The organism is Nissabacter sp. SGAir0207, assembly GCF_005491205.1.
Classification (GTDB): domain Bacteria; phylum Pseudomonadota; class Gammaproteobacteria; order Enterobacterales; family Enterobacteriaceae; genus Chimaeribacter.
The window spans coordinates 1,430,369-1,886,907 of record NZ_CP028035.1; the positions used below are offsets into that span (position 1 = coordinate 1,430,369).

The following is a 456,539-nucleotide window of genomic DNA, read 5'->3' on the forward strand; positions in this document are numbered from 1 at the left end:
TCTATGACCGGGTGGATCTGATCCCGTTTGGCAAGCTGACGGCGTTCTTCAAGGCCAACCTGCGCTAGGCCGCAGGGTGGATGGGCGGGGTTCCCCGCCCATGCTGGCCGGGTTCCCGCATCACACGGGGGCGGCCCAGCTCTGCATCAGGGTGCGGCAGTGCTCGCGCGTCATCTGCTTGAGCGTCGCCAGCCGACGTGCGTCCACCTCGTGCCAGCCGAGCTGGTCAAACACCGAGCGGCGCATGATGTGGAAGGTCGCCACCTGGCCGAACAGCGCCAGCGTGCGCAGTTGCGTCTGTTCGCTCTCCGCTGGCGCGCCACTGATGCGGGCGATCAACACTGCGCCAGCGTGGTGAAGCTTCTCGCCCAGCTGGTCGCGCATCAGCCGGAACGCCCCCTCCGGGCCTTGCCCAAGCTGGATGCGTGCATTGAACAGGTGCTGCGGCAGGGCGTAGGGCGTGCCGAAGATGCGATCCAGCACCGCCTCCATCAACTGGCAGAACAGATCGATGCACGCCTCGGGCGTGGCGCTCGCCACCTGCTGGTGGATGCGCGCCAGCAGCGGCTCGAAGGCTGGCAGGTTGCCGCTCACCAGCGACGCCGCGCACGCCAGGTACAGCCCCTCCTTATTCTCAAAATAGTATTGCAGCGCCGGCGGGTTGACCCCGGCGCGCACCGCGATCTGCCGGGTAGTGGCGGCATCAAAGCCCTGCTCACCGAACACCTCCAGCGCCGCCGCGATGATGCGTTGCCGCGTCTCGTCGCCGCGCGCATACCCCCCATCGGGAGAGTGGCGCAGCGGTTTCACTTTCTTGCCTGTCACACGGGATCTCCTGAACCTGAATAGAGGGAGTATAGGGGAGTTTGCCGCCAGCAGACACGCCAGTGGCCAATCGGCATCCGGCAGGCCGCTGCTTTTTCCCGCACTCCGCCCGGCGGGCCTTGATCTGGCGGGTGGAGTGCGTCTACTGTATATCAATACAGTATCTTTGGTGCGGCACTCTCTGCCGTGGACGATAACCTAATGTTTGCCCTTGTGGATGTAAACGCCTTTTACGCCAGCTGCGAGACCGCCTTTCGGCCCGACCTGCGCGGCCGCCCGGTGGTGGTGCTGAGCAACAATGATGGCTGCGTGATTGCCCGCAGCCGCGAGGCCAAGGCGCTTGGCATCGCGATGGGCGCGCCCTATTTTGCGCTGCGCGACCTGCTGCGCCAGCGGCAGGTGGCGGTGTTCAGCTCCAACTATGAGCTATATGCCGACATGAGCGAGCGGGTGATGAGCCTGCTGGAGGCGATGGCCCCGGCGCTGGAGATCTACTCGATTGATGAGGCGTTCCTCGACCTGACCGGCGTCAGCCACTGCCGCGATCTGGTGGAGTTTGGCCGCGAGGTGCAGGCCACCGTCAGCCGGTGCACCGGGTTGACGGTGGGGGTCGGCATTGCGCCGACCCGGACACTGGCGAAGCTGGCGAACCATGCCGCCAAGACCTGGCGCCAGACCGGCGGCGTGGTCGATCTCTCTGCGCCGCTGCGCCAGCGCAAGCTGATGGCGCTGGTGCCGGTGGAGGAGGTGTGGGGCATCGGCCGCCGGCTGGGCAAACGGCTGGCGCTGATGGGCATCACCCGCGCGCTGGATCTGGCCGACAGCCCGCCAGCGCTGATGCGCAAGCACTTTGGCGTAGTGATGGAGCGCACGGTGCGTGAGCTGCGCGGCGAGCCGTGCCTGCTGTGGCAGGAGCTGCCGACTGCCAAGCAGCAGATTGTCTGCTCGCGCTCCTTTGGTGAGCGGGTCACTGATCCGCAGGCGATGCGCGAGGCGATTTGCAGCTACGCGGCACGCGCCGCCGAGCGCCTGCGTGCGGAGCGCCAGTACTGCCGCCACGTCGCCACCTTTATCAAGACCAGCCCGCACGATCCGCAGCACCCCTGCTACAGCAACCAAGCTGGCATCGCCCTCCAGACCCCGACGCAGGACAGCCGCGACATCATCGCCGCCGCGCTGCGTTGTTTGCAGGCGATCTGGCGGCCCGGCCTGCGCTACCTGAAGGGCGGCGTGATGCTGGGGGACTTCTTCAGCCAGGGCGTGGCGCAACTCAACCTGTTTGACGAGTTCGCCCCCCGGCACAACAGCGCACAACTGATGGCGGTGATGGACGCCATCAACCACGGCGGCCGCGGCAAGGTGTGGTTCGCCGGGCAGGGCACCCAGCAGCCGTGGGCAATGAAGCGCGAGATGCTCTCACCAGCCTACACCACCCGCTGGGCAGAGCTGATGTCGGCTTACTGCCGCTGAGTGGCGGTTGGGCATCCGGCTGTGGCGGAGGGAACATGTTCAGCCTCGTCGGCATCCTGTCCGCATAGAAGGGCTACTGGTTGCGATTTTGGCAGTGCACGCGGGCTGATGGGGAAGGGTAGAGCGTTGATCAGGCGGAGTCCTGCTCACACCTGATGAAAAAGGCCTTGTGGGGGCAGGGTACTGAAAAAGAGAACAGGCTCTTACAAAATTAACCCTTAAACCCGGAGGGGGAATGGGCTGTTTTGTGTTAGAAGCGGACGGTGCACGATATTTTCCCTTAATAGATAGTAAGCACCTAAACTAAGGCACAAACAATAGTGGACAGGTTGGTAATAAAAAAAGTTATCAGGAAAATATTGGATTAAAAAAATCATGGAAATATAAGAATTGAGCTAGGTAATAAATATCTTATTAAGGTGGCTATAAAGTAATATTGAACGCGGCAGTGAAAAAAACACTGCAGAATAGATAGTAGCATCTCAGAACAAAAACATTTAAACCACAATAGAGTAGGTTTAGTCCTCCTCCATTGCTGGTTTTTGTTTTAAGATGGAGAAAATATTAACTAATCTCTAGGGGTAGTTGATATAGTCTATTTTTTTCTTGGTCAACAGTTTGCCTGGTCAGCTTATCTTTGACTACTTCAGCTACTACTTGCGCTAATTTACAAGGGACGGCATTACCTATTTGACTAAAGACCTTAGATTGAGGGCCGATGAAAACATAATCACTAGGAAAACTTTGTAGTATTATAGCCTCATCAATCGTTAATCTTCTTAATCTTTTGGGTGCATCACCATACTGTGCTTTTTTTGTTTTTTCTATCAAAGCTTTATGGTGTTCTTCAACCCAGCTTGGCATGTCGTCATATAAATGTCCTTCATCAATAATAGGAGTTCTATTTCCTCCCATACTTGCGGGTAAAGTGCTTGACCAAGCATCAGGATTTAGCGGTCTTCCCTGCCCATTGAAAAGCATACCAGCATATGGAGACTTTCTTAATACTGGTTTATCAGCAAGTGTAATCTTAGCTTTAGTGATTCTTGAATTTTTCTCACTACCAGCAGGGCCAAGATGTATAATAGCCTCGCGTAAAGATATAGCTTTTTCTTTTTTACATTCAAAATCCGAATGAGTTATTAGGTTATTAGCCCCAAGCAAGCCAATGATAAATACTCGTTCTCTAGACTGTGGGACACCAAAGTCTTTAGCATTAAGAATTACCATGGATAATGTATATCCTAAGACTGACATTCTTCTGAATATCTCTTCTCTAATACTTTTAAATTTTTCGAGAGCGCCTAGTGCCTTAACGTTTTCCATTATAAAAGCTTTAGGCACAATTCGTTCTACTACGTCGCAATATGAGAACACTAACTTTGAGCGAGGATCATTAGGGTCCATCCTGCCTGCTACAGAAAATCCTTGGCACGGAGGCCCTCCGATTACTAAATCCACACCTACATGGATGCCTAGTGCATCCATGTTTTGTTCTATATCACCTTCATAGAGAACTGTTTCTTTATGATTTTCTCTATAGGTTTTACATGCATAAGAATCTAGTTCGTTCGCTGCAACAATCTCAAAACCTGCGTTTTGGACGCCGACATCCATACCTCCTGCGCCACAAAAGAGAGACACTGCCTTCATGAAAACCTCTTCAAAATATGTGAATTTCGAATATTTTATACTTTATAGCATAGTTCGTTAATCATGAAAACTAAAAAAACCATACACAGCCCAGTCTATAGCGAGTTGATAGATCGGTTGGCTGAAGAAAGAAAAAGACTTGGCCTATCTCAGTTTGAGGTAGCAACTGCGCTCAACCTGACCCAAGCTGATATATCCAAAATTGAACATAAAGAGCGACGTTTAGACGTTCTTGAATTAAAGAAAATATTAGAAGTTTACAGAATAACTGAAAATAAGAAACTCCGTGAATTGATAATTAATTTTTTTGTCATAGGTGAAGAATGAATATAAAAGAAAGGAACGAAAAGGCAAAGCAGTTCATTTTAGATCAGTTGGCAATGGCAGGACAGTTAAACGAAATCGATTTTGATAATTTGCCAGATTTAAAAAAATTGAAATCTCTCACTCAAGATCTAATACATGTCAACTCTAAGGGATTTAGAGGGGTGGTCGCTACAGCGTTAACAGGTAAGTTTCTCGATGAAAATTATGATTATTTAAATGATTTTTATGGATGCAAACCCCGGCCTGTTTTTGAAAATGGGATATTTTATGCTTTTCGAGAAATGAAAATACCTTGTGGTAAGTCAGATCCATTGAATGTAGCCAAAAACGTTAGTGTGTTAGATGAAAACTGGGCAAAGGGAAAGAAACCTCAAAAAGCGGCCATGGCTGTCGTCAGTTTACTGAGGATCATTGATAATGAAAGAGATAAAGCTATTCGGCAAAAAATTATTAATTATTTCTTTTTCCAATTGTTATCGTATTCAAAGGAAAGTGCTTCAATAAGCATAAATACTTTAGATGAAACTTTCTTATCAAATCAGGTTGTTGCCTCGAAGTTAATTAGCTTTGTGCTTAGGTACCCTGAAGCCGGAACAACTCCGCAGCTTGTGATTTCAAAAATATTATCTTTCATATATGATCGATCCTCTATAAATGTTGTTGGTGGGGATGAAAGTGTTTTTGGAACTAATACGACTTCTAAAAAACCTGCTGATATATGGATTGAAGATGAGGGGGAGGTATTAAACCTATACGAGATTACTGTAAAAAAAATTGATTACAAAAGGTTGGATGATAGTATTCAGTCGCTTATTGATACTGGGTGTCTGGAGAAACCAATTCTGTTTATATGTAGAATGCCGGATGATATAAATACACTTGATGGGCATCAAAATGGTGTTCTTACTTATAATAATAAATCATTCAATTTTGTTGATATATCTAGTTTTATTAAAAGCTCAATTGCTTTATTATCTTCGAGGCAGATTGAGGCTCTTTTATCTGAGATAGAAGAGTTTGTAGGTTCATACTTAAGACCAGTTAAAACAAAAAATGGATGGAACGAAATCTTTTCGTTATAATAGCGGTGCTTAGTGAAGAGTAATAAATCTATTCTTTACTTGATTCAGCATTTATAAAATAGCGGTTTTTTCCGGATCTTAAAGAATTCCTTTTAAACTGCTCTCTAACGACTAAAACATGGGCACGTTAGTATTTTTTTAGCTACTGCAGAACGATTATCAATGTCCGCTCCTCGCTCAAAGCGGACTATGTGCAGCATCCTGCCCGCTCTGTGCCAGGAGCGGACGTTGGCTCTGAACCTTATATTAGCTAAAAACCGACCTTAACGCTTTCCAGATAGTATAAAGCGCCATCGAGGCCCTACACATTTCAACCATCTTATAATGATTACAGCCAGTTAGAGGCATTATCCGCAATATCTCCGGCGGCCTGCTGAAAGGCTTTTTTGACTGGCGTCGCCAACCCCAAGGATCTTCTGTTCTTTCTCTCCCTGTTTCCGCAGTGCATGGCGGTCACTCTCCATTTTCCTGCCAGCCTCGCCACGTTGGCGCTGGTATGGGTACTGCTCGATTTCACGGTACTGTCGCTCTATATCCTGACGGTAAATTGCCGGGTACTAGCGCGGCAGGGCCGGCGCATTGAACAATGCTCAGCCGGTTTTTTGCTTGCCGCTTCGTTATATGGTGTTGTATATAACGCCGGGGCGTTGATGCTACTGTTTGTTAAGCTATAAGGAGCCAGCAATGGAGTTATATATGTTTTATGTGGGCGGCAATGCCGGCCGGTCAAACATTGAAGTGCACGATATCCAGTTTGTTGCGGTGGAGCGGCCTGAGGATGCCTGGCCAGTGCTGCGTGCGGCTTGGTTTGGCGATGCCGACAAGATCCATATTGATGGGTATGCCCGCATCACCTGGGCGGATGGTTATCGCGTCACACTCGCCGACACCCCGCCCGCGGGTGGCCCACGGCTCTGGTTTGTCAATGCTGGCGCCTACCACCCCTCCACATTGGCGGAGCTGCATGCTTTTGACCTGTTTGTGGCAGAGGACATGAAACAGGCGAAGGCCAAGGGGCTGGCTACCCTGCTCAGTGGCGCGCTGTACCAGCATAAAGATAACCTGAAGGATGTGGATAATTGCCTGTTACTGGAGCGGGTTGGCGAGCACTATATCCACCTGACCCCCTATGAGCAGGGCGAGCCATTCCGGCCAGCGTGGCAGGGCTACCAGCCGATCGGCCTTTGAGGCGGAATGCCGCAAAATGGGGCACCGCCTCGGCCCGGTTTTTTGGCCGGTGAAGTGCGCGCGGCAAGCGGGCATAGAAGTATGGCGGGGCAGGGCGATTCACCCCATTGACCCTTGGCTGGCGGATGGCGCGCTTCACCGGTGAAGGGCGCAGGCCGCTGGCACGCTTTGTGCTTGGCTCACAGGCCTGCCGCCCGGCAGGGAACCTGACGATGGGGGACGCCATGCCAATGACTCACCGCCTGCTCACCACCCTTGCGCTGGTGCTCTGCGCCAGCCCGGCCTTTGCCGCTGATACCCTGAACGGCGCGGATACCGCCTTTGTCTTCCTTACCTCGGTGCTGGTGCTGCTGATGAGCCTGCCCGGCCTGGCGCTGTTCTACGGTGGGCTGGCGCAGAGCAAAAATGTGCTGTCGGTGCTGATGCAGGTGTTCAGCGTCGCCGCGCTGGTCTCGCTGCTGTTTGTGCTCTATGGCTACAGCTTCGCCTTTGCCGACGGCGGCGCGTGGCAGCCCTATCTTGGCGGGCCGGACAAGCTGCTGCTGAAAAACATCAGCGTGGAGTCGCTGGTCGGCAGCGTGCCGGAGTACGCCTACATCTTCTTTATGATGACCTTCGCCGCCATCACCCCAGCGCTGATCGCCGGCTCCTTTGCCGAGCGCATCAAGTTCCCGGCGGTGCTGCTGTTCATGGCGATCTGGGCGACGATTAACTACATCCCGCTGGCGCACATGGCGTGGGGCGGCGGCTGGATGGCGGCGCTGTCGGTGCAGGACTTCGCCGGCGGCAACGTGGTGCATGTCAATGCTGGCGTCGCCTCGCTGGTGGCGGCGGTGATGATTGGTCGCCGCCGCCTGTTCGGCTCGGTGGCGCTGACGCCGCACAACATGACCATGACCATGACCGGCGGTGCGCTGCTGCTGATTGGCTGGCTGGGGTTTTGCGGCGGCTGCGCGCTGGCGGTCGGCGGCTTCTCGATGCTGGTGGTGCTCAACACGCTGATGGGCGCGTTCGGCGGCGCGCTGGCCTGGATGGGGCTGGAGTGGCGGCTGCTGAAAAAGCCGAGCCTGCTGGGGGTAGTGAGCGGCGCGGTGGCTGGGCTGGTCGGCATCACCCCGGCTTGCGGCTACGTCGGGCCGGTTGGGGCGATCTGCGTCGGGCTGCTCACCGCGCCCTGCTGCCTGCTGGCCGTCACGCTGGTCAAGCAGCGGCTGAAGCTCGATGATGCCTTTGATGTCTTCGCCCTGCATGGCGTGGGCGGCATGGTCGGCGGGCTGCTGACGCCGCTGTTCGCGCTGCCAGCGCTCGGCGGGCTGGGCTTCGTCGCCGGGCGCGGCCTGTGGCAGCAACTGGCGGTCAACGGCGGCGCGCTGCTGTTCAGCATTGCCTTCTCCGCCGTCACCAGCTGGCTGGCGCTGGCGCTGGTTGCGCGGCTCTACCGCGGCCTGCGGGTGGATGATGAGGCGGAGTATGACGGGCTGGATCTCACCAGCCACGGCGAGGTGGGCTACCGGCAGGGGTAGGGCGCACATATTTCTTCTCCATCCGGCGCGCCGCACACTAACCTAAACGGAGCGCCGGAAAACCGGCACAGTGAGTAAGTCCGTTACCCATTAAGGAGAGATCATGAGCGACACCTACCAGCCGCCGAAAGTATGGCGCGACGAAGGCAGCGATGCCGGCGTCTGGAAAAACCTCAACCGCCCGGTGGCCGGGGCGACCCACGAGAAGGCGCTGCCGCGCGGCACGCACCCGCTGCAACTCTACTCCCTCGGCACGCCGAACGGCAAAAAGGTCACCATCCTGCTGGAGGAGCTGCTGGCCGCCGGCGAGCAGGGCGCGGAGTATGACGCCCACATCATCCGCATCGGCGATGGCGACCAGTTTGGTTCCGGCTTCGTCGGCGTCAACCCCAACTCCAAGATCCCGGCGCTGCTCGACACCTCGGCCCAGCTAGAGGTGCGGGTGTTTGAGTCTGGCGCCATCCTGCTCTATCTGGCGGAGAAGTTTGGCCGCTTCCTGCCGAAAAATCTGGCGGGCCGCACCGAGGCGCTCAACTGGCTGTTCTGGCTGCAAGGCTCCGCCCCCTACGTCGGCGGCGGTTTCGGCCACTTCTACCACTATGCGCCGGTGAAGCTGGAGTACCCGATCAACCGCTTCACCATGGAGACCAAGCGGCTGCTCGACGTGCTGAACCAGCGTCTGGCGGAGAACCGCTACCTGGCGGGCGAGGAGTACAGCATCGCGGACATCGCCACCTGGACCTGGTACGGCGGGCTGGTGCTGGGCGAGCTGTATGAGGCGAAGACCTTTATCGATGCCGACAGCTACACCCACGTGGTGCGCTGGGCGCAGGAGATTGCCGAACGTCCGGCGGTGCGGCGCGGGCGGGTAGTCAATACCCAGACGCTGGCCGAGCGCCATGACGCCGCGGACATTGACGCGGTAGTGAAGTAACGCCCGGCTGGAACGGGTTCCATGCGCGCCGGGGTGAAAAATCGCCGGCGCGCATGGCAGCGAGCCTTGCAAAGCGGCACGACCATCGTAATAATGCGCGTGATAATGATAAGAATTATCATTTCTTTTTATCAGGGATTATGCGCATGCACACACTATTCAAAAAAACTCCCCTCGCGGGCGGGGTAGCGGTTGCGCTGCTCGCCTTCAGCGGCGCGGCAAGTGCCGCAGAGAGCACCCCCGCCAGCCAGCAGGGTGATACCGTGGTGGTCAATGCCACTACCCCCGACAGCCAATTCAACGCTGGCAGCAACGATCTGGTGCCCGCCTACCTTGACGGCCAGATCGCCAACGGCGGCCGCCTCGGCGTGCTCGGTGAGCAGAAGGCCGAGGACGTGCCCTTCAGCATCATCGGCTACACCGCCAAACTGATTCAGGATCAGCAGGCGCGCACCCTGACGGACGTGCTGGACAACGACGCCTCCGTTGAGAGCAGCTACGGCTACGGCAACTTCTCCGAAAACTACGTGATCCGTGGCTTCTCGCTGGCGGCGGATGACATCTCCTTTGGCGGCCTGTATGGCCTGATGCCGCGCCAGATCGCGCCGACCTTCTTCGCCGAGCGCGTGGAGCTGCTCAAAGGCTCCAGCGCCTTCCTGAATGGCGTACCGCCCGGCGGCACCGGCGTCGGTGGCAACGTCAACATTGAGCCGAAACGGGCGGACGACACGCCGCTGAACCGCGTCTCCCTCGACTACACCTCCTCCTCGCAGGTAGGGGGATCGCTGGACGTCGGCCGCCGCTTTGGTGAGGACAACCGCTTCGGCGCACGCGTCAACCTGATCCACCGCGAGGGCGAAACGGCGATTGATGGCGAGAAGCGCCGCCTGACCGGCGGCAGCCTCGGCCTGGACTACCGCGGCGACCGCCTGCGCGGCTCGCTGGACGTCGGCGCGATGCGCCAGACGGTGCACGGCGGCCGCCCGGTGGTCTACCTCGGCAGCGCCACCTCGGTGCCAGAGGTGCCGAAGGCCACCGGCAACTACGGGCAGCAGTGGGCCTACACCGATCTGGAGAGCGAGTTCGGTATGCTCAAGGGCGAGTATGATCTGGCGGAGCACTGGACGGCCTACGGCGCATTCGGCATGAGCCACAACCACGAGTACGGCAAGTATGGTTCGCCGACGCTGGTGGGCGATGACGGCGACGCCACCATGAGCCGCATGACGGTGCCTTACTTCTCCGACACCGTGGCGGGCAACACCGGCCTGCGCGGCAGCTTCGACACCGGCTTCGTCAACCACAGCGTCAACCTCGGCTACTCGCAGACCTACACCAAGACGCGCTCCGCCTACACCCTGACCTCCGCCTCGGTGGCCACCAATATCTACTCGCCGGTGGCGACCAGCGAGCCGCTGACCAACCTTTACTCCGGTGGTGACATGGGCGACCCGCACGTGCGCAGCCGTATCCGCAACGAGGGCTACAACCTCTCGGATACCCTGTCAGTGCTGGATGGCCGCGTGCAGCTGATTGGTGGCCTGCGCCGCCAGAGCATCGCGGTGCGCAACTACAACTACAACGGCGTGGAGTCCAACACCTTTGACGAAACCAAGGTCACGCCGGCCTTTGGTCTGGTGGTGAAGCCGTGGCAGCACATCTCCCTCTACGCCAACCACATCGAGGCGTTGCAGGCGGGCGACACCGCGGGCACCACCTACAACGGCAAGACCGTGACCAATGGCGGCCAGACCGCGGGCGTCGCCATCTCCAAGCAGAACGAAGTGGGCGTAAAGGCGGACTTTGGCCGCGTGGCGGCGTCACTGGCGCTGTTCGAGATCAAGAAGCCAGAGAGCATGTACACCGCCTCGGGCGACAGCTACACCTTCGGCAACTATGGCGAGGTGCGCACCCGTGGTATGGAGGTGAGCCTGTATGGTGAGCCGGTCTATGGCGTGCGCCTGAACGGCAGCCTGTCGCTGCTCGACCCGACCCTGACCCAGACGCAGGATGGCACCTATGACGGCAAAAAGGCCGTGGGCGTGCCGCGCTACCACTGGGTGGTGTCGGGGGAGTATGACATCCCTGGCGTGACCGGCCTGACCGCCACCGGCAAGGTGATCCGCACCGGTTCGCAGTATGCCGACGAAGCCAACAATCTGGAGCTGGCCGCCTGGACGCGCCTGGATCTGGGCGTGCGTTACGACATGAACCTGCCGGTCAACAACATCGTCTGGCGTGCTGGCGTGGAGAACGTCACCAACGAGCGCTACTGGTCTTCTGCCAACGGCGGCTACCTGACGCAGGGCGACCCGCGTGAGGTGAAGGTCTCCATGACCGTCGATTTCTAATCGGCAGGCAGACAAAACAGGCGCCCTACGGGGCGCTTTTTATTGCCCGCGCGGCAGGAGCGAGAGGCGGGGAACGGGGCAATCAGAGCTATCTGGTTTACGCTGACTTAAGTTAAATAAATGTCTTCCGAATGGGCATCGGTCTGTTGACACGATAAAAGTAACCATAAGATAATCCTATTTTACTTTTTGACGCGTCTTTGATCCGGGCGGGATAAAGGTTTATTAACGTGTCTGACGCAATGCTTGAAAAGGGTATTGATGCGTGGTTCCCGGTTACGCCGTGAAGAGCCAGAAAAAGGCGAAGGGGCTATACGCCGCCGCTGATTTTATGCACTCCCTCTATCTGTTAGCAAAGAGACAGTGTTCCACTTTAAAAGGAAGTTAGAGCATGGGCCTGAATAAGATTGGAAGAAATTCCATCTGGATGATGCTGGAAAAAATCATCTCTATATTTGGACTTTTTTTCGTCACCTCTTATGTCGCCAAATATATCGGCCCGTCACTGTTTGGTGAACTCTCGTTGGCGATGGCAATCTTCCAGATTGTCCAGATTGTCTCCCAAATGGGCGGCGACAATATTATTTTCAAGCGCGTCAGTAAAAACCCCGACTCCGGCGTCAGGTTGATTCGCTCCTCATTCCTGATGCGGCTGGCGGTATATGTCGCCATCTCCGTGGCGGTGCTGGGTTATTTCTACACCGTGGATGATACCACCTCGTTTATTTTCTGCATCGCGGTCTGTATTGCCAGCTTCTTTACCACGCTGGATGTCTACGCGATTTACAATAACTCGCAACTGCGCTCCAAATATAACACCATCTCCAACGTGATTGGGCTGGGGATTGGTCTGGGCATCCGCTACCTGATCGCCCTGATGCAGTGGGACCCGGCGCTGCTGGCGATCCCGATTGTGCTGACCACCGCCATCCCGTTCTTTATCCGCCGCCACGACTTTATCACGCGCAGCGCCAGCGTCACGATGATGGGGCGCAACTGGAAGAGCGCCGCCAAAAAGTACTCCAAATATATGATCATGTCGGGCAGCAGCATTGTGCTCTCCAGCATCTCGGTGGCGATCTACACCCGCATCAACCAGATCTTTATCTCTGATTTTCTCGGCAGTTACCAGCTGGGCATCTACTCGGTGGCGCTGACGCTGGCGACCGCCTGGACTTTTGCGCTGGCCTCGATCATCACCTCCTTCTACCCCTCCATCTATGCCGATACCAACGATCGCACGGCGATGGCGAAGGCGGTCAAACTCAACCGCATCGTGTTCCTCTGCTCGGCGCTGGTTATCGCTGGCTTCGCGCTGTTTGGCCGGCAGGCAATCGCGCTGCTGTATGGCGCGCAGTATGCGGCGGCCTACCTGCCAGCGTTGATCCTGAGCGTGGGCACCATGCTCTCGCTGATGGGCTCCATTGCCTATCGGTATGTCATCAAATATTCCGGCTTCTCCTACCTGTCGAAAAAGATGTTCCTGATCCTGGCATTCAGTTTGCCGGTCTCCTACCTGCTGATTAAGCAGCATGGATTAATTGGCGCATCCGTCAGCGTGGTATTGGTGGAGCTGCTCTCCCTGACCGTAATGAACTATTTTTTCAAGAATGGACTGATCGTTAAATTGCATATTGGCAGTATCGGTTTTGCCTGGGGCGTTAAATGACCTAATCCTGCTGAAGGCCGGTTGCCTCCCGGCGCTTTATCAGCCTTTTGCCACAGTGATACACCGCCTTTTCCAAAGGGGGCGGTGGGCTTTTACCTAAACATCTTACCAGGATGGAATTTCAGATGAAAAAAATAGCCAGATTGATTTTTAATAAAATGCCGTGGTCGGTCAGGGATAACGTGGAGTTTTACCGGCGCTTTGGCCGTTTCCCCAATATTTCACAGCCCAAGTCCTTTAATGAGAAAGTGATTCACCGCAAGCGCTACGCCTGCCTGAGTGATGAAAACTTCCCGATGCTGGCGGATAAATATCGCGTGCGCGAGTATGTGGCAAAACGGGTGGGTGAAGAGTACCTGATCCCGCTGCTGGCCCATTATGATGACGTCCAGCGCTTTTCCCAGGATATTGGCACGCTGGAGAACTGCGTGGTCAAGCCAAACCACGGCGCGGGCATGGTCAAACTGATTAGCCACAAGCCGCAGAAGCAGGAGGCGGACGAGATTGTGCAAGAGGCCGCGCGCTGGCTGAAAACCGACTTCTCCAAGACCTGTGGCGAGTACCACTACAGTAAAATCGATCGCAAAATCCTGGTGGAAAAACGCATCGGCAACGGTGTCTCCGCCCTGACGGACTATAAATTCCACCTGTTCCGCCAGCCGGACGGTTCCATCTTCTATGTGCTGCAGCTGATCGACGATCGTTTCGAGGGTGAGCTGTCGAGGACGTTTTACGTCAACGATCTCTCCACGGTCTACTCCGGGAAAAATGCCCTCGACAGCCAGCTGATGCCCTTGGTGGAGAAGGGGCTGGCGCTGAGTATCGAACTGCTGGGCTACCTCGAGTACGCGCGCGTGGACTGGTACATCGACGGCGGCAAACTCTATTTCGGCGAGATCACCCTGACCCCGGCCGCTGGCTTCGGCACTGGCTACGGTGAGACGCTCGACAGCCTGATGGGCGACAAGTGGCACCTGCAAGCGCCGCAGGCCCGCCCGCGTGAGGCCGAGTTCGCCTGATCGGCTCGTCGTTCCCGTGATACGCTCCCCGGCCACCCGGCCGGGGAGCATCCAGCCCTCGCTACTCCCCATACGCCAGCGCCAGCTTGGCGAAGAAATCCTCCAGCACAAAGTGCGGGTCAATCTGCTCATAGACACGGATCTGCCGCGTGGCGCTGCCGGGCGCGTAGCTCAGGTCGTCATTGAACGCCGGGGCCGGACGCATACGGTAGTGGTACTCGTGGTCATCCAGCAGCAGGCCGATGGCCGGGTTGTCGCCCAGCACCCACACCTCGCTTTTCGGCCACGGCACATGCTTGATGCGCTGTGAGGCCCACGCATTGAAGTCGAGCATCTGCTGGAACAGGTAGCGGCCGGGCGCGCCCTGTGGCTTGACGCGCAGCGCCAGTTGCGCCAGCGAAACGCGCATCGACATGTAGACATTGTGCGGCACCTGCCACAGCGCCACCGGGGAGCGGAACAGTTCGGCGGCGGCGCGCGGGTCGTTGTAGAGGTTGTACTCCCAGCCGCCGGCCGGGTAGGGGTTGCCGCCAATCCAGATCACCGTCAGGTTGCTGGCTATCGACGGCTCGGCGCGCAGCGCCAGCGCGATGTCGGTGGCCGGGCCAAGCACCAGCACAAACAGCGGACGGCTGTCGGCGCGCTGCGCTTCCTCAATGATCGCCCGCGCGCCCTCGCTCAGCGGCGGGGCGGTGTCACCCAACGGCTGTTGCGCGCCGTGGAACAGCGGCACGTCGGCCTTCATCACCGCCAGCAGCCGTTGTAGCTCCAGATAGCTCTCCGGCATGGTGGGCTGGTGGTTGCCCAGCATCGCGGCGGTGCGGCTGTAGTGGGCGGCAATCAGCCCGCGCACCTCGAACGTCGGCGTCAGCAGCGCGTGGGCGACGGCAAAGTCGTCATCCGCCTCGTTTTTGGCGTCGCTGCTGATCATCACCCGCACCTGCTTGGCCGGGTCGGGGGTGAAGGGCAGCGGCCGGCCGGGGGTGGCAGAGGCGGCGGTGGCCAGCAGGGTCAGTAACAGCAGAATGATGCGCATCGTTATCGCTCCTTAGAATGAGATCACGGTTTTCAGGCCGGTGACCCAGGCGTCCTGCGTTTCACGCACGCCGCCGGGGTGGTGCCAGTACTGGATATCCGGTTGCAGCTCCAGCCAGTCGAGCGGGCGGAAGCGGTAGTAAAGCTCGGCATTGATCGACTGGCCGGGCAGCGGGCTGTAGAGGGCGTTGCCGTAGTCATCCACGCCGCGCACCTGATTGAGGTAGGCGAAGTTGCGGGTGTAGTGGTTGCTCATCTCGATGTAGCTGACGCCGAAACCAATCCAGTCATTCGGGCGCGCGTCGAACAGGCCACGGTAGCGCAGCGAGGCCGAGGTGGTGGTGTGGATATAGGTGCTACGCGGATCGCCGACGCCCAGACTCCAGGAGACACTCAGGCCACGGTTGGGATCGCCCGCGCGCTGCGTCACCTGCTGGTTGAAGCCGCTGTAGAGGAACCAGGTGCGGCGGTGGGTGCGGTAGCCCTCCGGGTCGGTCGCGCCAGCGTCCTGGTTCTTGCCGCTGTAGAGATCGGCCAGCGGCGCGTTGGTGAACAGCACGCCAAGGTTATAGACCCCCGGCAAACCGTTGAGGTGCGGGCGCGCCTCCAGCTCCACCGGCAGCAGGAACCCCTGACTGCCGCGCGTTGACCAGCTCCAGGCGTGGCTGCGCGAGGCGGCCTCCGGGTTCTGCTCCATGATGCCGCCCTTGAGCGTCAGCTCAGGCGTCAGGCGGTACTCCAGCGTGGTGCCCCAGGTGTGCACGTTCCAGTTGTTCCAGGTGAGCGAGTTGGCCGACTTGCCGCCGCACTGCGACAGCATCTGGAAGTCGCAGGGGATAATCTGGTCAAAGGTCTGCACCTTGTTCATCATGCCGATGCGCCAGGTGAGCCGCCGGTCATCAAAAAAGCTGCGGGCGAAGGTCAGCCAGCCGAGCCGGGTGATCGACTGGCCGCCGTAGCTCTCCTGCGACAGGTCGTTGAAGCTGACGCGCGGATCCTGCAACCGCTTCATGGTCAGGCTGTCATTGTGGTTGCGGTTGACGATGTTGCCCTCCAGACGCGCATCCGGGATGCCGGTGTAGCGCTCCAGATCCTGGGTGAAGGTCAGCGAGAACTGGTCGATGTAGGCGGCGTGGTCATCGTGGTTGTAACCGCCGCCAGCGTTGTAGGCCAGTTGGCTCAGGTAGCCGAGCTGGTAGTGGAAGCCGAGGTCGGTCAGCAGCGGGCGGACGCCGAGCATCTCGCCGAGCAGCGGTGCGGGCGGCGGCTCGAAGCCGAGCACCATGCCATTCCAGTCAGGGTCATCGGCCAGCGCCGGGGCGGCGGCCAGCAGCAGCGGGAGGAGCAGGGCGACAGAGGATTTTTTCATTATCGTGGCCTTGGTCAGGGTGAAAAAAAGGCAAAGCGATCCCGGGCCGCGTGGGCAGCCGTTAAACAGGGGCCGTGCCGAATGGGGGGCAAAAAAAAACCCAGACCGCCAATCCCTTAAGTCAGGGAGGGGCGGTCTGGGTTTTGCCTGCGGTGCAGTAGCAATCCGTCGGCGGCAATCATTTATCAGCTGAATGGATTTGGCAAGCCGCCGCCGCCGGATTCGTGATGCTGGTCGCGGTTTACCCGGCCAGTGGCAGCACCGGGCAGCGCGGGGCGATGCGCTCCTGCGAAGGGGTCACGCCAAACAGCCGCTTGTAGGAGGAGGTGAAGTGGGAGGAGTTGCTGAAGCCGCACAGGAAGGCGATGTCAGTGATCGGCATCTCGGTTTCGCGGATCTTCACCCGCGCGGAGACCAGCCGCAGCCGCTTCAGGTAGGCCTCCGGCGTCAGGCCGGTGGTCTCCTTGATCTGGCGGTAGATGGTGCGCTGGGTCAGGTGGAAACGCTCCGCCACCTCGCCCCAGGCGATCTCCTCAAAGCAGTGCTCCTGCACGTGGCCCAGCAGCCGGTGCAGCTTGTATTTGGTGTGGTTCTTGGGGCCATCGCTACCGGCCACCATGTTCATCAGCAGCTGGAAGAACAGCGACTCGCGGATGGCCTGCGCCTGCTCCGGCGCGCCGCTTGGCGCTGGCTGTTGCAGCCGCGCCACCAGATCGCGGCACTGGGCGTGGCGCTCCGGCATCAGCCAGCCATAGTTGCCACCGGCGGCGGCGTCGAAGCGCGCCAGCAGCCCCTCGGTGTTGGTCAGGTAGCTGAAGGGACGGGTCGGGTTGATCAGCACGTTGGTGATCTTTAGCGTACCCAGCTCGTCATAGAAGTGGCAGTCGCGGCCGCGCACAAAGAAGATATCCCCCTCCTGAATGAAGTGCGGCTTGCCATTGATCACGTGCAGGCCGTGGCCGCGCTCCACCATCACCAGCTCATCGAACGCATGGCAGTGCTCATGGTTGTTGTTCTCCGGGTCGCTGGCATAGACCGCCAGTTTGTCGGTGGGGCGGGGAAAGTAGTCTTCAATCTGCAGTGTCAGCATGGCTCTCTCTCTGGCGATGGTCACGCCCGGCGGGCGCGTCGTGCCAACATACGGGATAGTCAGGCCAGCTGGCGAGTCCGTATGCGTGAACTGTGATCTTCGCCGCGCTCACTCTCCTGCCAGTGCCACCGGCGGCAACGGGCTGGCACTGGCAGAATGGCCGCCCGCCCACGCCTTCCTTACCATGCTGCTCATCGCCCCCCGACTAAGGATGACCATGGCAGAGCAACAGCAACACCACAGCATAATCAAAACGTTACGCCACCCGGATCTGTTGGCGCAGGCCGAGGCGCTGCGCCCGGCGCTGCACCGGCAGCCGGTTTCGCCGGTGGCGCTGGTGGATGGGCGCGGGCAGGTGATCGGCCAGCCAGCGGATCTGGCCCGCCGAGAGTTTGGCCCCGGCGAGGAGGTGATACTGGACTTCGGCACCCACTGCGTCGGCCGCCTGTCGCTGCGCGCCGTGGCGGTCGGCAGCCCACCGGATGCGCCCGCGCACCTGCACTTCACCTTCGGCGAGATCATCGATGAGGTGGTGGAGAGTCTGGCGGATTATGACGGCTGGCTGAGCACCAGCTGGTTCCAGCAGCAGGATCTCTATCTGGACGTGCTGCCCGCGGAGATTGCCCTGCCGCGCCGCTACTGCTGTCGCTACGTGAAGATCCGCGTGGTCGCCACCTCGCGCAAATACCGCCTGCGTCTGGAGAGTCCCTGCCTGACCACCGAAACCTCCGCCGATGGGCGCGAGGTGGCGACACCGGCCATCGCCGATCCGTTGCTGCGGCAGATTGACGCGGTGAGCGTGCTGACGCTCAAAAACTGTATGCAGGAGGTGTTCGAGGATGGCCCGAAACGCGACCGGCGGCTGTGGCTCGGCGATTTGCGGCTACAGGCGCGCGTCAACTACGCCACCTTCGCCAATCAGGCGCTGGTGCGCCGCTGCCTGATGCTGTTCGCGGGCGTGACCCGTGAAGATGGCATGGTGGCCGCCAACGTCTTCATCCAGCCGGAGGTGATCGCGGATGACACCTACCTGTTTGATTATTCGCTGTTCTTTGTCGCTACCCTGGCCGATTATGTCGCCGCCACCGACGACGAGGAGACGCTACAGGCGCTGTGGCCCACCGCCTGGCGGCAGGTGGAGCTGGCGTTGGCGCGGCTGGACAGCCGGGGCATCGTGCAGGACAGCGACAGCTGGTGGTCGTTCATTGACTGGCATGAGCAACTCAACAAGCAGGCCGCCTCGCAGGGCGTGCTGATCTACGCGCTGGAGCGGGCGCACACGCTGGCCGGGCGCATCGCGCCAGCGCGGCAGGCGGAACTGGCGGCCACGCTGGCGCGGCTGCGGGCGGCCACGCTGGCGCACCTGTGGGATGAGGCGCAGGGCTTCTTCACCAGTGGCGCGGCGCGGCAGGTCTCCAGCGCCTCACAGGTGTGGCTGCTGCTGGCGGAGGTGGGCGACGCCGCGTTCCGCCGCCGCCTGCTCACCCAGTTGCGGGAGCGGCCGCCGGCCATCGGTATGCGCACTCCCTACATGGTGCATCACTACGTTGAGGCGCTGCTCCAGCATGGTGAGCGGCAGGCGGCGGTGGCGGAGATCAAGGGCTACTGGGGGGAGATGGTAGCGCGCGGCGCGGACACCTTCTGGGAGCTGTTTGACCCGGCCAACCCGGACTACTCGCCCTACGGCAGCCGCCTGATCAACAGCTATTGCCACGCCTGGAGCTGCACCCCGGCCTGGCTGATCCGCACTTTCCAGCTCTGAACCTGACGAAGGAGAGTCCCTATGTCTACCCCCTACAACCTCTGGCGGCAGCGGCTCGGCTATGGCGTCGCTGACCTCTCCTGCAACCTGGTGTGGCAGTTGATCTCGCTCTACCTGATGTTCTTCTACACCGACATCATGGGGCTGCCCGCCTACTGGGCCGGGGTGATGTTTTTGGTCACCCGGCTGGTGGATGGCGTGGCCGATGTGCTGATGGGGCTGGTGATTGACAACACCACCACCCGCTGGGGGCGCTGCCGCCCCTATCTGCTGTTCGGTGCGATCCCGTTCGGCCTGCTCTGCATCCTGGCCTTCTATGTGCCGGATCTCGGCACCACCGGCAAGCTGGCCTACGCCTTTGTCACCTACCTCTGCCTCTCGTTCCTCTACACCTTTGTCAACATCCCGTTCAGCGCCATGTTGCCGTTCATCACCCATGATCCCAAGGAGCGCACCATGCTGTCGGCGGTGCGCATCCTGATGGGATCGCTCGGCTCTACGCTGGTGGCGGTGCTGACGCTGCCGCTGGTCAAGGCGCTGGGGCAGGGCGATCAGGTACAGGGCTTCTTCTACACCGCCATCCTGTTTGGCGTGATCGCCGCCTTCTTCCTGCTGGTGAGTTTCCGCAGCGTGGAGGAGCGCATCCAGGTGACGCAGGTGCGCATGACGCCAACGCGCGCCTGGGAGGGGCTGCGCAGCAACCGGCCGTGGTTTGTGTTTGCGGTCAATATCTTCCTGATGTGGGGCGCGTTCTTCTTCCAGACCGGCGCGCTGGTCTACTTCTTCACCTACTACGTCGGCGATGCCACCGTCACCGCGCTGGCGGCGGGCATCTCCACCTTTGTGCCGCTGCTGGGCACCCTGACGGTGCCCCTGCTGGCGACGCGCATGAAGAAGCGCACGGTCTACCTGCTGGCGAGCGCCATCAATCTGGTGGGCATGGGGGTGATGATGCTGGCGGGCGCGAACACCTTCGGGCTGCTGGCGGGGGCAGTAATCCTCTCCATCGGCGCGGGGCAGCGCACGGCGATCTACTTCTCCATGCAGGCTGACCCGGTGGACTACGGCGAATGGAAAACCGGCATCAACACCGCTGGCATCCTCACCTCCATCAACGGCTTTTTCGGCAAGGTGGCGATGGCCGGGGCTGGCGCGGTGACCGGGCTGCTGCTCTCGGTGGGGGGCTACGTGGCCAATCAGGCACAGCAGCCGTCGGCGCTGCTGGCGATCAAGGCCTGCTACCTCTACATCCCGGCGGCGCTGATTGTCGCCTCCATGTTATGGATGGCGCGCTGCTACCGTCTGGATGAGCAGTATGACCAGATCCGCGCCGAACTGGACGCCCGCAAACAGGCCCCTGCGGCCAGCACGGCAGCCCCGCTGCCGCACGAGATCCAACCCCTTTAACCCTGCACGGATGACCCTATGCGTAACAGTGCGTTTTACGTCGCGTTCGCCTGCGCGGCGGCGCTGCCGGCCGCTGCCGCCAGCGCTCCCCTGACCATTGAACAACGGCTGGCGCTGCTGGAGCAGCGCCTCAACCGCGCCGAACAGCAGGCGCACGCGGCGCAGCAGCGTGCCGAGGCCGCCGAGCGGCAGACCGCCCGTGCCGAGCAGCGCGCGCTGGCGGCAGAGCAGAAGATGGGCGCGCTGGAGAGCCGCACCGAGCGCGTGGAGGCCAGGGCCGCGGTGCCGCCCGCGCCCGCCAAGGCACCGTCCGATCCGGTGAACGATTTCCAGTTCACCGGCTACGCCCGCGCCGGGATGCTGGTCAACAGCAGCGGGCAGGGCGCGCGCGGCGGGCCGGGCATCTCACCCGCCAGCTCCATCGGCGGCGACGCCCACATTGGCCGCTTGGGCAATGAGAAGGATAACTATGTCGAGCTGGGCTTTATCAACAACATGCACTTCCGCGACGGCAGCTGGGCGCGTTTCCGGGCGATGGTGGCGGATGGCGCGACCAACCCCGACCCCTGGGTGCAGGACAATGACAGTCACCACATGAACGTGCGCCAAATTTATGTAGAGATGGGCGACCTGCCGGGCTTCAGCGGCCCGGCGCAGCACGCCACCCTCTGGGCTGGCAAGCGCTTTGACCGTGACAACTTTGATATCCACTTCACCGACAGCGACATCATTTTTCTGGGCGGCACCGGCGGCGGCATCAATGACCTGCAATGGACGCCGCACTGGAAAAGCAACTTCTCGGTGTATGCGCGCAACTTCGGCGATCTGGGCAGTGACCGCTATAGCGACAGCGACGTGCAGAACCTGATGTTCAACGTCAGCAACTTCTACGACAACTGGCAACTGATGCTGACCGGCATGAGCGCGCAGGGCAATGACGCGCTGAAAGACCACACCTCCACCACCGGCAGCTACGCGATGCGCAGCGATAACAGCGCCACCCACGGCCTCTACGCCATGCTGGCCTACCGGGACAAGACGCGCTTCTACGGGCTGGCGCCGGGTAACTCCGAGAGCGCGCTGCAACTGGGCAACGGGCTGGGGGCCGAGGCGCGCCAGCCGGGCAGCGACGGCGATCTGACGGAGAACGCCAAAACCCTGCGCTTCGCCTCCTACGGCATTGTGCCGGTCAGCAAAAACTGGTCGCTGGCGCCGTCGGTGATTGCCCAGCACAGTGAGGATCGCTACCGCGACGGCGACCGCTATGACTGGGCGACCTTCAACCTGCGCGCCTCGCAGGCGCTGACGCACAACTTCGCGCTGCTGTATGAGGCATCGTGGCAGTACATGGATCTCAAGCCGAATGGCCGCACCTATCAGGATAACGGCGCGGTCTACCGCTATCAGGCGGTGAAGGGCGATCTCTATAAGCTGACCTTCGCCCCCACCTTCAAGGTCGGTGACGTGTTTGACATCAAGGCACGGCCGGAGATCCGCCTCTTCGCCACCTACATGAACTGGGACACGTCGCTGGATGGCTACGCGCTAAACGACGACTTCGGCAGCGTCGGCTTTACCGCTGGCGGCACCTGGAACTTCGGCATCCAGACCGAGATCTGGTTCTGACCCCCGCCCCGGCGGCCACCCGCCGGGCTACTGCCCCGCCAGCGCCTCAATCTCTGCCTTGCACTGCACCAGCGCCCGCAGCAACTCTTCGGCCTGTGCCGCAAACCGGTAGGCGGGCACCGCCAGTGACAGCGCATAGCGCGCACTGCCCGCCGTCACCAGCGCCACTCCCAGCCCGCACACGCCGCCCGCGTGCTCCTCCTCATCCTGCGCGTAGCCCCGGCGCTGGATCAGCGCCAGCTCCGCCCGCAGCGCGGCAGGTTCACACAGGGTGCGGGCGGTGCGCCGCTCCAACGTGCCGCTGAGCAGCGCAGCTTGCTCCGCCGTTGGCAGGGCCGCCAGCAGCGCCTTGCCGTGGGCGGTGGTGTGGATCGGGAAGGCGGTGCCGATGGGGGAGACGACGCGCAGCTCCTGATCGCAGGGGTACTGGTCTACGGAGATGGCGTGCAGGCCGCGGAACACGCAGAGATCCACCGTCTCACGGGTGCGGCGGCCGAGCGCCTCAATGCAGGGGCGGGCGAGGGCAGTGACATCCGTGTGGGCCGCCGCTGCCAGCCGCGCCATCGCCGGGCCAAGGCTGACGCCCCCGCTGCCCTGGCTGACAAATTGCTGGGCCTCCAGCGAGGCCACCAGCCGGTGCACCGTGGTGCGCGGCAGGCCGCTGAGGCGTGCCAGTTGCGACAGGCTCACGCCGTGCGGCTGCGTCTCCAGTACCTTCAGCAGCGCGGCGGCGCGGGCAATCACGCCCGATTCAGTGTCGGCCATTGGCCCTCCTTGTTGACTTTTTTAGCAGGCAAGGCACACTTATACCATTATTCGGAACAGATATCCACTATTCGGACAGGATGGACACCCATGTCGTCACAACCCTTGCCCCATACCGTTTCACCCGCCCTGTGCGCCAGCGGGGCCTTCACCCTGCTGGCGATAGCCTGCCTGACCATCATGGTCGGCTGCGTGATTGTGCCGGGCCTGACCGAGATTGCCGCGCGCTTGGGCGTCGGGCAGGCCGCCGGCTGGCTGGTGACGGTGCCGTCGCTGGGCGTGGTGCTGCTCGGGCCGCTGGCGGGGTGGTGCATCGCGCGCCTTGGCAACTACCGTGCGCTGGGCTGGGGGCTGTTTGCCTATGGCCTGCTGGGGGCGGGGGGCGTGCTGCTGGAGGGTGCGCCGTTGATCTTCGCCGATCGCTTCCTGCTCGGCGGCGCGACGGCTGTGGTGATGGCCGCGGGCACCGGGCTGCTCTCCCACTTCTACCACGGCCCGGCGCGGCTGGCGATGATGGCGCGGCAGGGGATGGCGATTGAGCTGGGCGGGGTGATCTTCCTGTTCATTGGCGGCCTGCTGGCCACACTGGGCTGGCGCTGGCCATTCGCGCTCTATCTGGTCGCCTGGCTGCTGCTAGTCATGTTGCGGCTCTGGGTGCCGCGCCCGCCGGAGGCCACGCCGGTGGCGGCCGGGCACGGCGGCAACGCGCGGCTGTGGGCGGTGCACGGCGCGGCGCTCTGCTCAATGATCAGCTTTTTTACCGGCGTCATCACCCTGCCAGCGCACCTGCACCACCTTGGTCTGGCACCCGCGCAGATCGGCAGTTTCCTCGCCTTTGTGTCGCTGGTGGCGGTAGGCGCGGCCTGGCTGATGCCGCGCACGGCCACGCGGCTAGGTGAGCACGGCGCGCTGGCGCTGGCCTTTGTGGCTTACGCCGCCGCCCACGCGCTGTTTGCGCTGGCTTACGCCGCCGCCCACGCGCTGTTTGCGCTGGCTGGCACGCTGCCGCTGTTTATTGCCGGCGGGGTGCTGATGGGGCTGGGCTTCGGGCTGTCAGTACCGCTCGCCAACCATCTGGTGGTGGAGCGCAGCCCGGCAGCCACCCGCGGCACCCAGCTGGCACGCCTGTCGATGGCCATCTTCTCCGGCCAATTCCTCGCCTCTTTCATGGCCTTCATGCCCACCCAAGGCGGCGGTGCCTTCTGGCTGGCCGCCCTGCTGGCACTGGCCGCCGCCGCCATCCTGCCCTGGCGGATACGGGGTTAACGTAGACCCCATACTTAAAGGTGGGGCGTAGGGCGAGCGCAGGAGGATACAGGGGAGGGAGCAGGCGCAGAGCGCGCCTGACCCTTACGCCTCGTCCAAACCGCTGGCCAGCTCATCCAGCGCAATCTCGCGCGATGGCGCGCCCTCCAGCGACTCATTCAGCTCTTCACTCAGATCCGGCAGGCTGGTGAACTGCCCATCCAAAAACAGGAAGGTCAGTTTGCGCTCCACGTCGGCCAGCAGCGCGTTGGCGTCGGGCAGGCCGTGGCCCTCGGTCTTGTCGCCGTCCAGCAGATAGTGCAGGCCATCCGGCTCCTGCTCCACCAGCCCGAGGTCAATCAGGTGCTGGTCACCGTTGCGCGCCAACACATGGTTTTCCGCCAGATAGAGGGTGTAGTAGCGGCGCTGGTTTTGGTCAGGGTGTGCCATGGGTAAACTCCGTTGTCAGGGGTAAATCTATGATTGTAGTGCAAGGATCGCCTCCCCGGCGGGTAGGAAACGTCCGCTTATACTGTGCCGACTGGCTCTCTGCCGATTTACCGCAATACTTATAGGGGTAAAAACCCTTACTGGCGACAGGCCCGGCCTGCCGCCTTTGTGTATTGACCAGGAGGCCATCATGGCGCAGCAACAGCCTTTACGGCTCAGGATCAACGGCGAGGAGATTGCCCTTACCCTCGACTCACGCGTCACCCTGCTTGACGCCCTGCGAGAATATGCCGGGCTGACCGGCGCGAAAAAGGGGTGCGATCAGGGGCAGTGCGGTGCCTGCACCGTTCATGTCAACGGCGAGCGGGTGCTGAGCTGCCTGACGCTGGCCGCTCAGGCGGAGGGGCAGGAGATCACCACCATCGAGGGGCTGGCCGCCCCGGACGGCACCCTGAATGCGGTGCAGCAAGCCTTTTTGGCCCATGATGCCTTCCAGTGCGGCTACTGTACGCCGGGGCAGATCATGTCGGCGGTGGCCTGTATCCGCGAGGGGCACGCTGGCTCTGACGAGGAGATCCGCGAATACATGAGCGGCAACCTCTGCCGCTGCGGTGCCTACACCCACATCGTCGCCGCGGTACGTGAGGCGGCCGAGACCCTGACCCACGGGAGGCTGGCATGAGGGCATTTGACTACCAGCGCGCCAGCGACCTTGACGCCGCACAACAGGGAGCTGACCAGCCCGACACGCGTTTTTTGGCGGGCGGTACCACCCAGCTTGACCTGATGAAGTGCGAGGTGGAGCGCCCGGCGCGGCTGGTGGATATCAGCCACCTGCCGGGGCTGGACGCCATCCACATCACCCACGACCACCTGCTGCTGGGCGCACTGGCGAAGATGAGCCACGTCGCTGACCACCCGCAGGTGCGTGACGCCGCCCCGGCGCTGGCGGACAGCCTGTCGCTGGCCGCCTCGGCGCAACTGCGCAACATGGCGACGCTGGGCGGCAACCTGTTGCAGCGTACCCGGTGCAGCTACTTCCGTGACCCGCAGGGCTACAGCGCCTGCAACAAGCGCCAGCCTGGCTCCGGCTGTGCCGCGATGGATGGCGTCAACCGCAACCATGCGGTGCTCGGCACCAGCGCCCACTGCATCGCCACCTATCCCGGCGATCTGGCGGTGGCGCTGACCGCCTTTGACGCCGAGCTGCACCTGCGCGCGGTGGATGGCACGGTGCGCCAGGTGCCGATCGCAAGCTTCTTCTGGCTGCCCGGCGATCGGCCGGACATTGAGCATGACCTGTCGCCCGGCGAGCTGATCACCGCGATTGAGATCCCGGCCAGCGCCGCCCTGCGTCGCTCCCACTACCTGAAGGTGCGTGACCGCGCCTCCTACGAGTTTGCCGCCGCCAGCGCCGCCGTCGGGCTGGATCTGGCGGAGGATGGCCGCACCATCCGCGAGGCGCGTGTCGCGCTCGGCGGTGTGGCGACCGTGCCGTGGCGCGCCCGTGAGGTGGAGCAGGCGTTGCAGGGCCAGCCGCTGGAGGAGGCGGTGCTGCGCCGCGCCGCCGAGCTGGCCACGCAGGGGGCGGTTGCCCACGCTCACAACGGCTACAAAATCACCCTGATCCCGCGCGTTATCGCACGCGCGCTGATGACCGCTGGAGGCCTGGCATGAGCCATACCGATCAACCGCGCCGCGAGCTGGAAGCTGGCGCTGAGACCCTGACCCCGCCGGCTGCCGCCAGCGAGACCCTGACGCCGCCAGCCCCGACCCAGACACCGGCCCGCCCGCTGGAGGCGCTGGGCGAGAAGCGCCCGCGTCTGGAGGGCAACCTGAAGGTGCAGGGCGCGGCGCGCTACGCCTTCGAGCACCAGCCCGAGGATCTGCTGTTCGGTGTGGTGGTGAACGCCACCGTGCCGCATGGCCGCATCACCGCCATGCACATTGAGGAGGCGAAACAGGCCCCCGGCGTGCAGGCAGTGCTGACCCACCTCGACAAGCTGGAACTCAACCCCGGCACGCCGTTTAACAGCGGCGGCTCGGCGGCTTCTAAATATGTGCCGTTGCAGAGCGAGGTGGTGCGCTGGAACGGCCAGCACATCGCGCTGGTGGTGGCGGAGACGCTGGAGCAGGCCACCGAGGCCGCCGCGCTGGTGCGGGCCGAGTACGCGCCAGAGCCAGCGCTGATTGACCCGGATGACCCGCAGGCGCGGCCGGAGCCGGTGGAGGCGCTGGACGTCGAGTGGGGACAGGCGCATCAGGCGATGGCGGCCGCGCCGGTGCGGGTACACGGCGTCTACACCACGCCGCGCGAGTACAACTCGCCGATTGAGCTGCATGGCTGCATCGCCCAGTGGCAGGATGAGATCCTGACGGTCTGGGAGCCGAGCCAGTGGGTCGGCGGCGAGCGCAACACCATCGCCGAGTGGTTCGGGCTGGAGGTGGAGCGGGTGCGGGTGATCTCGCCCTACGTCGGCGGCGGGTTCGGCTGCAAGGCCACGCCGCACGGCCATGTGGCGCTGGCCTGCCTCGCCACCCGCCTGCTGCACCGCCCGGTGAAGGTGGTGCTGACCCGGCCGCAGACCTTCACCGGCTACGGCGGGCGGCCGCGTACCCATCAGGCGCTGTCACTGGGCGCTGACCACGACGGCAAGCTGCTGGCGATTGTCCATGATGGCTGGAACGAGACGTCGATCGAGGATACCCACCAAGAGCCGAGCAACTCGGTGACGCCGCTGATGTACGCCTGCGACAACGTCTTCTCGCGCCACCGGCTGGTGCGGGTGCACACCGTCAACCCCGGCTGGATGCGCGCGCCGGGCGAGAACCCCAGCACCTATGCGCTGGAGACGGCGATGGATGAGCTGGCGCACGCGCTGGCGATGGATCCGCTGGAGTTGCGGCTGCGCAACTGGGCCGATCAAGACCCGCAGGAGAAGCTGCCGTGGAGCAGCCGCCGCCTGCGCGAGGCCTATCAGGCCGGGGCCGAGGCCTTCGGCTGGGCGCAGCGTGACCCGGCACCGCGTTCCATGCGCCGTGGGCGCGAGCTGGTGGGCTGGGGCATGGCGGCGGGCACCTACCCGGTGCACCGCACGCCGGGCGAGGCGCGCATCATCGTTGACCGCCACGGGCAGCTGACGGTGCAGAGCAGCGGTGCGGATATCGGCACCGGCACCTACACCATCTTGGCGCAGACCGCCGCCGAGGTGTTGCAGGTGCCCTCCTCAGATATCAAGGTGGAGCTGGGCGACACCCGCCTGCCGCGCGCGCCGGTGGCCGGTGGCTCGCAACTGGCGAACCTGCTGACCGGCGCGGTGCACAAAACCGCGCTGAAGGTACGGGAGATGCTGGTGAACCTGGCGGTCACCACGCCCAACTCGCCGTTGCAGGGCCAGCCGCCGGAGGCAGTAACGCTGGCGGCCGGTGGGCTGCACGCCGACGGGCGTACCCTCAGCTTCGGCACCCTGCTGGCGCTGGCGAACCACGATGAGCTGGTGGTGCATCAGGACACCTTCGAACCGGACGCCACCGAGCAGGATCGTGACACCGCCGACCGTACGGCCACCCTGATGAAGGGGGCGACCGATGTGAATGGCGTCTCCGCCCACAGCTGGTGCGCCCACTTTGTCGAGGTGGCGGTGGATGAGGATTTCGGCACCGTGCGCGTGCGGCGGGTGGTGAGCGCCTTCGACTGCGGTCGGCTCTACAACCCGACGCTGGCGGAGAGCCAGTGGATCGGCGGCATCGTGATGGGCATTGGTCAGGCGCTGCTGGAGGAGGGAATGGTTGACCCGCGCGACGGGCGCATCCTCAACGCCAACCTGGCTGACTATCTGGTGGCGGTCAACGCGGACATCCCGGAGATCCAGACCATTAACGTCGGTGAGCCAGATCCGCTGGCGAGCGCGCTGGGCGGCAAGACCATCGGCGAGGTGGGGATTGTCGGCGTGGCAGCGGCGATCAGCAATGCTGTGTTCCACGCCACCGGCAAGCGGGTACGTGACCTGCCGATCACCCTCGACAAACTGCTCTAACCCCCCAGGCCGACGTGGCGGTTCTTGTGCGCCACCACGTCGGCCATCACCGCCAGCGCAATCTCGGCTGGCGTCTTGCTGCCAATATCCAACCCAATCGGCGCATGTACCCGCGCCAGCTCCTGCTCGGTCAGCCCGGCGATGCGTTGCAGCCGCTCGCGCCGGTTGCGGCTGTTTTTCATCGATCCCATCGCGCCGATATAGAACGCCTCGGTCTGTACCGCCTCCATCAGCGTCAGGTCATCCAGCCGGGGATCGTGGGTCAGCGCCACCACCGCCGTCTGGGCGTGGCAGCCACCCTGTTCAATAAATTTCGCCGGGAAACGCCGCTCCAGCAGCACCCCCTCCGGCAGCTGCGGCGCGAGGTTTTCCAGCTCCTCCTCACGCGGCTCGCACACCACCGTCTCGAACCCCAGCGCCACCGCAAAACCGGCGCAGTAGAGCGCCACCGGCGACAGGCCAGCGACAATCAGCCGTGGCGCGGCGGCGATATGCAGCGTCAGCAGGTCGCCGTCACGCGCCACGCCGGTGGCCGGCGGCTGGTCGCTCAGGGTGAGGGCATGGCAGGCACCCGGCAGGCGCAGGGATTTGGTCAGCGCGCCGTGGCCAGCCAGCGCGGTGGCAAGCTGCCCCAGATAGTGGGCGCTGTCGGCGTTGCACGGCAGGTACTCAATCAAAATATCCAGCACCCCGCCGCACGGCAGCGCGCGGTTGGGCGTCAGGCCGCCGTCGCCGTAGCGCACCACCTGGCTGGGCTGGCGGAACTCACCGGCGCGCAGCCGGGCGATGAAGTCCTCCTCCACGCAGCCGCCGGAGAGCGAGCCGCTGTAGCGGCCATCGGCGGTGGCGGCCAGCAGCGCGCCGGGCGAGCGTGGCGAGGAGCCGAAGGTGGCGAGCACGGTGCACAACCACACCGGCTGGTGGCCGATCCACGCCTGCGCCTGGCGTGCGACCGACAGATCAAGACTTTGCATAGGCCATCCTGTTGATTCATTGGCGGGGAAAGGAGGGTTAATTATGGTTGCGGTTGGCGGAAAGGGAAATGCCCGGCCGCACTTTGCAGCCACGGCGGTTTTCGGCTAAGCCTAAGGGGCGGCGGCGGGCCGCGTATTGAAGGAACCTGTGATGCCACGCCATCCCCATAAAGCGGCCTTTCCGGTGAGTGAGGCGCGCCGTTACCTGGAGCCGGGGCCGATTGTGCTGATCTCCTCCTGCTGGCAGGGCGAACGCAACATCATGACGCTGGGCTGGCACACCATCCTGGCCTTCACGCCGTCGCTGGTGGGCTGCATGATCGCCAGCGGCAACCACAGCCACGACCTGATCCGCCATAGCCGCGAGTGCGTGATCAACCTGCCGACCACCGCGCTGACCGACACCGTGGTCGGCATCGGCAACACCAGCGGCGCGGATCTGGATAAGTTCGACCACTTCCACCTCACCGCCCGGCCCGCCACGCAGGTGGGCGCACCGCTGATTGACGAGTGCCACGCCAGCTTCGAGTGCCGGTTGGTAGAGGACGCGCTGGTCAAACGCTACAGCTTCTTTGTGTTTGAGATTGTGCAAGCGCACGTCGCCCCGACCCCCAAACACCCGGAGACCCTGCACTACACCGGCGACGGGGTATTTATGGTCGCCGGTAAGGTAATCAGCCGCCGCGGGTTATTTCGGCCGGAGATGCTATAGGGGAGTGAATAACGCTCAGGCTGGCGGCCAGGGCCGCTGCTGGATCACTGTGCGATAGCCGTCCGGGTCGAGGTAGGTGCGCCCGGCGGCGTCCCAGTAAGGGTTGAATGCCGCCACCGGCTGGAAGCCTGCTTGCATCATGGCAGCGCAGCGCGCCTGCCACTCGGTGGCGTCAGGCACATAGAGCACCAGCAGATCCTCCGCGCCCGGCCCCGGTATCACCGGATGGTGCTGGCAGTGGGTAAACTCCAGATGCCAGGCCGCGCCAGGGTAGCCGAGCATCACGCCGCTGAAGCCCTCATGGTCACGAAACTCGCCCAGCAGCGCCAGCCCAAGGCCATGCTGGTAGAGTGCGCGGCTCTGCGCCAGGTCGCTGACTGGCCGGGCGATACGCAAGGTAGGGATCATTCTGTCTCTCCATGATGGCTGTTTTCCTCAACCTACCACAGTTTTTCTGCCCATTGTCATGGTGTGTTTAGACACACTCCCTTACGCATTCCGCAGGTGACCTTCGGCCGGGCCGCGACGCAGGCTGGCGTTAAATACACTATGTTTAAGGCTCATCAATGGGCTACGGCCCGGTGGAGTGGCCAGCAGAGGAGGAGCGACGATGGCGAAACTGACAAGCGATTTTATTGTGGAGCGGCTGAAGGCGTGGGGCGTGACGCGTATCTATGGTTACCCCGGCGATGGCATCAATGGCGTGCTGGGGGCGTTGCAGCGTGCCGAGAAAAAGGGGGAGGGGATCGAGTTCATTCAGGTGCGACATGAGGAGATGGCCGCCTTTATGGCGACTGCCCACGCCAAGTTCACCGGCGAGCTGGGCGTCTGCCTCTCCACCGGCGGGCCGGGCGCGACCCACATGATCACCGGGCTGTATGACGCCAAGCAAGACCACGTGCCGGTGCTGGCGATCATCGGACAGGCGGAAAGCACGGCGCGCGGCGCGCACTACCAGCAGGAGATTAACCTCGACCGCATGTTCATGGACGTGGCGGACTTCGTGCAGGAGGCGGCGGCCCCGGCGCAGGTGCGCCATCTGATAGACCGTGGCGTGCGCATCGCCGTGGCGGGCAATGGCGTCACCGCGCTGGTGCTGCCGAAAGATGTGCAGGATGAGCCGTGGGAGGAGCCGAAACAGGCGCACGGCTTTACCCGATCCGGCGCGGGTTACCGTCGCCCGGACGTGGTGCCGCACCAGATTGACCTGCAACAGGCGGCGGATCTGCTCAACGAGGGGCGCAAGGTGGCGATGCTGATCGGCGCGGGCGCGCGCGGGGCGGCGGATGAGGTGATCATGACGGCAGAGGCGCTCGGTGCCGGGGTGGCGAAGGCGCTGCTCGGCAAGGATGTGCTGCCGGATGACCTGCCGTTCGTCACCGGCTCCATCGGCCTGCTCGGCACCAAGCCTTCCTCTGACATGATGGCGGAGTGCGACACCCTGCTGATGATCGGCACCGGCTTCCCGTGGGGCGAGTTCCTGCCGAAGGATGGGCAGGCGCGTGCGGTGCAGATTGACATTGATCCAGGAATGCTCGGCCTGCGCTACCCGGTCGATGTCAACCTGCACGGCGACGCGGCCGCCACCCTGCGCGCGCTGCTGCCGCTGCTGAAGCACAAGCAGGATCGCCGCTGGCAGGATGGCCTGACCAAGCAGATGGAGGAGTGGCGCGAGACGCTCAAGGATCGGGCGATGGCCGAGGCCAAGCCGGTCAACCCGCAGCGCGTGGTGTGGGAGATGTCGCCGCTGCTGCCGAACAACGCCATCATCACCTCGGACTCCGGCTCCTGTGCCAACTGGTTCGCGCGGGACTATCAGGTGAAGGCCGGGCAGCGCGCCTCGCTCTCCGGTGGGCTGGCGTCGATGGGCGCGGCCGTGCCCTATGCCATCGCCGCCAAGTTCGCCCACCCGGATCGCCCGGTGGTGGCGCTGGTGGGCGATGGCGCGATGCAGATGAACAATATGGCGGAGCTGATCACCATCCAGAAGTACTGGCGCCGCTGGGCCAACCCCTGCCTGATCATCTGCGTGTTCAATAATCAGGATCTCAATCAGGTCACCTGGGAGCAGCGGGTGATGGAGGGCAACCCGCGCTACCCGGCCAGCCAGTCGCTGCCGGATGTGCCCTACGCCCAGTTCGCCAACCTGCTCGGCCTGAAGGGCATTTTTGTCGATGAGCCGGAGTCGCTCCAGCCCGCGTGGGCCGAGGCGCTCAGCTCTGACCGCCCGGTGGTGCTGGAGGTGAAAACCGACCCGGAAATCGCGCCGCTGCCGCCGCACATCACGCTGCAACAGGCGAAGTCCTTCACCTCGTCGCTGATCAAGGGTGACCGGGGGGCAGGGCAGGTGATCGCGGACACCGCCCGCCAGTTAATCAATGAAGTGTTGCCGCACAAAGAGAAGTAAACAATAACCCGCCGGCCATGACCGGCGGGACACACCATAAGGGATGGATCTATGTTTCGCAGATGGTTTACCTTTCCTGCCCTCACCGGGGCGGTCATTACCCTGCTTGGCCTGGCGTACCTGCTGCCCGGCGGCTGGCTCGCCTGGCTGGGCGGTACCTGGTACTACGTGATTGCCGGGCTGGCGCTCATCGCCAGCGGCGTGCTGGTGGTGCGCCGCCGCCGCGCCGGGCTGTGGCTCTACCTGCTGGTGTTTGTCGCCAGCATCGCTTGGGCGATCTCTGAGGTGGGGCTGGATGGCTGGCGGCTGATGCCGCGGCTGTTTGCCCCGGCGCTGCTCGGCCTCTGGTGCTGTATGCCGTGGATCACTCGCCCGCTACAGGGCGGCCGTGGGCAGGCGTGGGGCAGCGCGGCGGTCTACCTGCTGGCGGTCGCGGGTATCTTCTGGGGCGGCTGGCACATCAGTGACACCCGCTTCGTGCACCCGGAATCGCTCACCCTGACGCCGCCGCCCGCCAGCGACGCGCAGGAGCAGAGCGAGTGGCGCTACTATGGCCGCACGCCGGCCGGCGATCGCTACTCGCCGCTGGCGCAGATCACGCCCGCCAACGTCAGTAAGCTGCAACCGGCGTGGGCGTTCCACACCGGCGACCTGCCGCGCGAGGGCGAGGCCAGTGCCGGGCGTGAGTTCAATGATGAGGTGACGCCGATCCACGTCGGTGACCGCCTCTATATCTGTACGCCGCACCGTGAGGTGATCGCGCTTGATGACACCAGCGGCAAGGAGCTGTGGCGCTTCAATCCGCACGCCGATACCAGTGCCAACTCCTATCTGGCCTGCCGTGGTGTGGCCTACTACGCCACGCCAGCGGCCAGCGCCCCGGCCAACGGCGCGCCGCAGCCAGGTGACTGCCCGCGCCGCATCCTCACCACCACCAGCGACGCGCGTCTGGTGGCGCTGGATGCCGACAGCGGCAAGCCCTGCGCCTCCTTCGGCCAGCAGGGCTACGTCAGCCTGACCGACCAGATGGGGCCGGTGCCACCGGGCTTCCACTTCATCACCTCGCAGCCGATGGTGATGCATGACCGCATCGTGCTGGGCGGCTGGATCTATGACAATCAGGCGCAGGGTGAGCCGTCGGGCGTAGTGCGCGCCTACGATCCGCGCAGCGGCAAACTGGCGTGGGCCTGGGATCTCGGCAAGCAGAACCCGACCGCGCCGTTGCAGCCGGGCGAAGAGTACACGCGCGGCACGCCAAACGGCTGGGGCACCTACACCGCCGACCCGGCGCTGGGGCTGATCTACATCCCGCTCGGCAACGCCACGCCGGACTACTATGGCGCGAACCGTCGGCCGTTCGACGACCGCTACTCCAGTTCGCTGGTGGCGCTGGACGTTGACAGCGGGCAGGAGCGCTGGCACTTCCAGACCGTGCACCATGACGTCTGGGACTTCGACGTGCCGATTGGGCCATCGCTGGTTGACCTGCCCGGCCCGGATGGCCAGACCATCCCGGCACTGGTGCAGACCACCAAGATGGGCCAGCTGTTTATGCTGGATCGCCGCACCGGCAAGCCGCTGGCGAAGGTGGAGGAGAAACCGGTGCCGACCTCGCCGTCGCTGCCGGGTGAGCGCCTCTCCACTACCCAACCCTACTCAACCGGGATGCCTTCGCTGGCACCGCCGGATATCACCGAGCGTGACATGTGGGGCGCAACGCCGATTGATCAGCTGATCTGCCGCGTGCAGTTCCGCAGCTACCGCTATCAGGGGCAATACACCCCGCCAGCGCTCGGCACCAGCATCGCCTATCCGGCCTTTGATGGCGTGCTGGACTGGTATGGCGCGTCGATTGACCCGGTGCACCACCTGCTGATCGCCAACACCAGCTACATCCCGTTCACCATGGAATTGATGCACAGCGAGGAGGCGATCAAGCAGGGGCTGATGAAACCGTGGGCTGGCTGGCAGAGCAAGCAGCCCTATCCGAAGCCGAAGGAGTTTGCCGTTGGCCCGCAGTACGGCACCCCCTATACGGCGGTGGTCAAGCCGTGGCTGACCGCGCTGCGCGCACCATGCAGCGCGCCGCCGTGGGGCAAGCTGGTGGCGATTGACCTGAAAACCCGTCAGATTGCCTGGGAGCGTCCGGTCGGCACCACCCGCGACATGAACGTCTTCGGCACCCACACCAACGCGCCGCTGCCGACCGGCATCTTCTCGATGGGCGGCAACATCGTCACCGGCAGTGGGCTGATCTTCATGGGGGCGACGGCAGACAACTACCTGCGCGCCTTTGATGAGGCGAGCGGCAAGGTGCTGTGGGAGACGCGCCTGCCAGCCGGTGGGCAGGCCACGCCGATGACCTACCGTGGCAAGGATGGCCGTCAGTACGTGGTGATCGCCGCTGGGGGCCACGGCGGCCTTGGCACCGAACCCGGCGACGCCATCATGGCTTACGCGCTGCCCACTACGCAGGGCTGATAGAGAGAGGGAGCCACTGGCTCCCTTTTTTTATCGCCGCCCGCCCGCCCTAAAGTTTTACTGTCCGCTGCCGAAAACAGGTTGTTTATTTTTGACGGAATCGGGGCCACTGCCCCGAAACAGCGAACAGGAGTTCCCATGCGTCATAACCAGCCCGTTACCCAACGCGACTACCCCTTCCCGGACAATGCGACCTTAATGTCCACCACCGATACCCACAGCCGGATCCTCTATGCCAACGATGCCTTTATCAGCATCAGCGGCTTTGAGGCCGAGGAGCTGACCGGCGAGCCGCACAATCTGGTGCGCCACCCGGACATGCCGCCGGAGGCGTTCGCTGACATGTGGGCAACGCTGCAACAGGGCGAGCCGTGGACCGGGCTGGTGAAGAACCGCCGCAAGTGTGGCGATCACTATTGGGTGCGCGCCAACGTCAACCCGGTGATTCGCAATGGCCGGCTGCTGGGCTACATGTCGGTGCGCATCAAGCCGACGCCGGAGGAGGTGCGCGAGGCCGACGCACGCTACCGGGCAATGCGCGAGGGCACGCTGAAAAACCGGCGGATGCACAAAGGCGTGATGCTGGTGACCGGCCTTGGCCGCTGGCGCTCCGCCCTGAAGGTAATGCCGCTGCGCTGGCGCATCCGCTCGCCGCTGCTGGCGCTCTGGCCACTGAGCCTGTTGGGTGCCGGGGCACTGGGGCTGGGCGGCGTCGGGCTGCTTGGCTTTGCCGGGGTGATGGCGCTGCTGCTGGCGCTGGTGAGCGCCTGGCTGGAGGCGCAGATCGCCCGGCCGATGGCGCGGGTGTGCCAACAGGCGATTGACGTGGCGACCGGCGCGAACTACCGCGTGGATCATCTGGATCGGGTGGATGAGATTGGCATGACGCTGCGCGCCATCGGCCAGCTCGGTGTGATGTTCCGCTGGCTGGTGGATGATGTCAGCCATCAGGTGCAGACGGTGCGCCACGCCAGCGATGTGCTGGCCGAGGGCAATGAGGAGTTGAGCCGCCGCACCGACCAGACCGCCGCCAACGTCGAGCAGACCTCCGCCACCATGCACCAGATGACCGCCACGGTGCGCAGCAACACCGCCACCGCTGGCGAGGCCAACCAGCTCTCCAGTTCGGCCAGCGCCGCGGCGGAGCGGGGCGGTGATTCGATGAGCGAGATCGTGCGCATGATGGAGGAGATCGCTGAGAGTTCGAAGAAGATCGGCACCATCACCGGCGTGATTGACAGCATCGCTTTCCAGACCAACATTCTGGCGCTCAACGCGGCAGTCGAGGCGGCGCGCGCTGGCGAGCAGGGCAAGGGCTTTGCCGTGGTGGCTGGCGAGGTGCGCAATCTGGCGCAGCGCAGCGCCACCGCCGCCAGCGAGATCAAGACGCTGATTGACGCCAGCGTCGGCAAGGTGCAGTCAGGCTCGCGCCAGGTGAATGACGCCGGTGACACCATGGAGGATATCGTCAGCCAGGTGAGCAACGTCACCGCGCTTATCGCACGCATCAGCGCCGCGACGGCGGAGCAGGGCACCGGGCTGGATGAGGTGGGCCGGGCGGTGAAGGAGCTGGAGCGCATCACCCAGCAGAACGCGCAGCAGGTGCAGGAGAGTGCCATCTCCTCGGCGCGGATGAAGCAGCAGGTAGCAAGGTTGGGGCAGGCGCTGAGCGTGTTCCGCTAGCCAGCAACGTGGGGGGCGGACGCCCCCCGGTCAGGAGGTTACTGCTTCTCCAGGTGCTCCACGGCCACCATCGTGCTGTTGCCTTTGTGTTTCACCCGGCCACTGATCATCACCAGATCTTCCGGCGTCACTTCGTCGCCGTTCCAGCGCTTCTCATCAACCTGGATGTTGATGGTGCCGGTCTTGTCGCGGAAGTGGTACTGGTTGGTGCCGGACTCCTTGGTGATGTAGCCCTCCAGCGTCACCCACGCGTCCTCGTGCATGGTGCGCGCCAGCTCAATGGTCGCGCCACGCGCATCCTCGGTGCCACGCAGGCCGCTATCATGCTTCTCCTGCGGCGGGGCAGTGCCTTCGGCCTTAAAGCCGCCATTGTCTTCGGCAAATGCCGGCAGGGTCATCAGGGCCAATAGCGCAGCAATGGTCATCTTTTTCATCGGGTGCTCTCCTTGGTCTGCGTCTGGCACGGCCCGACGCTTGTTATGCTTATCTCTAAGCATGGCACAAAGTCCCTGTTTTGCCAGACAAAGTGCGGGAGGCTTCCCGCACTTCTCCCGCACTTGCAACTCTAATTATATGAATATGTGGCATCACATAAATAATCACGATTTATGAATGAGGATTTTTTGCCTCTCACCGCGAGAACAGGTAGGATTCACCGCCGTATTACCGCGTCATCGCGACGGCAACACAACAAAAGAGTAGAGATCGGGCGCTTGCCCACCTGTCGTTGGCAAACGGTTGCCTGGCAGGGGAGAGCGCTGGCAGACAGGAAATTAGGATATCAATGAAATCACATAAGAAATCCGAGAGTACGCGCCATGCCGCCAAGCGCCGCTGGCTGGACTCTCACGAGGACGGCTACCACAAGGGCATGGGCAACCGCCAGGTACAGATGATCGCCATTGGCGGCTCCATCGGCACCGGGCTGTTTTTGGGTGCTGGCGCACGCCTGCAGATGGCCGGGCCATCACTGGCGCTGGTCTACGCAGTCTGTGGCTTGTTCTCCTTCTTCATCCTGCGCGCGCTGGGTGAGCTGGTGATGCACCGCCCGACCAGCGGCAGCTTCGTCTCCTATGCCCGTGAGTTTTTGGGTGAGAAAGCCTCGTTTGTCGCGGGCTGGATGTACTTCCTCAACTGGGCGATGACCGGCATCGTGGACATCACCGCCGTGGCGCTCTACATGCACTATTGGGGCGCGTTTGCCGATGTGCCGCAGTGGATGTTCGCACTGGGCGCGCTGGCGATTGTGGTCACCATGAACATGATTGGCGTGAAGTGGTTCGCCGAGATGGAGTTCTGGTTCGCGCTGATCAAGGTGGCGGCGATTGCGCTGTTCCTGATTGTCGGCACCATCTTCCTCGGTACCGGCAAGCCGCTGGATGGCAACACCACCGGCCTGCATTTGATCTCGGACAATGGCGGGCTGTTCCCGCATGGCCTGCTGCCCGCGCTGGTGCTGGTGCAGGGCGTGGTGTTCGCCTTCGCCGCCGTGGAGCTGGTCGGCACCGCCGCTGGCGAGACCAAGGATCCGAAGAGCGTGCTGCCGAAGGCGATCAACAGCGTTATCTGGCGTATCGCGCTGTTCTACGTTGGCTCCATCGTGCTGCTGGTCTGCCTGCTGCCGTGGAACGCCTATCAGGCGGGCCAAAGCCCGTTCGTCACCTTCTTCAGCAAGCTGGGCGTGCCTTACATCGGCAGCGTGATGAACATCGTGGTACTGACCGCGGCGCTCTCCAGCCTGAACTCCGGCCTCTACTCCACCGGCCGTATCCTGCGCTCGCTGTCGCAGGGTGGCTCCGCGCCGAAGATCATGTCGAAGATGAGCAGCCAGCAGGTGCCGTACGTCGGCATCCTGATCACCGCCTGTGTCTATGTGGTGGGCGTGGTGCTCAACTACTACGTGCCGACGCAGGTGTTTGAGATCGTGCTGAACGTGGCGTCGCTGGGCATCCTCAGCTCCTGGGGCTTCATCATCGTCTGCCAGATGCGCTTCCGCAGTGAAGTGAAGAAGGGCCACGTCGAGGATGTCTCCTTCAAGATGCCGGGCGCGCCCTTTACCTCCTGGCTGACGCTGGCGTTCCTGCTGGGCGTGCTGGTGCTGATGGCGTTCGACTACCCGAACGGCACCTACACCGTGGCGACCCTGCCGGTCATCGGGATCCTGATGGCGCTGGGCTGGGCTGGCCTACGTAAACGCGCGCATGAGATCAATGCCGAGAAGCAGGCGCACGAAGAGCAGCACCTCTCCAGCTAATCGGACGTGCAGACTCTCCCGGACGGGCGGCCAACTGGCCGCCCGTTCTGTTTTATGCGCCGTCAAAAGCCCGGTGACAGGGTCAGGCCGCCGAGGTTGGCGGCACTGCCCACCGCGGTTTGGGCGGTGCGCATGATCTGCGGCAGGAAGGTGGAGAGCGCGGCGGCCACCGCCGTGCCCTGGGCGATCATTGCCTCGGCGCTGGCGGCCACCGCCAGTTCGCTGAGCAGCGCGGCGGCGGAGCCAGCAATCAGCGGCGCCAGATAGATCGCCAGCGCCACCACCGCCACCACCGCGACCCCCGCCGCCAGATAGCCGAGCAGCTGCTTCAGGTCACTGCGGTTCTGCTGCCAGTACTGGGTATACTCCTGCACCGGCAGCAACTCCAGCCGGGCATAGGCGCGCTTGCGCTGCTCCAGCCACTGCCGCATCTTGATGAACACCTCCGAGGGCACCTGCGCCCCCTCGATCGGTGCCTCATGATAGGTGTAGAGAATCAGGCCGCGCGCTGGCATCTCCGGCGGCTCGTTGACCGCGCCAAAGAAGGGCATCGGCCGGTACTGGTAGGTGCTGCCAAAACAGATCCAGCGGTAGCGGGTGGCGGCAGTGGCGCTGCCCGCCTGCGGGAACAGCGGCACGATAATCAGCGGCGGCGGGATGATCCACGGTGAGCCGTCGGCCTGAAAAGTGCGCGGGAAGGCGCCAAGCTGGTTCTTGCGCAGCAGCGTCTCCTCCAGCAGGGTCTTCACCGGCCCGCGCAAAATGGCGAGCTTGGGTTGCAGATCCTCCTTGATACACTTCTCCGCCTCCTTGAAGGTGGTGATCTCCAGCAGTTCGCAGACGATGGTGCGCCGTGGCACGTCCAGCGCCAGCCCCAGCACATCCGGCCGCAGCGGGTTGCCCTGTTTCAGGTCGCCGGGCGCGGCAGATTTGGCAATCTTCTCGCGGTTGGCCTTGGTGCGCGCATAGTAGTTGCGCATCTCCGGGACGATGTGTTTAAGCGCCAGATCCAGCAACGGGTCGCCGGTGCCGATCCACTGGTATTCGGTCTCAAAAAAGACCTCGCTGATGGCGTAGCGCTGCCGCAAATTCTCGCGGTAGAGGGCGCTGGCGTAGGCCTGGGCAATGGTCGGCACCGACGAACCGCGTGGCACCGGCTTGGCGAACCCGCCGCACAGGGCGTCAAAGGCCGGGCCGTCCAGATTGCGCCCGTCATCCGGGATCTCGCTCATGCCGCGCTCCTTACAGCGTCACCGGGTAGGTGGGCAGGCTGCTGTCTGATTGCAGCCACACCAGCGTGGTGGGCAGGGTGAAATCCCAGCTGTGGGCGGCCTTCGGCTCCAGCGGCGTTGCGCCGTAGAGGTCATCGGTCTGGAGGCGGATCTCATAGGCGATGGATTTGAACTCCGGGTCATCCAGCGTCGGCGGTTGGCCGCCGCCCCACAGCTTGCTCTCCACCGTCTGGCCCGGCAGGTTTTTTTGCAGGAAGTAGAGCACCGCCTCGCTGTACTCCAGCGGCACCGGCACCACCACCCGCGCCGCGCCAGATTGCAGGAAGTGGGCGAACAGCGGGTCGTTGTCGGTGAGGTTGCTCAACTCAAGCCAGTTGGCCTTGCGCGCCCAGAAGTAGGGATAGAAGAGGTAGGTCATCTGCGTCCACTCAAACGCCTGCTCAAAGAACTGGATGTAGCGCCCCTCCGCCAGCGCCTCCAGCGGTTTTAGCTCTGGCAGCTGGGCGGGGATGTCGGTGGGGCGGGTCATGGCGTTGAACTGGTTATAGTGCTGGCCGGTGAGCATAGTGATGCAGAGTTTTTTCAGCTCCCCTTTTTCAATCTCGCGGTTAGCGGCCGGGTTGCGCCCCTCAATCACCACCGCGGCGGCCTGCGCCTCCGCCTGTGCCACCTTCTGCTCGTAGGCGGTCTGCAACGCCTGCCAGGCGGTGCGGATCTTGTCGAAGGCGGTGGCCTGCCATGTCTGGTATTTGGCCGGGGTGCGCAGGCAGTTGGCGGCAACGTTAATTGCATAAGCATTCACATCATAGCCAGCGATGCTGATCACCAGCGTGCCCTTGGGTGCCAGTGGCTCATCGGTCAGGTTCAGGAAATCGACCGGCACAAAGCCGCTGGTGGCCTGCGCGCTGCGCATCGCGTGGCTGTTGTCCAGCCAGTGCCAGCTCCACTCGCCCAGTTGGAAGGTGAATTGGGGAAAGTTGTGCCACAGCAGCGCACCCTGTACGGTGAACATCTGCAACACGTAGCCATCCGGCACAATCAGCTCTTTGGAGGATTTGGAGAGCGTGACGCCATCGACAATGCCGCTCTGCTCCAGCGTGGCGGAGATGTAGGCCCACACCGGCGGCGGTGGCTCGACGCTGGCGCTATAGCGGCCAGCGAAGATGTGGTAGTTGTCCTCGGTGATGTCCGCTGGCGTCAACTCGTTGCCCGCCAGATCGCGGAACGGCGTGGGCGGCGACAGCCCGGCAATCGCCCGTTTCTGCTGCGAGGCGCGGTAGTAGGCGGCCGGTTCCGGCACGATGAACTCCAGCATCAGCCGCTTGCCGTAGTTGTAGAGCTGGGCGTGGTACTTCTTGTCCACCCAGCGGTAGACGCCGGTGATGTTGCCGTCGCCCGCTTTGTTGTCGATGCCGTGCTTGTTGATCTCCTCTACTTCATGGAAGGTCTTGTCGGTGCGTTCGCTCTTCACCCGTTTTTGCACCTTGCTGATGGCGCGATCCACCACCTCATGGGCGAAGGTGCTGCTGTTCTTGTTGGACTCCTCGCTGGCCGTTTTGTAGGCGAAGTCGCCTTTGGCGGTGATCTTCACTGGCCCGAAGCCGCTGCTGACCGTCACCCCGGCGCTGACATTCATCTCTTCGTTGAGGCTCTTCTCCGCCTCCTTTTTTAGCTCAAAGCGGTCGGTGGATTGGGTGTCGCGCTCCGCCTCCTGATTGTCCTCCTCGGACTGGAACAGGATGGTTTCGCTGCGATCCAGCATCCGGTGGCTGCGTTCGCGAAACTCGCCCTGCAACACGTTCTCAATATGTGCCACCTCGCCGGGCTGGTAGGCCACCAGCTGCTGCTTCACCACAATCAGATCGCCGATGCCCAGCGGCCGCAACCGGCCGGACATATCAACGTCCGCCGCCGTCTCCTGCGCCGGGAACTCAACCACCGGCGGCGTGAGGCCGGGGATCAGCGTGCCGATCTCGGTGAAGCCATACTCGCCCACCAGATCGCGCACCGCCTGTCCCTGATTGGCGAGTACCTGCTGGGTCAGGCCGGTGAGGTGCTGTTGCAACACCCGGTTGGCCTGCGGCAGGCTGCTCTCATCATTAAGCGACAGCTTGCCAAGCAGGGCACGCGTCGCCGTCGGTGGCTGTTCGGCCATCGCCTCGCCAAAACGCACCAGATTAGAGAGCCTCAGTTGCTGGCTGGCACTCTGGCCCGTTTGCTGCGCGGCCAGCGGTTTGCGCGGAATGTCTGCGCGCGTGGCGGCCAGCAGGCGGCGGGTGGTGGCGTACTCCTCAAACAGCGGGCGCAGCCGCGTTTTCTCCTGTGACAGCGGTGACGGCGCGGTGGGCGGGGCGGCGGCGGTGGGCGGTGGGGTGATGAACTCATGCAGCCCGGCGTAGATCAGTGGCCGCGCCAGCAGCGCCTCCCGTGCCGCCTGCACGTCCGGCAGTTGTTGCGCCTGATAGCGCTGCAAAAAGTGCAGCAGTTGCAGCGCGGCGGTGGGCGTCGCCATCTGGCGGCCGGTGTCCGCGCCAGCCAGCCAGGCGGCATAGATCAGGTCAAAGGCCTGTCCGGCGAGCGCCTCCGGCTTCTGGCCGCCCAGCAGCTCCTCCGCGCCGCCCGCCTGCTCGAAACTGGGCAGTGGGTCGCTGGCCGGTTGCGCCCGGTAGTCGGCCAGCAGCCGGTCGCGCCCCTCCTCCAGTGGCACCAGCGTCGCCCGATCGGCCTGTTGCAGGAACTCCCGCGCCCTCTGCGGCGAGGCGAGCGTGCGCGCCAGCACCTTTAAATGGCGCTGCCCCTCGTCGGTGCGGGTGCGGGCGTCATCAATAAAGTGCCGGGCGCTGCGCGGCGGGGTGATCAGGTCAGCTGGGCGCACTGCCACGAACTTAAAGATGTCGCTGATGATGGGATCGGCCATGACGACGCCTCACGGGGTAGCAGAGAGAAATCCTGGGTTGCACGGCTCCTCGGGAAAGCGTAGCAGCCCGGTTTGCCGCTGCCCGGCGAAGCGGCGCATCGCATGAGTTCTGTTTATGCGAAGGGCGGGGATGGAGGGGCCGGTGGAAAAAAAAGCGTTTGAGCCAGCGGGGTTTCCATGCTGTTATCAGGGCTTTCCCCCGCCATAAGGAGTATGCCATGACCGTTTCCCATGAAAATAATTGGTTGCGCCAGGCCAAGAAGCTGCACGCCATCGCCTCCACTGGGTTGCACTACTGCCGCGATGAGTTTGACCGCGAGCGCTATCAGGAGATCGCGGAGATCGCCCGCACCATGCTGGCGGAGATCACGGACGTGCCGATCAATCGCATTGAGGGCATCTACGCCGACAGCGGGCGCGGCTACACCACGCCCAAGGTGGATGTGCGTGCGGCGATCATTGAACAGGGCAAAATTGTGCTGGTGCGCGAGCGGCTGGATGGGCTGTGGACGCTGCCGGGCGGCTTCGCTGAGGTGGGGCTGTCGCCACGGGAGAACGTGGTGAAAGAGGTGCGCGAGGAGGCAGGGGTGACGGTGGAGGTGCAGTCGCTCTACGGCATCCGCCACAAGGCGAAGCACCCCTACACGCAGGATATCCTCGACTACTACAAGCTGTTTTTCCTCTGCCGCCGCGTGGATGCCACCCCCTACCGCGCCAGCGGCGAGACGCTGGAGGTCGGGCTGTTCGCGCCAGATGACCTGCCGCCGCTCTCCACCCAGCGGGTGATTGCGGCGGACATCCTTGACGCCTTCAGCTATGCCCTCAGCCCGACGCCGCTGGTGGTGATTGACTAGCCCTGCCGCGCCCCCGGCGCGCCCGCCGGGGCGCCGGTCAGGCCGCCATCCACCACCAGCTCCTGCGCCGTGACATAGGCGGCGTCATCAGAGGCCAGATAGAGCGCCGCCTGCGCCAGATCCCACGCCTCGCCCATCCGCGCCAGCGGCGTTTGCGCCACAATGCCCGCCTCCAGCCGCGCCATCGCCTCGGCCTCGCTGGGCCAGATGGGGGTACGCGTCGCCCCCGGCGTCACCTGATTGACGCGGATGCGGCGCGGAGCCAGCTCGGCGGCCAGTACCCGCGTCATGGCGCGCACCGCCCCCTTAGAGGCCGCGTAGGCGCTGAAGCCCGGTGCCCCCAGCGTGGTGTGCACCGAGCCATTCAAAATGATGGAGCCGCCGTCGCGCAGGTGGGGCAGCGCCGCCTGCACCGTCAGGAACACCCCGGTGACGTTGGTTCGCAGGATCGTCTCGAAGTCGGCTGGCGTGGTGCTGCCCAGCGGCGTCGGCGCGGCGATACCGGCGTTGGCAAATACGATGTCCAGCCCGCCAAACTGGCTGGCGATGGTCTCCAGCGCCTGCGCCAGTGCATCCGCGTCCTGCGCGTCGGCGCTCAGTGCCAGGGCGTCTGGCCCCAGCGCGGCCGCCGCCTGTGCCAACGTCTCCGGGTTGCGCCCGGTAATCGCCACTTTCGCCCCCTGTTCAACAAACAGTTTGGCGGTCGCCAGCCCAATGCCACTGTTGCCGCCGGTGATCAACGCCGTTTTGCCTTGCAGTCTCATGGTGGTGCCCTCTGGGTTTATGGAGGAAACCAGAGGAGTGTTACGCCATCAGGTTTTATCATGCAACCGCCCGCCACAAAAAAGCGGCGTCACAGCACAGAGGGATGAAAAACGGCTGGGTGGCAGCGGCGAGGTGCGGCGTGCACCCCGCCGTGGTGGGTCAGTAACTCAGGCTCAGGATGCGGCGCGCCTTCACCTCGTCGATGTCCTGATGCTCGCCCTGCGGCAGCAGGTTGAAGCGGCGCAGGTTCGCCAGCACCTCGTCGATGCAGGTTTCCGGCAGGCCGTAGGCGCTGAGGCGGCTCTTCACGCCCATCTCCTCGAAGAAGTCGCGGGTCAGGTCAATCGCGCGGGTGATGCGCGCCTGCTCGTCGCCCTCCGTCACACCCCAGACGCGCGCCGCGTACTGCAACAGCTTCAGCCGCTTGGTGTCGCGCTGCACGTGCAGCAGTGAGGGCAGCAGCACCGCCAGCGTCTGGGCGTGGTCGAGGTCGTAGAGCGCGGTGAGCTGGTGGCCGATGCGGTGCGTCGCCCAATCCTGCGGCACGCCGACGCCAATCAGCCCATTCAGCGCCAGCGTCGCCGACCAGGTGACGGTGGCGCGGACGTCATAATTTTCGTGGTCGGTGAGCGCCTTCGGCCCCTCCTCAATCAGCGTCAGCAGCAGCCCCTCGGCAAAGCGATCCTGCACCTTGGCGTAGACCGGGTAGGTGAGGTACTGCTCAATCACGTGCACGAAGGCGTCCACCACGCCGTTCGCCACCTGGCGCGGCGGCAGGGTGTAGGATTTGCGCGGGTCGAGGATGGCAAAACGCGGGTAGAGCGCCGGGTGGCTGTAGCCCACCTTGGCGCCCAGGCCGGTGTGGGTCACCACCGCCGTGGGGTTCATCTCCGAGCCGGTGGCTGGCAGGGTCATGATGCAGCCGAGCGGCAGCACCTGCTGCGGCGGCTGGCGTTTCGACCACATCTCCCAGACATCGCCTTGGTAGTGCGCCGCCGCGGCGATGAACTTGGTGCCATCCACCACCGAGCCGCCGCCAACCGCCAGCAGGAAGGTGATCTCCTTCTCACGCACCAGCTCCACCGCCCGCATCAGGGTGTCAAGGTGGGGGTTTGGCTCAATGCCGCCGAACTCATACACCTCGCGGCCGCCGAGCGCCAGCCGCGCCTCCTCCAGTGTGCCATGCTTTTTGGCGCTGCCGCCGCCATAGGTGATCAGCACCCGCGCCTCCGGCGGGATGTGCTGACCGGCGTCAGCGATGCGTTGGGTGCCAAACAGGATGCGGGTCGGGTTGTAGTAATCAAAATTGAACATGCGTTTTTCCTTAGTCACGTCAGCAGAACGTCGCGGGCATCTGGTGTTCAGGGTAGCCGGTTTTGCGGCGGGCGGAAGGGGGAAGTGTGCGCACCGGGCGGGTGCCCGGCGGCAAGGGGTCACTCGAGGTAGAACACCTCGCGCAGGTCGTCGCTGACCGGGCTGTTGTCCGGGTTGCTGGGCATCACGTCCGCCATGTGCTTCCACCACTGCTGGCAGATCTCCGTCTGTGCCACGGCGGCCCAGCGCGCCTCGGACTCAATCTCGACAAAGCCAAACAGCAGGTGGCGCTTCTCATCCAAAAAGATGCTGTAGTGGTGCGCGCCATGCTGCTTCAGCACCTCGGCCAGCTCCGGCCAGATCGGGTTGTGGCGGCGCTGGTACTCCGCGTGGGCATTGGGGTTGACCTGCATCACAAAACTTTTCCGAATCATCTTCGCTCCTCGGGAAGGCCGGGCGCAGGCGCGCCCGGCGGGATAGGGCGCTCAGAGCGCCTGCAAATAGAGTGCACGCACCTGCTCGCGGCTGGCGGGCTGCGGGTTGCAGGGGGCGCAAGGGTCGGCCAGCGCGTTGTCGAGCCAGCCCTCAATGTCTTGCTCGCGGATGCCGAGCGCCCGGAAGCCCGCCGGAATGCCGACCTGCGCCGAGAGCGCGCGGATGGCGTCAATCGCCGCCTCGCTCGCCTGCTCCTCCGTCATGCTCTGGGTATCGACGCCCATCGCCTGCGCCACGCGGGCAAAGCGCGCCGCCGCCGCTGGGCGGTTGAACGCCTCCACCACCGGCAGCAGGATGGCGTTGCAGACGCCGTGCGGCAGGTTGTGGGTCGCGCCCGGTTGGTGCGCCAGCGCATGTACCAGCCCCAGCCCGGCGCTGTTGAACGCCATGCCCGCCAGGTATTGGCCGTAGGCCATCATTTCGCGCGCCTCGCCGTCGTCACCCTGCGCCACCGCACGCGGCAGCCAGCGGCTGATGACGCGGATTGCCTCCAGCGCCGAGTGGTCGGTCAGGGTGTGCGCGCCGAGGGAGACGTAGGCCTCAATGGCGTGGGTCAGGGCGTCCATGCCGGTGGCGGCGGTGACCGGTGCCGGGATGGCGCGCATCACCGCCGGGTCATCCACCGCGATGTCCGGGATCAGGTGGGTGCTGATGATCACCTCCTTAACGTGCCGCTGGCTGTCGGTGATCACCGCGTTGCTGGTCAGTTCGGCGGCGGTGCCAGCGGTGGTGTTGATCGCCACCAGAAACACGCCGGGCTGCGCCACCTTGCCGACGCCCGCGTAGGCGGTGGCCGGGCCGGGGTTGGCGGTGAGGATCTTGATCGCCTTGGCGGTATCAATCGGGCTGCCGCCGCCGAAGGCGATCAGATAGTCGCACTGGTGGTCGAGGAAACTGGCGTAGCCAGCATCCACCAGCTCGGAGGTGGGGTTGGGGGTAACGTCGCGGAACAGCGCGTAGGGCAGGCTGGCAGCTTCCAGCCCGGCAAACAGGCCATCCAGCAGGCTAAGATCCACCAGCTGGCCATCGGTGACCACCAGCGCCTTGCCCGGCGCGCGCTGCGCCAGCAGGCTGACCAGATCGGCAATCGCCCCTTCGCCGTGCAGGCTGATTTTTGGTAACGCAAGCATAAAACTCATGGCAAAACCCTCTTAAAGAGAAAGATAAGACTGTTTTTGCCGTGAGATCTGGGGGCCGGGCCAGCCAGCCCCCGTTCCATCAGGCGCGCTGGGCCAGCACGCCGCGTTCGTAGCCGCGCACCGTCTCCAGCCACTGGCTGCCGACCGGCACGTTATGGCGCTGGCAGTAGACATCCCACACCGCCTGCCACGGCAGCGATTTCTGCTCCTCGAGCAGCGCCAGCCGACCGGTGTAGTCGCCCGCCTGCTCCAGCTGTTTCAGTTGCTCGGTCGGCTCCAGCAGCGCGCGCAGCAGCGCTTTCTTCATGTTGCGGGTGCCGATGACCCACGCGGCGATGCGGTTGATGGAGGCGTCAAAGAAGTCGAGGCCGATGTGCACGCGGTCAAACAGATCGTGGCGCACGATCTCATTGGCGATTGCCTGTGTCTCGTCATCCAGCAGCACCACGTGGTCGCTGTCCCAGCGCACCGGGCGGCTGACGTGCAGCAGCAGGCGCGGCACGAACAGCATCGCGCTGGAGATCTTGTCGGAGATCACCTCGGTCGGGTGGAAGTGGCCAGCATCCAGACAGAGCGCGGTCTGGCGGCTGGCGGCGTAGCCGAGGAAGAACTCGTTGGAGCCGACGGTGAAGCTCTCGGCACCGATGCCAAACAGCTTGCTCTCCACCGCATCGATGTGGTGGCGGCTGTCCAGCTTCTCGCTGATCACCTCATCCAGCGCGCTGAGCAGGCGCTGGCGGAAGGCCAGACGATCGACGGTCAGGTCTTTCATGCCATCCGGCACCCAGATGTTCATCACCGACGGCGTGCCCAGCTCGCGGCCAAAGTAGGCGGAGACGCGGCGGCTGGCCTGACAGTGCTCAATCCAGAATTGGCGCACCTCCGGGTTGGCGCTGGAGAGGGTAAAGCCGTCGGCGCTCAGCGGGTGGGAGAAGCAGGAGGGGTTGAAGTCCAGCCCCAGCTGGTTGTCACGCGCCCACGCCACCCAATTGGCGAAGTGCTGCGGCTCAATCTCGTTGCGTGCCACCGGTGCGTCAGACTCCAGGTAGATGGCGTGCAGGTTGAGGCGCTTAGGCCCTGGGATCAGCGCGAACGCCTGCTCAAGATCCGCGCGCAATTCCTGGGCGTTGCGCGCCTTACCGGGGTAGTTGCCGGTCGCCTGAATGCCGCCAGTCAGGCCGCCGGTGGGGTTCTCAAAGCCGGCGACGTCATCGCCCTGCCAGCAGTGCATGGAGACCGGCACGTGGTCGAGGGCAGCCAGCGCCGCCTCGGCGTCAATGTTCAGGGCGGCAAAGCGCTGTTTTGCCAGTTCCCAGGCCTGGTCGATGGATGCGGTCATACTGAATACTCCTCATGAGCGTGGCTGAGCGCCTCAAAACGGCGACAGTGGGTATCAAAATCAGGGTGGGTCTGCGGCGTGTAGCGGCGCAGCGGGAAGTTGTCGGCCAGCAGGCGGCGGTAGTCGGCGGCGTCTTTGACATCGCCCAGCGCCATCAGCTGGCAGCCGATGTTGCCAAGCGTCGAGGCCTCCACCGGCCCGGCGGTGACGGTCAGGCCACAGGCGTCGGCGCACAGCTGGTTCAGGAAATCGTTCTGGCTACCGCCGCCGACAATGTGCAGCTGCTGCAACGGCGCGCCGCGCAGCTCGCCCAGCTCGCGCGCCACCTGGCGGTAGGTGAGCGCCAGACTGTCAAAGATGCAGCGCGCCAGCGCCGCCGCCTCCTGCGGTTCCGGGTGCTGCTGCTCACGGCAGGCACGGCGGATCTCCTCGACCATCGAGACCGGGTTGATGAAGCGCGCGTCGTTGGGGTTCACCAGCGAGGTGAAGGCTGGCTGTTGCGCCGCCGCCGCCACCAGCGCCGGGATGTCGCTTACCGCCAGCTCGCGGCAGACGCACTGCAACAGCCACATGCCCATGATGTTTTTCAGCACCCGGTAGCGCCCCTCGATGCCACCCTCGTTGGTCATGTTGGCGCGGCGGGCGGCGGCGTGGGTGTAGGGGCGGTCGCTGTCGATGCCAATCAGCGACCAGGTGCCGGAACTGAGGTAGGCGCAGTCGTCACCAGCCAGCGGCGCGGCCACCACCGCGCTGGCGGTGTCATGGGTCGCCACTGAGACCACTGGCACCCGGCGGCCCGAGGGGGCCGCCCAGTGGCCGAGGGCGCGCCCCGGCTGGCTTGGCGTGCCAAACCAGCGTTCAGGGGCACCGGCGTAGTCCAGCAGCGTGCGATCCCAGTCGCCGCTGTGCACCTCCAGCAGTTGGGTGGTGCTGGCGTTGGTGTACTCCCAATTCAGCTCGCCGGTCAGGCGGTAGTGGAAGTAGTCCGGCATCAGCAGCAGGTGGGCGGTTTTTTCCACCCACTCCGGCCGCTGGCGGCTGAGCGCTTTCAACTGGAACAGGGTGTTGAACGGCAGTAGCTGGATGCCGGTGCGGCCATAGAGCCACTCCGCGCCCAGCTCGCGCACCGCCTCGGCCATGATGCCGTCGGTGCGGTGGTCGCGGTAGGAGACCGGCAGGCCGACGCGCTCGCCGTCGGCGTCGATCAGCACGAAGTCAACGCCCCAGGTGTCGATGCCGATGCTGTCCAGCTCGATGCCCGCGGCGTCAATCAGTTGCAGGCCGTGGCGCATCTGCTGCTCCAGGTTGTCCACATCCCAGATGTGATGCCCGTCGTGCTCCACCAGCTGGTTGGTGAAGCGGTGCATCTCTTTGAGGGTAATGCGGCGGCTGCCGGTGTGGAAGCTGGCGAGCATCACCCGCCCGCTGGAGGCGCCTAAATCCACTGTGGCGATATTGCGTACGGTCATCGTGGTTATCCCTTAACAGACTATGCAGCGAGTGTAGGGAGTGGCGCGCCGCGCCACCTTCCGGTGAGTGCCACCCGCCAAAAGCGGTTGGCAAAATGGCAAAGATCGTCGTGAAACAGATCACATTTCCCGGCCATCAACCCTTTTACCTCAGTTGTTAATGGGATGTGATCTGCCACACAGTTCGCAGCCAAAGCGGCCAAATCTTGAAAAAATGACCGCATTCACGCCACCGCCTGCCGCCATTTCAAGGCAGCGGGGGCGGGCGGCGCTTTACACTGCGACCTATTCAGATGAGCGATGGGTTTACTTGCATTATTTTGATTCGTTGATGTTCCATGCCCGCCGCTGGCGGGGGGACGACTGACCGGAGGCACCAAAATGACGTTACTGGCAGGTGATGAATTTTTTGCGTCCAGGGCAATGACCGTGACGGTGGAACCCCGCGCGCCGCAGCTGCCCTTCCCGGAGCACCACCATGACTTCTACGAGATTGTGCTGGTGGAGAGCGGGGCGGGGGTGCACATCTTCAATGACCGCCCCTACACCCTGTGCAGCGGCACCGTCTGCTTTGTGCGTGACCGCGACCACCACCTGTTCGAGAACGTGGAGGGGCTGCACCTGACCAACGTGCTCTACCGGTCGCCGCACGCCTTCCGCTTCCTGACCGGCATTGACCGCTTCCTGCCGCAGGAGAGCGAGCAGGTGCACTGGCACATCGGCCAGGGGGCGTTGCAGGAGGCGCGCCGCCACATCCAGACGCTGGCGCAACTGGCCGCCGACCCCAGTGACGCTGGCGTGGCGGCCAGCGAGGGGCAGTTCCTGCAACTGCTGCTGTTGTTGCACCGCAGTTGTTGCCAGCAGGGCGCGACCGGCGGGCGTGATGCCAATGTACAGGCGCTGCTGCGCTGGCTGGATGGCAACTTCACCGAGGAGGTGGATTGGGGCGAGCTGGCGGATCGCTACTCGCTGGCGCTGCGCACCCTGCACCGGCAGGTGAAGCAGCACACCAGCATGACGCCGCAACGCTACCTGAACCGCCTACGGCTGCTGGAGGCGCGCCGCCGGCTGTTCCAGACTGACCAGAGCATCACCCAGATCGCCCATGAGTGCGGCTTTGGCGACAGTAACCACTTCTCCACCCAGTTCCGCCGCGAGTTTGCCGTCTCGCCGAAGATGATGCGTAACAGTGTGCGCTGACACGCAAATTTCCCGGCCCGCCCCCGTGCGGCGGGCGGCGTTATGGCAGGATGGGCGTTTGCCTTCATGCCGGGGACGCCGACACCATGCCGCCGCTGAAACTTCAGCACCAAGACTACTTCCTTACTGACCAACAGGTGGTCAGCGTGGCGGAGCGCCACCCGCAGCCGGTCTTTCCGCTGCACCACCATGAGTTTGACGAGCTGGTGATCGTGTGGCGCGGCAACGGCCTGCATCTCTGGAATGACGTGCCCTATCGCATCACCTGCGGTGACCTGTTCTACGTCAACGCGCGTGACCGCCACAGCTATGAGTCGGTCAATGGGCTGGAGCTGGACAACATCCTGTTTATGCGTGACCGGCTGCGGCTGCCCGCCGACTGGCCAGCGCTGCTGCCGGGATCGGGGGTGGCCCAGCCAGAGCGCTATTGGCGGCTGAGTATGCTGGGGATGGATGCGCTGCGCTGCAAGGTGGACGCGCTGGCGCAGGAGAGCATGAAGTCTGACCCTATCTCCTTGCAGTTGGCCGAGGCGCTGCTGCTGCAACTGGCGCTGCTGTTGCAGCGCTACCGCCACCGGCCAGACAGCGCCGAGCTGGCCGATGCCCAGCAGATGGATCTGTTGATGCTGGCGTTGCGGGGCAGCATCGCCACCCCGTTCCAGCTGGAGGCCTTCTGCGCGCGCCACCAGCTTACCCCGCGCACCTTGCGCGCGCTGTTCAAGCAGCAGACCGGCATGAGCATCAGCCAGTACCTGCGCCAGTTACGGCTCTGCAACGCGATGGCGCTGCTGCGCCACGGGCGTGGCTCCATTGGCGAGGTGGCAGCGGCCTGCGGTTTTGAGGACAGCAACTACTTCTCGGTGGTGTTCAACCGCGCCTTTGGCGTCGCGCCGCGCGACTACCGCCAGCGTTTCCAGGGCTGAAAAAAAGGGGGCGCGGCCACTGGCCACGCCCCCTGCGGTTGCAGTGAAGTGGTTACTTCACCTGCATCCCCGGCTGTGCGCCGCTGTCCGGGCTGAGCAGGAAGATCTCCTTCCCACCTGGGCCAGCGGCCATCACCATCCCCTCAGAGATGCCGAAGCGCATTTTGCGCGGCGCGAGGTTGGCAACCATGATGGTCAGGCGGCCCTCCAGCGCTTTCGGGTCTGGGTAGGCGCTGCGGATGCCGGAGAAGATCTGGCGCTTCTCGCCACCCAGATCCAGTTGCAGCCGCAGCAGCTTGTCGGAGCCTTCCACAAAGTCCGCCTGCTCAATCAGCGCAATGCGCATGTCGACCTTGGCGAAATCGTCAAAGGTGATGGTCTCCTGAATCGGGTCATCCGCCAGCGGGCCGGTAGCCGGTTTGGCGGCGGCCGCCATGTCCTCTTTCGAGGCGTTGACCATCTCTTCCACCTTGGCCAGCTCAATGCGGTTGAACAGCGCCTTGAACGGCTGGACGCGGTGGCCCAGCAGCGGGGCCTGAATCTCATCCCATGCCAGCGGCAGGCGCAGGAACGCCTCGGCGCGCTCGGTCAGGGACGGCAGCACCGGCTTCAGGTAGGTCATCAGCACGCGGAACAGGTTGATGCCCATCGAGCAGATGGCTTGCAGGTCGGCGTCACGCCCCTCCTGCTTCGCCACCACCCACGGGGCCTGCTCATCCACGTAGCGGTTGGCGATGTCCGCCAGCGCCATGATTTCACGGATGGCGCGGCCAAACTCGCGGCTCTGGTAAGCCTCGGCGATCGAGGCACCGGCGTCGGTGAAGGTTTTGTAGAGTGCCTCATCCGCCAGCGTATCCGCCAGCTGGCCGTCAAAGCGCTTGGTGAGGAAGCCCGCGTTGCGGGACGCCAGGTTGACCACCTTGTTGACGATGTCGGCGTTGACGCGCTGGACGAAGTCCTCCAGGTTCAGGTCGATGTCATCAATGCGCGAGGAGAGCTTCGCCGCGTAGTAGTAGCGCAGGCAGTCGGCATCCAGGTGCGACAGGTAGGTGCTGGCCTTGATGAAGGTGCCGCGCGACTTGGACATCTTCGCGCCGTTAACCGTCACGTAGCCGTGCACGAACAGGTTGGTCGGCTTGCGGAAGCCGCTGCCCTCCAGCATCGCTGGCCAGAACAGGCTGTGGAAGTAGACGATGTCCTTGCCGATGAAGTGGTACAGCTCGGCCTCGGAATCCTTCTTCCAGTACTCGTCAAAGTCGAGGTCGCCGCGCTTGTCGCACAGGTTCTTGAAGGAGCCCATGTAGCCGATCGGCGCGTCCAGCCAGACGTAGAAGTATTTGCCCGGCGCGTCCGGGATCTCAAAGCCGAAGTAGGGCGCGTCGCGGGAGATGTCCCACTGTTGCAGGCCAGACTCAAACCACTCCTGCATCTTGTTCGCCACCTGCTCTTGCAGCGCGCCGGAACGCGTCCAGGCTTGCAGCATGGCGCTGAAGGAGGGCAGGTCGAAGAAGAAGTGCTCGGAGTCACGCATCTCAGGCGTCGCGCCGGAGACCGCGGATTTCGGGTCGATCAGCTCGGTTGGGCTGTAGGTCGCGCCGCACACTTCACAGTTGTCGCCATACTGGTCAGGCGATTTGCATTTCGGGCAGGTGCCCTTGACGAAGCGGTCAGGCAGGAACATGCCCTTTTCCGGATCGTAGAGCTGCGAGATGGTACGGTTCTTGATGAAACCGTTCTCTTTCAGCCGGGTGTAGATCAGCGAGGATAGCTCGCGGTTTTCGTCGCTATGGGTGGAGTGGTAGTTGTCATAGCTGATACCAAAGCCAGCGAAATCCTGTTGGTGCTCCTGGCTCATCTCCGCAATCATCTGCTCCGGCGCCACGCCCATCTGCTGGGCCTTGAGCATGATCGGCGTGCCGTGCGCGTCATCCGCGCAGATAAAGTGCACCTGGTTGCCGCGCATCCGCTGGAAACGAACCCAGATGTCTGCCTGAATGTGCTCGAGCATGTGGCCGAGATGGATAGAGCCGTTGGCGTACGGAAGTGCGCACGTCACCAATAATTTTTTCGCGACTTGAGCCATAGTGTGGAATTGCTTTCTGTTTGAGGAAAAAGGGCCTTCGATGTTACCCGATCGCGGCGCGGCTCGCCAGACAGGTTTCTTGCCGCGCTACACGGCAGCGGCAGGGCGGATCTGGTATGCTTGCACTATTTCTCGTTGGCAACCGTTCCTAAGGAGTCGGGATGTTCCCTAAATCCCCTGAGCAGAATACCCCGGTGGCGCTGCGCGCTGTGGTCACACGCGAGCTGGCCGCTTTTACCCATCCGACACTCAAGCAGGATCTGGCCGCGCTAAAGGCGATCCACCACTGCGCGGTGCTGGATGGCGTGTTGCATGTGGAGTTGCAGATGCCCTTTGCCTGGCAGGGCGCGTTTGAGGCGCTGCAACAGCAGATGAGCGCGCCGCTGATGCAGGCCACCGGCGCGCATGGCGTGGAGTGGACGCTGAAGCATGAGATCGCCACCCTGAAGCGGGTGGGCGACCGCCCCGGCATCAAGGGCGTGCGCAACCTGATCGCCATCAGCTCCGGCAAGGGTGGGGTGGGCAAGTCGAGTACCGCCGTCAACCTGGCGCTGGCGCTGGCAGCCGAGGGGGCGAAGGTGGGGGTGCTGGACGCCGACATCTATGGCCCGTCGGTGCCGAACATGCTCGGCACCCAGCACGAGCGCCCAACCTCGCCGGATGGCACCCACATGGCGCCGATCATGGCGCACGGGCTGGCGACCAACTCCATTGGCTATCTGGTGGATGACGAGAACGCCATGGTGTGGCGCGGGCCGATGGCCAGCAAGGCGCTGCTGCAACTGTTGCAGGATACCCTCTGGCCCGATCTCGACTATCTGGTGCTGGACATGCCACCGGGCACTGGCGACATCCAGCTGACGCTGGCGCAGAGCGTGCCGGTGACCGGCGCGGTGGTGGTGACCACGCCGCAGGACATCGCCCTGCTCGACGCCATGAAGGGCATCGTGATGTTCAACAAGGTGGATGTGCCGGTGCTGGGCATTGTCGAGAACATGAGTATGCACATCTGTAGCAACTGCGGCCACCATGAGCCTATCTTCGGCACCGGCGGTGCCGAGACGCTGGCGCAGAAGTACCAGTGCGAGCTGCTCGGCCAGATGCCGCTGCACATCGCGCTGCGCGAGGATCTGGATCGTGGCGAGCCGACGGTGATTGCCGATCCGCACGGCGAGCTGGCTGGCCTCTACCGCGCGCTGGCCGGGCGCGTGGCGGCGGCGCTCTACTGGCAGGGCGAGCCGATCCCCACCGAGATCTCCTTCCGCGCGCTGTAATTGGCGCAATAAAAAAGCCCGCCTAGGCGGGCTTTTTTGTGGCTGCGAATCAGTGGAACCTGACCTGCCCATCCGCGGCGGGCAGGTAGTGCCGCATACCATGCAGATCGGCGCGGGTGAAGGGGCGGGTCGCTGGCGAGATGGCGACGGCGATGCGCTCCAGCAGCCCCTGCGTCGGTGCCACCTTGCCGGTGTTGATCAACAACAGCGGCACCAGCAGCGCCAGCGCCAGCTGGCCGTAGGAGAGGCGCGGCGCGGCGGCAGAGGTCTGCAACAGCAGGAAGGTGGTGCTGATGGTGAAGCCCAGCGTCAGGCCAGCCACCACTTCCGCCGGTGAGTGGACATGGATCACCAGCCGCGAGTAGCCGACGAAGAACGCCAGCACATAGCCAGCCAGAATGGCGGTGACGCGCACCGGGCGCGCCAGACGGCCGGTCAGCATCCACATCAACACCGGCCAGATGCTGGAGGAGAGCGCCGAGTGGCCGCTAAAGCCGGTGAAGTCAAAGCGGCGGCTGCCGATGCCCCAGCCCATAAAGGCCAGCTTGGAGAGGCAGACCAGCCCGCCAGCGATGCCGAACAGCAGCATCCATTGCCAGGTGGCACGGCGCGTCTCGGGATTCGCCAGCAGCAGCACGATAATCAACGCCGCGCAGGGCAGCAGCAACATGCTGTCGCCGAAATAAGTTAACCAGTGCCAGTTCATGCAGTCTTGTATCCCGAAAAGTGGTGGTGCCGGATGCGGCGGGCGCGCCAGTGCGGAGAGCGGGCCTGCGGCGGGCAATTTACCGTATGTTAACGTAAGAGGTTCAATAATCAGTAGTATGATTGTTCTTAAAAGTGGCCATGCCGCGCCACTAAGTTGCGATCTGCCTTCCAGCACCGCAAGGCCGCGCCCTTTATGCTGGCAACCCACCCCGTAACTCCCTATAATTGCCGCGATCAGCGTCCCGGCCGGGGCGCGCCTTTCCCACAATGAATCAGGTCTTTAAAATAGCTATGACTGACAAGCCCCACCAATGCGTCATTATCGGTATCGCCGGCGCTTCCGCCTCAGGTAAAAGTCTTATCGCCAGCACCCTCTATCGCGAACTGCGCGACCAGGTGGGCGACGAGCACATCGGCGTCATCCCTGAGGACAGTTACTATAAAGACCAGAGCCACCTGACGATGGAAGAGCGCCGGGCGATCAACTATGACCACCCAGGCGCGATGGACCATAACCTGCTGTTCCAGCACCTCCAGATGCTGAAGGCTGGCAAGCCGATTGAGCTGCCGCTCTACAGCTACGTCGAGAACACCCGCAAGCCGGAGACCATCCACCTGAAGCCGAAGAAGGTGATCATTGTCGAGGGCATCCTGCTGCTGACCGACATCCGCCTGCGTCAGGAGATGAACTTCTCCATCTTCGTTGATACCCCGCTGGATATCTGCCTGCTGCGCCGCATGAAGCGCGATATCAACGAGCGCGGCCGCTCGCTGGACTCCGTGATGCAGCAGTACCAAAGCACGGTGCGCCCGATGTTCATGCAGTTCATTGAGCCTTCCAAACAGTATGCTGACATCATCGTGCCGCGCGGCGGCAAGAACCGCATCGCCATCGACATCCTGAAAGCGAAAATCAGCCAATTTTTTGAATAAGCGTCGTGACGCCAAGGGAGAGACCCATGAGACTCTGCGATCGAGATATTGAAGCCTGGATGGACGAGGGGCGGCTGGCCATTACGCCGCGCCCGCCGGTAGAGCGCATCAGCGGGGCCACCGTGGATGTGCGCCTCGGCAACCAGTTCCGCGTGTTCCGCGGCCACACCGCGCCCTACATCGACCTGAGCGGCCCGAAGCATGAGGTGAGCGCCGCGCTGGATCGCGTGATGAGCGATGAGATCGTGCTGCCGGAAGGGGAGGCCTTCTTCCTGCACCCCGGCGAGCTGGCGCTGGCGGTGACGCTGGAGTCCGTGACGCTGCCAGCGGATCTGGTGGGCTGGCTGGATGGCCGCTCTTCGCTGGCGCGTCTGGGCCTGATGGTGCACGTGACCGCGCACCGCATCGATCCGGGCTGGCAGGGGCGGATTGTACTAGAGTTCTATAATTCAGGTAAGCTGCCCCTGGCGCTGCGTCCCGGCATGATGATCGGCGCGCTCAGCTTTGAACCGCTGTCCGGCCCCGCCGCGCGACCTTACAACCGTCGCGAGGATGCCAAGTACCGCGACCAGCAGGGCGCTGTCGCCAGCCGTATCGACAAGGATTAGCCCTCACGACGGCGGGCGGCTTCACGATGAGGAAGGCATGAGAAGACTACTGACCACGTTGGCTATTCTGTTGTTGGTGCTGGTGGCAGGGATGACCGCCCTGGTGCTGCTGGTGAACCCGAACGATTTCCGTCAATACATGGCGCGGCAGGTGGAGCAGCGCAGCGGCTACCAGCTCGCGCTGGAGGGCGATCTGCGCTGGCATGTCTGGCCGCAGCTCAGCATCATCGCCGGGCCAATGACGCTGACGGCGCCGGGCGCGCAGGCGGCGGTGGTCACGGCGGAGAACATGCGCCTTGACGTGAAGCTGTGGCCGCTGCTCTCCCACCAGCTGGCGGTGAAGCAGGTGATGCTGAAGAACGCCGTCATCCGCCTGACGCCGGAGAGCGAGGCCCGCCAGCAGGATGCGCCGGTAGCCCCGGCTGGCCAGCCAGCGGAGGTGGGCGACAACGCCCACTGGCAGTTTGACATTGACAGGTTGCAGGTGGCCGATAGCCTGCTGGTCTGGCAGCGCGCCGACAATAGCCAGATCAATGTGCGTGACATCAACCTCTCCCTGACCCAGCAGGATCACCGTCAGGCGGAGATTACCCTCTCCAGCCGTATCAACCGCGACCAGCGTGATCTGGCCTTCTCCCTCGCCGGACAGGCGGATCTCTCCCGCTTCCCGCAGGCCATCAGCGGGCAGATTGCACGTTTTGATTACCAGTTGGAGGGCGCGGGCATCCCGCCCGGCGGCATCAAGGGGCAGGGCAGCGTGCAGGCCAGCTACCAGCAGTCGCCCGCCTCCCTGAGCCTGCGTGAACTGTCGCTGTCGGCCAATGAGAGCCAGTTGCGCGGCGAGATCAGCGCCCAGCTGGATGAAACGCCCCGTTATCAGGTGGCGTTGACCGCCGATCGCCTAAACCTGGATGCCCTCAGCGGCTGGCAGGCGGGCGACGATGGCTCGGCCCAGCGCGGCCAGACCGTCACCTCCACGCCCGTGATTGCCCGTGTGCCGCATCTGGAGACCAATGAGCTGGCGGCGCTGGCGGACTTCGACGCGCAGATTGGTTTGCAGGCCGCCAACCTCACCTGGCGTGGTTTGCAGGTGCAGCAATTCAATTTGCAGGCGGACAACCAGCGTGGGCAGATGGCGCTGCGTACCCTCTCCGGTGCGCTGGGGCAGGGTACCTTCTCCTTGCCCGGCACGCTGGACGCCACCGGCGATCGGGTGCGGCTGGCGCTGGCACCGGTGTTGCATCAGGTGGAGTTGACGCCGCTGCTGCGCGCCGCTGGCCTGCCACAGGCGCTGAGCGGCCGCTTCTCCCTGACGGGCAACCTCGCGGGCGAGGGGCTGACGGCAGATGACGTCAACCGCCGCTGGCAGGGGCAGGCGGAGATGTCGATGGAGGGCGCGCGCCTGCAAGGGCTGAATATCCAGCAGCTGATCCAGCAGGCGGTGGCGCGCAACAACGGTGGAGTACAGGGGCAGGATCGCTACGAGCGCTATACCGAGGTCGATCGGTTGAGCGCCCACGGCGATCTGAAAGAGGGCGTCATTGCCCTCAGCAACCTGGAGGCGGTCTCGCCGCTGCTGACCATCACTGGCGCCGGTACCCTCAGCCTGCCGGATGAGCAGTGCGACGTGGCGCTCTCCACCCGTGTCACCGGTGGCTGGCGCGGCGACAGCAAGCTGATTGAGGCGCTGGGCCGCACCGCCGTGCCGCTGCGCATCTATGGGCCGTGGGCACAGCTCAACTACCAGCTCAAGGTGGATGAGGTGCTGCGCAAACAGCTCCAGCAAGAGGCGAAGCGCGCGCTGAAAGAGTGGGTGGAGAAGAACCGTAACAGCGCTGACCAGCCGTTAAACAAGTTGCTGAAACACAACTGATCCCCCGCGTACCGATCCCTTCCTGACACGCCGCCGGTTCCCCCGGCGGCGTTTCTCTTTTTTGCCTACTTCATCCTCTCCTGCTTTGACGGGAATCAGTATCGCACTGGCCGATTTTCGGCACAGTCGCGGCTGATGAACCCACAGGCATGGCGCCTGTGCGCAACCCTAATCACAGGAGGAGCCTGTATGCTGGAGCTGGGAATCGGACTGGCCGTGACCGTGATCGTCGGCCGCTACATTATCAAAGGGTACCCGGCCAGCGGTGTGCTGATGGCCGGCGGTGTGGCACTGCTGGCCATCAGTGCCGCGCTGGGGAAGGGGGTGCTGCCGACGGGCACCCCCGGCACTGGCTGGGCGGCCGCGGACATCGCCGAGTATGTCAAAAGCCTGCTGATGAGCCGAGGTGGCGACCTCGGCATGATGATCATGATTTTGTGTGGTTTTGCCGCCTACATGACCCACATCGGCGCCAATGATCAGGTGGTCAGTTTGGCGTCGCGGCCGCTGCGCCGCATCAACTCCCCCTACCTGCTGATGGTGGCCGCCTATCTGGTGGCCTGCCTGATGTCGCTGGCTGTCTCCTCCGCCACCGGGCTGGGGGTGCTGCTGATGGCAACGCTGTTCCCGCTGATGGTCAATGTCGGCATCAGCCGCGGGGCCGCCGCTGCCATCTGCGCCTCGCCGGCTGCCATCATCCTCTCTCCCACCTCCGGTGACGTGGTGCTGGCCGCCAATGCGGCAGAGATGCCGCTGGTGACCTTCGCCTTCCGCACCACGCTGCCCATTTCAGCGGCCGCTATTGCGGGCATGGCGCTGGCGCACTACTTCTGGCAACGCTTCCTCGATCGCCGCGCGCCAGCGGAAACGGCCGCTCCGGCGGCACCCGATGCCGCGCCAGCTACCGCCGCGCCACGCGGTTATGCGCTGCTGCCCTTTTTGCCCATCGTTGGCGTGCTGGTGTTTGATGGCAAGTGGGGGCCGTCGCTGCACATCATCACCCTGTTGGTGATCTGTCTGGCGCTGACGGCGCTGTTGGAGTTTCTCCGCAGCCGTGACGCCCGCAGCGTGTTCCGCGGGCTGGAGGTGGCCTACCGCGGCATGGCGGATGCCTTCGCCAGCGTGGTGATTCTGCTGGTGGCGGCGGGCGTATTCGCCCAGGGACTGGGGGCACTCGGCTTTATCCGCGCGCTGATTGACCTGGCGCAGGGGGCGGGCGGCGGCGCGCTGGTGATGCTGCTGGTGCTGGTGACCATCACCATGCTGGCCGCCATTACCACCGGTTCTGGCAACGCGCCCTTTTATGCCTTCGTGGAGCTGATCCCGCCGCTGGCGGCGCAAATGGGCATCCGGCCCGCCTATCTGGTGATCCCGATGTTGCAGGCTTCCAACCTGGGGCGCACGTTATCGCCGGTTTCCGGGGTCATCGTGGCGGTGGCGGGAATGGCTAAAATTTCACCTTTCGAGCTGGTGAAACGCACTGCCGTGCCGGTGATGGTTGGACTAATGATAGTGATTATCACTACTGAATTGTTAGTTTCACCACATTAAAAACCAATAACCCGCCAATTCGTAGCAGAGGCGGGTTTCAGAATCCTCTGCTGTTAAAAGTGAAAAATTTGTAATCTCATGGGAAGGTTCCCCTATTTCACTCGACATCTTTTTGACGCCAGCAATATTATTTTCGGGATTTATTACGCCTGTCATCTGGCAGTCCTATCCTGCATTACTGCGTCAACGACCCGCGGCGCGGCCTGATACCGGGAGATGTTATGAGTGGAAACGATCGCGAAATACAGTGGATTAATACGCTGAAAGGCGCGTGTATCCTGCTAGTTATCTTGCACCACTTAATGCTGACCAGTTTCATTCCTTCGTTGAAGATCATTGGTGAGGAGAGCATCCTCGGACAGTGGTGGCTGACGCTGAATGCGTACCTCACCCCGCTGCGGATGCCCTCCTTCTTCTTTATCTCTGGCCTGTTGGCCACCAACTCTGTCATCAACAAAGCCTGGCGGCAGGTGTTCACCAAGCGCGTGGTGAACATGGTGTATGTCTACCTGCTCTGGTGCGTGATTCAGTGGGCATTCGTCACCTTCATCAACCAACACCTCTCCATTGACCAGTGGGAAGTGCGTAACATGGTGGGCGCGGTCTACGCCAACTCGTTCAATGAGTTCCTGATGTTTGTGCTGACGGCGATGTCCAACGCCTGGTATCTCTACGCGCTGGCGATCTACTTTGTGGCCTGCAAGCTGTTCAAAAACAATGTCGTGCCGTTGCTGCTGCTGGCGGTGCTGGCGAACTACATCGCCGCCCGCGGCCTGCTGCCGGGCTGGGGGCCGAATAGCGTGGCGCAGAACGCCATCTACTTCTGCACCGGCTGCTTCTACGGCAAGCAGATTGTTGAGGCACTGCGGATGCGCCGTAACATTCTGCTGGCGATTATGCTGGCGCTGCCGTTCGCCCTGCTGCACGGCTGGTTTGGCATGAACAAAAGCATTTTCCACTGTGCCATCGCCATTGTGCTCTGCATTGTCATCTGCCAGCAGGTGAACCGCCGCATGAACCCGGACAGCCTCAATTGGCTGGGCAAGAATACCCTCCAGGTCTATGTTATCCATAAGATCATCACCGAGGCCATCGCCGTCTGTGTGGTGGGGACGCTGGTGCACTACCACCTGTTTGCCAACGGCATCTTCTCGGCCATCTGGATGCTGACCTTCCCGCTGGTGGGCGTGTCGCTCTGCGTGTTTATCTCCCTTGGCATCTGGCGGGTGATCAACCGCGGGCCGGGCAGGGCGCTGTTCCAGTACCCCGGCCTGAACAAACCGCTGCCGCCCTTGGTGAAACAGCCATAAAAAAGGCGGGGCCGGTTGACCCGGCCCCGCCTCTCTTCCTGCCGCTTGCGGCTACACTTCGTAATCCTCTTCCACCGGCTGCACCGGCGCGGTGATCTTCACCCGCGTGATGCGGTGGCTGTTGACCTCCAACGCTTCAAACAGGTAGTCGCCAATCTGGTAGGCCGCCCCCTGCGTGGGGATCGCCTGCGCATACTCCATCAGCAAACCGGCCAGCGTGTGGTACTCCCGCTTCTCATCCGCCGGCACCGGGATGTAGAGCGCCAGATCCTCCAGCGGGATGTAGCCATTGGCGATCCAGGTGCGCTCATCGGTCTGCTGGATATCGTGGCGCGGGTCATTCTCCTCTCCAGCCACCGGCAGGTTACCGGCAATGGTCTCCATCACGTCCGTGAGGGTCACGACCCCCTCGACCGAGCCAAACTCATCCACCACGAAGGCAAAGTGGGTCTGCGCCTGACGGAACTGCTCCAGCGCCATCAGCAACGTCAACTGCTCCGGGAAGATCAGCGGCTGGCGCACCACCGCCCGCACATCCAGCGCCTGCTGCGCCAGCAGCTGCCGCAACAGGTCGATGGTATGCACCACCCCCAGCGGCTCATCCGTCGCGTTGTCCTCCGTCACCACCAGCCGCGTGTGCTGGTTGCGCGCCAGCTGCGCCGCCAGCGCCTCAGGCGGATCGTTCAGCTCCAGACACTCCACGTCATGGCGTGAGGTCATGATGCTGCTGACGCTGCGCTGGCCGAGGCCCAGCACGCGCTCAATCATGCGCCGCTCCTGCTCGTTAAACACCTCTCCGCCGCCGCTGTCAGCCACCATGTTGGCGCTGTGGTTGTCGAGATCGGTCTCCTCATGTCGGCCACTGAGCATACGCAGCACCGTTTCGGCGGTGCGCTCGCGCAAAGAGCGGTGGGAGGAGAGGAAACGCCGCCGGTTGAACTGCGCCAGCTGGTTGAGCGCCTCAATCATCACCGAGAAGCCAATCGCCGCATAGAGGTAGCCTTTCGGGATGTGGTAGCCAAAGCCGTCAGCAATCAGGCTAAAGCCAATCATCAGCAGGAAGCTGAGGCACAGGATGACGATGGTGGGGTGGGCGTTGACGAAGCGGGTCAACGGCTTGCTGGCAAGCAGCATCAGGCCAATGGCGATACAGACCGCCAGCATCATCACCGGCAGGTGATCCACCATGCCGACGGCGGTGATCACCGAGTCGAGCGAGAAGACGGCATCCAGCACCACAATCTGCGCCACCACCGGCCAGAAGCGGGCGGCCTTGCGCGGCCCCTCATCGTGATGGTCTTTCGCCTCCAGCTGCTCGTTCAGCTCCACTGTGGCCTTGAACAGCAGGAACACGCCGCCCACCAGCATAATCAGGTCACGCCCGCTGAACGGGTGCGCCATCAGGGTGAACATCGGCTGGGTCAGGGTCGAGAGCCAGGAGATAGAGGCCAGCAGCAGCAGGCGCATGATCAGCGCCAGCATCAGGCCCGTTACGCGCGCACGGTCGCGCTGTTTGCGCGGTACCTTCTCCGCCAGAATGGCGATGAAGATAAGGTTATCGATACCGAGCACAATCTCCAGTACCACCAGGGTTGCCAGCCCGGCCCAAATTGTCGGATCGGCGATCCATTCCATCACGTCTACAGCCTCAATGTCATACGGGACACCCCGCGCCCGCCATAATGTAAGCCGGGCGCTGAAAATTCAACTTTAAATCCACCTCCCCCGGCCAGCGGGGTCGGCTGCGATTAATATTTAAAAATTGCCGCAATTAAATGACATTAATCAGTTAATCAAGAGGGTAAAAGTGGAAATATATATGAGGAAATTCCTAAATTCACTGTATCCATTCTGATACCATGCGCCATTCGTCGGGAAATAATGAGCAATATGATTAGTCCGAATTATACGAATTTTTCTCAATCCCACTTGAAATTCTGGCTAATAAAGCATCCTCACCTCAGTTAAATCTGAAAGAGCTTACTATTCAGGCGGCTGTCGTTCAATTTTGCGACATCGAAAAGCGGCGGGAAATAGGGGGGGTAGTCTTATTCCTAAAAGAATAGCAAAGGCCTACAACAGGCTTGTAACACCTGAGCAATAGTATAAGAATCTTAGACACAATTTATATATCACGTTCAACCCAATGCCTAAATGGTGGCGATAAATTGTCAGTTATGTGACAAGCCTATCATTTGCGTACCGGGCTTTGCCCAGCCTGAAGCCGCGTCTGCCGGCGTAAGGGCGTGAGGTTGTTGACGTTTTCTCCGTACAGTGCATTGGTAGCTGCAAGCCAAGGGCGGTAGCGTGTCCGGGTAAAGGGGAGGTCAACAGTTCCGCTGCGAAATATTCGCAGCGGAACAAGATATAGACCATTCCTAACGTCAATTTCTTTAACTTACGCCATGATGCCCTCCGCCAGGAATGAAAGCGGCCTGCGGGCGCTGCCAATGAAGTAATGGCGGTGAGCCGGAAAGAGCAGAAGTGAATTCAGGTGAAATTGATAAGCAATTTATATGAAATCGGTTAACTAAGAGCATTCAACAGATGAATGTTTGATAAAGATCGTTATAGTACGCATCAAGCTCACTCATTTTGTTAAGGAACCAGCCGCTATTACGAGACGCCAGTGACCAGATGCTTCTACTACACGCTTGGGGCTTTGAAAGGTTGAGCAGTGACTTTATCAGGGACGGCGGAATACGTCCTTTTCAGAAAATCAGCGACAGTGATGATAATGCAATGGCTAATAGAAAATTAAAACTGATACCGCTTTTGGTATCGATCACCCTGATCAGTGGCTGTGCCGTCATTCCTGGTCAGAATCTTTCGACCAGTGGGAAAATGGTAGTTAAACAGGACGACGCCGATTACGACATCGACAAATTGGTTAATGTCTATCCGCTCACGCCGAAATTGGTGGAGCAAATGCGTGTCCGCCCGCTGGTCGCACAGCAAAACCCGGCGCTGCAAAATGAGTTGGCCAATTACCAGTACCGCGTGGGCGTGGGCGATGTGCTGAACATCATCGTCTGGGACCACCCGGAGCTGACCACGCCAGCCGGTACTTACCGTAGCGCCAGCGATACCGGTAACTGGGTGCACGCCGATGGCACCATCTTCTATCCCTATATTGGCCGCGTCCGTGTGCTGGGCCGTACCGTCACGCAGATCCGTGACGAGATCGCCGGCCGTCTGGCGCAATTTATTGAAAGCCCGCAGGTGGACGTGAGCATCGCCTCCTTCCGCTCGCAGAAGGTCTATGTCTCCGGTGAAGTGGGCACCTCCGGCCAGCAGCCGATCACCAACGTGCCGCTGACCATTCTGGACGCCATCAACGCCGCCGGTGGCCTGACCACCGACGCCGACTGGCGCAACGTAGTGCTGACGCACAATGGCCGCGAGGAGCACATCTCCCTGCAATCCTTGATGCAGGAAGGCAACCTCGGCCAGAACCGTCTGCTCTATCCGGGCGACATCCTGTTTGTGCCGCGTAACGATGACCTGAAAGTGTTCGTGATGGGTGAAGTGACGCGTCAGTCCACCCTGAAGATGGACCGCAGTGGCATGACGCTGGCCGAGGCGCTGGGCAATGCCCAGGGCGTAGACCAGACCGCCGCCAACTCCACCGGCATCTTCGTGATCCGTCCGCTGAAGGGCAAAGAGGGCAGCAAGCTGGCGAACATCTACCAGCTCAATACCCAGGATGCCTCCAGCCTGGTGCTGGGCACCGAGTTCCAGTTGCAGCCGTATGACATCGTCTACGTGACCGCGGCGCCAGTCGTGCGTTGGAACCGTCTGATCAGCCAGTTGCTGCCGACCATCAACAGCATCCGTTACGTGACCGAAACGGTACAGGACTTCAGGAGCTTCTAAGCCACCATGTTTAATTCGATTCTGGTGGTTTGCGTCGGCAACATTTGCCGCTCCCCAACCGGGGAGCGGTTACTGCGTAAATACACCGATAACACGATCATCCAATCGGCCGGCCTGTCCGCCCTGGTGGGGAAACCTGCCGATGAGCAGGCAAGCCAGGTGGCGGAGGAACACGGATTACGCCTCGAGGGGCACAGCGCCCGGCAACTTACCGCCGCCATGTGCAGGGAGTTTGACCTGATCCTGGTCATGGAGCGACGCCATATCGATGCGGTGACCAATCTGGCGCCGGAAGTCCGGGGTAAAACGATGCTGTTCGGGCACTGGGATCAGCAACGTGATATTCCCGATCCCTATCGGAAGAGTCGCGAGGCCTTCGAGTCCGTATACCGTTTACTTGATGATGCGGCTCAGAAATGGGCAAAAGCACTTACTAGCTAATCAGGGAAAAAGATGTCTGAGAAAAATAGAGTTCAATCAAGCCACGTGGGCGGCAATGACGAGATCGATCTGGGCAGACTCCTCGGAACCCTGCTGGATCACCGCTGGCTGATCATCGGGATCACCTCCCTGTTTGCCGTGATCGGCATCATCTACACCCTGTTCGCGACGCCGATTTATAAGGCAGACGCGATGGTGCAGGTGGAGTCTTCGGTCGGCAACGCCATCATCGACAATATGGACAGCCTCATGCCGAGCGCCCGTTTGGGTTCTGACGCAGAGATCCAGCTGATCCAGTCCCGTATGGTGCTGGGCAAGACCGTGGCTGACCTGAACCTGGACACCCAGGTGCAGGAGCACCACTTCCCGGTGTTCGGCAAGGGCTGGGCGCGTATCAGCGGCCAGGACCCGGCAGAGATCGCCGTGTCGCGCTTCAATGTGCCGACCAAACTGATGAACAAGCCGATGTCGCTGGAGATCGTCGATGGCAAGCACTATGTGCTGAGCCAGGATGGTCAGGAGCTGCTGAAGGGCGAAGTGGGCCAGCTGGCCACCAAAGGGGATATCTCCCTGCTGGTTAGCGATGTGAAGGCGGAAGAGGGCACGGTGTTTGACATCATCAAGCGTCCTGAGATCTTTGCCATCAAGCAGATCCAAGGGCAGTTGCTGATCGAGGACGCGGGCCGTGACACTGGCGTGCTGACCCTCTCGCTGACCGGCGAAGACCCGGACCTGATCCAGAAGACGCTGGCCAGCATCGCCAACAACTACCTGATGCAGAACGTAGAGCGCAAGTCCGCCGAGGCTGAGAAGAGCCTGGAGTTCCTGCGTGTGCAACTGCCGCAGGTACGCAGCAAGCTGGATATCGCCGAAGACAAGCTGAACCGCTACCGCCAGCAGAATGAGTCCGTGGACATGTCCCTCGAGACCAAATCGCTGCTGGACCAGATGGTTGGCCTGGAGAGCCAGCTCAACGAGCTGACCTTCCGTGAGGCAGAGATCTCCAAGCTCTACACCAAGTCTCACCCGGCTTACCGCACCCTGCTGGAGAAGCGCCAGACGCTGGAGAATGAGAAGAACAACCTGAACAAACGTGTCAGCTCCATGCCGGAGACCCAGCAGGAGATCCTGCGTCTGACCCGTGATGTACAGGCTGGTCAGGAAGTCTACATGCAGCTGCTGAACAAGCAGCAGGAGCTGAGCATCACCAAGGCCAGCACCGTGGGCAACGTACGGGTGGTGGACAACGCGCTGACCCAGCCGGGCACCGTGAAGCCGCAGAAGATCCTGGTCATCATCATTGCCATCATGCTGGGCCTGATTGTCTCCATCTTCTGGATTGTGGTGAAGATCATGCTGTACCGCGGCATTGAGAACCCGCAGGTGCTGGAAGAGGCGGGCATCAACGTCTACGCCAGCATCCCGCTCTCTGAGTGGCAGCAGAAGAAAGACCGCGAGCTGTTCGCGCAGAAAGGCACGAAACGCAAAGAGCAGGCGCAGGGTGTGCTGGCAGTGGGCAACCCGACCGACTTGGCAGTGGAGGCCGTGCGCAGCCTGCGTACCAGCCTGCACTTCGCGATGCTGGAAGCGAAAAACAATATCCTGATGATCTCCGGTGCCAGCCCGTCGATTGGTAAGACCTTCGTCTGTACCAACCTGGCGGTGGTGATTGCGCAGACCAACAAGCGCGTGCTGGTGATCGATGGCGATATGCGTAAGGGCTACACCCACGATCTGCTGGGCATCCCGAATACGCTGGGCCTCTCTGACATCCTCTCTGGTCAGAGCAGCGTGGCGAACGCGGTGAAGAGCAGTGGCGTCGCCAACTTCGACGTGATCACCCGCGGTAAGGTGCCGCCGAACCCGTCCGAGCTGCTGATGAACGAGCGCTTTGACGAGCTGTTGGCGTGGGCCAGCCAGCACTATGACATGGTGCTGGTCGATACCCCGCCAATCCTGGCGGTGACCGATGCAGCCATCGTGGGCCGCAAGGCCGGTACGGCGCTGATGGTGGCGCGCTACGGTGTCAATACCCTGAAAGAGATCGAGGTGAGTATCAACCGCTTCGACCAGAACGGCATTGAGATCAAGGGCGTTATCCTCAACTCCGTCATCAAGAAAGCGAGCAACTACTACGGCGCTTACGGCTACTACGAGTACGAGTACAAATCAGCCAAACAGTAAGGGGAGGGGGCACCCCCCTCTCTGGCCGGCCCCCGACGGGGCTGGCCTGCTGCTGGCTCGCTGCACCCACACTTTCACCTTCCGCCGCCGGAAGGCAGTCAGGCAATTTACTGGTCAGTCAATATCCGGACTCACTAACCGCAGAGAGTGAAACTATGAACGAAAAACGCGTATCGGTGTATATTCCGACCCATAACCGGTCGTCACTGTTAGAGCGGGCAATTAAATCGGTTATTAACCAGACCTATAAAAATATTGAAATATTGGTATGCGATGATGGCTCATCAGATGATACCCAGCAACTGGTCGAGCGTTATCAGCAAAAGCATGACAATATCCGTTATCTGAAAAATGAGACGCCGAAAGGCGCCTGTGCGGCACGTAATTTGGGCATTAACGCGGCCACCGGTGAATATATTACCGGGCTGGATGATGATGATGAATTCCTGCCAGAGCGCATTGAGAAATTCGTTAAATTCTTCAACCGCCACAAATACCCTTATTTGAGTTCAGGCATCATCTTTAATTTCGGCAAGCACCAGAAGGTGGGCTTCAATAAAGTCACCCATATCCAGCTTGACGCGCTGCTCTACCAGAACATTGTCGGCAGCCAAATCTTCACCAAAACCGACTACCTGCGTGCGATTGGCGGTTTCGACGAGAGCTTCAAGGCCTGGCAGGACTATGACACCTGGGTTCGCCTGAGCGCCCGCTACGGCGAGGGCTATAACATCGGCGAGGCGACCTACATCCAGCACCTGGAGCATGAGTTTGGCCGCATCACCAAGAGCAACAAGCTGGAGATTGGCTACAACCAGTTCGTAACCAAGCACCGCAAATTGCTGAAACCGGCGCACCGCAAGAACCTGCTGTTCAACTACAAGATGGCGCGCGACGAGAAGCTCTCCATCCAGGACATGGTGCAGGTGTGCTACCCCGGTAACGTGGTCAACGTGATTAAGTACCAGGCACGCAAAATATTGATGTAACCCAAACGCGCTTGAGCAAGGAATAATAATGAGCCGTGCGATCTATTTCGTCCTTCTGATGGTGAAGGATGCACTGAATTATCTCTCCCATGTGGGATTCCGGGCAAAAATGCGCGCCAACCGGGTGCGTATTGATAAAACCGCCTCGGTGTTCAAGCAGGATAAAAATGAGGTGATCCTCCATCCCGGCGTCTCTATCGGGAAAGGGAGCGTGATTACCTGTTCCGATGAGATGGCCAAGCCGGGTGTCCAGAGCCGTATTGAAATTGGCGCGGACACTGCCATTAACGAATATAACAACATCCGGGCATCGGGCGGGGAAATAGTTATCGGCAAGAAATGCATTATTTCCCAATATGTGAGCATGATCGCCAGTAATCATGAAATCAATACCACGGAATTCATGAAAGATGCCCTGTGGGACAACGTGAAAACCTCCGTCACCATTGGTGATGACGTCTGGATCGGCGCTGGCGCCGTGATCCTGCCGGGCGTCCAGGTGGGCAATGGCTGCGTGATCGCCTCGGGTGCCATCGTGACCAAGAGCGTGCCTGACTACAGCATCGTGGCTGGCGTGCCAGCAAAAGTAGTCAGCCAGCGCCAGATCCACCACTGATTCCCTTTTCCGACAACTCACAGAGCCGTATGCCCTATGCCTATGCTTAAAGATCGACACATTGCGATAGTCTTCACTGCCGCCATCGTGGGTGGCCATGAACTTATGGCTGTCGAGCATATTAAAAAACTTCAGCGCAAGGGGCTGCAGCTGTGCTGCATGGTGCCGGATGACAACCAGAAGCTGATGGCAACCCTCGATCAGGCGGGCATCGCCTGGCAGCCGCATGATGTGCGCCACCAGAAGCTGGAGATCCTGCACGCCTTCTTCAACCTGGCGCTGCGCGCCCGTGCGGCGCGCCTGCTGAAGGATCTGGCGGCGCGCTTTGATGACATTGTGCTGATCCAGGGCGATATCGAGCTTGGCTCGGTGTTCGTCAACATGGCGGCGCAGCAGAAGCTGGATGTGATCTCCTATATCCCCTATGCACACAGCTTCCGCAAGATGCACGCCAAACTGGCCGGCATCAAGGACGCGCTGGGCGCGGTGGCCTACCGCCGCTGCACCCGCTACATCACCATCTCCGAGTGCTTCGCTGACGACCTGCGCCGCTGGAACCCCAAGGCGCGCGTGCGGGTGTTGCCGAACTTTGTCGCGCCGCCGCCGGTGGCCGAGATCCGTGGGGTGGGCTACCACTTCACGCCACGCGCCGACACGCTGCGCATCCTGATGCCGGGCCGCGTCAGCTTCCGCCAGAAGGGGCAGGATGTGCTGATGGAGGCGCTGAAGCGTCTGGCTGGCCTGCCGATCGCCATTGAGGTGGTGGTGGCGGGGGATGGCCCGGATCTGGCGGCGCTCAAGGCGCAGGCGGCCACACTGCCAGCTTCGATCAAGGTCACCTTCCTCGGCTGGGTCAACCCCATCTGGGAATATGCCTACGACGTCGATTTCATCGTCATCCCCTCGAAATATGAGGGCGTGCCGCTGGTGATGCTGGAGGCGCAAAAGCGCCATATCCCGATCATCGCCTCACGCCGTGACGGCATGAAGGACTATCTGGACGCGCACGCCATCTATGACGTCGATGGCCCGCTGGATGAGTCGGCCGCGCTCGCCGGCAAGATTGCCGACTACCTGCGCGAGCAGCACGGCATCAGCGCCACGCAGGCGGAGGCCCGCCCGGCCAGTCGCCCGGCCGCTGGCGCGACGCCACTTAATACTCCAATAAAAGAAGAACGCTTATGATGATGAGTAGCTCCCGGGCCATCAGCCTGGATAACAGCCGCGGCCTGTCAATGTCCAGCATCCTGATCTTCCTGACCGCCGTCGCCTGTCAGCTGACGGACGTCGCGCTCGGGCCGGTCAAGGTGTGGGAGTTGATGGCACTGTCGCTGTTTCCGTTCTTTGTTCGCCGTATTGAAACCAAGCTGCTGATTTTCCTGGTGGTGTTTGTGGTGCTGATGCTGCTGTCGCTGCTGAAGGGCGCGATGGGCGACGTCTACTTCTCCAACTACGGTGGGCTGAAAAGCAAGTATGTGATCTCGCTGGTGCGCTTCGTGGAGCTGGTGCTCTGTCTGGTGGTCGCCTGCCTGCCGTTCAACTTCTACCGCAACAATGGGCTGAGCTTCCACGACATCGTCAACAAGTTCTTGAAGTACAACGCCATTATCTGTCTGGGGATCTTTGCGCTGTTTATGGTGGATACCGCCATTGGCACGCGGCTGGTCTCCTACGGCTCCACCCACCGCCTGCGTGGCTTCTACGTGGAGGGCGGCCCCTACGGCCTCTACATCAGTACCCTGCTGCTGCTGGAGCTGATGTTCTTCAAGCGCAAACTGATGCTGGCGCTGTTCGGCGTGGCGCTGCTGGCCTCGCAGTCGAAGGCCGGGATCGTGGGCGCGGCGGTGTTTGTCTTCCTGGCACTGGCGTTCCGTTACCCGTTCCTGCGCAGCTTCCTGACGCCCAAAAGGGTATTCCGCTTCTCCACCCTGGTGCTGGTGGGCGTGCTGCTCGGCGGCGGCGTGATGTACAAGGTGGCCGAAAACTATGTGGATGACCTGAGCAACCTGCATCAGGTGCTGGAGCAGCGCGGCAATGACCCGTCGCTGGTGATGGGGCGCATCGCCGCCACCTTTATCGGCCCACGCATCATCGCCGACAACCCCTTTATCGGGGTAGGGCTGGGCACCTACTCACTGGTGCGCAACAACTCAGAATACCGTGGCCCCTTCCCGATTGTACCGGGCTGGGATTTAACCGGTCTGGGTGGGTTCTTCAACCTATTAATTGAAAATGGCGCAATAGGCGTAATCCTGTTTTTAATTGCCACCATCCGTTATTTCCGATTTAACGAAATGGGCATGGTCTTTTTCATCCTTTTCGTATTGCCATTCTTGTTGGGTGCGCAGTTGTATATGGTGTATCCGTGGTTATACCTCGGGTTTTATTGTGTCTATCGTAGAGAGATGACTGATGAGTAGGATTATTTACGACAACCGATGGGACGGTTCCGGCGGCATTGGTACTTTCGCGAACGAGATCAACCGAATAAATAAGTACGAAGATGCAAATTTCACCGGTAAGCCGGTTTCACCTGGCGATACGATTAAAACTGCCATGGCGAGCCTGTCGAAACGCGGCGATGTGATCTTTTTTCCGGGATATATCCCGCCGCTGTTTTCGAAAATACCTTACGTGTTTACCGTACACGATTTGAACCACTTGGATCGCCCGGAAAACTCCAGCAAGTTCAAACGCTTGTTTTATGACGTGGTGATCCGGAATGGCTGCCGGAAAGCCAAGAAAATTCTGACCGTTTCAGAATTTTCCAAGCGACGCATTGTTGAGTGGTCTGGTATTAATCCTAATAAGGTCGTTAATGTCGGTAATGGCGTCTCAGAAAGTTTTAATGTTCACGTAAAGCCTTATAATGTGGACTTCAAATATTTCTTATGTGTCAGTAATCGCAAGGCTCACAAGAATGAGCTGCGCACCCTGGAGGCCTTCGCCAAGGCGAATTTACCACCGGATGTGAAGCTGGTATTTACGGGTAAGCCAAGCGAAGAGCTGACCACATTAATGGAAAAATTGCAGGTCGCGGACCGGGTGCACTTTACCCATTTTGTGGCCTTAGAAGATCTGCCCTCATTGTATAAGAGCGCCAGCGGGCTGTTATTCGCCTCGCTGTATGAAGGTTTTGGTTTGCCGGTGATTGAGGCCATGGCCTGCGGAACGCCAGTGATTACCTCCAATACCACGTCATTGCCGGAAGTGGCCGGTGACGCGGCGATTCTGGTGAATCCGCTGGATGTGGACGACATCGCCACCGCCATCAACCAGCTCTACTTCAATGAGGCGCTGCGGGAAAAATTGATTGCGAAAGGATTCATTCAGGCGAAGAAGTTCTCCTGGGCCAAGACCGCAGAGAAGGTGCGGAACGCCCTGAATGAAGTGATTGCTGAGGAACACCATGGAAAATAACTATAGCGTGGGTTTTGTGACCGACTGGCTGGTCACCTACGCCGGCGCTGAGAAGGTGCTGAGCGAACTGGTAAAAGTCTACCCGGAGGCCGATCTCTACTCGGTGATCGACTTCCTCTCTGACCAGGATCGCCAGAAGATCGGCAACAAGCGTGCCACCACCACCTTCGCGCAGAACCTGCCGCGGGTGAAGAAGAAGTATCAGAACTACCTGCCGCTGCTGCCGCTGGCGATTGAGCAACTGGATGTCTCCGGCCATGACGTGGTGATCTCCAGCTCCCACGCGGTGGCTAAAGGGGTGCTGACCGGCCCGGACCAGCTGCACATCAGCTATGTGCACTCGCCGATCCGCTACGCCTGGGACTTGCAACACCAGTACCTGCGCGGCGCCGGTCTGGACAAAGGCATGAAAGGCTCGCTGGCCAAGTACCTGCTGCACAAGATGCGCCTGTGGGACTACCGCACCGCCAAGGGCGTAGACCACTTTATCGGCAACTCGCAATTCATTGCCCGTCGCATCCATAAGGTCTATGGCCGCAAGGCGGATGTGATCTATCCGCCGGTTAACGTTGACCGCTTCTCGCTCAACGAGAACAAAGAAGAGTTCTACTTCACCGCCTCCCGCATGGTGCCCTACAAGCGGATGGACCTGATTGTGGAAGCCTTCGCCAACATGCCAGACAAGAAGCTGGTGGTGATCGGCGACGGCAGCGAGATGGAGAAGGTGAAACGCCTGGCGAAACCGAACATCGAGATCCTGGGCTTCCAGGATGACGCCACCCTGCAGGACTACATGCGCCGCGCGAAAGCCTTCGTGTTCGCCGCGGAAGAGGACTTCGGTATCTCCCCGGTGGAGGCACAGGCCTGTGGTACGCCGGTCATCGCCTTCGGCAAGGGTGGGGCGCTGGAGACCGTGCGCCCGCTCGGCGTGGCGCGCCCGACCGGCCTGTTCTTTGACGAGCAGACCGTGCCGAGTCTGGTGGCTGCCGTCAACCGCTTCGAGCAGAACCGCGATGACATTCTGGCGCAGGATTGCCGCTTCAATGCCACCAAGTTCTCGGAGGCGCGGTTCCGCGAAGAGATGCAGCAGTACGTGGATGCCAAATGGCAAGTGTTCAACGAATCCAAAAAGATCATTTACTAGGCGTAAGGGGAAACACATGAGCTCGACCAAACTCTATCCGGTGATCATGGCAGGCGGCTCCGGCAGCCGTTTGTGGCCCTTATCCCGCATCCTGTACCCGAAGCAGTTCCTGAACCTGAACGGCAACGAAACCATGTTGCAGTCCACCCTGAAGCGTCTGGATGGCCTGAGCTGCCAGAACCCGGTGGTGATCTGCAATGAAGTACACCGCTTTATCGTGGCCGAGCAGCTGCGCGAAATGGGCAAGCTGACCAAAAACATCATTCTGGAGCCGGCAGGCCGCAACACCGCCCCGGCCATCGCGCTGGCGGCCCTGACCGTGGATCAGGCCGAGGGTGCGGATGAAGACCCGCTGATGCTGGTGCTGGCCGCTGACCACGTGATCAAGGATGTGGCCGCCTTCCAGCGCGCCGTGACCGACGCCATCCCCTACGCCCAGGAGGGCAAGCTGGTGACCTTCGGCATCGTGCCGACCGGCCCGGAGACGGGCTATGGCTACATCAAGCGCGGCGAGACCGTCGCCCTCGACAACCCGGTCAACGCGCCGGATGAGGTGGCGTTCCGCGTCGCCGAGTTCCGCGAGAAGCCGGATCTGGCGACTGCCCAGAGCTATCTGGAGAGCGGCCACTACTACTGGAACAGCGGCATGTTCCTGTTCCGCGCCAGCCGCTATCTGGAGGAGCTGAACAAGTTCCGCGCCGACATCGGCAGTGCCTGTGCCGAGGCGGTCGGTACTATTGACCCGGATCTGGACTTTGTGCGCGTGGATGTGGACGCCTTCCTGCGCTGCCCGGATGAGTCCATCGACTATGCGGTGATGGAGAAGACCCAGGACGCCATCGTGGTGCCGATGGATGCTGGCTGGAGCGACGTCGGCTCCTGGTCCTCCCTGTGGGAGATCAGTGACAAGGACGAGCTTGGCAACGTGCATCAGGGCGATGTCATCAGCCACAACTCGCAGGACAACTATGTGTTCGCGGAGTCGAGTCTGGTGACCACCGTTGGCGTGCAGAACTTGGTGGTAGTGCAGACCAAGGATGCGGTGCTGATCGCGGACGTCAATCAGGTGCAGGATGTGAAGAAGATCGTTGAGAAGATCAAATCTTCCGGCCGCCAGGAGCACCATATCCACCGTGAAGTCTACCGTCCGTGGGGCAAGTATGACTCCATCGACGCCGGTGCGCGCTATCAGGTGAAACGCATCACCGTGAAGCCGGGCGAGAAGCTATCGCTGCAGATGCACCACCACCGCGCCGAGCACTGGGTCATTGTGGCTGGCACGGCCAAGGTCACCAAGGGCGAAGAGCAGTTCATCCTGACGGAAAATGAATCCATCTACATTCCGCTGGGTGAGACCCACTCGCTGGAAAACCCCGGCAAGATTGCGCTGGATTTGATTGAAGTTCGCTCCGGTTCTTACCTGGAAGAGGATGATATCGTCCGTTTCCAGGATAACTATGGCCGCGTGTAACGTTTAAATACTTTTACTATTCACCAGGGCGTGCCGCCTGCCGGCACGTTGGTGTGGGATATTATGCTCAAGGAAATGTCTATGCCTACTTCATTGTCATGCTTTAAAGCCTACGATATTCGCGGCCAGTTGGGTGAAGAGCTCAACGAGGATATTGCTTATCGCATCGGGCGTGCCTATGGGGAGTACCTGAAGCCGGAAACCATCGTGGTCGGCGGCGACGTGCGCCTGACCAGCGAAGGACTGAAACTGGCGCTGGCCAAGGGGCTGCAGGATGCTGGCACCCATGTGATCGATATCGGCCTGAGCGGCACCGAAGAGATCTACTTCGCCACCTTCCACCTCGGTATTGATGGCGGCATTGAAGTCACCGCCAGCCACAACCCGATGAACTACAACGGCATGAAGCTGGTGCGTGAAAACGCCAAGCCGATCAGCGGCGACACCGGCCTGCGCGACGTGCAGCGTCTGGCAGAAGCCAATGACTTCGCGCCGGTCGACCCGGCCAAGCGCGGCAGCTACAAGCAGATCTCCATGTTGGAAGAGTACACCGACCACCTGCTGGGCTACGTGAACCTGAAAAACTTCACCACCCCGCTGAAGCTGGTGCTGAACTCCGGCAACGGCGCGGCTGGCCACGTGGTAGACGCCATCGAGGCGCGCTTCAAGGCGCAGGGCGTGCCGGTAGAGTTCATCAAGGTGCACCACCAGCCGGACGGCAACTTCCCGAACGGTATCCCTAACCCGCTGCTGCCAGAGTGCCGCGCCGACACCACCGCCGCGGTGCTGGAGCACAACGCCGACATGGGCATCGCCTTTGACGGTGACTTCGACCGCTGCTTCCTGTTCGACGAGAAGGGCCGCTTCATCGAGGGCTACTACATCGTTGGCCTGCTGGCACAGGCGTTCCTCGAGAAGCAACCGGGCGCCAAGATCATCCATGACCCGCGCCTGAGCTGGAACACCATCGACATCGTGACCCAGGCGGGTGGCGAGCCGGTGATGTCCAAGACTGGCCATGCCTTCATCAAGGAGCGCATGCGCAAAGAGGACGCCATCTACGGCGGCGAGATGAGCGCGCACCACTACTTCCGTGACTTCGCCTACTGCGACAGCGGCATGATCCCGTGGTTGCTGGTGGCCGAGCTGCTCTGCCTGAAGAACAAATCCCTGGGCGAGCTGGTCTCTGACCGCATGGAAGCCTACCCGGCCTCCGGCGAGATCAACAGCGTGATTGCCAACCCGAAAGAGGCGATTGCCCGCGTCTACGATCACTTCGCGCCTGAAGCGCTGAACATCGATCAGACCGACGGCATCAGCCTGGAGTTCGCCGAGTGGCGCTTCAACCTGCGTAGCTCCAACACCGAGCCGGTGGTTCGCCTGAACGTCGAGTCTCGCCAGAATACCGCGCTGATGAACGCCAAAACCGAAGAGATTTTAACACTGTTACGGGATTGATTTACTTGGCGTGGCCGGGCGGTATCGCTGCCGCCCGGTCATACCCGCCCAGGCAAGTATGAATATATAAGAAGAGTCAACTATGCGCGTTTATAATGTTAATTTGAGTGGCTTTTTCGTTAAGCTGTCACTGGCAATATCCGACTTTCTGTTCTTCAACCTATCGCTCTACTTCTCCATTGCGGTACTGCGTCACATGACGGATGACGTTTACCAGTACATTCCGCGCCATGAAATGACGTCATTCTACTTTGCGCATCTGCTGCTCTCCCTGCTGGCCGTTGTTTGGTTCTGGGTGCGTTTGCGCCACTACACATACCGCAAGCCGTTTTGGTTTGAACTGAAAGAGACACTGCGCACGCTGCTGATTTTCGCCATCATCGCGCTGGCGACGGCCGGTTTCTCAAAATGGGAATTGTCCCGTTACTTCTGGCTGCTGACTTGGGTCACTATCCTGATCACCGTGCCGCTGGCGCGCTCCATCGTGAAGCGCCTGCTGAACAAGATGGGTTACTGGCGCAAGCAGACGGTGATCATCGGCAACCAGAAAAACGCCCGTGAGGCCTTTGTGGCCCTGCAGAGCGAAGAGGTGCTGGGCTTTGACGTGGTGGCCTTCTATGCCGTAACCCCGTGCGATGAGACGGAGCTGTTTGGCAAGCCGGTGATTCAGGACGAGCGCACGCTGTGGGATCTGACCAACACCGAGGATACCCAGTTCATCGTGGCGGTAGAGTTCGAGGAGCATTCGCTACGCGACTACTGGCTGAAGAACCTGGCGAAACACCACTGCCGTTCGGTCTCCGTGATCCCGACACTGCGTGGCGTACCGCTTTACGGCACCGACATGTCATTCATCTTCAGCCATGAAGTGATGATTTTGCGGGTCAGCAACAATTTGGCGAAGCGCACCTCACGTATGATCAAGCGTGCCTTCGACATCTTCGGCTCGCTGGTGATTATGCTGCTGCTGGCGCCGGTGCTGTTCATCCTGATGTACCTGGTGTCGAAAGATGGCGGCCCGTCGATCTACGGCCATGAGCGCGTCGGCCTCGACGGCAAGAAGTTCAAGTGCCTGAAGTTCCGCTCGATGGTTACCAATTCGCAAGAGGTATTGCAGCACCTGCTGGAGACCGATGCAGAGGCGCGTGCCGAGTGGGACAAGGACTTCAAGCTGAAGAACGACCCGCGCATCACCAAGGTGGGCAAATTCATCCGCCGTACTAGCCTGGATGAGCTGCCGCAGCTGTGGAACGTGTTCCGTGGCGAGATGAGTCTGGTTGGCCCGCGCCCGATTATCGAGAAAGAGCTGGAGCGCTACGCCGGTGAGGTGGACTACTACCTGATGGCGAAACCGGGCATGACCGGCCTGTGGCAGGTCAGTGGCCGTAACGATGTCGATTATGACACCCGCGTCTATTTTGATGCGTGGTACGTGAAGAACTGGTCCCTGTGGAACGATATTGCCATTCTGTTCAAGACGGTAAATGTGGTGCTTAAGCGCGATGGTGCATATTAAGAAATCAACTATTCTTAATGATCGTCAACATATAACCAACAGTGAATACCTATACGAAAGGGAAGAAAAACCTATGGCGAATTTGAAAGCGGTAATACCTGTAGCTGGGCTGGGGACACGTATGTTGCCTGCCACCAAGGCGATCCCAAAAGAGATGCTGCCGGTGGTCGACAAGCCCCTGATCCAATATATCGTGAATGAGTGCGTCGCCGCAGGGATCAAGGAGATCGTGCTGGTGAGCCACTCCTCCAAAAATGCCATTGAGAACCACTTCGACACCTCTTTCGAACTGGAAGCCGTGCTGGAGTCCCGCGTTAAGCGCCAGCTGCTGAAGGAAGTACAGGGCATCTGCCCGCCAGACGTCACCATCATGCAGGTGCGTCAGGGTCAGGCCAAGGGCCTGGGCCACGCGGTGCTGTGCGCCCAGCCGATGGTCGGCGACTCGCCGTTCATCGTGCTGCTGCCGGACGTGCTGCTGGATGACTCCACCGCCGACCTGCGCCGCGAAAACCTGGCAGCAATGGTCAAGCGCTTTGAAGAGACCGGCCACAGCCAAATCATGGTGGAGCCGGTGCCGGAGAAAGATGTCTCCAAGTATGGCGTGGCGGACTGCAACGGCGTCGACATCGCGCCCGGCGAAAGCACCGTGATGACCGCCGTGGTTGAGAAGCCAGCGCAAGAGGACGCCCCGTCCAACCTGGCAGTGGTGGGCCGCTATGTGCTGTCGAAAGATATCTGGCCGATCCTGGAGAAGACCCCGCCGGGTGCCGGTGATGAGATCCAGCTGACCGACGCCATCGCCCTGCTGATGAAGCAGCAGCCGGTGGAAGCCTTCCACATGAGCGGCAAGTCCCACGACTGCGGCGACAAGCTGGGCTACATGAAAGCCTTTGTCACCTATGGCGTGCGCCATGACACCGAAGGCAAAAAGTTCGCTGAGTGGCTGAAAACGCTGGCTAACGCCTGATAGCCTGATTCTCTTCAAACCGAGTGCGAGTGAGGACTTCTATGACGACGTTGAAAGCGGTGATCCCGGTGGCGGGACTGGGTATGCGTATGCTGCCCGCGACCAAGGCGATCCCGAAAGAGATGCTGCCGATTGTCGATAAGCCAATTATCCAGCACATCATCAATGAGTGTGTGGCGGCGGGCATCAAGGACATCATTCTGGTTACCCACTCCTCCAAGAATGCGGTGGAGAACCACTTTGATACCTCGTTTGAGCTGGAAGCCATGCTGGAGGCGCGCGTCAAGCGCTCCCTGCTGGAAGAGGTGCAATCCATCTGCCCGAAGGGTGTGACCATCATGCACATCCGCCAGGGCCAGCCGCGCGGCCTCGGCCATGCGGTGCTGTGCGCCAAGCCGCTGGTGGGCGGGTCGCCGTTCGTGGTGATGCTGCCGGATGTGCTGGTGGACAACCAGCAAGCCGACTACCGCCACGACAACCTGGCGGAGATGGTGCGCCGTTTTGAAGAGAGCGGCGAAAGCCAGGTGCTGGTCCAGCCCCTGTCCGCCGACGAACTGCCGAACTACTCGGTTATCAGCTGCGAAAACCCGTCGCTGCAGCCGGGCGAGTCCAGCCGCATCACCAAGATGGTGGAGAAGCCGGAGAACACCGACGGCCTCGACTCCAACCTGGCGGCGGTGGGGCGCTACGTGCTCTCGGCGGACATCTGGCCCTACCTGGAGAAGACCGAGCCGGGTGCCTGGGGTCGTATCCAGCTGACCGATGCCATTGACGCGCTGAAAAACCACAGCCCGGTCAATGCGCTGGCACTGAAGGGCACTGCCTTTAACTGCGGCGAAAAGCTGGGTTACATGCAGGCCTACGTCACCTATGGCCTGCGCCATGACAAACAGGGCGCAGAGTTCAAACAGTGGCTGGCTGAGTTTCAACAGCAAGCCAACGCCTGATCTCCCGATCTTCGCAATGCCACAGGCCGCCCACAGGCGGCCTGTTCTTTGCCCCTTTATCTCCTTTTCCGTATGACAGGCTACATGGGCTGCCGTGGCAATCGGCGGGCCTGTCTTTTTCTGCGCTCTGTTTCCAGGTTTCTGACATGAGGTTCTGATGCGACTGCTTAAAAATTTGACGGACAAAACCAAAAATACCATTAATACCTCCCGCCGCTCGGCACTGACCAAAGTGCTGGTGGGAACACCTCTGGTCGCATTACTCAGCCTTGAAAAATCCCAGGCGGCACCGGCTGCGCCCGCCCTCCCGGCCCCGACCGGCAACGACATGACCGGCCCGGAGCTGCGCCGCCTGATGCGCGCCAGCGATGGCCTGAAGGCGATTGGCCGCTGCTCCAACATCCCGATGCTGCGCACCATTGAGCCAACCATCATCGGCCAGAAAATTGATGTCGCCAGCTACCATCCCGGCTGGTCAGATATCGCCAACGGCGCAATCGGTGGCGGGGAGTTCTGGTATGACGCCGCCGACACCCAGTCCGTGGATGATGGCGGCAGCGTGATTGTCACGCAGGGCGGCAAGCGCTGGAAGCGCATCACCGACCAGCTGCTGCCCAGCCACTTTGGCTGTATGCCCGGCGGCAAGGAGGATGTCACCGAGAATATGCGCCGCTACATCAAGGCCTGCCGGGGTGGGGTGGTCAACTTTAACAACGGGCCGTGGCGCATCAGCAGCACCATCGACCTGACCGACGTCGCCAAGATCATCAGCGACAGCACCGGCCGCTTCATCGTCGATGCCGAGCGGTTCCGCGGTGACTGGGCCATCCAGCTCGGCAAGCCTAACCAGAAGGCGGGCCGTGGCCGTTGCGGCAGCATCTCGCTGGAGGGGATTTTGATGGCCCGCGCCACCAGCCGCAGCCAGAAGCTGAACGGTATCTACATGAAGGGGAGCTGGCTGAACATCGGCCATGTGCGCGCCGAGAACTTCAACGGCATCGGCATCTACCAGGATTCGGTGTGGGACTCCACCACCCAGCGCCTCTCGGCGGAGTTGTGCGGCAACATCGTCACCCCGCAGATCAAGCTGGGCAGCAACGGTGACACCCACAACGCCTCGCACATCGTCAGCATCCAGAGTGAACAGGCCTACCACTACTCACTGCATATCGACGTGCTGCGCGACGTGATTGACAATATCCACGCTGAGCGCACCTATATCCTGACCAATGACGACAACAGCAAGCTGCCGTCCAACCTTAATTACCGCAACGTCTATATCCTGCTGGGCAACTCGATCATCAACCACGCGGTGATGGATGCCGCCACCACCAAGACCGCGCCTGACGGCCAGCCGGTCACCAGCCAGAAGCTCTCCATCAACCTGAATGTGGACTATGGCGCGGTCAACACCCTGAATGCGCGCGGCGGCATTATCTGTACCAACTTTGGCCACCTCTCCACCTTTGACGTGGTGGCCTGTGATGCGTGGTACTTCTCCGATCCGGCGCAAAAGCTGTCAATCTCCGATCTGCGGGCGCGCCGGGTGGTGGCCTCGTCCGATATTCAGTTCAGTAACTGCGTAATTTCAGAGGAATTCGAATTACGCTTTAACGCAAAAAATGTGACCATGAGCTCAGTTGATGTCGGTTTGATTAATTTCACTGCGCAGTATCAGGGTGATATTCATCTGTCCCGCTGCAACATCAACACCATCAAGGCGCTTGGCAGGCCGAAGCCGGGATTTGCCGTCACGGTGTTCCGGGACTGCCGCATTGAGGCGTTGCAGGGGGCAGAAGGGTCGCGGGCCAGATTCTATGGCGGCTACATCAATACCGTTAACCTGGCCTCCGGCAGCGGCGTGGAGCTTTACGATCTCAACTGCGCCAGCTTTGGCTATCAGGGCGACGCGGAGTTCATTACGCAGGGCGTCAGGGCGGAGAAGGTAAACAATTGGGCACATCCGCAGAAGATGACCTTCCCCGCAGGCACCACCACCAGTGTATTGGGCGAGATCCAGCCCGGCCAGCCATTCCGCTATGTCAACGTGGATGGCAAAACCGGTTGGCGAGGTGAGAAGTGATCGCCTGCGTGCAATGACTTGCAGGTCGAACAAACAAACACGGCACCGGCGGGTGGGAGAGCCCCCGGCGCCCTGTAGGGATGGGAACATTATGACCTTTTGGCAAGCGGAAACAACACTATGAGCTTACGCGAGAAGACCGTGAAAGGGGCCAAATGGTCCGCCATGTCGACATTTATCGTCATTGGCCTGAGTTTTTTACAGATGACCCTGCTGGCGCGCATGATTGACAGCCATGAGTTCGGGCTGTTGACCATCGCGATGGTGGTGATTGCGTTGGCTGATACCATTTCAGACTTCGGCATCTCCAACTCCATTATCCAGAAGAAGGACATCACCGAAATACAGCTGACCACGCTCTATTGGTTGAACGTGTGCATCGGCATCACCGTCAGCGTGCTGACCTTCAGCCTCAGTGGCACCATTGCTGACGCACTGCACTCACCGGGACTGGAAACGCTGGTCAAGGTGCTGGCGCTGGCCTTCCTGGTGATCCCTCATGGGCAGCAGTTCCGCGCGTTGATGCAGAAGGAGCTGGAGTTCAACACCATTGGCAAGGTGGAGTCCTTCTGTTCGCTGGTCGGCTTTGTCAGCACCCTGACCGTGGCCCACTTTTACCCCTTTGCGATGGCAGCCATTGTTGGTTATCTGATTAATGCCTGCGTACGCACTTTCTCATTTGCCTACTTGGGACGTAACATTTACCGGCCAAGCTTTAAGTTCTCCCTGCCTACGGTTAAGGACAACATCAAGTTTGGTGCCTTCTTGACCGCAGACAGCTTGGTGAACTTCATCAATACCAATATTTCCACCGCGGTATTGGCACGTACGCTGGGGGCAGTGGTGACCGGTGGCTACAACCTGGCCTACAACGTGGCGGTCATGCCACCGACCCGCCTGAACCCGATCATTACCCGCGTGCTCTTTCCAGCCTTTGCCAAGATTCAGGATGACCAAGAGAAGCTGCGGGTGAACTTTTACAAGTTGCTGTCGCTGGTGGGCATTCTGAACTTCCCTGCGCTGCTGGGGCTGGCAATGGTCTCCGATGAGTTTGTCCGGTTTGCCTTTGGCGAGAAGTGGATTTTCATTATCCCTATCCTGCAAGTGTTATGCGTGGTGGGTATCCTCCGCTCCATTGGTAACCCGATTGGCTCGTTGCTGATGGCGAAAGGGCGGATCAACTTAAGTTTCTATTTCAATGTGTTCAAAATCTTTCTGTTTACCCCGGCGCTCTATTTCGGTGCTAAATGGGGTGGCGGTTTAGGTGTGGCGATTGGCTTCCTCTGCGTGCAGACGCTCAATACGCTGCTGAGTTACTTTGTACTGATTAAACCGGTGTTGGGTAAAAGCTACAAAGAGTACGTTAATAGCATTTGGTTGCCGGTTAAATTAACCATACCCATGCTTGTAGGGGTGTACGCGCTTGGATTGATTATTCCTGCCAATTTCCCTGTTTTTGTTGTGTTGATCAGCAAGATTGCCTTTGGGGTCATTGTTTATGGTGTGACGTTGAGCTTCTCTCGTAACGAACTCATTTTTGAAATAAAGCAGCAGCTTTTTAAAAAATCTAAATTTTCCAGATCTGCCACAGGAGTAAAATAGTATGCATCATATGCAAGTGCTAAAAAACAATCTAAATGTCATTACTGATGTGGTGCCGAAATCCAGCAAGATTCTTTTTCTTGATGTACCGCTTCATCTGAACGTTGGCGATCTGCTTATTTTAAAAGGCACGGAACAATTCTTTAAAGAGAACCAGTATCAGGTTGTCGGGCGTTATACCGACAAGTGCAGCCGGGAATTTGTGGAGAAACACCACGGGAAAATCGACCAGGATACCATTATCGTTTTGCAGGGCGGCGGCAACTTCGGCGACCTTTACCTGCACCATCAGATCCTGCGTGAGACCGTGGTAAGATGCTTCCCGAACAACAAAGTGGTGATGCTGCCGCAGACCGCGCACTTCACCTCGTTTGAGAATATGCGCAAATCTGCGGAGATCATCAGCCAGCATAAAAACCTGACTATCTTCGCCCGTGATATTAACTCCTTTAATCTGTTTAAAGAGAACTTTACGGATAAAGTGATCATGTGCCCAGATATGGCCCACGCCATGTGGAACATCTGGCCACAGCAGAAGCCGGAAGATATCAAGCGTGAGCAGATGATGATGATCCGCAAAGATATCGAAGGGAACACCAAATCCCCGTACGAAAATAACTACCAGAGCGACTATGTTGACTGGGAAGATATCTGTACTGACAACGATCGTCTGTTCTTCCGCGCCATGTGCCGGGGGGAGAGAATCAATAATAAGGTGCCGGGCCATCTCTTCCCGACCATTAACCTGTGGTATAAGTATACTGACAAGCTGGTTGACCGCGTGAATGATCTGTTCTTGTCCTACGGTGAGGTGGTCACCTCGCGTATGCATGGGCATATTCTATGCGCACTGTTAGGCGTAAAAACCAAAGTGCTGGATAATTCATATGGTAAAAACTCTGGTTATTACGAGTCGTGGACGAATAAAGTCCCTAATTGTGATCTAATTCCATTCGAGTAATTATCATATGCCTAGATTGTCAGTCGTTATCCCGGTATACAACGTCAAGAATTACCTGGAGACCGCAATCGATTCAATCCTCAATCAGACGGTGCTGCCGTCTGAAGTGGTGATTGTTGATGATGGCTCCACCGATGGCTCCGGCGAGATGCTGGAGCAGTTGTACGGGCATATTCCCTTTGTACGCATCGTGCATACAGAGAACCGGGGCCTTGGCGAGGCCCGCAACGAAGGCAACCGCCATGTGACCGGCGACTACATCTACTATTTCGATTCGGATGATGTGGCCGTCCCCACGCTGGTGGAGAGCTTTTACCACTATCTGGAGCAGCATCCGGCGCTCGATATCTACTGCTTTTCCGCCGCCTCCTTCTGGGATGTGGTGCCGGAGGATCCCGAGGCCGCCAAAATGCTGCCGCAGTACGATCGCCAGCTCAACCAGACCTTTGAGAATGGTATCAGCGCCTTCAATATTCTCTCTGAGAACAACACCTTCTACCCCAATGCCTGGCTGTATGTGTTTCGCCGTGGCCTGATCGTTGACCATGACCTCTGGTTCAAACCCATCATCCATGAGGATGAGGAGTTCACGCCACGTCTGTTCTTCGCCGCCCAGCAGGTGATCTCCTCCACGGAGGTACTGTTCCGCCGCCGGGTGCGCATGGGATCCATCATGCAGAGCAACCGCAGCGAAAAGAATGTGATTGGCTATATCGAGAGCATCCATAGCCTTGAGGGGCTGAAAGCCAACGCCCAAGAGAGCCGGGTGATCAATAACCTCGCCAATCGCATCCTGAACAACATCATCGCCATCTATCGCATTACCAAGGAGGAGGGGGTGGTGCTGTCGCCGGAGAGCGACCAGCGCTTCTCGGCGCTGCTGGCGCGCAACAGCACGCCGCAGGTCAAGCTGGCGGGTCGTAGCCTGTTTGCCCTGCGTGTCTATAAATTTGCCCAGCGGCGGGCGAAACAGTTGCTTGGTAGTTAAGCGCGCCATAGCGCTACACGTCTGGGGTAGCGTGGGGTATGATGAAAAAAGAGTGAATTTGCAACACGTTACCCATCCAACTTTTCGCCAGTCAGGCCCATGGGCCAATCAGGAGTGATTATGTCCATTCTCGTTACCGGCGGCGCCGGTTATATCGGTTCCCACACCGTACTCAGCCTGTTGTCACGTGGTGACGACGTGGTGGTGCTGGATAACCTCTCCAACGCCTCCGCTGAATCGCTGAACCGTGTGGCGCAGCTGGCCGGCAAGGCCGCCACCTTCTATCAGGGCGATATTCTGGATCGCCAAATCCTGCAAACGATTTTTGCCGAGCACCAGATTGAGTCCGTGATCCATTTCGCCGGGCTGAAGGCGGTGGGGGAGTCAACCCGCAAGCCGCTGGAGTACTATGAGAACAACGTCAGCGGCACTGTGGTGCTGCTGGAAGAGATGCGCAACGCTGGCGTCTACAACTTCATCTTCAGCTCCTCCGCCACCGTTTACGGTACGGACGCGCCGGTTCCCTACGTGGAGACCACGCCCATCGGTGGCACCACCAGCCCCTATGGCACCTCCAAACTGATGGTGGAGCAGATCCTGAAGGATTACGCGAAAGCCGATGAGAAGCTGCGTGTTATTGCCCTGCGTTACTTCAACCCGGTTGGCGCCCACGAGTCGGGGCTGATTGGCGAAGACCCGAATGGCATCCCGAACAACCTGCTGCCCTACATTGCCCAGGTGGCGATTGGCAAGCTCGAGTCACTCGGCATCTTTGGCGGCGACTACGACACCAAGGATGGCACTGGCGTGCGTGACTACATCCACGTGGTGGATCTGGCCGAAGGGCACCTGAAGGCGATGGATCATTTGGCCAAAATGCAGGGCTACAAGGCCTATAACCTGGGCGCTGGCGTCGGTTATTCGGTGCTGGAGATGGTGCAGGCGTTTGAGAAGGCCTCTGGCCGCAACGTGCCTTACACCATCAAACCGCGCCGCGATGGCGACCTGCCGGCCTTCTGGGCCGATGCCCGTCTGGCAAAACAGGATTTGGACTGGGAAGTGACGCGTGGCATCGACGCCATGATGCGTGACACCTGGAACTGGCAGAGCAAAAACCCGAATGGCTACAAAAGCCAGTAAGGGCTGGAAAAGTCAAAGGGCGCCTGCGGGCGCCCTTTTTTTATCTGACAATTTATGCTGACAGGGCAGGGGGTTAGCGGCCAATAATTGTGAGGGGCGGGGGGCTGGTCAAGCGGATGGCAGTGTGTATACTGCTTGGCAAATTCGGATTATTCGCAAAACAGTGAAGGGCCGCCAGCCCGGCCGGCGCCCCGCACCCACCGTCCCATCGTTACCCAAGAGGCAAGTTTCATGATGAAAGCCGTTATCCCCGTCGCTGGCCTTGGCACCCGTATGCTGCCCGCCACCAAGGCCATCCCGAAAGAGATGTTGCCAATCGTGGATAAACCCCTGATCCAGTATATCGTCAATGAGTGCGCCGCCGCGGGCATCAAAGAGATCATTCTGGTCACCCACTCCTCCAAAAACGCCATCGAGAACCACTTCGATACGTCTTTTGAGCTGGAGAGTATGCTGGAGAGCCGCGTCAAGCGCCAGTTGCTGGAGGAGGTGCAGTCCATCTGCCCGAAAGGGGTGACGGTGATGAACGTACGTCAGGGCCACTCCAAGGGGCTGGGTCACGCCATTCTGTGCGCCCGCCCGCTGATTGGCGATGAGCCGTTTGCCGTGCTGCTGCCTGACGTGCTGATGGACGATGTGGCATGTGACCTGAAACAGGACAACCTGGCCGCGATGCTGGCGCGTTTTGAGGAGACACAGACCAGCCAGATTATGGTGGAGCCGGTGCCGGAACAGGATGTCTCAAAATATGGCATCGTCGATTGCGCCGGGCAGGTGCCGGCCAGCGGCGCTACCGCGCCAATGCACGCCATCGTCGAGAAGCCCGAGATCGAACAGGCTCCCTCCAACCTCGCGGTGGTGGGGCGCTATGTGCTCTCCAAAGCGATCTGGCCGCTGTTGCAGGTCACACCGTACGGTGCAGGCAATGAGATCCAGCTGACCGACGCCATTGCCATGCTGATGGAGAGCAACCCGGTGGAGGCTTACTCCATTGTGGGCCGTTCCCACGACTGCGGTGACAAGTTCGGCTACCTGAAGGCCTTCGTGGAATATGGGATGCGCCACCCGACGCAGGGCGAGGCGTTCAGCGCCTGGCTGAAGCAGACGCTGGCCTCCTGAGCCAATAAAAAAGCACAGCCTTGGCTGTGCTTTTTTTTGCCGCCATGCGGCATCACTCCATGATCAACCCTTTCAGGTACTGGCCATAGGAAGTTTTGCCCAGCAGCTGTGCCTGCTCCGCCACCTGGCCCGCGCTCAGCCAGCCCTTGCGGAAAGCGATCTCCTCCAGACAGGCCACCTTGAAGCCCTGACGCTTCTCAATGGTGTGGATGAACTGTGACGCCTCCACCATGCTGTCATGGGTGCCGGTATCCAGCCAGGCAAAGCCACGTCCCAGCAGCTCGACCTTCAGATTTCCCTGTTGCAGGTACATCTCATTAAGCGTGGTGATCTCCAACTCGCCGCGATGGGAGGGCTTGACCTGTTTCGCCATCTCCACCACATGCTCATCGTAAAAGTAGAGGCCAGTCACCGCCCAGTGGGATTTCGGCTTCACCGGCTTCTCTTCAATCGAGAGCGCGTTGAACTTGTCATCAAACTCCACCACGCCAAAGCGCTCGGGATCCATCACCTGATAGCCGAAGACGGTGGCACCCTGTGTGCGTGCGGCCACGCTCTCCAGCTTCTGGCCGAACCCCTGACCGAAGTAGATGTTGTCACCCAGCACCAGCGCGCAGCGTTCACCATTGATGAACTCCTCACCAATGATGAAAGCTTGCGCCAAACCGTCTGGCGACGGCTGTTCTGCATAGGAGAAAGAGACGCCAAACTGTGAGCCATCGCCCAGCAGGCGTTTGAAGGCTGGCAGGTCATCCGGGGTGGAGATCACCAGGATGTCGCGGATACCCGCCAGCATCAGCACCGAGATCGGATAGTAGATCATCGGCTTGTCATAAATCGGAAGCAGCTGTTTTGAGATGCCACGTGTAATCGGATAAAGGCGGGTGCCGGAGCCGCCCGCTAAAACGATGCCTTTCATTAATACACCTTCCAGGGAGTTATTTTTGCAGGCCCAATCGTTGGCCGGCGTACGAACCATCCTGTACGCGCTGCCACCACTCTTTATTGTCCAGATACCACTGCACGGTTTTCAGGATACCGCTTTCAAAGGTCTCTTCCGGTTTCCAGCCCAAGGTGCGCTCGATCTTACTGGCATCAATGGCATAACGCATATCATGGCCGGGGCGGTCTGTCACATACGTGATCAGGTCGGCAAAATGGGCCACGCCTGCGGGCTTTTCGCTGATTAGCTCGTCCAGGATGCCGCAAATGGTCTTCACCACATCAATGTTTTTGCGCTCATTATGGCCGCCGATATTGTAGGTCTCGCCAATCTCGCCCTCGGTAACCACTTTGTAGAGCGCCCGTGCGTGATCCTCTACATACAGCCAGTCACGAACCTGCTGGCCATTGCCATACACCGGCAGCGGCTTACCGGCCAGCGCATTCAGGATAATCAGCGGGATCAACTTCTCCGGGAAGTGATAGGGGCCATAGTTGTTGGAGCAGTTGGTCACCAGCGTCGGCAAGCCATAGGTACGCTGCCAGGCGCGTACCAGATGGTCGCTCGAGGCCTTGGAGGCAGAGTAGGGGCTGCTCGGCGCATACGGCGTGGTCTCGGTGAACAGGTCATCGGTGCCATGCAGGTCGCCATACACCTCGTCCGTGGAGATGTGGTGCAGCCGGAACGCCGCCTTGCGGGCTGGCTCCAGGGCCGCCCAGTAGTGGCGTGCCGCCTCCAACAGGCTGTAAGTACCAATGATATTGGTCTCGATAAACGCCGCCGGCCCATCGATTGAGCGATCAACGTGGCTCTCTGCCGCCAGATGCATCACGGCGTCCGGCTGGTACTCCGCAAACAGCGTATCCAACGCCGTGCGATCGCAAATATTGACCTGGGCAAAGCGATAACGGGGATGTTCGGCCACCCCTGCCAGCGACTCCAAATTCCCTGCATAGGTGAGACTGTCTACCACCAGAACACTGTCGTCCGTGTGGTTAATGATGTGGCGCACTACCGCCGAACCGATGAAACCAGCACCACCCGTAACCAAAATTTTCATAACATTAGACTCATATCTGGAATTTTTATCCTCACGCTAGCGTGAGTCTCTCAGGGGTATCCTTGGGAGGCGCGCCGCCTGCTGCCTTGCGCCCACTGCCAATCTGATACAAAACCGCTGAATTATACTGTTGGCAAGATATGCTGAACAGTAAATAAGAGGGAATCAAAAACTTCCCCATTGTTAAAAAAAACTGAATTTTCGGATTATTCGCACATGATTTTACAGTAAAAACACAAAATCTTAAACCAATACTTACGCAAGTGAAAGTTGGCATGAATATTGATTGAGGAAACATAAGGCGAGGAATTATCTGAGGCAGTATTCTTTAAGAATTTTCTTAAGGTGAATTACTAAAACTCTGCTATTAGGACAAAGTACTTTGGCTGCTATCTTAAATGCAGTTACAAAAGTAAATCGGGTAACCATTTTAAGTTATTGATTTGAATGATTAAAATTTATTGTGTTCTGGATTTAACCATCACTTGGCTATTTTCTTTTGCATTCATCTCGGTACTATTAAAAGCGAGGGCAAAAGAAAGCTGCTAGCATGGTGCCTGACTTGGCAATAGGTTGGGGCTAATTTCACAGTGGGTTTTCTGTCGCAACAATTAAGCTGTGCTAACATACTGGGATTATTTCCGTAACAATCAGAAGCATAATGATTTGGCTTTTGATAGAGTCTTTTCCCAATGGCATAAATATTGGAAGCACCCAACGTGCGTCAGTATAAGAGTGAATAATGAAATGAATGTGATTGAGACCCGGGTTAAAGGTGTGAAGCTGGTACAGCCAACCGTGTTTGGCGACCAGCGCGGCTTCTTCCTGGAAACTTTCCAGAAAGATCGTTATCAACAGTTGCTGGATATCGACCTTGAGTTTGTGCAGGACAACCACTCCCGGTCGAGCCAGGGGGTACTGCGCGGCCTCCATTTTCAGACGGCCCATCCGCAAGGAAAACTGGTACGCGTGGTGCGCGGCGAGGTGTTTGATGTGGTGGTGGATATCCGCCCGGACTCCCCGACCTTCCGCCAATGGGTGGGCGTAACCCTCTCTGAGGCCAACAAGAACCAGCTGTGGGTACCGCCGGGTCTGGCGCACGGCTTTGTGGTGATTTCAGAGTTTGCCGATTTTGAGTACAAATGCACCGATTACTATGATCCGGCCAATGAGGGTTGCCTCATCTGGAACGACCCGGAAATAGGTATTGAATGGCCGGTCGCCGAGCCGAAGCTCTCGGCCAAGGATCAGCAAGGCAAAGCGTTCTCAGAGCTTTTTTGATAACAGGCTCGCCTCGCAGCAAGGCCCCGGGAGGAACCCCGGGGCTTTTTCCCTTCTGGAGGCCGGGTGTTCGATCTTTATTCAGGGTAGCCAGTATAACTATGAAATTGATGATCGTTGGCAGTGCGGGACAAGTGGGTAAAGAGCTGGTGCAGCGCGCGCCGGCGGAGTGGGAAGTGCTGGCCGTAGATCGCCAGCAGCTGGACATCACCGATGCCGCGCAGGTCAGCCATCGGGTGGCAGCGTTCCACCCTGACGTCATAATCAACGCGGCGGCCTACACGGCCGTTGATCGTGCCGAGAGCGAAGCGGCACTGGCCTATGCCATTAACCGGGATGGCCCAGCCGCGCTGGCCGCCGCTGCGCAGGCCTGTGGTGCGGCACTGCTGCACATCTCCACCGACTACGTCTTTCCTGGCGACAAGCCAGCGCCTTACCGCGAGGATGACCCGACTGGCCCAACCGGCATTTACGGCGCCAGCAAACTGGCGGGCGAAGAGGCGGTAACGGCCGCCTGCCCGCGTCACATCATCCTGCGCACCGCCTGGGTATTTGGCGCTCACGGCCACAACTTTGTCAAAACCATGATCCGGCTGGCCAAGGATCGTGACCAACTCTCTGTGGTGGGTGACCAGTTCGGCAGCCCGACCTATGCCGGTGACATCGCGCTGGCGCTGCTGACCCTCGCCCGCCGGGTGGCGGATGGTCAGGATGTCGCTTGGGGCATCTACCACTACAGCGGTGCCCCCTACACCTGCTGGGCTGACTTCGCCCGCGCGGTGATTGAGCAGGCCGTTGAGGCCGGCTATGTCGCCCGTCTGCCGGATATTCGTCCTATTACTACGGCAGAGTATCCAACGCCCGCCCGGCGCCCGGCCAACTCCCGGCTGGATTGCCGCAAAATTGAGGCAGCGTTCGGCATTGCCCCGAGTGACTGGCAGGCAGCGCTGCGTGACATCGCACCCTATGCCTGACGGAGCCAGCTGCGCCGCCACGTAAGGAGAGTGCTTCCCGGCCTGGCCGGGGAGCCGTCAACAGGAAGCAAGGTAAGAGAAAGGTAATGAATCCACATTCGCGCAAGCCCGCCTCGCTGCTCTCATTGGCAGCCAACACCTGGGTACACCGGAACCTCATTTATCAGATGGCCAAACGGGATGTGATCGGGCGTTACAAAGGCTCGGTCATGGGCCTGCTCTGGTCATTCATCAACCCCATTTTTATGCTGGCGGTCTACACGCTGGTCTTCTCTGTGGTCTTCAAGGCTCGCTGGGCCGGGGCGGATGCCAGTGAATCGAAAATGGATTTTGCCATCATTCTGTTTGTCGGATTAATCACCCACGGCCTGTTCGCCGAAGTGCTCAATCGCGCGCCCTTTCTGATTGTCCAAAATGCCAACTATGTGAAGAAAGTGGTGTTCCCGCTGGAGATTTTGCCCATCGTCACCCTCTGCTCAGTGCTGTTCCACAGCCTGATCAGTCTGCTGGTACTGCTGGTGGCCTTTTTCATCTTCAACGGCCACCTCTACTGGACAGCGCTGTTCGCGCCGCTGGTGTTTTTGCCGCTGCTGCTCATGACGCTCGGGCTGGCGTGGTTTGTCGCCTCGCTTGGGGTCTTTGTGCGCGATGTCGGACAGACGGTCTCGTTGCTGATGATTGTAATGATGTACCTCTCCACCGTGTTTTTCCCGATTGCCGCTCTGCCAGAAGAGTTGCAGCCAGTGATCCTGCTCAACCCGCTCACCTTCATTATCGAGCAGGCGCGGGCGGTGCTGATTTGGGGCAAATTGCCTGATTTTGCGGGCCTGGGAGCCTATACCCTGGTGGCGATGGTGGTGATGTGGCTGGGATATGCCTGGTTCCAAAAGACGAGAAAGGGATTTGCAGATGTCCTCTAATGATTATGCGATCCGCATTGAAAATATAAGCAAATGCTATCAGGTGTATGAGAGCCCCATTCGCCGGCTCCAACAATTTATCGTCCCACAATTTGATCGACGTCTTGGCCGACAGCCGCGAGTCTATCATCAGGATTTCTGGGCGCTGCGCGATGTCTCGCTGGAGTTGCCGCGTGGGCAGACAATGGGAATTGTCGGGCGCAATGGCTCAGGCAAATCGACATTGCTGCAAATCATCGCGGGTACGCTGACGCCCACTGCCGGTGATGTCAAAGTCAATGGCCGGGTAGCGGCGCTGCTGGAGCTGGGGGCTGGGTTTAACAATGATTTCAGCGGTCGGGACAACGTCTACCTGAACGCCTCGCTGTTGGGGCTGAGCCGCGAGGAGACCGACGCCAAACTGGATGACATCCTCGCCTTTGCCGACATTGGCCACTTTATCGACTCGCCCGTGCGCGCCTACTCCAGCGGGATGCTGGTGCGACTGGCGTTTGCGGTGCAGGCGCAAATTGACCCGGAAATTTTGATCGTTGATGAGGCGCTGGCCGTCGGCGATGCCAAATTTCAGGCGAAATGTTTCGCGCGCCTGAAAAAGCTGAAAGAGCAGGGCACCTCCATTCTTTTTGTTTCACATGCCACTGAACAGATTGTCACCCACTGTGACAGTGCGCTGCTGCTCGATGGCGGCCATGTGCAGGTGCAGGGCAAGCCGCGTGACGTGGTCAACCGCTACCTGGATATCCTGTTTGGTAAGCCGCAAAAAGAGAAGGGCGCGCGCGAAGAGGCGGCAGCGCTAATTGAGGAGGCGGTGGTCGGAGAGACCGAACGCTCGGCCCGAGAAGAGGGCAAAACCCCAGCGCGCCTGCCGCTGAAAGCGTTGGTTGCAGGCAGCTATGATGAGCGGGTGAACTACAATCCGGCGGAGTACCGCTGGGGTGACCGCGCGGCTGAGCTGGTCGATTTCCATCTTGAGCAGGCGGGCGAGGCCTATCCAGTCAGCCTGACCCCGCGTGAGGAAATCCGTTTTACCTTCCGGGTACGCTTCAATGCGCTGGTGGTGCGCCCAATCTTTGGCTTTGCCGTCAAAACCAAGGAGGGGGTCACTATCTATAACACCAACTCTGAAATTCAACATATTGACCTGCTGAATGAAGGTAAGCCCGGCGCTGAGACCCTGGTTACGGTGGTGATGCCTGTCACCCTGTATGAAGGGGACTACTTTGTGTCAGTTGGGATCGCCAGCTGCTCCGCCAGCGGTGAAATCATTCCGCACGACCGCCGTTATGACTCAATCCATCTTACTGTGCAGCCGGTAGGGACGTTCACCGGTTTAGCTGATCTGAATGCGAGAATTAAATTTGAAACAGATTGACACACATCACAGCCTCTCTGCGCACGATTTTGTTCTGAATGAACCCACCGGTGTATGGTGCCAGGATACAAAACAGACCTTTGGTTACAACGACGGCGATGCGATTGAGAACTACGTTCTGGATGCGGTGACCCAAGCCAGCGACTTGGGCGTCTATTCACTGGAGTTGAGTGAAAAGATGAAGGATTGGCCCTCCACCTATCACCTGATTTCGCGCCGCTCAAACCTGCTGCTGCCCTTCAAAGAGTGGTTTAACGGCAAGCGGGTGTTGGAAATTGGCTGCGGCTGCGGGGCCATTAGCCGTTTTCTGGGTGAGTCCTGTGCGGAGGTGGTCTCCGTCGAGGGCAGCCTGCGCCGGGCGCAGATTGCCCGTCAACGCACCCGTGATTTACCTAATGTTACGGTTGTCTCTGCGCCAAGCGATACCCTGCCCGATTTAGGGGAGTTTGATGCGGTGTTGCTGGTGGGCGTACTGGAGTACGCCAATATGTTCCTTGGGCCAAACGGGCAGCAACGTTTGCTGGAAGATTGCCAGCGCCGCCTGACCGCTGATGGGCGTCTGTTTGTCGCCATCGAAAATAAGCTGGGCCTGAAGTATTTTTCCGGTGCCAATGAGGATCACCTTGGGCAACCGATGGTTGGCATCAATAATGCCTATGACGGAAATGGCGTCAGCACCCTCGGTCGCCGGGATCTTCTGGCGCTGATGACCCGCAGCGGCTTTGGTGAGGTACAGGAGTACCTGCCGCTGCCGGACTACAAATTGCCAGTGACGATGGTCACTCCGTTGGGATGGCAGCAATACGCGACCTCCCTGACGCCGCTGGTGATTGAGTCCGTACACCAGGATCCTCAACAAATCCCGCTCTATCTCTTCTCACTGGAACAGGCGACCAAAAGTGTCTGGGAGAATGGCGCCGCGCCCGATCTGGCCAACTCCTTCCTGATGGTGTGCAGCAAGCAACCGCAAGCGCCCTCGCTGCACCCACAGACGGCGGCTTACCACTTTACCGATGGCCGCATTCCGGCCTTCAACAAAATTACCCGTTTTGATCATACTGGCGAAGGCGGGCTACAGGTCTACACCGGCCCAATGGTGGAGGCCGCTGGCGAGACCAGCTTTATTTGCCATAACCAGCCGGAGGAGAGCGCTTTTATTCACGGTGCCTCCCTGTGGCTGGAGTTGCTGCAACAGGTCAACCGCACCGGCTGGACGTTCGATGATCTGAAGGCGTGGGCGACTAGCTGGCTGGATAGCCTGCTGACGCGTGCCGGCCACCCGGCAGGCGCGTATGACAAAGCGCTGGCGCTGCCACCGGAGTATCAGGATGCTTTGCCCTTCAACGCCATGCGCACCCCGGAAGGGGAGATTATTTACTTCGACCTGGAGTGGGAGCCGGAAGAGACGGTTTCATTGGGTTATATCGCGTACCGCGGCCTTTATCACTCCCTGTTCCGCATCACCTCGCTGGCCTCCCTGCCGCCGGAGTGTAGCCACAATGTGTTTGAGCTGACGCTGGCCCTGATGCAGGCCGTAGGCTTTGAGTGCGATGAGCAGGATGGCATGACCTATCTGCAGCAGGATGCCGCCTTTATGGCGCGCATCCAGAATAAAGAGCCTGAGCCGATTGCTGAACAGCTGCGCCACGTTGGCCTGCGGATCCGCGTTGACCTTGGTCAGGTGGGCGATCACATCACGCTCTTACAAGCTGCCGCTGAAGAGGAGCGGGCGGCCCGCCAGGACGATCTCGCCAGCTTGAACCACGAGAAAGAGTTGTTGGTGCAGGTGCAGCATGTGCTGATCAAGGAGAATCGGCTTCTTGAGCAGCAACTCACCCGGTTGAATGAGGGCCGAGACGCTATCAGCTACTCGCAGGAGGAGGTGGACGCGCTCAATCTGCAAATTGCCCACCTGAATCAGCAAGCCAATGATCTCCACCATCATCTCGCTGAGTTAAACCAGCATGCGGTCAACCTGGACCAAAATCTGGCAGGGGTATACCGCTCCGCCAGCTGGCGCGCAACGGCACCACTGCGGGCGATTAGCCGCCGAATGCCAGCCGATAAGCGCAAATACGCCCATTTTGCCGTGCACAAATTCCACTCTGTGGGGCGGCTGGCAAAAAATGCGCCGCAATATGCCCGCGAAATGGGCGGCTGGAAGCCTCTGGCCGACTACGTCTACCGCACATTGCGCCGGGAAGGGGTTGGCGGCATCCTCGCACGTGCGCGTGGGAAATTGAATCAGGCGGCGATCATCACGCCAGCACAGCGCCGCTCTGATTATGAGGAGTGGGTCGGGCTATATGACACCTTTGGCCCGGCGCAGCGTGAGCAGGCGTTGCAGGAGATTGAGCACTTTGACCGTTACCCGGTCATCAGCGTGGTAATGCCGGCCTATAACCCGCCGGTAGCACTGTTGAGCGAGGCGATCGAGTCCGTCCGGAATCAGGTCTACCCCCACTGGGAACTGTGCATCGCCGATGACTGCTCGCCCAATGCGGAAGTGCAGCAGGTGCTTAAATCCTATGCCGCCAAGGATCCGCGCATCAAAATCTGTCTGCGTGAGCAGAACGGACACATTTCGGCCGCCAGTAACAGTGCGCTGGCGTTGGCGACCGGGGAGTACATTGCCCTGCTTGACCATGACGACCTGCTGCCGGCGCATGCCCTGTTCGAAGTCACCAAAGCCGTGCTGGCTCATCCCGAGGCGAGCATGTTCTACAGTGACGAAGATAAGATGGATCCACAGGGCGTGCGTTGCCACCCCTATTTCAAACCCGACTGGAACCCGGATCTCTTCTTGTCGCAGAACATGTTCTCGCATCTGGGCGTCTATAAACGCAGCCTGATTGAGAAGGTGGGCGGCTTCCGTCTGGGGGTTGAAGGTAGCCAGGATTACGATCTGGCGTTGCGCTGCCTCGAAGAGGCAGGGCATGAGACGGTGCGCCATATCCCGAAAGTGCTCTACCACTGGCGGATCATTCCAGGCAGTACGGCAGCCAGCGGCGGTGAGAAGCCCTATGCATTCCTGGCGGCAATGAAAGTGGTGCGGGAGCATCTGGAAAGGCAGGGTATTCGTGCCGAGGTGGATGAGGCCGTTGAGGGGATGAACATGTTGCGGGTGAAGTATGCCCTGCCAGCAGTACCGCCACGGGTTTCCATCGTCATTCCTACCCGTAACGGCAAAAATCTGGTGCAGCAGTGCATTGACAGCATCACCCAGAAAACCACCTATCCCGATTACGAGATCATTCTGGTGGATAACGGCAGTGATGATGCCGAGGCCGTTGCCTACTTTGCAGAGTTGAATCAGCGTGACAACGTCACGGTGCTGCGTGACGATCGTCCTTTCAACTACTCTGCGCTGAACAATGAGGCGGTTAAAGCGGCACGCGGCGAGCTGATCTGTCTGCTGAACAATGATATTGAGGTCATCTCTCCTGATTGGCTGGATGAGATGGTCAGCCATGCCCTGCGCCCAGAAATTGGTGCCGTCGGCGCCCGTCTGTGGTACCCCAATGACACCATCCAACATGCCGGCGTGGTACTGGGGATGGGCGGGGTGGCCGGGCATGTCCACTTGGGCATTACCCGTGAGAACCCCGGCTACTTTGGCCGCGCCTGGCTGGTGCAGAACTACTCGGCCGTTACGGCAGCCTGTTTGGTGATCCGCAAGTCAGTCTATGAGCAGGTCAATGGGCTGGAGGAGCAGAACCTGACGGTGGCGTTCAATGATGTCGACTTCTGCATCCGGGTGCGCAATGCGGGCTACCGCAACCTGTGGACGCCGTTTGCCGAACTCTATCACCATGAGTCCGCCACACGTGGTAACGATCTGGCACCGGAAAAAATTGAGCGGTTCAAGCGTGAAATTGCCTATATGGAGAGTGCCCACAGGCATGAACTGGATTGTGATCCCGCCTTCAACCCCAATCTGGATTTGATGAACCATCACTTTACGCTGTCATTCCCACCCCGGGAATCCGGTGAATAAAGACGATCGGGGAGGGCGCAAGCCCTCCTCTGTTCTCAGAGGCATAAGCGATGGATTCTCTGCTTCCCACAAACACGCCACATTCTGACCCGCTTCCGGCGCAGGTCGCCATCCTCATGGGCTGCTACAACGGTGCGGCCCATTTGGCGGCGCAGCTGGACTCTTTCCGCGCGCAAACCTATCCACACTGGACGTTATGGGCGTCAGATGACGGCTCAAGCGACGGCACGCCAGCGCTGATTGAGGCGTTTCTGGCCCAGCCGGGTGTGGCGGGGCGCTGTCTGGCTGGGCCGCAACGCGGTTTTTGTGAAAACTTCATGTCATTGATCAGCCATCCGGACATTAAGGCGCAGTACTATGCCTTCGCCGATCAGGATGACATCTGGCTTGACGACAAATTGAGCCGGGCGGTGGCCTGGCTTGAGCAGGTCGATCCGGCGGTGCCGGCGCTCTACTGTTCGCGTACCCGGCTCACGGATGAGGCCGGCAATCTGGTTGGTTTTTCACCGGATTACCGCAAACCTCCCGGTTTTGGCAATGCATTGCTACAGAATATTGCCAGCGGCAACACCATGGTCTTCAATCATAAGGCAAGGACGTTATTGCAAAAGGCGCACGGCGCGCCGCTGGTGGTGCATGACTGGTCGCTGTACCAAATCGTGAGCGGCTGCGGTGGCGTGGTTCGGTTCGACCCGACGCCGACCGTGCTCTATCGCCAGCATGGCAATAACCAGATAGGCAATGGCATGTCGCCCCTGCGCCGGTTGCGCAACTTTATGGCCGCGCACGCTGGCCGGGCGGCAGGCTGGAACGATCGTAACTATCAGGCACTGATGTGCGTGGCAGATGACCTGACCGCAGAGAGCGCCAGCCAACTGGCGGCGTTCCGGCAGATCCGCCAGCGTGGCCTGCTGGCCCGCCTGCGGCTGTGCCGTAAGGCGGGTGTGTACCATCAGCAGGCGATAGGTATGCTGACCACGCTCACGTATGTGCTGCTTAACAGACTTTAATTTGGTGTCCTTGGTGAAAATAATTGCTTCTCTGGTGTTGTATAAACATACCTATCAGGATGTTGAGGAAACGCTCCACTCGTTGTTCTACGAGGAGAGCATATCGAAAGTCGTTATCGTGGATAATGGCGCCTGCTGTGGCTGGCTGGCCACCCTGACCCATGAGAAGCTGGAGATCATCACCCTGCCGGTCAACCGGGGCTTTGGTGCCGGGCACAATGCCGTGCTGCAACGCTACCGGCAGGCGGCGGAGTTTATCCTGATCTGCAACCCGGACATCGCGTTCAACCGCGGTGAGGTGGACAAACTGTACGCGTTCAGCGTGCGCCACCAGACCGGGCTGTCGATCCCGAAAGTGATCTACCCGGATGGCAGCCTGCAACATGGCTGCAAGCTGCTGCCATCACCTTACCAACTGCTGATCCGGCGGTTCGTGTCGCGTTTCTCCAGCAATATCAATACCGAGTATGAACTGCGCAACGCTGACTACAGTCAGGCGTTCTTCGCGCCCTCGCTCTCCGGCTGTTTTATGCTGCTCAGCCGCCGTGCGCTGGCGGATGTGGTGGGCTTTGATACCCGCTTCTTCCTCTATTTAGAGGATGTGGATCTCTCGCGCCGCGTCTGCCAGGCGCAGCATCTGGTGAGCTACTGCCCGGAGGCGGTGGTGATCCATGAGTCGCAGCGTCGCTCCTACCGGGATTTCCGCTTCCTGCTGTTCCACATGACGTCGGCGGTGCGCTACTTCAATAAGTGGGGCTGGTTCAGTGACCAACAGCGTAAAAGTCTTAATCAGCGCTGTCTGGCCCAGTTGCCGAATCCGAAATAGCCGCGCCGGGTGCGGCCTGGCTGCCCCTTTTGGCCGCCAGCGGCTAAAATTAACCGCATCCCGGCGCATTTTGCTCTGTATTTTTTTAATGTTACCGGTAAAGTAATCCGGCAGGCCCGCAGGGTGAGCGGGGGCAGGCACGTGTCACGCGGCCAGGCGTTGTAAGATGAATGTAATGGCTGCGATAGGTACACGGGCGCCTTTTCTCATGTACAATGCGGGTGTTCATCTGTGAGGCCCGGCGCGTTAAATCCCCTGATAACAGAGGGTTATGCAGTTGCGGGCTATCGTATATTTCAGACAGGAGTTGCTAATGTCCAAACAACAGATCGGCGTTGTCGGTATGGCGGTCATGGGCCGTAACCTCGCGCTTAACATCGAAAGCCGTGGTTATTCCGTTTCTATCTTCAACCGTTCTGGCGACAAGACTGACGAAGTTATCGCTGAGAACCCAGGCAAAAATCTGGTGCCGCACTACACGGTTGAAGAGTTTGTTGAGTCGCTGGAGAAGCCTCGCCGCATCCTGCTGATGGTAAAAGCGGGCGAAGCCACCGACAAAACCATCGCCTCCCTGACGCCGCACCTGGATAAAGGTGACATCCTGATCGATGGCGGCAACACCTTCTATAAAGATACCATCCGCCGTAACCGTGAACTCTCCGAGCAGGGCTTCAACTTCATCGGCACCGGCGTCTCCGGCGGTGAAGAGGGCGCACTGAAAGGCCCATCCATCATGCCTGGCGGCCAGAAAGAGGCCTATGAGCTGGTGGCCCCGATCCTCGAGCAGATCGCGGCCCGTGCAGAAGGCGAAGCGTGCGTGGCCTACATCGGCCCGGACGGCGCAGGCCACTACGTGAAGATGGTGCACAACGGCATCGAGTATGGCGACATGCAGCTGATCGCAGAGGCGTACTCCCTGCTGAAAAGCGCGCTGAACCTGAACAACGAAGAGCTGGCGAAAACCTTCAGCGAGTGGAACGAAGGCGAGCTGAGCAGCTACCTGATCGACATCACCAAAGATATCTTCACCAAGAAAGATGAAGAGGGTAACTATCTGGTTGACGTCATCCTTGACGAAGCAGCCAACAAAGGCACCGGTAAGTGGACCAGCCAAAGCTCCCTGGATCTCGGCGAGCCGCTGACCCTGATCACGGAATCCGTGTTCGCCCGCTACCTCTCCTCCCTGAAAGATCAGCGCGTTGCCGCGTCCAAAGTGCTGAGCGGCCCGTCCGTGAAAGCGGTGGAAGGCGATAAGGCTGAGTTCATCGAGAAAGTGCGCCGCGCGCTCTACCTGGGCAAAATCGTCTCCTATGCACAGGGCTTCTCCCAGCTGAAAGCGGCTTCCGACGAGAACAACTGGAGCCTGAACTACGGCGAAATCGCCAAGATCTTCCGCGCTGGTTGCATCATCCGTGCCCAGTTCCTGCAGAAGATCACCGATGCCTACGCAGAGAACGCCTCCATCGCGAACCTGCTGCTGGCGCCGTACTTCAAAAACATCGCTGACGAGTACCAACAGGCCCTGCGTGACGTGGTGGCTTACGCGGTGCAGAACGGTATCCCGACCCCGACCTTCTCTGCGGCAATCAACTACTACGACAGCTACCGTTCCGCGGTACTGCCGGCGAACCTGATTCAGGCGCAGCGTGACTACTTCGGCGCGCACACCTACAAGCGTATCGACAAAGAGGGTGTGTTCCACACCGAGTGGCTGGACTAATCGCCACCTGGGGTTGATACACCGCCCATGAAAAAGCCGCCGGATAATCCGGCGGCTTTTTTTATGCCTTGCGTCAGGCCAGCGCTTACTGGTGGCGCTGGCGCAGGTTGGCGATGATGTCGCTCATCGAGAGATCCTGATCCTGCAACAGCACCATCAGGTGGTAGAGCAGGTCAGAAGCCTCATTGGTCAGCTCCTCGCGGTCATGCACCGTGGCGGCCAGTGCGGTCTCCACGCCTTCCTCACCCACTTTCTGGGCGATGCGCTTGGTGCCGCTGGCGTAGAGGCGGGCGGTGTAGGAGCTGGCCGGATCGGCGCTCTTGCGCTCTGCCAGCAACTGCTCCAGCTGGTAGAGGAAGCCCCAGTCGCTGGTGGCCGGGTGGAAGCAGCTGCTGTTGCCGAGGTGGCAGGTGGGGCCGATGGGGTTGGCCAGCACCAGCAGGGTGTCATGGTCGCAGTCAGGGGTGATGCTGACGACGTTCAGGAAGTGGCCGGAGCTTTCGCCCTTGGTCCACAGGCGCTGTTTGGTGCGTGACCAGAAGGTGACGTGGCCGCTCTCTTCGGTGGCCGCCAGTGCCGCGTGGTTCATGTAGCCCAGCATCAGCACCTCGCCGGAGACGGCGTGTTGGACAATCACCGGCATCAGGTCACCGGTCTTCTCCCAGTCGAGTTGGGCCTTCTGTTGTTCGCTTAACACGTTCTGATCTCCACGCCATTGTCGGCCAAATAGCCTTTTAACTCACCGATATTGATAATCTGCTTGTGGAACACCGAGGCCGCCAACGCGCCATCGACGCCCGCGTCGCGGAAGGCTTCCAAGAAGTGCTCCATGGTGCCCGCGCCGCCAGAGGCGATCAGCGGCACATGGCACAGCTCGCGTACCTGACGCAGCTGCGCCAGATCGTAGCCGTTGCGCACGCCATCCTGATTCATCATGTTGAGCACAATCTCGCCCGCCCCGCGTGCCTGCACCTCTTTCACCCACTCCAGCGTCTGCCAGGTGGTGACCTTGGTGCGGCTCTCGTCGCCGGTGTACTGGTTGACATGGTACAGGCCGCTGTCGGCGTCAAACCAGGTGTCGATGCCCACCACGATGCACTGCACGCCAAAGCGATCGGCCAGACGGGTGATCAGCGACGGATCGGCCAGCGCCGGCGAGTTGATGGAGATCTTGTCCGCGCCGAAGGAGAGGATCTGCGCCGCGTCCTCGGCACTCTTGATGCCGCCAGCCACGCAGAACGGGATGTCAATCACCTCGGCCACGCGCGCCACCCAGCTCTTGTCGACGACCCGGTCATCGGAGGAGGCGGTGATGTCATAGAACACCAGTTCATCCGCGCCCTCGGCGGCGTAGCGCTGCGCCAGCGGCACGATGTCGCCAATTATCTCATGGTTGCGGAACTGGACGCCCTTGACCACCTGACCCGCCTTGACGTCGAGGCAGGGAATTATCCGTTTTGCCAACATGCGATCGCCTCCTTCACGTTAAATTTGCCTTCCAGCAGGGCTCGGCCGACGATCACCCCCTGCACGCCGCTGCCGCGCAGGGCGGTGATGTCATCCAGGTTGCCAATGCCGCCGGAGGCCTGAAACGCCACCTGCGGGTAGCGCTGGCTGATCTCGCGGTAAAGTTCGACGTTGGAACCGGCCAGGGTGCCATCCCGCGAGATGTCCGTGCAGAGCACGTGCTTCAGGCCGAAGGGCAGGTAGGCCTCCACCAGCTGCTCCAGCGTGGCGTCAGACGCCTCCTGCCAGCCGCTGACCGCCACGCGCTTGGCGCCATCGTCGCCGATGCGCACATCCAGCGCCAGCACCAGCGCGTCCGCCCCAAAACGGTCAAACCAGCGCTGCACGGTGGCTGGCTGCTTGACGGCAGTGGAGCCGACCACCACGCGGGCCGCACCGGCTTCCAGCAATGCCTCGACATCCTGCTCGCTGCGAATGCCGCCGCCGACCTGCACCGGCACCCCGACGCCAGCCAGCAGGCTGCGCAACAGCGGGATCTGGCGCGCCGCCGGATCTTTCGCGCCGGTCAGGTCAACCAGATGCAGCACCTGCGCCCCCTGTTGCTGGTAATCCTGCAAACGCGGCAGCGGCGTATTGCCGTAGTCGCGCTGCTGGCCGTAGTCGCCCTGATGCAGCCGCACCACGCTACCGTCAATTAAGTCCAAAGCGGGAATGATCATGCTGCTTACATCTCCAGAAAGTTTTTCAGCAGTTGCGCGCCCGCCGCGCCAGAGCGCTCCGGGTGAAACTGCACGCCGAAGAAGTTGTCTTTGGCGACGGCGGCGGTGAAGGGTTCGCCGTAGTTGGCTTGCGCGATGGTATTGGCGCATACAGGCATGGCGTATCCGTGAACGAAGTAGAAGTAGGCATCGTCGCTGATGCCGCGGAACAGGTGGCTGTCTGCGTTGGCGGTGACCTTGTTCCAGCCCATGTGCGGCAGCGGCAGGCCATGATCCACCATTTTGGTGACCGGCGTATCAATAATGCCGAGGGTCGGCACACCGCCGCTCTCCTCGCTGGCGCTGGCCAGCAATTGCATCCCCAGGCAGATGCCCAGCACCGGCTGGGTGCAGGCCTTGATCAGGTCAATCAGGTCACGCTCCGCCAGCTGGTCCATGGCCGCCCGCGCGGTGCCGACGCCCGGCAGGAACAGCTTGTCAGCGCGCAGCACAATGTCCGCCTCGCGGCTCACCTGCGGCGTATAGCCGAGGCGCTGGATGGCATAGTTGACGGAGGAGAGGTTGGCGCAGCCGGTATCCAGAATCACCACGTTCATTTACAGCACTCCTTTCGAGCTGGGCAGGGTGTTGCCCTCAACACGGATCGCCTGACGCAGGGTGCGGCCAAAGGCTTTGAACAGACTCTCCACGCGGTGGTGATCGTTCTTGCCCTTGGTTTTCAGGTGCAGGGTGCAGGCCATGGCGTAGGAGAGCGAGCGGAAGAAGTGCTCCACCATCTCCGTGCTCAGGTCGCCGACGCGCTGGTAGCTGAACTCCGCCTTGAACTCCAGGTGCGGACGGCCAGAGATGTCCAGCGCGCAACTCGCCTTGCACTCATCCATCGGCAGCACGAAACCGAAGCGGCCGATGCCGCGCTTGTCGCCCAGCGCCTTGTTCAGCGCCTCGCCCAGCGCCAGCGCCGTGTCCTCCACCGTGTGGTGATCGTCGATGTAGAGATCGCCGTTCACCTCAACGTTCATGCGGAAGCCGCCGTGGGTGGCGATCTGATCGAGCATATGGTCGAAGAAGCCGACGCCGGTCTTGATCTTGCTGTCGCCCTCGCGATCGAGCCAGACATCCACGTTGATGTCGGTTTCGCGGGTCACGCGCTTGACGTGGGCGTGGCGGTCACGCTGGGTCAGCTGCTTCTCAATCGCCTTCCAGTTCAGCGTATCGCGCTGGTAGCGCAGGCCAGTGATGCCCATGTTCTGCGCCAGCTGGATATCCGTCTCGCGGTCGCCAATCACATAGCTGTTGGCGGTGTCCATCACGCCGCCCTCAAGATAGCCGGTCACCAGCGCGGTGCGCGGCTTGCGGCAGGCGCAGTGGTCATCCGGCAGGTGCGGGCAGATCAGGATGTCATCGAAGCGGATGCCCTGCGAGGTGAAGATCTGCATCATCAGGTTATGCGGCGGATCAAAGGTCTCCTGCGGGAAACTGGCGGTGCCGAGGCCATCCTGATTGGTGATCATCACCAACCGGAAGCCCGCCTCCTGAAGCGCCAGCAGGGCCGGGATGGCATCCGGCTCCAGCGCCAGCTTGTCCAGCCGGTCAACCTGGAAATCCTCGGGCGGCTCGGCAATCAGCGTACCGTCACGGTCAATAAACAGAAACTTCTGGCTCACATCGGCTCCTTGCTGGGGCTGGTCATGGTATTGGCGGACACCGCCGGCAGCGCCTTGAGCGCATCAATCACCCGGCGGCACTCTTCACGGGTGCCAACAGTGATGCGCAGGCAGCCGGCCAGTCCCGGTTGCTTGTTTTGGTCTCGCAAGATAATGCCCTGATCCCACAAGGATTTAAAGACATTGGCGGAGTCGGTGAAGCGCGCCAGCACATAATTGCTCTCGCTGGCGAAAACCTGCTCAACGCAGGCGCAGCCGGCCAGCGCGTCCATCAATTCGGCGCGGTTCGCCAGCAGGCCAGCCACGCGCTCACGCATGGTGGCGATGCCGCGTTCGCTCAGCGCCTGCGCGGCGATGTCCGCCACCGGCGTGGAGAGCGGGTAGGGGGCGATCACCTTCATCAACAGCGCGATCAGCGGCGCGTTGGCCAGGGTGAAGCCGCAGCGCAGCCCGGCCAGCGCGAAGGCTTTGGAGAGGGTACGCAGCACCGCCAGGTGCGGGTACTCGGCCAGCCAGCCGGTGACGGTGGCCTGCGGGCAGAACTCAATGTAGGCCTCATCCACCGCCACGATCGCCTTGCCGCGCGCCATCTCCAGCACCGCGCGGATCGCCTGCGGATCGACCAGATTGCCGGTCGGGTTGTTCGGGCTGCAAATGTAGATCAGCTTCACGCCATCCAGTGCGGCTTCGATCGCCGGCAGGTCGAGCTGCCAGTCGCGTTTCGCGGGCACCGTGCGGCGCTCGACGCCAAAGGTCTCGGCGCTGACGCCATACATGCCGTAGGTCGGCGGGCAGTAGAGCACCGCATCGCGGCCCGGCTCGCAGAAGGCGCGGATCAGCAGTTCGATCCCCTCATCCGCGCCCCGGCTCACCAGTACCTGAGAGGGTGACAGGCCAGCGTAGGCGGCGTAGCGCGCCACCACCGTGGCCGGTTGGCACTCCGGGTAGCGGTTGAAGGTCTGGGCGGTCAGCGCGAATTGCGGCGCTTCCGGGTACTCATTGGCATTCAGCCAGACGTCGCCGTTGCCGCCAAGGCGGCGTGCCGATTGGTAGGGCGTCAGTTCGCGCACGTTGGCACGTGCCAACGCGAGGATGTCATCGATCATGGCTGCTGCTCCTTCAGGGCGGCGACCCGCAGGGTCACGGCATTTTTGTGGGCGGTCAGCTGCTCCGCCTGTGCCAGGGTCTCAATGGTCGGTGCCAGTTGCAGCAGGCCCTGCGGCGTCAGCTGTTGCACCGTCATGCGTTTCTGGAAATCGGCCAGCCCAAGGCTGGAGTAGGTCGAGGTGTAGCCATAGGTCGGCAGCACGTGGTTGGTGCCGGAGGCGTAATCGCCAGCGGACTCCGGTGACCAGTCACCGAGGAACACCGAACCAGCACTGGTGATGCGCTCAACCAGCGCTTCCGGCTCGCGGGTTTGCAGGATCAGGTGCTCTGGCCCGTAGCGGTTGCTGATCGCCAGACACTCCTCCAAATCCTGCGCCACAATCAGCCGGCTGGCGGCGAGCGCCTGACGGGCAATCTCACTGCGCGACAGGGTGGCGAGCTGGCTCTCCACCGCCTCGGCCACCGCCTGCGCGATGGCGCGATCCGGCGTCAGTAGCACCACCTGGGAGTCCGGGCCGTGCTCCGCCTGTGACAGCAAATCGGCGGCAACGAAGGCCGGGGTCGCGCCGCTGTCGGCAATCACCAGCACTTCGGAGGGGCCAGCCGGCATATCGATGGCTGCGCCATCCAGCCCTTGGCTCACCTGGCGTTTCGCCTCGGTGACGTAGGCATTGCCCGGCCCGAAGATCTTGTCCACTTTTGGCACGCTCTCGGTGCCGAAGGCCATCGCAGCAATCGCTTGCGCGCCACCCAGCTGGAAGACTTCCTGAATGCCGCACAGCTGCGCGGCGTAGAGGATCTCAGGGGCTACCGGCGGCGGCGAGCAGAGCACCACGCGGCGGCAACCGGCGATGCGCGCCGGGGTGGCGAGCATCAGCACCGTCGAGGGCAGTGGCGCGGAGCCACCCGGAATATAGAGGCCCACGGCGTCAATCGGCCGCGTCAGCTGCTGGCAGCGCACGCCCGGCTGGGTTTCGATGTCCACCGGCGGCAGCTTTTGCGCATTGTGGAAGATGTCGATGTTGCGCACCGCCACCGCCATCGCCTGCTTCACTTCCTCGCTGAGGCCCGCGGCGGCGGCCGCAATCTCCGCCTCGCTGACGCGGATGGCGTCAACCTGAGTCTTGTCAAACTGGGCGCTCAGGTCGCGCAGCGCGGCGTCGCCCTCCTGCTTCACGCGGGCGAGGATCGCCTGCACCGTTTCGGTGATGCGGGCCGAGGCGGAGACCGCCGGACGGGTGAGCAGCGCCTGCTGCTCCTCGGCGCTGCACTGCGCCCAATCAATGATCTGGTCAAAGGCGCGCATCATTTACTCCATCATCTTCTCAATCGGCAACACCAGAATGGAGCTGGCACCCAGTGCCTTCAGCTTCTCCATTGTCTCCCAGAACAGGGTTTCGCTACTGACCATGTGCATCGCCACGCGATTCTGGTCACCGGCCAGCGGCAGGATGGTCGGGCGTTCCGCGCCCGGCAGCAGGGCGATCACCTCTTCCAGCCGCTCATTCGGCGCGTGCATCATGATGTATTTGGACTCACGCGCCTGAATCACCCCCTGGATGCGGGTCAGCAGTTTGTCGATCAGTAGCTGTTTCGATTGCGGCATCTCGCCGTCGCGCTGGATCAGGCAGGCCTTGGAGCGGTAGATCACCTCTACCTCACGCAGGCCGTTGGCCTCCAGCGTCGCGCCGGTGGAGACCAGATCGCAGATGGCGTCCGCCAGACCGGCGCGCGGCGCCACTTCCACCGAGCCGTTCAACAGGCAGGATTTGAACTCCACGCCCTGCTTGTCGAGGTACTGTTTCAGGATGTGCGGGTAGGAGGTGGCGATGCGGGCATTTTGCAGGCTGCGCGGGCCGGTGTAGTCAAAGTCGAGGGCTGTGGCCAGCGACAGGCGGCAGCCGCCGAAATCAAGGCGGCGCAGGGTGGTGTAGCGCGGGTCTTCACCCTGGGCGCGGCGGGTCAGCAACTCCTCTTCCAGCACGTTCTCGCCGATGATGCCGAGATCGACCACGCCATCCATCACCAGACCGGGGATGTCATCATCCCGCACGCGCAGAATGTCGATCGGCATATTTTCCGCGAAGGCGATCAGACGCTGCTGTTGCAGGTTGATCTTAATGCCGCAGCGCGCCAGCAGCTCCTGGGAGTCCTCGCTCAGGCGGCCTGACTTCTGCATTGCTATCCGTAAACGTGTTTTATCCAGCATGGTGAACCCTCTTACCCGTAATGTGATGTCAAAATAATCTTTGTGATGAAGGGGTTAAAAAAAAAGCCCCCGGAAGAATCTTCCGGGGGCTTTTCGATCGCGTTCCGCCGCCGCTGGAAGATTCGTTAAACGTCTTCCAGCACACATCGCCTGAAAGACTAGTCAGGATGATGGTGATGATGGTGGTTGAATGGAACGCGGTTCATAAATTTCTCGTCTAATCTGGTGGCCGGCATAAAAGCCGTTCAATATTTAACTGTCAATTAACCTAAACCATCGACGACGCGTCGCGCAACCTTTTTTTCAGGGCATGACCGATTTTCATGATCGGCCATATGCGCGGCGGCTTGCCCCGCCACGCGGCACGCGCTAGCGTAGGGGCCACCAACAGGCCACACAGGAGAGAGTATGAAAAACGTGGCAATTATCGGGCTGGGCTGGCTTGGCCTGCCACTGGCCATGGCACTGAAAGCCGAGGGCTATCAGGTGGTGGGCAGCAAAACCACCCCCGATGGCGTGGACGCCGCCCGCATGGCTGGCATTGAGAGCTACCTGCTGGAGATCACGCCAGAGGGGGAGATAGCGTGCGACGCCGATGACCTGTCGGCGCTGCTGAACGTGGACGCGCTGGTGATCACCCTGCCAGCACGCCGCACGCCGGAGGGGAGCGCCCACTATCTGCACGCGGTACAGCTGCTGGTGGACAGCGCGCTGGCGCATCAGGTGCCGCGCATTGTCCTCACCAGCTCCACCGCGGTGTATGGCGACGCGCCGGGGCGGCGGCAGGAGTCCTCGCCGCTTGAGCCAGCCAGCCACAGCGGCAAAGCGCTGGTGACGCTGGAGAACTGGCTGCACCAGCTGCCGAACACCTCGGTGGACATCCTGCGACTGGGCGGGCTGGTGGGGCAGGATCGCCACCCCGGCCGGTTCCTCTCGGGCAAGCTGGGGCTGAAAAATGGCTCCCACGGCGTCAATCTGGTGCATCAGGATGATGTGATCGCCGCCATCCAGCTGCTGTTGCGTCAGCCGCAGGGCGGCCATACCTACAACCTCTGCGCGCCGCAGCATCCGTCGAAACGGGACTTCTACCGCCATGCCGCCGACCGGTTGGGCGTGCCGCGCCCGGAGTTTCTGGATGAGGCGGAGAGTGAGGGGAAAATCGTCGAAGGTGAACTGATCTGCCAGGAACTGGGGTTCAGTTACCGCTACCCCGATCCCGACCGGATGCCAGTCAACGGCTAACAAAAAGGGCAGCCCGTGGGCTGCCCTTTTTCATGGCGCATAGGGTCAGGAGGCCATGCCCATGCCGACAATGTTGGCCGCCAGCACAATCACCAGCGCGCCGAGGCAGAGGATGCGCGTCGGCTTGGTGCCGGTGCTCAGCCACTCCTTCAGCAGCAGCCCGACGATGCCGCCACCCAGCACGTAGAAGCTCATGTGCAGCATCCAGCTCATGTAGTCATACTGAACCGGGATGCTGGCGTGGCCCCACGCGTAGAAGAAGAACTGCAAATACCACATCACCCCGGCCAGCACCGAGAAGAGCACGTTGGTCAACAGCACCGACGAGGCCACCGAGAGATCGGCGCGCAGCGAGAGATCGCGCCGCGTCATCAGGCGGAGGATGCAGAAGCCAAGGTTAATCAGCGCGCCGCCGCCCATGATCACCACGTAGCTCGGCAGCGCCACATAGAGCGGGCTGATGCCGATCTGGGCCGCCGCGTCATGCATCGGCTTGGCAGCGTCCATCGCGAAGGACATGCCAGCGGAGAAGACGCCGCACATTATCGCCAGTGCCAGCCCCTTGCGCAGGTTGAACTCCTCGGCACGGATGCCGAGCGCCCGCTCCTTTAGCAGGCCAGCGTAGGTGACAATGCCGACGCCCACCACCGCCACCAGCACGCCGAGCAGCGTCATGCGGCCGCCGGGGGTGCCGATCATCATGCCGAAGCGCCCCTGGATGATGGGGGTCATCAGGGTGCCGATGATCAGGGTGATGCCGATGGCGATGCCAATGCCGAGCGACATGCCGAGGTAGCGCATCGTCAGGCCATAGCCGATGTTGCCGACGCCCCACATCGCGCCGAACAGGAACACCGGCAACAGCACGCTGGCGCTGAAACTGCCGTAGTAGGCCCAGAAGTCAGGCAGCAGCCAGTAGCTGATGCCCCACGGCAGGATGATCCAGGAGAAGAGGCCGCCGAGTGACCACATGGTTTCCCAGGACCAGTGACGCACCTTCTTGTAGGGGGCATAGAAGCAAGCGGCGCTGGTGGCGCCGACAAAGTGCCAGAATATCCCCAGTACGATAGAACTGCTCATAGAGAACCCTTTGTTGTTGTTGGCAGAGGCCGCCGACGCTGGGCGGCGAGGTAAGGGGCGTGCTAGCACGCTGTCCGGCAGTGTAGGGCGCGCGGCAAGGTCGCCACCTTCCATACAGTGCCATCGCCGCGCCGCGGATGGCAGAATTCAGAAGGTCGCCGTGAGAGGGGTCACAGAACCGCGACGGCACGCGGTTCGCGTTAAAAAAGCGGGCAGGGCGGCCAGTTGGACAACGCGGGAAAATAATGGAGGGGAAGATTTTTTCGCTTTTTTTGCCGATTCATTAAAGTTCCATGAAATAGTGCCGATAATATCCCTTCAGTCCCGTTGATAATAACCAATCGCAACTACTTTCCCTTTCCTCCTGCCCCTGCCGGCCATCAGGGGAATTTGTCATATCAGTGTCATGCTGAAGTAACATTTAGTTACATATGCCGCCTTGTTGCGATCGTCCTGTCGCCATCCTTAACCTTCCCTTATCACCTGCTGTTTAAAGCATCAGCATCATCTGCTCTGTTAACCTCAATTGTCAGACAGAGGCTATCCCACTGATTCGTTTCAGCCCGTGATGATAACCCTATGGTCGGTGGGTAATTCTGTATAAACCGCACTCTATCAGAATAAAAAACTGTAAATTGCGTTTTTCTATGCAGATGTTCGAAATGATCTCAAAACGCGCAAATATTTGCCTTTAAGGCAGGCTTTTTAGACAGGTTTTTACATCGCCCTGATTTTTAACTCACTTTTTAGCCGTCTAAACGGAATTTTTACGCTTTGCAGGCGTAAAAATAGTTCATTTTTGTGATGCACATCACATTTTTTCCAAAAGGGAATGCATCCCTCGTTGTGTCTTTACCGCCTTCGAGAGTAGAGTTGCGCCGATTAGGATTAATCCTAATTAAATGTGTAAAAGCGTTTCAGCGAAGAAGCGTTCAGATGTGGAAGGGCCTCCCCAAAACGTAAGTTTTTTTTGACCTTCGGGTCAGTTCTCACAGTTACACAATTTAATTTTTAAGCTGTACACCAGGATTAGGATTAGGTGCCGATGGACGGCCCGATCGACAGGGTCTGCTTTGGGATAGCCTGAAGTATGAAATATTTTTTTAGCCGGAAGATGTGAAAAAACATCACTGGCTGGGCGGGGTTAATGGATATGTCCGAATTGCTCAAACATATATATGACATTAATTTGTCGTATCTGCTTTTAGCACAGCGTTTAATCAATGATGAAAAGGATTCAGCCATGTTTCGGCTGGGAATTGATGAGGCCATGGCGGATGCGCTGGCGCAGTTGACCCTGCCGCAGATGGTAAAGCTGGCTGAAACCAATCAGCTCCTCTGTCAGTTCCGCTTCGACGACCACACCTCCATCTCGCGCCTGACCCAGGCCTCGCGGGTGGATGACCTCCAGCAGATCCACACCGGCATCCTGCTCTCCAGTGAGCTGGTGAGACGCGGCGCCCTGGCCGACGGCGGCCTCGCGAAGAAAAGGGCTGGGTAATGAGCGAAAAGAGCATCGTCCAGGAGGCCAGGGACATCCAGCTGGCCATGGAACTCATCACCCTGGGCGCGCGCCTGCAAATGCTGGAGAGTGAAACCCAGCTGAGCCGTGGCCGGCTAATCAAGCTCTATAAAGAGCTACGCGGCAGCCCGCCGCCAAAGGGGATGCTGCCGTTCTCCACCGACTGGTTCATGACCTGGGAACAGAACATCCACTCCTCGATGTTCTACAACGCCTACCAGTTTTTGGTGCAGAAGGGGCGGTGCAGCGGCGTGGAGGCGGTGATCAAAGCCTATCGCCTCTATCTGGAGCAGTGCCCGCAACAGCCGGACGCGCCGCCGGTGCTGGCGCTGACCCGCGCCTGGACGCTGGTGCGCTTTGTTGACAGCGGCATGTTGCAGATGTCGGGTTGCACCTGTTGCGGTGGCACCTTTATCACCCACGCCCACCACCCGGCGCAGGGCTTTGTCTGTAGCCTGTGCCAGCCGCCCTCCCGCGCGGTAAAAAGACGTAAACTTTCGCCGCAACTGGCCGATATTATCCCTGAACTGCTGGACGAGAAGGTCAAGCGCGCAGTTTAAGCGGACGAGCGGCGCCATCAATCCGGGCGGGCCAACAGGCCCGGCCGGTAGCAAGTATCCCCCCCGACGTTCCGTGCCCGTGGCGCTATGCCGCGGCGCTCCCCTGTGCGTGACACCCCGCCTTTCAACCACATACATTAAGGAATCATCGTGTTAGTTATCATAGGTTACATCGTGGTCCTCGGCGCGGTTCTCGGCGGCTACATGATGGTCGGCGGCGAGCTGGGTGCGCTTTACCAGCCCTCTGAGCTGGTGATCATCGGCGGCGCGGCAATCGGTGCCTTTTTTGTCGGCAACAACGGCAAATCGATCAAGGCCACCCTGCGGGCGCTGCCCAAGCTGATGCGTGGCTCGAAGTACAACAAGGCGCTCTATATGGATCTGATGGGGCTGCTCTACCGCCTGTTGGCCAAATCGCGCCAGCAGGGGATGCTGTCACTGGAGCGCGATATCGACTCGCCGCCGGAGAGTGAAATTTTCTCTAATTATCCGCGCATCTTGGCCGATAAAGTGCTGATGGAGTACTTAACGGATTACCTGCGCCTGATGGTGAGCGGCAACATGAACGCCCACGAGATTGAGGCGCTGATGGATGAAGAGATCGAAACCTTCGAGAATGAGAGCGAGGTGCCGGCGGGCAGCCTGTCGATGATTGGCGACTCCCTGCCGGCATTCGGCATCGTGGCGGCGGTGATGGGGGTAGTGCACGCGCTGGCCTCCGCCGACCGCCCGGCCGCCGAGCTGGGGGAGCTGATTGCCCACGCGATGGTCGGCACCTTCCTCGGCATCCTGCTGGCCTATGGCTTCATCTCGCCGCTGGCGGCGGTGCTGCGCCAGAAGTGCGCCGAGAACGTCAAGATGATGCAGTGCATCAAGGTGACGCTGCTGTCGAGCATCAATGGCTATGCGCCGCAGATCGCGGTGGAGTTTGGCCGTAAGACCCTCTACACCAGCGAGCGCCCCTCCTTTATGGAGCTGGAGGAGCACGTGCGCAAAGTGAAGTCGCCGGGCGGGGATGCATGAAACAGCAAGACGCACGCGTGGTGATCAAGCGCAAGCGGGCGAAGCATGGCGGCGGCCACCACGGCGGCTCCTGGAAGATCGCCTATGCCGACTTTATGACCGCCATGATGGCCTTCTTTCTGGTGATGTGGCTTATCTCCATCGCCAGCCCGAAAGAGCTGACGCAGATCGCCGAGTATTTCCGCACGCCGCTGAAGGTGGCACTGAGCGGCGGCCAGCGCAGCAGCGACAGCGAAAGCCCGATCCCCGGCGGCGGCGATGACCCGACGCGCCATGAGGGCGAGGTGCACAAGGTGGTGGAGCGCTCAGAGAAGATCGAGGAGAACGCCCGGCTGCAAAAGCTGCATGAGGATCTTGACCAGCTGCTGGAGTCCGATCCGCGCCTGCGCGCCCTGCGGCCGCACCTGCTGATCACCCTGACCGAACAGGGGCTGCGCATCCAGATCATCGATAGCCAGAACCGGCCGATGTTCCGCACCGGCAGCGCGCAGGTGGAGCCTTACATGCGTGACATTCTGCGCGCCATCGGGCCGATCCTCGATCACTTCCCGAACAAAATCAGTCTGGCGGGCCATACCGATGACATTCCCTATGTCACCGGCGAGCGCGGCTACAGCAACTGGGAGCTGTCCGCTGACCGCGCCAACGCCAGCCGGCGCGAGCTGGTCTACGGCGGCCTGAGCGAGGGCAAGGTACTGCGGGTGATGGGGCTGGCGGCCACCATGCAGCTGCGCAACCACGAGGCGGGTGACGCCATCAACCGCCGCATCAGCATTCTGGTGCTGAACAAAGAGGCGCAACAAAACATTGAGCGGGAGAACAGCGAGGGCAGCGGCGTCACGCTGAGCCAGCCCGGCGCGCTGTCAGCGATGACCCCGGCCGGTCAGGCCGGTGCGCCAGCGGCTACCCCGCCACAGACTCAACAACCGACCCCGGTGACGGCGCCTGCGCCGGCGGCGGCCCCGGACGCGCCGCCCAGCGCCGCGCTGCCGGCCGCCCCGGCCGGCCCTGCCGGTCAGCCGCGACTCACAGCAGAGGTGACACCGTGAGCATGGATATCAGTGATTTTTACCAGACGTTTTTCGACGAGGCGGATGAGCTGCTGGCGGACATGGAGCAGCACCTGCTGCTGCTCGATCCGCACAGCCCGGACATTGAGCAGCTGAACGCGATCTTCCGCGCGGCGCACTCGATCAAGGGCGGGGCGGCCACCTTTGGCTTTTCAGTGCTCCAGGAGACCACCCACCTACTGGAGAACCTGCTGGATGGGGCGCGCCGCAGCGAGATGCAGCTGAGCACCGAGATTATCAACCTGTTTTTGGAAACCAAAGATATTATGCAGGAGCAGTTGGACGCGTATAAATCTTCCCAGGACCCGGACGCCGGGAGCTTCACTTACATCTGCGAAGCCCTGCGCCAGCTGGCCCTTGAGGCGCAGGGCGGTGACGCACCGGCCGCGGCACCTGCCCCGGCCGCCCACCCCGCGCCGGTGGCCGCCGCGCCGCAACCTGCCGCCAACGGCGGCCTGCGCGTCTGCCTGACCGGGCTGAAGCCGCAGGAGATCCCGCTGATGCTGGAGGAGCTGGGCAACCTCGGTGAGGTGACCGATGCGCAGCAGGGGGAGAACAGCCTGGAGGCGACGCTGCATAGCTCGGTCAGCGAGGATGATATCAGCGCCGTGCTCTGCTTTGTGCTGGAGCCAGACCAGATAAGCTTTGGCGCACCGCCGCCGCCAGCCCCTGCCGCCGAGGTCGCGGCCCCGGCAGTTACCCCGGCTGTGGTGGAGGCCGCCGCGCCCGTGGCGAAAGCCGCCGAGCCAGCCAAGGCGCGCGCCGCCGCCAAACCCGCCGAATCCACCAGCATCCGCGTGGCGGTCGAGAAGGTCGACCAGCTGATTAATCTGGTGGGCGAACTGGTGATCACCCAGTCGATGCTGGCGCAGCGCTCCGGCACCCTCGACCCGGTCAACCACGGCGACCTGCTCAACAGCATGGGCCAGCTGGAGCGCAATGCGCGTGACCTGCAAGAGTCGGTGATGTCGATCCGCATGATGCCGATGGAGTACGTCTTCAGCCGCTTCCCGCGTCTGGTACGCGATCTGGCCAGCAAACTGGGCAAGCAGGTGGAGCTGACCTTGCAGGGCAGTTCCACCGAACTGGACAAGAGCCTGATTGAACGCATCATCGACCCGTTGACGCACCTGGTGCGCAACAGCCTCGACCACGGCATTGAGAACGCCGCCACCCGGCAGGCCAACGGCAAAAGCCCGGTGGGCAACCTGATCCTCTCGGCGGAGCATCAGGGCGGTAACATCTGCATTGAGGTGGTGGATGACGGCGCGGGCCTCAACCGCGAGCGCATTCTGGCGAAAGCCGCCTCCTCCGGCCTGCCGGTCAGCGACAGCATGACCGACGAAGAGGTCGGGATGCTGATCTTCGCGCCGGGCTTCTCTACCGCCGAGCAGGTGACGGACGTCTCCGGCCGTGGCGTCGGCATGGACGTGGTGAAGCGGAACATTCAGGAGATGGGCGGCCACGTCGAGATCCACTCCCAGCAGGGCAAGGGCACCACCATCCGCATCTTGCTGCCGCTGACGCTGGCGATCCTCGACGGCATGTCGGTCAAGGTGGGCAACGAGGTGTTTATCCTGCCGCTGAACGCGGTGATGGAGTCGCTGCAACCGCTGGCGGAGGATCTCCACCCACTGGCCGGCGGCGAGCGGGTGTTGCAGGTGCGCGGCGAATACCTGCCGCTGGTGGAGCTGTTCCGGGTCTTTGACGTGGCGGGCGCCCGCACTGAGGCGACGCAGGGCATCGTGGTGATCCTGCAAAGCGCCGGGCGACGCTACGCCCTGTTGGTTGACCAGCTGATTGGCCAGCACCAGGTGGTGGTCAAGAATCTCGAGAGCAACTATCGCAAGGTGCCGGGGATCTCCGCGGCCACCATTCTGGGCGACGGCAGCGTGGCGCTGATCGTTGATGTCTCCGCGCTTCAGGCGCTGAACCGGGAAAAGCGGGTTACGGTCGCCGCCTGAGGCGACCCTGATCCCATCGCAACATAGGTAGGAAATGAACATGGCTGGACTGGCAACTGTGACAAAACTGGCGGGTGAGACGGTAGGGCAGGAGTTCCTGATCTTCACGCTCGGTGACGAAGAGTATGGGATTGATATCCTTAAGGTGCAGGAGATCCGCGGTTACGATCAGGTGACGCGCATCGCCAACACTCCCGCCTTTATCAAGGGCGTCACCAACCTGCGTGGCGTAATTGTGCCGATCATCGACCTGCGGGTGAAGTTCGCCCAGCAGGGGGTAGAGTACAATGACAACACCGTGGTGATCGTGCTCAATCTGGAGCAGCGCGTGGTAGGCATCGTGGTGGATGGCGTCTCGGATGTGCTTTCGCTGACGGCTGAGCAGATCCGCCCGGCACCGGAGTTTGCGGTCACGCTGGCGACCGAGTACCTCACCGGCCTCGGCTCACTGGGTGAGCGGATGCTGATTCTGGTGGACATTGAGCGGCTGCTCAGCAGCGAGGAGATGGCGCTGATTGAGAGCGTCGCCAAAGCCTGATAAATCAACCCCCGCCAAGGGGGTTTTTTATTTTCTCCCTCCGCTATTTCTCCCCATTAATAAGTAAATCTTGGACTATTGAATTTATCATCACTATTTCCGTTACGATTCTTCTGAATGGGCGGGAATAGTTAATTTTAGTGCTAATTAATCAATTATTATTAATTGTTAAATTGAAAATATAAGCCTGCTTATTTATTCTTCTCCTGAATTCAATAGGGGCGTTTTGACGAGTGCCCGTGCCGAAATTTATTAATTCTGTGAGGAATCTATGGTATCTTTCAAAAAAAGTCTTCTCTGTCTGGCGGCATCTACTCTGCTGGTTGCAGGCGGCGCATTGGCTGACGCAGGTCAGGGCGAAGGGAAAATTACCTTTAAAGGCGTGGTGATTGACGCCCCATGCTCCATCTCGCCAGACAGCGTGGACATGGAGGTGAACCTTGGTGAAGTCTCCACCGATGCCCTGAAGTCAGGCACCTCCGCCCCGATCAGTTTCGACATCAAATTGCAGGATTGCCAGCTGGATGACGGCACGGGCACCCCGGTAGCCACCAAGGTTGGCGTCACCTTCAACAGCGCCAACGTTGACCCGTCCGCTGCCAACATCCTGGCGAACACCCGTGGGCTGGAAGGGGCGCACAACGTCGGCGTACGCCTGATGAAAGAGGATGAGAGCCACATCGATTTGGGCGTGGAGCAAGACGTGCCGCTGGTCGGCATGAATGACGTACAGGTTCTGACCTTCAAGGCGCACATGGAAAGCCTGCCATCTGGCTTGCCAACCCCAGGGGCCGTCGAAGCCAATGCCACCTATGTGCTTAATTACCTGTAATGAATACGATGGTAAGGAATTTATTGCCGGAGGGTGACTTCCGGCACCTAAATTAATTTCACTTGCTGGTGTCCCCACTATTATGATCGCGTCCACGTGCGTTATTCGCCAGGGTGTAATAATGGCGATGCTGGCGATGATGTTACACGCCGCGCCAGCACCTGCCGTTGAATTCAATATTAACGCCATTGATGCGGATGTGCGGGGGAATATCAATCTCGCCGCCTTCGCACAGGCGGGAAATATTGCACCGGGCGACTACCTGCTGGACGTTACCCTGAATGGCGAACCCCTGCCGGATCGCTATTTACTGCATTGGCGAACGGTACCGGATAACCCGGTGCCGCAACTCTGTGTGCCGCCGTCGCTGGCGGACATGCTCGGCCTACAGCCGCACATTTTGCACTCGCTGCCGTTGCGTGACGGCTGCGTCGCTTTCGACAGCCACCCGGAAATCACCTTCACCCTCGATCAGGCCAACCAGCGGCTGGTGGTGCGCATCCCGCAGGCGTGGCTGGCCTACAACCCGCGTGACTGGACGCCGCCCTCCCACTGGGATCCGGGCGTCAGCGGCGTGCTGCTCGACTACAACCTGTTTGCCAGCCGCACCCACTCCCATGACACCGGCGTGAGCCGCAGCCTGAGTGGCTATGGCACCGCGGGCATCAACCTCGGTGCGTGGCGGCTGCGCTCTGACCTGCAATACAGCGCCGACAGCACGGAAGAGGGCGGCACCAGCCACGACTTCAGCCAGCCGCAGCTCTACCTCTACCGGCCGCTGCCGTCGCTGGGCGCGCGGCTGACGCTGGGGCAGAGCACGCTGCGCTCAGACATCTTTGATGGCTTCTCCTTCACCGGCGCGACCCTGCAAACCGACGAGCGGATGCTGCCCTATAACCTGCGCGGTTACGCCCCGCAGGTGAGTGGGCTGGCCAAAACCAACGCCCACGTGATCGTCAGCCAGAATGGCCGCGTGCTCTACCGCACCGACGTCGCGCCCGGCCCCTTTGTGATCCGCGACCTGAGCGATGCGATTCAGGGCACGCTGGATGTGCGGGTCGAGGAGGAGGATGGGCAGGTGAGCACCTTCAAGGTGGAGGCCGCCTCGGTGCCGTACCTGACCCGCCAGGGGCAGGTGCGCTACAGTCTGGCCGGGGGCCGCGTGGATGCGCAGGGGGGCGACACCTGGGTCGAGCCAGCCTTCACCAGCGCCGAGTTCTCCTGGGGGGCGTTCAGCCAGACCTCGCTCTACGGCGGCCTGCTGCTGAGCGACAGCGACTACCGCGCCGCCTCCGTGGGGGTGGGGCAGAACATGACCTGGCTGGGTGCCATCTCGTTTGACATCACCCAGTCGCAGGCGCAGTTGCCGCACCGGGCGGCGCAGCGCGGCAACAGTTACCGCGTCAACTACAACAAGCGCTTTGCCGGTTCGCAGAGCGAGGTGAGTCTGGCGGGCTACCGCCACGCCAGCCGGGACTTTATGTCGATGCAGGACTTTACCCGCGGCGGCCCGGAACCCGGCGAGACTGAAAAGGAGACCTTCAGCCTCACCTTCAGCCAGATGATCCAGCCGCTGTCGCTCTCGCTGCTGCTCAGCCTGCGCAACCAGACCTATTGGGAGGGCAGCTCCAGCAACACCTACAGCGCCACGCTGGGCCGCTCCTTTGACATAGGCCGCTTTCGCGGCATCTCCACCTCGCTCTCTCTCAACCGCACGGAGGATGAGGAGGGGGAGGCCGATCGCCAAATTTACCTGACCGTCAGCGTGCCGCTCAGCGAAACCGGCCGCCTTGGCTACACCCTGCAACAGGATGACGGGGTGGATAACACCCTGACCTACTCCAGCACCCCGAACCCGGACACCAACTGGAGCCTCAGTGCGGGCGATCAGGGCGACGGCAACGGCGTGCTGACGCGCGCCAACTACCAGCACCGCAGCGCGCTCGGCGAGCTGTCGCTGGCCGGCAGCTACAAGCGTGAGGAGTACAACTCCCTCAGCGCTGGCTGGAGCGGCTCCTTCACCGCCACCCGCCACGGCGCGGCGCTGCACCGCAACAGCGCCGCCGACGCGCCACGGCTGATGGTGGACAGCGACGGCGTGGCCGGTATCCCGATCAACGGCGGCGTGGCGGTGACCAACCGCTTTGGCACGGCGGTGATCCCCTCCCTGGCCAGCTACCTGCCGACAGAGGCGCAGGTGGATGTCAACCACCTGCCTGACGGGGTAGATGTACGCAACAATGTGATGCGCCAGACGCTGACCGAGGGCGCCATCGGCTATCGTTCCCTGAAGGCGGTCAAAGGCCGCTATGCCGCCGCGGTCATCACCCTACAGAACGGCACCTATCCGCCGCTGGGCTCCGAGGTGGTGGATGAGGCCAGCGGCGTGCCGGCTGGCATGGTCAGCGAACAGGGACAGGTCTATCTACAGGGCGTCACCCCCAGCCACCGCTACCGCGTGCGGTGGGGCGAAGCGGGGTGCAGCCTGACACTGCCGGAGACTTTCAGCGGCGAGGGCATGTTGCTGCTGCCGTGCCGTTAACCATTTTCGCCGGCCTGGCCGGCATTGACCGGGGGTAAACCATGATGAAACGTTTTCTGGCGTTAGCCATGCTCAGCGTGCTGCCACTGGCCGCGCAGGCGGCCATCAACCTTGACCGTACCCGCATCATCGCCACGGAGGGTGAAAAGTCCGTCAGCCTGACGCTCAACAACCAGAGTACCCACCTGCCATACCTCGCCCATGCGTGGGTGGAGGATGAGGCGGGCCAGAAAAACAGCGCCGTGTTCATGGTACTGCCGCCGTTGCAGCGGCTGGAGCCGCAGGCGCGCAGCCAGGTCAGGCTGGTGCGCCAGCCGGGCGCGGATGCCCTGCCCAAGGATCGCGAGAGCCTGTTCTACTTCAACGTGCGCGAAGTGCCGCCCAAGAGCGACAAGGAGAGCGTCTTGCAGGTGGCGACCCAAAGCCGCATCAAGCTGTTCTACCGGCCGTCGTCACTGGCCAACGCGCCGGACACCCCCTGGCAGGAGCGGCTGGAGGTGACGCGCAGTGGCTCGGGCATGACGCTGCATAACCCCACGCCCTACTACGTGACGCTGGGCTATGCTGGCAATCCGGGACAAAAGGGGCTGGCGCAGTTTGCCGGTGTGATGCTCAAGCCGTTTGGCAGTGAGCAGGTCGAGGGGACGGCGGCGCTGCATGAGCGCTTCAACCTGGGCTATATCAATGATTTCGGCGCGCTGATGCTGCTTGAAGCCCGTTGTACGGCGGGGGAACGCTGCACCCTGACCCGGTCGGCCTCGAGGTGACAGCATGGTCAAGATCTGGATAGTGCTGCTGGGGCTGCTGCTGGGCGGCCCGGCGTTTGCGATGGATTGCTACCTGAACAACGAAGGAGGGCCGGTGGATTTCACCACCACCGTCGACCCCTTTGCGGTGCCCTCCAATGCGCAGGCTGGCCAGAAAATCTGGGAGAGCAGCGACTTCAACATCACCGTCTACTGCACCCATAACTACGCCGACAATCAGGAAAAAGAGAACATCTACGCGTGGGTTGACCCCTATGGCAGCAGCTCTGATCCCTACTACCAACTTGGCGTCACCTACAATGGCGCGGATTATGACGCCATTGGCGCGCCGGTCGGGCTGGACTCCGGTGTCTGCATTGACAACAACACCTTTGCCAACCATCCGCCCCAGCCTGAACAGAAGGACAAGCTGTGCAGCGGCTCGCCCAGCAGCCTGACCTTTGCTGCCAGTATGCCGGCGCGCTTCCGGCTCTACGTCAAACTGAAATCGATGCCGCCGCCCGGCTATGTCACCACGCTGTCGTCGGACTTTACGGTGGTGCAATTTGATGGCAAGGGGGGCATCAACACGATGGCCGACGCCAAAAACCTCAAATACCGGGTCAATGGGCTGAACAACATCCGCGTGCTGGATTGCGGCGCGACGCTCTCGATCTTCCCGCCAGATCAGGTGGTGGATTTCGGCGCCTTCAGCAGCAAGGATGTGCAGGCACAGCCACTCCAGCGTGACTTCACCGTCAAGGCCAATAAGTTGCAGGATGCGACGTGCAGCGACGGCTTCAAGATGACGGCGGAGTTCTATACCGACGCGCCGCTGCTGGGCGACCGGCAGGCGATCGATCTGCAAAATGGCCTGATGCTGCAAATCCTGGAGCAGGAGCAACCGCTGACCTTCAACACCTACACCGATTTTGCCGATTTCACCGGCGGCAATATGAGCTGGGAGCGCCGCTATCAGGCGCGCATCTCGCCCGCGCCCGGCGGCAACATCCAGCCCGGCCCCTTCAGCAGCACGGTGATCTTCAAGGTCTCCTACTACTAAACGTGGCGGCAGGCAAGGCTCACCCTACCTGCCGCGCGCTTTTCAGCAAAAGCCGCATAAAGTTCCCCTCTCTGGTGCCGATAACCTGTTCAGTTGAAACACCTCACTAAAGGGACACCATGTTAAAGCGAATGAAAGTGGTCACCAGCCTGGTCATCATGCTGGTGTTGTTCGGCGCATTGCAGCTGGCCTCGGGCGGCCTGTTCTTCTCGGCGCTGAAGAATGATAAAGAGAACTTCACCACCTCGCAGCTGATCCGCCAGCAGCAGGCGGAGCTGAACGCCAGTTGGATCTACCTGTTGCAGACCCGCAACACCCTGAACCGGGCCGGCATCCGCTACATGCTGGACGCCAACCAGATGGGCAGCGGCGCGACCGTGAAAGAGCTGGTGGCACAGGCGCAGCAGGCGCTGGAGACGGCGGGCGAGCACTACGCCAACTACCAGAAGGTGCCGCGTGACCCGAGCCAGGACGTTCGCTACGCCGAAGAGGTGAAGAAACACTACGACATCCTGCATGGCGCGCTCACCGAACTGATTGAACTGATCAGCATCGGCCGCATCAATGACTTCTTCGACCAGCCGACGCAGGGCTACCAGAATGGCTTTGAGCAGGCCTATGTCAGCTACATCGACCAGAACGACAAGCTTTACACCAAAGCGGTCAATGACAGCGAATCCTCCTTTGGCCGCGCCATGTGGATCCTGGGCACGGTCGGGACGCTGGTGGTGCTGCTGATCGTCGCGGCATGGTTTGGCATCCAACATGCGCTGATCGCGCCGCTCAACCGCCTGATCGCCCACATCCGCCACATTGCCGCCGGTGACCTGACCCACGCGGTCGAGGGGGCAGGGCGCAATGAGATGGGCCAGCTGGCCGCCAGCCTGCAACACATGCAGGGTGAGCTGATCAACACCGTCAGTGGCGTGCGCCACGGCGCGGACGCCATCTACAGCGGTGCCAGCGAAATCTCCGCCGGTAACAACGATCTCTCCTCGCGTACTGAGCAGCAGGCTTCCTCTCTGGAAGAGACCGCCGCCAGCATGGAGCAGCTGACCGCCACCGTGAAGCAGAACGCCGAGAACGCCCGTCAGGCCAGCCAGCTGGCGCTGAGCGCCTCCGAAACCGCGCAGAAGGGCGGCAAGGTGGTGGCGAACGTGGTGCAGACCATGCATGACATCGCTGGCAGTTCGCAGAAGATCGCGGACATCACTGGCGTGATCGACGGCATCGCCTTCCAGACCAACATTCTGGCACTGAACGCTGCGGTAGAAGCCGCGCGTGCTGGCGAGCAGGGCCGTGGCTTTGCGGTGGTGGCGGGCGAGGTGCGCAACCTGGCACAGCGTAGCGCCCAGGCCGCCAAAGAGATCAAGGGGCTGATTGATGACTCCGTCGCGCGCGTTGACGCTGGCTCCACGCTGGTGGAGAGCGCCGGTGACACCATGAATGACATCGTCAACGCCGTCACCCGCGTCACCGACATCATGGGCGAAATCGCCTCCGCCTCCGATGAGCAGAGCCGCGGCATTGAGCAGGTTGGTCTGGCCATCACGGAGATGGATCGCGTCACCCAGCAGAACGCCGCGCTGGTGGAGGAGTCCGCCTCCGCCGCCGCCGCGCTGGAGGAGCAGGCCAGCCTGCTGACCCAGTCGGTCGCCGTGTTCCGCCTCACCAGCGAGCAGCAGAAAGAGGCGCTGGCGGAGCTGGCACCGAAAGCCGCTGCCCCCGCGCCCGTGCTGAAAAAGCCGGTGCTGGCGAGCGCGTCAGCATCCAGTGAAAACTGGGAAACCTTCTGACGCTGACGCCCGTGCGGATGCCTGCCCCCCGGCAGGCATCCCGCCCGCGTGACAAGGAAAGAGCAAGATTGGGCACTACTACAGCGCGTGGTTTGCGCGTTAAGGCGGTTCTATGACCAGACCAGCACTCCCCCTGCCTGACACGGCCACTCTGGCGCAGATGGCGCAGCGGCTGCCGCTGTCGGATGTGCACTTCCGCCGCATCAGCCAGCTTATCTACCAGCGTGCCGGCATCGTGCTGGCCGATCACAAGCGCGAGATGGTGTACAACCGGCTGGTGCGCCGCCTGCGCACGCTGGGGCTAAGCGACTTCGGCCAGTATCTGGCGCGGCTGGAGAATGAGCCGAACAGCGCGGAGTGGCAGGCGTTTATCAACGCCCTGACCACCAACCTGACGGCCTTCTTCCGCGAGGCGCACCACTTCCCGATTCTGGCGGAGCACGCCCGCACGCGCGGCGGCCACTACAGCGTCTGGAGCACTGCCGCCTCCACTGGCGAGGAGCCGTACTCCATCGCCATGACCCTGACCGAGGCGCTCGGCAACCGGGTCGGGCAGGCGCAGGTGATCGCCTCTGACATCGATACCCAGGTGCTGGAGAAGGCGGTGGCTGGCGTCTACCGGCAGGAGGAGCTGCGCACCCTCAGCCCGCAGCAGTTGCAGCGCTACTTCCTGCGCGGCACCGGGCCGCATCAGGGGCTGGTGCGGGTGCGGCCGGAGCTGGCCGGGCTGGTGGCCTACCAGCCGCTCAACTTGCTGGCGCCAGAGTGGTCACTGCCGGGGCAGTTTGACGCCATCTTCTGCCGCAACGTCATGATCTACTTCGACAAGCCAACCCAGGAGCGCATCCTGCGGCGCTTTGTTCCCTTGCTGAAGCCGGGCGGGCTGCTGTTCGCCGGCCATTCTGAAAACTTCAGCCAGATCAGCCGCGAGTTCTACTTACGCGGGCAGACCGTGTATGGCCTGGCTAAGGAGAAGTGATGAGTAAAATCAGGGTATTGAGCGTCGATGACTCGGCGCTGATGCGCCAGTTGATGACCGAGATCATCAACAGCCACCCGGACATGGAGATGGTCGCGACCGCGCCCGATCCGCTGGTGGCGCGCGATCTGATCAAGAAATATAACCCGGATGTGCTGACCCTCGACGTGGAGATGCCACGCATGGATGGGCTGGACTTTCTGGAGAAGCTGATGCGCCTGCGGCCGATGCCGGTGGTGATGGTCTCCTCCCTGACCGGCAAAGGCTCGGAGATCACCCTGCGCGCGCTGGAGCTGGGGGCGATTGACTTCGTCACCAAGCCGCAGCTTGGCATCCGCGAAGGGATGCTGGGCTACAGCGAGATGATCGCCGACAAGATCCGCACCGCCTCTAAGGCGCGGCTGACCCAGCAGGCACCGGCTGCCGCGCGGCCCAAGATGCTCAGCCACGGGCCGCTGCTCAGCAGCGAGAAGCTGATCGCCATCGGCTCCTCCACCGGCGGCACCGAGGCGATCCGCCACGTGCTGCAACCGCTGCCGCCCACCAGCCCGGCGCTGATGATCACCCAGCACATGCCGCCGGGCTTTACCCGCTCCTTTGCCGAGCGGCTCAACAAATTGTGCCAGATCACGGTGAAGGAGGCGGAGGATGGCGAGCGCGTGCTGCCGGGCCACGCCTACATCGCGCCGGGTGACCGGCATATGGAGCTGGCGCGCAGCGGTGCCAACTACCAGATCAGGATCACTGACGCGCCAGCGGTCAACCGCCACCGGCCGTCGGTGGATGTGCTGTTCCGCTCGGTGGCGCAGTTTGCCGGGCGCAACGCGGTGGGGGTGATCCTCACCGGCATGGGGAACGATGGCGCGGCCGGGATGCTTGAGATGCACCGCGCCGGTGCCTACACCCTCGCCCAGAATGAGGCCAGTTGCGTGGTATTCGGCATGCCACGTGAAGCCATCAACGCTGGCGGCGTCAGCGAAGTGGTAGACCTGAGCCAAATGAGCCAGCGGATGCTGGCGCAAATCTCAGCCGGACAGGCGCTGCGCATCTGACGCGCGCCCTTTTTTTGAACACTTGCGCTTATTTATGAGCAACACACTTTAGGAGTGACAATGGCAGATAAGAATCTTCGGTTCCTGGTGGTGGATGACTTCTCCACCATGCGCCGCATCGTGCGTAACCTGCTGAAAGAGCTGGGCTTCAACAACGTGGAAGAGGCAGAGGATGGCGCAGACGCGTTGAACAAGCTGCGCGCCGCGCCCTTTGACTTCGTGGTCTCTGACTGGAACATGCCGAACGTCGATGGCCTGCAACTGCTGCAAACCATCCGCGCGGATGCCGCGCTGGCCAAGCTGCCGGTGCTGATGGTCACGGCCGAAGCGAAGAAAGAGAACATCATTGCCGCGGCGCAGGCCGGGGCGAGTGGGTATGTGGTCAAGCCGTTCACCGCCGCCACCCTGGAAGAGAAGCTGAATAAGATCTTCGAAAAACTCGGGATGTAAGGAGAGGGTATGGCAGAACAACACACGCCCGCGTTGGATGCCGCCTCCGCTGGCGATATCATTTCGCGCATCGGGCAACTGACACGTATGCTGCGCGACAGCATGCGCGAGCTGGGGCTGGATCAGGCCATCGCCCAGGCGGCGGAGGCCATCCCGGACGCGCGCGACCGGCTGGATTACGTGGTCACCATGACCGCGCAGGCCGCCGAGCGCGCCCTGAGCAGCGTGGAGGCCGCGCAGCCGCGCCAGAACCTGCTGGAGTCTGAGGCCAAGGCGCTCACCACCCGCTGGGACGCATGGTTTGAGAACCCGATCGAGCTGGCGGACGCGCGCGAGCTGGTGACCGAAACCCGCCGCTACCTCGGTGCGGTGCCGGAGCACACCGGCTTCACCAACGCCCAGTTGCTGGAGATCATGATGGCGCAGGACTTCCAGGATCTGACCGGCCAGGTGATCAAGCGCATGATGCACGTGGTGCAGGAGATTGAGAACCAGCTGCTGATGGTGCTGATGGAGAACATCCCTGCCGAACAGGTGGCGAAACCGAAGCGCGAAAATGAGGGGCTGCTCAACGGCCCGCAACTTGATGCGAATGGCGTGGGTGTTGTCGCCAGCCAGGCGCAGGTGGATGACCTGCTCGACAGCCTCGGCTTCTGATCCCCGCCCCCCTCCCGGCAGGCTGCCTGCGGGAGGCGACTCCCCCCGCCCGGCGTCCCCTGCCGGGCGGGCTTTTGCACGCCCTGTGCCGCCATGCCGGAAATAACCGCCATTTATCCCCCTTTTTCCCGCCATTAGCGGGAACGAAGTTTGTCATGCTACGCCTCTATCCCTGCCTGGCCGTCAGCGCGTTAAAGGAGTGTTGCCTTGGCTGAAGAGAGCGACCTCGAAAAAACCGAAGCCCCCACACCCCACCGGGTGGACAAAGCCCGTGAAAAGGGGCAAGTGCCGCGATCGCGCGAGCTGACCTCAATCCTGATGCTGGCCGCTGGCGTGGCGCTGCTGTGGCTGGCTGGCGAGCCGATGGCGCGGCGGCTGGCGTCAATGGTGGCGAACGGGATGCACTTTGACCACGGCGTGATCAACGATGACCGGCAGATGCTGCGCCGCCTCTCTTCGCTATTGGAGGGCGCTTTCTGGGCGATGCTGCCAATCTTTGGCGGGCTGGTGCTGATGGCGCTGGCCGCGCCACTGCTGCTCGGTGGCTTCCTGTTCAGCACCGAGGCGCTGAAACCCAACTTTGGCCGCCTCAACCCGGTGGCCGGGCTGGGGCGGCTGTTCTCCTCGCAGGTGGGCGCCGAGCTGCTGAAGGCCATTTTGAAGGCGCTGCTGGTCGGCTGGGTCACCTGGCTGTTCCTTGACCACTACTGGCCAGCGATGCTGCGGCTGATGGCCGCGCCGACCCTGCCAGCGCTGGGCGACGCCCTCGGCATGATCGCTGGCTGCGCGCTGCTGATCCTGCTCGGCCTGCTGCCGATGGTCGGCTTTGACGTCTTCTGGCAGATCTGGAGCAACCTGAAAAAGTTGCGCATGACCAAGCAGGAGATCCGCGAGGAGCACAAGGAGCAGGATGGCGACCCGCACATCAAGGCGCGCATCCGCCAGCAACAGCGGGCGATGGCGCGGCGGCGCATGATGGCCGACGTGCCGAAGGCCGATGTCATCGTTACCAACCCGACCCACTACGCGGTGGCGTTGCAGTACAACGACCGTATGAGCGCGCCCAAAGTGCTGGCGAAGGGGGCGGGGGAGGTGGCGCTGCGCATCCGTGAGCTGGGCGGCCAGCACCGGGTGCCGCTGCTGGAGGCCCCGCCGCTGGCGCGTGCGCTCTACCGCCACAGTGAGATTGGCCAGCAGATCCCGGCCACGCTCTACGCCGCGGTGGCGGAGGTGCTGGCCTGGGTCTACCAACTGAAGCGCTGGCGTACCCACGGCGGCCTGATCCCGAAGAAACCTGTACACCTGCCGGTGCCGGACGCACTGGATTTTAAAGAGAGCACGTCGAATGGCTAATCTGGCCTCACTCCTGCGGTTGCCCGCAAACATGAAAGACTCACAGTGGCAGGTTCTGGCCGGCCCGGTGCTGATCCTGCTGATCCTGTCAATGATGGTGCTGCCGCTGCCGCCCTTTGTTCTGGATCTGCTGTTCACCTTCAATATCGCGCTGTCGATTATGGTGCTGTTGGTGGCGATGTTTACCCAGCGCACGCTGGAGTTTGCCGCCTTCCCGACGGTGTTGCTGTTTTCGACCCTGCTGCGCCTGTCGCTGAACGTCGCCTCGACGCGCATCATCCTGATGGAGGGGCACACCGGCTCCGCCGCCGCCGGGCAGGTGGTGGAGGCGTTCGGCCACTTTCTGGTGGGCGGCAACTTTGCCATCGGCATCGTGGTGTTCGTGATTCTGGTGGTGATCAACTTCATGGTGATCACCAAGGGCGCGGGGCGCATCGCTGAAGTGGGCGCGCGCTTTGTGCTGGACGGGATGCCGGGCAAGCAGATGGCGATCGACGCCGACCTGAACGCCGGGCTGATTGGCGAGGATGAGGCGAAGCGCCGCCGCGCCGAGGTGACGCAGGAGGCGGACTTCTACGGCTCGATGGACGGTGCCAGTAAGTTCGTGCGCGGTGACGCCGTCGCGGGCCTGTTGATCATGGCGATCAACGTGGTCGGCGGCCTGTTGGTGGGCGTGGTGCAGCACGGCATGGAGCTGGGCCACGCGGCCGAGAGCTACACGCTGCTGACCATCGGTGATGGTCTGGTGGCGCAGATCCCGGCGCTGGTGATCTCCACCGCGGCGGGCGTGATCGTGACCCGCGTCGGCACTGACCAGAACGTCAGTGAGCAGATGGTAAGTCAGCTGTTCAACAACCCGCGCGTGATGATGCTGAGCGCTGGCGTGCTCGGCCTGCTCGGGCTGGTGCCGGGGATGCCGAATCTGGTGTTCCTGCTGTTCACCGCGGCCCTGCTAGGGCTGGCGTGGTGGAAGCGCGGCCAGCCACAGCAAACGGCGGCGCGCACCGATGCACCCGCCACGGTGGACACCCCGGCGACGGTGGAAGCCAGCTGGGCGGATGTGCAGCTTGAGGATCCGCTCGGTATGGAGGTGGGCTATCGCCTGATCCCGATGGTGGACACCCAGCAGGGCGGCGAACTGCTCGGCCGCATCCGCAGCATCCGCAAGAAGTTCGCGCAGGAGATGGGTTACCTGCCGCCGGTGGTGCATATCCGCGACAATCTGGAGATGGCCCCTGCCGCCTACCGCATCCTGATGAAAGGGGTGGAAGTGGGGCGGGGCGAGGCGCAGCCGGGCCGCTGGCTGGCGATCAACCCCGGCAATGCCGCGGGCACGCTGCCGGGCGAGATGACGCAAGACCCGGCCTTCGGTCTGCCAGCGGTGTGGATTGAGCCAGCGCTGCGCGAGCAGGCGCAGATCCAGGGCTTTACGGTGGTGGAGTCGAGCACCGTGGTAGCGACGCACCTCAACCATGTGATCAGCCAGTTCGCCAACGAGCTGTTTGGCCGACAGGAGGCACAGCAGTTGCTGGATCGCGTCACGCAGGAGATGCCGAAGCTGACCGAGGATCTGATCCCCGGCGTGATTACCCTGACCACCCTGCATAAGGTGTTGCAGAATTTGCTGGCGGAGCGGGTATCTATCCGTGACATGCGCACCATTCTGGAGACGCTGGCTGAGCACGCACCGGCGCAGAGCGACGCGCAGGAGCTGACCACCGTGGTGCGGGTGGCCTTGGGCCGGGCGATTACCCAGCAGTGGTATCCGGGCGATGGCGAGATCCAGATCATCGGTCTGGACACGCCGCTGGAGCGGTTGCTGTTGCAGGCGTTGCAGGGCGGCGGCGGGCTGGAGCCGGGGCTGGCAGATCGCCTGCTCGAGCAGGCCCGGCAGGCGTTGCAGCGTCAGGAGATGCTGGGCGCGCCGCCGGTGCTGTTGGTGAATGCCGCACTGCGTCCGCTGCTGGCGCGTTTCCTGCGCCGCACGCTGCCGACGATGGTGGTGCTCTCCAACCTGGAGCTGAGCGACAACCGCCAGATCCGCATGACCGCCACCATCGGCGGCCAGTAATGCTGCGCGCCACCCTGTGGCTGGCCGGGCTGCTGCCCGGCCTCTGCGCCGCCGCTGGCACCTGGCACGCCGCCAGCGAGGGCGTGACGCTGCCACTGCGCAACCAGTCCCGCAGCACGCCGCTACTGCACCCACCCGCCGCCGCCCCCATCGGCAGCGGGCTAATAGTCTCCGTACGCTGGCGCTACCGCTTGCTCTCCCCGCCGCCCGCTGGGCTACAGGCATGGCTCTGCACCCCACAGCGTTGCACGGCGATTGAGGGGCAGAGCGGCGTCACCCACGCCCTGCGCGGCGAGCCAGCCACCCAGCCCCTGCGGCTGGTGTTCAGCGTGCGCGGCAAAGGGGTGTTGAATCCACCTGTACGGGTGGTGGGGCAGGAGGTGGGGGTGAATTATTGGTAATGGGGGGGGCGTGCCCGCTCATGTGGCCCTGCGACTTCATTCGGCAATGATTTAACGCCTCCATCTCCTCTGCGCGCTGTAGGTATGTGCGGAGAGAGTAGGGGGGGTATTTATGAGGTGTTATGGGCGGGTATTGCTGTTGCCTGTAGCCTCGCTGTGGCGCAGCCCGATTAGAGTGCCAGCCCCTTAGTGCCAGAGGCGGACATTCAGATAAGAATGCCAATACAATCATCAGATAAATGACGCCAAATTCTTTTTTCCGTATGCTGACAGACGAATTTAAACCAATGAGGGCGGTGCATGGACGTCATCCAAAGAAGGTTAAGCGTCGCAGCAGGACAGTTTGCTCCGGTTCGTGGCTGTATCGAAGAAAATATGCATTACCACAAGGTGCTGGTTGAGTCTGCGGCATCGGCAGGCGTTAACATTATCATTTTCCCGGAACTTTCTCTGACGGGTTATGAACCTGAAATAGCTGAAGAGTTGGCTCTGGCTGATGGAGACTGCTTTAATCCACTTCAGGCATTGTCTGACAGATACGATATAACGATTATTGCAGGCGCACCGCTGCGTATTAAAAATTCAAAACCGGCCATTGGCGCATGTGTGATTTCATCAAAACGACCTGTTTCCTATTACCGAAAAATGTATCTTCATCCAGGGGAGTCCGACTATTTTTCGGTGGGTAATCGTGAGTGCATTTTTAAGGAACGGACATTTGATGTCGGCGTCGCGATATGCGCAGATGCAGGACAGCCAGTGCATGTAGAAAGAACGGTACAGCAGGGTGCTGAAGTGTACCTGAACTCAGTTCTGAGCGCTGGCGGGTATGAAAAAGATGCAGGGCAACTTCAACGTTACGCCAGACTTTACGCAATACCAACGCTCATGGCCAATTACTGTGGCCCATCAGGTGGCTGGAAACCGGTAGGGAAAAGTGCCGCGTGGGATGCCAGAGGTGAACTTATTGCTCAGGCTCCAGAAGATTGCGCGGCCCTGGTGACAATGAACATTCAGGACGGAGAGTGTTCGGGCAAAGTCATCCGTCTCAATCAATAAAGATATGCCCCAGAAGTCCACTGTGCCTGTTAGCCTGTTTTGCCGTTGTTCACTTAAGAAGTGAAAAAAGACATGTCCGCTTGGTGCCAGAAGCGGACATTTCCCGGATATGCTATCAGCATGATGAAGCGTCAACAGAGAGCGTTGGGCTGGATATTCACAGGACACACTTTCACGGATGACCGCGGGTGACCTCGCTTTTCAGGCCAGTGGCCCGAAATGGATAGCACTTCATTTCAGTAGTAACTTCCGCATTTTATCGTCTGCTTTGCTCCTTCCCGTATATTTATCTGCAACACAGCATTGCCGCATCATAAGCTGGGGTATTAAACGATAATTAATATTTTTATTGCGCCTGTTGAATAATGATCTTATTAATATTCAATCCCTTATATCCATAGCGTTGCCACACGTAAATAAAAATAATGAAAAGGATAATTTATGATGACGAAACCCGCCGCTGAAGCCTGTGCGGCGCCGAGTCTATTGCAGACGCTTAAATCTTTCCCGATGACTGTCCATGCGCTGCTCTTTTTTACGCTCGTCATTCGTTTCAGCTATTTTATGGCCTGGCCATTTATCGCGGTAATTATGACGCAGAGTTACCATATGTCGCCGGTTGCCATTGGCGTGGCCATGACCAGTAGCGCGCTATTCTCGGTGGTGCTCGGTATGTATGGCGGGCAAATTTCAGACAGACTGGGAAGGCGCGTTATTCTTCTGCTGGGCTGTGCGTTTTCCGCTATAGGATATATCGTCCTGGCGCAGGCAACCGGGATGGCGCTGTTTATCATCGGTCTGATGATCATCGGCGTATCCTTTGCGTGGGTTGATCCCCCTCTGCGTGCACTGATGAGTGATTTGCTGGGTGACCGTCGTCGCCGTGCGCTGGCCCTGCAAATGCGCTACTACCTGATCAACGTCGCGGCGGTGTTTGGCCCGTTGGTGGGGCTGGTATTTGGCCTGACATCTCAGAAGGGGACATTCCTGATAACCGGACTCTCCTATCTCCCTTTCTTCGTCTACGTGCTGCTGTTTATCCCGGCGGGTAAGTTGCTGAGTGAGGAACAGGCTGACAGCGGGCCAGTGGTGAAGCTGCACCAGGTGATGGGGATCATCGCCAGGGATAAAACCTACATTGCGGCGCTGCTGTGCAGCATTTTGTGCAGTGTTGTTTTTATTCATTACGAAGCCGTACTGCCCCAATACCTCCTGTTACTTGACGGCAACGCGGCGGTTAAGTTGATTACCCTGATACTTGTCACTAATGCCTGTACTGTGTTGCTGTTCCAGACTTTTATTATGCGATTTCTGGCACGGATCACCCTGCCAAAACGCATTCTTCTGGGTGGTATCATTTTCGCTTTATCGCAGCTCGGCTTTTTTTCCATACGCTCGACGGAAATTTGGTTATGGCTGACGGCCACCGGGGTATTCAGTATGGGGGAAGCGATTCTGATGCCGAACCTGAATATTTTGCTCGATCAGTTGGCGCCGCCAGAGCATCGTGGTGCCTATCTTGGTGCCTCAATGCTGTCGACGCTGGGGATTGCTGCCGGGCCATTAATCGGTGGTGTAATGTTGGCGATGACGGGTTCAGGGGTATTTATCTGCACCGCATTGCTCAGCCTTTTGTTGTGCGCAATCATATACGCCTGCCGGATTAATATGCTGACACGTCTGCAGGATTCATAATAAGCTGCGGACGATAAGGCGCGGAATAGTTAATTTCCTGCCTATACGTCCGCTATTTGCTCATAGGCGAGAACCATAATTACATCTCTTGCCCCAATAGAGAGTGAATATGACAATATTCCCCCGGAACAAAAGCCGTATCATTGGCCAGAAACGCCCTCTGTAGGTCTCTCATATCTGGGGAATTCGCGACTGACTCGAGCGGGAAGGAAAAGTGCATGACCTGGCTAGGTTAAACCTTGCATCCAAAACCGACTAAGTTCTGCAGCGGAAAGAGTGGATGCGGGCAACAGGGGTTCAGGTTGTTCAGAAAAAACCTTCTTAGCGACTTGTCTTCCAACCCACTGTGCTGCTGAGGTTTTACTCTGTCTCTGTTGGTAGAAGCCTTGCAGAGCACTCTCCAGATCATCGCTCTCCTTCAGTAAGCGAGTCAGATGCCATGCATCTTCCAGCGCCTGACATGCTCCCTGCCCAGATGTCGGCAAGGAAGCATGAGCCGCGTCTCCGATCATTAAGACATTGCCTTGATGCCAAAAGGGAAGAGGATCAATATCATGAACAAAAACGCCACTCACTGATGCACTATCACATGACAGCAGCATATCCTGTACAGGATCGGGCCAGTCCCGAAAACGCCGATGCAACTCATCGCACCAATACGCCCGAGGATGATCATTGGCAGCAGGGGCATTCCACGCTCCTGCCCAATAGCACCACCCATCATTCACGGGGACGATGCCAAAACGCTCACCTTGACCGCGAAAATCATCAATAGCCTTGTTCAAGATGCCCTTTCGTTGTCTTCCCACACCTATTACGTTCACAAAGCCATGATAACGAGGCGTGACGTTCTCCGCATACAATGCGTGGCGGATGACTGAATTCATACGCCCGTCAGCCCCGACGACCAGATCAAACTCTTGGCCCAACGTCATCACGTCCGCTGCAGTGATTGCACAATTGAATGTGATCTCCCTGCCAAGACTCTCTAACGCACCGGCCAGTAAGCTCATCAGCTCACGCCGTAAAACGGCCACACTGGGAAAACCGCAAAGCGAGTTGACCGTTAAAATATCGAACTCAGCCTGAAGGAGACCATGCTGATCAAACTGGCGCATCATGCATGGCGTACCACCCACTTGCATGACCTTTTTGTCCAGCCCCATCTTCTGCATGACGAACATGGCATTGGGCCATAACGTCACACCCCCTCCCAGAGAAGACAGGTTGCTGCCACGCTCAAACAGGCTGACTTGATGGCCCTGTTTGGTTGCGAGGATGGCCAGTGCCATTCCAGCCACCCCGGCACCTACGATGGCAATTTTCTTGGTGATGGTCATCATTTCCTTCCTATTACGAAACGTAATGGAAATTGTAATGGCCACCTGATTAGTGATAAATATGGAATTATAGATTTGTTAATCTCATTTTTTGGGGTAATTAATGATTGAAAAATTCGAAATGCAGTGGCTGATCTGTTTTCAGGCTGTGTATGAAAAGTTGAGCTTTAAGCTCGCGGCAGAGCAGCTTCAGCTGCCATCCTCCAATGTCAGTCGGCATATCACCTTACTTGAACAACGACTTCATGTGCGGCTGCTGGAGCGTACGACGCGTAAGATAATTCCAACCGCAGCCGGTAAGCTGCTGTATCAATCCATTACGCCGCTCACGCACGCTTTGGATCATGCGCTGGAAGAAGTATCACTGTTTGGTGATTCACTATCAGGCCACCTGAAGCTCATTACACCAGACCTTCCATTCATGGCAGATATCCTCGCTGACTTCTGCATCCGGCATCCACAGATACAGCTCAGTTGTGACACACAATTGGATCCAACCGAGGGGCTACTGGATGGATTCGATCTGGTATTACGCTTTGGACGTGGGCCACTGGAGGATTCTTGCTGGGTCGCCAAAGAAATTCTGCGCTGGCCGAGCTGTGTGGTAGCCGCACCCGAACTTCTGGAGCGTCACCCATCACCACAATCGGTTGATGAACTCACCAAAATGCCCTGCATTACCAGCATGTCGGTACTTCAGGGAATACCCTGGAGATTTAAACAGAACCACACCGTCCAGGTGCAGTCCAGCTACAAAGTGAACAGTGGCCAGATGGCCAAGGCCGCTGCACTAAAAGGGCTTGGTTTCGCCATTTTGCCGCTTCATGCCTGTGAATCAGAAATCAATAACGGCTCCCTTGTTAAAATTGACTGTAACCGCGAACCAGAAGATCTGGTGCTATACGCGCTCTATTCCGGCAGAAAATACCTACAGGTCAAAGTGAAGGCGTTTCTGGAACACCTGCAATCGGCTATTGCCCATTTGGGTGTACACAGTAGGGAAGGGCATGACTGACTAAGCAATCCAGTATGTTGGGCAAAGTGAAAAGAAATGGCGGTGAAATATTTTATCGGCGAAGCTTTTTTCGTATAGCTGCCCCAAGCTGGCTTAGCCATTTTGTTAAAAACATCTCGATCTAAATCTGCCGTCAGAACGTCCGCTTTGCGCTCAAAGCGGACACCCATCGCTTTGGGCTACTGCGTATTTATTAAACGCCTTTCTTGTTTGCCATCAAACACAACAACTCACCCGGCAATGATTTACGCTCCTAGCTCCTCTGCGCACTGTGGGTATGAGGGGAAATAGTTGGAGGATGATTTTTATCTGTGAGGTGTTATGAGTGGGTGCTGCTGTTGCCTGTGGCCGCGTCAGGCCGGAGAAGGGTTGCGGTTGTTCGGATTCATTTGTCTATCTGTGCCTCGGTGCCTCAACCGAGCAGGGCCTGCTGGCGCGCGTTGGGGTGGAATGGCTAATCATTGCCCGCTCTCGCGGGTTCCCTCGCTACGTCTTCGGGCTTCCGGGCCGGCCCAGACGCGCTCCCGGCGCGGCTGGCCCTTTCGCGGGCGTCCTGCCCGCTCACCCGGCCCTGCGCCTCCACTCGGCAATGATTAACGCCCCCACCTCCTCTGCGCGCTGTAAGTATGTGAGGAAATAGTTGGGGAGTTTTTTATTGGAAGGTGGAATGGATTGGCTGTGGAGCTGATTGTATTTTTGTCTACGGCAGACCTTAAACACTACATGCCCGGCCGCATAAAACCCAGAACCCTTTAAACAGAAAGAATTTCCCCATATTCCGCCCCAACTCTTTCCTCACATAGCCGAGGATTTGCAGAAATGGTGGGGGCGTTAAATTATTGCCGACGGAGGATTCCGGGCCGGGTGAGCGCACAGGGATGTGCGCGAGAGTGGCAGTCGCGCTGGGAGCGCGTCTGCCGCGGCCCGACAGCCCGGAAGCTGACGGAGGGAACCCGCGGTAGCGGGCAATAATTAGCCGGGGCACCCAGAGCGCGCGGGTGCAGGGCCGGCGCGCCGGCAGGCCCTGCTCGGTTGAGGCGCAGGCGTACGGGTAGACAAATGAACTCGAACAACCGAAACCCTGCTCCGACCTAAGCGAGGCCACAAGCATCCGCGATGCTTAAAACCCTGCTCCGGCCCCAGCGAGGCCATGGGCAATCGCCATGCCCGAAACCCATCCCCCATTGGAGCCTCACACCTAAATAGAAATCTTCCGCATACTGATCCCCTGGCTGTGCGCTTGCCCATTCGGGCCATAGAGCGTCTGGCCGTGGCCGGCGCGCAGCACGGAGAGCGACTGCTGGTTATGGGCGATGTGCTGGTTCAGCAACCGGCCATTATGGTGGTTGCGCTGGTTGAGCGCGTTGGCACCGGCGGCGATGCGCCGCCACAGGGCGTTCAGCGCTGGGGTCTGGGCGTAGGGCGCGCGCAGGCTCAGGGTGGTTTCGTGCTGCTTGCGCTGGCCGTCAAGGTAGGCCAGCGTCGCCAGCAGGGAACTCTTTTGCTCGGTCAGGCGTTGCAGCGCCACGCCATTCACCTGGGCGGCGCACAGCATCGCCTGCTCCTCTTCCATCACGGGCAACAGGGCGCGGAGGGTGTCAAGCAGGGCGGTCAGGGTCTGCGGCAGATCGTGCATGTGCATCAGCCCTTCAGGTAGTCCTGGGTGTCCTGCAACAGCGCGTCGGCAATTTTGCCGGTGTCCATCTTCAACTGGCCGTCGCGGATCGCCGCTTTCAGCTGCTCCACGCGCTGCATGTTGATGTCCTGCGCGCTGTCACGCGTCAGGCTGGACTGCGCGCCGCTCAGGCTCACCTGGGTGCCCTTCACTTCGGGGGCGGTGGTGGCGGTCTTGCCCTTGGCGGACTGCGGGCCGCCCTCGCTGGTTTCACGCGACTGCACCGGGCTGACGCCGGACAGCGGCTGAGTACGATCAATGCTCATAAAACTCTCCCATTCTGGCGGGAATGACGTCCTCTCACCCGCAAAATAAATCCGTACCACGGTTATCGACCGCGGCGGAAAAAACTTTACCCCAACGCCGGTTTTTTTACAGCGCCAACTGCACCGAGCCATCGGCGGCCACCACGCCATTCACCACCTGGCCGGAGAGCATCCGCACCCGCACGCGGTCGGCAATGGCGGCGTTGTTCATCGCCTTGCCAGCGCTGGAGACGTTGAAGCCGGTACCCGCGGCCACCACCTGCACCTCCTGTCCGGCGCGTACCTGCCAGGGGCGGCGCACCATGTTCAGCGTCAAGGGCTGGCCGACGTTGATGGCGCGCAGCGCCACCGCCCCCAGCGCCTGTGGCTGGCTCTGCACCATGCGCGGCGGCAACTGATCGAGGCGGCCACGCTTCTGCCGCAGATCCCCGGCCGCCAGCACCGCGCCACGCGGGATGGGGCGCGCCGCCACCCAGTAGGGGCCGCTCACCTGCACCTCGGTCTGCACAAAGCGCCGTTGTGTGCCGCAGCGCACCGACACCGACAGCATCCCCCAGCTCCGGCCGCTGTTGGGCAGCGCCAGCTGGGGGGCAGGGCAATCAGGCCACTGCGCCGCTGGCGTGATCATCCGGGTCGTCACCTGCATCCCGCTCTGCGCGTACTGGCGCTGGAAAAATTGCGCAATCTGGCTATCCAGCGCCGCGTGGGCGACGACGGACGGCAGGGCAAGGCACAGGCCCAGCAGGGCAGGGAACAGAGCGCGAACATGCACGGCGGACTCCTCTGGTCAGGCTTCTGATGCCCCCGAAAGAGAGTCCGGGGGCCAGTGTAATTCAGATTTATCTTACGCGAGTTGCTCACTGGTGAAGCAGATAAATAGCCGCCCATTATGGGCTTATTCTGACGATAGACCGGCGGAGTGGGCGTTTATGCTGTCGGCTCCAAATTCTCATTTGCGGAGGACGCATGCTCGACAAACTGGACGCAGCGTTGCGCTTTCAACAGGAGGCGCTCAATTTACGCGCCCAGCGCCAGGAGATCCTGGCCGCGAACATTGCCAACGCAGACACCCCCGGCTATCAGGCGCGGGACATCGACTTTGCCAGCCAGCTCAACAAGGTCATGGAAAAAGGGCGGGCAGGGGGCGGGTTGGCGCTTAGCGTCACCTCGGCGCACCACATCCCGGCGCAGGCCAACCCGGCGGCGAGCCTCGATCTGCTCTACCGGGTGCCTGACCAGCCGGCGCTGGATGGCAACACCGTCGATATGGACCGGGAACGCACCAACTTCGCCGACAACAGCCTGAAGTACCAAACCGACCTGACGGTGCTCGGCGGGCAGATTAAAAGCATGATCTCCGTGCTGCAACAAGGATAACCCGCATGTCGATGCTCTCTATTTTTGATATCTCCGGCTCAGCGCTGGCGGCCCAGTCCCAGCGGATGAACGTCAGCGCCAGCAACCTCGCCAACGCCGACAGCGTCACCGGCCCGGATGGGCAGCCCTACCGCGCCAAAGAGGTGGTGTTCCAGGTGGCGGCCGCGCCGGGGCAGGAGACCGGCGGCGTGCGCGTGGCGCAGGTGGTGGACTCCTCGGCGCCGGAGAAGCTGGTCTACCAGCCCGGCAACCCGCTGGCGGACGAGCGCGGCTATGTGCGTATGCCAAACGTCGATCCGGTGAGCGAGATGGTCAACACCATCTCCGCCTCGCGCAGCTATCAGGCCAACGTGGAGGTGCTCAACACCACCAAGTCCCTGATGATGAAAACCCTCACCCTCGGCCAATAAGGAAGTTGCGATGTCCGTGTTAAATTCGATCAATGACAGCCTCGACAACAGCGTCGCCAGCACCAGCAGCAGCACGGCCACCACCGGCAGCAGCGCGGCGGATCTGCAGGGCAGCTTCCTGACGCTATTGGTGGCGCAGCTCAAGAACCAGGATCCCACCAACCCGATGGAGAACAGTGAGCTGACCAGCCAGCTGGCGCAGATCAACACCGTCAGCGGCATTGAGAAGCTCAACACCACCCTCGGCAACATCTCCGGCCAGATCAACAGCAACCAGTCCGTGCAGTCCACCGCGATGATCGGCCACGGCGTGATGGTAGCGGGCAACACCATCCTGGCGGGCGCGGCCAGCGACGGCAGCATCAGCACCACGCCGTTTGGCCTGGAGCTGGAGCGGTCGGTTGGCAGCGTCACCGCCTCCATCACCGACAGCACCGGCAAAGTGGTGCGCACCCTCGATCTGGGCGCGCAGACCGCCGGCGTCCACAGCTACAGCTGGGACGGCACGCTGGATGACGGCACCACCGCGCCGGATGGCGCCTACAGCATCAGCTTCAACGCCACCAACAACGGCGAACAGATGGTGGTGCAGCCGCTGCGCTATGCGCTGGTCAACGGCGTCACCAATGCCAGCAGCGGCGCGTTGCTGGATCTCGGCACCGTCGGCACCGCCACCCTGAGCGACGTGCGCCAGATCCTGTAGGGCGCGACTTTATTTGCCGCCGTTGGCGCGGCACACACAGTACTCAATTTTACGGAGAGAAATATGAGCTTCTCGCAGGCAGTCAGCGGCCTTAACGCCGCATCCAGCAACCTGGACGTGATCGGTAACAACATCGCCAACTCCGCCACCTCGGGCTTTAAATCCGCGTCGGTCTCCTTCGCGGACATGTTCGCCGGCTCCAAGACCGGCATGGGCGTCAAGGTCGCCAGCGTCACGCAGGACTTCACCGACGGCACCACCAACACCACCAACCGTGGGCTGGACGTCGCCATCAGTGGCAACGGCTTCTTCCGCCTGACCGACAGCAGCGGCGGCGTCTACTACTCGCGTAACGGCCAGTTCACGCTGGATGAGAACCGCAATCTGGTGAACATGCAGGGGCTGAGCCTGACCGGCTACCCGGCCACCGGCACCCCGCCGACCATCGCGCAGGGCGCGCAACCAGTGGCGCTGAGCATCTCCAACAACATGCTGCCAGCCCGCGCCACCAGCACCGCCACCATGGTCGCCAACCTCAACTCCGGCCATGACGTGGTGGCGAACGGCACATTCAACGCCAGCGACGCCACCAGCTACAGCTACGTCAACACCATTACCACCTATGACACGCTGGGCAACGCCCATGACATGAACGTCTACTTCGCCAAGACCGCCAACAACACCTGGGACGTCTACGCGCAGGACGGCAGCGTCAGCGGCTCGACTGCGAGCAAAATCGGCACCCTGAACTTCTCCAGCAGCGGCGCGCTGACCAGCACCCTGGACGGCGATGGCAACGCCAATGCCAACGGGCTGACCCTGACCCTGCCGATGGGTGCGCTGAATGGCGCGGAGGCGCAGACCGTGCAGCTCAGCATGACGGGCAGCCTGCAACAGAACACCGGCAGCGACAGCATCGGCACCCTGACACAGGATGGCTACGCGGCGGGCGACATGACCGGCTACCAGATCAATGACGATGGCACCATCTCCGGCGTCTACTCCAACTCCCAGACCCAGCTGATTGGCCAGATTGTGATGAGCAACTTCGCCAACACCGAGGGGCTGGAGTCCGCAGGCAACAACGTCTGGAAAGCGACCCAATCCTCCGGGCAGGCGATCACTGGCGTAGCCGGTGCCAGCGGCTTTGGCTCGCTGACCAGCGGCGCGTTGGAAGCCTCCAACGTGGATCTGAGCAAGGAGCTGGTCAACATGATCGTGGCGCAGCGCAACTACCAGTCCAACGCCCAGACCATCAAAACTCAGGACCAGATCCTGAACACTCTGGTTAACCTGCGCTAAGGCGCTGACGGATAGACGATGGATCACGCAATCTATACCGCGATGGGCGCGGCCAGCCAGACGTTCGACATGCAGGCGGTCACCGCCAACAACATGGCGAACGCCTCCACGCCGGGCTTCCGCGCGCAGCTCAACGCCTACCGTGCCGTGCCGGTGCAGGGCGAGACGCTGGCGACCCGTACGCTGGTGGCCGCCTCCACGCCGGGGGCGGACACCAGCCAGGGGCCGCTGACCACCACCGGCCGCCCGCTCGACGTGGCACTGCCGCAGGATGGCTTTTTGGCGGTGCGCCTGCCGGACGGCAGCGAAGCCTACACCCGCAACGGTGACATCCAGATCAACGCCGACAGCCAACTGACCGTCGGCGGTTTGCCGCTGATGGGCGACGGCGGCCCGATTGAGGTGCCGCCCTCCGCGCAGCTGACCATCGCCGCCGATGGCACCCTCACCGCGCTGAACGCCGGGGACGCCCCCAACACCACCGCCCAGCTCGGCAAGCTGAAGCTGGTGCGGGCGCAGGCTGGCGAAGTGCAGCGCGGCGATGATGGCCTCTACCGCACCGCTGCCAACGGCGACACACCGGGCGCGGCGCTGGCGGCTGACCCGCAGGTGCGCGTGATGCCGGGCGTGCTGGAGGGCAGCAACGTCAAGCCGGTGGAGACCATGGTCGATATGATCGCCAACGCCCGCCGCTTCGAGATGCAGATGAAGGTCATCTCCAGCGTCGATGAGAACGAACAGCGCGCCAACTCGCTGCTGTCACTGAGCTGATGCCAGGCACTAAGGACTTTTTATGATCTCCTCACTCTATATCGCCAAAACCGGGCTGGATGCCCAACAGACCAACATGGACGTGATCGCCAACAACCTGGCGAACGTCAGCACCAACGGCTTCAAGCGCCAGCGCGCGGTGTTTGAAGACCTGATGTACCAGACGCTGCGCCAGCCGGGGGCACAATCCTCCGACCAGACCACGCTGCCCTCCGGCCTGCAGATCGGCACCGGCGTGCGCCCGGTGGCCACCGAGCGCCTGCACAGCCAGGGCAACCTGTCGCAGACCGAAAACAGCAAGGACATCGCCATCAAGGGGCAGGGTTTCTTCCAGGTGCAACTGCCGGATGGCAGCCTGGCCTACACCCGCGACGGCTCCTTCCAGGTGGACCAGAATGGCCAGCTGGTGACCTCCAGCGGTTTCCAGGTGCAGCCAGCGATCACCATCCCGGCCAACGCCCTCTCCATCACCGTGGGCCGTGACGGCATCGTCAGCGTCACCCAGCAGGGGCAGACCGCTGCGCAGCAGGTGGGCCAGCTGACGCTGAGCACCTTCATCAACGACAGCGGGCTGGAGAGCGTCGGCGAGAACCTCTACCAGGAGACGCAAAGTTCCGGCGCGCCGACCGAGAGCACCCCCGGCCTGAATGGCGCGGGCCTGCTCTACCAAGGTTACGTTGAGACTTCCAACGTCAACGTGGCCGAGGAGCTGGTAAACATGATCCAGACCCAGCGCGCCTATGAGATCAACAGCAAGGCGGTCTCCACCTCTGACCAGATGCTGCAAAAGCTGACGCAGCTGTGACCGGCTGGCCGGGCCTGATGCGCCCGGCCACCTGACATCCACTTAACAAGGGTTTAGCGTGGTGAAACAGAATAATCCGTCCGTCGCCCTGCTGCTGGCGCTGGGCCTGAGCGGCTGCGCCTACATCCCCCATGACAATCTGGTGACCGGGCCGACCACCGCCGCGCCCGCGCCAGCGGTGATGGCGCAGGGGGGCAACGGCTCCATCTTCCAGACCGTGCAGCCGATGAACTACGGCTACCAGCCACTGTTTGAGGATCGCCGCCCGCGCAACATCGGCGACACCCTGACCATCGTGTTGCAGGAGAACGTCAGCGCCAGCAAAAGCTCCTCCGCCAACGCCAGCCGCAGCGGCTCGACCACCTTCGGCTTTGACGCGGTGCCACGCTATCTGGAGGGGCTGTTTGGCAACAACCGCGCGACGGTGGACTCCAGCGGCGACAACACCTTCAGCGGCAAGGGCGGGGCGAACGCCAACAACACCTTCAACGGCACCCTGACGGTGACCGTCGATCAGGTGCTGGTGAACGGCAACCTGCACGTGGTGGGCGAGAAGCAGATCGCCATCAACCAAGGCACCGAGTTCATCCGCTTCTCCGGCGTGGTCAACCCGCGCACCATCAGCGGCCAGAACGCGGTGGTCTCCACCCAGGTGGCGGACGCGCGCATTGAGTACGTCGGCAACGGCTACATCAACGAGGCGCAGAACATGGGCTGGATGCAGCGCTTCTTCCTCAACCTGTCGCCACTCTGACGGCGGCGCGACACAACACATTTACCGCCGGGCGGCGTTCGCCCGGCGGCAACGAGGTTCCAGATGCGAAAATATCTATGGGGTTTACTGCTGGCGGCGTCCACGCTCGCGGCCAGCCCGGCCGGGGCGGAGCGGATCCGCGATTTGGCGACGGTGCAGGGGGTGCGCGACAACGCCCTGATTGGCTACGGGCTGGTGGTGGGGCTGGATGGCTCCGGCGACCAGACCATGCAGACGCCCTTTACCACCCAGAGCCTGAACAACATGCTTTCGCAGCTGGGCATCACGGTGCCGGCCGGCACCAACATGCAGCTGAAGAACGTGGCGGCGGTGATGGTCACCGCCAAGTTGCCACCCTTCTCACGCGCCGGGCAGGCGATTGACGTGGTGGTCTCCTCCATGGGCAACGCCAAGAGCCTGCGCGGCGGCACCCTGCTGATGACCCCGCTGAAGGGGGTGGACAATCAGGTCTACGCGCTGGCGCAGGGCAACGTGCTGGTGGGCGGCGCGGGTGCGTCGGCCGGTGGCAGCAGCGTGCAGGTGAACCAGCTGGCTGGCGGGCGCATCACCGGCGGCGCGACCATTGAGCGCGAATTGCCGACCCACTTTGGCAGCGGCAACAGCCTCAACCTGCAACTGAATGAAGAGGACTTCAGCACCGCGCAGGCGGTGGCCGACGCCATCAACCGGCAGGGCGCGGGCAGCGCCACCGCCCTCGATGGCCGTACCATCCAGGTGCAGGTACCGGCTGGCAACAGCGCGCAGGTGCGCACGCTGGCGCAGATCCAGAACATCAACGTCACGCTGGGGCCGAAGGATGCGAAGGTGATCATCAACTCCCGCACCGGCTCGGTGGTGATGAACCGCGATGTGACGTTGGAGAGCTGCGCGGTGGCACAGGGCAACCTGTCAGTGGTGGTAGACCAGCAGAATCAGGTCAGCCAGCCCAACACCCCGCTGGCTGGCGGCCAGACCGTGGTGACGCCCAATACCCAGATCTCGGTGCGCCAGCAGGGCGGGGCGTTGCAGCAGGTGCAGTCCAGCGCCAGCCTGAACAACGTGGTGCGCACGCTGAACGCACTGGGCGCGACGCCAATCGACCTGATGTCCATTTTGCAGGCGATGAAGACCGCTGGCTGTTTGCGTGCCGATCTGGAAATCATCTGATGGCCGATCTCAATAGCCTCTCTGGCGCGGCCTATGACGCGCAGGCGCTCAACGCCCTGAAGCGGGATGTCAGCAAGGATCCCCAGTCGCACCTCAAGCAGGTGGCGCAGCAGTTCGAGGGGGTGTATGTCAGCATGATGCTGAAAAGTATGCGCTCGGCCCTGCCGCAGGGCGGGCTGCTCAGCAATGACCAGACGCGGCTCTACACCTCGATGTATGACCAGCAGATGGCGCAGGAGATGTCGCAGCGCGGGCTGGGGCTGGCGGACATGATGGTGCAGCAGCTGGGCGGCACGCAGGCGCGGCCGGATGAGCGCGCCGGGACGGTGCCGATGGCGCTGGACCAGCAGGTGCTCAACACCCTGCCAGCGCAGGCACTGGCGCAGGTGCTGCGCAAGGCCGCGCCGCGGATGCCAGCCGCCAGCGCCACGCCCGTCACGCTCTCCGGCAACAGCGGCGACTTTGTGTCACGCCTCAGCCTGCCAGCGCAGATGGCGAGCCAGGAGAGCGGCATCCCGCACCAGCTGATCATGGCGCAGGCGGCGCTGGAGTCCGGCTGGGGGCAGCGCGAGATCCCGACCCAAAATGGCCGGCCGAGCTACAACCTGTTCGGCGTCAAGGCTGGCAGCGGCTGGGATGGCCCGACCACCGACATCACCACCACCGAGTATGAGAACGGGGTAGCGAAGAAGATCACCGCCAGCTTCCGCGTCTACGGCTCCTATGTGGAGGCGATCAGCGACTACGTACGGCTGCTGACCCACAACCCGCGCTACGCGGCAGTGGCGGCGGCAGAGACGCCGGAGCAGGCGGCCCACGCGCTGCAACAGGCTGGCTACGCCACCGACCCGAACTACGCCAGCAAGCTGGTGAGCGTCATCCAGCAGATCAAGGGCGCGGGGGTGCAGGCGGTGAAAGCCTACACCCACGATCTCAGCACGCTGTTTTGACCGTGCGGCGGCGGTTTTCCCGCCGCCCATTCCTGCTTTTTCACTCAAGTTTTTCCCCTGTGCGCCGATAACCCAATCAGGCCGGCGAGGGGCGCAACCCGCACCCGGCACCCTTTATTATGCGGCCGGTGCAGGCGAGGCCGCCGGCAACAAGGATTTGAGATGTCCAATAACTTAATCAACACGGCCATGAGCGGGCTGGGCGCGGCGCAGGCTGCCCTCAACACCGCCAGCAACAACATCAGCAACGTCACCACCAGCGGCTACAACCGCCAGACCGCCATCATCTCGCAGAACAACGGCACCACCACCGCGCAGGGTTACATCGGCAATGGCGTGACGGTTAGCGGCGTCAACCGCGAGTATAACCAGTTCATCGTCAACCAGCTGCGCGCGGCCTCGACCACCAACAGCGCGCTGACCGCCTACTACAACCAGGTGTCGCAGGTGGACGATCTGTTGTCAGACACCACCAACAGCCTCTCCACCTCCATGCAGACGCTGTTCAGCAACTTGCAGAGCATGGTCAGCAGCCCGGATGATGACGCGGCGCGCCAGACAGTGCTCGGCAGTGCCTCGGCGCTGGCCAACCAGTTCAAGAGCACCGACCAATATTTGCAGGATCTCGACAGCGGCGTGAACCAGCAGATCAAGGACAACGTCAGCCAGGTCAACAACTACGCCCAGCAGATCGCCAAGCTGAATGACCAGATCACCCGCGCACGCGGTGCCAGCGGCACCGAGCCGAATGCGCTGCTCGACCAGCGTGACCAGTTGGTGAATCAGCTGAATGATGTGGTGGGCGTGAGCGTCACTCAGCAGGATGGCGACAGCCTGAACATCTCGGTGGCCGGCGGCCTGATGCTGGTGCAGGGCGGCAACGCCTACAGCCTCGAAGCGGTGCCCTCCAGCAGCGACCCGAGCCGCCTGACCCTCGGCTACACCCGTGGCGGCGTCACCAGCGAAGTAGCGGAGAGCCAGGTGACCACCGGCACCCTCGGCGGCCTGCTGACCTTCCGCTCTGAGTCGCTGGACTCCGCGCGCAACCAGCTCGGCCAGTTGGCGGCGACGCTGGCAGACCAGTTCAATCAGGTGCATGAGCAGGGCTTTGACATTGAGGGCAACGCTGGCGGCAAGTTCTTCAACATCGACGACCCGAGCGTGCTGGGCAACACCAAAAACAGCGGCAGCGCGGCGCTGAGCGCCAGCTACACCGACACCACCCAGTTGCAGGCCAGCGACTACACGCTGAAGTATGACGGCGGCAACTGGAAAGTGACCCGCGTGGCTGACGGCGCGTCCATCAGCGCCACCGCTGGCAGCGATGAGAGCGGCAACCCGACGCTGAACTTTGATGGCGTGGCCGTCAGCGTCAGCGGCCAGGCCGCCAGCGGTGACAGCTTCACGCTGAAGACCGTCAGCAACGCCGCCAGCTCCTTCAGCCTGGCGATCAGCGACACCAGCAAAATCGCCGCCGCCTCTGAGTCAGACAGCGGCGTCAGCGACAATCGCAACGGCCAGAAGCTGCTCGACCTGCAAACCGCCAAGCTGGTGCAGGGCAAAACCACGCTGGCCGGGGCCTACGCCGGGCTGGTAAGCAGCGTCGGCAGCCAGACCAGCACCGCCGAGATGAACAGCACTACCCAGAGCAACATCGTGACCCAGCTGACCACCCAGCAGCAGTCCATCTCCGGCGTCAACCTCGACGAGGAGTATGGCGACCTGCAACGTTACCAGCAGTACTACCTGGCGAACGCGCAGGTGATCCAGACGGCATCCACCATCTTCAACGCGCTGATGGACATCCGCGGCTAACAGGAGCGACAAAATGCGTTTAAGCACCAGTATGCTGTACCAGCAATCGATGGGCGGCATCAGCAACAGTCAGGCCAAGTGGCAGGCCAGCGGCACCCAGCTCTCTACCGGGCTGCGCGTCAACAAGCCGTCGGATGACCCGATGGCCGCCTCGCAAGCGATCATGGTGAACCAGTCGGAGGCGCAGAACAGCCAGTATGCGCTGGCCCGCACCTTCGCCAACAACAGCCTGAGCCTTGAGGAGTCGATCCTCTCGAACGTCACCTCCTCAATCCAGAGCGCGCAATCGACCGTGGTCAACGCTGGCAACGGCACCATGAGCGATGATGACCGCGCCTCGCTCGCCACCGAGTTGCAGGGGCTGAAAGACCAGCTGCTAAACATGGCGAACAGCACCGACGGCACCGGCCACTACATCTTCGGCGGCTACAAGAGCGACAGCGCCCCCTTCGTCGCGGATGCCAGCGGCAGCGTGAGCTATCAGGGCAGCGAGCAGGCGATTGAGCAGCGCGTGGATGCCAACCGCACCATGACCGTCAGCCACACCGGCACCCAGGTGTTTATGTCGGCCACGTCGAACGCCAAGACCGAGGAGGATGGCTCGACGCAGAAAGATCTCTTCGCCACCCTCGACACCGCCATCAACGCGCTGACCAGCAGTGACGGCGACAGCGAGGCGCTGACCGCGGCGCTGGACGTCGCCAACCGTGGCCTGAGCAACTCGCTGAACAATGTGCTGTCGGTGCGCGCCGAGCTGGGCACCCAGATGAATGAGCTGGACACGCTGGACAGCATCGGCGACCAGCGCACCCTGACCAACTCCACCAAGTTGAGCAACTTGCAGGACACCGACTGGAACGCGGCCATCTCCAGCTACAGCATGCAACAAGTGGCGTTGCAGGCGGCCTACAAGGCTTTCAGTGATATGCAGGGCATGTCGCTGTTCCAGCTGAACCAGTAATTCCCTTACCTGTCCGCCCGGCGGCGGGCAGGGCCTTTTCAGGTCGGCTGGAACCGGGCCGACCTGCGTTTGGCGCACCGCGACTCATCATCGCGGCGCGCCTTTTTTTCATCCCAACAGCGCCAGCAGCAGCGGGAACAGCAGCGGCGCAATCAGCGACGTGATGATGCCGCACAGCACCAGCGCCAGCGAACTGAACGCCCCCTCCTGGAAATCCATCTCCGCTGCCCGCGCCGTGCCCAGCGCGTGGGAGGCGGTGCCCATCGCCAGCCCGCGCGCCGCCTTGGTGCGGATGCCGAGCAGGTTGAACAGCAGATGGCCGAACACCGCACCAAGGATACCGACAAACACCACGCAGGCGGCGCTGATGGCCGGGATGCCGCCGATCGATTGGGAGATCGCCATCGCGATCGGCGTGGTGACCGATTTCGGCAGGATCGAAGCCGCCACCTGCGGCGACGCGCCCATCCACAGCGCGATCGCGGTGCCGGTGCAGATTGCCGTGACGCTGCCGAGGAAACAGATGCTGATGATGGAACGCCAGCGCGCGCGGATCTGGTGCAGCTGCTCATAGAGCGGGAAGGCCAGCGCCACCACCGCCGGTTGCAGCAGGTCATTGAGCACCTTGCTGCCAGCAAAGTAGCGCGCGTAGGGGGTGTGGGTCAGCAGCAGCAGCGGAATAATCACCACCATCGAAACCAGCAGCGGGTTGAGCAGCGGCACCCGCCAGCGCGCCGCCAGCCGCCGCGCGGCAAAGAAGACCGCCAGCGTCAGCGGCAGCGACCACCACATCTCGCTCATGGCTTGCCCCCCGGCGTTTTCCGCCCCACCACAGGCCGCTCACGGTGCACATAGTGCGAGGAGTAGGCCACCACCAGCATCACGATCACCGTGCTGACAAAGCAGGAGACCACCAGCGGCCCAAACTGGGCGCGGATCTGGTCATAGTAGTTCATCACCCCGACGCCAATCGGCACGAACAGCAGCGCCATGTAGCGGATCAGCAGGTGGCAGCCGGGCTTGACCCAGCGCGCTGGCAGGATCTGGAAGGAGAGCAGCAGGAACAGGATCAACATGCCGAGGATACTGCCGGGAATGGTGATCGGCAGCAGTGTCGCCAGACCATTGCCAGCCCACAGGCAGAGATAGATGGCGATGAAAGCGCGGACAAAATGCCAGCAGAGGGTAAGGGAGTGACGCATAACGTTTTTCCTAAAAGTCTGATGCATTCATCATACAATTAAAAACAGAAATGGGCTATAGCTCACAGTTGGTGGGTGATCGTCGGCCCATCCACGCTAAGGGTAGTTGAAGATGGCGCGCAGGAATGCGGTGGGCAGGTTGCCAATCCGGCCCTTGCGCCGCCACAATAGAGGCATTGGCCCGTGACTGGATGAAGATGAGTACGTGAATATTCCCAATGAAAACCGCGTAATGGCGGGACGCCCACCGGCCGCCGGGCTGGCGCGCACCGCCTCGCTGGTATCGCTGCTGGTGGCGCTGACGCTGGTGAGCATCAAGGTGTGGGCCTGGCTGGCGACCGGTTCAATGTCGTTGCTGACCTCGGCGGCCGACGGGCTGGTGGATGTGCTGGCGTCACTGGTGACGCTGGTCGGCGTACGCTACGCCCTGCGCCCGGTGGACAAGGGGCACCGCTACGGCCACGGCAAGGCGGAGGCGGTGGCGGCCTTCATTCAGGCGCTGCTGCTGGCGGCGGCCGGGGTGGGGCTGGGCATTGAATCGGCGGGCCGACTGATCAACCCGCAGCCGCTGGCGCAACTCGGGCTGGGGATCTGGGTGATTGTCGTCAGTTCGCTGGCCGCTGGGGGGCTGGTGGCGATGCAGAGCTACGTGGTGCGGCGTACCGGCTCTACCGCCATCGCCGCCGACCGGGCGCACTACATCACTGACGTGGCGGTCAACGTGGCGGTGCTGGTGGCGCTGTTGCTGGATCACCTGTTTGGCTGGACGCGCGCCGACGCGCTGGGGGCGCTCGGCATCTCGCTCTACATGCTCTGGAATGCGCGCGGCATGGCCGCCGATGCGCTGAAACAGCTGCTCGATCGCGAGCTGGGCGCGGAGGATCGCCAGCGCATCCGCCGCGCCGTGCTGGCCTGCCCCGGCGTGCGGGGCATCCATGACCTGCGCACCCGCAACGGCGGCGACCGGGTGTTTGTGGAGTTCCACGTGGAAGTGGACGGCAGCCTGACGGTGGATGTCGGTCATGAGATTGGCGACCGGGCAGAGGAGGCGGTGCGCGGGCTGTTCTGCCGGGCAGATGTCACCGCCCACCTGGAGCCAGCTGGCATCCTCGATGAGCGGCTGGACGATCTGGTGCGTTGAATCAGGCGGTAGGGGCGTCCTGCGCCAATTCATAGTGCACCGCCAGCCACACGGTGGGGCCGTTGGCCTCTGTCCACTCGACGCGATGGCGGCAGTAGGCGGGGATATTGATAAAGTCGCCGGGGCGCAACTCACGCACCGGCTCCCCCTCAATCAGCAGCCCGGCCGCGCCCTGTAATACCACCACCCACTCCCCCTGCGGCTGGCTGTACCAGAAGCCGGGTGGGCTGGCCTGCCCGGTGGAGACAATGCGCTCAATGCGCACATCGGGGCGCGCCAGCAGATCCTCAAAGGTCTCCTCCTCGGCGCGCACCGCTGCCGTCGGAAAATCGCGGAATAGGTTGTTCATGCATTCTCCTTGTCTGGCCGCCCGGCTGTGTGGCATTCCCTCAGCAAGGCAATTAGGATTGAGTTGAGCGATAAATGAGCAATGCCACGAGCGGCTCTGCCTCTCCCTACCCACTGATACCGCTGAGGGTTAACCATGACAATAAAAAAATGCCGTAAATGCAGTGCCGCTCTTCCCGATGACGCCAAGTTTTGCCCCCAATGCGGCCTCAAAGATCCCGCGCCACGCGCCTCCTCCTCAGGAGGGTTAATGATTATAGTGATCATTATCGGGGCAATAGCCATCGCCATGCGTGTTGTTCAAGATACTGAGCCAGCCAACGCCACGTCTGCGTCTGTGCCAAGCCAAATGTTGCAGATCACGACCAAACGTACCCCGGCCGTTGACCTGCCACCGGCGGATACCGGTGCCTTCAAACCCCAACACATTTGCAAAGCGGCCATCGCCAGCATCATGCAACGCAAGGTAAAGGGGATCAAAGCCACCAAACCCAACGCGCAGGGCGTGGTCTATCTCAGTTATCAACGCCCACAGGATGGCGAACGTTTCGCCTACCAATGCAAGCTCTCCAGCGATTATGTGGTGTGGTCAGAGAAGGGGGTGCAGTCAGATCGCTGGCTGGGCAGTGGGGAGGTGGATTCCGTGGTGATGTTTACCGTCAATGGCAACTCGCTGAAGATCTCGGAACTCTATGTGGATAGCACCATTGAGCACACCTTTAAATTGAGCGAGCTGTAAAAGGGCTGGCCCGCCCTCCGTGGCGGGCCACTCACTCAATAGCGCCAGAAATTGCGTGAGAACAGCACGATGACCGGGAAGATCTCCAGACGCCCCAACAGCATCGCCAGACACATCAGCCACTTGGCGCCGTCATTCAGCGAGCCAAAGCCGGTGGCGGTGGCGCCGTAGCCGAGGCCCATGTTGTTGATGCAGGCGGCGACGGTGGCGAAGGCGGTCAGCATGTCATAGCCCATGCTGTTCAAAATCCAGGTCAGTACCACGGTAAAGAAGATGTAGAGGCTGAAAAAGCCCCAGATGGACTTCACGATGCGGTAGTCAATCGGGCTGCTGCCCATCTTGATGGTCTTGATCTGGTTCGGCCGCAGGATCTGGTGAATTTCCCCTTTGCACTGCTGGTAGAGCACATAGATGCGGAAGATTTTAATGCCGCCACAGGTGGAGCCGATGCAGCCGCCAAAGAAGCTGGAGATCATCAGCAGCATGATCACGTGCTGTGGCCAGGTGCCGTAGTTGCTGGGCGACAGGCCGTTGTCGGTCATGACCGAGGAGGCCATAAAGAAGCCGTGCACCAGCGCCTCCTTCAGCGGGAAGTGGTTGACGCGGTAAAGCTCAAAGCAGGTGATGCCAATCACCACCCCGGCCAGACCGATAAAGAAACGGAACTCCGGGTTACGCAGGATCACCATCACGCTGCGCTTCTTCAGCGCAAAGAAGTAGAGGGTGAAGCTGACGGCAGAGAGCAGTGAGAAGATGCCAGCCACCACCTCCGCGCCGTCGTTGTTGAAGTAGCCCAGACTGTCACCACGGGTGGAGTAGCCGCCCAGTGACACCGTGGAGATGCCGTGACAGAGCGCGTCAAACCAGGTCATGCCGACCAGCCGATAGGAGAGGGTGCAGAGCACGCCAAGCATCAGGTAGACAAACCACAGGTTCTTCGCGCCATCCGCCAGCCGCGGCGTGACGCGCTCCTCCTTCATCGGCCCCGGCATCTCGGACTGGTACATCTTCAGCCCCCCGACGCCCAGCAGCGGCAGGATGGCGATGGCCAAAATAATGACCCCGAGGCCGCCCAAAAAGTTGAGCTGCGCGCGGAAATAGAGGATCGAGCGCGGCAGCGCGTCAATGTTGTTCAGCACCGACCCGCCAGTGGTGGTGATGCCCGATACCCCCTCGAATACCGCATCCACCAGCCGGATGTGCATATCCTCGTTCAGCAGCAGCGGCAAGCCACTGATCAGTGAGAAGATCACCCACAGCAGCAGGATCAGCAGGAAGCCGTTCTTGCGGTCAAGGTTGTGCCGCGGGCTGCGGCGGGTGATGAACGAGCCAATCAGGCCCGCGCCCAGACAGAGCACCAGAGTGTAGAGAAACGCAAAGATCTCGGCTCGCTCTTTGAAATAGAGGGCAAAGAGCAGCGGGATGGTGAGCGTAAGCCCGTAAAGAAGGATCAAGTAACTGCATAAATGAATGATGACCTTCGCCTGTGATGTGTTGACCATTTACTCTCTCATCTGTCTGACTTTTCGCAGGAAAGGATACCTGTTGCGCCGTAAAAAAGATGTAAAAAATAGGAAACAGCGCGCCCGCTGCACAGTGCGGCGGCAGGTTGATTACAGCGTAGCCTGCTTTTGCCCGCCGTGTGCCTGCAAGGCGCACCCTACAAGGAATGTCAGCAAACGTAAAGCCACCGCCGCGCCGTGGTGATCATCTACCCTTAACACAAACCTTAACATGGAGATCACACAATGCCCCTGCCGCGTCTGTCCGCCCTGTTACTGAGTTGTGTCCTGTTACCCGCCTTTGCTGCCCCGGCCATCGCCGCCCCCCAAGTGACGGTCTTGCAGGAGGGACTGGTGCACCCCTGGTCACTGGCCTTCCTGCCGGGCGATCGGGGCATGTTGATCACCGAGCGCGACGGCAACCTGCGCCACTGGCAAGCCGGCAAGGGGCTGTCTGACCCGATCCCCGGCGTGCCCAAGGTGTGGGCCAACGGGCAGGGGGGCCTGCTGGAGGTACTGCCCGCCCCGGACTTCGCCACCAGCCGCCGTGTCTACCTCAGTTATGCCGAGCAGGGCAGCGGCGAAGAGAGCGACAAGGCTGGCACCGCACTGGGCTACGGCCAGCTCTCCGCTGACTTCAGCCGGCTGGAGGGGTTCAAACGCATCTTCCAGCAACAGCCCAAACTCTCCGTCGGCAACCACTTCGGCGGCAAACTGGCCTTTGACCGTCAGGGCAACCTGTTCATGGCGCTGGGCGAGAACAACCAGCGGCCGACCGCCCAGTCGCTGTCGCTGTTGCAGGGCAAAATCGTACGCCTGACGCCCGAGGGGCAGCCGGTGGCGGATAACCCCTTTGTTAACCGCAGCGGCGCGCGGCCGGAGATCTGGTCATACGGCCACCGCAACCCGCAGGGGTTGGCGCTCAACCCCTGGAGTGGGGTGATGTGGGAGAATGAGCACGGCCCGCGCGGTGGGGATGAGGTGAACATCCCGCTGGCTGGCAAAAACTATGGCTGGCCGCTGGCGACGCACGGCATCAACTACTCGGGGCTGGCGATCCCGGAGGCCAAGGGCGAGAGCGCCGCTGGCACCGAGCCGCCGCTCTACCACTGGAAAAAATCGCCGGGCATCAGTGGCATGGCCTTCTATGACGCCGATCGCTTCCCGGTCTGGCGTCACTCGCTGTTTATCGGCGCGCTGGCGCAGGAGGAGTTGATCCGCCTGACACTCGACGGCGACAAAGTGGTGGATGAGGAGCGGCTGCTCAGCCAGCGCAAAGAGCGTATCCGTGAGGTGCGGGTGGGGCCAGATGGTTATCTCTATTTGCTGACTGATGCGGAGAACGGGAAATTGCTGCGGGTCGGTGCGGAATAAAGAAACCGGGCATCATGGATGCCCGGTTTTTCCTGGTGTTGTTTTTCCGCCGCATGCAGGGAGGGTAGCGGAAATAAAGGGCGATGAGCACATTCGTAGTAATAAATATTGGTGTTGGTTATGGGTTTATTCAGGCTAATTTAACGCTATTATTAGGAACGCAATTGCGGGTAGACCAGCAATTGCCAACGCACCGGTACGGAGCCGTAATGCTCCCGGTGCCCAATCTCTGGCAAGCACTGCCCGCTGCCCACGGCCACCTCATCACCGCAGGAGGTACAGCGGTAGATGCCGGGGTAAACCACCCGGTCACCGGGGTCATAAATCATATCAAATGCCGTCACGCGCGATTGCCGAAGGAAATGATCGTATTTATATAACGCCATCACGTGCCCCCTGGGTGAACGGAAAATAAGGGTGAAACCCGATGTGCTGCCGGGAGTATAATAAATAAAACGTGAGGTGGAGTGTGATCGTTATAACGCTATCATGCAATAAAAATAGAGAGAAGTTTAATTTAATAATACAGGAAAATTGTTATTTCCCTGCGCGGAATTAATGATATTTATTGGGATGAATAACCATTTCCCACTATTTATGCGGAAAGTTTACCTGCTCCATAAATAGGAGGGAAATGCAGGGAAGGGGGCAGGGATAATCACTCGGGCAGGGTAATGTGGGTGGCACAGGGGAACCGCCACCGGGGCGATAATCACCCCGGCAATGGTTAAGCCAGAATCACCCGGGGCACGGCATCAGGCTGCCGCGCCACGGGTGGTCTGGGCGACCTTGTTGGCCCAGAGGTCAGCGACCCACTTCACCCCTTTGGAGGTGAACATCGCCTGTGAGAAGGCGTGGCGGTTCTCGCCGGTGCCGGTATGCATCTCAAACCGGCCTGCGTCAATGTGCTGCTGGTAGGGCGTCAGCGCGCCGGCCAGACGGTACATGATCTGGCGCTCCAGCAGGAACTGGCGGAAGTCCGTCTCTTTCACCTTCAGCAATTTGCACACTTGACGGAAGCCGAGCGTGCCCTCAACGGTGACATACCGGTCAAAGAAGTCTGCCTTCGGGGCGATGAGGGCTATTTGCTTTTCCATCGCCTGACGGCGCTCAAACTCCTCCGCCCAGGCACGGGCCGCCACCGCCGGGTTGGTAAAGTCCGGCAGATCGTGGGTCAGCTCGCGCTCCTGCCAGCGATCCAGCACCACGGCAGTAAAAGCGGGCGACAGGCGCGCCACCACCATCAGGGAGTCGCGTTTGTTCAACAGATACTCCTGGTGGGTCTCCCCATCGCGCTCGTAATCAGCGGCGCGCAACGGCTGCGACAGGCGCTGGGCCGACTCCAGGCTCTTAATCAGGCGCTTGACCTCGCCATGCGAGGTTCCGGTCACATCAGCCAGTTCACGGCTGCTCATTGAGACCGTTTGATGAAGGGCTTCAAAACCCGCTGCGGATATCATCATCACTTTCACCACTCAATGTCAGGATGCTCTATCTCCCCTCGAAAGGAGTTCAATAAATATACAGCATCCCTGTGGATATATCCAGTGTTTTGTGCAGTTGACTAACAGTGCGAAAAATAAACGAATTTCGCGCAGGCCGCGTGTGGCAAGGCGTGGCGGCAAGCGAAGCGGCAATGGCCGCCGTGGTTGGCCCCGGTTCGGCGCGACTGGCATAAGGTGTGCATAAGCTGGGTGCACATTTCATTACAACATACTTAAAACGGGGTGCCGGGCTGACCTTGGGCCAAGGCGAAAAGGGGAAAGCGCGTGGGTTTATCAGAGGAAAAAGGGTGAACCGAAAAGAGAGGAGAAGGCAATGAGCATCGAGGCAACCAAAGCCGCTTTAACGACGCGGCTTTGCAGGGAGAACGGCCCATCCGTGGGCCGGGAAAGTCAGCGCGGCAGGCGCTGGGCGCTCATCAGTGCCACGGCACTCAGCACACTGACCGCCATCAGGTAGTAGCTCGGGGCCAGCGGCGTACCGGTGGCGCTGATCAGCAGCGTACAGAGGAAGGGCGCGAAGCCGCCAAACACCGTCACCGCCACGTTGTAGCTGATCGCCATGCCGCTGGCGCGGGTGGAGACCGGGAACAGATCCGCCATCAGCGACGGCACCGCCGCGAAGTAGATGGACTTCAGCAACGCCATCCAGCCTACCAGCAGGCAGAGCGACAGCGCCGACAGGAAGTGCGTCATCAGCCAGAAGCCGGGGAAGATGGTTACCAGCAGCAGCAACAGCGCGCCCCACATCAACGGCTGGCGGCCGACGCGCTCGGCCCACAGCCCCATCAGCGGCGTCACCACCGTCAGGATCACTCCGGCGATCAGCGTGGCGCTGAAGGCCACCTCGCCCGGCAGGTGCAGGGTCTTGGTGGCGTAGGTTGGCACATAGTTCAGCATGTAGTTAACTGCGGTGGAGACCACCATCAGGCCAATGGCGGTGAAGAAGCGCCCCTTCTGCTCGCGCGCCAGCGTCTTCACCGGCGAGTCACAGCGCGGTGCCTCGGCGGTGGCGGTCGGCTCATGGATATGGCGGCGGATATAAAGCCCCACCGGGCCAATCAGCAGGCCGAAGGCGAACGGGATGCGCCAGCCCCACGCCTGCATCTGCGGTTCGGTCAGGCAGGCCGCCAGCCCAAGGCCAAACATCGAGGCCAGCAGGGTGCTCGCGCCCTGCGTGGCGAACTGCCAACTGGCGATAAAGGCGCGCCGCTCCGGGAAGTGCTCGACCAAAAACGCCGTCGAACTGCCAAACTCACCGCCAGCGGAGAAGCCCTGAATCAGGCGCGCCACCAGTACCAGCAGCGGCGCGGCCAGCCCGATGCTCGCATAGCTCGGCATCACCACGATAATCAGCCCGCCCAGCATCATCAGGCTCATGGAGAGCAGCAGCGACGCCTTGCGGCCCGCGCGGTCGGCATAGGCCCCCAGCACCACCGCCCCCAGCGGGCGGATCAGGAAGGAGACGCCGAAGCTGCCGAATGCCAGCAGCAGCGACACCGAGGGATCGGCGGTAGGGAAGAAGGCGTGGGCAATGTAGGCGGCGAAAAAGCCATACACCGCGATGTCGAACCACTCCAGCGCGTTGCCGATGCAGGTGGCGAACAGGGTTTTGTAGAGGCTGGGGCGCGTGGCCGTCAGGGTCAGGGTACTCATGGCGTCACCTCCCCGGCGGTGGTGGCGGTCTGGCGCAGCGGGTGATCAGGCTCGCCCAGCGCCCACAGCAGCTCCGTCATGATCGCCAGCCCCTCGCGCGCCACTGGCTTGAGCATGTGCTCATCGGCGGCGTGCTGGCCGCAGGCCGGGTAGGAGTGGGGGATCCAGAGGGTCGGCAGGCCAAGGATGTCGGCAAACACATCGTTGGGCAGCGAGCCGCCAAGGTTGGGCAGCAGCGCCGGTTTTTTGCCGCTGGCGCGCGCCATCACCCCCAGCGCCCAGCCCACCAGCGGATCGTCCGGGTCGAGGCGGGTGGCTGGCGTGCCGCGGATCACCTCCACCTCCACATCCGGGAAGCCAGCGGCATCAAGGTAGTGGCGCAGGTGGTCAGCCAATGCCGTCCAGTCCGTGCCGACCACAAAGCGCAGCTGGCAGGTGGCGCTGGCTTGCGGCGGGATGGCGTTCATCGGCTGCTGCGGGTTGCCCGCGAGGAAACTCAGCACCTCCAGCGTGTTCCAGCCAAACAGGCGCTCGGCTGGCGTCAGCCCCGGCTCGCCCCAGTTGGCGTCAATCTCCGGGTCGCCCGGCTGGCCACCGGCCTCCAGCTCGCCAAGGATGGCGCGCAGCGCCGGGGTGAGGGCCGGTGGCTTCAGCGCCGCCACCTGCAACGCGCCGTGTGCATCCACCAGCGCCGCCAGCGCGTTCGCCAGCCGGGTGGCCGGGTTGCTCAATACGCCGCCCCAGTTGCCGGAGTGGTAGGCGCGCGGGCGGGCATGGATGCTCAGGCGGAAGTTGACACAGCCGCGTGAGCCGAGGAACAGCGTCGGGCGCGCCGCGCTCATGCGCGGGCCATCGGCAGCGATAAACAGGTCAGCCGCCAGCGCCTCACGTTCGCGGCGGCAAATCTCCGCCAGCCCCGGTGAACTGATCTCCTCGCCCATCTCAAACAGCCACTTGCAGTTAAAGCCGAGTCGGCCCCCGCGCGCGGCGTAGACCTGCTCCAGTGCCGCCAGATTGACGCTGTGCTGCCCCTTGTTGTCGGCGGAGCCGCGCCCATACCAGCGGTCACCCTCCTCAACCAGTGCCCACGGGGTGAGGCCGCTGCGCCAGCTCTCCGCCTCGCCGTTCACCACGTCGCCGTGGCCGTAGCAGAGCAGCGTCGGCAGCGCCGGGTCTTCAATGCGGCTGGCGATCAGGAAGGGAGGCTGGCCAGCCAGTGGGTTCTCCACCTGTTGCAGATCAAAGCCCAGAGCGGCCAGCGCCGGGCCGATCTCCTGGCTCAGGTAGCGCGTCAGGTGGGGGGATTGCGGGTCGCGTTGGCTCTCGGTGACGCAGGCCACGCGGCGCGCCAGGGTGTCACGGAAGGCGCCACTGTCAAACCAGCCCAGCGCCTGAGCCACTGCATGTTGTGCTGTCATAAAATTTCCCTGTCGTGATTATTATTTTCCTCTCCATCTAAGCCAATCGACAGGGTTGCCACAATAATAATAATTGCAAGCGAGCATTGCTTTGAATATAAAGCTCGGGTGCCCAATTATGAGGCATGCATCATTATGGGGCAGCCTTATGCACAGCACCGAGATCCGCTACTTTCTGGCGGTGGCCGATACCGGCTCACTCACCGCCGCCAGCCAGCAACTGTTTGTCGCTGTCTCAGCCATCAGCCGCCAGATCCAGCGGCTTGAGGCGCGGGTTGGCGCGCCGCTGTTTGAGCGCCATGCGCGCGGCATGGTGCTGAACGACGCGGGGCAAATTCTGGAGAACCATGTGCGTCGCACTATGCGTGATATGGAGTACGCGGTGGCGGAGATTCAGGGGTTGCGGGCAGTGCGGCGCACCCTGATCCGGGTCGCCTGTACCGATGGCATGGCCTTCGACCTGCTGCCCACGCTGTTGACCCGCTTCCGGGCGCAGAACCCGGCCGTCTCTTTCCACTTGCAGGCGGGATCGGCGATGGAGGTGGCGGAGATGCTGCGGCGCGGTGAGGCCGAGGTGGCGCTGCAACTTAGTCTGGCACCGGAGCGCGGCGTGGAGGTGATCAGCACGCAGCCCGCGCCAGTGCTGCTGCTGATGCGCCCTGACCACCCACTGGCCGAGGGGCCGGTGGATCTGGCTGGCCTGCATACCTATCCGCTGGCGTTGCCGGAGCCGGGCACCACCATCCGCCAGCTGTTCGATCTCTCCTGCCGGATGAGCGGCACCTTTCTGGAGCCGGCCTTTAGCTGCAACAACTTCTCCGGCCTCTACCACTTCGTGTTGCACACGCCACAGGCGCTCACCATATGTAGCCACTTCACGCTGCTGTTCCGCGCCCGTCAGGATGGGATGCGGCTACGCAACCTCAACGTCAGCCAGCTCAGCCAGCGTACCCTACAGCTCCAGACGCCAGCCGGGCTGCGGCCCTCGGCGGCGCTGAAGCTGTTACTGGCCTTTTTGCAGGAGGAGATTGAGCGGGAGGGCGCTGCCTTCTGGCGCGACTTTGGCCTCGCCTAGCGCTGCCAGGCGCGCACCTGCCAGCCGCTGCGGCTCGCCAGTGCGTGCAGGTCGGGGGCCGGGTTGATCACGCTGGCATGGTCAACGCGCTCCAGCAGCAGGCGATCCTGAATCGAGTCGCTGTAGCCGTGCAGCGCGCGGAACGGCTCGCCGCGCCAGTTTGCCAGCCACGCCTCCACCCGTTCGGTGTGGGTGAGCAGGGTATCCTCCGGGTCTGGCGCGCCGGTGTAGCGATCGTCGGCGATCTCCGCCAACGGCGCGAGGGCATGGTGCGCGCCGAGCGTCAGGGCGATGGGGCCGAGCAGGGCATGGCTACAGGCGGAGAAGATGATCAGGGTATCGCCGCGCTCGCGGTGCCACTGCAACTGGCGGCGAGCAGCCGGGTAGAGACGCGGCAAAATATCGCGACGGGTGAAGCGATCGACCCAGCCAGCCACGGTGCGGCAGCTAAAGCCGGTGAGTGTCGCCATCGTCAGCAGCCGGTACTCCTCACGCGTCAGCTCGCCACGGCGCGCCTGCTCCAGCAGCACCGGCTGGCGGCGCACCAGCTCTGGCGGGGCGAAGCCCTGCGACACCAGCCAGCGCAGCCACAGGGCGGCGCTATCTTCACACATCAACGTCTCGTCAAGGTCGAACAGGGCTAAATCCATGGCGTACCTCCGGGTCAGCGTGGGCTTCTGACAGCGTAGACGCCACCGGGCGCGGCGTCAGGGAGGCTCAGGCTAAATCAGAAAAGTGACACGCTGACGACAGGGGCCGCCGTTACCCCTGCCCGTGCCAGCGGTTCCAGCCCTGAATGAGCAGCCAGGCCGCCGCCGTCCAGCAGGCCACCCCAGCCAGCAGCGCCAACGGCAGCCGCAGCACGCCGAGCAGGAAGTAGAGCGAGATCAGGTAGACCAGATAGGGGATCACCGCCCAGATGCCAAACAGGATGGTGGTGCGTAGCGCCTCAAGGGAGCGCTCGGTGCCCACGATGTAGTGGGCAATCAGCGCAAAGGTCGGGAACAGCGGCACCAGCCCGGCAATGTAGTAATTCTTGGTCTTCGACAACAGGCCGATCAGCACCACCACCAGCGCGCCGATCGCCGCCTTAATCAGCAATCCCATAACCCATTCATCCTGAAAGAAAAGAGGCCACACCATGCCTGAGCGCCGCGCCGGGGTCAATCCACCCGGCGGGTCGGCGCGATAAGCGCGGGGAAATTTTGCTTAAGAAGTGCCAGGTGGGCAAAAACTTTACATATTGAAGGTTTATCAGCGGGTAAAAAAAATGCTAGGTTTGCATGTTATGTCGCAACAAGCTGATTGAAAGCGCGCATTTTCAATTATCTGAATGGAAACGCTGATAAGCCGATGAACAACGCCCCCGTATTTTCACCCCGTCTTCTGGCTGGCGCCGGCGTGCTGCTGCTGGCTACCGCCGCGCAGGCCGCCGACGCGCCCACCGCCCCGCAGATCAATGCCCGTGCCTTTGTGCTGATGGACTACAGCAGCGGCAAGATCCTGTCCCAGTCCAACCCCGATGCCCGCCTCGATCCGGCCAGCCTGACCAAAATCATGGCCAGCTACGTGGTGGGCCAGTCCATCAAGGCGAAAAAGATCACGCCGGATGACATGGTGACCGTCGGCAAAGATGCGTGGGCCACCGGCAACCCCGTGCTGCGCGGCTCCTCGCTGATGTTCCTCAAACCCGGCGACCGCGTGCCGGTGTCGGAACTGAACAAGGGGATCGTCATCCAGTCCGGCAATGACGCCAGCATCGCGCTGGCGGACTACGTGGCTGGCAGCCAGGACGCCTTTGTCCGCTTGATGAACACCTACGCACAGGCGCTGGGGTTGCAGAACACCCACTTCCTGACGGTGCATGGGCTGGACGCGGAGGGGCAGTACAGCACCGCCCGCGACATGGCGGTAATGACGCAGGCGCTGATCCGCGACACGCCGGATGAGTACGCGCTGCACAAGGAGAAGGAGTTCACCTTCAACCGCATCCGCCAGGTGAACCGCAACCGCCTGCTGTGGAGTATTAACCTGAACGTCGATGGCGTCAAGACCGGCTACACCTCCGGCGCTGGCTACAATCTGGTCTCCTCCGCCAGCGACAACGGGATGCGGCTTATCTCGGTGGTGCTGGGCGCGCCAAGCGACAATGTGCGCTTCAATGAGAGCCAGACGCTGCTCACCTGGGGCTTCCGTTTCTTTGAGACCGCGACGCCGATCAAGGCGGGCGCGCCCTTTGTCAGCCAGCGCGTTTGGTTTGGCGATCGCAATGAGGTGCCGCTCGGCGTGGCGCAGGATGCGGCCATCACCATTCCGCGTGGCGAGATGAAGAACCTGAAGGCCAGCTTCACCCTCAGCCAGCCGCAGTTGCAGGCCCCGCTGGCGAAGAATCAGGCGGTCGGCACCATCAACTTTGAGCTGAATGGCAAGGTGGTGGAGCAGCGGCCGCTGGTGGCACTTGAAGAGGTGAAAGAGGGCGGCTTCATCAGCCGGTTGTGGGATCGCATCATGATGCAGCTTTCGAGCTGGTTTGGTGGCTGGTTCGGCGACAAGTCCTGAGCCGGAGCCATAAAAAAAGAGCGCCGCGGCGCTCTTTTTTGTGTGTCTCGCCCTACAGGCTGTAGAGGATGGCGGAGATGGAGATCAGGCCCACCAGCACCACAAAGACGTTGCTGACCGCGCCGCTGTATTTGCGCATCGCTGGTACTTTACGGATGGCGTACATCGGCATCAGGAACAGCAGTACCGCGATCACCGGGCCGCCCAGCGTCTCGATCATGCCGAGGATGCTCGGGTTGTACGTCGCCACCAGCCAGGTGGTCACCAGCATGAAGCCCGCGGTGATGCGGTTCAGCTTGCTTACCGGCAGGCTCTTGCCACGGCTGCGCAGCGCCTTGGTCATCATGCCGTTCAGGCCCTCACGCGCACCCAGATAGTGGCCGAGGAAGGACTTGGTGATGGCGACAAAGGCAATGAACGGCGCCAGGTAGGCGATCATCGGGTTGTTAAAGTGGTTCGCCAGATAGGAGAGGATGGAGATGTTCTGATCCTTGGCAGCCATCAGGTCAGCCGGGGACAGGCTCAGCACGCAGCTGAAGACAAAGAACATCACCGTCACCACCATCATCAGGTGGCTGCGCGCCAGAATCGAGGCACATTTGCGCTCAGCATCCACGCCATACTCTTCACGCTTGGCCACGGCAAAGGCGGAGATAATCGGCGAGTGGTTGAAGGCAAACACCATCACCGGCAGCGCCAGCCACAGCGTCATCAGCAGACCCTTACCGCCCGCGGACGCAGAGACGTTGACGTTCTCGAACAGCGCGGTGCTCCAGTTGGGGATCAGGTAGAGGGCCAGCAGCATCAGGATGGCGACAAACGGGAACACCAGGATGCTCATGGTTTTCACGATCAGCGCCTCGCCGAAGCGGACGATGGTCATCAGGCCGACAATCAGGATCAGCGCCAGCAGCGCGCGCGGCGGGGCATTCAGGTGCATCTGGTGGATGATGAAGCTCTCCACCGTGTTGGTGATCGCCACGCTGTAGACCAGCAGGATCGGGTAGATGGCGAAGAAGTAGAGCAGGGTGATCAGCTTGCCCGCGCCGGTGCCGAAGTGCTCTTCCACCACTTCCGTGATGTCCTCACCGGGATTTTTACCGGAGAGCACAAAGCGGCAGAGGCCGCGGTGGGCGAAGTAGGTCATCGGGAAGGCCAGCAGCGCCATGATGACCAGTGGGATCAGGCCGCCAACGCCAGCATTGATCGGAAGGAACAGCACGCCCGCGCCGATGGCGGTGCCATACAGCCCCAGCATCCACATGGTGTCGCTTTTGCGCCAGCCCAGCCCTGAGCCGGCTGGCGCGGTGAGTGTACCCGTTTGTGTAGTGTCCATAGTGCCTCCGCGTGAACACGTTGAGAGAAAATGCCGGTGGGCCGGCATCAGCCTGCCTGAACAGGCTGGTTAAAAAATATTCTTTTGTTGAAGTGCCATCTTAACGTTTTTTGTTTTGCATCATGCCGGGGTTACGTGACTTGCACAAGTCCCTGAACGGCAATGCGATATTTTGTCCTGCAACCTTCTCCGCCCGTGGCAGCGGCGCGCGCCACAATAGCGATCCGTGGTGAAAACATCCGTGATCGCCTTCGCAAATGCACAATAAGATTATGAGTAACGGCAGGCAGCCAATATCTCACCGCCTGATGGCTTTTTAGCCAGCGGAATCTGCTGGAGTTGACGGGGCAGCAGCATAACCAACAACGCAAACGTTTGCTATCCCCCGTCAGAGGGAATTCGCGCTGTTTGACGCGATTTTAACCAGTCTGGCGGGGGAGAGGGGAAGGGAAGGCGAGCCTTAGCTCAGCAGGGTGATGCGGTGCTCCTTGAGGTAGCGGGCGTAGGCTGGCTCGGGCGGGCGGTTGGTGATCACGGTATCAAACAGCGTCAAATCGCCGACGCGCGCCGGTTTCACCTTGCCAAATTTGGTGTGATCCACCACCAGAATGCGCTGGCCTGCCCCGGCGAGGGCACGGTGCTTCATCTCAATCTCTTCAAAGTTATAACAGCTGACGCCCTGCTCCAGATGGATGCCCGCCGCCGAGATAAAGGCCTTGGTGGGGCAGATGTTCTCCATCAGGTTGCGCCCCGCCAGCGGGGTGAAGATGTAGCTGTCCGGGCGGAATTCCCCGCCGCACAGCACCACTTTGCACAGCGGTTTGTCCTGCAACGCCAGAAAGGTATTCAGCGAATAGCAGACCGCGGTGAAGGGCAGCGCCTCATCAATGGCGTCAATGATATAGGGAATCGTGGTGCCGCAGTCGAAAAACACGGTGTCATCGGCGGCGATGCACTGCGCCGCCAGCCGGCCGACGTGGCGCTTCTCCTCTACCTGCTTGCCCTGCTGGTCGGAGACAAAGTAGCTGGTGACACTGCTGGCCTTCGGATCAATCACCACATAGCCGCCCAGCAGCACCACGCTGGAGGGTTGGGCGCTCAGGTCGCGCCGGATGGTCATCTCCGAGACCCCGAGCAGCGCGGCGGCCTCTTTCAGGTGAATTTTGTCTGACCGTTTCAATGCCTGAACCAGCCGTTGGATGCGTTCTTCGCGTCGAGTTTCCATTCCTGACCTCGTTCTCTGTACAGGGTGTCCATACTAACGTGATAACGGCAGGCGGAAAATCAGAAAAGGCCCGCGCCGGGGCCTTTTGTTCACTCAGTGGCGTGTCCAGCCCTTGCGGATCGGGATGGCAAAGCAGAAGCGGTAGAGGCGCTCCAGCCGCGGCGCAATGGCCGAACCAAACAGGTTCCACACCAGCTGTGAGAAGAGGCAACCAACGCCACCAGCCAGCAGGCCGCCCACCATGTCCAGCGGCCAGTGCACGCCGAGGTAGACCCGCGACCAGGCGATGGCGCAGGCCACGACCATCAGCACCGCGCCAGACCAAGGGCGGTGCCAGCTCAGGAAGGCCAACGCAAAGGTGAAGATCACGGTGCCGTGGTTGCTGGGGAAGGAGTCATCGGGCGCATGTGGCAGGAAGTTATAGCCAACGCCCTCGACAAAGGGGCGCGCGTGCGGGTAGAGCAGGGAGACGCTGGTGGTGGCGGCCATCGCGAAGCAGACGGCGATAAAGGTCTTACATGCCAGCTCACGCTGGTGGGTGATGCTCTCATGCCGTCCCCATAGCCACAGTCCGGCGATCAGCAGTGGCACAATCGCGATCAGGTCACGCGCCACAAAGGTCGCCAGCCGCACCAGCCACAGCGGCGAGTCGGGGGTGGCATTTATCCAGCTAAACAGTTGGTGGTTCAGTTGTTCCATCAATTCTCCCTCATATCACGGCAGCACATCACAGCGCGCTATCCAAAAGAGGCACACATTAGGGGCGCGCCTGTGGCGAGTAAAGGGGGAAAATCCTAATGGGGGAGCACGTTTAGGGTTGATTTAAGCAATAAAAATCCGCCGGTTGCGGCCCGGCCTGCCGCCGTGGGGCGGTGAGGGAAAAGGTAAGCAGGTAACGTGGCGAAACGATCGCCAAGAAAAAACCCGGTAGTCTTGAACCTGGAAACAGGCGGGACTATCGGGCTCTCCAAAGTGGGGACATCAAAGAAAAGCAGTGGCACTGATTAAGACTGCGCCGCCTGGGGAAAGTTCGGGCGGCGCGGCGCTTTTTCGATAAAATTATTGCAATTTTTTATATGGCTGATTGATCAAGGGATTACAGCCCCGGCCAGATCACCACGATCAGCGTACCGGCCAGCGTCAGCAGCACGTTGGCGATGGCGTAGGTGCCCGCATAGCCGAGCGCCGGAATGTTGCTGCGGGCGGTGTCGCTGATGATCTCCATCGCCGGGGCGCAGGTGCGTGCGCCCATCAGCGCGCCGAACAGCAGGGCGCGGTTCATCTTCAGCACAAAGGCACCGAACATAAAGCAGATCACCACCGGCACCAGACTCACCACCAGTCCGGCCAGCAGCATCTGGCCGCCAATCGCGCCCAGCCCCTGGGTGATGCTACTGCCAGCGCTCAGGCCGACGCCCGCCATAAACACCATCAGGCCAAACTCTTTCACCATGTTCAGCGCCCCCTGCGGGATATAGCCGAAGGTTGGGTGGTTGGCACGCAGGAAGCCCAGCAGGATGCCAGCGAACAGCAGCCCGGCGGCGTTGCCGATGCCAAAGGAGAAGTTGTGGAACTGGAAGGTGATCATCCCGACCATCAGGCCGATGATGAAGAAGGCGCAGAAGGCCAGCAGATCCGTCACCTGGCTGTGGACGGAGATAAAGCCGACGCGATCCGCCACGCTCTTCACCCGGCGCGCGTCGCCGCTCACCTGCAACACGTCACCCTTGTTAAGCACCGTGCTGTCGTCAATCGGCATCTCAATCTGGCTGCGGATCACCCGGTTCAGGAAGCAGCCGTGGTCGGTCAGCTTGATCTGGCTCAGGCGCTTGCCGACGGCGTTGTTGTTCTTCACCACGATCTCTTCAGTGACGATGCGCATGTCCAGCAGGTCGCGGTCAAACACCTCTTTGCCGTTGCGGAAGCTCGGGTCGAGCCGCGCATGGGCATCCGGGTAGCCCACCAGCGCAATCTCATCGCCCACCTGCAACACCGCGTCGCCATCCGGCGTCGCCAGAATGCCGTTGCGGCGGATGCGCTCAATGTAGCAGCCGGTCTGGCGGTAGATGCCCAGCTCGCGCAGGTTCTTGCCATCCGCCCAGGCCACCAGCTCCTGGCCGACGCGGTAGGCGCGGATCACCGGCAGGTAGACCTTGCGCTGGCTGTCGGCGTCCAGCCCGCGCTCGCGCGCGATTTGCTGGGCGCTGGTGGGCAGATCCTGATGTTGCAGCTTTGGCAGGTAGCGCGCGCCGAAGATCAGGCTCACCAGCCCAATCAGGTAGGTGAGGGCGTAGCCAAGGCTAAGGTTGTTCTGCGCGGCAGTGAGCAGCTCACCGTTGCCGAGGGTGTTGCGCAGCGTATCGCCCGCGCCCACCAGCACCGGGGTGGAGGTCATCGCGCCCGCCAACATCCCGGCGGTCAGGCCGATGTCCCAGCCAAACAGCTTGCCGAGGCCAAGGGCGATCAGCATCGCGCTGGTGACCATCACCAGCGCCAACATCAGGTAATTTTTGCCGTCGCGGAAAAAGATCGAGAAAAAGTTAGGCCCGGCTTCCACGCCGACACAGAAAATAAACAACATAAAGCCCAGGCTCAGCGCCTCGGTATTGATCGCGAAGTGCTGCTGGCCAAGGATCAGGGAAACCACTAATACGCCAATGGAATTTCCCAGCTGAATGGAACCAAGCCGCAGCTTGCCCAGACAGAGTCCGAGCGCCAAAACAACGAACAGTAACAGGACGTAATTCCCGTTTAACAAATTAGAGACGTTTATATTCACGTGGGTTAACTTATTGTTTACCAACAAATTCTTGATATGAGAGGGTTAACGATATAAATTCAGCAGCATTATATTTGAAGCGGACAGCAAAATCGCCAGGGGATCGAACTCCTCTATCACAACGCGATGATGCGCGACAGTGTAGCCCCAAGCCCGCCCTTCAGCCAGATAAAAACCGGTAAAAACCGGATGTAAACATGTTTTATGTTGTTGGCGCAGCACGTCTTTCATCGCAAGGAAGCAGGATCTGATGTTCCCCCGGCCAGCATGGCCCGGTGGGCGTTTTCCCCTCTATAAAGGAAGCAAGATGGCGTATATCCAGTCGAGATTCGGTTCACTCCTCTGCGGCGCACTGTTTTTGGCCGTGTTTGTCGCACTGAAGACCGAGACGGTCAGCGTGCGTCACCTCGCGCCCGGCCCGGAGTATGGCCTGCTGCTGTTCGCCATTCCCGGTTTCATCACCGCCTGGCTCATCGATCACCGCTGCCTGACCGCCGCTCTCTATGGCGGGCTGCTGGCGCTGCCTTTCTGCTACCTGATTCGCGTGCTGTTCTTCGTGCGGGTGCGCACCCTGCCACAGGAGCTGGCCTACGCTGCCAGCGCCATCTTCTGGTGCGTGCTGGGGGCGCTGCTGTTTCTACTGGCGCAGCACTTTGTCAGAACCCTGCGCGCCACCAGACGGCGGACATAAAAAAAGGCGCTCCATGAGCGCCTTTTTTGTCACACCAAAAGATTACTGGAACAGGGCCAGGTGCTCTTTTGCGTATGCTTCGAAATCAGTGCAACCGCCGATGTGTTTCTGATCCAGGAAGATCTGCGGCACCGTTTCAACCGGTTTGCCGACGGTCTTTTCCAGGTCTGCCTTGGTAATGCCTTCCGCGTGGATGTCCACGTAGCGGAAGTTGAAATCATCACGTTCTTCGGTCAGTTTTTCAGCCAGCTCTTTAGCACGGACACAGTACGGACAGCCCGGACGCCCAAAAATCACTGCAAACATGGAAACTCCTTAGTTAACGTGCCTGTAAAGGACTTGAGAATAAACCATCAAAATGTGCCGGGCCATGCACGCCGAAAATGAAACAGAGTGGCGTTGCACAAAAAACGTTACCTGGCGCATTAACTTTTGTTGTTGCCGCTACTATGCCGGGCGAAAGCCGGAAACAAAAGCAGGAATTACCTGTTACTCTGATTTATCTGGCCTATTGCTGCTTATGCCACCGCCCGGTGGCAAGAGAGGGAGAGAATGCCGTGAAACTCGCCATTTTGTCACGTGATGAGACGCTCTACTCCAGTCGGCGGCTGCGTGAGGCGGCAGAGCAGCGTGGGCATGAGGTGGAGGTTATCGACCCGCTCTCCTGCTACATGGGCATCAACCCGGCGGCGCCGACCATCCACTATCGGGGGCGGCAATTGGCCCCCTTTCAGGCGGTGATCCCGCGCATCAGCCCCTCCATCACCTTCTACGGCACCGCGGTGCTGCGCCAGTTTGAGATGCTCGGCAGCTTTCCACTCAATGAGTCGGTCGCCATCACCCGCGCGCGTGACAAACTGCGCTCACTGCAACTTCTGGCGCGCGCTGGCATCGATCTGCCGGTTACCGGTTTTGCCCATTCACCGGACGATACCCATGACTTGATCGCGTTAGTCGGCGGCGCGCCGCTGGTGGTTAAATTGGTGGAGGGCACGCAGGGCATCGGCGTGGTGCTGGCAGAGACCCAGCAGGCGGCGGAGAGCGTGATTGACGCCTTCCGTGGCCTCAACGCCCACATTCTGGTGCAGGAGTATATCCGCGAGGCCAACGGGTGCGATGTGCGCTGTCTGGTGATTGGCCGTAAGGTGGCGGCGGCGGTGGAGCGCCGGGCGCGTCCCGGTGACTTTCGCTCCAACCTGCACCGGGGCGGCAGCGCGCACCCGGTGGAGATCAGCGAGCAGGAGCGGGCCATCGCCCTGAAGGCCACCGCCGCGCTGGGGCTGGAGGTGGCTGGCGTGGACATCTTGCGCGCCGCCCGTGGCCCGCTGGTGATGGAGGTCAACGCCTCGCCGGGGCTGGAGGGCACCGAGGCCGCCACCGGTCTCGATCTGGCCGGAATGATGATAGACTATATCGACCGGCGTATGCGGCGCGGCCACCGGCTGAAAACCGGCGGTTAAATCTGAAACCCGTCGCTAAGCCGGTGATTGTGCATGGCGTTGCGCGGCAATATTCCGTAAGCTATGCCCCTTTTCCCATCTCCGTAACCCGTGAGGCAGACTAACTATGGATTCACTCGCCATCCCCGACTTGGCGCTGCTGCGCCGCTGGCTGGATCAGCTGGGGATATCATTCTTTGAGTGTGATTCCTGTCAGGCTCTCCATCTGCCGCATATGCAGAATTTTGAAGGCATTTTTGATGCCAAGATTGACCTGGTGGATAACGTGATTTTGTATTCGGCGCTGGCCGAAGTGAAGCCGACCGCGCTGATCCCGCTGTTTGCCGACCTGAGCCAGATCAACGCCAGCTCGCTGTCGGCCAAGGCCTTCATTGATATTCAGGATGACAACCTGCCGAAGCTGATTGTCTGCCAGTCAGTGGGGGTGGCCGCCGGTATCACCCTCGAGCAGTTCGCCAGCTTTATGCAGCAGGGCGAGGAGCAGCTCTCCATGATCATCCTGGAGGCGCGAGCCAATGACCTGCTGTTCTTGGGCGATGAAGAAGACCCGATGCCGCCGCAAGAGAGCCTGCACCTGTTGCACTGATCCCTTTTGCCGCTTCCCGGCGGCAAATCTTCCCTTCCCACCGTTTTTCGCCGTTTTATTCTGTCACTTTGGCCTTATGGCCAGATATTGCTTGCCACTTTTTGCCCATCTGGTCTATTACGTAGACAATGAGTGCATAAAAAATCGATAAAAGGCGTTTTTTACGCTGGACTATGGTGTGACGCGGCAACTGCGGTTATGCTTCATGTTCTGTGTAGGGCCTGCGATACCCCTGAAAAACCAAGCGGTTAATCCGGTAATGGGCACGCCCGGCGCGTTGCATGGCTATGCAGCGGCCGCGGCCGTCATGGCGCTAAGTCAGGAAAGGTTTTGTATCCTTTTGAGATACAAGTTCAATTCTATGATTCACCCTGTTTTGGAGGTAGTTACGGATGTTCACCCCGCGTAAAAAGTGGTTGTCGGGTGTCGTGGCCGGCCTGTTGATGGCAGCGTCCGTTACGGCGTCAGCGGAAGAGAAAACGCTGCATGTGTATAACTGGTCGGACTATATCGCGCCCGATACCCTAGCCAATTTCCAGAAAGAGACCGGCATCAAGGTGGTGTATGACGTCTTCGACTCCAATGAGGTGCTCGAGGGCAAGTTGATGGCTGGTAGCACCGGCTTTGATCTGGTGGTGCCCTCCGCCAGCTTCCTGGAGCGCCAGCTGGGCGCCGGGGTGTTCCAGCCGCTCGACAAGAGTAAGCTGCCGAACTACAAAAACCTCGACCCGGAGCTGATGAAGCTGGTCGCCAAGCATGACCCGGACAACAAATACGCCATCCCTTACCTGTGGGCCACCACCGGCATTGGCTATAACGTTGACAAGGTGAAGGCTGCGCTGGGCGCGGACGCGCCGGTCAATAGCTGGGATCTGGTACTGAAGCCGGAGAATCTGGCGAAGCTTAAGGGCTGCGGCGTCTCCTTCCTGGATGCGCCGGAGGAGATCTTCGCCACCGTGCTGAACTATCTGGGCAAAGACCCGAACAGCAGCAACGCCTCGGACTACAGCACCGCGGCCACCGACCTGCTGCTCCAGCTGCGCCCGAGCATCCGCTACTTCCACTCGTCGCAATATATCAATGACCTGGCGAATGGCGACATCTGCGTGGCAGTTGGCTGGGCGGGCGACGTAATGCAGGCGGCCAACCGCGCCAAAGAGGCGAAAAATGGCGTCAACATTGCCTACAGCATCCCGAAAGAGGGGGCGCTGGCCTTCTTTGATGTCTTCGCGATGCCAGCGGACGCCAAGAACACCGATGAGGCCTACCAGTTCCTCAACTACCTGATGAAGCCGGATGTGATCGCCAAGATCAGTAACACCGTCTACTACGCCAACGGCAATCAGGCGGCCACCCCGCTGGTGAACGAGGAGGTGCGCAACAACCCCGGCATCTACCCGCCGGCTGACGTGCGCGCCAAGCTGTTCACGCTGAAGGTGCAGGAGCCGAAAATTGACCGTGTGCGCACCCGCGCCTGGACCAAGGTAAAGAGCGGCAAATAAGCCGCCACTGACGCCACGCCCCCGCGCGGGGCGGGCTGCCAGCTCCCCTCGGGCTGGCATTGCCTCCAAACCCTGACAAAACAGGCGGTTTCCCCCGCCTGTTACTATTATTGATAGTGTTGCATGGTGTCATGCAGCGTTGACCCGCTTTTGCCGGAGAGCACATTGAGTGAATGACGCGATTCCCCGCCCACAGCCCAAGTCCCAAAAAGTAGTCACTCCACTGCTGGAGATCCGTAACCTGACCAAATCCTTCGACGGCCAACATGCCGTGGATGACGTCAGCCTGACCATCTATAAGGGCGAGATCTTTGCCCTGCTGGGCGCGTCTGGCTGCGGCAAGTCGACCCTGCTGCGGATGCTGGCTGGCTTTGAGTCGCCGAGCCACGGGCAGATCATGCTGGATGGGCAGGATATGTCACACGTGCCGCCCTACAAGCGGCCGATCAACATGATGTTCCAGTCCTACGCGCTCTTCCCGCACATGACGGTGGAGCAGAACATCGCCTTTGGCCTGAAACAGGACAAACTGCCAGCCGCCGAGATCAAGGCACGGGTGGCGGAGATGCTGTCGCTGGTACACATGGACGAGTATGCCCGCCGCAAGCCGCACCAGCTCTCTGGCGGCCAGCGCCAGCGTGTCGCGTTGGCGCGCAGTCTGGCGAAACGCCCGAAGCTGCTGCTGCTCGATGAGCCAATGGGCGCGCTCGACAAGAAGTTGCGCGACCGGATGCAGCTGGAGGTGGTGGACATCCTGGAGCGCGTCGGCGTCACCTGCGTGATGGTGACCCACGACCAGGAGGAGGCGATGACCATGGCTGGCCGCATTGCCATCATGAACCGCGGCAAGTTCGTGCAGATTGGTGAGCCGGAGGAGATCTACGAGCACCCGAACACCCGTTTCAGCGCCGAGTTTATCGGCTCGGTCAACGTGTTTGAGGGTGTGTTGCAGGAGCGGCGCAACGACGCGCTGGTGATCGCCAGCCCCGGCCTGCGCCACCCGCTGCTGGTGGACGCGGACGCCACGGTGATGGACAACGTGCCGGTCAGCATCGCGCTGCGCCCGGAGAAGATCGCCCTGTGCCACGAGGTGCCAGCCAACGGCTGCAACTTCGCTGTGGGGGAGGTGGTCAACATCGCCTATCTGGGCGACCTCTCCATCTACCACGTGCGGCTCCACAGCGGCCAGATTATCACCGCCCAACTGCAAAACGACCATCGCTACCGCAAAGGCATGCCCACCTGGGGCGATGAGATCAGCCTCTGCTGGGAAGCAGACAGCTGTGTCGTACTGACGGCCTGATCAGGAGGAGCCATGTCCCTGTTATCCGAACAGCCGGCGGCGGCCAGCCCGCAGCCGGGCTGGTTTACCCGCCTGCGCCGCGCCCACGGCCGCAAGCTGGTGATTGCGCTGCCGCTGATCTGGCTGCTGTTGCTGTTTATGCTGCCGTTCCTGATCGTGTTCAAGATCAGTCTGGCCGAGATGGCGCGCGCCATTCCCCCCTACACCGAGCTGACCAGCTGGGCCGATGGCGTGCTCAGCATCGCGCTCAACTTCAGCAACTACCTGTCGTTGACCGAAGACCCGCTCTATTTCGACGCCTACCTCCAGTCGTTGCGCGTTGCGGCGGTTTCGACCCTCTGCTGTCTGGCGATCGGCTACCCGCTGGCTTGGGCGATTGCCCACAGCAAGCCCTCGTCACGCAACATATTGCTGTTGCTGGTGATTTTGCCGTCGTGGACGTCATTCTTGATCCGCGTCTACGCCTGGATGGGGATTTTGAAGAACAACGGCGTGCTGAACAATGTGCTGATGTGGGCTGGCGTCATCGACCAGCCGCTGGTGATCCTGCACACCAATCTGGCGGTCTATATCGGCGTGGTCTACTCCTACCTGCCGTTTATGGTGCTGCCGATCTACACCGCGCTGACCCGGCTCGACTACTCGCTGGTGGAGGCGTCGATGGATCTCGGCGCGCGACCGCTGAAGACCTTCTTCCAGGTGATTGTGCCGCTGACCAAGGGCGGCATCATCGCTGGCTCGATGCTGGTGTTTATCCCGGCGGTGGGCGAGTACGTGATCCCGGAGCTGCTTGGCGGCCCGGACAGCATCATGATTGGCCGCGTGCTGTGGCAGGAGTTCTTCAATAACCGCGACTGGCCGGTGGCCTCGTCGGTGGCGATTGTGATGCTGCTGCTGCTGATTGTGCCGATCCTCTGGTTCCATAAACATCAAAACCGTAGCCTGGAGGCCGAATGAGCAGTTTACCGGTAGTGCGCTCCCCGTGGCGCATCGTGATTCTGGTGCTGGCTTTCACCTTCCTCTATGCGCCGATGCTGATGCTGGTGATCTACTCCTTCAACAGCTCCAAGCTGGTGACGGTGTGGGCCGGCTGGTCGGTGCGCTGGTATGGTCAGCTGTTCCACGATACGGCGATGATCAATGCCGTGGGCCTCAGCCTGAGCATCGCCGCCTGCGCGGCGACGGCGGCGGTGATCCTCGGCACGCTGGCGGCGGTGGTGATGGTGCGCTTTGGCCGCTTCCGTGGCTCGACCGGCTTCGCCTTTATGCTCACCGCGCCGCTGGTGATGCCAGACGTGATCACCGGCCTGTCGCTGCTGCTGCTGTTCGTGGCGCTGGGCCACGCCATTGGCTGGCCGCAGGAGCGGGGGATGTTTACCATCTTCCTGGCACACGTCACCTTCTGTACCGCCTACGTTGCGGTGGTGATTGGCTCCCGCCTGCGCGAGCTGGATCGCTCCATCGAGGAGGCGGCGATGGATCTGGGCGCCGCGCCGCTGAAGGTGTTCTTCGTCATCACCGTGCCAATGATTGCCCCGGCGATTGTTTCCGGCTGGCTGCTGGCCTTCACCCTGTCGCTGGACGATCTGGTGATCGCCAGCTTCGTCTCCGGGCCGGGTGCCACCACGCTGCCGATGCTGGTCTTCTCCAGCGTGCGCCTTGGTGTCAACCCAGAGATCAACGCGCTGGCATCACTGATCCTGCTGGTAGTGGGGATTATCGGCCTGTTCGCCTGGTGGTTTATGGCGCGGGCAGAAAAGCAGCGGGTGCGCGATTTGCAGCGGGCTGCACGTAGCTGATTTATCCTAAAGCTGTTACGCTTTTATTGCCGACGCCGCCGACCTGGCGGCGTCTTTTTTCACAGTGATGTGACAGGCAGGAGGCAGTTAACAGTCATGAGCCGGCTGGCATTCATTCCCGTTCCCGTTATGGTAGGTGCAACCGCGATCATCGCCACCCGGTTGCTGGGCTTTCTGCTGCTGTTTGATGAGCTGGGGCTGGCCGGCGTCGGGGATTTCGTCCGCGCCAGTACCGAGAACTGGATCAACACCCTGTTGCTGTTGTGCAGCCTGCTGATCATCCTGCTGGAGGCGCACTGCGCCTACGCGGTGATGCGGGCGCGCAACTGGGGGCGCTGGCTCTACCTCGGCTGCCAGCTGGTGGTGGTGCTCTATATGGTGCTGGCCTCCTGCGAGTGGTTCGGGCCGAAAATCTTCCGCATTGAGAACGCCGACCCGGTGGCGGCGGCCAACCAGCTGATGATGCAGAAGCTGCCCGACGCGCTGGTGCTGCTGCTACTCTTCCTCCCTCCCTCCAGCCGCCGTTTCTTCACCCGCCGCCGCTGACGCCGGCTGGCAATGGCCGGGCGCATACAGTACAATTTGCGCCCCTTATTTTGCCGTACCCCGCAGCCAACCAGGTATTTTATGCATTGCGCACAGTATGACGCCGGCACCTGCCGCTCCTGCCAGTGGCTGGAACGCCCTTACGCCCAACAGCTGGATGATAAACAGCAGCACCTGCAACATCTGCTGGCCGATCGGCCGGTAGGGCAGTGGCTGCCGCCGGTCGCCGGGCCGCAGCAGGCCTTCCGCAACAAAGCCAAGATGGTGGTGAGCGGCAGCGTCGAGCGGCCGCTGCTCGGGATGCTGCACCGTGACGGCACCCCGGTTGACCTCAGCGACTGCCCGCTCTACCCGGACTCTTTTGCGCCGGTGTTCGCCGTGCTGAAGCACTTTATCGCCCGCGCTGGCCTTACGCCCTATAACGTGGCGCGCAAGCGTGGCGAGTTGAAGTTTATCCTGCTCACCGAGAGCACGCTGGATGGCGGCCTGATGCTGCGCTTTGTGCTGCGCTCGGAGGCCAAGCTGACGCAACTGCGCGCCGCGCTGCCGTGGCTGCAACAGCAACTGCCGCAGTTGCGGGTGATCTCCGTTAACCTCCAGCCGGTGCACATGGCCATTCTGGAGGGCGAGACGGAGATTATGCTGACGCCGCAGGAGGCGTTGGCGGAGCAGTTCAATCAGGTGCCGCTCTACCTACGGCCGCGCAGCTTCTTCCAGACCAACCCACAGGTGGCGGCGGCGCTCTACGCCACCGCGCGCCGCTGGGTAGCCGAACTGTCGGTGAAGGGGATGTGGGATCTGTTTTGCGGCGTCGGTGGCTTTGGGCTGCACTGCGCCACGCCGGAGATGGCGCTAACCGGGATTGAGATCAGCGCCGAGGCGATCGCCTGCGCGCGCCGTTCGGCACAGGAGTTGGGGCTGCCACAGGTTGACTTTCAGGCGCTCGACTCCACCCGCTTTGCCACCGGCGAAGCGCAGACGCCGGATCTGGTGCTGGTCAACCCACCGCGCCGCGGCATCGGTGCCGAGCTGTGTGACTACCTCAGCCGCATGGCACCGCCAGCCATCCTCTACTCCAGCTGCAACGCCGAGAGCATGGCACGCGATCTGGCGCGCCTGCCTGACTATCGCTGCGAAAAAGTGCAGCTATTCGACATGTTCCCCCACACCGCCCACTACGAAGTGCTGGTGCTGCTGGTGCGCCAACCCGCCTCCTGAACCCCGGCCCCTCGGGGCCAAAATCTGCTTGTCTGCTAAAAGCAGCGCCCCGGAAATTGCGATCCCTCTCCATGCATTTGCCATGAAGAGGGCGTATAAAGACCATGTTTTTTATGTGGTCAATCAGGGGGTGCCGTGGCAATACCTATCTATCTATGGCTTAAGGATGAAGCTGGCAACGCGATCCAAGGCTCCGTGAAGGTACAGGGGCGGGAAGAGAGTGTTGAACTCAATACATTTCACCATGCTGTCTCATTACCTGTAACGGAGCATTCAGGAAGCATTACAGGGATATGTGAATACTTACCCATTATTTTCAACAAAGAAATAGATTGTTCCAGCACTTACCTTTATCGGGCACTGGTCACACGCATAAGGGCGCCATCAGGCTGGGCGTCGGAGGGGTGTATTATTCTGGGCAGATTGACGAGGGAGAGGATGTTCAATTCAGGGGATAGAATGCTGAGGGTGGTGAGATGAAAATACTCCTTGTGCTAGGGTTAATCTCTTTCCTTTCCTGGTCAGAGGAGATGCCGCATGGATTAATAAAGGAAATCAATGCGCAATCGCAGATAAATAACAGAGAGTCTGTCAAAAATCAAAATTGGCGACTGCTTGTCTCAGGAATTTCACGCGGGGAACCGGAATGGCTCCGCACTATTCCGCAATTTGCGGCCCAACTCAGCACAGAGCAGCGGCATGAGATAATGAACGCCTTAGGCAATGCGCTGATCCACAATCCCGTAGACACTCTCAATATTTTACCGGATATCAGCAAAACTCTGGATGGTTCAGGGATAGATCTCTATCGCTGGGACTATCTCTGTGTTGGGCTGGTGATGGATTACACCCGCGAGTCCGCGTACCGCTACTATGCAACAGCGATGGAAGCGCTGAAACAGAGCGGCGAGCAGGGACGGGAGTGCCTGACATTAATGCAGGAGGGACTCAACGAGATTGAACAGGATGAACGGCGGGGCAAGGTGCACTGGGGCCACAAAATCTGGCCCTAAGCCCGCCGTTAGCCCACCATGCCGCCGATGATCACCGCCAGCCGGTCGAACATCTCGCCGAACAGGCGCTCGCAGAAGGGGGCCATCAGTGGCATCATCATCCCCAGCGCCAGCATCCCCAGCGTCATGGTCAGCGGGAAGCCCACTACAAATACCGACAGCTGTGGCGTCACGCGGTTGAGCAGGCCGAGCGCCATGTTCAGCGTCAGCAGCAGGGCGATGATCGGCAGCGCCAGCATCATGCCGCTGCTAAAAATAAGCCCGCCAGCCTGCGCCAGCGCCATAAAGCCGTTGCCCTGCATCGGCGCGTCACGCATCGGTAGGGTGTGGAAACTGTCGGCCAGCAGTGAAATCAGCCACAGGTGGCCGTCAAAGTTCAGGAACAGCAGCACCGCCAGCAGGTTCATCAGGCGCGCCAGCACCGGGGTGTTGGGGCCGCCGGAGGGATCGAAGAAGGTGGCGAACGAGATCCCCATCTGCAACCCCACCAGCTCGCCAGCCATTCGCACTGCGGCGAACGCCAGTTGCATGGTCAGGCCGAGCGCCGTGCCAATCAGGATCTGCTGGATGCCCAGCCAGAGCGCGCCAGCAGTGAAAATCGGCATCTCCGCGGGCGGCAGACCGGGGGCGATCAGCACAGTGATCAGCAGCCCCAACCCGAGCCGGGCGCGTTTGGGGATCTGCTTCTCGCCAAACAGCGGGGCGCTGCTCAACAGCGCCAGAATGCGCAGCAGCGGCCAGAAGTAGAGGCCCAGCCAGTGGGCCAGCTGGGTGGTGTCGAAGACCAGCATCAGCCAATCAGCGTCGGCAGGCTGGTGAACAGGGTACGCATATAGTCCAGCAGCAAGTTGAGCATCCAGGGGCCGGCGATCACCAGCGTGGCGACCACCGCCAGGATTTTCGGGATGAAGGAGAGGGTCATCTCGTTGATCTGGGTGGCGGCCTGCAACAGGCTCACCACCAGACCAGTCACCAGCGACACCAGCAGCAGCGGGGCGGCCAGCAGCAGCGCGACCTTCATCGCCTCACTGCCCATCGCCATAATCGATTCAGGGGTCATGCCGCCTCCGTCAGGATACGAAACTCTGGGCCAGCGATCCCAGCAGCAGTTGCCAGCCATCCACCAGCACGAACAGCATCAGCTTGAAGGGCAGGGAGATGGTGGCGGGCGGCACCATCATCATCCCCAGCGCCATCAGCACGCTGGCGACCACCAGATCGATAATCAAAAACGGGATGAACACCGTAAAGCCAATCTGGAAGGCGGTCTTCAACTCGCTGGTGACGTAAGCTGGCAGCAGGATGCGCATCGGCACCGCCTCCGGCCCCGCCAGCGGTGGCAGGTTGGCGAGCCGCGCATAGAGCGCCAGATCGGCCTCGCGCGTCTGGCGCAGCATAAAGGCGCGCAGCGGCTGTGCGCCGCGATCCATCGCCTGCTCCAGGCTGATCTTGTCCTGGCTAAAAGGCTGGTAAGCATCGGTGTAGATCTTGTCGAACACCGGTGACATCACGAAAAAGGTCAAAAACAGCGCCAGCCCCAGCATCACCTGATTCGGTGGTGCGGAGGGGGTGCCGAGGGCGTTGCGCAGCAGGCCAAGCACGATGATGATGCGGGTAAAGCCGGTCATCATCAGCAGCGCGGCTGGCAGCAGCGTCAGGCTGGTGATAAACACCAGCGTCTGCACCGGCAGTGACCAGCTCTGGCCGCCGTTGGCCAGCGGCTGGCTGACCAGCCCCGGCAACTGGGCGAAAGCCGCAGGCGCGGCGAGCAGCAGCAGGGCTGGCAGCCAGCGAAGGGAGAGGCGCAGGGCGCGCGGGAAACGGGTGTCAGTCATGCCGAGTGTCCGGGCGGTGAAGCACAGTGTTCAAAAGCTGGCGGAAAGGGACCGGGGCGGGCGCGGCCTCCTCCGCCGGGGGCGGGGCGCTCAGGGTGTGCAGCGTGGTGATCTGCTGCGCGGTCACGCCGAGCACCAGCCAGGTGTTCTCCACCTCGACCACCACCACCCGCTCGCGCTGCCCGACCGGGCAACTGGCGGTCACCTTCAGCAGCGCGCTGTTGCGACGCTGCGGCGCAAAGCCGAGGCGCTTGACCAGCCAGCCGCCCAGCAGGATCAGCAGCAAAATGCCACCGAGCGCAAACCCCACCTGGCCAATCGACGAGGCGGGGGTAAGGGCGGGCGCTGCCGGGACAACGGCCGCTGCCTGTGGGGCGGCGGCCGGTGCGGCGTAGGGGGAGGTCGGGTGGCTCATCAGCGGCTCAGGCGGCGCATGCGCTCAGAAGGGGTGATGATGTCGGTGATGCGCACGCCGAACTTGTCGGCCACCACCACCACTTCGCCCTGGGCAATCAGGTAGCCGTTGATCAGGATATCCAGCGGCTCCCCGGCCAGGCCATCCAGCGCCACCACGGAGCCTTGCGACAGGCGCAGCAGCTCCTTGATGGTCATCTTGGTGCGGCCCAGCTCCACGGTCAGCTTGACCGGGATATCGAGGATCATGTCGATATCTTGCAGGTTGCCCAGCACATCACTCGGCTCGAGGGAGTTGAACACCCCCTCGGTGGTGACGGTCGGGGTCGGTTCGGCGGCGGCCTGCTGCTGTTCGTTGAACGCATCAGCCCACAAATCGTCCACGGATGCGGTTGCGTCAGACGGCTGGTTGGCGTCACTCATTGGGCTGTTCCTCATTCAGCGAATTCAAAATAGGGTTTATCAGGTGTTCCACGCGCAGCGCGTACTGGCCTTTCAGGGTGCCGAACTGGCTGGTGAGCACCGGCACGCCGTCCACATGGGCAATCAGGCGATCTGGTTTCTCAATCGGCAGGACGTCACCGGGTTGCAGTTTCAAAATCTGGGAGAGCCGCAGCGGGATCTCGGCGAAATTCGCCACCAGCTCCAGCTCGGAGTGCTGCACCTGATTCACCAGCGTCTCGCGCCAGTGGTTGTCCTCACGGCTGGAGTTCTCCAGCGGCGGGTTGGTCAGCAATTCACGCAGCGGCTCAATCATGGCGAACGGGATACAGATGTTGAAATCCCCACTCAGCGCGCCAATCTCGACGTGGAACGGCGTGGTGACCACGATGTCATTCGGCGAGGTGGTGATGTTGGTGAACTTCACCTGCATCTCGGCGCGCACATACTCCACGTCAATCTTGAAGATGGCGCTCCAGGCGTCACCGTAGGCTTCCAGCGCCAGCCGCAGCATCCGCTTGATCACCCGCTGCTCGGTGTGGGTGAACTCGCGCCCCTCCACCTTGGTGGGGAAGCGGCCATCGCCGCCGAACAGGTTGTCAACGGCAATGAACACCAGACTCGGCTCAAACACGAACAGCGCGGTGCCGCGCAGCGGCTTCAGGTGCACCAGATTCAGGTTGGTCGGCACCGGCAGGTTGCGGGCGAACTCATGGTAGGGCTGGATCTTGATCCCGCCGACCGTGATGTCCGGGCTGCGGCGCAGCAGGTTGAACAGCCCCATGCGGAAGTGGCGCGCGAAGCGTTCGTTGATGATCTCCAGCGCTTGCAGGCGCTCACGCACCACGCGACGCTGGGTGGTTGGGTCATAGGGGCGGACGTCGCTCTCGTTGCCGGTGACGGCGGCAGGCTCATCGCTGCTGCTGCTGTCACCGTTCAGGAGGGCGTCGATCTCGGCCTGTGAAAGGATGCTATCGCCCATCGCCGGTCACCGTAAAATAAAGGCGGTGAACAGCACGTCCGTCACCTTCTGGTCCGGCTGGCCAGGCACCAGCGTCGGGCGCAGCGTCTCTTTAATCTGGGCGATCAGCTGGCGCTTGCCCTCTTCATTGGCGAGCTGGTCTGGCGTCTGGCGCGAGAGCAGCATCAGCAGGCGGCTGCGTACTTCCGGCAGGTAGCTGCTGAACTGGGTGCGGGTCGCCTCATCCGGCACGCGCAGCGTCAGGCCGATATAGAGCACGCGATCCGGGTCATTGTTCGGGGTTTGCAGGTTGACGGTAAAGGTATCCAGCGGCATAAACACCGGCGCGGCCGGCGGCTGGGGTTTCTTCACCTCGCCCTGGGCAGGTTGCTTGTGCAGCATCCACCAGCTGTAGCCCGCAGCCGCACAGGCAGCAAGGGCGACCACGATGACGATGATCATCCAGGGAAAGCGTTTACCTTTACCTTTGGCGGTGATGGCTTGTTCAGACATGGATAGGTCAATTCCTGTGACGTTTGGGTCCGGCGCGCAGGCGGGCCGGACAGGATATGGCGATGATTATCGCGTTTCTCGCCCCGGACAATAGGCTGAATAGGGAGGTAAAACCGGCTTACCTCGTCCGTTTGTGGCAAGCCGGCAGGCGCGCGTCAGGCGAAAATATCCACCCCATTGCGGTTGTCGAGACGGGCCGCCAGCGAGGCCGGCACCGCCAGCGGTTCGGCGGTGGGGGCTGGCGTGCGCCACGTGTCGCGCTGGCTGGTGCCGCCCTGGCTGCCCTGCTGCTGCGCCTGTTGCCAGCCGCTGGCGTCACCGCCAACGCTGCTCTGGCCGAGGTTGATGCCGCTCTCCGCCAGTGCGGTGCGCAGGTGCGGCATGGCCGCTTCCACCGCCGCCCGCACCTGCTGGTGCGCGGAGGCGAAGTGCAGCTGCGCCTGATCGTTATCAATCCGCAGGCTGATCTGCAACGCGCCCAGATCTTCCGGGTGCAGCCGCAGTTCCGCGCTCTGGTGGCCCTGACGGCTGAACAGCAACACCTGCTGGCCGAGCGCCTGCTGCCACTCCGGGCTGGCCAGCTGGCCGCCAAGGGCGGCACTGGCGGCGGCCGGTGGCGCGCTGCTGCTGGCGGCCAGCGGCGTGGCGGTGGCGGGGGCGGCCAGTACTGTAGGGTCGGGCATGGCCGGGGCAGCCACGTCACTTCCGCGCTGGGCGTCAGTGGCGTCTGGCGTGGCGGAGGAGGCGAGTGCCAGCGCCGCGCTCTCCAGACTCTGTGACGCCGCCGGGGCGGCCGCTGGCAGGGCGGTGTCAGTTGGCGTGGCCGACAGGTGGCTACGATCATTGCTCACTGAGAGCGGGGCGCGATCGGCGCGGGCCGTGGGCAACGCCACGGTGAGGGCGTCGGTGGCCGGGGTGGCTTTCGCCGTGGCGCTCTCCGGCGTGCTGATCACCGGCTGCGGCAGGCCGAGCATGGCGAACAGCGACGCAATCGCCTGCTGGTCATCCTGCGTGGCCTCCTGCTTGTCACTGCGCGCGCCCTCACGCGGCACGTCGCGGCTGGCGGTGGCGGTGGCTGGCGTCAGCTTGCCAAGGGCGGCGGCCAGCTGGCTCACCACATCGACCTCCTCACCCTTCACTGGCAAGCTCTGGCGGGCGGCGGCGGGCGCGGCGGCACTCTGGAGGCCGACGGGCAGGGCGCTGGCCTCTGTCGCCAGCGCTGCCGTCTCGGCGGCCGTGGCGTCCAGCAGCAGTGGGGCGGCCTCGGTGGCGGGGGGCGTCGCCGGGTCGGCCACGCTTAACGCGGCCAAGGTGTCGGCGGCGGCCGGGCGGCCGAGCCGCGCATCCAGCTGGTCGGCAAAATCGGTGGCGCCCTCTTGGGCCGAACCGCCAGCGGCGGCTGGCAGGGCAGTGGCGTCCGTGGCGGGGGCCAGGGTCAACACATTAAGGTTCATGTCTCTCGTTTCCTGTGTGCGCTTCGTTGGGCGAATTCATCCATGCGTTTTTGGTCCAGCCGCCCCTCCTGCATCCGCTGCTGGGTGAGCGCGCGGTCAGCGAGGGTCTGGAAGGCGTTCAGCCGCTGCTGCTTCTCCTGCCAGTGGCGCAACGCCTGCTCCAGCCGTTGGCTCCACAGCGTCAGCTGCTGGCGGTGCTGCTCAATCGCCTTGTCCAGCGTCTGGATGAACTGCTGGTAGTTCTGCCAACTCAGGGCGTCAATGCCGCCGCCGAGGGTGTGGTTCAGCTTCTGGCGATACTCATCCTGGTAACCGAGCAGCATGGTGAGCTGCTGTTCGGCGCTCTGGTGCGACTGGCGCACCTGGCCGAGCTGCGCCGCCGCCTGATCCAGCGCTTTTTGGGCCAGATTGCACAGGGTGCCCAGCGGGGAGGGGCTATTCATCGTGACCTCACGCAGGTAAAGGGGTTGCCGGTCAGCCCGGCAACAGGGTGGTCAGCTGCTCACAGGCGGCGGTGAAGTCGCTCTGCTCATGGATGCCCTGCTGGAGCAGCGCCTCCATCTGCGGGTAGAGGCGGATCGCCAGATCGAGCATGGGATCGCTGCCCGGCGCATAGGCACCGACGCTGATCAGGTCGCGGTTGCGCTGGTAGCTGGCCAGCAGCTGCTTGAACTGGCGCACCCGGCGGTAGTGGGTCTCATCGATCAGCGAGGTCATGGCGCGGCTGATGGAGGCTTCGATGTCGATGGCCGGGTAGTGGCCCGCCTCCGCCAACCGGCGTGACAGCACCACGTGCCCATCCAGAATGGCGCGCGCCGAGTCGGCGATCGGGTCTTGCTGGTCATCGCCCTCGGTCAGTACCGTGTAGAAGGCGGTGATTGAGCCGCCGCCGCTGATGCCGTTACCGGCGCGCTCCACCAGTGCCGGCAGCTTGGCGAACACCGACGGCGGGTAGCCTTTGGTGGCTGGCGGCTCGCCGATTGCCAGCGCAATCTCGCGCTGCGCCATCGCGTAGCGGGTCAGGGAGTCCATGATCAGCAGCACATGCTGGCCGCGGTCACGGAAATCCTCGGCGATGCGCGTGGCGTAGGCCGCCCCCTGCATCCGCAGCAGCGGCGAGACGTCAGCGGGTGCGGCGATCACCACCGAGCGGGCGCGCCCCTCCTCGCCAAGGATATTTTCGATAAAGTCCTTCACCTCGCGGCCGCGCTCGCCAATCAGCCCGACCACAATCACGTCCGCCTGGGTGTAGCGCGCCATCATGCCGAGCAGCACGCTCTTGCCGACGCCGGAGCCAGCGAACAGCCCCATGCGCTGGCCACGGCCAACGGTCAGCAGCGAGTTAATGGCGCGCACGCCGGTGTCCAGCACCTGCTCAATCGGCGTGCGCTGCAACGGGTTGAACGGGGCGGAGGTCAGCGGCGCGCGGGTGGCGGTCTCCGGCGGCGGCAGGCCATCCAGCGGGCGGGCGCCGCCATCCAGCACCCGGCCAAGCAGCTGGGGGCCGAGCGGCAGCTGCTTGCCAGTGCTCTGGCCATCGGCGGCGGGGCGCGCATAGACGCGCGCGCCGGGCAGGATGCCCTCCACCTCCTCCAGCGGCATCAAAAACAGGCGTGAACCCTGGAAGCCGACCACCTCGCTCTCCACCTCCTGCACCTGCTGGTTGGCATCGCGCCGCTCAATCAGGCAGGTGGCCCCGAGCGGCAGTTGCAGGCCGGTTGCCTCCAGCACCAGCCCGGTGGCGCGCACCAGCCGGCCATAGCGGCGCAGCGGCGGGGTACGGGCGATGCGCTGCTCGGCCCCCTCCAGCGCGTTCAGCAAGCGGCCCAGACGCGCGGTCATAACGCCCCCGGTGCGGCCAGACGGCACAGCTCTTGCCAGCGGGTCGCCAGCGAGGCGTCCAGATCGCCATCCTCCGCCGAGACTTTGCAGCCGCCGCGGTGGATTTGGGCGTCCGCCACCAGCCGCCAGCCGTGCTGGCTGAGGGTGGCGCCAAGCTGCTGCTCAACGCGCTCGACATCCTGCGGGTTGACCCGCAGTTGCGGCTTGCCGCTGAACATTGGCTCTTGCTGGATCAGCTGCTGGATCTGCTCGAGCAGCACCGCGCCGTCGCACTGCGGCGTGTGGCCGATAATCTGCCGGGCAGCGGTCAGCGCCAGCTGCATCAGGCGCGAGGCGATCACGCTGTCCAGCGCGTCGAGGGTCTGCTGGAACTCTGACACCAGCCCCTGCCACTGCGCGGTGATGGGCTGCTGCTGGCGCTGCGCCGCCTCCAGCCCCTGCTGCTGCCCGGCCTGATAACCGGCCTGGAAACCGGCGTCATAGCCCTGCTGCTTGCCCTGCTGGAAGCCGAGCTGGTGCCCCTCCTGCTGGGCCTGCTGGCGCTGGGCGGCCAGTTCGGCCAGCCGCCGTTGCTCGTCGTGGCCCTCGTTGGGCACCTCGTAGGCCGCTGGCACGCTCGCCGCCGGGCGCGCCGGGGCAGGGGAGAGATCGTTGAGTTGCCACGGCTGCCACGGCAGCCGGTTGAGTGCATCAGACATAGGTATCCTCGCCACCGCCAATCATCATTTCGCCGGTCTCCGCCAGACGGCGGACAATCAACAGGATCGCCTTCTGCTCGGCCTCGACCTGCGACATGCGCATCGGGCCACGGTTGGCCAGATCGTCGCGCAGGATGTCGGCCGCACGCTGGGACATGTTGTTGAGGAACTTGTCGCGCAGCGGCTGCTCCGCGCCCTTCAGCGCCACCAGCAGGGACTCGTTGTCCACCTCCTGCAACAGGCGCTGGATGCTGCGGTCGTCGACCTCGACCAGATTCTCGAACAGGAACATCTCGTCGATGATCTTCTGTGCCAGCTCGCCGTCGTATTCGCGCAGCGCGTCCATGACCGCCTCTTCTTGCTGGGTCTTCATCAGGTTGATGATCTCGGCTGCGGTGCGCACCCCGCCCATCTTGCTGCGCTTGAGGTTCTGGCCATCCAGCAGGTTGTTCAGCACCTCGGTCAGCTCCGCCAACGCCGCTGGCTGCACGCCGCCAAAGGTGGCGATACGCATCATCACGTCGTTGCGCAGGCGCTCGTCGAACTGCGCCAGAATGTCGGCCGCCTGGCCACGCTTCAGGTGCACCATGATGGTGGCGATGATCTGCGGATGCTCGTCGCGAATCAGGTCGGCCGCCATCAGCGGCTCCATATAGTTGAGCGTCTCCATGCCGGTGGTGGTCTCACGCGTCTCAAGGATATCCTCGAGCAGGCTGGAGGCGCGCTCCTCGCCCAGTGCCTTGACCAGCACCGAGCGCAGGTAGTCATTGGTGTTGATGCTCAGGGCAGCGTACTGCTCGGCGTTCACCTCGAACTCCGCCAGCACCTCCGCCAGTTGCTTGGTGGAGATGTGGTGCATGTTGGCCATCGCGGCGCTCAGCTGCTGCACCTCACGCGAGGAGAGGTGCTTGAACACCTCGGCCGCGCGGTCTTCACCCAGCGTCATCAGCAGGATGGCGCTCTTTTCGGTTCCGGTCATACTCATAGCTCGGTACTCATCCATTGGCGGATCACCAGGGCGACCACGCGCGGTTCTTTATCGGCCAGCTCCTGCATACGCTGGGTCTGCACTTCCACCGTGACGCGCTGCTGTGAGCGCTTGCGCTGGGCCAACTCTTCCATGCTTGGCTTGGCCGTGGCATCGGCGGCCGGTGCGGCCGGGGCAGCGGCGGCGGCTTGGGCAGCCTGCTGGGCCTGCTGCTGTTTGCGCAGTTGCGGACGTACCAGCTTGCGCCACAGGATCCAGGCCACAATCAGGATCAGCAGGTAGCGACCGGCGTTAATCAGCTGGTCGAAGAACGACTGCTGTTGCCAGAACGGCAGCTCTGCCGGGCCGGTCGGCGCGTCATTGAACGGCGTGTTGACCACGTTCAGGCTGTCGCCGCGCTCGGCGGAGTAGCCCATCGCCTCACGCACCAGATCGTTGATCTGCTTGATCTGCGCCTCGCTCAGCGCCTTGGGCTTGCCATCCGCACCCGCGGCGTAGTTGACCACCACCGCCACGGAGAGGCGCTGCACGCCGCCCGCGCTTTCGGTGGTGTGGCGGATGGTGCGATCCAGCTCGTAGTTGGTGGTCTCATCCCGGCGGCTGCTCTCCGGCCCGCTGCTGCGGGCAGTGGTGGCGGTACGGGCCGCCGGGATCGCGTTACCCTTGGCATCTTTGCCATTTTTCGCCGTGCTGTTCTCCAGCGGCGCGGTGGGGGCCGGTGCTGGCTGGTTGGAGAGCGCGCCCGGCACGCCGCCCACGCCTGAGCCACCGATCTGCTGGTTGGTGCTCAGCTGGCGGGAGCGCACGGAGGCCTTCTCGCCGTCGCCGTTGGGCTGGTACTGCTCGTCAGTCTGCTCACGCGCGGCGAAGTCGATCTGGGCGGTGACCTGGGCGCGCACGTTGCTGGCCCCGACCATCGGTGCCAGGATGCTCTCGATCCGGCGCTGGAAGCGGCTCTCCACCTCGGTGGTGTATTTGAGCTGGGTGGCGTTGAGGAGGCGGTCGCTGCTGCCGGTCTGGGTCAGCAAGTTGCCATTCTGGTCAACCACCGTGACGCCGCCCGGCGCCATGCCGGAGACGCTACTGGCGACCATATAGACGATGGCGTTGATCTGGCCCTCATCCAGCGCGCGCCCGGCGTGCAACGCCAGGGTGACGGAGGCGGAAGGGGATTTCTGCTCGCGCACGAACAGCGACGGTTTGGGCATCGCAAGGTGGACGCGGGCGCTCTGCACCGGCCCCAGCGTCTCAATGGTGCGCGCCAGCTCGCCCTCCAGGCCGCGCTGGTAGTTGATCTGCTCGCTGAACTGGCTGATGCCGAACTTCTCTTGGTCGAGCAGCTCAAAGCCCACTGCGCCGCCCTTCGGCAGGCCAGCTTGCGCGAGGCGCAGACGGGTCTCGTAGACTTTGTCCGCCGGGATCAGCAGCGCGCCGCCGTTGTCGGCGAAGCGGTAGGGCACATTCATCTGCGTAAGTTGGGTGACGATGGCACCGCCATCCTTGTCGCTCAGGTTGCTGAACAGCACCCGGTAGTCAGGGGTGCGCGCCCAGAGCATCATGGCGACAACAATGGCGATTGCCGCGGCCGCGGCGACCAGCAGCGGGACCTTGGGGTTGGCGCGCAGGCGATTTAACAGCGCGGTCATGCCGTTTTCACGGTTCTCGCTGGTAGCGGCACTCATGCGGTGACTCCACTATGCGGCAAACGGATGTGAGTGATGGTGTTGAATTGCAAAACGGACTCCCTGGCGGTTTGCGTTGACGCGTCTAAAGGCACGAGCTTCAGGAACAGGAACTTTCCCATTTTTAAAGGTGAGCCATTATTTGCCGCGCCCCCCGATTTCGATGGCTGAAAAAGCCGTGTTTTTTGCGGCTAATTAGGCGCTTTAGGGTAAAAAGCCTGTGGTAGGGTGTCAGCCATCAAAAAGCGTGATGACCGCCGGGCCAACCGGCTTGAGCGGGGGAATAGAGGAAAAGCATGTCAATTCAAGGCATTGAGGGCGTTTTGCAGCAGCTGCGCGCCACCGCCATTCAGGCCACCGGCGGCGCACCGGCGCAGGCCAACCCGCAGGCCAGCTTCGCTGGCGAGCTAAAAGCCGCGCTCGGCAAGATCAGCGATATCCAGACCAGCGCCCGCACCCAGGCCGAGCAGTTCGAACTGGGCGTCCCCGGCATCGGCCTGAACGACGTGATGGTGGAGATGCAAAAATCCTCTGTCGCCCTGCAAATGGGCGTTCAGGTACGCAATAAACTGGTCGCGGCGTATCAGGACGTGATGAATATGCAGGTGTAGAATCTCGTCGGGAGAATATCAACATTATTGCAATGCCAGATAACCCTTTCGGACATTAAAACTAGCGTAGAGGATGGTCGATAAAACAGTCGGCGGTAAGTTCTCTCCGCTGGTTTTTTATTAATCGGAAACTTACCTTGGAAAGGATGTCTTTCAGGCGGATTTGACGCTTGTTAATATGGCGAGATATTATCTTGTCTGTTTTGCTTTAAGTTATAAAATGAGCCAAGTGCCTCAATGTGCTTTAAGCAGCTTTATAATCAACGACCTGGCGATGAGATTTCAATGTTGATTAACTTTTTTCATCTGTTAAGATGTTTCCGATTGCAATTAAGGAAGCTTTTAATGAAAAAGGTTTTAGCTGTAGCGCTTGGAGCGCTTTTACTGAGTGGTTGTACTATTCGCGTTGCTGATTTGACTGTGGCCAGTACCAAAAATTACAATATTAACTCAAATAAGTTCATTAATGGTCAGCGCGTGGTTGGCGAGGATAAGGCACCGGTCATTATCTTCCCGCTCGGTATTCCCAATGTCAAAACCGCGATGGATAAAGCCATCCAAAGAAACCGATGTGCCGTAGGATTGACTGATGTCGTTATTACTCAGCTCAATCACTCCTTTTTGTTCGGTATAATTGGTGTGCGTGTGGAAGGGACTGAGATTATCGATCGCGGTCAGCCAGGTTGCGAAAACGCCAGCTGATATAAGCCACCTTCGGGTGGCTTTTTTTATGGGTGCAGTGAAATAAACAGGGCTATTCTGTATCACGGTCAGGATGTGGGCCAAGCAACGTCTATTCAGAGATCAGGGCGAAGGATTGCTCTATAGTCCACGGCGTATGGGCTACTGAGAACAGAAAGAGGCGAGAGTAGAACATCGAACCGCCATCGATTGTGTTGGTGACCTCGATAAGCAATTTGTCATCACCGACGCTCCCCACATTCGTAAAGAGATAATTGATCCCCTCACTGGTATATTTTCCCGGCTCTATGTTGGTCATCGGGTCTTCAATATCTGACAGGCGGGCGTGTTTATTGCTCTTTTCCAGAATCGTTTGCCGATCGTTATTAAATACCCAATAGACCTGCTTGGGTAATTGATCCGGCGCGGGCAGGCGAGTATCAGGTGCCAGCTGAAGGGCATGTCCCTCCAGATAGTGCCGCGCTTCACACAGCGGCAGGTTGATCATGGCGGGTTTGTACACCAACGCGCTGTCATGCAGCTCGCGTACCTGGCCGTGCTGTTGCCGCGCCGCCAGATAAGCCGCACAACTGTCCACCGCAAGCTCTGCGCCATCTGCGAAGGTAAAGCGCATGGCTTGCTTATCTGCGCCTGTGCCAAACTGGGCATCATCCAATGCAGCGTAACTGGGAATATCCGCCAGTGCGGCGTGAGCCGTGATGAATAGCCCGGCAGCCAAAAGATGTTTTCTGTTCATACCACTCCTGTAGAGAGAATAACGTCCATTGCATCGGGGGTCAGGGTCGGGGATTTTCCAGATAACTCACCAGCTCATCGCCAATCAGCATCGCCTTTTTCAGGATGCGGTAGTTCTCCTCCAGCGCCTGTGGGCTGAAGCGCCTTTCCGCGTTGTAAGCGTCAGGTTTGAAATCGGTGATCACGGCCTGAAGTAGCTGGTGGAAGGTGACGAGGCGCGTCGCCAGCGCGGGGTCGATATCGCCCACCTTGGTCAGGTTGGCCTCATAGAAGCGGGCGTAGTTGTCCGGCACCACCATCTCCAGCTTGACGTTGAGCGCATCGGCTGCAAGACCTCGGCGCTCCGCTTGCTGGCCCAGCTCCTCCAGGTAGCCCCGCTCGCGGATGATGGTCACCAGCGCCTGCACTTCGGCCAAAAAGCCAGCCTGATAGGCCTTTTTCTCGCGTGCAGAGCGCGCCTGCTCAATCCGGCTGCTGCTAAGATAGGTGACCGCGCCGCCCAGTATCACGCCCAAAATGCCCGCACCGGCGGTGATCAACTGGCTAAGCAAACCCTCTTCCATACACACTCCCTTGCCACACGGGCAACCCGGTTTCTGGTCGCAAGTATATGCCATCTGCGGGAAGCTGCACGGAAGGGGACGGCGATAAAAAAAACCGCCTCGCTGGGCGGCTGGGTATCAGACGAGGGCGGAGAGGAATTTGCCGGTGATATGGATGGTCAGATCCTGCTTGTCCTGAACATGCCCCTCCATCTCAAATCCCTCTTTGGTCTCTTCGACCTTCAGGTCAACATCAAAGTCGCCGGTGATTTCAAACACTGAGATCACCTGGTCATTGTGCTGCTTGACCCGCAGGGTGGTCTTGCCATCCTCAATCATCCCCTGATAGATATAGCCGTTGTCGCCACCATTCAGCGCCCCGTCACGGATCGAGATCACGCCGCCGCCCGTATCTTGTTGATTGCTATCAAAATGCACTGCATAGAGTCCGTCTTTCATCATAACCTCTCAGTCAGTGGGCAGCCTGCACGCCCAGGGTGAATAAAAAACATTCAGACTGACAACTATAGACCCTGTGCGTTTTTATCAGCAAAAATCGTGGCGAGGAGGGACTTTTGATTACCGGTCAACCCAACAGTGTGCAGCGAAATAATCTTAAGGATACAAACCACCCGTGGTGGCTTGTATCTAGTTTTATCTCGTGAACAGGGCTTTCTGGATTGCTATGGCAGGCTTGTGGAAAATGTAAGCTAATGCATAGCTGATCATCGTGGTGCAAATAAACGCATAAAACAGGTGTATGTGGGTAAATTTAGCGAAATTGGTATGGTTGACAATATACGCAGCAATCTGGTGATGAAACAGGAAAGCCATAAAAGAGTAGGTGGATAAAAAGTCCAGGATATTGAGCTTGAACCTCTCCAGCCTTAAAAGGGTTAGCAGGTAGAGGCCAACGGTAAAGGTACTCGCCCAAAGGCTTATGCCTATCAGGGTAAATTGATAATAGCTACTATTGAAAACTACCAGCATCAATATCAGGTACGCTGCCGCAGCCAGAGCAAGATATTTGAACAGTGGCCTGTTATATAAGATATAGGTGCTAATTAATATACCAAAGGTAAATTCAGCGAGTCTGGAAGTGGGGTTCCATAAAGGTGACTTGTTCCAGAAGGAGGTATATTCAAGGATGGTGGGCGTATACGTCACCGACAGGTAAGAGAGCATGATGGCGATAAGCAGTATAACCAACGGGCGTTTTTTTGCCCCCTTAATAAAGAAGGGGCTAATCAGGTAAGTCAACAAAATAAAGCCCGTAAACCACTCACCAATCAGGTAGTAAGTGGCGTGAGTGGAGTTTAAATATCCATCAAGCGCAAACAGCGTGATGGCGATCGTCTTGATATCCGTTCCCATCGGCAAAAACGACTGCGTAATAAAAAAGAATGCGGCGGTGATGGCATAGGCAAGCCAATAGAAGGGATAAATCGAAGATGCCCTTTTTTTATAAAAATTAAAAAGATTAATTGGAGATTTTTTAGTTGAAAAGCCTAATGAACACCCGGATAGGATAATGAAAAAAGTAACCCCGATGCCTCCTAAAAAGAAAGGATTCATCCAAGGTTCAAATCCATACTTGTGAGCAGCAGCTTCCATAACATGGGCAATTATTATCATTAATAATGATATCACCCTGATGATATCATAAGATTTAATACGCATTGGCGGGTTCCTCCTTAAGATTATAAGTATTCCCTATGGTGAATAGATAATTGTGTGTCTGTGCGAGCGGAAAAAGTATTATGCGCTCTTTATTTTGATTGATACCAATAAATTTGCGATAAGGCTCGTATTTTTGGCCTCTCCCTCTACAGCCTGTTCCAGTCAACCCTCATAGCCTTTTCATGCCAAAACCCACCCCACGGTTTGTGATCCTGCCCTTGCCGGACTATCTTCACATTGCCACGGGGAGGTTATGGGTGCCCCACATAGCGACCACTGATGCAGGGGGAATGTTGGCCACGCCCTATCTACTTATCCCCATCGCCGGCCTGTGCGCCCTGTGCCTGAGCGCACCTGCCACGGCAGAGGCGTTGTCGCGCTACTCGATCCACACTGGGTCGTTTGTGTTTCATCTCTATGATCCCACCGGTCACTACACCCAATATTTCCAGAATGATCTGTTCGCGGTAGAGCGGCGCTTTGGCGCGGGGTCGGACTACGGGCTGTATGCAGGCACGCTGATCAACAGCCGGGGCAACCGCTGCGCGATGCTGGGGATGGAGAAGGTGTGGCAGCGGCGTGGCAACTGGACGCTGGAGGGCATCTACGTCTATACCGGGGAGTTCTTTTTCGACGCCTTCTCGCACTGCGGCGATGCGGGCGTCTATCGCGATCACAAAAAGGTCACGGGCATCGGCTATGCGCCCTATATCTACCACGGCGTCAACTACCATCTGACGCCCTACCTCGGGCTGCGGGCGGGGATTATCCTGCCGGCCATCGCGGCTCTAAGCGTGCAGCTCACCTTTTGAATCAGGCTCAGCAATCCTTAGTGGGCGGAGATTCAGAGCACTCTGAAGGCCGCCATACTCTGGCAGCGCGCGGCACGCATTACCGCCGAAAAAGCAGCGGGTTAACGCGGCTCTCCCGGCCGGGCGCGGGGCGGGCCAGCGGGTTCAGTTAGCAATTAAATTGATAATGTTTCTCAGTTGACTTTGCAATTGTGGGATTCGCCTCCCATGCTTGATCGGGCGCAGCATCCAACCACTCAACCAGAGGAGCATTGTATGTTTCATCATTCGTCGAAACTTCAGTACCCAGTCCGAGTAGATAAGCCCGATCCGGAATTTGCCATGCTGTTGCAGCAGGCCATCGGTGGGGTAGAGGGTGAAATCCGCGTAGCCATGCAGTACTTCTTTCAGGCAATGGGCACCCGCGGCGATGCCCGCATCAAAGATCTGTTGATTTCGACAGCCACCGAAGAGCTGGCCCACATTGAGATGCTGGGTCATGCTGTCGCACTCAATCTGGAGGGCGCGCCGCTCTCTTATCAGGAAGCCTCCGCCAAAGATCCGGTGGTCAACGCCATCATGGGTGGCATGAACCCGCGCCACATCCTCTCTTCTGGCCTGGCGGCTATGCCGGTTAATGCCAATGGCGTGCCCTTTGATATGAGCCATATCTACGCGTCCGGCAACGTGGCGGCAGACATGCTGGCCAACGTCACCGCCGAGGCAACGGGCCGTGTGCTGGCGACCCGCCTGTACAATATGACCGAAGACAAGGGCATGAAAGATTTTCTCTCCTTCCTGATCGCCCGTGACACCATGCACCAGCAGCAGTGGCTGGCGGTGATCGAGGAGATGGGCGGCCTGAATGCGTCCCTGCCGATCCCCAATAGCGCGCCGCAGGAGCATGAGGCCACGGAGCACTCCTACTACTGCCTGAATACCTCGCTGGACAAACCGCTGCCGCAAGGCCGTTGGAGCAGTGGCCCCGCTTACGATGGCCGTGGCCAGTTCACCGCCAAAGAGCAGCCGGATATCCTCGGCCAGGAGCCGGATCTGGGCAAAGCCCGCCCCGGTTCAGGCGCACAGTTGGAGCAGATTGACGGCCAGGTGCCACCGACCCCCTCCAGCACCTGATATCTCGCGATACCTCCTCACAGGCTGCGCTCAGGCGCGGCCTTTTTTCTGCCGATCAATCCTGCCGGCCGCGCTGGCCTCTGCTATCTTTTTAATCACAAAGGAGGAAACGCCATGTCATTAGAGATCAAAAAAAGCGAGCAGCAGCAGGGGAGTTATCAGTATGAGGTAGTATGCCAGGAGGCGGGCTACCACTTTACCCTGACCGGCAAAGGGGAGACAGCCACCGAGGCCGATGCGGAGTTGCAGCGCACCATTATTGAGATGAAACAACGGTTGGACGAGGTAATGCAGATGAGCAAAGCCTCAGCGTAGGGGCAACAGCCGGGACGGGTGTCCCGGCGGGGGGGTTAGCTGCGGGCAAACATCGCTTCACGCGAGTTGAGCATCAGGCTCTCCAGCGCATGACGGTAAATATCCAGCTTGATGACATCCGTTTCGCTCTCCAGCTTGTCAATCAGGTTGGCCATGATGGCCTTATTGCTGACCACCTCGTTGCTTTGCAGCAACTCCGTCACAATCGCCTTGATAACGTCTGACTCACTGGCGGGCAGGGCGTCGCCGCCGTTGAAATAGGAGGCGATTTCTCGTTCGGCAGAGATGGCGTGCTTATTCATTGTTTTCCTCGTCGTTCTTCTCCACCTGTACGCCATAAAGGGGCAGCACAAAAAGTGGGCGGGTGGCAAAAAAAACCTCTGAAGGTGAAAACCTGTTCACCTTCAGAGGAGAAGTACAGCATTCATTACAGGGCGATTCATACTCGCCATTAAACTTATACAAAGAATTGGATTTTGTATAATTTTGAAGTTAGCTTTTTGTGCGGTAATGCCGGCGCGGTAACGTCAGCCACGCAATGATGGCGGCCGGAAGCATTAAAAAGGATGGCAGGCGCAACGCCTGCCCTGAAGCAGAGAGGGGCGATTACGATTGGAGGCGGGGTTTATCGATCAGGGCGTAGAGGCAACTGCGCAGCTTAACCAGATCGTCTGGGTTACTGACATTGTCGGCTGCCGCATCCAGCGCCATATTGACCTGGCGTGAGATGTTGGCCTTGGTTTGCGCATCCAGCGAGTTCATCAACGCCGTAACCGCAATCTGTAAGGCCTCAACCTGAATCAGCGTCTCTTTGGAGGCAACGTCATTTTCCGCTAATTTCACCAACAGTTCTGCAATAAGGGCTTTCATACCATAAGTCACCAAGTTTGGGTCCATAGAAAAGCTATAGTAAAGCGCAGGTTACTTATTTCGATAGTAAAATTTTAACAAAATGGTGCGGCCAAGATCACACTTAACACAAATAGATTAAATAATCTCATCAGAGGCGAAACGTGCGGTCCACTTGCCGCCGGGGCAATATGCACTATGATTAAAACGTTCTTAACAAAAAGGAGTGAGTAATGAAAAAAATCGTTATAGCTTCAACGGTTATGCTCTCTGCTTTGCTGGCCGGCTGCTCGAGCAATTACGCCATTCACACCCTGGATGGCCGCACCATTGTCAGTGAGGGCAAGCCCAAAACTGACGATGCCACCGGCATGATCAGTTATACCGATGCCTGGGGTAATAAGCAGCAGATCAACCAGAACACCATTAAAGAGATGCAGGAAATTAATGATTGAGCCTGCATGAAAGACTACCCCGCCGCGGCGGGGTTTTTTATGGACGCTATAAAATGGCGCGGATATAGGGCACGGTACGCAGGGCGCGCACCAAGGCGTAGGTCAACAGGAACCACACCACAGAGAAGATCAGCCCGCCGAAAGGCCATACCAGCGCGACATTCACATTGATCACATGCCCGAGCAGCAGCAGGAACACCATATGCACCAGGTAGATGCCAAAAGCGCATTCGGCCACGGAGAGGATACGTTGCCGCCAAAGCGCGCTGAAGGTGAAGCGAACATTCAACAACAGATAGAACAACGCAGCGGAGGCGATCACCACCGGCGGATAGGCGTAGTTATAGTAAGTTTCACGCGGCTGGTGGGCGGCCAATGAGATATGACGCGTACCTGCGAAGATAATTAACGTCATCAGACCAAACAGCGCCAGTGCCAGCCAGCCCCGCTGGCGGGTGAAGGTCAAATCTCTCATCAGCAGCGGCAGGAACAGATAGATCACCAGCGGATGGAAGTTATCCAGCGCCATATTGCCAACGAACCCCACGCGATACTGGAAAGCCTCATTCAGGAAGGGCATGGCGCAGGAGAAAACAAACGTGAGGGCCGCATACCATCGGAACAGGCTACGGCTGCGGTAGTAGAGCAATCCTACCAGCGGCATCATGATATAGAGGCCCACCAGCGCATAGAGGAACCAGAGGTGGCCCGCAGCATTCTGATTCAGCAACGTGCCAATCAGCCACTGGCGGCTGAAAATATCCTGTCCATTGAGCAAGCCATAGATAAAGGACCACGCCACCAGCGGCAGCAGGATGCGCGTCAGACGTCGCTTGAGGAAAGCGCCTACCGGCATCTCCTCCTTAATAAGCAAAAAGGCGGAAGCCATAAAGAAGAAGGGGACGCAAAAACGTGCCAGCGAGTAACAGAGGTTGGTGATACTCCAGGCAACCCCATCTATCGGTGCGGCGTAGAACGTCATCATTGAGGCATGGATCAAGACAACAGCGTAGATGGCAACGGCGCGCATCATCTCGAGATTGAAATTTTTTTCCATACTTCCCTGCACGGCAGTCATGTAGTTCAAGTTAACAATATAATTACCTTGAGATTACATTTTTATCAATATGTTTACATGACGGGCGTGGCAGGGATCAATTTACCATGACGTGTCTACTCAGTTTAACCGGGCAGCCGGCCCTGTGGTCGCGCCATCAGCCAGAGACGCCAGCGCCGCTTGCGTAGCCACAGGACTAATAGCATCAACAACGTGCTGAGGGAGACCAGCGCTGGCCCCACCACGATGTAAATGTGATAACCCAGCGTCACCGTATGTTCACCGGGTGTCAGGCGCACACCGATAAAGCCATCATCCAGCGCTCTGGGCGCAACTTTCTGCCCATCCACCATCAGGTAGTAGCCAGCGTAGCGAACATAGGGCAGCGTGTAGAGCGTCGGGGCTGGCACTGACACGTGGAAGCTGGGGTAACCGTTGATGTAGCCATTGGGCGTTTGGAGCACATTCTCCCGGCTGATGGGCGGCAGCATCTGCGCGGACAGTTGCCGGAAGGTGTCGCCCTGCATGGTGCTGTTATTCAGGTAATCAGGATAGAGGCGGAGGGTGTGGAACGCCGCCAGCGGATTGTTGAGCGCGCTCTGCACCGGCAGCCAGGCGGCGGCCAGCAGCGCCGCCAGCGCCAGCCCGCCCACGGCGGGGCGCCAGGCCAGCAGGCGTTGCAGCGGCACGGCGGCATAGAGTGCCAGCAGGGCGCAGGCGCAGGTGAGTAGCCGCCAGGGGAACTGCATCAGGTTAAACAGCGGCGTCTTCAGCGGCAGCCAGTTCCAGTCCACCAGATTGGTGGAGAGCAGCACCAGCAGCAGCCCGGTCGCCAGTAGGGTCTTGCCACGCCGGCCAATCGGCAGGCACAGCCCCAGCAGGCTGAGCAGCAGCAGCGGCAGGCCGGGCGAGGAGTAGGTGCCCGCCTGAGTCAGCCCATACTGGCTGGGCAGGCCGAGCAGCGTTTGCAGCAGGTCGCTCTTGTACCTGTCCATATAGTGGTAGCTGAACAGCATCCCCTTGAAGGCATAGAGATCGGAATGGCGCATGTGGTAGAGCAGCGGCCCCCAGTAGAGGCAGGTGAGCGCCAAAATAATCAGTACGGCCCGCACCATAAACCGCAGGTTGGCGAAGGTGAACATCGCACGGACATTCAGGGCGGCGAACAGCAGGAAGAAGATCACGCAGGCAATCACGCTGGGGATGTTGGAGAGCAGGATCAGCGTGGCGGCGATGGGAATCAGCCGGATGTCACGCCGATCGCCCACTAACGAGCTACAGCCACGGATAAACAGTGGCATCACCGCCATCGCCAGACACTCGCCGACGGCGAAACGGATAAAGATGTTATTGAGGAAGTAGACCGAACTGAGGAACAGCAGGGCGCACAGGCCACCCATCGCGGCACTGCCATGCTCCCGCCGGCCAGCAAACCATGCGCTAATGAAGCCAATGCCGAGGATAAACGCGAACACCAGCTTCATCTGCACCATGTCAGAGGCGAGGCCGAAGGTCAGGGCGCGCGCCAGCAAAAACAGCAGCGAACTGAGCGGCGGGTAGAACATCTGCCAGCTGTAGCCATACTGGTTGGCGTTCCAGTAATCAAACAGCGGCGGGAACTGGCCATGCGCCAGCGCCTGATTCAGCGAGGTCATGCGCAGCAGGTGCGCTTCCCAGTCATGCCCATACCAGATCGCGCCCTGCAACAGCGGCACCATCACCATCACCGCCAGGGCGGCCAGCGCGGCAATCCGCACTCCTCTCTCTTTGCCCATGCTCATTGCCCTTGCTGACGCCGGTTGACAGAAGCCACACGATAAAAGCTTTTGCCAGGGCGCGCCATCCACCCGTCCCACTCTTTTTGCATTTTGTGCGGCGCATTCCAACCCTGCGTCAGGCCGCAGTGTCCGGGCAGGGCGTGGGGCGGTGGTGGCCACGGATGGCGGTCGGCAGGAAGCCGAAACGGCTACGGAAGCGGCCAGCGAAGCGTGAACCGCTCTCGTAGCCAACCTGCTGGGCGATGGTGGCGATGGCCGCGTCGGTGCTCTGCAACAGGCGCAGCGCATGGGTCATGCGGGTGTCGGTGATGAGGTTGCGCAGCGCACCCTCTTCGGCCGCCAGCCGACGGCGCAGCATCACCTCATTCATCTCCAGTCGCTCCGCTACCTCCGCCGCTGACCACGGATGGGCGATGTCGCTCATTAGCAGATCGCGTACCTGCTGGGTCAGGGTCTGGGCGCGGCGGTCTGCCAGCCGGACGCCATGCTCCGCCAGCCAGAGCAACGGTTCGCGCATCCGGTGGTGGACAATGGCCGTCGGCAGCGGCGGTTCCTGTGCCAGCGCGTCAAACAGGTTCTCCAGTGTCAGGGTGAAGTGGCGGTGCGGGGCGGCGATTGGCGTGGCGGCGTGCGGCATCAGGGCCGGCGGCGCCTCGCGGTCAAAGGCGGCGAGCAGCGTCTCGTCCCAGCTGAGGGTACGGCTGGCGTAGCGGCCCCGTTCGTCCAGATCCATATGGACATCGATCATCTGGCCGCCGTCCAGCGCCAGCATCTCCCCCTCGCGCACCAGCCAGTCACCTTCGGCGGTCTGGACCCGTTGGGAGCCGTGCAGAACCTGAAGCAGGCTGGGGCGGCTGAGGTACAGCCCAGAGATGGTGAGCGCGCTGTGCTGAATAATGTGGCTGGCAATGCCGGTGCCGGGGTAAGCGTAAAGGGTGCGTTGCATAATCGTGACTGTGTGGCAGTAAGCAGCCGGCAACCGATGAGCGGTTACCGGCGCAAGGCGGGGGGCGGGCCGCCGCCTAAAACAGCGGGCGGCGATCGGCGAACTGGCCGTAGGCGTGGGACAGCTCCTTCTGGCGGCTGGTATGGCCGATCAGTTCGGCCAGCTGATCCATGCGCGCGCGCAACAGTTGGGTCACCTGCGCCTCGTTTGCCAGGGTGCGGTCGAGCAGCGTGCGGATGGCGGCCTGCGTGGGGTCAGGTACCTCGCTTGCTGCCATCAGGGCGGTGGCCCGCTCGACCTGCCGGGCGTATTGGATCTCCATCTCCACCAGCGCCTGCCATTGGGCCTGATTGGCCAGCGCGAGCATCTGCTCGCTGAGTCCGAAAACCAGCTGATATTCGGTAATAAGGTGCGGGTGGCGATCCATTAATTCACATCCTGAGAGGGTTGGGGGTGGGGGCCTACCTGCTGCCAGGCCTCGGCGAGGTTGCTCAGCAGCGCTGCAACCTCGTCCAGTGCCGCCGGGTCATTGTGCAGGTTGGCCTGAAGCAGGCGCTGGCACATGTAGTCATACAGCGCTTCTAGGTTGGCGACCAGCGCCGGGTCGCCCTTCTCCGCATCCAGGCCAGCCTTCAGCCCGTTGTCGATGATGTTGATCGCCTTGGAGATCGCCTCGCCCTTGTGGACGATGTCACCCTGGGCCATGAACAGGCCAGCGCGAATCAGCGCGCTGCGCGCGCCGTCAAACAGCAGGACGATCAACTGGTGCGGGGTGGCGCTCATCACGCTGCTCTCCAGCCCCACCTGTTGATAGGAACTGACGCCGGAACGATGGTACATAACGCGTCCTTATTAGCTCGACGTACTGAACTGCTGGGTCAGGTAGGTCGAGGTGTTGTTGAGTTTAGAGACCAGCGTATCGAGCTGGGTGAATTGCGTTTTGTAGCGCGCCATGGTGGCGTCGATGCTGTCGCTCATCGCGTCATACCGCTTGCTCAGGGTCTTCAGCGTGGTGTTGATGCTGTCGGTAGCGTTCTTGATCACCCCCTCTTTGCCGGTCGAGGTACTCAGCATGGTGGTCAGGGTGCTGTCCATCATCGTGGCAAAGCCGGTGGTTTTGCCGTCGCCGATGAAGTAGTCGGCCACGCCCTTCGGGTTATCGCTCAGGGCCTTGGTCAGCTTGGTGTCATCGATGGTCAAGTTGCCGCTGGAGCCGTCAGAGCCAATGGTCGGATCCTGGGTGATGCCGAGCTGCGCCATGATTGCCAGGCTGCTGCTCTGGACGCTGGTCAACTGGCTACGCAACTGGGACTGGATGCTGCGCACGGTGCTGTTGCCCAGCAGCGCGCCGTTGCTGGTGGACTGGTCTTCGCCGCTCTCCACCGCAGTGTATTTGGTGACGGTGGCGATGGTGCTTTGCAGCGAGTTATAGGCGGTGACCCACGCCTTGATGGCGGTTTTGGTGTCATCGGTGGCGCGCGTCACCTCCAGTTGCTCGCTGCTGCCCGAGGCGCTGGCGGATTTCAGCGTCAGCGTCACGCCCTGCGGTGCATCGGTGATGGTGTTGCTGCTGCGCTCAATGGCCACGCCGTTGACCGTCAGCTTGGCGTTCTGTGAGGCCACCTGCTCAGTCATGCCGTTGCTGGCGCTGCCGCTGGTGTAGCCAATCACGCCCTGCAAGGTGTCGTCGCCGCTGACGCTGACCGTCATGTCATAGTCGGTGCCGGTGGACTTGGAGGTGAGCATCAGGCGGTAGTCGCTGTCATTGGCCTTGATGATGGTGGCGCTGACGTCGCCGCCGCTCTTGTTGATGGCGTCCGCAATGCCGCTCAGGGTGGTCTGCTCATCGGTCAGGCTGACGGTCAACGGCGTGCTGTTGCCAGCCTGCGTGATGGTCAGGGTACGGGTGCCGGCACCGCTGGTGCCCAGCTGCGTGCTGTTGCTGCTGATGGCGCTGGAGAGCAGGGATTGCGCCTTGGCGACCTGCGTCACCGAGACCGAGTAGCTGCCGACGTCGGCGGTGCTGTCGGTGGTGGCGGTAAAGGCGCTGCTGGTGCTGCTGACCGTGGTGCTGTTAAAGGCGGTGCTCTTGGTCAGCGCCGCGGTCGCCGTCTCCAGACTTTGCAGCGAGCTTTGCAGTTTGCCAAAGGCGCTCAACTGGCTCTGGTAGCTCGACTGCTGATCCGTGATGGTGGTGAGCTTCGACTCCTCTGCGGTTTCCAGAGAGGTATAAAGGGTATCGAGTTTCAGGTTAGAGCCGACGCCCAGGTTGCTGATAGTTGCCACGATGCTTCCTATAAATGAAGGGGATGACCTAAAAAGAGGTATCGGCCCGAATAGTGAAAAGTTTACGCAACCGCCAAAAAAATGATGCGCGGAATAGCGAGCCAGAACGACGGGTATTAAGGCGATAGTGCATAGAGAAGGAAGAGAGGAGGGCGCATTATTCTTTTATCCGCCGGCGTTTATTTCGCCGGCGAGGCGAACTGGAATCACTTTAATAAGTTTAATTCGTTTAAAATCAACAAATTAACGAATTTTATTATTTCATTCTAAAGTTCTGTGAAGTCACGCCGATACTTTTTAGGACGGTGAGAGACGCCGTGGGTAAATAAGCCCAAACCTAAACAAATTTTGATATTGAAGGAAGAATACAATGGCCGTTATCAATACTAACCTGATGTCCCTGACCACTCAGAACAACCTGAACAAATCTCAGTCTACCCTGAGCACCGCCATTGAGCGCCTGTCCTCTGGCCTGCGTATCAACAGCGCAAAAGATGACGCAGCAGGTCAGGCGATCTCCAACCGTTTCACCTCCAACATCAAAGGCCTGACTCAGGCAGCGCGTAACGCCAACGACGGCATCTCCATGGCGCAGACCGCTGAAGGCGCGCTGAACGAGATCAACACCAACTTGCAGCGTGTCCGTGAGCTGACTGTTCAAGCGAAAAACGGCACCAACAGCGCCAGCGACCTGACCTCCCTGCAGGATGAAGTGACCGCACGTGTTGCTGAGATCAACCGTATCGCCAGCCAGACCTCCTTCAACGGCACCAAACTGCTGGACGGCAGCGCAGGCACTGACGGTAAAGTCAGCATCCAGGTTGGCGCGGACGATGGCCAGACCATCACCCTGGACCTGTCTGGCGCGAAAGCTGATGCTGGAACTCTGGGTGTGGATGCCATTAACCTGACCACTATGGATGACACCGATACTACCCTGGCAACCATTGACGATGCCATCAGCACCGTTGACAAAGCACGTAGTGGCCTGGGTGCGGTACAGAACCGTTTCGACTCCACCATCAACAACCTGAACAACACCGTGACCAACCTGAGCGCCGCGCAGTCCCGTATTCAGGATGCTGACTACGCGACCGAAGTCTCCAACATGAGCCGCGCGCAGATCCTGCAACAGGCTGGCACCTCCGTGCTGTCTCAGGCGAACCAGGTTCCGCAGAACGTCCTGTCCCTGCTGCGTTAATCGCTTAGCCGGACCTGACAAGACCCCGCTTCGGCGGGGTTTATTTTGGGTGGTGCTCCGCCTTAAGTTAAATTTTTTTCATCATTGCGTTGTTTGGCGGTAAATGTCGTGTAAAGTAACGCCGGCGATTAAGAATTATCTTAAGGCATCTTGGAAAAGCCTGTCGGACAACCCACAAATAGCCGCCTTTTTTGCGGTTTGTTCCACCGATTACTTCGCACCGGCATAGGGATAATGCATACAGACCCTCAATTTGCCAGGTTTCGACAGTGAGCGATCTGTATACCGCCGAAGGCGTAATCGACAAAAATTCTCTGTGGCAGCGCTATGTTCCGCTGGTCCGCCATGAAGCCCTGCGCCTGCAGGTGCGGCTGCCGGCCAGTGTCGAGCTGGATGACCTGCTGCAAGCGGGTGGGATCGGGCTGCTTAACGCAGTGGAACGCTACGACGCGCTACAGGGGACGGCTTTCACCACCTATGCGGTGCAACGCATTCGCGGGGCCATGCTGGACGAACTGCGCAGCCGTGACTGGGCGCCGCGCAGCGTACGGCGCAATGCACGGGAAGTGCAGGTGGCCATGCAGCAGGCAGAGCAGCAGCTCGGCCGGCCGCCGACGGAGGGGGAGGTGGCCCACGCGTTGTCCATCCCGTTGGAGGAGTACCGTCAGATCCTGATGGACACCAACAACAGCCAACTCTTCTCTTACGACGAGTGGCGCGAGGAGCACGGCGACAGCGCCGATGCGCTGATGGAGGGGCATGAGGAGAGCAATCCGCTGCACCACCTGATGGAGGGCAACCTGCGCCAGCGGGTGATGGACGCGATTGAGGCCCTGCCCGAGCGCGAAAAAATGGTGTTAACACTGTATTACCAGGAAGAGCTGAACCTGAAGGAGATCGGGGCTGTGCTTGAGGTCGGGGAGTCCCGCGTCAGCCAGCTGCACAGTCAGGCTATCAAGCGCTTGCGAGCCAGACTTAACGCCGATCATTAAGCGCCGCCTGCCCAACAGGTCTGCGCCCTCGGAGTTCCGCCCCTTAAAAGCAACACATTAGCGGAATTTTATATGCCAGGTACATCTGTTAAAAAACGGCCGCTGAGCCGTTACCTTAAAGACTACAAACACAGCCAGACTCACTGCTCCCAATGCGCCAAGCACCTTGACCGGATGGCGCTGGTCTTTCGTGGGCAGATCATCAATAAAGAAGCCATCGCCGGCATGGACCAGCTGATCGACGATCAGGTGTGGCTGAAGCTACAGGACGAGCTGATGGCGTTGTGCCGCTTTTGCAGCGAGATCTCCTGCAACAGCAACCCGGAGTATTTCGACATCAAGGCGTTCAAGCAGTACCTGTTTGAGCAGACCGAGATGAGCCACAGCACGGTGCGCGAGTACGTGGTGCGCCTGCGCCGCCTCGACGAGATGCTGATTGCCCGCAACTACCCGCGCGAGCGCATCAGCGGCGACAGCATCCACCAGCGGATCATTGAGGACTTGCCGGACGCTGGCCACAATAACTACCGCATCGCCCTGCGCAAATATGACCAGTACCTCGCGTGGCAGAGCCAGCCGCGCTGACCACTTAAGGCCCGGCCACCCCAGCCGGGCCTTTCATTTGTGCCGCTAATGGGTGTAATCGGCCAAATCAATCACGATTGCGTCCCGCAACGGGTGATTGTTACAGAAACATCTGCTAGATCTATAGGTTGTATCTCGACACTTTCCTAAGGGGAACCGGGTGAGCAACCTCTCCACACCATCTTACCGTTATCTGAGTGACCAACTGGCCGCCGTGCCGCGCCTTGATCTGGTCGGCCCCGCCACGCCGCTGGAGCGGCTCGACCGCCTCTCGGACTATCTGGGCCATGAGATCTACATCAAGCGCGACGACACCACGCCGATGGCGCTGGGCGGCAACAAGCTGCGCAAGCTGGAGTTTCTGGCCGCTGACGCGCTGCGCGAGGGGGCCGATACGCTGGTGACCGCCGGTGCCATCCAGTCCAACCATGTGCGCCAGACAGCGGCGGTGGCTGCGCGCCTCGGCCTGCACTGTGTGGCGCTGCTGGAGAACCCGTTCGCCGCCGGTGGCTACCAGCCCGGCGACAACTACCTCGCCAACGGCAACCGCCGGCTGCTCGATCTCTTCAACACCGAAGTGGTGATGTGCGACGCGCTGCATGACCCGCAGGCGCAGTTGCGGGACGAGGCGGAGCGGCTGGAGGCGCAGGGCTTCCGCCCCTACGTCATCCCGGTGGGCGGCTCCAATGACCTCGGTGGGCTGGGCTACGTGCAGTGCGCGCTGGAGATTGCCGACCAAGGGCAGCAGGTGGCGTTTGGCAGCGTGGTGGTGGCCTCCGGCAGCGCCGGTACCCACGCCGGGCTGGCGGTCGGCCTGCAACAACTGATGCCGGAGACGGCGCTGATTGGTGTGACGGTCTCGCGCAAGGCGCAGGATCAGCGCCCCAAGGTCGAGACGCTGCAACAGGCGATCGCCGCCCGGCTGGGGCTGACGGACGCGCCCGCGCCGATCACCCTGTGGGACGAGTACTTCGCGCCGCAGTATGGCGAGCCGAACGAGGAAGGGATGGCGGCGATCAAGCTGCTCGCCTCGCAGGAGGGGATCCTGCTGGACCCGGTCTACAGCGGCAAGGCGATGGCCGGGCTGATTGATGGTCTGGCGCGCAAGCGCTTTGCCAGCGGGCCGATCCTGTTTGTGCATACCGGCGGCGCGCCGGCGCTGTTTGCCTATCCACCGGCGGTGTGACAGGCTCGCTTATGCCATTCAGGACTAAGCATAAGGTGATTCATTCCTGTTAACCGGGACACCAAGTGATAACATCCTGAAAATAATAAACTGATTGATAAGGGGTACGTATGGGTTTTTCCGCATTTCGTCGCAACCTGCTGTTGGGTATGGTGGCTGTCACACTGACCGGTGGCGTGGTGAGCAATACCCTCGCCGCTGACCTGCTGGACAAGGTCAAGCAGCGCGGATCGCTGGTGGTCGGGCTGGAGGGGACTTACCCGCCGTTCAGCTTCCAGGGTGAAGATGGCAAGCTGACCGGTTTTGAAGTGGAGTTCGCCCAGTCGCTGGCGCAGCATCTGGGCGTGCAGGCCAAGCTGTCACCGACCAAGTGGGACGGTATGCTGGCCTCACTGGACTCTGGCCGCATCGACGTGGTGATCAATCAGGTCACGATTTCCGACGAGCGCAAGAAGAAGTACGACTTCTCCACCCCGTACACTATTTCCGGCATCCAGACGCTGACCAAAAAGGGCAGCGAGGGCGGCATCACCAAGCCTGAGGATCTGAGTGGCAAGAAAGTGGGCGTGGGTCTGGGCAGCAACTACGAGCAGTGGCTGCGTGAGAACGTGAAGGGCGTGGACATCCGTACCTATGACGATGACCCGACCAAATACCAGGATCTGCGCTTTGGCCGCGTTGACGCCATTCTGGTAGACCGTCTGGCGGCGCTGGATCTGGTGAAGAAGACCGGCAACACCATGGCGGTGGCAGGCCCGGCCTTCTCCCGTCTGGAGTCGGGCGTGGCGCTGCGCAAGAACAACCCGCAGCTGCTGGCCGCCATCGACAAGGCCATTGCTGACATGCAGCAGGATGGCTCCCTGAGCAAAATCTCCGAGAAGTGGTTCGGCGCTGACGTCACCAAGTAACCCCCGCGCCGGCGAGCGATCGCCGGCCCGTTTTCCACCTCCGGCGCGCGGCGCCGTCAGGGTCTGCACATATGCAAGAAAGTATTCAACTGGTGCTGGATTCCGCACCTTTTTTATTGAAGGGTACCCTGTTCACCCTTCAGCTCAGCATCGGCGGCATGGCCTTTGGTCTGGCGCTGGGCTTTTTGCTGGCGCTGATGCGCCTCTCCCGCTTCTGGCCGCTGGCCTGGCTGTCACGGATCTACGTCTCCATCTTCCGCGGCACCCCGCTGATCGCCCAGCTGTTCATGATCTACTACGGCCTGCCGCAGTTCGGCATTGAGCTGGACCCGATTCCGGCGGCGCTGATTGGCCTGTCGCTTAACACCGCCGCCTACACCTCCGAGACGCTGCGCGCCGCCATCTCCTCGATTGAGAAGGGGCAGTGGGAGGCCGCCGCCAGCATCGGCATGACGCCGTGGCAAACCCTGCGCCGGGTGATCCTGCCGCAGGCGGCGCGCACCGCCTTGCCGCCGCTCGGCAACAGCTTCATCAGTCTGGTGAAGGACACCTCGCTGGCCGCCACCATCCAGGTGCCGGAGCTGTTCCGTCAGGCGCAGTTGATCACCTCGCGCACCTTTGAGGTGTTCACCATGTATCTGGCCGCCTCCCTGATCTACTGGGTGCTGGCCACTGTGCTTTCGGCCTTGCAGAACCGCCTTGAGGCCCGCGCCAACCGACAGGATCAGGAGTAACCATGAGTACCATCGATGTCAAAAACCTGACCAAGGCCTTCAAGGGCAACACGGTACTGCATGGGATCGACCTGTCAGTCAACGCCGGTGAAGTGGTGGCGATCATCGGGCCGAGTGGCTCGGGCAAGACCACGCTGTTGCGCAGCATCAACCTGCTGGAGACGCCGGATGGCGGCACCATCCAGGTGGGCAACATCACCATCGACGGCAGCCAGCCGCTGAGCCGCCAGAAGGCGCAGGTACGTGCGCTGCGCCAGCAGGTGGGCTTTGTGTTCCAGAACTTCAACCTGTTCCCGCACCGCTCGGTGCTGGAGAACATCATTGAGGGGCCGGTGATTGTGAAGGGCGAGAAGCGCGCCGAGGCGGAGCAGCGGGCGCGCGAATTGCTGGCGAAAGTGGGGCTGAGCGGCAAGGAGAGTGCCTACCCGCGCCGCCTCTCCGGCGGCCAGCAGCAGCGGGTGGCCATCGCCCGCGCGCTGGCGATGCGCCCGGAGGTGATCCTGTTTGATGAGCCGACCTCGGCGCTTGACCCGGAGCTGGTGGGCGAGGTGCTGAACACCATCCGCGCGCTGGCGCAGGAGCACCGCACCATGGTGATCGTCACCCATGAGATGAGCTTTGCCCGCGACGTAGCGGATCGCGCCATCTTTATGGACAACGGCCGCATCGTGGAGCAAGGGCCGGCCAAGGCGCTGTTTACCAGCCCGCAGCAGGCGCGCACCCGCCAGTTCCTCGACAAGTTCCTGAACTCGTAACGCCCGGCGAAAAAAAGGGGAACCCAGTGGGTTCCCCTTTTTATTGGCTGATGCCTGGCTTAGCCGATGGTCATCAGGTTGGCGTTGCCGCCCGCGGCCGCGGTGTTGACGGAGAGCGAACGCTCCAGCAACAGGCGCTCCAGCAGCAGGTGGGTCTCGCCACGGGCGAAGCCCTGCACCGAGACAATCGCGCCAGCGCGTTTCGCCACATGCTCGCACAGGGCGCGCAGCTGGTCAGAGTCGCCGTGGTAGATCACCGCGTCATAGGCCGCGTTGTCCGACTGCCACTCTGGCGTGAAGTCGATACGCGCCCGCACCTCAGCCGGCAGGCGGCCAAACAGCGCACGCTGCATCTCACCCTCCGGCCACAGCGCACGGCTGCCCACGGCCAGCACACCCGCCAGTTGCGTCCAGGCGTCGTTCTCATCTTCCGCCAGACAGAGCACATGCTCGCGCGGCATCAGGGCGTAGGTGTTGCGCTCGCCCGTCGGGCCGGGCAGGGTGCGCACGGTGCCACCCTGCGCCCACTCGGCGTAGTGCTGGCAGAGTGCCGCCAGCGGCGACATCTGCTGGCCCTGCGCCCAGGCGTGCAGCGCCTGCAACGGGGCCTGCAACGGCGCGCGGGCGCTGCTGTCGAGGGCCAGTTGCTGATCCTGACGCGACAGGGTGCGGTGCACCGCGTCGTCCGGACGGCTGGAGAGCAGGCGGTAGAGGTAGAGCGGGCCGCCCGCCTTCGGGCCGGTGCCGGAGAGGCCCTCGCCACCGAACGGCTGCACGCCGACCACTGCGCCCACCATGTTGCGGTTGACGTAGAGGTTACCCACCTTCGCCTTGCTGGTGACGCGGGCGATGGTCTCGTCGATGCGGGTATGCACGCCGAGCGTCAGGCCATAACCGGCGGCGTTGATCTGGTCGATCAGGCCGTCGAGGTTCTGGCGGGAGTAGCGCACCACGTGCAGCACCGGGCCAAAGATCTCGCGCTTCAGCTCGTCAAAGCTCTCCAGCTCAATCAGCGTCGGCTTGACGAAGGTGCCGGTTGGCCACTCCTTCTCATCCTGCGCATTGGCGCGCGCCGCCTGATAGACCTTGCGGCCCTTGGCGCGCATCGCATTGATGTGCTTCTCAATGTTGGCCTTGGCCTCGGCGTCAATCACCGGGCCGACGTCCGTGGAGAGGCGCTCCGGGTTGCCCATGCGGCACTCGGCCATCGCGCCACGCAGCATCTCCAGCGTGCGGTCGGCCACTTCGTCCTGCACGCAGAGCACGCGCAGGGCGGAGCAGCGCTGGCCGGCGCTGTCAAAGGCGGAGGCCACCACGTCAGTCACCACCTGCTCGGTCAGCGCCGAGGAGTCAACGATCATCGCGTTCAGGCCGCCGGTTTCGGCGATCAGCGGCGTCGGGCGGCCCTGCGGGTCGAGGCGTCCGGCAATATTGCGTTGCAGCAGCGCCGCCACTTCGGTGGAGCCGGTGAACATCACGCCGCGCACGCGGGCATCATTCACCAGCGCCGCGCCAACGGTGGCACCGTCACCCGGCAGCAGTTGCAGCACGCCCGCCGGAACGCCAGCTTCGTGCAGCAGCTTCACCGCCAGCATGGCGATCAGCGGGGTCTGCTCCGCCGGTTTCGCCAGCACGCTGTTACCAGCCGCCAGCGCGGCGGCAATCTGGCCGGTAAAGATCGCCAGCGGGAAGTTCCACGGGCTGATACAGACCACCGGGCCAAGCGGGCGGTGGCTGTCATTGGCAAAGTCCTGCTCAATCAGGCCTGCGTAGTAGTGCAGGAAGTCAACGGCCTCACGCACCTCGGCGATGGCGTTGCTGAAGGTCTTGCCCGCTTCGCGCACCAGCACGCCCAGCAGGTTCTGCATCTGCGCTTCCATCAGTTCGGCGGCGCGCACCAGAATGGCGGCACGCTCCTCCGGCGGGGTAGCGAACCAGATTGGGCCAGCGTCAGCAGAGGCGTCCAGCGCGCGGCCAATCTCGGCCGGGGTCGCTTCGCGCACGCTGCCTACCACGTCACGCGGCTCGGCCGGGTTGATCACCGGCTGGGCCTCGCCCGCGTCTTTCTCAGCATCGATCAGCGGCTCGGCCTGCAACGGATGGGCGGCCGTGCTGAGCAGGGCGCTGGAGAGCGATGCCAGACGGTGTTCGTTGGCCAGATCCAGGCCCGCGGAGTTGACGCGCTCGTCGCCATACAGTTCACGCGGCAGCGGAATGCGCGGGTGCGGCAGGCCCATCTGGCCCTCTTGTGCCGCCAGCCCCTCCACGGCGCTCACCGGATCGGCCACCAGCTCCTCCAGCGGCAGGGTGGCATCCGCGATGCGGTTAACGAACGAGGTGTTGGCCCCGTTCTCCAGCAGGCGGCGCACCAGATAGGCGAGCAGCGTTTCGTGGGTGCCCACCGGCGCATAGATACGGCATGGACGGTTCAGCTTGCCGTCGGCCACCTTGCCCACCACCTGCTCGTACAGCGGTTCGCCCATGCCGTGCAGGCACTGGAACTCATACTGGCCGGGGTAGTAGTTGTTACCCGCGAGGTGATAGATCGCCGCCAGCGTGTGGGCGTTGTGGGTAGCGAACTGCGGGTAGATCAGGTTCGGCACCGAGAGCAGCTTGCGGGCGCAGGCCAGGTAGGAGACATCGGTGTAGACCTTGCGGGTGTAGACCGGGTAGCCCTCGAGGCCATCCATCTGCGCGCGCTTGATCTCGCTGTCCCAGTAGGCACCCTTCACCAGACGGATCATCAGGCGGCGGCGGCTGCGGCCAGCGAGGTCAATCAGTGAGTCGATCACAAACGGGCAGCGCTTCTGGTAGGCCTGAATCACGAAGCCAATGCCATGCCAGCCAGCCAGCTGCGGTTCGAAGCAGAGTTTCTCCAGCAGGTCGAGGGAGATCTCCAGACGGTCAGCCTCTTCGGCGTCAATGTTGATGCCGATGTCATATTTGCGCGCTTGCAGGGTCAGCGCCAGCAGGCGCGGGTAGAGCTCTTCCATCACGCGCTCGTACTGGGCGCGGCTGTAGCGCGGGTGCAGCGCCGACAGCTTGATGGAGATGCCGGGGCCTTCATAGATGCCACGGCCATTGGAGGCCTTGCCAATCGCATGGATCGCCTGCTGGTAGGAGGCGAGGTACGCCTGCGCGTCCGCCTCGGTCAGCGCCGCCTCACCCAGCATGTCGTAGGAGTAGCGGAAGCCGCGCTCCTCCAGCTTGCGGGCATTGGCCAGCGCCTCGGCGATGGTTTCGCCGGTCACGAACTGCTCGCCCATCAGGCGCATCGCCATGTCCACGCCCTTGCGGATCAGCGGCTCGCCGCTCTTGCCGATGATGCGGTTCAGGGAGCGGGAGAGGTTGGCCTCATTATGGGTAGAGACCAGACGGCCGGTGAACAGCAGGCCCCAGGTGGCGGCGTTAACGAACAGCGAGGAGCTGCGGCCGACGTGGGAGTGCCAGTTGCCGTTGCTGATCTTGTCACGGATCAGCGCGTCACGCGTCGCCTTGTCCGGGATACGCAGCAGCGCCTCCGCCAGACACATCAGCGCCACGCCCTCTTGTGAGGAGAGGGAGAACTCCTGAAGCAGCCCTTGCACCATTCCGGCGCGTCCACTTGCACCTTTTTGGTGCCTCAGCTTCTCGGCGATGCGATAGGCGAGCTGGTGGGTGGAGTCTGCCAACGCCGCGGGCAGGCGTGCCTGCTCCAGCAACATAGGCACCGCCTCGGTCTCCGGGCGGCGATAGGCAGCGGTAATGGCCGAGCGGGTCACCGACTGCGGCAGGATCTGCTCAGCGAACTCCAGGAAGGGCTGCGGGGCCTCGCTGGTGGGCAGGGCAAATGCCTCTTCACCCTCCTGGCTTGGCGCGCCGGCCGCCGGGAATTCCGGCAGATCCTCGCCACTCTCCAGGCGCTCCAGATAGGTGAAAACTGCCTGTTTGATTAACCAATGCGGCGTGCGATCGATGCGTTGCGCGGCGGTTTTGATGCGATCGCGTGTTGCTTCGTCCAGCTTCACGCCCATAGTGGTAGTGCCCATGCCAACTGACTCCTGTAATTAATGCAACTGCTCTAAGGATATGGTGCACGGGGCAGGGAAGGCCGCCCCGTTTGACGCATATGACAGTAACGCGCGCTGAGCATAGCGCCGCTGACCATCATGTTGCAACTAAGTGCAACCCTGTTTTTGGTTTGTAAAACCATGCAGGATTCATGCCGCTTTTTACCCGAAATTTTGTTAACAAAATAACCAGGCACGAAAATTGCTAGGTTTTAGCCGCCTGCCGTTCGGGCGGCCGGGGAAAAGCGAAGCCCAGGCCCGGTGGGAGAAGGTGCGGGTACCACTGCTGCACTTTTGTTACAGCCTAAGGTGATACCGCGGAACGGCTATCCAGTACAACCGCTGGTTATTATTTGTGTGATGGAGCGTAAGCTTTATGTTTCTTGAATGTTAAATGACTTGGCGAACGCGACAGACCTCATCTAGGATGGGCCGCGCCCCTGACCCCGGCAGTCATAAAAAGGGCAGGGTCGCAACCCGGATAGTCTGAAAGTTGACAAGGTTATACCCGATACCCCGTTCCGGTATCGCTTATGCCTGGCCGTCGCTCCGGCTGCCGGGAAACATGACAGGGCGTTTCACAGGGGTTACCCAGGTGAATACTCATGACAAAGTACGTGGAGAATCTACATGACAGTAAGTACACCTATGCTGGTGACATTTCTGGTCTATATCCTGGGGATGGTAGTAATTGGGTTGCTGGCCTACCGCCGCACCACAAATTTTGACGACTATATTCTGGGCGGCCGCAGTCTGGGCAGCGTGGTGACCGCGCTCTCCGCCGGCGCCTCTGACATGAGCGGCTGGTTGCTGATGGGCCTGCCGGGCGCCATCTTCATCTCCGGCATCTCGGAGAGCTGGATCGCCATCGGCCTGACGCTGGGCGCTTACCTCAACTGGAAGCTGGTGGCGGGCCGCCTGCGTGTCCACACCGAGGCCAACAACAACGCGCTGACGCTGCCGGACTACTTCACCAGCCGCTTTGAGGATACCAGCAAGCTGCTGCGCATCATCTCGGCGCTGGTGATTCTGGTCTTCTTCACCATCTACTGCGCCTCGGGCATCGTGGCCGGTGCCCGCCTGTTCGAGAGCACCTTCGGCATGAGCTATGAGACCGCGCTGTGGGCCGGGGCCGCCGCGACCATCCTCTACACCTTCATCGGTGGCTTTTTGGCCGTGAGCTGGACGGATACCGTGCAGGCGTCGCTGATGATCTTCGCGCTGATCCTGACGCCGGTGTTCGTGATTCTGGCCGTCGGTGGCATCGACACCTCGATGCTGGTGATTGAGGCGAAAAGCCCGGCCTACGTTGACATGTTCAAGGGGCTGAATCTGGTTGCCATCCTGTCACTGCTGGGCTGGGGTCTGGGCTACTTCGGCCAGCCGCACATTCTGGCACGCTTCATGGCGGCGGACTCGCACCACACCATCCGCAACGCGCGCCGCATCAGCATGACCTGGATGATCCTCTGTCTGGCAGGCACCATCGCCGTCGGCTTCTTCGGCATCGCCTACTTCAGCAATAACCCGGCGCAGGCTGGCACCGTGACCGAGAATGGCGAGCGCGTCTTTATCGAGCTGGCGAAAATCCTGTTCAACCCGTGGATTGCTGGCATCCTGCTCTCCGCCATTCTGGCGGCGGTGATGAGTACCCTGAGCTGCCAGCTGCTGGTCTGCTCCAGCGCCATCACCGAGGATCTCTACAAAGCCTTCCTGCGCAAAAATGCTGGCCAGCGTGAGCTGGTGTGGGTCGGCCGCCTGATGGTGCTGGTGGTGGCGCTGGTCGCCATCGCGCTGGCCGCCAACCCTGAGAACCGCGTGCTGGGTCTGGTGAGCTACGCTTGGGCTGGCTTCGGTGCGGCATTCGGGCCGGTGATCCTGATCTCGGTGATGTGGTCACGCATGACACGCAATGGCGCACTGGCGGGGATGCTGGTGGGCGCACTGACGGTGATCTTCTGGAAACAGTATGGCTGGCAGGAGCTGTATGAAATTATCCCTGGCTTCCTGTTCGCCTCTGTCGCCATCGTGGTGGTGAGCCTGATGGGCCGCCAGCCCTCCAAGGTGGTCACCGAGCGCTTCCGCGTGGCTGAGGCGGAGTTTAACACCCGCTAAGTGATGGGTACCTAAGCGGTGCCACATCACGCGGTTTACCAAGGCCCCCCTGCGGGGCCTTGTGCTTTTCCCGCGGCAACAGCGGCGCGCCTCACCGCCGTGCAAATTCTCCCGTCCTCCCCCCTTGCTTTTCTTTTTTTTGGAATGATAATCACTCTCGTTTTCTTTTACCTAACTTTACAGACTGCCCTGCCGGGCGTCGCACCCTTGGGGTAAGCCGCGATGTTTGTGCCATTTCTGATTATGTTCCGCGAAGGGCTGGAAGCCGCCTTGATTGTCAGTTTGATTGCCGGCTATCTGGCACGCACCGGCCGCCGCCGTTGGCTGGGCGTGGTGTGGCTGGGCATTGGGCTGGCCGCGGCGCTCTGTCTGGCGCTGGGCATGGCGATCAACGCCACCACCGGCGAATTCCCGCAGAAGCAGCAGGAGCTGTTTGAGGGGCTGGTGGCGGTGGTCGCGGTGGCGATGCTGACCTACATGGTGTTCTGGATGCGCAAGGCGTCGCGCTCCGTCAAGGGGCAACTGGAGCAGGCGATCGATCAGGCGCTCAGCAAACATGCCAGCAGCCGCGCGCAGGCGTGGGCGCTGGTGGCGATGGTGTTCTTTGCCGTGGCGCGCGAGGGGCTGGAGTCGGTGTTCTTCCTGCTCGCCGCCTTCCAACAGGATGTCGGCGCGGCGGCCCCGGCTGGCGCGCTGCTGGGGCTGGCCTGCGCCATGTTGCTGGGCGCGCTGATCTACTGGGGCGGCGTGCGGCTCAATCTGGCGCGCTTCTTCAAGTGGAGCGGCCTGTTCATTCTGCTGGTGGCCGCCGGGCTGGCGGCTGGCGCGATCCGTGCCTTCCACGAGGCCGGGCTGTGGAATGGCTTCCAGTCGCTGGCCTGGGATCTGAGCGGCGTGCTCTCCACCCACTCGCTGGGCGGCACCCTGCTGGAGGGGATATTTGGTTATCAGGAGTCCCCGACCGTCAGTGAGGTGGTGGTCTACTTCGCCTACCTGATCCCGGCCTTGATCCTCTTCTTTCTGCCTTACCACCGCACGCCGACGGCCACCCGTGGCCGGGCGTAATTTGATGACTTTTTTCAGGGAGTGCCTGTGATGTCCACCTTGTCCCGTTTTGCCCTGCGCCGCGCGCTCAATTTGGCCCTGCTGGCGCTGCCAGCCTGTGCCCTCAGCACCACCGCACTGGCCGCCGACCTGCGGCAGGTCAACGTTACTGTCACCGACAAGCAGTGTGAGCCGATGCAGCTCACCGTGCCGGCGGGCAAAACCCAGTTTATCGTGCGCAATGCCAGCCAGAAGGCGCTGGAGTGGGAGATCCTGCAAGGGGTGATGGTGGTGGAGGAGCGCGAGAACATCGCGCCGGGCTTCACCCAGAAGATGACCGCCACCCTCGAGCCGGGCGAGTATGACATGACCTGCGGCCTGCTCAGCAACCCGAAGGGCAAGCTGACGGTCACCGCCGGGGCGGCCGCGGCCAAGCCGGATGCCGCCGCGCTGATTGGCCCGCTCGCCGAGTATAAGGTGTATGTGATGGGCGAGGTGGGGCAACTGGTGATCCAGACCCAAGCCTTCACCGAGGCGGTGAAGCGCGGCGATCTGGCGCAGGCGCGGGCGCTCTATGCCCCGACGCGCCAGCACTACGAGCGCATCGAGCCGATTGCCGAGCTGTTCTCTGATCTCGACGGCAGCATCGACGCGCGTGAGGATGACTTTGAGCAGAAGGCGGCAGACCCGGCGTTCACCGGCTTCCACCGTCTGGAGAAGATCCTGTTTGGCGACAACACCACGCAGGGCGGCGCGCCCTTCGCCGATCGTCTGCTGGCGGATACCCGCGCGCTGCAAACCCGCATCAGCGAGCTGACCTTCCCGCCCTCCAAGGTGGTGGGTGGCGCGGCCGGGCTGGTGGAAGAGATTGCCGCCAGCAAGATCAGCGGTGAGGAAGATCGCTACAGCCGCACCGACCTGTGGGATTTTCAGGCGAACATTGATGGCGCACAGAAGATCGTCAACTTGCTGCGCCCGCTGCTGGTGAAGGCCGATCCGGCGTTGCTGGCAAAAATCGACGGCAACTTTGCCAAGGTGGATGGCCTGCTGGCGAAGTACCGCACCGCCAACGGCTTTGCCTCCTATGAGAAGCTGACCGATGCCGACCGCAACGCCATGAAGGGGCCGATCACCGCGCTGGCGGAAGATCTCTCCACGCTGCGCGGCGTGCTGGGTCTGGATTGAGGCCATCACGATGAGCAAAACCACCGGCGCGGCGGGCGGCGGTTGCCCGTTCGGCGGGCACCAGCCAGCCCGGCGGCGCTTGCTGCTGGGGATGGGGGCGCTGGGCGGCGCGTTGGCGCTTCGTGGCCCGGCGCGTGCCGAGCCGCCGGCCGCCCCCGGCGTGCTGCCGCCTGACGCGCGTGAGATGCGCCAGCCCTTCTATGGCGTCCACCAGTCCGGCATCCTGACGCCACAGCAGGCGTCGGCAATGCTGGTGGCCTTTGATGTGCTGGCCAGCAACCGTGAGGATCTGCGCCGCCTGTTCGCGCTGCTCACCGCGCGTATTGCCTTCCTCACGCAAGGGGGCGAAGCACCGGCGGCCGATCCGAAACTGCCGCCCCTGGACTCCGGCATCCTTGGCGCGCGCATCAGCCCGGACAACCTGACGATGACGCTCTCCGTCGGCCACGCGCTGTTTGACGAGCGCTTTGGGCTGGCGGCGCAGAAACCGCTGCACCTGCAACGGATGACGCGCTTTCCCAACGATTCGCTGGACGCCGCCCAGTGCCACGGCGACCTCTTGTTGCAGATTTGCGCCAACAGCAGTGACACGGTGATCCACGCCTTGCGTGACATCATCAAGCACACGCCGGATCTGCTGGCGGTGCGCTGGCGGCGCGAGGGCTTTATCTCGCCCCACGCGGCGCGCAGCCAGGAGACGCCGATCAATTTGCTCGGCTTCAAGGATGGCACCGCCAACCCCGACACCCGCAACGCGGCGCTGATGGAACAGGCGATCTGGGTAACGGAGGAACAGGGCGAACCGGCGTGGGCGGTGGGCGGCAGCTATCAGGCGGTGCGCATCATCCGTTTCCACGTGGAGTCCTGGGATCGCACGCCGTTGCAGGAGCAGGAGGCGATCTTTGGCCGCCACAAGCTCAGCGGCGCGCCGCTCGGCATGGCGCAGGAGCATGACGTGCCCGACTACCGCGCCGACCCGCAGGGGCAGGTGATCCCGCTGGACGCCCATATCCGGCTGGCGAACCCGCGCATGCCGGAGAGTGCCAGCAGCCTGATGCTGCGGCGCGGCTACAGCTACTCGCAGGGCATCAGCGCCTCCGGGCAGCTGGAGATGGGGTTGCTGTTCATCTGCTACCAGCACGATCTGGAGCAGGGCTTTTTGGCGGTGCAGCGGCGGCTGAATGGCGAGGCGCTGGAGGAGTATGTCCGGCCGATCGGCGGCGGCTACTTCTTCGCGCTGCCCGGTGTGCGCGAGGGGCAAATATTGGGCGAGGCGCTGCTAAAAACGTGACGCCGTTAACAGTTAGCCCCGCTTGAGTAAACCGGTCGCCCAAGGCGGCCTGTTTTATGCATTTCTTATCGGTGAGGAAGGCAGTGGGTTGATTGGAAAGCGCAAAAAATAAGCACTTGACTTATTTGTAGTTAAATATTTACATTGCTGTAACACGGAGTCATAAAGTGTCGTTATACTCAAATTAGTTGCCCACCAACCGGTGGCAGCTAACCGAAAAAGCCGGTGCGGGCGTCACTGCCTGTCCTGACTGCGAGGAGCGCTGATGCGGAAGTCCATGAATGGGCTGTTAGGTTTACCATCAAACACTTTCTCTTCTACTCGTCGTCTCGAGGGCGAATGCCGCGCCACCGCCATTTTCGGCACAACCTCCCACTCTACCAACCAACCAGCGTCTCTTGCGTCATACCAAAATTGGAAAATGTTGCCAGCCTGGCAACCTCTCTTCATGGCGCACGCCGTTCCGGCCGGGCCATCGCCTTGCCAGACAGCTACCCGTCGCCATTGTCATTGGCTAATGCGGTCTTAAAGGGGACCAACCTCATCTGTATGTGAAACCTGTTGTCAGAGTATTCGTCTGCGGTGCTGCACAGCCGCAACGGTAGGTGAAACAAACTGTAAGGTGCCACTATGGGAAGACAGAAAGCAGTGATCAAAGCTCGTCGTGAAGCGAAACGTGTTATCCGGCGTGACGCACGCAGCCACCGGCAGCGTGAGGAGGAGTCGGTAACCTCCCTGGTCCAAATGGGCGGGGTAGAATCCATCGGCATGGCGCGCGACAGTCGGGACACCTCGACCATCGAGGCGCGTACGGAAGCTCAAGGTCATTACTTATCAGCCATAGAGAACAAACAGCTGATCTTCGCCACGGGCGAGGCCGGCTGTGGGAAAACCTTTATTAGCGCGGCTAAGGCCGCCGAAGCCCTGATTCATAAAGAAGTGGACCGGATCATTGTCACCCGTCCGGTGTTGCAGGCCGATGAGGATCTCGGCTTCCTGCCCGGTGATGTGGCGGAGAAGTTCGCCCCCTATTTCCGCCCGGTGTATGACATCCTGCTGCGCCGCCTCGGCTCGTCGTTCATGCAGTACTGCCTGCGGCCAGAGATTGGCAAGGTGGAGATCGCCCCGTTTGCCTATATGCGTGGGCGCACCTTCGAGAACGCGGTGGTGATTCTGGATGAGGCGCAGAACGTCACCGCCAGCCAGATGAAGATGTTCCTGACGCGGCTGGGGGAGAACGTCACCGTGATCGTCAACGGCGATATCACCCAGTGTGACCTGCCGCGCGGCGTCAAGTCCGGGCTAAGCGATGCGCTGGAGCGTTTCGAGGAGGATGAGATGATCGGCATTATCCGCTTCACCAAAGAGGACTGCGTGCGCTCGGCGCTCTGCCAACGCACGCTCAATGCGTATACCTGACACTCTGTCGGCCTGCCGGGCAGGCCGTAACCCCAACAGACCCTGATAGCAAGGCCGCACTGCGCGGCCTTTTTTTATTACAGCATGATCACCATCAGGTAGGCGAGGAACAGCGCCAGGTGGGCGGTGCCGTTCAGCACATTGGTGCGGCCGGTGGAGAAGGAGACCTGGCAGAGCATCAATACCGCCAGCATCACCACGATGTGTGGCCCCTCCAGCCCAAAGATAAGCTGCTGGCCGGTCAGGGTGGCAATCAGCGTCACCGCCGGTACCGTCAGGGAGATGGTCGCCAGCACCGAGCCGAAGAACAGGTTCATCGCCCGCTGCACCTGATTATTGAGCACCGCCCGCAGCGCGCCCAGCCCCTCCGGTGAGAGGATCAGCAGCGCCACCAAAAAGCCGGTGAACTGTGCCGGTGCGTTGAGCGTCTGCAACAGATTCTCCAGCGGCGTGGCATTGACCTTGGTCACGGCAATCACCGCCACCAGATGCACCACCAGCCAGACCGCGTGCCACAGGCTGCTGTGCGCCGAGGGCTTGCCGTGGTGCGGGTCATCCCCCTCGTCCTCATGCTCATAGACAAACAGGCTCTGGTGGGTCTTGGTCTGGATCAGCAGGAACACGCCATACATCGCGGCGGAGATGCCCGCCACCATCAACGCCTGTGTGGTGTTGTAGTTGCCCTCCGGCAGTACCGCTGGCAGCACCAGTACGATGATCGCCAGCGGAAAGATGGCCATCAGGTACTGCTTGATGCCGCCCAGATTGACATACTGGGTCGCGAACTTGCGCCCGCCGAGCAGCAGCGAGACGCCCACCAGCCCGCTGGTGACGATCATCAGGATGGAGAAGAGGGTGTCACGCATCAGCGCCGGGGCGGCATCGCCGGTCGCCATCAGCGCCGAGATGAGGCTGACCTCCAGAATCACCACCGACAGGCTAAGGATCAGCGAGCCATACGGCTCGCCCAGCCGGTGCGCCAGCACATCCGCGTGGCGCACCACGCTAAAGGCGCTGGCAAGGATGCCGACCAGCGCCACCAAATTGATGCCAGCCAGCGCGGGCAGGGCGGTGGTATTCCCCCAGAGGGTAAGGATACCGAGGGCGAGCAGCGGCAGCAGCAGGGAGTACTCGCTGTGGCGGGTTTTGGCGCGGGCCGGTGGGGCGGTCGACGTCATGGTTCTCATGCTCCTTTTCAATGTTGCCGGGGCAAAGGGATGATGCAGTAACGGGTGCCGTGGCGCTAAGTATAGCCCCGGCCTAGGAAAACAGCGTTACAGTAACAAAATATGTCAGCCTTTTGGGCGAATTTACCTAATTTTACCGCCTTGGTTTTTTTTCCTTTCCCGAGCCATGATTACCCCATGTTTAACCGCCGTTTAAGGAGGGTATGCCTGTAAGTGATTGCGTCTCGATTTTCGGCTATGCCTTGCTACGCAACCCTTGCCAGATGATTCATACTTTTTTGCCGTGTGGCGCAGTAAAAACGGGGATCAGCAGGAAAACGGCGGGTTTCAGCATAGTCACAAGGCATGTTCTACACTTGAAACGACGCCAGCCACTGGCTGGCCCCTTGTGATACTGGAACAGGAGGAGCCTGATGCCATTTAAATCCCGTACCGATCTGCCAGACAACGTGCGCCACGTGCTGCCGCCCCATGCGCAGGATATCTATAAAGAGGCGTTTAACAGCGCCTGGGACCAATACAAGGACAAGGATGACCGGCGCGGCGATGACACGCGCGAAGAGACGGCCCACAAAGTGGCATGGGCCGCGGTGAAGCATGATTATGAGAAAGGGGATGACGACCGCTGGCATCCCAAAAAGCATTAAACCCGCGCTTTCAACCGGCAGGGCAGGGTTGCTGACCCTGCCCGCCATTTCTGCCAGACTCCTGCGCGTTCCTTATAAAAAACATCCGGCCATCACCTATTCCTCTGATAGGCCCATGTGATTGGTATCGGTTCTATCTGGCTTTTCAACGGCTTTGTTATCCCACAATCGTACTATTGTCATAATTTTTTGTGCTGTGATTTGTCGCCAGCTTGATTGACGGGCGAGAAACGCATAAGGTTTATCCTAATTAGCCCGGTCAATCGAAGGGATTACCTTATTCGTCAGGCTGATAAATATATAAGCAAGGTCGTAAGAGAGGAGGGCAGCCACAGGTGTTAACGCGAGATTTTCTACAGAAGGCGGATTGTAAGACGGCTTTCGGGACGATTGAGGAGGCGCTGCTGCTCTCACCGGAGCAACGTCTGGCGTCGTTGCGTTGTACCCTCTCGCGTCGGCCGGACAACAGCCCGGTATGGATTTTTGGCTACGGCTCCCTGATGTGGAACCCGATTTTCGATTCGGAAGAGGTGCGGCGCGCGACGCTGAACGGTTGGCACCGTGCCTTCTGCCTGCGGCTGACGGCCGGTCGCGGCACCGCCGCCCAGCCGGGCCGGATGCTGGCATTGAAGGAGGGCGGCAGCACCACCGGTCTGGCCTTCCGCCTGCCCGAGGAGAAGCTGGAGGAGGAACTGGAGCTGCTGTGGAAGCGCGAGATGGTGACCGGCTGCTACGTGCCGACCTGGTGTGAGCTGGTGTTGGAGGATGGCAGCCGCGTGACAGCGCTGGTGTTCGTGATGGACGCCGCCCACCCGCTGTTTGAGGCCGATACCTGCTACCAAGTGATCGCCCCGCTGATCGCCCGCGCCCACGGCCCGCTTGGCACCAACGCCCAGTACCTCTACGCGCTGGAGCAGGAGCTGAAGAAGCACAATATGCAGGACGAGTGCCTGCGCGAGCTGGTGGATCATGTGCGCCTGTTGCAGCAGGATGCGGCGAATAGTGAGGATGTGCCCAAGGTGGGGCAAGCCTGAGAGCAGGCATTGCGATTGCCTGCGACCTCGCTTAGGCCGGAGCAGGGTTTCGGTTGTTCGAGTTCCTTTGTCTACCTGTACTCCTGCGCCTCAACCGAGCAGGGCCTGCCGGCGCGCCGGCCCTGCACCCGCGCGCTTTTGGGTGCCTCGGCTAATTATTGCCCGCTACCGCGGGTTCCCTCCGTCAGCTTCCGGCCTGTCGGGCCGCGGCAGACGCGCTCCCAGCGCGACTGCCACTCTCGCGCACATCCCTGTGCGCTCACCCGGCCCGGAATCCTCGGTCGGCAATAATTAACGCCCCCACCACTTCTGCAAATGCTTGGCTATGTGAGGAAATAGTTGGGGGAATTTTTATATTGGAAGGTGTGATGTGCCCGCTCACCCGGCCCTACGACTCCACTCGGCAATGATTAACGCCCCCACCTCCTCTGCAAATCCTTGGCTATGTGAGGAAATAGTAGGGGGGTATTAAGGCGAAAGATTCGTCGCCGATAGAGCGCTTTTCACTTATGGACGTATCCTTGGATCAAGCCCAACGTGAGTTACATTCAAAAGTCACGTACCTATAGCAAGGTACTTTATTGAATACGTGAGGCTTAACTAAGTCCATATGCTGCCCTGATGCTTTATCCGCACAAGGGAGAGCGCATTTATCGCGGTTGCCATCAATCAGGTATCAGGAGTAGCGGGCCGCTCTGTGCCAGAAGCTGACACTACTGAGTCACTCTCACCCTAGTGGGAGGAGTAAAGTTTTATGGCAGCTTGTAACTTCCTGGTTAGTTGTCTATAGACGCTTAGCTTGTCTGCTGCGCCCGCCAGACTTCGTGCGTATCAATAATCTGCCGAAAGCCGATGATCTTACCATCTTGCACTCGCCAGATATGAGCATATTGGGCGTTGAAAGGCTTGCCAGTTGCTACCATGGTCCCTTTGGAGCGCCCGATCGCGACCACTACGTCTCCTGCATCGAAGATTTCGGTGGGGGTTGCCTGATAATCTTGGATCTCAGTTGCAAGGCGCCGGAACACGCCGTCGGCTACCGCCTGAGGCGTTCGATAGGGGTTACCCACAGCCAGCATGAAGTTGTCAGACTCATTCCACTCCAGGGACTCGTGTAGCTGCTCCATAATCAAGGATGCATCGCCTTGAACAAATGCCTCATATAACCGCTGCACTACCGCCATGCCGCTGTCTTTATTTTCCGTTTTATCTGTCATGTTACATCCTATCGAGATTTATGATTAACTGGCCACGCTTACAGCGAGATGCTCTTCTCGCGCTTTGCGGGAGACGGCTGGATCATGTCGCAAGCGGCTCCGTGGGTTGCCCGCTCGGCTCGTTCGTTAACATTCACAACCGCCCGCAGCTGCGAGATTAAGGTAGCATGACTGCCCACTACCTCGGTCACCTTTAGTGAGGCCATAACCTATATAAAAAAAGCCGCCCGGCAATATAAGTAAACCTGAAGGCGTTAATTCCGTGTTTAGTTTGCAGTAAAGCCGCCGTCTACTGGCAGAGAGACCCCATGAACAAAAGAGGCGCCAGAGCTGGACAGCCATAAAACGGCCTGCGCGACTTCCTCGGGCTTACCCAGACGGCCTATAACCTGCAGGCGCATAATATCGTCCATAGCTTCCGGCTGCGTCTCAAGCATGGCTTTAACCATCGGCGTTTCAATGGTACTCGGACAGATGCAGTTAATGCGTACATTTTGACGTGCATAGCGGAGAGCCGCGCTTTTTGTCAGGCCGATGACGCCGTGTTTACTCGCGTTGTAAGCGGCCAGGTCAACCTGAGCCACAAGTCCACCCACTGAAGACATATTAACGATAGCGCCGCAGCCCTGGGCACGCATTTGCCTAAGTTCATGTTTCATTGATGCCCATATCCCACGCAGATTGATTGCGATGACACGGTCAAAGTCATCTGATGGCTGATCTGCAAAATCACATGCTGGTGCCTGAACGCCAGCATTATTGAATGCCATATCAAGCTGACCAAATGTCGCAACCGCTTTTTTAACGGCGGCGGCAATCTGTGCTTCATCACTGACGTCGCAGACAATGGCCAAAGCTTTGCCTCCACACTGATTGATTTCGTCCGCGACCGCCTGAATTTTCTCTTCCTGCAGGTCGACCAGAACAACGGCCGCGCCTGCTGCTGCATAGGCGTTCACTGCGGCCAGACCAATTCCCTGACTGGCACCGGTCACTAAGGCAACCTGCCCTTTAAAATCATAAACGGGTTTCATAACGCATTCTCCTTAAATTTTCAGGCCAGCTCTGAGAAGCTAGTAGTATCAACGTCTTTTGGATGAGGGCCAGCGCGGAGACCTGCATCGAGATGGTCAAGCTGCAGCATTTCGCTTTGGCTGAGAGAGAAGTCAAACACGTTGATATTTTCAGCAATCCGCCCGGCGTTAACGGATTTGGGGATGGCGACAATGCCATTCTGATAGTGCCAGCGAAGAATGACCTGAGCCGGCGATTTATCCTTCGCCCGCGCAATGGCTGTCACCGCTGATTCATTCAGGGGATCTTTACTTCCGCCATAGTTATTCCAATTGCCATAGTTTTTGACGCCGCCAATCGGGGACCATGCTTCGGTAGTGATGTCGTGAGCCTTATTAAAGGCTACTAGAGATTTCTGCGCAAAATAAGGGTGAAGTTCAACCTGATTGACAGCTGGCACTACATCAGCCTGTGATATCAGTGCTTCCAGCTGGTCTTCCATAAAGTTACAGACGCCAATGGCGCGCACCCGGCCTTCCGCATAGAGCTTTTCAAGCGCTTTATAGGAATGAAGCGTGGCTTCCCAGTTTTTAGTTGGCCAGTGCAGAAGATAGAGATCAAGGTAATCTAGCTTCAGCTTTTTCAAACTCTCATCGAAAGCCTTTAAGGTTGATTCAAAGCCATAGTCGCCATTGAAAAGCTTGGTGGTAATAAACATGTCAGCGCGGGGCACATCACTTTCTGCCAGTGCTTCGCCTACCTGTGCTTCATTATGATAAGCTTTCGCTGTATCGATCAGGCTATATCCACTCTGGATTGCGCTTGCGACCGCACTGACTGTCTCCTGAGGCGAAGAGAGATAAACGCCCAGACCAAGTGCAGGCATTTCCACGCCGTTGTTGAGTTTGATGAAAGGGGCCTGCGTAACCATATAAATCTCCTGATAACGTTTATTGCCAGGTAAAATGACATCCTGCTGCTCAGGCAGGATGAATTACCTGAATTATCATCCACAAGGACGGAAGGCAGTGACAGGTACGTTCCGATGTTTTTCTTGCCTGATCCTATTGGCAACGTCAGTTATGGTAGGAATATCGACGGCATATGGTTACATTTACGTGGTATAACTTAACTATCAAAAGATGATTTCTTATGACGGAACGTCACAACATAACGTCAGAAATTGCGGGTCAAATATCCAGATATACCCATAAAACCGGTGAAACCAAAACCCCATTAGAAGACCTCTCTTTTTTTCGCCGGGATTCACCCGCTTTGCCGGAAATATGTATGCTTGAACCCAGCGTCGTTTTCGTGATGCAGGGTGAAAAGAAAATGTGGCTGGGCAATCAGAGCTTCGCTTATGACTCATCCCGTTTTCTGGTCACGTCGCTGGCACTGCCGGCAAATGGAGAAGTTATGCTGGCGAGCAGGGAAAAACCTTGTCTGGGCCTCACTTTCAAAATTGATTTAAGAATTATGGCTGAGCTTATGGTCCAGTCAGATCATCCCCATAAAAAGTCAAAAAATGGCGGTTCCGGGCTTGGGCTGGGCACGGTGACGCCGGCAATACTGAAACCCGTCCAGCGGCTTATTGAAACTCTAGGTGAACCGGAAGCCATACCTGTCATTGCACCGCTGGTACGGCGTGAAATTCACTACCGATTGCTGATGAGCGACCAGGCAGATAAAATCCGGCAGATAGTATCTGTCGAGAGTCAGGCGTACCGCATTGCGAAAGCCACTGACTGGCTGCGATGTAATTTTTTCCGACCAGTGCGAATTGATGAGCTTGCTGCTTACGTTCATATGAGTACCCCCGCATTTCATCTTCACTTTAGACAGCTAACGCAGATGAGTCCCCTTCAATATCAAAAATGGCTGAGACTGAGCGAAGCAAAACGGTTGATGCTAAATGAGCAATACGATGTAACACGCGCCGCATACAAAGTGGGTTATGAAAGTCCATCACAGTTCAGCAGAGAGTACAGCAGGCTGTTTGGCTCTTCTCCTAAAAAAGATATAGGCCTGTTACGTTCGCTTGAGTAAGGTCTTAATCCTGCAAGGCTGCTTACTCAAGGTCCGCTTCTCACTCATAGCGGATAAGGTGTGGCCCGTAGCCCGTTGTGACCAAACAATAATCCATCGATGGCAAAACTGGGCTGCATCCGGCTCTTTTACAAAAAGTGATGCAATTGAGGGACGCAGCCTGGAGGGTAGGGAGGGTGTTTATTTCAGCGGTGCCGCCAGCGTGACAATCCACAACTCGCTGTCCGACTCAGGTTTCTCCAGCGGCTTTATGCCGATGGTCGTTGCAACCGGCTTATCATCTACCGTAAGCGTCCCCTGTTCGGTCACCCGATAATCCTTACGCTTCTTACCTTCAACCGGATTTTGCATGACCGTTCTCACGCCGAAGTCATTGTCATTGGTGACGGCCAGCGTTTTATTGTCGATCAGCGCCAGACCTTCGGCCTTCTCTTGCTGCCAGCCGAGTTGACGTAAATCGACCACCAGCGTTTTGGCGGCGAGCTTAATGCCGCGCTGCGCCAGCGCGTTCTCGTCGTCAAACTCCGGATACTCGTCAGGTTTATCAAACGCGCTCAACTCAGTAGCCGGGCTAAGATCCACCTTATAGATAAGGTTGCGCATCGCATCGTCTTTGTCGCTGCCCTGTTCAATCAGCAGGATATGCTGATTGTCGAGCGCCACGATATCGCCAATTTTTGCGTCGCTGTTTTTACCGTAAGCGGCACTGTCGATAGGGTAACCATACATCGCGGTTTTCCCGGTCGCCGGGTCAAAACTCAGCAGGCGGGTAAAGCGCGCCTGCTTTTTACTTTTACCGTCGATATCCAGCGTGCTCTGCACCGCGGCGATGATACGCCCGTCAGGCATACGGGTGAGCCCTTCAAATCCACGGTTTGGCTGACGCCATTTGAGAACGTTCGGCAGACCGCCCGCGATGGATTTCTCCCCTTCAGCGGCCTGCGGCCCGTGAATTGTCAGGATCTTGCCGCGCGCATCAACGTTAATCAGGAACGGGCCATACTCATCGCACAGCCAATACCCTCCCTTGCCGTCCGGCGTAATACCTTCCGTATCCAGACCGCGGTTATCGCCATGCAGCACTTTCAACGTATCGCTGAGCGCGATTTCATTGGTTGATCCGATGACGCCATCCTGCAGCGGCAATCCGTTAATATTGCCCTTATCGTCATGCAATGGCCGGACATCCGTGGCCTCCGCTTTGCCGTTCTGCACCCGAATATTCATCAGCAGCGGGGCGAACTCTGGCGTGACGAAAATTTTTGCCTCTCTCTTACCCATATCAGGCGAGTCAGCATTCGGCCCGCGATCGGTGACGGTGGCGAAGGTGAACGCATCCCCCTGCTTGCCGGTAAACAGCAAACCGGAGCCGATCCCCATCGGCAAACCATTTGGAAACGCACTGGCAAACGCGCCGTTGTAGTTGACGCGCGTACCTTCGGGGAAACTGACGATATAGCGCTCGACCTGCGGCTGCGCCGCCAGCGTTGATGAAGAGAGCGCACAGCCGATAACCAGAGAAATCGCTTTTATATTCATATTGTTAATGTCCATGTAGGGAAGCTAACAGCGTAAAGAATAAAAATGACAGAAAAATGAAATCTCCGGGAAACATTGGCGGCTAACAGATTGATTTCTTCATTGTTGAGGGGTGGGCACTCTTGGGTGCCGGTGGGCGCGCTTAGGTCGTCGGGCATAGCGATTGCCCGTGATCGCGCTGGGGCCGGAGCAGGGTTTCGGTTGTTTGGGTTCCTTTTCTGCTTTGGCCTCGGAGCCTCAACCGAGCAGGGCCTCGTTGTCCGCATTACCACACCATGTTTCCCGCAGCGCTGGCCAGCCGTCTTCAGGATGGCTGGCCGCTACGAACGGGATATCATGCACTTTAATATTTGACCTTCCGGCGGTGCCACCCAGATAAAAAACCTAAAGGCCTATTTATATTTTCAGCTTTGTTATATACCCCATAAATGCAGGCTATGCGTTAACTCGAAAACGTTGTAAACGCTCCCGCACCCCGCCACGGTAAGCAAAAAAAGCGATGACGTGATCTCTATTTTCCTGCCATGTCTGGCAGACATCCATTTTCTCACGGTCAGAATGTAGAGCGTCAGTATGGCGAAGTCGAAAATTACCCACACCAGACACAGCGTCAGAACACTGGTGGTGAAATCCTGTGTCACGGCAATAAACTGAGGAAAGAATGAGACAAAAAATAGAATGTCTTTCGGATTAGAAAGTCCTGTAGCAAAGCCCCGCAGAAAACTTCCCCGGCGCTGAGTATCTGTCCCGCTCTCCATTGCACCCGGCTGCGGGGTGCTGCAAAGATTCTGTAGTGCCGAATACCCTATATAAACAGAACCTGCCAGTCCGAGAAAGCTCAGCCAGACAGGAGACAGGGAAACCACGCCTCTCAGCATCAGTGTGGCCAGCGCAATCAGAATGAGGGAAGCCCCGTTCGTCCCGACAGCAGTGGCAAACGCGCTTCGATAACCATAACGGGCAGCGGTGCCGGTTATGAGTGCCACAACCGGGCCAGGGGTGAGAAGCAGCATCATCACAGAAAAAATATATGCGCTCAAAAGGGTCATGTTCATTGCGGTATTTTTCCCTTACGTATGTGTAACGGACACTGCACCGGATTAAGCGCACCGGGTTCGCTTAGCTGATACTGTTTCCATTCCAGACTGCCCGAATCACCATAGAAACCCAGCTCTGAAGGGACATAACCGTTATTGTAATTGCAGACGCGTGTTCGGATTTTTTCCCTAATTTTTATTCCCTTAGAATCGCTCTGGCTGGCCAGAATGTCGAAATGCGCTCTGGGGTTAACGATGAAGACGGGGCGTTTCCCCAGATTCCTGCTTCTGAGTTGCGAGTGTCCGGGGCAGCTGACATTGAAAAAGAACTCCGTGCCGCCAAAACAAAATGACCACGCACTCTCTTTAGGATTCTGCGGAATATGTGATGGCCAGTCGTGTGTGTCATGATCGTGAAGGCTCTGCAACTGCTGCCATCCAAACCGCTGGGCCTCTTCAAGTGAATTCAGGTCGCGGCGCTCAAAAATCAGCAATAACGGGCTGTAAAGCCTGTCTTCTTCCGGCAGTTGATGGGTCCGTGTCACCAGACTCTGCATAGCGGCCACCAAGTCCGCCGTGGTGTTATCCTCACTCACCAGCCCGAATAGCAATGTTTCCGATTTCCATGCATGACGGGCAAAGAGGCAGGGAAAATCTTTGTCGCTAAGCCGTGCGGCGACATCGCGAAATGCGTCTATCGGCCAGTCTCTTAGCGGACAGACGTCGCTGGCATCATTGCTTATCATCATCAGATCAGACTGTCTGATAATGGCTCCGTTCCTGAGAAGCATACTTTTCACGAGAATCCCTCCGTTAACTTTTTCGGACAGGATTATTCACGCACAGACAGCAGTTGAAAAACGGATAAAACTCGCGCTTAATGTGAGTAAAACTCACATTGGGATATCTGATGTCGTTACCACCACTCTATGCATTGCGCGCGTTTGAAGCTGCAGCGCGGTTGAACTCATTCAGTAAAGCTGCAGAATTTCTCAATATTACGCCGGGTGCGGTCAGCCGGCATATTCGTACGCTTGAAGCGTGGTTTGACTGTGAGCTTTTCAAGCGAAATGGGCCACGTGTCAGCGTGAACGAGGCGGGATGTGCCCTTGCTGGTCAGCTTACCGAGGGTTTTATGAGCATAGAGCGGGCCTGTAATGCCTTCAGAAGTCACAGCAAGTTTCTGCGCCTGAAAGCGCCCTCAACGCTTACCATGCGTTGGCTTCTTAACGTGCTGAATGATTTTCGCAAGAACCATACAACCCCAGGGATTGAGATAACCAGTGTCTGGATGGACAAAGATGAGGTAGATTTCAATCGCGAGCCTTATGACTGCGCAATCTTGCTGGGTAATGGGCATTTTGGGGAGGGTACAGAGAGCCGACTGCTGTTCAGCGAGTGGTTTATTCCGGTCTGTTCTCCAGCGATGCTCATCAGCGCACAAAATTCTCTTCCGGATTGCGACCTTATCCATCCGTCTCCAGACCGTCGTGACTGGCGCAGATGGCTCAAGAAAACCGGGCGTTTCAAGGAACTCAGTATCAGTGGCGGGAAGGTATTCGATACCCTGGAACAGGGAAATCTTGCCGCCCTGAGCGGACATGGCGTCTCTGTAGGTGATCTGCTTCTGAGCACTGAGGCAATAAGAAGTGGCCTGCTTACTCTTCCTTTTCCAGAGGCTGTGGCAACCGGAGACGGATATTATCTGGTGTGGCCAGAAAATTCTGCCATAAAGCAAAACGTTGAAACCCTGCTGAACTGGCTTACACGCCATATTCCCCTGCTTCCTGAGGAGAATTTGATTTACTATCCTACCGATGAAAATAAGATTTCATGCGCAAGGCTAGCTTAATGAAAACTGTCTGATGTAGCCGTACATGCAGCATTAACCTGCTCCAAGTCCATTGTTTGAAAAAATCTCCTTTTACGGTAGAAAAACTGTAGACCTCCGCTGTGCCGGCCTTGCACCACGCGGGCGTGTCAACCTTCGGTTTGTTTATGTCTTTTTCTGCTTTGGCTTTCGTGATTATCTTTAGCCTCGCTGGGCCGGAGCAGGGTTTCGGTTGTTCGGATTCTTTTTTCTGCTTCGGCTCCCGAGCCTCAACCGAGCAGGGCCTGCCGGCGCGCCGGCCCTGCACCCGCGCGCTTTGGGTGCCTCGGCTAATTATTGCCCGCTACCGCGGGTTCCCTCCGTCAGCTTCCGGGCTGTCGGGCCGCGGCAGACGCGCTCCCAGCGCGACTGCCACTTTCGCGCACATCCCTGTGCGCTCACCCGGCCCGGAATCCTCGGTCGGCAATAATTAACGCCCCCACCTCCTCTGCAAATTCTCGGCTATGTGAGGAAATAGTTGGGGGTGGTATATGGGGAAGTTATTTCTGTTTAAAGGGTTCTGGGTTTTATGCGACTGGATATGTGGTGTTTAAGGTATACCGTAGACAAAAATACAATCAGCTCCACAGCCAATGCATTCCACCTTCCAAAAATAAAACTCCCCCAACTATTTCCTCACATACTCACAGCGCGCAGAGGAGGTGGGGGCGTTAAATCATTGCCGAGTGGAGTCGCAGGGCCGGGTGAGCGGGCACATCACACCTTCCAATAATAAAACTCCCCCAACTATTTCCTCACATACTTACAGCGCGCAGAGGAGGTGAGGGCGTTGAATCATTGCCGAGTGGAGTCGCAGGGCCGGGTGAGCGGGCACATCACACCTTCCAATAATAAAACTCCCCCAACTATTTCCTCACATACTTACAGCGCGCAGAGGAGGTGGGGGCGTTGAATCATTGCCGAGTGGAGTCGCAGGGTCGGGTGAGCGGACACATCACACCTTCCAATATAACCCCCAACTATTTCCCCACATACTTACAGCGTGCAGAGGAGGTGGGGGCGTTAAATCATTGCCGAGTGGAGTCGCAGGGCCGGGTGAGCGGGCAGGACGCCCGCGAAAGGGCCAGCCGCGCCGGGAGCGCGTCTGGGCCGGCCCGGAAGCCCGGAGACGCAGCGAGGGTCACCCGCGAGAGCGGGCAATGATTAGCCACTCCACCCAAAAGCGCGCGGGTGCAGGGCCGGCGCGCCGGCAGGCCCTGCTCGGTTGAGGCTCCGGGGTACAGGCAGAAAAAGGAACTCGAACAACCGAAACCCTTCTCCGGCCTAAGCTAGGCCACAGGCATTCGCTATGCCCGAAACCCTACTCCGCCCCCAGCGCGCCCACAGGCACCCACGAGTGCCTGAACCCTTCTCCGGCCTAGCGAAGTCACAGGCAATCGCAATGCCTGAAAACTTTACCTCCCCCCCTTGGGGGCGATTAACCATGTTCCCGCCCGGTCAATCTCCAGCGTCTGGCTACCGCGTGGCTGGGTGCCAGCGCGGATCTCCAGCTGGTAGTGACCGGCCGGCAGGAACAGCATCGCGAAGCCGCTGGTGTTGATCTTCACCTCCTGTGGCTGGCCGTTCAGCAATACCTGCTCATCGGGTTGCAGACGGAAATAGACCTGCGCCAGCGGCGTGCCGGGGGCGGCTGGGGCGGTGGCGCTGCTCGCCGGGCCATCGCCGCTGTCAGTTGCCGGGGCCAGCGCGGCCGGGGCGGGGGCGCGGTTATCCACGGTGGCCGGGTCTTGCGCGTCACCCGAGCCGGTCGCCAGCCAGGCGATGGCGGCGACCACGGCGGCCAGCACCAGCCCGCCAGCTACCAGCACCAGCCAGGGGCGGCTGGCGCGTGACTGATTGGCAGCCACCACCTCCGCCACCGGCACCGCAGCGGCGGCGGCCGGGTGGGCGGCGTTCAGCACCGCGGCTGGCGCGGTCATCGGCGAACTGGCAATCTCATTCACCTCGGTGACCGGCAACTCCAGCTCGGCGGCCATCTGGTCAATCGACTGCGGACGATCCTCCGGCTTCAGCGCCAGCGCATGATCCACCACCTGCAACAGCCCCAGTGAATAGCCAGCGGGTCGGCGCTGCACCAGCGGTACGTAACTGTCCTCAATGCTGCGCACCACGCTCACCGGCGGCGGCGCGTCAGCAATCAGCGTATGCAGCACCGCGCCCAGCGCGTAAATGTCCGTCCACGGCCCCTGCTCGCCGTCGCTCTCCTCCATATACTGCTCAATCGGCGCGAAGCCCGGCTTCAGCATCACCTCGGTCTCGTCAGAGAGGTTGCCAATCTCCTTGCGCGCCGAGCCAAAATCGAGCAGCACCGGCAACTGGTTCTCCTGAATCTGGATATTGTCCAGCGAGATATCGCGGTGCAGGTAACCCTCCTGATGGATGGTGCGGATGGCGCTGAACAGCGGCGGCAGCAGCTGGCGGATCCACGCCTCGTCCATCACCTCCGGTTGCTGCGTCTTCAGGTTCTTCAGGCTGGAGCCGGTATAGAACTGGGTGCCCATATAGGCGGTGCCGTTCTCCTCCCAGAAGCGCAACACATGCAGCAGGCCGGGGTGGGAGAAACGCGCCAGCAGGCGTGCCTCCTGGATAAAGCTGTGCAGCCCGGCCTGGAAGGTCTTGCTAAAGCGGTCACTGCGCACGCCTACGCTCAGATCCTCGTTGCGCTGCGCCAGCTTGGTCGGCATGTACTCCTTGATGGCGATCACCCGCTCCAGCTGGTGATCGTAGGCGCGGTAGACAATGCCGAAGCCGCCCTCGCCAATCACCTCCAAAATCTCAAACTCCCGGAAACGGTAGCCTACCGGCAGGCTGTTGGAGGGGCGCTGACTCTGTTCAATTCCCGACATAGTGGCTTCTCTGTTAGTTAACCGTACGATAGGCCGCAGCGGCCGGGTCGCGCATTTCAGGGCTGACCTTCTCCACTAGCAGGAAGGTCAGGGCAGTGCTGGTCTGGGGCAGCAGCGGCAGGTAGGCGGCCTGCGCCAGCCCCATCGCCTGCTTCAGCGTGTCCGGATCGGCGGCCTCTTTGCGGCTGATCTGCAACACCACGCGGCCATCAAAGCGCCAGGCGTGCAGCGCCGGGTCAAACGGCAGCAGCAGGAAGCTGTCCGGTGCCTTCTCACTGTTGGAGAGCAGCATCTGGCGGTTGTCGGCGCTCACCACCGCCAGCGCGGCGCTGGTTGGGTTGAGGTTGGCGAGCGGGAAACCGCGGTAGAAGGTCAGGGGCGTTGGCGCGGCGCTGGCGGAGGGGGTCACGCTGACCTCGCTGCGATCGGTCATCCAGCCATCCGGGGTGCAGGTGACGCTATCGCCGCTTGGGATGAACATCGCACTGCCGTCGCGTTCGGCGTCCCAGAAGGTGCGGATATGGCAGCCGTTCGGCAGGGAGAAGGTAATGGGCGTCTGACCATCGGCTGGCGCGCCGGGCACTGCCGGGCCAGCGGCGGCATCGGGCAGCACCACCGGCTGCCACTCGCCGCTCTTCAGCGCATCGCCCTGTGCCAGCCGTGCGCCCTCCTTATTATTCAGGGTGAAGGCGAGGTGGGTGGTCTCGGTACACTGCTTCTCAATCAGGGTGCCGACGCGCGGCAGGAAGTCGTTCAGCACCGCCGGGTCTTTGCTCTCCAGCGAGACGATCCGCAGCGGCAGCGTCGGCTGGCACCAATCTTCCGGCTGGTTGCTCTTGACGTCATCGATGTAGATCTCCAGCTTCAGGCTGGGCGAGTAAGCCAGACGGTAATCCTGCGCCTGCGCGGCTGGCACGGCCAGCAAGGCGACAACTCCTGACATCCATAATTTCATAGCGAACCCTGACTGTGTGTAGGTAGACATAAGCCTCAACCCCGTTTCGACGGCATAAAGCGGCCGGCATCCGGAAAGGAGTGCATCAGGGTGGTCTCCTGTGGGGAGCCGACCCAAACGGCAATGGCACTGTAGTTATCACTGTTGTTTTCGTTCTGCCGGGCGCGATCCATCAACGCAATCCACTCATTGGGCGAGTTGACCATGTGCAGCGACTGCTCCAGCTCCGCCTCGGTGAAGCTGTGCCAGAAGCCGTCGGTGCAGAGCAGGAACACGTCGCCATCCTCCAGTTGCAGCACGTCGCTGTAGCTGGCGTCCCGCGCCTCATCCAGCCCCAGCGCGAAGTAGAGCAGGTTGCCATTGATCCCCTGCGTGGAGAAACCGGCGTCCTTCATCTGCTGCACCAGACTGTGGTCGGTGGTCACCTCCGACAGGTAGCCACGGCGGAACAGGTAGAGTCGGCTGTCGCCCGCGTGCGCCCAGTAGGCCAGCGAGTAGTCGCGATCGATGAACAAGCTGACCAGCGTGGTGCCCATCTTCGCCAGCGTGGCGTCTTCGCGCTGGCGACGGCGGATGGCGGCGTTGGCCCCGGTCACGTAGCGGCGGATGCTCTGGGCATCCAGATGCTGCTCGCCATCAAACTGCGCCAGAATGGCGTCCCGCGCGATCCTGGCCGCCACCTCACCGCCGGGCAGGCCAGCGATGCCGTCACACACCACAAAGCAGGCAGAGCGCTGGCCAATCACCTCACCGGTCTGGTCTTGATTGGTGGCACGGCTGCCGCGCTGCGAGGTGGAGGCGATCGTTATATTCATCATTCGTCCGGTTTGATCTGGGAATCTTTGTACTGGTTGACCTCGGCGTCATAGGCGCGCAGGAACGCCTCGCCAAACAGCGTGTGGAAATCGTTCTCCACCTCACCGGCGGTCTTTTGATAAGTGCGGGTGAAGTGATCCCACAGCGCCCCCTTGCGGCTGGGGGAGAGCGAGAAGCGCGGCGCGTTGCCCTCGCGGCGCGCCTCCTCCTCCAGCCGGTCTGGGTTGAAGGATTGCAGCATGGCGGAGATGATGGCGCGGATGCCAGCGATCATCCCCAGCTGGTGCGCCTGCAAATCAATCAGCGCATCGCGCACCGCCTGCTCCGGCGGCATAAAGCCCGGCATCTTGCTGCCGAACATCTGCATCAGCACGGTTTTGCCCGAAGGCAGCAGCTTGAACGGGTTATTGGCCTCATCAAGGATCATCGTCATCTCCGCCTTCACGCCGCGCTTGAGGATCGAGCGCGAGGAGAGCAGGGCGACGGTGCCCTGTGAGAAGAGGCTCAGCAGGCGGCCCACCTCGTTGAGCTGGTGCTCATCGAAGCGCGGCGGCGGTTGCAGGTCATTCAGCCCCATCCCCTCCAGCAGCGCGTCGAGCATGTTGCCATCCAGCGCCTGCTGGCTACCGTGCAACAGGTTGCTGTGGCGCGGCACCGGTGGCGCGGTGTAGCCCACCGGATCGATGCCCAGACGGCCGGGGCGCACCGGTGCGCGCGGTGTCTCCACCGGGGCCGGGGCAGTGGGCAGCGGGGCCTCCTGCATCGCCTGCTGGCGCATCAGCAACGCCTGCTCAGCGCGCTGCTGCGCCTGCGCGTCATAGGGGGCGGCGGGCTGCACGAACTCGGCCTGATCCTGCGGCACCACGGGCGGCACAATCACCGGCTGCGGCGCAACGACCGGCTGGGGGGCCGCAACGGGTTGCGGCGGCACTGCCTCGGCGGGCGGGGTGGTGTAGGAGGGCGGCGGGGCCGACTGGCTCAGGTCGGTCACCTGCAACTGGTAGTCATCGATGTCCAGCAGGTCGCCATCCTGCAACTCCACCTGCCGACCGCGCTCCAGCGGGATGTCGTTGAGCACCACCCGCGTCACGTTGCCGCGGTTGGTGATGCGGCACTCACCCTCTGCCGAAATATGCACGATGGCCTGCAACCGCGAGATGGCGCGGTCCTCATCAGGCAACACCAGGTTATTGTCCACGCTGCGGCCGATGGTTCCGCCGGGCGGCAGGAAGTCAAAGCTGCTTTGCGGGGGAAAATGGCCCTGTTTACTCTTAACAATCGTGAATCGCATAACATATTCCTGCAGTGGTGTCTGGCGCGGGCGCCCCACCGGGCATCCGCCCGCGCAATGGCGCCGGGGCCGGCTGACGGCGGCCGGCCGGTCGCACCCTTATGGGTTACGGTTGGTCAAGCTGCGCGGCGAAACGGGCAAACAGGCGGCCCGCCTCCCCGCTGTGGTAGAGGTCGATACAGGCGACGGTGTGATAGCTTCCCGCCACCGGCCCGGCAAAGGGGCGGTCGAGGAAGCGATCGATCAGGGCATCGCCCGCGCTATAGGCCGCGGCGGGCAGCAGGCTCTTCCCGGCATACAGGGCCGCCGACCGGTGGGCGTCCGCAGAGAGCGCGCTGGCGCTGTCCGCCTTGGCAATGCAGCGGCTAAACAGCCAGTTGCGGAACAGCGCCTCCTGGACGGGTTCGGCTGGATGGATCGCGAGGGTTGCTGCGTTGTCTGATGCCCGGGCACCGGAGCCAACATTTACCGCCACCAAAACCAGCAGCGATTTTAAACAAATACCAATAGAGTTTTTACTGCTTTTCATTAGAATTTTTACTTATTCTTAAAATCCAGGGTGAAGGTCAACCCGGTCACTCACTCGATGATCCAGGTCTCGGACGCATCCTTGCAGGCTTTGCTGTCTTCGCCGACCGTCACGCAGTCATTTTTCGCCTTCACGCGGCGCGGGCGATCCTGGCGCAGGGTCGCCTGATAGTGGGTGCTTGGCACCCCCGCGTTGAAGGGCACGTAACCAACCAGATTGCCCTCCTTCTCTTCACTGATCGCCAGCCAGCGGTTGTTCGGCTGACCAATCACGTAAAACGGCTTGGCATTGGTGAGGTAACCCACCACCTGGCCGCCGTAGTCCGGGCGGGTCATGATGCTGGCGGCATACAGGCTGGTGTATGGCTGGTTAATCGGTTTCAGGCTGGCCGGCACCTCAATGGCGCGGCGGTGCTTGAGCGTCAGGTCGCCGACCTGACTGGTGATGATGTCGTCCGGGCCATCCTTGTGCAGCGGGCCGGATTTACAGGCGCTAAGCGCCAGCGTTGTCAACAGTACCAGCATGATGCGTGTTTTCACAATGTCCTCTTTGTTGTCCGGCTCACTTCTTGAACGGATATATTTAGCGCTAACGGAACGCGAATGCGAATTCATTTAGCCCAATTATATTGACTCAGCGCCCTGATTGTACTGAAAAAAAGCCAGAAGAGTAGATTCTCAGATTCCCTTTAGCGCAGAATGGCATAAGTGTTGCGTTTTTCTTCTTTTGCATCAGGCCTATTCCGCCGTATCTATAGGCTTATCTGAAGGATGCATAAGGAGATAAATCGTGAACTTCCAGCAGCTAAAAATCATCCGCGAATCCGCGCGCTGCGGCTTCAACCTGACTGACGTGGCCAACGCGCTCTACACCTCCCAATCCGGCGTCTCGCGCCATATCCGCGAGCTGGAGGAGGAGCTGGGGATTGAGATCTTCATCCGCCGCGGCAAACGGCTGCTCGGCATGACCGAGCCGGGCAAGGAGCTGCTGGTGGTGGCGGAGCGCATCCTCAATGACGCGGGCAACATCCGCCGGCTGGCCGATGTCTTCAGCAACAGCGACAATGGCGAACTGCACATCGCCACCACCCACACCCAGGCACGCTACAGCCTGCCACGCATCATTAAGGAGTTCCGCGGCCTCTACCCACGCGTGCGCCTGACCCTCAATCAGGCGACGCCGGAGGAGATTGTCGCGATGCTGCACAGCGGCGAGGCGGACATCGGCATCGCCAGTGAGCGGCTGATGAGCGATGAGGATGTGGCGGCCTTCCCCTATTTCCGCTGGCACCACGCGGTGGTGGTGCAGGCCGGGCACCCGCTGGCGGAGCAGGGCACGCCAGTAACGCTGGAGCAACTCAGCACGCTGCCGCTGATCACCTACCGCCACGGCATCACCGGGCGCGGCAAGGTAGACGCCGCCTTCAAGCACGCTGGCCTGACACCGGACATCACCCTTAGCGCGCAGGACTCGGATGTGATCAAGACCTATGTCGAGCTGGGGCTGGGCGTCGGCATCGTGGCGGACATGTCCGAGGATCGCGCCCGCGATCAGGGGCTGATCTACCTCAACGCCGAGCACCTGTTTGACGCCAACACTGTCTGGCTGGGGCTAAAGCGCAGCCAGTTGCAGCGCAACTTCGCCTGGCAGTTCATCCAACTCTGCAACCCGGCGCTCTCCCTGACTGAGATCAAGGAGAAGGTGTTCGCCAGCCAGCTGGAGACGGTGGGCGACTACCAGATCTGACCCGGCACGCTTCTTGCAGCACAGTGCTCCTGGCTTTTGCTGATGGAGTGCTGGCTGATGACCCCCACCCCAGCCCGCTTGCGGGCGCAAGACTTTATCCTCGCCTCAAAACAGAGTGAGATTGCCGGCCTGCGCCAGCTGCTGCACACCGGCACGCTGGTGGCGGCGGTCAGCGCGCTGGTGCACGCGCTGCAACGCGAGCGCGGCCTGAGCAACATCCACCTCTCCAACCCTGCCAGCCCGGCGGCGGCCCAGCTACCGGCGCGCATCCTTGCCGCTGACCGGGCGCTGGAGGCGATCCACCCGCCGCTGGCGCGACTGGATCGCGCCCACCCGCAGGCGGGCAACCTCAGTCGGCTGTTTAACCGGGTGGCGGGTGCGCTGCACGGGCTGGAGGGGCTGCCAGCGCTGCGCGAGGCGGTGGCGGCGCAACGCCTCGCGCCGTCGGCGGCGCTGCAACGCTACAGCGACATCATCGCCCGCCTGCTGGGCGTGGTGTTTGAGGCCGCCGACGGCTGCGGCAACCCGGCCATCTCAAAGGCGCTGATCGCGCTGTTTGGCCTGATGCAGGGCAAGGAGCTGGCGGGGCAGGAGCGGGCGCTCGGCGCGGCGGGCTTTGCCGCCGGGCAACTGGAGGCGGCGGCGCAGCAGCAGTTGATCGACCTGATTGACGGCCAGGAGCGCTGCCTCCAGACCTTTCTGGCGTTTGCCGACCGCGCGGCGCTGGCCAGCTGGCAGGCGGGGCCGGGGCAGGGCAACCCGGCCTTTGAGCGGCTGCGGCGGGCGCTCTGCACCGGCCGTGGCCCGCTGCCGCCGGAGACGGCGCAGCCGTGGTTCGAGATCGCCACCGCGCGCATCGACGCGATGAAAAGCGTGGAGGAGGGGCTGGCGGAGGCGCTGACCGCCGGTTGCCGGCAGGCATTGGCGGAGGCGGAGCAGATGCTGGCGCGCCAGCATCTCAGCCTCGCGCCGCTGGCGGCAGGCGGCTATGCGCTGCTATTGCCAGCGGGCGACGGCGAGGCGCGCTATCAGGCCGATGGCGTCAGCCCGCCGCTGGGCCGGGCGATTCTGGAGGTGATTCAGGAGCAGGCTCAGCACTTGCAACGGCTGTCGGCGGAGCTGGCGACGCTGCGTACCACGCTGGATGAGCGGCGGCAGGTTGAGCGCGCCAAGGCATTGCTGATGCAACACCGCGGCCTGAGCGAACCGGCGGCGCACAAGGCGCTGCGTGATTTGGCGATGGCGCAGAACAAAAAGCTGGTGGAGATCGCGCAGGCACTGCTGGCGGTGGGCGACATGCTGGCCCCGCCCGGCTGAATGCCCCTGTTCAGGGCAAGGATTGCCATCTGATGGGGCAACGGCCGCGCGGCAGGCGGGGGCATTGATGCCAAGCCGCTGATTTAAGGCTGTTTTACGAAGTGGCACACCCCTTGCATTTCATTGATACCCCTTTTCGCTAATGGCGGCGAAAACGTGGGGCTCCCGGATAAAGGCGTCCGTTATTGCACAGCGCAGGCTGTGCAGTAACCGGACGCTTTTTTTGTTTTTGTCCCTTGAGAAGGAACCACCATGACGCGAGTGACCTCCCGCCCGTTCTCCCCCTCCCGCCGCCGCCTGTTGGCAGGCGGCGCGGCACTGGGCGGCGGCCTGCTGCTTCCCGGCGTGCTGAATGCCGCCTGGGCGGCGGGCAGTGACGCCCCAGAGCAGCGCGAGATCCGGGTCGGCTTCATCCCGCTGACGGACTGCGCGCCGGTGGTGATGGCGGCGGTGAAGGGCTTCGACCAGAAGCACGGCATCCGCATCCTGCCAAGCAAGGAGGCGAGCTGGGCGGCGGTGCGTGACAAGCTGGTCTCCGGCGAACTGGATGCCGCCCACGTGCTCTACGGCCTGCTGTATGGCCTGCAACTGGGGCTGGCTGGCCCGCGCCACCCGATGGCGCTGCTGATGACCCTCAATCAGAACGGGCAGGCGATCACCCTCTCCGAGGCGCTGCAACAGGCGGGCGCCACCGATCCGCAGGCGCTGCACCACTGGATCCGCTCACAGGCGCCGGGCAGCGTCACCTTTGCCCACACCTTCCCGACCGGCACCCACGCCATGTGGCTCTACTACTGGCTGGCGAACGCTGGCATCCACCCGTTCAACGACGTGCGCAACGTGGTGGTGCCGCCGCCGCAGATGGTGATGAACATGCGCATCGGCAACATGGCTGGCTTCTGCGTCGGCGAGCCGTGGAACCAGCGCGCCATCGCCGATCGCATCGGCTTCACCGCCGCCACCAGCCAGCAGATCTGGCCGGATCACCCGGAGAAGGTGCTGGGCTGCCGTGACGAGTGGGTGCGTGACCACCCCAACAGCGCGCGCGCCCTGACCACGGCGGTGCTGGAGGCGGCGCGCTGGATTGATGCCTCGCCAGCCAACCGTCAGGAGACGGCACAGGTGCTGACGGCGCGCGCCTACATCAACACCCGGCTGGCGCTGATCGCCGGGCGGATGCAGGGCGAGTATGAGAATGGCCTCGGCCAGCGCTGGCAGGAGGCGCACCCGCTGCGCTTCTTCGCCGACGGCGAGGTGAACTACCCGTGGCTCTCGGACGGCATCTGGTTCCTGACCCAGTTCCGCCGCTGGGGGCTGCTGAAAACCGACCCGGACTACACCGGCGTGGCGCAGGCGATCAACCGCACGGCGATCTACCGTCAGGCGGCCAGCGCGCTGGGCATCAGCGTACCGGCCGGCGAGATGCGCCGCAGCACACTGATTGACGGCAAGGTATGGGACGGCCGCGACCCGGCTGGCTACGCCAACGGCTTCACCATCAAACGATAGGGGAATGAGATGAAAAGCAACCTGCAACCACAGTCCGCCCGGCCGCCCGCCAGTAGCGCGACCGTCATCCCGCTCAACCCGGCCACGCCGGTTCGCCCGCGCCCGGCCCGGCTGCGCCCGCTGCTGCAACGCCTGATCCCCGGCCTGCTCGGCATGGCGCTGCTGCTGGTGGTGTGGCAGGTGGCGGCGCTCAACAGCCACGGCTTCCCGACGCCGCTCACCACCTGGGAGGCGGCGCGCACGCTGTTCGCCGATCCCTTCTACAACGCCGGGCCAAACGATCAGGGCATCGGCTGGAACGTTATCGCCTCGCTGCAACGGGTCGGCATCGGCTTCGGGCTGGCGGCGCTGGTCGGCATCCCGGCGGGCTTTTTGATTGGCCGCTTCACCTTTCTGGCGCGGATGCTCAACCCGGTGATCTCACTGCTGCGCCCGGTCAGTCCGCTGGCGTGGCTGCCGATTGGCCTGCTGCTGTTCCAGCGCGCCGAACCGGCCTCCACCTGGACCATCTTTATCTGCTCCATCTGGCCGATGATCCTCAACACCGCCGAGGGGGTGGCGCGGGTGCCGCAGGACTACCTCAACGTGGCGCGGGTGCTGAAGCTCAACGAACTGACGGTGATGCGCCGCATCCTGTTCCCGGCAGTGCTGCCGCATGTGCTGACCGGCGTGCGCCTCTCCATCGGCATCGCCTGGCTGGTGATTGTCGCTGCCGAGATGCTCACCGGCGGCGTCGGCATCGGCTTCTGGGTGTGGAACGAGTGGAACAACCTGAACGTGGAAAACATCATCATCGCCATCGTGGTGATTGGCGTGGTCGGCCTGCTGCTGGAGCAGGGACTGATGGCCATCGCCCGCCGCTTTACCTATGACGCCCGCTAAGGAGAGAGCCATGCCGACCCATCCCCTGATTGAGGTACAGAACGTCAGCCAGCGCTTCACCACCCCGCAAGGCAGTTTTTTGGCGCTGGACAATGTCAGCTTCTCGATTGCCGCTGGTGAGACGGTGAGCCTGATTGGCCACTCCGGCTGCGGCAAATCGACGCTGCTCAACCTGATCGCTGGCCTGACCCGGCCGAGCGAGGGGGTCTTGCTGTGCGACAACCGCGAGATTGACGGCCCCGGCCCGGAGCGCGGCGTGGTGTTCCAGAACCACTCGCTGCTGCCGTGGCTCACCTGCTACGAGAACGTGGCGCTGGCGGTGCATCAGGTGTTCCGCGGCCAGATGAACCGGGCGGAGATGCGCGACTGGATCGAGCACAATCTGGCGCTGGTGCAGATGGGCCACGCCCGCGACAAGCGGCCGGGGGAGATCTCCGGCGGCATGAAGCAGCGCATCGGCATCGCCCGCGCGCTGGCGATGAAACCCAAGGTGCTGCTGATGGACGAGCCGTTCGGCGCGCTGGATGCCCTGACGCGCGCCCACTTGCAGGACGCGGTGATGGCGATCCAGCAGCGGCTGCACACCACCATCGTGCTGATCACCCATGACGTTGATGAGGCGGTGCTGCTCTCGGATCGGGTGCTGATGATGAGCAACGGCCCGGCCGCCCACGTCGGGCAGATCCTGCCGGTGACGTTGTCACGCCCACGCTCGCGGGTGGCGCTGGCACAAGACGCTACCTACCTGCATGGCCGCCAGCAGATTTTGCAGTTCCTCTATGCCAAACAGCCCAGCGTGGCCTGAGGAGGCAAGATGAGAGAGCGGCTGGTAGTGATTGGCAATGGCATGGCCGGGATGCATCTGGTGGAGACGCTCTGCCGGCTGGCCCCGGATCGCTACGCCATCAGCGTGGTGGGCGCGGAGCCGTACGGCAACTACAACCGGGTGCTGCTCTCGCCGGTGCTGGCGGGCGAGCAGCGCGCCGAGGAGACGCTGCTGCACCCGCTGGCATGGTATGCGCGTTACGGTGTCACGCTCTATGCCGGTGAGCGCGCCCTCGGGATTGACCGCGCGCAGCAACAGGTCATTACCGCCCAGCGCCGACTGGCCTATGACCATCTGGTGCTGGCGACCGGCGCGCAGCCGGTGCGGCCGCAGGTGACGGGCCATGCGCTGCCGGGGGTGATGGGGTTCCGCACGCTGGCGGATGTGGAACAGATGCTGGCGCACTGCCAGCCCGGCGCACCGGCGCTGGTGCTGGGCGGCGGTATCCTCGGCATTGAGGCGGCCGCGGCGCTGGCGCAGCGCGGCATGGCGGTGACGCTGGTGCACCGCCACGCCACGTTGATGGAGCGCCAGCTTGACGCGCAGGCCGGTGCGCTGTTGGCCGCCGATCTGCGCGGGCGCGGCATCACGCTGCGTCTGGGCTGCGAGGCGGCGGCCTTCCACGGCGACGGCGCGCTGGCTGGCGTGACGCTCACCGAGGGCGACACCCTGCCCGCGGTGCTGGCGGTGGCCTGCCTCGGCGCGCGCCCGGATACCACGCTGGCCGCCCATGCCGGTCTGGCCTGTGGGCGCGGCATTCAGGTGGATAACCAACTGGCGACCGCCGATCCGGCCATCTCGGCCGTCGGCGAGTGCGCGCAGGTAGGCGACTTCACCGCCGGGCTGGTGGCGCCATGCCGGGAGCAGGCGGAGGTGCTGGCGGCGCGGCTGTCTGGCCAACCTGCCGGGGCGTGGCAGCCGTCGCCGCTGCCGACGCGGCTGAAAGTCACTGGCATCGCGGCCTTCTCCAGCGGCGAGATCACCGCGTATCCCGGCGACACCCTGCACCACACCTTCGACCCGCTGGCGCGCCACTACCGCCGCCTGCTGGTGCGCGAGGGCCAGCTGCGCGGCGTGATGCTCTACGGCGACACCGATGACGCCACGGCCTACCACCACCGGCTCGGGCAGCCGGTCACAGACACCCTGTTGCTGGCCGTTCCGGCGGCTGGCGCTGACACATTGGGGGCGGCCGGGGCCGTCCCGCAGAGGAGCAACCCGATGACCACGATCCCTTCTGAACGCCCGGTGCTGCTGCTGGCTGGCCACGGCATGGTCGGCCACTACCTGCTGGAGCAACTGGTGGCGCGCAACCTGCACCGCCGTTACCAGATTATCGTCTGCGCCGAGGAGGCGATGCCCGCCTATGACCGCGTGCACCTGTCAGAGTTTTTCGGTGGCCGCAGCGCCGCCTCGCTCTCGCTGGTGGAGGAGGGCTTCTTCGCCCGTCACGGCATTGAGTTGCGGCTTGGCTGCACGGTGGCGGCGATTGACCGCGTGCGCCGCTGCGTCACGGACAGCCTCGGGCATGAAACCCCTTACGACCTGCTGGTGCTGGCCACCGGCTCCGCCCCCTTTGTGCCACCGATCCCCGGCCACGACCGCCCGCACTGTCTGGTCTACCGCACGCTGGATGATCTGGAAGCCATCACCGCCAGCGCTCAGGGCGCGACACGCGGGGTGGTGATTGGCGGCGGGCTGCTGGGGCTGGAGGCGGCCCACGCGCTGGCGCAGCTCGGGCTGGAGACCCACGTGGTGGAGTTCGCGCCGCGCCTGATGGCGGTGCAACTGGATGAGGGCGGCGCGGCGCTGCTGAAGCGCAAGATCGAAGCGCTCGGCGTGGCGGTGCACACCCGCCATGAGACCACCTGCATCACCGACGGCGAGCAGGCGCGCCACCGCCTCTGCTTCGCCGATGGCAGCGCGCTGGAGAGCGATCTGGTGCTGTTCTCCGCCGGTATTCGCCCGCGTGACGCACTGGCGCGTGACAGCGGGCTGGCGGTCGGCCCGCGCGGCGGCATCGTGATTGATGACCAGTGCCGTACCTCCGATCCGGCGGTGTTCGCCCTCGGCGAGTGCGCGCTGTGGGAGGGGCGCATCTTTGGGCTGGTGGCCCCCGGCTACCAGATGGCGCGGGTGCTGGCCGACGCGCTGGCCGGTGGTGACAGCGCCTTCACCGGCGCAGACATGAGCACCAAACTGAAACTGCTGGGGGTGGAGGTCGCCTCGCTCGGCGATGCCCACGGCACCACGCCCGGCAGCCAGAGCTACAGCTGGGTGGATGGCCCGGCGGAGATCTACAAAAAGATCGTGGTCTCCGCCGATGGCACGCGGCTGCTGGGCGCGGTACTGGTGGGCGACAGCAGCGACTACCCGACGCTGCACCAGATGATGCTCAACGGCCTGCCGCTGCCGACGCAGCCGGGCAGCCTGATCCTGCCAGCCAGCGCCGGTGCGGCCCCGGCGCTCGGCGTGGCGGCACTGCCCGACAGCGCGCAGGTCTGCTCCTGCCATAACGTCAGCAAGGGGGACATTTTGGCGGCGGTGGGCGACGGCTGTGGCGACATGGCGGGCATCAAGGCCTGCACCAAGGCCGCCACCGGCTGCGGCGGTTGCTCGGCGCTGGTGAAACAGGTGATGGAGGCTGGGCTGGCGGCGCAGGGCGTGGAGGTGAAGCGCGACGTCTGCGAGCACTTCCCCTGGTCGCGGCAGGAGCTGTACCACTTGATCCGCGTCGGCCAGATCCGCACCTTCCCGGCGCTGCTGGCGAAGCATGGCCGCGGCCACGGCTGCGAGATCTGCAAGCCGCTGGCGGCCTCACTGTTCGCCTCCTGCTGGAATGACTACCTGTTGGCTGCGCCGCACCGGCCGCTACAGGACACCAACGACCGCTACTTCGCCAACATCCAGAAAGATGGCACCTATTCGGTGGTGCCGCGCATCCCGGCTGGCGAGATCACCCCGGATGGCCTGCTGGCGATTGGCGCGGTGGCGAAGCGCTTCAACCTCTACACCAAAATCACCGGCGGCCAGCGCATCGATTTGTTCGGCGCGCGGCTGGAGCAGTTGCCGGAGATCTGGCAAACGCTGGTGGAGGCGGGCTTTGAGACTGGCCACGCCTACGGCAAGTCGCTGCGTACGGTGAAATCCTGCGTCGGCTCTACCTGGTGCCGCTACGGCGTACAGGACTCCACCGGCCTGGCGATTGAGCTGGAGAACCGCTACAAGGGGCTGCGCGCGCCGCACAAGATCAAGATGGCGGTCTCCGGCTGTACCCGCGAGTGCGCCGAGGCGCAGAGCAAGGACATTGGCGTCATCGCCACCGACAAGGGGTGGAACCTCTACGTCTGCGGCAACGGCGGCATGAAGCCGCGCCACGCCGAGCTGCTGGCCGCCGATCTCGATCGCGAGACGCTGATCCGCACCATCGACCGGCTGCTGATGTTCTATATCCGCACCGCCGACCGGCTGCAACGCACCAGCGTCTGGCGCGACAATCTGGAGGGCGGGCTGGAGATGCTGCGCAATGTGGTGCTGCATGACGCCCTCGGCATCGCCGCCGAGCTGGAGCAGGAGATGGCGGCGGTGGTGGCGAGCTACCAGTGCGAGTGGCGTACCACGCTGGACTCCGCCAGCGAGCGGGCGCAGTTCCGCCCGTTCCTCAACAGCGATCGCCCGGATGAGGCAGTGGTGCAGGTGCAGGAGCGCGGCCAGCCGCGTCCCGCTGACACGCCAGTGGCCGTGCCCATCAGCCCGCCCGGCGAGGGGTGGGAGGAGGTGGGGGCGCTGGCGGCCATCCCCGCGGAGGGCGGCCGGGCGGCGCGGCTGGGTGCGCAGCAGATTGCGCTGTTCCACCTGCCGCACACGCCAGAGAAGGTGTTCGCGCTGGAGAACCGCGAGCCGGGCAGCGGCGCGAATGTGCTGGCGCGCGGCCTGACCGGCGACGTGCAGGGCGAACCGGTGGTGATCTCACCGCTCTATAAACAGCGCTTCCGCCTGCGCGACGGCGTGAGCCTCGACCAGCCCGGCGTACAGCTGGCCTGTTGGCCGGTGCGCATTGAGCAGGGGCGCATCTGGGTCTGCCGCCAGCCAGTGACGGCGGCCGTGCCGGAGACCGCATGATGGCGGCGCTGCGCAGCACCTGCCCCTACTGCGGCGTCGGCTGCGGCGTACGCGCCGAGGTGACAGAGGGCCGCGTGACCATCAGCGGCGACGCCCAGCACCCGGCCAACGCCGGGCGGCTCTGCGTCAAGGGCAGTCGGCTGGCGGAGACGCTCGATCTGCAAGGTCGGCTGCTCTACCCAGAGGTGGCGGGCGTGCCGGTGAGCTGGGAGAGGGCGCTGGCGCAGGTGGCGGACGGCCTGCACCACACCATCACGACGCACGGCCCGCAGGCGGTGGCCTTCTACGGCTCCGGTCAGCTGCTGACCGAGGATTACTACGTCGCCAACAAACTGATGAAGGGCTTTATCGGCGCGGGCAACATGGACACCAACTCGCGCCTCTGCATGGCTTCGGCAGTGGCTGGACACAAGCGGGCGTTTGGCGCGGATTGGGTGCCGTGCAGCTATCAGGATCTGGATCGGGCCGATCTGGTGCTGCTGGTTGGCTCCAACGCCGCCTGGGCGCACCCGGTGCTCTACCAGCGGCTGGTGGCCGCCAAACAGCAGCGGCCGCAGATGCAGGTGGTGCTGATTGACCCGCGCGCCACCGCCAGCGCCGATCTGGCCGACCGCCATCTGGCATTGCGGCCGGGCAGTGACATCGCGCTGTTCAACGGGCTGCTGCACTGGCTGCACCAGCAGGACGCGCTGGACAGTGCCTTTTTAAGCCAGCACACCGAGGGGGCGCAGGCGGCGCTGGCCGAGGCGGCGACGTGGCCGGTGACGCGGGTGGCGCAGGCGTGCGGGCTGGCGCAGGCTGAGCTGGTGGCCTTTTTCCAGCAAGTGGCCGCCGCCCCGCGTCTGATGACGCTCTTTTCAATGGGCATCAACCAATCCAGCGCGGGCACCGATCAGGTTAATGCCATCACCAACCTGCATCTGGCAACCGGGCAGATCAACCGGCCGGGCTGCGGCCCCTTCTCACTGACCGGCCAGCCCAACGCGATGGGCGGCCGTGAGGTGGGCGGACTGGCCAACCAACTGGCGGCGCACATGGGCTTCAGCCCGGAGGAGGTGGATCGCGTCGGGCGCTTCTGGGGAAGTGACAACGTCACGCACGCGCCGGGGCTGAACGCCACCGCGCTGTTTGAGGCGCTGGAGCGCGGGCAGGTGCAGGCGATCTGGATCATGGGCACCAACCCGCTGGTGTCGTTGCCGGACGCCGACCGCGCCCGGCAGGCGCTGGCGCGCTGCCCGCTGGTGATTGTTTCTGAGGTAATGCGCGACACCGACACCGCCGCGCTGGCGCATATCCGTTTGCCAGCGCTGGCGTGGGGCGAGAAGGAGGGCACCGTCACCAATTCGGAGCGACGCATCTCGCGCCAGCGCGCCTTCCTGCCGCCGCCGGGCGAGGCGCGCGCTGACTGGTGGATCATCAGTGAGGTGGCGCGACGGCTGGGCCACGGCCACGCCTTCGCCTACACCCATCCGCAGCAGATTTTTGTTGAGCATGCGGCGCTCTCCGGCTTTGAGAACCACGGCCAGCGCGCCTTTGACATCAGCGCGCTGGCGACGCTCACCCCGGCGCAGTACCGCGATCTCACCCCGCAGCGCTGGCCGCTACCGGCGCTGCCGCGTCCTGATCGCGCCTTCTGGCACACGGATGGCAAGGCGCGGCTGCTGGCGGTGCGGCCGCCCGCGCTGCCGGTGGCCGCGGGCTACCCGCTGGTGATGAACAGCGGCCGCATTCGCGACCAGTGGCACACCATGACCCGCACCGGCAAGGCGGCGGCGCTGATGCGCCACATGCCGGAGCCGCTCTGCCTGCTCCACCCGGATGAGATGGCGGGCATCGCGCCCGGCGATCTGGTGCGCGTCAGCTCGCCCCGCGGCTGGCTGCTGCTGCGGGCGCAGGCCGACGCTGGGCAGCCGCGCGGCACGCTATTTGTGCCGATGCACTGGAATCGCCAGTTTAGCGCGCAGGCGCGGGTCAATGCGCTGGTGGCGGCTCAGGTTGACCCGGTCTCCGGCCAGCCGCAGAGCAAATACACGCCGGTGCGGGTGCAGCGCTGGCCAGCGGTTTGGCAGGCGGAGCTGTTTTTGCGCGGCGAGGGCGCGCCACCACCGGCGGTCGGCTACTGGAGCCGCGTCACCCAGCCGGGCGTCAGCCACTTCATCGTGGCGGACATCGCCCCGCTGGCGGATGCCGCTGGCTGGCTGCGCGCCCTGTGCGGCGACGATCTGCTGCTGCAACCGGCCTGGATGGGAGAGGCGTGCCACCTGCTTGGCTGGCGTGAGGGGGTGTTGCAGGCGGCGCTCTACCTGCACCCGCAGCGCCTGCCGGTGATAGACCGTGAGGCGGTGGTGGCAGCCTTTGTCACGCCGCCGGAGGGGGCCGCGGCGCGGCGTGCGCTACTGGCCGGACGTGCGCCGGGTGCGGACGCGCCGCGTGGCGCCATTATTTGTAGCTGCGTGGGCGTCGGGGAACAGGCCATCCGGCAGGCGGTGGCGGCCGGTTGCGACACGCTGGAGGCGCTGGGCGCGGCGCTGAAGTGCGGTACCCAATGCGGCTCCTGCCGCCCGGAACTGAAAAAATTGCTGGGCTGCCACGCAGCCCAAGGGGGAGTGTGATGAATTACGCCAACATGACCGATCCGGCGGCGCGGATGGCCGCCCTGTTCAACAGCCTCTGCCAGCGCCCCACGGCGGCGGGCGAGGTGTGGCTGGTGGGCGCGGGGCCGGGGGACGTGGAGCTGCTGACCCTCAAGGCACTGCGGGTACTGCAACAGGCAGAGGTGGTGGTCTATGACCGGCTGGTCTCGGAAGAGATTTTGGCGCTGGCCCCGCCCACCGCCCTGCGAATAGACGTCGGCAAAACGCCCGGCCGCCACACCCTGCCGCAGCCGGAGATCAATGCGCTGCTGGTGACGCTGGCACAGGGCGGCAGCCGGGTGGTGCGGCTGAAGGGCGGCGATCCCTTCATCTTTGGCCGCGGCGGCGAGGAGCAGGCGGCGTTGCAGCAGGCTGGCATTGCTTGCCGGGTGGTGCCGGGCATCACCGCCGCGCTGGGCTGTGCCGCCGCCAGCGGCATTCCGCTTACTCACCGCGCCTGTGCCCAGTCGGTACGGCTGGTGACCGGCCACGGCCGCGACGGCGCGCCCGATCTCGACTGGCGGGCGCTGGTGGCGGAGCGGCAGACGCTGGTGTGCTACATGGGGCTGACCCACTGCGACCCGCTGGCGCAGCAGCTGATGGCGCATGGCATGGCGGCCACGATGCCGGTGGCGGTGGTGGCGCGCGGCACCCGCACTGACCAGCAGGTGTGGACGTGCACGCTGGCGACGCTGGCGGAGACGGTACGGCGGGCGCAACCGCCGTCGCCGAGCCTGCTGATTATTGGTGAGGTGGTGACGTGCTACCGTGCGCCGGGCGTCGCCAGCCCGGCGCAACAGGGGGTGGTGGCGGGCTAGCTTACTGGCCGAAACGGCCAATCAGCCCGGCCGCGCCCTTGGCATGGCCCTCCAGCGAGCTCATCAGCCGCTCACGATCCAGCCCGGCGGGCAGGGCATCCGGCGCAAGGTCGGTGGCGATCAGGGTAAAGGTGTAGTGGTGGTAGCCAGAGCCAGCGGGCGGGCAGGGGCCGTGCCAGGCCAGCGTCTTGCGGCTGTTCGGCCCGCCGGTGAAGCCCTTGCCGTGCGTCAGGTCGCCCTGCGCGAAACCTTTGGCATCGACAGGGATGTTATAGGCTACCAGGTGGCTGACACCCAGCCCGTTGCGCCCCTCCGGGTCATACACCAGCAGCGCCAGGCTCTGGGTGCCCGGCGGCACATTCTCCCACGCCAGCGCCGGTGAGAGGTTCTCCCCGGTGCAGGAGGCGTTGCCCGGCGTGGCCCCGGCGAACTTCTGCGCCAGCAGGCTGTTGTCGGCAAAGTCAGGGGAGCTGAGGGTAAAGGGCGCGGCAGCGGCTGGCAGGGCGGCGAGGGTACTGGCGAGCAGGCTGGCGGCCAGCGCGCAACGGGCAGGAAGACGCATAAGAACTCCTTATCTATCAACGGGTAAAAACATCGGCTTACACAGCATAGATCACTCTGGCGTGCCGTAGCACATTATTTAACCCCTTGGCGTGCCAGCAGACAGGCGTAGAAAGACAATCACAGCAATAGTTGTTTTTTTGCTCACATTCGTTAGGATAGTGCGCTTGTTAATTAAGATGACGGTAATGAAGTACGTTCTCTCCCCCTCCAGATGTCGCCTCTGTGTGGCCCTACTGATGCTGAGCGATGCCGGCAGCGCAATGGCGCTGACGGAGGATGCCCTGCACCCGCTGGCCCATGCCGACCAGAGCGCCCCGGCCGGCGACGACAACTCCATGTTCAATGCCGCCACCGTGCAGGAGATGGCCAAGGGCCTGCCGGAGCTGGGCAGCACCCCCAGCACGCCGCGCTATACCGAAACGCAGCTGGCGACGCTGGCGAAAAACTTTGGCGAGCAGGTGGACAGCAGCAGCAGCCAGTCACTGGGCGAGCAGGCCAGCAATCTGGCGCTGACGCAGGCGGCAAAGCTGGTGCAGAAGGATGCCAGCGCCTTCCTGTCGCCGCTCGGCACCGCCAGCATCGGCCTGACGGTCAATGACGGGCGTTTCACCGGCACCAACAGCCAGCTGTTCAGCCCGCTGTATGAGAGTGGCGATCAGGTGACCTACAGCCAGGTGGGGGTGATTGACCAGAGCGACCTGACGCTCGGCAACGTCGGCGTCGGCCAACGTTGGGCGGATGGCCGCTGGCTGTTTGGCTATAACGCCTTCCTCGACCGGGATTTTGAGCAGGAGCAGATGCGCGGCAGCATCGGCGCGGAGGCGTGGACGGACTTCCTGCACATCTCTGCCAACTACTACCACCCATTGAGCGGCATGATCCGCGTGCCAGACAGCACCACTGAGGTGCGGCGGCAGGCGCGTGGCTATGACATCACCACCAAGGGTTACCTGCCCTTCTACCGCCAGCTGGGCGCCAGCCTCAGCTATGAGCAGTATCTGGGCGACAACGTTGACCTGCTGGGCGATGGCACCCGGCAGAACAATCCAGTGGCGGTGTCGCTCGGCCTCAACTATACGCCGGTGCCGCTGGTGACCCTCACCGCCAAGCACCAGCAGGGGGAGAGCGGCACCAATCAGGATCAGGTGGGGCTGTCATTGAGCTACCGGCTGGGGGTGCCGCTGAAGCAGCAGCTTTCGCCCGCCTATGTGGCGGAGGCCAACTCGCTGCGCGGCAGCCGCTTTGACGCGGTGGAGCGCAACAGCACGCCCGTGCTGGAGTTTGCCCAGCGCAAGAGCCTCAGCGTGTTTCTGGCGACGCCGCCCTGGACGCTGCGCCCCGGTGAAGTGCTGGCGCTGAAGGTACAGATCCATGCCGAGTACCGCATCACCGCGCTTAGCTGGCAGGGCGATACCCAGGCGCTTAGCCTGACGCCGCCGAAGGACAATGATGACCCGCATGGCTGGAGCATTATCATGCCCGCCTGGGACGCGACCCCCGGTGCCAGCAACAGTTATCGCCTCTCCGTCACCCTGGAGGATGAGAAGCAGCAGCGCGTCACGTCGAACTGGATCACCCTGACGCTGGAGTCGCCGCTGACCGCCAGCGCGCCGCCAACCCGCACCTTCTGACACACCCAATGGCACGCCGCACGGCCGCCCGCTGGAACCGCCCAGCAGGCGGCCGTGCTTTTTTTTGTGCGAATTCAGCAGAAAAACCATGTGGTTTGGTGAAATTTTAGAAAAATGCTTTGGGTTTTAGCGGAATTTCATCATGACTTAAGTGGGGTGTGGGGAGGTTTGCTCTTAAAATTTAACTCTGTTGTTTAGCCTGTTTTGAACTGTGATCATCTATTTTACTTTCAGAAAGTTCGCATTACCCTGTAAGGATGCTGAGCAACTGCTGACAGGATGTTGCGCCCAACAGTGAGAGCATGCACCCACCGGTGCCAGGTATGGCGATTGCGCGAGACCCGCCAAGCGGCTTCCTTCACCGATTCCGAAAGTGTTCCAGCGCCGGAGAGTGGATGAGGCCCCCACTGTTTTTTATGGCATTATGCCGGTAGAGATCTACTAATAATCCCTTAGCTACGAGCATACATGACGTTGAAAGCCTTTGATTCATGGAATAAGAGTGATTTTTTTAATCTGCTCCTGGCGTTGCCGGTCGGCATCATTGCCGCGCTGGTCACCGTGCTGTTCCGGGAGGCTATCTCCGCCGTTAATGGTGTTATGTTCCAGGATGGAACCGATATCACGCGCGCATTCCTGGAGTATCCGCGCTGGATCTGGCCGCTGATCACCGGCTGCGGTGGGCTGGTGGCCGGGGCGCTGCTGTGGCAGGCGCGGCGGGTAGAGGCGCGTCAGGGCAGCGCCCCGGACTACCTGGAGGTGATCGATCGCCGCCTGCCGGGCATCCCCGCGCAGGGCACGCTGTGGCGCGGCCTCTCCTCGCTGGCCAGCATCGCCAGTGGCGGGTCGATTGGCCGGGAGGGGGCAATGGTGCAGCTCTCCGCGCTGAGCGGCAGCCTGCTGGCACAGGGCGCGCGCCTGCCGACGGTACGGCGTGGCGATGTGATTGCGATGGCGGCGGCCGGTGGGCTGGCCGCGGTCTACCACGCGCCGCTGGCCGGGGCGCTGTTTGTGGCGGAGATCGCCTTTGGCGTGACGGCGGTGCAGCGGCTGATTCCGCTGTTTATCGCGGCGGCGGTGTCGGTGCTGACGGTGCGCTCCCTGACCGGTGACGCGCCCCTCTACTTCTATGCCGCTGCCACCTTTGAGCCGGGCGCGGGCGCGCTGTTGACGGTGCTGCTGATTGGCGTGGCCGCTGGCGTCGCCGGGCCGCTGTTCCTCTCTATTATTGAGCTGGCCCGCCGCGCCTTCAGCCCGATTGCCCATCCGGTGTGGCGGCTGGGGCTGGGCGGGGTGCTGGTGGGCGGCGTGGCAATGGTGTCACCGCTGGTGCTGGGCAATGGCTTTGAGGTGATTGACCGCCTGCTCAACGGCGGCGATCTGGCGACGCCACTGCTGGCGCTGCTGCTGCTCAAGGTGCTGGCGACGGCGCTGACCGTCGGCTCCGGCGCGGTGGGCGGGCTGTTCACCCCCTCGCTGCTGGTGGGGGCGGCCGCTGGGGCGCTGGTGTGTGCCAGCCTGCACGCCCTCGGCATCGACCCCGGCCCGATGGGCCTGTATGCCGCCATCGGCATGAGCGCCATGCTGGCCGCCACCAGCCATGCGCCGCTGATGTCGATCATGATGGCGTTTGAGATGACGCTGAACAGTTCGCTGCTGTTCCCGCTGATGCTGGCGACCGCCATCTCCTATGTTGTCGCGAGCTGCTTTGCCACGGCCGGGGCCTATCCGGTGCTCAATCGCCACAATGCGCGCTTCCAGGCGAAGAGTGAATTTGAGACCGGCACCATCGGGCCGCTAATGAATCGGGAGTGTTCGTTCGTGGTGGAGAGCGCCACCGCCGCCGAGGCGATGCGCGAGGGATTGAAGCAGAAGACGCGCTTTGTTTATGTGATTAGCGGGGAGGGGCGGTTCCTGGGCGTGGTCTCCACCAGCGATCTGGCCACCGGCATCATGGAGGGGTCACTGGCCGCCGAGGCCACAATTACGCCCTTCATTATTAAGGAGTTCACCACGGTATATCAGGATGCGCGCTATGAACAAGCGTGGGCGCTGCTCTCCGATTCACCGCTGGAACGGTTGCCGGTACTCGATAATGCCGAAAATCGCCACTTATTAGGTGTAATTACCAAAGCATCGCTGCTGCATAAAGCGCAGGAATTTCTTTAAATCGAGAATCATTCTTTTTTACAACGCCCTGGCAATAAATTCCTATTTTTAGTGTGGGTATTCTGCACCAGCCAGGGCCTTATCTAAAATTAGCAGGCTTAATGTTTTATTTGTATAAAATCTTTTTTATCAAATTTCACATAAATAAAGGGATTTCACTTTAGGTGTTTCTTAAAAAATCCTTATAAATCAATGGATAGTATTATGTTTGTTGATAACTTCATTTAATTTTCACAATAAAATGTGAGGCATGTATCACAATTGTTTGAGTTAAATGAGCGGAGGTGATGAATCGAGGGTCATAAATATTTTAAATGATTGCTATTCCTGTTAGTGGGATAAATCCTATTTATGGGGTGAGCGTTTTACATTAAGAACCATTGGGATAGTATCTGATTTGTGAACAGATTGTTGATTATGGCTTTTCATGAATTTTGGAAGGGCCAAAGCATTAGAGAATTGCGACTATTCTCAATGGAATAATTACCCTTTGCGCGCTATTACTGTTGTACATAATTATTTTAATGAATTTATGGCAATCTGGCGGTAGATGCTCAAAAAGGAGCCACAACAGGGCAGCCACACTAACCATTTTATTTCGACACACACCAGAGCCCACAAGGGATTGGGTACGGAAATAATACGATATTTCTTAAGCTTACTGGATATGAGCAAAGATGAAGGAAAAGCGCATGAGTGACTATAATAAATTAACCATAAAGAATCTGGATGTATTCATCCCGCCAAATGAAATCTCTCATTTGCGCTGGAAGGAATACCAGATCCTTTCACTATTATTTGCCCGTTCGCCTGAGTTGGTCACCCGAGCCGAAATCATCGAAAATATCTGGAAGGGGACCTACTGCTCTGATTCCACTATCAATCAGACAATTAAGTCGATTCGGCAAAAAATTGGTGATGAGGATCACGTCCTGATTAAAACCATCCCGCGCGTTGGTTATAAGATAGATCGAAAAGAGTTATTTCACTTCCTGAACGAAGATGAAGCATTAGATTTTAATACTAAACCGGGTACCCAGAAAAAGGAGAGCCGGCCAAGTGAGCCTACCGCCCCCGTGGAGGAGCCGCGCGCCGCGCAGCACCATTCCGCCCCGGTAGAGACCGTGCTGCCCCAGGCTGAATTGCCGGTGGCGGAAGAGCAGGTGGCAGTCAGTCATCAGCCTGAAACACAGAGTGTGGAAAGTGAGTCCATCGTGCAACACGCACCCACCGAGCCTGCTCAGACAGTGCCGGATGTCAAAAAAGGACCCTTTACCCGTATGCGTGATCTGGTCAACTTCGGCGCAAGCTGGAGATACCTCACGCTGGTTGCTCTCTCTTTGATCATTGTTGGTCAGCTTTTTTATGAAACTACACACACGTCCGGATCTGACAGTAACGGTAAAAATGTTGTTCTGATTTTGCGGGTCAACCCATCGACCCTGGGATTGCAGCCCAACCGCGAGGCCACCCTGCAGCAGGGGTTCTCCCAGAGCGCGCCGCATGACAGCGTGATCTGCATGGTGAACATTCCTGACCGCCACTCGGTGACCTCGGTCTGGCTGCTCGACCATGTTAAAAAGGGTTGTATGCTGAATAATGATAATAGTGGCTTAACCATTAACCCCGGTATTCCACTGTAAATCATGGATGCAGGCCGGCAGGACGGCGAATTTCATTTTTTCACCTGGTTGTTTTATTAATTGTTATTTGCATTGCCGGTCTGACCTGTTGATGATGAATTTGAGATAAAGGCAGACAATCTGACGAGAGTCTGCCGTTTCAGGATGGATGCTGGCCAGTAACTTCGCGGAATTAAAGGATAATATCCGGTAATCACTGCCGGGCACGCGCCATCGCTGAATCAGGGACATATCACACTTGATATGAATTAGATTCCGTTGGGAAATGACATGAAGCCTGTAATCTTTAATGCGTGCTGGTTAATCGCGGAACGACTGTTGTTTGGCTTCTCCGGCGTATTTATTTCGATTTATGTCGCGCGTTATTTGCAGCCAGCGCAATTTGGCACCATCAGTTATTTGTTGTCCATTGTTGCTATTACTGTCCCACTGATTCAGATGGGGGCAGACAATATTCTGTTCAACCGGATCGCGCGCAAGCCGCAAAGCGGCATCCGGCTGATGCTCGCCTCGGCCCGGCTGCGCGCCCGCTGGTTCTGCGTGACCAGCGCGCTGCTGCTGGTGTGGGGCGCCCTGACTCTGGATCATGTCCCGTTTGTGATGCTGGTGTTGGTGCTGATCAGCTCCTATTTCCAGATTCAGGATGTGTTCAAGATCTATTATGACGCCACCCTGAACTCAAAGCGCAATGCGTTAATCAATAATGGGGTGCTGGTACTGGCCATCATTATGCGGGTGGCGATGGTGAAGTATGAGATGACGCTGGCGTGGTTCGTGCTGCCCTATATTGTCAGCAGCGCGATCCCTTATCTGGTGCGGCGCTGGATGTTCATGCGTGAACACCCGCAGAGCGGCGACCAGAAAGTGCCGGCGGCGTTGGTAAACCGCTACTCACGGTACTTAATGACCGTTGGCCTGCCGCTGTCACTCTCGGCGCTGTCCATCGTGATCTATGTGCGCATTGACCAGGTGATGCTGGAGAACATGGTGGGCAGCCACGCGGTGGGCCTTTACACTGCCGCATTGACGCTCTGCAACGCCTGGACCTTTGTGCCGATTGCCCTGATCACCTCGCTGATGTCATCGGTGGTCAGTGACCGTAACCCGGAGACGCAGGCGCACAGTATCCGGATGCTGTTTTTGATCGTGCTGGTGATTACCGCGCCGATCGTGCTCTTTTACTTACTTTTCGGCAGCCAAATTTTGGTGCTGCTGTTTGGCCAGGGGTTCCGCGAGGCGGCGACTATCGTGCCGCTCTGTACTTTCACCGCCCTGTGCTCCGTATTGGGGACACTCTCCATGCGGGTGATGGTTCTCTACTCAGGTTTTCGTTTCATCGCATTTAAGATGCCGGCGGTGGCGCTGGTTAACGTGGCACTGAATTGGGTGATGATCCCCCGCTATGGAATTGAAGGGGCGGCCATCTCCATGTTAATTGCGGAATTTTTATCGTTCTTTTTGTTTAATATCTTCTTCCGTAAAGGGAAAATTACTGTGCTGCAGTTGACGTGCTATCAAAGTATTCCTGTAGTAAACAGAAAGGTGAAAAATTATGTTAAGAAATTTAGCTAAGAGAATTTATCGCAATTTGCCTGATCCTGTTTTTCACCAGATAAATTATGCTCGTGTATTCAAGAAACAGGCCAATATTAAGAATCCGCAGTTATTTAGCGAAAAGATCATGATTCGCAATATTTGGCCGAAAAAGATCTACACGCTGTTGGCGGACAAAATCAAGGTGCGGGACTACATCGCGGCGATTATTGGCGAGCAGTACCTGATCCCGGTTTATGCCACCACCACGGAGATGAGCTATGAGCTTTACAAGAGCCTGCCCAACTCCTTCGTGATGAAGGCCAACCACGGGTGCGGCTTCAACAGTCTGGTGTTCGATAAGAGCAAGATCACTTATGAGGCGCTCTACGAGCAGGCCTCCACCTGGATGGACTCCAACTGGTATCTCTCCAACAAGGAGCGCCACTACCAGGGGATCAAGCCGGGCCTGATCTTCGAGGAGCTGTTGCAGGTTGAGGGCCAGGTGCCGAACGACCTGAAGTTCCACTGCTTCAACAAAGATGGCGAGCTGCGTGTCTTCATCCAGGTGGACTACTCGCGCTATGGCGTGCACCGCCGCGACGTGTTCGACGAAGAGTGGAACCGCACCGAGATCCGCATGGGCCTGAAGAACAACCCGGAAACCATGCCGCGCCCGGAGAAGCTGGACGAGATGCTGCATCTGGCCAAGACCATCGCCAGCCAGTTCTCCTATGTACGCATCGATTTTTATGAGGTGGGCGGCCGGGTCTATTTCGGCGAGCTGACGTTTACACCCGGTGCCGGCCTTTGCCGCATCTGGCCTCGCAATGTGCAGCGTGAATGGGGGAGTTACTTTACGGAATAAACGGCGTTAAGGGGGGAAAGGGAATTAATAACCAATAACTACAATCGTTTCAAAATAAACCGGATAACAGACGGCGTATAACCAGGAACCGCGTGGGCATCGACGCCGGTTCAGGAGGCAGGGTTAGGTCGTTATCGGGTGATAAGCGAGGATCTATGGAAAAAGTATCAGTGGTAATGCCTGCCTTTAACACAGCAGACTATATTGAATATGCGATTAACAGCGTATTGTCCCAAACGTATGCCAATTTTCATCTCTATATTATTGATGATGCTTCAACGGACGCGACGGGCGATGTTGTCCAGCGCTTTACCGATGATCCACGCGTAACTTACTACCGCAATGAGCGCCGTCTGGGCCGTGCTGAAACCATCAACATGGGCATCGACATGGCGGCAGGGGAGTTCATCGCCTTTTGTGACAGTGACGCGGTCTGGGAGAAGAACAAGCTGTTTACCCAGGTCAACATCCTGCAAACCAAGCGCTATGACATGGTGTGCTCGCACTACGCCACCTTCCTCAATAGCGTGAACAAGCTGACCCGCACCTACAAGAGCCGCGAGATCATCACCTATCGCGACCTGCTGCGCGGCCACCGCATCGCCGACATTACCGGCATGTACAATCAGGCGCGTCTGGGTAAGGTCTATCTGGAGAACGTCCCGCATCAGGAGTACCTGATGTGGCTGTCGCTGCTTAAGCGTGCCAAGGGCACCATGGCCTACTGCATCCCTGAGACGCTGGCCTACTGCCGCATTTCACCGCGCCAGAGCTTCCTCAGCAAGAACCCGTTCGACAGCTGGCAGTGGCGCATCTACCGCGACTACCTGCGCCTGCCGTACTATAAGTCGTTCTACTACTACCTCTCTTCTCTGGCTCAGGCGATGAAACGTATTGTCTGACCGGCGCGCTGCGCCAGCCATGCCCCGGTGGGTTTTCCCGGGGCATTTTCTTTTCCGTTCTGGCCTGCCTTGGGCCAGGCGGCAAAATCTGCTACAACTGCTTTACCTCTTCTTGACCTGCTTTTCACTTATGATTGTTCGCTCCCCGCAACACTGGTTTTTCCGGCTGTTTGTCTGGCACGGCTCCGTGCTGGCCAATATCCTGTTCCGGCTGTTCCTCAATTTGCTGATGTCGCTGGTGGCAGTGCTCTGCTTCCAGTGGTATGAGGCGCTCAACATCCGGCTGACGCTGGCACCTTTCAGCCTGCTGGGCATCGCCATCGCCATCTTTCTGGGCTTTCGCAACAGTGTCAGCTATGCGCGCTTCACGGAGGCGCGCCAGCTCTGGGGATCGCTGCTGGTCGCGCAACGCGCCCTGACGCGCCAGCTACGCGCGGTATTGCCGGAGGCGCTGCCAGCCATCAGGCAGTTTGCCGCCTTGCAGATCGCCTATACCTACTGCCTGAAACACCAATTGCGCGGCACCGCACCGGGCGGGACGGTGCGTCGGCTGCTGCCAGAGCCGGTGGCGCGGCAGGTGCTCACCAGCCCCAGCCCCTGCAACCGGCTGCTGCTGCTGATGGGGCAGTGGCTGGGCGCCCGCCGCGCCGCCGGTGAGCTTAGCGACATGCTCTACCATGGCATTGACCAGAACCTGACCCAGCTGGCGACGGCACAGGCGGGCTGCGAACGTATCGCCAACACCCCGATCCCTTTTGCCTATACGCTGATTGTGCATCGCACGGTCTACCTGTTCTGCACGCTACTGCCCTTTGCGCTGGTGCCGGATCTGCACTACATGACGCCGCTGGTCTCGGTCTTCATCTCCTATACCTTCCTGTCGCTGGATATTCTGGCGGAGGAGCTGGGCGAGCCGTTTGGCACCGAGCCAAACGACCTGCCACTGAACGCCATGTGCCGGGCGGTGGAGATAGACCTGCTGGAGATGTGTGACGTCATGCCGCTGCCGCCGCGCCGTCGGCCTGACCGCCACTACATCCTGAATTGAGCGCACAAAAAAACCGGGCATGTTGCCATGCCCGGTGTACACCAGAGGGTAAAGGTGAATCAGTTGGCGCTGTGTGTCTCACTGTTGTGGCGTGCAGCGCGCTCAGCGTGCTTCTCGGCCATCTTTTCAGCGCGTTTCTGGTAATTCTCATTGAACTGCTTCTTCTGCTCCGGGGTGAGCAGGTTGTACATCTTGTTCTCCATGCGCATGTGGGAGAGCATCTGCTCGGCCTGCGCCTTGTGCAGGCTGTCAATTTCCGCCTTCGCCTTCGCCTCATCGAAGCTGTCTGCGGCCACCAGCTTGTGCATGGACTCAAAGTGGGCCTTCATCTCGTCACGCGGGTGCTGCTGGCGCTCGGTGCTCATCAGGTCACGCATCTGCTGGCGCTGCTGCTCGGTCAGGTTCAGGCCGGCAAACGGATCGCCATGGCGGCCCCCTTTGTGCATCGGCTTGCTGTGCTCGGTGGCGGCCGGCGCGGTGGCGGCGGTGTCAGCGGCAAAGGCCATGGAAACAGAACCGAAAACCAGGGTGGACGCTAAAGCCAGGGCAGTAAATTTACGCATAATCGATACCTCACATGATTGTTCGTTCAGCGCCTCGGCGCCGTTGAGTTGACGAAGACAAGTCTACCCAAGCAAATGAATAGTAGTGCGAGTTAACGTAAAGCTATTAAAGCGGAAAAGGCAAAAAGTGAACGAAAATGAAGGGATTGTGAGCAAAGTGCCGGCATAGTGTTAACGGGGTAGGCGCGGGGTAAAGATAATGGAGGGATCGTGGAGGGCGGCGCCACTCTAGCATGGGCCGCCCCCGGCAAAAAGTGAAATCAGTGGCTGCGCATCCCGGCGGCGGTCATCATCAGCCGGAACAGCGAGGCGACGACGAACAGCGCCAGCACGCTGCCGGCCCAGATAATGATTAACCAGATCAGCCGCCGCCACAGCGGGCTGCGGGTGGTCTTCTCGGTCATTGGGTCAATGGAAGGCATATCCCCCCCTTAGTGGTAGCCATGCTCCGGTTTGACCTTGCCACGGAAGACGTAGTAGCTCCAGAAGGTGTAAACCAGAATCAACGGAATGATGAACAGCGCGCCCACCAGCATAAAGCCCTGGCTCTGCGGCGGGGAGGCCGCCTCGCGGAAGCTGATGGCCGGTGGGATCAGGTTGGGCCAGATACTGATGCCCAGTCCGCTGAAGCCAAGGAAGATCAGCGCCAGCGTCAAAATAAAGGGGGCGTAGTGGGAGTGGGCATTCTGCGTGGTGCGCCACACCCCCCAGGCCGCCAGCGCCACCAGTACCGGCACCGGCAGGAAGAAGAAGAGATCCGGCAGCGTGAACCAGCGGTCAGCGATGGTCGGGTAGCTGAGCGGCGTCCAGATGCTGACGATGGCAATGATCGCCAGCAGCGCCAGCAGCAGCGGCCGTGACACCCGGCGCATGGTGGCGAGCAGGTGCCCCTCGGTCTTGATGATCAGCCAGCTACTGCCGAGCAGCGCATAGGCCACCACCAGCCCGACGCCGCAGAACAGCGAGAAGGGGGTGATCCAGTCAAACACGCTGCCGACCCAGGTGCGGTTCTCCACCGGGAAGCCATTCAGGAACGCCCCCAGCACCACCCCCTGCGAGAAGGTGGCAATAAAGGATCCGGCAATGAAGGATTTGTCCCAGAAGGCGCGGTGCGAGACGGTGGCCTTGAAGCGGAACTCAAAGGCCACGCCGCGGAAGATCAGGCCAATCAGCATCACGGTCAACGGGATGGCCAGCGCGTCGAGGATCACGGCATAGGCCAGCGGGAAGGCGCCGAACAGCCCGGCCCCGCCCATCACCAGCCAGGTTTCGTTGCCGTCCCACACCGGGGCCACGGTGTTCATCATCACATCGCGATCGCCATCATCCTTGACCATCGGGTAGAGCAGGCCGATGCCAAGGTCGAAGCCATCCATCACCACATACATCAGGATGCTGAACACAATGATCACAAACCAGATCAGCGAGAGATCGATACCCATTATTCACTCCTCCGCAGGTCATCTTTGGTCGGTTCATCCAGGGACTCATCCGCGGCGGAGAGCGGCCGCGCCGGGGTGCGTTTCTGCCCAGGCCCGCCTTCGGGGCCGGTGTGGGCGACAAAGGGCTGCGGCCCACGGCCAATCAGCTTCAGCAGGTAGACCAGCCCGATGCCAAACACCGAGCAGTAGACCACCAGGAACGCCAGCAGGCTGAGGGACATGTGCAGCGTGCCGTGGTCAGAGACTGCGTCACGGGTGCGCAGCAGGCCGTAGACCACCCACGGCTGGCGGCCAATCTCAGTGGTAAACCAGCCAGCGATGATGGCGATCAGGCCCGACGGCCCCATCACCAGCGCAAAGCGGTGGAAGGCGCGCGTCAGGAACAGCTTGCCGCGCCAGCGCAGCCAGAGGCTCCAGAGGCCGGTGGCGATCATCAGCAGGCCCATCGCCACCATGATACGGAATGACCAGAAGATGATGGTGGAGTTGGGGCGCTGGTCAGCCGGGAAGGATTTCAGCGCCGGGATCTGCTTGGTCAGGCTGTGGGTCAAAATCAGGCTGCCGAGGTAGGGGATCTCGACCGCATATTTGGTGCGCTCCTCCTCCATGTCCGGCAGGCCGAACAGGATCAGCGGCGTCGCCTCATCCGGCGGGTTCTCCCAGTGCCCCTCAATGGCGGCAATCTTCGCTGGCTGGTGCTCCAGGGTATTCAGGCCGTGGGCATCGCCAATCACCGCCTGAATTGGCGCGACAATCAGCGCCATCCACATCGCCATTGAGAACATCTTGCGCACCATCGGCGTGTTGTTGCCGCGCAGCAGGTGCCAGGCCCCGGACGCGCCAACAAAGAACGCCGAGGCCAGGAAGGCGGCGGTCGCCATGTGCAGCAGGCGATAGGGGAAGGAGGGGTTGAACACCACCTTGAACCAGTCCACCGGGATCAGCTGGCCATCGACAATCTCATAGCCCTGCGGGGTGTGCATGAAGCTGTTGGAGGCGAGGATCCAGAAGGTGGACATCAGGGTGCCGAGCGCCACCATGCAGGTGGAGAAGAAGTGCAGCCCCGGCCCCACGCGGTTCCAGCCAAACATCATCACGCCGAGGAAGCCAGCCTCCAGGAAGAAGGCAGTCAGCACCTCATAGGTAAGCAGCGGCCCGGTGATGCTACCGGCAAAGGCGGAGAAGCCGCTCCAGTTGGTGCCGAACTGATAGGCCATCACCAGCCCGGAGACCACCCCCATGCCGAAGTTGACGGCGAAGATCTTGATCCAGAAGTGGTAGAGATCGCGGTACGTGGTATTTTTGGTTTTTAGCCAGCACGCCTCCAGCACCGCCAGGAAGCTGGCGAGGCCGATGGTGATGGCCGGAAAGATGATATGAAACGAAACGGTAAAGGCGAACTGGATTCTCGCCAGCTCGAACGCGTCTAAGCCCAACATAGCCACCTCATATTGCCCAACAAACAAGACACCTCAACCGGACGTCATGCATCCCGTGCAAAATATGCCGCCGGCAAGAGGGTAAACGCCCGGTGCGCCGGGTGACGCACGTGTTTCCCCGCAATCAGGACGATTAATCTTTGTTAACCTGCAACAGGTATAGCACATGGGACGATTTCCGCCGGAAAACCGTGTTACCCGTCAGGTGACAATAGGGCAGGGAGTCCGGCTATAATAGAGCCAGTTTCGTAAAATTAATCTATAACAGTTGCCGGATGCCGCCATGACCCGCTATGAACAGCTTGCCCAGAGCCTGCGCCGCCAGATCCAGAACCAGATCTGGCTGCCCGGTGACAAACTCCCCTCCCTGCGCGAGAGCTGCCGACAGTCGGGCCTGAGCCTGATGACCGTGCTGCAGGCGTACCAGCTGCTGGAGAGCCAGGGGCTGGTGGTGGCACGCCCGCAGTCGGGCTACTACGTCGCGCCCGATCCGGCCCCGCTGCCGGACAGCAGCCGCACGCTGCACCCCTCGGAACAGGTCGGCATCAATGACGCCATCTTTGACATTTTGCAGGCGGCGAAAGACCCGGCCATCGTCCCCTTTGGCTCCGCCTTCCCGGACGCCACGCTCTTCCCGCAGCCCCGGCTGGCGCGCTCACTGGCCAGCGCGGTGCGGCGCATGTCGCCCTTCAGCGCCGTCGCCAACCTGCCGCCGGGCAATGAGGATCTGCGCCGCAGCATCGCCCAGCGCTACGCCCAGCAGGGGATGGAGGTGGCACCCGATGACATCGTCATCACTTCCGGCGCGATGGAGTCGCTGGGGCTGAGCCTCCAGGCGGTCACTGAGCCGGGTGACTGGGTGGCGATTGAGTCGCCAGCCTTCTATGGCGTGTTGCAGGCGATAGAGCGCCGCCAGCTAAAGGCGGTCGCCATCCCGACCGATGTGCAGACCGGCATCGATCTGGCGGCGCTGGCCGACGCGCTGGCGCGCTACCCGATCCGCGCCTGCTGGTTTATGTCCAACTTCCAGAACCCGCTCGGGGCCTCCATGCCGCGCGACAAAAAGCAGCGGCTGGTGGCGATGCTGGCGGAGCACGGCGTGGCGCTGATTGAGGATGATGTCTACCACGAACTCTACTTTGGCACGGAGCGACCGGCCCCGCTGCGCGCCTTTGACCCGCAGGGCAGCACGGTGCTGCACTGCGCCTCCTTCTCCAAGAGCCTGGCACCCGGCTTCCGGGTCGGTTGGGTGGCGGCTGGCCCCCATGCGGCGCGCATCCAGCGGCTGCAACTGATGAGTACCCTCTCCGCCAGCGTACCGACCCAGCTGGCGCTGGCCGACTACCTGCACCAGAGCGGCTATGAGGCGCACCTGCGAAGGCTGCGCCGCCAGCTGGAGTTGCGTCAGGTGGCGATGTACCGCGGCATCCAGCAGGCGTTCCCGGAGGAGGTAAGCATCAGCCGGCCACAGGGCGGCTATTTCCTCTGGCTGACGCTCGGCAAGGGGCGCGACGCCCGCACCCTCTACCGGCAGGCGCTGGCGCGCGGCATCAGCATCGCGCCGGGGCATATGTTCACCGCGGGCGACCAGTTCCGCGACTGCATCCGCCTCAATAGCTCCTTTGTCTGGGACGCGCGCCACCAGCAGGCGATCGAGACGCTGGGGGCGCTGGTCAGGGGGCTGTAGCCGGTTTACATACCGACCGGTAGGTATCTATAATGCGCGCTCACTTTTTGCCACGGGGCGAGGACATGAGCCGTAAAAAAGATCCGCAACAGGTGCGCAGCCGCCTGCTGGAGAGCGCCTCCCGGCTGGCGGCGGACAACGGGCTGGCCGAAATCTCGCTGAGCGCGGTGGCCGCGGCCGCTGGCGTCACCAAGGGTGGGCTGTTCCACCACTTTCCCAACAAGCGGGCGCTGATCTCCGCGCTGTTCACGGCGCTGATCGCTGACATTGACCGCGAAATCGACGACTACCTGCAACAGGATGCGGGCGGCTACGGCTGCTTCACCCGCGCTTACGTGCGCTCCGGCTTTGCCGAGAGCGATGACCGGGTGACGTGGGCGGCCATCACCTACTCCATTAAGTCCGATTCCGAGCTGATTGAGCTGTGGGATGCCTGGATCGCCGGGCGGCTGGCGCGCCATCAGGCCACGGACAGCGCCCCGGCGCTGGAGATTGTGCGGCTGGCGGCCGACGGGGCGTGGTTCCAGCGCCAGCTGAGCCGCCGGCCAGAGAGCGCCGCCAGCCGCGAGTTGGAGCAGCGGCTGCTGCATCTTACCTACCCACAGGATGGGGCGGCGGCATGAGCGGATTCACCGAAGACCTGATCGCCTGGATTGAGGACAACCTGGAGAACCCGCTGCTGGTGGATGACGTGACGCAGAAGGCTGGCTACAGCAAGTGGTACTTGCAGCGCCGCTTCAAGCGTGAGACCGGTATTCCGCTGGCGAAATATATCCGCGACCGCCGGCTCTGCAAGGCGGCGCTGCTGGTGCGCATGTCACGGTTGCCGATGATGGAGATCGCCGCGCGCTACCAGTTTGACTCCCAACAGAGCTTCAATCGCCGCTTCAAGCAGCACTTTGGCGTGCCGCCCGGCGAGTACCGGCGCGCGGGCGACTGGCGCTTCACCGGCATCCGGCCACGCCACGCCTTCACTGACCTGTCGCCCCGGCCTGTGGTGTCGCGGGTCACGCTGGCGCAGCGGCTGACGCGCCACGGCGGGCGCATCTCCCACTGTCGCGTCGATCAACTGGAGTCGCTGGCGTTCCACTATGAGACGCGCGCGCCGCTGTTTGCCGCCATTGACGGTATGCTGGCGACGCAGCCCGGCCCGGTGTGGCTGGCGGAGCAGAACGTGCCGGAGAGCAGCGCGGAGATCAGCTTCACCTCCTGCCTCTGCCGCCCGACAGCAGAGGGCGAGCCGACGCTGGCGGCCAGCGGTGACTATCTGGCGCTGCCGCTTACCGGCACGCAGGAGGCGCTGAGCCGCGCCATCATGCACTTCTACCTGTATGAGATGACCGAGCATGGCCACGTCCGCCGTGACGGCCATGACCTGCTGCGCATCGATCAGACGGCCGAGGGTGTCTACCAAGGCTGCTACTTTGTGCCGGTGGCCTGACGGCGCTACGGGCAGCGCGCCCGGCCATCCAGCGCGCTGGTCAGCGTCTGGCGCGCATGGCCGAGGTGGGCGCGCAGTTCGCGCAGCGCCTCGCGCTCATTGCGGTTGACCATCGCCAACAGCAGCGCCATGTGATCCTCCACCGCCACCACCGTGCGCCGTGCCAGATTCTGCCCATCCCACTGGCAATGGAACTGGAAGATCACCGCCACAATCTCCAGCGTGCGATCAAAGAAGGGGTTGTCGGCGGCAGAGAGGATCAGCGCATGGAGCTGGCGGTCAAGCTGCGCGAAGCGGCAGTAGTCGCTGCTCATCTCCACATGCAGCTGGCGGTGGCGGGCCAGCAGCGCGCGCACCGTGGCCCAGCGCCCATCCTCCGGCGGCAGGCTGAAGAAGCGCCGCAGGGCGTGCATCTCCAGCATCTCGCGCAACTCACACAAATTCTCGGCATAGGCTGGCTCCAGCGTGCGCATCTGCCACTCGCCGCGCCCGGCATTCTCCAGCAGGCCGTAGCGGCTAAAGCGCAGCAGCAGGTCGCGCACCGCGGCGGCGGCCATGCCGGAGGCCTGCACCAGTTGCTGCTCATTGATGTTGTCGCCGGGACGCAACTGCCGCTGGCGGATCAGCGCGTGCAGCGCCTGCTCAAACTGCGCGACGTGCGCCGGGCAGGGCAGCGGCATAAAGCCCTCGTCATCGGTCGGCGCACGGGCGATGCAGAGCCGCCCGGCGCGGCGCGCGACGATGCCACGCTGCTTCAGGTAGTCAAGGGTGTGGCGCACGGTGGTGCGGCTGATGTGGTAGAGGCGGGCCAGCGCGGCCTGCGAGGGGAGGGGCGAGGTCAGCTGACCCCTGGCGATGCCGTCAAGCATCTGATTGATGACACTCTGGCGCAGGTATTGCGGGCGACTCATGGGCGGCACCTCTCAAAGGGTACGGCCGCCCATTAAACCCTAATTTTGTATGGAATAGTCAGCGCTGTTTCACATTTGCAACGCTGAATTAACTTTTTTGCGCCATTTGCCGCAGGATCTGCGGCTACGCCGCCTGTTCGGCAGTGAGCCAGCGCAGCATATTGCCAAACAGCGGCGCATAGCCCGGCCACGCAATAAAGGAGGGCGGCAACCAGTGCGGGCTGACATCCGACATCCACGCCAGCGTGCGGCCCGCGCCATAGTGGCCGGTCACCAGCAGCGGGTGGCCGCCAAGATCAGCCGGCAGGCGCGCCAACACCTCGGCACCCGGTTTTACTTCTACCTCATTGGCGCCCAGCAACAGCGGCCACTCGGTCGGCAGCCCGGCCAGAATCGGATGCCCCTCCGCCTGCGCCGTCAGCTCCGGCGCAAAGCCCTCCGGCGTCTCCAGCCGGTCATCATAGGGCAGGCAGGTGACGGGCAGCGCCTCCTCCACCGGCGTGCGCCGCCAGCGCGCCTTGCCATCAATCCCCTGGAAGCTGAGGTAGCCGCCAAACATCGCCAGCGCGCCGCCCTGCCGCACATAGTCGCGCAGCAACTTCAGCCGATCGGCAACCGGTTTACCGTGCAGCCAGACGTCAGGGTGTAGCTGCAATGAGTTGGCCCCAATGTCAGACAGCAGGATGGCGTCATACTCCGCCAGCGCCTCCAAGGTAAAGGGCAGTTGCTCCACCGCCTGATGCGCCGGCAGGTGGGTCAGTTCAAATTCTGTCTCGGCCAGCGCATTAATCAGCGCCTGCGCGCCACTATGGAAAGTGACGCTGCTGAACTGGTCAAATCCCTTAAAGTGAGTGGATGCGCTCACCCAGGTTTCGCCGACCAACAGTACCTTCTTCGTTTTTTTCACCCGTTGCTCCCTCTTGGGTCATTCTGCGTGGGCAGGGCGAAAAAAATCCCTGCTTGACAGAGTAAATAGTAGACAAAATTGAACCGTTTCAATAGGAAAAACTGTGTCATTAATCGCCGCTCGTTACAATAAATAAATATTAAATATGTAAGTTGTTGACATATTTCATCAAACCGTTTCACTATCTGCGCATTGCTGATAAATCGTGCGGCTGATTTGGCTTTGCGCGTGACGGACGGAGCACGCGGTGAAGCCCCCCTCATTCACTGAAAGCAAATGGAGAAGATGATGCAAAGACGTTCAATCCTGAAAGGCGCGCTGCTGGCCGGGGCGGTGGCTCTGGCACCCTGGCTGGGAGCCGGTGTGGTGACCCCACAGGCACAGGCGGCGGAGCTGACCAAGATTAACTTCGTGCAGGAGTGGCCGGTGGCGGATGGCTTCTGGATCCCGTGGATTCTGGGGAAAGAGAAGGGCTTCTACCGCGAAGAGGGGATTGACCTCAACATCATTGCGCCGCCGACCGTGGCTGACACCATGAAGTTCCTCGGCACGGGCCGTGCGGATCTGGCCTTCACCACCGTCATGGACATTATCTTCGCCAAAGAGCAGGGCGCGCCGGTCACCGCCATTGGTCGCTACGGCCAGGGCAACAACTGGGGCATCGTCTCCCGCCAGGGTGAGAAGTTCACCGTCGCGGAGCTGAAGGGCAAAACCATCGGCATCTACAATGACGCCTGGACCAAGGCGCAGCTGGCGCTGATGCTCAAGAGCGCCAATATGACGCTGAATGACATCAAGATGGTCGCTGCCGCCGATGACACCGTGCCGCTGCTGCTGCAAAAACGCGTGGACGCCATCACCGGCATCACCAACGCCGAGGGCACGGGCGTGGTCACCACCGGCAAACAGAAGCCAGAATTCCTGCCTGCGGTAGAGCACGGCGTGCCGAACACCCCGATCTTCATGCTGGCTGGCAACGAGCGTTGGCTGAAGAACAACCCGGAGGTGGCAAAAGCCTTTATGCGCGCCACCGAGAAGAGCATCGCCTACGCCATCGCCCACCCGGAAGAGGGCACCACCGCCTTCACCAAGGCTTACAGCAAAGCCTACGATCCGGCCTTCATCAAACAGCAGTGGGCTGACACCATCACGCTGCTCGGCCAGCCCGGCCCGGATCAGCTGAAGCTGAGCGACGCCGCCTGGAGCGACCTGCTGAACGCCGTGAAACAAGAGGGCATCGTCAAAGAGACCCTGCCGGCGCAGCAGTACTACACCAATGACTTCCTGCCGCAGGGGAAATAGGGCATGAGCGCACATCAACCGGGCACCCGCTGGGTGCCGGAATGGACGTATAAACCGGGGCCGGACGTGGCCCTGGAAGCCCCGGCTGGCCTGCGCCGCGCACAGGCGATGGCGAAAGCCGCCGCCGCCGCCGGGCTGGCCGCGGCCAAACCCGGCATGACGGAACAGCAGGTGGAGCTGGCGGTGGGGGCCTCGCTGGAGGCGCAAAACGCCGCTGGCATCTGGACTATCACCAACGTCGGGCTGGGCGAGAACGCGCGCATCTGCTTCCCGACCCATCCGCCAACGGCGCTGGCCGCCGCCGAGCAGGATCTGCTGATGATTGACGTCCATCCCATTACCCAAGAGGGGTTCTGGGGCGACTGCACCCGCTGCAAGGTGATTGGCGACAACCCGCTGGCCGCCGAGGCGCTGCGTGACCTCGAGGCGCTGCACTATGAAGTGCTGGCGCAGTGCCGCCCCGGTATGCCGGCCAGCGAGCTGTTTGGCCTGAGCCACCAGCGTTTGCAGGCGGAGGGCTTCGTGCTACTCGACCTGCTGGCAAACATTGGCCACTCCCTGACGCCGGGTGCCGCCTACCTGCACAACTTCATTGATGCCGGTAACGATACGCCGATGTGGGGTGCCTGGGCCGTGGAGCCATTTGCCGCGCGTGGCGACATCGCGGTGAAGGTGGAAGATCTGGTGTGGTTCGGCCGTGAGCGGTGCGAGGTGCTGTAGCACCCGCCCGGAGCAGAGAAAGGAGTTCCGATGTCCCAAGCAAAACTTAGGATCGAGCAGGTGTCGCGCCAGTTCGGCGAGCTGACCGCGCTGGCGCCCACCGATCTCCAGGTGGCCGAGGGGGAATTCATTTCGGTAGTCGGCCCGTCCGGCTGCGGAAAAAGTACCTTGTTCAACCTGATCTCCGGCGTGCTGCCGCCCAGTTCAGGCCGCATCCTGATTGACGGGCAGGACGTGACCGGCAAGACCGGCCACGTCGGCTACATGCTGCAAAAGGATCTGCTGCTGCCGTGGCTGACGGTGATTGACAATATCGTGCTCGGCGCCACCCTCAAGGGGGGCGCCAGCGAGGCCCAGCGGCGTGCCGGTGTGGCCTTGGCGCGCCGCTATGGTCTGGGCGACTTTATCAACCACTACCCGGCGGCGCTCTCCGGCGGTATGCGCCAACGCGTGGCGCTGATGCGTACCCTGGCGATGCAGCATGACGTGATGCTGCTCGATGAGCCGTTCGGCGCGCTCGACTCCCAAACCCGGCTCTCCATGCAGCAGTGGTTGCTGACGGTGTGGGAGGAGCAGCGGCGCACGGTGGTGTTCGTCACCCACGACATTGACGAGGCGATCTTCCTCGCCGACCGGGTGGTGGTGATGACGCCGCGCCCCGGTCGCGTCAATGCGGTCTTCCCGGTGGAGCTGGCGCGCCCGCGTCCGCTCTCCTGCCTGACCAGCGCGCCCTTTATGGCGCTGAAGCAGCAGATCCTCGGGTTGATTTATCAGGATGAGGCGGCGCTGACGGCGCAGGAGAGAGCCAATGTACACTGAACCCTACGGCTGGCGCGGCTGGCTACTGCGGATTGGCGGCCCGGTGGTGGCACTGGTGTTGGTGGTGCTCGGCTGGGGCATCGCGGTGCGCGCCTTCGACATCCCGGCTTATGTGCTGCCCTCGCCGGAGCGCACCCTCGAGCATATCCTCTCCGACTCGGACACCCTGTGGGAGGGCTTCCGCATCACCTTCGTCACCTTCCTGATGGGCTTTTTGCTCGGCGCGGTGAGCGGCTTTGTGTTCGCGGTGTTGATGGACAGCTCGCGCTGGGTGCGCAGCGTGCTCTACCCCATTTTGATCGCCAGTCAGGCGGTGCCGGTGATTGCCATCGCGGCGGCGCTGACCATCTGGCTCGGCTTTGGCCTCGCGCCGAAGCTGGTGATTGTGGCGCTGGTGGTGTTCTTCCCGGTGGTGGTGAACGTGCTGGATGGCCTGCACTCGGTTGACCGCGACATGCTCAATCTAGTGAAGTCGATGGGCGCGTCGCGCGCCAAGGTGTTCCGCTACGTCAAGCTGCCGGCCACCTACACGCCGCTCTTCTCGGCACTGAAACTCTCCGCCACCTTCAGCGTCACCGGCGCGGTGATTGGCGAGTGGACGGCCTCCACCAGCGGCGGGCTGGGGGCTTACCTGTTGCAGGCCAACTCGCGCCTCAACACCGCTGGCACCTTTGCCGCCATCGTCTTCCTGGCGCTGCTGGGGGTGGTGAGCTTCCTGCTGGTGGTGGGGGCCGAGCACCTGATGACGCCGTGGCGCAGTGGCTCGAAAGCCCGCCGCTGGTCGCGCCGCTACTGGCGTGACACCCCGGCGGAGCAGGCCCGCGATGAACGATAAGGCACCCGCCGCCCGGCCCACCATCCGCGACGTGGCGCGTCAGGCGGAGGTCTCCATCGGCACCGTCAGCGCCGTCATCAACAACAGCGGCCGCCCGGTGGCGGCCCGCACCCGTGAGCGGGTGTTGCAGGCCATCGCCGAACTGGGCTTTGAGCCAAACAACGCCGCCCGCAGCCTCAAGAGCCAGCGCATCTCCTCCATTGGTCTGGTGGCGCCGGATCTGGGCAACGCCTTTTTTGCCGACATTGCCGAGGGCATCCAGCTGGTGCTCGGCCAGTCTGACTTCCTGCTGGTGCTCTGCCTGACCTGGTCTGACACCGCCCGCGAGGAGTACTACGCGCAGGTGCTGCGCACCCAGCGGCTGGATGGGGTGATCTACCTCTCCGGCACCGGCCAGCCCAGCCCGTCGCTTCAGGCGCTGGCGCGCCGCGGCGCGGTGGTGTTTGTCGATGAGTGCTTGCCGGGCATTCCTGCTCCCTTTGTCAGCGCGCAAAACCGGCAGGGCGCGGCCGAGCTGGCGCGCCATGTGCTGGCCTGCGGCCACCGCCGGTTGCTGTTCATCAGCGGCCCGCGCGGCATGTGGACCAGCGAGGAGCGGCTGTCGGGTTACCATGACGCCTGCCGCGCGCAGGGGCTGGAGCCGGAGAAGATGCCGCTGCTGGCGGGCGACTATACCGAACAGAGTGGGATGCGCCTCGCCGCCCGCATTCTGGCGCAGCCGCGCGCGGAGTGGCCGACCGCCATCCTCTGCGCCAACGATCTGATGGCGATTGGCGTCATCCGCCACTGCCAGCAGCAGGGGGTAGCGGTGCCGGGCGATCTGAGCGTCACGGGGTTTGATGACATCCCCGCTGCCGCGCTGGTGTCGCCGCCGCTCACCACCGTGCGCCAGTCCGGCCACCAGATGGGCAGTGCCGCCGCCGAACTGCTGCTGCATCGCCTCGGCTGCCTGCCCGAACCGCCCGCGCAGACCGATTTTCCCGCCACCCTGAAGTTGCGCCACTCCGTCGGCAAGATCTAAGCCGGCTCGCCCGGCATTTTGTTACAACATACTCCCTATTTTTCCCTACTGTCTTCCAACTTTGCCGTGAGGGGTTTGAGTCAGCCCAGCAGGTCTGGTTGAATGCGCCCGACATCCATACGCAGGGAGGGGTAATGTGATTGGGACAATAAGCTGGTTGCCGCCGTTTGACAGTAGTTTTGGTCAGGATGTGATCTATCGTCTGTTTAATGTGGCAGGCATACCTTACGCCGTGGGTTTTGAGGCCATCTCCAGTGCGCACCACCTTAGCGCAGCCAAGGGGATCAATATGATGCAGCTCTATCCCGCGTTCACCTTTCCAGAGACGGGAGTATGGGCCGTGGCCTTCGATGGGATTAACCCTTTGGCCGGGGACTTTCTGGGATTTCACCATATCCAACATCAGGGTGTCATGGGCGGACGTGTCTTGTTTAACGTTGCAAGCATAATTTATGACCATTACACTGTGTGCCACGCAGGAGCCTACGTGTTTTCTGCGGCCAGCGATCGCCATCAAGATCGCAGAACGGATCTGGTTGAGATTTACAACGGCCTGCTAGGGCTGGAGGGTAAATCCAGGAGCCGTTTGATGCGACATCTTGATGGATGGAAGGCGTACAGTGACGTGGTTACGGGAGGAAGAAACTATGTCATCACTACTCAGCATTATTGAAAGAGATCCTACCCCGACGGGGTATTCCGCTGTAGAGAAGGGGCAGCGCCTTCAGCTTGCCGCAAATGTGGCGTTGAGAAAAAAACTCAACAGCGGCGAAGTGCGATATGAGAATGGTCGCTACACCTTCAATGAGGCTTACCACGTCAACCGGCCCGCTTTTTTGAAACCGGGCGGCAAAAAAGTCTGAGGCCCTCGTGGCCATGCCGATGAATGCCAAAGGCCAGTCACTGACTGGCCTTTTTGGTTTACTTCGGCACCTCACTGCGGAAACCGACGCCAATCAGCCGGCCAAACAGGAAGGGCAGCCAGGGGCGGGTGCGCAGCCAGCCGCCCAGGGCGCGGATCGGGGCAGGGGGGCGGCGGCCATCACGCGGGCGGCGCGTCATCATCACCTGTAAAAATTGCGTGGCCTTGGTGGGGAAGGTGCGGCGGCGCTGCACGCGGTTCAGCTCCCGCAGCGTCGGGACACCACGCCGCAGCGGGCCAGCCAGCAGGTTGGCGGTGGCCACGGCATCCTGAATCGCCAGATTGACGCCGACGCCGCCAATCGGCGACATGGCGTGGGCGGCGTCGCCAATGCACAGCAGCCCCGGCTGCGCCCAGTGGTGCAGGCGATCGATGCGGATCACCAGCAGCTTCACCTGATCCCACTCCGGGATCGCCGCCGCCAGCCGTGCGGCGTCAAAGGGCGCGGACTCGCTGACCTGTGCCAGAAAGGCTGGCAGCCCTGCCTGTTTCAGCGCGGGTAGCGCGCCCTTGTCAATCGAGTAGCCGCACTGCCAGTAGTCGCCGCGGTCAATCATGATGAAGTTCTTGCGCGCGCCGCGGTGGCCGGTGGCCCAGGCCGGATCGTCCGGCTGCTTCGGCACCTTCAGCCACAGCACGTCACGCGGCGTGCCAAAGCTTTCGCTGGTCAGCCCGGCAGCCTGCCGGATGCGCGAGTTGCGGCCATCGCAGCCCACCAGCAGGTCACTGTGGATACGCAGCGCGCCCTGTGGCGTCTCTACCTCCACGCCGCTCACCCACTCGCCGTCGCGCAGCAGGCCGGTCACCTCCGCCTCCATCAGCAAAGTAAAGTGGGGCAGGGCCTCGGCACGCGCGCGCAGGAAGTTAAGGAAGTCCCACTGCGGCATAAAGGCCATGAATTTGCAGTGCGTCGGCAGTCGGCTGAAATCAGCGATGGTCATCGGCTGGCCGCCCATCTCCGCCTGCAACTGGGTCATCCGCTGGTGCGGCAGTTGCAAAAACGCCTCCAGCCAGCCGAGGCGGTGGATCACCTCCAGCGTCGAGGGGTGCAGGGTGTCGCCGCGAAAGTCGCGCAGGAAATCCGCATGTTTCTCCAGCACCACCACCTCGATGCCCTGCCGGGCCAATAGCAGGCCCAGCATCATGCCCGCCGGGCCACCGCCAGCGATGCAGCATTGGGTCTGGCGGGTCGGAAGCTCTTTCTGTCTCATCTGATGTGCCTTATCCGAGGGTATTGATAACGATTATCATTGGCACGCCCACGCCGTCAACCTCTTGCTGCCATTGGCGGCCTATCAACCAGCAATTCCTCTCTCCTTCCGTTCGGCCCGTTGAAAAATAAGGCAAAAGCAGCACGAGATTGATGATTTTAAAGGCAGGGTTGTAACGCGATGTAACAGCGATGGCGCTTTCTTCATCCGCCCGGTGTCGGGTGGAGGTTTACGCGCAGCGCGGGTGAGCCGGTGGCTGTGGGAAAATCGGCCTTCTGTCAGGCCGGCAGTCTGGACGTCTGAACTTTGCCACATTTTGCTACATTTCTGCCGGGTGAAAACTTGATGTACCCGGCATGAGGGTTTAGGGTTCGCCCCCTTCAAAAAGGGGATTCCAATGAAAACATCTTATGGCTATGCCGCCCAGTCGGCTGACGCGCCGCTGGCGCCTTTTCATTTTGACCGCCGCCCGGTAGGCGCAGATGATGTGCGCATTGAGATCGAGTTTTGTGGCGTGTGCCACTCCGATCTGCACATGGCGCGCAATGAGTGGAACATGAGCCGCTACCCGCTGGTGCCGGGCCATGAGATTGTCGGCCGCGTCACCCATGCGGGCGCGAACGTTAGCCGTTTCCAGATCGGCCAGCGCGTCGGCGTCGGCGTGATGGTGGACTCCTGCGGCCAGTGCGGGCAGTGCCGCGAGGGCGAGGAGCAGTATTGCGACGCGGGCTTCACCGCCACCTATAACGGCGAAGAGAAGATCCTTGGCGGCACCACCTTTGGTGGCTACGCCAATGACATCGTGGTGAGCCAGAATTTTGTGGTCAGCGTACCGGAGCACCTCGACGCGGCCGCTGTCGCGCCGCTGCTCTGCGCTGGCGTCACCACCTGGTCACCGCTGAAACACTGGAACGTGCGGCCCGGCCAGCGCGTTGGCGTGGTCGGCCTCGGTGGTCTCGGCCACATGGCGGTCAAGCTGGCGACCGCGATGGGCGCAGAGGTAGTGCTGTTCACCACCTCTCCCCACAAGGGTGAGGATGCCCTGCGCCTCGGCGCGAAACAGGTGGTCATCTCCCGTGACGCCGAACAGATGGCGGCGGTGGCGAACAGCCTCGACCTGATCCTCAACTGCGTGGCGGCGCCCCATGACCTCAACCCCTATCTGGCGACGCTAAAAAGCAACGGCAGCCTGATCCTGGTCGGCATCCCGGACAGCCCGCACGCCGCGCCCGAAATCACCCCGATGGTGTTCAAGCGCCTCAGTATTGCCGGCACCTCCATCGGCAGCATCCGTGAAACCCAAGAGATGCTCGATTTTTGTGGGGAACATGGCATCACGGCTGATGTCGAAGTGATTAGCATCGACAATATTGAGCAGGCCTTCACCCGCATGAGCCGTGGCGATGTGAAATACCGCTTTGTGATTGATATGAATTCCCTCCGGGCGTAATCCCGCCCACTCCGTCGTAGCCCTTCCGCCGCCGGTGCAATGCCGGAGGCGGACAGGCGGGGACGGCCCAGCCAGCCCCTCGCGTTCTCCTCGCTTTCTTTTCGCGCCATGATGCGTTAGCCTTTCTGATATAACAGAAATTTCCGCTATTTTCGCCGCCTTGGCGCCACCAGGAATGAGAGTGTCCATGCAATTGCCTGACCAACCGTCTGATGAGCTCCACCGTCTCGCCACCCTCCGTGCTTACAATATCCTTGATACCCTGCCCGAAGAGCGCTTTGACCGCCTGACGCGTCTGGCCCGGCGGCTGTTCAACGTGCCGATTGCGCTGGTGTCGCTGGTGGACATGAACCGCCAGTGGTTCAAATCCTGCCAGGGGCTGGAGGTGCAGGAGACGCCGCGCGACATCTCGTTCTGCGGCCACGCCATCCTTGGCAATGAGATCATGGAGGTGCCGGACGCGCAGGAGGATCTCCGCTTCCACGACAACCCGCTGGTCACCGGCGAGCCGAACATCCGCTTCTACGCTGGCTGCCCGCTGGTGGTGACGGATGGCGTCAAGCTCGGCACCCTTTGCCTGATTGACACCGTGCCGCGCCACCTGACTGAGGAGGATCGGCAACTGCTGACCGATCTGGCCTGCATGGCAGAGCAGGAGATCAGCGCCATGCAGCTGGCGACCATGGACGCGCTGACCCAGATCTCCAACCGGCGCGGCTTTGAGGCATTGGCCCAGCACGCGCTGGGGGTGTGCCAGCGCCTTGGGCTGCCGGCGTCGTTGCTGTTCTTTGACATGAATGAGTTCAAGGCGATCAATGACAACCTCGGCCACGCGGAGGGCGACCGCGCGCTGCGCGACTTCGCCCGCCTGATCCAGTGCAGCCTGCGCAACAGCGACGTGGTGGGCAGGCTGGGCGGTGATGAGTTCGCGGTGCTGCTGACCAATGCCAGCGCCGAAGAGACGCAGCACGCGCTGGCGCGGCTGGAGGGGAAGGTGGGTGAGCACAATCAGCGCGATGGCCGCGGTTACCCGCTGCGCTACAGCGTCGGGCAGATTGATTACAACGGGCGCGATCCGGTGGAGATAGGCCGCCTGCTGGCGGAGGCCGATGCGCTGATGTACGCGCAAAAACGCGGCCAACGGCCCTCCCAACGATAAAAAATACCGTTCGGTTAAGTAAATGATCGTGTGAACGATCCGGAAAATAGATGACAACAGCCCCATCCATTCCCTGATGGGGCTTTTTTATGCCGTAAAAACCGCTGGCGCTGAAGCGGGATATACCACGATATTATTTCCCAATGGGTCGCTTGTTTTCAGCTTTGTTAAATAGCTATTTAATGAATAGTTAAACCATAAAATATTAGTTGCAGTGATCAATTTGGGATTAATGAAAGATTAAGCAAATTTTAATTAAAATTCCCTTCCGGCTAACTTACTGTTTTTTATTTGTGTCGCCCGCAGCCCCATAACGGGGTGTGGGTTTATTTTCGCCACGCCGGGACATTTACTATCGATTGATATAATTTCTCTTCAAATTTTCCAGTGACCCCCAGTAATAACAACGCTATAACTTTTTGCTTTTACGTACTTTCGAAATGGAATTACACACTGGCTTCCCCAAGCCAGGGAAATGACTCGTCAAAATAATCTTGAAGGTGAATCATGCAACGTAAAAAACTTCTCTCACTCTGTATTGCCCTCGCTATCAGCAATAATAGTTTTGCCGCTGATACCCCCGAAGATAAAACTTCCCTGAAGTGCCCGACCAATATTAACCAGCTCACTCAAGAGCAGCGTGATGCCCTGCCCGACGCCTGTTTGACCCCGACCGCGCTTTCACAGGAGGAGTGGAGCTGGATCGCCGGTGGTGCGGTGGCCGCCGCATTGGCGGTGGGCTTTATCGTGGCCGATGACAACAACAGTCATCCCGTCTCCAGCGCAGATAATGGCAGCGACGACGGCGGCGATGATAATGGCGATAACGGTGACGACGGTGGCGATGATGATGGCGATGATGTCAGCAAGGTCATCGATATTAATGAAGACAGCATCGGCGTTGGCGAAGGCGACATCGGCACGCAACTGGCGCTGGACGGCTACACCATCAACAGCAACGCCACTACCGGCGGGCAGGCTGGCGGCACCGGCCTGAGCATCAGCGGTAACGATAATACCCTGAATACCCTCGGCCCAATCGTGGTGGATGGCAATGGCTCCACCGGCGTAGAGGTAACAGGCAATGGCAACACCCTGAATACTGACGGTGACGCCACGCTCAGCAACGGCGGCACTGGCATTGCGGTCACCGGCGACAGCAATACTTTGAACCAGCGCGGCGATATGGTGGTGGGCGATTTTGCCACCGGTATCAGCGTCAGCGGGCAAAACAACACCGTCAACCTGAGCGCTGACAATATCGACGTGATCGGCCAGCAGGCCACCGGCGTGCAGGTGGCGGGCGAGTCCAATCAGGTGATCCTGACCGGCGATATGCGGGTGGACAAAGATCAGTCCTCGCCGCTGGCGGCCGACAATTTTTATACCGCTTCCACCGGCATTGACGTCAGCGGCAGCAACAATACGGTGGTGCTGGACGGCCACTTGCAGGTGGTGGTGGATACGGAAGTTGCGCCCTTCATATATTCTGAAGAGAAGGGTTCACAGGAGACTATTTCCGGCGTGACCATCAGCGGTGACGGCAACCGCGTGGAGTTGCAGCAGGGCCTACAGCTCACCGGGGAAACGGATCAGATCGCGGATACGGCGGCCGGTGATGCGATTGCCGAACAACGTAAGGGATATGGCCCAGCCGCGGCCATCACCATTGATGGCGCCTCTACCCTCTCCCTACAGGGGGACAGCACGATAGAAGGCGACTTCCCGGTCAACTTTGTTGGCTTTGCGCTCTCTAATGGCGGCCAACTGGAGATTGCCGAAGGCGCCAGCCTGAATACCACTGGTATCACCAGCATCAATAACTATCTTTATGAAGACAACGGCCTGATTAAACTCTTTTCGGGGAGCAGCCTGATCAATCAGGGCAGTGTTCAGGTGGAGAATATGACGCTGGCCTACGGCGAGGGTGAAAATACTCAGATAGATAATCAGGGCAGCATGGAGATCCGGCGTACCAGCACCGCAGCCGGCACGAGCGCTTCTTCCTTCGGTATGCATGCCAATAATGGGGCTACCGCCGTTAATGAAGGGGACATGACAGGCCGGGTCATGAACCAGGATAGCCTTTTTAACTTCACCGATACCTTAGCAATGCTCTCCCCATACTGGTCAAATAATACGGTGATGGGGATCCAGTTAATGACGGCATCGGTTGGCGCCTCTGCAACCAATATGGCCAACGGTACGCTGGAGGTGTATGGCCGCGGTGTCGCGATGAATGCGGTTGATAACGGCACCGCAGACAACTTTGGCACCCTCACCACCGATGCGCTGTGGAAAGATGCGGCCGATACCACGCAGATGGCGGCTAACATCCCCTCTGACTCGGCTAAAGACTTTGCCGTCGGCATGTACGCTGGCACAGATTATTACATAGGCAGCCATAATAATAATGCCATTGCCACCAACCATCAGGGCGGCGTGATCACGGTGTATAACGCCGGGGCCGGTATGGTGGCCTTTGGCCGTTCTAATCAGGTCATTAATCAGGGCACCATCAACCTGGAGAGCAATGAAAATGCCCAGCCGGGCCAACCGCTGGTGGGCATGGCGGTGTATAAGGGCGGCATCGCCATTAATGACACCACTGGCGTGATCAACATCAACGCCGAAAATGGTCAGGCGTTCTACAGCGACGGCAATGCCAACAACCTCATCATCAACCGCGGCCAGATCAACGTCGGCGATGGCGTACCGGACAGCGCCGACAACAGCAGCACGCTGGTCTCACTGGAGTTGGCTGATGGCACCGTGCTGAGCGGCACCACCACGTTGACACAAAATGCGCTGGTCTACACCGGTTCGACCGTCAGCAATACCGGCACCGTCGAAGGCAGCGGGTTGAGCGTCTGGGGCACGCTGGACAATGAGAGCGGCGCCACTATTACCGCGCCGCTGTTTATTGAAAATCAGGGCGTCTTTAATAATGCGGGTACCGCCGCTACTCTCTCCGTCACCAGCAACGGCACCGTCAATAATGCGGGCACCGTCGCCACTCTCTCCGTCACCACTGGCGGTACCGTCAATAACAGCGGCGTGATCAACGGTGCCCAACCCTCGATCACCGACGGGACGGTTATCAATAATGCCGGCGGCACCATCCAGAATGGGGTCGTGGCCGTTAACAGCACCCTGACCAACCACGGCAACTGGAACGCTACTAACAACAAAGACTTCGGGGTACGTAACAATAGCGTGTTAAACAATGCCGTGGACGGCACCCTTACCATCGCTAACCAGCGCTACATGACGATTGAGAGTGGCTCGGTGTTCAAAAACAGCGGCACCATGATCAGCACCGATACCAAGAAAGACCATGTTGTGTTGCGGATCGGCAAGAACGGCGACAGCAACATCATTAACAATGGCACCCTCAACCAGACCGGCAGCAGCGTGCTGGTGGGATCGATAGCTGACCATGCCAATCCCTCGACCTTCTGGAATCAGGGCGACGGCCTGAACGGCTACAGCGGCGCCACCGGCGAGGTGAACTATAACGGCACCAACGGCACCGCCGTGTATATGAAAAACAGCAACACCGTGGCAATCAACGACGGCGTGATGAACATCAGCGGCAGCAACACCGTCGCTATGAAAGGCAGCAGCAGTGCCCAGCTTATAAATAACGGCACCATCAACCTCGGCACTGAAGGCACCACTGACAGCGGCATGGTAGCGATGCAACTGGACGCCAACGCCACCGCGAACGCGGTGCTGGAGAACAACGGCACCATCAATATCTACGCTTCAGACTCCTACGCCTTCAGCCAGCTGGGCGACAACGGCCGCATCGTTAACAATGGCACGGTCAATCTGGAGGGTACGGGCAGTGGGCTGGTGAAAGAGAGCGACGTGCAGATTGCTGGCGTCAATGGCAACACTGACGACAAGAGCGAGGTGCACTACGCCAACTACACCCTGCCGACTGACCCGACGGCCGCCAGCACGCTGAACCAGTACACCATCGGCACCAACGCCGACGGCACCGCCGGGACGCTGACCGCCAGCAACGTGGCGCTGGGCGACGTATCGATTGATACCGGCTTTACGCAGGGCAGCGCCGCGACGACTCAGACCTTTGAGGACGTGTTTGTCGGTGCCAACATCAGCGGCGAGCAGAACATCACTTCCACCAGCGTGGTGTGGAGCGCCGAAGGCCAGAAAGACGACAGCGGCAACGTGGACGTCACCATGACCAAAAACGCCTACGCGGACGTGGTGAGTGACGACAGCGTGTCCAGCGTGGCTAACGCACTGGATGCGGCCTACACCAACAATGACCTGTTCACCAGCCTGAATCTGAAGAGCACCGCTGAACTCAACAGCGCGCTACGGCAAATCTCCGGCAGTCAGGCGAAAAGCGTGGCACGGGATGCCCGCGTGCTGGGCAACCGCTTCGAGATGCTGGCCGACACCGCACCAACTATGGGCAACGGACTGGCGTTTAACGTGGTGGCGAAGGGTGACCAGCGCAGTGAACTGGGCAACGACACCCGTTATGACATGATGGCGCTGCGCCAGCAGTTCGCGCTCAGTAACCACCAGACGCTTTCGCTGGAGTACGGCATTGCGCGGCTCGATGGTGACGGCGATGTCAGCACCGCCGGTGACAACGGCGTGACCGGCGGCTACAGCCAGTTCTTTGGTGTGCAGCACAGTCTGCCGCTGACAGAGAGCGGGCTACGCTGGAACAATGCGTTGCGCTATGACATCCACAACCTCGACAGCAACCGGCAGGTGCAGTACGGCAATGTTAACCGCGTGGCGGACAGCGACAATAACCAGCAGTACCTGGAGTTCCGCAGCGAGATGGCGAAGAGCTACACCCCACAGAAGGGGCTGACGCTGACGCCGTTTGCCGGCATGAAGCTGCGCCACACTACTGAAGAGGGCTACAACGAACGCGGGGCCGGTGACTTTAACCTGCGCATGTCAGGCGTTGAAGAGACGGCCGTGGACGCCGTGGCTGGCCTGAAACTGACCTACGCCGGTGACAATGGCTGGGCGGCCACCGCCACGCTGGAGGGCGGCCCGAACCTGAGTTACCAGCAGGGTGAACGCACCGCCTCGTTGCAGGGCGCGGCCGGTCAGCGCTTCCGCGTGGAGGATGGCCAGAAAGGCGGCGGCGTTAACGGGCTGGCGCAGGTCGGCGTGAAGTACCAGAGTAAAAAGGCGGCGCTGAGTGCGGATGCCTACCACTGGCAGGAGGATGGCCTGCGCGATACCGGGCTGATGGTCAATTACCGCTACCACTTCTGATCCCTGTAAACCCCGCTCGGTTGAACGATCCAGCGAGTAGATGAAAAAAGCCCCATCAGTTTTCTGATGGGGCTTTTTTATGCGGCTGACCGGTTAATGGGTATGCACCTCAACGATGTCCCCGATGCGGCTGCTTAGAAACAGCTGGTGCGGCACCTCCACCTGATAGGTCTGCGTATCGTGCGTGACCTCCAGGATATAGCGCTCACTCTCAAAGGACTCAATCGGGATAAAGCCGAAGAACCCTTCCGCGACGCTAAAGGTGCGGGTGGAGGGCAGGGCATAGCGCCGGACAATGCGGGCGGCCAACGGGGTCTGACGGCCAGTCAGGGTGCCCCAGGTCTGGGAGACCGGGGAGAGCAGCATGGAACGCAGGCTGGCGCTTAGCAGGCCAGCAGCCTCTTTCAACGACGCAGAGACGCGGGCAGGGGTGCTCGTATTCATGATCGTTACCTCGTGGTCAGGGTCATCCCGCGGTCAGGTTCCGGCGGGCACCACCCAATATTTATCGTTATAACCACACGAGATCAAATCATTTTTCTATATAACTTAGTGCGCTTTCGCAGCGGCCTGAAGGATAACGCTTTTTGCGCCCGGCCGGCGGCGCTTCTCCGCCTGCAACAGCGGGCAGGAGGGACACATTTCATGGTCGCACAGCTCGTAGCGCAGGCAGCACTGGCGGCGGTAGCGCGGGCTGGTGGCATCGGTGGGGATCTCATGGCGCATCGGGTCACACAGCGGATTTTTACTGCCGTCACACAGCTCACGGGCCGCGAGCAGCGCCTCACCGGCGTGCACATCGGCGTTAACCAACTGCGCCTGCTCAATGCCCCAGTGGATGCGCACTGCGGCGTTGTTCCAGAAGATGCCCGGTTTCAGGCCCGCCATCTCCGCCATGATGCGGCAGAGCGGCGCGATGTGCTGCACCATGCCATCAAAGCGGGCCAGCGGATCCGGCTCCGCCACCGGCTCGCCATCGCCAGCCAGCATGAATTGCAGCGGCAGCCCCTGCTCATTCAGCTCAAACCAAATGTGGCTGGCCTCAATCGGCAGTTGCCAGTCGCGGGCGAGATTGATGATCACCCAGACCGGCAGCAAACGGGCGAAGTACCACTGTGACCACATGGAGACGCGCGCGCGCTGCTCGCTGGCTGGATGGGCCGCCAGGTAGCTGGCCATCACGGCCTGCGCGCCCTCTGGCGTCAGCAGTTGCGTGGCCGACACCGCACCGGCTTGCCCGGCGTAGGGGATGAACATGGGCCTGACCCAGTCAAGCGGGCCATCAGCAAAGGAGTCCAGGATTGTCTGCATTGTCACGCGCGGCACCACAAATCAGTTGTTCAGCCTCTCCCGCAACCCACAGGGCGCGGCGTTGTGCAGGCAGTGTAATAAAGTCTGATGGAAAATAATAATGATTTCTATTTGTATTATTATCTGAAAGTGCGCTCCCTTCCTCCGGGCTTGCCTGCCGCTCCAGGCTGGCCCTCTCCAGCGACCTGCCGCCCCCTTGTGCAGAAGCCAGTGGAAATAAACCTACCAAAACAGGGGATTAGGATACCCTCCAAATCTTAATGATAATAAATATCATTTACATTCAATTTGAATTGTGGTCTATAATGCCGAAAAATTCTTGCCCCTGCCGTGGCGGCGGGGTGTCCCCTTTTGGCCGGAGGCTCACGTGGCTGACTATTACACGCAATTCCTGACCCTGAAACATGCCCAGCCGCGCCTCTATGCGCGGGATCTGGCCCACCAAATGGGCGTGAGTGAGGCCGAACTGACGGCGGCGCGCGTCGGCCATGACGCTGTGCGGTTGGCGCTGGCTCCCCCGACACTGCTGGCGGCGCTGGAGACGGTGGGGGAGACCAAAACCCTCGCCCGTAACGCCTACGCGGTGCATGAGCAGATCGGCCACTACCGCAACCTGACGCTGACGCCGCACGGCGGGCTGGTGCTCAACCCGCGCGCGCTGGATTTGCGCCTGTTCACCGGCCAGTGGCAGAGCGCCTTTGCGCTGGAGGAGGCGCACCCGCAAGGCGTGCGCCGCAGCCTGCAAATTTTTGACACGCACGGTGATGCGGTGCTGAAAATCTACGCCACGCCCCATACCGACCTTGCCGCCTGGCAGGCGCTGGTGGCGCAGTTTACCTCCCCGGACAACCCGCCGCTGGCGCTGGACGCACCGGTGTCGCCGGCCAGCGGCGAAGCGGATCTCACCGGCTTTGAAGTTGGCTGGCGCGGCATGACCAACGTCCACCAGTTCTTTGTGCTGCTGAAAAAGTACCAGTTGACCCGTCAGCAGGCGTTCCGCGCGGTGCCCGCGGATCTTGCCCAGCAGGTGGATAACCGCGCGCTGGCGCAGTTGCTGACGGCGGCGCAGCAGCGTGGCAATGAGATCATGATCTTCGTCGGCAATCGCGGCGTGGTGCAGATCTTCACCGGCGCGATCCACGAGGTGACGCCGATGCATGGCTGGCTAAATGTCTTCAACCCGCACTTCACCCTCCATCTACAGGATCAGCAGATTGCCGAGAGTTGGATCACGCGCAAGCCGACGGCGGATGGCATGGTCACCAGCCTTGAGCTGTTCGCGGCCGACGGCACCCAGATCGCCCAGCTGTATGGCCAGCGCCATGAGGGGGAGCCGGAGCAGGCTGTCTGGCGCGAGCAACTGGCGCAGCTGGTGAAACCGGCCGGGGCAGTGGCATGAGGCGGCTGCTGTGGTGTGCGCTGCTGCTGGCCAGCGGCGTATCGGCTGCGCCGCGGGTGGTGACGGTGGGTGGCGACGTCACGGAGATCGCCTATGCGCTGGGTGCGGCGCCGGATCTGGTGGCGCGTGACAGCACCAGCACCCAACCGCCGGCGGCCACCGCGCTGCCGGACATCGGCTACATGCGGCGGCTGAATGCCGAGGGCATTTTGGCGATGCAGCCCTCGCTGGTGCTGGCGAGCGCGGCCGCCTCACCGGCGCTGGTGTTTGAGCAACTCAAGCGCAGCGGCGTGACGGTGGTGACGGTGCCAGAGGCGGAGAGCCTGGCGGCGATCCCCGATAAGGTGGAGGCGGTGGCACAGGCGCTGCACCGTGAGGCGCAAGGGCAGGTGCTCAGCGACCAGTTGCGCGGGCAGCTGGCGCAGATGCACTACCGCGCCCTGCCGGTGCGGGTGCTGTTCATCATGAGCCACGGCGGCATGAGCACGCTGGTTGCTGGCGAGCACACCGCCGCCGACCGGGTGTTGCAGGCCGCCGGGCTGCGCAATGCGATGCAGGGCATCGAGGGCTACAAGCCGCTGTCGGCGGAGGGGGTGATCGCCGCCGCGCCGGATCTGGTGTTGGTGACCACCGATGGCGTGCGCACCCTCGGCGGGCAGGATCAGATCTGGGCACTGCCGGGGCTGTCGATGACCCCGGCGGGGCAGGCGAAGCGGCTGCTGGTACAGGATGACATGGCGCTGCTCGGCTTTGGCCCACAGACGCCAGCGGCCGTGCGCCAACTGCGCGCGGTGGCCGAGGCGCTACGGTGAGTCGCGCCGCCTTTCCGGCGCGCTGGCTTTGGCTACTGCTGGCGCTGCTCGCCGGGCTGACGCTGCTGGCCGCGCACTACGGCGCGCTGCGCCTGCCGCTGTCACTGCCCTGGCAACGCCAGCAGTCGCCGGGGCTGTGGCGCATCTGGTTTGAGATCCGCCTGCCGCGCGTGCTGCTGGCGGTGCTGGTCGGGCTGGCACTGGCGCTCTCCGGTGCGGTGATGCAGGGGCTGTTCCGCAACGCACTGGCTGATCCCGGTTTGTTGGGGGTGAGCAGCGGCGCGGCGCTGGCGGTAGCGCTCAGCATCCTGCTGCCGTTGCCGCTCAGCGGCATGGTAGCGCTCTACGCCCCGGCGCTGGCGGCCTTCGCTGGCAGCCTGCTGGTGACGCTGGTCATCTTTTTGCTCTGTCAGGGCGGACGGCAGCCGGTCGCGCGGCTGCTGCTGGTGGGGATTGCCATTAATGTGCTGGCGGGGGCGCTCACCGGACTGCTTTCGTGGCTGAGCAGTGACCAGCAGTTGCGCCAGCTGTCGCTCTGGGGGATGGGCAGTCTGGGGCAGGCGCAGTGGCCGCTGCTGCTGGCGGTGGCGACGCTGGTCATTCCGGCGGCCTGTGGCATCCAGTTTTGTGCCCGGCGGCTCAACCTGCTGCAACTGGGCGATGAAGAGGCACACTACCTTGGCGTGCCGGTGCGGCAGACCCAGGGCTGGCTGCTGATCCTCAGCGCCCTGCTGACGGCGGCGGCGGTGGCCGCCAGCGGCATCATCGGCTTTATCGGGCTGGTGGTGCCGCATCTGGCGCGGCTGGCGCTCGGGGCGGATCACCGCGCGCTGTTGCCCGCCTCGGCGCTGCTGGGCGCAATTTTGCTGCTGCTGGCCGATACGCTGGCACGCACCGCCGTCGCGCCAGCGGAGATGCCGGTCGGGCTGATCACCAGCCTGCTGGGTGCGCCGTGGTTTTTGTGGCTGATGCTGCGCCGCCGGGGAGACGATCATGGCTGAGCCGCTGCTGTGCGCCCGCGATCTGCACTACCGCGCGCGGGGGCGGGATCTGATCACCGGGATCTCACTGTCGTTTGATGCCGGGAAAATGATCTCGCTGATCGGCCCCAACGGCGCGGGCAAGTCTACGTTGCTGCGATTGCTGGGCGGCTACCTGTCGCCCTCCGCCGGTGTCTGCCTGCTGGAGGGCACGCCGCTTGGCGAGTGGCCACTGGCGGCGCTGTCACGCAAACGGGCGGTGATGCGCCAGCAGAGCCAACTGGCGTTTGATTTTGCGGTGCACGAGGTGATCCAGATGGGACGCGCACCCTGGCCGGTGCGCGGCAGCATGGCGGTGGTAGAAGAGGTGATGGCGCTGACCGGCTGCGACCGGCTGGCTGGCCGCCGCTACCGCCAGCTCTCCGGCGGCGAGCAGCAGCGGGTACGCATCGCCCAGACGCTGGCGCAGCTCTGGCACCCGGCGGGGCCGCAGGGGATGCTGTTTCTGGATGAACCGACCTCGGCGCTCGATCTGCATCACCAACAGCACCTGTTGCGCCTGCTCCGGCAGTTGACGCAGCGCTACCCGCTGACGGTCTGTTGCGTGCTGCACGATCTCAATTTGGCGGCGCTCTGGTCAGATGAACTCTTTTTGCTGGCGCAGGGGCAGCGGGTGGCGCACGGCCACCCGGCCCAGGTGCTGGAGGCCAATCGGCTGGCGCAATGCTATCAGGCGGAGTTGACGATGGGCCGCCACCCGGTGGGGGATTCGCCGGTGCTGTTCCTGAACCCCTAATGTCGCAGTAACCATGATGTACCTATAACGCACCCCTTCGCCGGGGCGGGCTTCGTATACCCTTTTTACGCGGTTCGCCCGGCAAGGCAATTATTCCAATACATTGATGTGAAGGTTAATGATGTCTTTCAATACCAGAAAAACCGCCCTCAGTTTGGCGATTGCCAGCCTGCTGGGCAGCATGAGCGCACAGGGTGCGACGGAGAGTGCCAGCGCCAACGAGGGCGAGCAGTTGACGGTGCTGTCACCGAAGGTGGAGAGCGAGGCGGGCAGCAAAACCACCCTCAGCGCCGAGGCGTTGCAGCAGCAGGGCGGCAACAATTTCGGCACCATTATGCGCTACCAGCCGCTGGTGGGCGCCACCGGTTCCGCGGGCGGCGGCACCTCCGGCAAGAGCGGTTTTGACCGCGCTGGCTACACCGGTTACAACATCCGTGGGCTGGAGTCCAACCGCGTCGGCATCGACGTCGATGGCATGGAGATGCCGCAGGCCACCGGCCGCAGCTACGCCGGGCGCGCCGGGCTGAACACCTTCGGCATTGGTCGCGACTATCTCGATCCCTACATGTACCAGCAGGTGGAGATCGCCTCCGGTGCCACTGACGTGGATGTCGCCAACAACACCCTTGGCGGCGTGGTCTCTTTCAGCCCGAAATCCGCCGACCACTATCTGCGCCCCGGCAAGACGCACTATGTCGGTTACCAGAGCGACTATGACTCCGCCGACCGCAGTTGGCACAACGGCCTGACGCTGGCCGGTGGCGACACGGATCTGCAAGGGATGCTGGTGATCAGCCGCCGCGACGGTCAGGAGACGCGCAATAACAGCGGCGAGATCCAGAGCTACCCGGAGAACTGGCACTCCACCGCCGTGCAGGCCTCCGGCTCCTGGCTCGCCACCGAGGCGCACCGCCTCTCCGGCACCATTGATTACTACCACAAGACCCGCCACAGCCAGTATGACAGCTGGAGCGATACGGGCAGCAGCATTCTGGGCACTGCCCACCAGACCAGCGAGACGCGCCGCCTTGGCCTCAGCCTGCGCGATACCTGGGTGCCAGCGGATAACCTGCTGGTGGATCGGGTGGATACGCAGATCTACCGGCAGGCCACGCAGGCCCACGACAATACCCTGATGCCCACCAGCGCCGCCGCGGCGCAGCGCGTGCTCTCCAGCTATGACGTGACCACCTATGGGCTGGACACGCAGATGGAGAAAGCGATTGGCCGCCATGCGCTGCGCTGGGGGCTGAACGGCAAAACCAGCAAGACCGAGCGCCCGTTTAGTCAGGATCCGGTGCAGAACAGCTGGGCAGCGATCATGCAGCCGGAAGCAGACAGCCGCACTTGGGCGTTTGGTGCCTTTGCCGAGGATCGCATCACCTTCGATCTGGCCGGCCATGAACTGGCGCTGGTGCCGGGCGTGCGTTACGCCTACCAGAATACCAAGGCGCAGAATCTCTCGTCGCTGACCGCCAACAGCGCGGTGCTGGATGAGGGCGAGGTGGCCGCACTGTATGGCGGCACCAACAGCGATGCCCAGGTGCTCCCCTCCCTGAGCCTGATCTACAGCCTGACGCCGACGCTGGACACCTACCTGCAATACAAGCGCGGCGCGCAGTTCCCCAACGCCAGCCAGCTCTATGGTAGCTGGAATCTGGGTTCCAACTACGCTGGCCCGGCGCAGTACGCGCTGATTGGCAGCCCCGATCTGAAGACCGAGACCAGCAACAACCTCGAGTGGGGGATCAAGGGCGAGGCGGTGCCGGGCGTGAGCATCAATGGCGCGCTGTTCTACAACAGTTATAAGAACTTCATTGCCGAGACGCGCTACTCCCGCGCTACCAGCCCGGAGGTATTTGCCACGGTGCCGGGCAATATCTATACCGTCTATAAAGAGGAGAACCGCGACAAGGCCTATATCTATGGCGCGGAGTTTGTCAGCAAGATCCGTTTCGGCACTTGGTTTGACGATCTGCGCGGACTGGGCGCGACCCTTGGCTGGGGCTACAGCAAAGGCCAGTCGAAGTCGAGCTATCTGGGCGATCGTTACGTCGATCTGGACAGCGTACCGCCGATGAAGGCGATCCTTGGCCTGAGCTGGGACGCGCCCGATCGCGCATGGGGCGGGGCGGTGACCACCACGCTGGTGAAGGGCAAGCGCGCCGTCGCCACCAGCCGCCAGAGCTACGCCAACACCGGCACGGCCATCACCGACAGCAACACCACCTACCAGCGCATTCCCGGCTACGCGCTGGTGGATCTGACCGCCTACTGGCAGGTGGCAAGCAACGTGAAGCTGAGCGGCGGCATCTACAACCTGACCGATCGCAAGTACTGGGACTACCTGAGCAGCCGCACCCTGACCGACACCGGGTTGCAGGATCAGTACAACCAAGCGCTCTCGGTGCAGCCAGGGCGCAGCGTGCAGGTGGGGGTTAATGTGGAGTTTTGAGTCAGTGGGGGGCTGACAAGGCCCCTTTTTAGGGAAAGGTTTCAGGCACTCTTGGGTGCCTGTGGCTCCGTTAGGTCGGAGCAGGGTTTCGGTTGTTCGGATTCATTTGTCTACCTGTACGCCTGCGCCTCAACCGAGCAGGGCCTGCCGGCGCGCCGGCCCTGCACCACGCGGGCGTGTTAACCTTCGGTTTGCCTGTATCTTTTTCTGCTTTGGCTTTCGTGGATATATTTGGCCTCGTTGGGGCCGGAGAAGGGTTTCGGTTGTTCGGATTCTTTTTTCTGCTTCGGCTCCCGAGCCTCAACCGAGCAGGGCCTGCCGGCGCGCCGGCCCTGCACCCGCGCGCGTTGGGGTGGAATGGCTAATTATTGCCCGCTACCGCGGGTTCCCTCCGTCAGCTTCCGGGCTGTCGGGCCGCGGCAGACGCGCTCCCAGCGCGACTGCCACTTTCGCGCACATCCCTGTGCGCTCACCCGGCCCGGAATCCTCCGTCGGCAATAATTAAACGCCCCCACCTCCTCTGCAAATTCTCGGCTATGTGAGGAAAGAGTTGGGGCGGAATATGGGGGAATTATTTCTATTTAAAAGGTTTTGGGTTTTATTCGGCTGGATATATGGTGTTTAAGGTCTGTCGTAGACAAAAAATACAATCAGCTCCACAGCCAATGCATTCCACCTTCCAAAAATAAAACTCCCCCAACTATTTCCTCACATACCTACAGCGCGCAGAGGAGGTGGGGGCGTTAAATCATTGCCGAGTGGAGTCGCAGGGCCGGGTGAGCGGGCAGGACGCCCGCGAAAGGGCCAGCCGCGCCGGGAGCGCGTCTGGGCCGGCCCGCAAGCCCGGAGACGCAGCGAGGGTCACCCGCGAGAGCGGGCAATGATTAGCCATTCCCCTCAACGCGCGCGGGTGCAGGGCCGGCGCGCCGGCAGGCCCTGCTCGGTTGAGGCTCCGAGGCCGAGGTAGAAAAAGGAACCCAAACAACCGAAACCCTTCTCCGGCCTGACGCGGCCACAGGCACCCGCCATGTCCGAAACCCTTCTCCGGCCTGACGCGGCCACAGGCACCCGCCATGTCCGAAACCCTTCTCCGGCCTGACGCGGCCACAGGCACCCGCCATGCCCGAAACCCTTCTCCGGCTCCAGCGAAGCTACAGGCACCCACGAGTGCCTGAACCCTGCTCCGACCTAAGCGAAGCCCCAGCTCAACACAAAAGCCAAAGCAGAAAAAGACATAAACAAACCGGGTGAGCGGGCAGGACGCCCGCAAAATCAACTTAATACACCGCTCTGCCGCAATACCTCCCTCACAATATCGCGCTTCTCAGCACTGAGCGGCTGGGCCGGGCGCAACGAGTGCACCGGGATCTCCACACCTGTCAGGCGGATCGCCTCCTTCACCACGTTATAGAAAGGCGTATCCAGACTGTAGAGCGGCGGAATAAAGGAGAGGCGCTGTTGCAGGCCGATCAGCGTCTCCCAGGATTGGGATTGCCAGGCGCGGTAGATACCGCAGGTCAGCTCCGGCGCGAAGTTGGCGCTGGCCGGGATGCAGCCATCGCCGCCCAGAATCAGGGTGCCGAACAGGTACTCATCATAACCAGCGAATACCGCGAAATCAGGCCGCACCGGTTTCACCGCCTGAATGGTCTCGCGGATATGGCTCAAGGTGTCCACCGTGTCCTTCAGCCCGACAATGTTTGGGCAGCGCTCGGCCAGCGTCTTGATCACGGATACCGGCAGGTTCTGGCCGGTCAGGGCCGGGAAGTTATAGAGCAGGATGGGCAGCGGCGAGGCCTCGGCCAGCGTCTGGTAGTGCAGGCAGAGGTTCTCCTCCGACAGGGGATTGTAATAAGGATTCACCACCACCACGCCATCCGCACCGCAGCGGTGGGCGTGCTCGGTCAGCGCCAGCGTCTCCGCCGTGCCGGGGTGGGCAGCCCCAATCAGCACCGGCACGCGGCCCGCCACGTAATCGGTGCAGAACTCCGCCACCTCATGGCGCAGCGCGGTGCTCATGTGGGCAAACTCGCCAGCGCTGCCGAGGAAAAATACCCCGTTGACGCCGCCAGCAATCACATGGTCAATCAGTGTCGCCATGCCGCGGCGGTCGAGTTGCTCATCAGCGTTCAGGATAGTGGGCACCGGCGGGATGACGCCGGAAAAACGTGGGGTAGCCATAATCGTCTCCATATCAAAGGGCGCAGGTTTTGGAACAGCGTTTTAGTTATAAAGCATCCGTTGGAGAAAATTTGTGCGATGACAAAGGTTGCAGGCAGTTACGGTGAAAAGTGGAAGGGGGGTCACAGGATTGGCCGGTGGCGTTGCCACGAAATTTTATCGTAAAGGCGATGATGTCATGTAGGCCAGTAATAAAATGGCGTAACTATCCACTTTACCGCAACTGTCAGTTTTGCGCTATTTTCTAAACCTACAGCAAAAAGAAGCGGATAACAGAAAGGCGCATCCCTGTAGGCGTTTATTGTCAAATATTTTTCACCTGTTGTAACGTGCGGATATTGCCCAACTATTTCATAATGGCGTAAACAGACAAGGAGATAAGCATGGATGAGTTGCCGATCGAAACGGAAATTAAAGGATTTTTAGTATCAACCCGCATAAAGGTATTGGCGATTAAAGGTGCCTGGGGGGTAGGTAAAACCTATACGTGGAACAGGTGTCTGGAAAAAGCCAAGCGCGAATATCCAGAGTTAAAAGAGAAGAAATATGTATATGTTTCATTGTTTGGCATTAATTCGTTAGACGATCTTAAAGCTGATCTATTTAGTGATTTGATAAAATTAGAGGCTATGGCTGAAGAGGGTAAAAAAGTAAAAATTAAGGACAGAATGAATAAATTGGTAAGTTTTGCAAAAGACACTCCTTTCATAAAGAATTACTCTCGTATAGTCGAGCGCGTTGCTTTTCAGAGCATTGAGGGGGTGGTGATCTGCATTGATGACATTGAGCGCCGTGGTCAATCCCTGAGTTTACGTGATGTGATGGGCCTTATCTCCTTATTAAAAGAGCAGCGGAACTGCCATATTCTGATGCTGCTGAATGATGGCGAGGAGGGGTTAGAGGATTACCGTAAGTACCGTGAGAAAATAGTCGATAAAGAGATCAGTTTCTCCCCCGAAGCGAGTTACAGTGCTGATGTTGTATTTTCTGGATCCGAATCCTATCTTGAAAAATTAAAGAAATACACCATTAAGTTGGGCATTAACAATATGCGGACGCTGAAAAAAATAGATGATATCGTCAACCAGGTTTATCCGAAGCTGACACAGTATAGCCATCCGGTAAAAGAGCGGGCACTCCAAAGTCTGGCGCTCTTTACCTGGAGCCACTATAGCGCGGAGAGTGATGACACGGTGCCTGATTACGACTATTTATTGCAGTATGACCCGACCGATGGGCGGCAGACTGATGCCCAGCCTGATGACGATCAGTTAGAGGATTTCGAGCAGAAACATTTACAGTGGCACGGGCTACTGGCCAATTACAATTATCAGGATACCCAAGATTTTGACCGGACGCTGGCGGATATTGTCAGCACAGGTTATATAGATGAGCAGGCGCTGAAAAGAGAGGCCGATTATCTCAATGCCTATTATCAGAGTCATGAAGCCAGTGAAAGTTTTACCAATGCCATGAAACGTATCAATCTGGGATTTGCCAACAACCAGGCGGAGATAGTTAAAGGGGTCTGCGAGAGTGTCAAGCAGCATAGCCAACACCTGTCGCCCCAGCAACTTAACCGGGCCGTGGTTTTCCTGCGCGAAATGGATGAAAACACCAAGGCAGATGATATCATCCAGTGCTATATCACGGCGCATCAGGCCGACGACAGGCTGTTCAATACGTCAACGTCATGGCGGCGCGAAGATTTGGAAAAAATAGATGCGGGTCTAAAAACAGAATTTGACAAGATCCATCGCCAACCTTCCAAGCCAAGCTCACTGGAGGAGGTGTTTGAGAAATTCAAGCAGCATTCGACCAGACTGGAAGATAATGATTACTTTGTGTTGGCTCGTACCAGCGAGCGGGATTTTCAAACCTTTTTTGAAAAGAACATGGAGGAGGCACTGGCCCACTTTATTTCATTCTGTCTGGCCTACAAGCCGGTAAATACGTCAGGGAACAGGCCGATTTTTCAGGCTGCCCAAGCCACGGAGAGAGCACAGATCAAACAGACGGTGACAGCCGTGCTGCAAACGTTGGCTGCGCAGAACAAATTAAATCGCCTGCGGGCCAAAAATGTTGGTATCTCGCCGCGGGATGAAACGGCCGGGGATGCACCGTCCCCTGGCCGTACCTGACATTAAAAGACCAGCGCCTGCCCATCCTTGCGGGATTCGCTGGCGGCGACGTAGTGCCCCTGCGGATGGCGCTGGATCACCTGCGCGCCGCCAAAGTTGTAGCCGAGCAGCGGATCCTCCACCTCAATCTGGTGGCCCATCGCCCGCAGCGCCGCCAGGGTGTTGCGGTCGAAGGTGGACTCCACCGCCACCCGTCGGCCGCCGATCACGCGCCAGCGTGGCGCGTCCACCGCTGCTTGCGGGTTCTGCCGGTAGAGCATAATGCGCAGCGCCAGTTGCAGGTGCCCCTGCGCCTGCATCGGGCCGCCCATCAGCCCGAAGGAGAGCAGCGGCTGGCCGTCGCTGTCCAGCGCAAAGGCCGGGATGATGGTGTGCAGCGGGCGCTTGTTGGGCGCGACGCAGTTGGCATGGCCCGGCTCCAGCACAAAACCGTGGCCGCGGTTCTGCATACTGATGCCGGTGCCGGGGATCACCACGCCAGAGCCGAAGCCCATGTAGTTGGACTGGATGAACGACACCATCATGCCGTCGGCGTCGGCGCTGCTCAGGTAGACGGTGCCGCCCTGACGCGGCGCGCCGTAGCGGAATTCGCTGGCTTGTTGGCGGTCAATCAGCGCCGCGCGCGCCGCCAGATACTCATCCGACAGCAGGTGGCGCGCCTCCACCAACATGCTCTCCGGGTCAGCGATATGCTGGTCGAGATCGGCCAGCGCCAGCTTCATCGCCTCAATCGACAGGTGGAGGGTCTCCACCGCGTCCGGCGGCTGGCTGCCGACGCCCAGTTTCTCCAGCATCCCCAGCGCCATCAGCGTGGCGATGCCCTGACCGTTGGGTGGCAGCTCATGCACGCTGCCACCGGCGAAGGGTCGCGCCAACGTCTCTACCCACTCCGGTTGGTGGCGCGCGAGATCCTCCCGCGTCAGTGCCGCGCCATGCTCGGCACTGAAGGCGGCGATCTTCTCCGCCAGCTCGCCGCGGTAGAAGGCCTCACCGCGCGTCTCGGCAATCAGCGCCAGCGTGCGCGCCTGATCCGGGTTGCGGAAGATCTCACCGATGGCCGGTGCGCGCCCCTGTGGCGCAAAGCAGGCGCTGAAACCCGGCTGGTCATGCAGCCGCTCGACGCCGCGCGCCCACAGGCGGCCAATCAGCGGCGACACCGGGAAGCCGTCGCGCGCGTACTCAATCGCTGGCTGTGCCAGCGTGGTCAGCGGCAGGCGGCCAAACTTCTCCGCCAGCGCCACCCAGGCCGACACCGCGCCCGGCACCGTCACCGCGTCCCAACCAAGTTGTGGCATCGACTCGCGGCCAGCGAAATAGTCCGGCGTCCAGCCCGCTGGCGAACGGCCGGAGGCGTTCAGGCCATGCAACTGTTTACCGTCCCAGACGATGGCGAAGGCGTCGCTGCCAATGCCGCAGCCGGTCGGCTCCAGCACCGTCAGCGCCATCGCGCTGGCGACCGCCGCATCCACCGCGTTGCCGCCCAGTTGCAGCATCCGCATCCCGGCCTGTGCCGCCAGCGGCTGTGAGGTCGCGACGGCGTTGCGGCCCATCATCGGCGGCCGCAGGGAGGGGTAGGCAACATCGAAATCAATTTCAGGGGTCATACACAGATCCTTTAGTGGCCCGGCGGGTGGCCGGGCGATTGTCGCGAAATGGGGCGGAATCAGGCGTCGCGCGGGTCAAGCGCGTCACGCAGGCCATCGCCCAGCAAATTAAAGCCCTGTACCGTCAGAAAGATCGCCAGTCCGGGGAAAATCGACATCCACGGTGCCTGCTCCAGAAAGCCCTTGGCGGTATTCAGCATCGCGCCCCAGGAGGGGGCGGGCGGCTGCTGGCCGAGGCCCAGAAAGGAGAGGCTGGCCTCGGTAATGATGGCAGAGGCGATCGCCAGCGTTGCCTGCACCAAAATCGGTGAGAGCACGTTGGGCAGCACATAGCGCAGCACGATCCAGCGATCCGGCAGGCCGATAGCGCGCGCGCCCTCGATATACTCCTCGTTACGCACCGCCATCACCTGGCCGCGCGTCAGCCGGGCGAAGATCGGCATCGCCGACAGCCCAATCGCAATCATTGCATTGCCGAGGCTGGGGCCAAGGAACGCGCCGAGCGCGATCGCCAGCACCAAGAACGGGCAGGCGAGCAGCGCCTCAATCACCCGCGAGATGATGCCATCCAGCCACCCCTGCCAGTAACCGGCGACCAGCCCCAGCGGCACGCCAATCGCCATCGCGATCAGCACCGAGATGCCGCCAGCCAGCAGCGAGGTGCGCGCTCCCCAAATCAGCCGGGAGAGCAGGTCGCGCCCCAGCTCATCGGTGCCCAGCCAGTGCAGCGCCGACGGGGCTTTGCGCACCGCCATAAAATCCGCCTTCAGCGGATCAAAGGGCGCGATCCACGGGGCAAGCAGCGCCAGCAGTACGAACAGCAGCACCAGCGCCGCGCCAAACAGCGCGCCCTTATTGGCAAGGAAGCGCGCCAGCGCCCGGTTGGGCGTCCGTGTCGCCGGGAGTGACGTTGTCACGTTAACCAAGGTTTCACTCATCTCAGGCTCCTCGCAGGCGGGGGTTGACCAGTACGTAGAGGATGTCTGCCAGCAGGTTGAGCAGCAGGAAGCCCACCGCCACCACCATCACCACCCCCTGAACCACCGCGTAGTCACGGTTGAAGACCGAATCAACGATCATCTTGCCAAAACCGGGCAGCGTGAAGACCTGCTCGGTCAGCACCGCGCCGCCCAGCAGCTCCCCAAACAGCAGCGTGGTGAGGGTAATGATCGGCACCAGCGCGTTGCGCAGCGCGTGCTTCATGATCACCCGGCGCGGCCGCAGCCCCTTGGCGCGGGCGGTGCGCACATAGTCGGCCTTCAGTACCGCGATCATCGCCGAGCGGGTGTGGCGCATCAGCACCGCCGCCAGCCCGGAGCCGAGCACCAGCGCTGGCAGCAGCAGGGTGCGCAGGTTCTGAACCGGATCCTCGCTGAACGGCACGTAGCCGGAAGCGGGCAGCCACTGCAACTTCACCGAGAACAGCAGGATCAGCAGCACCCCCAGCCAGAAGTGCGGCACCGAGATGCCGGAGAGCGCGATGAAGTTGGTGCCGTGATCCACCCAGCTCCCCTTGCGCACCGCCGCCAGCACCCCCATCGCGATGCCGATCACCAGCGCCACCAGCATCGCCCGCAGCGACAGCTCCAGCGTCACCGGCAGCTTGGCGGCGATCAATGACACCACCGGCTCCTGTGTGCGCAGCGAGACGCCGAGGTCGCCGCGCAGCGCATTGCCCACCCAGTGGAAGTACTGGCTGGGGATCGGATCGTCCAGATGGTACTTGGCGCGCAGCAGCTCAATCACCTGCGGATCGCGCTCCTCGCCAGCCATCGCGCTGATGGGGTCGCCCGGCAGCAGCTTTTGCAGCGAGAAGACCATCAGCGTCACCAGAAACAGCGTCGGGATCGCCAACAGCAGGCGTTTGCCGATTAACTCAACCATAGCGGCTCCTTGGGTTATTTTGCCGCCAGCGTGACGCCCGCCAGCCGGATCAGGCCATCCGGGTAGGGGGTGAAGCCGGTGACGCGTTTGCTCATGCCGAAGATGCGCGGCTCATAGTAGAGGTAGGCGATGGGCATATCGCTCTGCAACTGCTGCACCACCTGGCTGTAGAGCGCCTTGCGCTGGGCCGGGTCGCCGCTCTGGCGCGCGGTGAGCAGCCACTGATCCACCTGCGGGTTGCCGTAGCGCCCATCGTTCAGGTTGCCGCCGCTCTGGATAAAGCTGTAGATGCTGCCATCCGGGTCCGGGCGGCCCGACCAGCCGGACATGCTCACCTGATACTGGCCATGCTGCTGGCGGTCGAGCAGGGTGGCGAACTCGCTCATTTGCAGGTTGACGTTGAAGCCCGCCTCGGCGGCCATCGCCTGAATCACCTGGCCGACCTGCAACGCCGTGGGGTTGTTGGGCACCAGCAGGTCAACCTTCAGCGGCGGGGTCACGCCAGCGGCAGCCAGCAGCGCCTTCGCCTTCTCCACGTCGCGCGCTGGCACCGGCACCCCGGCGTGGTAGGGGCTGACGGTGGAGAAGGCCTGATTGGCCGGGGTGAACTGCCCCTCAAACACCACCTGATTGATGGCGTCACGATCCAGCGCCAGCGAGAACGCCTGCCTTACCCGCGCGTCTTTGGCGAAGGCGCTATCCGCGGCGGCCGGGCCGTTGGCGATATTGAAGGTCAGCCCCATGTAGCCGAGGCCGGTGACCTTGGCGAGCGCCAGCCGGCTGTCGGCCTGCACCGTTTTGATGTCGCTGGCAGCGATGCCCTCGGTCAGGTCGAGGTCACCGGCGCGCAGGTTGGCCAGCCGCACTGAGGCGTCCGGGATTGGCAGGAAGATCACCTTATCGACGCGGTACGCCCCCTTGTTCCAGTAGTTGTCAAAGCGCTTGAGCACGATGCGATCCTGCTGCACCCGGCTGACAAACTCATAGGGGCCGGAGCAGACCGGGTGGGCGGCCACGTCGCCCTTGGCGCTGGCCTGCGGCGCGAGCATGGTACCGGCGCGATCGGTAAGCTGTGCCAGCAGCGCGGCGTCCGGCGTTTTCAGGTGCAGCGCCACGCTGTAGGGGCCGGTCACCTCCACGTTGTCGATGGAGGAGAGTTCGCTTTTGCGCAGCGAGGCGGGCAGCGTCATCGCACGGTCGAGGTTGAACTTCACCGCATTGGCATCAAATTTCTCGCCATCGTGGAAGGTCACGCCCTCGCGCAGTTGCAGCGTCAGGGTCTTGCCATCCGGGCTGTAGGCCCAAGAGGTCGCCAGCCCCGGCACGATATTCAGGTGCTGGTCGATGTCCACCAGCCGGTCACAGAGCGCGCTGAACACAAAGCGGCCATAGTAGGTGCGGGCGGTGTGCGGGTCGAGCATGTCCGGGTCAGCGCCGAGGCCGATGCGCAGCACGCTCTCGGCCTGTGCGGCCTGGATATGCAGGCTACCCGCCGCGAGCAGCGTCAGGGCGGTCAGGGTCGGGCGCAGGGGAAGTCGCAGTCTCATCTCAGGTTCCTTTTAGCGGGAGTGGCGGTTAACGGCATGTTCAAACAGGCTGCGGCGCAGCCGGAAGGCGTCAGAGGGCGGCGGCGGCGCGACGGCGGTGCTGTCACGCTGCACCTCGGCCCAGCGGTGGCAGGCCACCTGCCGCCCCTCGCCGACGCCCTCCAGCCGCGGCTCCTGCTGGCGGCACTGGTCAGTGGCGAACGGGCAACGGGTATGGAAGCGGCACCCCGACGGCATCGCCGCCGGGTTCGGCAGATCGCCCTGCAACAGCGGCGTTTCACGGCGCACGCCCGGCGCCAGCTGTGGCGCGGAGGCGATCAGCGCCTGGGTGTAGGGGTGCAGCGGCTGGTCAAACAGCGCATCCACCGGGGCCAGCTCAACGATCTGGCCGAGGTACATCACCGCCACCCGGTCACTCATGTGGCGGATCACCGCCAACCCGTGGGCGACAATCACCATCGTCAGGCCGAACTGATCCTTCAGCCCCTCCAGCAGATTGACCACCTGCGCCTGCACCGAGACATCCAGCGCGGAGACCGGCTCATCGCCCAACAGCAGGGTCGGGTTGGAGGCCAGCGCGCGGGCAATGCCGATGCGCTGGCGCTGGCCGCCGGAGAACTCATGCGGGTAGCGTCCGGCCCACGCGGCGGGCAGGCCGACGGTCGCCAGCAGCGCGTGCACCTGCGCCCGGCGGTCGGCACGCGCCATCTTTTGGTGCAGCCACAGCGGCTCGCCAACGATCTGTTCGACCGTCATGCGCGGGTTCAATGAGGCGAAGGGATCCTGAAAGATGATTTGCAGATCCCGGCGCAGCACATTCAGCTCACTGCCGGTGAAGCTGTGCAGGTCGCGCCCTTGGTAGCGCACCTCACCGGCGCTGGCGTCCAGCAGCTTCAGCAGCAGCCGGCCCAGGGTGGATTTGCCGGAGCCGGACTCGCCGACAATCGCCAGGGTTTCGCCCGGCCAGATGCGCAGCGAGACGCGGTCAACCGCCAGCACGCTGCGGCGCGGGCGGAACAGCCCCGGCGGGCCGCGGAACGCTTTGGTCAGGCCGATGGCCTCAAGCAGGGGAACGGGGGAGGGGGTCATCAGGCATCTCCGGCAGCAAGGTGAAGTTCAAGGGGGGCGCGGAAGCAGGCCACCCGGTGGTGTGGGCCGAGCGCCGCCAGCGGCGGGCGCTGCTGGCGGCAGTGGCCGGTGGCGAACGGGCAGCGGGTGGCAAAGCGGCAACCGGGCGGCAGATCCGCCGGTTGCGGCACCGCGCCGGGAATGGTCGCCAGTCGGCCAGTGCGGCCGCCGAGCGAAGGCATCGAAGCCATCAGGCCGATCGTGTAGGGGTGCTGCGGATCGCTAAAGATCGCCGCCACCGGCCCCTGCTCAACGATGCGGCCGGCATACATCACTGCCACATGGTCGGCCACTTCCGCCACCACGCCCAGATCGTGGGTGATCAACAGCATCGCACTGCCGCGTTGGCGTTGCAGCCGGTTGAGCAGCGCCAAAATCTGCGCCTGAATGGTGACATCCAGCGCTGTGGTGGGTTCATCGGCAATGATCAGCGCTGGCCGGTTGATCAGCGCCATCGCAATCATGATGCGCTGGCGCATCCCGCCGGAGAGCTGGTGGGGATAGGCCCTCATCCGCAGCGCCGGGGCCGGGATCTGCACCAGCGCCAGCATCTCCAGCGCCGCCTCGCGCGCCACGGCGCGGCTCACCCGCTGGTGGCGCATCACCGCCTCCATCAGCTGGTCGCCAAGGGTAAAGGCCGGGTTAAGGGAGGTCATCGGCTCCTGGAAGATCATCGCCAGCTGGTTGCCGCGCAGGTCGGCGTAGCGGCGCTCATCCAGCGCCAGCAGGTCATGGCCCGCGAACGTCACCTCACCGCCGAGCACCTGCGCGCCGTGGGGCAGCAGCCCCATCAACGCCAGCGAGGTGACGCTTTTGCCGCAGCCGGACTCCCCCACCAGCGCCAGCGTCTCGCCCGCCGGGATGCTGAGCGAGATGCCGTCCAGCACCGTGGCGGGCGAGCCGCGGAACTGCACCACCAGATCGCGGATGCGCAGCACCGGGTTGGGTTGCTCATTCATCATGCCTCTCCTTCATGGTGGGTGATGGCCGCCAGCAGCGCCTGATGCAGCGCCAACAGATGCTCATGCATCACGGCCGCGCCCTCTGCTGGCTGGCGCGCCGCAATATGCTGCACGATGCGGTGGTGATGATCGTCATAGTGCGCCAGCCGTTCGCCGGTACGCGCCTGCTGGCGCAGGTGCAGCCAGCTCGGGTCGCGGCGGATGGCGTCCACCGCATCGAACAGCCCGAGCATCAGCCGGTTGCCCGCCGCCTCGGCAATGGTGCGGTGGAAGGCGCTGTCCCACAGCTCCACCTGATCGGCGTCGTGGTCATCCAGCTGGCGCAGCCGCTCGAGGATGCGGTGCAGCAGGGCGATCTGCTCCGGGGTGGCGCGCAGGGCGGCGTAGCGCACCAGCCCCGGCTCCAGCTGGAGGCGTGCCTCCATCACCTCCAGCAAATTGGACTGCTTCGGCAGCGCCTGTAGCATCAGCGGCTGCGCCGGTGCCTCGGGGCCAATAAAGGTGCCTTTGCCCTGTTTGCGCCAGATGCGCCCCTCCTCCTCCAGCACGTCCAGCGCCCGCCGCACCGCGCGCCGCCCGGCACTGAAGCGCCGGCACAGCTCACGCTCCGTCGGCAGCGCCTCGCCCGGCTGGCCGGAGTGCTGTGCCAGCAGCTGTCGCAACTGCTCCAGCGCCGAGGCCGACGACCCCTCCGGCAGCGGGATTACTTCAGGGAATTCAGCCATCATCTTCTCGCCATGAACTCAGGTAAGAGGACATTGCAGGAATCGAACCAATTTTGAATTGGTTCAGCAAAAAAGGTCGCCATGCCCGGCTGGCGCGGGTTGGGTAAAGGCGTTTACCACGGGCAGCAGGGGGGCAGGTTGGGCGTGACGGCGGGGTGTGCACTGAAAGGGCGCACGGGATGCACCGGGATGAAGGCTTTCCATTGCCAGCCAGCGGGAAACCTTAGACGCCATTGATATTTCCCTTCACCGCCGGAGTGGGGTCAACTGGGGGCAGTTATCCAGTTCAGGGGAGAGAGTAATGAAAAAGGCATGGAAACCGCGCGTCTGGCAGGGCGCCCTTCGGCGGCTGGCGCGGCTGTGGCCCCATTCTGAGCATAGCGATCACCGGGTCATGGAGTCGGTGCTCTCTGCCGCCAGCTTGTATGGCGTTGATATGGCGCACAGCGATCCGCGCTGGTTCAGCCAGCCGGAGAGGCGCTGAGCATTCGGTCGTGCAAGCAAAAAAATCCACGCCCCGGCGTGGATTTTTTGTTTTCAGCGGATGTACACCGTGCGGGCCACGCCCTGAATTCCCGCTCATCCGGCCATAAGGCTTATCGATGGGTATTTCAAGCACTGAACGGGGTAGGTGGGCCGCGTGGGGTGAAATAAGTGTGGCACATGTCAATAAAGGAAAAAAAGAGCAATGGCCGCCCCCTGTTTTGTGATTCAGTAGCCGGAAAATAGAAGAGAGCGGGAGGCGTGAAATTAATGGATGATATGAATGAAAGTGGGGGTTAATATTTTTTATTAAACGGGGTGAGGTAGGAGGTTACATATTTTACGGCCATAATCTAACAGATCACTGTTAATTATTACACACGGCAATATCTTATTTTAGTATAAGCTCAGGTGGTAACAGTCATATTTCGATCATAACAGACTGTAGTTATTTTATCTATCAGGAGATGGATAATGAACACTATCAATGTACCCACCCTTGTAAAAGCAGTGATCTCGGGTTTGCTCTTGGCGGCAAGTGGTAGCCAGTGGGCCTGTGCGGCCTCCGGTTCGGCGGAAGATGCAAACAAAAGTAATAACCCCTTAAACTTTGGCTATACCCTTAACGTTCAGGACTACTACACCCCCTCGATTTATAACAGTGATAAACAGACCAACGATCTGCTGTTGCGCGCCGCCATCCCGATCCCATCCAATGACCTGATTGGCGTTCCCCAGTTGATGCGTGCCACCATGCCTGTGGCCGTCACCCGCCCGCAAATGGAGGGCGGCTACTCGACCGGCATCGGTGATATCAATGTCTTCGATATTTTCTTGCTAAAAACCAAAGGCGTACAGTTAGGCGTCGGCCCGCTGGTCTCCGCGCCGACGGCCAGCGACCACGCTTTTGGCACCGGCAAATGGCAGGCCGGGCTGGCGGCCGTGGTGGTCAAACTGGATCCGCGCTATATCGCCGCCGGGCTGTTGCAGTGGCAACAATCCTTTGCCGGCGACAGCGAGCGGGCGGATATGAATACCGTCACTTTCCAGCCTGCCTTAATGTATAACCTGCCGAAGGGATTCTATCTCCGTTCGACCGCCACCTGGACATTCGATGTGGAGAAGGGCGAGTACTATATTCCGGTAGGTCTGGGGATGGGCAAAGTGATTAAGGCCAATTCCGGCGACGTGTTTAATTTCTATCTGGAACCCCAATTCACCCTGTTCCATGACGGCGAACAAAAGCCCCAATTTACCCTCTATGGCGGTTTCAATATTACGTTTAAATAACGCAGGCACCGGTTTGCTGGCGGTGAACTGTTGCGGGAATATATTTCCGGCGACCAAGGTGAATATTATGATGAAGAAAACGATGATTGCTGCCCTGTGCAGTGGCCTGCTATTAACAGGGGCCTGCCCGGTACAGGCGCAGCCGACGAAACCCAATATCGTATTTATTTTGATGGATAACCTGGGATATGGCGAACCCGGTGTCTATGGCGGCGGAATCACGCGCGGCGCGCCGACGCCCAATGTCGATCAATTGGCCAGTGAAGGGCTACGGCTGACCAATTTTAACGTCGAGGCGCAGTGTACCCCCAGCCGTTCGGCAATCATGACCGGGCGGTTTGCCATCCGATCCGGCACCCACTCGGTGCCGATTGACGGCGGTATGGAGGGGCTGACGCAGTGGGAGGTGACGCTGCCGGAGGTGCTCTCTCAGGCGGGCTATCGCACCGCGCTGTTTGGCAAGTGGCACCTCGGCAGCAATCAGGGCCGCCTGCCAAACGATCAGGGATTTGATGAGTGGTATGGCATTCCGCGGACGTCAGATGAGGCGTTCTATCCTGACGATCCGCAGGCCCTCGCCAACCATGTGCCGCTGATGTACGTCATGGCAGGCAAAAAGGGCAGCAAGAGCCAGAATGTGAAACCCTACAGTCTGGAGGCCCGCCGGCAGATCGACACGGAGATTACCCAGCGCACCATCCAGTTCATGCAGCAGAGCGTGAAGGAGGGAAAACCTTTCTACGCCTATGTGCCCTTTACGCAGGTGCACTTCCCCTCACTGCCCAGCCCGGCGTTCGCCGGTAAAAGTGGCCACGGCGATTTTGCCGATTCGGTCATGGAGATGGATTACCACGTTGGTGAACTGCTGAAAGAGATAGACCGGCTGAAGGTGCGGGATAACACCCTGGTTATCTTCACCAGCGACAATGGCCCAGATGATAACTGGCCGTGGCAGGGCAGCGCTGGCCCGTGGCGCGGTTACTACTTCACCCATATGGAGGGGTCGCTGCGCACGCCCTTTATCATCCGCTGGCCGGGCAACGTGCCGGCAGGCCGCGTCAGCAATGAGATCGTCCATGAGGTGGACACCTTCACGACGCTGGCGCGCATCGGGGGCGGCAATATTCCTCAGGATCGCCCGATTGATGGCGTAGACCAGACCGACTTCTTCCTTGGCAAGACGCCGAACTCTGCCCGTAACGGCTTCCCGATCTATGTGGCCGACCGGCTGGAGGGGGTAAAGTGGAAAGAGTGGAAGATGGTGTTCTATGAAGAGCAACGCAACTGGTGGTCTCCGCCGGTGAAACTCGGCACCCCGAAAGCCTTTGACCTGATCACCGATCCGAAAGAGGAGTATCCGCAAAGTGGGTTGCGCACCACCTGGATCGCCCGGCCGCTGATTGGCGAGGCCGCCCGCTTTGTCGGCAGCCTGAAGAAGTACCCGCCGATTGCGGCTGGCACGCCCGATCCTTACCTGCCGCCCGTCCAAAAATAGCTGACGCACCCTGACGGTGGGGCGGCAGAGGCTGCCCCATCTGCCCAGCCAACCCGGTGATGATGATGATGAGAGATCTCTACCGCACCTTTCTGGCCGCCAGCATCAGTCTGGCGCTCTATCTCCCTGTGGCAAACGCCGTGGAGGGCGGCATGGGCCGGCCGCTGACCGGCGAGCAGATTGACCCGTTGGCTGGCGTGGTGCCGGTGGAGCCGGGCATCTATGCCGGGCTGAACGCCTACTACTATGATGGCGCCAGCCGCAACAGCGCCGTCCCGCGCGGCCATACGCTCGAGGGTGGCACGCAGCTAAGCGTGCTCTACACGACGCTGAGCCTCACCTATGTCTGGGGTTCGGTGGGGGCATGGAGCTTTGCCTCCTCACTGGCGCAACCCTTTCAGTATGCGGAGGTCAGCGCCTCCGTCAGCGGTACAACGCTGGCCGGGGAGCGCAGTGACCACTCGACGGAGATTGCCGATACGCTGCTGATCCCACTGCTGGTGGGTTACCACTTCAACGAGGCCAACCATCTGGCCATGTATGTGCAGATCTATGCCCCAACCGGCAGCTATAGCCCCGACCGGCTCTCCAGCGCCGGGCTGAACTACTGGACTTTCATCCCGACCCTTAGCTATACCCACCTCGACCCGGACTGGGGCATGGAGTACACCCTCTCTTGGGGGATGCAGTTCAACACTACCAACCCGGACACGCACTACCAGAGCGGCACCCTCTCCACGCTGGATGCCCTCGCCATCAAACGTTTCAACAACGGACTGGGCATCGGGCTGGCGGGCGGCTGGATTAAACAGGTAAGCGATGACCGCGGCGGGCTGGCCACTGTTCTGGGAGGCTATCGCTCCCAGTCCTGGGGAGTCGGGCCGATCGTTACGTGGGAGGGCAAGGAGGGGAACCTGCCATTGTCGCTGTCACTGCGCTGGATCAATGAGTTTGCCGTCAAAAACCGGCCTGATGGTAACGCCTTCGAACTGAGCCTCGCGGGCCAGTTTTAATTCCTCATTTCAACAGCAGGGAGCCTATGGCAAACAGCATCCTACTACCGGGCGCGCAACCCGCTGCCCCCCTAAAAAGCCAGTTCTACACCATGGTGAAGCCGGTCGGTGCCAGCTGCAATCTGGATTGCCGCTACTGCTACTACCTGCACAAAGAGAGCCTGTTGCAGCAGCAACGCAGCCAGCCGATGCCGCCGGCGCTGCTTGCCGAGTGGGTTAAGCAGTATATCGCGTCACAAAGTGGCAGGGAGATCGTCTTTTCATGGCAGGGCGGCGAGCCGACGCTGGCGGGTCTGGCCTATTTCGAGCAGATCATCACCCTGCAACAGCGCTTCCAACCCGCTGGCCAGCGCATTGTGAACACCCTGCAAACCAACGGCACCTTGCTGAATGAGAGGTGGTGCCGCTGGCTGAAGGCGCATGACTTTTTGGTCGGGCTGAGCATCGACGGCCCGGAGAAGCTGCACGACGCCTTTCGCCTGACGCGCCAGCAGCAACCGACATTTGGCATGGTGATGCGCGGCGTGGAGATGCTGAAAAAGCATAATGTGGCGTTTAACACGCTGACGGTGGTCAACCGGCTGAACGCGCACCATCCGCTGGAGGTTTACCGCTTCCTGCGTGATGAGGTGCGGCCATTGATGATTCAGCTGATCCCCTGCGTGGAACCCAAGGACTTTTGCCGCACGGCCCCGCAGAGCTGGCGTGCCGACCAGATGCCGCGCGTCGGCTCGGCCGCCACCTTCCCCGGCGACCCGGCCGCGGTGGTCACGGACTGGTCAGTCAAGGCAAGCCAGTGGGGCGACTTTTTGTGCCGCGTTTTCGACGAGTGGTACGGCAAAGATTTAGGTTTCGTGTTCGTGAACCTGTTTGAGACCGCCGTGGCACAGATGATGGGGCTGCCAGCCCAGATCTGCACCCACTCACGCGAGTGTGGCAAAGCGCTGGCGCTGGAGCAAGATGGCTCGGTTTACGCCTGTGATCACTATGTTTACCCCGAGTACCGGCTGGGCAACATCCAGCAGACGCCGATCGCCACGCTGGCCTCCTCAGCGCGCCAGTCGCAGTTTGGCCGCGACAAAAGCGCCGCGCTAACGGCCTATTGCCGCCAATGCGTCCATCTTTCCCTGTGCTGGGGCGAGTGCCCACGCAACCGCTTTATCCAGACCCCCGACGGAGAGCCGGGCCTGAACTATCTCTGCCCCGGCCTAAAAAAATTCTACCAGCACGCCCACCCAGCCCTGCGCCGCATGGCCGCAGACCTCGCCTGAACCGCACCGTTCAGGCATAAAAAAATCCACGCAATAGCGTGGATTTTTGGGTTCACAGGCACGGCAGGACGTGCGTGGAATTAGACGTTGAACAGGAAGTTCATCACGTCGCCATCTTTGACGATGTACTCTTTACCTTCAGAGCGCATCTTGCCGGCTTCTTTGGCGCCTTGCTCACCCTTGTAGGTGATGAAGTCGTCATAGGCGATGGTCTGGGCGCGGATGAAGCCTTTCTCAAAGTCGGTGTGGATCTTGCCTGCGGCCTGCGGGGCGGTAGCGCCTACCGGGATAGTCCAGGCGCGCACTTCTTTCACGCCAGCGGTGAAGTAGGTTTGCAGGCTCAGCAGCTCGTAACCGGCGCGGATCACGCGGTTCAGGCCCGGCTCTTCCAGACCCAGCTCGGCCATGAACTCGGCGCGGTCTTCATCTTCCAGCTCGGCGATGTCAGACTCGACGGCCGCGCAGACTGCCACTACCACGGAACCTTCGTTGGCCGCGATCTCACGCACCTGATCCAGATACGGGTTGTTCTCGAAACCATCTTCGTTGACGTTGGCGATGTACATGGTCGGTTTCAGCGTCAGGAAGCTCAGGTAGCGGATGGCTGCCTTGTCTTCTGCGCTCAGATCCAGCGCGCGCAACATGCCAGCGTTCTCCAGCTGCGGCAGGCACTTCTCCAGTGCGGCCAGTTCCGCTTTCGCGTCTTTGTCACCGCCTTTGGCTTTCTTCTGCACACGCTGGATGGCGCGTTCGCAGGTCTCGAGGTCAGAGAGCGCCAGCTCGGTGTTGATCACGTCGATATCTTCCGCCGGGTTCACTTTGCCCGCCACGTGGATGATATTGTCGTTCTCAAAGCAGCGCACCACGTGGCCGATGGCCTCGGTCTCACGGATGTTGGTCAGGAACTGGTTGCCCAGACCCTCGCCCTTGGAGGCACCCTTCACCAGACCGGCGATGTCCACGAACTCCATGGTGGTCGGTACCACGCGCTGCGGCTTGATAATCTCCGCCAGTTTATCCAGACGCGGATCGGGCATCGGCACCACGCCGGTGTTGGGTTCTATGGTGCAGAACGGAAAGTTCGCCGCCTCAATGCCCGCTTTGGTCAGGGCGTTGAACAGCGTAGATTTACCCACGTTCGGCAGGCCGACGATACCGCATTTGAATCCCATGTTTATATCACCTTAATCGCTTAAATATCATGCGGTTAACAATGTCCGCACAATCGAATTGCACACTATCACGTTATTATACACGGAAAGCGCCGTTATCTCGATCCGCATCTGCCGCCCGGTGGCCGGGCTTGCCTTTCACGCCTCCATTACCGATACTGCTACTTCTGATTAACTAACTGGAAACGCGCCGGATGCACTTTCTGCCTACTCCACCCTGAGTTGTGATCCCGCCCTGGCAGCGCTCGCTGCACCTCATCGCGCCTGCGATGGATTCTGTATCCCCTGAACTGGGGAGCTGTGGTACATCCTATAAAATGTGGAAATTCTCATGTCTGGAATGAAGAACGCCAGGCTCGCTGACGTCAAAAATGATGTCCTGGCGGGCTGCGTCGTTGCGGTCTCTATGGTCCCGGAAGCGGTCGGCTTCTCGCTGGTGGCGGGACTGTCACCCATCGTTGGCCTGCACACGGCCTTTATCATCGGTCTGGTGACCGCCCTGTTTGGCGGCAAGCCCGGCATGGTCTCCGGCGCGGCCGGATCGATCGTGGTGGTGCTAATGAGCCTGGCCAGCGAACATGGTATGGCCTACGTGCTGTGGGCGACCATTTTCGCCGGCCTGATCCAGATTGCCATCGGCGCGTTCCGCCTCGGCAAGTTCATCCGGCTGGTGCCGCTGCCAGCGATCCACGGCTTCGTCAATGGGCTGGCGATTGTGATCATGCTGGCGCAGCTGCATATGATTGCCGGACAGGGGCCGCTGATGTATGGGCTGGTGCTGCTGGCGATTCTGGTGGTCTGCCTGTTCCCGAAGGTGACCCGCGTCATCCCGTCGTCGCTGGCGGCGCTGATCATTGTGTCGGCAGTGGCCATCGGCTTTAACCTGCACACCCTGCGGGTCGGCGACATGGCGGACATCACCGGTACGCTGCCGAGCTTCAGTCTGCCGACCGTGCCGCTGACATTGGAGACGCTGCGCATCGTGCTGCCCTATGCGGTGGTCATCGCGCTGGTGGGCCTGATTGAGTCGCTGCTGACCATGACAGTGCTGGATGAGATGGGCGACAAGAAGGGCAACGGCAACCGTGAAAGCATCGCGCAGGGGGCGGGCAATACCCTGTGTGGGCTGTTTGGCTGCTTCGCCGGCTGCGCCATGATTGGCCAGTCCATCATCAACTTCACTTCTGGCGGGCGCGGGCGTCTCTCCGGCACCGTGGGGGCGCTGCTGCTGATTCTGTTCGTGGTCAGCCTGTCGCACTATATTGGCCTGCTGCCGGTGGCGGCGCTGGCTGGCATCATGCTGGTGGTCTGCTACAACACCTTTGAGTGGAGTTCACTGCGCCGCCTGCGCCGGATGCCAAAAGCCGATGCGCTGGTGATGGTGATCGTCACGTTGATTACCATTTTCACCGATCTGGCGGTGGCGGTGATCAGTGGGGTGATCATCTCCGCGCTGGTCTTCGCCTGGCAGCACGCGCGCATCACGGTGCGCCGCCGCCAACAACAGGGCGACGTGGCGATTTACCAGTTGGAGGGGCCATTGTTCTTTGGCTCTACCGCCTCTTTTGCGGAGCTGTTCGACCCGGCCCAGGATCCAGAGGAGGTGGTAATTGACTTCGCGGCAACGCGGGTGATGGACTCCAGCGGCGTGGAGGCGATTGATAAGCTGACCGGCCGCTACCTGGACGCCGGCAAGCGCATCCGCCTGCGCCACCTCAGCCCGGATTGCGTACGGTTGCTGGCGAAAGCTGGCCCGTTCTGTAGCCATGAGCTGGACGATCCGCACTATTTTGTGGCGGAAGAGGATTACCAGCCGGATGAGGGGAAAGCGGGGACGGGCGACATTCGCCGCACCTGATGGGGAAGGGCGGCGGGCAGCAGGCCCGCCGCCTGAACGTCATGCCTTGAAGCTGTGCAGGCGGCGCATCGCCACCTCCAGACCCTCTTTCATCAACAGTTCGGTACAGCGCAACGACTCATCAATCGCGCTGTCAATCAGCTGCTGTTCGCTGGTGGGCGGCTTGCCAAGCACAAAGCCCACCACCTTATTCTTGTCACCCGGATGGCCGATGCCGATGCGCAGGCGGTAGAAGTTCGGGTTGTTGCCCAATTTGCTCTGGATGTCCTTCAGCCCATTATGGCCGCCGTTGCCGCCACCCAGCTTGATCTTCGCGACGCCGGGCGGAATATCCAGCTCATCGTGCGCGACCAAAATCTCGTCCGGGTTGAGACGGTAGAAGGTCGCCATCGCGGCCACGGCCTTGCCGCTCAGGTTCATAAAGGTGCTCGGCACCAGCAAGCGCACATCCTGCCCCGCCAGATTCAGCCGGCCCGTGTGGCCGAAAAACTTGCTCTCCTCTTTCAAGGAGACATTGTGCTGGCGCGCCAGCAGATCGACGAACCAGGCACCGGCATTGTGGCGGGTCTGGGCATATTCAGCGCCTGGGTTTGCCAGGCCAACGATGAGTTTTATGCTGCTCACGGGAATTCGCTTAACTAAGAATGAAGCCGGTTAGTTTACCCGTGGATGAACCTAATGACAAAAGCCGCCGCACGGGGTGCCAAACCCCATGCATTTCGAATAGTGAACTCTGTAAACTATTAAAAATGCTAAGCAAAACGCCGCCAATTCCGTAAAGATTTGTCAAAATTCGCACCACTCTGTGATCGTAACCGCAAACGCCACCATAAGCGCTTCCTATACTTGAGCCTGTTAGCGGCCATCATTAATCAGGTGACCTCAAGGAGGTGACATATGAGACGCAGAAACGCAACCCGGCTAGGTAACGTCCTGATGGGCATCGGGTTAATCACCATGGTGGGCGGGGTTGGCTACTCAATGCTCAACCAGTTGCCACAACTCAATCTGCCGCAGTTTTTCGCCCACGGCGCGGTGGTCAGTATCTTCGTGGGGGCGTTGCTCTGGCTGGCTGGGGCAAGGATCGGTGGCCGTGAACAGGTTTGCGATCGCTACTGGTGGGTTAAACATTTCGATAAGCGCTGTACCCGCTCGCATACCCATCATCCCCGCTGATGTTAGCGATAAAAAAACCGCCGGCATAACCGGCGGTTTTTTGTTGCAAGCAGAGTTAACGCGAGGGCCAGGGGCCGCCCGAATTAATGCTCGAACATCGCAGAGATAGACTCTTCGTTGCTGATACGGCGAATGGCTTCCGCCAGCATACCGGAGAGGGTCAGGGTGCGCACTTTGCTCAGGGCGCGGATCTCTGGGGAGAGCGGGATGGTGTCGCACACTACCACTTCGTCAATGACGGAGTTTTTGATGTTCTCAACGGCATTGCCAGAGAAGATCGGGTGGGTGGCGTAAGCAAACACGCGCTTGGCACCGCGCTCTTTCAGCGCTTCCGCCGCCTTGCACAGGGTGCCGCCGGTGTCGATCATGTCATCCACCAGCACGCAGTCACGGCCAGCCACGTCACCGATGATGTGCATCACCTGGGAGACGTTGGCGCGCGGACGGCGCTTGTCGATGATCGCCATGTCGGTGTCGTTCAGCAGCTTGGCAATGGCACGGGCGCGCACCACACCGCCGATGTCTGGAGAGACCACAATCGGGTTCTCCAGGTTCTGTTGCAACATATCTTCCAGCAGGATCGGGCTGCCAAAGACGTTGTCTACCGGCACATCGAAGAAGCCTTGAATCTGTTCAGCATGCAGGTCCACAGTCAGCACACGGTCTACCCCTACGCTGGAGAGGAAGTCCGCCACCACTTTCGCGGTGATGGGCACACGCGCGGAGCGCACGCGGCGATCCTGGCGGGCATAGCCGAAGTAGGGGATTACCGCGGTGATGCGGCCTGCGGAGGCGCGGCGCAGCGCATCGACCATCACCACCAACTCCATCAGGTTGTCGTTGGTGGGGGCACAGGTGGACTGGATGATGAAAATATCACCACCGCGTACGTTTTCGTTGATTTGTACGCTCACTTCGCCGTCGCTGAAACGACTTACAGCAGCGTCACCAAGGCTGGTGTACAAACGGTTGGCAATACGTTGTGCTAGTTCCGGGGTGGCGTTACCAGCAAAAAGCTTCATATCAGGCACGAGAAGAACCTCAGGCTTGCGTCCAGAGAAGATATTGTAGGCACGTTCGCGGGCATGCCCCAATATACATACGGGTATTCCATCACGTCATCCGCCGGCGGTGCAGGGCAGGCCGGCGGTCATCAACTCCCGGCGCGGGCGCGGTGTAGCGGCGATATATTGACGCCTCGTGCCACAAAACCGCGTACCCACTCAGGAGCCTGACTCAAAACCTGGCGGGCAGCGGATTCACTGTCAAATTCAGCAAAAACACATGCTCCGGTGCCAGTCAGGCGTGACGGCGCGTATTCTAACAGCCATGAAAGAAGCTGTTCAACCTCGCAAAAACGTTTTCTTGCAATCGGTTCGCAATCATTTGCGTAGGGTGAGGTGAGCAGCACATCTATTGGCCGGACTGGGGTATTTCTCGTCAGTTCCGGGTCGCCAAAGATCACCGGCGTCGGGATGCTCACCCCAGGGTGCGCTACCAGGTACCACTTCTCCGCGGGATCAGCCGGTTGCAGCTGCTCGCCAATGCCCTCGGCAAAGGCGGCATGGCCGCGCACGAACACCGGCACATCCGCGCCCAGCTGGACGCCCAGCGCCGCCAGCGCCTCATCGCTCAGGCCGCACTGCCACAGCTCGTTGAGCGCCACCAGTACCGTCGCGGCATTGGAGGAGCCACCGCCCAGCCCGCCGCCCATTGGCAGCACCTTCTCCACGCTGAGCGTGGCGCCCGGCGGCAGCGGGAGGCCCGCCGCCACACAGTGGCTCTGCAACAGCCGGGCGGCGCGCACCATCAGGTTCTGCTCATCGGGCACCCCCGCAACGGGGGTGCTGAGCACAATCTGCCCATCCTCACGCGGCGCAACGCCAATGGTGTCGCCATACTCCAAAAACTGGAACAGCGTTTGCAGCAGGTGGTAGCCATCCGGCCGGCGACCGGTGATATAGAGGAACAGGTTCAGTTTCGCCGGCGAGGGCCAGTAACGCGTCATTGGCTGACAACCCAGCGGTTCATCTTAAGCTTGATGCGCTGCTCGCCCTGCGTCAGCGTCAGGTTGCTGGGCAGTGACGGTTGCACCTCATCATTATAGTCGGCATAGGTGACTTTCCAGGTCAGGCCATTTTGCTGGTAGGTCAGGGCGCTCAGGCGGTAGCGGTCATCCAGCGTAAAGTCGCTGGCATCGCCCGGCAGGCCGAGCATCCACTGGCGCAGGCTGTTGAGCGGAATGGCCATGCCAGTCAGCTTCTGCAACATCTCTTCCGGGTTGTCGCTGACATACTGCTTGCCCTCACTGTTGGTCAGCTGCGCTACGCCATTCTGCACCTTCAGCTCCATCTCGGTGCTGCCGAGCGGGTTGGTGAGCAGCAGACGGTAGCTGGTCGGGCTGAACTGTTGCCAGAAGAAGTTGGCGTAGACCTTCTGCCGGTCGGAGAGGTAGGCGAAGGCGCCGCGCGTCTGGTAAGCGCTCAGGTGCTGAACCTGCTGCTGGTGCTGCTGCCACTGCGGGGAGTCGGGGCTGGTGGCCGGGCCGCGCGGGGTGGTGCTACAGGCCGCCAGCAGCACGCTGGCGAGGGGCAGAAGGCGCAACAGGGCGGGGAGGCGGGTTCGCGGTTGCATTGGCATATAATTTATCGTGTCCTTGTCGAATGGTACGTTAATTCTAACATAAGCTGCCCACGCTAAACGGCGAAACCCCGGAGCGTCAATTTTCTTATGTTACTGATCCCCGGCGAGAACAGGATTTCGTCAATTGCACTGATAATGCGGTCTTACTTTTATTGATCCCGCTCATCAAGTAGAATGCCGCTCAGACCAATCCCATATCAAGACAAGTATTATTCAAAGCCATTCCCATGACCCTGCTTGCATTAGGTATTAACCATAAAACCGCGCCAGTGTCGTTGCGTGAACGGGTGACCTTCTCCCCGGATACCCTCGATCAGGCGTTGGACAGCCTGCTCCAGCAACCGTTGGTGCAGGGTGGCGTTGTATTGTCTACCTGTAACCGCACCGAGCTGTACCTCAGCGTGGAGGAGAAGGAGAACCTGCAGGAGCAGCTGGTGGCCTGGCTCTGCGACTACCACCATCTCAGCGAAGATGAGGTGCGCAAAAGCCTCTACTGGCATCAGGACAACGATGCCGTCAGCCACCTGATGCGCGTCGCCAGCGGGCTGGATTCATTGGTGCTGGGCGAGCCGCAGATCCTCGGGCAGGTAAAGAAAGCCTTTGCCGAGTCGCAGCGCGGCCATTCGCTCTCCGGCGAACTGGAGCGCCTGTTCCAAAAATCCTTCTCTGTCGCCAAGCGAGTGCGTACCGAAACTGACATTGGCGCCAGTGCAGTCTCTGTGGCCTTCGCTGCCTGTACGTTGGCGCGCCAGATCTTTGAGTCGCTGGCTGACCTGAACGTGCTGCTGGTGGGGGCGGGTGAGACCATCGAACTGGTGGCGCGCCACCTGCGCGAGCACCGGGTCAAGCACATGATGATTGCCAACCGCACCCGTGAACGCGCTCAGACGCTGGCGGATGAGGTGGGCGCCGAGGTGATCACGCTGCCGGAGATTGACGCCCGTCTGGCGGATGCTGACATCATCATCAGCTCCACCGCCAGCCCGCTGCCGATCATCGGCAAGGGAATGGTCGAGCGCGCCCTGAAATCGCGCCGCAACCAGCCCATGCTGCTGGTGGACATCGCGGTGCCGCGTGACATCGAGCCGGAAGTGGGCAAACTCTCCAATGCCTACCTCTACAGCGTGGACGACCTGCACTCCATCATCCAGAACAACCTGGCGCAGCGTAAAGCGGCGGCGGTGCAGGCGGAGTCGATTGTCGCCCAGGAGAGCACCAACTTCATGGCCTGGCTGCGCTCACAAGGCGCGGTGGAGATGATCCGTGACTACCGCACCCAAGCGGAGAGCGCGCGTGACGAGATGGAGGCGCGGGCGCTGGCCGCCATCGCGCAGGGCGCGGATGTGCAGGCAGTGATCCATGAGTTGGCGCACAAGCTGACCAACCGCCTGATCCATGCGCCGACCAAATCCCTGCAACAGGCGGCCCGTACCGGCGATGTGGAGCGGCTGCAGATTTTGCGTGACACGCTTGGGCTGGAAAAGCCATAATTTTCAATACGAAGCAGATCGATTCTCCCTATCAGAAACAAGGTTAAACACCACGCATGAAGCCCTCTATTGTTGCCAAACTGGAAGCGTTGCAAGAGCGCCATGAAGAAGTTCAGGCGATGCTCGGCGATGCCGGCGTCATTGCTGACCAGGAGCGCTTCCGCGCCCTGTCGCGTGAGTATGCCCAGCTTACCGACGTGACCCGCTGCTTCCAGCACTGGCGTCAGGTGCAGGATGACCTGCAAACCGCCGAGATGATGCTTGAGGATCCAGAGATGCGCGACATGGCGCAGGATGAGATCAAGCAGGCCAGGGCGGCGCTGGAGGAGCTGGAGCAGCAGTTACAGGTACTGCTGCTGCCGAAAGACCCGGACGATGAGCGTAACTGCTTCCTGGAAGTGCGCGCCGGCACCGGCGGCGACGAGGCGGCGATCTTTGCCGGCGACCTGTTCCGCATGTACAGCCGTTACGCCGAGGGCCGCCGCTGGCGGGTGGAGATCATGAGCGCCAACGAGGGCGAGCATGGCGGCTATAAAGAGGTGATCGCCAAAATCTCCGGCGAGGGCGCCTATGGCCAGCTTAAGTTTGAGTCGGGCGGCCACCGCGTGCAGCGCGTGCCGGAAACCGAATCGCAAGGGCGCATCCACACCTCCGCCTGCACCGTGGCGGTAATGCCAGAAGTGCCGGAGGCTGAACTGCCGGACATCAACCCAAGCGACCTGAAAATTGACACCTTCCGCTCCTCCGGCGCGGGCGGCCAGCACGTCAACACCACCGACTCCGCGATCCGCATCACCCACTTGCCGACCGGCATCGTGGTGGAGTGCCAGGATGAGCGTTCACAGCACAAGAACAAGGCCAAGGCCCTCTCCGTGCTGGGCGCGCGTATCCGTGCCGGGGAGATGGCGAAGCGCCAGCAGGAAGAGGCGTCTACCCGCCGCAACCTGCTCGGCAGCGGCGATCGCTCTGACCGCAACCGTACCTACAACTTCCCGCAGGGGCGCGTCACTGACCACCGCATCAACCTCACCATCTACCGTCTGGATGAGGTGATGGAAGGCAAGCTGGATACGCTGATCCAGCCGATTGTGCAGGAGTATCAGGCGGATCAGCTGGCCGCGCTGTCCGAGCAAGAGTAATGGATTTCCGCAGCTGGCTGGCGGCCGCCGCCGCCCGTCTTACCGCAAGCGACAGCCCGCGCCGCGACGCGGAGATCCTGCTGGGCCACGTCACTGGCCGTGCGCGCACCTACTTGATCGCCTTTGGCGAGACGGAGCTGGATGCCGCGCAAGCCGAGCAGCTTGAGACGCTGCTGGCACGGCGCGAGCGCGGCGAGCCTATCGCCTATCTGGTGGGGGAGCGCGAATTCTGGTCACTGCCGCTGGCGGTCTCGCCCGCCACCCTGATTCCGCGCCCGGACACCGAGTGTCTGGTGGAAGAGGCACTGGCGCGCCTGCCGGCCTCGCCCAGCCGGGTGCTGGATCTTGGCACCGGCACCGGGGCAATTGCGCTGGCGCTGGCGAGCGAGCGCCCCCAGGATCAGGTGACGGGTGTCGATCGCCAACCGGAAGCGGTGGCGCTGGCACAACGCAACGCCGCCGCCCTCAACATCCACAATGCCCGTTTCCTGACGGGCAGTTGGTTCAGCCCGCTGGCTGGCGAGCGCTTTGCGCTGATTGCCAGCAATCCCCCCTATATCGATGCCCTTGACCCGCACCTGGCGGAGGGGGACGTGCGTTTCGAGCCGGCCTCCGCGCTGGTGGCGGATGAGGCAGGGATGGCGGATCTGCACCAGATTATCAGCGAGGCACCGGGCTTCCTGCTGCCCGCTGGCTGGCTGCTGCTCGAGCATGGCTGGCAACAGGCCGAGGCCGTGCGTCAGGCGCTTTCACACCGTGGCTTCACCCAGGTCGCCACCCGGCAGGACTACGGCGGCAATGACCGCGTCACCTTCGGGCAGTGGGCCGGCTGACGGCTCCCCCTCCCTCTGTTAAGGAAGAAACATGCCAACCTATGTATGGGTAAAAGATCTCCATGTCCTGACCGTGATCCTCAGCGTCACGCTGCTGGTGGTGCGGTTTTACTGGCTCTGCCGCCGTTCGCCGCGGTTGCAGCAGCGCTGGGTGCGCATCCTGCCGCATGTGAATGACACCCTGTTGCTGGCCAGCGGCGTGGCGCTGGTGTTCATCACCCACTTCTATCCTTTCAGCCCGCAAGGCGCATGGCTGACGGAGAAGTTATTCGGCGTTATTATCTATATTGGTTTGGGCTTTGGTGCCCTGACCAAGAAGCCACGCGGCCTGCCGGCCCGCTGGGCCTATTTCATCCTGGCGCTGCTCTGCGTGGCGTCAGTAGTTAATCTGGCGGTGACCAAAATGCCGCTGTTGTTAGGATAATGAATGAGTAGTTTGGCTGAATTTGCTTTTGATGACGTGCCGCTGAGTGCCGGCATGATCCGCGTGTTTGAGGCGATTCGCGCTGACTTTTCTGGCGATGAGGTGTCGAGCCAGTTGCAGGCGCTGGTGGCTGAGGCAGAGCGCGCCGTGCCATCGGGCGGCCATCATGAGCAGCGGCTGGAAGCGCTGATTACGCTGTTTTACCACACCTGGGGCTTCGGCGGCGCGGGCGGCGTCTATCGCCTGTCAGACGCCATCTGGCTGGACCGGGTGCTGGCCTCGCGTGAGGGCACGCCGGTCTCCCTTGGCGCGCTGTTCCTTTACATCGCCGCAGCGATTGGCCTGCCGCTCTCGCCGGTCATCTTCCCGACGCAGTTGATCCTGCGTGCCGACTGGCTGGAGGAGGAGATGTGGCTCATCAACCCGCTCAATGGCGAAACCCTGAGCGAACACACGCTGCAGGCGTGGCTGAAGGGCAACCTCGGCGTGGGCGCGCAGCTTGAGGATGAGGACATCGACGAAAGCCCCAACAGCCAGGTGGTGCGCAAGATGCTGGAGACGCTGAAGGCGTCACTGATGGAAGAGCGGCAGATGGAGCTGGCGCTGGCAACCAGCGAGGCGATTCTGACCCTCGAGCCAGACGATCCCTATGAGATCCGCGACCGGGGACTGATCTATGCCCACCTCGATTGCGAGCATATCGCGCGTGCGGATTTGCGCTATTTTGTTGAGAAATGCCCTGACGATCCGGTATCCCAGGTGCTGAAGACTCAAATTGACGCCCTTGAGAGCAAGCAGGTCGTGCTGCACTGAGCCTGCTGGTTTAATGGACTGTTTCCTATTTTTAATAAAGGCGAAAGCATGAAACATAAAGTGGTTAGTATTGGTGATACCCAGGTCGCAAACGATCTGCCTTTCGTGTTGTTTGGCGGCATGAACGTGCTGGAATCCCGCGACATGGCGATGCGCGTCTGCGAACACTACGTGACCGTGACGCAGAAGCTGGGTATCCCGTATGTCTTCAAGGCCTCTTTTGATAAAGCCAACCGCTCCTCCATCCACTCCTACCGTGGCCCCGGCCTCGATGAGGGCATGAAGATCTTCCAGGAGCTGAAGCAGACCTTTGGCGTGAAAATCATCACTGACGTGCATGAGTCCTGGCAGGCGCAACCGGTGGCTGACGTGGTGGACGTGATCCAGCTGCCAGCCTTCCTGGCGCGCCAGACCGATCTGGTGGAAGCGATGGCGAAGACCGGTGCGGTCATCAACGTGAAGAAACCACAGTTCGTCAGCCCGGGGCAGATGGGTAACATCGTCGACAAGTTCAAAGAGGGTGGCAACGATCAGGTGATCCTGTGCGACCGTGGCAGCAACTTTGGCTATGACAATCTGGTGGTGGACATGCTGGGCATCAACGTGATGATTCAGGCAACCAACGGCCACCCGGTGATCTTCGACGTGACCCACGCCCTGCAGTGCCGCGACCCGTTTGGCGCTGCCTCCAGCGGCCGTCGTGGTCAGGTGGCTGAGCTGGCGCGCGCTGGCATGGCGGTAGGTCTGGCGGGCCTGTTCATTGAGGCGCACCCGGATCCGGCCAACGCTAAGTGTGACGGCCCGTCCGCGCTGCCGCTCGACAAGCTGGAGCCGTTCCTGATGCAGATGAAAGCCATCGACGATCTGGTGAAGAGCTTCCCGGCGCTGGATACCAGCAACTAAGTCACACCCCGGCACAACAAAAAGGCGATACGGAGTATCGCCTTTTTTATGCCTGAAATCAGGCCGCCACCTGTGCCGGTGGGTGGCTGGCGTGGGCCACCTCCAGCGCCTCGGCCAGCGTCGGCAGGAACCTCAACCGCCCCGGCTGCGGTGCAACCCGGCCGCGTGCCAGCGTTTTCAGCGGCTGGTAGGGCACCTCGCAAATCAGTAACTCACAGCCTGCGGGTAGGGCAGCAATAAAGCCCTGCAACGCCTGCAAGCCACCGGCATCCAGCACCACCACCGCATCCCACTGGAGGATCAGCGTCTGCGCCTGCCGCGAGCGCTGGCTTAGCTCGGCAAAAATCCGCTCTGCCGCGGCGAAAAACAGCGGGCCATTGATGCGAAACGCCTGTACCCGTTCATCACTGACCGGCAACGCGCTCAGCTGCGTCATGCGCGCCACCCGGCGCATAAACAGCAGCGAGGCGAGCACGATGCCGACACCAATCGCCAGCACCATATCAAACAGCACCGTCAGGCTCATGCAGAGCAGCATCACGATGATGTCATCCTTCGGCGCGCGGCGCAGCAGGGCAATCACCTTGTGCGCCTCGCTCATGTTCCAGGCCACCATTAGCAGCAGCGCCGCCATTGCGGCCATTGGTAGCCAGGAGAGCAGCGGTGCCAGCGCCAGCAGGGCCAGCAACACCACCAGCGCATGGATCACGGCGGCCACCGGTGAGGTGGCACCGGCGCGCACGTTGGCCGCCGACCGGGCGATGGCGGCGGTGGCGGTGATGCCGCCAAAGAAGGGAGCAATGATGTTGCCTATCCCCTGACCGATCAGCTCATGGTTGGAGCGGTGGCGGGTGCCGGTCATGCCATCCAGCACCACGGCGCACAGCAGCGACTCAATCGCCCCCAGCATCGCCATAGAGAAGGCCGCTGGCAGCAGCGCGGAGACCATCTCCCAGCTGAGGCTGCCGCCCGCCAGCGTCCAGGGCAGTGCCAGCTGCGGCAGGATCGGCGGAATGCCGATGCCGTGGCTCCCATCCGCCAGCACATAGCTGAAGCGGGAGCCAATGGTGGCGGCTGGCATACCCGCCGCTGACAGCGCCAGCATCACGCCGAGGCCCGCCAGCAGCGCCGGCAGGTGGCCCGGCAGCCGGATGCCCAGTCGCGGCCACATCACCAGCACCGCCAGCGTGACCACGCCCACCAGCGCATCGGCGGCATGGGCAGTCGGCAGCGCCATAGCCAGCGCCGCCACCTTCCCGGTGAAGTGCTCCGGCATCGCGGCCACCTCCAGCCCCAGCAGATCCTTAACCTGCATGGTGGCAATGGTGATGCCGATACCGGCGGTGAAACCCAGCGTGACCGGCAGCGGGATATATTCAATCAACTTGCCAATGCGCAGCAGGCCCATCAGCACCAAAATCACGCCGGAGAGCAGCGTCGCCACCAGCAGCCCGGCCAGACCAAATTGCTGCGACACCGGGAAGAGGATCACCACGAAGGCCGCGGTCGGCCCAGAGACGCTGAAACGCGACCCGCCGCACAGTGCAATCACCAGCCCGGCCACGGCGGCGGTATACAGCCCGTATTGCGGCGGCACCCCGCTGGCAATCGCCAGCGCCATCGCCAGAGGAATGGCAATGATGCCCACGGTCAGGCCCGCCACGCCATCTTTGGCCAGACGCGAGAGGGAGTAGGGATCGCGCCAACAGGCGTCAGCCAGTGCGCTCCCCGGAAGGAGGGCGCGCCATCCATGTTTTTTCATTTAATTAACAACCCGACAGTAGAGGAAAAACGGGCCATAAGATACGCCGGTCGGGCCGGGCAATTATAGATGTGCGTCAAACTCTGGCGGGTATTCAAGTGCAGGAACTGGCTGGTCAATTATGATTCAACGTGCTTGAATAAGAAATTATTATATTTGGGGGTGACGGGCCATGTTCTCGTGCCTGTGGAGGTGGCCAGCCGGCCAGAAACACCGGGAAAAGCTGCGCGGCGAGGGCCGCCAGTGCAGAGGGAGAGGCAACGATGATGCAGCTGGTTCTATCCTATTCACTGCTCTATGCGGATATTTGCGTCATCTACGCGACGCTCTCCCTGAGCTATTTTATCCTGAGCCGCCAGTCGGCCTTTTCGTGGGACAGTAGGCCGTGGAAACGGATCGCCTTTGGCCTCTTCTCTGGCCTCTCGCTGTGGGTGATGGCGTCAGGCCAGTTAGCGGAGGAGAATCAGGCGCTGTTACACTTTGGGGTGGTGCCGATTATTCTGGCGACCTTCTTTGGCGGCTGGCTGAGCGGCATCAGTAGCTATCTGGTCAGTGCCTTGCTGCCGACGCACCTGCCGCTCGACGATCTGGTGAATGCCGTGGTGCTGATTCCCCTGTTGGGATGGCGGGTCTGGCGGCACAAAACCCATCAGGTGTTCTACGGCGCGCTGGCGCTACTGGCGCTGGGTTGGCTGGTGCTGGCTGCTTTCCGGCCCCCGCCGCAGGGCTGGCCGGGCATGCTGGTCACCGCGCTGGCGGCGTTGGCCTCGCTGGCGGCCAGTTACCATGCCCTTAATTTTGCCGAACGCCACCTGACGCGCTATTTCGAGATGCGTGATCACGCCACGCTGGACAGCCTGACCGGGCTGAACAACCGCACCAGCGTCGATTTCAAACTGATCTCCCTGCATACCTGGCAAAAGCCGGGCGGGGTGCTATTGGTGGACATTGATGACTTCAGCCGCATTAATGAGGGGTGGGGCCGTCTGGCGGGCGACCGAGTGCTGACCTGGCTGGGCGAGGTGCTGCGGCAGACGGTGGAGAGCGAGGACTTTGCCGGTCGCTACAGCGGCACCACCTTTATTGTCATTACCGAGTGCCACAACACCGATCCCATCATCGCCACCGCTGAACGCATCCGGCAGGCGATGGCGGCCCGCCCGCTGCCGCTGGGGGGGCAGGGCGACGTCCGGGTTACGGTGTCGATTGGCGCGGCGGTCTACCTGCCGGGGATGGTGGTGCATAAGGCGGTGGAGATGGCCGAGGAGGCGCTCGGCGAGGCCAAGCGCAGCGGCAAGAACCAGGTGATGTGCAGCCGCATCATGCAGCTTGACCAGTTGGGCGATGTGCCGCGTTAAGAGGAGATCACCACTCTTGCGCGCAAAAGCAGAAGGCCCCGACTTTCGTCGGGGCCTTCTGCTTAGAATATGGCGGTGAGGGAGGGGTTCGAACCCTCGATACGTTTTCACGTATACACACTTTCCAGGCGTGCTCCTTCAGCCACTCGGACACCTCACCATATTTTCGTCGCTTCGCTTTCGCGTCTCAACGGGGCGCTACTATAGGGAGGTCGGTGCGATCGGTCAAGGATATTTTCTTTGTTTATTTGCAAGTGGTTAACCTCTGCGCGCTTTGTTGGCAAACTCGCCATTTTCACCCGATTTTTCCCGCTAACAGGGCGTTTCGGCCCGAAAAAAAGAGAGAACAGGCCAATCATGGCGGAACCTGCTGGCGAGGAAACGCCTTTTATCTTTGGCATGAGGGAGGGGAAGGTTTCGTAAGCTGCCGGAAGGGTTAAACCTGAAGAAGTGGTAAACGTATAAAAGCAGAAGGCCCCGATTTTCATCGGGGCCTTCTGCTTAGAATATGGCGGTGAGGGAGGGATTCGAACCCTCGATACGTTTTCACGTATACACACTTTCCAGGCGTGCTCCTTCAGCCACTCGGACACCTCACCATATTTTTCGTCGCTTCGCTTTCGCGTCTCAACGGGGCGCTACTATAGGGAGGTCGGTGCGATCGGTCAAGCCTCTTTTTCAAGGTTTTTACCGTTTAGTTAAAATTTCAGCAATCCGTTGTTTTATAACACATTATCTGTGTTAAATCTGTGCAACACGGCCCTGTTGAGGCAAGTAAAAGCCGCCTGCGCGCCTTTTTTAGACAAAACCGGGCGCTTTTGCATAATTACGCTATTGGAATGAGTAAATAATGACTAAACAATCAGTAGCAGGCTAATAAAAGCTGGCAATCCCTGCCTGACTGCCGCTAAATAAGGTAAGCCTGACAGAGGTCAGAACACGTTCCGTGCCGGGCAGGGCGGCGTCCTTGGCTCGCGACGGAAGCTATTTAGTTAAGGATAATCAGGGGCTTCATGAACCAATCATCTCCCGCACCGCAGGCCGGGCACCCTATCCCCGCTGGCGCCGGTGCGCTGTTCTTCATCCAAATCTTCTCCACCCTCGGCTTTGCCGTGCTCTACTCCACGCTGGTGCTCTACGCCACCAAAAAGCTCGGCTTTAGCGAGGGCAGCGCCAACGCCATGATGGGCATCTTCGGTGCCTTCAATTACGGCCTGCATATGTTCGGCGGCTATCTGGGCGGACGGTTCCTCAGCAACCGTAACCTGTTCGTGATGGGCATGGCCCTGCAGGTGGTGGGCTGCTGGTTGATCGCCACCGCCGGGGTGGAGGGCCTCTACTGGGGGCTGGCGATGTTCCTGACCGGCAGTGGGCTGAATGTCACCTGCCTGAACATGATGCTGACCCAGCGTTTCCGCCCGGAGGATGAGCGCCGCGAATCGGCCTTCCTCTGGAACTATGCTGGCATGAACCTCGGCTTCTTTATCGGGTTTGCGGTGGCGGGTTACTTCCAGCTGAGCGAGAACTACCGTGCACTGTTCCTGTTTGCCACCTGCGGCAACCTGCTGGCGATTGTCATTACCCTGTTACGCTGGCCGGTGCTGAAGGACATCAACACCCCGCTGATGGGGGCCGCGCGCCGCCAACTGCGCCTGCGGATGCTGGTAGGCGTGGCCGTGCTGCTGGCGCTGGTGCCGCTGCTGCGCGTGCTGCTGACCCACGCGGGCTTCAGCGGCTACTTTGTGGTGGTGCTCGGCATCCTGATCTTTGTGGCGCTCGGTGTGCTGACCCTGCGCCAGCGCAACGCAGGCGAGCGCCGCCGCATGGGTGCCTACCTGCTGCTGGCGCTGGGATCGCTGGTGTTCTGGATGCTCTACCAGCTGGCGCCGATGGGGCTGATGCTGTTTACCGAGCACAACATCGATCTGGCGGTATGGGGGCTGCGCGTCGCGCCGCAGTGGGTGCAGAACATCAATACCATGGTGATTGTGGTGGGTGGCCCGCTGATGGCCTGGCTCTTCAGCCGCCTGCGCCAGCGCGGCTGGCGCATCGACATCCCCGTGCAGTTCTCCGCCTCGCTGTTTTGCATCGGGCTGGGTATGCTGGTGCTGCCGGTGGGCATCGCGCTGGCCGGCGCGGACGGCATGGTGGCCTTCAAGTGGATCGTCATCAGCTATATCCTGCAAAGCTTGGGCGAACTGCTGATCTCCCCCATCGGCTACGCGATGATTGGCAAGCTGGCCCCGGCGCGCTATCAGGGCATCATGATGGGGAGCTGGATGATGGTCACGGGCGTCGCCTCGGTGCTGGCGGGCTACATCTCCGGTCTGATGCCGCAGAACAGCGGCAGCACGCCGCTCGCCACCAACCCCGGCTACAGCCACATCTTTATGATGCTGGGCTGGGGCGCGGTCGCCACCGGCGTGGCGCTGCTGGTGCTGGTGCCGCTGCTGCGCAAACTGATTACGCGCGCCGTCGCATAACTTCAGGCCCTGCCGATTGGCGGGGCTTTTTTTGTCCGCTACGCTAATTGCCTGACCACGGAATTTGAACAACACCAGGAGGCCCACGTGATGAACATTCTTTTCTACCACCCGACTTTTAACGGCCAGAAATGGATTGAAGGACTGGCGCACCGCCTGCCGCAGGCGCAGGTGCGCATCTGGCAGCCGGGCGACGAGGCGGAGGCTGACTACGCGCTGGTCTGGCTGCCGCCGCATGAGATGCTGGCCCAGCGCAGCGGCCTGAAGGGGATCTTCGCGCTCGGTGCTGGCGTGGATGCCATTCTGGCGCAGGAGCGCCAGACGCCGGGCACGCTGCCCGCCGGCGTGCCGCTGGTGCGGCTGGAGGACACCGGCATGGTGCAGCAGATGCAGGAGTACGTGACCGCCTATGTGCTGCGCTACTTCCGCCGGATGGATGAGTACCAGCTGCAACAGCAGCAGAAGCAGTGGCAGCCACTCAAACCCCATGACCTGCAACGCTTCACCATCGGCATCCTGGGGGCGGGGGTGCTGGGCCAGCAGGTGGCCAGCAAGCTGGCGGCGTTTGGTTTTCCGGTGCGCTGCTGGAGCCGTTCGGCCAAGCAGATTGAGGGGGTGGAGAGCTTCCACGGCAATGACCAGCTGCCCGCCTTTTTGAAAGAGACCCGTTTGCTGATCAACCTGTTGCCCAACACGCCGGAGACTGTCGGCATCCTCAACCTCTCGCTGATGCAGCAACTGGCACCGCAGGCTTACCTGATCAACGCCGCCCGTGGTGCGCACTTAAAAGAGGGCGATCTGCTGAAGGCGCTGGAGCAGGGGCAGATTGCTGCCGCCACGCTGGATGTGTTCGCTGAGGAGCCGCTGGCACCTATGCACCCCTTCTGGTCACACCCGCGCATTACCATCACGCCGCACATTGCCGCCGTGACCCTGCCGTCGCAGGCGATGGACCAGATCGCCGCCAATATCCGCCGGATCGAGGCGGGCGAAAAGCCGAGCGGACTGGTGGATTTGGCGCGCGGTTACTGATTGTCATCTGCGCCGTGTATGATGGGGGCGTGCCGCTGCCGAGGCGGCTTTCCCCCAGAGAAAGGAGATGCCGATGTTCCCGGTTGATTTACATATGCATACCGTCGCCAGCACCCACGCCTACAGTACCCTGCATGACTATATCGCCGAGGCGAAGCAGAAGGGCATCCAACTGTTTGCCATCACCGACCACGGGCCAGACATGGCCGATGCGCCGCACGCTTGGCATTTTATGAATATGAGAGTCTGGCCGCGTCTGGTGGAGGGGGTTGGCATCCTGCGCGGCATTGAGGCCAACATCAAGAACGTGCAGGGCGAGATTGACTGCACCGGCCCGATGCTGACAGCGGTGGATGTGGTGATCGCGGGCTTCCATGAGCCGGTGTTCGCGCCGCAGGATCGTGAGACCCATACCAAGGCGATGATCGCGGCGATGGCCGGTGGCGAGGTGCACATCATCAGCCATCCCGGCAATCCCAATTACCCGGTCGATATTCCGGCGATCGCTGAGGCGGCGGCCCATTATGAGGTGGCGCTGGAGCTGAACAACTCCTCCTTTCTCCATTCGCGCAAGGGGAGTGAGCCGAATTGCCGCGCCATTGCCGCCGCGGTGCGGGATGCCGGCGGCTGGCTGTCGCTTGGCTCTGACTCCCACATCGCCTACTCGCTGGGCGGCTTTGAGCAGTGCGAACGCATCTTAAGAGAGGTCGATTTTCCGCTGGATCGCATCCTGAACGTCTCGCCGCGCCGCTTCCTGGATTTCCTCGAGCGCCGTGGGCGTCCGGCGATTGCAGAACTGGCGGAACTGTGACATCGTCACGCCAAATTTTCTGCCTTGAAGGGATTGCCCCATGAATGAGTTCTCCATCGTCTGCCGCGTACTGGGTACGCTGTTCAACCGCTCGCCGCAGGATCCGCTGGTGGCACCGCTGTTTGCCCTGATCCGGGAGGGCAAGCTCGCGCAGCACTGGCCGCTGGAGCAGGATGAGCTGCTGGCCCGCCTGCAAGCTGGCACAGCCGATCTGCCCGCGCTGGTGGCCGATTATCAGGCGCTGTTTGCAGGCAACGAGGCGGCGGTGTCGCCCTATGCCCATGACTATGAGCCGGAGATTGCCGAAGGCACCGTGCGCGCCTTCCTGCAACAGCGCGGGATGCCGCTGGGCGACGCCCCGGCTGACCACTTTGGTGCGCTGCTGCTGGCCGCTTCCTGGCTAGAGGATCAGTCGCAGGAGGATGAGGTGCAGGCGCAACTCGCGCTGTTTGACGACTACCTGCTGCCGTGGTGTGGCCGCTTCCTCGGCAAGGTGGAGGCACATGCCGCCACGCCGTTCTACCGCACGCTGGCGCTGCTGAGCCGTGAGGCCCTGCAGGCGATGCGCGATGAGCTGGCGGAGTCGGAAGAGGGCGAAGCGGACGACGCGGACGACGAGTAACGCCCGCCGCAATAAAAAACGCGCCTCAGGGCGCGTTTTTTTTACTCGGTGAAGGGGATCACCAGTTCACCCGGTTTGACTTCCAGCCCTTTGGCCAGTTTTTTCGCCAGTGCCTCGCCCTTGCTGCGATCGCTGCTCAGCACATAGGCCGGGCGCTGGTCGAAGTAGGTCTTCAACGACTGGTTGAGGTAGGGGCTAAGGGTCTGCATCACGCCCTTCATCTTGTCAGGCTGGACGCTGTAGTCCGTGAGCTGCAAATCCTTAAGGTAGATGGCCCCTTGCTCCTTGTTAAACTCCGGGCGGGCGTCGAGGGTCAGATCCATCTCCGCCTGCTGCGCGCCTAGCAGCGAGTTGATGCGGATATTGGCGTGGCCAGTCAGGGTCACGTGATCCGGCTGGGCGCGGCCAATCTGGCTCTGCAACTGGGTCAGCACAATGTTGGCCTCCACCAGCCCCGGCACGCCGATCTGCTTGGCGAACTGGTCATGCTTTTGCAGGTACTGGTTCACATCCTGCTCGCTGAGCGTGTACTGCGTGATCTGGTTACAGCCGGCAAGCAGGCCGGCAAAAAGCAGGGCCGCGGCCCCTAACATGCGTTTTTTCATCATCTCCTCACAACCGTAACAATCCATACCGGCAGCGCCGGGCCCATCTTGGACGGCCAAATGGTACAGGAGTTCCGTGGGGGATGACAGGGCGGGAACCGCCGGCCGGGCCGGCGGCGGGGGCAACTACTGGGCGACGCTGCTAAGCAGGTTAACCTGCGTCTGTTTTGCCATGTTGTCGCGGTAGGCGGCAACGCGCGTCGGGAAGGTAATGCCATTCACGATGGTCAGGGAGCGCAGCAGCGGGAACAGGCTAAAGTCATCCTCTGACAGTTCACCATTCACCGCGTTCGGCTCCTTGATGTGCGGGTCGAGGTCGTGCAGATCCTGCGTGATCTTCTTGGTCAGGCCGGGCGTGTGCTGGAGGTGATCGCTGAAGCTGCCAAGGGTCGCCTCTTTCTTGTTGACGAAGTACTGGCGCGCCTCGGGCGTCGCGAACTCCTCAAAATTGGCGCGGGCGAAGCGCGGCAGCAGCAGGCGGCCGGTGTACTCCTGCACCTGGCGCAGCCAGGCGGCGATGGCCGGGTTGGTGGCACCGGTGATCAGCGGCGCGCCATACTTCTGGTCGATGTAGTGCACAATATCCATGCTCTCCGGCATAAAGCTGCCATCCTCTTTTTGCAGGATCGGCACCATCTTCTGGCCCACCATCGCCACCGGCGTCTTCTCATCATCATTGGCCAGAACGTCAATCTCGACCGGGACATTTTTCAGGCCAAAGATCATGCGCGCCTTCACGCAAAATGGGCAGTGCTCATAGATATACAGTTTCATAGTGGCTCCTTTGGTTTGCCATCACGGGCAGCCGGTGCAACCGGGCGCCCGTATGTGCGAATAAAAAGTATGGTTAAGGAAACGGCGGAGATCAAACCCGTGGCTGGCCGGTGCGCGGGAATAATATTTTTGTCGTCAAAGTGTTAACGATAGAGGAAAATCCGGGTAAATTTTTATGAGGCGCGCCACGTCCCTTGGCGGTTTACCGGCAGAGCACCCGTCGGTGTTCTATGCTGCGAAAAGATGGCCGGGGCCGGCGCGTGTGGCAAGTCAGGGTGTGAACCGTCCAGAGAATGGAGGAATGGATGTTTGGCTATCGCTCAGCATCACCAAAAGTACGCCTCACCACCGATCGTTTGGTGGTCAGGCTGGTCCATGAGCGGGATGCCCACCGCCTGGCGGAGTATTACGCGGAGAACCGGGCCTTTTTGAAACCTTGGGAGCCGGTCAGGGATGAGAGCCACTGCTATCCCTCGGGCTGGCAGGCGCGGCTTGGGCTGATTGCCGACCTGCAAAAGCAGGGCAACGCCTACTACTTCATCCTGCTCGATTTGGAGGAGAACGAGGTGCGCGGCGTCGCCAATTTCAGCAACGTGCTGCGCGGATCGTTCCACGCCTGCTTCCTCGGCTACTCATTGGCGGAGAAGTGGCAGGGGCAGGGGCTGATGTATGAGGCGTTGCAAGCGGCGATCCGCTACATGCAGCGCCAGCAGCGGATGCACCGCATCATGGCCAACTATATGCCCCACAACCAGCGCAGCGGGGAGTTGCTGGCGCGGCTGGGCTTTGAGCGTGAGGGCTACGCCAAGGATTACCTGCTGATTGATGGCAAATGGCAGGACCACATTTTGACGGCGCTGACCACCCGTGACTGGGCGCCGCCACGCTAAGGGAAAACCATGAAACATTTATTGAGCCTTGAGGAGGCGCGGGTGATCGGCTGCCTGATGGAGAAGCAGATCACCACGCCCGAGCAGTACCCGCTGTCGCTGAACAGCCTGACCAGCGCCTGCAACCAGAAGAGCAACCGCGAGCCGGTGCTGGATCTCAGTGAGAGCCAGGTGCAGCAGACGCTGGATCTGCTGGTCAGGAAACACCTGATCCGCAGCGTCAGCGCCAGCCGCACCCAGCGCTATGAGCACCGCTTCTGTAACTCGGAGTTTGGCAACCTGAAGTTCTCGCCAGCGGAGGTGGCGCTGGTGACCACGCTGCTGCTGCGCGGTGCCCAGACCGCCGGCGAATTGCGCACCCGCGCCGCCCGCCTGCATGATTTCAGCGACGTGGCGGAGGCCGAACGGGTGCTGGAGCAGCTGGCGGCGCGCGAGGATGGCCCCTTCGTCACCCGGCTGGCGCGTGAGCCGGGCAAGCGCGAGAGCCGCTATATGCACCTGTTCAGCGGCGCGCCGGATGAGGCGGCCGTCGAAACACCCATGCCCGAGGCGGCCGAGCCGCTGGAAGCACGGGTGGCGGCGCTGGAGCGCCAGGTAGCTGAATTGACTGAACGCCTTGATTCCCTGCTGGCCGGGCCAGCTGACTAACGGAGCAGACGATGACGACATTGCGTGTGGGTGTGGTGGGGCTGGGCGACATCGCCCAGAAAGCCTATTTGCCGGTGCTGGCGGATGCCAGCGATTGGACGCTGGTCGGGGGCTTCTCGCCCAATGCGCCCAAGGCGGCAGCGATCTGCGCCCGCTACCGGATGGCGCACTTTGGCCGTCTGGATGAGCTGGCGCAGCAGTGCGATGCGGTATTTGTGCACAGCAGTACCGCCAGCCACTTCCACGTGGTCAGCGATCTGCTCAACCGCGGGGTGCATGTCTACGTCGATAAGCCGCTGGCCGAAACGCTGGAGCAGGCCGAGCACCTGGTGGAGATTGCGCGGGAGAACGGCGTGGCGCTGATGGTGGGCTTCAACCGCCGCTTTGCGCCGCGCTACCGCCAGCTGCGTGACACCCTGCACCAGCCCGCCTCGCTGCGCATGGAGAAGCACCGCACCGACAGCGTTGGCCCACATGACCTGCGGTTCACGCTGCTGGATGACTACCTGCACGTGATTGACACCGCACTGTGGCTGGGCGGCTTTGACGCCACGCTGGAGGGCGGCGACCTGCGCCTGACGCCAGAGGGGCAGATGCTCTATGCCGAGCACCACTTCCGCTGCGGCGAGACGCTGGTCACCACCAGTATGCACCGCCGTGCTGGCAGCCAGCGTGAGCGGGTGGAGGCGATCTGTGACGGCGCGCTGTATCAGGTGTCGGAGATGCGCCACTGGACGCAGGAGCGCGCGGGGCAGATCAGCGAACAGCCGGCACCGGGCTGGCAGGGTGTGTTGGTGCAGCGCGGCTTTGATGGCGCGGTGCGCCACTTCATCCAGTGCGTCAGCAACCAGACCGCGCCGGAGACCTCGGGCGAACAGGCGCTGTTCGCCCAGCGCATCATTGAGCAGCTGCTCTATCACGGCGAGCTGCCGGAGTAACCGGCTGATACAACTGGCTCTGGCTATTGCGCGCGTTATCCGTAGACTAAGCGCACCATGAGCCTGGCGGCCCACCTTTGACGCCCGCGGATGCGGGCGTCGCTGTTTGGGGCGCATAATTGAAACTAAGAGATGAACCTACTTAAATCATTAGCTGCCGTCAGTTCGATGACCATGTTTTCACGTGTGCTGGGATTTGCGCGTGATGCCATCGTGGCGCGGGTGTTTGGGGCAGGTATGGCGACGGATGCCTTTTTCGTGGCCTTCAAACTGCCCAACCTGTTGCGCCGCATCTTTGCCGAGGGGGCCTTCTCCCAAGCCTTCGTCCCAATCCTGGCGGAATACAAAAGCCAGCAGGGGGAGGAGGCGACCCGCACCTTTATTGCCTATGTCTCCGGCCTGTTAACGCTGGCGCTGGCGCTGGTGACCATACTGGGGATGCTGGCCGCGCCCTGGGTGATCTTCGTGACCGCGCCGGGCTTTGCCGACACGGCTGACAAATTCGCGCTCACCTCCTCGCTGCTGCGCATCACCTTTCCCTATATCCTGCTGATCTCGCTGGCGTCGCTGGTGGGGGCGATTCTCAATACCTGGAACCGCTTCTCCATCCCGGCGTTTGCGCCGACGCTGCTTAACGTCAGCATGATTGGCTTTGCGCTGTTCGCCGCTCCCTATTTCCACCCGCCGGTACTGGCGCTGGCCTGGGCGGTGGTGGTGGGCGGGGTGCTGCAACTCGGCTACCAGTTGCCGCACCTGCGCAAAATCGGCATGTTGGTGCTGCCGCGCCTCAACCTGAAAGATGCCGGTGTCTGGCGGGTGATGCGCCAGATGGGGCCGGCGATCCTTGGCGTGTCGGTGAGCCAAATCTCGCTGATCATCAACACCATCTTCGCCTCGTTCCTCGCCTCTGGCTCGGTCTCCTGGATGTACTACGCCGACCGGCTGATGGAGTTCCCCTCCGGGGTGCTGGGGGTGGCGCTCGGCACCATTTTGCTGCCCTCGCTGGCGAAAAGCTTTGCCAGCGGCAACCATGATGAGTACTCGCGCCTGATGGATTGGGGCCTGCGCCTCTGCTTCCTGCTGGCGCTGCCGAGCGCGGTGGCGCTGGGCATCCTCGCCAAGCCGCTGACCGTCGCGCTGTTCCAGTATGGCAAATTCAGCGCCTTTGACGCCGCCATGACCCAACGGGCGCTGGTGGCCTATTCGGTCGGGCTGATGGGGCTGATTGTGGTGAAAGTGCTGGCGCCGGGGTTCTACTCGCGTCAGGACATCAAAACCCCGGTCAAAATTGCGATGATCACGCTGGTGATGACCCAGCTGATGAACCTGGCGTTCATTGGCCCGTTCAAACATGCTGGCCTGTCGCTCTCCATCGGTCTGGCGGCCTGCCTGAACGCCGCGCTGCTCTACTGGCAACTGCGCAAGCAGCAGATCTTCCAGCCGCAACCGGGCTGGGCGGCCTTCCTGACGCGTCTGGTGGTGGCGGTGCTGGTGATGTCGGCGGTGCTGGTCGGGGCGATGTGGCTGATGCCAGCCTGGGATCTTGGCACCATGCCGTTGCGCCTGTTGCGTCTGGCGGCGGTGGTGGTGGCCGGGGTCATTGCCTACTTCGGCGTGCTGGCGCTACTGGGCTTCCGCCCGCGTGACTTTGCCCGCCGCACGGTGTAGCGGCATTGCATAAAAAAGGGCGACATCATGTCGCCCTTTTTTGTGGCCGCTTCCCGCGCGGGAAGGGGATTACATGCGCTCGACGGTCTCGATGCCCAGCGTATCCAGACCGGCCTTCAGCGTCTTCTGCGTCAGCAGCGCCAGTTTCAGGCGGCTGAGGCGGGTCGCCTCGCTCTCCGCGCTCAGGATTGGGCAGTGCTCGTAGAAGCCGGAGAACAGGCCCGCCAGATCGTAGAGGTAGGCGCACATGACGTGCGGTGTCCCTTCACGCGCCACGGTGGTCAGCACCTCTTCGAACTGGAGCAGGCGGGTCGCCAGCGCCACTTCACGCTCTTCACCCAGCAGCACGGGCTGTGCCAGCACGGTGGCCGGGTCAATCTCGGCGCGCTTGAAGATGGAGGCCACGCGGGTGTAGGCATACTGCATGTAAGGGGCGGTGTTGCCCTCAAACGCCAGCATGTTGTCCCAGTCAAAGATGTAGTCCGTGGTACGGCTCTTGGAGAGATCCGCATACTTGACCGCGCCGATGCCGACGGCGTTCACCAGCTGTTGCAGCTCCTCTTCGCCCAGATCCGGGTTCTTCTCGCGGATCAGCTTGCCGGCGCGCTCAATCGCCTCATCCAGCAGGTCAGAGAGCTTCACCGTGCCGCCGGAGCGGGTTTTGAACGGCTTGCCATCCTTGCCCAGCATCATGCCGAACATGTGGTGCTCCAGTGGCACGGAGTCCGGCACGTAGCCCGCCTTGCGCACGATGGACCATGCCATCATCAGGTGCTGGTGCTGGCGGGAGTCGATGTAGTAGAGCACGCGATCCGCGCCCAGCGTCTCGTAGCGGTACTTGGCGCAGGCGATATCGGTAGTGGTGTAGAGGTAGCCGCCATCCTTCTTCTGGATGATGACCCCCATCGGCTCGCCCTCTTTGTTCTTGAACTCATCGAGGAACACCACGGTTGCGCCTTCGCTCTCTACCGCCAGCCCTTTGTCCTTCAGGTCAGCAACGATGCCCGGCAGCATGGCGTTGTAGAGGCTCTCGCCCATCACATCGCGCTCGGTCAGGGTCACGTTCAGGCGATCGTAGGTGAGCTGGTTCTTGGCCATGGTGATATCGACCAGCTTGCGCCACATGCGGCGGCAGTACTCGTCGCCACCCTGCAACTTCACCACGTAGGCGCGGGCGCGCTCGGCAAAGGCCGGGTCTTCATCATAGTGCTGCTTCGCCTCACGGTAGAAGCGCTCCAGATCGGAAAGCTCCATGTCCTCGGCGTGCTCGTTCTGCACTTTCTCCAGATAGGCGATCAACATGCCGAACTGGGTGCCCCAGTCGCCGACGTGGTTGGCGCGGATCACGTTGTGGCCGAGGAACTCCAGCGTGCGCACCGCGGCATCGCCGATGATGGTGGAGCGCACATGGCCGACGTGCATCTCTTTTGCCACGTTGGGCGCGGAGTAGTCCACCACGATGGTCTGCGGGGTGACGGGCGTGATGCCAAGCTTCGGCGCGCTCAGCGCGTGGTCAACCTGGCGGGCGACCCAGCTTTGCTCCAGGAACAGGTTAATGAAGCCAGGGCCGGCGATTTCAACCTTGCTGGCGATGCCGTCGAGGTCCAGGGCTTCCACAACTTTTTCCGCCAGTTGTCGGGGCGGCATGCCAAGCTTTTTCGCGACGGACATAACGCCGTTGGCCTGATAGTCACCAAACTGGGCCTTGGCGGATTGACGCACCTGCGGCTCGCTGTCAGCGGGAGCGCCTGCGGCAATCAGCGCCTGGCTGACTTTTTCGGAAAGAAGTGCCTGTATATTCACCGGGATACCTTTATTGCTGGTAGGGGGCCGTGAGATAGCGGCCGCCTGAGGTCATAGGACGCTTGCCGTTGATGCGCATAAATACGCTGTCAGGGCAAGGCGTTAAGCAAACGGCAATTATACCTGATCCGATCCGCGACGTCAGTATGGCAAGCCGCCAGTCAGGCAGGTGCGCGGCGCACTCAGTGGCGCCGCATCAAGTATCCAGAAGAGAGGTATGGGAAAGGGGAAAAAGTAAACGGGCAGGGCGCAATGAAATAGTTGATTAATGTTTGCGCATCCGGCGGTCAGTGCTCAGTTGGGTCGTTTTGATCAGGCTAAAGTGGCGGTACATCGCGAAAGAGGCGGTTCCCAGCAGCAACAGGCAAGCAGTCAATAACAGCATGATTGGTATCTCACTCATTAGTAAACTAAAAATAAGTTATCCCAATTACCAAACCGTTACAATCTGGCACCAATTCTTTAAGAAAAGTCTTAAGTGAAATTGCGATTTTTCCTAATTAAATCCATAACTTATAAAATTTCATTCGGTGAAATATGAAATTTCAGGCTATTTTTGCAGCAATTTGCCGAAATAGGGGGATAACTGCCCTTTTTCAACAGGGTGGGACGGCAAGGCCGCGTGGGGCAGGGGAAAAGCGTGGGGAGGCTGGCACGCGGCGTGGCGGGCGTGTAAATTAGGGCTTTATGCTGTTGACCTGAGAGAACAAAAAGATGTCGTTATCCCCGTTGGCGGGCATCGCCGAATTGGATGATCTGGCGGCTGACCTCAGCCGTTTTGAGCTGGTGCTGGAGACCTTCGCCCAGAAACTGCACCTGAACCTGCCGCAATTTACGGCAGACCACATCTCGGTGCGCTGCCACCAGGTGGCCACCGCCGAACGCTGGCGGCGTGGTTTTGAGCAGTGCGGCACCCTGCTTTCTGAAAACCAGATCAATGGGCGTGCCATCTGCCTCTACGATCTGGCGCAGCCGCTGCGGGTCTGCTCCTGGCAGATTGACCTGATTGAGTTGCCCTATCCGGGCGAGCGCCGTTATCCCCACGAGGGGTGGGAGCATGTGGAACTGGTGCTGCCGGGCGACCCGGAGACCCTCTATGCGCGCGCACTGACCCACCTCTCCGACGACGCGCTGCTGGCACCCGGCATCAAGCTGAAGTACAGCTCGCCACAGGGGGAGAACGAACGCCTGCCGAACCCAACGCTGGCGGTCAGCGACGGCTCCGTCACCATCAAGTTCCATCCGCACACCCTGCGGGAGATTGTTGCCAGCGAGCAGGGCTAAAGCGCGGCGACGGCGCGCTCAATGCGTGACAGCGCCTCATCCAGCAGCGCGCGCGTGCAGCCAAAATTGAGCCGCACAAAGCGCGCGTCACCAAACTCCTTGCCGTCCGTCAGGCCGACCCCCGCCGCCAGGAAGAAGGCGTGGGGATTCTCCACCGGCAGCTCGCGGGCATCAATCCACGCCAGATAGGTCGCCTCAATCGGCAGCAGCCGCAGGCCGGGCAGGGCATTGATGCGCCGCACCACCTCATCGCGGTTGGCGCGCAGGTACTCAAGCTGTGCCGCCAGCCACGCCTCGCCCTCCCGGTAGGCCGCCGTGGCCGCCACCTGCGCCAGCACATCCACATGCGGGACGATGCCCTGCATCTGCCGCTTGAACGCCTGCCGCAGTGAAGGGTTGGCGATGATGGCAAACGAGGCTCCCAGCCCGGCAAGGTTAAAGGTCTTTGACGGTGCCATCAGCGTGATGGTGCGCTGCTCGGCGTCCGCGTCCAGCGAGGCGAACGGGATGTGCCGCAGGCCCGGTTCCAGCACCAAATCGCAGTGAATTTCATCCGAGCAGACCACCAGATTGTGGCGCTGCGCAAAGGCGAGATGCTGCGCCAACTCCTCACGCCGATAGACGGTGCCACCGGGATTGTGCGGGTTGCACAAAAACAGCAGCGCCTGATCGCCGGTCAGTTCTGGCTCCAGCGCCGCCAGGTTAAGTTGCCAGCGCCCCTGTTGCTCGCGTACCGGGGCCAGATACTGCTGGCGCCCGGCGTGGGCCGCGGCCTGCCTGAAGGGCGGATAGATGGGCGAGGGGGTAATACTGGCCTGATGGGCGTCGGTCGAGGCGCGTAGCGCCAGGTTCAACCCGCACACCAGCCCCGGCAGCGTCACGATCCACTCCGGCTGGATCGCCCACTGGTAGCGATCGCGCATCCGCGCAACAATCAACGCTTTCCACTCCGGCGACGTGCCGCCGTAGCCAAATATCCCGTGCTCCACCCGCTGATGCAGCGCCTCAATCACCGCTGGCGGCGCGGTAAAATCGGTGTCAGCCACCCATAACGGGATCACCGGCTGATGGCGATATTTATGCCATTTGATGCTATCGCTGTGACTGCGATCTACTCGTAAGTCGAAATTGAATGCCATAGTTACCCTCTCCTGCCTGACGGAAAGCGGCACGTTCCCGTCAGTGCGAGACATTTTTCTGCGGATTCGCCGCAAAATCGACCGGTTGGCCCAACCAGCGGCCGGCCATCTTGACGGTTAACCCGCCATACGGGTTATAGCATGTGGGCCGAAGAGGGGAGAAGGAATGACGAAACTGGAAGTGTGTTGCTATAGCCTGGCCTGTGCGCTGACGGCGGAGCGAGCGGGGGCGGATCGCATTGAGTTGTGTACCAGCCAGCCGGAGGGGGGCGTGACGCCGAGCTACGGCACGCTGATTGCCGCGCGCGAGCTGCTCTCTGTGCCGGTCTACCCAATTGTACGCCCGCGCGGCGGCGACTTTTGCTACGACAGCTATGAGTTTAACGCCATTAAAAATGATGTCGCCTGCCTGCGCGACCTCGGGTTTCCGGGTGTGGTGATTGGCTTGCTGGATGAGGAGGGGCACATCGACCTGGCGCGGATGCGGCAGATCATGGCGCTCTGCAATGGCATGGCCGTGACCTTCCATCGGGCGTTTGACATGTGCCTGAAACCGATGGTGGCATTGGAACAGTTGACGCAACTCGGCGTTGCGCGCATTTTAACCTCAGGGCAGCAGCAGAGCGCCGAACTCGGGCTGGTGCTGCTGCGCGATCTGGTGCGCGCCACTCAGGGGCCAGTGATCATGGCCGGTGGCGGCATCCGCCTGACTAATCTGCAAAAGTTTATTGATATTGGCATCCGGGAGGTGCACAGCTCCGCCGGCAGCAGCATGGCCTCGCCGGTGCGCTTCCGCAAGGCGGGCGTGTCACTGTGTGCCGATCCGGAGTTTGATGAGTTCAGCCGCTACTGCGTGGATGCCGATGTGGTGGCCGCCATGAAGAGTGCTTTGGCGGTCGGCCGCCCGCTGTCGCGCAGCGCCTGAGCGGCGGTGATTACCTGGGTCGTCAGACCCTTTGCGTGTACTGCGCCCGTACCAAGCCCCGTCCATTTTGTCGGGGCTTTTTTTCGTCGCGATCAGGGCTTGCGCGCCACCAATACCGCCCGGCGTGGGGCCGGGTAGCCCTCGACGGTCAGGGTACGATCCTGCGGATCGAGGAACTCGGCCAGTGACTCGCTGGTCATCCAGTCGGTGCGGCGCTGCTCCTCCAGACTGGTGACCGAGAGATCCGCCAGCCGGATATCAACAAAGCCGCACTTCGCCAGCCAGCCCTTCAGCGCCTCGGCGGAGGGAATGAAGTAGACGTTGCGCATCTGCGCGTAGCGGTCACCCGGCACCAGCACCTGATTGCTGTCACCCTCAATCACCAGCGTCTCCAACACCAACTCGCCACCGCTGACCAGCTGGCTCTTGAGCTGGAACAGGTGATCAAGCGGCGAGCGGCGGTGGTAGAGCACGCCCATCGAGAAGACGGTGTCGAAGGCCGCCAGCTCTGGCAATTGCTCAATGCCAAGCGGCAGCAGGTGTGCGCGCTGGTCGTTGCCCAGCAGTTTGCGCACCGCTTCAAACTGGCAGAGGAACAGTTGCATCGGGTCGATGCCGACCGCCATCTGCGCGCCCGCGCCCACCATGCGCCACAGGTGGTAGCCACTGCCGCAGCCGACATCCAGAATGGTGCGGCCAGCCAGCGGTGAGATGTGCGGCAGCACCCGCTCCCACTTCCAGTCAGAGCGCCACTCGGTATCGATATGGATGTCATACAGCGAGAAGGGGCCTTTGCGCCACGGCATCAGGTTGCGCAGCAGGTTCTCCAATCCGGCACGCTGGCCGTCGCTCAGCGGCGTCTCGCTCTCGGCCCGCACGCCGTGCAGCAGGTCGAGGCGGTCAGGCACCAGGGTTGGCAGCCGATCCACGGCGTTGAACCACTGGCGGAATTTGCCGTGCAGCGACTCCTGTTGCCAGGCACTGAGTTGGGCGGGCAGGGTGTTCAGCCAGTGGCTGAGGGGGCCGGTGGCGATCGCCCGGTAGAAGTTGCCAAACTCGATCATGCCGCGTCCCCCGCCTTCAGCGCCAGCAGTGAGCCAAAGTTGAAGCACTGGAACCAGCTCTCCACATGCTCAAAGCCCGCCTGCGCCAGCCGCGCCTTGTGGGTCTCCACCGAATCGGTCAGCATCACATCCTCCAGCATGGTACGCTTCTGGCTGATCTCCAGTTCGCTGTAACCGTTGGCACGCTTGAAGTCGTGGTGCATGTTGAACAGCAGTTCGCCGATGTCGGCATCCTCAAAGCTGAACTTCTCCGACAGCACCAGCGCGCCGCCGGGGCGCAGGCCCTGATAGATGGCATCCAGCAGCTGCTGGCGATCCGCCGGCTTCAGGAATTGCAGGGTAAAGTTCAGCACCACCAGCGAGGCATTCTCCACCTTGATGTCGCGGATGTCCGCCTCCAGTACCTCAACCGGCGTCTCGGCGCGGAAGGCATCAATGTGGCGGCGGCAGCGCTCCACCATCGCTGGCGAGTTGTCCACGGCGATGATGCGGCAGCCCGGCACATTGATATGGCGGCGCATGGAGAGCGTCGCCGCCCCCAGCGAACAGCCGAGGTCATAGACCTGCGTGCCCGGCTGCACAAAGCGGCCGGCCAGCATCCCGATCATGGAGATGATATTGGAGTAACCCGGCACCGAGCGCTGGATCATGTCCGGGAACACTTCGGCAACGCGTTCGTCGAAGGTCCAGTCGCCCAGCTTGGCAATCGGCGCGGAGAATAGGGTATCGCGGTTTGGCATAGCGCTGTGTCTGATCGAAAAAATGAGGGGGCATATTCTAACAGATAACCGCCGGAAATCATGCGGCCGGCGGCATAAAGCAAGAATTTGCGCGGATTGGCCTCAGCGCAGGGTCAGGATCTGGCTCCAGGGAAGGAAGTAGAGGTTCGCGCCCACCATCAGCAGCAGCGCGGCGTAGGTGGCGGCCATGCCGGTGCGCCGCCAGCGGAACTCCCGCTGCTTGAGGCCAGCGTAGTGGAACAGTCGCCCGCACAGCAGCATCAGGCCGCACAGGTGTACCATCCAGATATCCGCGCCGTTCATCTCCATCATCACCAGCAGCAGGGCGGCGATGGGAATATACTCCACGGCGTTGCCGTGTACCCGGATGGCGGTCTGCAACTCGTAGAAGCCGCCGTCGCCATAGGCCACCCGGTACTGCATCCGCAGCCTGACCACATCCACTGACAGTTTAATCAACAACAATGCGCCCAGCACCACATATAGCGCGCTAACCATGTCCACCCCTGTGATTCTCTGTTTTGCGCACGAATGATACGCGCGCCCGATCGCGCTGTCTTGCAGAAAGTACTGAAAATCGGCGCGTCAGAACAGGGCGGCCTGCTCCGGCCAGTCTGGCGCGGGGCCGACGGCGGGGAGCCGCTGTTGAAGCTGTTGCCAGATCTTCTGCGCCTGCTGCGGGGCGTCGCTACAATCCGGGGTGTGGATGAACAGGAACGGCGGGTGGTCGGCCTGCCAGTCGGCCAGCTTGCTAAACCACGGCGTGAACCAGCGCAGGTTGTCCGCCAGCTGGTCGCCGCCGATGAAGCGGATGATCGGCCGGTCGGCGGTGCAGTGCGCATGTACCGGCAGCTGGGGTTTCTTGCGCTGGGCATCCCGCACCGCCGCATTGGCCGGATCGGCATGGTGCACCGGACGGCTGTCGAGCATCACGCGGTTGATGCCGCGTTGCTGCAACCCCTGATTGAGCCGCCGCTCCTCCTCGCCCTTGGCGAAGAAGGCCGGGTGGCGCACCTCCACGCCGTAACTGAAGCCAGTGGGCAGGCCATCCAGAAAGCGCCACAGCGCCGGCAGCCCGGTCGGGCCGAAGGCGGCGGGCAGTTGCAGCCACAGCTGGCCGAGGCGGCCAGTGAGCGGTGCCAGACAGTGGAAGAACTCCTCCACCAGCGCATCGCAATCGCGCAGCGCGGCCTGATGGCTGATGGTGGCAGGGAACTTGAAGCAGAAGCGGAAATCGTCACGGGTCATGTCGCGCCAGCGCAGCACGGTTTCGGCGTTCGGCAGGGCGTAGAAGGTGGTGTTCCCCTCCACGCAGTTGAAGTAGCGGCTGTAGTCGGCCAGCGTATGCAGGCCGATACGGTGCCAGGCGGTGTGCTGCCACTGCGGCAGTCCAATATACATGCAGGCGTCCCTCCGGCAATGCGCCGCCGGGCGGCGCAGGGTAAAACGTTACTCCGCCAGTGCGGCCAGCACCTGGTCGGTGGTGCGCACCCGGCTGATGCGCGGGAAGATGACGTTAACGCTGCCGAGATGCTGCTCGGCATTGTGGGCGCTGCACGCATCCTCGACAATCACCTGAGTATAGCCATGCTCCCAGCCGCTGCGGGCGGTAGATTCCACGCCAATGTTGGTGGCGATGCCAGCCAGCACCAGCGTATCAATGCCGCGGCGGCGCAGTTGCAGGTCAAGGTCAGTGCCATAGAAGGCACCCCACTGGCGCTTGATGATGCTGATGTCGCTCTCCGCCACCTGCAACGCCGGGGCGAACTCCCACCAGTCGGCGGGCAGCTCGCGCGCGGGGGCCGGTTGGTCAACCGGCTGCTTAAGCGCCTCGGCATAGTCCGCAGACCAGCCAACGCGCACCAGAAACACCGGCGCGCCCAGCTCACGGAAGCGCGCCGCCAGACGGGCGCTGTTGTCCACCACCTGTTGGGCAGTGTGGGGGCCGCCAGCGAAGGGCAGGATCCCCTGTTGCAGGTCAATCAGAACCAGCGCGGTGGTGGTAGGGCGAAGTGTCAGCATGGTGGCTCCCTCAGTTGGCGTGGGTATCAGGGGGCGGTGGCCCCGCGTCACGAGTTTATGTTACGGGGCGGGCAAAAGGGCGGCAAATTTGTTAAATGATGTGTGGTGACAAGCGCCTGCCGGCCATTTTGTCCGTGCCAGACCCCTGCTTCACTCTTATCGGGCGCGTGAATTTCCTTTATAATGACCGCCTTTTTTCACCAGCTATGACACTATAAACGCGATGCCGATTTACGAATATGCATGCCAGACCTGTGATCACCGGTTAGAAAAGTTACAGAAGGTGTCTGCGGCACCCCTGACCGAGTGTCCGGCCTGCGGCAAACCGACATTGACCAAACTCATCTCTGCGGCCGGTTTCCAGCTCAAGGGCACCGGCTGGTATGCCACCGACTTCAAGCCGGGCGGCAGCAATACCGGCAAGACCGCCGCGGATAAGTAACAGCACACTAGAAACAGCAGCACCGGCCGGGCGAGCGCCCGCCGTTTCATCGGCTGAGTTAAAGGATATCGTTATGCGTACTGAATATTGTGGACAGTTGAACCTGTCCCATGTGGGCCAGGAAGTGACCTTGTGTGGTTGGGTAAACCGCCGTCGCGATTTGGGTGGCTTGATCTTCATTGATATGCGCGACCGCGAAGGGATTGTCCAGGTGTTCTTCGACCCTGACCACCAGGCCGCTTTCGCTCAGGCTTCAGAACTGCGTAATGAGTTCTGCATCCAGATCACCGGCACCGTGCGTGCGCGCCCGGAGAGCCAGATCAACAAAGAGATGGCGACCGGCGGGGTGGAAGTGTTCGCCCACAGCCTGAACATCATCAACCGTGCCGAGCCGCTGCCGCTGGACTCCAACCAGGTCAACAGCGAGGAGCAGCGCCTGAAGTACCGCTACCTCGACCTGCGCCGCCCGGAGATGGCTGACCGCCTGAAGACCCGCGCCAAAATCACCAGCTTCGTGCGCCGCTTCATGGATGAGCACGGCTTCCTGGACATCGAAACCCCGATGCTGACCAAGGCGACGCCAGAGGGCGCGCGTGACTACCTGGTGCCGAGCCGCGTGCACAAGGGCAAGTTCTATGCGCTGCCGCAATCCCCGCAGCTGTTCAAGCAACTGCTGATGATGTCTGGCTTCGATCGCTACTACCAGATCGTGAAGTGCTTCCGTGACGAAGACCTGCGTGCTGACCGCCAGCCGGAGTTCACCCAGATCGACGTCGAAACCTCCTTCATGAACGCCGAGCAGGTGCGTGAGGTGATGGAGAAGCTGGTGCGCAACCTGTGGCTGGACGTGAAGGGCGTTGATCTGGGCCAGTTCCCGATCATGACCTTCGCCGAGGCGATGCGCCGCTTTGGCTCTGACAAGCCAGACCTGCGCAACCCGCTGGAGCTGGTGGACGTGGCGGATCTGGTGAAGGACGTGGAGTTCAAGGTCTTCTCCGGCCCGGCCAATGACGCCAAAGGCCGCGTGGCCGCCATCCGTGTGCCGGGTGGCGCGCAGCTAAGCCGCAAGCAGATTGACGAGTACGGTAAATTCATCGAAATCTACGGCGCGAAGGGCCTGGCCTATATTAAAGTCAATGAGGCGGCGAAGGGCCTGGAGGGCGTGCAAAGCCCGGTGGCCAAGTTCCTCAGCGAAGAGGTGCTGGCCGCGCTGCTGGCACGCACTGGCGCGACCGATGGCGACATCCTGTTCTTCGGCGCGGACAGCGCCAAAGTGGTGACCGACGCGCTGGGCGCGCTGCGCCTGAAGCTGGGCCGCGACCTGCAACTGACCCGCGAAGGCACCTGGGAGCCGCTGTGGGTGGTGGACTTCCCGATGTTTGAAGAGGATGGTGAGGGCGGCCTGGCCGCGATGCACCACCCGTTCACCGCGCCGCGCGACATGACGCCGGACGAGCTGAAAGCCAACCCGACCGCCGCCATCGCCAATGCCTATGACATGGTGCTGAACGGCTACGAAGTGGGCGGCGGCTCGGTGCGTATCCACCGCGGTGAGATGCAGCAGACGGTGTTCAGCATCCTCGGCATTAATGAGCACGAGCAGCGTGAGAAATTTGGCTTCCTGCTCGACGCGCTGAAGTTCGGTACCCCGCCGCACGCCGGTCTGGCCTTCGGCCTGGACCGTCTGGTGATGCTGCTGACCGGCACTGACAACATCCGTGACGTGATCGCCTTCCCGAAAACCACCGCAGCCGCCTGCCTGATGACCGAGGCGCCAAGCTTCGCCAACCCGGCATCGTTGCAGGAGCTGGCAATCAGCGTGGTGAAAAAGGGCAGCGACAGCGAAGAGCAAGCCTGATGGGCCATAAGCGCCCTGAATCGGTGCTGGTGGTGATCTACGCCCAGTCCACCGGCCGGGTGCTGATGCTTCAGCGGCGGGATGACCCGGACTTCTGGCAGTCGGTGACCGGCAGCCTGGAGGCCGGGGAGCCGCCGCACCAGACGGCGCAACGAGAGGTGATGGAGGAGACCGGCATCAACATTGCCGGCGAATCTCTGACGCTGGTGGATTGCCAGCGTTGCATTGAGTTCGAGATCTTCCCGCACCTGCGCCACCGTTACGCCCCGGGCGTGACCCGCAATAAAGAGCACTGGTTCTGCCTCGCGCTGCCCGCGCAGCGTGAGGTGATGATTGCGGAGCACCTTGCCTACCAGTGGCTGGACGCCGCGGATGCCGCGGCCCTGACCAAGTCCTGGAGCAACCGGCAGGCGATAGAAGAGTTTGTTAATTATTCAGCCTGAACAGGCTATTTGGAGATTCATATGGCAGGTCACAGTAAATGGGCCAACACAAAACACCGCAAAGCGGCACAGGATGCCAAGCGCGGTAAGATCTTCACCAAAATCATCCGGGAGCTGGTGACCGCCGCCAAACTCGGCGGCGGCGATCCGGGTTCAAACCCGCGTCTGCGCGCGGCGATTGACAAGGCGCTCGCCAACAACATGACCCGTGACACCCTGAACCGCGCCATTGCCCGCGGTGTGGGCGGTGAAGATGATTCCAACATGGAAACCATCATCTATGAAGGTTACGGCCCGGGCGGCACCGCCGTTATGGTTGAGTGCCTGAGTGACAACCGCAACCGTACCGTGTCCGAAGTGCGCCACGCCTTCACCAAAACCGGTGGCAACCTCGGCACCGACGGCTCCGTATCCTACCTCTTCGCCAAGAAGGGCGTGATCAGCTTCGCGCCGGGTCTGGATGAAGACACGGTGATGGAAGCGGCATTGGAAGCGGGCGCGGAAGATATCGTCGGCTATGACGATGGCTCTATCGACGTCTTCACCGCCTGGGAGAGCCTGGGTGACGTGAAAGACGCGCTGGAAGCCGCCGGCTTCAAAGCGGATTCCGCTGAAGTCTCCATGATCCCGTCCACCAAGGCGGACATGGATGCCGAGACCGCGCCGAAACTGCTGCGCCTGATCGACATGCTGGAAGATTGCGACGACGTGCAGGAAGTTTACCATAATGGTGAAATTTCCGACGAAGTGGCCGCGACCCTGTAAGGCGTTGCGCCCGCAGCAAGGCCCGATGCCGGACACCTGTCCGGCATCTTTTTTTTGGCCGGGTGCCACGGCACCCACCGCCTGCCCCGGCAGGCACAACCACAGGGCAACCCGACGCCATGTCAATTATCCTGGGCATTGACCCCGGTTCACGCATCACCGGTTATGGCGTCATCCGCCAGCAGGGCCGGCAACTGAGCTACCTCGGCAGCGGCTGCATCCGCACCAAGGTGGACGACTTGCCGGGCCGCCTGAAGCTGATCTACGCCGGCGTATGCGAAATCATCACCCAGTTCCAGCCCGACTTTTTTGCCATTGAACAGGTGTTTATGGCGAAGAATGCCGATTCGGCGCTGAAGCTCGGGCAGGCGCGTGGGGTGGCGATCGTCGCCGCCGTCAACCACGACCTGCCAGTATTTGAGTATGCCGCCCGTCAGGTGAAACAGACGGTGGTCGGCACCGGCGCGGCCGAAAAGAGCCAGGTGCAGCACATGGTGCGCTCGCTGCTCAAGCTGCCCGCCAACCCCCAGGCCGACGCCGCCGATGCGCTGGCGATCGCCATTACCCACTGCCATCTGAGCCAGAATGCGCTTAAGATGAGCAGCGAACGGCTTCAGTTGGCGCGCGGCAGGCTGCGCTGACCACAGGCTGGATATTCATCCAGCCTTTTTTATGTTATAAACAGCGCAGTTAGTTATTCTGCCGCCTCGCCACCACGATTTTCAGGCCGGGGCCGGCATCATTCGCGAAGGGGAACATTGTGATCGGTCGTCTCAGAGGAGTCATTCTGGAGAAGCAGCCACCGCTGGTGCTGCTGGAAACGCAGGGCGTGGGCTACGAAGTGCATATGCCGATGACCTGTTTCTATGAGCTGCCGGAACTGGGGCAGGAGGCGGTGATCTTCACCCAGTTCATCGTGCGCGAAGACGCCCAGTTGCTCTATGGCTTCAATGACAAGCAGGAGCGCGCGCTGTTCCGCGAACTGATCAAGGTCAATGGCGTCGGGCCGAAACTGGCGCTGGCCATCCTCTCCGGCATGTCGGCACAGCAATTTGTGCGCGCGGTGGAGAAAGAGGAGATCACCGCGCTGGTGAAACTGCCGGGCGTCGGCAAAAAGACCGCCGAACGGCTGGTGGTGGAGATGAAAGATCGCTTCAAGGGCCTGAACGGCGACCTGTTCAACAGCGTCAGCGACATTCCGCTGCCGCAGGCAGAGGAGGCTCGCCAGGAGGCGGACGCCGAAGCCGAGGCCGTCTCCGCGCTGGTGGCGCTGGGCTACAAACCGCAGGAGGCCAGCCGACTGGTCAGCAAGGCGGCCAAGCCGGGCGCTGACTGCGAAACATTGATCCGTGACGCCCTGCGCGCCGCGCTGTGAGGTGACCCATGATTGAAGCTGACCGCCTGATCGCCTCCACGGCCATCACCGAAGAGGAGGTGATTGACCGTGCCATTCGCCCGAAAATGCTCAGCGAGTATGTCGGGCAGCCGCATGTGCGCGAGCAGATGGAGATCTTTATCCAGGCCGCCCGCCAGCGTGGTGACGCGCTGGACCACCTGCTGATTTTCGGCCCGCCGGGGCTGGGCAAAACCACGCTGGCGAACATTGTCGCCAATGAGATGGGCGTCAATTTGCGCACCACCTCCGGCGCGGTGCTGGAGAAGGCTGGCGATCTGGCCGCCATGCTGACCAACCTTGAGCCGCATGACGTGCTGTTCATCGATGAGATCCACCGCCTCTCGCCAGCGGTAGAGGAGGTGCTCTACCCGGCGATGGAGGATTACCAGCTCGACATTATGATTGGTGAGGGGCCGGCCGCCCGCTCCATCAAGATCGACCTGCCACCCTTTACGCTGGTGGGTGCCACCACCCGTGCTGGCTCCCTGACCTCACCGCTGCGTGACCGTTTCGGCATCGTGCAGCGGCTGGAGTTCTATCAGGTGAAAGATCTGCAACACATCGTTGGCCGTAGCGCCCAGTGTCTGGGGCTGTCGCTGTCGGAAGAGGGCGCGCACCAGATCGCCTGCCGCTCGCGTGGCACGCCGCGTATCGCCAACCGCCTGTTGCGCCGGGTGCGTGACTTCGCCGAAGTGCGCTCCAATGGCAGCATCGACGGCACGGTCGCGGGCAAGGCGCTGGACATGCTGGACGTGGATGGGCAGGGCTTCGACTTTATGGACCGCAAACTGCTGCTGGCCATTATCGACAAATTCACCGGCGGCCCGGTGGGGCTGGACAACCTGGCGGCAGCCATCGGCGAGGAGCGCGAAACCATTGAGGACGTGCTGGAGCCTTTCCTGATCCAACAGGGCTTTATCCAGCGCACGCCGCGTGGGCGCATCGCCACCCTCCACGCCTACCGGCACTTTGGTATTGAACGGCCGGAGTGAAATCAGACTGAGTGAAATCAGGTTGAGTGAAACAGTGAAAAGGCGCCCGCAGGCGCCTTTTTTATGGGTTGGGATCAGGCAGGTTGCCGCCGGTACAGGCTCAGCAGGAACAGCAGCGCGGCGCACAGCACCACCGAGGGGCCAGCCGGCGTGTCATAGAAGGCGGAGAAGGCCAGCCCACCGGTAACGGCCGCCATGCCGACACCCACTGCCACCGTCGCCATCTGCTCGGGCGTGCGGGCAAAACGGCGCGCGGTGGCCGCCGGAATAATCAGCAGGGAGGTGATGATCAGCGCGCCGACGAACTTCATCGACAGCCCAATGGTCAGCGCCGTCACCAGCATCAGGATGATGCGTACCCGTTGCAAATTCACCCCGTCCACATGCGCCAGCTCCGGGCTGATGGTCATAGAGAGCAGGGCGCGCCACTGCCAGCAGAGCACGGCCAGCACCACCGCCACGCCAATCCCAATCATCCAGATATCACTGAGGGTGACCGACAGCAGATCGCCGAACAGGTAAGCCATCAGATCCACCCGCACATTGGACATCAGGCTCACCACCACCAGCCCCAGCGACAGCGCGCTATGCGCCAGAATGCCGAGCAGGGTATCCACCGCCAGGTGCGGCTTGCGCTCCAGCCACACCAGCAGCAGCGCCAGCACCAGCGTTACCGCAATCACCGCATAGAACGGGTTAACGTTGAGCAGCAGGCCAAACGCCACCCCCAGCAGTGAGGCGTGGGCCAGCGTGTCGCCAAAGTAGGACATGCGCCGCCACACCACAAAGGAGCCGAGCGGCCCGGCCGCGCCAGCCAACAGAATGCCGGCCAGCCAGCCGGGCAACAGCAATTCAATCATCTTTCACGCTCCCTGCGCGCGCCTGTCCGGGGCTTTTCAGCACAATGCGGCCCTGTAGATCGTGGCGGTGGTTATGGTGGTGGCGGTAGATCGCCAGTTGCTCCGCGCCGCGGTTGCCAAACATGGCGATGAACTCCGGGTGCATCGACACCACCTCCGGCGTGCCGGAGCAGCAGATATGCTGGTTGAGGCAGAGCACATCATCGGTTTTCGCCATCACCAGATGCAGGTCATGGGAGACCATCAGCACTGCGCAGCCCAGCTCGCGGCGCAGCTGATCGATCAGGTCATACAGCGCCAGCTGGCCGTTGACATCCACCCCCTGCGTCGGCTCATCCAGCACCAGCAGTTGTGGCTGGTTGAGCAGGGCGCGCGCCAGCAGCACCCGCTGGGTTTCGCCACCGGAGAGCTTCTGCATCGGCTGATCCTGTAAGTGCGCCGCCTGCACCCGCTTGAGCGCTGGCAAAATATCGGCTTTTTTCACGCCCGGTTTCAGGCGCATAAAGCGGCTAACTGTCAACGGCAGGGTGGCGTCGAGGTGCAATTTCTGCGGGACATAGCCAATGCGCAGCCCGCCCTCACGTATCAGACGGCCGCCGGTAGGCGCAATCAGGCCGAGCACCACGCGCACCAGCGTGGATTTGCCCGCGCCATTGGGGCCGAGCAGGGTGAGGATTCGCCCCGGCTTCAGCGCCAACGAAATATCGGAGAGAACCTGCCGGTTGCCGAAGCTGACCGACACTTTCTCAAGGTTGACCAATGTGGACATAGTGATTACATCTTGCAGTAAAATTCGAATGTTATAATATTACGTTTCACAAAATAAAACGACGAGATAACTCATTATGATACAAAAAAAGCGCTGGTTGCCTGTGGCCTTTTTGGGCGCAGCGGCTCTGGTTGCCGCTTCTCTGAACACGGCCTCGGCCGCAGTGGTCACTTCCGTCCGTCCGCTGGGCTTTATCGCTGCGGCAATTGCCGATGGCGTAACGCCGACAGAAGTGCTGTTGCCAGATGGCGCATCTGAGCATGACTATGCCCTGCGTCCGTCCGATGTGTTGCGCATCAACAAGGCGGATCTGGTGGTGTGGGTCGGGCCGGAGATGGAGGCCTTCATGACCAAAAGTCTGGCGCAGCAGCCTGCCAGCCGTCAGCTTTCACTGGCCGCACTGCCGACAGTAAAGCCGCTGTTAGTGCAGGATGCGCACGATCATGATGAGCAGGGCGAAGAACATGACGATCATGGCGCAGAAGCAGCTGAAAATCATGCGCATGGCCATGACGAAGATCACCATCATGGTGAATACAATATGCACCTGTGGCTCTCTCCAAAGATTGCAAAACAGGCAGCAATTGCAATTCACGACAAATTAATTGAACTCATGCCGCAAAACAAAGACAAATTAGACGCGAATTTGCGTGAGTTTACGGTTAACCTTGCGCAAAGCCAGCAAAATATTGCTACTATGCTGGCACCCGTGCAGAACAAAGGGTATTTCGTTTTTCATGACGCCTATACGTATTTTGAAAAACAGTTTGGCCTCAGCCCGCTGGGCTATTTTACGGTCAACCCTGAGATTCAGCCCGGTGCACAGCGTTTACATCACATTCGAACAGAGCTGGTTGAGCGAAAAGCGGTCTGCGTTTTCGCTGAGCCACAATTCAGGCCGGCCGTCATTACAGCCGTTGCGCAAGGGACCGGTGTCAAAATGGGCACCCTTGATCCACTTGGCAGCGGGCTGACACTGGATAAACAGAGCTATATGACTTTCCTGTCACAAATAGCCCGCCAGTACGTGAGCTGCCTGGAGTAAACAGAGGATAACATCACGTGCAGCAACTAGCCCGCGCTATTGCCTTGGCATACAACAACTTACCGCGACCCCACCGTGTGATGCTGGGATCGCTGACCGTGGTAACTTTGGCCGTCGCTGTCTGGCGGCCTTTTGTTTACCATCCTGAACAGAACCCCATCGTGCGCAACGTAGAGCTGGATGCCGAGCAGCTCCGCTCCCTGTTGCCGGAGGCCAGTGAGCCGATAGACCAGCCGGCACCGGAAGATGACATTCCGCAAGATGAAATCGATGAAAAAGTCGAAGGTGAGCAGGGCGTGCATGAGTACGTCGTCTCCACCGGCGACACCCTCAGCAGTATCCTCACCCAGTATGGCATTGAGATGGCAGACATCTCGACCCTGGCGCAACAGAACAGCGAGTTGCGCAACCTCAAGGTCGGCCAACAACTCTCCTGGACGCTCACCGACGGCGGCGATCTGCAACGCCTGACGTGGGAAATGTCGCGCCGTGAAACCCGCACCTACGACCGCACCCCCACCGGCTTCAAGATGTCGATGCAGACCCAAGAGGGCGAGTGGAAAAACAGCGTGATCACCGGTCGCCTTGACGGCAGCTTCGTCGGCAGCGCCCGTGCTGCGGGCCTGAGCAGCGGTGAGGTCAGCTCGGTGGTCAAGGCGCTCCAGTGGCAGCTTGACTTCAAAAAGCTGCGCAAGGGCGACCAGTTCTCGGTGCTGATGTCCCGTGAGCGTCTGGAGGGGCAGAGCGAGCAGAGCCAGTTGCTGGGCGTGCGGATGCGCAGCGGCGGCAAGGATTACTACGCTATCCGCGCCGAAGATGGCAAATTCTACGACCAGCAAGGCTCCGGGCTGGCGCGCGGCTTTATGCGCTTCCCGACCATCAAGCAGTTCCGCGTCTCCTCCAACTTCAACCCGCGCCGCGTCAACCCGGTGACTGGGCGTATCGCGCCGCACAAGGGCGTTGACTTCGCCATGCCGGTCGGCACGCCGGTGCTGGCCGTAGGGGATGGCGAAGTGGTGGTCGCGAAACGCAGCGGCGGCGCCGGTAACTACGTTGCCATTCGCCACGGCCGTCAGTACATGACCCGCTACATGCACCTGCGTAAAATTCTGGTGAAACCGGGCCAGAAAGTGAAACGCGGTGACCGCATCGCGCTTTCAGGCAACACCGGCCGCTCCACCGGCCCGCACCTGCACTATGAGATCTGGATTAACCAGCAGGCCGTCAACCCGCTGTACGCCAAACTGCCACGTTCGGAAGGGCTGAGCGGCAAGGATCGCAGCGACTATCTGGCGACGGTTAAAGAGGTGATCCCTCAGTTGCAGCTGAATTAATTTTATTTGCCGCGGGTGATTTCATCCGCGGCTTTCACTTTTTCATTTTGCTGGCCGGCGTATTGCGGGCCGGGCAGGCGCTTTTCCGTTTAGCTCTGGTGCATTGCAAAATTCTGCTTCGCAATTATCATTAGCCGACTGAAAAGACATTGAGTTTTCGCATGCAAACAGAGAATAGATCGAACGTAGAGTTTATCCCGCAATTCCAAAAGGCCTTTTACCATCCGCGCTACTGGGGCGTCTGGCTGGGGGCTGGTGTCATGGCGGGAATGGGTTATGTGCCAACCTGGATCCGCGACCCTTTTCTGGGGAGCCTGGGCAAGCTGGTGGGCAAATATGCAGGCAGTGCCCGCCGCCGCGCCCGCATCAACCTGCTCTACTGCATGCCGGAACTGACTGAAGAGGCCCGTGAGGCGATCATTGACCAGATGTTCGCCACCGCGCCGCAATCGATGATTTTGATGGCGGAACTGGCCTGCCGCGCGCCGGAGAAGGTGCAGCAGCGGGTGCGCTGGCACGGGCAGGAGGTGATTGACAACCTGCGCGCCGAGGGGAAAAACATCATCTTCCTGGTGCCCCACGGTTGGGCAGTGGACATCCCGGCGATGCTGATGGCCGCCGATGGCCAGCCGATGGCCGCCATGTTCCACAACCAGAGCAATGCGCTGGTGGACTATTTGTGGAACACCGTGCGCCGCCGCTTTGGCGGCCGGATGCATGCGCGCAATGACGGCATCAAACCCTTTATCAGCTCGGTACGTCAGGGCTACTGGGGGTACTACCTGCCGGATCAGGATCACGGCGCGGAACACAGCGAGTTCGTCGACTTCTTCGCCACCTACAAGGCGACGCTGCCAGCAGTGGGGCGGTTGATGAAGGTGTGCCGGGCCTCGATCGTGCCACTGTTCCCGGTCTATAACGGTGACGAGAGCCGGTTGGACATCTATGTCCGCCCGCCGATGGACGATCTGGCGACTGCCGACGATCCGCGTATCGCCCGCCGAATGAATGAAGAGGTAGAGAATCTGGTGCGTCCGAACCCAGAGCAGTACACCTGGATTTTGAAGCTGCTGAAAACCCGCAAGCCGGGGGAGAAAGAGCCTTACAGCCGTGATGAGCTCTATCCACGCAAGAAGAGTTAATATGACGCCCGGCCATACGCCGGGCGTTTTTTTATACGCTTACCGGGCGCGTCCTTAAAAACCACCCCATCAGCCCCAGCCATAGCACACCCGCCAGCGCATTGTAGAGCGAGAAGGCCCCATTGCCGCCATGCAGGTAGAGCTGCTTGGCCAGTTCAATGCCGCCAGCGTAGAGCGCAATAGTGATCATTCCCACCGCCGCCGCCACCGTGCCTTTGCCTACCGGGCTGCTGAACAGCGTCAGGCGATACAGCCCGGCGTTGATCAGACCCGTGCCGAAGGCGTAGAGGCTCAATCCCGCCACGCTGAACAGCCACTGGTGCGGATCGATCACCGCTGCCGCCGCAGCCAGCGCCAGCCCGCCAATGATTGGCCAGACGCCCAGCCACAGTGGTCGCTCAATGCTCACCCGGCCGCTGATTTTACCCAGCAGCAGGTTGCCGATGATCAGCGACACAAAAATGGGCACCTGCGCCAGTCCATACTGCCAGGGCGTCATGCCGCCATCCTGCATTAAAATCACCGGCGATTGCGCCACCCACGCCAGCAGCGGCAGGGCGGAGAAACCGATGGCCAGCGAGCCGCACAGCGTCCGGCGGTTGCCCAGCACGTGCCGGTAGTCAGTGAGCAGGCGCTCCGACGAAAAGCGCTGGCCGCGGTTGCCCGCTGTCTCCGGCATCGCCCGCCACAATCCCCACAGCGCCAGTGCCGCCAGCAGCGCAAACAGCCCAAACATCGACTTCCACGGCGCAAGGTGGATAAAGGCCGCACCCGCCACCGGCCCCAGCAGCGGGGCGATCAGGGCGATATTGGCCATCAACGCCATCATCTTCAGGCTCAGCGTCTCGGCAAAGGCCTCCTGAATGGTGGCGTAGCCCACGGCGCCGATAAAGCAGAGGCTGATGCCCTGCAAAAAGCGCATCAAGATAAATTGCTCGATGCTCTGCACCCACAGCGTCAGCAGACAGGTGGTGACAAACAACGCCACGCCCACCAGCATCACTGGCCGGCGGCCAAGCTGGTCGGAGAGCGGGCCAAGCAGCCACTGCAACGTCATGCCGCCCAGCAGGTAGGCGGTGAGCGAGGTGGAGACCCAGTCGCTGCCGACGCCAAAATCCTTCACCACCTGCAACATGCCGGGCTGGATCATGTCGTGGGCGATATAGGTGGCGAACTCAAACAGCACCAGCGAAAGGGGAAACAGCCAGTGGCGGCGCGTCATGGCCGCGGCTGGCGTATAGGAGGTACTCATGGATCCAGCGTCCCTTCAAAAGAGGCAAAAACAGAAAAAGCGCGGCCAGGGGCCGCGCCATCATGGACAGACAAAGTACCGATCAGGGGCGGAAGGCCGCAATCGGGTTCTTCAGCGTACCGGCAAATTTCAGGTTCTGCGCCGGGTCGGCCAGGTTGATCATCTGCTTGTTATTCGCCAATTGCAGGCGGTTCAGGCAGGAGTGGTCAAACTCCTCACAGAACAGATCGTAGCGGGCGAACTTGGCCTCCAGTTCTGGGTGCGTGGCTTGGTAGTCGCTGATGGTGTCCGCCACCACCTTCCAGAAGCGATCTTCGCTCAGGTGCATCTCCTGATGCAGGATGCGCGCCATAAAGCGGAAGAAGCAGTCAAACACATCGGTGAAAATTGACAGCAGTTTCAACGGTTCTGGCACGGTTACCGCCACGCGGCGCGCCTTCTCCGGCAGGTCGGCATCCGGGTTCATCACCGCGATCTCCTCGGCAATGTCCTTCATCCAGGCCCGAACCGGCACGTTCCCCTCAAACTCCAGGATCAGGTTCTCGCCGTGCGGCATAAACACCAGATCGTAGGTGTAGAAACAGTGCACCAGCGGCGCGAGGTAGCACTGGAGGTAGCGCGCCAGCCACGCCTCGGCGCTCAGGCCGGAGTCGGCAATCATCGCTGGCAGCACGCCGTGGCCAGCGTCATCCACATGCAGCAGCGCGGCCATGGTCATCAGGCGGCGGTTGGCGGGCAGGTTGGTCGCCGGGTTGTCGCGCCACAGGGCGGCAAACATCTTTTTATACGGGCTGTCCGCGCTGATGGCCGACTCAAAGTAGCTGTTGCGATAGCCGATGGAGGCCACCTCGCGCAGGATGCCAAACCCGCAGCCTTGCAGGTAGCTGTCCTGCTGCACCAGTTCCGCCAGCCACTCGTTGATGCCCGGCGTGGTCGCCATGTAGTAGGGCGACAGGCCACGCATAAAGCCCATGTTGAGAATCGACAGCGCAGTTTTGACGTAGCGCTTCTGCGGCTGGCTGACGTTAAAGAAGGTGCGGATCGACTGTTGCGCCAGATAGTGATCTTCGCCACGCCCCAGATAGATCAGGTGGCGGTTGGCGATGTCCGGCGCGAACACCGTCAGCAGTTTGTTGTGCCACTGCCAGGGGTGAACCGGCATAAAGAAGTAGCGCGCCGGGTCAACGCCGTGCCCGCGCAGTTGCGCGGTGAAGGCCGCGATCTGCTCATCGCCCAGCTCCTCGCGCATCAGCTGTGAGTAGCTGAGGCCGCTGAGGCTGGCGAACGTGGCCTTGCTGTCATGCACCGCCACCCAGATCAGCGCCACCGGCGAGGCGGCCTCCGGCGCGTAGTGCAGGTAGTCATTGGCATCAAAACCAATGCGGCCATTGTTGGCGATAAAGCAGGGGTGCCCCTCGCTCATGGTGGTTTCGACGGTCTGGAAATCGGCCTGCGTCAGCGCGGCGGCATCCGGGGCGTTGCGCGTCATCTTGAAGGCGCTGCCCGCCAGGGTGCTGGTGATCTCCTCCATGTAGGTCGGCAGCAGGGCTTGGGTGATGCCAAGCTGCTCGCTGAACTCAATGATGAATTGCAGCGCGTCCAGCGGGCGCGGCGACAGGTTCTCCAGCCGGCTCAGGGAGGGCAGGTCAATCAGCCAGTCGTTGAGTGAGAGGATCTTCGCGCGGAAACGGTACTCCACCTCGGAGCCGGGCACCGGCAGGCGGTAGTGGCCCCAGCCATGTTTCTCCACCATCAATTCTGGCGCAATCAGCCGCTCGTGGGAAAACTCCGCCAGCGCCTTGCGCAGCAGCAGCGCATTGGCCTGCGCCCAGTGCGGCGCGTGCAGGTGTTCGCCAGCCTGATAGGCCGCGGTGCGGGCAACGGAATCGGTCATCGGGTACTCCTGGGGTTCAGCGATCACGGCCGCCGGGTCGCGGTAGCCGGGGTAATCTTCCCGGCGGCAGAAGGCCAGCCAGGCAGTTTTGTGCGGCAGCGTCACGGTATGCTGGTAGGCAAAGCCGGCGCGCCGGTTGAGGCGGTGGATCTTCTCATTGCGCACATCCGGCTCCACCACCACCCGTGCCACCTGCGGCAGGCTGAAGATGTAGTCCATCACGGTGGTGAACACCTGCCAGCTAAAGCCCGGCAGCGGGGCGTCGGCGGGTGCCAGCAGCAGGTGCATACCGTAATCATCCGGTTGTGCCGGGTAGTAGCGGCCAATCTCATCCTCACTGGCGCGGTAGAACTCCATCAGGAATGCCGGTTCGCCATTGACCTCGCCCATCAGGGCGGCGTGCGGATCGCGCTGCGTCAATTCACGGTAGAAGGTTTCGACCTGCGCCTGCGTGCTGTCGAGCATTCCCCAGAAGCTGGCATACGCCTGCGTCATCCAGCCGTGCAGAGTGGCGGCATCCTCTGGCAGGCGCAGCGGCCGCAGGCGGAACTCGCCAGCCGGGCGGTGGCAGTGGAACAGCGTCTCCATCATTGGCCTCCGATTTTGTGGGTGCAGAAGGTCTGGAACGCGATGCGCTGCTCCACCGGGTAGACCTCGCGGCCCAGCATCTCGCGGATCAGCGTGCTGTTGCGGTAGCAGGCCATGCCCAGATCCGGCGTAACAAAGCCGTGGGTATGCAGCTCAGCATTCTGGACGAAGATCTCATTGCGGTTGTCAATGCTGTAGTTGCGGTTGACGGCAAAGCGCCCCTTCTCATCACGCTGGATGCGCGCCGTAATCCCCTCGAGGAAGTCAGGCTGGCGATAGGCGTAGCCGGTCGCCAGAATCAGCGACTCGGTGCGGTGGCGGTAGCTTACCTGCTGCTCCTGCTGCATCAGCTCGAGTTCCAGCTCGCCGCTGCTGCGCCACTGGAGGCCGGTCAGCTCGGCATGGGTATAGAGGTTGACATCCAGCGGGCCATTCAGGCGCTTGGTGTACATCAGGTCATAGATGTCATTGATCAGGCTGCTATTAATGCCTTTGTACAGCCCTTTCTGCTCGCGATTGAGCTGGTCGCGCTTCGCCATCGGCAGGGCATGGAAGTAGTCGATGTACTCTGGCGAGGTCATCTCCAGCGTCAGTTTGCTGTACTCCAGCGGGTAGAAGCGCGGTGCACGGGTGATCCAGTTGAGCTGGTAGCCATGCTGGTCAATCTCGCCCAGCAGGTCATAGAAGATCTCCGCCGCGCTCTGGCCGCTGCCCAGCACGGTGATGGAGCGGCTCTGCTGCATCGCCTCTTTGTTTGGCAGGTAGGCGCTGGAGTGGTGGAGTTTGTCCGCCAGCGGCTCAGCGCAGGGCGGCAGCCAGGCGGATGGCCCGGTGCCCAGCACAAGCCGGCGCGCCAGCAATTCAGAGACCTCGCCGCTGCGGGTGTCGCGGGTGCGCACGCAGTAGCAGCCGAGCGCCTCATCATGGCTGACGTGCTCGACGCGGGTGTTGAAGCGCAGGTTCGGCAGTTGCGCGCAGGCCCACTGGCAGTACTGGTTGAACTCCTTGCGCATCATGAAGAAGTTTTCACGGATGTAGAAGGAGTAGAGTTTGCCCTGCTGCTTCAGATAGTTAAGGAAGCTGTAGGGGCTGGTGGGGTCGGCCAGCGTCACCAGATCGGCCATAAAGGGCGTCTGGAGCGTGGCGTTCTCCAGCAACATGCCGGTGTGCCAGTCGAAGCCGGGGTTCTGGTCAACGAACAGGCCATCAAGTTCTGCGATCGGCGCGGTCAGGCAGGCCAGCCCGAGGTTGAAGGGGCCGATGCCGATGGCGATAAAGTCATGAATGTGCTTGGACATGGGATCACTCGCTTATCGTCTTGGAGAGGGTGTTGGCGGTCAATTCCTTGCCGTAGTGCACCACCAGATCAATCACCTCTTCAACGTCCGCCAGGGTGGTGGTCGGGTTGAGCAGGGTGAACTTCAAATACTGGCGCTGCTGTACCTTGGTACCAGCCACCACCGCATTGCCGGCGCGGAAGATCGCCTTGCGGATGTCGGCATTGATCTGGTCGATGACCTCCGCTGGCAGCGACTGACGCGGCACAAAGCGGAACACCTGGGTGCTCAGCTCCGGCTGGTGCAGCACGTCAATGTGCGGGTGGGCCGCCAGCTTCTGGTGCACCTCGGCCGTCAGGTCGAGCAGCTGGTCGAAGGCTTCGCCCAGCTTTTTCTCACCCATGATGCGCAGCGTCAGCCACATCTTCAGGGCATCGAAGCGCTTGGTGGTCTGGATGCTTTTGTTGACCAGATTGGGCGTGCCCTCCAGCTTGGCGCTCAGCGGGTTGAGGTAGTCGGCGTGGCAGGTGACATGCTCCAGGTGCTGGTGGTCACGCACAAAGAACGCGCCGCAGCTCACCGGCTGGAAGAAGGATTTGTGGTAATCGACGGTCACCGAGTCAGCGTGGCGGATGCCATCAATGCGCTGGGCAAAGCGCTGGGAGACCAGCAGCCCGCAGCCGTAGGCGGCGTCCACATGCATCCAGACGCGATGGCGCTGGCACACCTCGGCAATGGCGTTCAGCGGGTCGATGCTGCCGAAGTCGGTGGTACCCGCGGTGGCGACCACCGCCAGCGGAATGTTGCCCTCGGCCAGACACGTTTCGATGGCCTGTGCCAGCGCCTGCGGATCCATGCGGAAGGCGTTGTCGCTCGCCACCGGTACCACGGCGTTGTAGCCCAGCCCCAGCAGCGCGGCTGACTTCTGGATGCTGAAGTGGCTGACACCGGAGCTGAAGATGCGCCAGCGGCCCGCATCGGCCGGCAGGCCCTGATATTTGATGCTGTGGTCAGGGTGGGTGCGTTTGCAGTGGCTGTCGCGCGCCAGCAGCATTGCCATCAGGTTGGACTGGGTGCCGCCGCTGGTAAAGATGCCATCCGCCTGCGGGCCAAGGCCCATCTGGTCAAGCGTCCAGTCGATCACCTTCTGCTCAATCAGTGTGCCGCCAGCGCTCTGGTCCCAGGTGTCCACGGAGGAGTTGATGCTGGAGAGGATGGTCTCACCCAGCAGGGCTGGCAGTACCAGCGGGCAGTTGAGGTGCGCCACATACTTGGGGTGGTGGAAGTAGACCGCGTCACGCAGGTAGAGCTGCTCCAGCTCGCGCAGCGCCGCCGCCGTGTCACCCAATGGCTGGTGCAGATCCACCTGATTAAAGGCGCTGACCAGTTCATTGGGCAATATTCCACTGAAGGGTTTTTCCGCGCCGTCAATATGGTCTTTGACCAGTGACAACGCTTGGGTAATTTGTTGTTGCCATTCAGCGGAACTCTCCTGGTTAAATATAAACGAGACGGCCGTCCGGTTATTTTCCTGGCTCTCAACACTGGCGTGAGCGTGTTTCATTTCATACATAATATGACCCTGTCTTTATTTCCCGGTGAGGCAGGCGCGTGCGCTGGCCTTCCCCTGGATAAGAGATGAATAGCAAAGTGGTAATCATTCTGGCGTGCCGCGTCCGGCGCCCGCGAAGGGCGTCTGTCAGTCAGAGGGCAGGGCAGAAAATCGAGCAGCAGGTGAATTCAAAATTTTCGTATAAAGCGAAATCCTTACAAGTCAAAAGGTAAGCGCAAATTTAATCTTGCCGAGCATTATAAATGCAAATCATTATCATTCAAGTTATCAATACGAAAATGTGAGGGAAAAGAGGAGAGGTAGCTAAAAGTGTGATGGAAATCACGATTTTCAGCGGGATAAATATTAACAAATGTAATTGAAAATAAGAAAGATCCGCAATTTCCCTAGAGGAAGTGCAAGCAAACTTTCTCAATGTTGTTTATTATTTGGCTGATGGCTAAGGAAGGCGTTTAATGATCGGTAAAGTCGGGTAGGGGTAATTCCCTGCTTTATTGGAGGGGATATTTTAAAATATATTTTGCAGAAGGAAGAGGAGGCGGAAATAAAAAGCCGGCCAACAAGGCCGGCTGGTAAGGAGGTAAACCGGTTACTCGACGCGTAATACGCGGCTGGTATTGGTGGTGCCAGTCGTGCTCATCACATCGCCCTGAGTGACAATCACCAGATCGCCGGAGAGCAGGTAGCCTTTGTCACGCAGCAGGTTGACGGCGTCATGCGCGGCGGCCACGCCATCATTGTTGCTGTCAAAGTAAACCGGCGTCACGCCACGGTAGAGCGCCGTCAGGTTGAGCGTATGCTCATGGCGGGACATGGCGAAGATCGGCAGGCCGGAGCTGATGCGCGACATCATCAGCGCGGTGCGGCCCGACTCCGTCATCGCGATGATGGCGGTGACACCCTTCAGGTGGTTGGCGGCATACATGGAGGACATGGCAATCGCCTCCTCAATGTTCTCAAACTGCACGTCCAGCCGGTGTTTGGAGACATTGATGCTCGGGATCTTCTCCGCGCCCAGACAGACGCGCGCCATCGCCGCCACCGTCTCGGCCGGGTACTGGCCAGCGGCGGTCTCGGCAGAGAGCATCACCGCGTCAGTGCCGTCCAGCACGGCGTTGGCGACGTCCATCACTTCGGCGCGGGTCGGCATCGGGTTGGTGATCATCGACTCCATCATCTGGGTGGCGGTGATCACGGCGCGGTTGAGGGTGCGGGCGCGGCGGATCAGTTTCTTCTGGATGCCCACCAGCTCCGGGTCGCCAATTTCAACGCCCAGATCGCCACGCGCCACCATCACCACGTCGGAGGCGAGGATGATGTCATCCATCGCGGCGTCAGAGGAGACCGCCTCGGCGCGCTCCACCTTGGAAACAATTTTGGCATGGCAGCCAGCGTCACGCGCCAGACGGCGGGCATAGTTCAGGTCTTCACCGGTGCGCGGGAAGGAGATGGCGAGATAGTCGACGCCAATCTTGGCGGCGGTAACGATGTCCGCCTTGTCCTTCTCGGTCAGCGCCTCAGCCGACAGGCCGCCGCCCAGCTTGTTGATGCCCTTGTTGTTGGAGAGCGGGCCGCCGACGGTCACCTCGGTGAACACCTTCATCCCCTGAACTTCCAGCACCTTCAGCTGCACCCGGCCATCGTCCAGCAGCAGAATGTCACCCGGCACCACATCGCCTGGCAGCCCCTTGTAGTCGATGCCGACGCGCTCTTTGTCGCCTTCGCCCTTCGCCAGATTGGCATCCAGTAGGAAGCGGTCGCCGACGTTAAGGAACACTTTGCCTTCGCGGAAGGTGGAGACGCGGATCTTCGGCCCCTGTAGATCCCCGAGGATGGCGACGTGGCGGCCCAGCCGGGCAGCGATCTCGCGTACCTTGTTGGCGCGCAGTTGCTGGTCTTCCGGGGTACCGTGGGAGAAATTGAGGCGGACTACGTTCGCGCCTGCGGCAATAATTTTTTCCAGGTTATTGTCGCGGTCGGTAGCCGGCCCCAGCGTGGTGACAATCTTGGTTCTTCTGAGCCGTCTGGACATGTATAACTCCGTTCACTGGTAAAGCATGGGGTTTCCCCAGATTCAAGGATAACCAAACAATGCTGTGGCTGTAATTTTACGACAAAACTGTTTCATCTGCGTGAAACATCCTTGCCCGCTACTGTTAGCAGGGTATGCCTTTCCTGATCCATTATCGAGAGGGGGGACAACGTTTTCCGCATCTTTTGTGCGCATGATTCATTCGCTGCCAGGCTCGCGCGAGGAGAGGGCATCCTTATCGTAGCGGGACTCCTTCAGCGCCTCTTTGACCCGCTTGAGGTTGTCGCGAAAGCGCGCGCCGCGCCGCAGGGTAAAGCCAGTGGCCAGCACGTCAATCAGCGTCAGCTGCGCGATGCGCGACACCATCGGCATATAGACATCGGTATCCTCTGGCACATCCAGCAGCAGCGGCAGGGTCGCCTCGCGCGCCAGCGGCGTGTCACGGGAGGTGAGGGCTATCACGGTGGCGTCGTTCTCGCGGGCCAGTTGCGCCAGCTCGACCAGACTTTTGGTGCGCCCGGTATGGGAGATCAGCACCACCACATCCCCCTCGCTGGAGTTCATGCAACTCATGCGCTGCATCACGATGTCATCGAAGTAGACCACCGGGATGTTGAAGCGGAAAAATTTGTTCATCGCGTCATGGGCGACGGCCGCTGACGCGCCCAGCCCGAAGAAGGAGATCTTCTTGGCTTGGGTCAGCAGATCGACCGCCCGGTTGATGGCGGCGATGTCCAGCGTGGTTTTGACATGGTCGAGGCTGGCCATCACCGACTCAAAAATTTTATCGGTGTAGGCGTCCACGCTGTCCGCCTCTTCCACATTGCGGTTTACGTATGGCGTACCATTGGCCAGACTTTGTGCGAGGTGCAGCTTAAAATCCGGGAAGCCCTTGGTGTTCAGCCGGCGGCAGAAACGGTTGACGGTAGGCTCACTGACCTCCGCCAGTCGGGCCAGGGTGGCGATGCTGGAGTGAATGGCAGTCTGCGGGGAGGCGAGGATGACCTCAGCCACCTTGCGCTCTGACTTACTCAGGCGATCCAGGTGGGTCTGGATGGTTTCCAGCGTATTCATTGTTTAACAGTCCATGGTTTTGTCGATTTCAACCAAAGGAGAAATCAATGCCGGTTTAATGAAAATATACTACGAGCTGAAAGGCGTTGGCACCGGCGGGACGAGATAATCCCCTCTTTTTTCACCAGAATTTGAACTGTGTCTAACTTTCATATTGGTAAAAGGGTGTCAAAAACGTCAGAAAATTACATGATAGACGGGCAGGGTTGCTTACTCTTTTTCCACACCCAGCCAAGGTGTAATTTTTGGACGTTTATTAAGGCCTTAGATCCGGGTTTACGGGTTGCGGCCAAACAGAGTACATTATTCATGTAAGAAAATTACAAATATCCTGCAATGAGGAGAAGAACATGGCGGTAACCTCTACAGCCCAGGCCTGTGACCTGGTTATTTTCGGCGCGAAAGGCGATTTGGCGCGCCGCAAATTGCTGCCCTCCCTGTACCAGCTCGAGAAAGCCGGCCATATTCATCCGGAGACCAAAATCATCGGCGTTGGCCGTGCGGATTGGGACAAAGCGGCCTACACCAAAGTGGTGAAAGAGGCGCTGACAACCTTCATGAAAGAGAAGCTGGACGACCAACTGTGGGAAACCCTCAGCGCCCGTCTGGATTTCTGCAACCTGGATGTCAATGACAAAGAGCACTTCGCCAACCTCGGCAAGATGCTTGATCAGGAAAACCGCGTCACCATCAACTATTTCGCGATGCCGCCGAACACCTTTGGCGCCATCTGCCGCGGCCTTGGCGAAGCGGGCCTGAATCAGGACCCGGCGCGCGTGGTCATGGAGAAGCCGCTGGGCACCGACCTGGAGTCCTCCCGCGTCATTAATGATCAGGTGGCCGAGTACTTCAACGAATCCCAGGTCTACCGCATCGACCACTACCTGGGCAAAGAGACGGTACTGAACCTGCTGGCGCTGCGTTTCGCCAACTCCCTGTTTGCCCATAACTGGGACAACCGCACCATCGACCACGTGCAGATCACCGTGGCGGAAGAGGTGGGCATCGAGGGCCGCTGGGGTTACTTCGACAAAGCTGGCCAGATGCGCGACATGATCCAGAACCACCTGTTGCAAATCCTGACCATGATCGCCATGTCGCCGCCGGCTGACCTGACCACTGACCGCATCCGTGATGAGAAGGTGAAAGTGCTGCGCTCCCTGCGTCGCATCGACCAGAGCAACGTGCGTGAAACCACGGTGCGCGGCCAGTACACCGCCGGCTTCGTGCAGGGCAAAAAGGTGCCGGGCTACCTCGAAGAGGAGGGCGCCAACAAGTCCAGCAACACCGAGACCTTCGTCTCTATCCGTGTGGACATCGACAACTGGCGCTGGGCCGGCGTGCCGTTCTACCTGCGTACCGGCAAACGCCTGCCGACCAAGTGTTCTGAAGTGGTGGTCTACTTCAAGAACCCGGCGCTCAACCTGTTCCGTGACTCCTACCAGCAACTGCCGCAGAACAAGCTGACCATCCGCCTGCAGCCTGATGAAGGGATCGATATCCAGGTGCTGAACAAGGTGCCGGGTCTGGAGCACAAGCACCGCCTGCAAACCACCAAGCTTGACCTGAGCTTCTCCGAGACCTTCCACCAGCAGCACATCGCCGATGCCTATGAGCGCCTGCTGCTGGAAGCGATGCGCGGCATTCAGGCACTGTTCGTGCGCCGTGATGAGGTGGAAGAGGCGTGGAAGTGGGTTGACTCCATCATGAACGCCTGGGCGGCGGACAATGAGGCACCGAAGCCTTACCAGTCCGGCACCTGGGGGCCAGTTGCGTCGGTAGCGATGATCACCCGCGATGGCCGTTCCTGGAACGAGTTTGAGTAACAGGGGGCAGGGCATGGCACACTTCGCCGAGTTTCCCAGCGCGCAGACGCTGAACCAGAGTCTGGCGCGCAAGGTGGCAGACAGCCTGCGTCAGGGGATCGAGGCGAGGGGCCGTGCCAGTCTGGTGGTCTCTGGCGGGCGCACGCCCGAGGGCTTTTTCGCGCTGCTCGCCCAACAGCCGCTGGCGTGGGAGAAGGTGGTGATCACGCTGGCGGATGAGCGTTGGGTGGCCCCGGAGGATGCGCTCAGCAATGAGCGTCTGGTTCGCCGGGCGCTGCTGGTGGGGCCAGCTGCGGCCGCCACCTTCATCGGCCTGAAAAATGGCGCGGCCACCCCGGAAGAGGGGGTGGCGGCCAGTGAGGCGGCGCTGGCGCTCTTCCCCTGGCCGGCGGATGTGGTGATGCTGGGCATGGGCGCGGACGGGCATACCGCCTCGCTGTTCCCTGGCGCCGCCAATTTGCCAGCGGCGCTGTCGCTGGACGCCAGCCAGCTCTGCTTCGCCATGACCCCCGTGACCGCGCCGCTGGCGCGCATCACGCTCAGCCTGCCGGCGCTGCTCAACAGCCGGCATATCTATCTGCATCTGGTTGGTGAGGCCAAGCGCGAGCTGTACGAGCGCGCCGCGCAGGGCAACGATGTCAACGAGATGCCGGTTCGGGCGATCCTGAACCAGCAACACACGCCGGTGGATGTCTGTTGGACAGTCTGACCCCGGCATGACTGGCATAGCCAGTCGGCAGGAGACGTTTTGTATGGCACAAGGTGCGGTCGGATACCTGTCACTTCGCTGACAGGTCCCTGTGGCAGGGGCGCGCCCTATCTTAACCATGCCAGTGCGGCATAGATGGAGTGAAACGGATGAACAACTGGAAAGTTAGCGCGGAACAGATCCTCACCACAGGCCCGGTCGTCCCGGTGATTGTCATTAACGAACTGCGCCACGCGGTGCCACTGGCGAAAGCGCTGGTGGCCGGCGGGGTCAAGGTGCTGGAGGTGACGCTGCGCACCGAGTGCGCGCTGGAGGCGATCCGGGCGATTGCCAAAGAGGTGCCAGAGGCGATCATTGGGGCCGGTACGGTGATCAACCCGCAGCAGTTGGATGAGGTGATTGCCGCCGGGGCGCAGTTTGTCATCAGCCCCGGCCTGACGGAGCCGCTGCTCAAGGCGGCCACCCAAGGGCCAGTGCCCTTGATCCCTGGCATCAGCACCGTGTCGGAGCTGATGCTGGGCATGGACTACGGCCTGCGCGAGTTCAAGTTTTTCCCGGCCGAGGCCAATGGCGGCGTGAAGGCGTTGCAGGCGATCGCCGGCCCCTTCCCGCAGGTGCGTTTCTGCCCGACCGGCGGCATCTCGCTCAAGAACTACCGGGAGTATTTGGCGCTCAAGAGCGTACTGTGCATTGGTGGCTCCTGGCTGGTGCCAGCCGAGGCGCTGGCCGAGGGCAACTACGACCGCATCACCGAACTGGCGCGTGAAGCCGTCGCTGGCGCGCGCGACTGATCCTGCCTTGCCAAACCAAGCCATCCCTCGGGATGGCTTTTTTTATGCCCGCACTCAGCGGGCGGCGATCACCTTGATCTCTACCTTATATTTCGGGTTCATCAGGCCAGCCTGCACCGTGCAGCGCACTGGCGCATGACCCGGCGCCACCCACGCGTCCCACGCGCGGTTCATGGCGTCGAAATCGCTTTTCTCCACCAAGAAGATGGTGGCGTCCAGGATGCGGCTCTTGTCCGATCCCAGTGCCGCCAGCACCCGGTCAATCACCGCCAGCGCGTCGGCGGTCTGCGCCTCGGCATCGGCGTCCAGATTCTCTGGCACGCTGGTGTAGTAGATGGTGTCATTGTAGATGGCCGCTTCAGACATCCGGTGCTCCGGCAGATAGCGCTCAATGGTCATGCTCAGCTCCTTTGGCTGGGTTTTCAACGGGATGCCGGGGAAAATCCCGGCCACCGGCACAGGGTAACACAGCCGTGGCAAAGATGGGTGTGGTAGCCGTGGGGAAGGATTGGCATAATCAGCGCTGATTTTTTCCGGCTGAGAGGCAGTGTGACCGACGATTTCGCCCCCGATGGCGCCCTGGCGCAACATATCCACGGCTTCAAGCCGCGTGAACCCCAGCAACAGATGGCGGCCGCCGTCGCCCATGCGATAGAGAAACAGCAGGCGCTGGTGGTCGAGGCCGGTACTGGCACCGGCAAAACCTACGCCTACCTCGCCCCGGCGCTGCGTGCCGGCCGCAAGGTGATCATCTCCACCGGCTCCAAGGCGTTGCAGGACCAGCTCTACAGCCGTGACCTGCCGACGGTAGCGAAGGCGCTCGACTACAGCGGCAAGCTGGCGCTGTTGAAGGGGCGCTCCAACTACCTTTGCCTTGAGCGGCTGGAGCAGCAGACGCTGGCTGGCGGCGAGCTGGCCAACTCCGCATTGGCGGAGCTGGTGCAGCTGCGCCGCTGGTCCTCCGAAACCGTGGATGGCGACATCAGCAACTGTGGGGGCGTGGCGGAAGACAGCCCGGTGTGGCCGCTGGTCACCAGCACCAATGACAACTGCCTTGGCAGCGACTGCCCGCTCTACAAGGAGTGCTTCGTGGTGAAGGCGCGTCGGCGGGCGATGGATGCGGATGTGGTGGTGGTTAACCACCATTTGTTCATGGCGGACATGGTGGTGAAAGAGGGCGGCTTTGGCGAGCTGATCCCGGCGGCCGAGGTGATGATTTTCGACGAAGCACACCAGATCCCGGACATCGCCAGCCAATATTTCGGCCAGCAACTCTCGAGCCGCCAGCTGCTCGATTTGGCGAAGGACATTACCATCGCCTATCGCACCGAGGTGCGTGATTCGGCCCAGCTGCAAAAGAGCGCTGACCGACTGGCGCAGAGCGCCCAGGATTTCCGACTGGCGCTGGGCGAGCCGGGCTACCGCGGCAACCTGCGCGAGGCGTTGCAGGACCAGCAGGTGCAGCGCGCACTGGTGCTGCTCGATGACGCCCTCGAACTGTGCTACGACGTGGTCAAGCTGTCGCTGGGACGCTCGGCGCTGCTGGATGCTGCCTTTGAGCGCGCCACCCTCTATCGCGCACGCCTGAAGCGGCTAAAGGAGACCTCCCAGCCCGGTTTCAGCTACTGGTTTGAGTGCACCTCGCGCCACTTTATTCTGGCGCTGACGCCGCTGTCGGTCACCGATAAGTTCACGGAAGTGATGAAGGAGAAGCCGGGCAGCTGGATCTTCACCTCCGCCACCCTGTCAGTGGATGAGAAGCTGGCGCACTTCACCGCGCGGCTGGGGCTGGAGGCGGCGGATTCGCTGCTGCTGCCCAGCCCGTTTGACTATGCGCGTCAGGCGCTGCTCTGTGTGCCGCGCTTCCTGCCGGAGCCAAACCAGCCGGGCGGCGGGCGGCAACTGGCGCGAATGCTGAAACCGCTGATTGAGGCCAACGGCGGCCGCTGCTTCTTCCTTTGCACCTCGCACCAGATGCTACGCCAACTGGCGGAGGAGTTCCGCGCCAGCATGACCCTGCCGGTGCTGGTACAGGGTGAGACCAGCAAGGGCCAGCTGTTGAAGCAGTTTATCGAGGCTGGCAACGCCCTGCTGGTCGGCACCAGCAGCTTCTGGGAGGGGGTGGACGTGCGCGGCGATACGCTGTCGCTGGTGATCATCGACAAGCTGCCCTTCACCGCGCCGGATGACCCGTTGCTGAAGGCGCGGATTGAGGATTGCCGTCTGCGCGGCGGCGACCCCTTCGCCGAGGTGCAACTGCCGGAGGCGGTGATCACCCTGAAGCAGGGGGTGGGCCGCCTGATCCGCGACACGGACGATCGCGGCGTGCTGGTGATCTGTGACAACCGGCTGGTGATGCGCCCCTATGGCGCGGTGTTCCTCAACAGCCTGCCGCCGACGCCGCGCACCCGCGACATCGGTCAGGCAATGGCCTTTTTGCGCCGGGAAGCAGGGCAGCATTAAGTGCTGCCCTGTGGTATGATGCGCGCCCTGAATTGAAACCCCATCTTTTCCTGCCTGAGGTTGGCATGTCCACGCGAATTTTAGCCATCGATACCGCCACGGAAGCCTGTTCTGTCGCACTTTGGAACCACGGCGAAACGCTCGCCCATTTTGAACTCTGCCCGCGCGAGCACACCCAGCGCATTCTGCCGCTGGTGGAGCAGGTGCTGGCCGAGGCTGGCCTGACCCTCAGCCAGCTCGACGCCCTGGCCTTTGGCCGTGGGCCGGGCAGCTTTACCGGCGTGCGCATCGGCATTGGCATTGCCCAAGGGCTGGCGCTGGGCGCCGACCTGCCGATGATTGGCGTCTCCACCCTGCAAACCATGGCGCAGGGCGCGTTCCGCCGCACCGGCGCGCCGCGCGTGCTGACCGCGATTGACGCACGCATGGGCGAGGTCTACTGGGGCGCTTACCAGCGTGATGCCGATGGCATCTGGCAGGGCGGCGAGAGTGAGGCGGTGCTGACGCCGGAGCAGGCGCTGGCCCGGGCGCAGGCGCTTTCTGGCGAGTGGGCCACAGCCGGAACCGGCTGGACGAGCTATCCTGATCTGGTGGCCGGTGCGCCGTTGACGCTGCGTGATGGCGACATGCAACTGCCCCACGCCGAAGATATGCTGCCGCTGGCGCTGGAAGCCTGGAAGGCGCAGCGTACCGTAACGGTTGAACAGGCCGAGCCGGTCTATTTGCGCAATGAGGTGACCTGGAAAAAACTCCCAGGTCGCTGAAACCCGGCAACTTTACCCCGGTGACAAGGTCTAACAGTCAGAATCATTCCGGAGAGTAGGTATGCATAAGCCGTTAATCAATCACCCCCTGCGGGTTGCGCTGTTTGGCCTGACGGCGCTGGCGCTGTCGGGCTGCGTCAGCGTCCCTGATGAGATCAAGGGCACCACCCCCACGCCGCAGCAGAACCTGGCGGCAGTACAGAATGCCCCGCAACTGTACGTCGGCCAGGAGGCGCGCTTTGGCGGCTCGGTGGTGAGCATGGACAATGAACCCCGCCGCACCCGGCTGGAGATTGCCGCCGTACCGCTGGACTCGGCGGCGCGGCCCATCCTTGGCGAGCGCTCCACCGGACGGGTGGTGGCTTACATTAACGGCTTTGTAGACCCGGTTGACCTGCGCGGCCAGCTGGTGACGGTGGTCGGCCCGATCACCGGCAGCGAACGCGGCAAAATCGGCCAGACGGACTACACCTTTGTGGTGATGAATGCCAACAGCTACAAGCGCTGGCGCTTGCAACAGCAGGTGGTGATGCCGCCAGGCCCAACCGGCCCGTGGGGCTGGGGTCCTGGCTGGGGCGGCCCCGGCTGGGGGCCGGGCTTCTATGGCGGGGGCGGTTGGTACTCGCCGCAGCCAGCTCAGGTGCAGACCGTAGTCACCGAGTAGGGCACCTCAGAGGCGGCGCAAGCCGCCTTATTTTTTGGCATCGCGGCAGCCTGAGGCAAAAAAGTGACCCGCTTCGCAAGCTGAACATTGTTTAAGAAATTCAGCCAGAAGCTGAGTTAAAATTTTGTTAAACCGACGTATCAGATCGGCAACCACGACAACAAATAATGATGGAGTATGACCTTGGAAAAGGTTTGGCTAACACGGTATCCCGCTGATGTTCCGGCCGAGATTGACCCGGATCGTCACGGCTCATTGATTGAGATGTTTGAAAATGCGGCGCTCCGCTATGCTGACCAGCCGGCGTTCATCAATATGGGGGAGGTGATGACCTTCCGTAAGCTGGAGGAGCTGAGTCGCGCCTTCGCCGCCTACCTGCAAAATGACCTGAAATTGCAGAAAGGCGACCGCGTTGCCCTGATGATGCCCAACCTGCTGCAATACCCGATTGCGCTGTTCGGCGTATTGCGCGCTGGCATGGTGGTGGTCAACGTCAACCCGCTCTACACCCCGCGCGAGCTGGAGCACCAGCTGAAAGACAGCGGGGCCAGCGCCATCGTGATCGTCTCCAACTTCGCCCACACGCTGGAGAAGGTGGTCTACAACACGCCCATCCGCCATGTGATCCTGACGCGCATGGGCGACCAGCTGTCGCCTGCCAAGGGTACGCTGGTCAACTTTGTGGTGAAGTACATCAAACGGCTGGTGCCCAAGTATCACCTGCCGGATGCCATCTCCTTCCGCAGCGTGCTGCAACGCGGCCGCCGCCTGCAATATGTGAAACCGGACATCACCAATCAGGATCTGGCTTTCCTGCAATACACCGGCGGCACTACCGGCGTGGCAAAGGGGGCGATGCTGACCCACCGCAACATGCAGGCCAATCTGGAGCAGACCAAGGCCGCCTATGGCTCGCTGTTGCAGGAGGGCCATGAGCTGGTGGTCACCGCGCTACCGCTCTACCACATCTTCGCGCTGACGGTGAACTGCCTGCTGTTTGTCGAGCGCGGCGGGCGCAACCTGCTGATCACCAATCCGCGTGATATTCCCGGCATGGTCAAGGAGCTGGCGAAATACCCCTTCACCGCCCTGACCGGCGTCAATACGCTCTATAACGCGCTGATGAACAACGAGGATTTCCGCGAGCTGGACTTCTCCACGCTGCGCCTTTCCGTAGGGGGCGGCATGGCGGTGCAGAAAGCGGTGGCGGACAAGTGGGAGAAGCTGACCGGCAAACATTTGCTGGAGGGCTACGGCCTGACCGAGTGCGCGCCGCTGGTGGCGGGCAACCCCTATGACCTGCAACACTACAGCGGCAGCATTGGCCTGCCGGTGCCCTCCACCGAGGTCAAGCTGGTGGATGATCAGGGGCAGGAGGTGGCCATGGGCGAGCCGGGCGAACTGCTGATCCGCGGGCCGCAGGTGATGGCCGGTTACTGGCAGCGGCCAGAGGCCACCGCCGAGGTGCTGAAAGAGGGCTGGCTCTCCACCGGGGATATCGTTACAGTGGACGAGCAGGGATTCTTGCGGATTGTCGATCGCAAAAAAGATATGATTCTGGTCTCCGGGTTTAATGTCTATCCCAATGAAATTGAAGACGTGCTGATGCAGCATCCGAAGGTGCTGGAGGCGGCGGCCATTGGCGTGCCAAGTGAAACCTCCGGCGAGGCGGTCAAGGCGTGCATCGTCAAGAAAGATGCCTCCCTGACGCGTGAGGAGCTGCTGGCCCACTGCCGCCGCCACCTGACTGGCTACAAAATGCCAAGAATTATTGAGTTCCGTGAGGAGTTGCCAAAATCCAACGTTGGCAAGATCCTGCGCCGGGCGCTGCGGGATGAGCATATGAAGTCGAAACCGCCCACCGCCGCATAACGGGCTTCCACCCTTTTACAACGCCGGCCCGTGCCGGCGTTGCCATGTATGATCCTTTATCCGTAAGAGAGTGACGTTTTGAATTATCAGTTGATCACCACCAATTCTGAGCTGGAAGAGGTATGCCTCCAGGCCCGCCGCCATGCGCGTATCGCCCTGGATACGGAATTCGTGCGCACCCGCACCTACTATCCACAGCTTGGCCTGATCCAGCTGTTTGACGGCGAGCGGCTGACGCTCATTGACCCGCTGCCCATTACCGAGTGGCAACCCTTCCGTGAGCTGTTGCTGGATGAACAGGTGATCAAGTTCCTGCACGCCGGGAGCGAAGACCTGGAAGTGTTCCTCAATGCCTTTGGCGCGCTGCCAACGCCGATGATTGATACGCAAATCCTGGCGGCTTTCACCGGGCGTCCGCTCTCCTGCGGCTTTGCCAAGCTGGTGGGGGAGTACATGGGTGTGGAACTGGACAAGAGCGAATCGCGCACCGACTGGCTGGCGCGCCCGCTGAGCAGCCGCCAGTGTGACTATGCTGCCGCTGACGTCTTCTACCTGCTGCCGATGGCACTGCGCCTCGAGCAGGAGACCATCGATGCTGGTTGGATGGAGGCCGCGCTGGACGAGTGCCGCGCACTCTGCCGCCGCCGCCGTGACGTACTGGAGCCGGAGCTGGCCTACCGCGAAATTGGCAACGCCTGGCAGTTGCGTACCCGCCAATTGGCCTGCCTGCAAAAGTTGGCCTCCTGGCGGCTGCAACAGGCGCGCCAGCGCGATCTGGCCGTCAACTTTGTGGTGCGCGAAGAGAACCTGTGGCAGGTGGCGCGCTACCAGCCCACCTCGCTGGGCGAGCTGGAGAGTCTGGGGCTGAGTGGGCCAGAGATCCGTTACCACGGCCGCACGCTGCTGGAGCTGGTGAAAGAGGCCAGCGCGCTGCCAGAGGAGGCGCTGCCCGCGCCGATCGCCAACCTGATTGACCAGCCGGGCTACAAACAGGCGTTCAAGGATCTGAAAGCCGTGATCCAGTCTGTCAGCACAGAGAGTGGGCTGAGCAACGAACTGCTGGCCTCACGTCGCCAGATTAACCAATTGCTGAATTGGCATTGGGGATTAAAGCAGCGTGAAAATAGCCCAGAGCTGATCGCTGGCTGGCGTGGCCAATTGCTGTCAGAGAAATTAATGGCGGTTCTGGCGAACTACTAAAATAGCTGGCCAAAGGGGGAAGACCTTTTTGGCCCTATTTATTTATGCAGGGAAATGCGGATGCCGGCGCTCGGAAGGGGGCGAAGGTAAGAATAACGTTGGCTGTCGCCAGCGTATTTGGGATAAGTCTTAATCCCGATTCAGGGTTATTGTCGGTGAAATTTGGCGAGGCAAACAAAATAAGCTGGATGTCCGTACAGTGCTCGGAGTTGGCAATAATGTTTGCGGCCATTTTTTCCCCTGCGTTAACCACAGGGGGAGCGGAAAGCCCGGGGCGTTATTTCGGCGGTTCTTCCGTTTCTGGCAGGGTGACGTTAAGTTCGAGAACAGAAATATCGTCCCCTTTCTGTTCGAACTGAACGTGCAGCATATCCGGGTCGATCTGGATATATTTACAAATCACCGCCAGAATATCGCGCTTCAGGTCCGGCAGGTAAGGGGGTTCTGAATCCCCCCGGCGGCGCTCTGCGACGATGATTTGCAGCCGTTCCTTGGCTATATTGGCTGTCGATTTTTTGCGGGACAGGAAAAAGTCTAACAGTGCCATGGTTTATCCCCCAAACAGGCGTTTCAGGAAGCCCTTCTTCTCTTCTTCAACAAAGCGGAAGGGGCGCTCTTCGCCCAGCAAGCGTGAGACAGTGTCATCATACGCTTTGCCCGCATCGGAGTCCTGATCGAGGATGACTGGCTCGCCCTGGTTGGAGGCGCGCAGCACAGACTGATCTTCCGGGATGACGCCCACCAGCGGAATGCGCAGGATCTCCAGCACATCTTCCATGCTCAGCATGTCACCGCGGTTCACCCGGCCAGGGTTGTAGCGCGTCAGCAGCAGGTGCTCCTTGATCGGCTCCTGGTTCTGCTCGGCGCGACGTGACTTGGAGGAGAGGATACCGAGGATGCGGTCAGAGTCGCGCACCGAGGAGACCTCTGGGTTGGTGGTAATGATTGCCTCGTCGGCGAAGTAGAGCGCCATCAGCGCACCGGTCTCAATCCCTGCCGGGGAGTCGCAGAGAATGAAGTCGAAGTCCATTGCCACCAGATCGTTCAGCACCTTCTCCACCCCTTCACGGGTCAGGGCGTCTTTGTCCCGGGTCTGGGAGGCGGGCAGGATAAACAGGCTCTCGGTCCGCTTGTCCTTGATCAAAGCCTGATTCAGCGTGGCATCACCCTGGATGACATTCACGAAGTCATAGACCACGCGGCGCTCGCACCCCATGATCAAATCAAGATTACGCAAGCCGATGTCAAAATCGATGACAACCGTCTTTTTCCCTTTCTGGGCTAAACCGGTAGCAATGGCCGCGCTTGATGTGGTCTTGCCAACGCCCCCTTTACCCGATGTAACAACAATAATGCGTGCCATGAAAAGATTCCTTGTGAAAGGGCTTAATTTAAAGGTTTGATGGTTAACACGTTATCTATCAGACTGAGGCGCGCCGCCTGGCCAGAAAACTCCGGCGGGATCTGGTCGCTCAGCCAGTACTGCCCGGCAATCGACACGAGCTCAGCACTAAGATTCGTGCAGAAAATCTGGCACTGCGCATCACCGCCGGCACCTGCCAGCGCACGGCCGCGCATCATCCCATAAACGTGGATATTGCCGTCGGCAATCAGCTCCGCGCCAGCGCTGACGCTGCTGATTACGATCAAATCACTGTTACGTGCATAAATCTGCTGCCCGGAACGGACAGGGGCGTGGACGATGCGCGTCTTGGCCGGGAGGTTGTCGGGTACAGGCGGCGGGGGCGGCGCTTTCGGCCCCTTGCCCTCGTTCAGCAGTGGCAGCCCGGCGCGGGCGATGGCACGTTTTTGCTGCTCATCCTTGCAACCGCTGAAGCCGACAACACGCAGGCCCGCGGACGTCACGGCCTGTTGTATCTCCTTCCAGTTAACCTCACCGCTCAGCGAGGCCACATTGATCACAACAGGGGCACTTTTAAGAAATGCCGGTGCCTGCTCTACCTTCTCCTGCAATGCCTGGCGAATGACCTCAGGCTGCGCGTGGTGCAAATGGACCACCGACAGGGTAAAACTGCTGCCTTTTAGCTCAATGGGCGATTGTGACATCTATCCTGACTCAGTTTCAGCAACGTAAATCCCCGGAACAGCACCCGGGGGGCGATATTCCGATGTACGTGAAGCATGTTATAGTTACCGGTATATCTAGGCAAGAGACGCTATCCATTAAAAAGAGTTAAAAAAATGCTTTGCATGATTTATAGAAGTTCAAAACGCGACCAAACTTATCTCTACGTCGAAAAAAGAGATGATTTCTCCGCCGTTCCAGATGAGTTGTTGAAAAGCTTCGGCCAACCGCAGTTCTCGATGGTCATCAATCTGGCCACCCGTACTAAATTGGCCGGTGCCGATATTGAAAAAGTACGCGAAGCTCTCTCCAGTCAGGGCTATTATTTACAATTGCCGCCACCCCCGGAGTCATTATTGAAACTGCATCTGAATAATAAGCCGGAATAATCGCCAAATATTCTGTTGCAGAATAATTTCTGCGGAAAATGTGAACGGTGACGCATGAATGGGGGCGGCCGGGGAGCGGTGTGTGATGCACGTCTCCCCGCCGCCCCCACTGGACTAGACCATAAGGAAAACCGTATGAAAAAGACCGCATTGGCCATTTTGCTCGGCACCCTGGCCCTGACCGCTTGCACCACCGCGCAAAAAACCGCGCCTGAAAACACCACGCCTTCCCCTTCTGCTGCCTCCGCCTCTGGCGGCATGCTCAACGCCGAGCCACCGGCCCAGAACGCCCAAGACCCGCAGTGATGCCCCGCAGGCAGCCTGCTGCCTGCCGTGACCCAAGGAGTATGTGATGAGACAGAGCGTGGTAGCCCTATTGATTGGCCTGACCCTGACCGCCTGTGCCAGCAAGCCACCGGCGGCCCCGTCGGCCACCGCCCCGGATCGTGCGCCAGCGGCGTCGCCCAGCGGCGGGATGCTAAAACCCCCGGCAAAAACCACGCTGGCAGCGCAGGGCCGTGACCCGGCGGAGTTCCCGGCCTATGTTGAGCAGCTGAAGCAGCAGGCGCGTGCCCAGGGGATCAGCGAGGCCACCCTGGAGAGCGCCTTCGCCAACATTCACTTTGTTGACCGGGTGATCGCCTCCGATCGCAACCAGCTGGAGAAGAAGGTGACGCTGGATGACTACCTGCAACGCGTCCTGCCGGCCTGGAAAGTGGCGCAGGGCCGCACGCAGTATCAGGCGAACCGGGCGGAAGTGGATGCCGCCAGCCAACGCTATGGCGTGCAGCCGCAATATATCGTCGCCCTGTGGGCGATGGAGAGCAGCTTTGGCAAAATCCAGGGCAAGGAGGATGTCATCTCTGCGCTGGCGACCCTGGCCTTTGAGGGGCGGCGTGAGGCCTTCTTCACCAAGGAGCTGATGGCGGCGCTGAAGATTGTCCAGCAGGGGCATATCCCGGCCGCGGAAATGAAAGGCTCATGGGCTGGCGCGATGGGGCAGTCACAATTTATGCCGACCTCGTTCCTGACTTACGGCGCGGATGGTGACGGCGATGGCCGCATCGACATCTGGCAAAACCGGGCTGATGTGTTCGCCTCCACTGCCAACTACCTCGCCACCGAAGGGTGGAAAGCCAATCAGGGCTGGGGGCAGGAGGTACGGTTGCCCGCCGGTTTCAGCGCTGATCTGGCCGGGCTGAAGAACGATCAGGCGAAGCGAATCAGCGACTGGCAAGCGCTGGGTGTGACGCCAGCGGATGCCAAACCGCTGCCGGACGCCGGCACGCGTGCCTGGATTATCACGCCAGACGATCTTCAGGGACGCGCCTTTATGGTTTACGATAACTTCCGCACCATTATGCACTGGAACCGCTCCTACTATTTTGCCCTCAGCATCGGCATGATGGCGGACGGCGTGGCCCAGTAACCCGGACTGGCCCGCACCATGGGCCGGTCGCTAACGTGTTTACGCAGGAGAAGGGCATGTATCAACATCGTGACTGGCAGGGCTGTCTGCTGGATTACCCGGTCAGTAAAGTGGTCTGTGTTGGCAGTAACTATGCCAAGCATATTAAAGAGATGGGCAATCAGGCGTCGGCTGAGCCGGTGCTGTTCATCAAGCCGGAGACCGCCCTGTGCGATCTGCGCCAGCCCATTGCCATACCGAAAGAGTTCGGTTCCGTGCACCATGAGGTGGAGCTGGCCGTATTGATTGGCTCGCCGCTGAAGCAGGCCAGTGAAGAGCGGGTTGCCAGCGCCATCGCTGGCTATGGCGTGGCGCTGGATCTGACGCTGCGCGACCTGCAAGCCGAGTTCAAAAAGGCCGGCCAGCCGTGGGAGAAGGCCAAGGGATTTGATGGCTCCAGCCCGGTGTCTGGCTTTATCCCGGTGGCGGAGTTTGGTGACCCGCAACAGGCCACGCTGAAACTGGCCGTCAACGGTGACGTGCGCCAGCAGGGCACCACCGCAGACATGATCACTCCGATTCTGCCGCTCATCAGCTACATGAGCAAATTCTTCACCCTGCGTCCCGGCGATATCATTCTGACCGGCACCCCGGAGGGCGTTGGCCCACTGGCCGCCGGCGACGCGCTGGAGATCTCCCTCAACGACCACAGCCTGACCACCCGCGTACTGTGATCGCTTTCCGCCCCGCTGGGGGCGGAAAACTTGCATCTGGGGCGCAAAGGGTCTATATAGGCTGCGTCTTTTCACTTATCAGGTATCGCATATGTCCCAACTCCCTTTCTGGCAGCAAAAAACCTTGTCCGAGATGACGGACGGTGAATGGGAATCGTTGTGTGACGGCTGCGGGCAGTGCTGCCTGCACAAGCTGATTGATGAGGATACGGACGAGCTCTACTTCACCAACGTTGCCTGCAACCAGCTTAATATCAAATCCTGCCAGTGCCGCAACTATGAGCGTCGCTTTGAGCTGGAAGAGGATTGCATCAAGCTGACGCGCGAAAACCTCACGACGTTTGACTGGCTGCCGCCGACCTGCGCCTATCGCCTGATTGGCGAGGGCAAAACGCTGCTGCCCTGGCACCCGCTGCTCACCGGTTCCAAGGCCGCGATGCATGGTGAACGCATCTCAGTGCGCAATATTGCCGTGCGCGAAAGTGAGGTGGTGGACTGGCAGGATCACATCCTGAACAAACCTGACTGGGCGCGCTAAGCCCGGCACCCGATTGCTGATGCCGGATGCCCCCATCCGGCAGGCACACAGGATGAATCAGGTCAGGCTAATGCCGATGATGGCATTCACCATCCCGGACACCGTGAACACGCCCCCTACAATCCAAAAGGCTCTCTGCTTCTGGGTGGTCGCCAGCGCCAGCATGGCGCACGCTAACACCAGTTGGGGAATGGCAATGATAGTGAATGTAGACATCTGCTCTCCTTGATTGTCATGATAGCCGCCCGGCAATCGCTCCTTCGGCGCGGAAGCGCCATTACCTTAGCAAAGATCCCTGATCGCTGACAGGAAACCTCGGCTTTGTGGCTGGTCTGGCGGCACAACGTTCCCATACGGGCTATGATTGACGCAGACAAGGCCATCAAGAGAGGGAAGCATGAATAAAGTCATCCTGTTCGCGATATTTGCGCTGGCATTCCTGATCGGTGCCATCATGCGGGTCATCTCCGGCCTGTGGCTGCATGCGTTGATTCTCTTCTTCTTTGCGGCGCTGTGTGCATGGTTCAGTCTGGCCTCGGCCCGCCGGCGGCCCCGCTAGGGAGTCGGCCGAGCGGCCAGCAGGCGTAGGCAGGAAAACGGGGGCCTGAAAAGAGTCTATACTTCATTAACCTATGTTGGGTAAATGGAGGTAATGCAATGTCTGAACGCCCCGATCACAATGCGCCATTCCCGGACGATCATGAAAACCACGGCCTGCCGGAAGATGCGCCTCACGTCCCCAATCCTTATGAAGAGGATGACATCCCGGTCAATACGCCGCCGGATGAAGAGGGGGAGATCCCCAGAAAACGGGATGACAGCGATGATGATAAAGAGGACCCGTATCAGGTGGAGTAAGCCCGCTGATGCGTGTCGCATACGCTGCGCCCTCACAGGCCCATCCCTGGGCCTGATGATTTTCCCGCTTTTTCCCCGTTTATCCCCTTAGCACGATAAAAATTTCTCACGCAGTCAGGGCAAGAAATGGCTCCAACCGCCGTCGCCTGCGGCAGGTGGCAACATTTTGTGACAAAGCCCGGCCACCGCCGGGCCAGCGGCTGGCGTGGGCTGGACAGGCAGCGCACCATGGTTGCCCACCATCTTGAAAATTTCCTACTACACTGGAGTGTTATGTATAACCGAACGGAGGACGACGATGACCATTCATAAGAAAGGGCAAGCGCATTGGGAAGGCGACATCAAACGTGGTAAGGGCCATATCTCCACGGAGAGCGGCGCGCTCAACCAGCAGCCGTATGGCTTCAATACCCGTTTTGAGGGCAAGCCGGGTACCAACCCGGAAGAGCTGATCGGGGCCGCGCACTCGGCCTGTTTCTCTATGGCGCTGTCACTGATCCTGGGTGAAGCGGGCTATACGCCGGAGAGCATCGATACCGTTGCGGATGTCTCACTGGACAAAGTGGGTGAGGGCTACAAAATCACGAAAGTGGCGCTCCAGAGCGAAGTGAAGCTGCCGGGCATTGAGGAGGGGGAGTTTGAGTCCCTGATCAATAAAGCGAAGGCGGGCTGTCCGGTGTCACAACTGATCAACGCGGACATTACGCTCGACTACAAACTGCACAACTGATCCCTGCCGCCCCGTCCGCTTGGGCGGGGCAGTCTCTGCCAGCCTTGCGGCCTATAGCCGATCCGTCAGCTTATCCACGACCACTCTTCCCTCTACGTCCTGCTGGGTGATGCGTACATCCACCGGGTAGGAGCGGCGCGTGTTCAATCGATCAAAGACCGAAACAGTGCCGGTAATGCGTCCAGCGCCATTGCGGATCTGGTAGACCGTGATCTCCTCCTGGCCCTGATTGGGCAGGCGGGTATGGTGGATCTGTTCCAGCGTATCCTGTTCGGTGAGGTGCAGGTGATCTCTTAGCATTGTTGTTATCTCCATAGAATCCGGCACGAAGTATATGCCTGATATTTATCGGTTCAATTGAAGATATGATTTGACAAAATACGTAAAAAGGCGTAATCGCGCGCGATGGAGACGCAGAAGCTCGGCCCAGCAGAAGCGTGGGAATGAAAGCAAATGGCGGGGAGTAGAAAGAAAAAAGCCCACAACGGATAGCGGGCGTAGGGATAGTACCGATCATTAGAAGTGGATCTGCGCCCACCCCATGATAGTAGCCAGCCGGTAGCCGGATTGAAACTGGTAGAAGTCTCAAAAAAAGCCCGCATGATGCGGGCCGGATAGATTATCCGCTACAAGAGGTATCCTATAGCGTGATTATTTAAAGGGGTTAATAATCACCGCGCAATAATAACGTTTGTTATTTAATTAGCAATAACTATTTGAATTTTAAATTTTTATGAGAATTATGCCGTGTCTGAGAAGCGGATTTTAGGTAAAAAATAGGCAAAGAAAAACCCGCTCTTGGGCGGGCTATTTTTTTCAGGTACTGCGGGAAAACCTGGTGTTGGGCAGACATTGCTTCGCTTTTGTCTGTAAAGACAATGCCATAGGCAGGGAATTTAAGTAAATCGGTTGCTTCTATCGATATGATAGTATTTATGAATGGATATGATAAATACACATAAAGACGGCGCCCGCAGGCGCCGTTTTTTTAGCGGTTAAAGAGGTCGCGGCGTCGGGGCGGGAAGAACTGTGCCAGTACGACCAGCAGGGCAATCAGCATAAAGATGGCGAACACCACCACCAGCCACTGCGGCATACTGAGTGAGAGGAACTCCCACTGCTTCTCCGCACAATCGCCCGTGGCGACAAACACGCTGGGCAACCATTTGTCCAGCGGCAGCCAGCTTGGGAAACGGGCGGCAAAATCGCAGGTGGCAAAGGGCGAGGGGTGGAGCTGAATCATGGTGTGCTCCCATGACAGGCGAATGCCCTCCCACGCGCTATAGATCCAGCCGGCCATCGCCACGAAGCGCAGCGGCGTCGCCGGGGCCAGTGCGCCCACCAGTGCGGCCAGCATGACCCCGAACAGTGCGCAGCGCTCATAGATGCACATGACACAGGGTTTCAGCATCATCACATGCTGGAAATAGAGGGCAGTCAGTTCCAGCACCAACGCGGCAAAAGCAAGTAATAACCAGGCACCGCGCCCCCGGGAGCAACGGTTTAGAAAGTGCAACATAATGTCCTGTCCATGCGATAACTGTCTGAGCGGCAGTGTAAACCAAATTACTGGCGCTGCCAGCCACCGTTGCACAAATATGCGTAAAAAGCGGTAAATGAGGCAGGAGTTTTTAGGGATAAATGCCGCGCCCACGCGCCCTGGCATGAACAGGGGCGGCGGCAAGCCACTGCGCAGGCATTCAGTTAATGTTAGCTTTTGGTGCTATAACCTGGCCTGGACGTCTGGTATGATGAGCTGAAATATTTGGCTTATATATGTCGCTACGGAACGTTAAACACATGGTTATAAAGGCGCAAAGTCCTGCCGGTTTCGCGGAAGAGTACATTATTGAGAGTATCTGGAATAATCGCTTCCCCCCTGGCTCTATTTTGCCCGCGGAGCGTGAGCTGTCAGAGCTGATCGGGGTCACCCGTACCACGCTGCGTGAAGTCTTGCAGCGTCTGGCACGCGATGGCTGGCTGACGATCCAGCACGGCAAACCCACGCGGGTCAACAACTTCTGGGAGACCTCCGGGTTGAACATCCTGGAGACGCTGGCTCGCCTCGATCATGACAGCGTACCGCAGCTGATCGACAATCTGCTGGCAGTGCGCACCAACATCGCCTCGCTCTTTATCCGCACCGCAGTGCGCCACCACCCGGAGCAGGCGTGTGAAATCCTCGAACAGGCTTCTGCCGTGGAGGACAATGCGGATGCGTTTGCCGAGCTGGATTACGGTATCTTCCGTGGGCTGGCGTTTGCTTCCGGCAACCCAATCTATGGCCTGATCCTCAACGGCCTGCGCGGCCTCTATATGCGCGTTGGGCGTTACTACTTCTCCAACCCGGAGGCCCGCCAGTTGGCGCTGGACTTCTATGAGCGCCTCTCAGCGCTGAGCCGCGACAACATGCACGATCAGGTGATGGAGTGCGTGCGCAACTACGGCAAGGAGAGCGGCGCTATCTGGCACGGTATGCAGGGTGCCATCCCGCGTGATATCGCGGAGATCCGCCGCTAAGTACGCAATCCGCATGTCATAAAAAGGGCGCCCGCAGGCGCCCTTTTTGCTGGCCGGTCATCAGAGCGGCGAGGTGCGCGGCGGGCAGCGATCCAGCAGCTCCACGCTGCCATCATCATTTTTCTGCTCCATGTAGACATCAAAGCCCCACAGGCGGTGGATATGCTTCATCACCTCCCGACGGCTCTTGTCCAGTGGCGCGCGCTCATGCGGGATGTAACGCAGCGTGAGGGAGCGATCGCCACGCAGGTCAACGTTCCAGACCTGGATATTCGGCTCATGGTTGCTGAGGTTGTACTGTGCCGACAGCGACTGGCGGATGGCACGGTAACCCTCCTCATTATGGATGGCGGCGATCTCCAGATAGTTATTGTGATCGTCATCCAGCACGGTGAACAGCCGGAAGTCGCGCATCACCTTGGGCGACAGGAACTGGCTGATAAAGCTCTCATCCTTGAAATCACGCATCGCGAAGTGCAGGGTATCCAGCCAGTCAGAGCCAGCGATGTCCGGGAACCAGTAGCGATCCTCCTCCGTCGGGTTCTGGCAGATGCGTTTGATGTCCTGGAACATGGCGAAGCCCAGCGCGTAGGGGTTGATGCCGCTGTAATAGGGGCTGTTATAGGGCGGCTGGTAGACCACGTTGGTATGGCTGTGCAGGAACTCCATCATGAAGCGCTCGCTGACCAGCCCCTCGTCATACATGTGGTTAAGGATGGTGTAGTGCCAGAAGGTGGCCCACCCCTCATTCATCACCTGGGTCTGCTTCTGCGGATAGAAGTACTGGCTAATCTTGCGCACGATGCGCAGCACCTCACGTTGCCACGGCTCCAGCAGCGGGGCGTTCTTCTCCATGAAGTAGAGCAGGTTCTCCTGCGGCTCGGCCGGGAAGCGGCGCGCCACCTCTGGTGCCTCTTCGCGCTCACGGCGTGGCAGGGTACGCCACAGCGAGTTCACCTGGCTTTGCAGGTACTCCTCGCGGCTCTTCTGCCGGGCGCGCTCCTCTTGCAAGGAGATCTTCTGCGGGCGTTTGTAGCGGTCGACGCCATAGTTCATCAGCGCATGGCAGGAGTCGAGCAGCTTCTCCACCTCATCCACGCCATAGCGCTCCTCGCACTCGCTGATGTAGTGGCGGGCGAACAGCAGGTAGTCAACGATGGAACCGGCATCTGTCCAGCTACGGAACAGGTAGTTATTCTTGAAGAAGGAGTTGTGGCCATAGCAGGCGTGGGCCATCACCAGCGCCTGCATGGTCATGGTGTTCTCTTCCATCAGATAGGCGATACAGGGATTGGAGTTGATCACAATCTCATACGCCAGCCCTTGCTGGCCATGCTTGTAGCGCTGCTCCGTCTCGATGAACTTTTTGCCGAACGACCAGTGGGTATAGTTGATGGGCATGCCGATACTGGAGTAGGCGTCCATCATCTGCTCAGAGGTAATCACCTCGATCTGGTGGGGATAGGTGTCCAGTCGGTAGAGTTTGGCCACCCGATCAATCTGTTCCAGATAGACCTGAAGCAGCTCGAATGTCCAGTCCGGGCCATCACTCAGGCGTTCCTGTTTAATCTGCTCTTGCGTCATCGTCATCAGCGCACCCTCATTGTTGTTTGGCCTGATCTTGCCGGCCCACTATCAATCGTAGCTCAAACTTTACACATCGGGTTAGGCCACCGCCGGTGGCAGGCCATCCAGCCTCACACTCCGCTAGAAAAAGCAGCCGGTTAGCGCGATACGCACCACCTGCACCTATCCGCCCACAGGCCGCGGTAGGCAGGGCCAAAGCCTATCATCCGCCATCTGTCAGGCGCTTTCCAGCGGGGTGCAACAATAAGTATGGGGCAACTGCCCACTGTAGCGATATTAAATGCTGCGGATGTGACGATGGGCTGAAACAAGCTGCGGCAAAAAAGCCCCGCTGGCAGGCCGATCCGTTCGCCGCTGTCAGTGCTGTCATTGCCAGCAAAAAAGCACCAGATTTCTGCTTGCAGGGGGCCTAAGCCGGATCTTATCGCTATTTGATCCCGGCTATTGAAAAAGATCGGATGATAAAGGATAAATATTTGTGAAAACAGTCACGACTATCGTGGATATTGTTGGATGGTTTTTTCTGTTGCGTTAATTTGTCGTTAACAGAAGATTGTGCTTTATCAAGCCAAAGGTGAGATCGCTATGCGTGTGTTGGTTTTGGGAAGTGGCGTCGTCGGCGTGGCCAGCGCCTGGTATCTGGCGAAAGCAGGGCATGAGGTGACCGTCATCGATCGCCAGAGCGGCCCGGCGGAGGAGACCAGTGCTGGCAACGCCGGGCAGATTTCACCGGGTTACGCTGCCCCCTGGGCCGCGCCCGGCGTGCCGCTCAAGGCGATCAAGTGGATGTTCCAGCGCCACGCGCCGTTGGCGATCCGCCTCGACGGCAGTGGCTTCCAGCTGCGCTGGATGTGGCAGATGCTGCGCAACTGCGACATGTCCCACTACCAGACCAACAAGGGGCGTATGGTGCGCCTGTCAGAGTACAGCCGCGACTGCCTGAAGGCGCTGCGCCAGGAGACCCACATCCAGTATGAGGGGCGGCAGGGTGGCACGTTGCAGCTGTTCCGCACGGCCCAGCAGTATGAGAATGCCAGCAAGGATATCGCGGTGTTGCAGGAGGCCGGGGTGCCTTACCAACTGCTCGAGGCGGCCCAACTGGCAAGCGTGGAGCCAGCACTGGCCGGGGTGGCGCACAAGTTGACCGGCGGGCTGCGCCTGCCGAACGATGAGACTGGCGACTGCCAGCTCTTTACCCGCCAGCTGGCGGAGATGGCGAAGCAGGCAGGCGTTACCTTCCTGTTTGACCGCAATGTCGATCGCCTGCTGGTGGAGGGTGATCGCATCCGTGGCGTCCAGTGCGGCAATGAAACCCTGACGGCTGACAGCTATGTGGTGGCCTTTGGCTCCTACTCCACGGCGCTGTTAAAAGGGGTAGTCTCCATCCCAGTCTACCCGCTGAAAGGTTACTCGCTGACCATCCCAATCACTGACCCGGCGGGCGCGCCACACTCGACGGTGTTGGATGAGACCTACAAAATCGCCATCACCCGGTTTGACAACCGCATCCGCGTGGGCGGCATGGCAGAGATTGTCGGCTTCAACACCGGCCTGATGCAGGCGCGCCGCGAAACGCTGGAGATGGTGGTCAAGGATCTCTACCCACGTGGCGGCAATGTCGAGCAGGCCACCTTCTGGACCGGCCTGCGCCCGATGACGCCGGATGGCACGCCGGTGGTGGGCCGCACGCCGCTGAAGAACCTCTTCCTCAACACCGGCCACGGCACGCTGGGCTGGACGATGGCCTGCGGCTCCGGGCAGTTGTTGGCGGACATCGTCTCTGGCGTGACACCGGCCATCCCGTATGAGGATCTCTCGGTCGCACGTTATCTGGAGGGATTCCAGGCCACGGCGCGCCCCGGTGCGGGCCGCATTCACCCGGTCAGCTAAGGCCAGCTCGCTATTGACTGCCTCCGGGCACACACGTTTACAGAGGGAAGATTGTCATGCCGCGTCCGATATCCGCGACCGTTCACCTGGATGCCCTGCGCCACAACCTTGGCGTGGCGCGCCGCGCCGCGCCCGCTGCCCACCTGTGGGCCGTGGTGAAGGCCAATGCCTATGGCCACGGCCTGCGCCAGATGTGGCAGGCTTTCGATCAGGCTGATGGCTATGCGCTGCTGAACTATGAGGAGGCCATCACGCTGCGAGAGGCGGGCTGGCAGGGGCCGATCCTGTTGCTGGAGGGCTTTTTCGCCGCCGAGGATCTGGCACTGCTGGATCGCTACCGCCTTACCACCGCCGTCCACAGCGCCTGGCAGGTGGAGGCGCTGGCACAGGCCCGGCTCTCCGCGCCGCTGGACGTCTACTTGAAGCTCAACAGCGGCATGAACCGCTTAGGCTTTGCGCCAGATGCCCTGCCAGCGGCCTGGCAACGGCTGAAGGCGCTGCCACAGGTGGGCAACCTGACGCTGATGAGCCACTTCGCGCTGGCGGATGCCCCGGAGGGGGTGAGCGAGCAGTACGCGGTGATTGAACAGGTAGGGCGCGATGTGCCACTGCCGCGCTGCCTCGCCAACTCGGCCGCCACCCTCTGGCACCCGCAGACCCACCATGCGGCGGTCAGGCCGGGCATTATTTTGTATGGCGCGTCGCCAAGCGGCGTGGCGCAGGACATCGCTGCGACCGGCCTGCGGCCTGCCATGAGCCTGACCAGCGAAATTATCGGCATCCAGCAACTGCGCGCCGGTGACCGCGTCGGCTATGGCGCACGCTACACGGCTGACGGCCCACAGCGCATGGGCGTGGTGGCATGTGGCTATGCCGACGGCTACCCGCGGCACGCGCCGACCGGTACGCCGATCAGCGTAGGAGGCGTGATGACGCGCACCCTTGGGCGGGTCTCCATGGATATGCTGGCGGTGGATCTGACGCCCTGTCCAGCGGCCCAGATTGGCTCGCCGGTGGAGTTGTGGGGGGAGCAGGTGCGGGTAGATGAGGTGGCCGCCGCCGCTGATACGCTCGGGTATGAGCTACTGACAGCGGTGACGGCCAGGGTGCCGTTCCATTACCACGGCTAGGGCGGTCAGGCGTCCGACTTCAATGAGGTGATCTGGCCGCGCAGGGTTTTACTCAACCGGCGGGCACGCAGCGCCAGCAGGCAGCCAGCCAGCATCATCACCGCCAGCGAGAGTTTCGGGGCCAGCGGCAGTGCCATCGCCGCCAGCCCAAGCACCGAGCCACCTGCCATCTGCACAAAGCCCACCAGCGCCGAGGCAACGCCTGCCTCACTGCCATACGGCTCCAGGGCGTAGCTGGTGGCTGGCCCCATCATAAATGCCAGCCCGGCACAGGCCGCGGCGACCGGCAGCATATAGACCCACCACTGCGGCTGCACGGTGGCTGGCAGCAGTGCCATGCCCAACGCCAGTCCGGCCGCGCCCACCAGCATCAGCACACTGCCGATTGCCAGACAGAGCGGGCGGCCCATCTTGTGGATCACGCGGTTGGCGATGACGCTCACCAACAAAATCCAGAAACCATTCGCGCCAAAGGCCAGCGAGAAGTGCAGCGGCGACAGCCCGCCGTCACCCATCAAAACCGTAGGTGCCAGCGACACATAGGTCAGCGCCATGCCCATCGCCCCGGCGTTGACCAGCGCGAAGGTGACGAAACGGCGATCGCGCAGAATCGCGCCATACTGGCGCAGCGGCAGACCGCGCACCGGTACCGTATCCGCCGGGCGTGTCTCGGGCATCAGCAGCGCAATCAGGATAAACACCGCCACCGCATAGCCGCCAAGGAACCAGAAGGGCGCGCGCCAGCCAAACGCCTCCGCCAGCAGGCCGCCCAGCAAGGGTGCCAGCGCTGGCACAATGTTGAGCGTGCCATTCAGGAAGCCAAACGCGCGCGCCGCGTCTTCGCCGTTCAGCCGGTCACGCACGCCGGTGAAGGCCACCACGGCGGTGCAGCAGACCGCCACCCCCTGGATCAGCCGCGAGGCGATAAACATCGCCGGACTGACCGCCAGTGCCGCGACCACGGCCCCGGCCAGGTAGAGCGCGATGCCGGCCAGTGCCACGGGTTTGCGGCCATAGTTATCCACCAGCGGGCCAGCCACCAGCTGCCCGGCACCGAGCACCAGAATAAACAGTGAAATGGTTGCCTGAATCACTGATTGTGGCGTGCCCAGCCCCTCGGCAATCGCCGGGATGGTCGGCAGGTAGAGATCAATGCCCAGCGGGCCAAGCAGGACAATGGACAACAACAGCAGTAAAAATTTTTGCATAACGTAAACAACACTTCCTCAGCGGCAGCCGGCCGCCTGTGTGTCTGGGCGGGCGGCAAAAGAAACGCGCCGCGAAGGGCGGCGCGTCAAAACAGGGCAGGGGCGGCGCGAGGGCCGCCGGGCTTATTTTTTCTTCCAGAAGTCGTCAAACACCGTGACCGGCAGCTGGCGCTTGTGCTCAGTACGGGTGTACCAACGCTCAATGATCGCCGCCACGTTTGGCTCAACCTGTTTGCCTTCCAGATAATCATCAATCATCTCATAGGTCACGCCCAATGCCACCTCATCCGGCAGGCCGGGGCGATCCTCCTCCAGATCTGCCGTTGGCACCTTTTTGTAGAGGTGCTCGGGGCAGCCCAGCTCGGCCAGCAGCGCTTTGCCCTGACGTTTGTTAAGGCGGAAGATGGGGTTAATGTCGGTGCCGCCGTCGCCATACTTGGTATAGAAGCCGGTGACCGCCTCTGCCGCGTGGTCTGTCCCTACCACCAGCCCCTGCGTCATGCTGGCAATGCTGTACTGGGCTTTCATGCGCTCACGCGCCTTCTCATTGCCTTTGACAAAATCGCTCAGTTCAATGCCTGCCTTACGCAGCGCGGCCTCACTCGCCAGCACCGACTCCTTGATATTGACCGTCAGCACCCGGCTCGGCTTGATGAAATTGATGGCGTCCTGACAGTCAGACTCATCCGCTTGGTTGCCGTGGGGCAGGCGCACACCGATAAATTGGTAGGTGTCGCTGCCGCTCTCTTCACGCAACTCGTCAATCGCCAGCTGGCACAGCTTGCCAGTCAGGGTCGAATCCTGGCCGCCGCTGATGCCCAGCACCAGTGTTTTTAGCGATGCCGATTGAAGATAGGCTTTCAGGAAGTCAACGCTGCGGCGGATCTCCTCCTTCGCATCAATCTGTGGTTTTACCTTGAGCGCCTCGATGATCTCTTGTTGCAATGCCATGACCACTTCCTCCTGAATGCGGGTTAATTGCGGATAAACGCTTTTCATTCTAGTTATAAAACTAACCCGGCAGATCGGAAAGGACAAGGCGCGATCGCGCCTGCCACGCGCAAGCGGGTGGACATTGAGCAGATAATCCGCCGGTTATCCAGCAGGTTAACTATGCTTAACGGGCCGCCGCGCCATTTCGGGAATCCGATGAACTCGGCCCCGCCCGGCGGTGTCCACCCTATTCATTCACATAGAAAACACCAGGAGGAGATATGCAGAACGCGCAAGCCCGATGCTTGCCCATGTTGGCCGTTGGCCACTGCGGGGAGGGGGCTGACTGATGGGAACAGCAATCTTTATGGTGTTGATGGTGTGCGGGTACTGGTACACCACGCGTGACGTGTCATCACGCTTTAAACTCAAGCGCACCTTTGGCTGGGACGTCTACTTTGTGGTAGCGCTCTATGGCTGCATCTTCGTGCTTCAGGGCGTGCTGGTCATCGCCATCGTCTACCTGCTGCTATGGGGCTTTTCGGGCCTGATGAACCACATCCCAGGGTTGCTCTCGGATGAACTGCAACTCCAGCGCGACTTTATTATGTGGAGTTTCCTTGGCATTCAGGCGCCGGTGGTGATCATGCTGGCGGTGTCAGTGCTGCTCTGCCTGTTCTGCACCTCCTGGTCACGCAGCCGCAACCTCGACCCGGCCGGGCGCAAGAGCCTCTACCAGCAATTGACCCGCTCCAATGGCGTGGAGGGGCTGCTCTATCAGTGCATGGACCAAGGCGATTTAGTGTTTGTCACGCTGCGTTCTCGGCGTGTCTACATCGGCATGGTGCATACGCTGCGCTGCGAAAGCGGCTCCACCGACAATGTGGTGCTGATCCCGATGGTGAGCGGCTTCCGCGACCCAGAGACGCAAAAGATGCAGGTCGAGCACAACTACGCCAGCTACTACCAGAAACATGGCATTACGCCAGCGTCAGAACCCATCTCTGCGCTCTACTTTCGCAAGGTGATCATGCTCAACCAGATTGAGACGCTCTCCCTGTTTGATCCGGCCACCGCGATGGCCTTTGAGGCGCTGGCGGAGCGTGAGCGCGAAGAGGAGGCGGAGGGCGGGGGGATGAAGTCAATGTTTCCCTGACAGCCTAAGTAAACCCGGTTGACGAAAGCACTGCCCGCATCACGCCCCGATTTTATCGGGGCGTTTTTAATACTTAGCGCTAACGCTAAGTTATTACTCGAAGGAAAAATGATTCCGAAGTAAATTATTGCACCAGACATAACGGTTGGATATTTACTTATAAAGTAACCTGATGGAAATATATTGGCCTTGTATATAAATTAATAATGATAAATTCACCCATAAAATCTACCATTTTTGATTAATGTCAAAAGACGCACATCTTTTTTAAAGTCAGCCTAAAAATAGGTTTTTCTCAAAAACCTTGCCGATTTGGGAAAAAGCCTGCGCTATGCCTGATGGCAGGCGGGTTGGCAAAAAAACGGCTTTTCTTGTTAGGCTTACCCGCAACCATTCAGTAACAAATTACGCCCTATCTTGCTGTTTTTAGAGGGGTGATTGCGCTTGATTGGGCTTATTTTTGAATATAGGATGAGCACCCTGACGGCGCACTGTTACCACAGTGCGCGCTATTTCTTAGTTAATTACGCCTGCCACTCTGCGCTCGTTTTATGCCTGCGCGCATAAAAGTTGGCGCACTGTTTTGTTGGGCATTCCTCACTTCTCATGGCGATTAAAAGGATTATTTCATGTCAGAGTCTTTCCAGTCGGAAATACCCAAGGCCCGCGTCAATATTAAACTCGACCTGCACACCGGCGGGGCGCAAAAGAAAGTCGAGTTGCCGCTAAAACTGCTGGTGGCAGGGGATTTCAGCCACGGTCAGGAGCACCGGCCAATCTCTGAACGCGAGAAAATGAATATCGACAAAAATAATTTTGACAGCGTCCTGTCAGACCTCCATCCCTGCGTCAACCTTACCGTCGAGAACACGCTGGCCGGCGATGGCAGCGAAGAGAGCGTAAAGCTGGTGTTCAACGAGATGAAGGACTTTGAACCGGAGCGGGTAGCGCGGCAGATCCCACAGCTCAAGGCGATGCTCGCGATGCGTAACCTGTTACGCGACCTCAAATCCAACCTGCTGGACAACACCACCTTCCGTAAAGAGCTGGAGGCCATCCTGAAGGATCCGGCCCTGAGCGACGATTTGCGTGACGAGATTTCGGCGCTGGCGTCGAAAGAAGCCTGATGCTTTTCATGGAATAACACAGGATTATGCTGATGTCTGTAAAAAACGAAACCCTCTCTGCCGCCGGTAGCACCGCTGTCGTGGAACAGCCGCATGCGGGTGGCGTCTATGCCTCCCTGTTTGACAAAATTAACCTGAAGCCGGTTGCCGAGCTGCGTGATTTGAACGTCTGGCAGGACAATCAGGCCATGGCCGACGCCAGCGCCGATGAGCGCGTCACCGCGGCCGTGCAGGTGTTCCTCACCCGTCTGCACCTCTCCCGCCAAAAAGTGGAGAAGCTGGATAAAGCACTGCTGGATCACCACATCGCCGAACTGGATTACCAGATCAGCCGCCAGCTGGATCAAGTGATGCACCACCCGGAGTTCCAGCAGGTGGAGTCGCTGTGGCGCGGGCTGAAACACCTGGTGGACCGCACCGATTACCGCCAGAACGTCAAGACCGAGATCCTGGATGTCTCCAAAGAGGATCTGCGCCAGGACTTTGAGGATGCGCCAGAGATTGTCCAGAGCGGCCTCTATTACCACACCTACACCCAGGAGTATGACACCCCCGGCGGCGAACCGGTGGCGGCGTTGGTCTCCTCCTATGAGTTTGATGCCTCGGCGCAAGATGTGGCGCTGCTGCGCAATATCTCCAAGGTGGCGGCATCCGCCCACATGCCTTTCATTGGCACCGTTGGCCCGAAATTCTTCATGAAAGAGTCGATGGAGGAGGTGGCGGCCATCAAGGACATCGGCAACTACTTTGACCGTGCCGAATACATCAAGTGGAAAGCGTTCCGTGACACCGATGACGCCCGCTACATCGGCCTGACCATGCCGCGCGTGCTGGGTCGCCTGCCGTATGGCCCGGACACGGTGCCGGTGCGCAGCTTCAACTACGTTGAGCAGGTGAAAGGCCCGGATCATGAGAAGTACCTCTGGACCAGCGCTGCGTTCGCCTTTGCCGCCAACATGGTGCGCAGCTTCATCAAAAATGGCTGGTGTGTCCAGATCCGTGGGCCGCAGGCGGGTGGGGCGGTCACGGATCTGCCAATCCACCTGTACGATCTCGGCACCGGCAGCCAGGTGAAAATTCCCTCTGAGGTGATGATCCCTGAAACCCGTGAATTTGAGTTCGCCAACCTCGGTTTCATCCCGCTCTCGTTCTACAAAAACCGCGACTACGCCTGCTTCTTCTCGGCCAACTCCGCCCAGAAACCGGCACTGTTTGATGCCCCGGATGCCACGGCAAACAGCCGCATCAATGCGCGCCTGCCCTACATCTTCCTGCTGTCTCGCATTGCTCACTACCTGAAGCTGATTCAGCGCGAAAACATCGGTACCACCAAGGATCGCCGCCTGTTGGAGCTGGAGCTGAATACTTGGGTGCGCACGCTGGTCACTGAAATGACCGATCCAGGCGACGAGCTGCAAGCTTCACACCCGCTGCGCGACGCGAAAGTGGTGGTGGAGGATATCGAGGACAATCCTGGCTTCTTCCGCGTGAAACTCTACGCCGTGCCGCACTTCCAGGTGGAAGGGATGGACGTCAACTTGTCACTGGTCAGCCAGATGCCAAAGGCCAAATCGTAAGACAGGGGATCTGGTGAAAACAGAACAACCTTTATGGGGTCGGGGCATCATGCTCTCGCCCCAGCATTTTCAACAACAGGCCGCCTATGCGGCCTGGACGGAGGAGTGTATCGCACGGATGGGCCTGTCCCATCCGTGGGGTATTCTGCACGTCTCCTTTGAACCCCAGATGCTGGCGCTTGGCCGCCTGCAGGCGCACCGGCTGCATGTCCGTTTTCAGGATGGAACCCTGATTGATACGGACAATGCCGATGCCTTGCCGCCCGCGCTGCTCCTTGATGGTGAACAGCAAGAGAATGTGGTGGTACTGGCATTGCCGTTGCTGCGGGCAAATGGAAACAACTGCCTGAAGCCGGATGAGACAGCGGATCGGCCAGTGCGTTACCGCCAGCGCTGGCACGATATCCGCAACCATTTCGGTGATGACGATCGCCAGATTGCGGTCATTCAGCCAGAGCTGACGCTACGGTTTGCCCATCAGGACAACAGTGACTACCTCACCTGCCCAGTGGCACGTTTACTTCAAGATTCGCAGGGCAACTGGATACTGGACGAGGCATTCCTGCCGCCCCTGTTAAACATCAACAGCAGCCGCTGGCTGATGACCCACCTGGAGCAGCTACTGGTTCAGCTACGCGCACGCCTGAGCCGCCTGATGGCGATGCGTCGTGAAAGCAATGAGCGGATGGCAGATTTTGCCGTCGCGGACGTCTCACTGTTTTGGCTACTCAATGCCCTGAACAGCGCTGAACCGGTGTTGAACCAGTTCTGGCAGGCACCACAAAGCCCTGTCGAGCGTCTCTATCCAGAGCTTGCCCGTCTGGCCGGCAGCTTACTGACCTTCTCCCTTGCGCATAAGGTCAGCGCCATTCCGAACTATCAACACACGCAACTCAACGCGGTTTTCCCACCATTGTTTGACCTGTTGAGCGATTTGCTGGAGGCCAGCCTGCCGTCACGTGTGGTCGCCATTGAGCTGACGTGCGACAAGCGGATGCGTCAGTGGCACGCCCAGTTGCAAGACCCCCGCCTGCGCGACGGGGCGGATTACTACCTGTCGGTGCGCTCATCCATGCCAGTGGCGCAAATTCAGGAGCAGTTCCCGCGGCAGTGCAAGGTTGGCAGCCCGGATTATGTGACCAGCCTGGTCAATGCGTCGCGGCAGGGCATTCCCCTTAACCCGCTGCGCCATGTTCCGGCCGCCATTCCCCTGCGTTTGGAGAATCAATATTTCTCGCTTGATCTGAGCCACCCGGCGGCTCAGGAGATGCTGGCAAGCGGGCACTGTATGTTTTACGTCCCAGGCACACTGGGTGACCCAGAACTTGAACTCTATGCGGTGCTAAGAACATGAGTGCTAACCAAAGCAGTTCAATTTTATCCCCTGACATTGATGCGCTGCTGCAAAACACCTGGTTGCAGGCGATTAGCCTGCGCCATGGGCCCGAGTTCGAAGAGGGGGGCGGGCGCAGGTTATGGGAGCGGTGTGTGGCCGATGTTGAGCAGGTACAACAGGCGTTGCGCGCTGCGGGTATGGATGAGGCCAGCTGCCGGCACATTCTTATCGCCCAGTGCGCCCTGCTGGATGAGGCCGTCAAGAGCCGGGGGAGTCATGATGATGCCTGTATGCAGTGGTATGACATTCCTTTGCAGGGCCACTTCCTCGGCACCATTGAAGCCGGAGATACGTTGTGTGGCCGTATGCGTGAGCTGCTGCGTGAACCCGCGCCAGACCTTGCGGTGCTCACCTGCTTTCACCGGGTGATGATGCTGGGGTTCCTTGGGGAGTACCGGACGCTCAACGATCCCGACCGTGAAAAGCTCCTCAAGGCACTGACAGAGCGGGTTCCGCCCTTCGCCGTGGCGCAGAGCCAGCCGGTACTGGCGGCGGCCTCGCGGACGTGGGCGCAAGGTGGGTTCATCTCCTCCTGGCCGATACGCCTTGGCGTCAGCCTGCTGGGGTTGGCCGCTTTATGGTGGGGGCTTAATCGCTGGCTTGACCACCTGCTGGCCACCCTGCTACCAGGAGCCATGCCATGAGTCTGGCACAAAAGCGCCTGCTGGCGCTCTGGGCAGTGCTGCTGAGCGGACTGGTCTGCCAAGGTTTTCTGCCTGTCCCCCGTCTGGCCGCCATCCTGTTAATGCTGGCAATCTGGGGGCTTATTGGCGTTGTCTTTGCTGTCACCACCCGCCGACATGAAGCCGATGAAGAGATTCAGCTTGCTCACCTCCCCAATGCCGCTTACCGCCAGCCTGTGGTGTTGGTCTGCGGCGACATGCCATACCCTTGGCCGGCAGAGACCGCGGTGCTCGCGGCCAGCCAGGGGTGCTGGATCCGTGTGGCCGCGCATCAGGATGTCGAACAGGTTGCCCGCCAGGTGCTGCGGCTACGACCGGACTGGGGGCGTCAACTCTCAGTAATGGTGACGGTCTGCCCGCAACAGCATGATGACATTGAGACCCTGACCAGCCATTTGTTGTCTCTGCGCTGGAAGCTTGGCCGGTTACGCCGGGCTAGCGGCCTCGCCATTCCCTTGGTGCTACAGGGAGTGGCAGGCAGCGCCATGATGAAGCAGATGATCTGGCAGGCTTCGTTGCCCAATGAACGCCTCTGCGTCTGGGATGGCGTGTCGCCCTTCGGCCCGGCCGATGACTGGTTAGAAGCCGGGGGCGCGGCGGCCCTCCAACACCAGGTGCTGATGAACGCGCTGGTGGATTGGTTCCAGCAACATGTGGTCGCCACCTTGACAAACAGTGACCCGGATATGCCTGGTCTGCAACCTGCGGCAGTGCTGTGGGGGATGGGCCCCGTGATGGATGCCCTACAGCTGCACTCCCTCTGGGCACTCTGGTTGCAGCAACATACGGCACTGCGTCAGGTCATCGGGTGGCAGCCAGCGGATAACGATCTTCCCCACGCACCGCTGTTACCTGACTTTATTTTGCCGTTGTTACCGGAGGGACATGGCCTGACGCCACGCCAACGGGCCTGCCGATCGGGCTTTACCCTCTTTATTGTTGCCGCCATCTTTGCGCTGTGTAGCAGTGGCTGGAACAACCGCCAGCTGGTGCAACGCCTGAGCTTTGACATTCAGCACTATCAACGTATCCCGATGAATGACCACCGTCCCAAGGCAGAGGCTGTCAACGTGCTGCGTCAGGATCTGGCGCAGCTGGATGAGTGGGCGCGCGGTGGCGAGCCACTTCGCCTGAGCCTCGGGCTCTATCAAGGCACCCGGCTGCGAATGCCCATATTGGATGTCATCCGTACCTATACGCCGCCTGCGCCGCCGCCCAAGCCTGCCCCGAAACCACCCAAAATTGTCCGTCTCGACAGCATGTCACTGTTCGATTCTGGCCGGGCAGAGTTGAAAGCGGGCTCAACAAAAATGCTGGTGAACTCGCTGGTGGATATTAAGGCGAAACCGGGCTGGCTGATTGTCGTCGCTGGACATACCGACAATGTCGGCGATGAACGTACCAACCAACAGCTTTCGCTAAGGCGGGCAGTCTCCGTACGCAACTGGATGCGCGACACCGGCGACGTACCGGAGAGCTGTTTTGCGGTACAGGGCTATGGAGAGAGCCGACCTTTGCAATCCAACGAAACCTCGGTGGGCCGCGCGGCTAACCGGCGTGTCGAAATCAGTCTGGTGCCGCAGGCAGATGCCTGTCGGTTGCCGGCAACTAACCTGGCCTCACCGGGAACGGCCGAGGCTTCTACTCACCTAATGGAGAATTAACATATGGCTATTCCAGTCTATCTGTGGCTGAAGGATGACGGCGGCGCACACATCAAAGGGGCCGTCGACGTGCAGGGCCGTGAAGGCAGCATTGAGGTCACGGAGTTCACTCACAAATTGCACATTCCGACCGACAACAATACCGGCAAGCTGACCGGCACCCGGGTGCATTCGCCGGTGGTACTGACCAAAGAGACCGACGGCTCCACCCCTTATCTGTACCGGGCGGTGTCCAGTGGTCAGACCCTGAAATCGGCCGAATTTAAATGGTACCGCATCAACGAAGCCGGTCAGGAAGAGGAGTATTTCAATACCCTGCTGGAGAACGTGAAACTGGTGAGCGTCACACCGGTGATGTACGACGTCAAAGACCCTGCCAAGGACAAGCACAACCATATGGAACAGGTTGAGCTTCGTTACGAAAAAATCACCTGGACCTACAAAGACGGCAACATCATCTATTCCGACTCCTGGAATGAGCGCGCCACAGCCTGATGCAACACCCTGTTCCGGCACCCCCTGCCGGAACAGGGCATCTTGGCGGGGCGGCCCACATTTCACGCCTTCCCGTTCAGAAAATTGGCCTGACGCACTCTTTTGCTGAACGCCTGCCCGGCGGTCGTTAAGCAAAACACACCTCAGAACCTAGACCTTATGCGCCCCGGTTAATGGCGACGGGCGGTAGCGTGCCTGAAACCGGATGCCCTCACACGAAGAAAGGAACCTTCATGGAACACCAGTCAGCCTCCCTGTTACGACGCCTCAACCCTTACTGCGCTGGCGCGCTGGAAGCGGCAGCCAGCCTTTGCCAAACACGGGCGCATAGAGAAATCACACCCGAACACCTGATCCTGAAACTGCTGGAGCAGGGGGAGGGCGACATAACCGTTATCGCCCGCCGTTATGAGTGGGATCTGGATGGCCTGTGGCAAGGTCTGCTGGTCCATCTGGATCGCCTGCCGCACGCCGTCAAAGGACGGCCGCAGCTTGCAGATAATCTGATGAGCCTGATCCGTCAGGCGTGGCTGGCGGCATCACAGGACGAGGGTGACACGCAGATCCGTAGTGCCCACTTGCTGGCGGCGCTGGTGGAGAATCCTAAACTGGTCAGTTGCAACAGCCTGTGGCCGCTGTTGAGCCTGCGCATCAGCCAGGTGGAGCGGCTGCGCCCGCTGCTGGATGTGCAATCTGATGAACGGCCAGCACGGCAACAGGAGGCAGGCTTATCGCCAGCAGCCGAGGGCGTGACGTCGGTTTCCCCTACAGACACGGCCTCTCCCGCCCTCGCTGATGCATTGCAGAGCGTGTTGGACAGATTCACCCAAGACATTACCGCAAAGGCACGGGCCGAGGAGATTGACCCCATTTTTGGCCGCGACAATGAGATCCGCCAGATGGTGGATATTCTCTCCCGCCGCCGTAAAAATAATCCCATTCTGGTGGGCGAGCCGGGCGTGGGCAAAACCGCGCTGGTGGAGGGGCTGGCGCTGCGCATTGCGCAGGGCAACGTCCCTGACAGCCTGAAAACCGTCAGTGTGCGTACCCTGGATCTTGGGCTGTTGCAGGCCGGTGCTGGCGTGAAAGGGGAGTTTGAGCAGCGGCTAAAAAATATCATTGATGCCGTACAGCAGTCACCCAATCCGGTGCTGTTGTTCATTGATGAGGCGCACACCATCATTGGCGCCGGCAATCAGGCCGGGGGCGCAGATGCGGCTAACCTGCTGAAACCTGCTTTGGCGCGCGGGGAGTTGCGAACCATTGCCGCCACCACCTGGAGTGAGTACAAGCAATATTTTGAGCGCGACGCCGCACTGGAGCGCCGTTTCCAACGGGTGAGCGTGGATGAACCCGATGACGATTCCGCCTGTCTGATGCTGCGCGGCCTGAAATCCCGCTATGCCCTGCACCACGGCGTGCATATCACCGATGCCGCGGTGCGCACCGCGGTCACGCTCTCCCGCCGCTATCTCACCGGCCGGCAACTGCCGGATAAAGCGGTAGACCTATTGGACACTGCCGCCGCCCGAGTCCGCATCAGCCTGGATACGGTGCCAGAAACGATCACCTGCCTTAAGGCCCAACTCACCGCTCTGGCGCTGGAAGAGCAGGCGTTGCGGGATGATATTGCCACGGGCAGCAGCCTGCCCGGCGAGCGTCTGCAGGAGATTGAAACGCAACGTGTGGCGCTGACCACCACCTTGCAGCAGCAGGAGGCGCGCCTGATTGAGGAGCGGGCTCAGGTGGAGGCGTTGATGGCGTGCCGCCGCGATAGCGCGCGTCAGGCGGAGCTACCGGCACGACAACAGCAACTGGACGCGCTGCAAAAAGAGGGAGCACTGATTCAGGTGGATGTTGACAGCCGTACCGTTGCCAACGTTATCGCAGACTGGACAGGCATACCGCTCTCGACCCTGATGAAGGATGAGCAGAGCGAGCTGCTGTCGCTGGAAGATGATCTGGGCAAACGGGTGGTGGGTCAGGCCGCCGCGCTGAATGCCATTGCGCAGCGCCTACGCGCGGCCAAAACCGGCTTGACTGCTGAGAATGGCCCCCAAGGCGTCTTCCTGCTTGCCGGCCCCAGCGGCACCGGGAAAACTGAAACCGCGTTGGCGCTGGCCGACTGCCTGTATGGCGGTGAAAAGTCACTGATTACCCTCAACCTCTCAGAATATCAGGAGCCGCACACGGTTTCCCAGCTTAAAGGCTCCCCGCCGGGATACGTCGGCTATGGTCAGGGGGGCATCCTCACTGAAGCGGTACGCAAGCGTCCCTACAGCGTAGTGCTGCTCGACGAGGTCGAAAAAGCGCACCGTGATGTGATGAACCTCTTCTATCAGGTCTTTGACCGGGGCTTTATGCGTGACGGCGAAGGGCGCGAGATCGATTTCCGCCACACCGTCATTCTGATGACCTCCAACCTCGGTGGCGATCACATCATGCAACTGTTGGAGGAGCAGCCAGCGGCCACAGAGTCCGATCTCCACGAGCTGGTGCGGCCGCTGCTGCGCGATCACTTCCAGCCTGCGCTGTTGGCTCGCTTCCAGACGGTACTTTACCGCCCGCTCAGCGAAAGTGCCTTACGCACCATCGTGGAGATGAAACTTGAGAAGGTCACTGGCCGCCTGACACGCCACTACGGCATCCGGAGCCAGATTGAAGAGAGCCTGTACGATGCCCTGACCGCCGCCTGCCTGCTGCCAGACACTGGCGCGCGCAATATCGATAGCCTGCTCAACCAGCAGATCCTGCCAGTACTGAGCCAGCAACTGCTGGCTCATCTGGCCGCGGGGCAGCAACCACACACTCTGACCCTTGGCTGGCACGAGGAGGAGGGCGTGGTGCTGGACTTGGGCGAGCAGAGCCATCTGAATGGCAGCGACAAGGAGTGACCATGAACGAGAAGCCGATCAGTTTTAGCCATAACTGTCATCTGCTTGCCGTACGCGACAGCCAGGCCGAATTGGATGTCCTGGCCTTTGAGGGACAAGAGCATCTCAGTAAGCCGTTCAGTTATCGCATTGAGTTTACCAGCCCTGATCATGGCATCACCCGTAACACAATGCTGATGAAGTCGGCCTCCCTGACGCTCCAGGCCCCTGTGGCGCAGGGGCGTGGCATCACGCTTCAGCAGCCAGTTCGGGTAGTGCAGGGGGTAGTGACGGCGTTCGAGCGCTTCAGCACCACGAAAGATCAGACGCACTATGCCCTGACGCTGCAACCCCGGCTGGCCCTGCTTGATCGCTCGCACCAGAACGCCATCTATCAGGATATGTCGGTGCCGCAGATTGTGGAGAGCATTCTGCGTGAGCGGCACAACATGCGCGGGCAGGATTTTCTGTTCTCATTGACGCGCGAGTACCCACGCCGCGAGCAGGTGATGCAGTATGGCGAGGATGACCTGCACTTCATTACCCGCCTGTTGGGGGAGGTAGGGATCTGGTTCCGCTTTACCACCGACACCCGCCTGCATATCGACGTAGTGGAGTTTTATGACAGCCAACAGGGGTATCAGCCAGCGCTGACGCTGCCCTCGGTGCCGCCCTCCGGGCAGCATGACCGGGGCGTGGAGGCGGTCTGGGAGATGAAGAGCCACCATCAGGTGGTACAAAAGCAGGTGAGTACCCACGACTATAACTACCGTCAGGCGACAGAGGAGATGAACGCCCGGGCGGAGGCCCCCGGGGATGACGCGACTACCTACGGCGAAGCCTACCACTGGGCAGATAACTACCTGACGGCAGGAGCAACCTCCACACCAGAGAGCGGTGCTTTCTATGCCCGCCTGCGGCATGAGCGCTACCTGAACAATCAGACCCAACTGAGCGGCGTGACAAGTTACGTGACGCTGTCACCCGGACAGGTATTAAAGGTGGCTGGCGGTCATGAAGTCGCCGATGTTTTCAGCCAGGGTGTACTCATCACCGGCGTGATTCGCTCTGCGCGGCGGGATAAGGAATTGCTGATCCATTTTGACGCCATGCCTGCAACCGCTGACTACGGCTTCCGGCCTGAGCCGGGCGCGCGTCCGGTCATGGCGGGTACTTTGCCCGCGCGCGTCACCAGCACCACGGAAAATGATCTCTATGGCCACATCGATAAAGCGGGCCGCTACCGTGTCAACATGCTGTTTGACCGGCACAGTTGGAAACGCGGCTTTGAGAGCCTGTGGGTACGCCAGTCACGCCCCTATGCTGGCAATACCTACGGTCTGCATCTGCCGCTACTGGCCGGCACCGAGGTCGCGATAGGTTTTGAGGATGGCAACCCGGATCGGCCCTACATCGCGGGTGTGTTGCATGACTCCGCCCACTCGGATCACGTCACTATCCGCAACTACAAGCGCAACGTGCTGCGCACGCCAGCGAACAATAAAATCCGGTTGGATGATACGCGCGGTCAGGAGCACATCAAAATCTCCACCGAGTACGGCGGCAAAAGCCAGCTGAATCTTGGGCATCTGGTAGACAGCGAAAAACAGCAGCGCGGGGAGGGGTTTGAACTCCGAACAGACGCTTGGGGTGCCATCCGGGCCGAGAAAGGGCTGTTTATTAGTGCTGATGGGCAACCTGCTGCGCAGGGTAAGCAACTGGAGATGCAACCTGCGATCAGCTTACTGAAAGGCGCATTGAATCAGGTCACAGAGTGGGGAAGCATCGCTGAGACACACCATAACGTTTCGCCAGAAAGAGCCCCTCTTGGTAGGTTGGTACATAACGCCAGTCAGTTGAAAGGCGCGGCTTTACTCATGTCGGCACCGGAGGGCGCGGCTGTCGTCACCCCGGAAAGCACCTTGCTGCACAGCGGAAAAGGACTCTATCTGCAAAGTCTGGGCGAGGTAAACATCACGTCGTCGCAGCGTTACTCCGTGAATGCCAGCCAGGCCATCTCCATGCTGGCACATAAGGAGGGATTGCGGCTGGTATCAGCAAAAGGGCCGCTGGCAGTGGAGTCTCATGCAGATACGCTGACCCTCACCTCATTAAGCGATGTCACTCTCCAATCTACACAGGGGCACATACAGCTCACAGCCAAAAACGGTATCACGCTAGGTTGTGGCGGTGCCTATATTCGCTTAACGCCACAGGGTGAAATTGAAATTCATGGGCCGGGTCTATTAAGCCTGAAAGGACTACACCGATTGGCCGGCCCTGCCAGCAATAATTTCCCGCTACCGGATTTGCCGTCATCCATCTGTAAAGAGTGCATGAAACGCGCGCAACAGCGAGCGCAAGGCTTTGTTGTAAGAGGAGAGTAATAATGGGAAACAGTGCACTCTGGTTGGATAAGCTTCTTAGCGCCTGTCAGGGAATGAAACTAGATTATATTGATATCATCATTGACCAGTGTGGCGTGGACTTCTCTGTTATTCCTGCCCTTACCGGCTTCTCGGCTGAAATGATTTGGGGTTCTCTGTACGAGGGCTTACCTGAAGATATATATCAAGAAGATGCACCTTTATTAATGCGTATTGAGCTTACAGAGCAGCAACAAGTTCGTTGGCTTTATGAGTTGGCACACGAAACTTCACAACACGCGCCATTAATGGCAGTTGGCTCGTTCTGGCAATTTTCTCCGCTTAAGACATGGTTAAAAAATTGCGTAAAGGCCGAGCTGGAAGGGCGGGAAGGAATTTTCCGCTTTTGGGATGCTCGTGTTTTCCACTACTATTTTTCCACCATTCTGGATCAAAAAGAGCAGGAACAGTTGCAGCAGCCCGCAGCGTTTTGGAGTTGGATGAACAGAGATGGTGCCTTTGAATTTTTTGAAGGCAAAGGGCGCACTGTCGACGAAAATATACCTCAACCCCATATCACCTTTAGTGATGCACAGTTTGAGAAAATGTTGTGCCTGAGTGATGCAAAGAGATTACTGAATGCCAACCCCTCATTAAAAGCATCCTTTCCAACCAAAGAGGACGCTTTTTCTGCATGTTGCCATGCCATGTTGGCAGCAACACGTGAAGGCATACTCTTCGAAGAGGCACGAGACGCGTGGGTAATTAACCTGTTATCCCAAGATAAAGATTATGCAATCAAATAGAAGGTGGATTCAGTGAAATTATTAAAAGTGAGTGTAATAGCATTGTCATTTTTACTAAGCGGTTGTGGTTCACTTGTTAAGCATATGGAAGGATGCTATCGGGAATATTATGCAGGAACAAGTAAGTCAATAGAATTAGGCTATTATGTACTTTTTATATGGCTTGATGTGCCATTTTCTGCTGCCCTGGATACCGTGACGTTACCTATTGATGCTGTCTGTGTCGCAACAAATAATTAAGTAATAGGGAAAAGCATGAAGACAAGAATTTCAGGCGTGTTTTTCGTGGCACTCCTGTTAACTGGCTGTAGCCAGCACACTGTGCTGGCGGAAACGGGCGGCGGAGGTGGTGGAATAATTGAAGCCATCAACCATACCAAATGGGCGATTAACCACTTCAGCGTTAATGGCCAGTCGGGCATTGATGCCATTGGCCCCTTTGATGGCGGTGGAGGCGGCTGCTGCTATGGCGTGCCAGGGCGTTGGAAACCGGGAATGACGGTAAGAATTGATTGGGAGAGCGGTGAGGCATCAACTAAAGGTTTCCCTGGCTTTGCTGATTATGAAAAATATACGGCGTGGAAAAAGAAAATGAGTGCTAATAACCGCCAGCACAGTAAAACCGTGCCTGTCCCTGACTATACCGGTCAGGAGGTCTGTGGCATTACCGTGCATTTTTTGCCATGCGATGATGTCAAAGTAACAACAAGCTGTTTCACTTATGGTAGTCCCTCTTATCCTATCAAAGAAAAATTACGGATGGAGGAGCCAAAGGTCTGTCCAAAAACATAAGGAGGTTATTTTATGCCGTATCGCCATGCTAATAATCGCACTCCTTAAGTAGCCCTTCTAATTAAGTAATTAATTAAATAATAAAATAAAAATTCAGGTAGAAATATGAAAATAATCCTAAGTAGTACCTTACTGGCCGTAATTTTACTGGCTGGCTGTAGCCAGCACACAGTGCACGCAGATACAGGCGGCGGTGGCGGAACGATCAGGGCCATTAACCACACCAAATGGGCAATTAACCACTTCAGCGTTAACGGCCAGTCAGGCATTGATGCCATCGGCCCCTATGATGGTGGCGGAGGCGGCTGCTGCTACGGCGTGCCAGGGCATTGGCGACCGGGAATGACGGTAAGAATTGATTGGCAAACAGGTATTGGTTCATCAGATGATTTTCCTGGATATGAAAATGAAAAAGAATTTCTTGAATGGGCTAAAAAGGTAAAATCACAAAATAAAGAGCATAGCCGTATTGTACCTGTCCCAGATTATACCGGTCAGGAAGTCTGTGGTATCACCGTGCATTTCCTGCCTTGTGATGATGTCAGAGTGACAACCAGTTGTTGGGCACCAAATCATGAAAATTACCCGATTAAATTGCCGCTTAAAATGGAGGAGCCAAAAGTATGCCCGAAAGGGTAAAGGGTTATTCATCATCGCGGCAGTCTCTAATAAATTCACAGCGCAAAACATCAGTCTCATCGAATGAAATAATAAATGCCTAAATAAAGATTAATCAACCCGGACTTAAATATGAAAATAATCCTAAGCAGTACCTTGCTGGCCGTAATTTTACTGGCTGGCTGTAGCCAGCGCACCGTGCACGCAGATACAGGCGGCGGTGGCGGAACAATCAAAGCCATCAACCACACCAAATGGGCAATTAACCACTTCAGCGTTAACGGCCAGTCGGGCATTGATGCCATCGGCCCCTATGATGGTGGCGGAGGCGGCTGCTGTTACGGCGTGCCAGGGCGTTGGAAACCGGGGATGACGGTAAGAATTGATTGGGAGAGCGGTGAGGCATCAACTAAAGGTTTCCCTGGCTTTGCTGATTATGAAAAATATACGGCGTGGAAAAAGAAAATGAGTGCTAATAATCGCCAGCATAGTAAAACCGTACCTGTCCCAGATTACACCGGTCAGAAAATTTGTGGCATTACTGTACATTTCCTGCCTTGTGATGATGTCAGAGTGACAACCAGTTGTTGGTCTCCCACAAATGCGAATTATCCGTTCAAATTGCCACTTAAAATGGAGGAGCCAAAAGTATGTCCGAAATAATGCATGAATCAGTTTGGTATCCACCCGCGTTTCCTATCCAAGGCCGATTACCCTCTTATGCGGATCTGGTCGGGAAAAACTGCCATCAGCAGGAGAGCCAGGAGCGGAGTTATCGTAATGAGCTGTGTGAGCTTCAGGGGCGTATTGTGGAGCCTCCATGCTGTAAAACACTGCATATCAGTTTATTCTTTGATGGAACCGGGAATAATTTAAACAACGATCTCTACCGCTCAGATCCCAAACACCCTACCAATATTGCCAGACTATTCAGATCCACCATTGGCAGCGGCACTGCGGGCGGGGTGGTTGGCGGTGAAGAGCTATTTGATCAAAGTGATATGGTTTCAGGAAAATATTTTAAATACTACATTCCCGGTGTGGGCACCCCTTTCCCGGAAATTAATGATCTGGACTACTCCACTATTGGGTTGGCATTTGCTGATAGGGGAGAGGATCGTATCAATTGGGCGTTGCTGCGTATTGTAGATGCGTTACAATTTTCTCTTAAAGAAGAGTGGATAAGTAATGGTGAAAGCCGAGATTTAATCAAAAGGATGGGCACCTCCAAAGCATCTTTTGGTCTGATGGGCAGTTATAACAGACATGAAGAATTTACCAACCAGTTAAGAAATTTAAATAAAGACTCCGCGCTAAAAATTGCCCTGACGCAGTCGGAGCCGGGAAAGTCAAGATTGCTGGGTATCAAACTCTATATCTATGGCTTTTCACGGGGTGCGGCAGCGGCACGCGCCTTTGTCACATGGTTGAGTGAGCTATTACCTAAACCTGAAAATGGCGGCAAAGCAGCGCAGTGCTTGCAAGTCGATGACGTTAAAATCCCACTAAGTATAGAGTTTCTTGGCCTGCTGGATACGGTGGCCTCAGTTGGGGTGCCGCATATCGCACCGATAGCAGAGGGGCATATGGCCTGGGCAGATGGAAACCAGGCGTTACCGGATGAGCACACCTATGGCGGCTTGATTAAACGCTGCGTGCACCTGGTCTCTGCACATGAGCAGCGTCTCTGTTTTCCATTGGACTCCATTCGCCGCAGTAATGGCCAATATCCAGCCAATAGCATAGAAGTTATCTATCCGGGGATGCATTCAGATATTGGCGGGGGATATCCCCCAGGGGATCAGGGGAAAGCTAACTCTTTAGATAAAAGCGATAGCCAACTGCTTTCACAAATCACTCTGCATGATATGTATTGTCAGGCTTTTAATTCAGGAGCACCATTTAAGGTGCCAGATGAAACTTTGCCTGAGAATTTTAAAAACGATGGCTGGAGAAAGTTCACACAGGATGTTTTGGGGGAATATGAAATTCACCCCTCACTTATTAATCGCTTTAACGCATGGCGCGAGCTGACCTTAAGGCAGCCAAAAGATGCAACGCCTGTTACAGAGCAACAGGCCTCGGAGTATTGCCCACTCCGATCTGGCCTCACACTGGAGAAGGAGCTTGAAAATCAGCTGGCGTGGATCACCGCCTGGCGAATTGATCGCTATGCGAAATCCACCCTACTGAAAATGCCCTTCTACAAAAATGCCACAAACGATCACGACGATCCTGCGAAATTGGAGAAATCTAAAGTCCGACGTGAACTTGATCAGGGGGCGGTCAGAGCACGGCGTGAGAGTGCGCTGGCAAGCATGTCTGTGGAGGAGGCGAAAGAGGCCGTGCTGGAACCCGGAGTGAAAGACTTTGACCCGGATCTCGCCAAGACCCAGCTCCTTCAGGCAGCACATGAATTTGGCGAAGATTATAGAAACGTCTCCCGTAAAGCCACCAGCCTTCCGCAGATTTTATTTGAGAATATTCCTCAGCATGCAATTTATTTATTGAACAGCGACGATGAGCCTAGAGAGTACTACCAAATGAAAGCGGCGGGCGATGAAAAGGTATCCATCCTTTTTCCCACCCAAGGGGAGGCCAGTAATGCAGACACGCCTGCTGGACTGGTCAGGGCGCTTTTTGATGATCAGGTGCATGATTCCCGAGCCTGGTTTATGCACTACTCCTTCGGTTGCCGTGAGCCATTTGGCAGTTACTTCCGCTACCGCATGGTCTATTTCGGGAGCGAATGTAATAAGGCGCTATCTCCACTGACCATAGCCGGCAATGTGGTGGGCGCAGCGACATTGGTAGGGGGCGTCATATTCAGCTTTAAACAGAAAGGGGATGCCGAGAAACTGGCAGGTCTGGTAGGCACTGTTGGCGCGTATACGTTGGAGGTGAAGGCCATGGACTATATCACAGGCCAACCTATCCCTCAGACGCCTGATGCCGCGCAGTTGACCGCATTTACCACCAAACCCGGCCTGTTGATGGCAACGGAGACCGCCAAAGTTAATGAGCTGAAATTGGCCAGAGCAAAAGCTGTGATCCGCGCAATAAATAAAACATCACTTGAGATGAGCCATACCTGAATAGGAATAGAGGATGAAACAGATAATTCGTCAGGGCGATACGTTGCGGGAGTATGGCGGCAAAGTATTGGAAGGACACGCCCTCTGTTTTGGTAAAGGAATCGCAGTTAAAGGTGATGCCGTTAAATGCTATGAGCATGGCATGACCACCATTATTGAAGGCAGTGTGTTGTCTGAAATTGATGGTAAGCCTATTGCCTTGCATGGGCACCGCTGCGCCTGTGGGTGCACATTGGTGAGCTCGCTCGCTGACTGTGGAATTGAACAGTGAGACCGTTGCCTAAATTCCCGCACTGGCGAACGGCAACGCCCCCGGACGCCAAAAAGTGGCTTACAAGTGGGGCGTTGCTAAATCTGCTGGCAGGGGGCGGCACTACGTTACTTCAAAAAGGGGTAAAGGATGGCGGCATGATTTTTGTCGCCATGCTCTTCACGTTGGCGATCACCGGCACACTGTGGTTATGCCGCCTGATTTACTACCGGGTGTCGGTGCATCACCGCATAGTCTGGGACAGTGAAGTAGAGCGTGAATGCAATATCTGGTGGGAGAAACATCAGAGTCTGTTGGCTTTCAATGAAATATGCCTGATGGGGCCGTCGGGGAGCCATGCGCTCGACTGGATACGGTTATTACGCCGCGAGCAGCGGATGCCCGCTGTCAGGCAGGAGGCCGGTGGTAGAGCCTTACGCCTTGCGCGCACATTTTCTGCAGATGTGTCTGAGCGCGAACAGCAACTGGCTTACGCACTGGTCTTGCAATGGCAAAAGGAGCACCACGGGCCGGTTCCCCCCTTGGCCGGTTGTTTCTGGCTCGGCAGTGATGCTGCCTGGCAGGCATTTTGCTCACAGATGAGTATCTCCTTTCCAGACACCCTATTGCCTGCCTCTGCGGAGCCTTGGCAGGGGGAGGCCACGCTTTCCCGCATTGCTGCGTCACTGCGTGCTGATGAGCAGCGGCACTTTCTGGTGGCTGGATGTCGCTCATGCCCCCCGACACATGATAGCGCATTGCCTGCCGGTGAGTCCGCGGTGCTTTGGCTTATCGGCGCGAAGGGGGATGTCGTCATGCCCCGCGGAGAAGTCTTTGATGCTTCGGCCAATGAAGCGCTTAAGGAGGTGTGTGAACGCGCCGTCAAGCAAAGCGGCCTTGAAGCTGCACCGGATGACTGTCTTCTGTTTGCCCATGCTCATCTGCCTGCGCTGGCTGGCTGTAGCTGGAATATCAACCAACATCATCAGGACAACTATTGGGGCGAGGTGGGTGATATGGAGCCATTGGTGGTTATTTCATTGGCAGCAATATTGGCCCGGCAGCAGAACCAGCCATGTGGCTGGATAGCCCCTGATCCTCAACATACTTTTGCACTTGGAATTGTTAAGCCTCATGGAAAAGGATAAACCCAACGCACCACGTCCAAGCATCTCTGTAACACCCACGGGGATGCTCGTTATCACCGTACTCACCCTATTCATATTAATAGCTGGGCTGTTGTATTGGCATTTTGCCGAACACGCCACCACTGACTGGTCAGTTATTCGTTCACTGTTAATCGTGTGTGCGATTAGCTGGATCGCGCTGGCATGTTTATCGATGCTGATTTTTATAGCCAATCAATTATGGATAAGGAATCGTGTCAAAAGAGATGCAAATAGCGCGGGTGAAACATCAGAAATAAAGCGTACCCAAGCCCAGCCAACGCTGAACCATAGTATTGCCACTTACCTACGTAAGCGTTACCGGACATGTTGGCGCAGGAAAGTTCGGATCTTGCTGATTACCGGCGATGATAACGCCATTGCGCTGCTGCTACCGGATTTGCGTGCCAAACAATGGCTAGAAGGCCGCCGTACCGTCCTGATCTATGGCGGTACTCTGGCGGGCGAGGTGGAGGTGGAAAAATATGCGGCTCTGCGCAAGTTACGCCGGGGCCGACCATTGGATGGAATTGTGCGCGTGCTTGGCGAGGAGCAGATCCTGACGCCGCAACTGAGTGACGGCGATTTACGTGGGTTGGAGAAAATTGGCGAAGTGTTGCACTACCAACCGCCTGTCTATCTATGGCAGCTGTGCGTCAGCGTCTGGCCGCAAGCGGGGCGGGTGCAGCAAGCCGTGGGGGCGACGTGGCCGGTTCGGGCAACCCCGGACGACATAGAAAAACAACTTCGCACCTTGCTGCCGTCGTTGCGCGCGCAGGGACTGGCACAAGTTGCTGAACATCTTGCCCACGATTTTTTGTTGCGCCTTGCCCAGCAGCTTGAACAGGGCGGGATTGAGGGTTGGAAAAACCATCTGGCACCCTGGCTATATGCGTCACAGCAGCGTGTTCCGTTGCGCGGCCTGATGTTCAGTCTGGCAGAGCCGGTGCCACTGCCGGAACAAGTGGAGAGGGCAGCTAATCCGGCCGTGCCCTCGTCGTCGCACGCCCTGACGCTCCCTCTCTCCTGGCAAGGGGTAATTGATGACTGCGCCCGCCTTCGTGGCCGCCGGGTGGGCATGGCATGGGAAAGGGCCTGTGCAACGGCGATGATGGTGGGAATGGGGGTAGGGTGCGCTGGCTTGCTGATCTCGTTTATGGCGAACCGGGCACAGATTGTCTCGGTGGCCGATAAAACTCAGGAACTGATAACGCAGCGGGCAGTCACCGATGGGCAGCTTACGGCCCTGCACGCACTACGCAATGATGCCGGGCGGCTGCAACATCAGCTCCAGCACGGCGCGCCTTGGTATCAGCGTTTTGGCCTGAATCATAATCAGGCGCTCTTGAACGCCATGTTGCCTTGGTATGGCGTGCTGAATAACCGTTTGATACGGGATCCCGCTGAGAAGGCGTTAAGACAGAGGCTGACTAAGCTGGCAAACCTGCCACCCGAAAGTCCGTTGCGTGCGGAACTGGCAAAGCCGGGTTACGACCAGTTGAAGGCATGGCTGATGATGTCACGCCCGGATAAAGTGGATGCGGCGTTTTATGTGCAAACCATGCAATCCGTACAGCCGACTTATCCAGGGATCTCGACCGCCTTATGGCAGAGCCTGTCACCGGATCTCTGGGCCTTCTCAATTACGGAACTCTCCCACCAGCCGCAGTGGAAAATTACGCCGGACATGGCGCTGGTCTTGCACGTTCGCCAGATACTGCTGCAACAGATTGGCCGCCGTAATGCTGAAAGTACGCTGTACGAAAACATGCTCAAATCGGTGCGGCGCAATTTCGCGGATGTCACGTTGGATGACATGACCAACGGAACGGACGCCCGGCGGCTATTTGCCACCAATGAGATCATTCCGGGGATGTTCACCCGTCAGGCATGGGAGGGTGAAATTGAACAGGCGATTGAAAAAGCAGCCAACTCACGGCGTGATGAAATTGATTGGGTGCTGAGTGACAGTAAGCAGCGCCTCTCCTCGGAGATCTCGCCGGAAGCGCTGAAGGCACGGCTTAGGGAGCGCTACTTCACTGACTTTGCCGGAAGCTGGCTCAACTTCCTGAATAATTTGCGCTGGAACCCAGCCAATAATATTGCCGATGTCACAGACCAGCTGACATTGATGAGCGATGTGCGCCAATCCCCCCTGATTGCTTTGATGAACACCCTGGCCTGGCAGGGGCAGGCTGGGCAAAAAAACGCGAAATTGGCGGAGTCTGTCATCAAATCGGCAAAAGAGTTGATACAGGGCAGTGATAAGCCGGTTATCGACCAGAGCGTTGCAGGGCCAGCCGGGCCGCTGGATGAGACATTTGGCCCACTGCTGACCCTGATGGGCAAAAACAAAGCCGAGAGTGTGATGTCAGCGGACAGCAGCCTGAGTTTGCAGACCTACCTGACGCGTATTACCCGCGTCAGGCTGCGCCTGCAACAGGTCGCCAATGCACCAGACCCCCAGGAGATGATGCAGACCCTGGCGCAGACGGTATTCCATGGCAAAAGCGTTGACCTGACTGACACCCAGCAGTACGGCAGCCTGATTGCCGCCAGCCTTGGTGAAGAGTGGAACGGATTTGGGCAGACGATGTTTGTGCAACCGCTGACGCAAGCGTGGGAAACGGTGCTGCAACCCTCTGCCGCCAGCCTCAATGACAAATGGCACCGGGCGATTGTGAATCACTGGCAGACGGCGTTTGAGGGCCGCTATCCCTTTGCGGTCAGTAAAAGCGAAGCCTCATTGCCGATGCTGGCAGAGTTTATTCGTAAGGATACCGGGCGCATAGAGCGTTTTCTGGCGCAGGAGCTGGGGGGCATTTTGCATAAAGAGGGCAGTCAATGGGTGCCAGACAGCGCCCATAGCCAGGGGTTGACCTGTAATCCCGCGTTTCTCAGTGCGGTTAACCAATTGAGTAAGTTATCGGACATCCTGTTCACGGATGGCAATCAAGGCATCAGCTTCGAGCTTCAGGCGCGGCCTGCGGCAAATGTCGTGGAAACGGAACTGACCATCGACGGGCAGAAGTTACACTACTTTAACCAAATCGCCGACTGGCAGACTTTCCGCTGGCCGGGAAATACCTATAAACCCGGCACTATGCTGACCTGGACATCCCTGGATGCTGGCGCGAAATTATTAGGGGATTATACCGGTACCTGGGGTTTTATTCGTTGGTTGGAGTCAGGCAAACGCCAGCCGCTGGATAATAGCCAGTGGATGATGAGTTTTATTACGCCAGAGGGGGAGACCCTGCAATGGGTATTACGCTCGCAATTGGAAAACGGCCCGCTGGCGCTATTGCAGCTTCGCCAATTCACCCTGCCAGCAGAGATTTTCACTATTGCCACGGAGAGCGATTTGCAGTTGTCAGAAGATAATATGGAAAGTAACGAGCAAGAGGGAGAGGAATAATGGTGTCATTACAAAATTTAATTATTGCCTGTCAGAAAGATAAAGGGCAATTAATACAGCAGGCCATCACCCAGTGTGAAAAATGGGAGCGTTGGCTTATGCCTGTGAGTGTTCATTATCCTACTGGGGAAGATCCCGCGTATCAGGATGACTTTCAACGTATCCGCGAAGAGTTAAATAAGCTGACGGGCACTGACGCCGAGCTAATTTGTACTTTGGCGGAGAAACTGCTGACCGGCGTAAGTAAAGATCTGCGGGTCGCCACGTTTTATGTGTGGGGACGCCTGCATCAGGAGGGCGAGGCCGGGCTGGCGGAAGGATTGACGCTGCTGGCAAGCTTGCTACAGCGCTTTACAGTACAGCTGCATCCCCAGCGCGAGCGTAGCCGCAAATCGGCATTGGAGTGGTTGTGCAGTAACCGCATCCTCAATAGCCTGGCGCTGCACAGTGACGTCAATCTCGCTACGCTGCAACGTATCACCGGCGCGCTGTTACTGATTGAGCAGGTTATTCAGTCGCTGCCACCCGAGGAGCGCCCACAACTCTCTGCCCTCTATCAGGCGTTGGAAACCCGGCGGTTACCGCGCGGCAGCCTGAGTAATCCCGTATCAGACGCTGCGGAAGAGGCGCAGTCCTCTACGGCTTTGGCCGATTTTACCCCGGTTGCCTCAACCGTGGACTCCGCAGGCGCGCTGCTCAATCAGGTCAGGATGCTGGCGAAGTATCTCCAGGAGCAGCAAGATGGCTGGCTGGCGGCACACCATTTGGTCAAAAGTGTCCGCTGGGATACCTTGACGTCGCTTCCGCGGCTCAATGCCAGTGAATTGACGCATATCCTGCCACCTAAAATCGAGCATCGTGCCCATCTCAAGCGCCTCTATCTGGAGCGCAATTGGGCAGAGTTGCTGGTACAGGCAGACAACTTTTTTGCCCAAGGAAGAAACCACCTGTGGCTGGACGTGCAGTGGTATCTCTGGCAGGCGCTGATTGGCATGGACAATAACCGTGTCCGGGCCGACATTATTTGCCGGGATCTGAAAGGGTTACTTACCCGGCTGCCCGGTCTGGAGGAGCGGCTGTTCAATGACGGATCGCCTTTTGCCGACGAGGTGACGCAGCATTGGATTCACGAGCACGTCCTGAATGACATGCCCCTCTGGAAAGATGAGCCGGCAATGGCAGCACTGCCCGCCGCGGATGAGATCCTTGGCCTTGAACCGGAGATGCTGGCGATGGCGGACAGCGACGGCATTGAGGCCGCGCTCGGCTGGCTCCAGTCGCGACCGGGCATGACATCGCCCCGCCATCAATGGCTAATGCGCCTGCTGATGGCCCGCGTGGCGGAGCAGCATGGCAAACATGAGATGGCATTGCATCTGCTGGGGGATCTCGACACGGCCGCACACTCCCTGACCCTCTATCACTGGACGCCGGATCTGATATTTGAGATCAAAGCCCGCCGCCTGAAATTATTGCGCATGAAAGCCAGCCGCAATGACGCGGAGAAAATCCATTTACAACCAGAGATGGATACGCTGCTGGCTGGCCTGATTGCGCTTGATCCAGCACGTGCGGCCATATTGTATGGATAACGCTCCCATTTCATAACGCCTTTTTTATTTCCTTGGCGTCTCAAGATTTTTATATAAAAGGAAAGTGGCAGGGTTGAATTCCTGCTGTTGAATATAGCTATTTGCAATAAGCGCCTTTTAATAAGGGAGGCGGTTAAGAAATAGGGCGTTATAAGTTGGCCCTGTTTTTTACCTGTCCCATTCTTTAACCATTACATATTACTTATTGAATATCTATGGATGACTTAACGCTGCGTTATTATGACGCCGAAATGCGCTACCTGCTTGAGGCAGGTGAAGAGTTTGCCCGCGCCCACCCGGACAGGGCGGCCATGTTGAATCTGGATAAGGCGGGTGCCCGCGATCCCTACGTGGAACGACTATTGGAGGGCTTTGCATTTTTAATGGGGCGGCTTCGTGAAAAGCTTGATGATGACCTGCCGGAATTGACCGAAGGATTGGTCAGTTTGCTGTGGCCGCACTATTTGCGCACCATTCCTTCAATGTCGGTGGTGGCATTCACACCAGATTGGCAACAGATGAAAGAGCCAATGCACATTGAGAAGGGGTTCGAGGTATTGTCACGGCCGGTTGGGGAGAAGGGCACCCGCTGCCGTTATACCACTACCCGGGAAGTGAATGTGTTGCCGCTGGCTCTTGACCGGGCCAGGCTCACCACTGACGGCGATGGCCGCTCTGTGGTGAACTTGCGGTTTGTTTGCAGCCCCCTGGCTGACTGGAGCCGCATTGATCTGAGCCAACTGCCGCTCTATTTCAATGCGGATGCGCCGCTGGCCTGCGCCATGCATGAGGCACTCGTGATGAATGTTGCCCGGCTCTGGCTGCGTCTGCCCGGCATCCCGGATCGCCAACCTCTGGAGGGGTACTTCACCGCCTTGGGTTTTAACGAGGATGACCACCTCTGGCCAAAAGATACCGGCAATTTCAGCGGCTACCAGTTGTTGCTGGAGTATTTCACCTTCCGCGAGAAGTTTATGTTTACGGGCCTTCGCGGGCTTGAGCGGGTGGAGCTGCCGCCAGCATTGCCATGGTTTGAAATTGACGTCGTGCTGACAAAACGCTGGGAACACGATTTCACCTTCAGTGAAAAGCAGTTGCAACTCAACTGTACGCCAGTGATTAACCTTTTTTCGCTGGAGTCAGATCCGCTGACGCTTGACTCACTACAGACGGAATATCTGCTGCGCCCAATGCGCATACAGGATGGGCATACTGAGATTTACTCTGTGGACTCGGTGATCTCATCCGGCAACCACGCCTATGTGCCTTTCTCCAGTTTCCGCCATAAGGGCGGCATGATGCGCCATGAGGCACCGGAGTACTACTACCACACCCGGGTGCGCCGTGGGCCATCCGGGCTGCATGATACCTGGCTCATCCTCGGCGGTGAGGCGTTTGACTCCCACAGCGTGCCGGAGCGGGAGAGCCTCTCCCTGACGCTAACCGGCACCAACGGCCAGCTCCCCCGACGGGCGCTGCAAAGCACGGTGCTGGATACGTTGATGAAAACCACCGAGGCCCAGATTTGGGTGCGCAATCTCTGCCCGCCCACCTTGCCGTGCTATCCGCCCGATCGCGATCGCTTCCACTGGCGGGTATTGAGCCATCTGGGGGCTGGCTTCCTGTCACTGTTGGATAACGCGGACGTACTGCGTGGTACGTTGGCGCTCTATGAGTGGAGTGACAGTGAGATGAACCGCCGCCGGCTGGAGGCAATTCTGGACGTCCGGCACAGTGAAATTGAACGCTTTGAGCAGGGATACCTGCTGCGTGGGGTGCAGATAGAGGTGACCCTCGATAGCCATGGCTTTGCCGGTACCGGTGACATCTGCCTGTTCGGTGAAATGCTCAGCCGCTTCTTTGCTCTCTATACGGATATCCACCTGTTTAATAAGTTGATCTTTATCATTCAACCCACCGGAGAGCGCCTCGAATGGGCAGAGAAGCACAACCGCCGTATCCCCGGCTGACCCCTCGGCTTGAGGCAGAACTGGCGCGAATCAATTTCTATCGTCTCTGCCAAATTCTGGAAAAACAGCATCGGCAGCGGCCGCCATTGGGTAGCACCACCCATCCCAGCGATGACCCTGTGCGTTTTTCGCCGCATCCGGGCATGGGTTTCCCCATCAGCGAATTAAAAGCGGTGGAGTACAGCGAGGGCAATGCTACGCCCCCGGTTATCCGCACCACCTTTATGGGGATGTATGGCGTGGACTCCCCTCTGCCCACGCTGTATCTCGACGACATTAGCCAACGGCGGGAGGGGCACGAGGCGCTACAGGCCTTTCTGGATATTTTTAACCACCGCATTTTGACGCAGTTTTATCGCATCTGGCGCAAATACTCCTACCCGGTGACCTTTCAGGCCGGCGGTGGGGATGCGCTTTCACAATCCCTGCTGGGGTTGGCGGGACTGGGGATACCCGGAACAGAGAAGCACGTCGCTGCGCCGCTCTCCCGTTTTTTGGCCCTGCTGGGGCCACTGCACCTGCCAGGAAGAACGGAGGGGGGCATCAGGGCGGTGGTACAACTTCTGGCGCCGCAGACCGAAGTGACAGTCAGCCCACACTCCCTGCGACGCGTGCCGATCGCGCAGCCGCTGGGGTTTACCGAGGAGGGCATAGTGCTGGACGGCAATACCCCCCTCGGCGATGAGATGATGGATGCCAACAGCCAGTTGCTGATTGCCCTGCATACCGAGAGTGAGCAGGAGGCGAAAGCCTGGATGCCGGATGGGCAACTCTTTCAGGATTTGGTGGCGATGCTGCGGGTCTATCTGGGCTGGCGCTATACCGCCAACATTACCCTGACGATCAGCACCCATCTGCTGCCCCCACCGCAACTGGGCACAGAGAACCTCTGGCTGGGGCTGGGGGGAGTGCTGGGCATGGAGGCACAACACATCCCAGCCGATCTTCCCTCGCGCGTTACCTTCGAACTTGGGCATTACCACGGCCTGGCGCCGGCAACATCAACAAAAGGAATTCGACGTGTTACCTATCAGTTCGCTTAAAACCACTTACTGTCTGCTCCCTGCATTGATCCTTGGCCTGACGGGCTGTGGCCTGACGCAAAGTGTCACACAGGGAACAACCTCGACAGTGAAGTCCATTTTTTATAAGAAGATCATCACGCTGCATCTGGATTTCACGGCCCGCGAGGCGTTGAATACCGACAGTACCGAGAATAATTCCCTCTCTGAACCGGTGATGGTGCGGGTCTACCAGCTCCAGGATCGCAAGACTTTCGATAAGGCCCTCTATCAACAGCTGTTGAACGAAGGGGACACCGTACTGGGCAGCGACCTGCTGGCGCGCCGCGATGTGGTGCTGAAACCGGGCGGGGATGTGCTGCTGGACATGCCGATGGAGCCGGGAACAACATTTGTCGCGATTGTCGGGTTATTTCGCCATCCGGATATGGCCACCAACAGCTGGAAACAGGTGCTCGCACTGGATGAACTGGATCCCGACAAGCCCCGCGTCATTGAGGCCGGGCATAACAGCCTGACGCTTCGGGCGGAGGCGCAGTGATGACCAGTTATCATGCGCCTTCACTCTATGAGATGCTCTACGGTAACTTCGCGGGTGGCCTGAATCTGGAGGCGGTCAGTGAGCAGGAGCAGGTCATCCTGTCGGTGTTGGACAACATGCAGCGCATCCTGAATACCCGTGCTGGCAGCATCAAGCACCTGCCGGATTATGGCCTGCCGGATATGACCAAAATCCTCCAGGGGATGCCGGGTAGCGCCCATCAGTTGATGGATATCCTGGCCACCACGCTGCTGAAATATGAGCCGCGCCTGAAGGGCCTGAACGTTCTCCTGCTGGAGCAGGCCATACCGGGCGAGCTGATCTATGCCATTGATGCCGAGTTGAAGGGCGTGGGGCTGGTGCGCTATGGCACGGAGTTCATCCCGGAGGGCCGGGTACTGCTGCGTCATTTGAAGCAGCAGCACTTTCTCCAATCTGGCGCAAGGTGGTAACCGACCCCGCAGCATCGCCATAAAAAAAGCCCCGCTCAGCGGGGCTTTTTTATTGGGCCGGGGAGGGGCGTTAGCCGTTGATCACCACGCCGCCGTTGACATGGATGGTCTGGCCGCTGACGTAGGAGGAGTCCTTGCATGCCAGATAGACATAGGCCGCTGCCAGTTCAGAGGGCTGGCCGGGGCGCTTCATCGGCGTCTCGGCGCCAAACTGGGAGACATGCTCCTCGTCAAAGGTAGACGGGATCAGCGGCGTCCAGATGGGGCCGGGCGCCACCGAGTTAACGCGGATGCCGCGCTCTACCAGATTGGTGGACAGAGAGCGGGTGAAGGCGGTGATCGCTCCTTTGGTAGAGGAGTAATCAATCAGCTTGGGGTTGCCGCGGAAGGCGGTAATAGAGCTGGTGTTGATAATGGTGCTGCCCTCTGGCAGGTACTTAAGCGCCGCCTGTACCAGATAGACCATGGAGAAGAAGTTAGTGCGGAAGGTCTTTTCCAGTTGCTCTGCGCTAATCTCTTCCGGCCGCTCTTTAGGATGCTGTTCACCGGCAATGTTCACCAGCACATCCAGCTTGCCGAAGGCCTGCACCGTCTTCTCCACGGACTCCACGGCAAACGCCTGATCGCCCAAATCACCGCGGATCAGCAGCGGCTCCGGGCCATACTTCGCCGCCAGTCGCTGGGTCTCTTTGGCATCCTCGTCCTCTTCCAGATAGACAATCGCCACCTGCGCGCCTTCTTTGGCGTAGGCGATGGTCACCGCCCGACCAATGCCGCTGTCGCCGCCGGTGACCAGCGCCACCTTGTCTTTCAGCTTATCGCCGGCACGGTAGTCGGCGTCATCGTACAGCGGCTGTGGATCCATCGGCGCTTCGCGGCCGGGTTGCTCATCCTGATGCTGTTTGGGCAGGGTCTGTTCGCTCATATCTCCTCCTTACTGAGTGAAAAGGGGAAGCGTGGCTTCCCCGATAGTCATAGGGTCATGCCGGGACGCTGGCCGCCTTGGCGCTGCGCGACCAGACGCGGTGCTCCTCCATAGCGTCCAGGAAGGCCTGCAACAGCGCACTCTCCGCTTTATCCTCCTCAATGATCCCCTCTTCAGGCTGCGCGTCATCAATGCCGAGCAGCGGCTTGATGCGGCGGGCGTCGCCACTCAGGCCGATCACTTTCAGGTGCTTGTAGGCTTCCAGCAGGAAGTGGCGGGCATCGCCATCCAGCAGCAGTGAGTCAATGTTGCCGTTCGGCACCAGCACGGCGTCCACCGTGATGGAGGGGGTGTTGCTGAAGGTGCCATCCACCGGGATGGAAGAGCCGTCATCCGCCAGCACCTGGCCGATATGGCGTGCCAGCAGTTTGGCGTGTACCCCTTCCGCCCGCAGCGCCTGCAACATCTCCAGCACGTCGGCGGCATGGGCACCGTCGCTCAGCAGTATCGCCACAATGCGGCCTTTCAGCACGCCGTCACCGGTGGCATAGAGGCTGAGCGTCTCATCCTTGTCGAGGCCATTGACGTCATGGGGCTGGGGATAGTGCTGGCAGCTCTCTGGCAGGGTGAAGCCCAGGTTCTCGGCCACCTGTTGCGCCAGGTCGAGATCGACGCGCGCCAGCAGGTCAACCACCCGCTCACGGATATAGGCGCGGCCCACCTTGCTCAGTTCAAACGAGAAGGCACCGACAATGTGCTCCTGCTCAACCGGCGTCTGGCTCAGCCAGAACAGGCGCGGCTGCGAGTAGTAATCCTCAAAGGATTCGCTGCGCTCGCGCACCTTGTGCCCCTCAACGCGCTCATAGTGGCTCTCAAACCCGCCACCGGAGGCCGCTGGTGGCGTTTCGCGCGGCCAGTTGTTATTGATGGAGTTCGGCTCATAGTTGGCCGGGTTGGTGTCGATCTCCATCCGGTGCATCCCGTCGCGCTGGAAGTTGTGGTAGGGGCAGGTGGGACGGTTGATCGGGATCTCATGAAAGTTCGGCCCGCCCAGACGGCTGATCTGGGTATCGAGGTAGGAGAAGAGCCGCCCCTGCAACAGCGGGTCGTTGCTGAAATCGATGCCCGGCACCACATGGCCGGGGTGGTAGGCCACCTGCTCGGTCTCGGCGTGGAAGTTGTCCGGGTTGCGGTTCAGCACCATCTTGCCAATGATCTCGACCGGCACCAGCGCCTCGGGGATCAGCTTGGTGGCGTCCAGCAGGTCAAAGTCAAACTTGAACTCATCCTCTTCCGGGATCAGCTGCACGCCCAGTTCATACTCGGGGTAGTCGCCGGCTTCAATCGCTTCCCACAGGTCACGGCGGTGGAAATCGCTGTCTTTGCCGGCCAGTTTTTGCGCCTCATCCCACAACAGCGACGCCTTGCCCGCCAGCGGTTTCCAGTGGAAGCGCACAAAGGTTGAGGTGCCTTCCGCATTGATAAAGCGGAAGGTGTGGATGCCGAAGCCCTCCATGGTGCGGTAGCTGCGCGGAATGCCGCGATCGGACATCGCCCAGAAGACGTTGTGCAGGGTCTCTGGTTGCAGCGACACGTAATCCCAGAAGGTGTCATGGGCACTGGCGCCCTGTGGGATCTCGTTGTGCGGCTCAGGTTTTACCGCGTGGACGAAGTCCGGGAATTTATGGGCGTCCTGGATAAAGAACACCGGGGTGTTATTGCCGACCAGATCATAGATGCCCTCATCGGTATAGAACTTGGTGGCGAAGCCGCGGATGTCACGCACGGTATCGGCAGAGCCGCGCGAACCCTGTACCGTGGAGAAGCGCACGTAGACCGGCGTCTGTTTCTGCGGATCTTGCAGGAAGGCAGCCTTGGTGACGTGGGCCATTGATTTGTAGGGCTGGAAGTAGCCATGCGCCGCCGAGCCGCGCGCGTGGACGATGCGCTCCGGGATACGCTCATGGTCGAAGTGGGTGATCTTCTCGCGCAGGATGAAATCTTCCAGCAGCGTTGGGCCACGTTTGCCAGCGCGCAGGGAGTTCTGATCATTGGCGATTTTGGTGCCCTGATTGGTGGTCAGGGCCTGACCCGCGCCCTGTTTGCGGTGGGCCTCCAGCGCGTCCAGCTTCTCGTTATGGATGTCCGGGCTTTTGATGCTGCCCGGCGCGGCTGGCTCCTTGCCCGGCGGCGTGGGGGCAGGCGAGGGGCGGTGCGAATTGTCAGCCGGGGCCAGATCCCCCAGACCGGGCTTGGATTGGCGGCCATCGGTCGCCGGTGCCTGGTGTGAGGCGGTTTTCAGGGTTGTCTGATGACCTTTGATTTTCGACATTGAACAATACTCCTTTCGGGCGGCTTTTTTTGATTGAAGATCTTTGCCTTCAATGCGTGCGTGAGGTGATGCAATCACTAACTATAGGACACCCGGCTGACTTAACGCAGATTCTCGGACAAATCAGGCCATTAACCACCGGCTGGCAGCGGTTACGCTCAGTGGCCGATACTGTGCCAATAAGCCTGACGTGAATTAAGTCAAATTATCTGGTGGAAAAAGAGACAATGAAAAAATAAGGTACCAGTTTTATTGTGGGTAAAGGGAATATCGCCAAGAGGCGATAAGTGATAATAACCGGCAAAATGTGGCTGTTATTTAATCAAGTCAAGAGCGAGCAGGGTAAAATTAAACGAAATTCCCATGACAAAGCGTGTCACTATTAAGAATGTTCTAAAAAAATCGCTGGCTTAGCGTATTTGGTCTAATGTGCGCTATATTCCTGCATTGACTTTTGCTTGATGAAAACTTGAAATAAGCGCCGCGCAGGCCGGGCCTGCCGCTTATTTTTTTACCTTGCGTTATTTATTGGGGAAGACATGATTGCCAGTCGGGTTTTACGTGCATTACCACGCACCGCCTTGGTGTGCGGCGCAGCACTGTTCAGCATGAACAGTTTCGCAGACACCTCTCTCTTTACTGCCCTGGATGACCCATCCACCGCGAAAAAGACATTTGAAGGCAACGTGCAGGCCGGGTACAGCGCCCAGACCGGCAACACCAAAAACTCGGTGCTGAGCGCCGACACCACCATGACCTGGTTCCAGCCGGACACCGCCTACAGCCTGTGGGGCTCGGCGCGCAATGCCTCGTCCAACGACGAGCGCTCCTCTGAGAAGTACCAGGTGGGTGCGCGTACCCGCTACAACCTCTCCGCGGACAACTACCTGTTTGGTCAGGCGAGCTGGCTGAGCGATCGTTACAACGGCTACCGCTCCCGCTCCATCGGCACCCTCGGCTATGGCCGTCAGGTGCTCAACGGCCCAATCCACACCCTGCGTCTGGAAGTCGGCCCGGGTGTGCGCCATGACGAATACCAGCAGGGCGGCAACCAGACCCGTGCGCTGGCCTATGGCGCGCTGACCTATGACTACCAGCTCTCCGACAACGCCAAGTTCACCCAGGCGCTCTCCGTGCTGGCGAACGATGAGACCACCCTCAACTCCGAAACGGCGCTGAATGTGGCGATCAACAAATCCTTCGCCCTGAAGCTGGCGTATAACGTCACTTACAACACCAAGCCGCCGTCCAGCGCACCTGAGAAGACCGATACCACCACCACGATCTCACTGGTGTATAACCTGTAACAGGTTGCCCATGCGTAAACACCGCTGGCCCTCCGCCAGCGGTTTTTTTATGGGCGTAAATCGGGCAGGGCGGCAATAAAAAAACCGGCGCATCGGCGCCGGTTTTATGCTGCTAACCCGTTGGCTGGGCTGCATAATTAATTGTCGGCAGTCTGCCGGTGGAAAAGTTCGCGGAATACCGGATAGATATCCGCCTGCTCGCGAATATGCTGCATGGCAAAATTATCAAATTTGGCCTGCAACGCCTCATATTCCCGCCACAAGGTCTGGTGGGCGCGGCGGGTTATTTCGATATAGCTGTAATAACGCACCATCGGCAAGATCTTCTTCGCCAGCAACTCATGGCAAAGCGGCGAGTCATCCGCCCAGTTGTCCCCATCCGACGCTTGCGCCGCATAGATATTCCACTGGGCAGGGTCGTAGCGCTCCTTCACCACCTCATCCATCAGTTTCAGCGCGCTGGAGACAATGGTGCCGCCGGTCTCCTGCGAGTAGAAGAACTCCTGTTCATCCACCTCTTTCGCCTGGGTGTGGTGACGGATATAGACCACATCCACGTTTTTGTAAGTCCGGCTCAGGAACAGATAGAGCAGGATGTAGAAGCGCTTGGCCATATCCTTGGTGGCCTGATCCATTGAGCCGGAGACATCCATCAAGCAGAACATCACCGCCTGGCTGGAGGGCTCGGGGCGCTTCTCGTAGTTCTTGTACCGCAAATCAAAGGTATCAATGAACGGCACGCGCTCAATCTTCTGGCGCAGCTCGGCAATCGCCTTGCGCAGTCGCTCCTCCTCCAGCAACTGCACCGGCTCCTGATTCTCCAGATCCGTCAGTTCGGACTCCAGATCCTTCAGCTCGCGGCGCTTGCCGGCGGTCATCGCCGTGCGGCGCGCCAACGAGTTCTGCAATGAGCGCACCACGCTGATGTTGGCTGGCACCCCGTTGGAGGTAAAGCCGGAGCGGTGGGTCTTGAACTCATTGAGCTGCTTGTACTGGTTCTTCTTCAGGTTGGGCAGTGCCAAATCCTCAAACAGCAGGTCGAGGTACTCGTCCTTGGAGATCTGGAACACAAACTCATCCTGACCCTCGCCATCCTGGCTGGCGTTGCCCTGACCGCTGCCGCTGCCGCCCCCGCCGCCTTGGGGGCGCTCGATACGGTCATTTTGCACAAAGTGGTCGTTCCCTGGGTGCACGCGGTGGCGGCGGCCACCGCGTCCCTGATGGAACATCGGTTCGTTGATATCATCTGTGGGGATAGAGACAGACTCCCCACTCTCCACGTCAGTCACCGACCGCTTGTTGATGGCCTCGGCAATCGACTGTTTGATCTGCGACTTATAGCGACGTAAAAAGCGCTGGCGGTTCACCATGCTTTTGTTCTTGCCGTTCAGCCGTCGGTCAATAAAGTATCCCATATCTCCCCCAAACGACGTTGCCACGCCCTCCATGATGAAGCGATAACTGCTTACGACGATTTTCTGACGCGCAGATACCATTCACACAGCAAACGAACCTGTTTGCGCGTATAACCTTTCTCCATCATTCTGTCGACAAAGTCATCGTGTTTTTTCTGCTCATCGGTCGAGGTCTTGGCATTGAACGAGATGACTGGCAGCAACTCCTCGGTATTGGAGAACATTTTCTTCTCGATTACCGTGCGCAATTTTTCGTAGCTGGTCCAGTTCGGGTTGCGGCCATTGTTGTTGGCGCGTGCGCGCAGGACGAAGTTAACGATCTCATTGCGGAAATCTTTCGGGTTGCTGATGCCGGCCGGTTTTTCGATCTTCTCCAGTTCGGCGTTAAGCGACTCACGGTCAAACAGCTGGCCGGTGTCCGGGTCACGGTACTCCTGATCCTGGATCCAGAAGTCAGCGTAGGTGACATAGCGGTCAAAGATGTTCTGGCCATACTCGGAGTAGGATTCGAGGTAGGCGGTCTGAATCTCTTTGCCAATGAACTCCGCATATTTCGGGATCAAGTAACCCTTCAGGTGCTCCAGATACTTCTCAGCCTGATCTTGCGGGAACTGCTCACGCTCAATCTGCTGCTCCAGCACATAGAACAGGTGCACTGGGTTGGCCGCCACTTCGGTGTGGTCGAAGTTGAAGACCCGCGACAGGATTTTGAAGGCGAAACGGGTCGAAAGCCCATTCATCCCCTCATCCACGCCGGCATAGTCGCGGTACTCCTGATAAGACTTGGCCTTCGGATCGGTATCTTTCAGGCTCTCGCCGTCATATACCCGCATCTTGGAGTAGAGGCTGGAGTTTTCCGGCTCTTTCAGGCGCGACAGGATGGAGAAGCGCGCCAGTGTCTCAAGGGTGCCCGGCGCGCAAGGCGCGTGGGTCAACTCACTGTGGTTCAGCAGCTTGTCGTAGATCTTCATCTCTTCCGACACGCGCAGGCAGTAAGGCACCTTGACGATGTAGACACGGTCAAGGAACGCCTCGTTGTTCTTGTTGTTACGGAAGGTTACCCACTCTGATTCGTTGGAGTGCGCCAGGATGATGCCGTTGAACGGCAGGGCAGAGATACCCTCGGTGCCATTGTAGTTGCCCTCCTGGGTGGCGGTCAGCAGCGGGTGCAGCACCTTGATCGGCGCTTTGAACATCTCCACGAACTCCATGATGCCCTGGTTGGCGCGGCACAGCGCACCGGAGTAGCCATAGGCGTCAGGATCGTTCTGGGCGTGGTTCTCCAGCTTGCGGATATCGACCTTGCCGACCAGCGCGGAGATGTCCTGATTGTTCTCATCGCCCGGTTCGGTTTTGGCGATGGCGATCTGCTCCAGGATCGAGGGCCAAACTTTTACCACCTTAAATTTGGTGATGTCGCCGCCAAACTCATGCAGCCGTTTTGCCGCCCAAGGCGACATAATGGTACCGAGGTAGCGCGAAGGAATGTTGTACTCTTTATCCAGGATATTGGCATCTTCCTGTGGGTTGAACAGGCACAGGGGATGGTCGTTCACCGGGCTGCGCTCGCCATTGGCACTGAGCACATAGATAGGCACGCGTTGCATCAGCGCTTTTAAACGTTCGGCCAGTGACGATTTACCGCCACCCACCGGCCCCAATAAGTAGAGGATCTGTTTCTTCTCTTCCAGACCCTGCGCGGCGTGTTTCAGGTAGGAGACGATCTGTTCAATCGCTTCTTCCATCCCATAGAACTCTTCAAACGCCGGGTAGCGTGCGATAACACGGTTGGAAAACAGGCGGGATAAGCGTGACTCAAGCGCGGTATCCACCATCACTGGTTCACCGATAGCTGTGAGCAAACGTTCCGCCGCGTTGGCATAAGCACTGCGATCTTGCCGGCAGATGGTAAGAAATTCCTGCAGTGTGAACTCTTCGTCCTTGGCAGCTTCATAGCGCTGACGGTAGTGGTCAAAAATGTTCATAGCGATGCCCGTCCTGTTGTTTTGGTTGGGAACAAAAATTAAGAGCTTCTGTTTTTTGGGTAAAATAATGAAACTCTTACCTTATTGTTATGGACGGCTATTAGCTAAAGAGCAAGTGACTTTTCAGGCGATAAAGTAGGCGTGCTGCGTAATAAAACAGCAATAAATGGTCATTAAGCCCGCAATTTGGCTACTTTGCAGACGATAGTGCGGGAATATTATCTTTATTTATGTGAATAAGCTGACCTATCAAGAAATTCTTTCAATAGTAAATTTTTGCAGGCCATCAAGTTTAGTGGCGGCCGTCACATCCGCTTTTGCCGGGCACGCTTTAGGATTCTCCTTAGGTCAGCGAGGCGCTAAGCCAGACGGCAGAAGGGCTGCCAGCGGGGTCATCCCCCGTGCCAGATTGCTGAGCAGCCTAAACCGCCTCCATGACGGCCAGATGACATTCCGGCCCGGCCATTGACTCTTTTTTGGACCGGCGTTTTGTTAAATGGTGCCTTAATGAGCAGGGATATTCGCACTATCATTAGGTTTGTCATAAAATCCAGACGGATTTATTGATAACATTAATGGATAAAGTGTGAAAATTTCCCGTTTAGCCTTGTTGCCACTGATGGCCGGTACACTGTTTAGCCAGTTGGCGGCAGCCGATACCTTTTCTCTGGGGGCGTCCGCGCTGGTCAGCCCAAACCCATACCGTAGCGAGCAGGACCGGGTCTATCCGGTGCCGGTGGTGAACTACGAGAGTGATAAATTCTTCTTCCGCAGCCTGATGGCCGGGTACTACCTGTGGAAAGACCCGACCCACCAGCTCAGCATCAATGCCCTCTACTCGCCGCTGCACTTCTCACCAAGTGACAGCGACAATGACCAGATGGAGCGCCTGAACAAGCGCCGCGCCACGCTGATGGCTGGCCTGGGTTATAGTTACAACGCTGACTGGGGCACCCTGCGTACGCTCTTCACTGGTGACACGCTGGACAACAGCAACGGGCTGGTGGGCGACGTCGCCTACCTCTACCGCTTCAAACAGCAGAACTGGAGCCTGACCCCGGCCGTGGGCGTCACCTGGAACAGCAAAAACCAGAACCGCTACTACTACGGCGTCAGCAGCGATGAGTCGCGCCGCAGCGGTCTGGATAGCTACCACCCGGATGACAGCTTCACGCCTTACGTTGAGCTGTCGGCCACCTACCAGATCTCCCCGCAGTGGAACGCCTTCGCCATGGGCCGCTACGTGCGCCTCTCTGATGAAGTGAAAGATAGCCCGATGGTGGACAAATCCTGGACCGGTATTCTCTGGACGGGTGTGACCTACACCTTCTGACCAGAGTGCTGGTGAAATGACCAAACGGGGCTACGGCCCCGTTTTTTATTGCTACGCTGAACGCTACAAACCAGCATCAGGAGGCGCAATGTCAGAGAAACATGTCACACTCCCGGATGGGACACGGCTGCCAGCCATCGGGCAGGGAAGCTGGAACATGGGCGAACGCCCAGAGCAGCGCCCGGCCGAGGTGCGCGCGTTACAGCAGGGGCTGGACGCGGGCCTGACGCTGATCGACACGGCGGAGATGTATGCCGATGGCGGGGCGGAGGAGGTGGTGGGGCAGGCAATCGCCGGGCGGCGCGAGGAGGCGTTTATCGTCTCCAAGGTCTACCCGCACCATGCCGCCGGCCACAAGGCGGTGCAGGCCTGTGAAAACAGCCTGCGGCGGCTGAAGATTGAGCAGATCGATCTCTACCTGTTGCACTGGCGGGGCAGTGCCAGACTGGAGGAGACCATTGCGGCGATGGAGAAGCTGCAACAGAGCGGCAAGATTGCCCGCTGGGGCGTCTCGAATCTGGACACGGACGAGATGGAGACGCTGTGGCGTTTGCCCGGCGGTGACCAGTGCCAGACCAATCAGGTGCTCTACCATGCGGCCTCGCGGGGCATTGAGTTTGACCTGCTACCTTGGTGCGGCGAGCACGCGCTTCCGGTGATGGCCTACTGCCCGCTGGCACAGGCGGGCCAGCGTTTGCTGGAGGAGGGCACCCTCAATCGGCTGGCGGCGGAGCATGGCGTCAGCAGTGCCGAGGTGGCACTGGCATGGGTGATCCGTAATGGGCAGGTGATGGCGATACCCAAGGCGGTGCAGCCGCAGCACGTGGCGCAGAATGCCCGTGCGCTGGCGTTGACGCTGTCGCCCGAGGACATGCTGGCCATCAATCAGGCTTTCCCGCCGCCTGAGCGCAAGGTTCCGCTGGCCGTGATATAAAAAAAGGAGCCATCTGGCCCCTTTTTCATGCGTTACGCCGGGCGGCGCACTCGCAGGGTAGTAGCGAGGCGCGCCGGTTGGCCGGGTTTGCTCACCTGTGGCGTGCTGACGCAGCCGGTCTCCACACAGACCATGGTCTTGTAGCTGTCATCCGCCATGTCTGCCATGCTGGCAGAAAGCTCCGCGCCGGGGTTCCAGGCGATCACATCGCTGTGCTGGTGGTGCTCTACCTCAATCTCACGGTTTAATGCCGAATCAAGGATCAGACTGGTGGCCTGCGGCTGGGTGTAGACGCGATCAACGCGGCCGGGGAAGGTCAGGTCGCCCTGTTGTTCACCTTCGATGCCATCACGTACCTTGTCGATGTAGTGGTTGCCCAAACCACGTACCGCGACGGCGTCAATGTCGCCAATCTCAAAGTAGCTGTGCAGCGCGGCAGTGGTGGTGAAATCGCCGCTGGACTCCAGCTCGATATGGCAGGTAGCACCCAGCGTGAAGCGGGCCACCAGCGTAAAGGCGTGCGGCCACAGCTTACGGCTCTGCGGGTTGTCCTTCAGGGTGAAGGTGAGGGTGACACCCTCTGGCGTTTCGCTGTGGTCAGTGAACTCCCACGGCATATTGCGCGCGAAGCCATGCGATGGCTTGCCTGCCGGGCCAAACCACGGCCAGCAGATTGGCACGCCGCCACGGATGGCGGTGCCCGGCTCGTAGGCGCTATTGGCGCTCAGCCACAAGACCGGCTGTTCTCCCGCCGGTTGCCATGCCAGCAGGTGCGCGCCCTGCAAGGCCACGGCGGCATGGCACAGCGGATGATCCACCACGATCACCGGCAGTTGGTCGAGCTGGCGCTCACTGATAGTAGCGGTAATGGGTTTGATTACAGGAAGGGTAAAAATGTGCTGATTCATCGTCATCTCCTTTCAACAAGAAAACATGCCCGGTCTGGGGCCACACCAATAAAAAAGGCGACTTAGCGTCGCCTTTTCTTACTCTGACTGGATGCTCACTTATTTGGAGATGTGGGCAATCAGGTCCAGAACTTTGTTGGAGTAGCCAGTTTCGTTGTCGTACCAGGAAACCAGTTTCACAAAGTTGTCGTTCAGTGCGATACCTGCTTTCGCGTCGAACACGGAAGTCAGTTTTTCGCCGTTGAAGTCAGTGGAAACCACTTCGTCTTCGGTGTAACCCAGCACGCCTTTCAGCTCGCCTTCGGCAGCAGATTTGATGGCTTCACAGATCTGAGCGTAGGTTGCCGGTTTTTCCAGACGAGCAGTCAGGTCAACCACGGAAACGTTGGTGGTCGGTACGCGGAACGCCATACCGGTCAGTTTGCCGTTCAGCTCAGGGATAACTTTACCCACGGCCTTGGCTGCGCCAGTAGAGGACGGGATGATGTTCTGGGATGCGCCGCGGCCGCCGCGCCAGTCTTTGTGGGACGGGCCATCAACGGTTTTCTGGGTAGCGGTGGTCGCGTGAACGGTGGTCATCAGCGCTTCAACGATACCGAAGTTGTCGTTGATCACTTTCGCCAGCGGTGCCAGGCAGTTGGTGGTGCAAGAGGCGTTGGACACGATGTCCTGGCCTTCGTAGGCTTTGTGGTTAACGCCCATGACGAACATCGGGGTGTTGTCTTTGGACGGGCCAGTCAGCACCACTTTTTTCGCGCCAGCGGTGATGTGTTTACGGGCAGTTTCGTCGGTCAGGAAGATACCGGTCGCTTCTGCTACCACGTCAACATTGACTTCGTTCCACTTCAGGTTAGCCGGGTCTTTTTCAGAGGTACAACGGATGGTTTTACCGTTAACGACCAGGTGACCGTCCTGTACTTCTACCGTCCCGTTGAAGCGACCGTGAGTAGAGTCATACTTCAGCATGTAAGCCATGTACTCTGCGTCCAACAGGTCGTTGATAGCAACGATCTCGATGTCAGAGCGTTCTTGAGCAGCACGGAAAACAATGCGACCGATACGGCCAAAACCGTTGATACCTACTTTGATAGTCATATATTCCACCAGCTATTTGTTAGTGAATAAAAGGTTGGTTGTAAAATTACAAAAACCTTAACGAGCGTCAAGCGGAATCGTGTCAATTGTTGCTATAAGTCAAAGCTACCTACCCCGATTGTACGCTTATCACCCGCCCCGGTTTTTGCCGGCTCTCTGCGTTTCTGACAACACAAAAGCTGTGAAAGAGCCGCCCCGCCTACATATATGTGATCGGCATCACACATCATGTGCGCGTTGCCTTTATGGCATCAAGTTTAGGCCAAAATAGGCTGTGTGGTTGTTAATTTTTTGTTATTATTAAACGTTATCTTATTTGCAATGTCGTCAGCATAAGAAGGGCCATCATGACCAAAGAGAACGAACAGGCAGAAAACCCTATCCAACTCAGTGAGATCCAACGCTATGTCACCCAACAGCGTGGCACTGAGGCCCCCTATACTGGTAAGTTGTTGCACAACGAGCGTGAAGGGATCTACCACTGTCTGTGTTGCAATGCGCCCCTGTTTTACTCTGATGCCAAGTATGATTCCGGCTGCGGTTGGCCCAGTTTTTATGAGCCGGTACGTGATGATTCGATTAAATATATTGATGATTATTCACACAACATGCACCGTATCGAGATCCGCTGCGCACAGTGTGATGCCCACCTTGGCCATGTTTTCCCCGATGGGCCGCAACCCACGGGTGAACGCTACTGTGTCAATTCTGCGTCACTGAGCTTCACCGATGGCGAAAGCGGCGAAAAAACCGCAGGCTAATGGCCACGTCTGGTTAACAAAATCGATTCAGCCAATTATTCATTGGTGCGCCGAAAAGAGGAATAAATGCGTGGAAATAGATGATCTGATTGCTGCCATGACCCCGGAAATTTACCAGCGTCTGGTGCAGGCGGTAGAGCTGGGCAAGTGGCCGGATGGCGTACCGCTGACCGAGGCGCAGAAAGAGAACAGTTTGCAGGCGGTGATGCTCTATCAGGCCCGCCACAACCAGGATGCACAGCACATGACCATCAACACCGACGGCCAGTTGGTGATGAAGAGCAAGCAGCAGCTGAAGCAGGAGTTTGGCATCACTTCGCCGCTGGCAACGCTTAAGCCACAGTAATAGGGCGCGCGGCCACCGCGCCCCCTTGATCAGTGCGCGCCCATCTCAAAGCTTTTCAGCGCAATCAGGTGCGCGCCCTGTTGCTGCATCTCCTCAAACGCCCGCTCGCTGTCATCCGGTTGCAGGTTGACCCCGCGGCACCCCTCGGTGATCAGTGAGGTGGTATAGCCGAGCGCCAGCGCGTCCAGCACGCTGTACTTCACGCAGTAGTCGGTAGCCAGCCCCATCACCACCAGCGTGGTGATCCCTTTCCCCTTCAGCCAGCTGTCCAGTTCCGTCTCGGTGCGGCGTCCATTGTCAAAGAAGGCGCTGTAGCTATCGATGTCCGGGTTCTGCCCCTTGCGGAATACCTGATCGATGCCCGCCAGATTGAGATCCGGATGGAAATCCGCCCCCGGCTGATCCTGTACGCAGTGCACCGGCCACCACACCTGTGGCAATCCCTCCAGCGTGCCGAGCGTGCCGGGCGCCTCACCAGCGTGGATGGCGAAACTGCGGTGGGAAGCCGGGTGCCAGTCCTGGCTGGCGACCACCGGCCAGCCGCGTCGGCGACAGACCTCAATGGCCTGATTGGCGACGGCAATCACCTGGTCACCCTCCTGCACGGCCAACGCGCCGCCGGGGCAGAAGTCATTCTGTAGGTCAATCAGCAACAGTGCGGTACTCATAAACGCTCCTTGGTGATTAGCGGGGGAAAGGGCCGGGCGGCAGCGCCCGGCAAAGGGCATCAGACGACGTCAGTCAGCTCGCCGCGCAGATTTTGCTGCATCAGGGTGCGGATCTCCTCGGGGGAGAAGGGCTGGCTCAGCAGGAAGTGCAGCTTGGTCAGTGCCGCTTCCACGGTCATGTCAAAGCCGCTGATCACGCCAGCATGGGCCAACGCGTTGCCGGTGGCGTAGCCGCCCATGTTGACGCGGCCGGTCATGCACTGGGTCAGGTTGACCACCACGATGCCGCGCTCAGAGGCTTGACGCAACTCATCCAGCAGCGCGGGTTTCTGCGGCGCATTGCCAACGCCGTAGGAGCGCAGGATCAGCGCCTTCACCGGCTGGCGCAGGAAGTTGCTCACCACTTCGCCGGAGATACCCGGATAGATGGTGACCACGCCGATCGGCTGCGGCGTGATGTGGTGCACCTTCAGCGGTGCGGCGGCGGCGGGCAGGGTCGGCGTCGCCAGCCGGCGGATATGGATGCCAGCTTCCAGCAGCGGCGCCAGGTTGGGCGAGGCGAAGGCGTCGAAGCCATCGGCATGGGCCTTGGTGGTGCGGTTGCCGCGATAGAGCTTATTGTTGAAGAACAGGCACACCTCTTTCACCGGGTGGTTGGCCGCCAGGTAGAGGGAGTTGAGCAGGTTGATCTGGCCGTCAGAGCGCAGCGCCTCCAGCGGGATCTGCGAGCCGGTGACGATCACGGGCTTGTCGAGGTTCTCCAGCATGAAGGAGAGCGCCGAGGCGGTGAAGGCCATGGTGTCGGTGCCATGCAGGATCACAAAGCCATCATACTCATCGTAGCGCTGGCGGATGTCATCGGCGATATGCTGCCAATCCTCTGGCGTCATGTCCGAGGAGTCAATCAGCGGGGCGTACTCATGGATGGTGAAATCCGGCATCTCCGGGCGGTGGAACTCCGGCATGGCGGCCAGCAGCCGTTGCAGGTGGCCGGAAACCGGCACATAGCCCTGATCGGAGCGCTGCATACCAATGGTGCCGCCGGTGTAGGCGACGTAAATCGATTTCTTTTTCATAGGAAGGTCTTAATTACGCTTACGGGAATCCAACAAAGTATAAGGGCCAACGCCCCGAAAAAAAGCCCGGCATGACCGGGCTTGCATCGGGGGGACAGATTATTTCACGTCACCACAGGTCAGGCAGAAGGCATACCGGTTCTGCGGGTCGTTCAGGGTGGTGAACAGGCCCGGCTGCTGCTTCATGGCGGTGGCCAGCGCCGTCAGCGGGGCGGGGATCCACGCCTGCATCGCCTGTGGCAGTACCGCCTGCACCGAGGCGCTCATCTGCGAGAAGATCAGGTCGCTGAAACTCGGGTCTTCAACAAACCAGTTCAGCTGCCAGGCTGGCAATTTCGCCAGTTCGGCGGCCTTCTTCACCGCGTCATCGAAGTCACCCAGCTCATCGACCAGCCCGTTGCTCTTGGCATCCACGCCCAGCCAGACATGGCCTTGGGCGATCTGGTCAATCTGCTCGGGTGTCTTGTTGCGCGCGGTGGCCACCAGTCCCAGGAAGGTGCGATAACCGCTCTCAATATTGAGCTGCATCATCTGCGCGAACTCCGGCGGCAGGGCCTTGGTGACCGCCAGATCCGCCAGCGGCGAGGTGGCAACGCCGTCGGTGTGCACGCCAATGCCATCAAGGGAGTTCTCGAAGGTGTTCACCACGCCGAAGATGCCGATGGAGCCGGTCAGGGTGCTCGGGCTGGCGACGATGTAGTTGGCGGGCGTTGAGATCCAGTAGCCACCGGAGGCCGCCATGCCGCCCATGGATACCACCACCGGTTTGCCGGCGGCGCGTGCGGCGGCCAGCTCCTCGCGAATCACCTCAGAGGCGCTGACGCTGCCGCCGGGGCTGTTGACGCGCAGCACGATGGCCTTGATTTTGTCATCCAGACGCGCCTGGCGGATCTGGGCCGCGGTGGTATCGCCCCCGACGGAGCCGGGTTCTTCCTGGCCGTCGATGATGGCACCATTGGCGAAGATCACCGCAATCTGCGGCTGGGTGTTGGTGGGCTGCGGCGCAGGCTGGTAGTCGTAGATGCTGACTGCATTGATATCGTTCTGGCGCTTGTCCCAGCCGAACGCCTTAGTCAGTTCGCGCTCGACCTGCGCACGGCTCGCCAGTTCATCGACCAGCTTGTTCTTCAGCGCATACTGTGCGGTATCGCCATTCACCGCTTGCAGGCCCTGCAACACGCCACCCGCGCCGGGGAAGAGCTGGGCTGGGGTCAGCTGGCGGTTGGCCGCCACGGTGTTCAGGTAGTTCTGCCACAATCCACCGACCCAACGGCTGTCCGCCTCACGCGCGGCTGGCGACATATCGTCGCGGATCATCGGCTCGACCGCCGACTTATAGGTGCCGACGCGGAAGATATGGGTGCTCACCTTCAGCTTGTCGAGCAGGGACTTATAGTAGAGGGTATTGGTGGCGAAACCATGCAGATCGACCGTGCCCTGCGGCGACAGGAAGATCTTGGTGGCGTAGCTGGCCAGGTAGTATTGGGTCTGGTTATAGCTGTCGCCGATGGCATAGACCGGCTTGCCGCTGTCGCGGAACTCACGCAGCGCCTTGCCAATGTAGTTCAGCGAGGCCTGATCGGTGCCGGTGAAGTCATTCAGCGAGAGCACCAGCCCAGTGATATTCGGGTCGGTTTTGGCCTGACGCAGGGTCTCCACCAGATCAAACAGCGAGTTCTCCTGCAACCGTCCGCTGGAGGCCCCCAGCAGCTCGCGGCCCCACTGGCGCAGCTTATTGTTGACCGAGGGCTTGTCCACCACGCTGCCGCTGAGATCCACCAGCAGTGCGCCCTTGGTGAGGTTTTCTGCGGGCTTCGGCTGCAACTGGAAATAGATGCCGACCGCCACCAGAATCAGCAGGATCAGGAACAGGTTGAGAATGCATTCCCGGATAAAGTTGAGCAGGCGCCAGGTCCACCTGAAGAAACCGGCGATAATTCGCCACAATGTGCGCATGGGAACTCCAATAAGGGGAAAAAGTGTTGCTATCCTAATGACCCACCGGAAAAAAGTCAGCTTTAAATCGTCTCTTCCTGTTGCAGCTGTGTGGGCGGATGGCTGTCAGTGGTAACACACTTATAACCTATGTTAACGTGGCGCACATGCAAATGGTCATCAGGAGAAACCCATGGATGCTTTAGATCTGTTGTTGAACCGCCGCTCGGCCTCACGTCTGGCGGCCCCGGCCCCGGCGGGGGAGGTGCTGCAAAACATTATCCACGCCGGGCTGCGCGCGCCAGACCACGGCGGCCTGCAACCCTGGCGCTTTGTGATCGTCGAGAATGACGGACTCAACCGCTTCAGCCAGATCCTGCACAATGCCGCAGTGGCCGAGGGGATGGATGAGAAGGGCGTGGAGAAGGCGACGCAGGCTCCGTTCCGCGCACCCATGATCATCACGGTCGTGGCACACTGCAAAGAGAGCCAGAAAGTGCCGAAGTGGGAACAGGTGGTGTCCGCCGGTTGTGCGGTACAGGCGATGCAGATGGCGGCGCTGGCCCAAGGCTTCAACGGCATCTGGCGCTCCGGTGCCTGGACGGAAGATGAGGGCGTGCGCGCCGCGTTTGGCTGTGAGGAGGAGGATGAGATTGTTGGCTTCCTCTACCTGGGCACGCCGCAGCTCAAATCGGCGACCCACGTGGTGCCGCCGGACAGCAGCCAGTTCGTCAGCTACCTCTAAACCCAGCGGCCGCCTGTGTGGCCGCTGGCAAAATGCGCGGCCCGTTCCACATGGGCTGCCCATCCCTTACCAATCCGCCCGCCAGCCGTTATCCTATGCCAATTGCTCAATCCTGAAGGAGTGGAGATGAGACTGTTTCCCCTGAATAGGCCGCCTGTGGCGGCTGACTGCCCGGCCGCAGGTGACTGATGCGGTTGTTTATTGCTGAAAAACCGAGTTTGGGGCGCGCCATCGCGGACGTCCTGCCCAAGCCGCACCGCAAAGGTGACGGCTATATTGCCTGTGGCAATGACCAGGTGGTGACCTGGTGCATTGGCCACCTGCTGGAGACCGCGCAGCCAGATGCCTACAATGAGCGCTACGCCCGGTGGTCGCTGGCGGATCTGCCGATCATCCCGCAAAAGTGGCTGTTGCAGCCGCGCCCATCCGTCACCAAGCAGCTGAATGTGATCAAGGGCCTGCTGAAGCAGGCTGACGAAGTGATCCACGCTGGCGACCCGGATCGCGAGGGGCAGTTGCTGGTGGATGAGGTGCTGGAGTACCTCGAACTGGCCCCGGAGAAGCGCCAGCAGGCGAAGCGCTGCCTGATCAATGACCTCAACCCGCAGGCGGTGACGCGCGCGGTGGAGCGGCTGCGCGATAACCGCGACTTTGTGCCGCTCTGCGTCTCAGCGCTGGCGCGGTCGCGCGCCGACTGGCTCTACGGCATCAACATGACCCGCGCCTACACGCTGCTGGGGCGCAACGCCGGTTACGACGGCGTGCTGTCAGTTGGCCGGGTGCAGACGCCGGTGCTGGGGCTGGTGGTGCGGCGCGATGAGGAGATCGAGAACTTCGTGCCGAAGGACTTCTTTGAGGTCAAGGCGCACATCGTCACACCGGCCGAGGAGCGCTTCACCGCCCTCTGGCAGCCGAGTGACGCCTGCGAGCCGTACCAGGATGAGGAGGGTCGCCTGCTGCACCGCCCGCTGGCAGAGCATGTGGTGAAGCGTATCGAGGGCCAGCCGGCGCAGGTGACCGGCTACAGCGACAAGCGTGAGTCGGAAACAGCGCCGCTGCCGTTCTCGCTGTCGGCGTTACAGATTGAGGCGGCCAAGCGTTTTGGCCTGAGTGCGCAACAGGTGCTGGACGCCTGCCAGCGGCTGTATGAGACGCACAAACTGATCACCTATCCGCGCTCTGACTGCCGCTACCTGCCGGAGGAGCACTTTGCTGGCCGACAGGGCGTGCTGAAGGCGATCGGCGTGCATGCCCGTGACCTGCTGCCGCAGCCCGCGGTGGACAGCAACCGGCGCAATCGTTGCTGGGATGACAAAAAGGTGGATGCCCACCACGCCATCATCCCTACCGCCCGCAGCAGCGCGGTGTCGCTGAGCCAGGACGAGGCGCGGGTCTACCAGCTGATTGCGCGCCAGTACCTGATGCAGTTCTGCGCCGACGCGGTCTATCGCAAGTGCGTCATTGACCTCGAGATCGCTGGCGGGGTGTTTGTCGCCAAGGCGCGCTTCCTGGCCGAGGCGGGCTGGCGGGCGCTGCTGGGGGCAAAGGAGCGCGATGATGAGAATGAGGGTGCGCCGCTGCCGGTGGTGGCAAAGGGCGACACGCTACAGTGTGAGCGTGGCGAGGTGGTAGAGCGCCAGACGCAGCCACCGCGCCCCTTCACCGACGCGACCCTACTGTCAGCGATGACCGGCATCGCGCGCTTTGTGCAGGACAAGGCGCTGAAGAAGATTCTGCGCGCCACCGATGGGCTGGGCACCGAGGCCACGCGCGCTGGCATCATTGAGCTGCTGTTCAAGCGCGCCTTCCTGCACAAGCAGGGGCGCTTTATCCATGCCAGCGAGACCGGGCGGGCGCTGATCCACTCATTGCCGGACATTGCCGCCCGGCCGGACATGACCGCCAACTGGGAGGCGACGCTGACCAAAATCAGTGAAAAGAGCTGCCGTTATCAGGAGTTCATGCAGCCGCTGGAAGCGACGTTGCAGGATCTGATTCAGCAGGCCAAACAGAACGGCGCGTCACCGGCCTTCCGCCGGCTGCCACCTGCGCCCTCAGCGGGCAAGAAGCGCAAACCCCGCAGCGCCAAACCGACCAAAGCAAAGGAGAAGGGATGAAAATCTGGCAATTGATGGCGCTTGGCGGCGCGGCACTGATGCTGGCGCTGCCCGCGTCGGCGCATCGCCACGAGGAGCCAGCCACCGGCACTGGCACGACGGGCAATGTCGATGCGGTGGTGTCACTGGATGGCTGGGGCGGGGCGTCCAACAGCCCGCCCTGCACGCGTTGCTGCGTCTACCAGGATGAGCGTTACTCCGAGGGGGCGTTGCTGAAGGTGGAGGGGGAGCTGTTGCAGTGCGCCCGCGACCCGCAGGTCGTGGGCACCAATGATCTGATCTGGCAACGGGTGAAGTAGGTTTTAGCGCCCGGTGTGGGCGCGCCAGGCCGCCAGCAGCGGAATGTCTGCCGGGGGCAGGTCGTAGTGTGCGGCCTGCTCCGGCGTGACCCACACCAGCGCCTGATGGCAACTCAGGCGCAGCGTCCCGTGCCAGACCGGCACCCGCCAGGCGTGCAGGCGGATCTCCCGGTCGCCCTGTTGCCAGCACTCGCTGGCGACATACTCACCCACCTCGGCCTCGATGCCCAGCTCCTCGGCCAGTTCGCGCGCCAGCGCCTGTGGCTGGCTCTCGCCCGGCTCCACCTTGCCGCCGGGAAACTCCCAGCGCCCAGGCTGATCGCGCGAGCCATCCCGTTGCGCCAGCAGCAGCAGGCCGTCGCGCTCCAGAATGCCCGCCACCACATTAATCGATCTCATCGCCTCTCCCGAATTACAGCGCGAACTCTGCCCATACCGGCGCATGGTCAGAGGGCTTCTCCATCGCACGGATGTCGTAGTCGATGCCGGTGGCGATGCAGCGCGCCGCCAGGGGGGCGTTGGCCATCACCAGATCGATGCGCAGCCCGCGGTTTTCATCAAAGCCGCGTGAGCGGTAGTCGAACCAGGAGAAGCGGTCGTTGACCTCCGGGTGGGCGGCGCGGAAGGTGTCCACCAGCCCCCAGCTCTGCAGGCGCGCCATCCACTCGCGCTCTTCCGGCAGGAAGGAGCACTTGCCGCCACGCAGCCAGCGCTTGCGGCTCTCTTCACCGATGCCGATGTCCAGATCGGTGGGGCTGATGTTCATGTCGCCCATCACCAGCACCGGGTTATCAGTGGAGAGGGAGTGCTCAAGGTAGCTCTGCAAGTCGCGGTAGAACTTCTCTTTGGCCGGGAACTTGGTGGGGTGGTCGCGGCTCTCGCCCTGTGGGAAGTAACCGTTGATCACCGTCAGCACGCCCTGGCTGGTCTGGAAGTCCGCCATAATGATGCGGCGCTGCGCCTCTTCATCATCGGTCGGGAAACCGCGGCGCACCGCCAGCGGTGCCTCACGGCTCAGCAGCGCCACGCCGTAGTGGCCTTTCTGGCCGTGGTAGAAGACGTGGTAACCGTGGCGGCTCACCTCCTCCAGCGGGAACATGTCATCGTGCACCTTGGTCTCCTGCAGGCCGATAACGTCTGGCTGGTGCTGTTCGATAAGGGCAGCAAGCTGGTGCGGGCGGGCGCGCAGCCCATTGATGTTGAAAGAGATAAACTTCATAGTCAAAGCCGTTCTGAATCTGAGAGTGAGCGGATGGTAGCAGATTCGCCCGGCGCGATCATCCGCGCGCGGCGTGAGGGTGATTTTCCTGTATTTCAGTGGCGCTCCTGTTTACCCTGTCTGCCTTTCAATGCCCGTTAAAGGAGAAATACCATGGAGATTACAATCCGCCCCGCTGAAGTGCGTGACGCCGCCGCCATCTACAACATGATTGTTGAGCTGGCGGTATATGAAAAAGCCCCGCATGAGGTGGTGACCGATGAGGCCGGCATCGCCGCCTCGCTGTTTGGGCCGGACAGCCACACCGAGGCGCTGATCTGTGAGGTGGAGGGGAAGGTGGCTGGCTACGCGGTCTTCTTCACCAGCTACTCCACCTGGCTTGGCCGCAACGGCATCTACCTGGAAGATCTCTACATCTCCCCCAATTTCCGCGGCACTGGCGCGGGCAAAACGCTGCTGAAGCGGGTGGCCCAACTGGCCGTGGCGCGCGGCTGTGGCCGGCTGGAGTGGAGCGTGCTGGACTGGAACCAGCCAGCCATCGACTTCTATGAGCGCCTTGGTGCGGTGGCGCAGAGCGAATGGGTACGCTACCGGATGGAAGGGGAAGTATTGCGCGCCTTTGGCCAGCCAGATTCGGCGGCCTGAGCGGGCGTATGCTTCCCGTGACAGTCACAGTCCTGCAAACTTGACGCGGCTGGCAGGGGATTGGCCGCGCATCCTGTCAAAAAAGGCGCAATTTATGGTGTGAAATCTCGCCATCAGGCGCAATAGTAGGCATCCAGTTTAAAACTCTGGTTATTGTGTCAACATTTTGTGACAGATAACTTCTTCCGGCGCGACGGGAGGAGTATGATGCCGGAAGTGATTCTGATCCTGCTGGAAGGTATGCCAATGCGTTTGGAAGTATTTTGTGAGGACCGCCTGGGTCTGGCCCGGGAACTGCTCGATCTGCTGGTGCTGCGCCGCATCGATTTGCAGGGCATCGAGATTGCGCCAATTGGCCGCATCTACCTCAATTTTGCCCAGCTTGATTTCGATACCTTCCGCGCCCTGATGGCCGAGATCCGCCGCATTGACGGCGTAACCGACGTGCGCACCGTGCCGTTTTTGCCCTCGGAGCGCGAGCACCGCGCCCTGCGCGCGCTGCTGGAGTCGATGCCGGAGCCGGTCTTCTCCATCGACATGCGCGGCAAGATGGAGCAGGCCAACCCGGCGGCGCAGGCGCTGTTCGGGCTGGATGAGGATAAAATCCGCAACCACACTGCTGCCAGCCTGATTGGCGGCTTCAACTTCACCCGCTGGCTGGAGCAGGAGCGGGTGCAGACCCAATCCGAGCGGGTGGTGATCCGCAATCAGGACTTCCTGCTGGAGATCACCCCGATCCACCTGGATGACGAAAACCGCGCCCCGGCGGCGGTCGGTGCGGTGGTGATGCTGAAATCCACCGCCCGCATGGGGCGGCAGTTGCAGAACCTGGCGGTCAATGATGACAGCGAGTTCAACCACATTGTGGCCGTCAGCCCGAAGATGCGGCAGGTGCTGGATCAGGCGCGCAAGCTGGCGATGCTCGACGCGCCCTTGCTGATTATCGGCGACACCGGCACCGGCAAGGATCTGCTGGCGCGCGCCTGCCACCTGCGTAGCCCGCGCGGCAAGCAGCCGTTCCTTGGCCTCAACTGCGCCTCGCTGCCGGATGACGTGGTAGAGAGCGAGCTGTTTGGCTATGCCGCCGGTGCCTACCCGAACGCCCTGGAGGGCAAGAAGGGCTTCTTCGAGCAGGCCAACGGCGGCACCGTGCTGCTGGATGAGATTGGCGAGATGTCGCCACGGATGCAGATCAAGCTGCTGCGCTTCCTCAATGACGGCACGTTCCGCCGTGTCGGTGAGGAGCATGAGGTGCACGTCGACGTGCGGGTGATCTGCGCCACGCAGAAAAACCTGCTGGAGCTGGTGCAGCGCGGCGAGTTCCGTGAGGATCTCTACTACCGCCTCAACGTGCTGACCCTCAACCTGCCACCGCTGCGCGAGCGTCCGGCGGACATCATGCCGCTGACGGAGCTGTTCGTGGCACGCTTTGCCGATGAGCAGGGGGTGGCGCGGCCGAAACTGGCGGCAGGGCTGGCCGCCTTCCTGACCCATTATGGCTGGCCGGGCAACGTGCGCCAGTTAAAGAACGCCATCTACCGCGCCCTGACCCAGCTGGAGGGGCATGAGCTGCGGCCGCAGGATATCGCGCTGCCGGAGTTTGACAGCGACCTGGCGATGAGCGAGGAGGCGCTGGATGGCTCACTGGATGAGATCAGCAAGCGCTTTGAGCGTTCGGTACTGACGCGCCTCTACCGCTCCTACCCCAGTACCCGCAAGTTGGCGAAGCGGCTGGGGGTCTCCCATACCGCCATCGCCAACAAGCTGCGCGAGTATGGGCTGGGCAACAAACGCGGCGGTGACGCGGAAGAATAAAAAAAGAGAGGGCATAAGCCCTCTCTTTTTTTGTCAGAAACGGGCTTACTTCAGCGCGGCCAGCGCGGCGTCGTAGTCCGGTTCGGTCGTAATCTCATCCACCAACTGGCTGTAGATCACTTTGTCCTGCTCATCCAGCACCACCACGGCACGGGCAGCCAGACCGGCCAGCGGGCCTTCGCTGATCTCCACGCCATAGGCCTGCTTGAAGTCACCGCCGCGCAGGGTGGAGAGGGTGACCACATTGCTCAGCCCCTCCGCGCCGCAGAAGCGTGACTGGGCAAACGGCAGATCCGAAGAGATGCAGAGCACCACGGTGTTGTCGAGGCCGCTGGCGAGCTGGTTGAACTTGCGCACGGACGCGGCGCAGACGCCGGTATCAATGCTAGGGAAAATGTTCAGCACCTTGCGCTTGCCGGCAAAGTTGCTCAGCGCCACATCAGACAGATCCTTCGCGACCAGCGTAAAGGCGTCCGCCTGCTCTCCAGACTGCGGCAGGGTACCGGTAACGGGCACCGGGTTGCCCTGGAAGTGTACGGTTTGTGTCATGTTGCCATCCTTTTACAAGTGTTTAACACTGGCCCCCAATATAAGGGATCGCTCCAGGCTTGGGTATATAAAGTTTGCTAATACCTTGTCTGTGCGAAGGAATCGGCCATGCTTAAAAGAGCATTCAAAATGGAGCCACTATGAGAACCCTGCGTTACTACCCGGAAGCCTGGCCGTTGCATTCGGCCTTTGTGATTGCCCGAGGCCGCCGCACTGACGCGCGCGTGGTGGTGGTGGAGATTGAGGAGCAGGGCTGGCGTGGGGTGGGTGAGTGCACGCCCTATCCGCGCTATGGCGAGAGCGAGGCGTCGGTGATGGCGCAGCTGGCTGGCGCGGTGGCGGCGGTGGAGCGCGGCGCGGATCGCCAGCAATTGCAGCAACTGCTGCCGCCCGGCGCGGCACGCAATGCGCTGGACTCGGCGCTCTGGAGCCTGGAGTGCGCGCGCAGCGGCGAAACCCTCTGGCAGCGCACCGGCATCGCCCCGGTGCCCGCCGTCAGCACCGCGCAGACCGTAGTGATTGGCTCACCGGAGGAGATGGCTGGCTCCGCCGCCGCCCTGCGCGACAACGGCGTGACCCTGCTCAAGATCAAGCTGGATGACCGGCTGATTGCCGAGCGGCTGGTGGCGATCCGCTCGGCGGTGCCGGAGGTGGCACTGATCGTCGATGCCAATGAGTCCTGGCAGGCGGAGGGGCTGGCGGCGCGTTGCCAGCTGCTGGCGGATTTGGGCGTGCTGATGCTGGAGCAGCCGCTGCCAGCCGGTGAGGATGGCGCGCTGGCCAACTTCATTCATCCACTGCCAATCTGCGCCGATGAGAGTTGCCACACCGCCGCCGACCTGCCAGCGTTGGCGGGGCGCTACCAGATGGTGAACATCAAGCTCGACAAGGCGGGCGGGCTGACGGCGGCGCTGGAGCTGGCGCAGCAGGCACGCGCGCAGGGGCTGGAGCTGATGCTCGGCTGTATGCTCTGCACCTCACGCGCCATCCGTGCCGCCCTGCCGCTAGCACCCGGCGCGCGCTTCCTGGATCTTGACGGGCCGACCTGGCTGGAGACCGACGCGGAACCCCGGCTGGCGTTCCACCGCGGCGGCATCGACCTGACCCGCTAGTCGTGCTGCAACAGCCCCACCAGCGCTGACAGGTAGCGCTCGCTCGCCTCATCGGCGGAGATGGGCGGCAACTCCAGCGTGATACAGGGCAGTTCGCGTTCAACACACCAACTGCCGAACGAGCCGGGCGTCGCATAGCCGACGCTGGCGACCAGCGGCAGGTCAAACGCCTGCACCAGCCAGCCGGCCAGCGCGGTGCTGTCCGGGTCTTCGACACAGGCCAGCGGCTCATGCAGCGACACCACCCAGCGCGGCGACAGCTGGGCAATCAGCGCGCAGAGCGCCTGCGTCTCTGGCTCAGAGCCGGGGGCATCACCGGAGGAGAGGCGCACGTCGCGCTCTGGCGCATAACTGTTCCAGCGATAGTGGGTATCACCCGACCGCCAGTTGTCGCTGGCGAAGTTGCGGTTGAGATCCACGCCATTGGCATTGGCGCGCAGCCCTAGCTGGCAGCCATCCGGGTTGGCCGCCAGAATGACATGGTGGCGCTGCTGGCCCGGCAGCAGGGCGCGCAGGGCGCAGGAGAGGGCGACCACGGCGGCCCCCTCATCGCCGTGGGTGCCAGCCAGAATCAGGCCGGTCTCGGGCGTCAAGTGGCTGGCGGGAAAGTAGAGCAGCGGCGCGCCGAGCACTGACCGGCCATACTCCACCCCTTTATTTGGCAGCGGGCCACGCTCGCTGCGCAATTTTAGTAGTGTCACCTGTGTCTCCTCTTAAAGGGCCTCCCTCTATTTACGCCTGTTCCTGAGGGGGAAACAGCCTTTTCTTGCAGCGCGGATGCCAGCCGGCTCGCAAAATTCATCACCCAATGGCGGAAGGCACGGAATAGTCGGGAATTTTTGTTCAGTCGTCGCGGCGAGAGTGGTACAACTGGCAAAGGAGACATTTCACAAGCCGGAGTAACAAGGAATGGCAAAACGTAACATGATTCTCGGCAGCGCCGCGCTGCTGGCAGTGGCCGGGCTGGCTGGCGCGGCGACGGTACCGCCCGGTACTGTGCTGGCGGAGAAGCAGGAGGTAGTGCGCCACATCAAGGATGAACCCGCCTCCCTCGACCCGATGAAAGCCGTCGGCCTGCCGGAGGCGCAGGTGGCACGCGACCTGTTTGAGGGGCTGGTGAATCAGGACGCCGACGGCAAGGCCATTCCCGGCGTGGCGGAGAGCTGGCAGACGCAGGACAACCGCGAGTTCCTGTTCACCCTGCGCCGCGATGCGCGCTGGTCGAATGGCGATCCCGTCACCGCCCACGACTTTGTCTACAGCTGGCAGCGGCTGGTGGACCCCGCCACCCACGCCACTGGTGCGTGGTTTGCCGCGTTGGCGGGGCTGGAGAATGCCGACGCCATCACCGCTGGCAAACTGCCGCCAGCCCGGCTGGGCGTCACGGCGATGGATGACCACACCCTGCGCGTGCGCCTCAGTCGGCCGGTGCCCTATTTTGTCAACCTGCTGGCGAGCTTCAACCTCTTCCCGGTGCACAAGGCAACGGTGGAGAAGTATGGCGATGCGTGGACCAAGGTGGGCAATCTGGTCGGCAACGGTGCCTTCATGCTGCAACAGCGGGTGGTGAATGAGAAGCTGGTGCTGGTGCCGAACCCGCACTACTGGGATCACGCGCACACGGTGTTGACCAAAGTGACGCTGATGCCGATTAATCAGGAGTCCAGCGCCACCAAGCGCTATCTGGCGGGCGACATCGATATCACCGAGTCCTTCCCAAAAAACCTCTACCAAAAGCTGCTTAAGGAGATCCCCGGTCAGGTCTACACCCCAGACCAGCTCGGCACCTACTACTACGCCTTCAACACCCGGCGCGCGCCGACCAACGACGCGCGGGTGCGGCTGGCGCTCTCCTTTGCCATTGACCGCCGCATCATCGCAGAGAAGGTGCTCGGCACCGGTGAGAAACCGGCGTGGCACTTTACCCCGGATGTCACCGCGGGCTTCCGCGCCGAACCCGGCCCGCTGCAACAGATGAGCCAGCCAGAGCTGGATGCGCAGGCGAAAACCCTGCTGGCGGCCGCTGGCTATGGCCCCGGACGGCCGCTGCATCTCTCGCTGCTCTACAACAGTTCCGAGAATCACCAGAAGATCGCCATCGCGGTGGCCTCCATGTGGAAGAAGAAACTGGGGGTGGAGGTGAAGCTGGTCAATCAGGAGTGGAAAGCCTACATCGATAGCCGTAACAGCGGCGACTTTGATGTGGTGCGTGCCTCCTGGGTTGGCGACTACAACGAGGCCTCCACCTTCCTGTCGCTGCTGACCTCGAACCAGCCGGGCAACATTGCGCGCTTTAGCGATTCGGCCTATGACAAAGCCATCAGTCAGGCCGCCAACGAGACTGATTTGTCGGCACGCAATCAGGCCTATAATCAGGCCGAACAGATCATCGCCACACAGGCACCCATCGCGCCCATTTACCAGTACACCAATGGCCGGCTGATCAAGCCGTGGGTCAAGGGGTATCCCATCACCAACCCAGAGGATGTGGCCTACAGCCATACCCTCTATATCCTGAAGCATTGAGAAACCGGGGCCGCACGGCGGCCCCAGTGACATTCGCCACACCCGCTCACACTTCTCTGCGGGCGGTTGCGTTGCGTCTCAAGCACTTAACGCTAAAATAGAGAAAAAGGCCGGCGGCGCAGTGGCCGCCCGGCAGACACTATCTAGGTGAAATACGTGGACGTCATTAGCGGCAAACAACTTCAAATATCAGACGCGGTCTATGCTTACCAGCTGGACGGCAAGGGTGGGGCGGTGCCGATCGACCCCGAAAGCGCCATCACCAGCGACAAACCCTGCTGGATCCACCTTGATTACGCCTTGCCCGCCAGCGGCCAGTGGCTCAGCACCACGCCGCTGTTGCCGGACACGGTACGCGACGCCCTCGGTGGCGAGAGTATGCGCCCACGCGTGACGCGAATGGGTGACGGCACCCTGATCACCCTGCGCACCATCAATTTCAACCCCGACTCCCGGCCAGACCAGCTGGTCACCATCCGGGTCTATATCACCGACAAGCTGATCGTCACCACCCGCCACCGCAAGGTCTACTCGATTGACGATGTGCTGGATGACCTGAAGAAGGGCAGTGGCCCGGTCAACAGTGGCACCTGGCTGATTGAGCTGTGTGATGCACTGACGGCGCACGCCAGCGAGTTCATCGAGGATCTGCATGACAAGATCATCGACATGGAAGACGGGGTGCTGGACCAGCAGATCCCGGAGCGCGGGCAGATGGCGCTGCTGCGTAAACAGCTGATTGTGCTACGCCGTTACATGGCGCCCCAGCGCGATGTCTTCACCCGGCTGGCCAGTGAGCGCCTGCCGTGGATGAGTGAGGATGACCGCCGCCGGATGCAGGAGATCGCCGATCGCCTGGGGCGCGGCCTTGACGATTTGGATGCCAGCGTGGCGCGCACGGCGGTGCTGACCGATGAGATCGCCAACTTGATGGCGGATGCGATGAACCGCCGCACCTACACCATGTCGCTGCTGGCAATGATCTTCCTGCCGACCACCTTCCTGACCGGGCTGTTTGGCGTCAACCTCGGCGGCATTCCCGGCGGCAACTCGCCCTACGGTTTCGCCACCTTCTGCCTGTTGCTGGTGCTGCTGGTGGTGGGCGTAGCGTGGTGGCTGAAGCGCAGCAAGTGGCTATAACCAGACAATCGGCCCCAATATTGAGCGAAATCAAAATGACGGCCTGCGGAATCAGGCACTATCTCTCTCGCAGGTGAATGCAACGCCAAGCGATGGGCGTTGCGCTCCATATTGTCTTATTTCTTACTTTAGAATTACTGCATAGCACATTTAATTCGTACCAGCCGGTCTCTGACCGGCTTTTTTTTGCCTCTTATTCGGCAAACAGGCATAAAAAAGGCGCACCGCAGTGCGCCTTTTCCCACCCTCAGCAGGTTATTTTATTTCCAGCACGTTGAGGCGCTCAGCCATCACTGGCTCCTCCTCATCGCCCTGCCAACCCACTGGCTGTGCCGGCAGATCTTCACGGTCGAAGGCCAAGTCGCCGCCGTCAATTACCGCGCTACCGTGGCGGATGCTGCGGAAATCAAACAGGTTATGATCGGCCAGGTGCGACGGCACCACATTCTGCATGGCGCTGAACATGGTCTCCACGCGGCCAGGGTATTTCTTATCCCAGTCACGCAGCATCTCTTTGATCACTGCGCGTTGCAGGTTAGGCTGCGAACCGCACAGGTTACACGGGATGATCGGGAAGGCGCGGGCCTCCGCGAAACGCTCAATGTCCTTCTCGCGGCAGTAGGCCAGCGGGCGGATCACCACATGCTTGCCATCGTCGCTCATCAGTTTTGGGGGCATCCCTTTCAGCTTGCCGCCGTAGAACATGTTGAGGAACAGGGT

Annotated in this window: 413 protein-coding genes, 2 tRNA genes, 2 pseudogenes and 1 other annotated feature (2 of these 418 running past the window's edge); of the genes and pseudogenes, 255 read left to right on the forward strand and 162 right to left on the reverse strand. The window is 60.7% G+C overall.

Annotation, left to right across the window (positions count from 1 at the left end; genetic code table 11):
* Positions 1 to 68, forward strand: partial view of an alpha/beta hydrolase gene (locus C1N62_RS06075; RefSeq protein WP_137762782.1) — the 3' end only. Its footprint begins 958 nt before the window's first position; 68 of the gene's 1,026 nt are visible here — the last part of the coding sequence; its start codon lies off the left edge, out of view; the stop codon is at positions 66 to 68.
* Positions 69 to 120: 52 nt separating this feature from the next.
* On the opposite strand, the gene C1N62_RS06080 is transcribed toward C1N62_RS06075, so the two are convergent.
* Positions 121 to 825 (reverse strand): CerR family C-terminal domain-containing protein, encoded by a 705-nt coding sequence (locus tag C1N62_RS06080; protein WP_137762783.1) that lies wholly within the window; start codon positions 823 to 825, stop codon positions 121 to 123.
* 201 nt (positions 826 to 1,026) lie between these two features.
* Between C1N62_RS06080 and umuC the strand changes: the two genes are divergently transcribed.
* A complete protein-coding gene (gene umuC / locus C1N62_RS06085; protein ID WP_137762784.1) occupies positions 1,027 to 2,295 on the forward strand; it encodes a translesion error-prone DNA polymerase V subunit UmuC in 1,269 nt (422 codons plus the stop codon).
* Positions 2,296 to 2,859: 564 nt separating this feature from the next.
* Here the strand turns inward: umuC and C1N62_RS06090 are convergent.
* Positions 2,860 to 3,948, reverse strand: a complete 1,089-nt coding sequence (locus C1N62_RS06090) for a DNA cytosine methyltransferase (protein ID WP_137762785.1) — start codon at positions 3,946 to 3,948, stop codon at positions 2,860 to 2,862.
* A gap of 63 nt (positions 3,949 to 4,011) precedes the next feature.
* Here C1N62_RS06090 and C1N62_RS06095 point away from each other — a divergent pair, with 63 nt between their 5' ends.
* The 9 genes from C1N62_RS06095 to C1N62_RS06135 all read left to right on the forward strand — a co-directional run bounded on the left by C1N62_RS06095 (position 4,012) and on the right by C1N62_RS06135 (position 14,041).
* A complete protein-coding gene (locus C1N62_RS06095; protein WP_137762786.1) occupies positions 4,012 to 4,275 on the forward strand; it encodes a helix-turn-helix domain-containing protein in 264 nt (87 codons plus the stop codon).
* On the forward strand, positions 4,272 to 5,357 hold the full coding sequence (locus C1N62_RS06100; RefSeq protein ID WP_137762787.1) for a hypothetical protein: 1,086 nt from the start codon (positions 4,272 to 4,274) through the stop codon (positions 5,355 to 5,357). The genes C1N62_RS06095 and C1N62_RS06100 overlap by 4 nt, the downstream gene beginning before the upstream one ends.
* A 386-nt stretch (positions 5,358 to 5,743) precedes the next feature.
* Positions 5,744 to 6,031, forward strand: coding sequence for a hypothetical protein (locus C1N62_RS06105; RefSeq protein WP_137762788.1), 288 nt, complete (start codon positions 5,744 to 5,746; stop codon positions 6,029 to 6,031).
* A 10-nt stretch (positions 6,032 to 6,041) separates the two neighbouring features.
* Entirely contained in the window at positions 6,042 to 6,545 is a 504-nt protein-coding gene (locus C1N62_RS06110) for a DUF1543 domain-containing protein (protein ID WP_137762789.1), read from the forward strand.
* Positions 6,546 to 6,652: 107 nt separating this feature from the next.
* Positions 6,653 to 8,068: an ammonium transporter gene (locus C1N62_RS06115; RefSeq protein ID WP_240775735.1), complete on the forward strand. Its 1,416-nt coding sequence runs from the start codon at positions 6,653 to 6,655 to the stop codon at positions 8,066 to 8,068.
* Between the two features lie 100 nt (positions 8,069 to 8,168).
* Positions 8,169 to 9,002: a glutathione-dependent disulfide-bond oxidoreductase gene (gene yghU / locus C1N62_RS06120; protein WP_370465594.1), complete on the forward strand. Its 834-nt coding sequence runs from the start codon at positions 8,169 to 8,171 to the stop codon at positions 9,000 to 9,002.
* 146 nt (positions 9,003 to 9,148) lie between these two features.
* On the forward strand, positions 9,149 to 11,353 hold the full coding sequence (locus C1N62_RS06125; protein WP_137762791.1) for a TonB-dependent siderophore receptor: 2,205 nt from the start codon (positions 9,149 to 9,151) through the stop codon (positions 11,351 to 11,353).
* Positions 11,354 to 11,744: 391 nt separating this feature from the next.
* A complete protein-coding gene (locus C1N62_RS06130; RefSeq protein ID WP_137762792.1) occupies positions 11,745 to 13,022 on the forward strand; it encodes an oligosaccharide flippase family protein in 1,278 nt (425 codons plus the stop codon).
* Between the two features lie 125 nt (positions 13,023 to 13,147).
* A complete protein-coding gene (locus tag C1N62_RS06135; RefSeq protein ID WP_168195819.1) occupies positions 13,148 to 14,041 on the forward strand; it encodes an ATP-grasp fold amidoligase family protein in 894 nt (297 codons plus the stop codon).
* A gap of 61 nt (positions 14,042 to 14,102) precedes the next feature.
* On the opposite strand, the gene C1N62_RS06140 is transcribed toward C1N62_RS06135, so the two are convergent.
* The 3 genes from C1N62_RS06140 to C1N62_RS06150 form a co-directional block, all read right to left on the reverse strand.
* Complete coding sequence (locus tag C1N62_RS06140; RefSeq protein ID WP_137762794.1) at positions 14,103 to 15,077, reverse strand: nucleoside hydrolase; 975 nt, start codon at positions 15,075 to 15,077, stop codon at positions 14,103 to 14,105.
* A 12-nt stretch (positions 15,078 to 15,089) separates the two neighbouring features.
* Entirely contained in the window at positions 15,090 to 16,445 is a 1,356-nt protein-coding gene (locus C1N62_RS06145; protein WP_137762795.1) for a carbohydrate porin, read from the reverse strand.
* Positions 16,446 to 16,686: 241 nt separating this feature from the next.
* Complete coding sequence (locus C1N62_RS06150) at positions 16,687 to 17,535, reverse strand: helix-turn-helix domain-containing protein (RefSeq protein ID WP_137762796.1); 849 nt, start codon at positions 17,533 to 17,535, stop codon at positions 16,687 to 16,689.
* 217 nt (positions 17,536 to 17,752) lie between these two features.
* Between C1N62_RS06150 and C1N62_RS06155 the strand changes: the two genes are divergently transcribed.
* Genes C1N62_RS06155 through C1N62_RS06165 form a run of 3 tightly spaced genes read left to right on the forward strand, consistent with a single transcriptional unit; the run spans position 17,753 to position 22,330 of the window.
* Positions 17,753 to 19,297: a family 78 glycoside hydrolase catalytic domain gene (locus C1N62_RS06155; protein WP_137762797.1), complete on the forward strand. Its 1,545-nt coding sequence runs from the start codon at positions 17,753 to 17,755 to the stop codon at positions 19,295 to 19,297.
* A gap of 21 nt (positions 19,298 to 19,318) precedes the next feature.
* Positions 19,319 to 20,704 (forward strand): MFS transporter, encoded by a 1,386-nt coding sequence (locus C1N62_RS06160; protein ID WP_137762798.1) that lies wholly within the window; start codon positions 19,319 to 19,321, stop codon positions 20,702 to 20,704.
* Positions 20,705 to 20,722: 18 nt separating this feature from the next.
* On the forward strand, positions 20,723 to 22,330 hold the full coding sequence (locus C1N62_RS06165) for a carbohydrate porin (protein ID WP_137762799.1): 1,608 nt from the start codon (positions 20,723 to 20,725) through the stop codon (positions 22,328 to 22,330).
* Between the two features lie 27 nt (positions 22,331 to 22,357).
* Here the strand turns inward: C1N62_RS06165 and C1N62_RS06170 are convergent, their stop codons facing one another.
* Entirely contained in the window at positions 22,358 to 23,095 is a 738-nt protein-coding gene (locus C1N62_RS06170) for an IclR family transcriptional regulator (protein WP_137762800.1), read from the reverse strand.
* A 90-nt stretch (positions 23,096 to 23,185) separates the two neighbouring features.
* On the opposite strand from C1N62_RS06170, the gene C1N62_RS06175 reads away from it, so the two are divergent.
* Positions 23,186 to 24,361, forward strand: coding sequence for an MFS transporter (locus C1N62_RS06175; protein WP_137762801.1), 1,176 nt, complete (start codon positions 23,186 to 23,188; stop codon positions 24,359 to 24,361).
* Positions 24,362 to 24,445: 84 nt separating this feature from the next.
* Here the strand turns inward: C1N62_RS06175 and C1N62_RS06180 are convergent, their stop codons facing one another.
* The gene (locus tag C1N62_RS06180; RefSeq protein ID WP_137762802.1) at positions 24,446 to 24,790 is read right to left on the reverse strand and encodes a hypothetical protein; all 345 of its coding nucleotides are present in this window, start codon (positions 24,788 to 24,790) and stop codon (positions 24,446 to 24,448) included.
* A 190-nt stretch (positions 24,791 to 24,980) separates the two neighbouring features.
* Between C1N62_RS06180 and C1N62_RS06185 the strand changes: the two genes are divergently transcribed.
* From C1N62_RS06185 to C1N62_RS06195, 3 genes are read left to right on the forward strand one after another with little or no spacing between them, the layout of a single operon-like run.
* The gene (locus C1N62_RS06185; RefSeq protein ID WP_137762803.1) at positions 24,981 to 25,472 is read left to right on the forward strand and encodes a (2Fe-2S)-binding protein; all 492 of its coding nucleotides are present in this window, start codon (positions 24,981 to 24,983) and stop codon (positions 25,470 to 25,472) included.
* The gene (locus tag C1N62_RS06190; protein ID WP_137762804.1) at positions 25,469 to 26,467 is read left to right on the forward strand and encodes a xanthine dehydrogenase family protein subunit M; all 999 of its coding nucleotides are present in this window, start codon (positions 25,469 to 25,471) and stop codon (positions 26,465 to 26,467) included. Before C1N62_RS06185 ends, C1N62_RS06190 begins: the two co-directional genes overlap by 4 nt.
* A complete protein-coding gene (locus C1N62_RS06195; RefSeq protein ID WP_137762805.1) occupies positions 26,464 to 28,827 on the forward strand; it encodes a xanthine dehydrogenase family protein molybdopterin-binding subunit in 2,364 nt (787 codons plus the stop codon). Before C1N62_RS06190 ends, C1N62_RS06195 begins: the two co-directional genes overlap by 4 nt.
* Here the strand turns inward: C1N62_RS06195 and C1N62_RS06200 are convergent.
* Positions 28,824 to 29,801 carry an XdhC family protein gene (locus C1N62_RS06200; RefSeq protein WP_137762806.1) on the reverse strand — a complete coding sequence of 326 codons (978 nt, stop codon included), beginning with the start codon at positions 29,799 to 29,801 and terminating at the stop codon, positions 28,824 to 28,826. The two genes, C1N62_RS06195 and C1N62_RS06200, sit on opposite strands and share 4 nt — an antisense overlap.
* Positions 29,802 to 29,952: 151 nt before the next feature.
* Here C1N62_RS06200 and C1N62_RS06205 point away from each other — a divergent pair, with 151 nt between their 5' ends.
* Positions 29,953 to 30,513, forward strand: coding sequence for a flavin reductase family protein (locus C1N62_RS06205; protein WP_137762807.1), 561 nt, complete (start codon positions 29,953 to 29,955; stop codon positions 30,511 to 30,513).
* Positions 30,514 to 30,528: 15 nt separating this feature from the next.
* On the opposite strand, the gene C1N62_RS06210 is transcribed toward C1N62_RS06205, so the two are convergent.
* Positions 30,529 to 30,921, reverse strand: a complete 393-nt coding sequence (locus C1N62_RS06210; RefSeq protein ID WP_137762808.1) for a VOC family protein — start codon at positions 30,919 to 30,921, stop codon at positions 30,529 to 30,531.
* Positions 30,922 to 31,123: 202 nt separating this feature from the next.
* On the opposite strand from C1N62_RS06210, the gene C1N62_RS06215 reads away from it, so the two are divergent.
* From C1N62_RS06215 to C1N62_RS06225, 3 genes are all read left to right on the forward strand, one after another.
* The gene (locus tag C1N62_RS06215) at positions 31,124 to 32,920 is read left to right on the forward strand and encodes a thiamine pyrophosphate-requiring protein (RefSeq protein ID WP_137762809.1); all 1,797 of its coding nucleotides are present in this window, start codon (positions 31,124 to 31,126) and stop codon (positions 32,918 to 32,920) included.
* A 51-nt stretch (positions 32,921 to 32,971) separates the two neighbouring features.
* Complete coding sequence (locus C1N62_RS06220; RefSeq protein ID WP_137762810.1) at positions 32,972 to 35,401, forward strand: membrane-bound PQQ-dependent dehydrogenase, glucose/quinate/shikimate family; 2,430 nt, start codon at positions 32,972 to 32,974, stop codon at positions 35,399 to 35,401.
* Between the two features lie 138 nt (positions 35,402 to 35,539).
* Complete coding sequence (locus C1N62_RS06225) at positions 35,540 to 37,084, forward strand: PAS domain-containing methyl-accepting chemotaxis protein (RefSeq protein ID WP_137762811.1); 1,545 nt, start codon at positions 35,540 to 35,542, stop codon at positions 37,082 to 37,084.
* 38 nt (positions 37,085 to 37,122) lie between these two features.
* On the opposite strand, the gene C1N62_RS06230 is transcribed toward C1N62_RS06225, so the two are convergent.
* Positions 37,123 to 37,518, reverse strand: coding sequence for a YgiW/YdeI family stress tolerance OB fold protein (locus tag C1N62_RS06230; RefSeq protein WP_168195820.1), 396 nt, complete (start codon positions 37,516 to 37,518; stop codon positions 37,123 to 37,125).
* Positions 37,519 to 37,868: 350 nt separating this feature from the next.
* Here C1N62_RS06230 and ansP point away from each other — a divergent pair, with 350 nt between their 5' ends.
* Positions 37,869 to 39,338 (forward strand): L-asparagine permease, encoded by a 1,470-nt coding sequence (ansP, locus tag C1N62_RS06235; RefSeq protein WP_137762813.1) that lies wholly within the window; start codon positions 37,869 to 37,871, stop codon positions 39,336 to 39,338.
* 62 nt (positions 39,339 to 39,400) lie between these two features.
* Here the strand turns inward: ansP and C1N62_RS06240 are convergent, their stop codons facing one another.
* On the reverse strand, positions 39,401 to 40,570 hold the full coding sequence (locus C1N62_RS06240; RefSeq protein ID WP_137762814.1) for a hypothetical protein: 1,170 nt from the start codon (positions 40,568 to 40,570) through the stop codon (positions 39,401 to 39,403).
* Between the two features lie 10 nt (positions 40,571 to 40,580).
* On the reverse strand, positions 40,581 to 43,487 hold the full coding sequence (locus C1N62_RS06245) for a hypothetical protein (RefSeq protein WP_137762815.1): 2,907 nt from the start codon (positions 43,485 to 43,487) through the stop codon (positions 40,581 to 40,583).
* 218 nt (positions 43,488 to 43,705) lie between these two features.
* Between C1N62_RS06245 and C1N62_RS06250 the strand changes: the two genes are divergently transcribed.
* A complete protein-coding gene (locus C1N62_RS06250; RefSeq protein ID WP_137762816.1) occupies positions 43,706 to 44,341 on the forward strand; it encodes an NUDIX hydrolase in 636 nt (211 codons plus the stop codon).
* On the opposite strand, the gene C1N62_RS06255 is transcribed toward C1N62_RS06250, so the two are convergent.
* The 6 genes from C1N62_RS06255 to rhaB all read right to left on the reverse strand — a co-directional run bounded on the left by C1N62_RS06255 (position 44,338) and on the right by rhaB (position 50,862).
* Positions 44,338 to 45,105, reverse strand: coding sequence for an SDR family NAD(P)-dependent oxidoreductase (locus C1N62_RS06255; RefSeq protein WP_137762817.1), 768 nt, complete (start codon positions 45,103 to 45,105; stop codon positions 44,338 to 44,340). The genes C1N62_RS06250 and C1N62_RS06255 overlap by 4 nt on opposite strands.
* A gap of 160 nt (positions 45,106 to 45,265) precedes the next feature.
* Positions 45,266 to 46,420 (reverse strand): iron-containing alcohol dehydrogenase, encoded by a 1,155-nt coding sequence (locus C1N62_RS06260; protein WP_137762818.1) that lies wholly within the window; start codon positions 46,418 to 46,420, stop codon positions 45,266 to 45,268.
* A 119-nt stretch (positions 46,421 to 46,539) separates the two neighbouring features.
* Entirely contained in the window at positions 46,540 to 46,854 is a 315-nt protein-coding gene (gene rhaM / locus C1N62_RS06265; protein WP_137762819.1) for an L-rhamnose mutarotase, read from the reverse strand.
* Between the two features lie 51 nt (positions 46,855 to 46,905).
* The gene (gene fucO / locus C1N62_RS06270) at positions 46,906 to 48,054 is read right to left on the reverse strand and encodes a lactaldehyde reductase (RefSeq protein WP_137762820.1); all 1,149 of its coding nucleotides are present in this window, start codon (positions 48,052 to 48,054) and stop codon (positions 46,906 to 46,908) included.
* Positions 48,055 to 48,133: 79 nt separating this feature from the next.
* The gene (locus C1N62_RS06275; RefSeq protein ID WP_137762821.1) at positions 48,134 to 49,393 is read right to left on the reverse strand and encodes an L-rhamnose isomerase; all 1,260 of its coding nucleotides are present in this window, start codon (positions 49,391 to 49,393) and stop codon (positions 48,134 to 48,136) included.
* Positions 49,390 to 50,862 carry a rhamnulokinase gene (gene rhaB / locus C1N62_RS06280; RefSeq protein ID WP_137762822.1) on the reverse strand — a complete coding sequence of 491 codons (1,473 nt, stop codon included), beginning with the start codon at positions 50,860 to 50,862 and terminating at the stop codon, positions 49,390 to 49,392. Before rhaB ends, C1N62_RS06275 begins: the two co-directional genes overlap by 4 nt.
* 381 nt (positions 50,863 to 51,243) lie before the next feature.
* Between rhaB and rhaS the strand changes: the two genes are divergently transcribed.
* Positions 51,244 to 52,062 (forward strand): HTH-type transcriptional activator RhaS, encoded by an 819-nt coding sequence (gene rhaS / locus C1N62_RS06285; RefSeq protein ID WP_137762823.1) that lies wholly within the window; start codon positions 51,244 to 51,246, stop codon positions 52,060 to 52,062.
* A gap of 50 nt (positions 52,063 to 52,112) precedes the next feature.
* Positions 52,113 to 52,985, forward strand: coding sequence for an HTH-type transcriptional activator RhaR (gene rhaR / locus C1N62_RS06290; RefSeq protein WP_240775737.1), 873 nt, complete (start codon positions 52,113 to 52,115; stop codon positions 52,983 to 52,985).
* A gap of 52 nt (positions 52,986 to 53,037) precedes the next feature.
* On the opposite strand, the gene metG is transcribed toward rhaR, so the two are convergent.
* Positions 53,038 to 55,068 carry a methionine--tRNA ligase gene (metG, locus tag C1N62_RS06295; protein WP_137762824.1) on the reverse strand — a complete coding sequence of 677 codons (2,031 nt, stop codon included), beginning with the start codon at positions 55,066 to 55,068 and terminating at the stop codon, positions 53,038 to 53,040.
* A gap of 161 nt (positions 55,069 to 55,229) precedes the next feature.
* On the opposite strand from metG, the gene apbC reads away from it, so the two are divergent.
* Positions 55,230 to 56,342 (forward strand): iron-sulfur cluster carrier protein ApbC, encoded by a 1,113-nt coding sequence (gene apbC, locus C1N62_RS06300; RefSeq protein WP_137762825.1) that lies wholly within the window; start codon positions 55,230 to 55,232, stop codon positions 56,340 to 56,342.
* A 49-nt stretch (positions 56,343 to 56,391) separates the two neighbouring features.
* Here apbC and C1N62_RS06305 read toward each other — a convergent pair whose 3' ends face one another.
* A complete protein-coding gene (locus tag C1N62_RS06305) occupies positions 56,392 to 57,048 on the reverse strand; it encodes a phosphatase PAP2 family protein (RefSeq protein WP_137762826.1) in 657 nt (218 codons plus the stop codon).
* A 293-nt stretch (positions 57,049 to 57,341) separates the two neighbouring features.
* Between C1N62_RS06305 and udk the strand changes: the two genes are divergently transcribed.
* From udk to dcuC, 4 genes are all read left to right on the forward strand, one after another.
* Positions 57,342 to 57,983, forward strand: coding sequence for a uridine kinase (gene udk / locus C1N62_RS06310; RefSeq protein ID WP_137762827.1), 642 nt, complete (start codon positions 57,342 to 57,344; stop codon positions 57,981 to 57,983).
* A 26-nt stretch (positions 57,984 to 58,009) separates the two neighbouring features.
* The gene (gene dcd, locus C1N62_RS06315; protein ID WP_137762828.1) at positions 58,010 to 58,591 is read left to right on the forward strand and encodes a dCTP deaminase; all 582 of its coding nucleotides are present in this window, start codon (positions 58,010 to 58,012) and stop codon (positions 58,589 to 58,591) included.
* Positions 58,592 to 58,628: 37 nt separating this feature from the next.
* Complete coding sequence (asmA, locus tag C1N62_RS06320) at positions 58,629 to 60,464, forward strand: outer membrane assembly protein AsmA (RefSeq protein ID WP_137762829.1); 1,836 nt, start codon at positions 58,629 to 58,631, stop codon at positions 60,462 to 60,464.
* A 189-nt stretch (positions 60,465 to 60,653) separates the two neighbouring features.
* Positions 60,654 to 62,015: an anaerobic C4-dicarboxylate transporter DcuC gene (dcuC, locus tag C1N62_RS06325; protein WP_137762830.1), complete on the forward strand. Its 1,362-nt coding sequence runs from the start codon at positions 60,654 to 60,656 to the stop codon at positions 62,013 to 62,015.
* On the opposite strand, the gene C1N62_RS23145 is transcribed toward dcuC, so the two are convergent.
* Entirely contained in the window at positions 62,004 to 62,171 is a 168-nt protein-coding gene (locus tag C1N62_RS23145; RefSeq protein WP_168195821.1) for a hypothetical protein, read from the reverse strand. The two genes, dcuC and C1N62_RS23145, sit on opposite strands and share 12 nt — an antisense overlap.
* A 65-nt stretch (positions 62,172 to 62,236) precedes the next feature.
* Here C1N62_RS23145 and C1N62_RS06330 point away from each other — a divergent pair, with 65 nt between their 5' ends.
* Positions 62,237 to 63,325, forward strand: a complete 1,089-nt coding sequence (locus tag C1N62_RS06330) for an acyltransferase family protein (RefSeq protein WP_137762831.1) — start codon at positions 62,237 to 62,239, stop codon at positions 63,323 to 63,325.
* Between the two features lie 51 nt (positions 63,326 to 63,376).
* Here the strand turns inward: C1N62_RS06330 and C1N62_RS06335 are convergent, their stop codons facing one another.
* Positions 63,377 to 64,960, reverse strand: a complete 1,584-nt coding sequence (locus C1N62_RS06335; protein ID WP_137764922.1) for a TerC family protein — start codon at positions 64,958 to 64,960, stop codon at positions 63,377 to 63,379.
* Between the two features lie 1,107 nt (positions 64,961 to 66,067).
* On the opposite strand from C1N62_RS06335, the gene C1N62_RS06340 reads away from it, so the two are divergent.
* The 20 genes from C1N62_RS06340 (at position 66,068) to galU (C1N62_RS06435) (ending at position 90,247) form a co-directional block, all read left to right on the forward strand.
* Positions 66,068 to 67,201, forward strand: a complete 1,134-nt coding sequence (locus tag C1N62_RS06340) for a polysaccharide export protein (RefSeq protein WP_137762832.1) — start codon at positions 66,068 to 66,070, stop codon at positions 67,199 to 67,201.
* A 6-nt stretch (positions 67,202 to 67,207) separates the two neighbouring features.
* Positions 67,208 to 67,642 carry a protein tyrosine phosphatase gene (locus C1N62_RS06345; protein WP_137762833.1) on the forward strand — a complete coding sequence of 145 codons (435 nt, stop codon included), beginning with the start codon at positions 67,208 to 67,210 and terminating at the stop codon, positions 67,640 to 67,642.
* Positions 67,643 to 67,654: 12 nt separating this feature from the next.
* Positions 67,655 to 69,826 (forward strand): tyrosine-protein kinase Wzc, encoded by a 2,172-nt coding sequence (gene wzc / locus C1N62_RS06350; protein ID WP_137762834.1) that lies wholly within the window; start codon positions 67,655 to 67,657, stop codon positions 69,824 to 69,826.
* A 155-nt stretch (positions 69,827 to 69,981) separates the two neighbouring features.
* Positions 69,982 to 70,815 (forward strand): glycosyltransferase, encoded by an 834-nt coding sequence (locus C1N62_RS06355; protein WP_137762835.1) that lies wholly within the window; start codon positions 69,982 to 69,984, stop codon positions 70,813 to 70,815.
* Positions 70,816 to 70,843: 28 nt separating this feature from the next.
* Positions 70,844 to 71,431 (forward strand): acyltransferase, encoded by a 588-nt coding sequence (locus C1N62_RS06360; protein WP_240775738.1) that lies wholly within the window; start codon positions 70,844 to 70,846, stop codon positions 71,429 to 71,431.
* A 105-nt stretch (positions 71,432 to 71,536) separates the two neighbouring features.
* Positions 71,537 to 72,616 carry a glycosyltransferase gene (locus C1N62_RS06365; protein ID WP_168195822.1) on the forward strand — a complete coding sequence of 360 codons (1,080 nt, stop codon included), beginning with the start codon at positions 71,537 to 71,539 and terminating at the stop codon, positions 72,614 to 72,616.
* Positions 72,613 to 73,851, forward strand: a complete 1,239-nt coding sequence (locus C1N62_RS06370) for an O-antigen ligase family protein (protein ID WP_240775739.1) — start codon at positions 72,613 to 72,615, stop codon at positions 73,849 to 73,851. The genes C1N62_RS06365 and C1N62_RS06370 overlap by 4 nt, the downstream gene beginning before the upstream one ends.
* Entirely contained in the window at positions 73,844 to 74,851 is a 1,008-nt protein-coding gene (locus C1N62_RS06375; RefSeq protein ID WP_137762837.1) for a glycosyltransferase family 1 protein, read from the forward strand. The genes C1N62_RS06370 and C1N62_RS06375 overlap by 8 nt, the downstream gene beginning before the upstream one ends.
* Entirely contained in the window at positions 74,841 to 75,995 is a 1,155-nt protein-coding gene (locus C1N62_RS06380; RefSeq protein WP_137762838.1) for a glycosyltransferase family 4 protein, read from the forward strand. The genes C1N62_RS06375 and C1N62_RS06380 overlap by 11 nt, the downstream gene beginning before the upstream one ends.
* Before the next feature lie 16 nt (positions 75,996 to 76,011).
* Positions 76,012 to 77,466 (forward strand): mannose-1-phosphate guanyltransferase, encoded by a 1,455-nt coding sequence (cpsB, locus tag C1N62_RS06385; protein WP_137762839.1) that lies wholly within the window; start codon positions 76,012 to 76,014, stop codon positions 77,464 to 77,466.
* Between the two features lie 81 nt (positions 77,467 to 77,547).
* Positions 77,548 to 78,924, forward strand: coding sequence for a phosphomannomutase CpsG (gene cpsG, locus C1N62_RS06390; RefSeq protein WP_137762840.1), 1,377 nt, complete (start codon positions 77,548 to 77,550; stop codon positions 78,922 to 78,924).
* Between the two features lie 82 nt (positions 78,925 to 79,006).
* Positions 79,007 to 80,440: an undecaprenyl-phosphate galactose phosphotransferase WbaP gene (wbaP, locus tag C1N62_RS06395; RefSeq protein ID WP_137762841.1), complete on the forward strand. Its 1,434-nt coding sequence runs from the start codon at positions 79,007 to 79,009 to the stop codon at positions 80,438 to 80,440.
* 73 nt (positions 80,441 to 80,513) lie between these two features.
* Positions 80,514 to 81,407, forward strand: a complete 894-nt coding sequence (gene galU / locus C1N62_RS06400) for a UTP--glucose-1-phosphate uridylyltransferase GalU (RefSeq protein ID WP_168195823.1) — start codon at positions 80,514 to 80,516, stop codon at positions 81,405 to 81,407.
* A gap of 41 nt (positions 81,408 to 81,448) precedes the next feature.
* A complete protein-coding gene (galU, locus tag C1N62_RS06405) occupies positions 81,449 to 82,354 on the forward strand; it encodes a UTP--glucose-1-phosphate uridylyltransferase GalU (protein WP_137762842.1) in 906 nt (301 codons plus the stop codon).
* A 157-nt stretch (positions 82,355 to 82,511) separates the two neighbouring features.
* Positions 82,512 to 84,437, forward strand: coding sequence for a hypothetical protein (locus tag C1N62_RS06410; protein ID WP_137762843.1), 1,926 nt, complete (start codon positions 82,512 to 82,514; stop codon positions 84,435 to 84,437).
* A gap of 120 nt (positions 84,438 to 84,557) precedes the next feature.
* The gene (locus C1N62_RS06415) at positions 84,558 to 86,039 is read left to right on the forward strand and encodes an MOP flippase family protein (protein ID WP_137762844.1); all 1,482 of its coding nucleotides are present in this window, start codon (positions 84,558 to 84,560) and stop codon (positions 86,037 to 86,039) included.
* A gap of 1 nt (position 86,040) precedes the next feature.
* On the forward strand, positions 86,041 to 87,000 hold the full coding sequence (locus tag C1N62_RS06420) for a polysaccharide pyruvyl transferase family protein (RefSeq protein WP_370465587.1): 960 nt from the start codon (positions 86,041 to 86,043) through the stop codon (positions 86,998 to 87,000).
* A gap of 7 nt (positions 87,001 to 87,007) precedes the next feature.
* The gene (locus C1N62_RS06425; RefSeq protein ID WP_137762845.1) at positions 87,008 to 87,988 is read left to right on the forward strand and encodes a glycosyltransferase family 2 protein; all 981 of its coding nucleotides are present in this window, start codon (positions 87,008 to 87,010) and stop codon (positions 87,986 to 87,988) included.
* Positions 87,989 to 88,108: 120 nt separating this feature from the next.
* Complete coding sequence (gene galE / locus C1N62_RS06430) at positions 88,109 to 89,128, forward strand: UDP-glucose 4-epimerase GalE (RefSeq protein ID WP_137762846.1); 1,020 nt, start codon at positions 88,109 to 88,111, stop codon at positions 89,126 to 89,128.
* Between the two features lie 231 nt (positions 89,129 to 89,359).
* A complete protein-coding gene (gene galU, locus C1N62_RS06435) occupies positions 89,360 to 90,247 on the forward strand; it encodes a UTP--glucose-1-phosphate uridylyltransferase GalU (RefSeq protein ID WP_137762847.1) in 888 nt (295 codons plus the stop codon).
* Positions 90,248 to 90,299: 52 nt separating this feature from the next.
* Here galU (C1N62_RS06435) and rfbA read toward each other — a convergent pair whose 3' ends face one another.
* Together rfbA and rffG are read right to left on the reverse strand one after the other, a co-directional pair.
* Entirely contained in the window at positions 90,300 to 91,166 is an 867-nt protein-coding gene (gene rfbA, locus C1N62_RS06440) for a glucose-1-phosphate thymidylyltransferase RfbA (protein WP_137762848.1), read from the reverse strand.
* Positions 91,167 to 91,185: 19 nt separating this feature from the next.
* Positions 91,186 to 92,250, reverse strand: a complete 1,065-nt coding sequence (rffG, locus tag C1N62_RS06445) for a dTDP-glucose 4,6-dehydratase (protein WP_137762849.1) — start codon at positions 92,248 to 92,250, stop codon at positions 91,186 to 91,188.
* 747 nt (positions 92,251 to 92,997) lie between these two features.
* Between rffG and rfbC the strand changes: the two genes are divergently transcribed.
* From rfbC to gndA, 8 genes are all read left to right on the forward strand, one after another.
* Positions 92,998 to 93,531, forward strand: coding sequence for a dTDP-4-dehydrorhamnose 3,5-epimerase (gene rfbC, locus C1N62_RS06450; RefSeq protein ID WP_137762850.1), 534 nt, complete (start codon positions 92,998 to 93,000; stop codon positions 93,529 to 93,531).
* Positions 93,532 to 93,632: 101 nt separating this feature from the next.
* Entirely contained in the window at positions 93,633 to 94,505 is an 873-nt protein-coding gene (gene rfbD / locus C1N62_RS06455) for a dTDP-4-dehydrorhamnose reductase (RefSeq protein ID WP_137762851.1), read from the forward strand.
* 86 nt (positions 94,506 to 94,591) lie between these two features.
* The gene (locus C1N62_RS06460) at positions 94,592 to 95,425 is read left to right on the forward strand and encodes an ABC transporter permease (protein ID WP_137762852.1); all 834 of its coding nucleotides are present in this window, start codon (positions 94,592 to 94,594) and stop codon (positions 95,423 to 95,425) included.
* Positions 95,415 to 96,797 carry an ABC transporter ATP-binding protein gene (locus C1N62_RS06465; RefSeq protein ID WP_137762853.1) on the forward strand — a complete coding sequence of 461 codons (1,383 nt, stop codon included), beginning with the start codon at positions 95,415 to 95,417 and terminating at the stop codon, positions 96,795 to 96,797. The genes C1N62_RS06460 and C1N62_RS06465 overlap by 11 nt, the downstream gene beginning before the upstream one ends.
* Positions 96,784 to 100,794, forward strand: coding sequence for a glycosyltransferase (locus C1N62_RS06470; RefSeq protein WP_168195824.1), 4,011 nt, complete (start codon positions 96,784 to 96,786; stop codon positions 100,792 to 100,794). Before C1N62_RS06465 ends, C1N62_RS06470 begins: the two co-directional genes overlap by 14 nt.
* Positions 100,795 to 100,844: 50 nt before the next feature.
* Entirely contained in the window at positions 100,845 to 101,804 is a 960-nt protein-coding gene (locus C1N62_RS06475) for a glycosyltransferase family 2 protein (protein WP_137762855.1), read from the forward strand.
* A gap of 13 nt (positions 101,805 to 101,817) precedes the next feature.
* Complete coding sequence (locus C1N62_RS06480; protein ID WP_137762856.1) at positions 101,818 to 102,630, forward strand: glycosyltransferase; 813 nt, start codon at positions 101,818 to 101,820, stop codon at positions 102,628 to 102,630.
* A 313-nt stretch (positions 102,631 to 102,943) separates the two neighbouring features.
* A complete protein-coding gene (gene gndA, locus C1N62_RS06485) occupies positions 102,944 to 104,350 on the forward strand; it encodes an NADP-dependent phosphogluconate dehydrogenase (protein WP_137762857.1) in 1,407 nt (468 codons plus the stop codon).
* An 85-nt stretch (positions 104,351 to 104,435) separates the two neighbouring features.
* On the opposite strand, the gene hisIE is transcribed toward gndA, so the two are convergent.
* From hisIE to hisL, 9 genes are all read right to left on the reverse strand, one after another.
* Positions 104,436 to 105,047, reverse strand: coding sequence for a bifunctional phosphoribosyl-AMP cyclohydrolase/phosphoribosyl-ATP diphosphatase HisIE (gene hisIE, locus C1N62_RS06490; protein WP_137762858.1), 612 nt, complete (start codon positions 105,045 to 105,047; stop codon positions 104,436 to 104,438).
* Positions 105,041 to 105,817, reverse strand: a complete 777-nt coding sequence (hisF, locus tag C1N62_RS06495) for an imidazole glycerol phosphate synthase subunit HisF (RefSeq protein ID WP_137762859.1) — start codon at positions 105,815 to 105,817, stop codon at positions 105,041 to 105,043. The genes hisIE and hisF overlap by 7 nt, the downstream gene beginning before the upstream one ends.
* Positions 105,799 to 106,536: a 1-(5-phosphoribosyl)-5-[(5-phosphoribosylamino)methylideneamino]imidazole-4-carboxamide isomerase gene (gene hisA / locus C1N62_RS06500; protein ID WP_137762860.1), complete on the reverse strand. Its 738-nt coding sequence runs from the start codon at positions 106,534 to 106,536 to the stop codon at positions 105,799 to 105,801. Before hisA ends, hisF begins: the two co-directional genes overlap by 19 nt.
* Positions 106,537 to 106,541: 5 nt before the next feature.
* The gene (gene hisH, locus C1N62_RS06505; RefSeq protein WP_137762861.1) at positions 106,542 to 107,132 is read right to left on the reverse strand and encodes an imidazole glycerol phosphate synthase subunit HisH; all 591 of its coding nucleotides are present in this window, start codon (positions 107,130 to 107,132) and stop codon (positions 106,542 to 106,544) included.
* The gene (gene hisB, locus C1N62_RS06510; protein ID WP_137762862.1) at positions 107,133 to 108,200 is read right to left on the reverse strand and encodes a bifunctional histidinol-phosphatase/imidazoleglycerol-phosphate dehydratase HisB; all 1,068 of its coding nucleotides are present in this window, start codon (positions 108,198 to 108,200) and stop codon (positions 107,133 to 107,135) included. It abuts the gene before it with no gap.
* Complete coding sequence (gene hisC / locus C1N62_RS06515) at positions 108,197 to 109,306, reverse strand: histidinol-phosphate transaminase (RefSeq protein ID WP_137762863.1); 1,110 nt, start codon at positions 109,304 to 109,306, stop codon at positions 108,197 to 108,199. The genes hisB and hisC overlap by 4 nt, the downstream gene beginning before the upstream one ends.
* Entirely contained in the window at positions 109,303 to 110,616 is a 1,314-nt protein-coding gene (gene hisD, locus C1N62_RS06520; protein ID WP_370465588.1) for a histidinol dehydrogenase, read from the reverse strand. The genes hisC and hisD overlap by 4 nt, the downstream gene beginning before the upstream one ends.
* Complete coding sequence (gene hisG / locus C1N62_RS06525; RefSeq protein WP_137762864.1) at positions 110,617 to 111,516, reverse strand: ATP phosphoribosyltransferase; 900 nt, start codon at positions 111,514 to 111,516, stop codon at positions 110,617 to 110,619.
* 57 nt (positions 111,517 to 111,573) lie between these two features.
* Positions 111,574 to 111,699 (reverse strand) — a sequence feature (His leader region).
* Positions 111,675 to 111,752, reverse strand: coding sequence for a his operon leader peptide (gene hisL / locus C1N62_RS23575; RefSeq protein WP_370465595.1), 78 nt, complete (start codon positions 111,750 to 111,752; stop codon positions 111,675 to 111,677). It overlaps the preceding feature by 25 nt.
* A gap of 172 nt (positions 111,753 to 111,924) precedes the next feature.
* Between hisL and C1N62_RS06535 the strand changes: the two genes are divergently transcribed.
* A complete protein-coding gene (locus C1N62_RS06535; protein WP_137762865.1) occupies positions 111,925 to 112,758 on the forward strand; it encodes an SDR family oxidoreductase in 834 nt (277 codons plus the stop codon).
* Between the two features lie 45 nt (positions 112,759 to 112,803).
* On the opposite strand, the gene rhaT is transcribed toward C1N62_RS06535, so the two are convergent.
* On the reverse strand, positions 112,804 to 113,838 hold the full coding sequence (gene rhaT / locus C1N62_RS06540) for an L-rhamnose/proton symporter RhaT (protein WP_137762866.1): 1,035 nt from the start codon (positions 113,836 to 113,838) through the stop codon (positions 112,804 to 112,806).
* A 1,147-nt stretch (positions 113,839 to 114,985) separates the two neighbouring features.
* Between rhaT and flhD the strand changes: the two genes are divergently transcribed.
* The 20 genes from flhD to C1N62_RS06640 all read left to right on the forward strand — a co-directional run bounded on the left by flhD (position 114,986) and on the right by C1N62_RS06640 (position 137,211).
* Complete coding sequence (gene flhD, locus C1N62_RS06545; protein WP_137762867.1) at positions 114,986 to 115,339, forward strand: flagellar transcriptional regulator FlhD; 354 nt, start codon at positions 114,986 to 114,988, stop codon at positions 115,337 to 115,339.
* Positions 115,339 to 115,920, forward strand: a complete 582-nt coding sequence (gene flhC, locus C1N62_RS06550) for a flagellar transcriptional regulator FlhC (RefSeq protein ID WP_137762868.1) — start codon at positions 115,339 to 115,341, stop codon at positions 115,918 to 115,920. The genes flhD and flhC overlap by 1 nt, the downstream gene beginning before the upstream one ends.
* A gap of 150 nt (positions 115,921 to 116,070) precedes the next feature.
* On the forward strand, positions 116,071 to 116,943 hold the full coding sequence (gene motA / locus C1N62_RS06555; protein ID WP_137762869.1) for a flagellar motor stator protein MotA: 873 nt from the start codon (positions 116,071 to 116,073) through the stop codon (positions 116,941 to 116,943).
* A complete protein-coding gene (gene motB, locus C1N62_RS06560; protein ID WP_137762870.1) occupies positions 116,940 to 117,992 on the forward strand; it encodes a flagellar motor protein MotB in 1,053 nt (350 codons plus the stop codon). The genes motA and motB overlap by 4 nt, the downstream gene beginning before the upstream one ends.
* Positions 117,989 to 119,977, forward strand: a complete 1,989-nt coding sequence (cheA, locus tag C1N62_RS06565; RefSeq protein WP_137762871.1) for a chemotaxis protein CheA — start codon at positions 117,989 to 117,991, stop codon at positions 119,975 to 119,977. The genes motB and cheA overlap by 4 nt, the downstream gene beginning before the upstream one ends.
* Before the next feature lie 40 nt (positions 119,978 to 120,017).
* Positions 120,018 to 120,515: a chemotaxis protein CheW gene (gene cheW / locus C1N62_RS06570; protein WP_137762872.1), complete on the forward strand. Its 498-nt coding sequence runs from the start codon at positions 120,018 to 120,020 to the stop codon at positions 120,513 to 120,515.
* Positions 120,516 to 120,786: 271 nt separating this feature from the next.
* On the forward strand, positions 120,787 to 121,347 hold the full coding sequence (locus tag C1N62_RS06575; RefSeq protein ID WP_137762873.1) for a fimbrial protein: 561 nt from the start codon (positions 120,787 to 120,789) through the stop codon (positions 121,345 to 121,347).
* Positions 121,348 to 121,468: 121 nt separating this feature from the next.
* Complete coding sequence (locus C1N62_RS06580) at positions 121,469 to 123,889, forward strand: fimbria/pilus outer membrane usher protein (RefSeq protein ID WP_168195825.1); 2,421 nt, start codon at positions 121,469 to 121,471, stop codon at positions 123,887 to 123,889.
* 41 nt (positions 123,890 to 123,930) lie between these two features.
* Positions 123,931 to 124,656 carry a molecular chaperone gene (locus C1N62_RS06585; protein WP_137762875.1) on the forward strand — a complete coding sequence of 242 codons (726 nt, stop codon included), beginning with the start codon at positions 123,931 to 123,933 and terminating at the stop codon, positions 124,654 to 124,656.
* 4 nt (positions 124,657 to 124,660) lie between these two features.
* Entirely contained in the window at positions 124,661 to 125,698 is a 1,038-nt protein-coding gene (locus tag C1N62_RS06590; RefSeq protein WP_137762876.1) for a fimbrial protein, read from the forward strand.
* A gap of 119 nt (positions 125,699 to 125,817) precedes the next feature.
* Positions 125,818 to 127,494, forward strand: a complete 1,677-nt coding sequence (locus C1N62_RS06595) for a methyl-accepting chemotaxis protein (RefSeq protein WP_137762877.1) — start codon at positions 125,818 to 125,820, stop codon at positions 127,492 to 127,494.
* 160 nt (positions 127,495 to 127,654) lie between these two features.
* Positions 127,655 to 128,473, forward strand: a complete 819-nt coding sequence (cheR, locus tag C1N62_RS06600) for a protein-glutamate O-methyltransferase CheR (RefSeq protein WP_240775766.1) — start codon at positions 127,655 to 127,657, stop codon at positions 128,471 to 128,473.
* Positions 128,473 to 129,525, forward strand: a complete 1,053-nt coding sequence (locus C1N62_RS06605) for a chemotaxis response regulator protein-glutamate methylesterase (RefSeq protein ID WP_137762879.1) — start codon at positions 128,473 to 128,475, stop codon at positions 129,523 to 129,525. The genes cheR and C1N62_RS06605 overlap by 1 nt, the downstream gene beginning before the upstream one ends.
* Before the next feature lie 60 nt (positions 129,526 to 129,585).
* Entirely contained in the window at positions 129,586 to 129,975 is a 390-nt protein-coding gene (cheY, locus tag C1N62_RS06610; protein ID WP_137762880.1) for a chemotaxis response regulator CheY, read from the forward strand.
* A 9-nt stretch (positions 129,976 to 129,984) separates the two neighbouring features.
* A complete protein-coding gene (gene cheZ, locus C1N62_RS06615) occupies positions 129,985 to 130,632 on the forward strand; it encodes a protein phosphatase CheZ (protein WP_137762881.1) in 648 nt (215 codons plus the stop codon).
* 207 nt (positions 130,633 to 130,839) lie between these two features.
* Positions 130,840 to 131,985: a flagellar biosynthesis protein FlhB gene (gene flhB / locus C1N62_RS06620; RefSeq protein WP_137762882.1), complete on the forward strand. Its 1,146-nt coding sequence runs from the start codon at positions 130,840 to 130,842 to the stop codon at positions 131,983 to 131,985.
* Entirely contained in the window at positions 131,978 to 134,056 is a 2,079-nt protein-coding gene (gene flhA / locus C1N62_RS06625) for a flagellar biosynthesis protein FlhA (protein WP_137762883.1), read from the forward strand. The genes flhB and flhA overlap by 8 nt, the downstream gene beginning before the upstream one ends.
* Positions 134,056 to 134,457 (forward strand): flagellar protein FlhE, encoded by a 402-nt coding sequence (locus C1N62_RS06630; protein ID WP_137762884.1) that lies wholly within the window; start codon positions 134,056 to 134,058, stop codon positions 134,455 to 134,457. Before flhA ends, C1N62_RS06630 begins: the two co-directional genes overlap by 1 nt.
* A gap of 300 nt (positions 134,458 to 134,757) precedes the next feature.
* Positions 134,758 to 135,516, forward strand: a complete 759-nt coding sequence (locus tag C1N62_RS06635; RefSeq protein ID WP_137762885.1) for a carbon-nitrogen hydrolase family protein — start codon at positions 134,758 to 134,760, stop codon at positions 135,514 to 135,516.
* A 441-nt stretch (positions 135,517 to 135,957) separates the two neighbouring features.
* On the forward strand, positions 135,958 to 137,211 hold the full coding sequence (locus C1N62_RS06640) for an MFS transporter (protein ID WP_137762886.1): 1,254 nt from the start codon (positions 135,958 to 135,960) through the stop codon (positions 137,209 to 137,211).
* Positions 137,212 to 137,438: 227 nt separating this feature from the next.
* Here the strand turns inward: C1N62_RS06640 and C1N62_RS06645 are convergent, their stop codons facing one another.
* Entirely contained in the window at positions 137,439 to 138,554 is a 1,116-nt protein-coding gene (locus C1N62_RS06645; RefSeq protein ID WP_240775740.1) for an FAD-dependent monooxygenase, read from the reverse strand.
* Between the two features lie 100 nt (positions 138,555 to 138,654).
* Between C1N62_RS06645 and C1N62_RS06650 the strand changes: the two genes are divergently transcribed.
* Positions 138,655 to 139,566, forward strand: a complete 912-nt coding sequence (locus C1N62_RS06650; RefSeq protein WP_240775741.1) for a LysR family transcriptional regulator — start codon at positions 138,655 to 138,657, stop codon at positions 139,564 to 139,566.
* A gap of 1,198 nt (positions 139,567 to 140,764) precedes the next feature.
* On the opposite strand, the gene C1N62_RS06655 is transcribed toward C1N62_RS06650, so the two are convergent.
* The 3 genes from C1N62_RS06655 to flgA form a co-directional block, all read right to left on the reverse strand.
* Positions 140,765 to 141,208, reverse strand: a complete 444-nt coding sequence (locus C1N62_RS06655; RefSeq protein ID WP_370465589.1) for a flagella synthesis protein FlgN — start codon at positions 141,206 to 141,208, stop codon at positions 140,765 to 140,767.
* Positions 141,208 to 141,507: a flagellar biosynthesis anti-sigma factor FlgM gene (flgM, locus tag C1N62_RS06660; RefSeq protein ID WP_137762887.1), complete on the reverse strand. Its 300-nt coding sequence runs from the start codon at positions 141,505 to 141,507 to the stop codon at positions 141,208 to 141,210. Before flgM ends, C1N62_RS06655 begins: the two co-directional genes overlap by 1 nt.
* 106 nt (positions 141,508 to 141,613) lie before the next feature.
* On the reverse strand, positions 141,614 to 142,279 hold the full coding sequence (flgA, locus tag C1N62_RS06665) for a flagellar basal body P-ring formation chaperone FlgA (RefSeq protein ID WP_240775742.1): 666 nt from the start codon (positions 142,277 to 142,279) through the stop codon (positions 141,614 to 141,616).
* Positions 142,280 to 142,473: 194 nt separating this feature from the next.
* Here flgA and flgB point away from each other — a divergent pair, with 194 nt between their 5' ends.
* The 11 genes from flgB to flgL all read left to right on the forward strand — a co-directional run bounded on the left by flgB (position 142,474) and on the right by flgL (position 152,522).
* Positions 142,474 to 142,884, forward strand: coding sequence for a flagellar basal body rod protein FlgB (flgB, locus tag C1N62_RS06670; RefSeq protein ID WP_137762888.1), 411 nt, complete (start codon positions 142,474 to 142,476; stop codon positions 142,882 to 142,884).
* Between the two features lie 5 nt (positions 142,885 to 142,889).
* Positions 142,890 to 143,294, forward strand: coding sequence for a flagellar basal body rod protein FlgC (gene flgC, locus C1N62_RS06675; protein WP_137762889.1), 405 nt, complete (start codon positions 142,890 to 142,892; stop codon positions 143,292 to 143,294).
* A gap of 10 nt (positions 143,295 to 143,304) precedes the next feature.
* Positions 143,305 to 143,997: a flagellar hook assembly protein FlgD gene (flgD, locus tag C1N62_RS06680; RefSeq protein WP_137762890.1), complete on the forward strand. Its 693-nt coding sequence runs from the start codon at positions 143,305 to 143,307 to the stop codon at positions 143,995 to 143,997.
* A gap of 63 nt (positions 143,998 to 144,060) precedes the next feature.
* Positions 144,061 to 145,299, forward strand: coding sequence for a flagellar hook protein FlgE (flgE, locus tag C1N62_RS06685; protein ID WP_137762891.1), 1,239 nt, complete (start codon positions 144,061 to 144,063; stop codon positions 145,297 to 145,299).
* A gap of 18 nt (positions 145,300 to 145,317) precedes the next feature.
* A complete protein-coding gene (locus tag C1N62_RS06690; RefSeq protein ID WP_137762892.1) occupies positions 145,318 to 146,070 on the forward strand; it encodes a flagellar basal body rod protein FlgF in 753 nt (250 codons plus the stop codon).
* A gap of 22 nt (positions 146,071 to 146,092) precedes the next feature.
* Positions 146,093 to 146,875, forward strand: a complete 783-nt coding sequence (flgG, locus tag C1N62_RS06695) for a flagellar basal-body rod protein FlgG (RefSeq protein ID WP_137762893.1) — start codon at positions 146,093 to 146,095, stop codon at positions 146,873 to 146,875.
* Positions 146,876 to 146,936: 61 nt separating this feature from the next.
* Positions 146,937 to 147,629 (forward strand): flagellar basal body L-ring protein FlgH, encoded by a 693-nt coding sequence (locus tag C1N62_RS06700; protein WP_240775743.1) that lies wholly within the window; start codon positions 146,937 to 146,939, stop codon positions 147,627 to 147,629.
* Positions 147,630 to 147,692: 63 nt separating this feature from the next.
* Complete coding sequence (locus C1N62_RS06705; protein ID WP_137762895.1) at positions 147,693 to 148,796, forward strand: flagellar basal body P-ring protein FlgI; 1,104 nt, start codon at positions 147,693 to 147,695, stop codon at positions 148,794 to 148,796.
* The gene (flgJ, locus tag C1N62_RS06710) at positions 148,796 to 149,746 is read left to right on the forward strand and encodes a flagellar assembly peptidoglycan hydrolase FlgJ (RefSeq protein WP_168195826.1); all 951 of its coding nucleotides are present in this window, start codon (positions 148,796 to 148,798) and stop codon (positions 149,744 to 149,746) included. The genes C1N62_RS06705 and flgJ overlap by 1 nt, the downstream gene beginning before the upstream one ends.
* A 162-nt stretch (positions 149,747 to 149,908) precedes the next feature.
* The gene (gene flgK / locus C1N62_RS06715) at positions 149,909 to 151,561 is read left to right on the forward strand and encodes a flagellar hook-associated protein FlgK (RefSeq protein WP_137762897.1); all 1,653 of its coding nucleotides are present in this window, start codon (positions 149,909 to 149,911) and stop codon (positions 151,559 to 151,561) included.
* A 13-nt stretch (positions 151,562 to 151,574) separates the two neighbouring features.
* Positions 151,575 to 152,522 (forward strand): flagellar hook-associated protein FlgL, encoded by a 948-nt coding sequence (flgL, locus tag C1N62_RS06720; protein WP_137762898.1) that lies wholly within the window; start codon positions 151,575 to 151,577, stop codon positions 152,520 to 152,522.
* A gap of 108 nt (positions 152,523 to 152,630) precedes the next feature.
* On the opposite strand, the gene C1N62_RS06725 is transcribed toward flgL, so the two are convergent.
* Positions 152,631 to 153,323, reverse strand: coding sequence for a CidB/LrgB family autolysis modulator (locus tag C1N62_RS06725; protein WP_137762899.1), 693 nt, complete (start codon positions 153,321 to 153,323; stop codon positions 152,631 to 152,633).
* Positions 153,320 to 153,724 (reverse strand): CidA/LrgA family protein, encoded by a 405-nt coding sequence (locus tag C1N62_RS06730; protein ID WP_137762900.1) that lies wholly within the window; start codon positions 153,722 to 153,724, stop codon positions 153,320 to 153,322. The genes C1N62_RS06725 and C1N62_RS06730 overlap by 4 nt, the downstream gene beginning before the upstream one ends.
* 232 nt (positions 153,725 to 153,956) lie before the next feature.
* On the opposite strand from C1N62_RS06730, the gene C1N62_RS06735 reads away from it, so the two are divergent.
* Positions 153,957 to 154,865 carry a cation diffusion facilitator family transporter gene (locus C1N62_RS06735; RefSeq protein WP_137764933.1) on the forward strand — a complete coding sequence of 303 codons (909 nt, stop codon included), beginning with the start codon at positions 153,957 to 153,959 and terminating at the stop codon, positions 154,863 to 154,865.
* A 1-nt stretch (position 154,866) separates the two neighbouring features.
* Here C1N62_RS06735 and C1N62_RS06740 read toward each other — a convergent pair whose 3' ends face one another.
* A complete protein-coding gene (locus C1N62_RS06740; RefSeq protein WP_137762901.1) occupies positions 154,867 to 155,214 on the reverse strand; it encodes a cupin domain-containing protein in 348 nt (115 codons plus the stop codon).
* 135 nt (positions 155,215 to 155,349) lie between these two features.
* On the opposite strand from C1N62_RS06740, the pseudogene C1N62_RS23580 reads away from it, so the two are divergent.
* A pseudogene (locus C1N62_RS23580) lies at positions 155,350 to 155,394 on the forward strand (hypothetical protein); the annotation flags it as partial.
* A 69-nt stretch (positions 155,395 to 155,463) separates the two neighbouring features.
* Positions 155,464 to 155,952 (forward strand): hypothetical protein, encoded by a 489-nt coding sequence (locus C1N62_RS06745; protein WP_240775745.1) that lies wholly within the window; start codon positions 155,464 to 155,466, stop codon positions 155,950 to 155,952.
* Positions 155,953 to 155,987: 35 nt separating this feature from the next.
* Here the strand turns inward: C1N62_RS06745 and C1N62_RS06750 are convergent, their stop codons facing one another.
* Entirely contained in the window at positions 155,988 to 157,454 is a 1,467-nt protein-coding gene (locus C1N62_RS06750) for a TrkH family potassium uptake protein (RefSeq protein ID WP_137762903.1), read from the reverse strand.
* A gap of 246 nt (positions 157,455 to 157,700) precedes the next feature.
* Here C1N62_RS06750 and C1N62_RS06755 point away from each other — a divergent pair, with 246 nt between their 5' ends.
* Positions 157,701 to 158,828 carry a PQQ-dependent sugar dehydrogenase gene (locus tag C1N62_RS06755; RefSeq protein ID WP_137762904.1) on the forward strand — a complete coding sequence of 376 codons (1,128 nt, stop codon included), beginning with the start codon at positions 157,701 to 157,703 and terminating at the stop codon, positions 158,826 to 158,828.
* 152 nt (positions 158,829 to 158,980) lie between these two features.
* On the opposite strand, the gene C1N62_RS23150 is transcribed toward C1N62_RS06755, so the two are convergent.
* The 4 genes from C1N62_RS23150 to C1N62_RS06770 all read right to left on the reverse strand — a co-directional run bounded on the left by C1N62_RS23150 (position 158,981) and on the right by C1N62_RS06770 (position 163,404).
* Positions 158,981 to 159,157, reverse strand: coding sequence for a hypothetical protein (locus C1N62_RS23150; protein ID WP_168195827.1), 177 nt, complete (start codon positions 159,155 to 159,157; stop codon positions 158,981 to 158,983).
* Positions 159,158 to 159,583: 426 nt separating this feature from the next.
* The gene (locus C1N62_RS06760; RefSeq protein WP_137762905.1) at positions 159,584 to 160,291 is read right to left on the reverse strand and encodes a phage antirepressor KilAC domain-containing protein; all 708 of its coding nucleotides are present in this window, start codon (positions 160,289 to 160,291) and stop codon (positions 159,584 to 159,586) included.
* Positions 160,292 to 160,723: 432 nt separating this feature from the next.
* Positions 160,724 to 161,986, reverse strand: a complete 1,263-nt coding sequence (locus C1N62_RS06765; RefSeq protein WP_137762906.1) for an MFS transporter — start codon at positions 161,984 to 161,986, stop codon at positions 160,724 to 160,726.
* Positions 161,983 to 163,404, reverse strand: a complete 1,422-nt coding sequence (locus tag C1N62_RS06770; RefSeq protein ID WP_137762907.1) for a M20 family metallopeptidase — start codon at positions 163,402 to 163,404, stop codon at positions 161,983 to 161,985. The genes C1N62_RS06765 and C1N62_RS06770 overlap by 4 nt, the downstream gene beginning before the upstream one ends.
* A gap of 148 nt (positions 163,405 to 163,552) precedes the next feature.
* Between C1N62_RS06770 and C1N62_RS06775 the strand changes: the two genes are divergently transcribed.
* Positions 163,553 to 164,479 carry a LysR family transcriptional regulator gene (locus C1N62_RS06775; protein WP_137762908.1) on the forward strand — a complete coding sequence of 309 codons (927 nt, stop codon included), beginning with the start codon at positions 163,553 to 163,555 and terminating at the stop codon, positions 164,477 to 164,479.
* Here C1N62_RS06775 and C1N62_RS06780 read toward each other — a convergent pair.
* Together C1N62_RS06780 and C1N62_RS06785 are read right to left on the reverse strand one after the other, a co-directional pair.
* On the reverse strand, positions 164,476 to 165,129 hold the full coding sequence (locus tag C1N62_RS06780) for an HAD family phosphatase (RefSeq protein ID WP_137762909.1): 654 nt from the start codon (positions 165,127 to 165,129) through the stop codon (positions 164,476 to 164,478). The genes C1N62_RS06775 and C1N62_RS06780 overlap by 4 nt on opposite strands.
* A 112-nt stretch (positions 165,130 to 165,241) precedes the next feature.
* Positions 165,242 to 165,586: a GlpM family protein gene (locus C1N62_RS06785; protein ID WP_137762910.1), complete on the reverse strand. Its 345-nt coding sequence runs from the start codon at positions 165,584 to 165,586 to the stop codon at positions 165,242 to 165,244.
* A 246-nt stretch (positions 165,587 to 165,832) separates the two neighbouring features.
* On the opposite strand from C1N62_RS06785, the gene C1N62_RS06790 reads away from it, so the two are divergent.
* Entirely contained in the window at positions 165,833 to 167,038 is a 1,206-nt protein-coding gene (locus C1N62_RS06790; RefSeq protein ID WP_137762911.1) for a serine hydrolase, read from the forward strand.
* Positions 167,039 to 167,090: 52 nt separating this feature from the next.
* Here the strand turns inward: C1N62_RS06790 and C1N62_RS06795 are convergent, their stop codons facing one another.
* The 5 genes from C1N62_RS06795 to C1N62_RS06815 all read right to left on the reverse strand — a co-directional run bounded on the left by C1N62_RS06795 (position 167,091) and on the right by C1N62_RS06815 (position 172,609).
* Positions 167,091 to 168,374 carry an HAAAP family serine/threonine permease gene (locus C1N62_RS06795; protein ID WP_137762912.1) on the reverse strand — a complete coding sequence of 428 codons (1,284 nt, stop codon included), beginning with the start codon at positions 168,372 to 168,374 and terminating at the stop codon, positions 167,091 to 167,093.
* 460 nt (positions 168,375 to 168,834) lie between these two features.
* Positions 168,835 to 169,599 (reverse strand): DNA-binding transcriptional repressor DeoR, encoded by a 765-nt coding sequence (gene deoR, locus C1N62_RS06800; RefSeq protein ID WP_137762913.1) that lies wholly within the window; start codon positions 169,597 to 169,599, stop codon positions 168,835 to 168,837.
* 93 nt (positions 169,600 to 169,692) lie between these two features.
* The gene (gene ybjG, locus C1N62_RS06805) at positions 169,693 to 170,298 is read right to left on the reverse strand and encodes an undecaprenyl-diphosphate phosphatase (protein WP_137762914.1); all 606 of its coding nucleotides are present in this window, start codon (positions 170,296 to 170,298) and stop codon (positions 169,693 to 169,695) included.
* 397 nt (positions 170,299 to 170,695) lie between these two features.
* The gene (locus tag C1N62_RS06810; protein ID WP_137762915.1) at positions 170,696 to 172,378 is read right to left on the reverse strand and encodes an aspartate:alanine antiporter; all 1,683 of its coding nucleotides are present in this window, start codon (positions 172,376 to 172,378) and stop codon (positions 170,696 to 170,698) included.
* Positions 172,379 to 172,423: 45 nt separating this feature from the next.
* Complete coding sequence (locus C1N62_RS06815) at positions 172,424 to 172,609, reverse strand: hypothetical protein (protein ID WP_137762916.1); 186 nt, start codon at positions 172,607 to 172,609, stop codon at positions 172,424 to 172,426.
* A 76-nt stretch (positions 172,610 to 172,685) separates the two neighbouring features.
* Between C1N62_RS06815 and ybjM the strand changes: the two genes are divergently transcribed.
* A complete protein-coding gene (gene ybjM, locus C1N62_RS06820) occupies positions 172,686 to 173,069 on the forward strand; it encodes an inner membrane protein YbjM (protein WP_137762917.1) in 384 nt (127 codons plus the stop codon).
* A gap of 42 nt (positions 173,070 to 173,111) precedes the next feature.
* Here ybjM and C1N62_RS06825 read toward each other — a convergent pair whose 3' ends face one another.
* Positions 173,112 to 173,375 (reverse strand): GrxA family glutaredoxin, encoded by a 264-nt coding sequence (locus C1N62_RS06825; RefSeq protein WP_101826325.1) that lies wholly within the window; start codon positions 173,373 to 173,375, stop codon positions 173,112 to 173,114.
* A gap of 251 nt (positions 173,376 to 173,626) precedes the next feature.
* On the opposite strand from C1N62_RS06825, the gene rimK reads away from it, so the two are divergent.
* The 10 genes from rimK (at position 173,627) to C1N62_RS06875 (ending at position 182,496) form a co-directional block, all read left to right on the forward strand.
* Complete coding sequence (rimK, locus tag C1N62_RS06830) at positions 173,627 to 174,529, forward strand: 30S ribosomal protein S6--L-glutamate ligase (RefSeq protein ID WP_137762918.1); 903 nt, start codon at positions 173,627 to 173,629, stop codon at positions 174,527 to 174,529.
* A 106-nt stretch (positions 174,530 to 174,635) separates the two neighbouring features.
* Positions 174,636 to 175,115 (forward strand): YbjN domain-containing protein, encoded by a 480-nt coding sequence (locus C1N62_RS06835; protein WP_137762919.1) that lies wholly within the window; start codon positions 174,636 to 174,638, stop codon positions 175,113 to 175,115.
* Positions 175,116 to 175,507: 392 nt separating this feature from the next.
* Positions 175,508 to 176,617: a spermidine/putrescine ABC transporter substrate-binding protein PotF gene (potF, locus tag C1N62_RS06840; RefSeq protein ID WP_137762920.1), complete on the forward strand. Its 1,110-nt coding sequence runs from the start codon at positions 175,508 to 175,510 to the stop codon at positions 176,615 to 176,617.
* A 169-nt stretch (positions 176,618 to 176,786) separates the two neighbouring features.
* Positions 176,787 to 177,920, forward strand: a complete 1,134-nt coding sequence (gene potG, locus C1N62_RS06845; RefSeq protein WP_137762921.1) for a putrescine ABC transporter ATP-binding subunit PotG — start codon at positions 176,787 to 176,789, stop codon at positions 177,918 to 177,920.
* 12 nt (positions 177,921 to 177,932) lie between these two features.
* Positions 177,933 to 178,877, forward strand: a complete 945-nt coding sequence (gene potH / locus C1N62_RS06850) for a putrescine ABC transporter permease PotH (RefSeq protein ID WP_137762922.1) — start codon at positions 177,933 to 177,935, stop codon at positions 178,875 to 178,877.
* Positions 178,874 to 179,719 (forward strand): putrescine ABC transporter permease PotI, encoded by an 846-nt coding sequence (gene potI, locus C1N62_RS06855; protein ID WP_137762923.1) that lies wholly within the window; start codon positions 178,874 to 178,876, stop codon positions 179,717 to 179,719. Before potH ends, potI begins: the two co-directional genes overlap by 4 nt.
* A gap of 96 nt (positions 179,720 to 179,815) precedes the next feature.
* On the forward strand, positions 179,816 to 180,265 hold the full coding sequence (locus C1N62_RS06860; protein ID WP_137762924.1) for a YbjO family protein: 450 nt from the start codon (positions 179,816 to 179,818) through the stop codon (positions 180,263 to 180,265).
* An 81-nt stretch (positions 180,266 to 180,346) separates the two neighbouring features.
* Positions 180,347 to 181,483: a 23S rRNA (uracil(747)-C(5))-methyltransferase RlmC gene (gene rlmC, locus C1N62_RS06865; protein WP_137762925.1), complete on the forward strand. Its 1,137-nt coding sequence runs from the start codon at positions 180,347 to 180,349 to the stop codon at positions 181,481 to 181,483.
* A gap of 195 nt (positions 181,484 to 181,678) precedes the next feature.
* Positions 181,679 to 181,963 (forward strand): type VI secretion system tube protein Hcp, encoded by a 285-nt coding sequence (locus tag C1N62_RS23585; RefSeq protein ID WP_370465596.1) that lies wholly within the window; start codon positions 181,679 to 181,681, stop codon positions 181,961 to 181,963.
* Entirely contained in the window at positions 181,960 to 182,496 is a 537-nt protein-coding gene (locus C1N62_RS06875) for a hypothetical protein (RefSeq protein WP_137762927.1), read from the forward strand. The genes C1N62_RS23585 and C1N62_RS06875 overlap by 4 nt, the downstream gene beginning before the upstream one ends.
* An 8-nt stretch (positions 182,497 to 182,504) precedes the next feature.
* Here C1N62_RS06875 and fliR read toward each other — a convergent pair whose 3' ends face one another.
* The 13 genes from fliR to fliF form a co-directional block, all read right to left on the reverse strand.
* The gene (gene fliR / locus C1N62_RS06880; protein ID WP_137762928.1) at positions 182,505 to 183,287 is read right to left on the reverse strand and encodes a flagellar biosynthetic protein FliR; all 783 of its coding nucleotides are present in this window, start codon (positions 183,285 to 183,287) and stop codon (positions 182,505 to 182,507) included.
* Positions 183,287 to 183,556 carry a flagellar biosynthesis protein FliQ gene (gene fliQ, locus C1N62_RS06885; RefSeq protein ID WP_137762929.1) on the reverse strand — a complete coding sequence of 90 codons (270 nt, stop codon included), beginning with the start codon at positions 183,554 to 183,556 and terminating at the stop codon, positions 183,287 to 183,289. Before fliQ ends, fliR begins: the two co-directional genes overlap by 1 nt.
* Positions 183,557 to 183,566: 10 nt before the next feature.
* Complete coding sequence (gene fliP / locus C1N62_RS06890) at positions 183,567 to 184,331, reverse strand: flagellar type III secretion system pore protein FliP (RefSeq protein WP_137762930.1); 765 nt, start codon at positions 184,329 to 184,331, stop codon at positions 183,567 to 183,569.
* Positions 184,324 to 184,746, reverse strand: a complete 423-nt coding sequence (gene fliO / locus C1N62_RS06895) for a flagellar biosynthetic protein FliO (RefSeq protein WP_137762931.1) — start codon at positions 184,744 to 184,746, stop codon at positions 184,324 to 184,326. The genes fliP and fliO overlap by 8 nt, the downstream gene beginning before the upstream one ends.
* The gene (gene fliN, locus C1N62_RS06900; protein ID WP_137762932.1) at positions 184,746 to 185,168 is read right to left on the reverse strand and encodes a flagellar motor switch protein FliN; all 423 of its coding nucleotides are present in this window, start codon (positions 185,166 to 185,168) and stop codon (positions 184,746 to 184,748) included. The genes fliO and fliN overlap by 1 nt, the downstream gene beginning before the upstream one ends.
* Positions 185,161 to 186,168, reverse strand: coding sequence for a flagellar motor switch protein FliM (gene fliM, locus C1N62_RS06905; RefSeq protein ID WP_137762933.1), 1,008 nt, complete (start codon positions 186,166 to 186,168; stop codon positions 185,161 to 185,163). Before fliM ends, fliN begins: the two co-directional genes overlap by 8 nt.
* Positions 186,169 to 186,174: 6 nt before the next feature.
* Positions 186,175 to 186,660: a flagellar basal body-associated protein FliL gene (fliL, locus tag C1N62_RS06910; protein ID WP_137762934.1), complete on the reverse strand. Its 486-nt coding sequence runs from the start codon at positions 186,658 to 186,660 to the stop codon at positions 186,175 to 186,177.
* Between the two features lie 155 nt (positions 186,661 to 186,815).
* On the reverse strand, positions 186,816 to 188,114 hold the full coding sequence (locus C1N62_RS23325; RefSeq protein WP_240775746.1) for a flagellar hook-length control protein FliK: 1,299 nt from the start codon (positions 188,112 to 188,114) through the stop codon (positions 186,816 to 186,818).
* Positions 188,111 to 188,557, reverse strand: a complete 447-nt coding sequence (gene fliJ, locus C1N62_RS06920) for a flagellar export protein FliJ (RefSeq protein WP_137762935.1) — start codon at positions 188,555 to 188,557, stop codon at positions 188,111 to 188,113. The genes C1N62_RS23325 and fliJ overlap by 4 nt, the downstream gene beginning before the upstream one ends.
* A gap of 31 nt (positions 188,558 to 188,588) precedes the next feature.
* Entirely contained in the window at positions 188,589 to 189,956 is a 1,368-nt protein-coding gene (gene fliI / locus C1N62_RS06925; protein WP_137762936.1) for a flagellar protein export ATPase FliI, read from the reverse strand.
* Positions 189,953 to 190,654 carry a flagellar assembly protein FliH gene (fliH, locus tag C1N62_RS06930; RefSeq protein ID WP_137762937.1) on the reverse strand — a complete coding sequence of 234 codons (702 nt, stop codon included), beginning with the start codon at positions 190,652 to 190,654 and terminating at the stop codon, positions 189,953 to 189,955. Before fliH ends, fliI begins: the two co-directional genes overlap by 4 nt.
* Positions 190,647 to 191,639 carry a flagellar motor switch protein FliG gene (gene fliG / locus C1N62_RS06935; protein WP_137762938.1) on the reverse strand — a complete coding sequence of 331 codons (993 nt, stop codon included), beginning with the start codon at positions 191,637 to 191,639 and terminating at the stop codon, positions 190,647 to 190,649. Before fliG ends, fliH begins: the two co-directional genes overlap by 8 nt.
* The gene (gene fliF, locus C1N62_RS06940) at positions 191,636 to 193,324 is read right to left on the reverse strand and encodes a flagellar basal-body MS-ring/collar protein FliF (protein WP_137762939.1); all 1,689 of its coding nucleotides are present in this window, start codon (positions 193,322 to 193,324) and stop codon (positions 191,636 to 191,638) included. The genes fliG and fliF overlap by 4 nt, the downstream gene beginning before the upstream one ends.
* 296 nt (positions 193,325 to 193,620) lie before the next feature.
* Here fliF and fliE point away from each other — a divergent pair, with 296 nt between their 5' ends.
* Together fliE and C1N62_RS06950 are read left to right on the forward strand one after the other, a co-directional pair.
* A complete protein-coding gene (gene fliE, locus C1N62_RS06945; RefSeq protein WP_137762940.1) occupies positions 193,621 to 193,935 on the forward strand; it encodes a flagellar hook-basal body complex protein FliE in 315 nt (104 codons plus the stop codon).
* A gap of 345 nt (positions 193,936 to 194,280) precedes the next feature.
* Positions 194,281 to 194,637, forward strand: coding sequence for a hypothetical protein (locus C1N62_RS06950; RefSeq protein ID WP_137762941.1), 357 nt, complete (start codon positions 194,281 to 194,283; stop codon positions 194,635 to 194,637).
* A 91-nt stretch (positions 194,638 to 194,728) separates the two neighbouring features.
* On the opposite strand, the gene C1N62_RS06955 is transcribed toward C1N62_RS06950, so the two are convergent.
* The 4 genes from C1N62_RS06955 to C1N62_RS06970 form a co-directional block, all read right to left on the reverse strand.
* Positions 194,729 to 195,373, reverse strand: a complete 645-nt coding sequence (locus C1N62_RS06955) for a hypothetical protein (RefSeq protein ID WP_137762942.1) — start codon at positions 195,371 to 195,373, stop codon at positions 194,729 to 194,731.
* Positions 195,374 to 195,413: 40 nt separating this feature from the next.
* Positions 195,414 to 195,935: a hypothetical protein gene (locus C1N62_RS06960; protein ID WP_137762943.1), complete on the reverse strand. Its 522-nt coding sequence runs from the start codon at positions 195,933 to 195,935 to the stop codon at positions 195,414 to 195,416.
* A gap of 117 nt (positions 195,936 to 196,052) precedes the next feature.
* The gene (locus tag C1N62_RS06965; protein WP_137762944.1) at positions 196,053 to 196,376 is read right to left on the reverse strand and encodes a GrlR family regulatory protein; all 324 of its coding nucleotides are present in this window, start codon (positions 196,374 to 196,376) and stop codon (positions 196,053 to 196,055) included.
* A gap of 192 nt (positions 196,377 to 196,568) precedes the next feature.
* Positions 196,569 to 197,594, reverse strand: a complete 1,026-nt coding sequence (locus tag C1N62_RS06970) for an acyltransferase (protein WP_137762945.1) — start codon at positions 197,592 to 197,594, stop codon at positions 196,569 to 196,571.
* A gap of 290 nt (positions 197,595 to 197,884) precedes the next feature.
* Here C1N62_RS06970 and C1N62_RS06975 point away from each other — a divergent pair, with 290 nt between their 5' ends.
* The 3 genes from C1N62_RS06975 to C1N62_RS06985 all read left to right on the forward strand — a co-directional run bounded on the left by C1N62_RS06975 (position 197,885) and on the right by C1N62_RS06985 (position 199,834).
* Positions 197,885 to 198,406, forward strand: coding sequence for a hypothetical protein (locus C1N62_RS06975; RefSeq protein ID WP_240775747.1), 522 nt, complete (start codon positions 197,885 to 197,887; stop codon positions 198,404 to 198,406).
* A gap of 255 nt (positions 198,407 to 198,661) precedes the next feature.
* Positions 198,662 to 199,519: a manganese catalase family protein gene (locus C1N62_RS06980; RefSeq protein WP_137762946.1), complete on the forward strand. Its 858-nt coding sequence runs from the start codon at positions 198,662 to 198,664 to the stop codon at positions 199,517 to 199,519.
* Between the two features lie 114 nt (positions 199,520 to 199,633).
* Positions 199,634 to 199,834: a hypothetical protein gene (locus C1N62_RS06985; protein WP_137762947.1), complete on the forward strand. Its 201-nt coding sequence runs from the start codon at positions 199,634 to 199,636 to the stop codon at positions 199,832 to 199,834.
* Between the two features lie 35 nt (positions 199,835 to 199,869).
* On the opposite strand, the gene C1N62_RS06990 is transcribed toward C1N62_RS06985, so the two are convergent.
* Together C1N62_RS06990 and C1N62_RS06995 are read right to left on the reverse strand one after the other, a co-directional pair.
* Complete coding sequence (locus C1N62_RS06990; protein WP_137762948.1) at positions 199,870 to 200,136, reverse strand: biofilm development regulator YmgB/AriR family protein; 267 nt, start codon at positions 200,134 to 200,136, stop codon at positions 199,870 to 199,872.
* Between the two features lie 304 nt (positions 200,137 to 200,440).
* Positions 200,441 to 200,704: a sigma-S stabilization anti-adapter protein IraP gene (locus tag C1N62_RS06995; protein WP_137762949.1), complete on the reverse strand. Its 264-nt coding sequence runs from the start codon at positions 200,702 to 200,704 to the stop codon at positions 200,441 to 200,443.
* 212 nt (positions 200,705 to 200,916) lie between these two features.
* On the opposite strand from C1N62_RS06995, the gene C1N62_RS07000 reads away from it, so the two are divergent.
* Positions 200,917 to 201,138: a YgdI/YgdR family lipoprotein gene (locus C1N62_RS07000; protein WP_137762950.1), complete on the forward strand. Its 222-nt coding sequence runs from the start codon at positions 200,917 to 200,919 to the stop codon at positions 201,136 to 201,138.
* Positions 201,139 to 201,184: 46 nt separating this feature from the next.
* Here the strand turns inward: C1N62_RS07000 and C1N62_RS07005 are convergent, their stop codons facing one another.
* The 6 genes from C1N62_RS07005 to fliD all read right to left on the reverse strand — a co-directional run bounded on the left by C1N62_RS07005 (position 201,185) and on the right by fliD (position 207,205).
* Positions 201,185 to 202,195: an acyltransferase gene (locus tag C1N62_RS07005; RefSeq protein ID WP_168195828.1), complete on the reverse strand. Its 1,011-nt coding sequence runs from the start codon at positions 202,193 to 202,195 to the stop codon at positions 201,185 to 201,187.
* 125 nt (positions 202,196 to 202,320) lie between these two features.
* Positions 202,321 to 203,976: a YfhO family protein gene (locus tag C1N62_RS07010; protein WP_137762952.1), complete on the reverse strand. Its 1,656-nt coding sequence runs from the start codon at positions 203,974 to 203,976 to the stop codon at positions 202,321 to 202,323.
* 112 nt (positions 203,977 to 204,088) lie between these two features.
* Complete coding sequence (locus C1N62_RS07015) at positions 204,089 to 204,919, reverse strand: AraC family transcriptional regulator (protein ID WP_137762953.1); 831 nt, start codon at positions 204,917 to 204,919, stop codon at positions 204,089 to 204,091.
* A 76-nt stretch (positions 204,920 to 204,995) separates the two neighbouring features.
* Positions 204,996 to 205,346 carry a flagellar protein FliT gene (gene fliT, locus C1N62_RS07020; protein ID WP_137762954.1) on the reverse strand — a complete coding sequence of 117 codons (351 nt, stop codon included), beginning with the start codon at positions 205,344 to 205,346 and terminating at the stop codon, positions 204,996 to 204,998.
* Positions 205,346 to 205,759 (reverse strand): flagellar export chaperone FliS, encoded by a 414-nt coding sequence (gene fliS / locus C1N62_RS07025; RefSeq protein ID WP_137762955.1) that lies wholly within the window; start codon positions 205,757 to 205,759, stop codon positions 205,346 to 205,348. Before fliS ends, fliT begins: the two co-directional genes overlap by 1 nt.
* 12 nt (positions 205,760 to 205,771) lie before the next feature.
* Complete coding sequence (fliD, locus tag C1N62_RS07030; protein ID WP_168195829.1) at positions 205,772 to 207,205, reverse strand: flagellar filament capping protein FliD; 1,434 nt, start codon at positions 207,203 to 207,205, stop codon at positions 205,772 to 205,774.
* A gap of 370 nt (positions 207,206 to 207,575) precedes the next feature.
* On the opposite strand from fliD, the gene C1N62_RS07035 reads away from it, so the two are divergent.
* The 7 genes from C1N62_RS07035 to tcyN all read left to right on the forward strand — a co-directional run bounded on the left by C1N62_RS07035 (position 207,576) and on the right by tcyN (position 213,566).
* Positions 207,576 to 208,406 carry a flagellin gene (locus C1N62_RS07035; protein ID WP_137762956.1) on the forward strand — a complete coding sequence of 277 codons (831 nt, stop codon included), beginning with the start codon at positions 207,576 to 207,578 and terminating at the stop codon, positions 208,404 to 208,406.
* Positions 208,407 to 208,675: 269 nt separating this feature from the next.
* A complete protein-coding gene (locus C1N62_RS07040; RefSeq protein WP_137762957.1) occupies positions 208,676 to 209,398 on the forward strand; it encodes an RNA polymerase sigma factor FliA in 723 nt (240 codons plus the stop codon).
* 72 nt (positions 209,399 to 209,470) lie between these two features.
* The gene (fliZ, locus tag C1N62_RS07045; protein WP_137762958.1) at positions 209,471 to 209,983 is read left to right on the forward strand and encodes a flagella biosynthesis regulatory protein FliZ; all 513 of its coding nucleotides are present in this window, start codon (positions 209,471 to 209,473) and stop codon (positions 209,981 to 209,983) included.
* A gap of 193 nt (positions 209,984 to 210,176) precedes the next feature.
* Positions 210,177 to 211,169 (forward strand): D-cysteine desulfhydrase, encoded by a 993-nt coding sequence (locus C1N62_RS07050; RefSeq protein ID WP_240775767.1) that lies wholly within the window; start codon positions 210,177 to 210,179, stop codon positions 211,167 to 211,169.
* 110 nt (positions 211,170 to 211,279) lie between these two features.
* A complete protein-coding gene (gene tcyJ, locus C1N62_RS07055) occupies positions 211,280 to 212,077 on the forward strand; it encodes a cystine ABC transporter substrate-binding protein (protein ID WP_137762959.1) in 798 nt (265 codons plus the stop codon).
* Between the two features lie 71 nt (positions 212,078 to 212,148).
* On the forward strand, positions 212,149 to 212,811 hold the full coding sequence (gene tcyL, locus C1N62_RS07060; protein ID WP_137762960.1) for a cystine ABC transporter permease: 663 nt from the start codon (positions 212,149 to 212,151) through the stop codon (positions 212,809 to 212,811).
* Positions 212,812 to 212,813: 2 nt separating this feature from the next.
* Positions 212,814 to 213,566: an L-cystine ABC transporter ATP-binding protein TcyN gene (tcyN, locus tag C1N62_RS07065; RefSeq protein ID WP_137762961.1), complete on the forward strand. Its 753-nt coding sequence runs from the start codon at positions 212,814 to 212,816 to the stop codon at positions 213,564 to 213,566.
* A 59-nt stretch (positions 213,567 to 213,625) separates the two neighbouring features.
* On the opposite strand, the gene putA is transcribed toward tcyN, so the two are convergent.
* Positions 213,626 to 217,594 carry a trifunctional transcriptional regulator/proline dehydrogenase/L-glutamate gamma-semialdehyde dehydrogenase gene (putA, locus tag C1N62_RS07070; RefSeq protein ID WP_137762962.1) on the reverse strand — a complete coding sequence of 1,323 codons (3,969 nt, stop codon included), beginning with the start codon at positions 217,592 to 217,594 and terminating at the stop codon, positions 213,626 to 213,628.
* 651 nt (positions 217,595 to 218,245) lie between these two features.
* Here putA and putP point away from each other — a divergent pair.
* From putP to phoH, 5 genes are all read left to right on the forward strand, one after another.
* Positions 218,246 to 219,730 carry a sodium/proline symporter PutP gene (gene putP, locus C1N62_RS07075; protein ID WP_137762963.1) on the forward strand — a complete coding sequence of 495 codons (1,485 nt, stop codon included), beginning with the start codon at positions 218,246 to 218,248 and terminating at the stop codon, positions 219,728 to 219,730.
* Between the two features lie 222 nt (positions 219,731 to 219,952).
* Positions 219,953 to 220,795: an iron uptake transporter permease EfeU gene (efeU, locus tag C1N62_RS07080; protein WP_137762964.1), complete on the forward strand. Its 843-nt coding sequence runs from the start codon at positions 219,953 to 219,955 to the stop codon at positions 220,793 to 220,795.
* 30 nt (positions 220,796 to 220,825) lie between these two features.
* Complete coding sequence (efeO, locus tag C1N62_RS07085; protein ID WP_168195830.1) at positions 220,826 to 221,959, forward strand: iron uptake system protein EfeO; 1,134 nt, start codon at positions 220,826 to 220,828, stop codon at positions 221,957 to 221,959.
* Between the two features lie 10 nt (positions 221,960 to 221,969).
* A complete protein-coding gene (gene efeB, locus C1N62_RS07090; protein ID WP_137762965.1) occupies positions 221,970 to 223,250 on the forward strand; it encodes an iron uptake transporter deferrochelatase/peroxidase subunit in 1,281 nt (426 codons plus the stop codon).
* A 630-nt stretch (positions 223,251 to 223,880) separates the two neighbouring features.
* Positions 223,881 to 224,669 carry a phosphate starvation-inducible protein PhoH gene (gene phoH / locus C1N62_RS07095; protein ID WP_137762966.1) on the forward strand — a complete coding sequence of 263 codons (789 nt, stop codon included), beginning with the start codon at positions 223,881 to 223,883 and terminating at the stop codon, positions 224,667 to 224,669.
* A 77-nt stretch (positions 224,670 to 224,746) separates the two neighbouring features.
* Here the strand turns inward: phoH and chaA are convergent, their stop codons facing one another.
* A complete protein-coding gene (gene chaA, locus C1N62_RS07100; protein WP_137762967.1) occupies positions 224,747 to 225,847 on the reverse strand; it encodes a sodium-potassium/proton antiporter ChaA in 1,101 nt (366 codons plus the stop codon).
* Positions 225,848 to 226,269: 422 nt separating this feature from the next.
* Between chaA and chaB the strand changes: the two genes are divergently transcribed.
* Both chaB and C1N62_RS07110 read left to right on the forward strand, forming a co-directional pair.
* Complete coding sequence (gene chaB, locus C1N62_RS07105; protein ID WP_137762968.1) at positions 226,270 to 226,503, forward strand: putative cation transport regulator ChaB; 234 nt, start codon at positions 226,270 to 226,272, stop codon at positions 226,501 to 226,503.
* Between the two features lie 335 nt (positions 226,504 to 226,838).
* A complete protein-coding gene (locus tag C1N62_RS07110; RefSeq protein ID WP_137762969.1) occupies positions 226,839 to 227,537 on the forward strand; it encodes a gamma-glutamylcyclotransferase in 699 nt (232 codons plus the stop codon).
* A gap of 794 nt (positions 227,538 to 228,331) precedes the next feature.
* Here the strand turns inward: C1N62_RS07110 and C1N62_RS07115 are convergent.
* From C1N62_RS07115 to C1N62_RS07125, 3 genes are all read right to left on the reverse strand, one after another.
* The gene (locus C1N62_RS07115; RefSeq protein WP_137762970.1) at positions 228,332 to 228,754 is read right to left on the reverse strand and encodes a nuclear transport factor 2 family protein; all 423 of its coding nucleotides are present in this window, start codon (positions 228,752 to 228,754) and stop codon (positions 228,332 to 228,334) included.
* A 266-nt stretch (positions 228,755 to 229,020) separates the two neighbouring features.
* Entirely contained in the window at positions 229,021 to 229,788 is a 768-nt protein-coding gene (locus tag C1N62_RS07120) for a glucose 1-dehydrogenase (RefSeq protein WP_137762971.1), read from the reverse strand.
* A 20-nt stretch (positions 229,789 to 229,808) separates the two neighbouring features.
* Positions 229,809 to 230,699, reverse strand: a complete 891-nt coding sequence (locus C1N62_RS07125) for an aldo/keto reductase (RefSeq protein ID WP_137762972.1) — start codon at positions 230,697 to 230,699, stop codon at positions 229,809 to 229,811.
* Between the two features lie 221 nt (positions 230,700 to 230,920).
* Here C1N62_RS07125 and C1N62_RS07130 point away from each other — a divergent pair, with 221 nt between their 5' ends.
* Complete coding sequence (locus C1N62_RS07130; RefSeq protein WP_137762973.1) at positions 230,921 to 231,817, forward strand: AraC family transcriptional regulator; 897 nt, start codon at positions 230,921 to 230,923, stop codon at positions 231,815 to 231,817.
* A 180-nt stretch (positions 231,818 to 231,997) separates the two neighbouring features.
* Here C1N62_RS07130 and C1N62_RS07135 read toward each other — a convergent pair whose 3' ends face one another.
* From C1N62_RS07135 to C1N62_RS07150, 4 genes and pseudogenes are all read right to left on the reverse strand, one after another.
* On the reverse strand, positions 231,998 to 233,356 hold the full coding sequence (locus tag C1N62_RS07135) for an esterase-like activity of phytase family protein (protein ID WP_137764938.1): 1,359 nt from the start codon (positions 233,354 to 233,356) through the stop codon (positions 231,998 to 232,000).
* Positions 233,357 to 233,614: 258 nt separating this feature from the next.
* Positions 233,615 to 233,731, reverse strand: a pseudogene (locus C1N62_RS07140) (DUF1543 domain-containing protein); the annotation flags it as partial.
* Positions 233,732 to 233,769: 38 nt separating this feature from the next.
* Complete coding sequence (locus C1N62_RS07145) at positions 233,770 to 234,411, reverse strand: LysE family translocator (protein ID WP_137762974.1); 642 nt, start codon at positions 234,409 to 234,411, stop codon at positions 233,770 to 233,772.
* Positions 234,408 to 235,184, reverse strand: a complete 777-nt coding sequence (locus C1N62_RS07150) for a YqcI/YcgG family protein (RefSeq protein ID WP_137764939.1) — start codon at positions 235,182 to 235,184, stop codon at positions 234,408 to 234,410. The genes C1N62_RS07145 and C1N62_RS07150 overlap by 4 nt, the downstream gene beginning before the upstream one ends.
* A gap of 119 nt (positions 235,185 to 235,303) precedes the next feature.
* Between C1N62_RS07150 and C1N62_RS07155 the strand changes: the two genes are divergently transcribed.
* Positions 235,304 to 236,245: a LysR substrate-binding domain-containing protein gene (locus C1N62_RS07155; protein ID WP_137762975.1), complete on the forward strand. Its 942-nt coding sequence runs from the start codon at positions 235,304 to 235,306 to the stop codon at positions 236,243 to 236,245.
* Positions 236,246 to 237,678: 1,433 nt separating this feature from the next.
* On the opposite strand, the gene C1N62_RS07160 is transcribed toward C1N62_RS07155, so the two are convergent.
* From C1N62_RS07160 to C1N62_RS07185, 6 genes are all read right to left on the reverse strand, one after another.
* On the reverse strand, positions 237,679 to 239,130 hold the full coding sequence (locus C1N62_RS07160) for a serine/threonine-protein kinase (protein ID WP_137762976.1): 1,452 nt from the start codon (positions 239,128 to 239,130) through the stop codon (positions 237,679 to 237,681).
* Between the two features lie 13 nt (positions 239,131 to 239,143).
* Positions 239,144 to 240,073: a type VI secretion system-associated protein gene (locus C1N62_RS07165; protein WP_240775748.1), complete on the reverse strand. Its 930-nt coding sequence runs from the start codon at positions 240,071 to 240,073 to the stop codon at positions 239,144 to 239,146.
* A 47-nt stretch (positions 240,074 to 240,120) separates the two neighbouring features.
* Positions 240,121 to 240,900 carry a PP2C family serine/threonine-protein phosphatase gene (locus tag C1N62_RS07170; protein WP_137762978.1) on the reverse strand — a complete coding sequence of 260 codons (780 nt, stop codon included), beginning with the start codon at positions 240,898 to 240,900 and terminating at the stop codon, positions 240,121 to 240,123.
* Positions 240,900 to 242,192, reverse strand: a complete 1,293-nt coding sequence (gene tagH, locus C1N62_RS07175; protein ID WP_137762979.1) for a type VI secretion system-associated FHA domain protein TagH — start codon at positions 242,190 to 242,192, stop codon at positions 240,900 to 240,902. Before tagH ends, C1N62_RS07170 begins: the two co-directional genes overlap by 1 nt.
* Before the next feature lie 106 nt (positions 242,193 to 242,298).
* On the reverse strand, positions 242,299 to 242,667 hold the full coding sequence (locus C1N62_RS07180) for a T6SS amidase immunity protein Tai4 family protein (protein ID WP_168195831.1): 369 nt from the start codon (positions 242,665 to 242,667) through the stop codon (positions 242,299 to 242,301).
* Positions 242,668 to 242,771: 104 nt separating this feature from the next.
* Positions 242,772 to 243,260 (reverse strand): hypothetical protein, encoded by a 489-nt coding sequence (locus C1N62_RS07185; RefSeq protein WP_137762981.1) that lies wholly within the window; start codon positions 243,258 to 243,260, stop codon positions 242,772 to 242,774.
* A 250-nt stretch (positions 243,261 to 243,510) separates the two neighbouring features.
* On the opposite strand from C1N62_RS07185, the gene cbl reads away from it, so the two are divergent.
* The 8 genes from cbl to cobA all read left to right on the forward strand — a co-directional run bounded on the left by cbl (position 243,511) and on the right by cobA (position 256,574).
* Positions 243,511 to 244,467 (forward strand): HTH-type transcriptional regulator Cbl, encoded by a 957-nt coding sequence (cbl, locus tag C1N62_RS07190; RefSeq protein WP_137762982.1) that lies wholly within the window; start codon positions 243,511 to 243,513, stop codon positions 244,465 to 244,467.
* 57 nt (positions 244,468 to 244,524) lie between these two features.
* Positions 244,525 to 245,784, forward strand: coding sequence for a nitrate regulatory protein (locus C1N62_RS07195; RefSeq protein ID WP_137762983.1), 1,260 nt, complete (start codon positions 244,525 to 244,527; stop codon positions 245,782 to 245,784).
* 252 nt (positions 245,785 to 246,036) lie between these two features.
* On the forward strand, positions 246,037 to 247,293 hold the full coding sequence (locus tag C1N62_RS07200) for a CmpA/NrtA family ABC transporter substrate-binding protein (RefSeq protein WP_137762984.1): 1,257 nt from the start codon (positions 246,037 to 246,039) through the stop codon (positions 247,291 to 247,293).
* Positions 247,294 to 247,302: 9 nt separating this feature from the next.
* Complete coding sequence (ntrB, locus tag C1N62_RS07205) at positions 247,303 to 248,175, forward strand: nitrate ABC transporter permease (RefSeq protein WP_137762985.1); 873 nt, start codon at positions 247,303 to 247,305, stop codon at positions 248,173 to 248,175.
* A 10-nt stretch (positions 248,176 to 248,185) separates the two neighbouring features.
* On the forward strand, positions 248,186 to 248,980 hold the full coding sequence (locus C1N62_RS07210; RefSeq protein ID WP_137762986.1) for an ABC transporter ATP-binding protein: 795 nt from the start codon (positions 248,186 to 248,188) through the stop codon (positions 248,978 to 248,980).
* 9 nt (positions 248,981 to 248,989) lie between these two features.
* Positions 248,990 to 253,123 carry a nitrite reductase large subunit NirB gene (nirB, locus tag C1N62_RS07215; protein WP_137762987.1) on the forward strand — a complete coding sequence of 1,378 codons (4,134 nt, stop codon included), beginning with the start codon at positions 248,990 to 248,992 and terminating at the stop codon, positions 253,121 to 253,123.
* Positions 253,120 to 255,735 carry a nitrate reductase gene (locus C1N62_RS07220; RefSeq protein ID WP_137762988.1) on the forward strand — a complete coding sequence of 872 codons (2,616 nt, stop codon included), beginning with the start codon at positions 253,120 to 253,122 and terminating at the stop codon, positions 255,733 to 255,735. Before nirB ends, C1N62_RS07220 begins: the two co-directional genes overlap by 4 nt.
* 35 nt (positions 255,736 to 255,770) lie before the next feature.
* Positions 255,771 to 256,574 carry a uroporphyrinogen-III C-methyltransferase gene (gene cobA, locus C1N62_RS07225; protein WP_137764940.1) on the forward strand — a complete coding sequence of 268 codons (804 nt, stop codon included), beginning with the start codon at positions 255,771 to 255,773 and terminating at the stop codon, positions 256,572 to 256,574.
* A gap of 1 nt (position 256,575) precedes the next feature.
* Here the strand turns inward: cobA and C1N62_RS07230 are convergent, their stop codons facing one another.
* On the reverse strand, positions 256,576 to 257,136 hold the full coding sequence (locus C1N62_RS07230; RefSeq protein ID WP_137762989.1) for a YbhB/YbcL family Raf kinase inhibitor-like protein: 561 nt from the start codon (positions 257,134 to 257,136) through the stop codon (positions 256,576 to 256,578).
* A 238-nt stretch (positions 257,137 to 257,374) separates the two neighbouring features.
* On the opposite strand from C1N62_RS07230, the gene C1N62_RS07235 reads away from it, so the two are divergent.
* The 7 genes from C1N62_RS07235 (at position 257,375) to C1N62_RS07265 (ending at position 266,932) form a co-directional block, all read left to right on the forward strand.
* Complete coding sequence (locus tag C1N62_RS07235) at positions 257,375 to 258,769, forward strand: YchO/YchP family invasin (RefSeq protein WP_137764941.1); 1,395 nt, start codon at positions 257,375 to 257,377, stop codon at positions 258,767 to 258,769.
* Between the two features lie 468 nt (positions 258,770 to 259,237).
* A complete protein-coding gene (locus C1N62_RS07240; protein WP_137762990.1) occupies positions 259,238 to 260,938 on the forward strand; it encodes a chloride channel protein in 1,701 nt (566 codons plus the stop codon).
* Between the two features lie 692 nt (positions 260,939 to 261,630).
* Entirely contained in the window at positions 261,631 to 262,581 is a 951-nt protein-coding gene (locus tag C1N62_RS07245) for a winged helix-turn-helix domain-containing protein (protein WP_137762991.1), read from the forward strand.
* Positions 262,582 to 262,851: 270 nt separating this feature from the next.
* Positions 262,852 to 264,153, forward strand: coding sequence for a flippase (locus C1N62_RS07250; RefSeq protein WP_137762992.1), 1,302 nt, complete (start codon positions 262,852 to 262,854; stop codon positions 264,151 to 264,153).
* A gap of 109 nt (positions 264,154 to 264,262) precedes the next feature.
* Positions 264,263 to 264,982: an ATP-grasp fold amidoligase family protein gene (locus tag C1N62_RS07255; RefSeq protein ID WP_370465590.1), complete on the forward strand. Its 720-nt coding sequence runs from the start codon at positions 264,263 to 264,265 to the stop codon at positions 264,980 to 264,982.
* Positions 264,983 to 265,158: 176 nt separating this feature from the next.
* On the forward strand, positions 265,159 to 265,884 hold the full coding sequence (locus C1N62_RS07260; RefSeq protein WP_370465597.1) for a glycosyltransferase family 2 protein: 726 nt from the start codon (positions 265,159 to 265,161) through the stop codon (positions 265,882 to 265,884).
* A 130-nt stretch (positions 265,885 to 266,014) separates the two neighbouring features.
* Entirely contained in the window at positions 266,015 to 266,932 is a 918-nt protein-coding gene (locus tag C1N62_RS07265; protein WP_137762995.1) for a bestrophin family protein, read from the forward strand.
* Positions 266,933 to 266,991: 59 nt separating this feature from the next.
* Here the strand turns inward: C1N62_RS07265 and spy are convergent, their stop codons facing one another.
* From spy to C1N62_RS07285, 4 genes are all read right to left on the reverse strand, one after another.
* Positions 266,992 to 267,495 carry an ATP-independent periplasmic protein-refolding chaperone Spy gene (gene spy, locus C1N62_RS07270; protein ID WP_137762996.1) on the reverse strand — a complete coding sequence of 168 codons (504 nt, stop codon included), beginning with the start codon at positions 267,493 to 267,495 and terminating at the stop codon, positions 266,992 to 266,994.
* Between the two features lie 260 nt (positions 267,496 to 267,755).
* Positions 267,756 to 267,899 (reverse strand): DUF2474 domain-containing protein, encoded by a 144-nt coding sequence (locus tag C1N62_RS07275; protein WP_137764942.1) that lies wholly within the window; start codon positions 267,897 to 267,899, stop codon positions 267,756 to 267,758.
* Positions 267,900 to 267,926: 27 nt separating this feature from the next.
* A complete protein-coding gene (gene cydB, locus C1N62_RS07280; protein WP_137762997.1) occupies positions 267,927 to 268,937 on the reverse strand; it encodes a cytochrome d ubiquinol oxidase subunit II in 1,011 nt (336 codons plus the stop codon).
* Positions 268,937 to 270,376 (reverse strand): cytochrome ubiquinol oxidase subunit I, encoded by a 1,440-nt coding sequence (locus C1N62_RS07285; protein WP_137762998.1) that lies wholly within the window; start codon positions 270,374 to 270,376, stop codon positions 268,937 to 268,939. The genes cydB and C1N62_RS07285 overlap by 1 nt, the downstream gene beginning before the upstream one ends.
* A 283-nt stretch (positions 270,377 to 270,659) precedes the next feature.
* Between C1N62_RS07285 and C1N62_RS07290 the strand changes: the two genes are divergently transcribed.
* From C1N62_RS07290 to C1N62_RS07300, 3 genes are all read left to right on the forward strand, one after another.
* Positions 270,660 to 272,063: a PLP-dependent aminotransferase family protein gene (locus C1N62_RS07290; RefSeq protein ID WP_137762999.1), complete on the forward strand. Its 1,404-nt coding sequence runs from the start codon at positions 270,660 to 270,662 to the stop codon at positions 272,061 to 272,063.
* Positions 272,064 to 272,128: 65 nt separating this feature from the next.
* Positions 272,129 to 272,686: a TetR/AcrR family transcriptional regulator gene (locus tag C1N62_RS07295; protein ID WP_137763000.1), complete on the forward strand. Its 558-nt coding sequence runs from the start codon at positions 272,129 to 272,131 to the stop codon at positions 272,684 to 272,686.
* A complete protein-coding gene (locus tag C1N62_RS07300) occupies positions 272,683 to 273,504 on the forward strand; it encodes a helix-turn-helix domain-containing protein (protein WP_137763001.1) in 822 nt (273 codons plus the stop codon). Before C1N62_RS07295 ends, C1N62_RS07300 begins: the two co-directional genes overlap by 4 nt.
* 5 nt (positions 273,505 to 273,509) lie before the next feature.
* On the opposite strand, the gene C1N62_RS07305 is transcribed toward C1N62_RS07300, so the two are convergent.
* Together C1N62_RS07305 and C1N62_RS07310 are read right to left on the reverse strand one after the other, a co-directional pair.
* Positions 273,510 to 274,415: a GntR family transcriptional regulator gene (locus C1N62_RS07305; protein ID WP_137763002.1), complete on the reverse strand. Its 906-nt coding sequence runs from the start codon at positions 274,413 to 274,415 to the stop codon at positions 273,510 to 273,512.
* Between the two features lie 124 nt (positions 274,416 to 274,539).
* Positions 274,540 to 275,322: a glutamine amidotransferase gene (locus tag C1N62_RS07310; RefSeq protein WP_137763003.1), complete on the reverse strand. Its 783-nt coding sequence runs from the start codon at positions 275,320 to 275,322 to the stop codon at positions 274,540 to 274,542.
* Positions 275,323 to 275,610: 288 nt separating this feature from the next.
* On the opposite strand from C1N62_RS07310, the gene C1N62_RS07315 reads away from it, so the two are divergent.
* The 7 genes from C1N62_RS07315 (at position 275,611) to C1N62_RS07345 (ending at position 280,882) form a co-directional block, all read left to right on the forward strand.
* Positions 275,611 to 276,624: an ABC transporter substrate-binding protein gene (locus C1N62_RS07315; RefSeq protein WP_137763004.1), complete on the forward strand. Its 1,014-nt coding sequence runs from the start codon at positions 275,611 to 275,613 to the stop codon at positions 276,622 to 276,624.
* 3 nt (positions 276,625 to 276,627) lie between these two features.
* Positions 276,628 to 277,344: a M24 family metallopeptidase gene (locus C1N62_RS07320; RefSeq protein WP_137763005.1), complete on the forward strand. Its 717-nt coding sequence runs from the start codon at positions 276,628 to 276,630 to the stop codon at positions 277,342 to 277,344.
* A 30-nt stretch (positions 277,345 to 277,374) separates the two neighbouring features.
* On the forward strand, positions 277,375 to 278,163 hold the full coding sequence (locus C1N62_RS07325) for an ABC transporter ATP-binding protein (RefSeq protein WP_137763006.1): 789 nt from the start codon (positions 277,375 to 277,377) through the stop codon (positions 278,161 to 278,163).
* Entirely contained in the window at positions 278,153 to 278,998 is an 846-nt protein-coding gene (locus C1N62_RS07330) for an ABC transporter permease (RefSeq protein WP_137763007.1), read from the forward strand. Before C1N62_RS07325 ends, C1N62_RS07330 begins: the two co-directional genes overlap by 11 nt.
* The gene (locus C1N62_RS07335) at positions 278,988 to 280,019 is read left to right on the forward strand and encodes a LacI family DNA-binding transcriptional regulator (protein ID WP_137763008.1); all 1,032 of its coding nucleotides are present in this window, start codon (positions 278,988 to 278,990) and stop codon (positions 280,017 to 280,019) included. Before C1N62_RS07330 ends, C1N62_RS07335 begins: the two co-directional genes overlap by 11 nt.
* A gap of 136 nt (positions 280,020 to 280,155) precedes the next feature.
* Positions 280,156 to 280,692 (forward strand): hypothetical protein, encoded by a 537-nt coding sequence (locus C1N62_RS07340; protein ID WP_137763009.1) that lies wholly within the window; start codon positions 280,156 to 280,158, stop codon positions 280,690 to 280,692.
* A complete protein-coding gene (locus C1N62_RS07345) occupies positions 280,667 to 280,882 on the forward strand; it encodes a hypothetical protein (protein WP_137763010.1) in 216 nt (71 codons plus the stop codon). Before C1N62_RS07340 ends, C1N62_RS07345 begins: the two co-directional genes overlap by 26 nt.
* 58 nt (positions 280,883 to 280,940) lie before the next feature.
* Here C1N62_RS07345 and C1N62_RS07350 read toward each other — a convergent pair whose 3' ends face one another.
* Complete coding sequence (locus C1N62_RS07350) at positions 280,941 to 282,152, reverse strand: FAD-dependent oxidoreductase (protein WP_137763011.1); 1,212 nt, start codon at positions 282,150 to 282,152, stop codon at positions 280,941 to 280,943.
* Positions 282,153 to 282,549: 397 nt separating this feature from the next.
* Between C1N62_RS07350 and C1N62_RS07355 the strand changes: the two genes are divergently transcribed.
* The 3 genes from C1N62_RS07355 to C1N62_RS07365 all read left to right on the forward strand — a co-directional run bounded on the left by C1N62_RS07355 (position 282,550) and on the right by C1N62_RS07365 (position 290,041).
* Positions 282,550 to 283,602 (forward strand): NAD(P)-dependent alcohol dehydrogenase, encoded by a 1,053-nt coding sequence (locus C1N62_RS07355; RefSeq protein WP_137763012.1) that lies wholly within the window; start codon positions 282,550 to 282,552, stop codon positions 283,600 to 283,602.
* A gap of 187 nt (positions 283,603 to 283,789) precedes the next feature.
* Complete coding sequence (locus tag C1N62_RS07360) at positions 283,790 to 284,761, forward strand: diguanylate cyclase (protein WP_137763013.1); 972 nt, start codon at positions 283,790 to 283,792, stop codon at positions 284,759 to 284,761.
* 507 nt (positions 284,762 to 285,268) lie between these two features.
* Positions 285,269 to 290,041: an autotransporter outer membrane beta-barrel domain-containing protein gene (locus tag C1N62_RS07365; protein ID WP_137763014.1), complete on the forward strand. Its 4,773-nt coding sequence runs from the start codon at positions 285,269 to 285,271 to the stop codon at positions 290,039 to 290,041.
* Positions 290,042 to 290,134: 93 nt separating this feature from the next.
* Here C1N62_RS07365 and C1N62_RS07370 read toward each other — a convergent pair whose 3' ends face one another.
* Both C1N62_RS07370 and fhuF read right to left on the reverse strand, forming a co-directional pair.
* A complete protein-coding gene (locus tag C1N62_RS07370) occupies positions 290,135 to 290,485 on the reverse strand; it encodes a hypothetical protein (RefSeq protein ID WP_137763015.1) in 351 nt (116 codons plus the stop codon).
* A gap of 105 nt (positions 290,486 to 290,590) precedes the next feature.
* On the reverse strand, positions 290,591 to 291,352 hold the full coding sequence (gene fhuF / locus C1N62_RS07375; protein ID WP_137764943.1) for a siderophore-iron reductase FhuF: 762 nt from the start codon (positions 291,350 to 291,352) through the stop codon (positions 290,591 to 290,593).
* A gap of 367 nt (positions 291,353 to 291,719) precedes the next feature.
* Between fhuF and C1N62_RS07380 the strand changes: the two genes are divergently transcribed.
* From C1N62_RS07380 to C1N62_RS07400, 5 genes are all read left to right on the forward strand, one after another.
* Complete coding sequence (locus C1N62_RS07380; protein ID WP_240775749.1) at positions 291,720 to 292,751, forward strand: hemin-degrading factor; 1,032 nt, start codon at positions 291,720 to 291,722, stop codon at positions 292,749 to 292,751.
* Entirely contained in the window at positions 292,748 to 293,563 is an 816-nt protein-coding gene (locus C1N62_RS07385) for a hemin ABC transporter substrate-binding protein (RefSeq protein ID WP_137763016.1), read from the forward strand. Before C1N62_RS07380 ends, C1N62_RS07385 begins: the two co-directional genes overlap by 4 nt.
* Entirely contained in the window at positions 293,560 to 294,564 is a 1,005-nt protein-coding gene (locus C1N62_RS07390) for an iron ABC transporter permease (protein ID WP_137763017.1), read from the forward strand. Before C1N62_RS07385 ends, C1N62_RS07390 begins: the two co-directional genes overlap by 4 nt.
* Complete coding sequence (locus C1N62_RS07395; protein ID WP_137763018.1) at positions 294,557 to 295,339, forward strand: heme ABC transporter ATP-binding protein; 783 nt, start codon at positions 294,557 to 294,559, stop codon at positions 295,337 to 295,339. The genes C1N62_RS07390 and C1N62_RS07395 overlap by 8 nt, the downstream gene beginning before the upstream one ends.
* A gap of 118 nt (positions 295,340 to 295,457) precedes the next feature.
* Positions 295,458 to 297,794: a TonB-dependent receptor domain-containing protein gene (locus C1N62_RS07400; RefSeq protein ID WP_137763019.1), complete on the forward strand. Its 2,337-nt coding sequence runs from the start codon at positions 295,458 to 295,460 to the stop codon at positions 297,792 to 297,794.
* Between the two features lie 1,272 nt (positions 297,795 to 299,066).
* Here the strand turns inward: C1N62_RS07400 and C1N62_RS07405 are convergent.
* Entirely contained in the window at positions 299,067 to 299,975 is a 909-nt protein-coding gene (locus tag C1N62_RS07405) for a dihydrodipicolinate synthase family protein (RefSeq protein ID WP_137763020.1), read from the reverse strand.
* A gap of 383 nt (positions 299,976 to 300,358) precedes the next feature.
* On the opposite strand from C1N62_RS07405, the gene C1N62_RS07410 reads away from it, so the two are divergent.
* Positions 300,359 to 302,116: a P-loop NTPase fold protein gene (locus C1N62_RS07410; RefSeq protein WP_137763021.1), complete on the forward strand. Its 1,758-nt coding sequence runs from the start codon at positions 300,359 to 300,361 to the stop codon at positions 302,114 to 302,116.
* Between the two features lie 2 nt (positions 302,117 to 302,118).
* On the opposite strand, the gene C1N62_RS07415 is transcribed toward C1N62_RS07410, so the two are convergent.
* From C1N62_RS07415 to C1N62_RS07445, 7 genes are read right to left on the reverse strand one after another with little or no spacing between them, the layout of a single operon-like run.
* Entirely contained in the window at positions 302,119 to 303,720 is a 1,602-nt protein-coding gene (locus C1N62_RS07415; RefSeq protein WP_137763022.1) for a gamma-glutamyltransferase family protein, read from the reverse strand.
* Between the two features lie 59 nt (positions 303,721 to 303,779).
* Positions 303,780 to 304,658 (reverse strand): ABC transporter permease, encoded by an 879-nt coding sequence (locus C1N62_RS07420; protein ID WP_137763023.1) that lies wholly within the window; start codon positions 304,656 to 304,658, stop codon positions 303,780 to 303,782.
* Position 304,659: 1 nt separating this feature from the next.
* Positions 304,660 to 305,604, reverse strand: coding sequence for an ABC transporter permease (locus tag C1N62_RS07425; RefSeq protein ID WP_137763024.1), 945 nt, complete (start codon positions 305,602 to 305,604; stop codon positions 304,660 to 304,662).
* 14 nt (positions 305,605 to 305,618) lie between these two features.
* Positions 305,619 to 307,151, reverse strand: a complete 1,533-nt coding sequence (locus C1N62_RS07430; protein WP_137763025.1) for an ABC transporter substrate-binding protein — start codon at positions 307,149 to 307,151, stop codon at positions 305,619 to 305,621.
* A 12-nt stretch (positions 307,152 to 307,163) separates the two neighbouring features.
* Positions 307,164 to 308,240 (reverse strand): ABC transporter ATP-binding protein, encoded by a 1,077-nt coding sequence (locus C1N62_RS07435; protein WP_137763026.1) that lies wholly within the window; start codon positions 308,238 to 308,240, stop codon positions 307,164 to 307,166.
* On the reverse strand, positions 308,240 to 309,241 hold the full coding sequence (locus tag C1N62_RS07440; RefSeq protein WP_240775751.1) for an ABC transporter ATP-binding protein: 1,002 nt from the start codon (positions 309,239 to 309,241) through the stop codon (positions 308,240 to 308,242). Before C1N62_RS07440 ends, C1N62_RS07435 begins: the two co-directional genes overlap by 1 nt.
* The gene (locus C1N62_RS07445) at positions 309,238 to 309,966 is read right to left on the reverse strand and encodes a FadR/GntR family transcriptional regulator (protein WP_137764946.1); all 729 of its coding nucleotides are present in this window, start codon (positions 309,964 to 309,966) and stop codon (positions 309,238 to 309,240) included. Before C1N62_RS07445 ends, C1N62_RS07440 begins: the two co-directional genes overlap by 4 nt.
* Before the next feature lie 301 nt (positions 309,967 to 310,267).
* Here C1N62_RS07445 and C1N62_RS07450 point away from each other — a divergent pair, with 301 nt between their 5' ends.
* The 5 genes from C1N62_RS07450 to C1N62_RS07470 all read left to right on the forward strand — a co-directional run bounded on the left by C1N62_RS07450 (position 310,268) and on the right by C1N62_RS07470 (position 315,518).
* Positions 310,268 to 310,450 carry a hypothetical protein gene (locus C1N62_RS07450; protein ID WP_137763027.1) on the forward strand — a complete coding sequence of 61 codons (183 nt, stop codon included), beginning with the start codon at positions 310,268 to 310,270 and terminating at the stop codon, positions 310,448 to 310,450.
* 473 nt (positions 310,451 to 310,923) lie between these two features.
* Positions 310,924 to 311,739, forward strand: a complete 816-nt coding sequence (locus C1N62_RS07455; RefSeq protein WP_137763028.1) for a hypothetical protein — start codon at positions 310,924 to 310,926, stop codon at positions 311,737 to 311,739.
* A gap of 67 nt (positions 311,740 to 311,806) precedes the next feature.
* Positions 311,807 to 313,234 carry an arylsulfatase gene (locus C1N62_RS07460; protein WP_206057768.1) on the forward strand — a complete coding sequence of 476 codons (1,428 nt, stop codon included), beginning with the start codon at positions 311,807 to 311,809 and terminating at the stop codon, positions 313,232 to 313,234.
* Positions 313,235 to 313,299: 65 nt separating this feature from the next.
* The gene (locus C1N62_RS07465; protein ID WP_206057769.1) at positions 313,300 to 314,247 is read left to right on the forward strand and encodes a transporter; all 948 of its coding nucleotides are present in this window, start codon (positions 313,300 to 313,302) and stop codon (positions 314,245 to 314,247) included.
* A 26-nt stretch (positions 314,248 to 314,273) separates the two neighbouring features.
* A complete protein-coding gene (locus C1N62_RS07470) occupies positions 314,274 to 315,518 on the forward strand; it encodes an anaerobic sulfatase maturase (RefSeq protein ID WP_137763030.1) in 1,245 nt (414 codons plus the stop codon).
* Positions 315,519 to 315,598: 80 nt separating this feature from the next.
* Here the strand turns inward: C1N62_RS07470 and ychF are convergent, their stop codons facing one another.
* A complete protein-coding gene (ychF, locus tag C1N62_RS07475; RefSeq protein ID WP_137763031.1) occupies positions 315,599 to 316,690 on the reverse strand; it encodes a redox-regulated ATPase YchF in 1,092 nt (363 codons plus the stop codon).
* A 331-nt stretch (positions 316,691 to 317,021) separates the two neighbouring features.
* Between ychF and C1N62_RS07480 the strand changes: the two genes are divergently transcribed.
* Positions 317,022 to 318,548, forward strand: coding sequence for a SulP family inorganic anion transporter (locus tag C1N62_RS07480; protein ID WP_137763032.1), 1,527 nt, complete (start codon positions 317,022 to 317,024; stop codon positions 318,546 to 318,548).
* 39 nt (positions 318,549 to 318,587) lie between these two features.
* Here the strand turns inward: C1N62_RS07480 and pth are convergent, their stop codons facing one another.
* Complete coding sequence (gene pth, locus C1N62_RS07485; protein WP_137763033.1) at positions 318,588 to 319,172, reverse strand: aminoacyl-tRNA hydrolase; 585 nt, start codon at positions 319,170 to 319,172, stop codon at positions 318,588 to 318,590.
* Positions 319,173 to 319,445: 273 nt separating this feature from the next.
* Between pth and ychH the strand changes: the two genes are divergently transcribed.
* A complete protein-coding gene (ychH, locus tag C1N62_RS07490) occupies positions 319,446 to 319,724 on the forward strand; it encodes a stress-induced protein YchH (RefSeq protein ID WP_137763034.1) in 279 nt (92 codons plus the stop codon).
* Positions 319,725 to 319,807: 83 nt separating this feature from the next.
* Here ychH and prs read toward each other — a convergent pair whose 3' ends face one another.
* From prs to lolB, 3 genes are all read right to left on the reverse strand, one after another.
* A complete protein-coding gene (gene prs, locus C1N62_RS07495; RefSeq protein WP_137763035.1) occupies positions 319,808 to 320,755 on the reverse strand; it encodes a ribose-phosphate diphosphokinase in 948 nt (315 codons plus the stop codon).
* Positions 320,756 to 320,877: 122 nt separating this feature from the next.
* Entirely contained in the window at positions 320,878 to 321,732 is an 855-nt protein-coding gene (gene ispE, locus C1N62_RS07500; protein ID WP_137763036.1) for a 4-(cytidine 5'-diphospho)-2-C-methyl-D-erythritol kinase, read from the reverse strand.
* Complete coding sequence (lolB, locus tag C1N62_RS07505) at positions 321,729 to 322,364, reverse strand: lipoprotein insertase outer membrane protein LolB (protein WP_137763037.1); 636 nt, start codon at positions 322,362 to 322,364, stop codon at positions 321,729 to 321,731. Before lolB ends, ispE begins: the two co-directional genes overlap by 4 nt.
* A 230-nt stretch (positions 322,365 to 322,594) precedes the next feature.
* On the opposite strand from lolB, the gene hemA reads away from it, so the two are divergent.
* The 6 genes from hemA to kdsA are packed head-to-tail and all read left to right on the forward strand — an operon-like array spanning position 322,595 to position 327,969.
* A complete protein-coding gene (gene hemA / locus C1N62_RS07510) occupies positions 322,595 to 323,857 on the forward strand; it encodes a glutamyl-tRNA reductase (RefSeq protein WP_137763038.1) in 1,263 nt (420 codons plus the stop codon).
* A 56-nt stretch (positions 323,858 to 323,913) separates the two neighbouring features.
* Positions 323,914 to 324,996, forward strand: a complete 1,083-nt coding sequence (prfA, locus tag C1N62_RS07515; protein WP_137763039.1) for a peptide chain release factor 1 — start codon at positions 323,914 to 323,916, stop codon at positions 324,994 to 324,996.
* Positions 324,996 to 325,829, forward strand: coding sequence for a peptide chain release factor N(5)-glutamine methyltransferase (gene prmC / locus C1N62_RS07520; protein WP_137763040.1), 834 nt, complete (start codon positions 324,996 to 324,998; stop codon positions 325,827 to 325,829). The genes prfA and prmC overlap by 1 nt, the downstream gene beginning before the upstream one ends.
* Before the next feature lie 31 nt (positions 325,830 to 325,860).
* On the forward strand, positions 325,861 to 326,253 hold the full coding sequence (locus tag C1N62_RS07525) for a SirB2 family protein (RefSeq protein WP_137763041.1): 393 nt from the start codon (positions 325,861 to 325,863) through the stop codon (positions 326,251 to 326,253).
* Positions 326,254 to 326,256: 3 nt separating this feature from the next.
* Positions 326,257 to 327,066: an invasion regulator SirB1 gene (gene sirB1, locus C1N62_RS07530; protein ID WP_137763042.1), complete on the forward strand. Its 810-nt coding sequence runs from the start codon at positions 326,257 to 326,259 to the stop codon at positions 327,064 to 327,066.
* A gap of 48 nt (positions 327,067 to 327,114) precedes the next feature.
* A complete protein-coding gene (kdsA, locus tag C1N62_RS07535) occupies positions 327,115 to 327,969 on the forward strand; it encodes a 3-deoxy-8-phosphooctulonate synthase (protein WP_137763043.1) in 855 nt (284 codons plus the stop codon).
* A gap of 58 nt (positions 327,970 to 328,027) precedes the next feature.
* Here the strand turns inward: kdsA and dauA are convergent, their stop codons facing one another.
* The gene (dauA, locus tag C1N62_RS07540) at positions 328,028 to 329,731 is read right to left on the reverse strand and encodes a C4-dicarboxylic acid transporter DauA (RefSeq protein WP_137763044.1); all 1,704 of its coding nucleotides are present in this window, start codon (positions 329,729 to 329,731) and stop codon (positions 328,028 to 328,030) included.
* 263 nt (positions 329,732 to 329,994) lie between these two features.
* On the opposite strand from dauA, the gene C1N62_RS23155 reads away from it, so the two are divergent.
* Positions 329,995 to 331,089, forward strand: a complete 1,095-nt coding sequence (locus tag C1N62_RS23155) for a GGDEF domain-containing protein (RefSeq protein ID WP_168195832.1) — start codon at positions 329,995 to 329,997, stop codon at positions 331,087 to 331,089.
* A 70-nt stretch (positions 331,090 to 331,159) separates the two neighbouring features.
* On the opposite strand, the gene C1N62_RS07555 is transcribed toward C1N62_RS23155, so the two are convergent.
* The 3 genes from C1N62_RS07555 to C1N62_RS07565 all read right to left on the reverse strand — a co-directional run bounded on the left by C1N62_RS07555 (position 331,160) and on the right by C1N62_RS07565 (position 331,688).
* A tRNA-Ser gene (locus tag C1N62_RS07555) sits at positions 331,160 to 331,249 on the reverse strand.
* Positions 331,245 to 331,577: a hypothetical protein gene (locus C1N62_RS07560; RefSeq protein ID WP_137763046.1), complete on the reverse strand. Its 333-nt coding sequence runs from the start codon at positions 331,575 to 331,577 to the stop codon at positions 331,245 to 331,247. The genes C1N62_RS07555 and C1N62_RS07560 overlap by 5 nt, the downstream gene beginning before the upstream one ends.
* A 21-nt stretch (positions 331,578 to 331,598) precedes the next feature.
* Positions 331,599 to 331,688 (reverse strand) — tRNA-Ser (locus tag C1N62_RS07565).
* A 414-nt stretch (positions 331,689 to 332,102) separates the two neighbouring features.
* Here C1N62_RS07565 and C1N62_RS07570 point away from each other — a divergent pair.
* From C1N62_RS07570 to C1N62_RS07585, 4 genes are all read left to right on the forward strand, one after another.
* The gene (locus tag C1N62_RS07570; protein ID WP_137763047.1) at positions 332,103 to 333,572 is read left to right on the forward strand and encodes a peptide MFS transporter; all 1,470 of its coding nucleotides are present in this window, start codon (positions 332,103 to 332,105) and stop codon (positions 333,570 to 333,572) included.
* 90 nt (positions 333,573 to 333,662) lie between these two features.
* Positions 333,663 to 334,604 carry a glyoxylate/hydroxypyruvate reductase GhrA gene (ghrA, locus tag C1N62_RS07575; RefSeq protein WP_137764948.1) on the forward strand — a complete coding sequence of 314 codons (942 nt, stop codon included), beginning with the start codon at positions 333,663 to 333,665 and terminating at the stop codon, positions 334,602 to 334,604.
* Positions 334,605 to 334,677: 73 nt separating this feature from the next.
* The gene (locus tag C1N62_RS07580; protein ID WP_137763048.1) at positions 334,678 to 335,415 is read left to right on the forward strand and encodes a phosphatase; all 738 of its coding nucleotides are present in this window, start codon (positions 334,678 to 334,680) and stop codon (positions 335,413 to 335,415) included.
* 40 nt (positions 335,416 to 335,455) lie between these two features.
* A complete protein-coding gene (locus tag C1N62_RS07585) occupies positions 335,456 to 336,037 on the forward strand; it encodes a molecular chaperone (protein ID WP_137763049.1) in 582 nt (193 codons plus the stop codon).
* Between the two features lie 41 nt (positions 336,038 to 336,078).
* Here the strand turns inward: C1N62_RS07585 and C1N62_RS07590 are convergent, their stop codons facing one another.
* Positions 336,079 to 336,642: a lipoprotein gene (locus tag C1N62_RS07590; RefSeq protein WP_137764949.1), complete on the reverse strand. Its 564-nt coding sequence runs from the start codon at positions 336,640 to 336,642 to the stop codon at positions 336,079 to 336,081.
* A gap of 126 nt (positions 336,643 to 336,768) precedes the next feature.
* Positions 336,769 to 337,416 (reverse strand): glutaredoxin 2, encoded by a 648-nt coding sequence (gene grxB, locus C1N62_RS07595; RefSeq protein ID WP_137763050.1) that lies wholly within the window; start codon positions 337,414 to 337,416, stop codon positions 336,769 to 336,771.
* A 305-nt stretch (positions 337,417 to 337,721) separates the two neighbouring features.
* Between grxB and rimJ the strand changes: the two genes are divergently transcribed.
* The 4 genes from rimJ (at position 337,722) to murJ (ending at position 341,560) form a co-directional block, all read left to right on the forward strand.
* Positions 337,722 to 338,306: a ribosomal protein S5-alanine N-acetyltransferase gene (rimJ, locus tag C1N62_RS07600; RefSeq protein WP_137763051.1), complete on the forward strand. Its 585-nt coding sequence runs from the start codon at positions 337,722 to 337,724 to the stop codon at positions 338,304 to 338,306.
* 9 nt (positions 338,307 to 338,315) lie between these two features.
* A complete protein-coding gene (locus C1N62_RS07605; protein ID WP_137763052.1) occupies positions 338,316 to 338,954 on the forward strand; it encodes a DUF480 domain-containing protein in 639 nt (212 codons plus the stop codon).
* Between the two features lie 11 nt (positions 338,955 to 338,965).
* Entirely contained in the window at positions 338,966 to 339,892 is a 927-nt protein-coding gene (locus tag C1N62_RS07610) for a Gfo/Idh/MocA family protein (RefSeq protein ID WP_137763053.1), read from the forward strand.
* 132 nt (positions 339,893 to 340,024) lie between these two features.
* Positions 340,025 to 341,560 carry a murein biosynthesis integral membrane protein MurJ gene (gene murJ / locus C1N62_RS07615; RefSeq protein ID WP_137763054.1) on the forward strand — a complete coding sequence of 512 codons (1,536 nt, stop codon included), beginning with the start codon at positions 340,025 to 340,027 and terminating at the stop codon, positions 341,558 to 341,560.
* Between the two features lie 69 nt (positions 341,561 to 341,629).
* On the opposite strand, the gene argS is transcribed toward murJ, so the two are convergent.
* Positions 341,630 to 343,363 carry an arginine--tRNA ligase gene (gene argS, locus C1N62_RS07620; protein WP_137763055.1) on the reverse strand — a complete coding sequence of 578 codons (1,734 nt, stop codon included), beginning with the start codon at positions 343,361 to 343,363 and terminating at the stop codon, positions 341,630 to 341,632.
* Between the two features lie 714 nt (positions 343,364 to 344,077).
* On the opposite strand from argS, the gene C1N62_RS07625 reads away from it, so the two are divergent.
* Positions 344,078 to 344,647 carry a VOC family protein gene (locus tag C1N62_RS07625; protein WP_137763056.1) on the forward strand — a complete coding sequence of 190 codons (570 nt, stop codon included), beginning with the start codon at positions 344,078 to 344,080 and terminating at the stop codon, positions 344,645 to 344,647.
* Here the strand turns inward: C1N62_RS07625 and C1N62_RS07630 are convergent.
* Positions 344,644 to 345,786 (reverse strand): MalY/PatB family protein, encoded by a 1,143-nt coding sequence (locus C1N62_RS07630; RefSeq protein ID WP_137763057.1) that lies wholly within the window; start codon positions 345,784 to 345,786, stop codon positions 344,644 to 344,646. The two genes, C1N62_RS07625 and C1N62_RS07630, sit on opposite strands and share 4 nt — an antisense overlap.
* A 166-nt stretch (positions 345,787 to 345,952) precedes the next feature.
* On the opposite strand from C1N62_RS07630, the gene cutC reads away from it, so the two are divergent.
* On the forward strand, positions 345,953 to 346,711 hold the full coding sequence (cutC, locus tag C1N62_RS07635) for a copper homeostasis protein CutC (protein ID WP_137763058.1): 759 nt from the start codon (positions 345,953 to 345,955) through the stop codon (positions 346,709 to 346,711).
* Between the two features lie 92 nt (positions 346,712 to 346,803).
* Here the strand turns inward: cutC and cmoB are convergent, their stop codons facing one another.
* From cmoB to C1N62_RS07660, 5 genes are all read right to left on the reverse strand, one after another.
* Positions 346,804 to 347,775: a tRNA 5-methoxyuridine(34)/uridine 5-oxyacetic acid(34) synthase CmoB gene (gene cmoB, locus C1N62_RS07640; RefSeq protein WP_137763059.1), complete on the reverse strand. Its 972-nt coding sequence runs from the start codon at positions 347,773 to 347,775 to the stop codon at positions 346,804 to 346,806.
* On the reverse strand, positions 347,772 to 348,515 hold the full coding sequence (gene cmoA / locus C1N62_RS07645) for a carboxy-S-adenosyl-L-methionine synthase CmoA (RefSeq protein ID WP_137763060.1): 744 nt from the start codon (positions 348,513 to 348,515) through the stop codon (positions 347,772 to 347,774). Before cmoA ends, cmoB begins: the two co-directional genes overlap by 4 nt.
* A 102-nt stretch (positions 348,516 to 348,617) precedes the next feature.
* Entirely contained in the window at positions 348,618 to 349,013 is a 396-nt protein-coding gene (locus C1N62_RS07650; protein WP_137763061.1) for an MAPEG family protein, read from the reverse strand.
* Positions 349,014 to 349,100: 87 nt separating this feature from the next.
* Complete coding sequence (locus tag C1N62_RS07655; protein ID WP_137763062.1) at positions 349,101 to 349,916, reverse strand: DUF72 domain-containing protein; 816 nt, start codon at positions 349,914 to 349,916, stop codon at positions 349,101 to 349,103.
* Between the two features lie 48 nt (positions 349,917 to 349,964).
* Positions 349,965 to 350,537, reverse strand: coding sequence for a hydrolase (locus C1N62_RS07660; protein ID WP_137763063.1), 573 nt, complete (start codon positions 350,535 to 350,537; stop codon positions 349,965 to 349,967).
* Positions 350,538 to 350,760: 223 nt separating this feature from the next.
* On the opposite strand from C1N62_RS07660, the gene C1N62_RS07665 reads away from it, so the two are divergent.
* The 7 genes from C1N62_RS07665 (at position 350,761) to ruvB (ending at position 356,433) form a co-directional block, all read left to right on the forward strand.
* On the forward strand, positions 350,761 to 350,979 hold the full coding sequence (locus tag C1N62_RS07665) for an FmdB family zinc ribbon protein (RefSeq protein WP_137763064.1): 219 nt from the start codon (positions 350,761 to 350,763) through the stop codon (positions 350,977 to 350,979).
* A gap of 73 nt (positions 350,980 to 351,052) precedes the next feature.
* Complete coding sequence (gene aspS, locus C1N62_RS07670; protein WP_137763065.1) at positions 351,053 to 352,837, forward strand: aspartate--tRNA ligase; 1,785 nt, start codon at positions 351,053 to 351,055, stop codon at positions 352,835 to 352,837.
* Entirely contained in the window at positions 352,837 to 353,280 is a 444-nt protein-coding gene (gene nudB, locus C1N62_RS07675) for a dihydroneopterin triphosphate diphosphatase (protein ID WP_137763066.1), read from the forward strand. Before aspS ends, nudB begins: the two co-directional genes overlap by 1 nt.
* A 21-nt stretch (positions 353,281 to 353,301) precedes the next feature.
* Positions 353,302 to 354,045, forward strand: a complete 744-nt coding sequence (locus C1N62_RS07680; protein WP_137763067.1) for a YebC/PmpR family DNA-binding transcriptional regulator — start codon at positions 353,302 to 353,304, stop codon at positions 354,043 to 354,045.
* Positions 354,046 to 354,164: 119 nt separating this feature from the next.
* The gene (gene ruvC, locus C1N62_RS07685; RefSeq protein WP_137763068.1) at positions 354,165 to 354,686 is read left to right on the forward strand and encodes a crossover junction endodeoxyribonuclease RuvC; all 522 of its coding nucleotides are present in this window, start codon (positions 354,165 to 354,167) and stop codon (positions 354,684 to 354,686) included.
* Between the two features lie 119 nt (positions 354,687 to 354,805).
* Positions 354,806 to 355,420, forward strand: a complete 615-nt coding sequence (ruvA, locus tag C1N62_RS07690; RefSeq protein ID WP_137763069.1) for a Holliday junction branch migration protein RuvA — start codon at positions 354,806 to 354,808, stop codon at positions 355,418 to 355,420.
* Positions 355,421 to 355,428: 8 nt separating this feature from the next.
* Complete coding sequence (gene ruvB / locus C1N62_RS07695; protein ID WP_137763070.1) at positions 355,429 to 356,433, forward strand: Holliday junction branch migration DNA helicase RuvB; 1,005 nt, start codon at positions 355,429 to 355,431, stop codon at positions 356,431 to 356,433.
* A 74-nt stretch (positions 356,434 to 356,507) separates the two neighbouring features.
* Here the strand turns inward: ruvB and znuB are convergent, their stop codons facing one another.
* Together znuB and znuC are read right to left on the reverse strand one after the other, a co-directional pair.
* Positions 356,508 to 357,293 carry a zinc ABC transporter permease subunit ZnuB gene (gene znuB / locus C1N62_RS07700; protein WP_137763071.1) on the reverse strand — a complete coding sequence of 262 codons (786 nt, stop codon included), beginning with the start codon at positions 357,291 to 357,293 and terminating at the stop codon, positions 356,508 to 356,510.
* A complete protein-coding gene (gene znuC / locus C1N62_RS07705; RefSeq protein ID WP_137763072.1) occupies positions 357,286 to 358,062 on the reverse strand; it encodes a zinc ABC transporter ATP-binding protein ZnuC in 777 nt (258 codons plus the stop codon). Before znuC ends, znuB begins: the two co-directional genes overlap by 8 nt.
* 76 nt (positions 358,063 to 358,138) lie before the next feature.
* Here znuC and znuA point away from each other — a divergent pair, with 76 nt between their 5' ends.
* The 3 genes from znuA (at position 358,139) to lpxM (ending at position 361,583) form a co-directional block, all read left to right on the forward strand.
* Positions 358,139 to 359,107, forward strand: coding sequence for a zinc ABC transporter substrate-binding protein ZnuA (gene znuA / locus C1N62_RS07710; protein ID WP_137763073.1), 969 nt, complete (start codon positions 358,139 to 358,141; stop codon positions 359,105 to 359,107).
* A 17-nt stretch (positions 359,108 to 359,124) separates the two neighbouring features.
* On the forward strand, positions 359,125 to 360,441 hold the full coding sequence (gene mepM / locus C1N62_RS07715; protein ID WP_137763074.1) for a murein DD-endopeptidase MepM: 1,317 nt from the start codon (positions 359,125 to 359,127) through the stop codon (positions 360,439 to 360,441).
* 161 nt (positions 360,442 to 360,602) lie between these two features.
* The gene (gene lpxM / locus C1N62_RS07720) at positions 360,603 to 361,583 is read left to right on the forward strand and encodes a lauroyl-Kdo(2)-lipid IV(A) myristoyltransferase (protein ID WP_137763075.1); all 981 of its coding nucleotides are present in this window, start codon (positions 360,603 to 360,605) and stop codon (positions 361,581 to 361,583) included.
* Positions 361,584 to 361,614: 31 nt separating this feature from the next.
* On the opposite strand, the gene C1N62_RS07725 is transcribed toward lpxM, so the two are convergent.
* The 6 genes from C1N62_RS07725 to C1N62_RS07750 form a co-directional block, all read right to left on the reverse strand.
* Complete coding sequence (locus tag C1N62_RS07725) at positions 361,615 to 362,835, reverse strand: MFS transporter (protein WP_137763076.1); 1,221 nt, start codon at positions 362,833 to 362,835, stop codon at positions 361,615 to 361,617.
* Between the two features lie 82 nt (positions 362,836 to 362,917).
* The gene (locus C1N62_RS07730) at positions 362,918 to 365,320 is read right to left on the reverse strand and encodes a GNAT family N-acetyltransferase (RefSeq protein WP_137763077.1); all 2,403 of its coding nucleotides are present in this window, start codon (positions 365,318 to 365,320) and stop codon (positions 362,918 to 362,920) included.
* Positions 365,317 to 366,615: a lysine N(6)-hydroxylase/L-ornithine N(5)-oxygenase family protein gene (locus tag C1N62_RS07735; RefSeq protein WP_137763078.1), complete on the reverse strand. Its 1,299-nt coding sequence runs from the start codon at positions 366,613 to 366,615 to the stop codon at positions 365,317 to 365,319. Before C1N62_RS07735 ends, C1N62_RS07730 begins: the two co-directional genes overlap by 4 nt.
* A gap of 4 nt (positions 366,616 to 366,619) precedes the next feature.
* Positions 366,620 to 368,158: an aspartate aminotransferase family protein gene (locus C1N62_RS07740; protein WP_240775768.1), complete on the reverse strand. Its 1,539-nt coding sequence runs from the start codon at positions 368,156 to 368,158 to the stop codon at positions 366,620 to 366,622.
* 598 nt (positions 368,159 to 368,756) lie between these two features.
* Positions 368,757 to 370,199, reverse strand: a complete 1,443-nt coding sequence (gene pyk / locus C1N62_RS07745; RefSeq protein ID WP_137763080.1) for a pyruvate kinase — start codon at positions 370,197 to 370,199, stop codon at positions 368,757 to 368,759.
* Positions 370,200 to 370,397: 198 nt separating this feature from the next.
* The gene (locus tag C1N62_RS07750; RefSeq protein WP_137763081.1) at positions 370,398 to 371,273 is read right to left on the reverse strand and encodes a MurR/RpiR family transcriptional regulator; all 876 of its coding nucleotides are present in this window, start codon (positions 371,271 to 371,273) and stop codon (positions 370,398 to 370,400) included.
* 350 nt (positions 371,274 to 371,623) lie between these two features.
* On the opposite strand from C1N62_RS07750, the gene zwf reads away from it, so the two are divergent.
* From zwf to C1N62_RS07765, 3 genes are all read left to right on the forward strand, one after another.
* Positions 371,624 to 373,099 (forward strand): glucose-6-phosphate dehydrogenase, encoded by a 1,476-nt coding sequence (gene zwf / locus C1N62_RS07755; RefSeq protein WP_137763082.1) that lies wholly within the window; start codon positions 371,624 to 371,626, stop codon positions 373,097 to 373,099.
* Positions 373,100 to 373,112: 13 nt separating this feature from the next.
* Positions 373,113 to 373,808, forward strand: a complete 696-nt coding sequence (gene pgl, locus C1N62_RS07760) for a 6-phosphogluconolactonase (RefSeq protein ID WP_137763083.1) — start codon at positions 373,113 to 373,115, stop codon at positions 373,806 to 373,808.
* Between the two features lie 149 nt (positions 373,809 to 373,957).
* Positions 373,958 to 374,599, forward strand: coding sequence for a bifunctional 4-hydroxy-2-oxoglutarate aldolase/2-dehydro-3-deoxy-phosphogluconate aldolase (locus tag C1N62_RS07765; protein WP_137763084.1), 642 nt, complete (start codon positions 373,958 to 373,960; stop codon positions 374,597 to 374,599).
* A gap of 54 nt (positions 374,600 to 374,653) precedes the next feature.
* Here the strand turns inward: C1N62_RS07765 and C1N62_RS07770 are convergent, their stop codons facing one another.
* A complete protein-coding gene (locus C1N62_RS07770; protein WP_137763085.1) occupies positions 374,654 to 374,998 on the reverse strand; it encodes a RidA family protein in 345 nt (114 codons plus the stop codon).
* 150 nt (positions 374,999 to 375,148) lie between these two features.
* On the opposite strand from C1N62_RS07770, the gene C1N62_RS07775 reads away from it, so the two are divergent.
* From C1N62_RS07775 to rnd, 5 genes are all read left to right on the forward strand, one after another.
* A complete protein-coding gene (locus tag C1N62_RS07775; RefSeq protein ID WP_137763086.1) occupies positions 375,149 to 377,062 on the forward strand; it encodes an ATP-dependent DNA helicase in 1,914 nt (637 codons plus the stop codon).
* Between the two features lie 65 nt (positions 377,063 to 377,127).
* Complete coding sequence (tsaB, locus tag C1N62_RS07780) at positions 377,128 to 377,826, forward strand: tRNA (adenosine(37)-N6)-threonylcarbamoyltransferase complex dimerization subunit type 1 TsaB (protein WP_137763087.1); 699 nt, start codon at positions 377,128 to 377,130, stop codon at positions 377,824 to 377,826.
* A 61-nt stretch (positions 377,827 to 377,887) separates the two neighbouring features.
* Positions 377,888 to 378,490 carry a Slp family lipoprotein gene (locus tag C1N62_RS07785; protein ID WP_137763088.1) on the forward strand — a complete coding sequence of 201 codons (603 nt, stop codon included), beginning with the start codon at positions 377,888 to 377,890 and terminating at the stop codon, positions 378,488 to 378,490.
* 183 nt (positions 378,491 to 378,673) lie between these two features.
* A complete protein-coding gene (fadD, locus tag C1N62_RS07790; RefSeq protein ID WP_137764950.1) occupies positions 378,674 to 380,362 on the forward strand; it encodes a long-chain-fatty-acid--CoA ligase FadD in 1,689 nt (562 codons plus the stop codon).
* A 78-nt stretch (positions 380,363 to 380,440) separates the two neighbouring features.
* Positions 380,441 to 381,562, forward strand: a complete 1,122-nt coding sequence (gene rnd, locus C1N62_RS07795) for a ribonuclease D (protein WP_137763089.1) — start codon at positions 380,441 to 380,443, stop codon at positions 381,560 to 381,562.
* A 277-nt stretch (positions 381,563 to 381,839) separates the two neighbouring features.
* Here rnd and minE read toward each other — a convergent pair whose 3' ends face one another.
* From minE to minC, 3 genes are read right to left on the reverse strand one after another with little or no spacing between them, the layout of a single operon-like run.
* Positions 381,840 to 382,109: a cell division topological specificity factor MinE gene (gene minE / locus C1N62_RS07800; RefSeq protein ID WP_137763090.1), complete on the reverse strand. Its 270-nt coding sequence runs from the start codon at positions 382,107 to 382,109 to the stop codon at positions 381,840 to 381,842.
* A 3-nt stretch (positions 382,110 to 382,112) separates the two neighbouring features.
* Entirely contained in the window at positions 382,113 to 382,925 is an 813-nt protein-coding gene (minD, locus tag C1N62_RS07805) for a septum site-determining protein MinD (RefSeq protein WP_137763091.1), read from the reverse strand.
* 23 nt (positions 382,926 to 382,948) lie between these two features.
* Positions 382,949 to 383,629, reverse strand: coding sequence for a septum site-determining protein MinC (gene minC, locus C1N62_RS07810; protein WP_137763092.1), 681 nt, complete (start codon positions 383,627 to 383,629; stop codon positions 382,949 to 382,951).
* Between the two features lie 135 nt (positions 383,630 to 383,764).
* On the opposite strand from minC, the gene C1N62_RS07815 reads away from it, so the two are divergent.
* The 5 genes from C1N62_RS07815 to C1N62_RS07830 all read left to right on the forward strand — a co-directional run bounded on the left by C1N62_RS07815 (position 383,765) and on the right by C1N62_RS07830 (position 386,717).
* Entirely contained in the window at positions 383,765 to 384,037 is a 273-nt protein-coding gene (locus C1N62_RS07815; protein WP_137763093.1) for a YcgL domain-containing protein, read from the forward strand.
* A gap of 135 nt (positions 384,038 to 384,172) precedes the next feature.
* A complete protein-coding gene (locus C1N62_RS23160) occupies positions 384,173 to 384,343 on the forward strand; it encodes a hypothetical protein (protein WP_168195833.1) in 171 nt (56 codons plus the stop codon).
* Between the two features lie 46 nt (positions 384,344 to 384,389).
* Positions 384,390 to 385,466: a lytic transglycosylase domain-containing protein gene (locus tag C1N62_RS07820; RefSeq protein ID WP_137763094.1), complete on the forward strand. Its 1,077-nt coding sequence runs from the start codon at positions 384,390 to 384,392 to the stop codon at positions 385,464 to 385,466.
* 56 nt (positions 385,467 to 385,522) lie between these two features.
* A complete protein-coding gene (locus C1N62_RS07825; RefSeq protein WP_137763095.1) occupies positions 385,523 to 386,179 on the forward strand; it encodes a fumarylacetoacetate hydrolase family protein in 657 nt (218 codons plus the stop codon).
* A gap of 91 nt (positions 386,180 to 386,270) precedes the next feature.
* A complete protein-coding gene (locus C1N62_RS07830; RefSeq protein ID WP_137763096.1) occupies positions 386,271 to 386,717 on the forward strand; it encodes a YcgN family cysteine cluster protein in 447 nt (148 codons plus the stop codon).
* Positions 386,718 to 386,774: 57 nt separating this feature from the next.
* Here C1N62_RS07830 and C1N62_RS23165 read toward each other — a convergent pair whose 3' ends face one another.
* Positions 386,775 to 386,933 carry a hypothetical protein gene (locus tag C1N62_RS23165; RefSeq protein ID WP_168195834.1) on the reverse strand — a complete coding sequence of 53 codons (159 nt, stop codon included), beginning with the start codon at positions 386,931 to 386,933 and terminating at the stop codon, positions 386,775 to 386,777.
* Positions 386,934 to 387,114: 181 nt separating this feature from the next.
* Here C1N62_RS23165 and C1N62_RS23170 point away from each other — a divergent pair, with 181 nt between their 5' ends.
* The 3 genes from C1N62_RS23170 (at position 387,115) to C1N62_RS07840 (ending at position 388,305) form a co-directional block, all read left to right on the forward strand.
* Positions 387,115 to 387,276 carry a hypothetical protein gene (locus tag C1N62_RS23170; protein WP_168195835.1) on the forward strand — a complete coding sequence of 54 codons (162 nt, stop codon included), beginning with the start codon at positions 387,115 to 387,117 and terminating at the stop codon, positions 387,274 to 387,276.
* Between the two features lie 98 nt (positions 387,277 to 387,374).
* Entirely contained in the window at positions 387,375 to 387,575 is a 201-nt protein-coding gene (locus C1N62_RS07835) for a hypothetical protein (RefSeq protein ID WP_137763097.1), read from the forward strand.
* Between the two features lie 298 nt (positions 387,576 to 387,873).
* Positions 387,874 to 388,305 (forward strand): OsmC family protein, encoded by a 432-nt coding sequence (locus tag C1N62_RS07840; protein ID WP_137763098.1) that lies wholly within the window; start codon positions 387,874 to 387,876, stop codon positions 388,303 to 388,305.
* Between the two features lie 51 nt (positions 388,306 to 388,356).
* Here C1N62_RS07840 and C1N62_RS07845 read toward each other — a convergent pair whose 3' ends face one another.
* The gene (locus tag C1N62_RS07845; RefSeq protein ID WP_137763099.1) at positions 388,357 to 388,605 is read right to left on the reverse strand and encodes a hypothetical protein; all 249 of its coding nucleotides are present in this window, start codon (positions 388,603 to 388,605) and stop codon (positions 388,357 to 388,359) included.
* A gap of 688 nt (positions 388,606 to 389,293) precedes the next feature.
* Positions 389,294 to 389,824, reverse strand: a complete 531-nt coding sequence (gene dsbB / locus C1N62_RS07850) for a disulfide bond formation protein DsbB (protein WP_137763100.1) — start codon at positions 389,822 to 389,824, stop codon at positions 389,294 to 389,296.
* A gap of 281 nt (positions 389,825 to 390,105) precedes the next feature.
* On the opposite strand from dsbB, the gene fadR reads away from it, so the two are divergent.
* Positions 390,106 to 390,825, forward strand: coding sequence for a fatty acid metabolism transcriptional regulator FadR (fadR, locus tag C1N62_RS07855; RefSeq protein ID WP_137763101.1), 720 nt, complete (start codon positions 390,106 to 390,108; stop codon positions 390,823 to 390,825).
* Positions 390,826 to 390,885: 60 nt separating this feature from the next.
* Here the strand turns inward: fadR and C1N62_RS07860 are convergent, their stop codons facing one another.
* Complete coding sequence (locus C1N62_RS07860; RefSeq protein ID WP_137763102.1) at positions 390,886 to 392,415, reverse strand: SpoVR family protein; 1,530 nt, start codon at positions 392,413 to 392,415, stop codon at positions 390,886 to 390,888.
* A gap of 582 nt (positions 392,416 to 392,997) precedes the next feature.
* Between C1N62_RS07860 and C1N62_RS07865 the strand changes: the two genes are divergently transcribed.
* Both C1N62_RS07865 and dadX read left to right on the forward strand, forming a co-directional pair.
* Complete coding sequence (locus C1N62_RS07865) at positions 392,998 to 394,302, forward strand: D-amino acid dehydrogenase (protein WP_137763103.1); 1,305 nt, start codon at positions 392,998 to 393,000, stop codon at positions 394,300 to 394,302.
* Between the two features lie 56 nt (positions 394,303 to 394,358).
* Positions 394,359 to 395,432 carry a catabolic alanine racemase DadX gene (gene dadX / locus C1N62_RS07870; RefSeq protein WP_137763104.1) on the forward strand — a complete coding sequence of 358 codons (1,074 nt, stop codon included), beginning with the start codon at positions 394,359 to 394,361 and terminating at the stop codon, positions 395,430 to 395,432.
* Between the two features lie 5 nt (positions 395,433 to 395,437).
* On the opposite strand, the gene C1N62_RS07875 is transcribed toward dadX, so the two are convergent.
* Both C1N62_RS07875 and nadE read right to left on the reverse strand, forming a co-directional pair.
* Complete coding sequence (locus C1N62_RS07875; RefSeq protein ID WP_137763105.1) at positions 395,438 to 396,640, reverse strand: multidrug effflux MFS transporter; 1,203 nt, start codon at positions 396,638 to 396,640, stop codon at positions 395,438 to 395,440.
* A gap of 123 nt (positions 396,641 to 396,763) precedes the next feature.
* Positions 396,764 to 397,591, reverse strand: a complete 828-nt coding sequence (nadE, locus tag C1N62_RS07880; protein WP_137763106.1) for an ammonia-dependent NAD(+) synthetase — start codon at positions 397,589 to 397,591, stop codon at positions 396,764 to 396,766.
* Between the two features lie 331 nt (positions 397,592 to 397,922).
* On the opposite strand from nadE, the gene C1N62_RS07885 reads away from it, so the two are divergent.
* From C1N62_RS07885 to tssE, 23 genes are all read left to right on the forward strand, one after another.
* Positions 397,923 to 398,729 carry a hypothetical protein gene (locus C1N62_RS07885; protein WP_137763107.1) on the forward strand — a complete coding sequence of 269 codons (807 nt, stop codon included), beginning with the start codon at positions 397,923 to 397,925 and terminating at the stop codon, positions 398,727 to 398,729.
* Between the two features lie 629 nt (positions 398,730 to 399,358).
* Positions 399,359 to 399,856: a type VI secretion system contractile sheath small subunit gene (tssB, locus tag C1N62_RS07890; RefSeq protein WP_137763108.1), complete on the forward strand. Its 498-nt coding sequence runs from the start codon at positions 399,359 to 399,361 to the stop codon at positions 399,854 to 399,856.
* A gap of 26 nt (positions 399,857 to 399,882) precedes the next feature.
* Positions 399,883 to 401,433 (forward strand): type VI secretion system contractile sheath large subunit, encoded by a 1,551-nt coding sequence (tssC, locus tag C1N62_RS07895; protein WP_137763109.1) that lies wholly within the window; start codon positions 399,883 to 399,885, stop codon positions 401,431 to 401,433.
* 10 nt (positions 401,434 to 401,443) lie between these two features.
* Entirely contained in the window at positions 401,444 to 402,787 is a 1,344-nt protein-coding gene (gene tssK, locus C1N62_RS07900; RefSeq protein WP_168195885.1) for a type VI secretion system baseplate subunit TssK, read from the forward strand.
* Entirely contained in the window at positions 402,784 to 403,473 is a 690-nt protein-coding gene (gene tssL, locus C1N62_RS07905; RefSeq protein ID WP_137763111.1) for a type VI secretion system protein TssL, short form, read from the forward strand. The genes tssK and tssL overlap by 4 nt, the downstream gene beginning before the upstream one ends.
* Positions 403,470 to 405,176: an OmpA family protein gene (locus C1N62_RS07910; RefSeq protein WP_137763112.1), complete on the forward strand. Its 1,707-nt coding sequence runs from the start codon at positions 403,470 to 403,472 to the stop codon at positions 405,174 to 405,176. Before tssL ends, C1N62_RS07910 begins: the two co-directional genes overlap by 4 nt.
* Before the next feature lie 3 nt (positions 405,177 to 405,179).
* Positions 405,180 to 405,671 carry an Hcp family type VI secretion system effector gene (locus C1N62_RS07915; RefSeq protein WP_137763113.1) on the forward strand — a complete coding sequence of 164 codons (492 nt, stop codon included), beginning with the start codon at positions 405,180 to 405,182 and terminating at the stop codon, positions 405,669 to 405,671.
* A 233-nt stretch (positions 405,672 to 405,904) separates the two neighbouring features.
* The gene (gene tssH, locus C1N62_RS07920) at positions 405,905 to 408,565 is read left to right on the forward strand and encodes a type VI secretion system ATPase TssH (protein WP_137763114.1); all 2,661 of its coding nucleotides are present in this window, start codon (positions 405,905 to 405,907) and stop codon (positions 408,563 to 408,565) included.
* 2 nt (positions 408,566 to 408,567) lie between these two features.
* Complete coding sequence (locus C1N62_RS07925; protein WP_137763115.1) at positions 408,568 to 410,931, forward strand: type VI secretion system Vgr family protein; 2,364 nt, start codon at positions 408,568 to 408,570, stop codon at positions 410,929 to 410,931.
* Between the two features lie 2 nt (positions 410,932 to 410,933).
* Positions 410,934 to 411,716, forward strand: coding sequence for a DUF4123 domain-containing protein (locus C1N62_RS07930; RefSeq protein WP_137763116.1), 783 nt, complete (start codon positions 410,934 to 410,936; stop codon positions 411,714 to 411,716).
* 12 nt (positions 411,717 to 411,728) lie between these two features.
* The gene (locus C1N62_RS07935; RefSeq protein WP_137763117.1) at positions 411,729 to 411,956 is read left to right on the forward strand and encodes a YceK/YidQ family lipoprotein; all 228 of its coding nucleotides are present in this window, start codon (positions 411,729 to 411,731) and stop codon (positions 411,954 to 411,956) included.
* 15 nt (positions 411,957 to 411,971) lie between these two features.
* A complete protein-coding gene (locus tag C1N62_RS07940) occupies positions 411,972 to 412,508 on the forward strand; it encodes a DUF3304 domain-containing protein (RefSeq protein ID WP_137763118.1) in 537 nt (178 codons plus the stop codon).
* Between the two features lie 105 nt (positions 412,509 to 412,613).
* Positions 412,614 to 413,147 (forward strand): DUF3304 domain-containing protein, encoded by a 534-nt coding sequence (locus C1N62_RS07945; protein WP_137763119.1) that lies wholly within the window; start codon positions 412,614 to 412,616, stop codon positions 413,145 to 413,147.
* Between the two features lie 111 nt (positions 413,148 to 413,258).
* Positions 413,259 to 413,789, forward strand: a complete 531-nt coding sequence (locus C1N62_RS07950) for a DUF3304 domain-containing protein (RefSeq protein ID WP_137763120.1) — start codon at positions 413,259 to 413,261, stop codon at positions 413,787 to 413,789.
* Positions 413,777 to 416,221: a DUF2235 domain-containing protein gene (locus tag C1N62_RS07955; RefSeq protein ID WP_137763121.1), complete on the forward strand. Its 2,445-nt coding sequence runs from the start codon at positions 413,777 to 413,779 to the stop codon at positions 416,219 to 416,221. Before C1N62_RS07950 ends, C1N62_RS07955 begins: the two co-directional genes overlap by 13 nt.
* Before the next feature lie 13 nt (positions 416,222 to 416,234).
* Positions 416,235 to 416,492: a PAAR domain-containing protein gene (locus C1N62_RS07960; protein WP_137763122.1), complete on the forward strand. Its 258-nt coding sequence runs from the start codon at positions 416,235 to 416,237 to the stop codon at positions 416,490 to 416,492.
* A 137-nt stretch (positions 416,493 to 416,629) separates the two neighbouring features.
* Positions 416,630 to 417,619 carry a hypothetical protein gene (locus tag C1N62_RS07965; RefSeq protein ID WP_240775752.1) on the forward strand — a complete coding sequence of 330 codons (990 nt, stop codon included), beginning with the start codon at positions 416,630 to 416,632 and terminating at the stop codon, positions 417,617 to 417,619.
* Positions 417,606 to 421,055 (forward strand): ImcF-related family protein, encoded by a 3,450-nt coding sequence (locus tag C1N62_RS07970; protein WP_137763123.1) that lies wholly within the window; start codon positions 417,606 to 417,608, stop codon positions 421,053 to 421,055. Before C1N62_RS07965 ends, C1N62_RS07970 begins: the two co-directional genes overlap by 14 nt.
* Positions 421,055 to 422,647: a type VI secretion system protein TssA gene (gene tssA, locus C1N62_RS07975; RefSeq protein ID WP_137763124.1), complete on the forward strand. Its 1,593-nt coding sequence runs from the start codon at positions 421,055 to 421,057 to the stop codon at positions 422,645 to 422,647. The genes C1N62_RS07970 and tssA overlap by 1 nt, the downstream gene beginning before the upstream one ends.
* 215 nt (positions 422,648 to 422,862) lie before the next feature.
* Positions 422,863 to 424,617, forward strand: coding sequence for a type VI secretion system baseplate subunit TssF (gene tssF / locus C1N62_RS07980; RefSeq protein WP_137763125.1), 1,755 nt, complete (start codon positions 422,863 to 422,865; stop codon positions 424,615 to 424,617).
* Positions 424,581 to 425,660, forward strand: coding sequence for a type VI secretion system baseplate subunit TssG (tssG, locus tag C1N62_RS07985; protein ID WP_137763126.1), 1,080 nt, complete (start codon positions 424,581 to 424,583; stop codon positions 425,658 to 425,660). Before tssF ends, tssG begins: the two co-directional genes overlap by 37 nt.
* Positions 425,638 to 426,180, forward strand: a complete 543-nt coding sequence (gene tssJ / locus C1N62_RS07990; protein ID WP_137763127.1) for a type VI secretion system lipoprotein TssJ — start codon at positions 425,638 to 425,640, stop codon at positions 426,178 to 426,180. The genes tssG and tssJ overlap by 23 nt, the downstream gene beginning before the upstream one ends.
* Positions 426,180 to 426,632: a type VI secretion system baseplate subunit TssE gene (gene tssE, locus C1N62_RS07995; protein WP_137763128.1), complete on the forward strand. Its 453-nt coding sequence runs from the start codon at positions 426,180 to 426,182 to the stop codon at positions 426,630 to 426,632. Before tssJ ends, tssE begins: the two co-directional genes overlap by 1 nt.
* Before the next feature lie 70 nt (positions 426,633 to 426,702).
* On the opposite strand, the gene C1N62_RS08000 is transcribed toward tssE, so the two are convergent.
* Positions 426,703 to 427,557, reverse strand: a complete 855-nt coding sequence (locus tag C1N62_RS08000) for an SDR family oxidoreductase (RefSeq protein ID WP_137763129.1) — start codon at positions 427,555 to 427,557, stop codon at positions 426,703 to 426,705.
* 55 nt (positions 427,558 to 427,612) lie between these two features.
* Entirely contained in the window at positions 427,613 to 429,889 is a 2,277-nt protein-coding gene (katE, locus tag C1N62_RS08005) for a catalase HPII (protein ID WP_137763130.1), read from the reverse strand.
* Between the two features lie 539 nt (positions 429,890 to 430,428).
* On the opposite strand from katE, the gene C1N62_RS08010 reads away from it, so the two are divergent.
* The gene (locus C1N62_RS08010) at positions 430,429 to 431,196 is read left to right on the forward strand and encodes a YdiY family protein (protein WP_137763131.1); all 768 of its coding nucleotides are present in this window, start codon (positions 430,429 to 430,431) and stop codon (positions 431,194 to 431,196) included.
* A 137-nt stretch (positions 431,197 to 431,333) separates the two neighbouring features.
* Here the strand turns inward: C1N62_RS08010 and C1N62_RS08015 are convergent, their stop codons facing one another.
* Positions 431,334 to 432,611 carry a YeaH/YhbH family protein gene (locus C1N62_RS08015; protein ID WP_137763132.1) on the reverse strand — a complete coding sequence of 426 codons (1,278 nt, stop codon included), beginning with the start codon at positions 432,609 to 432,611 and terminating at the stop codon, positions 431,334 to 431,336.
* Positions 432,612 to 432,661: 50 nt separating this feature from the next.
* Positions 432,662 to 434,596 carry a protein kinase YeaG gene (yeaG, locus tag C1N62_RS08020; protein ID WP_137763133.1) on the reverse strand — a complete coding sequence of 645 codons (1,935 nt, stop codon included), beginning with the start codon at positions 434,594 to 434,596 and terminating at the stop codon, positions 432,662 to 432,664.
* Positions 434,597 to 435,215: 619 nt separating this feature from the next.
* On the opposite strand from yeaG, the gene C1N62_RS08025 reads away from it, so the two are divergent.
* Both C1N62_RS08025 and C1N62_RS08030 read left to right on the forward strand, forming a co-directional pair.
* Positions 435,216 to 435,929 (forward strand): MipA/OmpV family protein, encoded by a 714-nt coding sequence (locus C1N62_RS08025; protein ID WP_137764952.1) that lies wholly within the window; start codon positions 435,216 to 435,218, stop codon positions 435,927 to 435,929.
* Positions 435,930 to 436,017: 88 nt separating this feature from the next.
* On the forward strand, positions 436,018 to 436,863 hold the full coding sequence (locus tag C1N62_RS08030; protein ID WP_137763134.1) for an aldo/keto reductase: 846 nt from the start codon (positions 436,018 to 436,020) through the stop codon (positions 436,861 to 436,863).
* A 32-nt stretch (positions 436,864 to 436,895) separates the two neighbouring features.
* Here the strand turns inward: C1N62_RS08030 and C1N62_RS08035 are convergent, their stop codons facing one another.
* Together C1N62_RS08035 and gapA are read right to left on the reverse strand one after the other, a co-directional pair.
* Positions 436,896 to 437,771 carry a D-hexose-6-phosphate mutarotase gene (locus C1N62_RS08035; RefSeq protein WP_137763135.1) on the reverse strand — a complete coding sequence of 292 codons (876 nt, stop codon included), beginning with the start codon at positions 437,769 to 437,771 and terminating at the stop codon, positions 436,896 to 436,898.
* 99 nt (positions 437,772 to 437,870) lie between these two features.
* On the reverse strand, positions 437,871 to 438,866 hold the full coding sequence (gapA, locus tag C1N62_RS08040; RefSeq protein WP_168195836.1) for a glyceraldehyde-3-phosphate dehydrogenase: 996 nt from the start codon (positions 438,864 to 438,866) through the stop codon (positions 437,871 to 437,873).
* A 347-nt stretch (positions 438,867 to 439,213) separates the two neighbouring features.
* On the opposite strand from gapA, the gene msrB reads away from it, so the two are divergent.
* Positions 439,214 to 439,627, forward strand: a complete 414-nt coding sequence (gene msrB / locus C1N62_RS08045) for a peptide-methionine (R)-S-oxide reductase MsrB (protein ID WP_137763137.1) — start codon at positions 439,214 to 439,216, stop codon at positions 439,625 to 439,627.
* Between the two features lie 70 nt (positions 439,628 to 439,697).
* Positions 439,698 to 439,973, forward strand: coding sequence for a YeaC family protein (locus tag C1N62_RS08050; RefSeq protein ID WP_137763138.1), 276 nt, complete (start codon positions 439,698 to 439,700; stop codon positions 439,971 to 439,973).
* A gap of 29 nt (positions 439,974 to 440,002) precedes the next feature.
* Here the strand turns inward: C1N62_RS08050 and pncA are convergent, their stop codons facing one another.
* The 3 genes from pncA to sppA all read right to left on the reverse strand — a co-directional run bounded on the left by pncA (position 440,003) and on the right by sppA (position 443,673).
* Positions 440,003 to 440,641, reverse strand: a complete 639-nt coding sequence (gene pncA / locus C1N62_RS08055; protein ID WP_137763139.1) for a bifunctional nicotinamidase/pyrazinamidase — start codon at positions 440,639 to 440,641, stop codon at positions 440,003 to 440,005.
* A gap of 59 nt (positions 440,642 to 440,700) precedes the next feature.
* A complete protein-coding gene (gene ansA, locus C1N62_RS08060; protein ID WP_137763140.1) occupies positions 440,701 to 441,717 on the reverse strand; it encodes an asparaginase in 1,017 nt (338 codons plus the stop codon).
* Positions 441,718 to 441,816: 99 nt separating this feature from the next.
* Positions 441,817 to 443,673, reverse strand: coding sequence for a signal peptide peptidase SppA (gene sppA / locus C1N62_RS08065; RefSeq protein WP_137763141.1), 1,857 nt, complete (start codon positions 443,671 to 443,673; stop codon positions 441,817 to 441,819).
* A 172-nt stretch (positions 443,674 to 443,845) separates the two neighbouring features.
* Here sppA and C1N62_RS08070 point away from each other — a divergent pair, with 172 nt between their 5' ends.
* From C1N62_RS08070 to C1N62_RS08080, 3 genes are all read left to right on the forward strand, one after another.
* Positions 443,846 to 444,397, forward strand: coding sequence for an NAD(P)H nitroreductase (locus C1N62_RS08070; protein WP_137763142.1), 552 nt, complete (start codon positions 443,846 to 443,848; stop codon positions 444,395 to 444,397).
* Between the two features lie 188 nt (positions 444,398 to 444,585).
* Complete coding sequence (locus C1N62_RS08075; protein ID WP_168195837.1) at positions 444,586 to 446,514, forward strand: DNA topoisomerase III; 1,929 nt, start codon at positions 444,586 to 444,588, stop codon at positions 446,512 to 446,514.
* The gene (locus tag C1N62_RS08080; protein ID WP_240775753.1) at positions 446,511 to 446,813 is read left to right on the forward strand and encodes a DUF1496 domain-containing protein; all 303 of its coding nucleotides are present in this window, start codon (positions 446,511 to 446,513) and stop codon (positions 446,811 to 446,813) included. Before C1N62_RS08075 ends, C1N62_RS08080 begins: the two co-directional genes overlap by 4 nt.
* A gap of 3 nt (positions 446,814 to 446,816) precedes the next feature.
* Here the strand turns inward: C1N62_RS08080 and C1N62_RS08085 are convergent, their stop codons facing one another.
* Together C1N62_RS08085 and xthA are read right to left on the reverse strand one after the other, a co-directional pair.
* A complete protein-coding gene (locus C1N62_RS08085; RefSeq protein WP_137763144.1) occupies positions 446,817 to 447,212 on the reverse strand; it encodes a pyrimidine (deoxy)nucleoside triphosphate diphosphatase in 396 nt (131 codons plus the stop codon).
* A gap of 13 nt (positions 447,213 to 447,225) precedes the next feature.
* The gene (gene xthA / locus C1N62_RS08090) at positions 447,226 to 448,032 is read right to left on the reverse strand and encodes an exodeoxyribonuclease III (RefSeq protein ID WP_137763145.1); all 807 of its coding nucleotides are present in this window, start codon (positions 448,030 to 448,032) and stop codon (positions 447,226 to 447,228) included.
* A 153-nt stretch (positions 448,033 to 448,185) separates the two neighbouring features.
* Between xthA and C1N62_RS08095 the strand changes: the two genes are divergently transcribed.
* Entirely contained in the window at positions 448,186 to 448,677 is a 492-nt protein-coding gene (locus C1N62_RS08095) for a GNAT family N-acetyltransferase (protein WP_137763146.1), read from the forward strand.
* A gap of 246 nt (positions 448,678 to 448,923) precedes the next feature.
* On the forward strand, positions 448,924 to 450,492 hold the full coding sequence (tyrR, locus tag C1N62_RS08100) for a transcriptional regulator TyrR (RefSeq protein WP_137764954.1): 1,569 nt from the start codon (positions 448,924 to 448,926) through the stop codon (positions 450,490 to 450,492).
* Between the two features lie 45 nt (positions 450,493 to 450,537).
* On the opposite strand, the gene tpx is transcribed toward tyrR, so the two are convergent.
* The gene (tpx, locus tag C1N62_RS08105) at positions 450,538 to 451,041 is read right to left on the reverse strand and encodes a thiol peroxidase (protein ID WP_137763147.1); all 504 of its coding nucleotides are present in this window, start codon (positions 451,039 to 451,041) and stop codon (positions 450,538 to 450,540) included.
* 140 nt (positions 451,042 to 451,181) lie between these two features.
* On the opposite strand from tpx, the gene ycjG reads away from it, so the two are divergent.
* The gene (gene ycjG / locus C1N62_RS08110; RefSeq protein WP_137763148.1) at positions 451,182 to 452,153 is read left to right on the forward strand and encodes an L-Ala-D/L-Glu epimerase; all 972 of its coding nucleotides are present in this window, start codon (positions 451,182 to 451,184) and stop codon (positions 452,151 to 452,153) included.
* On the opposite strand, the gene mpaA is transcribed toward ycjG, so the two are convergent.
* Complete coding sequence (mpaA, locus tag C1N62_RS08115; RefSeq protein WP_137763149.1) at positions 452,150 to 452,854, reverse strand: murein tripeptide amidase MpaA; 705 nt, start codon at positions 452,852 to 452,854, stop codon at positions 452,150 to 452,152. The genes ycjG and mpaA overlap by 4 nt on opposite strands.
* A 208-nt stretch (positions 452,855 to 453,062) precedes the next feature.
* Here mpaA and C1N62_RS08120 point away from each other — a divergent pair, with 208 nt between their 5' ends.
* Both C1N62_RS08120 and zntB read left to right on the forward strand, forming a co-directional pair.
* Complete coding sequence (locus C1N62_RS08120) at positions 453,063 to 454,679, forward strand: ABC transporter substrate-binding protein (protein WP_137763150.1); 1,617 nt, start codon at positions 453,063 to 453,065, stop codon at positions 454,677 to 454,679.
* A gap of 156 nt (positions 454,680 to 454,835) precedes the next feature.
* Positions 454,836 to 455,819: a zinc transporter ZntB gene (zntB, locus tag C1N62_RS08125; RefSeq protein WP_137763151.1), complete on the forward strand. Its 984-nt coding sequence runs from the start codon at positions 454,836 to 454,838 to the stop codon at positions 455,817 to 455,819.
* 255 nt (positions 455,820 to 456,074) lie between these two features.
* On the opposite strand, the gene ttcA is transcribed toward zntB, so the two are convergent.
* Positions 456,075 to 456,539: the end of a tRNA 2-thiocytidine(32) synthetase TtcA gene (gene ttcA / locus C1N62_RS08135; RefSeq protein WP_137763153.1), read on the reverse strand. 468 nt of this gene lie beyond the right edge of the window; the window shows 465 of its 933 coding nt (coding positions 469–933); its start codon lies beyond the right edge, outside the window; its stop codon occupies positions 456,075 to 456,077.

What these genes read in the sequence shown, in the direction of transcription:
- umuC (WP_137762784.1), top strand. Translation starts at nt 1,027, where the DNA reads ATGTTTGCCCTTGTGGATGTAAACGCCTTTTACGCCAGCTGCGAGACC.
- C1N62_RS06090 (WP_137762785.1), bottom strand. Translation starts at nt 3,948, where the DNA reads ATGAAGGCAGTGTCTCTCTTTTGTGGCGCAGGAGGTATGGATGTCGGC.
- C1N62_RS06095 (WP_137762786.1), top strand. Translation starts at nt 4,012, where the DNA reads ATGAAAACTAAAAAAACCATACACAGCCCAGTCTATAGCGAGTTGATA.
- C1N62_RS06100 (WP_137762787.1), top strand. Translation starts at nt 4,272, where the DNA reads ATGAATATAAAAGAAAGGAACGAAAAGGCAAAGCAGTTCATTTTAGAT.
- C1N62_RS06110 (WP_137762789.1), top strand. Translation starts at nt 6,042, where the DNA reads ATGGAGTTATATATGTTTTATGTGGGCGGCAATGCCGGCCGGTCAAAC.
- C1N62_RS06125 (WP_137762791.1), top strand. Translation starts at nt 9,149, where the DNA reads ATGCACACACTATTCAAAAAAACTCCCCTCGCGGGCGGGGTAGCGGTT.
- C1N62_RS06130 (WP_137762792.1), top strand. Translation starts at nt 11,745, where the DNA reads ATGGGCCTGAATAAGATTGGAAGAAATTCCATCTGGATGATGCTGGAA.
- C1N62_RS06135 (WP_168195819.1), top strand. Translation starts at nt 13,148, where the DNA reads ATGAAAAAAATAGCCAGATTGATTTTTAATAAAATGCCGTGGTCGGTC.
- C1N62_RS06140 (WP_137762794.1), bottom strand. Translation starts at nt 15,077, where the DNA reads ATGCGCATCATTCTGCTGTTACTGACCCTGCTGGCCACCGCCGCCTCT.
- C1N62_RS06145 (WP_137762795.1), bottom strand. Translation starts at nt 16,445, where the DNA reads ATGAAAAAATCCTCTGTCGCCCTGCTCCTCCCGCTGCTGCTGGCCGCC.
- C1N62_RS06150 (WP_137762796.1), bottom strand. Translation starts at nt 17,535, where the DNA reads ATGCTGACACTGCAGATTGAAGACTACTTTCCCCGCCCCACCGACAAA.
- C1N62_RS06155 (WP_137762797.1), top strand. Translation starts at nt 17,753, where the DNA reads ATGGCAGAGCAACAGCAACACCACAGCATAATCAAAACGTTACGCCAC.
- C1N62_RS06160 (WP_137762798.1), top strand. Translation starts at nt 19,319, where the DNA reads ATGTCTACCCCCTACAACCTCTGGCGGCAGCGGCTCGGCTATGGCGTC.
- C1N62_RS06165 (WP_137762799.1), top strand. Translation starts at nt 20,723, where the DNA reads ATGCGTAACAGTGCGTTTTACGTCGCGTTCGCCTGCGCGGCGGCGCTG.
- C1N62_RS06170 (WP_137762800.1), bottom strand. Translation starts at nt 23,095, where the DNA reads ATGGCCGACACTGAATCGGGCGTGATTGCCCGCGCCGCCGCGCTGCTG.
- C1N62_RS06175 (WP_137762801.1), top strand. Translation starts at nt 23,186, where the DNA reads ATGTCGTCACAACCCTTGCCCCATACCGTTTCACCCGCCCTGTGCGCC.
- C1N62_RS06180 (WP_137762802.1), bottom strand. Translation starts at nt 24,790, where the DNA reads ATGGCACACCCTGACCAAAACCAGCGCCGCTACTACACCCTCTATCTG.
- C1N62_RS06185 (WP_137762803.1), top strand. Translation starts at nt 24,981, where the DNA reads ATGGCGCAGCAACAGCCTTTACGGCTCAGGATCAACGGCGAGGAGATT.
- C1N62_RS06190 (WP_137762804.1), top strand. Translation starts at nt 25,469, where the DNA reads ATGAGGGCATTTGACTACCAGCGCGCCAGCGACCTTGACGCCGCACAA.
- C1N62_RS06195 (WP_137762805.1), top strand. Translation starts at nt 26,464, where the DNA reads ATGAGCCATACCGATCAACCGCGCCGCGAGCTGGAAGCTGGCGCTGAG.
- C1N62_RS06200 (WP_137762806.1), bottom strand. Translation starts at nt 29,801, where the DNA reads ATGCAAAGTCTTGATCTGTCGGTCGCACGCCAGGCGCAGGCGTGGATC.
- C1N62_RS06205 (WP_137762807.1), top strand. Translation starts at nt 29,953, where the DNA reads ATGCCACGCCATCCCCATAAAGCGGCCTTTCCGGTGAGTGAGGCGCGC.
- C1N62_RS06210 (WP_137762808.1), bottom strand. Translation starts at nt 30,921, where the DNA reads ATGATCCCTACCTTGCGTATCGCCCGGCCAGTCAGCGACCTGGCGCAG.
- C1N62_RS06215 (WP_137762809.1), top strand. Translation starts at nt 31,124, where the DNA reads ATGGCGAAACTGACAAGCGATTTTATTGTGGAGCGGCTGAAGGCGTGG.
- C1N62_RS06220 (WP_137762810.1), top strand. Translation starts at nt 32,972, where the DNA reads ATGTTTCGCAGATGGTTTACCTTTCCTGCCCTCACCGGGGCGGTCATT.
- C1N62_RS06225 (WP_137762811.1), top strand. Translation starts at nt 35,540, where the DNA reads ATGCGTCATAACCAGCCCGTTACCCAACGCGACTACCCCTTCCCGGAC.
- C1N62_RS06230 (WP_168195820.1), bottom strand. Translation starts at nt 37,518, where the DNA reads ATGAAAAAGATGACCATTGCTGCGCTATTGGCCCTGATGACCCTGCCG.
- ansP (WP_137762813.1), top strand. Translation starts at nt 37,869, where the DNA reads ATGAAATCACATAAGAAATCCGAGAGTACGCGCCATGCCGCCAAGCGC.
- C1N62_RS06240 (WP_137762814.1), bottom strand. Translation starts at nt 40,570, where the DNA reads ATGAGCGAGATCCCGGATGACGGGCGCAATCTGGACGGCCCGGCCTTT.
- C1N62_RS06245 (WP_137762815.1), bottom strand. Translation starts at nt 43,487, where the DNA reads ATGGCCGATCCCATCATCAGCGACATCTTTAAGTTCGTGGCAGTGCGC.
- C1N62_RS06250 (WP_137762816.1), top strand. Translation starts at nt 43,706, where the DNA reads ATGACCGTTTCCCATGAAAATAATTGGTTGCGCCAGGCCAAGAAGCTG.
- C1N62_RS06255 (WP_137762817.1), bottom strand. Translation starts at nt 45,105, where the DNA reads ATGAGACTGCAAGGCAAAACGGCGTTGATCACCGGCGGCAACAGTGGC.
- C1N62_RS06260 (WP_137762818.1), bottom strand. Translation starts at nt 46,420, where the DNA reads ATGTTCAATTTTGATTACTACAACCCGACCCGCATCCTGTTTGGCACC.
- rhaM (WP_137762819.1), bottom strand. Translation starts at nt 46,854, where the DNA reads ATGATTCGGAAAAGTTTTGTGATGCAGGTCAACCCCAATGCCCACGCG.
- fucO (WP_137762820.1), bottom strand. Translation starts at nt 48,054, where the DNA reads ATGAGTTTTATGCTTGCGTTACCAAAAATCAGCCTGCACGGCGAAGGG.
- C1N62_RS06275 (WP_137762821.1), bottom strand. Translation starts at nt 49,393, where the DNA reads ATGACCGCATCCATCGACCAGGCCTGGGAACTGGCAAAACAGCGCTTT.
- rhaB (WP_137762822.1), bottom strand. Translation starts at nt 50,862, where the DNA reads ATGACCGTACGCAATATCGCCACAGTGGATTTAGGCGCCTCCAGCGGG.
- rhaS (WP_137762823.1), top strand. Translation starts at nt 51,244, where the DNA reads ATGACGTTACTGGCAGGTGATGAATTTTTTGCGTCCAGGGCAATGACC.
- rhaR (WP_240775737.1), top strand. Translation starts at nt 52,113, where the DNA reads ATGGGCGTTTGCCTTCATGCCGGGGACGCCGACACCATGCCGCCGCTG.
- metG (WP_137762824.1), bottom strand. Translation starts at nt 55,068, where the DNA reads ATGGCTCAAGTCGCGAAAAAATTATTGGTGACGTGCGCACTTCCGTAC.
- apbC (WP_137762825.1), top strand. Translation starts at nt 55,230, where the DNA reads ATGTTCCCTAAATCCCCTGAGCAGAATACCCCGGTGGCGCTGCGCGCT.
- C1N62_RS06305 (WP_137762826.1), bottom strand. Translation starts at nt 57,048, where the DNA reads ATGAACTGGCACTGGTTAACTTATTTCGGCGACAGCATGTTGCTGCTG.
- udk (WP_137762827.1), top strand. Translation starts at nt 57,342, where the DNA reads ATGACTGACAAGCCCCACCAATGCGTCATTATCGGTATCGCCGGCGCT.
- dcd (WP_137762828.1), top strand. Translation starts at nt 58,010, where the DNA reads ATGAGACTCTGCGATCGAGATATTGAAGCCTGGATGGACGAGGGGCGG.
- asmA (WP_137762829.1), top strand. Translation starts at nt 58,629, where the DNA reads ATGAGAAGACTACTGACCACGTTGGCTATTCTGTTGTTGGTGCTGGTG.
- dcuC (WP_137762830.1), top strand. Translation starts at nt 60,654, where the DNA reads ATGCTGGAGCTGGGAATCGGACTGGCCGTGACCGTGATCGTCGGCCGC.
- C1N62_RS23145 (WP_168195821.1), bottom strand. Translation starts at nt 62,171, where the DNA reads ATGACAGGCGTAATAAATCCCGAAAATAATATTGCTGGCGTCAAAAAG.
- C1N62_RS06330 (WP_137762831.1), top strand. Translation starts at nt 62,237, where the DNA reads ATGAGTGGAAACGATCGCGAAATACAGTGGATTAATACGCTGAAAGGC.
- C1N62_RS06335 (WP_137764922.1), bottom strand. Translation starts at nt 64,960, where the DNA reads ATGGAATGGATCGCCGATCCGACAATTTGGGCCGGGCTGGCAACCCTG.
- C1N62_RS06340 (WP_137762832.1), top strand. Translation starts at nt 66,068, where the DNA reads ATGGCTAATAGAAAATTAAAACTGATACCGCTTTTGGTATCGATCACC.
- C1N62_RS06345 (WP_137762833.1), top strand. Translation starts at nt 67,208, where the DNA reads ATGTTTAATTCGATTCTGGTGGTTTGCGTCGGCAACATTTGCCGCTCC.
- wzc (WP_137762834.1), top strand. Translation starts at nt 67,655, where the DNA reads ATGTCTGAGAAAAATAGAGTTCAATCAAGCCACGTGGGCGGCAATGAC.
- C1N62_RS06355 (WP_137762835.1), top strand. Translation starts at nt 69,982, where the DNA reads ATGAACGAAAAACGCGTATCGGTGTATATTCCGACCCATAACCGGTCG.
- C1N62_RS06360 (WP_240775738.1), top strand. Translation starts at nt 70,844, where the DNA reads ATGAGCCGTGCGATCTATTTCGTCCTTCTGATGGTGAAGGATGCACTG.
- C1N62_RS06365 (WP_168195822.1), top strand. Translation starts at nt 71,537, where the DNA reads ATGGCTGTCGAGCATATTAAAAAACTTCAGCGCAAGGGGCTGCAGCTG.
- C1N62_RS06370 (WP_240775739.1), top strand. Translation starts at nt 72,613, where the DNA reads ATGATGATGAGTAGCTCCCGGGCCATCAGCCTGGATAACAGCCGCGGC.
- C1N62_RS06375 (WP_137762837.1), top strand. Translation starts at nt 73,844, where the DNA reads ATGAGTAGGATTATTTACGACAACCGATGGGACGGTTCCGGCGGCATT.
- C1N62_RS06380 (WP_137762838.1), top strand. Translation starts at nt 74,841, where the DNA reads ATGGAAAATAACTATAGCGTGGGTTTTGTGACCGACTGGCTGGTCACC.
- cpsB (WP_137762839.1), top strand. Translation starts at nt 76,012, where the DNA reads ATGAGCTCGACCAAACTCTATCCGGTGATCATGGCAGGCGGCTCCGGC.
- cpsG (WP_137762840.1), top strand. Translation starts at nt 77,548, where the DNA reads ATGCCTACTTCATTGTCATGCTTTAAAGCCTACGATATTCGCGGCCAG.
- wbaP (WP_137762841.1), top strand. Translation starts at nt 79,007, where the DNA reads ATGCGCGTTTATAATGTTAATTTGAGTGGCTTTTTCGTTAAGCTGTCA.
- galU (WP_168195823.1), top strand. Translation starts at nt 80,514, where the DNA reads ATGGCGAATTTGAAAGCGGTAATACCTGTAGCTGGGCTGGGGACACGT.
- galU (WP_137762842.1), top strand. Translation starts at nt 81,449, where the DNA reads ATGACGACGTTGAAAGCGGTGATCCCGGTGGCGGGACTGGGTATGCGT.
- C1N62_RS06410 (WP_137762843.1), top strand. Translation starts at nt 82,512, where the DNA reads ATGCGACTGCTTAAAAATTTGACGGACAAAACCAAAAATACCATTAAT.
- C1N62_RS06415 (WP_137762844.1), top strand. Translation starts at nt 84,558, where the DNA reads ATGAGCTTACGCGAGAAGACCGTGAAAGGGGCCAAATGGTCCGCCATG.
- C1N62_RS06420 (WP_370465587.1), top strand. Translation starts at nt 86,041, where the DNA reads ATGCATCATATGCAAGTGCTAAAAAACAATCTAAATGTCATTACTGAT.
- C1N62_RS06425 (WP_137762845.1), top strand. Translation starts at nt 87,008, where the DNA reads ATGCCTAGATTGTCAGTCGTTATCCCGGTATACAACGTCAAGAATTAC.
- galE (WP_137762846.1), top strand. Translation starts at nt 88,109, where the DNA reads ATGTCCATTCTCGTTACCGGCGGCGCCGGTTATATCGGTTCCCACACC.
- galU (WP_137762847.1), top strand. Translation starts at nt 89,360, where the DNA reads ATGATGAAAGCCGTTATCCCCGTCGCTGGCCTTGGCACCCGTATGCTG.
- rfbA (WP_137762848.1), bottom strand. Translation starts at nt 91,166, where the DNA reads ATGAAAGGCATCGTTTTAGCGGGCGGCTCCGGCACCCGCCTTTATCCG.
- rffG (WP_137762849.1), bottom strand. Translation starts at nt 92,250, where the DNA reads ATGAAAATTTTGGTTACGGGTGGTGCTGGTTTCATCGGTTCGGCGGTA.
- rfbC (WP_137762850.1), top strand. Translation starts at nt 92,998, where the DNA reads ATGAATGTGATTGAGACCCGGGTTAAAGGTGTGAAGCTGGTACAGCCA.
- rfbD (WP_137762851.1), top strand. Translation starts at nt 93,633, where the DNA reads ATGAAATTGATGATCGTTGGCAGTGCGGGACAAGTGGGTAAAGAGCTG.
- C1N62_RS06460 (WP_137762852.1), top strand. Translation starts at nt 94,592, where the DNA reads ATGAATCCACATTCGCGCAAGCCCGCCTCGCTGCTCTCATTGGCAGCC.
- C1N62_RS06465 (WP_137762853.1), top strand. Translation starts at nt 95,415, where the DNA reads ATGTCCTCTAATGATTATGCGATCCGCATTGAAAATATAAGCAAATGC.
- C1N62_RS06475 (WP_137762855.1), top strand. Translation starts at nt 100,845, where the DNA reads ATGGATTCTCTGCTTCCCACAAACACGCCACATTCTGACCCGCTTCCG.
- gndA (WP_137762857.1), top strand. Translation starts at nt 102,944, where the DNA reads ATGTCCAAACAACAGATCGGCGTTGTCGGTATGGCGGTCATGGGCCGT.
- hisF (WP_137762859.1), bottom strand. Translation starts at nt 105,817, where the DNA reads ATGTTGGCAAAACGGATAATTCCCTGCCTCGACGTCAAGGCGGGTCAG.
- hisA (WP_137762860.1), bottom strand. Translation starts at nt 106,536, where the DNA reads ATGATCATTCCCGCTTTGGACTTAATTGACGGTAGCGTGGTGCGGCTG.
- hisH (WP_137762861.1), bottom strand. Translation starts at nt 107,132, where the DNA reads ATGAACGTGGTGATTCTGGATACCGGCTGCGCCAACCTCTCCTCCGTC.
- hisC (WP_137762863.1), bottom strand. Translation starts at nt 109,306, where the DNA reads ATGATCGATGACATCCTCGCGTTGGCACGTGCCAACGTGCGCGAACTG.
- hisD (WP_370465588.1), bottom strand. Translation starts at nt 110,616, where the DNA reads ATGATGCGCGCCTTTGACCAGATCATTGATTGGGCGCAGTGCAGCGCC.
- hisG (WP_137762864.1), bottom strand. Translation starts at nt 111,516, where the DNA reads ATGCTGGATAAAACACGTTTACGGATAGCAATGCAGAAGTCAGGCCGC.
- hisL (WP_370465595.1), bottom strand. Translation starts at nt 111,752, where the DNA reads ATGCCGGCCACCAGATTAGACGAGAAATTTATGAACCGCGTTCCATTC.
- C1N62_RS06535 (WP_137762865.1), top strand. Translation starts at nt 111,925, where the DNA reads ATGAAAAACGTGGCAATTATCGGGCTGGGCTGGCTTGGCCTGCCACTG.
- rhaT (WP_137762866.1), bottom strand. Translation starts at nt 113,838, where the DNA reads ATGAGCAGTTCTATCGTACTGGGGATATTCTGGCACTTTGTCGGCGCC.
- flhD (WP_137762867.1), top strand. Translation starts at nt 114,986, where the DNA reads ATGGATATGTCCGAATTGCTCAAACATATATATGACATTAATTTGTCG.
- flhC (WP_137762868.1), top strand. Translation starts at nt 115,339, where the DNA reads ATGAGCGAAAAGAGCATCGTCCAGGAGGCCAGGGACATCCAGCTGGCC.
- motB (WP_137762870.1), top strand. Translation starts at nt 116,940, where the DNA reads ATGAAACAGCAAGACGCACGCGTGGTGATCAAGCGCAAGCGGGCGAAG.
- cheW (WP_137762872.1), top strand. Translation starts at nt 120,018, where the DNA reads ATGGCTGGACTGGCAACTGTGACAAAACTGGCGGGTGAGACGGTAGGG.
- C1N62_RS06575 (WP_137762873.1), top strand. Translation starts at nt 120,787, where the DNA reads ATGGTATCTTTCAAAAAAAGTCTTCTCTGTCTGGCGGCATCTACTCTG.
- C1N62_RS06580 (WP_168195825.1), top strand. Translation starts at nt 121,469, where the DNA reads ATGGCGATGCTGGCGATGATGTTACACGCCGCGCCAGCACCTGCCGTT.
- C1N62_RS06585 (WP_137762875.1), top strand. Translation starts at nt 123,931, where the DNA reads ATGATGAAACGTTTTCTGGCGTTAGCCATGCTCAGCGTGCTGCCACTG.
- C1N62_RS06590 (WP_137762876.1), top strand. Translation starts at nt 124,661, where the DNA reads ATGGTCAAGATCTGGATAGTGCTGCTGGGGCTGCTGCTGGGCGGCCCG.
- C1N62_RS06595 (WP_137762877.1), top strand. Translation starts at nt 125,818, where the DNA reads ATGTTAAAGCGAATGAAAGTGGTCACCAGCCTGGTCATCATGCTGGTG.
- cheR (WP_240775766.1), top strand. Translation starts at nt 127,655, where the DNA reads ATGGCGCAGCGGCTGCCGCTGTCGGATGTGCACTTCCGCCGCATCAGC.
- C1N62_RS06605 (WP_137762879.1), top strand. Translation starts at nt 128,473, where the DNA reads ATGAGTAAAATCAGGGTATTGAGCGTCGATGACTCGGCGCTGATGCGC.
- cheY (WP_137762880.1), top strand. Translation starts at nt 129,586, where the DNA reads ATGGCAGATAAGAATCTTCGGTTCCTGGTGGTGGATGACTTCTCCACC.
- cheZ (WP_137762881.1), top strand. Translation starts at nt 129,985, where the DNA reads ATGGCAGAACAACACACGCCCGCGTTGGATGCCGCCTCCGCTGGCGAT.
- flhA (WP_137762883.1), top strand. Translation starts at nt 131,978, where the DNA reads ATGGCTAATCTGGCCTCACTCCTGCGGTTGCCCGCAAACATGAAAGAC.
- C1N62_RS06630 (WP_137762884.1), top strand. Translation starts at nt 134,056, where the DNA reads ATGCTGCGCGCCACCCTGTGGCTGGCCGGGCTGCTGCCCGGCCTCTGC.
- C1N62_RS06635 (WP_137762885.1), top strand. Translation starts at nt 134,758, where the DNA reads ATGGACGTCATCCAAAGAAGGTTAAGCGTCGCAGCAGGACAGTTTGCT.
- C1N62_RS06640 (WP_137762886.1), top strand. Translation starts at nt 135,958, where the DNA reads ATGATGACGAAACCCGCCGCTGAAGCCTGTGCGGCGCCGAGTCTATTG.
- C1N62_RS06645 (WP_240775740.1), bottom strand. Translation starts at nt 138,554, where the DNA reads ATGATGACCATCACCAAGAAAATTGCCATCGTAGGTGCCGGGGTGGCT.
- C1N62_RS06650 (WP_240775741.1), top strand. Translation starts at nt 138,655, where the DNA reads ATGATTGAAAAATTCGAAATGCAGTGGCTGATCTGTTTTCAGGCTGTG.
- C1N62_RS06655 (WP_370465589.1), bottom strand. Translation starts at nt 141,208, where the DNA reads ATGCACATGCACGATCTGCCGCAGACCCTGACCGCCCTGCTTGACACC.
- flgM (WP_137762887.1), bottom strand. Translation starts at nt 141,507, where the DNA reads ATGAGCATTGATCGTACTCAGCCGCTGTCCGGCGTCAGCCCGGTGCAG.
- flgB (WP_137762888.1), top strand. Translation starts at nt 142,474, where the DNA reads ATGCTCGACAAACTGGACGCAGCGTTGCGCTTTCAACAGGAGGCGCTC.
- flgC (WP_137762889.1), top strand. Translation starts at nt 142,890, where the DNA reads ATGTCGATGCTCTCTATTTTTGATATCTCCGGCTCAGCGCTGGCGGCC.
- flgD (WP_137762890.1), top strand. Translation starts at nt 143,305, where the DNA reads ATGTCCGTGTTAAATTCGATCAATGACAGCCTCGACAACAGCGTCGCC.
- flgE (WP_137762891.1), top strand. Translation starts at nt 144,061, where the DNA reads ATGAGCTTCTCGCAGGCAGTCAGCGGCCTTAACGCCGCATCCAGCAAC.
- C1N62_RS06690 (WP_137762892.1), top strand. Translation starts at nt 145,318, where the DNA reads ATGGATCACGCAATCTATACCGCGATGGGCGCGGCCAGCCAGACGTTC.
- flgG (WP_137762893.1), top strand. Translation starts at nt 146,093, where the DNA reads ATGATCTCCTCACTCTATATCGCCAAAACCGGGCTGGATGCCCAACAG.
- C1N62_RS06705 (WP_137762895.1), top strand. Translation starts at nt 147,693, where the DNA reads ATGCGAAAATATCTATGGGGTTTACTGCTGGCGGCGTCCACGCTCGCG.
- flgJ (WP_168195826.1), top strand. Translation starts at nt 148,796, where the DNA reads ATGGCCGATCTCAATAGCCTCTCTGGCGCGGCCTATGACGCGCAGGCG.
- flgK (WP_137762897.1), top strand. Translation starts at nt 149,909, where the DNA reads ATGTCCAATAACTTAATCAACACGGCCATGAGCGGGCTGGGCGCGGCG.
- flgL (WP_137762898.1), top strand. Translation starts at nt 151,575, where the DNA reads ATGCGTTTAAGCACCAGTATGCTGTACCAGCAATCGATGGGCGGCATC.
- C1N62_RS06725 (WP_137762899.1), bottom strand. Translation starts at nt 153,323, where the DNA reads ATGAGCGAGATGTGGTGGTCGCTGCCGCTGACGCTGGCGGTCTTCTTT.
- C1N62_RS06730 (WP_137762900.1), bottom strand. Translation starts at nt 153,724, where the DNA reads ATGCGTCACTCCCTTACCCTCTGCTGGCATTTTGTCCGCGCTTTCATC.
- C1N62_RS06735 (WP_137764933.1), top strand. Translation starts at nt 153,957, where the DNA reads ATGGCGGGACGCCCACCGGCCGCCGGGCTGGCGCGCACCGCCTCGCTG.
- C1N62_RS06740 (WP_137762901.1), bottom strand. Translation starts at nt 155,214, where the DNA reads ATGAACAACCTATTCCGCGATTTTCCGACGGCAGCGGTGCGCGCCGAG.
- C1N62_RS06745 (WP_240775745.1), top strand. Translation starts at nt 155,464, where the DNA reads ATGATTATAGTGATCATTATCGGGGCAATAGCCATCGCCATGCGTGTT.
- C1N62_RS06750 (WP_137762903.1), bottom strand. Translation starts at nt 157,454, where the DNA reads ATGGTCAACACATCACAGGCGAAGGTCATCATTCATTTATGCAGTTAC.
- C1N62_RS06755 (WP_137762904.1), top strand. Translation starts at nt 157,701, where the DNA reads ATGCCCCTGCCGCGTCTGTCCGCCCTGTTACTGAGTTGTGTCCTGTTA.
- C1N62_RS23150 (WP_168195827.1), bottom strand. Translation starts at nt 159,157, where the DNA reads ATGATTTATGACCCCGGTGACCGGGTGGTTTACCCCGGCATCTACCGC.
- C1N62_RS06760 (WP_137762905.1), bottom strand. Translation starts at nt 160,291, where the DNA reads ATGATGATATCCGCAGCGGGTTTTGAAGCCCTTCATCAAACGGTCTCA.
- C1N62_RS06765 (WP_137762906.1), bottom strand. Translation starts at nt 161,986, where the DNA reads ATGAGTACCCTGACCCTGACGGCCACGCGCCCCAGCCTCTACAAAACC.
- C1N62_RS06770 (WP_137762907.1), bottom strand. Translation starts at nt 163,404, where the DNA reads ATGACAGCACAACATGCAGTGGCTCAGGCGCTGGGCTGGTTTGACAGT.
- C1N62_RS06775 (WP_137762908.1), top strand. Translation starts at nt 163,553, where the DNA reads ATGCACAGCACCGAGATCCGCTACTTTCTGGCGGTGGCCGATACCGGC.
- C1N62_RS06780 (WP_137762909.1), bottom strand. Translation starts at nt 165,129, where the DNA reads ATGGATTTAGCCCTGTTCGACCTTGACGAGACGTTGATGTGTGAAGAT.
- C1N62_RS06785 (WP_137762910.1), bottom strand. Translation starts at nt 165,586, where the DNA reads ATGGGATTGCTGATTAAGGCGGCGATCGGCGCGCTGGTGGTGGTGCTG.
- C1N62_RS06790 (WP_137762911.1), top strand. Translation starts at nt 165,833, where the DNA reads ATGAACAACGCCCCCGTATTTTCACCCCGTCTTCTGGCTGGCGCCGGC.
- C1N62_RS06795 (WP_137762912.1), bottom strand. Translation starts at nt 168,374, where the DNA reads ATGGACACTACACAAACGGGTACACTCACCGCGCCAGCCGGCTCAGGG.
- deoR (WP_137762913.1), bottom strand. Translation starts at nt 169,599, where the DNA reads ATGGAAACTCGACGCGAAGAACGCATCCAACGGCTGGTTCAGGCATTG.
- ybjG (WP_137762914.1), bottom strand. Translation starts at nt 170,298, where the DNA reads ATGGAACAACTGAACCACCAACTGTTTAGCTGGATAAATGCCACCCCC.
- C1N62_RS06815 (WP_137762916.1), bottom strand. Translation starts at nt 172,609, where the DNA reads ATGAAAGACGTGCTGCGCCAACAACATAAAACATGTTTACATCCGGTT.
- ybjM (WP_137762917.1), top strand. Translation starts at nt 172,686, where the DNA reads ATGGCGTATATCCAGTCGAGATTCGGTTCACTCCTCTGCGGCGCACTG.
- C1N62_RS06825 (WP_101826325.1), bottom strand. Translation starts at nt 173,375, where the DNA reads ATGTTTGCAGTGATTTTTGGGCGTCCGGGCTGTCCGTACTGTGTCCGT.
- C1N62_RS06835 (WP_137762919.1), top strand. Translation starts at nt 174,636, where the DNA reads ATGGATTCACTCGCCATCCCCGACTTGGCGCTGCTGCGCCGCTGGCTG.
- potF (WP_137762920.1), top strand. Translation starts at nt 175,508, where the DNA reads ATGTTCACCCCGCGTAAAAAGTGGTTGTCGGGTGTCGTGGCCGGCCTG.
- potH (WP_137762922.1), top strand. Translation starts at nt 177,933, where the DNA reads ATGTCCCTGTTATCCGAACAGCCGGCGGCGGCCAGCCCGCAGCCGGGC.
- potI (WP_137762923.1), top strand. Translation starts at nt 178,874, where the DNA reads ATGAGCAGTTTACCGGTAGTGCGCTCCCCGTGGCGCATCGTGATTCTG.
- C1N62_RS06860 (WP_137762924.1), top strand. Translation starts at nt 179,816, where the DNA reads ATGAGCCGGCTGGCATTCATTCCCGTTCCCGTTATGGTAGGTGCAACC.
- rlmC (WP_137762925.1), top strand. Translation starts at nt 180,347, where the DNA reads ATGCATTGCGCACAGTATGACGCCGGCACCTGCCGCTCCTGCCAGTGG.
- C1N62_RS06875 (WP_137762927.1), top strand. Translation starts at nt 181,960, where the DNA reads ATGAAAATACTCCTTGTGCTAGGGTTAATCTCTTTCCTTTCCTGGTCA.
- fliR (WP_137762928.1), bottom strand. Translation starts at nt 183,287, where the DNA reads ATGCTGGTCTTCGACACCACCCAGCTGGCCCACTGGCTGGGCCTCTAC.
- fliQ (WP_137762929.1), bottom strand. Translation starts at nt 183,556, where the DNA reads ATGACCCCTGAATCGATTATGGCGATGGGCAGTGAGGCGATGAAGGTC.
- fliP (WP_137762930.1), bottom strand. Translation starts at nt 184,331, where the DNA reads ATGACTGACACCCGTTTCCCGCGCGCCCTGCGCCTCTCCCTTCGCTGG.
- fliO (WP_137762931.1), bottom strand. Translation starts at nt 184,746, where the DNA reads ATGAGCCACCCGACCTCCCCCTACGCCGCACCGGCCGCCGCCCCACAG.
- fliN (WP_137762932.1), bottom strand. Translation starts at nt 185,168, where the DNA reads ATGAGTGACGCCAACCAGCCGTCTGACGCAACCGCATCCGTGGACGAT.
- fliM (WP_137762933.1), bottom strand. Translation starts at nt 186,168, where the DNA reads ATGGGCGATAGCATCCTTTCACAGGCCGAGATCGACGCCCTCCTGAAC.
- fliL (WP_137762934.1), bottom strand. Translation starts at nt 186,660, where the DNA reads ATGTCTGAACAAGCCATCACCGCCAAAGGTAAAGGTAAACGCTTTCCC.
- C1N62_RS23325 (WP_240775746.1), bottom strand. Translation starts at nt 188,114, where the DNA reads ATGAACCTTAATGTGTTGACCCTGGCCCCCGCCACGGACGCCACTGCC.
- fliJ (WP_137762935.1), bottom strand. Translation starts at nt 188,557, where the DNA reads ATGAATAGCCCCTCCCCGCTGGGCACCCTGTGCAATCTGGCCCAAAAA.
- fliI (WP_137762936.1), bottom strand. Translation starts at nt 189,956, where the DNA reads ATGACCGCGCGTCTGGGCCGCTTGCTGAACGCGCTGGAGGGGGCCGAG.
- fliH (WP_137762937.1), bottom strand. Translation starts at nt 190,654, where the DNA reads ATGTCTGATGCACTCAACCGGCTGCCGTGGCAGCCGTGGCAACTCAAC.
- fliG (WP_137762938.1), bottom strand. Translation starts at nt 191,639, where the DNA reads ATGAGTATGACCGGAACCGAAAAGAGCGCCATCCTGCTGATGACGCTG.
- fliF (WP_137762939.1), bottom strand. Translation starts at nt 193,324, where the DNA reads ATGAGTGCCGCTACCAGCGAGAACCGTGAAAACGGCATGACCGCGCTG.
- fliE (WP_137762940.1), top strand. Translation starts at nt 193,621, where the DNA reads ATGTCAATTCAAGGCATTGAGGGCGTTTTGCAGCAGCTGCGCGCCACC.
- C1N62_RS06950 (WP_137762941.1), top strand. Translation starts at nt 194,281, where the DNA reads ATGAAAAAGGTTTTAGCTGTAGCGCTTGGAGCGCTTTTACTGAGTGGT.
- C1N62_RS06955 (WP_137762942.1), bottom strand. Translation starts at nt 195,373, where the DNA reads ATGAACAGAAAACATCTTTTGGCTGCCGGGCTATTCATCACGGCTCAC.
- C1N62_RS06960 (WP_137762943.1), bottom strand. Translation starts at nt 195,935, where the DNA reads ATGGAAGAGGGTTTGCTTAGCCAGTTGATCACCGCCGGTGCGGGCATT.
- C1N62_RS06965 (WP_137762944.1), bottom strand. Translation starts at nt 196,376, where the DNA reads ATGATGAAAGACGGACTCTATGCAGTGCATTTTGATAGCAATCAACAA.
- C1N62_RS06970 (WP_137762945.1), bottom strand. Translation starts at nt 197,594, where the DNA reads ATGCGTATTAAATCTTATGATATCATCAGGGTGATATCATTATTAATG.
- C1N62_RS06975 (WP_240775747.1), top strand. Translation starts at nt 197,885, where the DNA reads ATGTTGGCCACGCCCTATCTACTTATCCCCATCGCCGGCCTGTGCGCC.
- C1N62_RS06980 (WP_137762946.1), top strand. Translation starts at nt 198,662, where the DNA reads ATGTTTCATCATTCGTCGAAACTTCAGTACCCAGTCCGAGTAGATAAG.
- C1N62_RS06985 (WP_137762947.1), top strand. Translation starts at nt 199,634, where the DNA reads ATGTCATTAGAGATCAAAAAAAGCGAGCAGCAGCAGGGGAGTTATCAG.
- C1N62_RS06990 (WP_137762948.1), bottom strand. Translation starts at nt 200,136, where the DNA reads ATGAATAAGCACGCCATCTCTGCCGAACGAGAAATCGCCTCCTATTTC.
- C1N62_RS06995 (WP_137762949.1), bottom strand. Translation starts at nt 200,704, where the DNA reads ATGAAAGCCCTTATTGCAGAACTGTTGGTGAAATTAGCGGAAAATGAC.
- C1N62_RS07000 (WP_137762950.1), top strand. Translation starts at nt 200,917, where the DNA reads ATGAAAAAAATCGTTATAGCTTCAACGGTTATGCTCTCTGCTTTGCTG.
- C1N62_RS07005 (WP_168195828.1), bottom strand. Translation starts at nt 202,195, where the DNA reads ATGGAAAAAAATTTCAATCTCGAGATGATGCGCGCCGTTGCCATCTAC.
- C1N62_RS07010 (WP_137762952.1), bottom strand. Translation starts at nt 203,976, where the DNA reads ATGAGCATGGGCAAAGAGAGAGGAGTGCGGATTGCCGCGCTGGCCGCC.
- C1N62_RS07015 (WP_137762953.1), bottom strand. Translation starts at nt 204,919, where the DNA reads ATGCAACGCACCCTTTACGCTTACCCCGGCACCGGCATTGCCAGCCAC.
- fliT (WP_137762954.1), bottom strand. Translation starts at nt 205,346, where the DNA reads ATGGATCGCCACCCGCACCTTATTACCGAATATCAGCTGGTTTTCGGA.
- fliS (WP_137762955.1), bottom strand. Translation starts at nt 205,759, where the DNA reads ATGTACCATCGTTCCGGCGTCAGTTCCTATCAACAGGTGGGGCTGGAG.
- C1N62_RS07035 (WP_137762956.1), top strand. Translation starts at nt 207,576, where the DNA reads ATGGCCGTTATCAATACTAACCTGATGTCCCTGACCACTCAGAACAAC.
- fliZ (WP_137762958.1), top strand. Translation starts at nt 209,471, where the DNA reads ATGCCAGGTACATCTGTTAAAAAACGGCCGCTGAGCCGTTACCTTAAA.
- tcyJ (WP_137762959.1), top strand. Translation starts at nt 211,280, where the DNA reads ATGGGTTTTTCCGCATTTCGTCGCAACCTGCTGTTGGGTATGGTGGCT.
- tcyL (WP_137762960.1), top strand. Translation starts at nt 212,149, where the DNA reads ATGCAAGAAAGTATTCAACTGGTGCTGGATTCCGCACCTTTTTTATTG.
- tcyN (WP_137762961.1), top strand. Translation starts at nt 212,814, where the DNA reads ATGAGTACCATCGATGTCAAAAACCTGACCAAGGCCTTCAAGGGCAAC.
- putA (WP_137762962.1), bottom strand. Translation starts at nt 217,594, where the DNA reads ATGGGCACTACCACTATGGGCGTGAAGCTGGACGAAGCAACACGCGAT.
- putP (WP_137762963.1), top strand. Translation starts at nt 218,246, where the DNA reads ATGACAGTAAGTACACCTATGCTGGTGACATTTCTGGTCTATATCCTG.
- efeU (WP_137762964.1), top strand. Translation starts at nt 219,953, where the DNA reads ATGTTTGTGCCATTTCTGATTATGTTCCGCGAAGGGCTGGAAGCCGCC.
- efeO (WP_168195830.1), top strand. Translation starts at nt 220,826, where the DNA reads ATGTCCACCTTGTCCCGTTTTGCCCTGCGCCGCGCGCTCAATTTGGCC.
- efeB (WP_137762965.1), top strand. Translation starts at nt 221,970, where the DNA reads ATGAGCAAAACCACCGGCGCGGCGGGCGGCGGTTGCCCGTTCGGCGGG.
- phoH (WP_137762966.1), top strand. Translation starts at nt 223,881, where the DNA reads ATGGGAAGACAGAAAGCAGTGATCAAAGCTCGTCGTGAAGCGAAACGT.
- chaA (WP_137762967.1), bottom strand. Translation starts at nt 225,847, where the DNA reads ATGACGTCGACCGCCCCACCGGCCCGCGCCAAAACCCGCCACAGCGAG.
- chaB (WP_137762968.1), top strand. Translation starts at nt 226,270, where the DNA reads ATGCCATTTAAATCCCGTACCGATCTGCCAGACAACGTGCGCCACGTG.
- C1N62_RS07115 (WP_137762970.1), bottom strand. Translation starts at nt 228,754, where the DNA reads ATGACAGATAAAACGGAAAATAAAGACAGCGGCATGGCGGTAGTGCAG.
- C1N62_RS07120 (WP_137762971.1), bottom strand. Translation starts at nt 229,788, where the DNA reads ATGAAACCCGTTTATGATTTTAAAGGGCAGGTTGCCTTAGTGACCGGT.
- C1N62_RS07125 (WP_137762972.1), bottom strand. Translation starts at nt 230,699, where the DNA reads ATGGTTACGCAGGCCCCTTTCATCAAACTCAACAACGGCGTGGAAATG.
- C1N62_RS07130 (WP_137762973.1), top strand. Translation starts at nt 230,921, where the DNA reads ATGACGGAACGTCACAACATAACGTCAGAAATTGCGGGTCAAATATCC.
- C1N62_RS07135 (WP_137764938.1), bottom strand. Translation starts at nt 233,356, where the DNA reads ATGAATATAAAAGCGATTTCTCTGGTTATCGGCTGTGCGCTCTCTTCA.
- C1N62_RS07145 (WP_137762974.1), bottom strand. Translation starts at nt 234,411, where the DNA reads ATGAACATGACCCTTTTGAGCGCATATATTTTTTCTGTGATGATGCTG.
- C1N62_RS07150 (WP_137764939.1), bottom strand. Translation starts at nt 235,184, where the DNA reads ATGCTTCTCAGGAACGGAGCCATTATCAGACAGTCTGATCTGATGATG.
- C1N62_RS07155 (WP_137762975.1), top strand. Translation starts at nt 235,304, where the DNA reads ATGTCGTTACCACCACTCTATGCATTGCGCGCGTTTGAAGCTGCAGCG.
- C1N62_RS07160 (WP_137762976.1), bottom strand. Translation starts at nt 239,130, where the DNA reads ATGTCGGGAATTGAACAGAGTCAGCGCCCCTCCAACAGCCTGCCGGTA.
- C1N62_RS07165 (WP_240775748.1), bottom strand. Translation starts at nt 240,073, where the DNA reads ATGTCAGGAGTTGTCGCCTTGCTGGCCGTGCCAGCCGCGCAGGCGCAG.
- C1N62_RS07170 (WP_137762978.1), bottom strand. Translation starts at nt 240,900, where the DNA reads ATGAATATAACGATCGCCTCCACCTCGCAGCGCGGCAGCCGTGCCACC.
- tagH (WP_137762979.1), bottom strand. Translation starts at nt 242,192, where the DNA reads ATGCGATTCACGATTGTTAAGAGTAAACAGGGCCATTTTCCCCCGCAA.
- C1N62_RS07195 (WP_137762983.1), top strand. Translation starts at nt 244,525, where the DNA reads ATGACCCCCACCCCAGCCCGCTTGCGGGCGCAAGACTTTATCCTCGCC.
- C1N62_RS07200 (WP_137762984.1), top strand. Translation starts at nt 246,037, where the DNA reads ATGACGCGAGTGACCTCCCGCCCGTTCTCCCCCTCCCGCCGCCGCCTG.
- ntrB (WP_137762985.1), top strand. Translation starts at nt 247,303, where the DNA reads ATGAAAAGCAACCTGCAACCACAGTCCGCCCGGCCGCCCGCCAGTAGC.
- C1N62_RS07210 (WP_137762986.1), top strand. Translation starts at nt 248,186, where the DNA reads ATGCCGACCCATCCCCTGATTGAGGTACAGAACGTCAGCCAGCGCTTC.
- nirB (WP_137762987.1), top strand. Translation starts at nt 248,990, where the DNA reads ATGAGAGAGCGGCTGGTAGTGATTGGCAATGGCATGGCCGGGATGCAT.
- C1N62_RS07220 (WP_137762988.1), top strand. Translation starts at nt 253,120, where the DNA reads ATGATGGCGGCGCTGCGCAGCACCTGCCCCTACTGCGGCGTCGGCTGC.
- cobA (WP_137764940.1), top strand. Translation starts at nt 255,771, where the DNA reads ATGGCCGCCCTGTTCAACAGCCTCTGCCAGCGCCCCACGGCGGCGGGC.
- C1N62_RS07230 (WP_137762989.1), bottom strand. Translation starts at nt 257,136, where the DNA reads ATGCGTCTTCCTGCCCGTTGCGCGCTGGCCGCCAGCCTGCTCGCCAGT.
- C1N62_RS07235 (WP_137764941.1), top strand. Translation starts at nt 257,375, where the DNA reads ATGCTGAGCGATGCCGGCAGCGCAATGGCGCTGACGGAGGATGCCCTG.
- C1N62_RS07240 (WP_137762990.1), top strand. Translation starts at nt 259,238, where the DNA reads ATGACGTTGAAAGCCTTTGATTCATGGAATAAGAGTGATTTTTTTAAT.
- C1N62_RS07245 (WP_137762991.1), top strand. Translation starts at nt 261,631, where the DNA reads ATGAGTGACTATAATAAATTAACCATAAAGAATCTGGATGTATTCATC.
- C1N62_RS07250 (WP_137762992.1), top strand. Translation starts at nt 262,852, where the DNA reads ATGAAGCCTGTAATCTTTAATGCGTGCTGGTTAATCGCGGAACGACTG.
- C1N62_RS07255 (WP_370465590.1), top strand. Translation starts at nt 264,263, where the DNA reads ATGATTCGCAATATTTGGCCGAAAAAGATCTACACGCTGTTGGCGGAC.
- C1N62_RS07260 (WP_370465597.1), top strand. Translation starts at nt 265,159, where the DNA reads ATGCCTGCCTTTAACACAGCAGACTATATTGAATATGCGATTAACAGC.
- C1N62_RS07265 (WP_137762995.1), top strand. Translation starts at nt 266,015, where the DNA reads ATGATTGTTCGCTCCCCGCAACACTGGTTTTTCCGGCTGTTTGTCTGG.
- spy (WP_137762996.1), bottom strand. Translation starts at nt 267,495, where the DNA reads ATGCGTAAATTTACTGCCCTGGCTTTAGCGTCCACCCTGGTTTTCGGT.
- C1N62_RS07275 (WP_137764942.1), bottom strand. Translation starts at nt 267,899, where the DNA reads ATGACCGAGAAGACCACCCGCAGCCCGCTGTGGCGGCGGCTGATCTGG.
- cydB (WP_137762997.1), bottom strand. Translation starts at nt 268,937, where the DNA reads ATGGGTATCGATCTCTCGCTGATCTGGTTTGTGATCATTGTGTTCAGC.
- C1N62_RS07285 (WP_137762998.1), bottom strand. Translation starts at nt 270,376, where the DNA reads ATGTTGGGCTTAGACGCGTTCGAGCTGGCGAGAATCCAGTTCGCCTTT.
- C1N62_RS07290 (WP_137762999.1), top strand. Translation starts at nt 270,660, where the DNA reads ATGACCCGCTATGAACAGCTTGCCCAGAGCCTGCGCCGCCAGATCCAG.
- C1N62_RS07295 (WP_137763000.1), top strand. Translation starts at nt 272,129, where the DNA reads ATGAGCCGTAAAAAAGATCCGCAACAGGTGCGCAGCCGCCTGCTGGAG.
- C1N62_RS07300 (WP_137763001.1), top strand. Translation starts at nt 272,683, where the DNA reads ATGAGCGGATTCACCGAAGACCTGATCGCCTGGATTGAGGACAACCTG.
- C1N62_RS07305 (WP_137763002.1), bottom strand. Translation starts at nt 274,415, where the DNA reads ATGAGTCGCCCGCAATACCTGCGCCAGAGTGTCATCAATCAGATGCTT.
- C1N62_RS07315 (WP_137763004.1), top strand. Translation starts at nt 275,611, where the DNA reads ATGCAAAGACGTTCAATCCTGAAAGGCGCGCTGCTGGCCGGGGCGGTG.
- C1N62_RS07320 (WP_137763005.1), top strand. Translation starts at nt 276,628, where the DNA reads ATGAGCGCACATCAACCGGGCACCCGCTGGGTGCCGGAATGGACGTAT.
- C1N62_RS07325 (WP_137763006.1), top strand. Translation starts at nt 277,375, where the DNA reads ATGTCCCAAGCAAAACTTAGGATCGAGCAGGTGTCGCGCCAGTTCGGC.
- C1N62_RS07330 (WP_137763007.1), top strand. Translation starts at nt 278,153, where the DNA reads ATGTACACTGAACCCTACGGCTGGCGCGGCTGGCTACTGCGGATTGGC.
- C1N62_RS07335 (WP_137763008.1), top strand. Translation starts at nt 278,988, where the DNA reads ATGAACGATAAGGCACCCGCCGCCCGGCCCACCATCCGCGACGTGGCG.
- C1N62_RS07345 (WP_137763010.1), top strand. Translation starts at nt 280,667, where the DNA reads ATGTCATCACTACTCAGCATTATTGAAAGAGATCCTACCCCGACGGGG.
- C1N62_RS07350 (WP_137763011.1), bottom strand. Translation starts at nt 282,152, where the DNA reads ATGAGACAGAAAGAGCTTCCGACCCGCCAGACCCAATGCTGCATCGCT.
- C1N62_RS07355 (WP_137763012.1), top strand. Translation starts at nt 282,550, where the DNA reads ATGAAAACATCTTATGGCTATGCCGCCCAGTCGGCTGACGCGCCGCTG.
- C1N62_RS07360 (WP_137763013.1), top strand. Translation starts at nt 283,790, where the DNA reads ATGCAATTGCCTGACCAACCGTCTGATGAGCTCCACCGTCTCGCCACC.
- C1N62_RS07365 (WP_137763014.1), top strand. Translation starts at nt 285,269, where the DNA reads ATGCAACGTAAAAAACTTCTCTCACTCTGTATTGCCCTCGCTATCAGC.
- C1N62_RS07370 (WP_137763015.1), bottom strand. Translation starts at nt 290,485, where the DNA reads ATGAATACGAGCACCCCTGCCCGCGTCTCTGCGTCGTTGAAAGAGGCT.
- fhuF (WP_137764943.1), bottom strand. Translation starts at nt 291,352, where the DNA reads ATGCAGACAATCCTGGACTCCTTTGCTGATGGCCCGCTTGACTGGGTC.
- C1N62_RS07385 (WP_137763016.1), top strand. Translation starts at nt 292,748, where the DNA reads ATGAGGCGGCTGCTGTGGTGTGCGCTGCTGCTGGCCAGCGGCGTATCG.
- C1N62_RS07395 (WP_137763018.1), top strand. Translation starts at nt 294,557, where the DNA reads ATGGCTGAGCCGCTGCTGTGCGCCCGCGATCTGCACTACCGCGCGCGG.
- C1N62_RS07400 (WP_137763019.1), top strand. Translation starts at nt 295,458, where the DNA reads ATGATGTCTTTCAATACCAGAAAAACCGCCCTCAGTTTGGCGATTGCC.
- C1N62_RS07405 (WP_137763020.1), bottom strand. Translation starts at nt 299,975, where the DNA reads ATGGCTACCCCACGTTTTTCCGGCGTCATCCCGCCGGTGCCCACTATC.
- C1N62_RS07410 (WP_137763021.1), top strand. Translation starts at nt 300,359, where the DNA reads ATGGATGAGTTGCCGATCGAAACGGAAATTAAAGGATTTTTAGTATCA.
- C1N62_RS07415 (WP_137763022.1), bottom strand. Translation starts at nt 303,720, where the DNA reads ATGACCCCTGAAATTGATTTCGATGTTGCCTACCCCTCCCTGCGGCCG.
- C1N62_RS07420 (WP_137763023.1), bottom strand. Translation starts at nt 304,658, where the DNA reads ATGAGTGAAACCTTGGTTAACGTGACAACGTCACTCCCGGCGACACGG.
- C1N62_RS07425 (WP_137763024.1), bottom strand. Translation starts at nt 305,604, where the DNA reads ATGGTTGAGTTAATCGGCAAACGCCTGCTGTTGGCGATCCCGACGCTG.
- C1N62_RS07430 (WP_137763025.1), bottom strand. Translation starts at nt 307,151, where the DNA reads ATGAGACTGCGACTTCCCCTGCGCCCGACCCTGACCGCCCTGACGCTG.
- C1N62_RS07435 (WP_137763026.1), bottom strand. Translation starts at nt 308,240, where the DNA reads ATGACCCCCTCCCCCGTTCCCCTGCTTGAGGCCATCGGCCTGACCAAA.
- C1N62_RS07440 (WP_240775751.1), bottom strand. Translation starts at nt 309,241, where the DNA reads ATGATGAATGAGCAACCCAACCCGGTGCTGCGCATCCGCGATCTGGTG.
- C1N62_RS07445 (WP_137764946.1), bottom strand. Translation starts at nt 309,966, where the DNA reads ATGGCTGAATTCCCTGAAGTAATCCCGCTGCCGGAGGGGTCGTCGGCC.
- C1N62_RS07450 (WP_137763027.1), top strand. Translation starts at nt 310,268, where the DNA reads ATGAAAAAGGCATGGAAACCGCGCGTCTGGCAGGGCGCCCTTCGGCGG.
- C1N62_RS07455 (WP_137763028.1), top strand. Translation starts at nt 310,924, where the DNA reads ATGAACACTATCAATGTACCCACCCTTGTAAAAGCAGTGATCTCGGGT.
- C1N62_RS07460 (WP_206057768.1), top strand. Translation starts at nt 311,807, where the DNA reads ATGATGAAGAAAACGATGATTGCTGCCCTGTGCAGTGGCCTGCTATTA.
- C1N62_RS07465 (WP_206057769.1), top strand. Translation starts at nt 313,300, where the DNA reads ATGATGAGAGATCTCTACCGCACCTTTCTGGCCGCCAGCATCAGTCTG.
- C1N62_RS07470 (WP_137763030.1), top strand. Translation starts at nt 314,274, where the DNA reads ATGGCAAACAGCATCCTACTACCGGGCGCGCAACCCGCTGCCCCCCTA.
- ychF (WP_137763031.1), bottom strand. Translation starts at nt 316,690, where the DNA reads ATGGGATTCAAATGCGGTATCGTCGGCCTGCCGAACGTGGGTAAATCT.
- C1N62_RS07480 (WP_137763032.1), top strand. Translation starts at nt 317,022, where the DNA reads ATGTCTGGAATGAAGAACGCCAGGCTCGCTGACGTCAAAAATGATGTC.
- ychH (WP_137763034.1), top strand. Translation starts at nt 319,446, where the DNA reads ATGAGACGCAGAAACGCAACCCGGCTAGGTAACGTCCTGATGGGCATC.
- ispE (WP_137763036.1), bottom strand. Translation starts at nt 321,732, where the DNA reads ATGACGCGTTACTGGCCCTCGCCGGCGAAACTGAACCTGTTCCTCTAT.
- lolB (WP_137763037.1), bottom strand. Translation starts at nt 322,364, where the DNA reads ATGCCAATGCAACCGCGAACCCGCCTCCCCGCCCTGTTGCGCCTTCTG.
- hemA (WP_137763038.1), top strand. Translation starts at nt 322,595, where the DNA reads ATGACCCTGCTTGCATTAGGTATTAACCATAAAACCGCGCCAGTGTCG.
- prfA (WP_137763039.1), top strand. Translation starts at nt 323,914, where the DNA reads ATGAAGCCCTCTATTGTTGCCAAACTGGAAGCGTTGCAAGAGCGCCAT.
- prmC (WP_137763040.1), top strand. Translation starts at nt 324,996, where the DNA reads ATGGATTTCCGCAGCTGGCTGGCGGCCGCCGCCGCCCGTCTTACCGCA.
- C1N62_RS07525 (WP_137763041.1), top strand. Translation starts at nt 325,861, where the DNA reads ATGCCAACCTATGTATGGGTAAAAGATCTCCATGTCCTGACCGTGATC.
- sirB1 (WP_137763042.1), top strand. Translation starts at nt 326,257, where the DNA reads ATGAGTAGTTTGGCTGAATTTGCTTTTGATGACGTGCCGCTGAGTGCC.
- kdsA (WP_137763043.1), top strand. Translation starts at nt 327,115, where the DNA reads ATGAAACATAAAGTGGTTAGTATTGGTGATACCCAGGTCGCAAACGAT.
- dauA (WP_137763044.1), bottom strand. Translation starts at nt 329,731, where the DNA reads ATGAAAAAACATGGATGGCGCGCCCTCCTTCCGGGGAGCGCACTGGCT.
- C1N62_RS23155 (WP_168195832.1), top strand. Translation starts at nt 329,995, where the DNA reads ATGATGCAGCTGGTTCTATCCTATTCACTGCTCTATGCGGATATTTGC.
- C1N62_RS07560 (WP_137763046.1), bottom strand. Translation starts at nt 331,577, where the DNA reads ATGAAAATCGGGGCCTTCTGCTTTTATACGTTTACCACTTCTTCAGGT.
- C1N62_RS07570 (WP_137763047.1), top strand. Translation starts at nt 332,103, where the DNA reads ATGAACCAATCATCTCCCGCACCGCAGGCCGGGCACCCTATCCCCGCT.
- ghrA (WP_137764948.1), top strand. Translation starts at nt 333,663, where the DNA reads ATGAACATTCTTTTCTACCACCCGACTTTTAACGGCCAGAAATGGATT.
- C1N62_RS07580 (WP_137763048.1), top strand. Translation starts at nt 334,678, where the DNA reads ATGTTCCCGGTTGATTTACATATGCATACCGTCGCCAGCACCCACGCC.
- C1N62_RS07585 (WP_137763049.1), top strand. Translation starts at nt 335,456, where the DNA reads ATGAATGAGTTCTCCATCGTCTGCCGCGTACTGGGTACGCTGTTCAAC.
- C1N62_RS07590 (WP_137764949.1), bottom strand. Translation starts at nt 336,642, where the DNA reads ATGAAAAAACGCATGTTAGGGGCCGCGGCCCTGCTTTTTGCCGGCCTG.
- grxB (WP_137763050.1), bottom strand. Translation starts at nt 337,416, where the DNA reads ATGAAACTGTATATCTATGAGCACTGCCCATTTTGCGTGAAGGCGCGC.
- rimJ (WP_137763051.1), top strand. Translation starts at nt 337,722, where the DNA reads ATGTTTGGCTATCGCTCAGCATCACCAAAAGTACGCCTCACCACCGAT.
- C1N62_RS07605 (WP_137763052.1), top strand. Translation starts at nt 338,316, where the DNA reads ATGAAACATTTATTGAGCCTTGAGGAGGCGCGGGTGATCGGCTGCCTG.
- C1N62_RS07610 (WP_137763053.1), top strand. Translation starts at nt 338,966, where the DNA reads ATGACGACATTGCGTGTGGGTGTGGTGGGGCTGGGCGACATCGCCCAG.
- murJ (WP_137763054.1), top strand. Translation starts at nt 340,025, where the DNA reads ATGAACCTACTTAAATCATTAGCTGCCGTCAGTTCGATGACCATGTTT.
- C1N62_RS07625 (WP_137763056.1), top strand. Translation starts at nt 344,078, where the DNA reads ATGTCGTTATCCCCGTTGGCGGGCATCGCCGAATTGGATGATCTGGCG.
- C1N62_RS07630 (WP_137763057.1), bottom strand. Translation starts at nt 345,786, where the DNA reads ATGGCATTCAATTTCGACTTACGAGTAGATCGCAGTCACAGCGATAGC.
- cutC (WP_137763058.1), top strand. Translation starts at nt 345,953, where the DNA reads ATGACGAAACTGGAAGTGTGTTGCTATAGCCTGGCCTGTGCGCTGACG.
- cmoB (WP_137763059.1), bottom strand. Translation starts at nt 347,775, where the DNA reads ATGATCGAGTTTGGCAACTTCTACCGGGCGATCGCCACCGGCCCCCTC.
- cmoA (WP_137763060.1), bottom strand. Translation starts at nt 348,515, where the DNA reads ATGCCAAACCGCGATACCCTATTCTCCGCGCCGATTGCCAAGCTGGGC.
- C1N62_RS07650 (WP_137763061.1), bottom strand. Translation starts at nt 349,013, where the DNA reads ATGGTTAGCGCGCTATATGTGGTGCTGGGCGCATTGTTGTTGATTAAA.
- C1N62_RS07655 (WP_137763062.1), bottom strand. Translation starts at nt 349,916, where the DNA reads ATGTATATTGGACTGCCGCAGTGGCAGCACACCGCCTGGCACCGTATC.
- C1N62_RS07660 (WP_137763063.1), bottom strand. Translation starts at nt 350,537, where the DNA reads ATGCTGACACTTCGCCCTACCACCACCGCGCTGGTTCTGATTGACCTG.
- C1N62_RS07665 (WP_137763064.1), top strand. Translation starts at nt 350,761, where the DNA reads ATGCCGATTTACGAATATGCATGCCAGACCTGTGATCACCGGTTAGAA.
- aspS (WP_137763065.1), top strand. Translation starts at nt 351,053, where the DNA reads ATGCGTACTGAATATTGTGGACAGTTGAACCTGTCCCATGTGGGCCAG.
- nudB (WP_137763066.1), top strand. Translation starts at nt 352,837, where the DNA reads ATGGGCCATAAGCGCCCTGAATCGGTGCTGGTGGTGATCTACGCCCAG.
- C1N62_RS07680 (WP_137763067.1), top strand. Translation starts at nt 353,302, where the DNA reads ATGGCAGGTCACAGTAAATGGGCCAACACAAAACACCGCAAAGCGGCA.
- ruvC (WP_137763068.1), top strand. Translation starts at nt 354,165, where the DNA reads ATGTCAATTATCCTGGGCATTGACCCCGGTTCACGCATCACCGGTTAT.
- ruvB (WP_137763070.1), top strand. Translation starts at nt 355,429, where the DNA reads ATGATTGAAGCTGACCGCCTGATCGCCTCCACGGCCATCACCGAAGAG.
- znuB (WP_137763071.1), bottom strand. Translation starts at nt 357,293, where the DNA reads ATGATTGAATTGCTGTTGCCCGGCTGGCTGGCCGGCATTCTGTTGGCT.
- znuC (WP_137763072.1), bottom strand. Translation starts at nt 358,062, where the DNA reads ATGTCCACATTGGTCAACCTTGAGAAAGTGTCGGTCAGCTTCGGCAAC.
- znuA (WP_137763073.1), top strand. Translation starts at nt 358,139, where the DNA reads ATGATACAAAAAAAGCGCTGGTTGCCTGTGGCCTTTTTGGGCGCAGCG.
- lpxM (WP_137763075.1), top strand. Translation starts at nt 360,603, where the DNA reads ATGCAAACAGAGAATAGATCGAACGTAGAGTTTATCCCGCAATTCCAA.
- C1N62_RS07725 (WP_137763076.1), bottom strand. Translation starts at nt 362,835, where the DNA reads ATGAGTACCTCCTATACGCCAGCCGCGGCCATGACGCGCCGCCACTGG.
- C1N62_RS07730 (WP_137763077.1), bottom strand. Translation starts at nt 365,320, where the DNA reads ATGATGGAGACGCTGTTCCACTGCCACCGCCCGGCTGGCGAGTTCCGC.
- C1N62_RS07735 (WP_137763078.1), bottom strand. Translation starts at nt 366,615, where the DNA reads ATGTCCAAGCACATTCATGACTTTATCGCCATCGGCATCGGCCCCTTC.
- C1N62_RS07740 (WP_240775768.1), bottom strand. Translation starts at nt 368,158, where the DNA reads ATGAAACACGCTCACGCCAGTGTTGAGAGCCAGGAAAATAACCGGACG.
- pyk (WP_137763080.1), bottom strand. Translation starts at nt 370,199, where the DNA reads ATGTCCAGACGGCTCAGAAGAACCAAGATTGTCACCACGCTGGGGCCG.
- C1N62_RS07750 (WP_137763081.1), bottom strand. Translation starts at nt 371,273, where the DNA reads ATGAATACGCTGGAAACCATCCAGACCCACCTGGATCGCCTGAGTAAG.
- zwf (WP_137763082.1), top strand. Translation starts at nt 371,624, where the DNA reads ATGGCGGTAACCTCTACAGCCCAGGCCTGTGACCTGGTTATTTTCGGC.
- pgl (WP_137763083.1), top strand. Translation starts at nt 373,113, where the DNA reads ATGGCACACTTCGCCGAGTTTCCCAGCGCGCAGACGCTGAACCAGAGT.
- C1N62_RS07765 (WP_137763084.1), top strand. Translation starts at nt 373,958, where the DNA reads ATGAACAACTGGAAAGTTAGCGCGGAACAGATCCTCACCACAGGCCCG.
- C1N62_RS07770 (WP_137763085.1), bottom strand. Translation starts at nt 374,998, where the DNA reads ATGACCATTGAGCGCTATCTGCCGGAGCACCGGATGTCTGAAGCGGCC.
- tsaB (WP_137763087.1), top strand. Translation starts at nt 377,128, where the DNA reads ATGTCCACGCGAATTTTAGCCATCGATACCGCCACGGAAGCCTGTTCT.
- C1N62_RS07785 (WP_137763088.1), top strand. Translation starts at nt 377,888, where the DNA reads ATGCATAAGCCGTTAATCAATCACCCCCTGCGGGTTGCGCTGTTTGGC.
- minE (WP_137763090.1), bottom strand. Translation starts at nt 382,109, where the DNA reads ATGGCACTGTTAGACTTTTTCCTGTCCCGCAAAAAATCGACAGCCAAT.
- minD (WP_137763091.1), bottom strand. Translation starts at nt 382,925, where the DNA reads ATGGCACGCATTATTGTTGTTACATCGGGTAAAGGGGGCGTTGGCAAG.
- minC (WP_137763092.1), bottom strand. Translation starts at nt 383,629, where the DNA reads ATGTCACAATCGCCCATTGAGCTAAAAGGCAGCAGTTTTACCCTGTCG.
- C1N62_RS07815 (WP_137763093.1), top strand. Translation starts at nt 383,765, where the DNA reads ATGCTTTGCATGATTTATAGAAGTTCAAAACGCGACCAAACTTATCTC.
- C1N62_RS23160 (WP_168195833.1), top strand. Translation starts at nt 384,173, where the DNA reads ATGAAAAAGACCGCATTGGCCATTTTGCTCGGCACCCTGGCCCTGACC.
- C1N62_RS07820 (WP_137763094.1), top strand. Translation starts at nt 384,390, where the DNA reads ATGAGACAGAGCGTGGTAGCCCTATTGATTGGCCTGACCCTGACCGCC.
- C1N62_RS07825 (WP_137763095.1), top strand. Translation starts at nt 385,523, where the DNA reads ATGTATCAACATCGTGACTGGCAGGGCTGTCTGCTGGATTACCCGGTC.
- C1N62_RS07830 (WP_137763096.1), top strand. Translation starts at nt 386,271, where the DNA reads ATGTCCCAACTCCCTTTCTGGCAGCAAAAAACCTTGTCCGAGATGACG.
- C1N62_RS23165 (WP_168195834.1), bottom strand. Translation starts at nt 386,933, where the DNA reads ATGTCTACATTCACTATCATTGCCATTCCCCAACTGGTGTTAGCGTGC.
- C1N62_RS23170 (WP_168195835.1), top strand. Translation starts at nt 387,115, where the DNA reads ATGAATAAAGTCATCCTGTTCGCGATATTTGCGCTGGCATTCCTGATC.
- C1N62_RS07835 (WP_137763097.1), top strand. Translation starts at nt 387,375, where the DNA reads ATGTCTGAACGCCCCGATCACAATGCGCCATTCCCGGACGATCATGAA.
- C1N62_RS07840 (WP_137763098.1), top strand. Translation starts at nt 387,874, where the DNA reads ATGACCATTCATAAGAAAGGGCAAGCGCATTGGGAAGGCGACATCAAA.
- C1N62_RS07845 (WP_137763099.1), bottom strand. Translation starts at nt 388,605, where the DNA reads ATGCTAAGAGATCACCTGCACCTCACCGAACAGGATACGCTGGAACAG.
- dsbB (WP_137763100.1), bottom strand. Translation starts at nt 389,824, where the DNA reads ATGTTGCACTTTCTAAACCGTTGCTCCCGGGGGCGCGGTGCCTGGTTA.
- fadR (WP_137763101.1), top strand. Translation starts at nt 390,106, where the DNA reads ATGGTTATAAAGGCGCAAAGTCCTGCCGGTTTCGCGGAAGAGTACATT.
- C1N62_RS07860 (WP_137763102.1), bottom strand. Translation starts at nt 392,415, where the DNA reads ATGACGATGACGCAAGAGCAGATTAAACAGGAACGCCTGAGTGATGGC.
- C1N62_RS07865 (WP_137763103.1), top strand. Translation starts at nt 392,998, where the DNA reads ATGCGTGTGTTGGTTTTGGGAAGTGGCGTCGTCGGCGTGGCCAGCGCC.
- dadX (WP_137763104.1), top strand. Translation starts at nt 394,359, where the DNA reads ATGCCGCGTCCGATATCCGCGACCGTTCACCTGGATGCCCTGCGCCAC.
- C1N62_RS07875 (WP_137763105.1), bottom strand. Translation starts at nt 396,640, where the DNA reads ATGCAAAAATTTTTACTGCTGTTGTTGTCCATTGTCCTGCTTGGCCCG.
- nadE (WP_137763106.1), bottom strand. Translation starts at nt 397,591, where the DNA reads ATGGCATTGCAACAAGAGATCATCGAGGCGCTCAAGGTAAAACCACAG.
- C1N62_RS07885 (WP_137763107.1), top strand. Translation starts at nt 397,923, where the DNA reads ATGGGAACAGCAATCTTTATGGTGTTGATGGTGTGCGGGTACTGGTAC.
- tssB (WP_137763108.1), top strand. Translation starts at nt 399,359, where the DNA reads ATGTCAGAGTCTTTCCAGTCGGAAATACCCAAGGCCCGCGTCAATATT.
- tssC (WP_137763109.1), top strand. Translation starts at nt 399,883, where the DNA reads ATGCTGATGTCTGTAAAAAACGAAACCCTCTCTGCCGCCGGTAGCACC.
- tssL (WP_137763111.1), top strand. Translation starts at nt 402,784, where the DNA reads ATGAGTGCTAACCAAAGCAGTTCAATTTTATCCCCTGACATTGATGCG.
- C1N62_RS07910 (WP_137763112.1), top strand. Translation starts at nt 403,470, where the DNA reads ATGAGTCTGGCACAAAAGCGCCTGCTGGCGCTCTGGGCAGTGCTGCTG.
- C1N62_RS07915 (WP_137763113.1), top strand. Translation starts at nt 405,180, where the DNA reads ATGGCTATTCCAGTCTATCTGTGGCTGAAGGATGACGGCGGCGCACAC.
- tssH (WP_137763114.1), top strand. Translation starts at nt 405,905, where the DNA reads ATGGAACACCAGTCAGCCTCCCTGTTACGACGCCTCAACCCTTACTGC.
- C1N62_RS07925 (WP_137763115.1), top strand. Translation starts at nt 408,568, where the DNA reads ATGAACGAGAAGCCGATCAGTTTTAGCCATAACTGTCATCTGCTTGCC.
- C1N62_RS07930 (WP_137763116.1), top strand. Translation starts at nt 410,934, where the DNA reads ATGGGAAACAGTGCACTCTGGTTGGATAAGCTTCTTAGCGCCTGTCAG.
- C1N62_RS07940 (WP_137763118.1), top strand. Translation starts at nt 411,972, where the DNA reads ATGAAGACAAGAATTTCAGGCGTGTTTTTCGTGGCACTCCTGTTAACT.
- C1N62_RS07945 (WP_137763119.1), top strand. Translation starts at nt 412,614, where the DNA reads ATGAAAATAATCCTAAGTAGTACCTTACTGGCCGTAATTTTACTGGCT.
- C1N62_RS07950 (WP_137763120.1), top strand. Translation starts at nt 413,259, where the DNA reads ATGAAAATAATCCTAAGCAGTACCTTGCTGGCCGTAATTTTACTGGCT.
- C1N62_RS07955 (WP_137763121.1), top strand. Translation starts at nt 413,777, where the DNA reads ATGTCCGAAATAATGCATGAATCAGTTTGGTATCCACCCGCGTTTCCT.
- C1N62_RS07960 (WP_137763122.1), top strand. Translation starts at nt 416,235, where the DNA reads ATGAAACAGATAATTCGTCAGGGCGATACGTTGCGGGAGTATGGCGGC.
- C1N62_RS07965 (WP_240775752.1), top strand. Translation starts at nt 416,630, where the DNA reads ATGATTTTTGTCGCCATGCTCTTCACGTTGGCGATCACCGGCACACTG.
- C1N62_RS07970 (WP_137763123.1), top strand. Translation starts at nt 417,606, where the DNA reads ATGGAAAAGGATAAACCCAACGCACCACGTCCAAGCATCTCTGTAACA.
- tssA (WP_137763124.1), top strand. Translation starts at nt 421,055, where the DNA reads ATGGTGTCATTACAAAATTTAATTATTGCCTGTCAGAAAGATAAAGGG.
- tssF (WP_137763125.1), top strand. Translation starts at nt 422,863, where the DNA reads ATGGATGACTTAACGCTGCGTTATTATGACGCCGAAATGCGCTACCTG.
- tssG (WP_137763126.1), top strand. Translation starts at nt 424,581, where the DNA reads ATGGGCAGAGAAGCACAACCGCCGTATCCCCGGCTGACCCCTCGGCTT.
- tssE (WP_137763128.1), top strand. Translation starts at nt 426,180, where the DNA reads ATGACCAGTTATCATGCGCCTTCACTCTATGAGATGCTCTACGGTAAC.
- C1N62_RS08000 (WP_137763129.1), bottom strand. Translation starts at nt 427,557, where the DNA reads ATGAGCGAACAGACCCTGCCCAAACAGCATCAGGATGAGCAACCCGGC.
- katE (WP_137763130.1), bottom strand. Translation starts at nt 429,889, where the DNA reads ATGTCGAAAATCAAAGGTCATCAGACAACCCTGAAAACCGCCTCACAC.
- C1N62_RS08010 (WP_137763131.1), top strand. Translation starts at nt 430,429, where the DNA reads ATGATTGCCAGTCGGGTTTTACGTGCATTACCACGCACCGCCTTGGTG.
- C1N62_RS08015 (WP_137763132.1), bottom strand. Translation starts at nt 432,611, where the DNA reads ATGGGATACTTTATTGACCGACGGCTGAACGGCAAGAACAAAAGCATG.
- yeaG (WP_137763133.1), bottom strand. Translation starts at nt 434,596, where the DNA reads ATGAACATTTTTGACCACTACCGTCAGCGCTATGAAGCTGCCAAGGAC.
- C1N62_RS08025 (WP_137764952.1), top strand. Translation starts at nt 435,216, where the DNA reads ATGGCCGGTACACTGTTTAGCCAGTTGGCGGCAGCCGATACCTTTTCT.
- C1N62_RS08030 (WP_137763134.1), top strand. Translation starts at nt 436,018, where the DNA reads ATGTCAGAGAAACATGTCACACTCCCGGATGGGACACGGCTGCCAGCC.
- C1N62_RS08035 (WP_137763135.1), bottom strand. Translation starts at nt 437,771, where the DNA reads ATGAATCAGCACATTTTTACCCTTCCTGTAATCAAACCCATTACCGCT.
- gapA (WP_168195836.1), bottom strand. Translation starts at nt 438,866, where the DNA reads ATGACTATCAAAGTAGGTATCAACGGTTTTGGCCGTATCGGTCGCATT.
- msrB (WP_137763137.1), top strand. Translation starts at nt 439,214, where the DNA reads ATGACCAAAGAGAACGAACAGGCAGAAAACCCTATCCAACTCAGTGAG.
- pncA (WP_137763139.1), bottom strand. Translation starts at nt 440,641, where the DNA reads ATGAGTACCGCACTGTTGCTGATTGACCTACAGAATGACTTCTGCCCC.
- ansA (WP_137763140.1), bottom strand. Translation starts at nt 441,717, where the DNA reads ATGAAAAAGAAATCGATTTACGTCGCCTACACCGGCGGCACCATTGGT.
- sppA (WP_137763141.1), bottom strand. Translation starts at nt 443,673, where the DNA reads ATGCGCACATTGTGGCGAATTATCGCCGGTTTCTTCAGGTGGACCTGG.
- C1N62_RS08070 (WP_137763142.1), top strand. Translation starts at nt 443,846, where the DNA reads ATGGATGCTTTAGATCTGTTGTTGAACCGCCGCTCGGCCTCACGTCTG.
- C1N62_RS08075 (WP_168195837.1), top strand. Translation starts at nt 444,586, where the DNA reads ATGCGGTTGTTTATTGCTGAAAAACCGAGTTTGGGGCGCGCCATCGCG.
- C1N62_RS08080 (WP_240775753.1), top strand. Translation starts at nt 446,511, where the DNA reads ATGAAAATCTGGCAATTGATGGCGCTTGGCGGCGCGGCACTGATGCTG.
- C1N62_RS08085 (WP_137763144.1), bottom strand. Translation starts at nt 447,212, where the DNA reads ATGAGATCGATTAATGTGGTGGCGGGCATTCTGGAGCGCGACGGCCTG.
- xthA (WP_137763145.1), bottom strand. Translation starts at nt 448,032, where the DNA reads ATGAAGTTTATCTCTTTCAACATCAATGGGCTGCGCGCCCGCCCGCAC.
- C1N62_RS08095 (WP_137763146.1), top strand. Translation starts at nt 448,186, where the DNA reads ATGGAGATTACAATCCGCCCCGCTGAAGTGCGTGACGCCGCCGCCATC.
- tyrR (WP_137764954.1), top strand. Translation starts at nt 448,924, where the DNA reads ATGCGTTTGGAAGTATTTTGTGAGGACCGCCTGGGTCTGGCCCGGGAA.
- tpx (WP_137763147.1), bottom strand. Translation starts at nt 451,041, where the DNA reads ATGACACAAACCGTACACTTCCAGGGCAACCCGGTGCCCGTTACCGGT.
- ycjG (WP_137763148.1), top strand. Translation starts at nt 451,182, where the DNA reads ATGAGAACCCTGCGTTACTACCCGGAAGCCTGGCCGTTGCATTCGGCC.
- C1N62_RS08120 (WP_137763150.1), top strand. Translation starts at nt 453,063, where the DNA reads ATGGCAAAACGTAACATGATTCTCGGCAGCGCCGCGCTGCTGGCAGTG.